Annotated in this window: 328 protein-coding genes, 1 tRNA gene, 7 pseudogenes and 1 riboswitch (1 of these 337 only partly in view); of the genes and pseudogenes, 165 read left to right on the top strand and 171 right to left on the bottom strand. The window is 60.1% G+C overall.

The features are described from left to right. The 5 genes from ACN0SD_RS05345 to ACN0SD_RS05325 form a co-directional block, all read left to right on the top strand. Positions 1 to 612, top strand: a 612-nt coding sequence (locus ACN0SD_RS05345; RefSeq protein WP_417807182.1) for a hypothetical protein, incomplete at its 5' end; no start/stop codon positions are given. A 622-nt stretch (positions 613 to 1,234) separates the two neighbouring features. Further along, the gene (locus ACN0SD_RS05340) at positions 1,235 to 1,465 is read left to right on the top strand and encodes a helix-turn-helix transcriptional regulator (RefSeq protein WP_417807181.1); all 231 of its coding nucleotides are present in this window, start codon (positions 1,235 to 1,237) and stop codon (positions 1,463 to 1,465) included. Beyond that, entirely contained in the window at positions 1,462 to 1,803 is a 342-nt protein-coding gene (locus tag ACN0SD_RS05335) for a hypothetical protein (protein WP_417807180.1), read from the top strand. Before ACN0SD_RS05340 ends, ACN0SD_RS05335 begins: the two co-directional genes overlap by 4 nt. Positions 1,804 to 2,637: 834 nt before the next feature. Then, positions 2,638 to 3,021: a hypothetical protein gene (locus tag ACN0SD_RS05330; RefSeq protein ID WP_417807179.1), complete on the top strand. Its 384-nt coding sequence runs from the start codon at positions 2,638 to 2,640 to the stop codon at positions 3,019 to 3,021. A gap of 80 nt (positions 3,022 to 3,101) precedes the next feature. Then, the gene (locus ACN0SD_RS05325) at positions 3,102 to 3,422 is read left to right on the top strand and encodes a hypothetical protein (RefSeq protein WP_417807178.1); all 321 of its coding nucleotides are present in this window, start codon (positions 3,102 to 3,104) and stop codon (positions 3,420 to 3,422) included. 128 nt (positions 3,423 to 3,550) lie between these two features. Here the strand turns inward: ACN0SD_RS05325 and ACN0SD_RS05320 are convergent, their stop codons facing one another. Next, the gene (locus ACN0SD_RS05320; RefSeq protein ID WP_417807195.1) at positions 3,551 to 4,009 is read right to left on the bottom strand and encodes an Lrp/AsnC family transcriptional regulator; all 459 of its coding nucleotides are present in this window, start codon (positions 4,007 to 4,009) and stop codon (positions 3,551 to 3,553) included. Between the two features lie 132 nt (positions 4,010 to 4,141). Here ACN0SD_RS05320 and ACN0SD_RS05315 point away from each other — a divergent pair, with 132 nt between their 5' ends. After that, positions 4,142 to 7,573 (top strand): indolepyruvate ferredoxin oxidoreductase family protein, encoded by a 3,432-nt coding sequence (locus ACN0SD_RS05315; RefSeq protein ID WP_417807177.1) that lies wholly within the window; start codon positions 4,142 to 4,144, stop codon positions 7,571 to 7,573. 20 nt (positions 7,574 to 7,593) lie between these two features. On the opposite strand, the gene ACN0SD_RS05310 is transcribed toward ACN0SD_RS05315, so the two are convergent. The 7 genes from ACN0SD_RS05310 to paaN form a co-directional block, all read right to left on the bottom strand. Next, complete coding sequence (locus tag ACN0SD_RS05310) at positions 7,594 to 9,537, bottom strand: 3-hydroxyacyl-CoA dehydrogenase NAD-binding domain-containing protein (protein ID WP_417807176.1); 1,944 nt, start codon at positions 9,535 to 9,537, stop codon at positions 7,594 to 7,596. Positions 9,538 to 9,547: 10 nt separating this feature from the next. Beyond that, on the bottom strand, positions 9,548 to 10,249 hold the full coding sequence (locus ACN0SD_RS05305) for an ABC transporter ATP-binding protein (protein WP_417807175.1): 702 nt from the start codon (positions 10,247 to 10,249) through the stop codon (positions 9,548 to 9,550). Further along, positions 10,236 to 11,021 carry an ABC transporter ATP-binding protein gene (locus tag ACN0SD_RS05300; RefSeq protein ID WP_417807174.1) on the bottom strand — a complete coding sequence of 262 codons (786 nt, stop codon included), beginning with the start codon at positions 11,019 to 11,021 and terminating at the stop codon, positions 10,236 to 10,238. The genes ACN0SD_RS05305 and ACN0SD_RS05300 overlap by 14 nt, the downstream gene beginning before the upstream one ends. After that, a complete protein-coding gene (locus tag ACN0SD_RS05295; protein ID WP_417807173.1) occupies positions 11,018 to 11,974 on the bottom strand; it encodes a branched-chain amino acid ABC transporter permease in 957 nt (318 codons plus the stop codon). Before ACN0SD_RS05295 ends, ACN0SD_RS05300 begins: the two co-directional genes overlap by 4 nt. Before the next feature lie 3 nt (positions 11,975 to 11,977). After that, the gene (locus ACN0SD_RS05290; protein ID WP_417807172.1) at positions 11,978 to 12,850 is read right to left on the bottom strand and encodes a branched-chain amino acid ABC transporter permease; all 873 of its coding nucleotides are present in this window, start codon (positions 12,848 to 12,850) and stop codon (positions 11,978 to 11,980) included. A 77-nt stretch (positions 12,851 to 12,927) separates the two neighbouring features. Beyond that, entirely contained in the window at positions 12,928 to 14,064 is a 1,137-nt protein-coding gene (locus ACN0SD_RS05285) for an ABC transporter substrate-binding protein (protein ID WP_417807171.1), read from the bottom strand. A 52-nt stretch (positions 14,065 to 14,116) separates the two neighbouring features. Beyond that, positions 14,117 to 15,769, bottom strand: a complete 1,653-nt coding sequence (gene paaN / locus ACN0SD_RS05280; protein ID WP_417807170.1) for a phenylacetic acid degradation protein PaaN — start codon at positions 15,767 to 15,769, stop codon at positions 14,117 to 14,119. Between the two features lie 95 nt (positions 15,770 to 15,864). Here paaN and paaG point away from each other — a divergent pair, with 95 nt between their 5' ends. The 4 genes from paaG (at position 15,865) to ACN0SD_RS05260 (ending at position 19,158) form a co-directional block, all read left to right on the top strand. Then, positions 15,865 to 16,659 (top strand): 2-(1,2-epoxy-1,2-dihydrophenyl)acetyl-CoA isomerase PaaG, encoded by a 795-nt coding sequence (gene paaG / locus ACN0SD_RS05275; RefSeq protein ID WP_417807169.1) that lies wholly within the window; start codon positions 15,865 to 15,867, stop codon positions 16,657 to 16,659. A 32-nt stretch (positions 16,660 to 16,691) separates the two neighbouring features. Next, positions 16,692 to 17,117: a hydroxyphenylacetyl-CoA thioesterase PaaI gene (gene paaI / locus ACN0SD_RS05270; protein ID WP_417807194.1), complete on the top strand. Its 426-nt coding sequence runs from the start codon at positions 16,692 to 16,694 to the stop codon at positions 17,115 to 17,117. Positions 17,118 to 17,156: 39 nt separating this feature from the next. After that, positions 17,157 to 18,467 carry a phenylacetate--CoA ligase PaaK gene (paaK, locus tag ACN0SD_RS05265; protein ID WP_417807168.1) on the top strand — a complete coding sequence of 437 codons (1,311 nt, stop codon included), beginning with the start codon at positions 17,157 to 17,159 and terminating at the stop codon, positions 18,465 to 18,467. 91 nt (positions 18,468 to 18,558) lie between these two features. After that, positions 18,559 to 19,158, top strand: coding sequence for a TetR family transcriptional regulator (locus tag ACN0SD_RS05260; RefSeq protein WP_417807167.1), 600 nt, complete (start codon positions 18,559 to 18,561; stop codon positions 19,156 to 19,158). A 75-nt stretch (positions 19,159 to 19,233) separates the two neighbouring features. On the opposite strand, the gene paaZ is transcribed toward ACN0SD_RS05260, so the two are convergent. The 10 genes from paaZ to ACN0SD_RS05210 all read right to left on the bottom strand — a co-directional run bounded on the left by paaZ (position 19,234) and on the right by ACN0SD_RS05210 (position 29,649). Beyond that, positions 19,234 to 21,297, bottom strand: coding sequence for a phenylacetic acid degradation bifunctional protein PaaZ (paaZ, locus tag ACN0SD_RS05255; RefSeq protein WP_417807166.1), 2,064 nt, complete (start codon positions 21,295 to 21,297; stop codon positions 19,234 to 19,236). Between the two features lie 16 nt (positions 21,298 to 21,313). Continuing rightward, positions 21,314 to 22,078: a Phenylacetic acid catabolic protein gene (locus ACN0SD_RS05250; RefSeq protein ID WP_417807165.1), complete on the bottom strand. Its 765-nt coding sequence runs from the start codon at positions 22,076 to 22,078 to the stop codon at positions 21,314 to 21,316. Further along, on the bottom strand, positions 22,068 to 23,144 hold the full coding sequence (gene paaE, locus ACN0SD_RS05245; RefSeq protein WP_417807164.1) for a 1,2-phenylacetyl-CoA epoxidase subunit PaaE: 1,077 nt from the start codon (positions 23,142 to 23,144) through the stop codon (positions 22,068 to 22,070). The genes ACN0SD_RS05250 and paaE overlap by 11 nt, the downstream gene beginning before the upstream one ends. Positions 23,145 to 23,163: 19 nt before the next feature. Further along, entirely contained in the window at positions 23,164 to 23,679 is a 516-nt protein-coding gene (gene paaD / locus ACN0SD_RS05240) for a 1,2-phenylacetyl-CoA epoxidase subunit PaaD (RefSeq protein ID WP_417807163.1), read from the bottom strand. Positions 23,680 to 23,682: 3 nt separating this feature from the next. Continuing rightward, entirely contained in the window at positions 23,683 to 24,450 is a 768-nt protein-coding gene (gene paaC, locus ACN0SD_RS05235) for a 1,2-phenylacetyl-CoA epoxidase subunit PaaC (protein ID WP_417807162.1), read from the bottom strand. Further along, positions 24,450 to 24,734 carry a 1,2-phenylacetyl-CoA epoxidase subunit PaaB gene (gene paaB / locus ACN0SD_RS05230; RefSeq protein WP_417807161.1) on the bottom strand — a complete coding sequence of 95 codons (285 nt, stop codon included), beginning with the start codon at positions 24,732 to 24,734 and terminating at the stop codon, positions 24,450 to 24,452. Before paaB ends, paaC begins: the two co-directional genes overlap by 1 nt. A 22-nt stretch (positions 24,735 to 24,756) precedes the next feature. Continuing rightward, positions 24,757 to 25,749 (bottom strand): 1,2-phenylacetyl-CoA epoxidase subunit PaaA, encoded by a 993-nt coding sequence (gene paaA / locus ACN0SD_RS05225; RefSeq protein ID WP_417807160.1) that lies wholly within the window; start codon positions 25,747 to 25,749, stop codon positions 24,757 to 24,759. 14 nt (positions 25,750 to 25,763) lie between these two features. Beyond that, on the bottom strand, positions 25,764 to 26,969 hold the full coding sequence (pcaF, locus tag ACN0SD_RS05220) for a 3-oxoadipyl-CoA thiolase (RefSeq protein ID WP_417807159.1): 1,206 nt from the start codon (positions 26,967 to 26,969) through the stop codon (positions 25,764 to 25,766). 147 nt (positions 26,970 to 27,116) lie between these two features. Beyond that, positions 27,117 to 27,968, bottom strand: coding sequence for a PaaX family transcriptional regulator C-terminal domain-containing protein (locus ACN0SD_RS05215; RefSeq protein WP_417807158.1), 852 nt, complete (start codon positions 27,966 to 27,968; stop codon positions 27,117 to 27,119). A 424-nt stretch (positions 27,969 to 28,392) separates the two neighbouring features. Next, positions 28,393 to 29,649 (bottom strand): tyrosine-type recombinase/integrase, encoded by a 1,257-nt coding sequence (locus ACN0SD_RS05210; protein ID WP_417807157.1) that lies wholly within the window; start codon positions 29,647 to 29,649, stop codon positions 28,393 to 28,395. 603 nt (positions 29,650 to 30,252) lie between these two features. Here ACN0SD_RS05210 and yghX point away from each other — a divergent pair. After that, positions 30,253 to 31,152: a YghX family hydrolase gene (gene yghX / locus ACN0SD_RS05205; RefSeq protein WP_417807156.1), complete on the top strand. Its 900-nt coding sequence runs from the start codon at positions 30,253 to 30,255 to the stop codon at positions 31,150 to 31,152. 481 nt (positions 31,153 to 31,633) lie between these two features. Here yghX and ACN0SD_RS05200 read toward each other — a convergent pair whose 3' ends face one another. Further along, positions 31,634 to 31,756 (bottom strand): hypothetical protein, encoded by a 123-nt coding sequence (locus tag ACN0SD_RS05200; RefSeq protein WP_417807155.1) that lies wholly within the window; start codon positions 31,754 to 31,756, stop codon positions 31,634 to 31,636. A 289-nt stretch (positions 31,757 to 32,045) separates the two neighbouring features. On the opposite strand from ACN0SD_RS05200, the gene ACN0SD_RS05195 reads away from it, so the two are divergent. From ACN0SD_RS05195 to ACN0SD_RS05185, 3 genes are read left to right on the top strand one after another with little or no spacing between them, the layout of a single operon-like run. Continuing rightward, positions 32,046 to 33,026: a Bug family tripartite tricarboxylate transporter substrate binding protein gene (locus ACN0SD_RS05195; protein WP_417807154.1), complete on the top strand. Its 981-nt coding sequence runs from the start codon at positions 32,046 to 32,048 to the stop codon at positions 33,024 to 33,026. A 3-nt stretch (positions 33,027 to 33,029) separates the two neighbouring features. After that, positions 33,030 to 33,473, top strand: a complete 444-nt coding sequence (locus ACN0SD_RS05190; protein ID WP_417807153.1) for a tripartite tricarboxylate transporter TctB family protein — start codon at positions 33,030 to 33,032, stop codon at positions 33,471 to 33,473. Between the two features lie 13 nt (positions 33,474 to 33,486). Then, on the top strand, positions 33,487 to 34,992 hold the full coding sequence (locus ACN0SD_RS05185; RefSeq protein ID WP_417807152.1) for a tripartite tricarboxylate transporter permease: 1,506 nt from the start codon (positions 33,487 to 33,489) through the stop codon (positions 34,990 to 34,992). Positions 34,993 to 35,156: 164 nt separating this feature from the next. Here the strand turns inward: ACN0SD_RS05185 and ACN0SD_RS05180 are convergent. The 7 genes and pseudogenes from ACN0SD_RS05180 to cysS all read right to left on the bottom strand — a co-directional run. Further along, a pseudogene (locus ACN0SD_RS05180) lies at positions 35,157 to 35,294 on the bottom strand (IS110 family transposase); the annotation flags it as partial. A gap of 113 nt (positions 35,295 to 35,407) precedes the next feature. Then, complete coding sequence (locus ACN0SD_RS05175; RefSeq protein ID WP_417807151.1) at positions 35,408 to 35,923, bottom strand: chemotaxis protein CheD; 516 nt, start codon at positions 35,921 to 35,923, stop codon at positions 35,408 to 35,410. Further along, the gene (locus ACN0SD_RS05170) at positions 35,920 to 36,978 is read right to left on the bottom strand and encodes a protein-glutamate methylesterase/protein-glutamine glutaminase (protein ID WP_417807150.1); all 1,059 of its coding nucleotides are present in this window, start codon (positions 36,976 to 36,978) and stop codon (positions 35,920 to 35,922) included. The genes ACN0SD_RS05175 and ACN0SD_RS05170 overlap by 4 nt, the downstream gene beginning before the upstream one ends. Before the next feature lie 48 nt (positions 36,979 to 37,026). Continuing rightward, positions 37,027 to 40,128, bottom strand: a complete 3,102-nt coding sequence (locus tag ACN0SD_RS05165) for a methyl-accepting chemotaxis protein (RefSeq protein WP_417807149.1) — start codon at positions 40,126 to 40,128, stop codon at positions 37,027 to 37,029. Between the two features lie 159 nt (positions 40,129 to 40,287). Continuing rightward, a complete protein-coding gene (locus ACN0SD_RS05160) occupies positions 40,288 to 41,058 on the bottom strand; it encodes a squalene/phytoene synthase family protein (RefSeq protein WP_417807148.1) in 771 nt (256 codons plus the stop codon). Further along, complete coding sequence (gene cimA, locus ACN0SD_RS05155) at positions 41,055 to 42,677, bottom strand: citramalate synthase (protein WP_417807147.1); 1,623 nt, start codon at positions 42,675 to 42,677, stop codon at positions 41,055 to 41,057. Before cimA ends, ACN0SD_RS05160 begins: the two co-directional genes overlap by 4 nt. 124 nt (positions 42,678 to 42,801) lie before the next feature. Beyond that, positions 42,802 to 44,295 (bottom strand): cysteine--tRNA ligase, encoded by a 1,494-nt coding sequence (gene cysS, locus ACN0SD_RS05150; protein ID WP_417807146.1) that lies wholly within the window; start codon positions 44,293 to 44,295, stop codon positions 42,802 to 42,804. Positions 44,296 to 44,504: 209 nt separating this feature from the next. Here cysS and ACN0SD_RS05145 point away from each other — a divergent pair, with 209 nt between their 5' ends. Next, complete coding sequence (locus tag ACN0SD_RS05145; protein WP_417807145.1) at positions 44,505 to 44,852, top strand: MmcQ/YjbR family DNA-binding protein; 348 nt, start codon at positions 44,505 to 44,507, stop codon at positions 44,850 to 44,852. Here ACN0SD_RS05145 and ACN0SD_RS05140 read toward each other — a convergent pair. The 4 genes from ACN0SD_RS05140 to recA form a co-directional block, all read right to left on the bottom strand. Further along, positions 44,849 to 45,640: a class II glutamine amidotransferase gene (locus tag ACN0SD_RS05140; RefSeq protein WP_417807144.1), complete on the bottom strand. Its 792-nt coding sequence runs from the start codon at positions 45,638 to 45,640 to the stop codon at positions 44,849 to 44,851. The genes ACN0SD_RS05145 and ACN0SD_RS05140 overlap by 4 nt on opposite strands. A 34-nt stretch (positions 45,641 to 45,674) precedes the next feature. Continuing rightward, positions 45,675 to 45,971 (bottom strand): DUF1330 domain-containing protein, encoded by a 297-nt coding sequence (locus tag ACN0SD_RS05135; protein ID WP_417807143.1) that lies wholly within the window; start codon positions 45,969 to 45,971, stop codon positions 45,675 to 45,677. Then, positions 45,971 to 48,625 (bottom strand): alanine--tRNA ligase, encoded by a 2,655-nt coding sequence (gene alaS, locus ACN0SD_RS05130; RefSeq protein ID WP_417807142.1) that lies wholly within the window; start codon positions 48,623 to 48,625, stop codon positions 45,971 to 45,973. The genes ACN0SD_RS05135 and alaS overlap by 1 nt, the downstream gene beginning before the upstream one ends. Positions 48,626 to 48,744: 119 nt before the next feature. Continuing rightward, positions 48,745 to 49,812: a recombinase RecA gene (recA, locus tag ACN0SD_RS05125; RefSeq protein ID WP_417807141.1), complete on the bottom strand. Its 1,068-nt coding sequence runs from the start codon at positions 49,810 to 49,812 to the stop codon at positions 48,745 to 48,747. 213 nt (positions 49,813 to 50,025) lie between these two features. On the opposite strand from recA, the gene ACN0SD_RS05120 reads away from it, so the two are divergent. Continuing rightward, positions 50,026 to 50,619, top strand: a complete 594-nt coding sequence (locus ACN0SD_RS05120; RefSeq protein ID WP_417807140.1) for a sulfotransferase family 2 domain-containing protein — start codon at positions 50,026 to 50,028, stop codon at positions 50,617 to 50,619. Here ACN0SD_RS05120 and ACN0SD_RS05115 read toward each other — a convergent pair. The 3 genes and pseudogenes from ACN0SD_RS05115 to ACN0SD_RS05105 form a co-directional block, all read right to left on the bottom strand. Further along, positions 50,620 to 52,901, bottom strand: a pseudogene (locus tag ACN0SD_RS05115) (ATP-binding protein). A gap of 148 nt (positions 52,902 to 53,049) precedes the next feature. Next, on the bottom strand, positions 53,050 to 54,213 hold the full coding sequence (locus ACN0SD_RS05110) for an RsmB/NOP family class I SAM-dependent RNA methyltransferase (RefSeq protein ID WP_417807139.1): 1,164 nt from the start codon (positions 54,211 to 54,213) through the stop codon (positions 53,050 to 53,052). Positions 54,214 to 54,390: 177 nt separating this feature from the next. Further along, positions 54,391 to 55,050: a TetR/AcrR family transcriptional regulator gene (locus tag ACN0SD_RS05105; protein ID WP_417807138.1), complete on the bottom strand. Its 660-nt coding sequence runs from the start codon at positions 55,048 to 55,050 to the stop codon at positions 54,391 to 54,393. A gap of 65 nt (positions 55,051 to 55,115) precedes the next feature. Between ACN0SD_RS05105 and ACN0SD_RS05100 the strand changes: the two genes are divergently transcribed. From ACN0SD_RS05100 to ACN0SD_RS05085, 4 genes are read left to right on the top strand one after another with little or no spacing between them, the layout of a single operon-like run. Next, a complete protein-coding gene (locus ACN0SD_RS05100) occupies positions 55,116 to 56,435 on the top strand; it encodes a flavin-containing monooxygenase (RefSeq protein WP_417807137.1) in 1,320 nt (439 codons plus the stop codon). After that, complete coding sequence (locus ACN0SD_RS05095) at positions 56,432 to 57,334, top strand: bile acid:sodium symporter family protein (protein ID WP_417807136.1); 903 nt, start codon at positions 56,432 to 56,434, stop codon at positions 57,332 to 57,334. Before ACN0SD_RS05100 ends, ACN0SD_RS05095 begins: the two co-directional genes overlap by 4 nt. Further along, on the top strand, positions 57,331 to 58,269 hold the full coding sequence (locus ACN0SD_RS05090) for an SDR family oxidoreductase (protein ID WP_417807135.1): 939 nt from the start codon (positions 57,331 to 57,333) through the stop codon (positions 58,267 to 58,269). The genes ACN0SD_RS05095 and ACN0SD_RS05090 overlap by 4 nt, the downstream gene beginning before the upstream one ends. Then, positions 58,266 to 59,039, top strand: coding sequence for an SDR family NAD(P)-dependent oxidoreductase (locus tag ACN0SD_RS05085; protein ID WP_417807134.1), 774 nt, complete (start codon positions 58,266 to 58,268; stop codon positions 59,037 to 59,039). Before ACN0SD_RS05090 ends, ACN0SD_RS05085 begins: the two co-directional genes overlap by 4 nt. Before the next feature lie 988 nt (positions 59,040 to 60,027). On the opposite strand, the gene ACN0SD_RS05080 is transcribed toward ACN0SD_RS05085, so the two are convergent. From ACN0SD_RS05080 to ACN0SD_RS05065, 4 genes and pseudogenes are all read right to left on the bottom strand, one after another. Beyond that, positions 60,028 to 60,882, bottom strand: a complete 855-nt coding sequence (locus tag ACN0SD_RS05080; RefSeq protein ID WP_417807133.1) for a DUF481 domain-containing protein — start codon at positions 60,880 to 60,882, stop codon at positions 60,028 to 60,030. Between the two features lie 125 nt (positions 60,883 to 61,007). After that, entirely contained in the window at positions 61,008 to 61,937 is a 930-nt protein-coding gene (locus ACN0SD_RS05075; RefSeq protein ID WP_417807132.1) for a LysR family transcriptional regulator, read from the bottom strand. Further along, positions 61,928 to 62,979: pseudogene (locus tag ACN0SD_RS05070) on the bottom strand (proline racemase family protein). Before ACN0SD_RS05070 ends, ACN0SD_RS05075 begins: the two are co-directional and overlap by 10 nt. Beyond that, on the bottom strand, positions 62,976 to 65,021 hold the full coding sequence (locus ACN0SD_RS05065) for an FAD-dependent oxidoreductase (RefSeq protein ID WP_417807131.1): 2,046 nt from the start codon (positions 65,019 to 65,021) through the stop codon (positions 62,976 to 62,978). Before ACN0SD_RS05065 ends, ACN0SD_RS05070 begins: the two are co-directional and overlap by 4 nt. A 96-nt stretch (positions 65,022 to 65,117) precedes the next feature. On the opposite strand from ACN0SD_RS05065, the gene ACN0SD_RS05060 reads away from it, so the two are divergent. Continuing rightward, positions 65,118 to 65,732 carry a TetR/AcrR family transcriptional regulator gene (locus ACN0SD_RS05060; protein ID WP_417807130.1) on the top strand — a complete coding sequence of 205 codons (615 nt, stop codon included), beginning with the start codon at positions 65,118 to 65,120 and terminating at the stop codon, positions 65,730 to 65,732. A 1,016-nt stretch (positions 65,733 to 66,748) separates the two neighbouring features. Here ACN0SD_RS05060 and ACN0SD_RS05055 read toward each other — a convergent pair. From ACN0SD_RS05055 to ACN0SD_RS05045, 3 genes and pseudogenes are all read right to left on the bottom strand, one after another. Further along, positions 66,749 to 67,978 carry a DUF1566 domain-containing protein gene (locus tag ACN0SD_RS05055; protein WP_417807129.1) on the bottom strand — a complete coding sequence of 410 codons (1,230 nt, stop codon included), beginning with the start codon at positions 67,976 to 67,978 and terminating at the stop codon, positions 66,749 to 66,751. 43 nt (positions 67,979 to 68,021) lie between these two features. Further along, positions 68,022 to 68,681 carry a hypothetical protein gene (locus tag ACN0SD_RS05050; protein WP_417807128.1) on the bottom strand — a complete coding sequence of 220 codons (660 nt, stop codon included), beginning with the start codon at positions 68,679 to 68,681 and terminating at the stop codon, positions 68,022 to 68,024. A 937-nt stretch (positions 68,682 to 69,618) separates the two neighbouring features. Beyond that, positions 69,619 to 70,059, bottom strand: a pseudogene (locus ACN0SD_RS05045) (hypothetical protein); the annotation flags it as partial. Between the two features lie 134 nt (positions 70,060 to 70,193). Between ACN0SD_RS05045 and ACN0SD_RS05040 the strand changes: the two are divergent. The 3 genes from ACN0SD_RS05040 (at position 70,194) to ACN0SD_RS05030 (ending at position 74,378) form a co-directional block, all read left to right on the top strand. Next, complete coding sequence (locus ACN0SD_RS05040; protein ID WP_417807127.1) at positions 70,194 to 71,969, top strand: SLC13 family permease; 1,776 nt, start codon at positions 70,194 to 70,196, stop codon at positions 71,967 to 71,969. A 655-nt stretch (positions 71,970 to 72,624) separates the two neighbouring features. After that, the gene (locus ACN0SD_RS05035) at positions 72,625 to 73,011 is read left to right on the top strand and encodes a nuclear transport factor 2 family protein (protein WP_417807126.1); all 387 of its coding nucleotides are present in this window, start codon (positions 72,625 to 72,627) and stop codon (positions 73,009 to 73,011) included. 236 nt (positions 73,012 to 73,247) lie between these two features. Next, the gene (locus tag ACN0SD_RS05030; RefSeq protein ID WP_417807125.1) at positions 73,248 to 74,378 is read left to right on the top strand and encodes a TauD/TfdA family dioxygenase; all 1,131 of its coding nucleotides are present in this window, start codon (positions 73,248 to 73,250) and stop codon (positions 74,376 to 74,378) included. A gap of 90 nt (positions 74,379 to 74,468) precedes the next feature. Here the strand turns inward: ACN0SD_RS05030 and ACN0SD_RS05025 are convergent, their stop codons facing one another. Next, positions 74,469 to 74,894, bottom strand: a complete 426-nt coding sequence (locus ACN0SD_RS05025; RefSeq protein WP_417807124.1) for an RrF2 family transcriptional regulator — start codon at positions 74,892 to 74,894, stop codon at positions 74,469 to 74,471. A gap of 160 nt (positions 74,895 to 75,054) precedes the next feature. Here ACN0SD_RS05025 and hmpA point away from each other — a divergent pair, with 160 nt between their 5' ends. Further along, positions 75,055 to 76,236, top strand: a complete 1,182-nt coding sequence (hmpA, locus tag ACN0SD_RS05020) for an NO-inducible flavohemoprotein (RefSeq protein ID WP_417807123.1) — start codon at positions 75,055 to 75,057, stop codon at positions 76,234 to 76,236. Between the two features lie 436 nt (positions 76,237 to 76,672). Here the strand turns inward: hmpA and guaB are convergent, their stop codons facing one another. From guaB to ACN0SD_RS05000, 4 genes are all read right to left on the bottom strand, one after another. Further along, positions 76,673 to 78,121 carry an IMP dehydrogenase gene (gene guaB / locus ACN0SD_RS05015; RefSeq protein WP_417807122.1) on the bottom strand — a complete coding sequence of 483 codons (1,449 nt, stop codon included), beginning with the start codon at positions 78,119 to 78,121 and terminating at the stop codon, positions 76,673 to 76,675. A gap of 90 nt (positions 78,122 to 78,211) precedes the next feature. Further along, positions 78,212 to 79,174 (bottom strand): tellurium resistance protein, encoded by a 963-nt coding sequence (locus ACN0SD_RS05010; RefSeq protein WP_417807121.1) that lies wholly within the window; start codon positions 79,172 to 79,174, stop codon positions 78,212 to 78,214. A 126-nt stretch (positions 79,175 to 79,300) separates the two neighbouring features. Then, entirely contained in the window at positions 79,301 to 79,918 is a 618-nt protein-coding gene (locus tag ACN0SD_RS05005; protein ID WP_417807120.1) for a GNAT family N-acetyltransferase, read from the bottom strand. Next, positions 79,885 to 80,211, bottom strand: a complete 327-nt coding sequence (locus ACN0SD_RS05000) for a hypothetical protein (protein ID WP_417807119.1) — start codon at positions 80,209 to 80,211, stop codon at positions 79,885 to 79,887. Before ACN0SD_RS05000 ends, ACN0SD_RS05005 begins: the two co-directional genes overlap by 34 nt. A gap of 370 nt (positions 80,212 to 80,581) precedes the next feature. On the opposite strand from ACN0SD_RS05000, the gene ACN0SD_RS04995 reads away from it, so the two are divergent. From ACN0SD_RS04995 to ACN0SD_RS04965, 7 genes are all read left to right on the top strand, one after another. After that, positions 80,582 to 81,658 (top strand): OmpP1/FadL family transporter, encoded by a 1,077-nt coding sequence (locus tag ACN0SD_RS04995; protein WP_417807118.1) that lies wholly within the window; start codon positions 80,582 to 80,584, stop codon positions 81,656 to 81,658. Between the two features lie 112 nt (positions 81,659 to 81,770). Continuing rightward, positions 81,771 to 82,682, top strand: a complete 912-nt coding sequence (locus ACN0SD_RS04990; RefSeq protein ID WP_417807117.1) for a DMT family transporter — start codon at positions 81,771 to 81,773, stop codon at positions 82,680 to 82,682. Positions 82,683 to 82,731: 49 nt separating this feature from the next. Then, positions 82,732 to 83,586, top strand: coding sequence for an ATPase (locus ACN0SD_RS04985; RefSeq protein WP_417807116.1), 855 nt, complete (start codon positions 82,732 to 82,734; stop codon positions 83,584 to 83,586). 54 nt (positions 83,587 to 83,640) lie between these two features. Then, positions 83,641 to 84,561 carry a homoserine O-succinyltransferase gene (locus ACN0SD_RS04980; protein ID WP_417807115.1) on the top strand — a complete coding sequence of 307 codons (921 nt, stop codon included), beginning with the start codon at positions 83,641 to 83,643 and terminating at the stop codon, positions 84,559 to 84,561. Next, positions 84,536 to 85,552 (top strand): alpha/beta fold hydrolase, encoded by a 1,017-nt coding sequence (locus ACN0SD_RS04975; protein WP_417807114.1) that lies wholly within the window; start codon positions 84,536 to 84,538, stop codon positions 85,550 to 85,552. The genes ACN0SD_RS04980 and ACN0SD_RS04975 overlap by 26 nt, the downstream gene beginning before the upstream one ends. A 119-nt stretch (positions 85,553 to 85,671) precedes the next feature. Continuing rightward, on the top strand, positions 85,672 to 86,568 hold the full coding sequence (ppk2, locus tag ACN0SD_RS04970) for a polyphosphate kinase 2 (protein ID WP_417807113.1): 897 nt from the start codon (positions 85,672 to 85,674) through the stop codon (positions 86,566 to 86,568). Beyond that, entirely contained in the window at positions 86,561 to 87,172 is a 612-nt protein-coding gene (locus tag ACN0SD_RS04965) for a TetR/AcrR family transcriptional regulator (RefSeq protein WP_417807112.1), read from the top strand. Before ppk2 ends, ACN0SD_RS04965 begins: the two co-directional genes overlap by 8 nt. Positions 87,173 to 87,236: 64 nt before the next feature. On the opposite strand, the gene ACN0SD_RS04960 is transcribed toward ACN0SD_RS04965, so the two are convergent. Then, complete coding sequence (locus ACN0SD_RS04960) at positions 87,237 to 87,827, bottom strand: outer membrane beta-barrel protein (protein WP_417807111.1); 591 nt, start codon at positions 87,825 to 87,827, stop codon at positions 87,237 to 87,239. Positions 87,828 to 88,064: 237 nt separating this feature from the next. Here ACN0SD_RS04960 and ACN0SD_RS04955 point away from each other — a divergent pair, with 237 nt between their 5' ends. The 4 genes from ACN0SD_RS04955 (at position 88,065) to ACN0SD_RS04940 (ending at position 93,332) form a co-directional block, all read left to right on the top strand. Beyond that, the gene (locus ACN0SD_RS04955) at positions 88,065 to 88,811 is read left to right on the top strand and encodes an SDR family NAD(P)-dependent oxidoreductase (protein ID WP_417807110.1); all 747 of its coding nucleotides are present in this window, start codon (positions 88,065 to 88,067) and stop codon (positions 88,809 to 88,811) included. 108 nt (positions 88,812 to 88,919) lie between these two features. Continuing rightward, positions 88,920 to 89,009 (top strand) — tRNA-Ser (locus ACN0SD_RS04950). 342 nt (positions 89,010 to 89,351) lie between these two features. Further along, entirely contained in the window at positions 89,352 to 90,497 is a 1,146-nt protein-coding gene (locus tag ACN0SD_RS04945; protein WP_417807109.1) for a transposase, read from the top strand. Between the two features lie 792 nt (positions 90,498 to 91,289). Continuing rightward, on the top strand, positions 91,290 to 93,332 hold the full coding sequence (locus ACN0SD_RS04940) for a hypothetical protein (RefSeq protein ID WP_417807108.1): 2,043 nt from the start codon (positions 91,290 to 91,292) through the stop codon (positions 93,330 to 93,332). A gap of 738 nt (positions 93,333 to 94,070) precedes the next feature. Here the strand turns inward: ACN0SD_RS04940 and ACN0SD_RS04935 are convergent. Next, entirely contained in the window at positions 94,071 to 96,533 is a 2,463-nt protein-coding gene (locus tag ACN0SD_RS04935; protein ID WP_417807107.1) for a DUF4062 domain-containing protein, read from the bottom strand. 236 nt (positions 96,534 to 96,769) lie between these two features. Between ACN0SD_RS04935 and ACN0SD_RS04930 the strand changes: the two genes are divergently transcribed. After that, positions 96,770 to 97,951: an MBL fold metallo-hydrolase gene (locus ACN0SD_RS04930; protein WP_417807106.1), complete on the top strand. Its 1,182-nt coding sequence runs from the start codon at positions 96,770 to 96,772 to the stop codon at positions 97,949 to 97,951. A 32-nt stretch (positions 97,952 to 97,983) separates the two neighbouring features. On the opposite strand, the gene ACN0SD_RS04925 is transcribed toward ACN0SD_RS04930, so the two are convergent. The 4 genes from ACN0SD_RS04925 to ACN0SD_RS04910 form a co-directional block, all read right to left on the bottom strand. Then, positions 97,984 to 98,838: a hypothetical protein gene (locus tag ACN0SD_RS04925; RefSeq protein ID WP_417807105.1), complete on the bottom strand. Its 855-nt coding sequence runs from the start codon at positions 98,836 to 98,838 to the stop codon at positions 97,984 to 97,986. Between the two features lie 600 nt (positions 98,839 to 99,438). Then, positions 99,439 to 101,037 carry a DNA primase family protein gene (locus tag ACN0SD_RS04920; RefSeq protein ID WP_417807104.1) on the bottom strand — a complete coding sequence of 533 codons (1,599 nt, stop codon included), beginning with the start codon at positions 101,035 to 101,037 and terminating at the stop codon, positions 99,439 to 99,441. Continuing rightward, positions 101,034 to 102,284, bottom strand: a complete 1,251-nt coding sequence (locus tag ACN0SD_RS04915; protein ID WP_417807103.1) for a hypothetical protein — start codon at positions 102,282 to 102,284, stop codon at positions 101,034 to 101,036. Before ACN0SD_RS04915 ends, ACN0SD_RS04920 begins: the two co-directional genes overlap by 4 nt. After that, positions 102,281 to 102,484, bottom strand: a complete 204-nt coding sequence (locus ACN0SD_RS04910; protein ID WP_417807102.1) for a helix-turn-helix transcriptional regulator — start codon at positions 102,482 to 102,484, stop codon at positions 102,281 to 102,283. The genes ACN0SD_RS04915 and ACN0SD_RS04910 overlap by 4 nt, the downstream gene beginning before the upstream one ends. 97 nt (positions 102,485 to 102,581) lie before the next feature. Here ACN0SD_RS04910 and ACN0SD_RS04905 point away from each other — a divergent pair. The 4 genes and pseudogenes from ACN0SD_RS04905 to tnpC all read left to right on the top strand — a co-directional run. After that, a pseudogene (locus ACN0SD_RS04905) lies at positions 102,582 to 102,753 on the top strand (IS3 family transposase); the annotation flags it as partial. 276 nt (positions 102,754 to 103,029) lie between these two features. After that, entirely contained in the window at positions 103,030 to 103,410 is a 381-nt protein-coding gene (tnpA, locus tag ACN0SD_RS04900; protein ID WP_417807101.1) for an IS66-like element accessory protein TnpA, read from the top strand. Beyond that, positions 103,407 to 103,754 (top strand): IS66 family insertion sequence element accessory protein TnpB, encoded by a 348-nt coding sequence (gene tnpB / locus ACN0SD_RS04895; RefSeq protein WP_417807100.1) that lies wholly within the window; start codon positions 103,407 to 103,409, stop codon positions 103,752 to 103,754. The genes tnpA and tnpB overlap by 4 nt, the downstream gene beginning before the upstream one ends. A 62-nt stretch (positions 103,755 to 103,816) precedes the next feature. Then, on the top strand, positions 103,817 to 105,454 hold the full coding sequence (gene tnpC / locus ACN0SD_RS04890; protein WP_417807099.1) for an IS66 family transposase: 1,638 nt from the start codon (positions 103,817 to 103,819) through the stop codon (positions 105,452 to 105,454). A gap of 145 nt (positions 105,455 to 105,599) precedes the next feature. Here tnpC and ACN0SD_RS04885 read toward each other — a convergent pair whose 3' ends face one another. Together ACN0SD_RS04885 and ACN0SD_RS04880 are read right to left on the bottom strand one after the other, a co-directional pair. After that, entirely contained in the window at positions 105,600 to 106,619 is a 1,020-nt protein-coding gene (locus ACN0SD_RS04885; protein ID WP_417807098.1) for an alpha/beta fold hydrolase, read from the bottom strand. A gap of 70 nt (positions 106,620 to 106,689) precedes the next feature. Beyond that, positions 106,690 to 108,021: a purine-cytosine permease family protein gene (locus tag ACN0SD_RS04880; protein WP_417807097.1), complete on the bottom strand. Its 1,332-nt coding sequence runs from the start codon at positions 108,019 to 108,021 to the stop codon at positions 106,690 to 106,692. On the opposite strand from ACN0SD_RS04880, the gene ACN0SD_RS04875 reads away from it, so the two are divergent. The 10 genes from ACN0SD_RS04875 (at position 108,009) to ACN0SD_RS04830 (ending at position 118,132) form a co-directional block, all read left to right on the top strand. Continuing rightward, entirely contained in the window at positions 108,009 to 108,317 is a 309-nt protein-coding gene (locus ACN0SD_RS04875) for a hypothetical protein (protein ID WP_417807096.1), read from the top strand. The genes ACN0SD_RS04880 and ACN0SD_RS04875 overlap by 13 nt on opposite strands. 1,005 nt (positions 108,318 to 109,322) lie before the next feature. Then, the gene (locus ACN0SD_RS04870) at positions 109,323 to 110,567 is read left to right on the top strand and encodes a transporter substrate-binding domain-containing protein (protein ID WP_417807095.1); all 1,245 of its coding nucleotides are present in this window, start codon (positions 109,323 to 109,325) and stop codon (positions 110,565 to 110,567) included. Positions 110,568 to 110,635: 68 nt separating this feature from the next. After that, the gene (gene urtB, locus ACN0SD_RS04865; RefSeq protein WP_417807094.1) at positions 110,636 to 111,520 is read left to right on the top strand and encodes an urea ABC transporter permease subunit UrtB; all 885 of its coding nucleotides are present in this window, start codon (positions 110,636 to 110,638) and stop codon (positions 111,518 to 111,520) included. 11 nt (positions 111,521 to 111,531) lie between these two features. Beyond that, positions 111,532 to 112,629, top strand: a complete 1,098-nt coding sequence (gene urtC, locus ACN0SD_RS04860) for an urea ABC transporter permease subunit UrtC (protein WP_417807093.1) — start codon at positions 111,532 to 111,534, stop codon at positions 112,627 to 112,629. Positions 112,630 to 112,631: 2 nt separating this feature from the next. Next, the gene (locus tag ACN0SD_RS04855) at positions 112,632 to 113,360 is read left to right on the top strand and encodes an ABC transporter ATP-binding protein (RefSeq protein ID WP_417807092.1); all 729 of its coding nucleotides are present in this window, start codon (positions 112,632 to 112,634) and stop codon (positions 113,358 to 113,360) included. 3 nt (positions 113,361 to 113,363) lie between these two features. Beyond that, positions 113,364 to 114,065: an urea ABC transporter ATP-binding subunit UrtE gene (gene urtE, locus ACN0SD_RS04850; protein WP_417807091.1), complete on the top strand. Its 702-nt coding sequence runs from the start codon at positions 113,364 to 113,366 to the stop codon at positions 114,063 to 114,065. Positions 114,066 to 114,115: 50 nt separating this feature from the next. Continuing rightward, a complete protein-coding gene (locus ACN0SD_RS04845; RefSeq protein ID WP_417807090.1) occupies positions 114,116 to 115,159 on the top strand; it encodes an aliphatic amidase in 1,044 nt (347 codons plus the stop codon). A gap of 73 nt (positions 115,160 to 115,232) precedes the next feature. Continuing rightward, entirely contained in the window at positions 115,233 to 116,348 is a 1,116-nt protein-coding gene (locus ACN0SD_RS04840) for an AAA family ATPase (RefSeq protein ID WP_417807089.1), read from the top strand. Between the two features lie 14 nt (positions 116,349 to 116,362). Then, a complete protein-coding gene (locus tag ACN0SD_RS04835; RefSeq protein WP_417807088.1) occupies positions 116,363 to 117,523 on the top strand; it encodes a transporter substrate-binding domain-containing protein in 1,161 nt (386 codons plus the stop codon). Positions 117,524 to 117,526: 3 nt separating this feature from the next. Beyond that, positions 117,527 to 118,132, top strand: coding sequence for an ANTAR domain-containing response regulator (locus tag ACN0SD_RS04830; protein ID WP_417807087.1), 606 nt, complete (start codon positions 117,527 to 117,529; stop codon positions 118,130 to 118,132). 18 nt (positions 118,133 to 118,150) lie between these two features. Here ACN0SD_RS04830 and ACN0SD_RS04825 read toward each other — a convergent pair. After that, positions 118,151 to 118,267, bottom strand: a pseudogene (locus ACN0SD_RS04825) (IS481 family transposase); the annotation flags it as partial. Between ACN0SD_RS04825 and ACN0SD_RS04820 the strand changes: the two are divergent. Next, a pseudogene (locus ACN0SD_RS04820) lies at positions 118,221 to 118,448 on the top strand (IS3 family transposase); the annotation flags it as partial. The pseudogenes ACN0SD_RS04825 and ACN0SD_RS04820 overlap by 47 nt on opposite strands. Positions 118,449 to 118,806: 358 nt before the next feature. On the opposite strand, the gene ACN0SD_RS04815 reads toward ACN0SD_RS04820, so the two are convergent. Both ACN0SD_RS04815 and ACN0SD_RS04810 read right to left on the bottom strand, forming a co-directional pair. Continuing rightward, entirely contained in the window at positions 118,807 to 119,703 is an 897-nt protein-coding gene (locus ACN0SD_RS04815; protein ID WP_417807086.1) for a hypothetical protein, read from the bottom strand. A gap of 1 nt (position 119,704) precedes the next feature. Continuing rightward, a complete protein-coding gene (locus ACN0SD_RS04810; protein WP_417807085.1) occupies positions 119,705 to 121,003 on the bottom strand; it encodes a tyrosine-type recombinase/integrase in 1,299 nt (432 codons plus the stop codon). 702 nt (positions 121,004 to 121,705) lie between these two features. Between ACN0SD_RS04810 and ACN0SD_RS04805 the strand changes: the two genes are divergently transcribed. The 7 genes from ACN0SD_RS04805 to ACN0SD_RS04775 all read left to right on the top strand — a co-directional run bounded on the left by ACN0SD_RS04805 (position 121,706) and on the right by ACN0SD_RS04775 (position 129,445). Next, a complete protein-coding gene (locus tag ACN0SD_RS04805) occupies positions 121,706 to 122,524 on the top strand; it encodes a hypothetical protein (protein WP_417807084.1) in 819 nt (272 codons plus the stop codon). 78 nt (positions 122,525 to 122,602) lie between these two features. Further along, entirely contained in the window at positions 122,603 to 123,466 is an 864-nt protein-coding gene (locus ACN0SD_RS04800) for a hypothetical protein (RefSeq protein ID WP_417807083.1), read from the top strand. A gap of 6 nt (positions 123,467 to 123,472) precedes the next feature. Next, complete coding sequence (locus tag ACN0SD_RS04795; protein WP_417807082.1) at positions 123,473 to 124,786, top strand: hypothetical protein; 1,314 nt, start codon at positions 123,473 to 123,475, stop codon at positions 124,784 to 124,786. Positions 124,787 to 124,788: 2 nt separating this feature from the next. Further along, positions 124,789 to 126,573, top strand: coding sequence for a hypothetical protein (locus ACN0SD_RS04790; RefSeq protein WP_417807081.1), 1,785 nt, complete (start codon positions 124,789 to 124,791; stop codon positions 126,571 to 126,573). A 3-nt stretch (positions 126,574 to 126,576) separates the two neighbouring features. After that, the gene (locus ACN0SD_RS04785) at positions 126,577 to 127,707 is read left to right on the top strand and encodes a hypothetical protein (protein WP_417807080.1); all 1,131 of its coding nucleotides are present in this window, start codon (positions 126,577 to 126,579) and stop codon (positions 127,705 to 127,707) included. Between the two features lie 33 nt (positions 127,708 to 127,740). Continuing rightward, positions 127,741 to 128,946 carry a hypothetical protein gene (locus tag ACN0SD_RS04780; protein WP_417807079.1) on the top strand — a complete coding sequence of 402 codons (1,206 nt, stop codon included), beginning with the start codon at positions 127,741 to 127,743 and terminating at the stop codon, positions 128,944 to 128,946. A 229-nt stretch (positions 128,947 to 129,175) separates the two neighbouring features. Then, entirely contained in the window at positions 129,176 to 129,445 is a 270-nt protein-coding gene (locus ACN0SD_RS04775) for a response regulator transcription factor (protein WP_417807078.1), read from the top strand. A gap of 116 nt (positions 129,446 to 129,561) precedes the next feature. On the opposite strand, the gene ACN0SD_RS04770 is transcribed toward ACN0SD_RS04775, so the two are convergent. From ACN0SD_RS04770 to ACN0SD_RS04760, 3 genes are all read right to left on the bottom strand, one after another. Beyond that, a complete protein-coding gene (locus ACN0SD_RS04770; protein WP_417807077.1) occupies positions 129,562 to 130,560 on the bottom strand; it encodes an LLM class flavin-dependent oxidoreductase in 999 nt (332 codons plus the stop codon). A gap of 122 nt (positions 130,561 to 130,682) precedes the next feature. Continuing rightward, positions 130,683 to 132,284 (bottom strand): APC family permease, encoded by a 1,602-nt coding sequence (locus ACN0SD_RS04765; protein ID WP_417807076.1) that lies wholly within the window; start codon positions 132,282 to 132,284, stop codon positions 130,683 to 130,685. 209 nt (positions 132,285 to 132,493) lie between these two features. After that, positions 132,494 to 133,927 carry an aldehyde dehydrogenase family protein gene (locus ACN0SD_RS04760; RefSeq protein ID WP_417807075.1) on the bottom strand — a complete coding sequence of 478 codons (1,434 nt, stop codon included), beginning with the start codon at positions 133,925 to 133,927 and terminating at the stop codon, positions 132,494 to 132,496. A gap of 301 nt (positions 133,928 to 134,228) precedes the next feature. Between ACN0SD_RS04760 and ACN0SD_RS04755 the strand changes: the two genes are divergently transcribed. From ACN0SD_RS04755 to ACN0SD_RS04735, 5 genes are all read left to right on the top strand, one after another. Beyond that, positions 134,229 to 135,377: an acyl-CoA dehydrogenase family protein gene (locus ACN0SD_RS04755; RefSeq protein ID WP_417807074.1), complete on the top strand. Its 1,149-nt coding sequence runs from the start codon at positions 134,229 to 134,231 to the stop codon at positions 135,375 to 135,377. Further along, complete coding sequence (locus tag ACN0SD_RS04750; protein WP_417807073.1) at positions 135,374 to 136,420, top strand: enoyl-CoA hydratase/isomerase family protein; 1,047 nt, start codon at positions 135,374 to 135,376, stop codon at positions 136,418 to 136,420. Before ACN0SD_RS04755 ends, ACN0SD_RS04750 begins: the two co-directional genes overlap by 4 nt. Beyond that, positions 136,417 to 137,289, top strand: coding sequence for a 3-hydroxyisobutyrate dehydrogenase (gene mmsB / locus ACN0SD_RS04745; RefSeq protein ID WP_417807072.1), 873 nt, complete (start codon positions 136,417 to 136,419; stop codon positions 137,287 to 137,289). The genes ACN0SD_RS04750 and mmsB overlap by 4 nt, the downstream gene beginning before the upstream one ends. Positions 137,290 to 137,399: 110 nt before the next feature. Further along, a complete protein-coding gene (locus tag ACN0SD_RS04740; protein WP_417807071.1) occupies positions 137,400 to 137,597 on the top strand; it encodes a DUF2892 domain-containing protein in 198 nt (65 codons plus the stop codon). Between the two features lie 121 nt (positions 137,598 to 137,718). After that, positions 137,719 to 138,141, top strand: a complete 423-nt coding sequence (locus ACN0SD_RS04735; protein WP_417807070.1) for a hypothetical protein — start codon at positions 137,719 to 137,721, stop codon at positions 138,139 to 138,141. 15 nt (positions 138,142 to 138,156) lie between these two features. On the opposite strand, the gene uvrA is transcribed toward ACN0SD_RS04735, so the two are convergent. After that, complete coding sequence (uvrA, locus tag ACN0SD_RS04730; RefSeq protein ID WP_417807069.1) at positions 138,157 to 141,024, bottom strand: excinuclease ABC subunit UvrA; 2,868 nt, start codon at positions 141,022 to 141,024, stop codon at positions 138,157 to 138,159. A 285-nt stretch (positions 141,025 to 141,309) separates the two neighbouring features. On the opposite strand from uvrA, the gene ACN0SD_RS04725 reads away from it, so the two are divergent. The 5 genes from ACN0SD_RS04725 to ACN0SD_RS04705 all read left to right on the top strand — a co-directional run bounded on the left by ACN0SD_RS04725 (position 141,310) and on the right by ACN0SD_RS04705 (position 147,448). Continuing rightward, entirely contained in the window at positions 141,310 to 141,675 is a 366-nt protein-coding gene (locus tag ACN0SD_RS04725; protein ID WP_417807068.1) for a rhodanese-like domain-containing protein, read from the top strand. Positions 141,676 to 141,836: 161 nt separating this feature from the next. Next, positions 141,837 to 144,350: a cation:proton antiporter gene (locus ACN0SD_RS04720; RefSeq protein WP_417807193.1), complete on the top strand. Its 2,514-nt coding sequence runs from the start codon at positions 141,837 to 141,839 to the stop codon at positions 144,348 to 144,350. 154 nt (positions 144,351 to 144,504) lie between these two features. After that, positions 144,505 to 145,488 (top strand): NAD(P)-dependent oxidoreductase, encoded by a 984-nt coding sequence (locus ACN0SD_RS04715; RefSeq protein WP_417807067.1) that lies wholly within the window; start codon positions 144,505 to 144,507, stop codon positions 145,486 to 145,488. Between the two features lie 5 nt (positions 145,489 to 145,493). Continuing rightward, positions 145,494 to 146,261, top strand: a complete 768-nt coding sequence (locus tag ACN0SD_RS04710; protein WP_417807066.1) for a class II aldolase and adducin N-terminal domain-containing protein — start codon at positions 145,494 to 145,496, stop codon at positions 146,259 to 146,261. 35 nt (positions 146,262 to 146,296) lie between these two features. Further along, a complete protein-coding gene (locus tag ACN0SD_RS04705) occupies positions 146,297 to 147,448 on the top strand; it encodes a TauD/TfdA family dioxygenase (protein WP_417807065.1) in 1,152 nt (383 codons plus the stop codon). An 83-nt stretch (positions 147,449 to 147,531) separates the two neighbouring features. Here the strand turns inward: ACN0SD_RS04705 and ACN0SD_RS04700 are convergent, their stop codons facing one another. Genes ACN0SD_RS04700 through ACN0SD_RS04690 form a run of 3 tightly spaced genes read right to left on the bottom strand, consistent with a single transcriptional unit; the run spans position 147,532 to position 151,828 of the window. Then, on the bottom strand, positions 147,532 to 148,974 hold the full coding sequence (locus ACN0SD_RS04700) for an aldehyde dehydrogenase family protein (RefSeq protein WP_417807064.1): 1,443 nt from the start codon (positions 148,972 to 148,974) through the stop codon (positions 147,532 to 147,534). A gap of 12 nt (positions 148,975 to 148,986) precedes the next feature. Continuing rightward, positions 148,987 to 150,195 carry a mandelate racemase/muconate lactonizing enzyme family protein gene (locus tag ACN0SD_RS04695; RefSeq protein WP_417807063.1) on the bottom strand — a complete coding sequence of 403 codons (1,209 nt, stop codon included), beginning with the start codon at positions 150,193 to 150,195 and terminating at the stop codon, positions 148,987 to 148,989. Between the two features lie 28 nt (positions 150,196 to 150,223). Continuing rightward, positions 150,224 to 151,828 (bottom strand): GMC family oxidoreductase, encoded by a 1,605-nt coding sequence (locus tag ACN0SD_RS04690; protein ID WP_417807062.1) that lies wholly within the window; start codon positions 151,826 to 151,828, stop codon positions 150,224 to 150,226. A gap of 155 nt (positions 151,829 to 151,983) precedes the next feature. Here ACN0SD_RS04690 and ACN0SD_RS04685 point away from each other — a divergent pair, with 155 nt between their 5' ends. From ACN0SD_RS04685 to ACN0SD_RS04665, 5 genes are all read left to right on the top strand, one after another. Then, on the top strand, positions 151,984 to 152,862 hold the full coding sequence (locus ACN0SD_RS04685) for a LysR substrate-binding domain-containing protein (protein WP_417807061.1): 879 nt from the start codon (positions 151,984 to 151,986) through the stop codon (positions 152,860 to 152,862). A gap of 99 nt (positions 152,863 to 152,961) precedes the next feature. Further along, entirely contained in the window at positions 152,962 to 153,285 is a 324-nt protein-coding gene (locus tag ACN0SD_RS04680; protein WP_417807060.1) for an ArsR/SmtB family transcription factor, read from the top strand. Then, the gene (arsB, locus tag ACN0SD_RS04675) at positions 153,282 to 154,301 is read left to right on the top strand and encodes an ACR3 family arsenite efflux transporter (protein WP_417807059.1); all 1,020 of its coding nucleotides are present in this window, start codon (positions 153,282 to 153,284) and stop codon (positions 154,299 to 154,301) included. The genes ACN0SD_RS04680 and arsB overlap by 4 nt, the downstream gene beginning before the upstream one ends. A gap of 268 nt (positions 154,302 to 154,569) precedes the next feature. Next, on the top strand, positions 154,570 to 155,535 hold the full coding sequence (locus ACN0SD_RS04670) for a DnaJ C-terminal domain-containing protein (RefSeq protein WP_417807058.1): 966 nt from the start codon (positions 154,570 to 154,572) through the stop codon (positions 155,533 to 155,535). Next, entirely contained in the window at positions 155,532 to 155,885 is a 354-nt protein-coding gene (locus ACN0SD_RS04665) for a hypothetical protein (protein WP_417807057.1), read from the top strand. The genes ACN0SD_RS04670 and ACN0SD_RS04665 overlap by 4 nt, the downstream gene beginning before the upstream one ends. Before the next feature lie 19 nt (positions 155,886 to 155,904). Here ACN0SD_RS04665 and ACN0SD_RS04660 read toward each other — a convergent pair whose 3' ends face one another. Next, complete coding sequence (locus ACN0SD_RS04660; protein ID WP_417807056.1) at positions 155,905 to 156,468, bottom strand: cytochrome b; 564 nt, start codon at positions 156,466 to 156,468, stop codon at positions 155,905 to 155,907. A 128-nt stretch (positions 156,469 to 156,596) separates the two neighbouring features. On the opposite strand from ACN0SD_RS04660, the gene ACN0SD_RS04655 reads away from it, so the two are divergent. The 7 genes from ACN0SD_RS04655 to ACN0SD_RS04625 all read left to right on the top strand — a co-directional run bounded on the left by ACN0SD_RS04655 (position 156,597) and on the right by ACN0SD_RS04625 (position 164,351). Beyond that, on the top strand, positions 156,597 to 157,370 hold the full coding sequence (locus tag ACN0SD_RS04655) for a CDP-alcohol phosphatidyltransferase family protein (RefSeq protein WP_417807055.1): 774 nt from the start codon (positions 156,597 to 156,599) through the stop codon (positions 157,368 to 157,370). Further along, positions 157,367 to 158,980, top strand: a complete 1,614-nt coding sequence (locus ACN0SD_RS04650) for a sulfatase-like hydrolase/transferase (protein WP_417807054.1) — start codon at positions 157,367 to 157,369, stop codon at positions 158,978 to 158,980. The genes ACN0SD_RS04655 and ACN0SD_RS04650 overlap by 4 nt, the downstream gene beginning before the upstream one ends. After that, positions 158,977 to 159,837 (top strand): lysylphosphatidylglycerol synthase transmembrane domain-containing protein, encoded by an 861-nt coding sequence (locus ACN0SD_RS04645; protein ID WP_417807053.1) that lies wholly within the window; start codon positions 158,977 to 158,979, stop codon positions 159,835 to 159,837. Before ACN0SD_RS04650 ends, ACN0SD_RS04645 begins: the two co-directional genes overlap by 4 nt. A gap of 63 nt (positions 159,838 to 159,900) precedes the next feature. Further along, complete coding sequence (locus ACN0SD_RS04640) at positions 159,901 to 160,893, top strand: ABC transporter substrate-binding protein (RefSeq protein WP_417807052.1); 993 nt, start codon at positions 159,901 to 159,903, stop codon at positions 160,891 to 160,893. Beyond that, a complete protein-coding gene (locus ACN0SD_RS04635; protein ID WP_417807051.1) occupies positions 160,790 to 161,665 on the top strand; it encodes an ABC transporter ATP-binding protein in 876 nt (291 codons plus the stop codon). Before ACN0SD_RS04640 ends, ACN0SD_RS04635 begins: the two co-directional genes overlap by 104 nt. Before the next feature lie 7 nt (positions 161,666 to 161,672). Beyond that, on the top strand, positions 161,673 to 163,256 hold the full coding sequence (locus ACN0SD_RS04630) for an ABC transporter permease (RefSeq protein WP_417807050.1): 1,584 nt from the start codon (positions 161,673 to 161,675) through the stop codon (positions 163,254 to 163,256). A gap of 21 nt (positions 163,257 to 163,277) precedes the next feature. Further along, a complete protein-coding gene (locus ACN0SD_RS04625; RefSeq protein ID WP_417807049.1) occupies positions 163,278 to 164,351 on the top strand; it encodes a glycosyltransferase family 4 protein in 1,074 nt (357 codons plus the stop codon). Here the strand turns inward: ACN0SD_RS04625 and ACN0SD_RS04620 are convergent, their stop codons facing one another. Together ACN0SD_RS04620 and aroQ are read right to left on the bottom strand one after the other, a co-directional pair. Beyond that, positions 164,352 to 164,816 carry a 6,7-dimethyl-8-ribityllumazine synthase gene (locus ACN0SD_RS04620; RefSeq protein WP_417807048.1) on the bottom strand — a complete coding sequence of 155 codons (465 nt, stop codon included), beginning with the start codon at positions 164,814 to 164,816 and terminating at the stop codon, positions 164,352 to 164,354. It lies immediately after the preceding gene. A 66-nt stretch (positions 164,817 to 164,882) separates the two neighbouring features. Next, a riboswitch (FMN riboswitch) is annotated at positions 164,883 to 165,011 on the bottom strand. Between the two features lie 78 nt (positions 165,012 to 165,089). Then, complete coding sequence (gene aroQ, locus ACN0SD_RS04615; protein ID WP_417807047.1) at positions 165,090 to 165,533, bottom strand: type II 3-dehydroquinate dehydratase; 444 nt, start codon at positions 165,531 to 165,533, stop codon at positions 165,090 to 165,092. 207 nt (positions 165,534 to 165,740) lie between these two features. Here aroQ and ACN0SD_RS04610 point away from each other — a divergent pair, with 207 nt between their 5' ends. Then, entirely contained in the window at positions 165,741 to 166,577 is an 837-nt protein-coding gene (locus ACN0SD_RS04610) for a bifunctional allantoicase/(S)-ureidoglycine aminohydrolase (protein WP_417807046.1), read from the top strand. A 13-nt stretch (positions 166,578 to 166,590) separates the two neighbouring features. Here the strand turns inward: ACN0SD_RS04610 and ACN0SD_RS04605 are convergent, their stop codons facing one another. Next, positions 166,591 to 167,085, bottom strand: a complete 495-nt coding sequence (locus ACN0SD_RS04605; protein ID WP_417807045.1) for an ureidoglycolate lyase — start codon at positions 167,083 to 167,085, stop codon at positions 166,591 to 166,593. 173 nt (positions 167,086 to 167,258) lie between these two features. Between ACN0SD_RS04605 and ctaA the strand changes: the two genes are divergently transcribed. The 3 genes from ctaA to trhA all read left to right on the top strand — a co-directional run bounded on the left by ctaA (position 167,259) and on the right by trhA (position 170,621). Continuing rightward, complete coding sequence (ctaA, locus tag ACN0SD_RS04600) at positions 167,259 to 168,413, top strand: heme A synthase (RefSeq protein ID WP_417807044.1); 1,155 nt, start codon at positions 167,259 to 167,261, stop codon at positions 168,411 to 168,413. Continuing rightward, on the top strand, positions 168,410 to 169,879 hold the full coding sequence (locus ACN0SD_RS04595; RefSeq protein WP_417807043.1) for a carboxypeptidase M32: 1,470 nt from the start codon (positions 168,410 to 168,412) through the stop codon (positions 169,877 to 169,879). The genes ctaA and ACN0SD_RS04595 overlap by 4 nt, the downstream gene beginning before the upstream one ends. Positions 169,880 to 169,970: 91 nt before the next feature. After that, on the top strand, positions 169,971 to 170,621 hold the full coding sequence (trhA, locus tag ACN0SD_RS04590) for a PAQR family membrane homeostasis protein TrhA (protein ID WP_417807042.1): 651 nt from the start codon (positions 169,971 to 169,973) through the stop codon (positions 170,619 to 170,621). On the opposite strand, the gene tgt is transcribed toward trhA, so the two are convergent. The 4 genes from tgt to ACN0SD_RS04570 all read right to left on the bottom strand — a co-directional run bounded on the left by tgt (position 170,622) and on the right by ACN0SD_RS04570 (position 174,518). Next, a complete protein-coding gene (tgt, locus tag ACN0SD_RS04585; protein ID WP_417807041.1) occupies positions 170,622 to 171,749 on the bottom strand; it encodes a tRNA guanosine(34) transglycosylase Tgt in 1,128 nt (375 codons plus the stop codon). Between the two features lie 79 nt (positions 171,750 to 171,828). Continuing rightward, complete coding sequence (locus ACN0SD_RS04580) at positions 171,829 to 172,575, bottom strand: sulfite exporter TauE/SafE family protein (RefSeq protein WP_417807040.1); 747 nt, start codon at positions 172,573 to 172,575, stop codon at positions 171,829 to 171,831. A gap of 22 nt (positions 172,576 to 172,597) precedes the next feature. Then, positions 172,598 to 173,053, bottom strand: coding sequence for a DNA polymerase III subunit chi (locus ACN0SD_RS04575; protein WP_417807039.1), 456 nt, complete (start codon positions 173,051 to 173,053; stop codon positions 172,598 to 172,600). 1 nt (position 173,054) lies between these two features. Next, a complete protein-coding gene (locus ACN0SD_RS04570) occupies positions 173,055 to 174,518 on the bottom strand; it encodes a leucyl aminopeptidase (protein ID WP_417807038.1) in 1,464 nt (487 codons plus the stop codon). A 197-nt stretch (positions 174,519 to 174,715) separates the two neighbouring features. Between ACN0SD_RS04570 and lptF the strand changes: the two genes are divergently transcribed. The 6 genes from lptF to rsmA all read left to right on the top strand — a co-directional run bounded on the left by lptF (position 174,716) and on the right by rsmA (position 182,439). Beyond that, a complete protein-coding gene (gene lptF, locus ACN0SD_RS04565) occupies positions 174,716 to 175,849 on the top strand; it encodes an LPS export ABC transporter permease LptF (protein ID WP_417807192.1) in 1,134 nt (377 codons plus the stop codon). Beyond that, positions 175,846 to 176,964, top strand: coding sequence for an LPS export ABC transporter permease LptG (lptG, locus tag ACN0SD_RS04560; protein WP_417807037.1), 1,119 nt, complete (start codon positions 175,846 to 175,848; stop codon positions 176,962 to 176,964). The genes lptF and lptG overlap by 4 nt, the downstream gene beginning before the upstream one ends. Beyond that, positions 176,961 to 179,201 (top strand): LPS-assembly protein LptD, encoded by a 2,241-nt coding sequence (locus tag ACN0SD_RS04555; RefSeq protein ID WP_417807036.1) that lies wholly within the window; start codon positions 176,961 to 176,963, stop codon positions 179,199 to 179,201. Before lptG ends, ACN0SD_RS04555 begins: the two co-directional genes overlap by 4 nt. A 35-nt stretch (positions 179,202 to 179,236) precedes the next feature. Beyond that, positions 179,237 to 180,490, top strand: coding sequence for a peptidylprolyl isomerase (locus tag ACN0SD_RS04550; protein ID WP_417807035.1), 1,254 nt, complete (start codon positions 179,237 to 179,239; stop codon positions 180,488 to 180,490). After that, on the top strand, positions 180,487 to 181,485 hold the full coding sequence (gene pdxA / locus ACN0SD_RS04545) for a 4-hydroxythreonine-4-phosphate dehydrogenase PdxA (RefSeq protein WP_417807034.1): 999 nt from the start codon (positions 180,487 to 180,489) through the stop codon (positions 181,483 to 181,485). The genes ACN0SD_RS04550 and pdxA overlap by 4 nt, the downstream gene beginning before the upstream one ends. A gap of 108 nt (positions 181,486 to 181,593) precedes the next feature. After that, positions 181,594 to 182,439, top strand: a complete 846-nt coding sequence (gene rsmA, locus ACN0SD_RS04540; protein WP_417807033.1) for a 16S rRNA (adenine(1518)-N(6)/adenine(1519)-N(6))-dimethyltransferase RsmA — start codon at positions 181,594 to 181,596, stop codon at positions 182,437 to 182,439. A gap of 73 nt (positions 182,440 to 182,512) precedes the next feature. Here the strand turns inward: rsmA and ACN0SD_RS04535 are convergent, their stop codons facing one another. From ACN0SD_RS04535 to prfA, 3 genes are all read right to left on the bottom strand, one after another. Then, a complete protein-coding gene (locus ACN0SD_RS04535) occupies positions 182,513 to 183,220 on the bottom strand; it encodes a DUF4167 domain-containing protein (protein ID WP_417807032.1) in 708 nt (235 codons plus the stop codon). A gap of 308 nt (positions 183,221 to 183,528) precedes the next feature. Beyond that, the gene (gene prmC, locus ACN0SD_RS04530; RefSeq protein ID WP_417807031.1) at positions 183,529 to 184,386 is read right to left on the bottom strand and encodes a peptide chain release factor N(5)-glutamine methyltransferase; all 858 of its coding nucleotides are present in this window, start codon (positions 184,384 to 184,386) and stop codon (positions 183,529 to 183,531) included. Beyond that, the gene (gene prfA / locus ACN0SD_RS04525; protein ID WP_417807030.1) at positions 184,383 to 185,438 is read right to left on the bottom strand and encodes a peptide chain release factor 1; all 1,056 of its coding nucleotides are present in this window, start codon (positions 185,436 to 185,438) and stop codon (positions 184,383 to 184,385) included. The genes prmC and prfA overlap by 4 nt, the downstream gene beginning before the upstream one ends. 116 nt (positions 185,439 to 185,554) lie before the next feature. Here prfA and ACN0SD_RS04520 point away from each other — a divergent pair, with 116 nt between their 5' ends. The 7 genes from ACN0SD_RS04520 to ACN0SD_RS04490 all read left to right on the top strand — a co-directional run bounded on the left by ACN0SD_RS04520 (position 185,555) and on the right by ACN0SD_RS04490 (position 191,475). After that, the gene (locus ACN0SD_RS04520; RefSeq protein ID WP_417807029.1) at positions 185,555 to 185,920 is read left to right on the top strand and encodes an SUF system Fe-S cluster assembly protein; all 366 of its coding nucleotides are present in this window, start codon (positions 185,555 to 185,557) and stop codon (positions 185,918 to 185,920) included. Positions 185,921 to 186,097: 177 nt separating this feature from the next. After that, positions 186,098 to 187,168, top strand: coding sequence for an alkene reductase (locus ACN0SD_RS04515; RefSeq protein ID WP_417807028.1), 1,071 nt, complete (start codon positions 186,098 to 186,100; stop codon positions 187,166 to 187,168). Between the two features lie 104 nt (positions 187,169 to 187,272). Then, the gene (locus ACN0SD_RS04510; RefSeq protein WP_417807027.1) at positions 187,273 to 187,878 is read left to right on the top strand and encodes a MarR family transcriptional regulator; all 606 of its coding nucleotides are present in this window, start codon (positions 187,273 to 187,275) and stop codon (positions 187,876 to 187,878) included. Beyond that, positions 187,875 to 188,618, top strand: coding sequence for a DUF3307 domain-containing protein (locus tag ACN0SD_RS04505; RefSeq protein WP_417807026.1), 744 nt, complete (start codon positions 187,875 to 187,877; stop codon positions 188,616 to 188,618). The genes ACN0SD_RS04510 and ACN0SD_RS04505 overlap by 4 nt, the downstream gene beginning before the upstream one ends. Positions 188,619 to 188,642: 24 nt before the next feature. Next, complete coding sequence (locus ACN0SD_RS04500; protein ID WP_417807025.1) at positions 188,643 to 189,014, top strand: HesB/IscA family protein; 372 nt, start codon at positions 188,643 to 188,645, stop codon at positions 189,012 to 189,014. A 77-nt stretch (positions 189,015 to 189,091) separates the two neighbouring features. Further along, complete coding sequence (gene tpiA / locus ACN0SD_RS04495) at positions 189,092 to 189,835, top strand: triose-phosphate isomerase (protein ID WP_417807024.1); 744 nt, start codon at positions 189,092 to 189,094, stop codon at positions 189,833 to 189,835. Positions 189,836 to 190,152: 317 nt separating this feature from the next. After that, positions 190,153 to 191,475, top strand: coding sequence for a DEAD/DEAH box helicase (locus tag ACN0SD_RS04490; RefSeq protein ID WP_417807023.1), 1,323 nt, complete (start codon positions 190,153 to 190,155; stop codon positions 191,473 to 191,475). On the opposite strand, the gene ACN0SD_RS04485 is transcribed toward ACN0SD_RS04490, so the two are convergent. The 4 genes from ACN0SD_RS04485 to ACN0SD_RS04470 form a co-directional block, all read right to left on the bottom strand. Beyond that, the gene (locus tag ACN0SD_RS04485; RefSeq protein ID WP_417807022.1) at positions 191,472 to 192,077 is read right to left on the bottom strand and encodes a DNA-3-methyladenine glycosylase I; all 606 of its coding nucleotides are present in this window, start codon (positions 192,075 to 192,077) and stop codon (positions 191,472 to 191,474) included. The genes ACN0SD_RS04490 and ACN0SD_RS04485 overlap by 4 nt on opposite strands. A gap of 135 nt (positions 192,078 to 192,212) precedes the next feature. After that, a complete protein-coding gene (gene rpsI / locus ACN0SD_RS04480) occupies positions 192,213 to 192,713 on the bottom strand; it encodes a 30S ribosomal protein S9 (protein WP_417807021.1) in 501 nt (166 codons plus the stop codon). Positions 192,714 to 192,715: 2 nt separating this feature from the next. Continuing rightward, entirely contained in the window at positions 192,716 to 193,177 is a 462-nt protein-coding gene (gene rplM / locus ACN0SD_RS04475) for a 50S ribosomal protein L13 (protein WP_038127018.1), read from the bottom strand. A 177-nt stretch (positions 193,178 to 193,354) separates the two neighbouring features. Beyond that, complete coding sequence (locus tag ACN0SD_RS04470; RefSeq protein WP_417807020.1) at positions 193,355 to 193,774, bottom strand: PaaI family thioesterase; 420 nt, start codon at positions 193,772 to 193,774, stop codon at positions 193,355 to 193,357. Between the two features lie 58 nt (positions 193,775 to 193,832). Here ACN0SD_RS04470 and ACN0SD_RS04465 point away from each other — a divergent pair, with 58 nt between their 5' ends. The 13 genes from ACN0SD_RS04465 to ACN0SD_RS04405 all read left to right on the top strand — a co-directional run bounded on the left by ACN0SD_RS04465 (position 193,833) and on the right by ACN0SD_RS04405 (position 206,459). After that, positions 193,833 to 194,624: an enoyl-CoA hydratase gene (locus ACN0SD_RS04465; protein ID WP_417807019.1), complete on the top strand. Its 792-nt coding sequence runs from the start codon at positions 193,833 to 193,835 to the stop codon at positions 194,622 to 194,624. Positions 194,625 to 194,804: 180 nt separating this feature from the next. Further along, positions 194,805 to 195,116: a virulence factor gene (locus tag ACN0SD_RS04460; protein ID WP_417807018.1), complete on the top strand. Its 312-nt coding sequence runs from the start codon at positions 194,805 to 194,807 to the stop codon at positions 195,114 to 195,116. 13 nt (positions 195,117 to 195,129) lie between these two features. Then, positions 195,130 to 196,014, top strand: coding sequence for a methylenetetrahydrofolate reductase (locus ACN0SD_RS04455; protein WP_417807017.1), 885 nt, complete (start codon positions 195,130 to 195,132; stop codon positions 196,012 to 196,014). After that, positions 196,011 to 196,994 (top strand): methyltetrahydrofolate cobalamin methyltransferase, encoded by a 984-nt coding sequence (locus tag ACN0SD_RS04450; protein WP_417807016.1) that lies wholly within the window; start codon positions 196,011 to 196,013, stop codon positions 196,992 to 196,994. The genes ACN0SD_RS04455 and ACN0SD_RS04450 overlap by 4 nt, the downstream gene beginning before the upstream one ends. Positions 196,995 to 197,661: 667 nt before the next feature. Beyond that, positions 197,662 to 199,134, top strand: a complete 1,473-nt coding sequence (locus tag ACN0SD_RS04445; RefSeq protein ID WP_417807015.1) for a DUF2927 domain-containing protein — start codon at positions 197,662 to 197,664, stop codon at positions 199,132 to 199,134. 37 nt (positions 199,135 to 199,171) lie between these two features. Beyond that, on the top strand, positions 199,172 to 199,339 hold the full coding sequence (locus ACN0SD_RS04440) for a hypothetical protein (RefSeq protein ID WP_417807014.1): 168 nt from the start codon (positions 199,172 to 199,174) through the stop codon (positions 199,337 to 199,339). 11 nt (positions 199,340 to 199,350) lie between these two features. Then, positions 199,351 to 200,532: a vWA domain-containing protein gene (locus ACN0SD_RS04435; protein WP_417807013.1), complete on the top strand. Its 1,182-nt coding sequence runs from the start codon at positions 199,351 to 199,353 to the stop codon at positions 200,530 to 200,532. Next, on the top strand, positions 200,529 to 200,903 hold the full coding sequence (locus tag ACN0SD_RS04430) for a hypothetical protein (protein WP_417807012.1): 375 nt from the start codon (positions 200,529 to 200,531) through the stop codon (positions 200,901 to 200,903). Before ACN0SD_RS04435 ends, ACN0SD_RS04430 begins: the two co-directional genes overlap by 4 nt. Beyond that, positions 200,900 to 201,505: a DedA family protein gene (locus ACN0SD_RS04425; protein ID WP_417807011.1), complete on the top strand. Its 606-nt coding sequence runs from the start codon at positions 200,900 to 200,902 to the stop codon at positions 201,503 to 201,505. The genes ACN0SD_RS04430 and ACN0SD_RS04425 overlap by 4 nt, the downstream gene beginning before the upstream one ends. Positions 201,506 to 201,536: 31 nt before the next feature. After that, positions 201,537 to 202,229 (top strand): M48 family metallopeptidase, encoded by a 693-nt coding sequence (locus tag ACN0SD_RS04420; protein ID WP_417807010.1) that lies wholly within the window; start codon positions 201,537 to 201,539, stop codon positions 202,227 to 202,229. A 56-nt stretch (positions 202,230 to 202,285) separates the two neighbouring features. After that, positions 202,286 to 203,566: a hypothetical protein gene (locus ACN0SD_RS04415; protein WP_417807009.1), complete on the top strand. Its 1,281-nt coding sequence runs from the start codon at positions 202,286 to 202,288 to the stop codon at positions 203,564 to 203,566. Continuing rightward, positions 203,563 to 204,927, top strand: coding sequence for a cytochrome P450 (locus tag ACN0SD_RS04410; RefSeq protein ID WP_417807008.1), 1,365 nt, complete (start codon positions 203,563 to 203,565; stop codon positions 204,925 to 204,927). Before ACN0SD_RS04415 ends, ACN0SD_RS04410 begins: the two co-directional genes overlap by 4 nt. Before the next feature lie 92 nt (positions 204,928 to 205,019). After that, the gene (locus tag ACN0SD_RS04405) at positions 205,020 to 206,459 is read left to right on the top strand and encodes a hypothetical protein (protein WP_417807007.1); all 1,440 of its coding nucleotides are present in this window, start codon (positions 205,020 to 205,022) and stop codon (positions 206,457 to 206,459) included. 11 nt (positions 206,460 to 206,470) lie between these two features. On the opposite strand, the gene ACN0SD_RS04400 is transcribed toward ACN0SD_RS04405, so the two are convergent. After that, a complete protein-coding gene (locus ACN0SD_RS04400) occupies positions 206,471 to 206,971 on the bottom strand; it encodes an Lrp/AsnC family transcriptional regulator (RefSeq protein ID WP_417807006.1) in 501 nt (166 codons plus the stop codon). A gap of 166 nt (positions 206,972 to 207,137) precedes the next feature. Between ACN0SD_RS04400 and trxB the strand changes: the two genes are divergently transcribed. From trxB to ACN0SD_RS04385, 3 genes are all read left to right on the top strand, one after another. Continuing rightward, positions 207,138 to 208,088 (top strand): thioredoxin-disulfide reductase, encoded by a 951-nt coding sequence (gene trxB / locus ACN0SD_RS04395; RefSeq protein WP_417807005.1) that lies wholly within the window; start codon positions 207,138 to 207,140, stop codon positions 208,086 to 208,088. Beyond that, complete coding sequence (locus ACN0SD_RS04390) at positions 208,085 to 208,552, top strand: RES family NAD+ phosphorylase (protein ID WP_417807004.1); 468 nt, start codon at positions 208,085 to 208,087, stop codon at positions 208,550 to 208,552. Before trxB ends, ACN0SD_RS04390 begins: the two co-directional genes overlap by 4 nt. A gap of 192 nt (positions 208,553 to 208,744) precedes the next feature. Next, a complete protein-coding gene (locus tag ACN0SD_RS04385; protein WP_417807003.1) occupies positions 208,745 to 210,460 on the top strand; it encodes a bifunctional sulfate adenylyltransferase/adenylylsulfate kinase in 1,716 nt (571 codons plus the stop codon). Between the two features lie 81 nt (positions 210,461 to 210,541). Here ACN0SD_RS04385 and ACN0SD_RS04380 read toward each other — a convergent pair whose 3' ends face one another. The 8 genes from ACN0SD_RS04380 to ACN0SD_RS04345 form a co-directional block, all read right to left on the bottom strand. Continuing rightward, positions 210,542 to 211,591: a threonine aldolase family protein gene (locus tag ACN0SD_RS04380; RefSeq protein ID WP_417807002.1), complete on the bottom strand. Its 1,050-nt coding sequence runs from the start codon at positions 211,589 to 211,591 to the stop codon at positions 210,542 to 210,544. Continuing rightward, positions 211,588 to 212,037, bottom strand: a complete 450-nt coding sequence (locus tag ACN0SD_RS04375; protein WP_417807001.1) for a YcgN family cysteine cluster protein — start codon at positions 212,035 to 212,037, stop codon at positions 211,588 to 211,590. Before ACN0SD_RS04375 ends, ACN0SD_RS04380 begins: the two co-directional genes overlap by 4 nt. A gap of 111 nt (positions 212,038 to 212,148) precedes the next feature. Continuing rightward, on the bottom strand, positions 212,149 to 212,622 hold the full coding sequence (locus ACN0SD_RS04370) for a DUF302 domain-containing protein (protein WP_417807000.1): 474 nt from the start codon (positions 212,620 to 212,622) through the stop codon (positions 212,149 to 212,151). A gap of 91 nt (positions 212,623 to 212,713) precedes the next feature. Continuing rightward, positions 212,714 to 213,643 carry a bifunctional riboflavin kinase/FAD synthetase gene (locus tag ACN0SD_RS04365; RefSeq protein ID WP_417806999.1) on the bottom strand — a complete coding sequence of 310 codons (930 nt, stop codon included), beginning with the start codon at positions 213,641 to 213,643 and terminating at the stop codon, positions 212,714 to 212,716. 27 nt (positions 213,644 to 213,670) lie between these two features. After that, complete coding sequence (locus ACN0SD_RS04360) at positions 213,671 to 214,114, bottom strand: MaoC family dehydratase (RefSeq protein ID WP_417807191.1); 444 nt, start codon at positions 214,112 to 214,114, stop codon at positions 213,671 to 213,673. Between the two features lie 130 nt (positions 214,115 to 214,244). Next, positions 214,245 to 215,123 (bottom strand): TIGR01459 family HAD-type hydrolase, encoded by an 879-nt coding sequence (locus ACN0SD_RS04355; RefSeq protein WP_417806998.1) that lies wholly within the window; start codon positions 215,121 to 215,123, stop codon positions 214,245 to 214,247. Between the two features lie 173 nt (positions 215,124 to 215,296). Then, positions 215,297 to 216,217 carry a manganese-dependent inorganic pyrophosphatase gene (locus tag ACN0SD_RS04350; protein ID WP_417806997.1) on the bottom strand — a complete coding sequence of 307 codons (921 nt, stop codon included), beginning with the start codon at positions 216,215 to 216,217 and terminating at the stop codon, positions 215,297 to 215,299. 86 nt (positions 216,218 to 216,303) lie between these two features. Further along, positions 216,304 to 217,311, bottom strand: a complete 1,008-nt coding sequence (locus ACN0SD_RS04345; protein ID WP_417806996.1) for a TraB/GumN family protein — start codon at positions 217,309 to 217,311, stop codon at positions 216,304 to 216,306. A 186-nt stretch (positions 217,312 to 217,497) separates the two neighbouring features. Between ACN0SD_RS04345 and groES the strand changes: the two genes are divergently transcribed. The 11 genes from groES (at position 217,498) to ACN0SD_RS04290 (ending at position 228,479) form a co-directional block, all read left to right on the top strand. Then, the gene (gene groES, locus ACN0SD_RS04340) at positions 217,498 to 217,785 is read left to right on the top strand and encodes a co-chaperone GroES (protein WP_417806995.1); all 288 of its coding nucleotides are present in this window, start codon (positions 217,498 to 217,500) and stop codon (positions 217,783 to 217,785) included. Positions 217,786 to 217,848: 63 nt separating this feature from the next. Then, a complete protein-coding gene (gene groL / locus ACN0SD_RS04335) occupies positions 217,849 to 219,492 on the top strand; it encodes a chaperonin GroEL (protein ID WP_417806994.1) in 1,644 nt (547 codons plus the stop codon). 136 nt (positions 219,493 to 219,628) lie between these two features. Further along, complete coding sequence (locus ACN0SD_RS04330; RefSeq protein WP_417806993.1) at positions 219,629 to 220,384, top strand: SDR family NAD(P)-dependent oxidoreductase; 756 nt, start codon at positions 219,629 to 219,631, stop codon at positions 220,382 to 220,384. 1 nt (position 220,385) lies between these two features. Further along, positions 220,386 to 221,054, top strand: a complete 669-nt coding sequence (locus ACN0SD_RS04325; protein WP_417806992.1) for an HAD family hydrolase — start codon at positions 220,386 to 220,388, stop codon at positions 221,052 to 221,054. Then, positions 221,051 to 222,010, top strand: coding sequence for a sugar-binding transcriptional regulator (locus ACN0SD_RS04320; RefSeq protein WP_417806991.1), 960 nt, complete (start codon positions 221,051 to 221,053; stop codon positions 222,008 to 222,010). The genes ACN0SD_RS04325 and ACN0SD_RS04320 overlap by 4 nt, the downstream gene beginning before the upstream one ends. A gap of 134 nt (positions 222,011 to 222,144) precedes the next feature. Beyond that, positions 222,145 to 223,464 carry an ABC transporter substrate-binding protein gene (locus ACN0SD_RS04315; RefSeq protein WP_417806990.1) on the top strand — a complete coding sequence of 440 codons (1,320 nt, stop codon included), beginning with the start codon at positions 222,145 to 222,147 and terminating at the stop codon, positions 223,462 to 223,464. Between the two features lie 72 nt (positions 223,465 to 223,536). Further along, complete coding sequence (locus ACN0SD_RS04310; protein WP_417806989.1) at positions 223,537 to 224,409, top strand: carbohydrate ABC transporter permease; 873 nt, start codon at positions 223,537 to 223,539, stop codon at positions 224,407 to 224,409. 3 nt (positions 224,410 to 224,412) lie between these two features. Continuing rightward, on the top strand, positions 224,413 to 225,243 hold the full coding sequence (locus tag ACN0SD_RS04305; protein ID WP_417806988.1) for a carbohydrate ABC transporter permease: 831 nt from the start codon (positions 224,413 to 224,415) through the stop codon (positions 225,241 to 225,243). 11 nt (positions 225,244 to 225,254) lie between these two features. Continuing rightward, positions 225,255 to 226,250 (top strand): ABC transporter ATP-binding protein, encoded by a 996-nt coding sequence (locus tag ACN0SD_RS04300; protein WP_417806987.1) that lies wholly within the window; start codon positions 225,255 to 225,257, stop codon positions 226,248 to 226,250. Beyond that, positions 226,250 to 227,011 carry an L-iditol 2-dehydrogenase gene (locus tag ACN0SD_RS04295; protein WP_417806986.1) on the top strand — a complete coding sequence of 254 codons (762 nt, stop codon included), beginning with the start codon at positions 226,250 to 226,252 and terminating at the stop codon, positions 227,009 to 227,011. The genes ACN0SD_RS04300 and ACN0SD_RS04295 overlap by 1 nt, the downstream gene beginning before the upstream one ends. Before the next feature lies 1 nt (position 227,012). After that, positions 227,013 to 228,479 carry a mannitol dehydrogenase family protein gene (locus tag ACN0SD_RS04290; protein WP_417806985.1) on the top strand — a complete coding sequence of 489 codons (1,467 nt, stop codon included), beginning with the start codon at positions 227,013 to 227,015 and terminating at the stop codon, positions 228,477 to 228,479. A gap of 30 nt (positions 228,480 to 228,509) precedes the next feature. Here the strand turns inward: ACN0SD_RS04290 and ACN0SD_RS04285 are convergent, their stop codons facing one another. The 7 genes from ACN0SD_RS04285 to ACN0SD_RS04255 all read right to left on the bottom strand — a co-directional run bounded on the left by ACN0SD_RS04285 (position 228,510) and on the right by ACN0SD_RS04255 (position 234,922). Beyond that, on the bottom strand, positions 228,510 to 228,860 hold the full coding sequence (locus tag ACN0SD_RS04285; RefSeq protein ID WP_417806984.1) for an H-type lectin domain-containing protein: 351 nt from the start codon (positions 228,858 to 228,860) through the stop codon (positions 228,510 to 228,512). A 101-nt stretch (positions 228,861 to 228,961) separates the two neighbouring features. Beyond that, the gene (locus ACN0SD_RS04280; RefSeq protein WP_417806983.1) at positions 228,962 to 229,363 is read right to left on the bottom strand and encodes a F0F1 ATP synthase subunit epsilon; all 402 of its coding nucleotides are present in this window, start codon (positions 229,361 to 229,363) and stop codon (positions 228,962 to 228,964) included. A gap of 9 nt (positions 229,364 to 229,372) precedes the next feature. Beyond that, positions 229,373 to 230,791 carry a F0F1 ATP synthase subunit beta gene (gene atpD / locus ACN0SD_RS04275; RefSeq protein WP_417806982.1) on the bottom strand — a complete coding sequence of 473 codons (1,419 nt, stop codon included), beginning with the start codon at positions 230,789 to 230,791 and terminating at the stop codon, positions 229,373 to 229,375. A 17-nt stretch (positions 230,792 to 230,808) separates the two neighbouring features. Beyond that, entirely contained in the window at positions 230,809 to 231,687 is an 879-nt protein-coding gene (locus tag ACN0SD_RS04270) for a F0F1 ATP synthase subunit gamma (protein WP_417806981.1), read from the bottom strand. Positions 231,688 to 231,708: 21 nt separating this feature from the next. Further along, positions 231,709 to 233,238: a F0F1 ATP synthase subunit alpha gene (gene atpA, locus ACN0SD_RS04265; RefSeq protein WP_417806980.1), complete on the bottom strand. Its 1,530-nt coding sequence runs from the start codon at positions 233,236 to 233,238 to the stop codon at positions 231,709 to 231,711. Next, positions 233,239 to 233,799: a F0F1 ATP synthase subunit delta gene (locus ACN0SD_RS04260; protein WP_417806979.1), complete on the bottom strand. Its 561-nt coding sequence runs from the start codon at positions 233,797 to 233,799 to the stop codon at positions 233,239 to 233,241. It abuts the gene before it with no gap. A 364-nt stretch (positions 233,800 to 234,163) separates the two neighbouring features. After that, a complete protein-coding gene (locus tag ACN0SD_RS04255; RefSeq protein WP_417806978.1) occupies positions 234,164 to 234,922 on the bottom strand; it encodes a class I SAM-dependent methyltransferase in 759 nt (252 codons plus the stop codon). Between the two features lie 62 nt (positions 234,923 to 234,984). On the opposite strand from ACN0SD_RS04255, the gene gloB reads away from it, so the two are divergent. After that, positions 234,985 to 235,755, top strand: coding sequence for a hydroxyacylglutathione hydrolase (gloB, locus tag ACN0SD_RS04250; protein ID WP_417806977.1), 771 nt, complete (start codon positions 234,985 to 234,987; stop codon positions 235,753 to 235,755). Positions 235,756 to 235,784: 29 nt separating this feature from the next. On the opposite strand, the gene ACN0SD_RS04245 is transcribed toward gloB, so the two are convergent. After that, a complete protein-coding gene (locus ACN0SD_RS04245; RefSeq protein ID WP_417806976.1) occupies positions 235,785 to 236,882 on the bottom strand; it encodes a transglutaminase-like domain-containing protein in 1,098 nt (365 codons plus the stop codon). Positions 236,883 to 237,049: 167 nt separating this feature from the next. Between ACN0SD_RS04245 and ACN0SD_RS04240 the strand changes: the two genes are divergently transcribed. From ACN0SD_RS04240 to ACN0SD_RS04230, 3 genes are all read left to right on the top strand, one after another. After that, positions 237,050 to 238,363, top strand: a complete 1,314-nt coding sequence (locus tag ACN0SD_RS04240; protein WP_417806975.1) for an HPP family protein — start codon at positions 237,050 to 237,052, stop codon at positions 238,361 to 238,363. Positions 238,364 to 238,663: 300 nt separating this feature from the next. Further along, positions 238,664 to 240,985, top strand: coding sequence for an ATP-dependent Clp protease ATP-binding subunit ClpA (clpA, locus tag ACN0SD_RS04235; protein ID WP_417806974.1), 2,322 nt, complete (start codon positions 238,664 to 238,666; stop codon positions 240,983 to 240,985). 49 nt (positions 240,986 to 241,034) lie between these two features. Further along, the gene (locus tag ACN0SD_RS04230) at positions 241,035 to 241,949 is read left to right on the top strand and encodes a M23 family metallopeptidase (protein WP_417806973.1); all 915 of its coding nucleotides are present in this window, start codon (positions 241,035 to 241,037) and stop codon (positions 241,947 to 241,949) included. A gap of 39 nt (positions 241,950 to 241,988) precedes the next feature. Here ACN0SD_RS04230 and ACN0SD_RS04225 read toward each other — a convergent pair whose 3' ends face one another. Then, positions 241,989 to 243,869 carry a cation:proton antiporter gene (locus ACN0SD_RS04225; protein ID WP_417806972.1) on the bottom strand — a complete coding sequence of 627 codons (1,881 nt, stop codon included), beginning with the start codon at positions 243,867 to 243,869 and terminating at the stop codon, positions 241,989 to 241,991. Between the two features lie 261 nt (positions 243,870 to 244,130). On the opposite strand from ACN0SD_RS04225, the gene ACN0SD_RS04220 reads away from it, so the two are divergent. Beyond that, a complete protein-coding gene (locus ACN0SD_RS04220) occupies positions 244,131 to 245,744 on the top strand; it encodes a DEAD/DEAH box helicase (protein WP_417806971.1) in 1,614 nt (537 codons plus the stop codon). Positions 245,745 to 245,842: 98 nt separating this feature from the next. On the opposite strand, the gene ACN0SD_RS04215 is transcribed toward ACN0SD_RS04220, so the two are convergent. The 30 genes from ACN0SD_RS04215 to ACN0SD_RS04070 form a co-directional block, all read right to left on the bottom strand. Next, the gene (locus ACN0SD_RS04215) at positions 245,843 to 247,468 is read right to left on the bottom strand and encodes a ribonuclease J (RefSeq protein ID WP_417807190.1); all 1,626 of its coding nucleotides are present in this window, start codon (positions 247,466 to 247,468) and stop codon (positions 245,843 to 245,845) included. A 47-nt stretch (positions 247,469 to 247,515) separates the two neighbouring features. After that, positions 247,516 to 248,292 carry a type III pantothenate kinase gene (locus ACN0SD_RS04210; RefSeq protein ID WP_417806970.1) on the bottom strand — a complete coding sequence of 259 codons (777 nt, stop codon included), beginning with the start codon at positions 248,290 to 248,292 and terminating at the stop codon, positions 247,516 to 247,518. 18 nt (positions 248,293 to 248,310) lie between these two features. Further along, entirely contained in the window at positions 248,311 to 249,069 is a 759-nt protein-coding gene (locus tag ACN0SD_RS04205) for a biotin--[acetyl-CoA-carboxylase] ligase (RefSeq protein ID WP_417806969.1), read from the bottom strand. Further along, complete coding sequence (gene nuoN, locus ACN0SD_RS04200; protein WP_417806968.1) at positions 249,059 to 250,498, bottom strand: NADH-quinone oxidoreductase subunit NuoN; 1,440 nt, start codon at positions 250,496 to 250,498, stop codon at positions 249,059 to 249,061. The genes ACN0SD_RS04205 and nuoN overlap by 11 nt, the downstream gene beginning before the upstream one ends. Before the next feature lie 12 nt (positions 250,499 to 250,510). Next, positions 250,511 to 252,049: an NADH-quinone oxidoreductase subunit M gene (locus ACN0SD_RS04195; protein WP_417806967.1), complete on the bottom strand. Its 1,539-nt coding sequence runs from the start codon at positions 252,047 to 252,049 to the stop codon at positions 250,511 to 250,513. Beyond that, positions 252,049 to 254,193 (bottom strand): NADH-quinone oxidoreductase subunit L, encoded by a 2,145-nt coding sequence (nuoL, locus tag ACN0SD_RS04190; RefSeq protein WP_417806966.1) that lies wholly within the window; start codon positions 254,191 to 254,193, stop codon positions 252,049 to 252,051. The genes ACN0SD_RS04195 and nuoL overlap by 1 nt, the downstream gene beginning before the upstream one ends. A gap of 7 nt (positions 254,194 to 254,200) precedes the next feature. Next, positions 254,201 to 254,506 carry an NADH-quinone oxidoreductase subunit NuoK gene (nuoK, locus tag ACN0SD_RS04185; protein ID WP_417806965.1) on the bottom strand — a complete coding sequence of 102 codons (306 nt, stop codon included), beginning with the start codon at positions 254,504 to 254,506 and terminating at the stop codon, positions 254,201 to 254,203. A 49-nt stretch (positions 254,507 to 254,555) separates the two neighbouring features. Beyond that, positions 254,556 to 255,164, bottom strand: a complete 609-nt coding sequence (locus ACN0SD_RS04180) for an NADH-quinone oxidoreductase subunit J (protein ID WP_417806964.1) — start codon at positions 255,162 to 255,164, stop codon at positions 254,556 to 254,558. Then, a complete protein-coding gene (locus ACN0SD_RS04175) occupies positions 255,161 to 255,583 on the bottom strand; it encodes a carboxymuconolactone decarboxylase family protein (RefSeq protein ID WP_417806963.1) in 423 nt (140 codons plus the stop codon). The genes ACN0SD_RS04180 and ACN0SD_RS04175 overlap by 4 nt, the downstream gene beginning before the upstream one ends. A gap of 6 nt (positions 255,584 to 255,589) precedes the next feature. Next, positions 255,590 to 256,081, bottom strand: a complete 492-nt coding sequence (gene nuoI / locus ACN0SD_RS04170; RefSeq protein ID WP_038127110.1) for an NADH-quinone oxidoreductase subunit NuoI — start codon at positions 256,079 to 256,081, stop codon at positions 255,590 to 255,592. A gap of 3 nt (positions 256,082 to 256,084) precedes the next feature. Then, on the bottom strand, positions 256,085 to 257,122 hold the full coding sequence (gene nuoH, locus ACN0SD_RS04165) for an NADH-quinone oxidoreductase subunit NuoH (protein WP_417806962.1): 1,038 nt from the start codon (positions 257,120 to 257,122) through the stop codon (positions 256,085 to 256,087). A 15-nt stretch (positions 257,123 to 257,137) separates the two neighbouring features. Continuing rightward, complete coding sequence (locus tag ACN0SD_RS04160; RefSeq protein WP_417806961.1) at positions 257,138 to 257,551, bottom strand: hypothetical protein; 414 nt, start codon at positions 257,549 to 257,551, stop codon at positions 257,138 to 257,140. A 6-nt stretch (positions 257,552 to 257,557) separates the two neighbouring features. Continuing rightward, positions 257,558 to 259,591 carry an NADH-quinone oxidoreductase subunit NuoG gene (gene nuoG / locus ACN0SD_RS04155; protein WP_417806960.1) on the bottom strand — a complete coding sequence of 678 codons (2,034 nt, stop codon included), beginning with the start codon at positions 259,589 to 259,591 and terminating at the stop codon, positions 257,558 to 257,560. A 67-nt stretch (positions 259,592 to 259,658) separates the two neighbouring features. Then, entirely contained in the window at positions 259,659 to 259,952 is a 294-nt protein-coding gene (locus tag ACN0SD_RS04150) for a hypothetical protein (protein WP_417806959.1), read from the bottom strand. Positions 259,953 to 259,954: 2 nt separating this feature from the next. Beyond that, a complete protein-coding gene (locus tag ACN0SD_RS04145) occupies positions 259,955 to 260,332 on the bottom strand; it encodes a hypothetical protein (RefSeq protein WP_417806958.1) in 378 nt (125 codons plus the stop codon). After that, positions 260,332 to 261,627, bottom strand: a complete 1,296-nt coding sequence (gene nuoF / locus ACN0SD_RS04140; RefSeq protein ID WP_417806957.1) for an NADH-quinone oxidoreductase subunit NuoF — start codon at positions 261,625 to 261,627, stop codon at positions 260,332 to 260,334. Before nuoF ends, ACN0SD_RS04145 begins: the two co-directional genes overlap by 1 nt. 10 nt (positions 261,628 to 261,637) lie before the next feature. Next, positions 261,638 to 261,853 (bottom strand): DUF5337 family protein, encoded by a 216-nt coding sequence (locus tag ACN0SD_RS04135; protein WP_417806956.1) that lies wholly within the window; start codon positions 261,851 to 261,853, stop codon positions 261,638 to 261,640. A 10-nt stretch (positions 261,854 to 261,863) separates the two neighbouring features. Then, the gene (locus ACN0SD_RS04130; RefSeq protein ID WP_417806955.1) at positions 261,864 to 262,793 is read right to left on the bottom strand and encodes a hypothetical protein; all 930 of its coding nucleotides are present in this window, start codon (positions 262,791 to 262,793) and stop codon (positions 261,864 to 261,866) included. 42 nt (positions 262,794 to 262,835) lie between these two features. After that, positions 262,836 to 264,059, bottom strand: a complete 1,224-nt coding sequence (locus ACN0SD_RS04125; RefSeq protein ID WP_417806954.1) for an NADH-quinone oxidoreductase subunit E — start codon at positions 264,057 to 264,059, stop codon at positions 262,836 to 262,838. Beyond that, positions 264,059 to 265,300: an NADH-quinone oxidoreductase subunit D gene (locus tag ACN0SD_RS04120; protein ID WP_417806953.1), complete on the bottom strand. Its 1,242-nt coding sequence runs from the start codon at positions 265,298 to 265,300 to the stop codon at positions 264,059 to 264,061. Before ACN0SD_RS04120 ends, ACN0SD_RS04125 begins: the two co-directional genes overlap by 1 nt. Beyond that, positions 265,300 to 265,911 carry an NADH-quinone oxidoreductase subunit C gene (locus ACN0SD_RS04115; protein ID WP_417806952.1) on the bottom strand — a complete coding sequence of 204 codons (612 nt, stop codon included), beginning with the start codon at positions 265,909 to 265,911 and terminating at the stop codon, positions 265,300 to 265,302. Before ACN0SD_RS04115 ends, ACN0SD_RS04120 begins: the two co-directional genes overlap by 1 nt. Positions 265,912 to 265,923: 12 nt before the next feature. Further along, positions 265,924 to 266,457: a NuoB/complex I 20 kDa subunit family protein gene (locus ACN0SD_RS04110; protein WP_417806951.1), complete on the bottom strand. Its 534-nt coding sequence runs from the start codon at positions 266,455 to 266,457 to the stop codon at positions 265,924 to 265,926. Beyond that, complete coding sequence (locus ACN0SD_RS04105; RefSeq protein WP_417806950.1) at positions 266,448 to 266,813, bottom strand: NADH-quinone oxidoreductase subunit A; 366 nt, start codon at positions 266,811 to 266,813, stop codon at positions 266,448 to 266,450. Before ACN0SD_RS04105 ends, ACN0SD_RS04110 begins: the two co-directional genes overlap by 10 nt. A 280-nt stretch (positions 266,814 to 267,093) precedes the next feature. Continuing rightward, positions 267,094 to 267,876, bottom strand: coding sequence for a crotonase/enoyl-CoA hydratase family protein (locus tag ACN0SD_RS04100; RefSeq protein WP_417806949.1), 783 nt, complete (start codon positions 267,874 to 267,876; stop codon positions 267,094 to 267,096). Then, positions 267,869 to 268,732, bottom strand: a complete 864-nt coding sequence (locus ACN0SD_RS04095) for a hydroxymethylglutaryl-CoA lyase (RefSeq protein WP_417806948.1) — start codon at positions 268,730 to 268,732, stop codon at positions 267,869 to 267,871. Before ACN0SD_RS04095 ends, ACN0SD_RS04100 begins: the two co-directional genes overlap by 8 nt. Beyond that, on the bottom strand, positions 268,725 to 269,381 hold the full coding sequence (locus tag ACN0SD_RS04090; RefSeq protein WP_417806947.1) for a glutathione S-transferase family protein: 657 nt from the start codon (positions 269,379 to 269,381) through the stop codon (positions 268,725 to 268,727). The genes ACN0SD_RS04095 and ACN0SD_RS04090 overlap by 8 nt, the downstream gene beginning before the upstream one ends. Continuing rightward, positions 269,378 to 271,294, bottom strand: a complete 1,917-nt coding sequence (locus ACN0SD_RS04085) for a biotin carboxylase N-terminal domain-containing protein (protein ID WP_417806946.1) — start codon at positions 271,292 to 271,294, stop codon at positions 269,378 to 269,380. Before ACN0SD_RS04085 ends, ACN0SD_RS04090 begins: the two co-directional genes overlap by 4 nt. A gap of 119 nt (positions 271,295 to 271,413) precedes the next feature. Next, on the bottom strand, positions 271,414 to 273,018 hold the full coding sequence (locus tag ACN0SD_RS04080) for a carboxyl transferase domain-containing protein (protein ID WP_417806945.1): 1,605 nt from the start codon (positions 273,016 to 273,018) through the stop codon (positions 271,414 to 271,416). Beyond that, a complete protein-coding gene (locus ACN0SD_RS04075; RefSeq protein WP_417806944.1) occupies positions 273,015 to 273,482 on the bottom strand; it encodes a lysozyme inhibitor LprI family protein in 468 nt (155 codons plus the stop codon). The genes ACN0SD_RS04080 and ACN0SD_RS04075 overlap by 4 nt, the downstream gene beginning before the upstream one ends. Beyond that, positions 273,479 to 273,691 carry a hypothetical protein gene (locus ACN0SD_RS04070; RefSeq protein ID WP_417806943.1) on the bottom strand — a complete coding sequence of 71 codons (213 nt, stop codon included), beginning with the start codon at positions 273,689 to 273,691 and terminating at the stop codon, positions 273,479 to 273,481. Before ACN0SD_RS04070 ends, ACN0SD_RS04075 begins: the two co-directional genes overlap by 4 nt. 279 nt (positions 273,692 to 273,970) lie before the next feature. Here ACN0SD_RS04070 and ACN0SD_RS04065 point away from each other — a divergent pair, with 279 nt between their 5' ends. After that, entirely contained in the window at positions 273,971 to 274,588 is a 618-nt protein-coding gene (locus ACN0SD_RS04065) for an OmpW/AlkL family protein (RefSeq protein WP_417806942.1), read from the top strand. Between the two features lie 134 nt (positions 274,589 to 274,722). Here the strand turns inward: ACN0SD_RS04065 and ACN0SD_RS04060 are convergent, their stop codons facing one another. Both ACN0SD_RS04060 and ACN0SD_RS04055 read right to left on the bottom strand, forming a co-directional pair. Beyond that, entirely contained in the window at positions 274,723 to 275,883 is a 1,161-nt protein-coding gene (locus tag ACN0SD_RS04060) for an acyl-CoA dehydrogenase family protein (protein ID WP_417806941.1), read from the bottom strand. A 119-nt stretch (positions 275,884 to 276,002) separates the two neighbouring features. Continuing rightward, entirely contained in the window at positions 276,003 to 276,179 is a 177-nt protein-coding gene (locus ACN0SD_RS04055) for an acyltransferase (protein WP_417806940.1), read from the bottom strand. Positions 276,180 to 276,770: 591 nt separating this feature from the next. Here ACN0SD_RS04055 and ACN0SD_RS04050 point away from each other — a divergent pair. Both ACN0SD_RS04050 and ACN0SD_RS04045 read left to right on the top strand, forming a co-directional pair. Then, positions 276,771 to 278,030 carry an FAD-dependent oxidoreductase gene (locus ACN0SD_RS04050; protein ID WP_417806939.1) on the top strand — a complete coding sequence of 420 codons (1,260 nt, stop codon included), beginning with the start codon at positions 276,771 to 276,773 and terminating at the stop codon, positions 278,028 to 278,030. A gap of 8 nt (positions 278,031 to 278,038) precedes the next feature. Then, on the top strand, positions 278,039 to 278,962 hold the full coding sequence (locus ACN0SD_RS04045) for an ornithine cyclodeaminase family protein (protein WP_417806938.1): 924 nt from the start codon (positions 278,039 to 278,041) through the stop codon (positions 278,960 to 278,962). Here the strand turns inward: ACN0SD_RS04045 and ACN0SD_RS04040 are convergent. From ACN0SD_RS04040 to ACN0SD_RS04030, 3 genes are all read right to left on the bottom strand, one after another. Further along, on the bottom strand, positions 278,959 to 280,143 hold the full coding sequence (locus tag ACN0SD_RS04040) for a DegT/DnrJ/EryC1/StrS family aminotransferase (RefSeq protein WP_417806937.1): 1,185 nt from the start codon (positions 280,141 to 280,143) through the stop codon (positions 278,959 to 278,961). The two genes, ACN0SD_RS04045 and ACN0SD_RS04040, sit on opposite strands and share 4 nt — an antisense overlap. Before the next feature lie 3 nt (positions 280,144 to 280,146). After that, positions 280,147 to 281,382, bottom strand: coding sequence for an MFS transporter (locus tag ACN0SD_RS04035; RefSeq protein ID WP_417806936.1), 1,236 nt, complete (start codon positions 281,380 to 281,382; stop codon positions 280,147 to 280,149). A gap of 88 nt (positions 281,383 to 281,470) precedes the next feature. Then, positions 281,471 to 282,145: an HAD hydrolase-like protein gene (locus tag ACN0SD_RS04030; protein WP_417806935.1), complete on the bottom strand. Its 675-nt coding sequence runs from the start codon at positions 282,143 to 282,145 to the stop codon at positions 281,471 to 281,473. 108 nt (positions 282,146 to 282,253) lie between these two features. Between ACN0SD_RS04030 and glmU the strand changes: the two genes are divergently transcribed. Genes glmU through ACN0SD_RS04015 form a run of 3 tightly spaced genes read left to right on the top strand, consistent with a single transcriptional unit; the run spans position 282,254 to position 286,263 of the window. Further along, positions 282,254 to 283,600 carry a bifunctional UDP-N-acetylglucosamine diphosphorylase/glucosamine-1-phosphate N-acetyltransferase GlmU gene (glmU, locus tag ACN0SD_RS04025; protein WP_417806934.1) on the top strand — a complete coding sequence of 449 codons (1,347 nt, stop codon included), beginning with the start codon at positions 282,254 to 282,256 and terminating at the stop codon, positions 283,598 to 283,600. Beyond that, a complete protein-coding gene (glmS, locus tag ACN0SD_RS04020) occupies positions 283,601 to 285,415 on the top strand; it encodes a glutamine--fructose-6-phosphate transaminase (isomerizing) (RefSeq protein ID WP_417806933.1) in 1,815 nt (604 codons plus the stop codon). It abuts the gene before it with no gap. Continuing rightward, on the top strand, positions 285,412 to 286,263 hold the full coding sequence (locus tag ACN0SD_RS04015) for a DNA alkylation repair protein (protein ID WP_417806932.1): 852 nt from the start codon (positions 285,412 to 285,414) through the stop codon (positions 286,261 to 286,263). Before glmS ends, ACN0SD_RS04015 begins: the two co-directional genes overlap by 4 nt. Before the next feature lie 17 nt (positions 286,264 to 286,280). Here ACN0SD_RS04015 and ACN0SD_RS04010 read toward each other — a convergent pair whose 3' ends face one another. Both ACN0SD_RS04010 and ACN0SD_RS04005 read right to left on the bottom strand, forming a co-directional pair. Next, entirely contained in the window at positions 286,281 to 287,054 is a 774-nt protein-coding gene (locus ACN0SD_RS04010) for a gamma-glutamyl-gamma-aminobutyrate hydrolase family protein (protein WP_417806931.1), read from the bottom strand. A 106-nt stretch (positions 287,055 to 287,160) separates the two neighbouring features. After that, positions 287,161 to 288,267 (bottom strand): Hint domain-containing protein, encoded by a 1,107-nt coding sequence (locus ACN0SD_RS04005; RefSeq protein ID WP_417806930.1) that lies wholly within the window; start codon positions 288,265 to 288,267, stop codon positions 287,161 to 287,163. A 319-nt stretch (positions 288,268 to 288,586) separates the two neighbouring features. On the opposite strand from ACN0SD_RS04005, the gene ACN0SD_RS04000 reads away from it, so the two are divergent. Beyond that, entirely contained in the window at positions 288,587 to 288,916 is a 330-nt protein-coding gene (locus ACN0SD_RS04000; RefSeq protein ID WP_417806929.1) for a hypothetical protein, read from the top strand. A 45-nt stretch (positions 288,917 to 288,961) separates the two neighbouring features. On the opposite strand, the gene ACN0SD_RS03995 is transcribed toward ACN0SD_RS04000, so the two are convergent. Both ACN0SD_RS03995 and ACN0SD_RS03990 read right to left on the bottom strand, forming a co-directional pair. Next, the gene (locus ACN0SD_RS03995) at positions 288,962 to 289,399 is read right to left on the bottom strand and encodes a Dps family protein (RefSeq protein WP_417806928.1); all 438 of its coding nucleotides are present in this window, start codon (positions 289,397 to 289,399) and stop codon (positions 288,962 to 288,964) included. A 66-nt stretch (positions 289,400 to 289,465) separates the two neighbouring features. Continuing rightward, complete coding sequence (locus ACN0SD_RS03990) at positions 289,466 to 290,113, bottom strand: peroxiredoxin (protein ID WP_417806927.1); 648 nt, start codon at positions 290,111 to 290,113, stop codon at positions 289,466 to 289,468. Positions 290,114 to 290,215: 102 nt separating this feature from the next. On the opposite strand from ACN0SD_RS03990, the gene ACN0SD_RS03985 reads away from it, so the two are divergent. After that, the gene (locus ACN0SD_RS03985; RefSeq protein ID WP_417806926.1) at positions 290,216 to 291,124 is read left to right on the top strand and encodes a LysR substrate-binding domain-containing protein; all 909 of its coding nucleotides are present in this window, start codon (positions 290,216 to 290,218) and stop codon (positions 291,122 to 291,124) included. 1 nt (position 291,125) lies between these two features. On the opposite strand, the gene ACN0SD_RS03980 is transcribed toward ACN0SD_RS03985, so the two are convergent. From ACN0SD_RS03980 to ACN0SD_RS03970, 3 genes are all read right to left on the bottom strand, one after another. Beyond that, positions 291,126 to 292,112, bottom strand: a complete 987-nt coding sequence (locus tag ACN0SD_RS03980; RefSeq protein WP_417806925.1) for a DUF4105 domain-containing protein — start codon at positions 292,110 to 292,112, stop codon at positions 291,126 to 291,128. 66 nt (positions 292,113 to 292,178) lie between these two features. Next, entirely contained in the window at positions 292,179 to 292,460 is a 282-nt protein-coding gene (locus ACN0SD_RS03975) for a YiaA/YiaB family inner membrane protein (RefSeq protein WP_417806924.1), read from the bottom strand. A gap of 121 nt (positions 292,461 to 292,581) precedes the next feature. After that, on the bottom strand, positions 292,582 to 293,259 hold the full coding sequence (locus ACN0SD_RS03970; RefSeq protein ID WP_417806923.1) for a PspA/IM30 family protein: 678 nt from the start codon (positions 293,257 to 293,259) through the stop codon (positions 292,582 to 292,584). A gap of 106 nt (positions 293,260 to 293,365) precedes the next feature. Between ACN0SD_RS03970 and ACN0SD_RS03965 the strand changes: the two genes are divergently transcribed. Beyond that, positions 293,366 to 293,983 (top strand): TetR/AcrR family transcriptional regulator, encoded by a 618-nt coding sequence (locus ACN0SD_RS03965; protein ID WP_417806922.1) that lies wholly within the window; start codon positions 293,366 to 293,368, stop codon positions 293,981 to 293,983. A gap of 27 nt (positions 293,984 to 294,010) precedes the next feature. Here the strand turns inward: ACN0SD_RS03965 and ACN0SD_RS03960 are convergent, their stop codons facing one another. The 5 genes from ACN0SD_RS03960 to cobA are packed head-to-tail and all read right to left on the bottom strand — an operon-like array spanning position 294,011 to position 297,875. Further along, the gene (locus ACN0SD_RS03960) at positions 294,011 to 294,415 is read right to left on the bottom strand and encodes a DUF934 domain-containing protein (RefSeq protein ID WP_417806921.1); all 405 of its coding nucleotides are present in this window, start codon (positions 294,413 to 294,415) and stop codon (positions 294,011 to 294,013) included. Then, positions 294,412 to 295,152 carry a phosphoadenylyl-sulfate reductase gene (locus ACN0SD_RS03955; protein ID WP_417806920.1) on the bottom strand — a complete coding sequence of 247 codons (741 nt, stop codon included), beginning with the start codon at positions 295,150 to 295,152 and terminating at the stop codon, positions 294,412 to 294,414. Before ACN0SD_RS03955 ends, ACN0SD_RS03960 begins: the two co-directional genes overlap by 4 nt. Continuing rightward, positions 295,136 to 296,788 (bottom strand): nitrite/sulfite reductase, encoded by a 1,653-nt coding sequence (locus ACN0SD_RS03950; RefSeq protein WP_417806919.1) that lies wholly within the window; start codon positions 296,786 to 296,788, stop codon positions 295,136 to 295,138. The genes ACN0SD_RS03955 and ACN0SD_RS03950 overlap by 17 nt, the downstream gene beginning before the upstream one ends. Beyond that, positions 296,788 to 297,087, bottom strand: coding sequence for a DUF2849 domain-containing protein (locus tag ACN0SD_RS03945; protein ID WP_417806918.1), 300 nt, complete (start codon positions 297,085 to 297,087; stop codon positions 296,788 to 296,790). The genes ACN0SD_RS03950 and ACN0SD_RS03945 overlap by 1 nt, the downstream gene beginning before the upstream one ends. Next, positions 297,087 to 297,875 (bottom strand): uroporphyrinogen-III C-methyltransferase, encoded by a 789-nt coding sequence (gene cobA / locus ACN0SD_RS03940; protein WP_417806917.1) that lies wholly within the window; start codon positions 297,873 to 297,875, stop codon positions 297,087 to 297,089. Before cobA ends, ACN0SD_RS03945 begins: the two co-directional genes overlap by 1 nt. 137 nt (positions 297,876 to 298,012) lie before the next feature. On the opposite strand from cobA, the gene ACN0SD_RS03935 reads away from it, so the two are divergent. The 3 genes from ACN0SD_RS03935 (at position 298,013) to ACN0SD_RS03925 (ending at position 301,010) form a co-directional block, all read left to right on the top strand. Beyond that, on the top strand, positions 298,013 to 298,471 hold the full coding sequence (locus ACN0SD_RS03935; protein WP_417806916.1) for an Lrp/AsnC family transcriptional regulator: 459 nt from the start codon (positions 298,013 to 298,015) through the stop codon (positions 298,469 to 298,471). A 72-nt stretch (positions 298,472 to 298,543) separates the two neighbouring features. Further along, entirely contained in the window at positions 298,544 to 299,704 is a 1,161-nt protein-coding gene (locus ACN0SD_RS03930) for an iron-containing alcohol dehydrogenase (RefSeq protein WP_417806915.1), read from the top strand. Between the two features lie 64 nt (positions 299,705 to 299,768). Continuing rightward, a complete protein-coding gene (locus ACN0SD_RS03925; protein WP_417806914.1) occupies positions 299,769 to 301,010 on the top strand; it encodes an aminopeptidase in 1,242 nt (413 codons plus the stop codon). 7 nt (positions 301,011 to 301,017) lie between these two features. Here ACN0SD_RS03925 and ACN0SD_RS03920 read toward each other — a convergent pair whose 3' ends face one another. Then, positions 301,018 to 302,106, bottom strand: coding sequence for an ABC transporter ATP-binding protein (locus ACN0SD_RS03920; RefSeq protein ID WP_417806913.1), 1,089 nt, complete (start codon positions 302,104 to 302,106; stop codon positions 301,018 to 301,020). 67 nt (positions 302,107 to 302,173) lie between these two features. Then, on the bottom strand, positions 302,174 to 302,953 hold the full coding sequence (locus tag ACN0SD_RS03915) for an SDR family oxidoreductase (protein ID WP_417806912.1): 780 nt from the start codon (positions 302,951 to 302,953) through the stop codon (positions 302,174 to 302,176). 177 nt (positions 302,954 to 303,130) lie between these two features. Here ACN0SD_RS03915 and ACN0SD_RS03910 point away from each other — a divergent pair, with 177 nt between their 5' ends. The 4 genes from ACN0SD_RS03910 (at position 303,131) to ACN0SD_RS03895 (ending at position 307,219) form a co-directional block, all read left to right on the top strand. Next, complete coding sequence (locus tag ACN0SD_RS03910) at positions 303,131 to 304,117, top strand: Hint domain-containing protein (RefSeq protein ID WP_417806911.1); 987 nt, start codon at positions 303,131 to 303,133, stop codon at positions 304,115 to 304,117. 235 nt (positions 304,118 to 304,352) lie between these two features. Beyond that, positions 304,353 to 304,907 (top strand): sugar O-acetyltransferase, encoded by a 555-nt coding sequence (locus tag ACN0SD_RS03905; RefSeq protein WP_417806910.1) that lies wholly within the window; start codon positions 304,353 to 304,355, stop codon positions 304,905 to 304,907. 255 nt (positions 304,908 to 305,162) lie between these two features. Then, the gene (locus ACN0SD_RS03900; RefSeq protein ID WP_417806909.1) at positions 305,163 to 306,758 is read left to right on the top strand and encodes a peptide chain release factor 3; all 1,596 of its coding nucleotides are present in this window, start codon (positions 305,163 to 305,165) and stop codon (positions 306,756 to 306,758) included. Continuing rightward, on the top strand, positions 306,755 to 307,219 hold the full coding sequence (locus ACN0SD_RS03895; protein WP_417806908.1) for a DUF6869 domain-containing protein: 465 nt from the start codon (positions 306,755 to 306,757) through the stop codon (positions 307,217 to 307,219). The genes ACN0SD_RS03900 and ACN0SD_RS03895 overlap by 4 nt, the downstream gene beginning before the upstream one ends. A gap of 3 nt (positions 307,220 to 307,222) precedes the next feature. Here ACN0SD_RS03895 and ACN0SD_RS03890 read toward each other — a convergent pair whose 3' ends face one another. From ACN0SD_RS03890 to ACN0SD_RS03860, 7 genes are all read right to left on the bottom strand, one after another. Then, on the bottom strand, positions 307,223 to 308,221 hold the full coding sequence (locus ACN0SD_RS03890; protein WP_417806907.1) for a hypothetical protein: 999 nt from the start codon (positions 308,219 to 308,221) through the stop codon (positions 307,223 to 307,225). Further along, on the bottom strand, positions 308,218 to 308,928 hold the full coding sequence (locus tag ACN0SD_RS03885; protein ID WP_417806906.1) for an ABC transporter ATP-binding protein: 711 nt from the start codon (positions 308,926 to 308,928) through the stop codon (positions 308,218 to 308,220). The genes ACN0SD_RS03890 and ACN0SD_RS03885 overlap by 4 nt, the downstream gene beginning before the upstream one ends. A gap of 10 nt (positions 308,929 to 308,938) precedes the next feature. Continuing rightward, complete coding sequence (locus ACN0SD_RS03880) at positions 308,939 to 310,081, bottom strand: ABC transporter permease (protein WP_417806905.1); 1,143 nt, start codon at positions 310,079 to 310,081, stop codon at positions 308,939 to 308,941. Then, complete coding sequence (locus tag ACN0SD_RS03875) at positions 310,078 to 310,416, bottom strand: hypothetical protein (RefSeq protein ID WP_417806904.1); 339 nt, start codon at positions 310,414 to 310,416, stop codon at positions 310,078 to 310,080. Before ACN0SD_RS03875 ends, ACN0SD_RS03880 begins: the two co-directional genes overlap by 4 nt. Beyond that, complete coding sequence (locus tag ACN0SD_RS03870) at positions 310,413 to 310,952, bottom strand: nitrous oxide reductase accessory protein NosL (RefSeq protein WP_417806903.1); 540 nt, start codon at positions 310,950 to 310,952, stop codon at positions 310,413 to 310,415. The genes ACN0SD_RS03875 and ACN0SD_RS03870 overlap by 4 nt, the downstream gene beginning before the upstream one ends. Positions 310,953 to 311,016: 64 nt before the next feature. Then, positions 311,017 to 311,619 (bottom strand): nitrous oxide reductase accessory protein NosL, encoded by a 603-nt coding sequence (locus tag ACN0SD_RS03865; protein WP_417806902.1) that lies wholly within the window; start codon positions 311,617 to 311,619, stop codon positions 311,017 to 311,019. A 136-nt stretch (positions 311,620 to 311,755) separates the two neighbouring features. Continuing rightward, complete coding sequence (locus tag ACN0SD_RS03860; RefSeq protein WP_417806901.1) at positions 311,756 to 312,223, bottom strand: hypothetical protein; 468 nt, start codon at positions 312,221 to 312,223, stop codon at positions 311,756 to 311,758. 307 nt (positions 312,224 to 312,530) lie between these two features. Here ACN0SD_RS03860 and ACN0SD_RS03855 point away from each other — a divergent pair, with 307 nt between their 5' ends. From ACN0SD_RS03855 to ACN0SD_RS03835, 5 genes are read left to right on the top strand one after another with little or no spacing between them, the layout of a single operon-like run. Next, positions 312,531 to 313,559, top strand: coding sequence for a BMP family protein (locus ACN0SD_RS03855; RefSeq protein WP_417806900.1), 1,029 nt, complete (start codon positions 312,531 to 312,533; stop codon positions 313,557 to 313,559). Between the two features lie 2 nt (positions 313,560 to 313,561). After that, positions 313,562 to 315,106 carry an ABC transporter ATP-binding protein gene (locus tag ACN0SD_RS03850; protein ID WP_417806899.1) on the top strand — a complete coding sequence of 515 codons (1,545 nt, stop codon included), beginning with the start codon at positions 313,562 to 313,564 and terminating at the stop codon, positions 315,104 to 315,106. After that, positions 315,096 to 316,145, top strand: a complete 1,050-nt coding sequence (locus ACN0SD_RS03845) for an ABC transporter permease (RefSeq protein ID WP_417806898.1) — start codon at positions 315,096 to 315,098, stop codon at positions 316,143 to 316,145. The genes ACN0SD_RS03850 and ACN0SD_RS03845 overlap by 11 nt, the downstream gene beginning before the upstream one ends. Further along, a complete protein-coding gene (locus ACN0SD_RS03840) occupies positions 316,145 to 317,089 on the top strand; it encodes an ABC transporter permease (RefSeq protein ID WP_417806897.1) in 945 nt (314 codons plus the stop codon). Before ACN0SD_RS03845 ends, ACN0SD_RS03840 begins: the two co-directional genes overlap by 1 nt. Next, positions 317,089 to 318,366 (top strand): amidohydrolase family protein, encoded by a 1,278-nt coding sequence (locus ACN0SD_RS03835; protein WP_417806896.1) that lies wholly within the window; start codon positions 317,089 to 317,091, stop codon positions 318,364 to 318,366. Before ACN0SD_RS03840 ends, ACN0SD_RS03835 begins: the two co-directional genes overlap by 1 nt. Before the next feature lie 16 nt (positions 318,367 to 318,382). On the opposite strand, the gene ACN0SD_RS03830 is transcribed toward ACN0SD_RS03835, so the two are convergent. The 3 genes from ACN0SD_RS03830 to ACN0SD_RS03820 are packed head-to-tail and all read right to left on the bottom strand — an operon-like array spanning position 318,383 to position 321,475. Then, on the bottom strand, positions 318,383 to 319,423 hold the full coding sequence (locus ACN0SD_RS03830; RefSeq protein ID WP_417806895.1) for an ABC transporter substrate-binding protein: 1,041 nt from the start codon (positions 319,421 to 319,423) through the stop codon (positions 318,383 to 318,385). Then, the gene (locus tag ACN0SD_RS03825; RefSeq protein WP_417806894.1) at positions 319,420 to 320,811 is read right to left on the bottom strand and encodes a sensor histidine kinase; all 1,392 of its coding nucleotides are present in this window, start codon (positions 320,809 to 320,811) and stop codon (positions 319,420 to 319,422) included. The genes ACN0SD_RS03830 and ACN0SD_RS03825 overlap by 4 nt, the downstream gene beginning before the upstream one ends. Next, the gene (locus tag ACN0SD_RS03820) at positions 320,804 to 321,475 is read right to left on the bottom strand and encodes a response regulator (protein ID WP_417806893.1); all 672 of its coding nucleotides are present in this window, start codon (positions 321,473 to 321,475) and stop codon (positions 320,804 to 320,806) included. The genes ACN0SD_RS03825 and ACN0SD_RS03820 overlap by 8 nt, the downstream gene beginning before the upstream one ends. A gap of 169 nt (positions 321,476 to 321,644) precedes the next feature. On the opposite strand from ACN0SD_RS03820, the gene ACN0SD_RS03815 reads away from it, so the two are divergent. The 6 genes from ACN0SD_RS03815 to ACN0SD_RS03790 all read left to right on the top strand — a co-directional run bounded on the left by ACN0SD_RS03815 (position 321,645) and on the right by ACN0SD_RS03790 (position 328,815). After that, positions 321,645 to 322,640: a Bug family tripartite tricarboxylate transporter substrate binding protein gene (locus ACN0SD_RS03815; protein ID WP_417806892.1), complete on the top strand. Its 996-nt coding sequence runs from the start codon at positions 321,645 to 321,647 to the stop codon at positions 322,638 to 322,640. Positions 322,641 to 322,742: 102 nt separating this feature from the next. Next, entirely contained in the window at positions 322,743 to 323,174 is a 432-nt protein-coding gene (locus ACN0SD_RS03810; RefSeq protein ID WP_417806891.1) for a tripartite tricarboxylate transporter TctB family protein, read from the top strand. Between the two features lie 12 nt (positions 323,175 to 323,186). After that, entirely contained in the window at positions 323,187 to 324,725 is a 1,539-nt protein-coding gene (locus ACN0SD_RS03805; protein WP_417806890.1) for a tripartite tricarboxylate transporter permease, read from the top strand. Between the two features lie 138 nt (positions 324,726 to 324,863). Further along, positions 324,864 to 327,197 carry a Tex family protein gene (locus ACN0SD_RS03800; RefSeq protein ID WP_417806889.1) on the top strand — a complete coding sequence of 778 codons (2,334 nt, stop codon included), beginning with the start codon at positions 324,864 to 324,866 and terminating at the stop codon, positions 327,195 to 327,197. Between the two features lie 31 nt (positions 327,198 to 327,228). Further along, the gene (locus ACN0SD_RS03795; protein ID WP_417806888.1) at positions 327,229 to 327,405 is read left to right on the top strand and encodes a hypothetical protein; all 177 of its coding nucleotides are present in this window, start codon (positions 327,229 to 327,231) and stop codon (positions 327,403 to 327,405) included. A 51-nt stretch (positions 327,406 to 327,456) separates the two neighbouring features. Beyond that, entirely contained in the window at positions 327,457 to 328,815 is a 1,359-nt protein-coding gene (locus ACN0SD_RS03790; RefSeq protein ID WP_417806887.1) for a VOC family protein, read from the top strand. A gap of 91 nt (positions 328,816 to 328,906) precedes the next feature. Here the strand turns inward: ACN0SD_RS03790 and ACN0SD_RS03785 are convergent, their stop codons facing one another. From ACN0SD_RS03785 to ACN0SD_RS03745, 9 genes are all read right to left on the bottom strand, one after another. Further along, on the bottom strand, positions 328,907 to 329,113 hold the full coding sequence (locus ACN0SD_RS03785) for a cold-shock protein (protein ID WP_038127243.1): 207 nt from the start codon (positions 329,111 to 329,113) through the stop codon (positions 328,907 to 328,909). A gap of 240 nt (positions 329,114 to 329,353) precedes the next feature. Continuing rightward, positions 329,354 to 330,436: a phospho-N-acetylmuramoyl-pentapeptide-transferase gene (gene mraY, locus ACN0SD_RS03780; RefSeq protein WP_417806886.1), complete on the bottom strand. Its 1,083-nt coding sequence runs from the start codon at positions 330,434 to 330,436 to the stop codon at positions 329,354 to 329,356. Further along, positions 330,436 to 331,887, bottom strand: coding sequence for a UDP-N-acetylmuramoyl-tripeptide--D-alanyl-D-alanine ligase (locus tag ACN0SD_RS03775; protein WP_417806885.1), 1,452 nt, complete (start codon positions 331,885 to 331,887; stop codon positions 330,436 to 330,438). Before ACN0SD_RS03775 ends, mraY begins: the two co-directional genes overlap by 1 nt. Further along, the gene (locus tag ACN0SD_RS03770) at positions 331,887 to 333,368 is read right to left on the bottom strand and encodes a UDP-N-acetylmuramoyl-L-alanyl-D-glutamate--2,6-diaminopimelate ligase (RefSeq protein WP_417806884.1); all 1,482 of its coding nucleotides are present in this window, start codon (positions 333,366 to 333,368) and stop codon (positions 331,887 to 331,889) included. The genes ACN0SD_RS03775 and ACN0SD_RS03770 overlap by 1 nt, the downstream gene beginning before the upstream one ends. A gap of 87 nt (positions 333,369 to 333,455) precedes the next feature. Beyond that, on the bottom strand, positions 333,456 to 335,270 hold the full coding sequence (locus ACN0SD_RS03765; RefSeq protein WP_417807189.1) for a peptidoglycan D,D-transpeptidase FtsI family protein: 1,815 nt from the start codon (positions 335,268 to 335,270) through the stop codon (positions 333,456 to 333,458). Further along, positions 335,267 to 335,611: a cell division protein FtsL gene (ftsL, locus tag ACN0SD_RS03760; protein WP_417806883.1), complete on the bottom strand. Its 345-nt coding sequence runs from the start codon at positions 335,609 to 335,611 to the stop codon at positions 335,267 to 335,269. The genes ACN0SD_RS03765 and ftsL overlap by 4 nt, the downstream gene beginning before the upstream one ends. Beyond that, a complete protein-coding gene (gene rsmH, locus ACN0SD_RS03755) occupies positions 335,608 to 336,618 on the bottom strand; it encodes a 16S rRNA (cytosine(1402)-N(4))-methyltransferase RsmH (RefSeq protein ID WP_417806882.1) in 1,011 nt (336 codons plus the stop codon). Before rsmH ends, ftsL begins: the two co-directional genes overlap by 4 nt. Before the next feature lie 3 nt (positions 336,619 to 336,621). Next, complete coding sequence (gene mraZ, locus ACN0SD_RS03750; RefSeq protein WP_417807188.1) at positions 336,622 to 337,107, bottom strand: division/cell wall cluster transcriptional repressor MraZ; 486 nt, start codon at positions 337,105 to 337,107, stop codon at positions 336,622 to 336,624. 729 nt (positions 337,108 to 337,836) lie between these two features. Continuing rightward, positions 337,837 to 338,919: an Mrp/NBP35 family ATP-binding protein gene (locus tag ACN0SD_RS03745; protein WP_417806881.1), complete on the bottom strand. Its 1,083-nt coding sequence runs from the start codon at positions 338,917 to 338,919 to the stop codon at positions 337,837 to 337,839. Positions 338,920 to 339,263: 344 nt separating this feature from the next. Here ACN0SD_RS03745 and ACN0SD_RS03740 point away from each other — a divergent pair, with 344 nt between their 5' ends. From ACN0SD_RS03740 to ACN0SD_RS03730, 3 genes are all read left to right on the top strand, one after another. Then, positions 339,264 to 339,467 carry a DUF1127 domain-containing protein gene (locus ACN0SD_RS03740; RefSeq protein ID WP_417806880.1) on the top strand — a complete coding sequence of 68 codons (204 nt, stop codon included), beginning with the start codon at positions 339,264 to 339,266 and terminating at the stop codon, positions 339,465 to 339,467. 713 nt (positions 339,468 to 340,180) lie between these two features. Beyond that, the gene (locus tag ACN0SD_RS03735) at positions 340,181 to 340,963 is read left to right on the top strand and encodes a 23S rRNA (adenine(2030)-N(6))-methyltransferase RlmJ (RefSeq protein ID WP_417806879.1); all 783 of its coding nucleotides are present in this window, start codon (positions 340,181 to 340,183) and stop codon (positions 340,961 to 340,963) included. Between the two features lie 147 nt (positions 340,964 to 341,110). After that, entirely contained in the window at positions 341,111 to 342,631 is a 1,521-nt protein-coding gene (locus ACN0SD_RS03730) for an acetyl-CoA hydrolase/transferase family protein (RefSeq protein WP_417806878.1), read from the top strand. Here the strand turns inward: ACN0SD_RS03730 and mntR are convergent. Beyond that, positions 342,628 to 343,050 carry a manganese-binding transcriptional regulator MntR gene (gene mntR / locus ACN0SD_RS03725; protein WP_417806877.1) on the bottom strand — a complete coding sequence of 141 codons (423 nt, stop codon included), beginning with the start codon at positions 343,048 to 343,050 and terminating at the stop codon, positions 342,628 to 342,630. The genes ACN0SD_RS03730 and mntR overlap by 4 nt on opposite strands. A gap of 187 nt (positions 343,051 to 343,237) precedes the next feature. On the opposite strand from mntR, the gene ACN0SD_RS03720 reads away from it, so the two are divergent. Continuing rightward, a complete protein-coding gene (locus tag ACN0SD_RS03720) occupies positions 343,238 to 344,512 on the top strand; it encodes an Nramp family divalent metal transporter (protein ID WP_417806876.1) in 1,275 nt (424 codons plus the stop codon). Between the two features lie 5 nt (positions 344,513 to 344,517). Here the strand turns inward: ACN0SD_RS03720 and ACN0SD_RS03715 are convergent, their stop codons facing one another. The 5 genes from ACN0SD_RS03715 to ACN0SD_RS03695 all read right to left on the bottom strand — a co-directional run bounded on the left by ACN0SD_RS03715 (position 344,518) and on the right by ACN0SD_RS03695 (position 352,325). Continuing rightward, on the bottom strand, positions 344,518 to 346,977 hold the full coding sequence (locus ACN0SD_RS03715) for an ATP-dependent helicase (RefSeq protein WP_417806875.1): 2,460 nt from the start codon (positions 346,975 to 346,977) through the stop codon (positions 344,518 to 344,520). 172 nt (positions 346,978 to 347,149) lie between these two features. Further along, on the bottom strand, positions 347,150 to 347,722 hold the full coding sequence (locus ACN0SD_RS03710; RefSeq protein WP_417806874.1) for a sarcosine oxidase subunit gamma: 573 nt from the start codon (positions 347,720 to 347,722) through the stop codon (positions 347,150 to 347,152). Then, positions 347,715 to 350,669, bottom strand: a complete 2,955-nt coding sequence (locus tag ACN0SD_RS03705) for a sarcosine oxidase subunit alpha family protein (protein WP_417806873.1) — start codon at positions 350,667 to 350,669, stop codon at positions 347,715 to 347,717. The genes ACN0SD_RS03710 and ACN0SD_RS03705 overlap by 8 nt, the downstream gene beginning before the upstream one ends. Next, positions 350,666 to 350,989 (bottom strand): sarcosine oxidase subunit delta, encoded by a 324-nt coding sequence (locus ACN0SD_RS03700; protein ID WP_417806872.1) that lies wholly within the window; start codon positions 350,987 to 350,989, stop codon positions 350,666 to 350,668. The genes ACN0SD_RS03705 and ACN0SD_RS03700 overlap by 4 nt, the downstream gene beginning before the upstream one ends. A gap of 91 nt (positions 350,990 to 351,080) precedes the next feature. Continuing rightward, positions 351,081 to 352,325, bottom strand: coding sequence for a sarcosine oxidase subunit beta family protein (locus ACN0SD_RS03695; RefSeq protein ID WP_417806871.1), 1,245 nt, complete (start codon positions 352,323 to 352,325; stop codon positions 351,081 to 351,083). A 197-nt stretch (positions 352,326 to 352,522) separates the two neighbouring features. On the opposite strand from ACN0SD_RS03695, the gene ccmI reads away from it, so the two are divergent. The 4 genes from ccmI to ACN0SD_RS03675 all read left to right on the top strand — a co-directional run bounded on the left by ccmI (position 352,523) and on the right by ACN0SD_RS03675 (position 355,879). Continuing rightward, complete coding sequence (ccmI, locus tag ACN0SD_RS03690) at positions 352,523 to 354,079, top strand: c-type cytochrome biogenesis protein CcmI (RefSeq protein WP_417806870.1); 1,557 nt, start codon at positions 352,523 to 352,525, stop codon at positions 354,077 to 354,079. 11 nt (positions 354,080 to 354,090) lie between these two features. Continuing rightward, a complete protein-coding gene (ruvX, locus tag ACN0SD_RS03685; RefSeq protein ID WP_417806869.1) occupies positions 354,091 to 354,549 on the top strand; it encodes a Holliday junction resolvase RuvX in 459 nt (152 codons plus the stop codon). Next, positions 354,546 to 354,776 carry a DUF1289 domain-containing protein gene (locus ACN0SD_RS03680; protein ID WP_417806868.1) on the top strand — a complete coding sequence of 77 codons (231 nt, stop codon included), beginning with the start codon at positions 354,546 to 354,548 and terminating at the stop codon, positions 354,774 to 354,776. The genes ruvX and ACN0SD_RS03680 overlap by 4 nt, the downstream gene beginning before the upstream one ends. 83 nt (positions 354,777 to 354,859) lie before the next feature. Continuing rightward, complete coding sequence (locus tag ACN0SD_RS03675) at positions 354,860 to 355,879, top strand: NAD-dependent epimerase/dehydratase family protein (protein ID WP_417806867.1); 1,020 nt, start codon at positions 354,860 to 354,862, stop codon at positions 355,877 to 355,879. A gap of 13 nt (positions 355,880 to 355,892) precedes the next feature. Here ACN0SD_RS03675 and ACN0SD_RS03670 read toward each other — a convergent pair whose 3' ends face one another. Further along, positions 355,893 to 356,301: the 3' portion of a YtoQ family protein gene (locus ACN0SD_RS03670; RefSeq protein ID WP_417806866.1), read on the bottom strand. The gene runs 32 nt beyond the window's last position; the window shows 409 of its 441 coding nt (coding positions 33-441); its start codon lies beyond the right edge, outside the window; its stop codon occupies positions 355,893 to 355,895.

Below are 356,301 nucleotides of genomic sequence, written 5' to 3'. Positions count from 1 at the left end.
ATCGCGCTCGAGCGAGACCTGACCGGCAGGGTTGAGACGTTGCTGCGGGTTCTTCCGATCCTCGGGATCCGTCAGGCTCTTCGCCCGGAGTCAGCACCCGCAAAGCCCGGGCTGGTCCCAGCAACGAACGATCCCGCCCGAGATCTGGTGATGACGCCCCCGGATCTGGCGGCCAGGATCATCGCGCATTTCGCGGACCGGATGTCCGGGCATGTGCTCGACCCGGCACTGGGCACAGGCGCGCTTCACGACCAGTTTCCCGATCATGTCGAACGCTCTTGGTGCGAGCTGGCGCTCGGTCGGGATTTCCTCGCGTGCAGCGATCCGGTCGACTGGATCATGACGAACCCGCCTTGGTCAAAGCTCCGGGAGTTCACCCGGCACGCAATGACGATCAGTGAGAACGTGGTATGGCTCGCGCCGCTCACCAACCTGACCACCAAGGCGCGACTGCGTGATCTCGACCAGCAGGACTACGGGATTGCCGAGTTGGTCCTGATCGACACGCCCAAGGGTTGGCCCCAGAGCGGGTTTCAACTCGTTGCGGCCCATATTGCGCGCGGCCATACAGGCGGCTGGATGATGTCGCGGCTCTCGGATCAAGACGTCTAAAATCAGAAGTCATCGGCCCCGCCATCAACCGCTGCCCCTACCCCGACCGCGGCGCCCTGATCGCCGATCCTCCGTTCTTTTGACCGTTTGTGGCAATATTTGCCAAAGCGCCCTGAAGTGGTCGATTGCTTGTAAGCGCCCCGTCATCCACCCAAAGCGCGAGAACATGCCATACGCCGCCGCGGCAGACATCGTAGCGAGCGCGAAGCTCATCGTCATCGGCAGGGAAATAGGCCCCCTCCCTCAAGATCCCGGCAGGCGACGTTTTCAACCCGACAAAGAAGTCATTTCAATTGATCTATAACCGGAACAAGAACCTAGAGCGCCCCGTAAACCCGATGAACAGCGGCCAAGGTTTTCCGTATTTTCCATCTTTAAGCATGCAGAGCCAATGCGTGGCCGTGGAGCGGATGCGGGCTTGCGGTCGAGGATTTATCTGGAATTTTCGCTTTATAGAATGAAAGCAGACAGTTATCCACATAAAGCAACCCCTCGTTTGTCGTTTCCATTTCGCACGCCTTGTCACCGTCGCCTAAAATCGAAGCAAGGCAGCGGCTCCTCGTGGATCACCGATGCCCGGCCGGAAACCCGGTCTGAACCGAGCACAAACGATGAGGCAATAATGATGCAATCTCCCCCCACAAACGCAGCCCCGCTGCGCTTGATTACCAAGATGGATTTGATGACGCTGTTGAGCTGGAGCGAGGCATCGATCGACAGGCGGCTGCGTGAAGATCCGGAGTTTCCGACACCTCTGCGTCTCGGCCCTGGAAGTATCCGCTGGCGCTTGGACGAGGTTCTCGCGTTCATCGAGAACCTGCCGCGCGCCCATAATTGGGGAGATGACGAATGACACGGTCGATCCAGGCATTCGGGCCTGAGCGCGTCGAAGTGACGCTCAAGGCGGAGGAAGCCATTTTGTTCTGGGCGCTGCTCGACGCCGGCGGCTACACGAGTAAGGCGGCCTATGCCCGGGCCGCTTTGCTGAGCGGACATGTGCTGGATCTCGACAAGCTGAGCGAGATGTTGGGCGAGATCGGGCTCAGGCTCAACGAGCTGATTGCCATCATCACTAGCGATGGTATTTTTCGGCAGGTAGATCCCGCGATCGCGCAGTTTGTGACCGCCGTGGCCGCGCTCGAAGACTATCTTCGCGATGCCCCCGGGAGGCATGGATGCGACCTCACCTGACCTGGCACAGCAATCCGCACGCCGCTGGCTTATATGCCGATCGTGGACCAGATTCCGAATTTGTCGATGGGACGATCGTGGCTTTGAATGACGCCACGATCAGGGAGCAATTTGCACGGCTGCGCCCTCCTAGCGGGATCGCGCGACCTTATCTTTTCGTGACAATCTCACTGCCGGAAGGGGTCAATCTTCTCCCCGCCCATCGGAACGCGTTTCTGAAAAAGCTGATTAGCCTGATGGGAATGTCGCCAGCGGGGGTCCCGTGGATGGGCTGGGAGCATTTCGGGACCCACTCGCAGCATTTCCATTTGCTCAACCTTCCCCAGACTTTTGCCGGGCGCAAAATCGACCTCGGCCCATCCAAATCGCTTTGTGAATATCTGGACAAGGAGCTGAGTGCTTGGCTCGGCCTTCCGACCCCCTATTATTTCGACGCGCGCAGTGGTCCACGACTTGAACCGCACTTCCCGAAGCGTCGCCTGAACACGAAGGCTAAACGCGACATCGCCGTAGCGCTGGTCGATATCTCGATCAAGAAACAGCCGCGCGACATAACAGAATTCCGCAATGAGCTTTCAGCCCATAGTGGCTACGAGGTGAGTAAAAGCCTGAACCTGCACGGGGTCGCCAGCTACGAATTCAGTGGTCCCGACCTAAAGGCAATCCGCGGCGGTCAACTTTCGCCCGAACTCGAGCCGCGGATCATCCGGGCGCGTTTCGATCGAGCCCTCAACCTGCGCAACCTTCGCGCGCGGATCGAGCTCGTTGCGCTCACACGCTCATTCACGAGATCCGCTCTGGATCAACACTTGCGCATCATGAAGGAGATTGAAGATGCCCGACCTACAAGTCCCCTCCCGCGATTTGGCGAGCCTGACGCTCGCGCATCGCAAGCTCGACGAGGTTTTGAAGACCGGCGGCACGATTCAGGAGACGATCGATGTGATCCGGGGCCTGATCCTCGATCAGATGATGCATCCCGAGGGCGAGCCAGCGGATCTGGCGCAGGTCTTGGGGGAACTGATCGCGACGCTAACGCGCACGATCGGAGAAATGCGCGATACCGCGAACAGCCATGCAAACGAGATCAAAGCGCTGCGATCGCAGATCGACGCGATGGCCACCGAGCAAAAGACACGGGATGCACAGATCTCGCGCCAGCTGAGCCTTTTGCTCGACGCTCTGGGTTTGCAGCTCCCGGTTCCCTCGGAGAGCTGATCTCACGAGTTGTTCGGGCTGCGCGCGAGGCGAAAGCTGACATCATTCTGCGTGTCGACGCGGTTTCGAAGCATCTTCACGTGCGCTTCCGGGATGAAACAGAGATCGGTCTTGACCGTGACAAGGTCTGGCTGCGCAAGACAGGCGATGGCACTGCGATGCGTGCGTTTCTGCGCCACTTTGCAACCCTGTCTGATATGCAAATGGCCAACCTGACGCTGGGCCGAATCCATCGCACGGATCAAATCCTTGCCATCACACGACAAGCGCTGCAGTTGCTAAACGAGGCACGCCGCTCGGAAACCGAGACGGAGATCGACATCGAGCCCCCCGATCCTTCGGATGATCCGGAGGTCGAAGGGCCGGAGGTAGAAGGGCCGGAGGTCGACGGGTCGTTCTGAACGGGCACCTGAAACAGCGCGGCGCTGATGGCAGCGTCTATTGGCTGGAAAACACAGGCACCAAACCCGCTCAGCGGGCGCAAAACGGCGCTGAATTTAGGCCAGTGAGCGTCCAAGGATCGGGGGGCTCACAACGGAAGCTCGTGGCTACGTTTGATCTCGCGCAGGACGACATTGGTTTCCGCGCTTTGAACGGCAGGCAGGCGGAACAGAAACTCTTCGAGGAAGACGTTGTAGGCGTCGATATCCTTGCACAGAAGGCGCAGATGATAGTCCGCCTGACCGGTGGTCGCGTAGCATTCCAGCACCTCGGCGCGGGTCGTGATCGCGTCGATAAACTCATGGAGATGCTCGGGATTGTGACGCGTCAGGCGAACCTGTATCAAGGCGCTAAAGCCCAGCCCGGCGACGCGTGGCGATAGCTCGGCGTTGTAGCGTTCGATCAGACCCTGCTCTTCAAACAGACGCACTCTACGCCAGCATGCCGAGGCAGACATGCCAACACGCTGCGCGATCTCGGCATTCGAGACACGGGAATCCGCTTGCAGGATCTTGAGAATTTCTTTGTCACGACCGTCCAGTTCCATCTGGATAATATGACCACACACGGCGCTTAAGTCGATACAGTTTTTCGCATTGGCGCCAGAAACGCTCAAAACAAGATCAGATTATTCATTGAGCGCGTGATATATTTCCGATGATTGTAGGGGGGAGTTGCCATGAACGAGACCACGCATCACTTTCAAAGCTATGCTTTGTCGGATCGCTATGACGCATCGCAAGGCCGGGTGTTTCTAACCGGAACGCAGGCTTTGGTGCGGATCATGTTCGATCAGGCGCGGCGCGATCACGCGGCAGGCTTGAACACCGCAGGGTTCATTTCGGGCTACCGCGGCTCTCCGCTTGGCGGGCTTGATCTGGAGCTGTGGCGTTCGCGCGCGCAAACCGACGCGGCGGGCATCACCTTTCTGCCTGCGGTGAACGAAGACCTTGGCGCAACGGCGGTGCTGGGGGCGCAGCAAGCCGCGCTTGACCCCGATGCCACGGTCGAGGGCGTGTTTTCAATGTGGTATGGCAAAGGCCCCGGCGTTGATCGCTCGGGCGATGCGCTGCGCCATGGAAATGCCTACGGGTCCTCGCCCAAAGGGGGCGTTTTGGTGGTCGCGGGTGATGATCACGGCTGCGTTTCCTCGTCAATGCCCCATCAATCCGATGTGGCCTTCATGACGTGGTTCATGCCGACGCTGAACCCCGCCAATGTCGCAGAATACCTGAGTTTCGGAGAATATGGGATCGCGCTAAGCCGCCATTCAGGCACTTGGGTCGGGTTTAAGGCGATTTCTGAGACGGTAGAAAGTGGCCAATCCGTCGAACTGCCCCAAGACCGGGTGTTTTCGCTGCCCGAAATCGACTTGCCGCCGGGCGGGCTGCATGTGCGCCGCTCGGATCTGCCCAGTCCGCTGATCGAAACCCGAATCGAACACAAGCTGCGCGCGGTCGAGGCCTTTGTCGAGGCCAACCCGATTGATCGCCACATCTATGACATCCATGATGCCAGCTTTGGCATTGTCACCACGGGCAAAGGCCATCTTGATCTGATGGAGGCGCTGCGGCTTTTGGGAATTGATGAGGCCGCGTGCCGTCGCCTTGGCATTGATATCTACAAGGTCGGCATGGTCTGGCCGCTGGCGCGCCGCGATGCGCTCGCCTTTGTGCGCGGCAAGACCGAGGTGCTGGTGATTGAGGAAAAGCGCGGTATCATCGAGAGCCAGTTCAAAGAGTATTTCTACGACTGGCCCGGCGACAAGCCCAAGAAGATGGTGGGCAAGCACCGCGCGGCAGGCGACCCGCTGGTGCCGTGGACGGGAGAGCTAAGCCCGCTTGCTCTTGTGCCCATCGTGGCAGAGCGTCTGAACACCTATTTCCCTGATGAGGGCCTGCTGGCCCGCGCCCGCGCGCTGACCGATCATCCGCCCCGGATTCTCAACGTGCCGGGCGCGACCCGCACCCCCTATTTCTGCTCGGGGTGTCCACATAACACTTCGACCAAACTGCCCGAGGGCAGCAAGGCGGCCTCTGGTATCGGCTGTCATGTGATGGCCAGTTGGATGGACCGCGAAACCGGCGGCTATGCCCAGATGGGCGCCGAGGGCGTGCCTCATCTGGTTGCGTCAAAATACACCGGCGGCAAGCATCTGTTCCAAAACCTCGGGGAAGGAACATGGTATCATTCCGGCTCGCTCGCGATCCGTCAGGCGGTCGCGGTGGGGGCCAATATCACCTACAAAATCCTCTATAATGATGCGGTCGCGATGACGGGTGGCCAGCCCGTCGATGGCCCGATCAGTGTCAGTGCCATCGCGCAGACCTGCCGCGCTGAAGGGGTCGATCGGATCGCGCTGATCTCGGACGACATCGCGAAATTCAACCGCGCCGATTTCCCGCAGGGAACCAGTTTCAACCCGCGCGAAGACCTCGATACGGTTCAGCGCGAGCTGCGCGACGTGCGCGGCGTCAGCATCCTGATTTATGAGCAGACCTGCGCCACTGAAAAACGCCGCCGCCGCAAGCGCGGCACGATGCCCGACCCCAAGCGGTTTGCCTATATCAACCCCGCGGTGTGCGAAGGCTGCGGAGATTGCTCGGTGGAAAGCAACTGTCTGAGCATTGAGCCGCTCGACACCGAATTTGGGCGCAAGCGCAAAGTCAATCTATCGACCTGCAACAAGGACTTCTCGTGCCTCAACGGTTTCTGCCCCAGTTTCGTGACAGTGGAAGGCGCGGTGCGGCGCAAGAAAACCGGGCGCGATCTGGATGTGGCAAGCTTGCTGCGCGCCCTGCCCGCACCGGACATGTCGAACCTTGCCAAGCCTTATGACCTTCTGGTGACCGGTGTTGGCGGCACGGGTGTGGTCACGGTCGGGGCGCTGATCACGATGGCGGCGCATCTTGAGGGCAAAGGTGCCTCTGTTCTTGATTTCACCGGGTTTGCGCAGAAATTCGGCACCGTGCTCAGCTATATTCGTCTTGGTCAAAGCCCCGACGCGATCCATCAGGTGCGCACCGATATCGGCTCGGCCGAAGCGGTTATTGCCTGCGATATCGTGGTGTCCTCGGCACCGCGCGCGTCGACCTATTTCAAGCCCGGCTCGCGGATCGTGCTCAATACCGCGGAAATGCCAACCGGTGACTTGGTGTTGCATCGCGATGCGAGCCTGAGTGTCGATCTGCGCGAACAGGCGATCCGCAGCATCGCGGGAACCGACAACGTCTGGAGTTTTGACGCCAACGCATTGGCTGAGACGCTTTTGGGCGACAGCGTGTTCGCCAATGTCATCTTGCTTGGCTATGCGTGGCAAAAAGGGCTGGTGCCGGTCAGCGAAGCGGCGCTCAAACAGGCGATCACGCTGAACGCCGTAGCGGTTGAGAAAAACGCCCGCGCGTTCGATCTGGGCCGGGTGCTGGCAGAGACGCCAGAGACCATCCTTGCGCCCGAAGCCCCGACCGCGCCGCCAAGCGTTGATGCGCTCATCGCCAAGCATGTGGCGTTTCTGACCGGGTATCAAAATGCCCGCTACGCAGAGCGCTACAAACGCACGCTCACGCGTTTCCGTGCGGCTCTGCGCGATGATCTGGATCCAGCCTGTGCGCAGGATCTGACCACAGCGGCAGCCAAATCGCTGTTCAAGCTGATGGCCTATAAGGACGAATACGAGGTCGCGCGCCTGCATGGGCAAGACAGTTTCGCCGCCGCCTTGGCGCAGGAATTCGAGCCCGGTTTCAAGATCAATTACCACATGGCCCCGCCGATATTCTCACGCAAGACAGATGCGCACGGTCGGCCCGTTAAGCGCAGCTTTGGCCCATGGATGACGCCTGCGCTGCGTGCTCTGGCAAAGCTGCGCGGCCTGCGGGGAACGAAGTTCGATCTGTTTGGCTACAGCCAAGAGCGCAAGCAAGAGGTCGCCCTGATCGACTGGTTCGAAAGCCTTCTCGCAACCTTGCCCGCGTTGATCTCTGATCAAACCGTAGCCTCAGCGCAAGAAGCGCTAGAAATGCCGATGCAATTTCGCGGCTACGGCCCGGTCAAAGAGGACGCAATCCGCAAGTTCAAACCCAAGGCAGACGCGCTTGTCAAAGCCCTAGCTTAGGACAGGCGCGCCCGAGCGCTCTAGCGGTGTTTCCCGCTTGCAAACATCGGGCCACCTTTCCAGCGCGGGAACCCATAACCGTGGATCTCGACCAGATCGATATCGCTGGCCTTATCGGCGATCCCTTCGTCAAGAATGGCCTCGCCTTCGGCAGCCATCGCCGCAATCAGTTGCGCAGCGATCTGAGCATCTTCAAGATTGGGCGCGTCCTTGGCGATGTGGCCTGCAAGCAGCTCTGCCACGCGCGTTGAGGGCTGGGGCGTGCGATCGCCTTGGCTGTAATCATACCAGCCGCCGCCGGTTTTTTGCCCCTTGCGCCCTGCCCCAACAAGGATATCGCCCAGCGTCTCAGGCACGTCCTGACCCATTGCGCGCGCGCCCTCGCGTTGCAGATAGGCGATGTCGAGCCCGCCCAGATCCTGCGCCTCAAACGGCCCCATCCGAAAGCCATAGCCGCGCATCGCGGCGTCGATCTGCGCAATCGGCACACCGTCCCGCACGAGAGTTTCGGCCTCGGCGCGGTAGCGCTTGAGAATGCGATTGCCGATGAACCCCTCGCAGATGCCAGCACGAACCGGGATTTTATTCAACTGCTTGGCCAGCGCAAAAGCCGTGGCTAGCACCTCGGGCGCCGTCTCTGGCAGCGGTACGATTTCCAGCAGCTTCATGATCTGGGCGGGGCTGAAGAAATGCAGCCCGATAAAGCGCTCAGCCCCTGGCAATCCCGCAAAAATCTCGCGCGGGTCTATATAAGAGGTGTTCGTGGCCAAGATCGCATCGCGACGACAGTGCGTGATCAGGTTTTCAAAGACCTGACGCTTGACGGACAACTCCTCGAAAACTGCCTCGATCACCAGATCACATTCTGACAGGGCCGCATAATCGGTGGCCCCCGTGACCCCGGCCATCAGCGCATCGCGCGCCTCTTCGGTCAATTTGCCCCGCTTGATCGCACCCGCAAAGGTCTTGGCCAGCGTGTCGATCCCACGTGCCAGCGCCTGATCGTCGCGCTCGATCAGCACCACCGGCAGCCCGGCGCTACGCAGGGCTGCGGCGATCCCTGCCCCCATCGTGCCACCGCCCACGACGCCAACCTGCGCCAGCTTACGCGGGCTCACGTCGCGCAGCGTGTCGGGGCGTGGCGCGGCGCGCTCGGCAAAGAAGACCGCGCGCAATGCTGCCGCCTCATCCGAACTGCGCAGCGCAAGAAAGCTCTCGCGCTCGGCGGCCATGGCCTCCGTGAAAGGCAGCTCGGTCGCCCGGCGGATCGCGGCCAGCGCCTCAAGCGGCGCGCGATGGCCCTGCTTTTCCGCCAGTTTGCGCTTGGCCTCCCAGAACGCGTCATCCATCGCCGCGACCGGGCGCTCTGAAATCGGCGCAGGTAGGGGTTTGGCCAAAGCCGCCTTGGCAAAAGCAATCGCGCCTGCCTCCAGATCGCCCTCAATCACCGCATCAATCAGCCCGTGTTCGCGCGCCTTGGGTGCCGCCATCGGTTTGCCCGATGTCACCAGATCGACCGCCACCTCGACCCCGGCCAGACGCGGCGTGCGCACGGTGCCCGACGCACCGGGGATGATCCCAAGCGTGACCTCTGGCAGGCCGATCTTTGCCTGCGGCACGGCCACGCGAAACCGACACCCCATCGCGATCTCAAACCCGCCGCCCAAGGCAGCACCGTGGATAGCGGCGATCCAGGGCACGCGTGCGGCCTCAAGATGATCCACCAGATCGGGCAGATGCGGCGGCTCGGGCGTCTGGCCAAATTCGCGCACATCCGCGCCCGCAATAAACGTGCGGCCCTCACAGATCAGGATTGCCGCGCGCAAGGTCGGATCGGCATCGATCTCCTCGACGGCCTGCCACAGCGCTTTGCGCACCGCCGCCGAGATCGCATTGACGGGCGGGTTGTCGAGCGTGACGATGGCGATATCGCCCTGCGGACGGATCGAAACGGGAGTGTTCATATTGGCCTCTTCAGATTCCCAGATAGGCTTCGCGGATGCGCGGGTCCGCGATCAACTCGGCGGCGGGACCGGTCATCGTGATCTGGCCGGTTTCCATGACATAGCCACGATCCGCAATCTTGAGCGCGCCATAGGCGTTTTGTTCGACCAGCAGGATCGTGACATCGCGCGCGCGCAGGCTTTCCACCACCTCAAAGATTTGCGCAACGATCAGCGGCGCCAGCCCCATCGAGGGTTCATCAAGCAACAGGCAATGTGGCCGCCCCATCAAGGCGCGCGCAATTGCCAGCATCTGCTGCTGCCCGCCAGACAGTCCGCCCGCCACCAGATTGCGTTTTTCGCGCAGGATCGGGAACATCGCGAAAGCATCTTGCATATCGCGATCGACCCGCTCGTCGGTGAACAGAAACGCGCCCAGCCGCAGGTTTTCCTCAACCGACAGGTTGGTGAAAATCTGGCGTCCTTCGGGCGATTGCGCCAATCCGCGCCGTAAGCGGCGATAGGCGGGCACCGAGGTCAGCTCATCGCCGCGAAAATGAATGCGCCCCGCACTGACCGACTGCGTGCCCGACAAGCAGTGCAACAGCGTCGTCTTGCCCGCGCCATTCGCGCCCACAACGGTCACGATTTCGCCCGAGCGGACCTCGAGGTCCACGCCGTGCAACACCTCGATGCGCCCATAGGCCGAGCGTAGCCCCTCAACTGTCAGCATCGACACTCTCCTCATCCCCCGCGCCCAGATAGGCCGCGATCACCGCAGGGTTTTTCGACACGCTTTCCGGGCTGCCTTCTGCGATCTTTTCGCCGTGATCAAGCACAACGATATGGTTCGAGATCCGCATGACCATCTTCATGTCATGTTCAACCAGCAAGATCGCGATGCCCGATTTAGCCAGTTCCGCGATCAGGTGGTCGATCTCTTCGGTCTCGACCGCGTTGCACCCTGCGGCGGGCTCATCCAGCAGCAAGACGCGCGGCTGCATCGCAAGCGCACGCGCGATCTCAAGGCGTTTAAGCGCACCGTAAGACAGGTTTCCCGCCAGTTCTTCGGCGGCCTTGTCCAGACGCACCCGTTTGAGAAGCTCTTGGGCCTGTGCGCGTGCTATCTGGGAACGCCGGCGCGCGGCAGGCAAGGCCAAAAGATCGGCGATCAGCGAGCCGCTTTCGCTTTGGTGAAAGCCCACGATCACGTTTTCCAGAACCGTCATTTCCTGAAAAATCTGCAGGTTTTGAAAGGTGCGGGTCAGCCCCATGCGCGCAAGGCGATGCGGCTCGGCTGCGGTCACGTCTTTCCCGTCAAGGCGCACATGACCGCTATCGGGCAGATAAACGCCCGAAATCATGTTGAACAAGGTGGTCTTTCCCGCGCCGTTGGGGCCGATGATCGACACGATCTCACCCGGCTGAGCGGAAAACCCGACATCATCGACTGCGCGCAATCCGCCAAAGCCGATGCCAAGGCCTGATACTTCCAGCAAGCTCATTCGCCCCTCCCCTTCAACTTTGCCACGATCGAGGGCAACAGCCCACGGGGCAGGAAAATCATCACAAGGATCATCACCAGCCCCAGCACGACCTGTTCGTATTCAGCAAAGACCGTCAGAACCTGCGGCAGCAGCGTCAGGATTGCACTGCCCGTCACCGCGCCAAGGACCGAGCCGACGCCGCCCAGAACCGCCATCGTCACCATCTCAATCGAGTGCATGAAACCTGCGATATCAGGAGTGACAAACTGGTTTTGCAGCGCCAGAAGCGAGCCTGCGACCGATGCGTAGACGGCCGAGATAACAAACGCTTGCAGCTTGAGGCGGGCCACATCAATGCCCACGGTGCGCGCCGCCACCTCAGAGCCATGCAGCGCGCGCATCGCGCGCCCGGTGGCGCTTTGAAATAGGTTGAGCGCGATCCAGACACCGACCAGCATCGCCAGCGCGCTTAGGATATACCAAAACTCACCGCTCGACAGCTTCCAGCCCCATCCCCGCAGGATTTTACGCAGCGCGAGGCCTTGCACAGCCATCCCATCGGGACCGCCGGTCAAGGCGCGCTCATTGGTCAGAACCATGCTGACCAGAATGCCAAAGCCCAACGTCGCGACCGCCAGATAATAGCCGCGCAGCCGCAAGATCGGTTTGCCGATCAACACTGCCAGCAGCGCAGAGATCACGGCCCCGAGCAGGATCGCCAAGGACGGCGGTAGGCCTAAATGTTCGGGGGCCAGCGCACAGGCATATGCCCCGATCCCGGCAAATCCGGCATGGCCAAGACTGATCTGCCCGGCATAACCGATCAGGATCACAAGCCCGGTCACCGCCAGACCGTTGACGAAGATCAGCGCACCAACCCGGTAATAATAGCCCGAGGGAAAGAACAGCGGCAGCACGGCTACCAGCACCGCAAGCGCCGCCAATTGAGTCCATTTCGAAGACAGTTTCATGGTTCAGACCCTCTCCGTCGTGCTTTTGCCAAACAGGCCCTGAGGCATCACGAACAGCACCGCGAGGATCACGATAAAGGCGACCGCATCCTTGTATTGAGAACTCAGATAGCCAGCGGTCAGCGCCTCGAGAAGACCCAGCGAGATGCCCCCCACCAAAGCCCCCTTGGGGTTGCCCATCCCCCCCAGCATTGCGGCGGCAAATCCCTTGAGCGCAAGCCCGACACCCACGTCATAGCCCACCAGCGTGATCGGCGTGACAAGCACGCCCGCCAGCGCCCCGATCGCCGCCGAAAGCGCAAAAGACAGAGTCATGACCCAGCCGGTATTGATGCCGACAAGCTGAGCGGCAAGACGGTTATTTGCGGTAGCCAGCACCGCTTTGCCGGTCAGCGTTCTGGTGAAGAACAGCCATAAACCGATGAAAACAAACACCGCGCCACCAATCACCCACAGGCTTTGCGGCACGAGTGTCGCGCCAAAGATGTGGATCGGCGCATCGCCTGAGAAAGACGGAAAGCGGTGCAGTTGTTTGTCAAAGATCAGCTGCGCCGCGCCACGGATAAAGATCGAGGCGCCGATGGTGATGATGATCAGTGACACCACGGGCGCGCCGCGCGCGGGTTCCAGCGCAAGCTTGTTGAGCGCAACCCCGACCAGCGATGTGATCGCAATCGCGAGAACCGCCGCAAGTGGCAAGGGCAGCCCCGCCTGATAGGTGAAAACCGTGATCATCCCGCCCAGCATAACGAATTCGCCTTGCGCGAAATTCACCACGTCGGAGGCGTTGTAGATGATCGTAAACCCAAGCGCGACCAGCGCGTAAACCGCGCCAACCGTCACGCCGGACAGCATAAATTGCAACAAGGCGTCCATGAACGTCTCCGATGAAGTCTGGGCCATGTCCGGGGCGATCGCAAAACCGCCCCGGCCTCAGGAACTTGGCCTGTGAGTTAGTCGATCAGTGTCCAGCCGCCATCGCGAATCTCAAGCATCTTGAAGGCCGACAGATCGAGACCAAGATGATCCTCGGGCGAGAAGCTGTAGATGCCCGTGGTGCCGACATAGCCCTGCGTGGCCTCAAGCGCGTCGCGAATGGCCGCAGGATCACTGCCGCCTGACTTCATCGCATTGGTCATCAAATCGACAGCGTCATGGGCATAGCCGCCGAACGTCGAAACCGTCTCACCGTATTTCGATTCATAGGCGGTTTTATAGGCCGTCACGACGGGCTTTTGCGCATCGTCATCGGGCAAGATCGCGGCCACCAGCAGCGCAGTGCCCGGCAGGCGCACACCTTCGGCTGCCGCAGCCCCTGCCAGCTCGATGAACCCATCTGACGCAACCCCGTGGCTTTCATAAAGCGGCAGATCGATGCCAAGCTGGGCTTTGTTGCGCGTAACGATAGCCGGGCCTTGACCGAAACCGGGGTTGAGAATGGCCTGAACGCCGTCCGTATTGCGGATTTTGGTCAGCTGCGGTGTCATATCCGCATCTTGAGGCCCGTAAGTCTCGTCCGAGAGGATCTCGATTGCGTATTGGGGCGCAACATCCTTGCATTGCGCCTGCATCGAGGCACCAAACCCGTCGGTCCCCGAGATCATGCCAATCTTGGTGATCCCCTTTTGCTGCATATCGCTGAAGATCTTTTCACAGGCCATGCGGTCGGTATGGGGCGTCTTGAACACCCATTTACGCACCGGATCGATGATCTGGATGGCCCCCGCAAGCGAGATAAACGGAACTTCGGCATCTTCGGCAACCGACAGGATCGACATTGTCGTTCCGGTGGTCGAGCCGCCAATGATCGCGACGACCTCGTCATCCTCAACCAAGCGCGTGGCAAAGGTGCGCGCCTTGTTCGGATCGCCACCATCGTCATACAGCACCAGATCAATCTGTTCGCCGTTGATCCCGCCTGCTTCGTTGATCTGATCAACCATCATTTCGATGGTCTTGGCCTCGGGGTCGCCCAAGAAGGCCGCCGGGCCCGAAGCCGACAGGCTTGCCCCCAGCTTGATATCAGCCATCGCCGCAGTGCTTCCCAACACCACAAGCGCACTCAAAGCCGTTGTCGTTAGCAGTTTCATAGATAGTCCTCCCATACTCTCTAAAACCAAAGCTTGCCGTTGGCGCTTCTCCTCACGCCACTTTCGGCCAGCGGATCATCACGCGCCGGAACCGGGACGCGACGAAGGCGGTGTCCGTCAAACTGGCATTTCCTGCCGGATTGGCTCCGGTGACGTGAAAGTCGGAAAATGCAGCGGACTGATTGACATAGATATTGCCGGTCAGATTGACCGACAGATTAACCCCGGCTGCGGCAAAAGCCATCGCGGCCTGCGCGATCAAGTCCGGGTCATTGGCGTAAAGCGCAGCGGTAATCGCGCCTTTGCGCGCCGCGATGCCCGAGGCGCGCGCAATCGCATCTTGCGCGTCCTCGCAGGGGATTACAAAACTCACCGGGCCAAAGCACTCGTCGTCCTGCAGGCCCGGCCCCGCCCCATCTACCACCACCAAAAGCGGCGTGGCCGAGCGCCCTGCCCCCGTCTCCCCGCTCTCGCGCACCACCTGCCCCGCTTGACGCGCAGCCGCGACACGTTCCAGCGTCGCGGAGTTCACGATGGTGCCGCAAATCGCAGACGCAGCTTGGGCGTCCGCCAGCAAGGTGTCGATTGCCGCCACGATCCCGGCGACCACCTCGTCAAAGCTTTTGTGGCCCTCGGCGGTCTCAATCCCGTCGCGCGGAATGTAGATGTTTTGCGGCGCGGTACACATTTGCCCCGAATACAGCGACAACGAGAAGGCCAGATTGGCGCACATCCCCGCGAAATCATCCGTGCCGGTGATCGTGACCGAGTTCACGCCTGTTTCTTCGGTGAAAACAAGCGCCTGAGTGGCATTGGCACGCAGCCAATCCGCAAAGCTGGACGAGCCGGTGTAGTCGATAATCGCCACGGCAGGGTCGCTCGCCAACTGTTTGGTGATTTCAGCACCAGGCGCGTCAACAGCCAGCAACACTGCATCCTGCGGCAAACCGGCCTCGGCGAAGACGTCACGCAGGACCTTGACCGTTAGGGCCTGCGGCAAGATCGCGAGCGGGTGCGGCTTTACGATCACCGTGTTGCCCGTCGCGAGACTGGCAAACACGCCCGAATAGCTGTTCCAAGTCGGAAAGGTATTGCACCCGATTGCCAATGCCACGCCGCGCGGCACCAGTTGCCAGCGCTTTTCGATTACCAGCGGGTCGGATTTGCCTTGCGGCTTCTCCCAGACCGCCGTTTGCGCCGTGGCCGTCATCTCGATCCAGGCAGCCGCAATTGCCTCAAGCCCACGATCTTGGGCATGCGGGCCGCCAGCTTGAAACGCCATGGGAAAGGCTTGGCCCGTGGCGTGCATCGTAGCCTCGCCGATCAGGAATGACATCTGGTTCAGCCGGGTCAGCGCCTCGATCAACGCCCCTACGCGCGCCTGCATCGAGGCTTTGCCCCATAGCGCCCCGGCCGCATGCGATGCTGCGATCAGCGCAGCCGGAGGGGCCGCAGGATAGCTGATGGCCACATCCTGCCCCCAAGGGGACTGCTCTGCCCCGAGGCGCGCGGTCTCGGGATGGCCAGGTAGCGCGAACGCGTCGCCAAGCAGCGCCTCATAGGCTGCATGACCATCGCGGCGCGCATCGGCCCCGTAAATTTTAGTGCTAGGCGTTTCGGGAAAAGGCGTCCAGAATTCACGCGCGCGCCACGCATGCACGGCACGATCCAGCAAGTCGCGATGGCGATCAAAGAAATCCGTCATGTCTCCTCCCAGAGTTCGATTCGTATCATTGACCGACCGGACGGTTTATGCAACTATTTGTTTGAGGGGTTCGAAAAAGAGCCAGGGAGACAGACATGACATCATCACAAACTTTGCTTTCCTTTCAGGAGGCTGGCGTCCTGAAGCTGACGCTCAACCGTCCGGAAAAATTGAACTCTTTTAACGAAGAGATGCATCTCGCACTGCGCCGCGAACTTGAACGCGCCCGCGACGATGACGCGATTCGCGCGGTGCTTTTGACGGGGGCCGGACGAGGATTTTGCGCAGGCCAGGATCTGGGCGACCGCGATCCGCGCAAGGGAGGGCCCAAGCCTGATCTGGGCGCGACCATCGAGACCTTTTACAACCCGCTTCTGCGGCTGATCCGCAGCCTGGAAAAGCCGGTCATTTGCGCCGTCAACGGCGTGGCGGCGGGAGCGGGCGCGAATATCGCCTTTGCCTGCGACATCGTTCTGGCCGCGCAATCGGCGAAATTCATTCAGGCGTTTTCCAAGATCGGATTGATCCCGGATGCCGGTGGAAGCTGGTCACTGGCGCGCATTCTGGGTGAGCCGCGCGCCAAAGCCCTCACCCTTCTGGCCGAGCCCCTGCCCGCGCAGATGGCGGCTGATTGGGGGTTAATCTGGCGCGCCGTGGCAGATGATGCGCTCCAAGCCGAGTCCTTGGCGATTGCAACCAAGCTTGCAGCCGGTCCGACCAAGGGTCTGGGCCTGACCAAGCGTCTAATTCAAGAGGCCGCAACAAGCGATCTCGACACGCATCTTGATCGGGAACGCGACTGCCAGCGCGAAGCGGGTTTCACCGACGATTATGCCGAAGGCGTCACCGCCTTTCTCGAAAAACGTGCTGCAAATTTCACGGGACGCTAAGCATGGCCAAGGATCTGAAACCACTGACGGAAATGACACCGCAAGAGCTTGCCGAGGCCTGCGCCGCGACGATGTGGAACGACGATTCCGCCTCGCAACGCCTTGATATGGAGTTGCGCCACATCGCACCGGGGGCTGCCACTTTGGCGATGACCATCACCAAAGCCATGACCAACGGGCATGGAACGGCACATGGTGGCTATATTTTCACGCTGGCCGACAGCGCCTTTGCCTTTGCCTGCAACACCTACAATCAGGTGACGGTCGCGCAGCATTGCTCGATCACCTACATCGCGCCGGGCGCGAGCGGTGATCAGTTGATTGCCACCGCTATGGAGGTGTCGCGGCGCGGGCGCTCGGGCATCTACGACGTGCATATCACGCGCGCGGACGGAACCTTGATCGCAGAATTTCGCGGCCATTCCCGCAGCCTCGGGACACCGCATCTGTCGGACTAGAGTCCGACGACAAACGTATGATTTTTGGGAGGAAACCAGATGATCAACCTAAACCCCAGCAAAGATATTCTCGATCCGATCGAGACCGCCTCGCGTGACGAAATCTCCGCGCTGCAGTTTCACCGGATGCGGCGCTCGCTGACGCATTCCTATGAAAACTCACCCTTCTATCGCAAACGCTTTGACGAGCATGGCGTGCATCCCGAAGATCTCAAATCGCTGTCCGATCTGTCGAAATTTCCCTTCACCTACAAGCAGGATCTGCGCGACAACTACCCGTTCGGCATGTTCGCCGTGCCGCGCAAAGACTTGGTGCGCGTGCATGGATCGTCGGGCACGACCGGCAAACCCACGGTGGTGGGCTATACCAAGGGCGATATTGATGTCTGGGCCGATGTCGTCGCGCGTTCTATCCGCGCCTCGGGCGGGCGGCCCGGCGACATCTGCCACATCGCCTATGGCTATGGGCTGTTCACCGGCGGGCTTGGGGCCCATTACGGCGCAGAACGCTTGGGCTGCACGGTTGTGCCGATCTCGGGCGGGATGACAGAGCGTCAGGTGACCTTGATGCAAGATTTCAAGCCCGACATCATCATGGTGACCCCGTCCTATATGCTCTCGATCCTTGATGAATTCCGCCGTCAGGGGATCGATCCGCGCGAAAGCTCTCTCAAGGTCGGCATTTTTGGTGCCGAGCCCTGGACCAACAAGATGCGCGAAGAGATCGAGCAAGCATTTGATATGCATGCCGTTGATATTTATGGACTATCCGAGGTGATGGGGCCGGGTGTCGCGAATGAATGTGTCGAGACCAAAGACGGGCTGCATGTCTGGGAGGATCACTTCTACCCCGAGATCATTGATCCCGTCAGCGGCGAGGTGCTGCCCGATGGCGAAATGGGCGAGTTGGTCTTTACCACGCTCACCAAGGAAGGGCTGCCGATGGTGCGCTATCGCACCCGCGATCTGACGCGGCTTTTGCCGGGCACTGCGCGCTCGATGCGGCGGATTGAAAAGATCACCGGGCGCAGCGACGACATGATCATCCTACGCGGCGTCAACGTCTTTCCAACACAGATCGAAGAGCAAATCCTGAAAGTGAAAGGACTTGCGCCGCATTTCCAGATCGAGTTGGTGCGCGCGGGCCGGATGGATGCGATGATCGTGCATGTCGAAGCAACACCCGATCAGGCCAGCGCCGACGCACGCAGCGCGTGCTCAAAGGAACTGGCCCATCACATCAAGTCGGTGGTCGGCGTGTCATCCAAAATCGACGTCCACGATCCCGAACAGATTGCGCGCTCTGAGGGCAAAGCCAAACGGGTGGTCGACAATCGCCCCAAAGAATAGCCCGACCGACTGGTCAATCACATACTTACTAGTCTATAGGGGGGGCAAACTTGCCCCCTTTAGCATTCAGGCCCATCAGGAGACTGACCCCATGGCCAGAACACGCGCCAGCGATTTTGAAGAAAAACAACACAACTTGCTGCTCGATGCCGCACGAGTCTTTGCCTCCTTGGGAATGGAGAAAGCCTCGATGTCGCAGATCGCGCTTGAGGCGGGCGTGTCGAAATCGCTGCTGTATCACTACTACCCCTCGAAAGATGCGCTTATTTTCGCGATCATTCAGGCTCATCTTGAAGACCTCGATTACGCATTGGCCGAGGCAAATGACGCCACGCTTCCCCCTCATGAGCAGCTCAAGGCTTTGGTCATGGTGGTGCTGGACGCCTATCGCGGCGCTGACGATCAGCACAAGGTTCAGCTTAATGCAGGACCTGCGCTTTCGGATGCGCAGAAAGCAGAACTGACCAAGCTTGAGCGCAAGATCGTCGCCTATTTTTCAAACGTGTTATGCGCGATTCATCCCGAGCTTGATCGACCAGAACGCCCGCTGGTGATGCCCGTGACGATGTCGCTGTTTGGCATGATGAACTGGGTCTATATGTGGTTCAAGGAAGGCGGGCCGATCTCGCGTGAGGATTACGCCGAAGTTGCAACAACGCTTATCCTTGAGGGCGTGAAAGCTGTGCGCTAAGGCCCGAGAATCCATACGATTATTAAAAAAGGCCCAGACGTTTGTCCGGGCCTTTTGAGTTTTCATGGTGTCAGATCAGGCCACTGGCGGCCATGTCTTGGCCACCATCGTCAGCACGTCATACTGGGCAACGACCTCGTCTTTCTGGTTACTCACCCGACAATCCCAGCGCACCTCGCCGTAATCGCCATTGGCGCGCGGGTTGATTGCCTTGCAGGTCAGACGCACTTGCAGGCTGTCCCCGAAATAAACCGGGGTCAGGAAGCGCAAGTTATCCACGCCGTAATTGGCCAGAACCGGCCCCGGCTCGGGATCGACAAACAGGCCCGCCGCGAAAGACGCGATCAGGTAGCCATGCGCCACGCGATCCTCAAAGAAGGGATTGGCCTTGGCCGCGTCGCTATTCATATGGGCGTAGAACGTGTCCCCCGTGAAATGGGCGAAATGCTCGACATCCTCTTGCGTGACTTCGCGCGACTTGGTGATGACCTGATCGCCGATGCGCAGTTCTGCAAGCGATTTGCGGAACGGATGGCCATCGGATTGCGCAGGCGCGCCCTCGACCCATTGCCCGGTCACCGCCGACAGCATCTCGGGCGTGCCCTGAATAGCGGTGCGCTGCATGAAATGCTTGACGCCACGGATGCCGCCCATTTCCTCGCCACCACCGGCGCGCCCCGGTCCGCCATGCACCAAAGGTGCGAGCGGCGAGCCGTGCCCCGTCGAGGTCTTGGCCGAGCCGCGATTGCCGATCAGGACGCGACCGTGATAAGGCGCAAGCCCCGTGACGATCTCGCGCGCAATATCGCGATCATTGGTGAACAGCGAGGACACAAGCGAGCCGCGTCCCTTACGTGCCAGCGCCACCGCCTCCTCTGCGTCGTCATATCCCATCACCGTGGCGACCGGACCGAACGCCTCAATCCCATGTGCCGCATCCGCCGACATCGGATCGCGTGCCCGCATCAGAATCGGCGCCATGAACGCGCCCTGTCCGGCATCGCCGCACATAAGCGTGACGTTTTCGGGATCGCCCGAGACGATCTCGCAATCGGCGGCAATTTCGCGGATCTTCTCGCGCACGCCATCACGATCCTTGCGCGAAACCAGCGCCCCCATCTGTACGCCTTCGCCGTCGGGCAGACCAATCGAGGTCTTGGCCAAACGCGCCGAAAGCGCCTCGATCACGGCATCTTCGAAGCGGTTGGGAACGATAGCGCGCCGGATCGCGGTGCATTTCTGCCCCGCCTTGACCGTCATTTCACGCGCGACTTCCTTGACGAACAGATCAAATTCCGGCGTGCCCGGTTCGGCATCCGCCCCAAGAACGGCGGCGTTCAGACTGTCGGCCTCCATCGTGAAGCGCACGGAGTTCTGCACGATTGCCGGCGTCGCCTTGAGCATCCGCCCCGTTCCCGCAGAGCCGGTGAATGTCACCACGTCCTGCTCGCTCACATGATCGAGCAGATCCCCGGCCGAGCCCGTCACCAACTGCAATGCGCCTTCGGGCAGCAGTCCCGTTTCCAGCATCCGGCGCACCACCAGCTCGGTGAGATAGGCGGTTTGCGATGCCGGTTTGACGATGCAAGGCATCCCCGCGATCAACGACGGCGCGATTTTTTCCAGCATCCCCCAAATCGGGAAGTTGAACGCGTTGATATGGACCGCGACGCCTTCCATCGGGTTTAGAACGTGCTGGGCAACAAACGATCCATCGCGCGAAAGCCTTTCGACGGCGCCTTCGGTGATCAGTTTCGCATTGGGCAGTTCCAAGCGCGCCTTGGACGAAAAGGTCAGCATCGTGCCGATGCCGCCATCAATGTCGATCCAGCCATCCTTGCGGGTCGCACCGGTGGCGAAGTTTTCGAGGTAAAACTCCTCTTTCATCTCCATCAGCTTCAGACCGATGGCCTTGAGCATCAAGGCACGCTCGTGGATCGTGTGCTTGCGCAGAGCAGGCCCGCCAACGCGACGCCCCCACTCCAGCGCGGCCTTGAAATCAAGCCCGTCGGTCCCGATCAGCGCGTGGATCTGACCGGTTGCGGCATTGTAAACCGGGCGCCCCTCGTCAGTGCCTGCACGCCAAGCTCCTTCAAGATAGCTTTGCAGACGGCGTGGTTTCACAGCCGTATCCTTCATGCCTTGTCCTTCCATGTCATGCCAGTCCAAGTGGTGCCAGCGCCTCGGCACTGCGGGCCTGCCAGCGCGCCAAAAGCACTTCATTCGTATCGTGGCGCAGCCCCATCGCGGAGAGGCGATCAAACCTTTCCGAGCCGGCAACACCAAAAGTCTCGGCCACACGGTCCTGCCAATAGGCAAGCGAAGCCGCGATTTCGGCTTTGCCGTCGGTCGTGGCAGCGATCCGTTCCAGCCCTTCGAAACCCAACTCCATATGGCGGGTCTCAATCGGGGTGATTTCGCGCATCACCTCGGCAAGCGGGGTGTAGGAAACCTTTACCATTTCTTCGAGTTGCACACAGGTCGCAAGGCCCATCAGCGCGTTCATCACGCAGGCATCCACCCAGCCCGACAGCGGGTAGTGAAACACCGACAACCGCATATCTCCGCCCCGGCGTTTGGGGACGGTGCGATCATCGCGCGCCCCACGGGCCGCCCAATCGTGGCTTTGATTATACAGCGCCTTGTCGGTGCCGAAATCCTCCATCAGATCCAGCACTTTTTCCGCGTTGGACGCTTTTTCCAAGGTAATCCGGCTGGCCGCAATCCGTTCCTTGATACCGGGAGCCCAGTTGATTGCATTGGCAAACCCCGCAGATCCCGCCAACTCACTGTCGACAAAGGAGGACATCATGCGCATCAACTCGGCGCGATAGCGCGGCGAGACATTTTCAGGTGACGTGACCTTGCCGCCCTGCGCGAGATACTCGGCGACCGACATCGTTTCTGCATCATTCGTCATAGCTAAGCACCACCTTGTTCGAAAGCGGGATACACTGGCACGACAGCACGTAGCCCGCGCGCACTTCGTAGTCCTCAAGCGCATGGTTGACGTCCATCTCGACCTCTCCCTCAAGCACCTTGGCGCGGCAGGTCGAACAGACCCCGGCCTTGCAGGCAAAGGGCGCATCCATTTTCTGCGCGAGGGCTGCATCCAGAATGGCCGTGCCATCCTTGGCCATTGCAAATGTGCGGGTCGCGCCATCCAGCGTGATCGACACGTCACAGCTATTGGCCGTGCTTGCGCTGTCTTGCGAAACGGCACGTGCCTTCGCGCGCCCCGGTTGCGAGGACGCAAACAGTTCAAACTTGATCTGACTGTCATCAAGGCCGTGCTTGCGCAGGCTTTCGGCAATCGTCAGCATCATCGGCTCGGGTCCACAGATGAACGCGGTATCGACGGTTTCGGCATCAATCCACAGCCGGAACAAGGCCTCCATCTTTTCAGCGTCGATACGTCCGGTGAACAGCTCGATATCCTGACTTTCGCTTTCGAGGATATGGATCAACGAGAAGCGGCCCAGATAGGTGTTCTTCAGATCCTCCAACTCTTCGCGAAACATGATCGAGCCGACCTGACGGTTGGCATAGACCAGCGTGAAGGTCGATTGCGGCTCGCGCGCAAGGACGGTTTTCACGATCGAAAGCAACGGCGTGATCCCCGATCCGCCCGCAAAACCAAGGTAGGTTTTGGCCTGCGCCGGGTCTAGCGGGGTGTGAAACTTGCCCATCGGCGGCATCGCTTCGATCACGTCGCCAGACTTGAGTGTTTCATTCGCCCAAGTCGAAAACGCCCCCCCGTCCACGCGCTTGATGCCGACTTTCAGGCAGCCCTCATCAAGACCGGCACAGATCGAATAGGATCGGCGCAACTCTTGACCGTCGAACGCGTGGCGAAAGGTCAAATACTGACCTTGGATGAAGTCAAATTGCGCGGCCGCATCCGTTTGCGGTTTCAGCGTCACAACAACCGCATCGCGCGTTTCCTTGCGGATATCGGTCACTTCCAGCGGGTAGAAACGGGCCATGAGCCTCTCCTCCTTTGGCTCAGATGCACTTGAAATAGTCGAACGGTTCGAGGCAATCCTTGCATCTGTAGGACGCCTTGCAGGGGGTGGAGCCGAATTGACTCACTTTTTCCGTATTGGTCGATCCGCAGCGCGGACAGGCAACGGCAAGATTGCCTTCACCGGTCAGCTTTGAAATCCGTCCGGCCAACACGCCATCTGCCGCCGTGCCGTCGATCGGCGGGGCGATACCAAATTCGCGCAGCTTTTCGCGCCCGGACTCGGTCAGCCAGTCTGTTGTCCACGCCGGGCTAAGCTGGCGCTGGATCTCAATCTTGTCGATGCCATGCGCGCGCAAGGCGGCCTCGACATCAAACGAGATAATGCTGGTGGCAGGACACCCCGAATAGGTCGGCGTGATTTTCACGGCCAGCGTATCGCCCTGCCATTCCACATCTCTCACGATCCCAAGATCGACAACCGAGATCACAGGGATTTCGGGGTCGGGAACGCCGTCAAGCCATTCCCAGATCTGTTCCACACTGGGGCGTGACATGGCTTACCACTCACAGCCGGGATAGGATCGCTGCAACCACTGCATCTGCGTCAGAAGATGACCCAGATGTTCGGTATGCATATAGCCGTTGCGCCCGCCCTTATGGGCAAAGCTGTCTTCGGGAATGCGCAATGTCGCCTCGCTTAGAACGCGACCAATCAACGCGTCATATTCGGCGCGCAGACCTGCCGGATCGGGGCCAATACCTGCCTCGGCCATCGCCTGATCGACGCTATCGCTGGCAAACATCTCGCCGACATAGGGCCACAGATAGTCCAGCGCCTCTTGCATGCGCGCATGGCTTTCCTCGGTGCCGTCACCCAAACCAACGACAGTTTGCGCTGATCTTTCAAGGTGATAGGCGACTTCCTTGGTGGCTTTGGCCGCGATTTCCGCAACGCGCGGGTTTGCGCTTTTGGTCAAAAGCGGCAAATAGATCGCGCTGAAGGCGTCAAACAGGAACTGGCGCAAAATCGTGCGTCCGAAATCACCATTGGGCAGTTCCACCAGCAGCAAATTGCGGAAATCCCACGCATCGCGCAAGAATGCCATGTCGTCTGCGCTGTGGCCCTCGCCCTCGATCTCGGCGGCGAGGCCCAGCCACATCTGCGTCTGCCCGATCAGATCAAGCGCGGTATTGGCCAGCGCGATATCCTCTTCAAGAACTGGCGCGTGACCGCACCATTCAGACACCCGATGGCCAAGAACCAAGGTGTTGTCGCCCTGACGCAGAACAAATTCCAGCAATGCCTTTTGATCGACCTGTGCCATCACATATGCCCCACGTCTTTGGGGATGTCGTAAAAGGTCGGGTGGCGATACACCTTGCTTTCCGAGGGCTCGAAAAGCGGGCCCTTGTCGCCCGGTGCAGAGGCAGAGATATGGTCTGCCTCAACAACCCAGATCGACAGCCCCTCGTTGCGCCGCGTGTAAACATCGCGGGCGTTGAGGATTGCAGTTTCCGCATCGGGCGCGTGCAGCGACCCGACATGACGGTGGTTCAACCCGTGCTGACCACGGATGAACACCTCCCAAAGCGGCCATTCCTTTTTCATGTCTTTCTCCTCCGAAACGCGATTATTCCGCTGCAACTTTGGCTGCTGCCCGCTTCTCGGCATGTGCCAGAAGCCCTTCACGCACCCATGCGCCGTCGTCCCACGCCTTGCGGCGCGCATTCAGCCGATCAGTATTGCAGGGGCCATTGCCTTTGAGAACCTCGAAGAATTCATCCCAGTCGGGTTGCGAAAAGTCGTAATTGCCCGTCTCTTCGTTGAATTTCAGGTTTTCATCGGGAATGGTAAGCCCAAGATATTCCGCCTGCGGCACTGTCTCATTGACGAATTTCTGGCGCAGTTCGTCATTGGTGTTGATCTTGATTTTCCACGCCATCGACTGCGCGGAATGCACGCTGTCCTTGTCCGAGGGGCCGAACATCATCAAGGACGGATACCACATGCGGTTGAGCGCATCCTGCGCCATCTTACGCTGCGCCGCAGATCCCTGCGCCATCTTCATCATGATCGCGTAGCCCTGCCGCTGATGGAAACTCTCTTCCTTGCAGATCCGCACCATCGCGCGCGAATACGGCCCATAGGACGTGCGCTGCAACGGCACCTGGTTCATGATCGCCGCGCCATCGACCAGCCAGCCCACAGCGCCCATATCCGCCCAAGTCAGGGTCGGATAATTGAAGATCGAGGAATATTTCATCCGCCCCGACAACAGCTTTTCCGTTAGTTCGTCGCGCGTGACCCCCAGCGTTTCGGCGGCGCAATACAGATACAGACCGTGCCCAGCCTCATCTTGCACCTTCGCAAGCAAAATCGCCTTGCGTTCTAGCGTGGGCGCGCGGGTGATCCAGTTGCCCTCGGGAAGCTGGCCCACGATTTCGGAATGCGCGTGCTGACCGATCTGGCGGATCAGCGTTTTGCGATAAGCATCGGGCATCCAGTCGCGCGGCTCGACCTTGATATTGGCGTCGACCTTGTCTTGGAAATGGCGTTCGTCATCGCTCATTTCTTCGCGCGATTTAACGGCATCACCTGTGGATTTAACCATTTGAGCATACATGTTGCGATCTCCCTTCAGACCCGTTCGAGGATCATAGCGATCCCCTGCCCGACCCCAACGCACATGGTGCAAAGCGCATAGCGCCCGCCTGTGCGGTGAAGTTGATTGCTTGCGTGCAGCACCAGCCGCGCTCCCGACATTCCCAAAGGATGCCCCATCGCGATCGCCCCGCCATTCGCATTCACAAAGGGCGCGTCATCGGGCAGACCCAATTCGCGCAGCACCGCCAAAGATTGCGCCGCGAACGCCTCGTTCAGCTCGATCACATCCATCTGCTCAAGGCTTAGCCCCGCGCGCGCGAGCACCCGACGTGTCGCAGGCACCGGACCCACCCCCATGATCCGGGGCGGCACACCGGCCGCGGCCATCGCCACAACCCGCACCCTCGGCGTCAGCCCATGGCGTTTCGCAGCCCCTTCAGAGGCGACAATCGCGCCCGCAGCACCATCATTGACACCCGAAGCGTTGCCCGCCGTCACCGTCAGCTCCGCACCATTCACGCCGCGCAGCTTGGCCAACAGCTCCGCCGTTGTGCCGGGGCGCGGATGCTCATCGGTATCGACGATTTTCGACTCGCCCTTGCGCTGGGGAATAGACACCGGCACGATTTCTTCTGCAAAAATCCCGGCCGTCTGCGCCGCATCCCAGCGGCGCTGGCTTTCGGCTGCAAACCGGTCCTGATCCTCGCGGCTGATATTGTAATCGGCGGCAACGTTATCTGCGGTTTGCGGCATCGTATGAGTACCATAGGCCGCATCCATTTTCGGGTTGGGAAAACGCCACCCGATCGTCGTGTCATACATTTCGCCATTGCGTGAAAACGCCGTCTCGGCCTTGGCAACCACGAAGGGCGCACGGCTCATGCTTTCGACACCGCCTGCCAGCATCAGATCGCCGTCGCCCGCCCGTATCGTGCGCGCGGCAAGGCCAATCGCATCCATACCCGAGCCGCACAACCGGTTCACCGTCGTGCCGGGAACTTCAACCGGCAGCCCGGCCAGCAACGTGGCCATGCGCGCAACATTGCGGTTGTCTTCGCCAGCTTGGTTAGCGCAGCCCATGATCACGTCATCGACCTGCGTCCAGTCGACGCCGGGGTTGCGCTCTTGCAAGGCCCGCAGCGGAATTGCTGCCAGATCATCGGCACGCACGCCAGACAAAGCGCCGCCATAACGCCCGATTGGCGTGCGAATGGCGTCACAAATAAAGGCCTCGCTCATAGAATCCTCCCCTATCCTTAGCGTGAACAGAATAAACCGACCGTTCGGTCACTAATATAGGAAGAATCATATCACATGAAAAGAGAAACCTTCCAAAAACCGTAATACGTTTGCGCGGGATGGAATATGTCTCGAAAAGTCAGCCACTTAAGCCAGACGCTCGCGGCGCAGACGATCTTCGCGAAGCTCTGTGGCCGCCGTCGCCGTCGCCAATAGCCCGCGCGAATCGTGGAATGTCAGACCGACATGCTCATCAGCCGCCCGAGTCAGCGCCAAGTATCCGCGCACGAAAAGCGCACGCGCCCGCCCCCCTGGCCACCCTTCAGGCAAAGCCGCCTCGGGTAGGCGCGGATCGACAAGGGCCGCATGCCGATAGGCGTGTACAAGTTGCAGCCGAAGCGCGAGCGCCTCTGGGCCCGGCGGCACGCCGCCCTCCAAAACATGCGCCAAGATCGGCTCAAACACCGAGAGAAACGCGTCATATTTCGCGCCCACCTCGGCCAAAGGCCAAGCTTGTGCCGCAAAGTCCCGCAGCGCGCCGACCCCCGCAACTGTATCGCAGGATAACACTGCAGCGTTAGGGCGCAGGACGTCATTGCGACGCGGCGCGATGAATGACTTGGGCCCAATCGGCAGCCAATCCGTCGAGACAGTTTCTGCCTCGCACAACGTCACAAGCCACCCTGTCGGCGGCGGCGGCGGCGCATAAAGAACTCGCGCAGCCGCCTCGAATTCCTCCTCGGCCATGTGACTCAGCCGATAATAGCTTTTCCGCCCAATGCGCTCGCCCTCAAGGCGCCCAGAGCTGACAAGCCGGGAAACGGCCGTGCGCACCAGCCCCTCGCTCAGACCATGCGCCGCGCAACATTCGATTAGCGTCCCAATCCAAAGCACACCGCCTCGCGGCGCGACGATATCGCCATAGAGCGTCACAATAAACGACGGCGCGCGCGGCGACATCAGTGCATCGGACAGAGCAGAGGTTTCTCTTTGATGCATGACAATCGTCACCCTTAGACATTACACCTAGATGCATATTGAGGCAAAACTGTAACGAAAAGCAACGAAACTTGAAACCTGCGCCTTATGCCGCAATGATTGTCGCTATTTCGGGCCCCGCGACCAGGTGCTTTGCCCCTGCGCTGCCACACGCTCGGTCGCAGCCAAGGCGCCCTCCGTATAGCACACGCATTTCAGATGTGGTCTCGCTGGAAGCAAACCGCAGCCGCCCCTCCCACAACCCTGTCAAACGGCGGGAGACCCATAATCGAGAGGCGCCTGCACCGGATCAAGGTTAAGCGGGCGCGACGACAAAGGCTCGCGCGCCCAATCTGCCTCCGCCGATGGTTCGGATGATCCAGAGGTCGAGGGGCCGCAGGTCGACGGGCTATTCTGAACAGGCAGTCGAGTATACCCGCCCACCTTACCCACTCGCCAAATCACGCAGCCGGACCGGGTCACGCCCGCCGGTAACATAATCGGCCCAATCCTGCATCAACTGCTCCCGCTCTTCCAACAGGTCTTCGCGCTGGTAGGCCGCCTCCAGAGCGTCTTGCTCATGGGCCAAGGCAAACTCGATGGCGTCAGCCTCATAGCGCTTCTGTCTTCGCGCCCAGGTCTTGAAGGTCGCACGGAAGCCATGCCCGGTAATTCCCGGATCAAAACGCTTCACGAGATTCAGCACCGTGTTCTCGCTCACAACACCCGAGCGGTTACCCGGTTTGGCGAAAATCTGGCGGTGATCCCCGGTGAGCAAACTCATGTTGTCAAGAACCACGGCCATCTGGCGGCTCAGCGGCACCCGGTGATTGCGGCCCATTTTCATCAACTCCTCCGGAGTCGTCCAGATTGCCGCCTCGCTGTCAAAGAAATCCCATTGCGCAAGCCGCGTCTCCTTCGTGCGCTTTGCCGACAGGATCAACAGCATCGCAAGCTGGCGCGTCTGACACTCGCACCGCACGTTCTGAAGCCAGTCCCAGAATTCCGGCATCTGCTCATGGGCGAGCGCGCCGAAATGTCCCTTCCTGCAGCGCACCCGACCCAGTGCGATACGCGTCGAGAAATCGGCCGGGTTGTCGGCGCGCAGCTCTTTGATCTTGGCCAAGGCGAAGATCTCCTTGGTCCGGCCAAGCGTTCGCCTGGCGGTCTCGTGCTTGCAGTGCCAGATCGGCTTGATCGCGGCAATGACATCAGCAACAGTAATTTCGTCGATCCTGCGATCCCCGAAATGCGGAAAGACATATGTCTCGATCGTATTCCAGTTTTGCTGAATATGCTTTCCATTCCTAAGCCCGAGCTTCTTCTGTTCGAACCAGATTTTCGCAAGTTCACGAAAGCTGGGCATCGCGGTCGCCACCGGCATGGCCTCGCCCGGCTCTTCGAAGACAGCTTCGAGTGCCGCGATGTCGCCCCGCTTCAGAAGCGCGCGCAATTCGCTGATCGCGATCCCCCTCTCGAGCATGAGCCGAGCCGCTCCGGCCAAGTCGCGCGCCCGCCGCAAACCGATCTCGGGAAACCGTCCCAGCGTGACCCAGCCCGGTTTGCCGCCCTGCGCATGGCGCAGCTCAAAAACCTTGGCTCCGCCCGCGAAGAGGCGCAGGTAAAGCCCGTTCCCGTCATGGATCCGCTCCGGCCCCATGCTATGGCGCGCCGCCTCAATCTGTTTCGTCGTCAGGCCCATACCAAGTCTCCCTCACTCAATTGCTTTCCATACAAAGTTACAATTCGGCGCTGAGCTCGTCTAAATCCCGGTGAAGCCTCGTGATTGCCGGTGACAGAAAAACTAATGTAAAAACAATAGTTTGCTGGAATCTCTTGAGGGGTCATGAGGAGGTTTGAGGTGTAGCCGGAGATTTCTTCGTCTCCGCCATTTTTCCTTTAAATTCACCACCATACGGCGAGGCATTTATTCCCGTCCCTTTGCGTGCGGTACGTCGCTCGATTGGTCGAAAGCCGCACCCCTAGCGATGCTAGAACATCTTTTCTGATGTGGCGCCGGGTTGGTAGGACTTGGGGATCATCATCAAAAAAATTTCGCCCTCGGCCTTGCGGCCATTTTCTTGGCGCATGAGCCGTCTGGCGCTAATGGCTGCGATTTGAAATCAGCTCATCTGCTTGCAAGAAGCGACTATTACAAACTCCCGTTATGATTGAGGGACGAACGGGGGCAGGTCACCAGCGCATGCATTTCCTCTATGCAAATGACACTGTTTGCCTTCACATTACCAACTGTGACGTGCAACCGATCCGTTCGAATTGCATTCCGTAATCAGTGGAGGCTTTCATGAAAGACGACACCCAAAACCGCCTGACCGCCAAGGATTTCGCCCCCGAACTCCTGGAGCTTTATGATTTTTACGCCCATGGCATCATCACCAAACGCCAATTCCTCGACCGCGCGGGCAAATTCGCGATTGGCGGGCTGACGGCTGCGACGATCTTGTCGATGATGGGTCCAAATTACGCGATGGCCGAGCAGGTCAGCTTTACCGATCCCGACATCAAGGCCGAGTGGATCACCTACCCGTCGCCCAATGGCAATGGCGAGATTCGCGCCTATCTGGTACGCCCGACGGCCTCGCCGCTGGCCCCCGGCGTGGTCGTGGTGCACGAAAATCGCGGCCTCAACCCATATATTCGCGATGTCGCGCGCCGCGTCGCCAAGGCAGGGTTCATCGCAATCGCGCCGGACGGGCTGACGCCGCTGGGCGGCTATCCGGGCAATGACGAAGAAGGCCGCGCATTGCAGCAGCAGGTCGATCCCACCAAGCTGATGAATGATTTTTTCGCCGCGGTCGAGTTTATGATCGCGCATCCCGATGTGACAGGAAAAGTTGGCATTACCGGGTTTTGCTATGGTGGTGGCGTCGCCAACGCCGCGGCCGTAGCCTATCCCGAACTGGGCGCGGCGGTGCCATTTTATGGCCGCCAGCCCGAGGCCAAGGATGTGCCACGCATCCAAGCCCCCTTGCTTTTGCACTATGCGGGTCTGGATGAGCGGGTGAATGCGGGCTGGCCAGCCTACAAGGAGGCGTTGGATGCCAATGGCAAGACCTATGAGGCCTACATTTATGAAGGCGTAAACCACGGTTTTCACAACGATTCCACACCGCGCTATGATGAGGCAGCGGCGGAACTCGCTTGGTCGCGCACAATTGACTGGTTCAAGCGGTATCTTGTGTAATCGCGCGATCGCTTTGAGGTCGGCCTGCTTAATGCGGTTGGGTTTCCAGCCGACAGAGCAGGTTGGCCTTCACGCTGATCCATTCGCTTGCAATGATGGAATACGCCACCGCGTCACGGATGATGCCATTGGGCATAACCGCTGCTGATCGCAAGATCACGTCAAGTTTCGGACCCAAGCGTTCGATGACGCGCCGGCTTTGCACGTTGAAAACATGGGTGCGAAAATCGACTCCTCAAAGATATATCGCAACAACAGCAGCTTGCACTTGGTATTGCGCGGCGTCCTTTGCACGGATTTCCGATACTAGGTCGAGCCGATCTCAAGGCGCCGACTGACGCTCTCAATGCTCATATAAGTCGTCATGCCCACCGCTTTGCCCGATGCGTTTTCCAAGATCGCAAAAGGGCAACATTGTGGGCAGCGCAAGTCTGCGGTCAATCTCGTCCACCATAGCAGCTCGGTCCAGAATGGCGGCATATCAAATCTTGTGCAAGTCGCCGTCTGCGCATGCCTCGACCAGATCATCGTGGTGCTTTAGCGACAGCGGTTCGAGCGACACGTATTTCCCCTCAAGCGAAAACGGTTCGGGCCAAACGCTCATATGTCTTCTCCGTTTTTCGCTTGCCACGGCTGGGGCGTTTTCCACCGCAGCCTTGAGATTTGCGGCACTCTCGCGCCCAATTCTGTGTCATTTCGAGCGCGTAGCGGAAAGCCCTGTGTGACGTCCTTGCGCGTAAGGCTGGGCGCAAAAGCGGCCAAAGCCCTCGTGAGCTAAAGAAAAAATGCGCGCCTCGTCTTGGCATATCAACACCTTGCCAAGGCGCGTCGTTTCCGCGATCTTGCGCCCGGTTGCATTGCTTTGATGCCAGATAAAACCGGGGGGACTACTCATGATCATCTCGCGCCGCGCGGCCCTTTTGGGCGCTGCCGCTGTTTCATTATGCAAGCCTGCTTTGGCACAAGATGCCGCTTGGCCCAGCAAGCCGCAGCATGTCTTCGTGGGCTTTCCCGCAGGCTCCTCGCCCGATCTGCTGGCGCGGATCGTGACCGAGCCGCTGGCTGCGAAACTTGGCCAACCCATTGTGATCGAGAATAAACCCGGCGCGGGCGGCGTGATCGGCATCCAGCAGATGCTGAACGCAAAAGACCGCGACAACACGTTTGCCACAACGATCAATGGGCCGCTGACGACCGCGCCGCGCCTGACGCCGAACCTTGGCTATGACGTTGCCAAGGATATTGCGCCCGTCGTGCTGATCGCGACCTCGCCGCTGGTGCTTGTTGTCGCCGCCGATTTCCCCGCCGACGATCTGGCGGGCTTTATCGCCGCCGCTGGCAAAGAACCCGAGGCGCTAAGCTATGGCTCGGTCGGTAAAGGCTCTGGCGCGCATCTGACGGCAGAACTGTTCTCGGATCGTGCGGGCGTCGAAATGCTGCACATCCCCTTCACCTCGTATGCCGAGGTCACGACCGCGATCATCGGGCATGAAATTGACAGCGGTTTCATGGCGCCCTCGGCGGCCATGCAATATGTCAAAGCAGGCAAGCTAAAGATCCTTGGCATCACCTCGCAAAAGCCGTTTTCACAGGCTCCCGGTGTACCCGTGATGGCGGGACAGGCCGGGTTGCCGGCCGATTTCCGCGCCGAGTTGTGGAACGCGTTCATCGCGCCCGCTGGCACCGATGCAGGCGTTATCGCCACGCTTAACAGTGATATCAACGCGATCCTTGCCGATGAAGCGGTGCAAAAGCGGTTGCTGGATATGGGCTGGCAGGCAGCGGGCGGCACGCCTGAAGAGCTGCAACAGCGCATTGCCGATGACACCAAGATTTGGGGCGCTGTGCTCGACCGGATCGACGCGAAAAACTAAGCCATGAAACGCGACATTCCTGATCTGGCGGGCGGGCTTCTTTTGTCGGTGATCGGCGTGTTTGTGCTCGTTTACGCAAGCACGCAATACGATATCGGCTCGCTGCGTCGCATGGGACCGGGGTTTTTCCCCGCGCTGCTGGGAGGCGTGCTGGCGGTGTTGGGGCTGATGATCGCCCTGCCCGCCATCGCGCGCAAAGGGCCGCCCATCCGCATCGCGTGGAAAGAGGCACTCGCGGTGCTGATAGCGATCCTCGTCTTTGCCACCGGACTTGAACGCGCGGGGCTGGTGCCGGTGACATTGGCAAGCGTTCTGATCGCCTCAATCGCCGCCCCCGACCGCCGGATTGGCTGGCGGCTGGCGCTGGCGTTAATCGTCACCACGCTGTCGGTCGTCGTATTTCATTTCGGATTAAAGATGACCGTCCCGCTATGGCCGGGACAATGATGAGCGGTTGGGTATGAGCGGCTGGGAAGGCTTTCTGCACGGGCTAAGCGTTGCGGTGCAGCCCGATGTGCTGATTTATTGCGTGTTTGGCGTGGTTTTGGGCACATTCGTCGGAGTTTTACCCGGCATTGGCGCGATGGCGACGATCTCGCTTTTGCTGCCCATCACCTATTACCTGTCCCCCGAGGCGGCGCTGGTGATGCTGGCCGGGGTATATTACGGCTCGCAATATGGCGGTGCGGTCGCCTCTATTTTGTTGCGCCTGCCCGGCACGCCGCAATCGGCGGTCACCACGCTGGATGGCTATCCGCTGGCGCAGCAAGGGCGCGCGGGCGTGGCGCTGTTTACCTCGATGATCTCAAGCTTTCTCGGCTCGATCTTTGGCATCTTCGTGCTGATCTTGCTATCGGGCGTCTTGGCGCGCGCGGCCACTGCGTTCGGGGCTGCGGATTATGCCGCGATGATGATTTTGGGCCTTGTTGCCGCCTCGACCATCGGTGCGAAACACCCCGCGAAGGGGCTTGCGATGGTGGTGCTGGGGCTGATCCTTGGCTGTGTGGGCACGGATGTGAACTCTGGCGCGCAGCGGTTCACCTTTGGGCAGACCGAGCTAATGGACGGCGTCAACCTTGTGGCGCTGGCGATGGGGTTGTTTGGCGTGGCCGAGGTGATCGCCAATATCCACGTCGCCGAGCGCACCGGCGTGCCGCGCCGCGTGGCCCTGCGCGATCTGCTACCAAGCCGGGCCGAGCTGCGCCGCATCCCCTTCCCTGCGCTGCGCGGCGCCAGTTTGGGCAGCTTCTTTGGCGCGCTTCCGGGGACGGGTTCAACGATTTCGTCGTTTCTCGCCTATGCCGCAGAGCGCCGCATTTCGCGCCACCCCGAGCGGTTCGGCAATGGCGCGATCGAAGGCGTCGCAGGCCCCGAGGCCGCCAATAATGCCGCCGCGATCAGCGCCTTCGTGCCCACGCTTGCGCTTGGGATCCCCGGCGATCCGATCATGGCCCTGATGCTGGGCGCGCTGGTCATTCACGGCGTGCAACCCGGACCGCTGATGCTAGAGGCGCGCCCCGACATGTTCTGGGGGCTGATCGCCAGTTTCGGTATCGGCAATCTGTTGTTGCTTATCCTGAACCTGCCGCTGATCGGCATCTGGGTATCGATGCTGCGCATCCCGTTTCGCTGGCTCTACCCCGCGATCCTGATTTTCGTCTGCCTTGGCGTTTACTCCGTGCGCGGATCAAGCTTTGACATTTTCGCCGTCGCATTGATTGGCGCGATTGGCTATGCGCTGTCACTGGCGCGCTTCAACCCCGCGCTTTTACTGCTGGGATTCGTGCTGGGGCCGCTGATCGAAACCAATCTGCGCCGCGCCCTTTTGATCTCGCGCGGGGATCCGATGGTGTTCCTGCAACGCCCGATCGCGGCGGCTTTTGTGCTCGCGACCGGGCTTTTGATCGTGATGTCACTGGTGCAGGCAATCCGGCGCAAATCGCGCGGCGCGCAAGAGGCTTCTTGAGTTACGACTGGCGGAGATCCAACCACCTCAATAACCCCAACCGTTTTGCTGCAACAAATCGCCCTCTCGGTTCCTTTCGCGGTTTGCGGAAAAACCGCTGCGGGACAGTGGACGCAAGCATCGCCTGCCGGGACATATATCTGCGGACGCGTCACCACTTTTCAAATGGCCTCGGCGTCAATGGCGTCAGACTTTCTACGTTTGTCGCATGCTTTGACACAGCTCGGTGCAAGCAGACGGACTTCATCCCCTAAAACGATCAACTCCCGCGCCCACTGATGCGCGCGGATGCAGAACGCCATGAGATAATGCAGCGTAGCGGCGCCAAGCCGTGGGGTAAACCGCGAGGGATGCCGCAGACGTCTAACAATCTCAGAAATACTAGTCCCAACAGGCGCTCAATCTCCGCAGAGGGTCAGAACAGTTCAATATCGCTAATGACGACTGATGGTTTGACAGGGTCAAATATCTGCGCCTCCCCTAACAGTTTTTGACGCGCGCGCCCGCTGTCGGGCCAGAATTCGACGCGACGGGCCAGCGTGCCGCCCAGGCTTTGCCCGGCACATTCGATCCCTTCGCGACGCAGAAACTCAAGTATGAAATGCGCGTTCATCTGTCCAACATTCGAAAGCCCCGCAATCATGCGCGCCCCACCAAACACCTTACATTTTAGCTGCGCGCGTCTTGCGCCTAACTTCATCAAATCGTTAATCAAAAGCTCCATCGCGGTGACGCCAAAGCTTGCCGCTTGCGCACTGACAGTGTTGCTTTCAGGTAGCAAGAAGTGGTTCATACCGCCCACTTTCGCGCCCTCGTCATACACGCAAGACGCAACGCAAGACCCCAATATCGTTGTGATAGAGCGCCCGCCTTCACCTGACGAAGCATATTCGCCTTGTGATATATACTGTGGGCCCATCGGACTGCTCATACAGCCCTCTCGCGTGTCGCAAAAGCAAGTGTCGCGCGTTGCGGGGACGAGCACAGGGACAAAATCTCACCCGCCATCGCTTCTAAGGGCACTGCGCGCTCAGCAGCGCCCGTTTCCAACGCGGCCTTCGGCATCCCATAGACAACCGAGCTGGCCTCATCCTGCGCCAAACAACGTGCACCCGCATGTCGAAGCATCATCATCCCTTCCGCACCATCGCGCCCCATCCCTGTAAGGAGAACGCCGACGGCGCGATCGCCAAGAAACTGGGCAGACTCCAACAAGACATCTACCGAAGGACGATGCCCGCTGCGTTTGTCACCCGCCACAAGCTTGCAACGCGCAGGTTCCCCATGCGTCAGCGCAAGATGGTACGCCCCACCGGGCGCAAGATAGACGCGGCCCTGCTCAAGCGGAGCTTGGGGACTTGCAAGAGCAAACTGCGGGGCGATCTGGCGTTGCAAACGTGCGGCGAAGCTGGCCAAAAACGTTTCGGGCATATGTTGCGTGATCACTGTTGGAGGACAGTTTTCCGGAAATTCCGACAGAAGGGTTTCCAGCGCATCAACTCCACCGGTCGAAGAGCCTACAAGAACGACTTTTCCGTTCCAGTTAAACCCTGTGGCAGGCATCCGTTTTGGGCGCGGGCATGCGGTGCGCAATCGCGCATTCGCGGCAGCTACCAGCAGGTCAGGCAAATTCCAGAATGCCTCTGCCGTAGTCTCTACGCGCGGTTTCCCGATACATTCCACAGCACCAAGAGAAAGCGCCTCAAGAGCCGCCGCCGAGCCCTTATGCGTTTCAGTCGATACCATAACGACCGGCATAGGCCGCAACCGCATCAGCTTTTCCAGAAACTCCAGCCCGTTCATACGCGGCATTTCAACATCCAACGTCAAAACATCGGGATTGAGTAGCTTTATTTTCTCGCGTGCTTCGTAGGGGTCGGCGGCCTCACCAATCACCTGCAGCCGAGAGTCGTTGGCGATGCTTGAACGGATCAAATGACGGATCGTCGCGGAATCATCGACAATGAGAACTTTTTTGACCGGCATGATGTCTCCTGTAAGCGATCATTTACGAGGCGATCGTCCCTAGACATGTCAAAAATCCTCCCAGTCATCCTCGCTTGCCTCATACCTTAGCGCGACATTCCCCTGCTGAATCGATGGTGCGAGCGATATGATCGGTTTGGGCGGTGCATCTGAGGGGGCCGCTGGGCGCGGCGGGGCGGCCAGCGAAGAACTACGGACGACTTGCGCCTGCGGCTTTGGTTTCTGATGTGTCGGCGCGATTGATGTCATCGGCACTTTAAAGTGCTGCATCGTTTCGTTCAGTTCGCGCGCGCCGCTTTTGAGAGAGTGGCTTGCAGCGGTGGTTTGCTCAAACATCGCGGCATTTTGCTGAGTCACCTGGTCAAGTTGAGCAATCGCTGTATTGATTTCTGTTAAACTGAGCGCCTGTTCCCGCGCATTTTGCGCGATTTGTGAAACCCGCCCTGCCACATCAAGCACCGAGCCAAGAATCCCCTCTAGCGCATGTCCGGTTTCACCCACAAGATCCACGCCGCGCGTAACGTGATCGGAGGAGGCGGTGATCAGTGTGTCGATCTCACGCGCCGCATCGGAGGAGCGTTGCGCCAAAGCGCGCACCTCAGATGCGACAACCGCAAAACCGCGCCCGGCCTCACCCGCGCGCGCGGCTTCGACACCAGCGTTCAAAGCGAGCAAATTGGTTTGAAACGCGATTTCGTCAATCACGCCAATGATCTTAGAGATCTGCTGCGAACTGGTCTCGATTTCACTCATCGCGGACACAGCTTGCTTTACGATTTCACCAGAATCTTCAGCACTTTTGCGCGCATCAGAAACTACGCGATCTGCTTCGGCGACGCCCTGTGCCGATGCACTCACAGAAGCACTCAACTCACCTAAAGCAGCGGCGGTTTGCTCCAGCGTCGCTGCCTGTTGTTCGGTGCGCTTGGAAAGATCTTCAGAGGCGTTAGCAATCTCTCGCGCCTCGCTATCAATCGTGGTGGCATTTTCATTTACGATCTGCATAGCCGCGCAAAGATTGCTGACGGCAGCATTGAAATCGGCTCTGAGCGGTTCATATTGCGTATCGAATTCGTCTGAAATTTTGGTGCTCAGATCCCCACGCGAAAGCGCGCCCAGCCCAAGTCGCAGCGCCTCAACTACGATATTTTGCGCAGCCGTCATGGCAGAGTTATGCGCTTGTGCCTCCTCAAGCGCTGCATTGGATGCGGTGATATCCACCGCGATGAGAACGATCTTCATCATCCGGGCGCTGCGATCAGCGACTGGGTTGATCGTCCCCTCAATAAGGTGGTTTCGCCCATCTGGACCCTTGAGCGTAAATCGGCCCTGTACAGCCTTTAGCGAAGACGGCGCACTCCAAATATCATGGCCATCAGGGGCGGACAGAACGCTACGCATATCCTGACCAAGAAATCTGGCGCTCTTCGGGCCAAGCATGGCGCAGATTTTATCGTTCAAGCGCGTAATCGCGAAGTCTGGGTCAATGTCACAAACCAATTGATGGGCATCAATGGAATCGAGCAGTGCCCGTTGCGCACGCAGTTGCGTCACCTCGCGCCATTCCACCACAAAACCGATGACAGCGTCGGCTTCATCTGTGATTTCGCTGACATCCACGCCAAAACGCCCGTCGCCAACCTTGATGTCGACATGGAACGGCAGATGCGTGCGATCATTGAGCAAAGCGCGCGCTTTTTCCGGCATCATATGGAAATCATCCATCGAGCGACCAACCAACGCATCCGCATCGATATCTGGCGTCACCTTACGGAACTCATCAATCTGGCCGCCGACAAGATTGATTACCGCTTTATTGACGTGGATGATGCGAAAATCGGCGTCGATCATCATCAAGGCAGCTGAGGCGTTTTGAAACACGGTCCCTTTGATATGCGCCTCTTGCTGCACAGCGTCGGCCTTAGCCAAGTCCGTGCGCAGATCGTCGAGCGCATGGGCGATCACACCCACCTCGTCGCGTCGCGCTGTACCATGCACCGGTTGGTCACGCTCTCCCATTGAAATTGCGCGGATGGTCGCGCCGAGTTGGCGCAACGGCGTAGATACAGAGCGCGCCATTATGGCCGATAAGGCGCCAAGCGCCAGAACCAGCCAACTCGCGTGCAGCAGCATCGAGCGCGCGAGCGTCGTTGCAGGCGCGAACAATTCGGTTTGGTCTTGTTCAACCACCGCGCCGTAGCCGCGTCCAAAAAGCGAAAATGGCATATAAGCGGCGGTCACAGGCTGCCCTGCGAGACCGATCTGTTCAACCAGACCGCTGCCACCCGCAAGGGTATCTTTGACAGCATCGGTTTCTACCACCGCACCTAATGCGAGCCCTCCAACGGGGTGGCGCAACGAATTGAGCAATCGCCCGGAATGATCGACAATAAGACCTTGTCCGGTTTCACCCAATCCGCGAGCGCCCCCGATGCGCTGCCCAAGATCGGTTGCGGGAATACGAACGGCCACCACCCCAAGGCGCATACCATTGGCGCTTATAACAGGCATCGTTGCGTAGATTTCAGCTTTGCCATCCTCGATCAGAACTTCGCTGGTAAAAAATTGCGCGTCCGTCGCCTGAGCGTCCTCATGCGCAAGCGCCGCCAACGGCCCCGAGCCTTGCGCAAGATCGGACGCATAAACCGCATCTTTATTGATCGAATAAACCACGCGCCCCTCGCGGTCGATCAGATACAGATCGCTGTAGCCTTTCTGCGCGGCCTCGGCCTGAAAACCTGCATGATAGCGGCGGTGTTGGATTGAATAGTCGGTCGCATCACCTGCATAATCAAGCTTGGAGCGCGCATCGGGGCTGTTGGGATTTTCGTCGCGATAAGCGCGCGCCACGATCTTGGCCGCATTGTCGCCAAGCTGTTTCCAACCGCGATCAAAGTCGTAAAGCGCGCGCGCAGTGACCGCGTTGCCCGCCAAGGACCGCAGATCGCTTTGCACCCGGTCTTGCCAGCCCTGCATCCCGGCGACGCGCGCGTTCAAGGTGCGTTCCAGCCGCGCCGACCCTTCGCTTTCCAGCAATCTATAAGCCTCTCGATAGGCGGAGACACCCATGATTGTCAGCGCCACCATCGCAATGGTAACGAGCATCAAAGGAAGCTTGATCGACAGCTTCAGGTTGTTCAAAACGCGCATGCAAAAACTCCGGCCGGACGGGGGTCAGCGATCTTGGCTGCCCCATTTCGAGACAGCTTTGATGCGATCATCGCGCAAAGACCTGAAGATTTGCTAAATTCTGATACGGTTTTCGCGAGCGGAGATCGCTAAAATCCTAACGAACGCGCAGATCGCGTTTCAAACGCCTCGCAGCGCGGCGCGCAATAGCCCTACCCTGCGCGAAAACTCTGAAAGTTCAAGCCCGCCAGCCGTAACGATTTCAGGCGCGCTACTGACGCGTTTCAACAATACGCGCGCTTGCCAACCGGGCAAAAGTGCCGTGCGTGCAGGCCCTTTGAGCGCGCGCGATTTCCGCGCAAAATCAAGGCGTTCAAGCCCCTCTTCGGCAAGCGCATTCAGCGCGTGATGCGACAGATCTGCCAGCGGAGCACGGGCGCGCGCCACAAGTTCGGGTACCGCCTGCAAAAACGCAGCCAAGCCCGCAGCCGCGCCAAAACTGCGCACGGCCATCTCGGCCTGCGCATCTGCGCCAAGCGCCTCAGCGGCGGCCCAATACACACTGCCTGCGGTCTGATCGAGATAGGCCCAAAGGCTTGACGCATCGCTCATCGGCTCGGGCCAACAATCGGCGCGGCGGGCCTCTGCGACGGAAATCAGATGGCGCACAGGCGCAGCGACCTTCACCAAAGCGGGACCGATTTCGTGGGGCGGTTCGCGCCCCTCGCTCACCCCTTCAAGCGCGTCAATCCACCATTGCAGGCGCATCTCAGAAACCATCGGCTCAGAAGACGCCCAAGGCGCGCGCGCGATTTCCAGATTGGCGGCGTAAAGCGGCCAGAGCCGATCGCGCAGCGGTGCGGGGGTGGCCATGGTCGCGGCGAAGCGATCAGGGTCGCCCCGGCGCACGGCCTCGGCGCAGGCTTGCAGACTGGCCGCCAGATTGCTCATGCCGGTTGCGCCCCGTCGCGTAGCAGCTTCCAGATCATCGCGTCCAACAACGCCTCGAAACTGGCATCGACTATGTTGGGCGACACGCCAACGGTGGACCAGCGCCGCCCTGCCCCGTCTTCGCTATCAATAATCACGCGCGTCACGGCCTCGGTCCCGCCTTGGGTGATGCGCACGCGAAAATCGACCAGCTTCATGTCGTCGATATAGCTTTGGTAGGGTCCCAAATCTTTGCCAAGCGCCTTGGACAGCGCATTGACGGGGCCGCGATCATGGCCCTGCTCATCCATGCTCTCGCTCACCGACAGCATCTTTTGTCCGGCCACTTTTACTACCACCACAGCCTCGGAAATCGAGACCATCTTGTCGTAACGGTTCTTGCGCCGCTCGACTGTGACTTTGTAGCGCTTGACCTCGAAGAATTGCGGCAACAGGCCCAGTTCTGCGCGCGCGAGCAGCTCGAAACTGGCCTGCGCGCCGTCGTAGGCATAGCCCTGATCCTCGCGTTCCTTGATCAGATCGAGGATGCGGGGCAGCGCGGGAGTGTCGCGCGCCACTTCAATCCCCATGGATTTCAGCCGCGCGCGCAGGTTTGACTGGCCCGCTTGGTTCGACATCGGGATGAGGCGCGTATTGCCGACCAGAGCGGGGTCGATATGTTCATAGGTCGAGGGATCTTTCAGGATCGCGCTGGCATGTAGCCCCGCCTTATGGGTAAAGGCCGACGCCCCGACATAAGGCGCAGAGCGCAGCGGCACGCGGTTCAAAATATCGTCGAGCTTGCGCGAGAGTTTGGTGATGCCCGTCAGCTTATCCTGACTGATGCCGGTTTCCAGCGTGCTGGCGTAGGGTTTCTTCAGCAGCAACGTCGGGATCAGCGAGATCAGATTGGCATTGCCGCAACGCTCGCCCAGCCCGTTGAGCGTGCCTTGCACCTGACGCACGCCAGCCGAGATCGCGGCCAGACTACCCGCCACCGCATTGCCGGTATCGTCATGACAATGGATGCCCAAGTGATCGCCCGGAATGCCCGCCGCGATCACCGCGCCCACGATCTGCGCAATCTCACCGGGCAGCGTGCCGCCATTGGTGTCACACAGAACGATCCAGCGCGCGCCCGCCTGATGCGCGGCCAAACAGCACTTGAGCGCGTAGTCAGGGTTCGCCTTATAGCCGTCAAAGAAATGCTCGGCGTCAAACAGCGCCTCGCGGCCCTGCGCGACCATATGCGCAACGCTTGCGCGGATGTTTTCGAGGTTCTCTTCCAGCGTGATCCCAAGCGCCGCCGTGACGTGGAAATCATGCGTCTTGCCGACGAGACACACGGCGGGCGTATTGGCGTTCATCACGCCGGCCAGCACATCGTCATTGCCCGCCGAGCGCCCCGCGCGTTTGGTCATGCCAAAGGCGGCAAAGGTGGCGCGGGTGTCGGGGCGCGCGTCAAAGAAATCGCTATCGGTGGGGTTCGCGCCGGGCCAGCCGCCTTCGATATAGTCGATGCCGATGGCGTCAAGCGCATGGGCGATCTCGATCTTTTCGGGCACCGAAAACTGCACACCTGCGGATTGTTGCCCGTCGCGAAGGGTGGTGTCGTAGAGGTAAAGGCGCTGCTTGGTCATTGGCTTGCCCCTTTGCCCTGTTCGCCTGCGAACCGGGCAGCGCCCGACCCGCCCCTCGAGGCGAGCGCTTCACGCGCCCCTTCGGGGCCGGCGCTGCCCTGTGTCATGCTTGTCTGCATCGGCATCACAGGCCCTCCAGCTTGGCGGGGTCGAAATCGGGGCCGGGCAGCAGTTCCACCCCAGCCTTCGACATGCGCACCTCAACGCCCGCGGCGATGAGCGCTGCTTTCATGGCATCGACGGGAGCGAAATCTTTGGTGGTCATGGCTGTTTCTCGAAGCGCATATAGCCGGTTGCCTAGCTCGGTCAATCTGTCTGCGTAATCTGCCGCCCCGTTTCCATGCATAGACAATCGATAACCAGACACAACTCCGTTGTCTCCCGCTTGAAACTCGAACGGAAAAAACTTTCGGGTTAACGCATCGATATCGAAACCTAGAAGCCGAAGCGCCCCAACGAGTTTAAACTCATCCTGTTCTTTCAAATACTTGCGCACAAGAGACAAAGCCACGGATGTATTTAAATCACTCGCAAGCGCGTCAACAAATTCTTGGGGCGGCCTGGCAAATTGACGACTAACCCAGGGCTTAGCACTAGGGTCCGCTCCTAAGAACTCTGCAATTCGACGCAAAGTCTTCTCCGCCTGCTTCGCCTTCTCCGCCGTCCAATCCATCGGCTTGCTATAATGCGTCTGCAAAAACACAAACCGGATCACCTCGCCCGGCACGCCCTGAGCCAGCAAATCGCGCACGGTAAAGAAATTGCCCAGAGATTTGGACATCTTCTTGCCCTCGACCTGCAACATCTCATTGTGCACCCAATAATTCGCGAAGCTGCCTTCGGGATGGGCGCAGCAGCTTTGCGCGATCTCGTTTTCGTGGTGGGGAAATTGCAGATCAATGCCGCCGCCGTGAATGTCAAAACTCGCGCCAAGCAGCTCGTAGCTCATTGCCGAGCATTCGATATGCCAGCCCGGACGCCCGCGCCCCCACGGGCTGTCCCAGCCGGGTTCGTCGCTATCCGAGGGCTTCCACAGCACGAAATCCATCGGGTCTTCTTTGTATGGCGCCACCTCGACGCGCGCGCCTGCGATCATGTCATCTACCGTGCGCCCCGACAGCGCGCCGTAATTTTGATAGCTGCGCACGCGAAACAGCACATGGCCCTCGGCGGCATAAGCGTGACCCTCGGCAACCAGCTTTTCGATCATCGCAATCATCGCGCCGATATAATCGGTCGCGCGCGGCTCATGATCAGGGCGCAGCGCGCCAAGCTCGTCCATATCGGCGTGATACCACCCGATGGTTTCTGCCGTGCGCGCGCGGATCAGATCCTCCAACGACCCCTCAGCCCCGGCCTTTTGGCGCGCCAAAGCGGTCGCGTTGATCTTGTCATCGACATCGGTAAAATTGCGCACATAGGTGACGTGATCTGGCCCGTAAACATGGCGCAGCAGCCGATACAGCACGTCAAACACCACGACGGGGCGCGCATTGCCCAAATGGGCGCGGTCATAAACCGTTGGCCCGCACAGATACATCCGCACGTTTTGCGCGTCGATGGGATGGAAATCCTCGACCTTGCGGGTCAGGGAGTTGCGCAAACGGATCTGGGTCATGTGTCCTCGCAATAGGCAAAGCTAAACCTGCCGGCGGGCTTACAAGGTCATGGCAAATTTGGAAAGAGAAGACCGGCCCGCGTGACAGATGTCAGCGGATAATGCAGCAGATGATGATGCTCTCGGTTCTCATGAGGCGAACCCTAGCGCCGCACCCGGCAAGCTGCAAGCGCTTTGCACCTCAGCAAAGTCGTGCCACACTGCCCCGCATGAGCCGCGACATCGTCAACACCCATTGCGCCACCCTGCCCGGCGCCGAACGCAGCGACCCTTGGGGCGGCGGGCATGATTGCTGGAAGGTCGGGGGCAAGGTCTTTGCGCTGATCGGGGCGCAACATAATCTTGGGGTGAGCGTGAAATGTCGCGATAGCGAGGCGGCACACCTGCTGATCGAGATCGGACAGGCCGAGCGCGCGCCCTATCTTCACCGCTCTTGGGTGCGCATTCCTTGGGGCGTGCTTGAGGCCGATGATCTGCGCCACCGCCTTGATATGTCTTATGATTTCATCCGCGCGAAGTTACCGAAGAAGGTGCAAACCGCGCTTGCTCCACGCTAGGCAACGGGCATCAGTGCGGGCTCAAAAGGCTCAATACTCACGCGCTTACCCTCAAAGGTGCAAAAGGAGCCCGGTGGCACCTCCTGCCAATCGCTTTCATCCACCTCAAGCGGCTCAGACACCACTGCGCGGCCCCGGCGCGTGTCCGACCAACGATGATAAAGCGAGGGCGCGTGATCATCGCTCGCATAGCGCACGGCATACAGGCGCACGCCATCAGAAAACGCCGCCGTGAGCCGCATATAGGGTGCCGCGCCGCGCTCGCGCGCCAGCGTTTCAAACCGCGCGGTCGCACGTTCAAGCGCGCATTTCGGATCGGCCTCCATCCCCTCGGCCATTGCGACCAGAAACAGCGCTTCGCTATCGGTCGCACCGCGGCGTTCGGGATACAGGCTGTCGGGAATCATCATCTCACCGGCGCGGCGAAACCCGTCATAGCCGCCGATTTGCCCGTTATGCATAAAGGACCAACGGCCATGGCGAAACGGGTGGCAATTGTTGCGCGACGTGGCCGACCCAGTCGAGGCGCGCACATGCGCCAGAAACAACCCCGACTTCACCGTTTCCGTTAGCGATCGCAAGTTGGGGTCCGACCACGCGGGCATAACATCACGATACAGACCCGGCTCGGGCCGCTCACCATACCACGCCACGCCGAACCCATCGGCGTTGATCGCGGTATGACACATCGTTGCGCATTGGCTTTGATGAATCAGCGAATGGCCGGGGCGGCTCACGATGTCTTCGATGAAAATCGGCTCTCCGACATAAGCAGCCCAACGGCACATTTATGATTTCCCGTCAGTATGTTACAAGACGACCTTAAACTTCGTCACTGGCCTCAAGGATCATTAGATCCCGCTCGGATGCGCCCTTGGCATGGGCCATTGCGGCTTGATACTCATCGGAATGATAGCATTGCTCGGCAGCCTCAAGGCTGGGGAACCACGCTAGCACATTGCGCGCGCGATCATTGCCTTCAAGCTGGACATAGCGCGTGTTGCGCGCCAGAAACTTGCCGCCATGTTTGGCGATCGCAGGCCCGGCCCCTTGAGCATATTTGCCGTAAGCCTCCGGGTCGGTCACCTTCACATGCGCAATCCAATAAGCTCCAGCCATCACAAGCCCTCCAGATAAGATTTCACCGCGGCAACCGCGTCATCAGCCTTGGACGGATCGGCCCCGCCCGCCTGCGCCATGTCGGGGCGACCGCCGCCGCCTTTGCCGCCAAGCGCAGCAGCTGCCGCCTTGACCATATCAACCGCGCTGGCGCGTTCGGTCAGATCAGACGTAACGCCCGCAGCAACCGCCGCCTTGCCGCCCGTATCAGCAACCACAAGGATCGCGCCACTACCGATCTGCTCTTTGAGTGCGTCGACAATAGCGGGCAAATCCTTCCCCGTGACGCCGGCGATCACTTGAGGAATGAACTTCAAGCCATTGATTTTCAATGCTTCCGAGCTGCCGGACGCGCCACCACCCATCGCGAGTTCGCGACGAAGCTGCGCGACCTCATTGCTCAGGCTCTTGCGTTCATCCAAGATCGTTTGCAAACGCGACAAGGCATCGTGCTCGCTCACTTTCAATAGGCTTTCGATATCTGACAACAGCAGATCGCGACGCCGCAACTCGCTCATCGCAGCGTCACCCGTCAGCGCCTCGATCCGGCGCACGCCCGCCGACGAAGCCGTCTCGCCCGTCAAAACAAAGCTGCCGATATCGCCTGTGCGCGTCACATGCGTGCCCCCGCACAGCTCAAGCGAGTAAACATCGCCGCGCGCGCCCTTGCCCGAACCGGTCTGCTTGCCCATCGAGACGACGCGCACCTCATCACCGTATTTCTCACCAAACAGCGCCTGTGCGCCAAGCCCGCGCGCGTCATCGGGCGTCATGATCCTCGTTTCAACCGGCGTGTTTTGGCGAATGAATTCATTCACTTCGCGCTCGATCTTGGTGATTTCTTCCGCGCTCATCGCTTTGTTATGCGAGAAATCGAAACGCAGACGATCCGCAGCATTGAGCGAGCCACGCTGCGCGACATGATCGCCCAAAGCGCGGCGTAAAGCCTCGTGCAAAAGGTGCGTGGCCGAGTGATTAGCGCGAATTGCGCTGCGGCGTGCATGGTCAACCTCAAGGCGCGCGCCCTGCCCGACGGCGATCTCGCCCTCGATCACATCCGCAAAATGAATAAACACACCTGCAACCTTTTTCGTGTCGCTCACCCGGGCTTTGCCCGTCTCGGTCACGATCATCCCTTGATCGCCAACCTGACCGCCGCTTTCCGCATAAAACGGCGTTTGGTTGGTTACAATTTGCACCTTGCCCTGCGCTGCATCCACACGTGCGCCCTCAGAAACAAGCGCCACGATCTGACCCTCGGCGCTTTCGGTGTCATAGCCCAAAAATTCGCTCGTGCCGGATTTCTCAGCAATATCGAACCAAATCGCTGCATCCGCCGCCTCGCCCGAGCCAGACCAACTTGCGCGCGCCTTGGCCTTTTGCTCGGCCATCGCAGCATCAAAGGCCTCGGTGTCGACCTCACGCGCCTTTTCGCGCAGCGCATCTTGCGTCAAATCCAGAGGGAAACCGTAAGTATCATAGAGCTTAAACGCAGTCTCGCCGGGCAATTTAGTGCCCTCTGGCAAATCCACCAACGCCTCATCCAACAGTTTCAAGCCGCGATCCAGCGTAGTCTTGAAGCGTGTTTCTTCCGACAGCAGCGTCTCTTCGATCAGCGCCTGCGCACGGCCCAATTCCGGATAAGCTGCCCCCATTTCGCGCACCAAAGCAGGCACGAGGCGATACATCACCGGGTCTTTCGCCCCTAGCAAATGCGCATGGCGCATCGCGCGGCGCATGATGCGACGCAGCACATAGCCGCGCCCATCCGAGGCCGGCATCACCCCATCGGCAATCAGGAACGAGGTCGAGCGCAGGTGATCGGCGATCACACGGTGATGCACATTGCCCGGCCCATCCGGGTCACTCGAGGTCGCATTGGCCGACGCCTCAATCAAGTGGCGCATCAGATCGGTGTCGTAATTGTCGTGCTTGCCTTGAAGCAGCGCTCCAATCCGCTCCAGCCCCATACCCGTATCGATCGACTGCATATCAAGCGCGCGCATCGAGCCGTCCTCGAACTGCTCGTTTTGCATGAAGACGAGATTCCAGATCTCGATAAAGCGGTCGCCATCTTCATCGGCGCTGCCCGGAGGGCCACCCCAAATTTTATCCCCGTGATCAAAGAAAATCTCGGTGCAAGGACCACAAGGTCCGGTCGGACCCATTTGCCAGAAGTTGTCATTCGTCGGGATACGAATAATGCGCTCGTCTGGCAGGCCCGCAACCTTTTTCCACAGCTGCGCCGCCTCATCATCGGTATGATAGACGGTGACCCAAAGGCGATCCTTCGGGATATCGAAGTCCTTGGTGAGCAGTTCCCAAGCGAAAGGAATTGCACCCTCTTTGAAATAATCGCCAAAGGAGAAATTCCCCAGCATTTCAAAGAAAGTATGGTGGCGTGCCGTGTAGCCGACATTGTCGAGGTCATTGTGCTTTCCCCCGGCGCGCACACATTTCTGCGCCGATGTCGCACGGACATAATCGCGCTTTTCCACGCCGGTGAAACAGTTTTTGAACTGCACCATGCCGGAATTGGTAAACATCAAGGTCGGGTCATTGCGCGGAACAATGGATGAGCTGTCAACGACGCGGTGGCCGTTGCGCTCAAAGAAGTTCAGAAACGTAGAGCGGATTTCATTAAGGCTGGGCATGTCTATCTCGCCTGATCGAGCTGGTTAGCCCCCGTTTAACGCCGGCCCTGCGTGCTGTCCAGCAAGTGAAAAGGCCGAGCACATGGCCCGGCCTATCTCAATGGCGTTTTGCGTCGCGATTATTCCTCGGTAAGCGCGTCATCTTCGCCCATGTCACCAAACTCAAGCCCGTGACTGGCGCGGATTTTATCTTCGATCTCATAGGCAAGATCGGGGTGCTCGCGCAGGAAAGTTTTGGCGTTTTCACGCCCCTGCCCGATCCGTTCATCGCCGTAGGAATACCAAGCGCCCGATTTCTCAACGATCCCGGCCTTTACGCCCAGATCGACAAGCTCACCCATCTTGGAAATGCCCTCACCATACATGATGTCAAATTCGACCTGCTTGAAGGGCGGCGCTACCTTGTTCTTAACCACTTTTACACGGGTTTGGTTGCCAACAACCTCATCGCGATCCTTGATCGCGCCGATGCGGCGGATATCCAGGCGCACTGATGCATAAAATTTCAACGCGTTGCCACCGGAGGTCGTTTCAGGCGAGCCGAACATAACGCCGATTTTCATGCGAATCTGATTAATGAACACCACCATGCAGTTGGAGCGCCCGATAGACGCGGTCAGCTTGCGCATCGCTTGGCTCATCAATCGGGCCTGAGCGCCGACCGTATGGTCACCCATATCGCCTTCAATTTCCGATTTTGGCGTCAGCGCGGCCACTGAATCGATAACAACCATACTTACAGCGCCTGAGCGCACCAGCGTATCGACGATCTCAAGCGCCTGCTCACCGGTATCGGGCTGCGAGATCAACAGATCTTCAAGTTCGACACCAAGCTTACGCGCGTAATGCGGATCAAGCGCATGTTCCGCATCCACAAAGGCGCAAACACCACCCTTTTTTTGTTCTTCCGCGATCGCGTGCAGCGTCAGGGTCGTTTTCCCCGAGCTTTCAGGCCCGTAAATTTCAACAATCCGCCCCTTAGGCAGACCGCCGATACCAAGCGCAATGTCGAGGCCGAGCGACCCCGTCGAGGTCGCCTCGATCTCGCGCACGGGCGTCTCGCCCCCGAGCTTCATGATCGAGCCTTTACCGAATTGCCGCTCAATCTGCGCAAGCGCCGAATCCAACGCTTTTTGCTTATCCGCCTTGTTGTGTTTTTCCATCTCGAGAATTTTCGCTACTGCCATTGTCCCAGTCCTTATCCCACAGACAGGATGCGGCGGCAATGCGGCCCGACGCGATCCGTTCACTTGATGTTCTTGCCGTCTTATGCGGACAAATGAAGAACATTGCAAGAAATTTCTTACCACACCAGATTGTCACGAGATTCTTAATGAAAGGTTTACCGTTAAACGCGCAATCGGTATGCAGGGATGATTTTTAAGTTAGCGAGGCATAAAATGCTGATATTTTGGAAGCAAAAGCTCGTTTTTCTTGCCACGCCTAAGGCCGGATCTTCGGCGATTGAAGCCGCGCTTGAGCCGCTCGCAGATGTTGCAATTCAGCGCCCCGCAGAACTGAAACATACTTCAGCGCAGGATTTCCAAGGTCATTTAGCACCATACTTGGCGCAAAGAAGCGGCGAGACGTTCACCACTGTCGCGTTGATGCGCCAGCCGATTGACTGGTTGCGGTCCTGGTATCGCTTTCGACTACGAGACGATGATGAAGATCCGGGTCATCCAATGATCGGACGTAAATTTGAACAATTTGCCCAAGATTATATGGCGTCCTCTCGACCTGCTCACGTGAGTTTCCCCAGCCAATCAGAGTTCCTGTGTGATGGGACTGGGACTTGCGTTGTGGATACGGTCTTTCGATATGATCAAATAGATAGTTTCGTGCATTTTCTTGAAGACCAGCTTGATTTTGCAATCACTTTGCCGCGTGTGAACGTGCCTCCGGCTGTGGATGTGACGCTGTCGGAGCGAACGCAAACCGCTTTGACCCAAGCGATGGCACGCGATTTTACGCTGTACGATTCGTTGGGGTGATCAGCCCAGTTGATTTTGTACTGTCGCCGTTAATTCACTAAGCGAAAAAGGTTTGGGCAGGAAGACAGAGTTCTCCACCGGGCAATCTCCGTTTTGGAACACATCTTCGGCATACCCCGACATGAAGACGGTCTTTGTGCCCGGGCGCGTTTTAAGTGCTTCGGTGACCCACGTTGGCCCATCCATTCCGGGCATAATCCGTCAGTTACAAAAATATCGACATCAAGATCTGGCGAACCCAGCATTTCCAGCGCCTCCTCGGCATTTTCCGCTTCAAGTACGGAATAGCCGCGCAGTTTTAGCGCACGCGACGCAAAAGCGCGAACGGGGGCCTCATCCTCAACCAAAAGCACCGTCGCGTTACCCTGAATGGCTATATCCGAGGGTACGCGAGAGCCTGACGCTTTGGGAGCCTCTGCGTCGCTTTGCACAACACTGTCGTGGACCGGAAGATAGATCGTGAAGCAAGTCCCAGACCCTACCACGGTGTCGCAAAAGATATACCCGCCCGTCTGCTTGATAATGCCATAAGCAGTTGAAAGCCCCAAACCCGTACCTTCACCGATGCGTTTTGTCGTGAAGAAAGGCTCAAAAATCTTCTCTAACTTATCTGCAGAGATACCTGTCCCCTCGTCAGAAACCTTGACGGCGACGTAATCGCCCTTAGGAACCGTCACGCGATCGCGCGGCATGTCTTGGATAAGATGCAGGTTTTCAGTTTCAATTTTGATTTCTCCGCCGCCCGGCATTGCATCGCGTGCATTAACGACGAGGTTCATAAGCACTTGTTCAAGCTGGCGTTTGTCCGCCCGGATCGAACGCAATTCAGAATCATGTGCGAGCGTCAGAAGCACTTTCTCTCCCACCAAACGATTGAGCAGATGCGTCATATCCGACAGCGTGTCACGCAAATCAACAATCTGAGGTTTCAGCGTTTGCTTGCGCGAAAACGCCAGCAACTGACCAACAAGAGACGCTGCCCGATTGGCATTCTGACTGATCTGATCGAGATCGGCGAAATCGGGATCGCCTTTGTCATGGCGCAGCATTAAGAGGTCGCAATGGCCAGAAATGGCGGTCAGAAGATTGTTGAAATCATGCGCCACGCCGCCTGCTAGCTGACCGATTGCTTGCATCTTTTGGCTTTGAACAAACTGCGCCTCAAGGGTTTTGAGTTGGGTGGCATCTGAGAGCACCGCCATCAAGCCAGCACGTCCGCTCTCGACAATGCGCGCGAGCGTTACCTGCAAGAACACTTCCTTGTCGCCGCGCCGCGCACGCAGCACCTCGGGGCGCCTGTCCGCCCGCCCTTCAAGCGCGTCGGCGACCCAATCTCCGACCGGACGGCCCAATCCCTCAAGCATTTCTGACAAATGTACATCCAGCACGGTTTTGCCCAGCAACCCTCGCGCAGCCCGATTGATAGCCGTCACTTCGCCATGCGCGCCCAGTTTCATCAGCGCCACAGGCAGGTTTTCAAAACCGCCTGCGTCTGTCTGCGTCTGGCCAGTCTCAATCGGCAAAAGATAGATCTCGGAACGACCGCCCCCGCTGTCAATCTGCGCGACAGTCGCTCGAACTTTTCCATCAGGCGTGGTAATTTCATGAGTTTCGCCAGAGCGCAGCGGCAAATCTGTGAATATCCGCTCAAGCGTGCGCATCCGTTCCCCGACAAGACGGCGCATCGTCTCGTTCATGAATAAGATCGTGCCATTTTCGGAAGCTGTCAGCATCGGCAGGCTAATCGTTTCGGCTCCACGCCCTCCGATAGGGCGCTCTGCCATATCCTCGAGACGCCATAAATAGTCATTGTCCCCGATTTGATGGACTGACAAACGAACATGGCCGCGCCGCGTCACCAGATCCTCGCGCGCGGCGCCCAAGGCTGACGCCTTGCTTTGTAAGCGGCGCAAAACTGTCGCTGGATTGGCAAACAATTCCCCGAGAGAGCGCGCCAAAACCTGCCCCCCGCGTGAGCCGAAACGCTCTAGCGCGGCGCGGTTCTGAAACCCGATTTCGCCATCTGCATCCGTTGTGAACGAAGGCGAAGCATCATGGGCGATGAACTCTGAAATCAAGCTATGCATCCGAGTTTGCCGCCCGCGTTGATAGAGACACGCAACCCGTGTTGCCGCCGCTATGACCAACAATGTGCCAGAGGTGGAAAACATCGCCCACATCGTCACACGATCCGGCACCAACACCCCGATCCCCGCCGCGATGATCGCCGCAAAAGCCAGATAAACTCCGCCCGGCGCAAGTTGCGCCATCGTGCGGGTCATCGGCTGCAATGTCACGTTACTATCCGCCACGCAGGAAATCCTCTCAAATTCGTCCTCACCATATGCGGGGATAAAGGATTAAAACCGCATTAACGGCCATAAGAACACAACCTTTAGTTGAGTCAATCTATGAGAAATTTTATTGAGCTTACCGAGACCGACGCATCACAGCGGCAAAAAAACCGTCTCCGTCAGACCGCGGCGAAAATCGACTGGCGATTTCAGCCGTCCAACCTTGATCACTCATTTTATTAAGCTGATCTTCATTTTCTGTCCGTAGAAGAGAACACGTCATATATGCTAATGCCCCCCCTTGCGCGACCAAAGTCGAGGACTCGATCAGTATCTTTGCCTGTAGCGCGCACAGCTCGGACAAGCGCGCGGAATCAAGACGCCATTTCGCCTCTGGCGTGCGCCGCCATGTGCCCGATCCGGAACAGGGCGCATCGACCAAAACGAGGTCATAGCCTTCCCCCGGATCGCCGGGCGGGCGCTGGGTAATGCGGGCACCGGCACGCTTCGCTCGTGCGTGCAGATCACGCATTCGGTCCGCATCGGCGTCATGCGCAAAAATCTGGGCCTGTGGGCATGCGGCAGCCATTGCCAACGCCTTGCCGCCCCCGCCCGCACAATAGTCAAGCACGCGGGCACCCGGCGCCAAGGGCAAAAGCGCCGAAGCCGCCTGAGAGGAGGCATCTTGCAACTCAACCAAACCCGTCAAATAGGCCTGCGAACGCTGGACCAAACGCGCGCCCTGGGTCACCTCAAGTGCAGTTTCGGCCAACGCATGGGGCTGAGCAATGATGCCTTCATTTGCAAGGGCGGTTTGCGCTTGAGCGCGCGTACCACGCGCTAGGTTCACGCGCAGAAAAACCGGGGCGCGCGCGCGCATCGCTTGCGAAATCACGAGGTAATCATCGCCCAAATCGGCCTGCAAAATTGGACGCAGCCACGCGGGCCAGTCAAGCTCGGCGACACCCTCGGGTGCGGAGGCCTCGTAGGCGGCGCGCTCGGAGGCACTGAGGGGCGTCGGCGCATAGCCCTCACCTGTAAAAAGCGTATCAGGATCAATCTCTTGCGCGCGCATCATACCAAGCATCAGCGCGCGCCCCTGCTCACCCCCGCCAAGGGCGGCGAACGAGCCACGGCAGCGCAAAGCATCAAAGACGTGATCGCGGATCGCGGCGCGATCCTTGGAGCCTGCATAGCGGTTTGCGCGCGCCCAATTGGTTAACGCGCGCTCTGCCGGATCCCCTGACGCAATGCGATCCAGCAGCGAAATCGCCGCGGCGATGCGGGCACCCGGGGTCATGTGCGAGCCCGAACGGAAGGCAATTTACGACTATGTTTCAAAATCTTGCATTCCATTCTTCAAGCATTTCGTTAAGCTTTTTGGCAGCACTCTTATCGCTTGCTATTTACGATAAACCCCTAAATTTCAAGGCGTTTCAGAGCACTCGCCCACACCATAAACCGCCTGTGTCCGCCCCTACCCCTGCTGCAATCGCGCTGCGCAGCCAGCGGCACAAAACGCCACCAATCCGTCAATCGTGACCTGCGCGCCTGCCTCATCGGCCAAGGCAGATACGCGCCATTGCGAGGTCAAGAACGCCAAAAGCGCCGCGACCGAATAGACAAAGGCTTCGGCGGCCACTGTGCGTTTGACTTCGGGAAACAGGGCTGCGATCTCGTCTATGAAGCGCTGCGCGGTGGGGTCAAACAGCTCGGCTGAAATCTTGGCCCAAACCGGGTCTGCCGACACCATCGCAACAAGGCGCGCATAGGCCAGCCATTGCGCATCACCGCCCTCAGCCTTTTCCAGATAGGGTTGAAAAAAGCAGCGCAGGATCGAACTTAGCGTCAATTCCCCGTCAGATTTCGCCCGCGCAAGAGCCGCCAATCGCAGCGCAGATAACGCCTCGGCCCGCCGCTCCACAACCTCGCGAAACAGCGCCTCTTTGCCACCCCCATGATGATGCACCAAGCCTAGCGGAACCACGGCGGCGGCAGCAATATCTCGCACCTTCGCGCCATCGAATCCGTCGCGCGCAAAAACCAACTCTGCGGCATCGAGAATTCGTGAACGACTCGCGAGCGAACGCTTGGATGGCGCCCTAAGTCTTTGCTTTTTCTCTTTTTTAACTGTCATCACTCTGGGGCTTGCTTATTTTGAACATTCGTTCAATTTAAATGCTCTCTGGGAGGAGACATAGCATGACAGACACGCGGGGCAAATTCGCCCTTATCGGCGCAGGCCCCATGGGTCTGGCCGCAGCCAAGGTATTGCGCGAACAGGGTATCGCCTTTCAAGGGTTCGAGATGCACAGCGACGTGGGCGGGCTTTGGGATATCGAGGGGCCGCTTTCAACAATGTATCAAAGCGCGCATTTGATCTCGTCCAAGCGGATGACGGAATTTACCGATTTTCCGATGCGCGAGGAGGTGGCGGAATATCCCAGCCACCGCGAGATGGCGCGCTATTTCCGCGAGTTTGCCGATCATTTCGATCTGCGCCAGTTTTACCATTTCAGCGCGCAAGTTACACGGGCGGAACCGCTGGGCGGCGATGGCGAGGGTTGGCGCATTCACTGGCGCGATGCGTCGGGCGAGCATGACGCGGTGTTCGCCGGCCTACTGATCGCCAATGGCACGCTAAGCGAGCCGAATATGCCCGAGTTTCCCGGCAACTTCTCGGGCGAACTGATCCATTCCTCAGCCTATCGCGACCCTGAACAATTCAAGGGCAAGCGCGTGCTGGTGGTGGGCGCGGGCAATTCGGGCTGCGATATCGCGGTGGATGCGATCCATCACGGGATTAGCTGCGATCTGTCGGTGCGCCGGGGCTATTATTTCGTGCCCAAATACGTCTTTGGCAAACCCGCCGATACGATGGGCGGGGCGATCCGCTTGCCGATGTGGCTCAAGCGGCGCATTGATGGCACGATACTGAAATGGTTCGTCGGAGATCCCGCGAAATACGGCTTCCCCAAGCCCGATTACAAACTTTATCAAAGCCATCCGGTGGTGAACTCACTGGTGCTGTTTCATGCCGGTCACGGCGATCTGAAGGTGCGCCCCGATATTGCGCGCATTGAGGGCCACACGGTCCATTTCAAGGGCGGCACGCAAGTCGATTACGACATGATCCTCGCCGCGACCGGGTACAAGCTGCACTACCCGTTCATCAGCCCCGCATTGCTGAACTGGCAGGGCGATGCGCCCCATTTGTATCTTAACGCGATGCATCCCAAGCGCGACGATATCTTCGTGCTGGGGATGCTTGAGGCCAGCGGTCTGGGCTGGCAGGGCCGCCATGAGCAGGCCGAGATGGTCGCGCTCTACATTCGCGGTCTGCGCGAGAGTGCCGAGGCGGCGAAAAAGCTGCACGCAGAAAAGGCGGCAGGCTTTGAACGCGCCACTGGCGGGATGGACTACCTCAAGCTCGCCCGCATGGCCTATTACGTCGATAAAGCCACGTACCGGCGCGCCGTGACCGGCTGGATCAAGGCGTTAGGCAAAGGGCGCGCGGCATGACCGGGCTGGACGCTATTCATCTCAATTTCAGTCCCGCTTCCTTGCATCTGCTCAATGCGATCCTTGGCATCGTGATGTTTTCCGTCGCGATTGATCTGGCACCGCGCGATTTTCGCGCGCTGCTGGGGCGGCCGAAATCGCTGGTCGTGGGCTTTGCATCGCAGTTCGTCGTGCTGCCTGCGCTGACGTTCGCGCTGATCAGCGTGCTGCACCCCCGCCCCTCGATTGCGCTGGGGCTGATTTTGGTGGCCGCCTGTCCCGGCGGCAATGTGTCGAACTTTTTCACCCATCGCGCGGGCGGAAATACCGCGCTTTCGGTGTCGTTGACGGCGTTTTCGACGGCTGCGGCGATTGTGCTGACGCCATTGAACATCGCGTTTTGGGGCAGCCTTTATGGCCCGACCCGAGCACTGCTGCACCAGACCACGATTGATCCGGTGCAAGTGGCGATTACGGTCGTTGTGATGCTGTTGCTGCCGCTGCTCGCGGGGATCGCGCTGAACCAAGCACGCCCCGATATTACGGCGCGACTGCGCGGGCCGTTGAAATGGGTCTCGATGGGGATATTCGTGGCCTTCGTTTTAATGTCCTTGGCCGCGAACTGGGGCTATTTCCTGCAATTTGTCGGGCTGATCGCGGGGCTGGTAGTACTCCATAACGCGCTGGCCTTTGCGGGGGGCTATGGCACTGCGACGCTTGCGGGGCTGTCGCCCTATGATCGCCGCTCGGTCACGATTGAGACGGGAATTCAGAACTCCGGCCTTGGCCTCGTACTGATCTTTGCGTTCTTCGGAGGGCTTGGCGGCATGGCTATCGTCGCCGCCTTCTGGGGCATCTGGCACATTATCGCAGGATTTACCCTCTCCACCCTTATGGCGCGCACGGAGGCCGTACGATGACGAAAATCCTGATTACCGGCGCGGGCGGCATGATTGGGCGCGCGCTGATGGCGGAACTGGCTGGTTGCGCGCATGAGGTGATCGCCACAGACCTCAAAGCGCCCGCAGGTCTACCCGAAGGCGTGCGCTTCACCCCGCTTGACGTAACCACCGATGCGCCCGCGCGCGTGATCGCAGCCGAGCGCCCCGAGGTGATCGTGCATCTCGCCTCGATCGTGACGCCCGGTCCGGGCATGGGGCGCGATTTGGCCCATGCAGTCGATGTCGAGGGCTCGCGCAAGGTGCTGGAGGCCGCGCTGAAAAATGGCGTGCGGCGGCTGGTCGTGACCTCTTCCGGCGCCGCCTATGGCTATCATGCTGACAATCCCGTGCCGCTGCGCGAAAGCGATACGCTGCGGGGCAATCCCGAATTCGCCTATGCCGATCACAAGCGTCAAGTCGAGGAAATGCTGACACAGGCCCGCGCCGATCATCCCGCGCTGGAACAGGTCGTGCTACGGGTCGGCACGGTCTTGGGCGCGCGCACCGACAACCAGATCACCGCGCTGTTTGCCAAGCCGCGCCTGTTGGCGATCCGGGGGGCTGACAGCCCGTTCGTCTTTATCTGGACGCACGATCTGGCGCGCATCTTGCACCGCGCGGCGACCGATGGGCCGGCGGGGATCTACAATGTCGCGGGCGATGGCGCTTTGGGGATGCGCGATCTCGCGCGACGGTTGGGCAAGCCTGTGCGCACCCTGCCCGCAGGTCTGATCAAGGCGGCCTTGGCGCTGGCTCATCCGCTGCACCTTAGCCGCTATGGCCCTGAACAAGTGCGGTTTTTGCAATATCGCCCAGTGCTGGCAAATGACGCGCTGAAACGCGATTTCGGCTATACGCCCGAACTCAGCAGCGCCGAGGTGTTCGATCTGTGGTGCCGCGAGACGGGGCTATGAGCGCACCCGTCGCCGTCATCTCGGGCGGGGCTGGCGGCTTGGGGCAAGCGGTGTCGGCAGCGTTGCGCGCCGAGGGCTGGCGGGTGGTGATTCTGGATCGCGATCTCGCCGCGCTGATTGATGCACCCGGCCAGCAAGCGATTGCCTGCGATCTGACCGATCCGGCACAACTGGCCAGCGCCTGCGCGCAAATTCTCTCCGATCATCCGCGCATTGATCTGGTGATCTACAATGCCGGCGTGACGCAGATCGGCCCCTTCGAGGCGCTTAGCGAGCCCGCCCATCGCAAAGTTTTCGAGATCAACTATTTCGCCGCCGTTGCGATGGCGCGCGCGTTTCTGATTCCGCTGCGTGCAAGCCAAGGCACCCATCTGGCGATCTCGTCTGTGGCGGGGTTTTCGCCGCTCTATCATCGCACCGCCTATGCCGCATCAAAGCACGCGTTAGAGGGGTTCTTCGCCTCGCTGCGCTCTGAAGAGACGCGCCATGGCGTGCGGATCCAGATCGCAGCGCCCTCTTTCGTTGCCACCAATCCCGGTCGCGCCGCACGGCACGCGGACGGTATCGCGCGCCCCGGCTCTGCCACGGACGGCGTCGATTACATGACGCCCGAAACCGCCGCGCGCATGATCTTGCACGGACTGAAAAGCAAGGCCCCGATGATCCCGGTCGGGCGCATCGCGCGGCTGTCATGGTATCTCCACCGCCTCTCGCCGCGCTTGTTTCAGCGCCTTATGGAGCGACGCATCGGGACGACAGACGCGGGCTGAGCAATCAGAAAACGCGCGGAGCAATTCCCTGCCCCGCGCGTCTAATTCACTCGCTATCCGCGTCACTCAATCAGATAGCTCGGACGTTCGTGGGCAATCTGCACGTCGTGCACGTGGCGACTTCGCAGAAATAAAACTTTGATAAATATAGATAATTATAAAATCCCCTACAGCGCGACCCAGTAAAAACGGGCGTAGCTCAATTTACAACCACTCCCGGAATCCGGGGCATGAATTGCACAATCGCCGTCAAGAAATCTCGTCAAAACTATGATTTTATAAGATATTCTTTGCCGGATTGCCCGAGGTGGTTCGGTGTTCCGGAGAGAACAAAATCCTCAGGACACGACGATCGGAAAAACAGCCGACCCGATTTCCGTATTCCCTGGAAATGGCCGAGACGACCTCCAAGCTGGGCGCAAATTCTTGACGCAACTCGAGGGGCGATAAGGCTGCCGTGTCCCTTAGGGAATGCGCCCGTCATAGGCTTAACTCCTCTCGATCAGGTGATATGGCTCAACAGCCCTGAACAACAATTCGGTGATGATCCGCTTGGCAGGGGATGGCGTATTCAGAGCCCGTTCCGCCCAGCGGTTCAAGATCGGCGATGTCAGGACGTGATCGTCTGCGTCCGAGGCCAGAAGTGCGTCCGTCGCGTCTAGGTTTTAGAAGACCTGGATAGGGTGAACCGTCGCCAAGGCGCGCATAGATCTTGACCGCGCGTTCGAGCAACTGGTTCTGCATCCAGTCCGGTTCCTCTTCAGCGCACGTCTCCAAGGGCTGCTCCCATGCCTAGACCTCACATGCTAAGAGCGCACCGTCAGGACGGTTTCACAAGCCTCACGACGCGCCCCAGACAAGCAACGCGCATCACGAAGACCCTCAGAGGTTTCTCTTGCACGAACGAAACAGGAGGATGGGTTGCCCCACCCTCCTGTCCATTTTTATGAGGCGACACGATGCGTGTCTAAGACCGCCATGCTTGTGCTTAAAAGCCCATAACAAGGGACAAGCCGACGGTGTTGTCCGTCTTCTTGAGGCCTGCCGCCGGATCGGTATTGTAGTCGGTCCGATAGCTAATGCGCGTCGAGAACGTGTCAGACATCTTAAAGTTCACGCCAGCATCGTTGGACAGCACGGTGTTCACTTCGGAACCAAGAATATCGGTGTCCATCGTGAACGACACTGTCTCGGTAAACGCATAGTAATAGCGCGACGAGGCAATGAAACCGGCTTCAGTATCCGAGGCACCGGTAATGTCCTTGAAGTAGCGCGCTCCCGGGCCTGCTTGCACACGCCAGGTTTGGTTTGGCTGGTTCACCACCCGGTAGCCGGGACCAAAGCCAATAAAGGCGTCGGTTTGCGAACCGGGCAGGATTGCACCGCTGGAGTCAGTCAGCAGACCATCATATTGGAAACGGCCCAGACCGAACATGTAGAACTCGGGCGTGAAATAGCGGCTGGCCTCATAGGTGCCAAAGAACTTTTCTTCGTTCTTGGTCCCGTTTGCTTCGCCATATTCGACGGCAAGGCCAAACAAATGGCTCCACGCGCCAACGCCATAGGTCAAGCGACCGGCACCCGACAATTCGCCGGTATCCGTATTGCCCGAAGCGCCCGACGCTGTCAGCGCGACAGATCCACGCCAGCCCTGCGGCACGCCGTTGGGGCCAAAGCGGTCAGCGTCCTGCCCACGGCGCTGATCGCGCTGAACATCGGTGGTGATGTCATCAATCTGGTCGTTAAGTGCGGTGATGCCAGTGACAGTATTCTGAGCCGAAGCCGGGATCGCGACCATCAGCGCCAGTGCGGACACGCCAGCGAATTTAAAAACTGCGTTCATGGGTCATTCCTTCCCAAAAAGGTGATCCGCCCCGGCAGATGGGGCGAAAGCATCTCTGCTGGGGATATACCTAAAGACCAGAATGACATGAGTGAAATTCGTTATACTTGAGGTTGTGATGAGCATTACTCATTCCTCATCGATTCAAACCGATACGGCTGGTATTCGTTCACATGCTCAATTGTATCGACGATGCTTTCTTGTTCTCGCTCAGCAGCTTGCACAACGTCCTTGAGGCAGTTGCGCGCCAGCTTCGCGAGATCTTCATCAAGATCGTCGCGCCAAACCACCCATGAGGGATAGGGAAATCGTGGCGCATCTGCCACAATCTTCAGCTTTCCACTATCCAGATAGCGTTGAACGGAGCGGGCGGGCACATAGGCGGACGCCCTGCGGTTCACGATATACTCTACCGCCAAAGCCCCCAGCGCCATGGAACGCCCGGAATCCGTCAGATGAGGGACGGCAACGGCGAGGGCATGTGTGAACTCCGGCCCCCAATCCACCGAAACGTAGTCCTTCTTGTCATCAATCGTTGCCTCTGGATAGGACGCGACAAGGATCAACTCATCATCAAGCGCGGGTTCCACCGTCAAGCCGGGTCGCAGTTGCGGTGTATACAGCAGTGCCGCATGCACGATCCCCTCAACAAGAAACCGCGTGATCCGGCTGGGCATACCCACTTCGGCATGAACGCTCAGCTCTGGCATGGCTGTCTGCAGACTGTCTAGCCAGCGAAACCCTAACCGGGGCCAGAGTGAATAGTCGGCCCCGACAAAGAAGGCGCGGGAATAACCCTCGGGGATCGAGATCTGCTGTCGCGCCTCTTCCCAGAGCTTCAGCAGGCTCAGCGCATAGCGTTCAAACTGTTCTCCGGCGGGCGTCAAGACGGCCCCAGCCTTGGAACGGATAAAGAGAGGATGGCCAAGGTTTTCCTCTAGCCGTTGAATTCTCAGGCTGACCGCAGATTGGGTGACAAACAACCGACTACTGGCCGCGATAAACGAGCCGGTTCGTGCGACCTCGATGAAAGTCTTGATGAGAGTTATGTCCATACCCATCCATAAGCAGAACCGATTTTAGCGTCTATCTCTATTGGTTTCACTTTACCATTGAGACCCGTCCTATCAGTGGCAAGTTGATATGTGCCGGTGATCCACGCGCGGCCGGTGATTTCGGGGATGATCGCGGGCGTATCCCCACCGTTGTGGTTTCCGCGATCCGTCCGTGGAATTCAGAATTGAGGATCGAGCGGGCACTGTACGTTTCGCCCATCTGCATCTCCCCGCGTGCATGCCGCAGCGCCATTCGGGCAGAGGTCGCTGTGCCCGTTGGTGAGCGGTCGATCTTGGCGGGCCGGATCGCGACGGCGGCAGATGTGATCAGGTGACTGCCTTCGCGGGTGATTGGCCCGGCGCGCAGGCAGAATGAGAAGTGCCGCCAATCGGAGTTGGTCGGGTGACGAAACACCAGTTGCGCGTTGGTCGCATTGGTGATCGCGACACCCAGATCGGCCAGTGCCTTGGCCTCGGATGCCACAACGTCGAACCCAAGGGTTGCCGCATCGACCACGACAAAGCTGTCACCGCCAAAGGCCGTATCGACGGTGATCTGGCCGATCCCCGGCACGTCCAGCGGCACGGCCATCTCGCCCGCGAAGGAGGGCAAGTTGCGCACGGTGATCCGCTCGGCCTTGCCATTGCGGCATTCGGCGCGCACGCGCACCAGACCGCTAGGGGCTTCCAGCACCATCTCGGTCACCGGTTCCGTCATCGGAATGATCCCGCTATCGAGCCGCCCGGTCGTGACGCAGATCGCGTTCGACCCTGACATCGGTGGCGTGTCCTCTGACACCATGATGATCCAGCCTATCTGAGCCTCGGAATTGATCGGCGGGACCAGCAGGTTCACGTGGAGAAACACGCCGCCGCGCGGTTCGTTGAGCATGAAATAGCGCAGGGTCTGATCCTTGGCGATCTAGTTGCGCTAATCCCACAAGGTCTTGCCCAGTGGCGGGGTTACGCCGCCCACAATGACATCGCCAATCTCGCCTTCGGCGTGGCATGACATGATTGGTTTTGCTGCTGCGCATCTCAGATATCCTTTACGAGTCGTAGGGCGTCATAGATCGCCGCATGGGTGTTGCGTGCCGACACGGCATCGCCAATGCGAAACAGCTGGAACGCGGCGTTTTCATTGCGGTTGACGGTCTGTGCAGTGCACGCAATCAGCGCGTCATAATCAACCTCACCCAGATTGGATGAGTGCGGTTTGAGGTCGAAATACAACGTGTCCAGCGGCAAAGTACCATAGTTCACAACGACCTGATCGACTTGCAACTCATAGGTGTGGTCGCTGTAATCCGTGCCGATCGTGGCGCTCAGCATGTTGCCATTGCGCGCAACCCCCATCAGACGGCGCGTGACGGTAAAGGTCACATCCTTGTCCTGAAGCGAGCGCATATAGGGCACCAGATTCATCGCCATCACATCGGGTGAGAAAGTGCGATCCGGTGTCATAATTTCGACCAAAGCGCCCGTGTTGGCCGCGATCTCGGCAGCTTGCAAGGCAGGATGATCGCCGCTTTCATCGTAGATCAGCACCTTGCCCGCAGGCTTCACATCGCCCGAGATGATGTCCCAGGATGTCACGACATGCGCCTGCTCGCCGGTTTGCTCAAACAGTTCAGTGTTGGGAAGTCCGCCAGTTGCAACGATCACCACGTCGGGGTTCAACGCAGTCACATCCTCCGCCTCGGCCCATGTGTTGAAACGGAAGGTCACGTCCCGCGCGGCGCATTGCGCCATGCGCCAGTCGATGATCCCGATCATCTCACGGCGGCGTGGCGATTGGGCCGTCAGCCGCACCTGACCACCGGGGTCGGCGGCGGCCTCGAACACCGTCACGTCATGCCCGCGCTCGGCGGCAACACGCGCCGCCTCAAGCCCCGCTGGGCCAGCTCCGATGATTACGACCTTCTTTCTTGTCTCGGCCCCCGCGATGTCATGCGGCATGCTCAGTTCGCGCCCGGTGGCGGCGTTGTGGATGCACAGCGCATCCCCCGCCTGATAAATCCGATCAAGGCAGTAGGTCGCCCCGACGCAAGGGCGAATGTCGTCTTCACGCCCGTCGATGATCTTGCGCACGATATGCGGGTCCGCCATATGCGCGCGCGTCATCCCAACCATATCCAAAAGCCCCGCTTGCACGGCATGGCGCGCAGTGGCCACATCTGGAATGCGTGCGGCATGAAAGGTCGGCATGCCCGTCGCCTTGCGCACTTCACCTGCAAAATCGAGATGGGGCGCCGATCTCATCCCTTGGATCGGGATCAAATCGGTCATCGCGGGGTCGGTATGGATGCGCCCCTTCACGACGTTCAGGAAATCGATCTGGCCCGTGGTGGCAAGACGCTTAGAGATCTCCAGCCCTTCTTCAGGCGTGATGCCGCCTTTTTGCGCCTCATCTGCCGTATAGCGCAGACCGACAATGAATTTAGGCCCGACACGCTTGCGGATCGCCGCCACCACATCCATCGGAAACCGCATCCGGTTCTCAAGCGTATCGGCCCCGTATGGGCCCACGAGATCGTTGCTTAGGGGCGACCAGAATTGATCGAGCAAATGGCCGTAAACCTGCAATTCGATCCCGTCCATACCGCCCGATTGCATCCGCTCGGCCGCGTCTGCGAAGTCGCTGATGATCCGCTCAATGTCCCAATCTTCGATCAGCTTGGGAAAGGCGTGGTGCGCGGGTTCGCGGTGCTTGGAGGACGAAACCGAGGGCAACCAGTCCCCCTTGTTCCAGTTGGTGCGCCGCCCCAGATGGGTTAGCTGAATCATGACGGCGCAGCCATGCTCATGCACTGTATCGGTCAGGTTCTGGATCCAGGGAACAACCTCGTCCTTATAGGCAAGAATGTTGTTGAACACGGGCGGGCTGTCGCGACTGACAGCCGCTGATCCCGCCGTCATCGCAAGGGCAACGCCCGCCTTGGCGCGTTCGGCGTGATAGGCCGCGTAGCGTTCTTTAGGCATGCCATCGTGCGGATAGGCGGGTTCATGGCTGGTTGTCATGATCCGATTGCGCAATGTCAGATGTTTGAGTTGGAAGGGTTGAAGCAGCGGGTCAGTGGACATGCGGGGATCCTTCGCGGGTCAAATCGTTCCTGACACAGGTGTCAGAAGGATGCTTTCTCCAATTGACACACCTGTCAAGTTCTTTAGAAAAGTGGCATGATCAATGCTCCGCTCACTCGCCCCCGTGCCAGTCGGAAAGTCTGGCTGGATGCGGCTTATGAACTGTTCGTCTCCGAAGGGATCGAAGCGGTCAAAATCATGCCCTTGGCCAAAAGACTAAACCTGACGCGCACAGGGTTTTACTGGCATTTCAAAGATCTCTCAGAGTTGCATGACGCAATCATCGACATCTGGCAAACACGCAATACCGGCATCGTGCTTGAGCGTTGTGCCGCCCCGGCCCAAAGCCTATGCGCCGGGCTTCTCAACCTGATCGATTGCTGGATCGATGATGATCTTTTCGATGCCCCGCTTGACCTTGCGATCCGCAATTGGGCCCGCAGTGATACCAGATTACAGGCGCTGGTCGATCAGTCCGATCGGGATCGGCTGGTGGCAGTGAAAGGGCTGTTCGAGAGGTTCGCAAGATCAGGCGATGCCGCCCATTACCGTGCGCTGACAGTGATCTTTACCCAGACCGGCTACTACTCGATGCGCATTTGCGAGCCGCGCTTGCAACGCGCAATTGCGGGTTGTCATTATGCCGAGATTTTCGCAGGCGAAGCGCCGACCCAAGCCGAAGTCGAGGCATTCCTCAATCGTCACCGCTAAGCCTATCCTCACCGCAAGCGCAGGGGCGAAATCAGCAATTTCGATGCAGCCCAAATGTATGTGTCGACTGCTATTTGCAATCGAGAATTTGGCACGCCTTTGAAAATCCTCATATGTATCCGGCCTGTTGATCGGTTCGCGGGCCGTGGCCTTGATGGGGTACGAATGCCGCTGGTCTCATTCTCGACAAGGTCCATTATGATCACTTTCGCGCCTGCACGAACAGCATTCGCAAGGAACGGCTGCCTCGCTTGGTGATCCGACCAAAGATTGTTCGCCCAAGAGCGAAGTGCTCTTTGTATTGTTGCTGATGCAGGCGCGATCATTTTTGAGGCAACCGGCACATTGTCGGCCAGATACTCAATCCGGTCGAGGAGCCAGCGGTGCGTCTCTAGGGTCCTGTCGAGCGCGTTGTGCTAGAACAGAATACCGACCAAAGGCAGCATCGCTTTTCTCCGCACCGCAGGGTGCGGTACGGCAGACCCCTGCCCCCTTGAATGGTTTCTTTCGTCATCAGGGCTGTTTTCGCGTTCATCCGTCCAGACATCGCACGCAACACCGCAGGATCACGACGAAAAAACCGAAGACGTGGCCTAGTGAGCTACCAACTTACCTACCCGGCAAAGCGGGGCCGGATTCGAACTGGCGGCTTCCAGGTTGGCTCCGCTTTTCTACGCCAATTGTGACCCGACATAGTTGCGCCAAATGTGGCCGAGCGTCCTGATCTCATACTATGCCACAGGAAAGGGCTGCGCACCCTCCGCCGAATTAAACGTCGCTGTCGCGCGCACGGGCACCTATATATGTCACTATGACCGCTGAGCCGCCATGCGGCTTCACCGAACCGGCCGTTCGTGTATCGCGCGGCATTTCAATCGTCCAAAAGAAGGCTGCGCACGAAGTCCAATGAGGCTTTCGATGGTCGAGGTGCTGGTTTCCTTCGTTCTAGAAACAGGTCTTCCAGCCGCGCTCGCACATGTGAAGGACGCCCCTCATTCACATGCGCCAAAGTTGGTTTAGCGCACGCAGCGTACCAGATTGTCGGCGCGGTCCACATCGCAGGCGTTGACCGAACACAGGTCTTCATCCGTCAGCTCTTGGCCCTTCAGCGTCTTAATCGAGGAGCGTTGCGCACCGGCGCCATGCCAGTCGGTATACTCGGTCTGATCGCCTGCTTTGCTGAGAGCTTTGCCAAAGACGATGACGTTGGCGTGGGACTTGATGTCGCCAAAGGTCGTGCTGGTCCAGTAATCGAGCGTTTCGGAATCCTGCGTGATGCCAAAGACAGTCGTGTCGATGGCAGGGAACGTCGTCTTGGCGTAATCGACGATGCTTTGCAGCTCCTTGGAGTTCGGCAGATACCAGTCCTGATGCCCGCCCAGATCCAGCGCCTCGCAATAGGCAAGCGCATCATCCCATTCGCGCCGTGTGCCGTCATCGGCCTGTTGCCACATTCGCCCGGTGGCGGTGTCGGTCACCGTGCCATCGGCGTTGTCGACAAAGGCATTGACGCCGTAGGTATTTTCTTTGCCGCTGACACAGCGGACATAATTGCCCGGCGCCTGACCGTTGGCCGGGCCATTCGCAAGCCCGCTACTGGCGGCAGCTTCACCGGTAAAGAAATTCAACCCCGTACCATAAGCCTTGATATGCCCATCTGCGAAATTGAACCCGAATGCGCCCTGGTTTTCGTCGTTGATGATGGGGCCTTTGACGTAGAGCGTGCTGCTCCAGTATTGCCCGGCAAAGATCATTTGTGCTTTGGGATACTCGAAATCAAAGACCGTGGTGTCGATATAGGGTGTCGGGCTGCCCTCTTCAGGTTTGAGCAATTCTCCCCGGAAATCGGCGAGCGAATACAGCTCTTTGATCGTGGGCACGCGCCAGTTTGACAGCCCGCCCAATTCCAGCGCCGCGCAATAGCTGGCGGCCTCGGCGAATTGCAATCGCTTGGTTTGCGGTGTCTTTTGCCAGACCAGCCCGGTATTATCATCGCTTACGGTGCCGTCGCCGTTATCAGCATAGGAGGCGGCAAGGCGGGGGTGCTGGGCGTCCTGACCGTAAAACGCCTCTCCCTTGGCGGGGCAGTCGATGGCCGATCCTGTCAAATCAAAGCAGTGGTCCTGCATCGTATCGACCAAAGAAGTGGTGACCTGTTGGGCCCACCCGGCCTGAGCCGAAAAGGTGACAAATGCGGGCAGCAGGATGGCTCGAGCCGTCGATAGGGTCGGAGGGCGAATGGTCATAGCGGTCTCCTTGCGTTGCGAGTCTTCTGAACGGTATTGCACGTCACGCCCAAGGTGGGGCGGCAAGGATGAGATGGGTTAGCGTGGCATTCAGTGCGTAAAACCCCCAATGCAGGGAATAGGCCCAGCGAAATCCGGCCTGCACCTTCAGGTAGAGATAAGGGAGCAATGCGCCTAAAGCGGTCGCGGACGGGGTAAAGCGGGTGACATAGACGGGCGTGAACCCTTCGAACATCAGTAACAGATGAAAGCCGCCGAATGCCACCGCCATCCCGATGGTGATGGCAAGCAGGCCATATCCCGCCCGAGCCGCCGTCAAAACAAGTGCAGCCACAAGGGTTTGCCGGAACAGGATCTCCGCCGATTTCGGCAGATAATACCAGGCCGAAGCGAACATGAACTCTGGCGCTTCCGACGGTGCGCGCAGTTCGGAAACCTTGGGCAGCAGCGGCAAGGCATAGACCACGAACAGGGCTAAGCCGCCCAGAATGCGCAGAAACACAAGCCCCTCGCGCGCAATGGTGCGACGGTTCAGGCCCGCAGCGATCAGCGGGCGAAACAGCCAAAGTGCGGCTGCCGCCCAGCTAAGGTAATAGGCGGTGAACAGCACGGGTTCATGATCATACCCGCCGCCCATGCCGAGGCCGGATACAAACGAGTAATACCCCTGATTAGATAACAGCCACAGGCCCGCTACGATCACGACAGCGCCACCTAATTTTCCAAGGTCGTGGACTGTGGGGGCCCGGTTTCGGGCGCATTGCTGTAAACTGGTGAATGCGTGGTTCAACCCCTCCCGCTACAGGTGCGGTGTCGCCGGCGGCGCAGCCTTGCGGCGGTGGTTCTACGAGGACATAAAGTAGAACATCGTTCTGCATCTGCGGCTGCTGCTTGCCGTTACCCCGACACCTCTAGCGCGGGGCGAGCGACGGCTTGCGTCACAAACCGTCTCGCCTTCTACGAAAGTGCAGCCGGTGTTCGCCGCAAGACAGCCCAGAATTTGGTTCAATCCTGCAGCACCTACGAATTATTGGTAAGGTAATCATATGCCCGCTACCAGAGACAAACGAGCTGTCGGTATCTGCCGCTGATATTGCAAAACTCCGCAATCAAAAATTACTTCCGAAACTTGGAACATCGTTCTCGCCACGGCCCAAATGGTAAAGATTGTTTGTTTAGGCAAAGAGGACATTTTTTAAACCATACTGGTCCAAAGCGGTTGTTCGTGTCGGCTATGAGCAATATCCGGTTTGGGCGGCCCTCTCCAAGGCCGCGCCGTTTGGATCGCGAATTGCTGCACCGGCTCGATCATTCAGAGCGGGCTCGAAGTCGTCATGCGGCGGTGCGGCTAGGGTCAGCATCTGAGATACGGGCAAGGTTCTACACGACTGGCACAATGCAGACATTCAGCATATTGGTTGCGCCGCCCCGAAAGCGCTCACTGGTGCTCATCGCAGCATTTTCACCCATCCGACGACCGTTCAGTGGAAAAAGCTGTTGTTGAAGAACTTTTCGCAACAGGCTGCATTGGGGCAGCAACCGCCACCATCGCGATTACGTTAGCCCGCAGACTTCGATTGCGGGGGCATTTTTGGAAAGCCAACTCAGGTAGCGGGCATTTGTTGCCGCCTTGGTTGGAATATGCGGATGAACACCCACCGTGTTGCCCCCCTCTCGGTGTTGCTTTGCATGCGCCTGCCGGGCAACGGGTCAATCGCCACGAAGAGATAACGGCGCCGGCTCTCATCGGCCATCCGTCGCCTGACAGGTGAATGTTCGCGTTCACCTGCCAGATGGGGCAGGTATTTCACATCGATATGGATGTAGCCGGGCATGTATGCCTTGAAGGCGCTGTGTTTCGGCCGGGTTGGCTTGGCCTGCGGGTCGTGCAGGTTCCCCACACCGTTACGACACAGGCAGCGATCCAGCCCCGAGCGCGAGACATTCGGATTCAGGAACTCACGGACGACAGCCAGCAAGTCGTCGAGCGATACCTGAAGCGTCTTGCGCAGCGCCACCGCGACTTCTTCCTGCGCGGGCGTCAGCGTCTTCTGAAACCGGTGCGACGCGTAGCGCCTGTCGGCCTATCGCCCATCGCTGTGATGGCACCTCTTCGATCTTGCGTTCATGTTTGGCGCTTCATTTTGATGCCCTGAAGGTCGACAGCGTGTACATTGCCATTTCGGCCTTAACGAAACTCCGCTAGGCTTCCGCCATGCAGGCTGAATTAACACAGATTTTTGTCCTATTGGGGGTGGTGTTCGCGCTTCTTGTCTGGGGCCGCATTCGATATGATCTTGTCGCCTTTGGCGCTTTGATCCTGGCGGCGACGCTTGGGCTGGTGGCAACGCAGGATGTATTCTCCGGGTTCGGACATCCAGCGGTAGCCATCATTGCGCTGGTCCTGATCGTCAGTCGGGGGCTGTCTTCATCCGGTGCCGTCGAGCTTATTGCCTCCAAGCTCATCGACCCGCAACGACCGCTGCCGCTGCATATTGCCGTCGTGGCAGCTTTGGCCGCCGGTTTATCTGCGATCATCAACAACGTCGCGGCATTAGCGCTTCTGATGCCCCTTGATATTGAGGCCGCCCGCAAAGCAAAACGCGCAGCCGGTCAAACTCTGATGCCGCTTTCGTTCGCAACAATTTTAGGCGGCATGATCACGCTGATCGGGACACCGCCAAATATCGTCATCTCAGAGTATCGTCAGGGCGTTTTGGGCGAACCCTTTGGCATGTTCGACTTTGCGCCTGTCGGGCTTGCCGTCGCCGTTGCCGGAATTGCCTTTGTTTCGCTTGTTGGGTGGCGGCTCCTGCCATCGCGAAGCTCTCTGCTGGACACGGAAGAAGAGGTCAGCAAGGGCCGGTACGTCGCCGAACTGCGTATCGGTGAGCAAACCGTGCAAGAGGGCATGGTGGTTGGCGACCTTTACCCCAAAGCCAACGATGCCGACGTCCACATTCTGGGCCTGATCCGCCACGGCAAGCGCGTCCGCGGTCTGGCACATCGCGAAGAGGTGCTCCCGGGTGACTTTCTGGTCGTCGAAGGTGATCCCAAATCCATCGAATCCTTCATGGGACAGGCAGGGCTTGACTTTGCAGGGGCGGAAAAACACGAAGGCGGCGTCGTCGCGCCGGGCCTGACCTTGTCGGAGGCCATCGTACCTGTAGGCGCGCGGATCGAGGGGCGCACGTCGCGCAGCCTGAACCTCTTGCAACGTCACTCGGTCACGCTTTTGGGGGTCGCGCGGGGCGGAAAGAGTTTCCAGACCCGTGTGCGTCTACTGCCGATCCGTGGCGGCGATGTCCTGCTGCTTCTTGGAACGCCGGACCGGGTCGCCGCAGCCATAGATTGGCTCGGTGTGCTTTCGCTTGAGGGGCGGCAAACCGAAGTGGTCCAGCGCAGCAAAGCGGGCCTGTCGATAGGGGTGTTCATGCTTGCCGTTGCCTTGGCAGTCTTCGGGCTGCTGCCCTTGTCCGTGGCGCTTGGCGGTGCTGTGATCGCCTATGTCGTGCTGGGCCTTGTCAGTGCGCGTGAAGTCTATGCATCGGTAGAGTGGAAAGTCATCGTCCTTCTTGCCAGCCTGATCCCACTGGCGGAGGCGTTTGAACATTTTGGCGGGGCGGACCTGATCGCCAAGCAGATTGTGAGCCTGAGCGAGGGCTACCCCGCATGGGTGTCGCTGGTCGCGCTGATGGTCGTGACGATGACGCTGTCGGATTTTCTGAACAACGTGGCCACGACCTTGATCGCAGCGCCAATCTCGATGTCGATCGCAGCCGCGACCGGAACCAATCCTGACACATACCTCATGACGGTTGCCGTAGCTGCGTCATGTGCTTTCCTCACCCCGATTGGTCATAAGAACAACACTCTCATTCTGGGGCCTGGCGGTTACCGCTTTGGCGACTATTGGCGTATCGGTCTGCCGCTGGAAGTCATCGTTATCTGCGTCGCCGTTCCGACCATACTCTTCGTCTGGCCGCTGTAAATTACGAGAAAATGGCGTGGCTGGCTCTTCGCTGCCCTTGCGTGTCGATCGCCAATGTCGCGGTGCGGCGTGTGAGAACCGTCATTCATTGTGAATCGCAGACACCCTCCGGCGCGGCCGCTAAGCCGAACTTGCCGATCACCTAAACCGCGCCTTTGGCACCGATCTGCGTTATCGCGCGATACTGATCGAGGACTTCAAGGCCGACCGAAGCGCCAAACTGGGCGATTTCATCGGCGCGATCATTGCCGGGATCTACCAAAGTAGCCGCGACGGGGCGCCCGCATCAAGCATGGGATGCGTATTTCGCAGCGATTGCCAGCTAGATACGACGGAAATGCTGCCTTTAAGAAAAAGAATGTGGGCGCAATCCCGTGACGTCAATACATTATCCTGCCCTTTCGAAACCGGGGCAGGGATCCGAAATGGTCCGCGTGGATCTGAATATCGACTAGCGCCTTGATCTGCTGCGAGGCAGACTTTGGCGACAGGCTGAACTCTGCCCCCGCGCACGAAATCAACCTATGGGGCGCGCCGGGGCAGAACTGCTCGAACATCTTGGGATTACAGGACATGGCTACAAACATGTCTTACAGCTATCTGCTCAGCAGACATCCATGTTACGCTAGATGCAGTCGAATACAGAAAGGCCAACATGCCTATCAACCCGCAGCAAAATAAGAAAAATGCCCTCGCGTTCTATGATCTGATGTTTAACAAATGCGAGCCGCGCGCCGCCATCGAACAGTTTGCGGGCGACGATTACGTTCAGCACAATCCGCATGTCGCAGACGGCAAGGACGCGTTTATTGCTTATTTTGAGCGCATGGCGCGCGAATACCCTGGCAAAGTCGTTCACTTCAAACGCGCGATTGCCGAAGAGGATAAGGTGGTCCTGCATTGCCACCAAATCTGGCCGGACAGTGACGATTATGCGGGGATCGACATCTTTAGGTTCGACGCCAATGGAAAAATCGTCGAGCATTGGGACGTCTTGCAAGTGATCTCTGGACCCTCGCAAAACGACAATGGCTTGTTCTAGATTTGCGGTTTCGGCGCTGTTTTGCCGCAAGCAGGCTTCGGGCTTGGGTCTATGCTTTTGCTTGTCGCAAAAGCAGATCGGACCTAATGTTTCTCCATGAGACCTGATTTCACTCATTTTGAGCTGGGCTGGCGTGCCATCGGTGCGCCCTACGGAAAGACGCAGGAATGGTGGCCGCCACCCTGTCATTGATGCGCTTGTCTGCGATCAACATCTCAAAATGAACAGGAAACCTGATGACCATAACCAATCTTGTGGTCCGCGCTGACACGCTTGTCGTGACTTGGGCGGACGATAGCACGACTTCATTCCCAACCATCTGGCTGCGTGACAATTGCCCCGCGGGGCTGCACCCGCAAACCCATGAACGGCTGCTGGATTTGCTGGCATTGCCAGCCTTGCCCGTGCTGATCTCGGCACAGATTGAGGGGGGAAACGTCGTGCTCAGCTATAACGACGGCCATGTCAGCCAGATGCCCGTGGCCCTGCTAGACGCCCATCGCCCCGGTCAACGCGCGCAAGACGCGGCCGCCATCGCACCCCAGCTTTGGCGGGCAGATATGACTGCCGCAACCGTCCCCCGTCACGCGGCGGCCCCGATCATGCTGGACGATCAAGCGTTGACTGCATGGATGTACGAGACCGCGAAATTCGGCATTGCGATTGTCGATCACCTTGAGGATCAAACCAGCGCGGGCGTCGATGTGGCCAAGCGGATCGGTTTTCTGCGCGAAACCAATTTCGGCACGACGTTTGAGGTGATCAACAAGCCCGATCCGAACAATCTGGCCTATACCTCGGTAGCCTTGCCGCTGCATACGGATTTACCAAACCAAGAGGTGCCACCGGGGTATCAATTTCTGCATTGTCTGGCCAATGAGGCAACAGGGGGCGGCTCGCTTTTCGCGGATGGCTTTGCGATGGCCGAGGACCTTCGGATCGAAACCCCCGAGGCCTTTCGCTTGCTGTGCGAGGTGCCCATTCCCTTCCGCTTTCATGACCGCGACGCCGACATCCGCGTCCATGAGCCGGTGATCACGCTGAACAATGCGGGCGAGGTCATCGAGATCCGATTCAACGCCCATCTGGCGGGGATTTTCGATATGCCGTCCGCGATAATGCCCGACTATTATCGCGCCTATCGCGCCTTTATGGCGAAGACGCGCGATCGGAAATACCGCCTGACCCTAAAGCTAAAAGGCGGCGAGATGGTGGTTTTTGATAATCGCCGGGTGCTACACGGTCGAGACTCGTTTGATCCCTCAACCGGGTTTCGCCATCTGCACGGCTGCTATGTTGACCGTGGCGAATACGCCTCGCGCCTGCGTTTGTTGGCGCGCAACGTTGGCATTGAGACCGTGGCATAACGGAGCGCCAAGGCGGCGTCAGACGGTGCTCTTGCGCAAACAGCGCAAGGGTGCCTATTTGAAAAAGCCCTGTCCAACGGATCACCACCTTCAAGATGCTGTCAGGCCAAACTCGCTGGGCGAGATCGCAATGTCTGCAATCGAGTATTTGTCCAGTGTCACCAGAAACGCAGCGCGCGCTTCAGCCAGCGGAGAGATCAAGCGGCAGGACGCGGTAATGGTGCAATCGCTTCTGCTTCGCATACACGCGACGAGGTCGAAATCCGTCTCCATGTGGCGCACGATCTCTCCGACGCCAATCTCGTGGGCGGCCCGGGCAAGATGCAGCCCGCCGGACCGGCCGCGTTGTGCAGTCAGAAATTCACCCCGTGTCAGTGCGTTGACCACCTTCATGACGGTGCTGCGCGGCGCGCCATAGGCCTCGACGAGATGATCGATCGTGAAGCGGCGGTCTTTGATCGAGGCTGCGTAAATCATGACGCGCAAGGCAAGATCTGTCGTGTCGTTCAAGCGCATTCGCACATCTCTCCTGATGCAGGCATCCCCTCACGCGGCCCATCTCGCAATGCGGGATCGGACACAATGTCGCAGGCATAAACATACCTGTGATTGGCATCTTAATGTCGCGCCAAATAGAGACGCCGTATCAGCATGTTTGATAACTCAGGAGACAAAGATGGCCAAGCCGCTCTCAGAAGAAACACTTGCGATAATCGAAGCCACCGCACCGGTCGTGGCGCAGAACGTCGATCAGATCGTTCCGGTCATGTATCGCCGCCTGCTTGCCGCCCCCGAGATCCGAGCGCTTTTCAACATGTCGCACCAGCACGGCAATTCGCCCCAGCACAAGGCTCTGGCGGGCGCGCTGGTGGCCTATGCCACCCATATCAGAAATCCCGGAGTGCTTATTGATGCGCTGGAGCGGATCGCACAAAAACATGTCGGGCTCCAGATCCTGCCCGAGCATTACCCGCATGTCGGGAATGCCTTGCTGGGCGCTGTCGCCGAGGTCTTGGGCGAGGCCGCGACCCCCGAGATCCTCAACGCTTGGGGCGAAGCCTACTGGTTTCTTGCCGACACACTTATCGCGCGCGAAGAGCAGATCTACGCCGGATCGGAAAAGCAGGATGGCGGTTGGCGCGGCTGGCGACGCTTTAGGATTGACGCAAAGGTCGCGGAAACATCCGAGATCACATCGTTCACGCTTACCCCGGTGGATGGCCTACCCGTTCTCAAACATCGCCCCGGCCAATATCTGAGCTTCCGTTTCACCCCCGTGGAGGGCGAGGAATACCGTCGAAACTACTCAATCTCCTCTGCCCCAGATGGCGTATCCTACCGCATCACGGTTAAACGCGAGCCGGGTGGGCGCATCTCCAATTGGCTGCATGACTCCGTAGAAATCGGCGAGGAGATTGATGTGGCAGCACCCGCAGGTGAATTCTTCCTCGACCCAACAGACAAGCAAGAGATCGTGCTTTTGTCGGGCGGTGTCGGCCTCACGCCGATGATGTCGATGCTCGAGAGCTATGGGGGCGGCGATCTGCGGATGGTCTACGTCCACGCGACCCAGAATGGCCACCATCACGCAATGCGCGACGCCTCGCGCCTCAAGGCACATGAAAGTCACGTTTTCTACGAGACGCCCGAAGAAAGTGATGTCGCGGATGGTGTTCATGCAGGCCGCGTTGATCCGAGTTGGTTGGTTCAGATCAGTAACCCGGCAACGGCCGACTATTTCGTCTGCGGCCCAACTGGGTTCATGCAGGAGATGGTAAAAGGCCTCAAGGCGGCAAATGTTCCGGAAACTCGGATTCACTACGAGTTCTTCGGACCTGCGACTGCCCAAATCGGCTGACACTCACGCCCGGCGCTCTTTGGCACGAGCGGCGGGCGCACAGCAGAACTGCGGCTGAGGTTTCATCGGCAGTATCTCTCCGGCGCGTTATTTGGCAAAGGGGGGGAAGGTATGAAAGATAAGTGATGCAGTTGCAGCATCAGTTGTGAGTGTCCCAAGCTAGCCATACGCTTCACTCCCGAGAGTGAGCAGCCGTTATATTTGCCAGCAATCAGAGCTACGAGATCCGACTTCCCGGGAAGCGCCAACTTGAGCCGATCGGTGCCGCCAGATCTGCTTTCAGTTGCACTTCAACCCTATCCTTTTTGCTTCAGTCGGCTTCAGTAATTGGGCGTCAAAGCACGATGTATTCTGTCGGGTTCATGCCGCACTCACCGCAATAAAAAACGCGCAACCCGTTGAGCTGCGCGTCACTTTTTTACTCAATTTCAAGCAATTAACCAATCCGATAATTCGGACTTTCGCGGGTGATTTGAACGTCGTGGACGTGGCTTTCCTTCAGCCCCGCGCCGCTGATGCGTACAAACTTGCAGCCTCCGCGCATATTAGCGACCGTGGCCGATCCAGTATAGCCCATCGCGGCGCGCAGGCCGCCCACGAGCTGGTGGATCACCGCGCCGGCGGGGCCTTTATAGGGGACTTGGCCTTCGATGCCCTCGGGCACCAGCTTGTCGCTTGCGGCATCTTTCTGGAAATAGCGATCCGCCGAGCCGCGCGCCATCGCGCCAAGGCTGCCCATGCCGCGATAGGATTTATACGAGCGGCCCTGATACAAGATCACCTCGCCGGGAGATTCATCGGTGCCCGCAATTGCCGAGCCGACCATCGCGCAGGACGCGCCCGCCGCGATTGCCTTGGCGAAATCGCCCGAGAATTTGATGCCACCATCGGCGATGATCGGAATATCGCCCGCCGCGCTTGAGGCATCCATAATCGCAGTTAGTTGCGGCACGCCCACGCCCGCGACGATCCGCGTGGTGCAGATCGAGCCGGGACCGATCCCGACCTTGACCGCATCCGCTCCCGCCCCGATCAGGGCGCGCGTCGCCTCGGCGGTGGCGACATTGCCCGCCACCACCTGTACGCCCTCGCGGAAGGCTTTCACACGCTCAACAGCGCGCGCCACGCCCTCGGAATGGCCGTGTGCTGTGTCGATCACAATCAGATCGCAGCCCGCCTCGATCAGCGCGCAAGAGCGTTCATAACCAGCATCTCCCACGGTCGAGGCCGCAGCGACCCGCAAACGGCCCTTTTCATCCTTGCAGGCCAGCGGGTGCAACACCGATTTCTCGGTATCTTTCAGCGTCAAAAGCCCGGTCAGCTTGCCCGACCCGTCGGTGACCAGCAGTTTCTCGATCCGACGCTCTTTCATCAATTCGCGCGCCTGCTCGCGATCCGCCGGCTCGGTCAGAACAGCCAGATTGTCATGGCTCATCATCGCCGAAACCGGGGTCTTGTCGTCGCTCGCAAAGCGCATGTCGCGATTGGTGACGATCCCGACAACGCGCTTGTCGCCATCCACCACCGGAAAACCAGTGATGTTGTATCGCTCCATCAACGCTTTGGCATCGGCCAGCGTTTGATCGGGGCGCAAGGTGATCGGGTTGTAAACGATGCCGCTTTCAAAGCGCTTCACCCGGCTCACATCATTTGCTTGCTGCTCAATCGTGAGGTTGCGGTGGATCACGCCCATGCCGCCTGCCTGCGCCATTGCAATCGCCATGCGCGCCTCGGTGACGGTATCCATCGCTGAACTCAGCAGCGGGATGTTAAGACGGATCGAACGGGTCACATTTGTGGCGACGTCTGCGTCCGAGGGCAGCACGGATGAGGCTGCGGGAACAAGAAGGACATCATCAAAGGTGAGTGCCTCGCGAATCTGCATGGGGGATCTCCGGGTCCAGATGCGTTTGGCAGTTTCCTGTTTCACGCAATCACCGCAAAGGCAACCCCCCGAAGGTGCAAGCCGGCGTTGCTATGCGATTGCGGCGTTTGTCTTAAGCGCAAGCTGGCCCTTCATCCAAAGCTGGATCACTTTGATCGCAATCGGAATGATCACGACAGTCGCCACTACCAGCAGCAACGCGCCGGGCAGCGCCCAGATACCACCGACTGCCAGCCAGCATCCTGCGGTGGCTGCCAACGGAAAAGTCAACGCCCCCCAAAGCGGCGTAAAACCCGAGGCCAAAAGCCAGCGCGCAGACACCACCAAAGCAATCAGATAGCCCGCAGACAGCAGCGCCATCACCTGCGCAATCCCCTCGGCGTTATAGGTTGCGCCCGCCGTTCCGATCAGCGCCGCCGGGGCAAGATGGATCGCCAGCAACGGGCGCAACGGTGCAGGCACGCTTTCGCGCGAAAATTGTTGCAAGGAGATCGCCCAAATACAAAGCGCCGAGATCAGCGACGCCCAGAACAGCCAAATCGCAATCGCGGCGAACCCAAGACTTTGAGCCGCAACCGCGCCCACGATCCAGCCGGTAAAGATCAACTGCCAGACCGGAGTGACGCGGCGCTGCTCGGCCGGCCCCCGCAGAAGGTCAATGATAACGAAGATGTTAAAGACCAGATGCAACGCGATGGTGCCCAAGAAAATAACGCTTGCCACATTCGAACAGGGCGCCAAGGCGACCGCGACCAAATACTGTGACAACACGATCGCCGCCAATCCCGCACGGCCGGGCAGGATGCGGAAATCTTCATGAAGCACGCCGGGGCGGCGCAGGAATTTCACCGCATAGGCGACAAGTGCAAAAATCGCGAGCAAGGTGACCCCACCCAACAACGCCTCGGCCAGCGCGGGGGGCAAGGCGAACTGATCGACCCCGCGCCGCCACGCAGTCCCAAGGCCCATCAACCCCAGAATAGGCGGGAATGCGGCAGGCGGCGTGCGCCGGAACAAGCCCTTGGGTGTGGGTTTGGCGGGGGCAAATGACATAATGAGGCCTCTCTTGGCGCGTCTTCTAGGTCAGATCATCGCGCGCGTGCCGCGTCAAAATGACCGATTTTGTTACTCAGGCAAAGCCTTAGCGGAGCAGTTTGGCAAAATCTAGGCGAACTCTCGCTAGTTTGGCACCACCCACGCGGTTGCGCCCAAAGGGTGAGGTTGCGCGCCCGTGCCCAGTTTGAAATGCATCCGCCCTGCCCCGTCTTCCGAGTTGATATCACCCAAATCAAAACACGCACCTCCCTTGCGACGCAGCCACAACGCTGCGTGCCACAGCCCGAAATTATGCGCCCCGACACGGCGTCCCTGCGCCCCGCTCCAGCCGATATGATAGCTCGCCCCCGCGCCGTGACGCAGCACGACCAACCCGGCCAACCGCTGCCCGTCGCGATCCTCAACCCGCCACGCGCGCAAGCCATCGGGTGCACATTTGGCCCAAGCCTGCGTGAAACTTGCAGGCAAGGCACGATAGCCGCGCGCCGCCTGCTGGGCCAGATCGGCGCGCAAAATCCAGTCGATTTTGCGCTCAACGCGCTGGCGCAGACCGGCACGCTCGGCTGCAACCAGTCGGTTGCGCCATTTCCCCGCAAGCCCCGCGCGCAAGTCTTGCTCAGCGGGCGAGAGCGACCAGATCGCGTGATGGCGCGGCGAGATCAGCGGGATCAGGCCAAACCCGCCAACGGCCCGCTCTGGCGTGGCGATCACAACGCCGACGCGGCGCGCCAGCCTGCGCAATGCCGCCTGTTGTACAATCTGCGCGACATCTGGCCCAAAAAGACATCTGGCCCAAAAACCGGCCCGCGCGAGATCAGCCACAGCTTTGAGCGCGCAATCATCTGCACCAACCCGATCCGCACAGTGCCCGAGCGGATCTCGACCCGCGCGACCTTGCGCCCCAGCGCGCGCATCACATCGCCATACTGCGCAGATTGCTGAAAAGCGCCCGCGCCGGGGCCTGCAAGCGCCTCAAGGGCGGCCTGCCAATTGGCCCCCTCGAACGGGTGCAGGGAAATATTGGACGCTCTCATAGCCCCGTTAAGACAGGATTTACCTAAAAAGCGCTTAATGGCGGGCGTGAATATCGAGAGAGGATCACGATGCGCCGAAAACCCCACATCCCTGCCCCGCGCATGACTCGTTGGGCCGCTTTTTTGATCGCTTCCGCGCTTGCGACGTTTTGGGTCATTGCCCTAACCGCAAGCCGATTCCTGGGGATTTTCTAAACCCGATAGTTCGGAAGTTGACGCGGACGTCAAAAAGCGTGGCCTGAGCACCACAAGCTGCGCTGCAGCATAGGGATTCGACGTAGCGTCAGGAAAAATCGCGAATTGATCTGCTCCAATCCGATGATAGGCTTTTCTCAGGGAACCAAGACATACGTTAGGGAAGAGGAACATCATGAAGCGTATTATGACAACGGCTGCGGTCGTGGCGCTGAGCGCCGGGATGGCCCAGGCAGGCGGCGTCGAGCGTTCGACGCAATCAGTCGGCATCCTGTTTGAGCAAGGCCGTTACGCAGAATTCAACGTCGGCGGGTTTAACCCTGATGTGTCGGGCACAGTTGGTGCCGGCACGGTTTCGTCGGGCGACATGGCACCGGGATATGGAACCTATAGCCTTGGCTATAAGCAAGCGCTTAGCGATAAAATCGACATTGCAATCGTTCTTGACCAACCGATCGGTGCGAATGTCGGCTATCCGGCCGGTACCGGCTACCCGCTTCAAGGGTCGACCGCCACGGTCAGTTCGAATGCGGTCACGATGATGATGCGTTATAAGCTGCCCAATAACTTCTCAGTTATCGGCGGTCTGCGCGCCGAGCAAGCATCAGGTGAGGTCAGCCTCTCTTCGGGCTATACTATGAAGACCTCAGACGAGACAGATTACGGCTATGTGATCGGCGCCGCTTGGGAAAAACCAGAAATAGCAGCACGCGTCTCTCTGACCTATAACTCGAAGATCACCCACGACTTTTCCGCAAGCGAGAATGTCATGGGCGGTGTGCCCACAAGCTTCGCGACCACGGTACCGGAATCTGTCAATCTCGAATTCCAGACCGGCATCGCCAAAGATACACTACTGATGGGCTCGGTGCGTTGGGTACATTGGACGCAATTCGACATCTCGCCTCCGGGTTATCTTGGAGCTTCCGGGGGGGTCCCGTTGGTGGACTATTCCAATAACTCCACCTCATGGACCCTTGGCGTGGGACGTCGTTTCAATGATCAGTGGTCGGGCGCACTCATGTTCGGTTATGAGAAAACCCAGCCTGGCACCACCGGAAACCTCGGCCCGACCGATGGCTACAAGTCGGTCTCGCTGGCCGCAAGCTATCAGGCGAGCGACAATATCAAGATCACCGGTGGTGTTCGCTATGTCGATATTGGTGATGCAATTACCAATGCGCCTATTGGCGGAGTGTTCTCTGACAACTCCGGTTGGGGTGCGGGCGTGCGCGTTGGGATCAACTTCTGATCGCGTGACCTGATCCAAGACAAACCTTGAAAAGCCCCGCCCTCAACGCGGGGCTTTTCTTTTCGCAACTTCCGGGTGGCGCGCCCCGCGATTGCGCCCTATCGCTAGCCGTATGAACACACGCCCTGCCCTCACCGCAATCTCACTGTCACCGCTCGCTTGGGCTTTGCTCGCGGGGCTTGCGCTGATCTGGGGATCATCCTTCTTGTCCAACCGCGCAGCCCTTGCGGGGGCGGATGTGTTCACTGTCGTGTTCATCCGCGTCAGTGGCGGTGCGGCGCTGTTATGGCTTTGGGTGGCAATCCGCAAAATTCCGGTGGGACGCGATCCCCGTGTCCTGCTCCATTTCGCGGTCATGGGGCTGCTCAACAATGCCATTCCCTTCACGCTGATCGTCTGGGGGCAAAAGCATATCGATAGCGGTTTGGCGTCGATCCTGAACGCCTCGACCGCGATCTTTGGCGCGCTGATCGCCGCAATGGTGTTTCGCGACGAGCGGCTGAGCGCGCGCAAAAGCCTTGGCATCGCCATTGGCTTTGCCGGGGTGATCGTGGCGATTGGCCCGGGCGCGCTTGGCGGGTTCGATCTGACCTCGGCAGGCCAGATCGCGATCCTTGGCGCGGCCACGAGCTATGGTTTTGCAGGCGCATATGCGCGATTTGCCACCCGCAAGATGCGCCCCGAGGTCGCTGCGGCGGGCATGTTGGGGGCAGGTGCGCTTTGGACCTTGCCGCTGATGCTCGTCTTTGACGGCTGGCCGCAGTTCAATTACGCGCCCTCCGTCTGGGCGGCACTGATCTGGCTGGCGGTGGGCTGCTCGTCACTGGCCTATCTGCTGTATTACCGCATCCTCGCGATGGCGGGCGCGGCCAATCTGGCGCTGGTGACGCTGCTGATCCCGCCCGTTGCCATTGTCGCGGGTTGGGCTGTGTATGGCGAACATCTGGGCTGGTCGGAACTGATCGGGTTTGCGCTGCTGGCTGTGGGTCTTATGATCTTGAACCGACGCCCGAAATCGGGGTGACGTGCGCGCGCCACTGCGCTACGAAAGAGGCGCAAGTTTTGAGGGCAGCATGATCTATTCCAACCGCGCAGAGTGGCTGAACGCCAAGGATAAACGGGTGCTGCTGTTTGGCATGTCGGGACTGGGCAAGACCTGGGCGGCCAATCTGCTGCGCGAGGCGGGCTGGTTTCACTACTCGGTCGATTACCGCATCGGCACGCGCTATATGGGCGAGTTCATCGCCGATAATTTCAAACGCGAAGCGATGAAAAACCCGTTTCTGGCGGAGTTGTTGCTCTCGGACTCGGTCTATATCGCCTCAAATATCACGTTTGATAATCTTGCCCCGCTGTCATCCTATCTCGGCAAGCCGGGCGATCCGGCCAAGGGCGGGCTGCCCTTTGACGAATATATGCACCGCCAAAGCCAACACCGCGAGGCCGAGATGGCCGCGCTGCTCGATAGCGCGCATTTCGCGCAGCGCGCTCGCGACATCTACGGTATCGAGAATTTCCTGTGCGACACGGGCGGCTCGATCTGCGAGGTGGTGGATCCTGAGGATGCGAATGATCCGATCCTGCGTGCGCTGTCGCAAAACCAGTTGATGGTCTGGATCGAGGGATCAGACGCGCATACCGCCGAACTGGTCACGCGTTTTGATCGCGCGCCCAAGCCGATGTATTACCAGCCGGACTTTCTGGCCCGAATGTGGGCGCAATATCGCGCGGAAACCGGCGAGCCCGAGGATAAGGTCGACCCTGACACTTTTGTGCGCTGGACCTATGCGCAGGCACTGGCGCATCGCCAACCGCGCTACGCGGCAATGGCGCAAAACTGGGGTGTCAAAATCCGCGCGCAGGATCTGTATCTTGTCCGCGATGCAAAAGACTTTACATCCCTGATCGCGGATGCGCTGCCCAAGTGATCCGAAACGGGCAGCGACCCGTATTAACTTCGAACCATAAGAGACTGGAAAACAATGCCTATCACGCTTCCTGAAAACCTGCCCGCCTTTGACAAGCTGTCGCAGGAAGGCGTGATGGTGATGTCGCCCTCGCGCGCGCAATCGCAGGAAATTCGCCCGCTGCGGATCGCGTTGCTCAACCTGATGCCGAAGAAAATCCAGACCGAGAACCAGTTTGCCCGGCTGATCGGCGCGACGCCTTTGCAGATCGATTTTCAACTGATCAAGATGTCCGATCATGTCACGCGCAACACCGCCGCCGAGCATATGGAAGAGTTCTACCGCTCTTTCAGCGAGGTCGCGGCTTCGGGCGAGAAATTCGACGGGCTGATCATCACCGGCGCCCCGATTGAACAAATCCCCTTTGAGGAGGTCGATTACTGGGGCGAGTTGCAGCAGGTTTTCGAGTGGACGCAAAGCCATGTGTTTTCGACCTTCGGCGTATGCTGGGGCGGCATGGCGATGGCGCATTACTTCCACGGCGTTGCGAAACATGCGCTTGATCACAAGGCGTTTGGCTGCTTCCGCCATCGCAATTGCGCGCCCGCCTCGCCCTATTTGCGCGGGTTTTCCGATGATCTGCTGATCCCCGTCAGCCGCTGGACCGAAATGAAACGCCCTGAACTGGAAGCGGCGGGCATGGTCACGTTGCTGCATTCCGATGAGACTGGCCCCTGCCTCGTCGAAGACCGCGCCAACCGTGCGCTCTATGTGTTCAACCATCTCGAATATGACAGCACCACGTTGAAGGAAGAATATGACCGTGACGTAACGTCAGGGAAACCAATCAACGTGCCCGCGAATTACTACCCCGATGACGACCCAAGCCAGACGCCCACCAACCGGTGGAAAAGTCACGCCCACCTGCTGTATGGCAACTGGATTAACGAGATCTATCAGGGGACTCCCTATGACCTGGCTAAGATTGGTTGCTAGCCTGATCCTTCTGGCGATTGTGCTGAGCGGGGCGACTTGGGGTCTCGACACTTGGCGCGCGCGCCAAGCCGAGGCAGATTATCCGCCAAACGGGATTTTCGTCGATGTCGGCGGGCAGCGCGTGCATATGGTCGTGATGGGCGATCAGGGGCCGGACGTGGTGCTGATCCACGGCGCATCCGGCTCGGCGCGGGATCTGACTTTTGCTTTGGCCCCCGAACTGGCCAAACGCTACCGCGTGTTTGTGCCCGACCGCCCCGGCTTTGGCTGGTCCGACCCGCTGCCCGCCGATCACGACACGATTTTCGATCAGGCCAAGCTGCTGCAAGAGGCCACGCTTAAGGCGGGCGCGCGCGACCCCATCGTTCTGGGCCATTCCTACGGCGGCTCGGTGGCGATTGCCTGGGCGGTCATCCTGCCCGACACGCTGTCCGGGCTTGTGCCCGTATCTGCCCCCTCACAGAAATGGAACAGCCCGCTGCCGCTGCTCTATCAAATCACCTCTCCGCCCTTGGGTCAGGCGATTGCCGTGCCGCTGATATCGGCCTGGACCCCGCCAGCCATCGTCAATTATGAGGTCGCCGCCGTATTCGCCCCCCAAGAGATGCCCAAAGGCTATGCGCAATGGTTTGGCCCCGGCATGACGCTGCGGGTCGAGACGATGCGCGTGAACGCCCGCCAGCGCGCCGATCTTGAGGCGGAAATCAACCAGATGATCCCCGACTATCGCGCCCTCAACCTGCCGGTCGTGTCGGTGCATGGCGATGCCGATACCATCGTGGGCGAGAAAATCCACGCGATCCCCTTCACCCGTGAGGTGCCCGGTGCCGAGCTGATCTCGCTGCCCGGTGTGGGTCATATGACGCCGCAAATCGCGACGGATGCGGTGGTTGAGGCCGTGGACCGGGTCGCTGAGCGCGCGAATGTTTTAGAGGATACGCAGCAAAACGCCTCCGGCGGGAGTATTTCCGGCCAGATGAAACTGCGCTGAGCCGCTCTTTCATCTAGCCCTAAATACTCATCGCCCGGTCAATCCCGGGCGCCACGGTCGCTCGCCATCTTGCACCCGTTCCGGGCGCGCCCCATACTGCGCCAAACGAGGAGGCTGACATGGCCAAGGACACGCCCAAAGATCCGCTTGATATCCCCTTTGTGGGAGAGATTACCGCCTATTTGCGCAACGAGGCCCCGAAAGCCGTGCGCCACGCTATCGAGCAGTCTGACAAAGATGATATCTTATCAAAATCATACCCTTACGACGAAGAGTTAAAGCGCAAAGCCTATGACCGCCAGATGGACAAGCTGCAGGTCGAACTGGTCAAAATGCTGTGGGATCTGAAAGAAACCGGCAAGCGGCTGGCTGTGGTCTTTGAGGGGCGCGACGCGGCGGGCAAAGGCGGCACGATCGGGCGCTTGCGGCAAAATCTCAATCCGCGCTCGGCCTATGTGGTGGCCTTGCCGAAGCCCACCGAGAAAGAGGCCACGCAATGGTATTTCCAGCGCTATGTCGATTGGCTGCCCGCTGCGGGTGAAATCGCGATGTTTGATCGCTCGTGGTATAACCGCGGCGTGGTCGAGCATGTTTTTGGCTTTTGCACGCCAAAACAACGCAAGCACTTCTTCGCGCAACTCCCTGATTTTGAAAAGATGTTGGTCGATGACGGGATCATTTTGGTCAAGCTCTGGCTGAATGTGGATCGCGCCGAGCAGTTGCGCCGTTTTCTGGCGCGCGAGAATGATTTGCTCAAGCAGTGGAAGCTTAGTTGGATCGACGTTGAGGGCCTCAAACGTTGGGACGCCTATAGCGAAGCGATCAAGGAAACTCTGGCCTGCTCAGACACCAAATATGCGCCTTGGACAGTGATCCGCTCGGATGACAAAAAACGCGCAAGGATCGCGGCGATCCAGACCATTCTGAACGCCGTAGATTACGCGAAGAAAGACGCGAAAGCCATTGGAAAGGTTGACACTTCCATCTGCGGCGGCATCGAAATCCTGAATGTCTAAGCAAGGCTATCACCACGGCAATCTGCGTCAGGCGCTGGTGTCATCGGCGCTTGCGCTGATCGAGGAGAAAGGCCCGACCGGGTTTACGCTCTCCGAGGCCGCCAAGCGCGCAGGCGTCACCCCTGCTGCTGTCTATCGCCATTTCGAGGGGCGCGAAGACCTGATCGCGGAATGTGCACGTCAGGGCTATCTGATCTTCGGCGATGTGCTGGAGCACGCATGGGATGGCGGCAAGCCCTCGGCTTTGGCGGCGTTTTCGGCCACCGGGCGCGCCTACCTCGCCTTCGCGCGCAAATATCCCGGTCACTACATGGCGATGTTTGAAAGCGGCATTTCCCCAAATCACTCGACGGATCTGGCGAAAGTGGCCGAGCGCGCCGATCGCGTGATGGAGCGCGCCACGGCGGCGCTGATGGCCCATGTCCCGCCCGATCGCCGCCCGCCCGTGGCTATGGTGTCAGCCCATATCTGGGCGATGAGCCACGGCGTGGTGGAGCTATACGCACGCGAAGGTAACCGCGCGCCCTACGCCCCCGAGGATCTGCTGGAAAGCGGCATTGGCGTGTATCTGCGCGGCCTCGGCTTGATCCGCGCCGACAGCTAACGCCCGATAGGAAAAGGGGTGCAGGCCGTCGCCCACACCCCAATCTTGCATCGCGTCAGCTCGTTTAGAACTGGAACGAGGTCGTCAACGACACGGTGGTCAAGTCCAGATCCTGTCCGGAGCCGTCGAAATCATCGCCTTTGCGATAATCAACCGCGCCACCGACCGTCATGTTCGGACGCACCTTGTAGCGCACGCCAAGCGTTGCCATCGGAACGGTGTCGCTGGCCGAGACGCCGCCTGCAGTGTCACCCTTGATGTAGGACGCACCCAGACCGCCGTAGAACAGCCAGTTGTTCTGCTTCACACCGCCGATAAACTTGAGATCGGTGAAGCTGTCAATTTTGCTGTTTTGCGTATTGTCAGTGATATCGGCGCCCGAAAAGGCCAACTCGCCACCAGCAACATATTTGCCGAAGTCGTACAGGTAGCCACCATGGACACCACCGACAACGCCACCATCGTCTACAGCGTCATTGGCATCGCCATAGCCCAATTGAGCGCCAGCGTAAAAGCCACCCCAATCAGCCGTCGGCATCACCGCTACCGGCGCTGCCATCACAACAGGCTCTGCAGCCGGAGCCGTATATCCGCCCGCAAAAGCTGCCCCTCCGATAACCGCCAGGACGCTCGAACTCATCAGTATACGTTTCATTTTCTTTCTCTCCTTTGAAGGGATGCATCCCCCAACACTAGGCTTTCGGATAGATCCGTTTCTCTGATCTACGCCTGTTTAAGCCATCTACAATAGCTTCGGTTCCAAGCCTCAGCGAGAACTTGCCAAAACGTGATCGGCCTTGGGTTTCTGCACCTGCACAATGATCTGAGAAGACTAGACAAAAGCGCCGTCTCCACCAATTATTGAACATATGTTCATTTCGAGGAGGCTCACATGGAGTTGAATGGCTTACGCGTTGTAGTGACCGGGGGCGCATCCGGTTTGGGGGCCGCTACGGCGCAATTTTTGGCGCAATCGGGCGCGCAGGTGGTCATTTTCGACCGCGATCTGTCGGGCGCTCAGGCGCATGGCGCGCAAATCGGGGCGCAGGCTGTCGCTGTCGATGTGACCTCGGAACAAAGCGTGGCTGATGGTATCGCGCAGGCAGTTTCGGGGATGGGCGGGATTGATGCGTTAATCAATTGCGCAGGCATTGCGACGGGCGAGCGCGTGGTCGGCCGCGAGGGCCCCCATCAGCTTGCCAGCTTTGAGCGCACGATCGACATTAACCTGATCGGCACCTTTAACGTGCTGCGTCTGGCCGCCGCCGAGATGGCGAAAAACACCGGCACCGAGCGCGGCGTGATCGTCAACACTGCCTCAATCGCCGCCTTTGACGGACAAAAAGGCCAAGCTGCCTACGCCGCCTCAAAGGCCGGGATTGCTGGCATGACCCTACCCCTCGCCCGCGATCTCGCCAGTCAAGGCGTGCGCGTCTGCGCCATCGCGCCGGGCATCTTCGCCACCCCGATGCTCAAAGGTCTGCCGACAGAGGTTCAAGACAGCCTCGCCGCCGAGGTGACCTTTCCCAAGCGCCTCGGTGATCCCGCCGAATACGCGCGCCTTGTCGGTTTCATCATTGAAAACGGCTACTTGAACGGCGAAGTAATCCGTCTGGATGGCGCTTTGCGGATGCGCTAGATCGTACAATCACGCGCGCGCCCTGTCTGAATTACGATTTGCGCGAAAAACGGGTTGCAAGGGCGCGCGCGGACCGCTAAATCCGCCCCACAGGAAGACCCCTGACGCGGAGAGGTGGCAGAGTGGTCGAATGCGGCGGTCTCGAAAACCGTTGTCGGTGAGAGCCGACCCAGGGTTCGAATCCCTGTCTCTCCGCCACTATTGCAAGCTAATATGTTGATATATTTACTGAAAATAACGCAACCTTATTTCTTGTCCCCCTCATCATCCCCCACATGCATTGGCTAGCTACCTATTTGGTGAATTTGCACTGGGACAGTATATTCGCGACAAAAGCCAATAACCTTATCAAACTAGCCGCCAAATCCCGCAATTCTAAACTTCATTGGCTCGACGCAGCGAACGGCCCATGGACGAAGCCGCTCCGCGGCATTGGTGCCTTTGGCTGATGGGGTGAGCCGGCCATAGCTGTGCGCATTTTGTAATCTGGCTGACCTGATTGACGATTGGAGTTTCTCAATCGTCAATCAGGAGGTTCCCATGACAGAGGAGAAGATGAGCCCGCTGCGCCAGCGGATGATCGAGAACATGCGCATCCGTGGGATGGGCGACAAACACCAAAAGTCTCATATTCGGGCAATCAAGGATTTTGCGGCGTTCCGTGGGCGATCACCAGATACCGCGACACCGGAGGATCTACGCGCCTATCAGCTACATATGACGGATGCTGGGGTCACACCATCGACCTTCAACACGCGCATCGTGGCACTGCGGTTCTTCTTCGGCATGACTTGCGGGCGCGAAGAGATGAAGCGCTACATGCAATTCCGCACCGAACCACGCAAGTTGCCTGTGGTTTTCAGCGTCGAGGAGGTTTCCGACATCCTGATGGCCGCACCCGGACCTGGGTTGCAGTATCGCGCCGCGCTCAGCATTTCCTATGGCGCAGGTCTGACCCATCATCCCCACATCCACATAATCGTCCCCGGTGGCGGCCTGTCGCCGGGCGGGAGCCGCTGGATCGCCTGCCGCCCCGGCTTCTTCCTACATTTGCGGGTGCTGGCCCGGCTGTTCCGACGTCTGTTTTTGGAGGGGCTGATGGATTTGCATCACGCAGGCAAACTCACCTTCTTTGGCGATCTGGCCGGTTTGTCAGATGCTAAACCATTCGCGGCTTGGCTTGCCCCCTTCCGCATAGCCGAATGGGTGGTTTATGCTAAACCGCCCTTCGGGGGTCCAAAGGCGGTGCTAGCCTATCTGAGCCGCTATACGCATCGCGTCGCGATTTCCAACACCCGCCTGGTCAGCGCGGATGTCGAGAACGTGGCCTTCCGGTGGAAGGACTATCGTATCAAATCGGGCATCCGCCAAAAGGTCATGCGCTTGGCGACACAGGAGTTCATCCGCCGGTTTCTTATCCACGTCCTGCCTGACGGCTTCCATCGCATCCGGCACTACGGCTTGCTGGCCAACACGACCCGCAAAGCCAACATTAGGAATATCCGCGCCTTGCTTTGCGTCCTACCGCCTGAACAGGTGGCAGCGCCGGAAACAGAGCCAGAGATCGCCCCGCTCACCCTGCGCGAGCCATGTCCCTGCTGCGGCGGACCCATGCGCATCATCGAGATCTTCCGGCGCGGGCAGAAACCGATGTCGCGCGCACCACCCAGGGAGCAGGCCGCATGACATATCGCCCGTCATTCGTCACGGAAAACCACCAGATGCACTCCGTGGATTTGGTCCGAACGGCGTGTGGTTGTTCATCTCCAGCGTCACAAAAGGCGGCCATGACACCGAAACACACAGCTTCTTCGGCATACCCAGCCGACGGCACGAGCGTATCGGGCGCCACGCGCACCTTCAGCAGCACCCCTTTTGCAACGGACGCCCCAACCGACCGCACACTTTCCCCATAGACGGATCCAAGACCCCCGCGGCTTCCACCTTGGGAGGTTTTCCAACGCGGGTCGTGGTCACGCAAAACCGCTCCGTTCCGCCGCGACCCGCATCAGAAAACCTTCACCGGAGCGGCCGTTCGCTGCGGTTAGCACCGAGGGCAGCTATGCGGACAAACCGGACTTTTGCAAGTGCGGCCAATGCTCACGCAGAAATACCTCGCGTGTGCAGTGTTGCCAGTTTGGCGATGCAACACATTCATCGAAGCGGTCGTTCAAACTGGCCGATCCTAGCCGATCTTGAACCGACATTTCGCTGCTGCATGTTGCAACAATCGAGACGAGGACGACCCAGACTTGGCCGTTGGCAGTGGAGGGCTGAGGCAAACTGCGGCGGCAAGCGCTGGCGCACTGGGCAGCGGGTTCACCTTTGCCAGGCCACCGCCTGTGGCTGATCGGCCTTTCTGGCCTGCGCAGTTGACGCAACGTAAATATTTGCGCATTGTGAATAATCGCACCTCGTTCTGGCGATTGATTTTTCAAGCTCTTTTCGCCTGGAAATTCGATACAAGGATTGTTTTCGATGGCCACACCGACACCAAAAATAGCTGGACTCAAGGTTGTAGACAAACCCGACACTCCCCTTGCGAAACTACTGGAAAACGCTGGAATTGGGGTTTACGCACAATCCTTTGACGACTTGGGTTTTACCGATCTTGGGTCTTTGGGAGAGGGCGCTGAAGACTGGGAGGCAAATATTGGCCGGGTCGTTGATCAAAACGAAAAGCCCGGTCATTTCAACAAGCTCATCGCCATGCTCCGGCAGCAGACTCCAGACATCGAACCGGCAGCAGATGACAGATCCACACCGGCGCCTGGCAAGCCGCCAGCAGACAAACCTGCCGCCAACACGGGAAACAAGGCGCAAAACGGCAACGCGAAACTGCCAAAACCCGGGACGCCCCCCAAACCACTGGCGCTGCCGAAGCTGCCCTCGGGAACCACACTGGACCTCAAGAAGGCCCAGTTTGAAGCCGAGGGCATCAAAATCGACCTCGAGCCGAAAATCACTGTCCCCAGCAAGCTTGCGGACGTCTTTCATGCGGATCAGCTGACCCAGCTGGATTGGCTGAAAATCGTAAAACGCAATGACATCCTGTGGGGGATCGACCTCGACAAGGTCGCCCTGAAAAAAATGGCCCCGCGTGTCGACAGCCAGGCGCTTGTCTGGCGCGTCCCGGACGATGACGGGTATTACAGCGTCAGGAGTCTGGGCGCCGAGTCTGCGGCCGATGTGAGCTACTCCACCTTTGAACACAGCCTCGTCGTCAACCGGATCGACAGCGCCAAGGTCAACGTGGCGACCCCCTTTGCCTCGGTCGCGGCACAGGCAGAACTGTTCCGGCGCGTTGCAAAACTGACCAAGATGCGCACGCTTCATCTATATGGCGCATGGACCGTGCCAAAAGTGCAGCTTTACCTGAACAAGTGCACCGAGATAACCAAGGATTTCGTCAAAGATATCAAAGCCGCTCTGTCCCAGAGCAACAATCAGGAAAAGTTCGACGCGCTCGAATCCGTGTTTGGGGCATATGGCCATGCGGTACCCAAACGGCTGACCATAGGGGCCGTGATGTTTCACTCTCGTGAAGAGTCGGTCTCCAGTGACGTCGCCGAATCCACCATCAAGCATACCATCGAAGCGGGGGTTGCTGCCGCCAAGGATGGCGCGCAAGCCGATGCCACCTATTCCTTCAAGAACGGCCGCGGCGAGAGTGTTTCTGCCGTGGATTTCAGCAGCAGCGCCAGCTGGCATGCTTATGGCGGCGATGTTTCCCTGCTTTCTCAGGAGAGTCTCGGGAAATGGTTGGAAAGTACGAAAAATCCCAACAACTGGGGGGTGATATCAATCGAAGAGATAGAGCCGCTGGTCAATCGTCTCGACGAGACACTCAAGGCTGCGGTCAATGAGGTTTGGGACAGCATTGCGAGACAGATGTGGAACGGCCACAATACCCCGTCCGGCACTTTGCTGCCCGAAGGTCGCAACAAACCGATCACGATCGCGGAAGCCAGCGACGACAATGCCCGCGCGATCGTTGGCGAGAGTATCGCTACGCATTACGACAACGACACTGGCGGTGCTGTGACCACCTACCCACTGCTGACGTCCGGTGCCATAGATCCGCAAAAGAAAGGAACCCTCTGGCGGTTGGTCTATTCCGGACGATCGGGACCCGGTGATTTGCCAACATACTGGATTGTCGAGCACGCTCCCGACGACATCGACAAGTTTCTGGAAGACAAATGGGATGATATCCCCGGCATGAAGATCCTCGCGGCCGGCGTGACCGGCGGGAAACCGTCGATATCGGTCAATTACCTCGCGGAACGCACAACCCAAAAAGATCACCATTCCATCAACGATCTATTGTGGATGGTGCTGCCCTGTGCGGAAAGTGCGGCCATCGGCACGCGCGGGCGACCCTATAGACTGATACCGTTGGACACTGCCAGGAACGGGCTGGATGGCGGAATGGGCTTCAATGGCGTGAAACTTCGCAGCGACGAGATCGTGTCCTTCAGTGAGGACGGTCGGGTTTATTTGCGAGTTCATGATCTCTGACAAAGCGCCCACATGCCAACGGACTGAAATCTAGGGGCTGTGGCGGGGTGGTCACTTTGCGTAACAGGCCGCGATGATCCTCGCTGGGTGATGTAAATCCACGTGACTATTACATCCCTCTGGGACAGCCAAGAAACTTGAGAATTTGATCGAAACGGCAATGGACCATCCGTCAACTGGACGACCGTCACCATTGTTTTTTCAGGTACTCAACATCCGGAATGACCAAACGTTATGACGTGCAATAGCGGCAGAATTTCGCGAGGGTCTTGGCCCAAAAACCAATAAGATCAAATTCGTCCATTCTAGCGGCAAGGAAAATCTCCTAGCTGATTGGTCGCACTCGTCTCGGCAATGAGGCAACGAATTCTCCGCAGTGCAGCATCTTTCCGCGCTGCGAGCTCACGTAGCACGAATTTGTCAGATCCGGTGTGGGCTCACAGCGGCCTTGCGGCGGTGCGGCACGCGGATCTTGGCCGCAGGCCCTTGCGTGGGCAACCGGATGGCCGGTGCCAGCCCTTTCGCGACGTTCCTGCAAGGTGCACCGGACGCTCAAGGTTTAGACATGAGGGCGGTAAGCAGTCGTTCGCCGCAGTAGCGAGCACAATCGGTCGGACCACGGTAAGCCGACATTCCGCGGGTCCGAATTGCCGAAAGACGAAGGCGCATCAAGGTAACTCGAGCCGATAGTTGAATTTGTTCGCTGCGGACCATAAACGCGTAAGATGCATATCGCAGTCAATGCCGATCTAACTCTTGAATTGCAATGGTCCTGCCCGTATCGCGAGGCATGCTTGCACCTAAGTCCAGCCAATGAATACTGTTGTAGTAGCGATAGCCATCATGGTCAGAGTATATTTTGAGAAGTGATGTGAGACGTGTTTTTGAAAGGAATTGCGCGCATTTCAACGCAATAATGACACGACACTCATCGTCATCATGGCCAAGCACCTGCAACAAAATTTCATCACTCATTGAAGCAACATCTTTCTTCTTTAACTGCTTCAATAGTTCGCGGCGCAACATTAACTCCATATCCTCTGCCAGCAGATCCGCGATGCGATCTTTTCCAATCGATAGCATTGCTGCTGCTTTTGGTGGGAGCGCTTTAGGGAAGCCAATCGCAAGAAGATTGAGGGTTGTCGGTCGATATTCAGTCATCGCTTTAATGCGAGGTAGATCAGACCAGTCGCCAAATTTGCCCAAAAATTCAATTGCGGATTCGGACAAGTCGACCTCGTAGGTGTCCAGCACATGCCGGACTAGCTCTAAATCATGTTTCTGCTTGATGCCGCACAAAGCTTCGATCGCAGCCGTCGTAAGGCGTTTTCGAAGGAACGGAATATGCTTTTTTGTTTTGTTGAACGCATCATTTTCGCTGCCAAGAACCCCTTGGAGGTCATTCAAGCGCGTATCAAAGTAACGCTCAAACCCATCCTTCAACTGCTCGCGAAGCTCCTGTTTTATCTTGGTTGGGTATTCGCGAAACAATACGAAAGCGGCATCTTCATCGAGTATTCCACCTTCGTCATAATCCTTCTTGAGTTCTTGGAAGTTCTTGCCTGATAGTACTGCCAGTTTGTACCGGTCCAGGTGCTCGTTGTTAATTTCCGTTTGCGCAAAGAGTGACCCCAATCCCTCATTCTTTTTGGTTATTGCAAGAGCCTTCTTCGCCAAACTGTCTTCTAAAGGATGCCCCGCGCTATGGAGTGCAAGTGCTGCATAATACCGGACGGTGTAGTCTGGGTCGCTTAAGAGCGTACCCGCTAGCTCCATATGTAGAGCGCCTCGATCACACAGTATGGCAGCTGATCGCTGACGTATGATACCCGCAGCTGATTGTGCACACTCAATCAAGATTTCCGTGGCCAACGAGGCGGAATTCTCAAATAACTCGTCTGCCGTCTTTTCCTCGACCTCGTCTACGGCCAATTCGAGTGCGCGCGATAGTGCATGTGTCGCGCCGGACCGAGCTTCAAGTTTGAGAATGAGATCACCTAGCTTTGCTTGATGCTGCGATGTGCTATTGTGATACAGTTCTTCGAGTAAGGGGATGTCGCCTTGCTTGCCATGACGCTCTAAGTACGTGAGCGCTTCTGTAAACACGCCCCGCTTGGCATCCTCGTCGAGCCATCGTCGGATGGTTCTTTCTCGACTGACGACCGCTCCAATTTCAGAAGGCTCTATTCCCAATAGTGAAATCAATCTGACTGCATGCGCTTGCTTCGTTTCATCGGCGATCGACGCCGTGATGGCCAGATTTTCTAGATTTTTTTCGCCTTCTAAGTGGTGTGCAATCCAATGCCACAACGGAATGTTTTGACTGCCAAAACCGGCAATTCCGCTATCAATCAACCCTCCGATTTCCTCACTTCCTAGCTCAACGTTTTCGCGATACCTAAACAGAAGGTTTGCGTCATGGGCACCTAAGACGGTTTCGTCGTTGCCGGACCGATAAAGTGTTGAAGCCACAAGCCGCATGCGTGCAGCTTCGACTGCACTGGTTTCTTCCCAGCCAGCCTGCCGACGAGCGATATTTTCAAGGAAGAGCCGAGTAGGTTCCGAAAACAGGTGGTTTTTCCCGCTTTCTGTCTCAGGCCTGGCTTTAACTGGAGCCTGCGGAGCCTCGACTTTGGTTTCGCGAGTTAGCCCAGACTGGCGTTTTTCAAACTCCGCCCACCCGATGGAATTTAGTTTGGCTCGGATCAAGGTTTCAAAGTCATCCTCATCGGAATATTCTTTGTACAGCGCATCTCTCTTCGAAAAACATTCTTCCTTGAACTCTAAGACGCGTTGTAACGAGGTACCAGGATCGCGTAGCCTTTCTGGCGGTATCGCTTTGAAGTACACCGTCATATCGTGCATTTTGCCAGAATTCACATGCTGCTTTGCGCGTTCAAACTCTTCTTCAAATCCTGAGGTGAAACGAGGATTGTCCTTTGCCGTTGACGAGCCCCAATGGTCAAACATGACACCGATGAAATATTCGCATCGGTCCAACTCTTGGTTGATCAGTGCCTGTGGCCGACCCCGCCCTGGCAAGGTTTCTTCCCAACCTACCGGATCGAGCATGCAGCCCCAATGGCGTGAATGATCTCTATTTAGTTCGTCAACAACATCGCGGAACATTGTGCGTTCAATTTCAAGCCCACCCGGGGAACCGATGAAAACTTGGATTAGCTGAATTCTACTGCTCGACACGTGAAATTTACTCTCAGATTAGGATCATCGCGGAGAACGCAATTCTTTTCCAAAGGATAAGGTTTCGAACGCTGCTTGCAATGCTTAGCGTAAGCTATGCAACGGCGTGCTTCTGTTTACCAGTACTCGCCGCGAACAGGATTGCAAACGCAGCCCGAACCCAACGATGAAAGAGGGACGGTCCGCAACGGAGATGTCTGGCAAGACTTTTTATGCATCCCCAGCGAACGGTAGGAATGTGGGCTGCAAACGCGCAAACCCCAGAGCGCGACGAGCGGCAGCTTTGGGCCGTTCGCACCTCACGGCACAGGCTTTTGCAAAGCCCCCTCACCAATGCGATCGCTGATTTGAAACGCGATTGCCAAGGTGATAAAATCGACCTTCTGACCCTGTCACATTTCCACAACGACCATATCAACGGTGTGGTCGACCTGCTGAATGAGATCGGCGCCAAGACGGTCATGTTGCCTTGGGCACCGCTGTGGCACCGCCTGCTGATCGGCTTTGAACAAGGGCTGAGGGCAGACGACCCCGAAATGCTGTTCTTTGTCGATCCGGTGCAATACTTCGCCCAAGAGGCAGGTGATGGATTTGAACAGGTTTTGTTCGTCATGCCATCTGACGGTGGGGGGCCGCCGTTCCCGACCGAACCGACCGCAGCCCCCGAACCGCCTGAAGACTTAGATGACCCAGACAAGCCGTCTGGCCCAGGCGAGCCAGTTTCGTACGGCGAACTGGATTTGGCTTACCATAACGGGGACCGCCGCGTCCGGATGTTCCGACCCGGTCAAGCTATTCACGTCTTTGGCGTTTGGGAGTTCGTCCCATACAACGATCCGGACACGCGCCCATCTGATCCGGCAAGCTTTGAGGCGAAGGTTACACCCCATCGGGAAGCGCTACTAAACGGGAACAACAGCGCACGCGAAGCCGCGCTGAAAAGCTTGCGGGGCCTGTATGAAGCAACGTTTGGCCGTTCAGCTATGAACGATGTCAGCCTGACGCTTTATGGCGGTGCGATCGGTCCCTGGCGCGGGCATCGACAATGCGAATGCCGTCTCCATCACCTTTTTGACTATTGCGATTGCTGGCAAGAACACGAAACGAAGGCTGCAATCATGCTGACAGGAGACGGCAACCTGGCTAGCACCTCGAAGTGGAAGACTTTGCAGACATATCTCAATGCGGGCAGAGCATGCAGGACCAGCGTCTTTCAAGTGCCGCACCATGGCGCACGTGCGAACTGGCACCTCGGCCTTGCATCCGCAACATCACCGTCGATCAGTGTATTCAGTTCTGATCCCACGCATAACTACGGCCATCCCCATGCGGAAGTACTACGCGATTTCTGGCCTCATCGTGCAATTCAGGTCGACCAGCATTTCGGATTTTCACTGCGTATAATCTTGGAACAATAAAGTAAGTCGCGATCAGATCCCTTGGAGGGGTCTCAGATGCGAATGTGCTGGTCATGCAAAACGCTGATAGGTTTTGGGCTGTGGGGGCGTTTGCGTGGTAATGTCGGAAGGTTAAGCGCAAGAAATGCCGCTGATGGCATAAAACGATGAGCCAAGCCGAGTGCAGTTTCTTCGTCTCGTGGCTCAAGCCAGCCAGCGGCCTCCAAGATGCGTAAATCTTGCCAGCTAATCTCTGAAGTCAGTGTTGTCGGAGAAACGAGGGATGGACGGTGGCGCAGCATAGCAGCCGCGGCGCGATGAACCGGCCCGGTGCGAGCTGGACGTATCCGAGCGTAGAAAGCAATCAAATGCGTACGGGCGATCATTGTCAGTTCAAAGGCTGTCTCGGCCAATTCTTCTGCGAGGCTGCCCCCCACCTCAAGCCCAAACCGTTCCATCGACCCGTGATCGCCGTCGAGGGGGGCAAGAACGCTCAGCGCGGCGTATAGGCGGTCCATCAGACGGGGAAGCGCGGTAACACGTCGACGGACGTCAGGCGGGAGGTGCAGTGCCTCTACGTCGTCTGCACAGATCGACATGAGCAGGTGCCGGTAACTACATTTCGCGCGGTCGGCGGTGAATGCTCTCCAGTGTTGGTTTTCTTGGGGGCTTTGAGCGAGCAGTTTTGAGAGCGGCATTGGAGACAATGCTGCCAAAGGTATGGCTGGCAGATAAGCTGGGCAGAGAACCGGCCATGCGCCCCGGGGGAGCGGGTCCTCATTCGGGGCATCGGGCGCGCCCCGCGCCGCGTAAAGGTCAATCAGATTCTGCGCTGCTTCGGGGTGGATCGACACCGCGGCGCGACGGGCTGCGGCGGCACCAGGGCCAAATAAACCGACGCTGATCACTGGCTCATCGGAGGAACGTGGGAGATCCACGGGGAGGGCTGCCTCACACGTGGCAAGGGTTGCCAGCAGGACGGCGAAGGGCGGCGCACCAAACGCCTGCGTTAACCGCTCCGTAGCGCCCAGAGCGGCGTCTGGAAAAGTGCAGTGCGTGGACGCCGCCGTAGGCGGAGGATCAAGATTGCCAAGGATATCGAGTGGATGGCATTGCGGTGCCCCGCCCAGCACCGGAGGGGACGGCGATGAGGCTGCGGCCCAGCGCCAGCGAGGGGAGTAGAGATGTGGCGCTGCCGGAACGCCATCGTAGGGTTCAGGGGCTGCCCGTGACGGAAGTGACGGAAATTTCCGAGGTAGTTGTGGCTCTACATTATGCATACTTGTATTCATCTTATGTTCTTTATTTTCTCTCTTTACAGTCACATGTAGAAAATTAGTCATTCCGTCACCAATTCATATTTTATACATTTAAATCATGAACTTACTTAGTGACTGAAACGTGACGAACTGGTGACTGTGGTGACCAAAAACCAACGTTGGCGACTGCCAAAACTCGTCGGCGCCGCCCCCCCCCACGAGGGCGACATGATCCAGCACCAGATTCCGTCACTTATTCTCCATTTTGATCACCTGCCGGTCACCCTTTCCGTCACCCGTTTCCGCATGACTATCCACCGCACGAAAATGCCGATTGGTAGTTTGTCTGGCTGGCGTTTTGGGCCCAATCGTCGGCAGCTCGGCCAAACGATGCTCAACCTGAACACCGCGCGCCGCGTTTGCACGTTTTTCAGAGAGCCCATAGCGCTCGGCGTTCTCACGGATCGTCTTGGAAAGACTGCGTACAGACCTTGACTTATGGCCGTTGCGGCCTGCCCATTGGCTGAATTCGTGATGCAAATCCCCGTAGCTGAGGAACGCGCCCTCATGCCAATTGTTCATGCTCACTGCACTGCTCTGCACTTCTGTGAGATATTGGAGTACAATGTCTTCTTCTTCGAAGTAAGTCCGCGTCGCGTCGATAATTGATTGTGGGATTCTTAACCCCTGAGCGCCGCCGCCGTCTGCCAGGAACTTGCGTGCACCTTCGATCATCCACGCTAGGATTGCAGCCCCCTCCTCTTCGAATAGTTTGGCTGCAAGGTTCGGATCTTGCTCATCCACTGAGAACTGCCGCAGCATCTGTACCAACAATATTCGTCGGTACATCGCCTCTTGCGCCCCCGGAAACGACGGTAGGGTGTTAGCGGTGAAGATCACTGTGCCGCAGGGCGTGAATGAAAACTCGTCCTTGTGCATCCGGCGTGCAGTCATTTTTTCGCCGCCTGTCAGGTCTTTCAGCAATGTATCGTTCCACGAACGTCCCGTGGGCACTTCGCTCGCCAACACAAGGCGCTTGCCTGCGAGCGATGCGATTTCCGTTGGGTGCCGATCACCATTGCTTTGCATGAAAACTTTTGCCGACGCGGTGGCGGCATACGATCCTGCAAGTCGTCCCGAGACGTCGCGCAGAACCGATTTGCCGTTTGCTCCCGGACCATACAGCACGACGAATTTCTGCGGCGAGACATCGCCGACCAGTGTGCTGCCAAACACCCGCTGGATGAACTCGATTTTCTCAGCATCTTCGTCAAAGACCCCGGATAGGAAATGCTCCCAACGGGGCGATTGCGTCCCAGCAGGTGCCGGTGCAAAGGCAGTCAATTGCGTAACCATATCGCCCGCAGTGGGGCGTCTGATCTCACCAGTCCTCAGATCAACCACACCACCTGGCGTACCCAAGAGTTCCGGGTCCGCGTCGAAGTCTTCGAGCAAAGCCGTATCGAGATGAACTATTGCCGTCTGCCAGACGGCATTGAGACGCGTCTGCGAGCGGAGGTTCTTGTGCAGCGCCTTCGCAGCGTTGCGCTCCCTCTTGTCTATCTCACCTTCGTTAAACTTCACGTCAGCCTCTACCAGCTTGAAATCGGCAACATCACATAGGAATTCAGAGAGGCGACGACGAATGAAAGTTTCTTCCTCTATGCACCACATACCCGTTTGGTGGTCAAAGCATCGGATCAAGCCATCACTGCTGCGGAGTATTTCGGCGCCCTCCCCTGCCCCGCCCCCTTCGGTGGCGATCCACGCCAGTGCTAAGCTGGTATCGTCAGTTTCAACTTCCGCCAGGACGGAGCGCCGCTCAACGTCGTTATCGAGGTCTTTCATGTTCTTACCCCTTCTTTGCCGCGTCGCCCCGGCCTGCGAAGTGTATTAATAATGTTATTGGTGTCTTTGTTTCTCGCCGGGGTGTGCGCCTTGCCGAGAGCGCGCAGCCGATCGCGTTGCGCGGCGATCATTTCCCGTAGGCGGGCTAAGCCCTGTACAACCTCGACATGCCGTTCATCGTCGCACTGCGCCTTCCAAGCATCCAGTGCCGCACCAGTATCCCCATCGTGGCTGAAGTGCGCATAAAGGTCGAATGCATCGCCGTACCTTGCCCCCCCGCTGGCAGCTTTGGCTCCCAGCCCGCGCTTGGCGTCGCTTCCTGAGAGGCTCACCCACCGCTCTATAGCCTCTTCCGCAGGATAGAGGCGCGTCGCATAGCTTCCCGAAGTTTGATAGGGCGAGCGCCAGTGCATGGTAGGCCACCTGCCGGACGGATCCGTTCCCTGGTCATATCGATAGGCCTTCAGAAGATCGGCGATGCTATGGCGGGCATTGAAGCGATCGATAAGTGTCGCCCCGCCTTTTCGCCGTTGTTTCGCCTGCGTCGCTGCGGCTTCAACCTCCTGATGTCTCTGTTTGCACAGGATCTGACGGCGACGAACAATCAGATGGTCGTCGGTCAGATCTAGAGCAAAGTCGGGGTCATCTCCAATTTCTCCAGCAAAGGCGAGGTAGTCCTCCCCCCGAGGGTCGCCATCTGGCGCGTTTGGGATGAAGGAGATCTGACCTGGCCGCGCCACGGCGTCATCTGGCTGTACACGCCCCGCGCTTGCCTCTCGGATGAGGCTGTAGAGTGCTAAGGCGGTGTCGGCATAGTCAGCACCAGAAATGGGCCATTCTAGTGGAATGACGACGCGCCAGCGGGGATTCGAAAAGGTAGCGCTCTTGGTTGAGTATACGAGCGCCACAGCGCCGCCTGTCGCAGCCAAGACGGCTTGCGCCACATCCGTGAATGTCGCCTTGCCGCCATCGATATCGACCATAAGCGCTGCGAATGAGCCAAAGTTCACCTGATCCGCAGCTTTACGGGATGGGTATACGGAGGGCAGAAGCCACTGGGCGCTCGTTTTTGGGAGGCAAGGCCAGTCGAAGCGGCTCTCGTCGTCTGCCAGCCGCGTCGCAGCTGAGACCAACTCCTCATAGCTCATTGAGCCATTCGGGCCACCATGCACCCCACTTCCGGTCACCATAGATGCTGTGAATGGGTTGTAGCCGCCGGTCGAAGTGTTTTGTGCGATCCCGTTCATTGATGCACTCCCGGTGTCGAGGTGATGGACAAGGTGTCCATCCACGATTGAAGGTCGCTCAGCCGCCAGCGGACGCTATTTGCGCTCGTTTTAAGGGGGCGGGGAAATGTTCCCTCCGACATCAGTCGGTAAATCGTTGTCCGCGAGAAACCGGTCAACTCTTCTACATCGCGGCGCTTCATCAGTTGCTCAGACATCATGATCTTTCTCCGTGTTTTGGTGAGTCCGAGTGCTACTGCGTGATGCGGTTTGTGAATGCGGCCAAACTTCGAGATTAAATCGATGCGGAGAAGTCAGGCGACATCGCCTGAGGTGAAGGAGTTGCGACCCGAGGCGCTGGCTCTGAAGGAATGCGTGGCCGACCTCACTTAGGAAAACCGCCTGCTTAAAAAAAGTATGACAGGGTTGGGGAGAGCGAGGAATGAGGTATCCCGCATCTGAGAAGCTAGAGGTCATTCGCACGGTTGAAGGTTAGCGATGCGCCCACCCCACCTTCCTTGTGCGCTTCTGATCTGAGATTCAGCCTTATTGGATAGATTATTAGGGAGTTTCTCCATGGAGCGCTCAACGGAGTTTCTCAGTAACATTGATATGATTTTAACGGCATATCCACACCGGGTACGAAGCAGTGCGTGCTCGATCTTGCGTAACCGCGCCATTGGCACCGCCTGCCTGACGCTGGGGCGATGATCTAAGACACGTGTTTAACTACGTCGTTAACGACGTGTCTTATGCGGGGTCTGCGATGCGTGGCGAAATTCTTGGAGTGGAGCGGCGACGGTTTTGGCGAGATGAGGACAAGCTCGAGATCGTCACATCGGTGGGGATTGGCGGAGCAACGGTGACACAGGTGGCGCAGCGTCATGAGGTGACCAGGCAGCAGATTTACAAATGGCGGCATGAGCTCAAGAAGAAAGGCCTGTGGTCGCCTGCGGCCGGGGCGGTCTTCTTTCCGTTGGACATTCCAGTGGCGGCCAGAGTTCCTGTGATGCAGCCTTCAACGGCCGAAACGCCGCCATCGAGCGTGGTTGAGTTACGCTTGCGGGATGGCCGCAGTTTGCACTTTGACAGCGCCATGGACCCAGCCGCACTGACGTCCCTAATCCGAGCGGTCGAAGCCGCATGATCGGGCCTGGGACTGGTGTTCGGGTGTATCTGGCCTGCGGTGTAACAGATATGCGAAAGGGGATCGCGGGGCTGGCGGCACTTTCCCAAGACGTGCTGCGTCAAAAACCCGCCAGTGGGGCCGTGTTTGCATTCCGGGGGCGCCGTGGTGACCGGATCAAGCTGCTGTATTGGGATGGTCAGGGATTTTGTCTCTATTACAAGGTGCTGGAGCGTGGCCGTTTCCCTTGGCCGAGCGCCAAGGATGGCGCGGTGCGGCTGACCTCTGCGCAGCTCGCGATGCTCTGGGAGGGGATCGATTGGCGACGCCCGGATTGGGGCGCTCCTCCCGCGCGTGTCGGGTAGTTTTACGCCCTCATTCGCGTTATTTATATGGTGTTTTCCCCTGATTTTTGGTAGTCAGGCCCATGTCGAAACCTGCTGAAAATCTGCCTGACGATCCCGCCGAATTGAGGGCGATGATCGCAGCTTTGCAGGCGGAAAACGCCCGGATCGAGGCAGAGAATGCCAAGATGTCGGCGACGTTGCGGGTCCATGACCAACTGGTTCAGGCTCTTCGCTTGCGGATCGCCAAGCTCCAGAAAATGGCCTTCGGCAAGTCCTCCGAAAGGATCGAGCGCGAGATCGAACAACTGGAATTGGCACTGGAAGACCTGCTGGTTGCGGTGGCCGAGGAGGATGACGCGCCCATCGACGAAGGGCACGACGAGCCCGCCATTGATGAACCTTCTGCGCCCGCTTTACGCCGCCGCCCGCGCGTCTCGGATGCGACCCCGCGCGAGCGCCGCGAGCTTGATCCCGGTGCCTGCTGCCCCGCTTGTGGCGGCGATCTGCGCGTGGTGGGCGAAGATGTCAGCGAATTGCTGGACATGATCGCCGCCCAGATGAAGGTGATCCAGATCGCCCGGATCAAGAAATCCTGCCGCCGCTGCGAGCGGATGGTGCAGGAACCGGCTCCCAGCCGTCCGATCCCGGGCAGTATGGCGGGGCCGAACCTATTGGCGCATGTGCTGGTCTCGAAGTTCGACGACCACCTTCCCCTCTATCGCCAGCACGAGATCTTCGCCCGCATGGGGGCTGACATTCCCGAAAGCACTCTGGTCGGCTGGTGCGGACGAGCGATGAAGACCCTGTCGCCGCTGATTGAGCGGATCGAGGCCGACATTATGAGCAGCGACCTGTTGCACGCTGACGATACGCCGATCCGGGTGCTGGATCGCAGCCTGCGCGACAAAGGGCTTGGCAAAGGCGTCAGGCAAGGCCGGATCTGGGCCTATGTGCGTGACCAACGGCCTTGGGCGGGGGCATCGCCATCGGGTGCTGTCTATCGCTTTGCGCCCGACTGGAAGGAAGAGCACGTTCTTGGCCATCTGGCCGATGCGCGCGGCATCCTGCAAGCGGATGGCTACAAAGGTTATGCCAAGCTCTACGCGCCTGAACCCGATGGCACACCGCGTTTGCGCGAGGCAGCCTGTTGGGCGCACCTGCGCCGTGACTTCCATGACTTCTGGACTTCGACCAAATCCGAGATCGCCCGCGAGGCGCTCGACCGGATCGGCAAGTTCTACGATGTCGAGCGCGACATCAACGGCCAGCCCGCTGACGTCCGCCATGCGGCACGGCAAAAGTTGAGCCGCCCGCATGTCGAAGACTTCTTTGCATGGTCCCAACAGCAGCTCCTGCGCATTCCGGGCAAAAGCGATCTGGCCAAGGCCTTCCGCTATGGTCTCAATCGGCAGGCAGCCTTCAGCTTGTTCCTGGCCGATGGCCGTGTGGCGATCGATAACAATCCAGCAGAGCGTGCCCTACGCCCAATCGGAATTGGACGAAAAAACTGGCTCTTCGCGGGCGCGGATACCGGCGCAGAAACCCTTGCGCGCGCCATGACCATCATTGAGACAGCCAAACTCAACGACCTTGATCCGCAGGCCTATCTCGCTGACATCCTCGACCGTATCCACGATCACAAGATCAACCGGCTGGATGAATTGTTGCCCTGGAATTGGGCGCCGCTGGCATCAGCAATGGGCAGTCAAGCCGCGTAAGCTGCGGTATCAACGGGGCGCTTACGATCTTGCGATCCTGTTGCCACTTCGGAATCGCTTTGCTGGTCAGTTTCTCAGGCGATCTGTCGTGAAAGCAAGAGCGGCGCCTGAAAGGCGCCGCTCCGGGTCGTCAGGATGGCGCAGATCAACTCGCCAGAAGCTCTTTAAGCTTTTCGTCAATGAAAGTCACATCTTCAGGGTTTGTACCCGGGCCACCCGCGAAATGTCCCCAGATCGAGGGAACCGGGACATATTCGGCGTTGGGCATGTTCGCCACTTCATTCTGGCTGTCCTCGACCGGGAAATACAGATCGGTCTGGCCGGGCATCACATAGGCTTTTGCCCTGATTGCCCCGAGTGCAGCCTTGTAGTCGCCGTTATAGAGATCGTTGTCGCTGATATCACCGTGCTGCCAGGTCCAGGCCATGGTCAGCAGGTTGTTCGCGTCCTTGGGTAAGAAGAAACCTTCCCAGAAGCCGATGAGGAAATCTTCCAGCGAGGCATAGCCGAGTGCCTTGAGATCGAGTTCTTCGCGGTAGAAGGTCTGGGACAGGCCCCAACCAGCATAGACACGGCCCACGGCGCGCAGGCCTTTTTCAGGCTTGCTCGTATAGCGCCCGCTTTCCCAGGCGGCATCGGCGCGCAGGGCGGCCTTGACGCCTTCCAGGAAGACGTAGTTGTGGCGCGAACATTTAGCCGATCCGCAGAACGGCGCGATCAGATCCACCATGTCAGGGAAAAGAGCGCCCCAATGGAAGGTTTGAAGAGCTCCCATGGACCAGCCGGTCACCAAGCGGATCTTGTCGATTCCGAGTTTCTCGGTGATCAACTGGTGTTGCGCCATCACGTTGTCATAGGGCGTGACATCGGGGAACCGGTCGGCATTGTAGGGTTCGGGCGTATTCGACGGAGAGGACGAAAGGCCGTTTCCGAACATGTTGGGGATGACAATGAAGTACTTTTCGGGGTCGAGGGCCATGCCCTTACCGATCAGCCATTCGTTGTCATAGTGCTGGCCTGAGTACCATGTCGGGTAGACAATGACATTGTCCTTGGCTGCATTGAGCTTACCGTATGTCTTGTAGGCCAGTTTGCAGTCCGGGACGGCGAGCCCAGATTGGAACTTGAAGGTGCCGAGATCGAAAATTTCGTAGTCTTGGGTCATGGTAGGATCCTTTGGTTGAACTGTGTGCTGCGGCGGGGGCCGCAGCACACCCGGAACAGTTTCGTTGAGGCTACGCGCGTGCCTTATCCTTGGCGAGGGAGCTAAACACATAGTAAGCGGCTCCGCCCACTAGGCCAGCAGAGATCGCTGTGGACAGATGCGGCAAATACCACTCGACGATGAAGGCCACAGCCGAGCCGCAAGCCCACGCCAGGAAGGCGGTGCCGCGCCAGTCAGCCTCGATCTCGGAGCCCTTCCGGATCAGGTACTGGTCGACCAGGATGATCGCCCCGATCGGCGGCACCAGAATACCCAGCAGCGACAACCACTGAATGAAAAAGGCCCAGACGTTGGTCGCGGCGATGACGATCCCGATCGCGCCCAAGATGATTGCGAACAGCCGCATATGACTGCGCAGGATACGAGACCAGCCGGTGGCCGCATTATATAGACAGTGGGCGCAGACCGAGCCGAGGTTCACATAGAGGAACAGGAAGGCCAAGGCGCTGAGCCAGGTCATCTGTTGGGCATTCATGTAGCCGAACATGTTGTCGGTGCCAAAGGGGTTGGCATCGGGCACGGCCAGTGCGGCGGTCATCACGCCACCGACCAGCATGGCGACGAGATTGGCAAAGGGGAAGGCGCTGAATGTTGCGACCCACGAGCTTTTGCTGTCCGCAGCCCAGCGATTGAAGTCGGCGGAAACGGTGCCGGCGTCGATGAATAGTGCAATGACAACAGTCAGGCCGACCCCCATGGTCATGGTGGCGCTTCCGTTGTTTCCTGGATAGGCCATAATCGCGTCCCACCCTGAGGTGGCGGCGGCATCCCCGGCGACCCATAAACCGAGAACGATGAAAAGCGGCACCGAGATTGTGCCGATGATATGCAGCCCTCTCACTCCGACGAAGGTGATGCCGATATAGATTGCGCCGGCGATCACCGTCATGACAACGTAGTTTAGGCCGTAGGTCGAGCTGACCAGCGCGCCGGTAATCCCGGTCTGTACCGCATACCAGCCCAGCAAGAGGGTCGATAGCAGTCCAGAAGCAAAGACATAGCCCTTGCGCCCGAAGACTATGCTGGCGAGTAGGGCGAAGTTCAGACCCTTGCGGGCGCCCAACTGGCCCAGCAGGCCGACATAGAACAGCATGATCAGGTTGCCGATTATCATCGCTTTGAGCGCGGAGGCAAAGCCCATGCCAAGCACGAGAATCGAACCTGTCATTGCCCCGGTGATAATCATCGGGAAGCCCATCCAGACCATGGTGATAGAGAACATGCTTCGCCGGGCCTTGGCCGGCACTGGTTCATGTTCGTATTCTTCGCCTAGGGCGTGGTCGACGTTCTCTTCTATTTTCTCGAGCTCATCGGGCTCAAGGTGCTTGATTGATTCAGACATTGCATTACCTCGCTGTTGTTGTAGGCGCGGATTTTTCCCGCGAATTTGTTTTTTCAAGGCATGCGATGACCCTTTACCCGCCGGTGATACCGATGGGCGCCCAAACGGACGAACGTTTTGATCGGGGCATTATGATCCACCTTGCCGGCAAGGGAATTCCGCAGGGGCGGAATGTGCCGAGAGGGGCGTTTCGGGGTCGAACGTCTGTGCCTTGTGATGTTTCCTTCCCGCCGGATGGAGTGTTGGGGGCAACAAAAATGAAAAAAGCCCCGACTCGCCGAATCGCTGTCGACTGAGTTCGAGGCTTAGCTGCCGATATAAAGCACAGGTACGTCTTTGGACTTGCGCTTAAAAAAGTGCTGGCATGATTCGTTTACAAATGCAAATTTTTGATTCTGTTCGGGCGGGCCGAGTGGAGAATTATGCGTATTTTGCCAATTTTTTGGACAATACTTCGCGAAAACGCGGTCGAATCGCCATTGAATTGAAGGGCCTCGTCATTTTCGGGTCCGGGCGGGGGGCGGGACCTGAGACGGTGCGGAATGACCCCGTTCCTAGGAGCGAACTGCTTGCTTAGCGGGTTGAACGGTAGATGTCTTTCAAGACCTTCTCGCCTTGGCTCTGCTTGGTTCCGCGTTTCTGTCTCATCTTCACTCCTTGGTGGTTACGATGAGCCAGAAACTCTCTCATATCAATTTATCCTATTTGGCCACATAGGCGCTGACGTTAGACAGCCAACTACCCCGGTGACATGGCAGAGGCGGCACTCGCGCATCGGATCAGCAACCCGGTGGAGGCGTCTTATTGACGCGGTGACATGAACGAAAAACGCCGCAAGATGATGAATGATTGGGCTCGCTACCTGATGCTATGCATCGCATGCCGGTAATCCAAACTGGCTTGCTAGCTCGCTGACTGTCTCCTCGCCTTTCAGCGCCTCCAACGCGACCTTGGCCTTAAACTCTGTGCGATGTTGCTTCCGTTTCGACATATCTGAACTCCTTCGTGTCGAAGATCAGCAGACAACAAATCGCAGCTTACGTCAGTGTCCGAATTTCGGGGGGGAGATCAAACAAGGCTAGTTCGGTAAAGTGGCAGCGTGGAAAGGATTGCAACTAAAAACGTGCATTGAAAATAATTTTCTTGCACAGAATCGGTTTCTGCTGAAGGTTTAGTGCGAGTTCAACTGCGAACTCATAAGATACACGAGCAAAGTAGCTCCCAGTCTCAGCGTTCTGCTGCGATTGGGAGCTTTTTTGCGTTTTGGGATGATGTGTTCGCGTAAAACAGGGAGAGAAATAATGAAGAGACGGGAGTTTTTGGGAGGAGCGGGGGCCGTCGGCACAATGGGGCTGGCCAGCGGATTGTCCGTGCCTGCATTGCTTAGTGGCGTCAGCCGTGCCTATGCGGCAGGCGATGACATCCCGGTGGGTTTGCTGTTTTCGCTGACAGGCGCCGTTGCCGTAGTCGAGCACACGCTGCACGATGCCGCGCTCATGGCGATCGAAGAGATTAACGCCGCGGGCGGCGTGCATGGCAAGCCGCTGCGGGCCATCATTGAAGATCCTGCATCAGATCCGGCCACATATGCCGACCGCGCACGTCGTTTGATGATCCGCGACAAATGCGTCAGCGTGTTTGGCTCGTATACCTCGTCCAGCCGTCAGGCCGTGTTGCCAATCGCAGAGCAGCGCAACAACCTGTACTGGTATCCGACCCTGTATGAAGGTCGCGAATGCTCGCGGAACATAATGTATGGTGGCGCGGTGCCCAACCAGCAGCAAGACATCCTTCTTCCTTGGCTGGTCAAAAATTTCGGTAAGAAATTCTATATGTTGGGGAACAACTACGTCTACCCGAAAGAAGAGAACAACTATTGTCGCATCTTGCTGAATGAGCTGGGCGGTGAGGTCGTGCATGAGGAATACATGCCGATGGGCCACTCGGATTTTAGTTCAGTGATCAATCGGATCCGCGCTCAGCAGCCCGACGTTATCTTTTCGACACTTGTCGGCGATTCAGACGTAGCCTTCGCGCGTCAATACCATGCGTCCGAATTGGATCCCGCCAAGATGCCGGTCGTTAGCCTTACCCGTTCAGAGGTCGAAGTGAGGGCTATCGGGGGCGAAGCAGCGGCAGGCCATTTCTCGTCTGCGCCCTATTTCATGGGGCACGATACGGCTGAAAACCAACGGTTCGTCGAGAATTACAAATCTAGGTTTGGTGGAGATCAGGTCACTCATTTCGTCAGCGAGGCGGCTTACTTTCAAGTCTATCAGTTCAAAGCGGCGCTTGAGGCCCTCGACCCGGCGAACATTAGCCCGGCTGCGATCCGCGATGCAGCAGTGGGTATGACGATGAAGGCGCCGCAGGGTGAAATCGAAATAGATGAGAATTTGCACACCCATCTCTGGCCCAAGGTCGGTCAGTGGCAGTCTGACGGACAGGCCAAGATCATTCTACAATCCGAGACTCGGGTCGTTCCTGCGCCCTATGCGGCCTATCCGGGGCAAGAGTGCACGGGCAAGGGTTTGGTCAAGACCTGACATCTAACCGGTCGTCATCTGAAGACTGAGAAAGCAAAAGCGTCCAGATCGTCATTCGATCTGGACCAATGGAGGGCTGTCCAATGGACGTAGTCTTTAATCAGGTATTCGCAGGGCTGAGTATGGCCTCAATCTTGCTGATCATCGCGCTGGGGCTGGCAATCATCTACGGAACGATGGGGGTGATCAATCTGGCGCATGGCGAGTTTGTGATGCTTGGCGCATATGCGACTTGGGCGCTCCAAAGCTTTGCCGGGCTTGGCGTTGTAACTTCAATACCGCTGGTCTTCGTCGCAGTCGCGGCCGTCGGCTGGGTGATAGAAAAAGTGATCGTGCAGCGCCTGTATACGCGACCGCTAGACACGATTTTGGCGACCTGGGGTATCGGCATCATTCTACAACAGGCGATCACACTGGGGGTTGGGACGGAATCGCACTTTGTACGCGGACCGCAGTGGCTATCCGGAAATGTCGAGATCGGTTCTCTGGTGATGTCGAATTACCGTCTGTTCGTGATTGCATTCTCTGCCGCGGTCCTCGGAGTATCCTGGCTACTGATGACGCGCACCGAATTTGGGATGCGTCTTCGCGCCGTGATTCAGAACCGGGGTATTTCCGAATGTTATGGGATTGAGGCGAAGAAGGTCTACTCCATTACCTTTGCCTATGGAGCGGGTCTAGCCGGAATTGCCGGAGCCCTCATAACGCCACTTTTTAGCACGATCCCCACAATGGGCACAGGGCTGGTGGTGGATGCTTTCCTGGTTGTGATCGTCGGCGGGCTTGGCAGCATTATCGGCACCGCGACGGCCGCGATGCTGATTGGTGAGGTCACGGCACTCTTCTCAATCGTCCTCAATGACACGCTCGGCCGTATCGCCGTTCTGGCCGGAATTATCATACTGATCAGGTTCCGTCCGCGCGGTCTCTTTCCTTCCGACATTCGCCGTTAAGGAGAAACTCGATGACCTCGAGACTATCAAATGACCTCATTGCACTGGCTCTATTCGCAGGGGTGATCCTATTTGGCGTACCTGCCCTCTTTGGCTATGACGGGTTCGAACTGAATACCTTTTCCCGCTATCTGAGCTTGGCCATCGTGTCGATGGCGCTAGCGCTATCCTGGGGCACCGCAGGTTTGCTGAACCTCGGGCAGGCGGCGACTTTCGGTATTGGCTCCTACGCCATGGCGATGCACCTGAAGCTGAAGGCAAGCGGCGAAGGCTTGCCTGACTTTATGGGCTGGAACAACATCGACGTGCTGCCTGCGCTTTGGGCCCCCTTCCACTCGCTGATTTTCACGCTGCTGGCTGGGTTGCTGATCCCGGCTGCAGTAGGTGGGCTGATCGCAATCTTTATGTTTCGCGCGCGCATCGCTGGTGTTTTCGTCGCCGTCATCACGCTTGCGTTTCTCGTAGCATTCCAATTGCTAGTCGTTGAACAGCAGGGATTTACCGGTGGGCAGAACGGGCTAACCGGATTGGCGCAGTTGGTGCTGTTTGGTTGGACCGTCGATATCTACAGCGTATCGTTTTACTATCTCGTCGGGATATGCCTAGTTGCGGCGTTGACTTTCGGCATTTATCTGACACATGCCAAGTTCGGTCTGATCTTGCGAGCGATCAGAGAAGATGCCGATCGGACGCGCTATTTCGGCTATAACGTCGCGAATTATCAGACAGTTATCTTCTGCATCTCTGCCGCGCTGGCTGGCTTGTCGGGGATGCTTTATACACTGGTTCTGGAATTCGCGTCCCCCACCTACATGAGTGTTTCGTTTAGTTTGGGCATCGTTATCTGGTGCGCTGTCGGTGGGCGCGAGTCGGTGTTGGCCGCCGCTATTGGCGCGATCTTGGTGAACCTCGCCGAAGGAAGCCTATCCGACGTCTTCGTCGAGGGATGGCACATGATCTTGGGCGTGATGTTCCTATTCGTAGTCATGTTCATGCCGCGCGGCATCTACGGCGTGATTGTCGACGCTTTCCGTACTGTCAAACGTAAATCTGCTCCGTCCACAGGGACAACTTCCGACGTTTCTGGCAATGCAAAGCAGGAGAACTGATCATGATACAACTACAAGTTAGGGACCTCCATGTGACGTTTGGTGGATTGCGCGCCGTGGACGGGTTGAATTTCGATGTCAACCGGGGAGAAGTCCTGTGCTTGCTGGGCCCAAACGGAGCTGGAAAATCAACAACGCTCGATTTGATCTGCGGCAAGACCCAACCCACCGGTGGCTCAATTCTGTTTCAAGGTGTCGAGATTTCGCAAATGTTGGAATTTCAACGCGCACGGTTGGGGATTGGCCGCAAGTTTCAGGTGCCCTCGGTCTACAAGGAGCTAAGCGTAGCCGAGAATTTGTCTGTTGCGCGGTCGATGAAGCCCAGCATCTGGCATGCGCTGACTCATCCAGCGATGCGTCGCAGCGCTAGAATGCGCGAAATACTCGATCTGGTAGGGCTGGTAGATAAGGTGGATGAGGCCGCCGGAAGTTTGTCACACGGTGAAACGCAATGGCTAGAGATTGCAATGCTGATCGCGCAGGACAGCCGTTTGATCCTGATGGACGAACCGACAGCCGGCATGACCATCCAGGAAACAGACCGAACCGCGCATATCTTTCGTTCTCTCAGCGCCAATCACACGCTGATCGTGGTCGAGCATGACATGTCTTTCGTTCGGACGGTCGCCGATCGGATCATCGTAATGAACCAGGGCGGGAAATTGGCCGAAGGCTCGGTCCAGGAAATCGAGACAAACGAGGCAGTAAAGACTGCATATCTGGGACACTGAGAAATGGACAATCTAAGCGCGAATAACCTCTATTCCTATTATGGAAAAAGCCCTGTCCTGCAGGGAGTTTCATTCGACCTGCATCCGGGCGAATTCCTTTCGGTTCTGGGTCGCAACGGCGTCGGGAAAACGACTTTGCTGAAAAGCATAATGGGCCTGACCGACAGATGCCAAGGTGAGCTTCGGTTTGGCAGCGCTGACTTGTTAAAATGCAGTACTCCACAGCGGGCCTTGCATGGTATCGGCTATATCCCGCAGGGACGAGAAATCATCCCGCGCTTTACGGTGCGCGAGAATATTCTGATGGGCACCTTCGCGCGCGCCGACGGCAAGCGCGAGATACCCGAATACCTGTTCGACATGTTTCCTATTCTTCGCGATTTCATATCGCGCCGAGGAGGCGAACTTTCGGGTGGGCAACAGCAGCAACTTGCGATTGCCCGCGCTTTGGCGATGGACCCTAAAATCCTAATGCTGGATGAGCCCACCGAAGGCATTCAACCCAATATCGTCAAACAAATTGAGAATGCGATCATCCAACTCAACCGCGAGCGAGGGTTGGGCATCATCTTGGTGGAGCAGAACGTGCCGTTCGCTCGCGCTGCGTCAGATCGTTTTCTCGTGCTCGACAAGGGGCGCGTCGTTCTAAGCGGCACTTCGTCCGAGCTGACAGACTCCGTAGTGGAGGAGCACCTGACGTTCTGAAAACGCAGGCTCACCAACATAACCAACCCGTTAAAAGGAAAGGACAAAACATGAGACACGGAGATATTTCGAGCAGCGATGACACCGTTGGTGTCGCGGTCGTGAACTATACGATGCCGCGTCTGCATACTCGCGCAGAGGTCATGAAAAATGCTGAGAAAATCGCTGAAATCATCATCGGCATGAAGCAAGGGCTTCCTGGCATGGATTTGGTGGTGTTCCCTGAGTATAGCCTTCAGGGCATCATGTATGACTCTGATGAGATGATGGAGACAGCAGTCACCATTCCCGGAGATGAAACCGAAGTCTTCGCGCGTGCCTGCCGCAAAGCCAATGTCTGGGGCGTCTTCTCGCTGACAGGTGAGCGCCACGAGGATCATCCCAAAAAATCGCCCTACAACACCCTTATCTTGATGAACAACAAGGGTGAGATCGTCCAGACTTACCGGAAGATCCTGCCTTGGTGTCCTATCGAGGGTTGGTATCCCGGCGACAGCACCCATGTGGCCGTAGGCCCCAAAGGCATGAAGATCAGTCTGATTATCTGCGACGATGGCAACTATCCTGAGATCTGGCGCGATTGCGCGATGCGCGGCGCCGAACTGATCGTGCGGTGCCAGGGCTATATGTATCCCGCCAAAGAACAGCAGATCACTATGGCCAAGTGCATGGCTTGGGCGAACAATTGCTATGTTGCAGTTGCAAATGCGACTGGTTTCGACGGGGTTTACAGCTACTTCGGGCACTCATCCATCATTGGCTTCGATGGCCGCACGCTAGGTGAATGTGGCACCGAAGAAATGGGCATCCAGTATGCGCAACTCTCGGTGTCGCAGATTCGCGATGCTCGCAAGAACGATCAGTCGCAGAACCACCTCTTCAAGCTATTGCATCGCGGTTATACCGGCATGCACAATTCGGGCGATGGGGATAAGGGCGTCGCGGATTGTCCGTTCGAGTTTTACCGCAACTGGGTGAACGATGCTGAAAAAACCCGCGAAGATGTAGAAGCATTTACTCGCGATACTATCGGTGTGGCGCAATGCCCGGTGGGCAGCTTGCCAACGGGGGCCAAAGAAAAAGAGGCTGGATGATCAACGGTCTTAATGCACGGCGCCTTTTGGCGCCGTGCTGCCACGACAAGAACCATTCTGAAGGACAGCCTCTATGCCATTTATGACCGATCGCTTGCATGCGTTGCAGCGCGAAGAACATCTGAAAAGTGCTCTTGCCGATGAGAACACTCGCGACATCAGCCACAAGGGCGACAAGAAGCGTGCCAGCTTTTTGAACTCGCGGTTCTCGTTCGACATGGATGTGATTGAGCGCGAATTGCGCAGTTCGATTATTGGGCAGGACAGCGCGCTGGAGGAGGTGCTGGATATTCTTCAGGTCGTGCGTGCCGACATTGGCGATCCGCGCAAGCCATTAGCATCGATCCTGTTCTGTGGCCCAACCGGTGTTGGCAAAACAGAAACTGTGCGTGCAGTCGCACGCGCGCTGTATGGTGACGCGGATGCGATGTGCAGGATCGATATGAATACGCTTGCGCAAGAACATTACGCCGCATCTTTCACTGGGGCTCCACCGGGCTATGTCGGTTCGAAGGAGGGAACGACGATCCTTGATCAGGAAAAAATTGAAGGCACATTTAATCTTCCCGGCATCGTGCTATTCGATGAATTGGAAAAAGCCAGCAAAGACGTGGTTTTGGCGCTCCTCAATGTGTTCGACAACGGGATCCTGACAGTCGCTTCGGGCGAGCGAACATTCTCCTTCCGCAATGCAATCATTTTCATGTCCTCCAATCTTGGTGCACGTGAACTCATGTCACTTGAGGATGCGCCTTCTGGGCTTCTGGCCAGGCTGTCGGGACAGAAAAAGGACCGGCGGACACGGGCGCATGACATCGTGATGAAAGAATTGCTGGAACGTTTCCCGCCGGAATTCGTGAACCGTATCGATCATATCGATACTTTCAATTGGCTCGGACGTGAGACGATGCCAGACCTCGTCGATGTGGAACTACAGCATCTTAACCGACGATTGCGTAAGCATAACGTTAATGTCATCATGGAGAAATCTGTTCGCACTTTCCTTTCTGAAGAGGGGTACGACAAGCGCTTCGGTGCTCGCGGGTTGCGTCGCGCAATGCGTCGGCATCTAGAATTTCCTTTGGCGACGTTTTTGCTGCAACTCGGCGTATCCGCCGAAACGTCAGACGGTCCAGTGAGATTGGCCGCGTACCGAAGTGACAGCGGTATTGAATTTAGGCATATTTGAAAAGGATCAAATTTGTGAGCATCCCGGAGAATTGGAAAGTTGGTATTCTCTTTTCGACGTCAGGCGTCACATCGATTATCGAGAAATCTCAACTTAACGGCAGCCTTCTTGCCATAGACGAAATCAACGCGCGCGGAGGAGTGCGAGGACGAAAGATTCAACCGATCAGCTACAATCCCGGATCGGTCGTTTCCCGCTATGGTGAAATGGCCGAAAAATTGATCGTAGATGACAAAATTACAGTACTCTTCGGTTGCTATATGTCTTCGTCTCGCAAAGAGGTCCTGCCGGTGGTTGAGCGGCGAAATGCGTTGTTCTTTTACCCCACCCTTTACGAGGGTTTCGAGTATTCACCTAACGTCATATACGGCGGCGCAACTCCCAATCAGAATAGCGTGCCCTTGGCAAATTACCTGATGAATACGTTTGGAAAACGCATCTTCTTTGTGGGTTCTGACTATATATACCCGCATGAATCAAACCGCGTTATGCGGAACGTCTTGCGACAGGGTGGGGGAGAAATTTTGGATGAGCGGTATTTGAGTTTTAATACCAACTCCGAAGGGTTCGCGAAAATTGCGCGTGAGATTTTGGAAATGAAACCTGATGCAATTTTCTCTACTGTGGTGGGGCAAATGTGCATCGATTTCTATAGTGCCTACCACGAAGCTGGCGGGGATGGGGACACTTGCCCAATCGCCAGTTTGACGGCGAATGAAGCAGAGATCGCAGCAATAGGGACCGAGGCGGCGTTCGGGCATATCACCGCTGCACCTTATTTCCGGGCGATCAACTCGCCAGCAAACCGGAAATTTTTGAAGGCTTACAATCAAAAATTTGGTACGCTTCGTGATGTCACCAGCTGTTGCGAGGCAGCATACAGCCAAATGCACATGTTCGCCGCCGCTCTCGAGGAGGTTGGCGAGATGGATACAGAAGGTCTTCATGATGCACTACTTTGTTCGGCATTCGATGCTCCGCAGGGACAGATTAAAATCGACCCGGACAATAATCATACCTACCTTCAATCACGCATCGCACGTGTCGATGAAAGTGGTGAATTCGTCATCAAGACGAAGGTGCGCCGCGCAATCAAGCCCGATCCCTACCTAGTGTATCCCGAAATACATGATCAGAGTTTCAGAACACAGAAAGTAGTCCAATCGAAGCCATGACGAATGAGTGATTTCATCCAAGAGTTGAGGGATCTTCACACGCTGGTGGTGCATCAGCGTGACCGGAGTGCTGACGATTTGCTTCAACAGGTCAATCGCATTGGATGTAACCTCGAGACCGCGTGGCCTCTTCCCGACGTTCTTCAGAAAAAATTTGACCTGGTTTTCATTGATGTTACCGATCAGAGCACCAGTCAGATAAAATCTTTTCTCAATAGCAGTGGGCAAGGGCTGCCCACGGTAATTGCTATTATGAGCTATGAGAATCCATCAACTTTACACTCGGTTTTCGATTTTGGAGCACACGCAATTCTGGCCAAGCCGGTGCGTGCGGCAGGTGTACTGAGTAGCATGCTGATGGCGCGACGTTACTGGGCCGAACAAATGCGGTTTAATAAAGATCTCCTGAAAATGCGCGAGCGGCTAGGCAGTTTGCAAAAAATTAATGATGCAAAATTCATCCTCATGCGTCATCATGGTATATATGAGAAGGAAGCCTATGCTATAATTCGCAAGCAGGCGATGGCCAAGCGCACCACCACATCCGAAATCGCACAATCGATTATCAACGCCGATGGAATCTTGCGTAACCTTGGCGACGACACATAAGGTGTTCAGCCCCAGAATTTAGTGGATCGGATTTAGAATGAATCGATCTGGCTCTGAAGTCCAGATTTTGCAGATGTGTTCGTAGGGCGTGAAGGCGTTGAACATGACTGTCGCCTTCAGGCCAATGCCGAAGGACTGCATCCACCACACGGCCAGGGACACTCAATACTCTTCGCACGATTATCATAAGATGTTGCGCCGGCACGGATTCTAGACGTTGATGAGTGGTAAAGGAAATTGTTACGAAAACGCTGCCGTCGATAAGTTCTTCAAAACCATCAAGGTAGAGCTGATTTGGTGGAGTTCATGGGCAACTAGCTCGCTTGGGCATTCCCGAAATCCTTTTTCTCTTCTGGTGGTAGTGGATTTCGGCTAAGTGCCCATCTCTTGAAGTAGTAGTCCTAACTCTAGAACAAATCGGGGCGCGATGAGCCAAATCACGAAGTATCCGAGCGAACGGAAACCCGAAAATGGGTGCGCAAGCGGGCTCAGCTGTCAAGAATTGATCTGTAATCGCTATTCCGATCACACCATGGCTGCGGAGTTACACGGAAGCAGTTCGTCGGTCGGTGCTATCAGATCGATGCGAACTCGTCTCAGTTTTACAGAACGGGCAATCTGTGGATTGTCCCACGGGTAACCGCAATTACCGCGAAGAACTCATTCTGTAGGGGCTAGGTTTGCTTCTGCTCTTTGCAGACATATTCAGCAGCACTCCTCCAACCTGTTTGTGTTTGCCCAAATACAACGAGCGCTTTCATAACTGTCGCGCAGTAGGGATTTCTAGGTGCATGATTGTCATCGTCGGCATAGCTGACTTTTGGGAAGTTATCGAGTGGAAGTGAGGCGGCCTCGGCAGCTTCCCGTGCATGCTGAAAGTACATCGCCACCAGCTTTGCGATTTCGCGAGCAGCAAGATGCGCACCTCCCTTTGCAGGGTGCTCCTTCAGCCAATTAATTATGTCTTTGGAGACACGTTCGCACTCCTGTGCGTGTGAACGCACCCATTCGATGAGGGTTGGCCGCGAAGCCGAGTCTGACAAAATCATTTCGATTGTCTCACGTGTAACTTTCTCCCGATCCGGTGCGATTGCAGTCTGACCGGCAATCGGTTCTGCGTCGCCTGGCAGTGCCTCGAGAGCCGCTGCGGCAAGGTTCGCAGCATCCTTGTCATCTGGCTTGTCAGCGAAGCTACGAAGCTTTTGGGCGGCCCGATAGTGGGCGTCAGCGGTCTCCTTCATTTCCTTCCGCCGATCATTTGGCGGCGCGCCGAGCACATCGACTTTCCAAGTAAGACCGCGCGTATGAATCTGAACCCAACGTCTGACGGCTTCACACTTGTCCGCTTCCTGAGCGTCTTCATCGCAGTTGCCCCATCGGCCGAGTTTTCTGCTCTGAGCATTTGGCTGGTTTGCCTCCGCCAAAGCATGCGCAAGTTTTCCGTCAGATACATTGCAGAGCAATTCGACTAGCGCTGATGTTTGCTGCTCAACGGTGCCCGGCTTTCCTAAGGCGGGAGGGCTAAAGGGCCAGCTCTCGATCGACTTCAGGGGACGTCCGCGCGTCGTCATTTCACCGCCCTCCAGCTGACGAGATCTGGGTCACATCGGCATTTGAGGCATCACCTTCGAGAAAGTCGGCCCACTTCGACATCATGGCGCGTCGCCGCTCAAGCATGTCAGACCTCCGATACGCGCGCTCGACTACGCTTCCGACGTCATGTGCAAGGGCCATTTCCGCCATATCCCTTGGATAGCCGAGCTCTGCAGCCCAATCTCGGAACGTTGACCGCAATCCGTGTGGCACAGCTGGCCGGCCAGAGGCACGATCTATCCAGCCTACGCGCCCAGCATTAATCTCAGCCTCGTGCATCCGCTTCATAACGGCAGAAATCGACATGTCAGAGAGCGTGCCGCCGCGAGGGGCTGCGAACACAATTGAGGCCTTGTCATGGACGCCGAACTCTTTTGCCTCTGACATACGCTGAAGTAGAACACGAGCCCGAGCAGTAAGTGGCACGCGATGTTCACGGCGCGCCTTCATGCGGCCGGCAGGTACGATCCAAACGCTGTTCTCAAAATCCACCTCAGCCCAAGTCATGCCTCGAACTTCTCCGGAACGGGCCGCAGTCAAAGCTAAGAATTCCAACGCTTGCGCGGCTGTACCATTTCGACGCTGCAGGGATGCATACCAAGCAGAGGTATCAGAACTTGCCAAAGCGGGATGATGGACTGTGTTGGCAATGCGCCGCGGCTTCGCCAGCAACTCTGATAGGTTGCCTTTCCAGCGTGCCGCATTCTCGCCATCGCGGTGCCCGGCGGCCGTTGCCCAAGACAGGACAGCCTCAATACGCCCACGCAGGCGCGAAGCAGTCTCGGTCTTCTCTTTCCAGATTGGCTGCAGAACGCGCAAGACATCGGCCGTATTGACCTGTCCCACCGGGAGTGATCCGAGAACGGGTAGGGCGTATGTGTCCAGCGTACTGCGCCACTGCTTCAGGTGCTTATCCGAGCGAAACTCGCCAGACTTGGCGGCGATGGCATGCTCCGCAGCGGTGGCAAAGGTTATGAACGCCCGAGAGTGGCGCCTAAGGGCGAGAGGATCTTCGCCGGCTTGCGCTGTGCGCTTGTTCTCCAGCGCAGCCTCACGCGCCGCAGCGAGGGTCACAACGGGAGGCGACCCTAGACCGATCTCCCGTCTTCGTCCCAATACAACGATACGCTGCACCCAGCGGCGACTGCCTGAGGTTTCGACGCGCAGTATAAGGCCAAGGCCGCCCCCGTCGTGATACTTCCCAGGTTCGCGAACCGTGCGCACGAATGCGGCGCTAAGGGGCCGCGCTGCTCGACGATCGCTATTTCTGATTGACATATGTCTGTCCCCCACCTTGTCCCCCACTAATTAGAGGAATAGAAGGGAATGCACAAGCCTCTCTAGGAATATGCATCGTACGATGTAACTGTTTATAAATGGTTTTTAGGAATGCACGGGCTTCGATGGGGTTGCTGCAGGGCTGCCTGTCTCTCCGCCACTCCATTTCTGTAATGCCTTCATTTATCGGTCCTTTTGGTCGATCGAGCTCTGCGTTACGTTTTGAGTTACATTTTCGCCCGTCAGGGATGACCTCATCAAAACTTGGCGTGCTTTGCGCGGTTCTGCATGGCCATCATATCAGAGGTCTCTCTCATAGCCTTGCAATACGCTATCTCGACGACACGTCGGGCCAGAAGCCCTTTTCGCGTTTGCCCGGCCACGCGCTTGGGCAATGTAGGGGATCTATGGACATCACAATCAGTCCGCTTGAGACCCCGTCATTGCCGTCCATAAGGTTACATTCACGGCGCAGCCGTTCAAACGCCCGCCATAGCTAGCGTGAATGAAAGGCGCAACGCAGGTGCTTCTTGCACGCCCGGCACGACATCGCCCCGCGGCGCCATACCCAAAGTAAGCTAGCCCTGATGGGCTAAGGCATATGTGCGATTGGCGGATCTGGCCGTGGCTGACAGGATTGAGTGAGGCGGGCTCGTTCTGCGTCCCGCAGGTCCAACCGCTGCAATTGCAAGGAGGTCAGCGATGTATGACGACGAGCTGATGTATGAGGACGAATTTGATGAATTCGAAGATGATTTCGAGGGAGATGACCTGTTCGAAGATGACGAGGAATGGGAAAGTTTCGGGTCGGATGAAGATGAGTTCAGCGAATTCGAGGACGATGCCTACTACGAAGACGGCGAAGGCGACATGTTCTGGGGCAAATTGAAGCGCTGGGCAAAAAAGGGCGCCAAAAAGCTGGTTCGCGTGGCCAAGAACAATGCCGGAAAGATCGGCGGCGTGATCGGTGGGGCGTTTGGCGGACCTGCCGGAGCGGCCATTGGTGGCGGGATCGGTCGGTTTGTGAAGAACATGGAGGATGAAGACGGCTTTGACAGCGAAGACGAAATGAACGCGACAATGCCAATGTCCTCCACCGATGAGTCGCTGGCAGAAGCGATGGGGGCTGCGGCCGCCAAAGCGCGCCCGGCAGATGCGCAGGCTCTTGGTGGAGCGATCGCGATCACCATCACATCTCGCGCACCAATGGCGGTCAAAACAGTCGCACCGGGCATCGCCGCTGCAACCGGGCGCATGGCGCAAAAGTTTGCCACGCACCCATCTTCGCGCCAACTGAACCGGACGCTGACAAGCATCGTCAAAGATACCACCGCGACGCTTTCCAAAAAGGCCGCGAAAGGCAAGCCGATTACCCCAACGACGGCGGCCCGCGTTATGACCAAACAGGCCAAGCGCACGTTGCGTTCGCAGCCCCGGCTCGCCAAAGCCCTGGCCAACAACGCTTCGAAAAAGCGCAAGCTGCACAAGGCGGCAATCGCGCGCGCAGAACGGTTCTATTGATCCTGCGGGGCGGGGCGACAATGCCCTGCCCCCAAAAAAACGTCCCCAAGACCTTTCAACTTGAAAAGGACCGGACCCATGCGAGACGATCTGGAATATGATCCCGAGATGGAAGATTTCTCTGACGCGCAGTCGGAGCCGGACTGGGAAACTGACGAAACATTCGAGGACGATGCCGACTTTGAAGAGGCATTATATCTGGACGAAGCAGACCGGGGTTCGTCGACAAAACGGCGCTATAACACCGCCCGCGCTTCGAAGCGGCGCGACAATGACAAGGTGCTACGCAAATCCCGCCGGTCGGCACATGCTGATGGCAAGCGCCGCGCCCGTCAGGCGATGCGCGCCAAAATTCGACACCTTAAACCACGTCTGGGACGCACTGCAGATCGCGCCTTGCAACGACGAGTCCGTGATCGCAGCGCGCGCACTTCGCTTGTACGCAGCTTCCTGCAGCAGGTGTCTTTGCGTGCCATGGATATGGCGGCCCGCAAAGCTCCAAATGCCATTACCGCGCCACAGATCATCCGGTTTCCGTTCCAACTGGTCCTGACATCCGCCGCCGTCGAAGCCGCACGCCAGTCAGGTCTGATTGACGAGCGCGAAGCCCGCAATTGGGCCGAAGTCATATTCAACGCAATCGGCATTGCCGACATGGCGGTTCGGATTGGCGCGGGACTCATTCGCGAGGCTGACGCATACGCGATTAGCGATGATTTCAGCGACGAAGAGGACTATGCCGATTTTGCCACCGGCGAGGACGGGTTCGAGGATCTGCCCGGTGGCGGCGCCGAGGATTTTGCTGAAGACGAAATGTTTGATCCTGAGGGTGAGTTGCCCTCAGCACGGCGTGCGGGTGACCGGATTGCAGTCTCGCGCGCGTTGCGCAATGCGGCGCGTCAGTTGTTGCGCGTTGAACGTCGGTTGATGGAGCAGCGGTGAAGCGTCATGAAGCTCGATATTCAACATATTCCCCAGGCTCCCACGCCGTCGAAGGTGCCGGTTGACGCCGCGCGGTATTCGCGCACACGGTTTCTGGATCGGCAGGTGCTTAATGCCCGGCGATATCTAGAGGGACTGGCACTGCTGGACCCTGAAGAGTTTGGCGATACGGCGCTTCAACCTTCGAGTGCGCATATCAAAGCCGCTAATTCTTTGGTCCTCGATCTCCGCCGCGCGCTGATGCGTGACGTGAACGAGATGCGCCGGCTCTGTGCCTCGCTGAAGGCACAACCGGAACGGAACGTGGATGCTTTCCTAAACCTTAAAGAGAGGAACTACCTACAAACTCAGGAGGCAGAGCGGCTGCTGGCCTTTTATCGCGGCATATTCACCCAAAGAACCGGACCGTTCGGCAATCAACTGCGCGCCGTCGATCGGATCGCGCGCAATTGTTATCAGGCCGTGTGGTTGGGGCTGGGCAAAGCCCGCAGCTTTCCCGCGCCGCAGCCATTTGCCTATGTCGAGGACGGCAACGGCCCCGCAACCTACCGCCGCGGCGTACGTCTGACAAAACTAGGCAAGCGACCAAATCCTTTCCCGCTGGTCAAGATCCCGCAACACCGGCTGCACAATCCCTGGACCCTTGGCGCAATTCCCCACGAGGTGTCACACAATTTGCAAAACGACCTTGGGCTGTGGAAAGACCTGCCTGTGCATATCGCGCGCCGGATGCAGGGCCAGGTGCCAAAACAGGCCATCGCGGTGTGGCGGCGCTGGCACAAGGAGACTTTTGCGGATCTCGCGGGCTGCCTTCTGATCGGACCGTCATATGTGGAGTCGCTGATTGACGTTGTCGGGCGCACCAAGAAACGCACGGCGAATTTCAACGACGAGGGAGTGCATCCGACACCGCTCCTGCGTGTTCCACTGAATTGTCTATTGCTGCGCCGCGTAGGTTTCGCGGCTGAAGCACAGGCGTTTGAGCAGGCTTGGAACAAGATTTATCCGACAACTTTGCGCCGATCGCTGCCTGCAGAGTTCCGCGATAGCTTTGACACTGCCTCGGAACTGATGGTGCAGGCGATCTGTTTCGATCCCTTTGCGCAACTGGGCAACCGGGCTCTGGTGGATGTGGTGCGTTTTGGCCCTCGCGACGTTGAGTTCGTGAAAGAGGCAGCGCACCGGTTAGAGCGCGGGGACAATACCGGCGTCCTGCCTGAGCGTCACCTGATTGCCGCCGCACGCCGGGCGATCTCGCGAAAAGGCGCGGATCCCGGCACGATCAGCCGAAATTTCTACGCGACATTGCAGAGGGTCTGATCATGTCCAAGTCAACGAAGGAATATGCGCCTGAACCAAACCGCCGTGCTGAAGACCTGCAATCGGCGCTGAGGGAAATGCGGGGTCTGGCCGTCGATATGGTCAAAACACGGGCAAACGCATTTCAGGCGCAGTCCGTCAGTGATCTTGAGGCCCATGCCGATACCGGGCTGACAATGCTCAACGGCTTGCTGAAGGCACTGAAGTCCGATGAGGGCGACGATGCGATGGAACGTGCCGAAGCGCTTGTATGCCATCTCAGCGATCCGGCGGCGATTAAACGGCTGCAAGGCGATCTGCCCGAAGTCGCCAAGGATGCTGCGCCCGAACGCGACAAAGCACGCGGTGCCCGGCGCGCAGAGTTGACCCGGCTTATCGACGCCATTCCCGGCATTGTCAGCACGCTGCCGGAATTCGGCCCTCTCGCAGAGGCGGTGCTTGAAGACGTTCGCAGCTGGCGCGAGCACCAGACACATCAGGAGGACACAATGGCCCAAGAGGACAAAAACGACGGTATCGAAACCATTTTGCAGGACATATCGCGCCAGATAGGGTTTATCGGCTCGTCAATGTCTCCGGTTCAGGGCTCTGCTAGCAGCGCAGGCGCTGGCACCTATCAAAATGTAGGTGCACAACTCATGGCCACTCTGGACGCCCTGTCGTTACCGCGTGACGGGGTGCAATTTGCCGGTGACAACCGGGTCGCTTCGGCTTCAGACATGTTGATCGACGGCTTGCTTGACGCCTATCGGCCAGTGGTCCGCAATGGCAACACGGTGTATGAACCTGGCCGCACCGAAGGCCGCGCCGTATCACGCAACATGCCGATCGAGGCCTTGGCGGGCGCATCGCGTGTGGCGGCGCGGCTTGTCCGGGCGGAGGCCGACGTGATCCTCGATATTCTGGACCGGCTACCCGACATGACCCGTTTTGAACTGCGCAGCGGAACGCCTTCGTTACGACGCGTGCGCGACCGCGTCGCCGATCAGTTCGACGATCTGGACGAGATGATGTCTGATGCGCTGGGTGTGAATCTGCCGCAGGCCTATTCGGCGATCAGTAGGGCGATCAAGGCAACCAGCGATTTTCTCGACTACGCCAATCTGGAACCTGAGTTCTATGAAATCATGAAAGAGCTCGGTCTTGATCGCTTCTTCAAGGACGGGCGCGACGGGCTTGCAACCGGCGACGAAACTTCCAGACGCCGCGCGGTGGTCCAGGGCGAAGAGAACCGTGCAGAGTTGCGCGAACTGGCGCAGGCCTATCATCGGCTCAGTGACTATGTCAGCCGGCCTCTATCGGACACTCTTGGCCGCACCGCTGCAAAACTGGACCGGCAATTGCTGGCGATCAACCGGTCTGCCATTGACCTGCGCTCGACATTGACCCGCTTTGGCACGTCGCAGATTGAACAGGATCTGATCAGCATCATCGACGGAGTCAATATGAGGATCACCGCCCCCACATCCAAAACGGGGGACAAATTCGACATCTCCATTGGCCAGCTCATCGGCTGGATCATCAAGACGTCCGAGGACAGCCAGACGCAATCGGGCAAAGTCACTGCCCTTGAAGCCCTTGATCTCGGCCTGTTGCGCGATGAGTTGCAGGCGCAGTCGGACGCACTGAAGGAACTGATGTGCAATTCCGACATGGTGCGCTTTTCGCTTGGGCTGGGGGCGGTGATGCGCCAGATCGAAGAGCTTCAGGCGCTGATCTGCAATGCCGTGGAAAGCGCGAAGGTGCTGGCCGGATCTGGTTCCCAAACGCGAACGAAGGAGGCCTGACAAATGGCGGACGAACGTGTGGATACACTTGACGAACTCAACGGTCTACTTGGAAGGCTACAAGCCTTGCGGGCCCAATTGGTGCGCGATGCCCGTGACGAGTTGGTGGAAAAACCCGGTCAGGCGGAATTGATCAATCAGTGGATCGCAGAGGCAGAGCGGGCGCTTATGGCCCTGACCGAGCGGCAGCCGGGTGAGGCCCCGAGTGACGGCGGGTTGATGCCGTTGATCGGTCTGGGCAACAACATTGCCAAGACGCTCGGCGACGGGGCTCCCGTCCCTCCAGTGCCCAATTACGACGACCAGATCAGCCGCGAGCGGATCTCTGCAATTGCCGACCTTTACTACATCTACCAGATGGAGCGGTTGGGGGCATTCCGGTCGGTTCTGAAGCTTCAGCATCTGTTCCGCTCCGGCGAGGTGAAGCTGTCCGACGGACCCGGTGCGATGGCGTTATTCCAATACGACCGCAAGCGGCTGTTACGCTATACACTGAGCGATCGGAAATCGGCCTATCGCAAGGTTTTTGGCTACACCGATGCAACGCCGCCCAGTGGCGCAGAGCCCAACGATCCGTTCCACGCCATGATGACCAATTTCTGCCGTCACGTGTCCAACTTCTTTCAGGACAAGCGCGTCTCCGAGGTGGTTCGGCCCAACAATACCCGCGAATCCTTTGGGTCGATGTCCATCGTCCGGCGTGCCGGGCTGGATCTACGGCACAATATCAAACAGGTCTCTTACGGGCATGTTGCGGTTCTGCGGTCCGAAGTCATGGGGCTGTTGCGTGACGCATTCGACATCCTCAATGCGCCGGATGTGCGTCACCTGTTTGGTGCCGACACCGGTTGGGATGTTCTTGAAGAAGTGCTCAAACGCTACCTGCAAGAACGCCCCATCACGTCGCAGCGCAACCGCATGGCGGTCACGGGGCGTGAAATCCTGCGCTGGCTTGGCGAGGAATATATCCTCACCGACGTCCGGACCGACTTCGAAGCTCTGCTCGAAGCCATCGTTGATGCAGCCGATGATTGGCTGACCAGTGCAGAGTCTGTCGGGCTTCGGTCGCAGCCCGGTCAGGGCAGCGCGCATGTCATTGATTTCCGGGCCAGCCGCCGGGTCGGACATCGCTGATTGATCAACTTGAGGCGGAGGGGGAAAATTCAAATGTCAGATGACTTCGACCAGCTGGATCACCCCTATGGTGCCAAAACTGAATTTGAGGCGTCTTGGGTCCAGCGATATCCCCCCGCGGTCAGGTCGGCCATAGCGCGTGGCGCGCCGAACTGGCAGCACGCGGTCCGGCTGGCGGTTCAATATGGTTTTAGCAGTCCAGCAGAGCTTACGGATATCGCCTTTTACATGCACTATCCCGACCTCAAGGGAAAGACGGTTCCAGAAGGCCATCCGCGCATCGCGACTTACAGCAGCACATGGAAACGGTTGAACGTTTGGGTGCGAAGCCTCCTTGGAGCCGGGCCTTCGCGCGGGACAACCGGCACCCTCAAGCGCTTTGCGTCGATCCGCCGTGTCTGGATGCACACCAACACCATCGCGGTGGTGAAAGGTGCAAGCAACCCGTCAGCCGCGCGACGTGCCTTGTGCGAAATGGCACCTACAGATGTGGTCATCGGCGTCAACGACGCGTCATGGGCAAGGGACGCCGGAAGGCGCAACCGCCCATTCCGGATTTACTCGTCAGCAAAGCTGAACACACAGTTTATGGAAGCCATCGACGAGATAAAAAGCTGTGGTTCCGCCATCCACTACATGTCGTGGATCACGCCGCGTCGAAACTGGTGTCAGGGGATGGTTGACACGATGTTCGAGCTTTGCGCTAGAACTGGTGCCCGTTCATTGCTTTTGGACGCCGAAGAGCCCTGGACCAAAGTCAAACCGAAAACCGGACCCCACCGTGATTTCGCCCGGGATATATTTGCGCCGATGATCGCCGGACGCCCATGTTGTTGCGGCGTCACCCATATTATCGCGCGAGGCGAGAACGACTATGTGTTCAAGAAGATCGCCCCTCTGATAGCCGCTTGTGACTACCACCTGCCGCAGGCCTACACCAATGGCACTCCTGGCAAGCGTCAGAAACTTGCGGTCAGTCGTTGGAAGGATTCGAATAAGACATTCGTCATGGGCCTTTCAGCGATGAACCGAGTTTCCTCCGCAGATATGTGGCAAGATCTGAAAACCACTGACGAACTTGGTTTGAGCGAGGTGTATTATTGGTCATACGGGCATTTGCGTAGCAAAAGTGCCCGCAAGCGACTTGACGTAGTCAAAGAAGCCTCAGACTTGGCGCGCTCCAACCATCCCGAACTACCGCCGCCACCACTGTGCCACATCCCATGGCCACTGTTCTGAGGGTCACCTTGTGAGAGGAGCAATTCGACGAGGATCAATCCGACGAGGAGCAATTTCGGCGTTCACTATTCAGACTTTATGCAGAGTGGCCGAATCTTCACTTGCGCCGTATACTCGCCAAGGTTGATTTCCAAGGATACTAGCTGCTTTTCCATAGCGGCTGATGTGCGCGATTAGCTCCTGCGTTCTCGGGAGCTTAAACGACACACAGACAGGATTGGAGGCAAATATGTTGGCCAGTTCGCCACATTCGACGGAGGCACTTCGACAGGCTGATCAAGCTGAAATATCGTCCGCGCATGAGCAAGCGACGGCGTTTCTGACCCCTCGTGAGCGAGAAATCGCTGTTCTGGTGGCCAAGGGGTTTTCGAACAAGGAAGTCGGACAAATCCTCGATATCAGCCACTGGACCGTGGCTGCGCATCTCAAAGCAACTTTCCTGAAACTGGGTCTTCGCCGCCGCGGTGAACTGGCTTATAGCTTGCGAGATGTTATCTAGTCGCAACGATGGCCCAAGACGGGAAGAACATCGCAAGATGCGTGGAGCCGAGCCGATCCGTAAGGTTCTGCCCCTCGCCCAATCGACCTTTTACGAACTGCGCGCTATTGCGCATCTCAGCGCGCGTCCGCATTGATCCGGCTCATCGCCTGCGCGCCAATGGCGAAACTCTCGCGCCGCGCGGGCTGGTCAAAGATATGGCCGGTCAGAAGCACCTCATCGGGGCGATAGCGCGTGATCAGATCGCGCAGTTGCGTCTCGACCTGATCGGGCGTGCCCACTGCCGCGACGCGCAGCGCGGACTCGGCCATCTTGATTTCGGGCGCGCTCGCCACCGATTTCAGATCATCAACCGGCGCGGGCAGCGGCCCGGCCATGCCACGGCGCAAATTGATAAACCCCTGCACCATGGACGAGCGCATGCGCCGTGCCTCATCCTCACTCGCGGCGGCGAACAGGTTTACCGCCAGCATGAAACAGGGCGCATCGGTCACGCCGGGGCGGAACCGGTCGCGATAGATCGCCACCGCCTCGCCCAGCATATCGGGGGCGAAGTGGCTGGCAAACGCATAAGGCAGCCCCAGATGCGCGGCCAGTTGCGCGCCAAACAGCGACGAGCCCAGCATCCAGACCGGCACATTGGTGCCCATGCCCGGCACTGCGCGCACGCGCTGACCGATCTGTTCGGGGCCAAGAAAGCCCAAGAGTTCGACGACATCCTCGGGAAAGCGGTCGCCGCCGCCCAACCCGCGCCGCAGCGCCTGCATGGTGGCGGGATCGGTGCCCGGCGCGCGCCCCACACCCAGATCAATCCGTCCGGGATACAACGTTGCCAGCGTGCCGAACGCCTCGGCCACCTGCAACGGCGCGTGATTGGGCAGCATGATGCCCCCTGCCCCGACGCGGATACGGTCCGTCTGCCCTGCCACATGGCCGATCAACACCGCCGTGGCCGCGCTGGCGATGCCTGTCGAGTTGTGATGCTCGGCCAACCAGAAGCGGTGATAGCCCAGACCCTCGGCATGCTGCGCCAGTGCCACGGTATTGGCCAAGGCATCCGCCGGGGTCGCACCTTGCGGGATGGGCGAAAGGTCGAGAATGGAAAAAGGGGTCATCGGGCGCTCCTGTCTTGGCCTGCCTCATCTAGGTCGCCAAGCGCGCTTGCACACCCCACCTGCCGCAACGAAAAAGGCGCGCAAGGTTTCCCCGCGCGCCGTCATGTCAAATCGACCTTCGCTTAGTTGCCAAGCTGCATCCGCTCCATCAGCGCGCCGGTTTCTTCTGCGGGTAGCGAGGCTTTGAGCGCCATCCAGATCACCACGAGCGACCAAGCCGCCACCAGCACCATGCCGGTCCAGAACCCGACAAGCGCAAAGCCATGTCCCGTCGCCCCCAGCGCCGAAAGCACCCACATGCCGCCAAACCATGCGGCCAGCCACGCGATATTGCCCCAGCCAAACTCGGAGGCCGGTTTTTTCTGCACGATATGGAAGACAAACGCATAGATCGCAAAACCCGCCCCCAAGATCAGGAACAGCACCGAGTTAGTGTAAAATCCGGTCCAATAGATCACGAGGTTGGAGGCGATAAACGCCAGCGGCGCCAGCAGACCCGCGCCTGCCAGTTTGAACGCGCGCGGCGTATTGGGCTGACTGCGGCGTAGCACCATCAACACGATCGGACCCAACCCGTAGGTCAGCACTGTGATCGAGGTGATATAGCCCACCAGCAATTGCCACGCCGGGAACGGCAACAGGAAGAACACACCAACAGCCCACATCACCACAACCGCCAGCCACGGAACGCCCGAATGGGTCGTCTTGGTCAGGGATTGCGGCCCGCTATCGGTTTCGCCCACCGCATAAAGAATACGCGAGCCGCCGGTAACATACATCAGCCCTGTACCGCCGGGCGACACATAGGCGTCGATATACAGCAGCAGCGCCAGCCACCCCATGCCCAGCGTTGCCGCCAAGCCTGCGAACGGCCCGGCAGAGCCAACAAAGTTCAGCTTCGACCAGCCGTCTTTCAGATCAGCGGGCGACAGCGCCATGATGAACGCGACTTGCAGCAAGACGTAGATGACAGCCGCCAGCAGCACCGAGCCGATCACCGCAAGCGGGATATTGCGCCCCGGATTGGAACTTTCTCCGCCTAAATCAATTGCGGTGCGAAAGCCGAGAAACGAGAACACGATGCCCGCCGCAGGGATCGCGGTAAACATGCCTTGCGAGCTATAGGTGCCAGCAGCCGCGTGCCACACGCCCCAATGCGAGGACGCCGCAATCAGCCCCACGACGGTGATCAGCGGCACAGCGATCTTCCACCATGTCACGGTGTTATTGACCCGCAGCAAGGCGCGGATCGCAAGCATATTGAGCAGCGCCAGCACGCTAAGCAGCACCGCCGAGGCCAGAAAGCCCATTCCCGTCAGCGTGCCCGATCCGTCTGCCTTGATGAAATAGGGCAGATAGTTATTTGCGTAAGTGACAATCCCCTCGGCCTCGACCGCAGGCACGGGCGCGTAGCTGAGAAACAGCATCCAGCCCCAAAGCCGACCCAGCGTTGCACCGTGGCTGGCATGGCTCATATGAACCAGCGCGCCCGATTTTGAAAACATCGTTGACAGCTCTGCGAAACACAAAGCAATCAGCATCACGATCCCCGCCCCGATGATCCAGGACCAAACGCTCAGCGGCCCGGCGATTTTCGACGCGTGGTAAGCCCCGAACAACCACCCCGAGCCGATCATCGAAGTGGTGGAGGCAAACAGCAAACCGATCACCCCCGCGTCTCGGCGCAGCTTGCCGGTTCCTTTTCCAAAGTCTGTTGCAGTCATTCTAATTCCCCCCTGACAATGAAACCTCTCTTCAAGGCTCATCTTAGGGCAAGTGCTGATTTATCCCTGTGATTACACGCATTTGTGCAGATCTGCGATTGGTCGTGACGAAACCAAATTGTGATTTCAAGGTGAGGGGACGACCGCGAAATCGATTCCTCTGGCTCAATGCGCAAGAAAATTTTCTGCCCCAACGTAAGGTTAACGCCCTAACGCCCCAGCACACGCGCCATCACGCGCACCAGCCGTTTGCATGTACCACGATAGGGCGGCATCAAGGGCGCAATCGGGGCAAAGCGGTTTTCGAGAACCGATTTTTCGTAGCTGAACGCCTTGAACCCCCAAATCCCGTGCGCTGCCCCCAGTCCGGAATTGCCAATTCCGCCAAAAGGCAAGTTGAGATGCAGGAAATGCATCAAGGTCAGGTTGACCCCCAACGCCCCAGAGATTGACGATTGCGCGACCTTGTCGATTGCCGCGCGGTCGCGTTCAAATAGATAAAGCGCCAGCGGGCGCGGGCCGGATTCGATGCGCGCAAGCACGCCGTCAAGGTCGCCAAACGGGATCACCGGCAGGATCGGGCCGAAGATCTCGTCGCGCTCGACATCCATCTGCGCATCGGTGCCCATCAAGACCGTGGGCGCGATATAGCGGCTGTCTGCATCACTATCCCCGCCCGTCAGCTTGCGCGCGCCGCCGGTTTCAGCCTGCGCGATCATCCCTGAGAGACGTTCAAAATGGCCGGGGTTGATAATGCGGGCGAAATCGCGCGAGGCGGCTTGGGCAGCCTCATCGCGGCCATACATTTTGGCAATCGCAGCCTTTAGTTCAGCCAGAAACCGCGCCTCGACGGATTTCGCGACAAAGACATGATCGGGGGCGATGCAGGTCTGCCCGGCATTAGCAAATTTACCCCAAGCAATGATGCGCGCGGCGCGTTTCAGATCGGCCCCCGCGCCCACAATCACCGGCGATTTGCCCCCCAGCTCAAGCGTGACCGAGGTCAGATGCTTGGCCGCCTGCCCCATCACGATCTTGCCGACGCGCGGAGAGCCGGTGAAGAAGATATGATCGAAGGGCAGTTCCAGCAGCGCCTCGCTAACCTCGACCCCGCCCTCACAGACTCTGACAAGATCTTCGGGCAGCGCCTCGGCCACGATCTGCGACACCGCGGCAGCACTGGCGGGTGCGAGTTCCGAGGGTTTGATCACCGCCGCACAGCCCGCAGCAAGCGCCGATACCAGCGGCCCCAAGGCCAGATTCACCGGGTAGTTCCAAGGCGAGATAATCAGCGCCACGCCCTTGGGTTGGGGCAGGATGCGCGCACGCGTGCCAAAGGACGCCAGCGTCGCAGGCGCGCGGCGCGCACGCATCCAGCGTTTGAGGTGGCGCAACGTATGCGAGATTTCGGCCTGAACGGGCATGATCTCGGTCAGGCGCACCTCGGTTTCGGGTTTGTCAAAATCCTGCGCCAAAGCGGCAATGATCGGCCCCTCAAACTCACGCAGGGTCTTGCGCAAGGAGATCAACGCCGCACGCCGTTCGTTATAGCCAAACTGCGCGCGCCGCTCGGCATTGCCCATATTGAGGCGCGAAAATATCTTGTACAATTGCGCCTGATGGGCCTGCGTTTCAGCGTCCATACTCACTCCTTGGATCCTGCACGACGGTGGCTCATTTGTAGTGATTTCAACGCTTTCCAGATCGGTTGCGCCCACGCTAACAGTGCGCAGGCACGACCTCAAGGCGCATCATTGCCTTGCACGATCTCGTTATTTCTGCACCGCAATCTACGCAAATCTGCATGTGCTGTGCGAAAATACCCATACTATTCTGCGCGATTAGGTGCTTGCCCGACACCGCACACACTTGCAAAACTTGTGCAAGAATCGGAGATTAAATAAACGAGCGTTCAATTTATCCAAGTCTCTGGGGAGGAATGTCATGGATTTCGCACTTAGCGAGGAGCAACAGGCCATTTTCGATATGGCTTACGGCTTTGGTCAGGATGAGATCGCCCCACATGCCCGCGATTGGGAATCTCAGGGCACGATCCCCAAAGATCTATGGCCGAAAGTGGCTGCTTTGGGATTGGGCGGAGTCTATGTCAGTGAGGAATACGGCGGCTCTGGGCTGTCGCGCCTTGATGCGACGCTGGTCTTTGAGGCGCTCGCGATGGCCTGCCCGGCCGTGGGTTCGTTCCTGTCGATCCACAACATGTGCGGCGGCATGATCGACAAATTCGGCACTGAGGAAAACAAGGCGCGCTGGCTGCCCGACCTGTGCTCGATGGAGAAAATCTATTCCTACTGCCTGACCGAGCCGGGATCGGGATCAGACGCCGCCGCCCTGCGCACAAGCGCGAAACGCACAGACGCAGGCTGGGTGGTGAACGGCACCAAGGCGTTCATCTCGGGCGGGGGCTATTCTGACGTCTACATCGCAATGGTGCGTAGCGGCGAGACCGGCCCCAAGGGGATTTCCACCGTCATCGTGGAGGACGGCACCAAGGGGCTCAGTTTCGGTGCGCTTGAGGACAAGATGGGCTGGCGCGCACAGCCCACCGCGCAGGTGCAGTTCGACGATTGCGAAATTCCCGCCGTCAATCTGCTGGGCGAGGAAGGACGCGGTTTCACCTATGCGATGGCGGGGCTGGATGGCGGGCGGCTGAATATCGCGGCCTCGGCCCTTGGGGGCGCGCAGGCCGCGCTAAGCCAGACGCTGAACTACATGGGCGAGCGCAAAGCCTTTGGCAAATCGCTGGATCAATTTCAGGCGCTTCAATTCCGCTTGGCCGAGATGGAGGTCAAACTGCAATCGGCGCGCATCTTCCTGCGTCAAGCCGCGTGGAAGCTGGATCACAAGACACCTGATGCGACGAAATTCTGCGCCATGGCAAAGATGTATGTCACCGATGTCGCCTTTGACGTAGCCAACCAATGCCTGCAACTGCATGGCGGTTACGGCTATCTCGCCGATTACGGGATCGAAAAGATCGTGCGCGATCTGCGGGTGCATCAGATCCTTGAGGGCACCAATGAAATCATGCGCCTGATCGTCTCGCGCCAGATGCTGGCGGAGCGTGGTCAATGAGCGACGCAACCATGATCGCGCGCATCGAGGGGCGTGCAGGCCGGCTGACCTTCAACCGCGAAGGCGCGCTCAATGCGCTTGATCACGATATGGCGCTGGCGATTGAAACCGCGCTGGATAGCTGGCGCGATGACGCGTCGGTCGATCTGGTGATCATCGACGCGCACGGCGATCGCGCGTTTTGCGCCGGTGGCGATATTGCCGCCGTTTACCGCGCAGGCATCGAGGGCGATTATGCGCCGGGGCGTGATTTCTGGCGCGATGAATACCGCATGAACGCCAAGATCGCGGAATATCCCAAGCCCATCGTGGCCTTTATGCAGGGCTTTGTGATGGGCGGCGGGGTTGGCGTGGGCGGTCACGCCAGCCACCGGATTGTGGGCGAGAGCACGCAGGTCTCAATGCCCGAAAGCGGGATCGGCCTGATCCCCGATGTGGGCGGCACGTTGCTGCTGGCACGCGCCCCCGGTCATGTGGGCGAGTATCTGGGGCTGACGGGAACGCGGATGGTCGCGGCGGATGCGCTTTATGCGGGCTTTGCCGATCTGTTCGTGCCCGAAGCTGAGTGGGAAGACGCCAAGGACCGCCTAATCAAGACCGGCAACATTGACACGCTGCCAATGGCGCGCACTCCGCCTGCCCCCGGCACGCTCGCTGATCTGCGCGCCGATATCGACCGGATTTTCTGGGCCGAAGATCTGGCCGCGATTGTTGCCAAACTGGAAACGGCAGGCTCGGATTTCGCGACGCGCACGTTGAAAACGCTCTATCGCAACTCGCCGCTGTCGATGGCGGCCACCTTGCGGCTGGTGCGCATGACGCGCGCCAACCCTACGATCCGCGCCGCTCTGGAACACGAGTTCCGCTTTACCTGGCGCGCCGCCGAGATGGGGGATTTTCTCGAAGGGGTGCGCGCACAGATCATCGACAAGGATCGCGACCCGCACTGGAAACACACATTGGCATCGCTGCCGCCCGAAGATGTGGCAGCCATGCTTGAACCGCTGGGCCCCAATTGGGCCATCTGGGAGGAGAAACCATGAAAATTGCATTTATCGGACTCGGTAATATGGGTGGGCCGATGGCCACCAATCTGCTGGCCGCGGGCCATGAGGTCGTGGGGTTCGATCTCAGCGCTCCGATGCCCGAGGGCGTGACGCGCGCCGACAGTGCTGCTGCTGCCGCCAAACAGGGCGACGTCGTCATCACCATGCTGCCCAATGGCGCGATCCTGCGCGATGTGGCCGCCGAGGTGATCCCGGCGATGCAAGCAGGCGCTGTGTTCTGCGACTGCTCTACCGTCGATGTTGACAGCGCGCGCGCAGTGGCCGAGATGGCCGCCAAGCGCGGCCTCGGTGCGCTGGATGCACCGGTTTCCGGCGGCACGGGCGGGGCCACTAACGGCACTCTGACCTTCATGGTCGGGGGCGATGATGCGGCATTCGCCACGGTCAAGCCGCTGTTTGACATCATGGGCCAAAAGGCCGTGCATTGCGGCGCAGCGGGTGCAGGCCAATCGGCCAAGATCTGCAACAACATGATCCTTGGCGTGACGATGATCGCCACCTGCGAGGCCTTTGCGCTGGCTGACAAGCTGGGGCTGGACCGGGCGAAAATGTTTGACGTGGTGTCCACCTCGTCGGGGCAAAGCTGGAGCATGAACACCTATTGCCCCGCCCCCGGTGTGGGCCCGCAAACCCCGGCAGATAACGATTACAAACCGGGTTTTGCCGCCGAGTTGATGCTTAAGGATCTGCGACTCAGCCAGCAAGCCGCCGAAAGCGCGGATGCCGACACGCCGATGGGCCAGCTTGCGGCTGCGCTTTATGCCGCGTTTGTCGAGGCAGAAGGCGGCAAGGGGCGCGATTTCTCGGCCATGCTGCCCCGGTTTGAAAAACGCTCGCGCAAATAACGCTATCGCCCTGAGGGGAAACGCCGCAGCCCGCAAGTAATCCTTGCGGGCTGCGTATGCATATCTATATGCAAGTTGTAAGGGAGCGATCAATCCGAAAGGGATTCAGTATGTTCAAAAACAATGTTGGCGGTATTGACCGCATCGTGCGCATCGTGGTGGGTCTCGCGCTTATCCTGTGCTTCTTCCTGTTTCCGGCAGCGTCCTATCGCTGGCTGTTCCTGATTGGAATCATTCCGCTGGTCACTGGTTTGCTGGGCACTTGCGCGCTATATTCGATCTTCGGGATCAAAACCTGCAAGCGCTGATTGTTACGGCGATCTAAACCCAAACCCGTCAAAGGCCGCAGCGCTTTTGGCGGGTTTTTCTTGCGCCGCGGCGATGACTGGCGTTCTTGACCGACTTGGCGGGGCTGGCTAACACAGTGGCATGAAACACGTCGTGCTTGCCCTGCCCCTGACCACCTTGGCTCTGATCGCGCTGACGCATGCGGCTTGCGCGCAATCCAGCACGCCCGAGGTCATGCGCGCGGGCAAACGCCCTGCCCCCGAAAGCGCGCAAACCAAGCCAGATGAACCCGAGTGCAAGACGCTCACCTCTGGAAGCACCTTCTGCAAGGTCACCGAGAACGGCGTGTCGCGCTGGGTGTTGCAAGGCAAGCTGCGCGCTGACTACGAAGTCGGAGACACTTTTCCCATCTATAAGCACTCGATGCTGATGGATCTGCGCCGCTACAAACTGCCCCCGGTGACCGGGCCTTGGCGCTACTATATCGTGCGCGGCATGATTTACCGCGTTGATAGCAAAAGCAAAAAAGTCACGAAAGTGGTCGGGCCGACCTATGCCCGCTAGCAGTTGTGGCGCGCGCTATTGCGCCGCCACCTTCGCCCCCAACATTGGCGCCAGATACTGCCCGGTATAGCTGCGCGGGTTTTGCGCAACCTCTTCGGGGGTGCCGGTCGCGACGATCTCACCGCCGCCATCGCCACCTTCGGGGCCAATGTCGATGATGTAATCGGCGGTCTTGATCACATCGAGATTGTGCTCGATCACCACCACCGTATTGCCCTGCTCGACCAGCGAATGCAGCACCTCGAGCAGCTTGCGCACATCCTCGAAATGCAGCCCCGTCGTAGGCTCATCCAAGATATACAACGTCCGCCCCGTGGCGCGTTTGGACAGCTCTTTGGACAGCTTCACACGCTGCGCCTCACCGCCCGACAGCGTCGTCGCCTGCTGGCCGACCTTGATATAGCCAAGGCCCACCTCCATCAGCGCATCCATCTTTTCGCGGATGCTGGGCACGGCCTTGAAGAACTCTTGCGCATCCTCGACTGTCATATCAAGAACGTCTGCTATGCTTTTGCCTTTAAACAGAATTTCTAAAGTCTCGCGATTGTAACGCTTGCCTTTGCAGGTCTCACATTCGACGTAAACATCGGGCAAAAAGTGCATCTCGATCTTGATCACGCCATCGCCCTGACAAGCCTCGCAGCGCCCACCCTTGACGTTAAAGCTGAACCGCCCCGGCTTGTAACCGCGCGCTTTGGCCTCAGGGAGGCCCGCAAACCAGTCGCGGATCGGGGTGAAGGCCCCCGTGTAAGTGGCTGGATTCGAACGCGGAGTCCGCCCGATGGCGCGCTGATCAATGTCGATCACCTTATCGAGATGCTCCAACCCTTTGATGGTGTCGCAGGGTGCAGGAGTTTGGCGCGCACCATTCAACCGCATTGAAGCTGTCTTGAACAGCGTCTCGATAGTTAGCGTCGATTTCCCGCCCCCCGAAACACCCGTCACGCAGACAAATTTCCCAAGCGGAAAATCGACCGTAAGATCCTTGAGGTTATTCCCGCAAGCCCCTACAACCGTTACCTTTTTCTTGTTTCCTTTGCGCCGGCTCAAAGGCACCGCAATCTCGCGCGTGCCCGACAGGTATTGCCCCGTGATCGAGGCCGGATCGGCGGCAATTTCATCGGGCGTACCGCGCGCGATGATCTGCCCGCCATGCACCCCCGCGCCGGGACCGATATCAAAGACGTAATCGGCATGGCGGATTGCGTCTTCGTCATGCTCGACCACGATCACCGTATTGCCTTGATCGCGCAGGTTTTTCAGCGTTTGCAACAGGCGGTCATTGTCGCGCTGATGCAGCCCGATTGAGGGTTCATCGAGCACATAAAGCACCCCGGTCAGCCCCGACCCGATCTGACTTGCCAAGCGGATACGCTGGCTTTCCCCGCCCGAAAGCGTGCCCGCCGCGCGGCTCATCGTGAGGTAATCCAGACCGACATTTACAAGGAATCCAAGACGTTCGCGAATTTCCTTAAGGATTGCGGCGGCGATTTCGTTCTTTTGCTTGGACAGTTGGCCGGGCACGCCGGCCGCCCAGTCATGCGCCTCGCGGATCGACATTTCCACGACCTGACCGACATGCAAGCCGCCAATTTTCACCGCCAGCGCCTCGGGGCGCAGACGGTAGCCGCCGCAGGTGTGACAGGGGCGATTGTTCTGATAACGCTCCATCTCTTCGCGCGACCACGCGCTATCGGTTTCACGGTAGCGGCGCTGCATGTTGGGGATGATGCCCTCAAAGCTGCGCGACACCTCATAGACACGCCCGCCCTCGTCAAAGCGGAACTTGATCTCGTCCTCGCCGGACCCGTGCAGGAACAGGTTTTGCACCTTTTCCGGCAGGTCTTTCCAAGGCGTCTTACGATCGAACCCGTAATGTTTGGACAAGGATTCAATGGTTTGCGTGTAGTAAGGCGATTTTGAGCGCGCCCAAGGCGCCAATGCCCCGCCTGCCACACTCAGCGTCACATCGGGCACCACGAGGCGTTCGTCAAAGAACAGCTCAACCCCCAGCCCGTCACAGGCCGGACACGCCCCGAACGGCGCGTTGAACGAGAACAGCCGCGGCTCGATTTCAGGAATCGTAAAGCCCGACACCGGACAGGCGAAGTTTTCCGAGAAGGTCACGCGCTCGGGCTCGGTTCCCTCTTCGGCCTCACGCGGGGCGCTTTCGAAAATCGCGATGCCATCGGCCAGATCAAGCGCGGTGCGGAAGCTATCGGCCAGCCGCGTCTCCATCCCCTCGCGCACAACGACGCGATCCACCACCACATCGATATTGTGGCGGAATTTCTTGTCCAGCGTCGGCGGGTCTTCCAGCTCGTAAAACGCGCCATTCACCTTGACGCGCTGAAAGCCCTGCTTGCGTAATTCAATGAATTCCTTGCGATATTCGCCTTTGCGGTCGCGCACGATCGGCGCAAGCAGGTAGCCGCGCGTGCCCTCCTCCATCGCCATGATGATATCGACCATGTCCTGCACCTGCTGGGCCTCAATCGGCTCGCCGGTGGCGGGGGAATAGGGCGTGCCTGCGCGCGCAAATAGCAGGCGCATATAGTCGTAAATCTCGGTGACCGTGCCCACGGTCGAGCGCGGGTTCTTGCTGGTGGTCTTTTGTTCAATCGAAATCGCGGGCGACAGGCCCGAGATATGATCGACATCGGGTTTGCCCATCATATCAAGGAATTGGCGCGCATAGGCCGACAGGCTTTCGACATAGCGACGCTGCCCTTCGGCGTAGATCGTATCAAACGCGAGGCTCGATTTTCCCGATCCCGACAGCCCCGTAATCACCACGAACTGATCGCGCGGAATATCAAGATTGATATTCTTGAGGTTGTGTTCGCGCGCGCCGCGCACTTCGATGAACTTCTGCTCAGCCATTCAAGCCCCCGGGGTTTCCTGCTCCTAGATAGGGGTTGGCGGGCGAGTCTCCAATGGAAAAACGCGAACGAAGCGCGAACTTTGGCTCTTTCTCGCCTCTTTGATCGTCCTGCGCGCGCCGCAGCGGTTCAAATCCCGCTCAAATTTCCGGCACTTTCGCGACAAATTCGTAGTTTTGAATGTATTTTTTCCCGATGCCACCTTAAACCCCCTTGAATGCGTGGCGTGATCTGCCACATCAGGCAGGACCGGGCTGCGGCCCCAGAGATGACAAGAGGTATCGAGATGTTCAACTTCCTTCGCCCGTCGGGCAACCAAGTCGGCAAGATCGACCCGAAATCCGCCGTAGCCCAAGCCAAATCGGGCGAACTGGTGGTGATCGATGTGCGCGAGGGCATGGAGGTCAAAAGCTCGGGTAAGGCCAAAGGCGCGCTGCATATCCCGCTAGCGACCTTGAAAATGAAATGCGACCCGTCCAGCCCGGAAAAACACCCCGATCTAGACACTTCCAAGCCGGTCGCACTCTATTGCGCCTCGGGCGCGCGATCAGCCGGGGCGGCGCAGATGCTTGCGCAGATGGGCTATGAAACGGTCTACAATATCGGTGGCCTTTACGATTGGCACGCCGCTGGCGGCGAAGTCGAACGCTAAGCACACCGCAGCACACACAGCCTAAAAAGGGGCCAATCTCGGCCCCTTTCTTGCACCCAGTTTCCTGAGCAATTGATCGTGCGCCCTGACGCGCGCCCCGCCAAGGCAAAACATCCAAACTTAGGCGATGCATAGCGCGGTCTTTGTGCTATTTCCCCCTTATGGACATCGTCGTCGTCATCACCGTTATCGCGTCACTCTTCGTCGTGATCGCCGCAGCCGAGCCGCTCGCGGCGCGTTTACGCCTGCCCTATAGCGTGATCCTCGCCATGGTGGGCGTGCTGATCGGCATGGGCGCGATCTTTTTTCTGCGCACGGATCTGACCGACGCGCTTAACCCCGTGGCCGAGGCAATCGTCGGCCTTCCGATCCGCTCGAACGTCTTTTTGTACGTCTTCCTGCCAACGCTGCTGTTTCAGGCCACTCTGGGGATGAACCTGCGCCGGATGCTGGATGACTGGGTGCCGATTCTGGTGCTCGCGGTCGTGGCGGTGGTGGTGGCGACTGTCAGCGTGGGCTACGCGCTGTCATGGGTCAGCGCGCTGCCGCTCGCGGCGTGTCTGCTGATCGGGGCCATCGTATCCACCACCGATCCGTCCGCCGTGGTGTCGATCTTTCGCTCGATCTCAGCCCCGCGCAGGCTGGCGCGCATAATTGAGGGCGAAAGCCTGTTGAATGATGCCGCCGCCATCGCGATTTTCGGTCTGTTCATGAGCTTTGTGATGCTGGGCGTGCCCGATCCCAGTTTCAGCGATGCGCTGGCCCGTTTTCCCGTTTTGATCGCGGGCGGGGCATTTGCGGGATGGCTGGCGGCGCGGATTGCGGTCTGGCTCATGGCGCTGTTTGGCCGGTTCGAGTTGGCGCAGCTTTCGATCTCGGTCGCGCTGCCCTATCTTGCCTATATCGGGGCCGAGCAAAGCATCGGGGCCTCGGGGGTGATTGCGGTCGTCGCAGCGGGTCTGACGCTGAACCTGACCGCGCCGGGGCGTTTACCACCCCAATCTTGGGTGAACCTGCGCGAGCTGTGGGATGTGCTGGCCCATTGGGCGGGTGCGTTGATCTTTATCCTCGCCGCTCTGCTGATCCCGCGGCTTCTAGAAGAGGTGCGGCTGTCGGATTTCGTCCTGGTCGGTGTGGTGGTTCTTGCCGCCATCGCGGCGCGGGCGGTTATTCTATTCGCGCTGCTGCCGCTTTTGACGTTGCTCAAACTCTCGCCCGCGATTGAACGCCCCTATCGCGTCGCGATACTGTGGGGTGGCTTGCGCGGGGCGGTGACGCTGGCACTGGCGCTTGCGGTCACCGAAAGCTTTCGTGTGCCGCCCGAAACCAAGCGTCTTGTTGGCATCCTCGCCACCGGCTTCACGCTGTTTACACTAATCGTGCAGGGGACCACGCTACGCTCGGTGATCGGCTGGCTGGGCCTCAACCGGCTCTCCCCGATTGACGAGGCGCTCTCGCGCCAAGTCGTCGCCGTGGCGCTACAAACCGTGCGCGAAGACGTGGCGCGCACTGCTGAAAATTATGACCTCAGCCCCAATATCGTGCGCTCCGAGGCCAAGCGCTTTGGCAAGCGACTGGATGGGGCTGTGAAGGGGGCCGAGGACAGCGCCGATATTCTGGATCGCGACCGCGTCACATTGGGGCTGATCGCGCTGGCTGGCCACGAGCGCGACACCATCCTTGCCCGCCTGAAAGAGCGCACGATCTCCTCGCGCATGGCCGAACAAATCCTGTCAGATGCGGATCGCCTGATTGAGGGCGCGCGCAGCGGCGGGCGCAGCGGATACCAGCGCGCGGCGCGCAAAAGCGTCGCCTATGGCCGGGCGTTTCGCGGCGCGGATCTGGCGCATCGCCGGCTTGGCCTGTCCAGCCCGCTGGCGCGCATGACCGCAGACCGCTTTGAACATCTTTTGGCGCAGCGCTTAATCCTGCGCGACCTCGGCTCATTCATTCGGGGCCGGATTTTGCGCATCCACGGTCGACGCGTAGCCGACCTGCTGCAAGAGCTGCTGTCGCGGCGCATCGAGGCGGTGGAAACTGCGCTGGAGGGGTTACGCCTGCAATATCCGGGCTATGCCGAGGAACTCGAACGCCGTTTCATCCGCCGCACCGCCCTGCGCCTTGAGGAACGCGAATACACTGCCATGCGCGAGGATGAGCTGATCGGGGCCGAGGTCTACACCGCCCTGATGCAGCAACTTGCGACGCGGCGTGCCAAAGCCGAGCAACGCCCGACCCTTGATATCGCCTTGCAGCGTGTCGAGCTGGTCCGACAGTTCTCCTTGTTCGCAGATCTCGACACGGTGGCGTTGAAACGGTTGGCGCGCGCGCTTCGGACGCGACACGTCAATGCGGGCGACAGTATCATCCGCAAGGACAGTGCCGCCAAAAGCGTGTTTTTCATCGCCTCGGGCGCTGTTGAACTAGAGGTTGCGGGCCAGACATGGCGACTGGGTCGGGGCGAGATGTTCGGCCAGATGGCGATCTTAATGAACAAAACGCGCCGCACCGAGGTGCGCGCAATTGCGCCCTCAACGCTGTTGGTTCTGGATGAGACGCGCTTTCGCCGCCTACTCAACCGCAGCAAAGCCCTGCAAGAGGCGGTGCGCGCAAGTGCGCAAAAACGCGGGATTGTTCTGTCTGCTCTCAGTCCCGAGCTTGCGAAAAAACCCTGATTTCGGGGCCAGATTGCGCGCGCCCAATCCGCGGCAACTCCCGCCTGTCAACGGAACCGCCCCCAATGGGTAAAATGCCATTGCTTTACTGGCTCTGCGATCTGCCTCAGCCTTACGAGAATATTTTACCTACGGCAAAAGGGCGCATCCTCAGATGAAAATCGGCTTTATCGGACTTGGCAATGTTGGCGGAAAACTTGCGGGCAGCCTACTGCGCAACGGTTTCGATCTCAGCGTGCATGATCTCAACGCGGGCCTTGTTGCCAAGTTTGTCGCCCTTGGTGCCAAATCCAGCAGCACCCCGCTGGCGATGATGCGCGATTGCGATGCGGTGATCACCTGCCTGCCCTCGCCTGCGGCCTCGGCGGCGGTGGTCGAGGAAATGCTGCCCGCCGTTGATTCCAGCAAGATCTGGATGGAGATGTCCACCACCGACGAAGCCGAGGTCAAACGGCTGGCGACCCTCGTCAAGGACCGTGGTGGTGCGGCGATGGAATGTCCGGTGTCGGGCGGCTGCCATCGCGCCGATACTGGCAATATCTCGATCTTTGCGGGTTGTGATCGCGCGACGTTTGAGCGGATGCTGCCCACGCTGACCACGCTTGGTCGGCGCGTGCTGCATACTGGCGACATTGGCACGGCCTCGGTTTTGAAAGTCATGACGAACTATCTGGCGACCGCCAATCTGCTGACATGCTGTGAGGCGTTGGTGACGATGAAAGCCGCCGGGGTGGATTTGAACACGACCTATGAGGCGATGAAAATTTCGTCTGGCACGTCCTTTGTGCACGAGACCGAAAGCCAGCTAATCCTGAACGGCTCGCGCGATGTGTCTTTCACGATGGACCTTGTGAAAAAGGATATCGGCCTGTTCCAGAAGATCGCCGATCAGGCAGGTGTGCCGCTGGAAATCAGCCCGCTGATGGTTGAGATTTTCAATGATGGCATCGCGCGCTTTGGCGAACGCGAACTGTCGCCCAACATCATCCGCCGTCTCGAAGAGGCTACGGGGCTCGACATCACCGCCCCCGGTTTCCCGTCGGAACTGTTTGACGACGAACCCGAAGAAGCGGGCTATGAGGTGATCCCGACAGGGCGCGCAGCCCCCGCCACCAAACCCGCCATGGCCGGGGAGTAGGCGCGATGGTAGACGCATCCTCAATCCCGCCCACACGCGCCAACCTTAACCATTGGACCGAACGCGCCGATCTGGCCGCAACCTTTCGCTGGGCGGCACGGCTGAACATGCATGAGGCGGTGGCGAACCATTTCAGCCTTGCGGTGAACGCATCCGGCACCGAGTTCCTGATCAACCCCAACCAGATGCATTTTTCGCGCATCAAGGCGTCGGATTTGCTGCTTCTGGATGCCGACAATACAGACGCGCTAGAGGCCGCGAATGCGCCTGATCCGACCGCGTGGGGGCTGCATGCCGCGATCCACCGGACCTGCCCGCATGCGCGCTGCGTGATGCATACGCATTCGATCTGGTCCACCGTTCTGGCCTGTCTTGCCGATAGCACCCTGCCCCCGATCGACCAGAATACGGCGACGTTTTACAACCGCTATGTGGTGGATGACGCCTTTGGCGGACTGGCCTTTGAGGAAGAAGGGCTGCGCTGCGCCGCGATGCTGTCGGACCCGGCCAAAAAGGTGATGATCATGGGCAATCACGGCGTTCTCGTGGTCGGCAAAAGCGTCGCCGACACCTGGAACCGGCTGTTTTATTTCGAACGTGCCGCGGAGACCTATATCCGCGCGCTGCAAACCGGCGAGCCGCTGCGCATTCTCAGCCCCGAGATCGCCGAGAAAACCGCAACGGAACTTGATGACTACCCCGGCCAAGCCGAGGCGCATCTGGGCGAGCTGCGCGCCATTCTGGATGCTGAAAACAACCCCTACGCCACCTAACCCACCTGTCTTTTTGGAAAAAGGATGGAACTGCGATGACGGACATACCCCTTAATCTGCGCGAGCATGGCATGATGATCGGCCTGCCCGATGGTGAAGCTTATTTCAACTATTACTGGCTGCGCGATGCCTGCATCTCTTGCATCGACCCGCAAACGCGCGAGCGGGTATTTGACGCCTCGGAACTGGCCAAACCGCCGCGCGCCAGTTCGGCGATGATCGATGGCGATATGCTGGTGATCGCGTGGCACGATGAGGCGCAGGCCTCGCGCGTGCCGATGTCGCTGTTGGCGCAAGTCGCGCGCGATGGCCGCGCCCCCGACCCTGCCGCGCTGCCGCGCAAGCTGTGGTATAGCAATCACCTGCCCGCGATTGCGCGCGTTGACCAAAGTGCCGTGCTAGAGACCGAGGCAGGCCTTGCGCGCCTGACCCGCGCGCTGATTGAGGACGGCATTGCCGTTGTGACCGGCATGGATAAAACGAGCGAAGCCCTGCCCCGACTGGTCAATTCCATTGGCTCGGTCACGCCATCTGCCGAAGGGCTGTTTTTCGATGTGCGCGTTGAAGTCGAGCCGACCAACCTTGCCTTTACCGCTGGTCCGCTGGAAATGCACACCGACCTGCCCGGCGAGGAAAACGCGCCCGGCGTGCAGTTTTTGCACTGCCTTGAGAACACGGTCGAGGGCGGGTTTTCGCTGTTTCTCGATGGCGCGGCAGTGGCCGAGGCGTTGCGCAGCGAAGACCCCGACGCGTTCGAACTGCTCGCCACGCATGATATCCCGTTTTTCTATCGTCACAACAACTGGGATTACCGCGCCCATCAGCGCGTGATCGAAACTGATCCGGAGGGCAGTGTCACAGGCGTCACGATTTCGCAGCATTTACAAGACACTATCGACCTGCCCCAAGAGTTTCTGGACAGCTACTACCCCGCGTTCATCAAATTCATCCGCATGATGCGCCAAGAGCGGTTCCTGCTGCGGTTCCGCTCTGAGGCGGGGAATTGCGTGGTGTTTGACAACCACCGGATCGTGCATGGCCGCGAGGGTTATGTCGCCGAAAGCGGCAGTCGCCACCTGCGCGGCTGCTACACGGATCGCGGCGCGTTGCGCTCAACCTATCGGGTGCTGGCGGGCAAGGGGTTTGACGGGAGTGCGGAGGTTCCCGAGCGGCAAGTTAGCGCCTGAGGCCATCAGTTATGTCCTTAGTGAAACAGCAAAAAACGGCGCGATATCCTCGCGCCGTATTCCATTTTACAAAGGCGTTACCTTCAGGTCGTGAAAGGCGGGCGGACCTTGATTTCAAGGTAATCCTCCAGCCCCAAGCGCCCCCCTTCGCGCCCGTTGCCCGACTGCTTGAACCCGCCAAACGGTGATCCGTAATCTGCATCGCGCCCGTTGATATGAATGCCGCCCGCGCGCAGACGCCGCGCGACCCGCGTGGCGCGCTCGGCGCTGCCGGTCTGGATATAGGCGGCAAGGCCATAATCCGTGTCATTGGCCATCGCGATGCCCTCGGCCTCGGTATCAAAGGGCGTGATCACCAGCACCGGGCCAAAGATTTCCTCGCGCCAGATCGCCATATCCGGCGTGACATCGCAAAACACCGTCGGGCGCACGAACCAGCCGGTTTGTAGCGCTTCAGCCAAGCCCTCGGGACGGCCCAAACCGCCCGCCAGCAGCCGCGCGCCGCCCTCGATGCCCTTGGCGATCATGCCTTGCACGCGCTCGTATTGGATGGCATCAAACAACGGCCCGATGTGATCGCCCTCATTTGTAGGATCACCCACCGCCTGCGCCTCGGCGGCGACGCGCGCGATTTCCAACGCACTCTCGTAAGCGGGCCGCTCTACCAGCATTCGCGTGGGTGCGTCACATGACTGCCCGGTGTTGTAAAAACAGGCCGCGACGCCCTCGCGCACACGAGTTTCCAAGTCGCAATCGGCAAAGACCAGATTGGGCGATTTACCCCCCAATTCCAGTGTCACACGTTTGATCGTGGGGGCGGCATCACATGACACCGCACTGCCTGCGCGGGTCGATCCGGTAAAGGACATCATCGCCACATCCGGGTGACGCGAAAGTGCCGCCCCCACCGTCGGGCCATCGCCTTGCACAAGGTTGAACACGCCCGCCGGATAGCCCGCCTCATGCACGATCTCGGCGTAGATTTGCGCAGAGAGGGGCGTGTGTTCCGAGGGCTTCAAAACGCAGGTCGCGCCCGTCGCAAGCGCTGGCACCACCTTCAGCGCGATCTGGTTGATCGGCCAGTTCCACGGCGTGATCAAGCCACACACGCCAATCGGTTCTCGGCTGAGGATATCGCCATTGGTCAGGGTTTCTTCCTCCTCCAGCGCCTCAAGTGCAGCGATGAACCCCTCAAGGTGGCCAATCCCGGCATCGGCCTGCACCTCGCGCGCCATCGTGGCGGGCGCGCCCATTTCCGCCGTGATCGCGTGGGCCAAGTCGTTGATGCGGGCACGCGTGACCTTGGCAAGCGCGCGCAGCAGCGACAGCCGCTCAGACTTTGACGTCATGGAATAGGTTTCAAACGCGGTTTTCGCCGCAGCAACTGCACGATCCACATCAGCCGCGTTGCCTAGCGTCAGCTCGCCGATTTGGGCGTTGGTCGAGGGCGTTCGGATCGCCATTTTCGCCGTGGAATTGGGCACAACCCACGCCCCGTCGATGTAAAATCTGTCAATCGTAATCATGTCTGTTTTCCCCTACGGCGTCACATGGCTCTGGGCCATGTCCAGATGCAATGCGTCACTGCGATAGGCCATTTTCGCGACCGCTTCGTCGTCAATCTCGATTCCCAAACCGGGCTTGGTCGAGGGCAGGATATAGCCGTCTTCCCACTCGATTTCCCCCTTCACGCCTTGCATATAGGGGCCATCAAACGTGCCGATGCTTTCAAGGATCAGAAAGTTGGGCGAGCAGGCCGCGATCTGGATATTGGCCGCCGCCACAATCGGGCCGCAATACAGATGCGGCGCAATCTGGACCTGACGGGTTTCCGCCATTCCGGCGATCTTCTTGGCCTCCAGCAGGCCACCGACCCGCCCCAGGTTCATCTGCAAGATCGAGGCCGCGCCGGTTTCGATCAGGCGGGCAAACTCGTACTTGGTGCACAGCCGCTCGCCTGCCGCGATGGGGATTGAGGTAAACGCTGCCACTTGCGCCATATCGGCGGGGCTGTCGGGCGGCACCGGTTCTTCGAACCACAGCGGATCAAAGGGCTCAAGCGCGCGCGCCAGACGTTTCGCACCCGAGACGGTGAACTGCCCATGCGTGCCAAACAGCAGATCTGCGCGATCGCCAAAAGCGGCGCGGATCTCGCGGCAAAACGCGACCGAGCGGGTGATATCCTCGCGCCGGGGCTGGTGGCCGTCAAAGATGGTGAACGGTCCGGCGGGGTCGAATTTCAACGCCGTGAACCCCTGTTCAACCATGCCCAGCGCGACCTCGGCCGCCAGTGACGCATCATTGTAAACATTGGGCGTTTCGGGGTCGGGATAGACATCACCGCTGGCAGGATAGACATAGGAATAGCTGCGCAGCCGGTCATGCACGCGCCCGCCCAGCAGCGCGTGAACCGGCTTGTCCGCCGCTTTGCCCAGAATATCCCAACACGCCATTTCCAGCCCGCTGAACGTGCCCATCACGCTGACATCAGGACGCTGCGTAAAGCCCGCGCCATAAACCTTGCGAAACAGCAATTCCAACTGGCCGGGGTCTGCGCCCTCAAAGTGGCGCGCAAACATATCGCGCGCCATCGCGCAGCACACGTCAGGCCCGAATGTGGCGTTGTAAATCTCGCCCACTCCGGTAATCCCGCACGCGGTCGTCAGGCGCACAAAGATGAAATAGCGCCCGCCGTGGCGCGGCGGCGGATTTGCGATGACAAAGGTTTCGAGTTTTTCAAGGCGCATGTCGGCCCTTTCGTGGTGTAAAATTCAATCAGCCCGCGTCCTGCAAGATCATGTCGGCCGCGCGCATCGCCAGCATCATCGTCGGGGCATTGGTGTTGCCTGACGTAATGTTGGGAAAAGCCGAGGCATCCACAACCCGCAATCCGGCCACGCCATGAACTTGCAGCCGCGCATTCAGCACGGAATCCTGCGCCGTCTGCCCCATCCGGCAGGTGCAGCTTGGGTGATAGACGGTCGAGGCGCGGGTGCGGAAATCATCTAGCAAGGCGGCGTTGTCCATCGTGTTAAGTGCGGCACATTTCGGCCCCAAGGTGACCGCCTGCAATTCGGGCGTTTGTGACAGCGCGCGAATGGCACGGCTGGCGCGCAGGGCCGCTTGGCGGTCGGCCTCGGTTGCAAGCGAATTGGGCTGGATCGCGGGCGGTTCGCGGTAATCGGCTGAGCGGATCTGCACGGACCCGCGACTGGTTGGCCGACAGGTTTGGCCCGATAGCAAATAGCCCGCCGCGCGATCGAGAACGACCTTGCCTGCTGGCGTGATCTCGTAAGACGCGGGGTTGCAAAACAACTGCATATCGGGCGCGCTGGCGTCGGGGCTTGATCGCACAAATCCCCCGACCTGATTGACCGGCACCGCCAGCGGACCGCGCCGCGTCAGACCATAGCGAAGCCCGGCGCGCAAACGCCCCATTCGCCGCCCCAGAATGGTGTTGAGCGTATCGGTGTTGGCGCGAAACTGATGGGTGATCGCAAGGTGATCCTGCAAGCCCTGACCGACATGGGGCAGATCGTGGCGCGGCGTAATCCCGTGCGATTGCAACAGCGCCGCCGGCCCTACCCCTGACAGTTGCAGCAGTTGCGGCGTGTTGATCGCGCCCGCGCTCAGGATAACCTCATTATGGGCACTGACGCGGTGGGTCTGGCCCTGGCGCGTGTAGCTTAGGCCCGAGACCTTCGCGCCGATGAAATCCAAGCCGGTAACATGCGCGCGGCTCACGACCCGCAGATTGCGCCGCCGCATCGCGGGGCGCAAAAACGCATCCGCCGCCGACCAGCGTCGACCCTTGCGCACAGTGCTGCGATAACAGCCCAAGCCCTCGGCACCCTCAGCGTTCAGGTCATCCACCACTCCATAGCCCGCTTGCCCCGCCGCCGCCAAAAACCGGCGCGAAAACGGATGCATCTGATTGGATAAATCCTGCACCCAAATCGGGCCACCCTGCCCTGCATCGCGCGGACCTGTCTCCATCGCGTCATAAGTGGTGCGCACCGCGTTCCAGTGCCAGCCGTCGGCCCCCGCCCTGGCCCAATCGTCGAAATCACCGGGCTGGCCGCGCATATAGGCCATCGCGTTGATCGAGCTACAGCCCCCGATCACCCGCCCGCGCGGCCAATAGATCGACCGTCCGGCCAAGCCCGCGTCGGCATCCGTATGATAGCCCCAGTTCAGCGCCGGGTTGGCAAAGTTGATCGCATAGCCCACCGGAATCTTGACCCACAGACGCGCATCACTGCCCCCCGCCTCAAGCAGCAAAACGCGGAAGCGCCCGTTGCGCGTCAGGCGATCTGCCAGCACACATCCCGCCGAACCCGCGCCCACGATAACATAGTCGTATTCCTGAACCGGTTTCACGCCGCGCCCCGATATTGTCTTTGCCCTCCCAATGAGGCAGCAAGTGAGCCAGAGTGCAAACAACGGTATTGAGTGCTCACACCTCATATGTTTTTGAGCAGCTCGCATGGTCCGGGCATCGGCAAGGGCTTTGGCAGAAAAGAAGGCGAGGCTTCATGCGCAGATTGCCCCATGTCACTTGGCTCCGCGCCTTCGAGGCCGCAGCGCGTCACAGCTCGTTCAGCTCGGCGGCAGATGAGCTGCATCTGACCCCGGCAGCCGTCAGCCAGCAAATCCGCCTGCTGGAGCAGCATCTGGATATCCAGTTGTTCAAACGCCTCGCCAAGGGGGTCGAGTTGACCGATCTCGGGCAGGCCTACGCGCAACCGATCCGCAAATCGTTCCTTGAGATGCAAACGGCCACGGACGGGCTGTTCAGCGATAAGCGCAAATCGACGATCCGCGTGCGCTCGTCGATTTCGTTTGCGGCGTTGATCCTAGCCCCGCGCCTAAGCGCCTTTCGCCTTCAGCACCCCGAGGTCGAGATTGAACTGACCACGACGGTTTGGGCGGACCGGATGAGCGATGCCAGCATTGACCTTGATATCCGCTACGGCGAGGGAAACTGGCCCGAACACAATATCCATCGCCTTCAAATTGATCCCGCGACTGTCATCTGCCACCCCGACTATGCGCCAAGTTTGACCGGCCCCCCTGCCGAGGCGCTAAGCACTGCCGATATCGTGCAGATCGTGGGGTCGGAAACCGATTGGGACCGGATGCTAAAGCAATGCGGGTTTGAGGGTGCGCGCCCCGCGCATTGGATTAAAGCGGATTCGTCTTTGATCGCGCTGCAAATTCTGGGCGGCGGGCATGGCTGTGCGATCATCAGCGGGAGTTTCGCAAAGGAGGCACTGGACGCGGGTCGTCTGGTCGCGCCGTTTGCGCTGGAAATTCCGATGGCGCAAAGCTTTTTCGTAGTCGAGCGTGACGATCTGGGCGGGCGAACCGATGTCCGCGCCTTCATTGACTGGATCTGCGCGCAAGATTTGTGACGCGGCGCGCTTGCAGTTTTGCGTTTTAACAGGACCGAAAAGTGATTGCGCATCCTGCATTTATCGCCTATCGACGATAAGCGAAACAAAGGACAACCGGTGCACGAAAACGACGACACAATCGCCGACCTGGCCAAGGCGCTTGCCCATCCGATGCGCCTGCGCATTTTGCGGCTGTTACAGGCGACGCCCGGCTGCATCGGCGGTGATATTGTGGGCGCTGTCGGGCTGGCGCAATCGACGGTATCTGAGCATCTGCGCATCCTGAAAGCGGCAAGCGTCATCACCGGAGAAATCTCTGGCCCGCGCATCTGCTATGCGCTCAACCCTGCAGCCCTTGACCCGCTTGCCCGCTTTATCGGCGCGCTCACCCCGCCAGATGGCGATGCCTGCTGCGTACCAAATGACGAGGAACCGACATGAGCCTGTTTGAACGTTGGTTGACCCTTTGGGTCGCGCTGTGCATCTTGGCGGGGCTGATCTTGGGCAACCTGCTGCCCGGTATCTTCGGCGCATTGGCGAGTTTCGAATATGCCTCGGTCAACTTCGTCGTGGCGGTGCTGATCTGGGCAATGGTCTATCCGATGATGATCGCGATTGATTTCACCTCGCTAAAAGCAGTCGGGCAGCGCCCAAAAGGCCTGATCATCACGCTGGTGGTCAACTGGCTTATCAAGCCGTTCACCATGGCCGCGCTGGCGGTGCTGTTCTTTGATCACCTCTTTGCGGGGCTGATCGCGCCAGATCGTGCGCCAGAATATATCGCAGGGCTGATCTTGCTGGGGGCCGCGCCCTGCACGGCGATGGTCTTTGTGTGGTCGCAACTCACCAAGGGCGATCCGAATTATACGCTGGTGCAGGTATCAGTGAACGATTTGATCATGGTGGTGGCATTCGCGCCCATCGTGGCATTTTTGCTCGGCGTCACCGATATTTCGGTGCCTTGGCAGACGCTGATTTTGTCGGTCGTGCTGTATATTGTCATTCCGCTGATCGCGGGGGCGCTGACGCGGCAGGCGCTGCTTGCGCGCGGCGGTGTAGCGGCCGTTGATACCTTCACGGCGCAAATCAAGCCAATCTCGGTGCTGGGGTTGCTGGCCACCGTGGTGCTGCTGTTTGGCTTTCAGGGTCCGGTGATCCTTGCCCAACCGCTGCTGATTGCGCTGATCGCGGTGCCGATTGTGATCCAGTCCTATAGCATCTTCGCGCTTGGCTATGCTTGGGCTTGGGCATGGAAGTTGCCTCATAAAGTCGCCGCCCCCTGCGCACTGATCGGCACGTCGAATTTCTTTGAGCTGGCGGTGGCGGTGGCCATCGGGCTGTTCGGGCTGAACTCGGGCGCGGCCCTCGCAACCGTGGTCGGCGTGCTGGTCGAGGTGCCCGTGATGCTTAGCCTTGTCGCCATCGCCAACCGCACCCGTGCGCGTTTCCCCGCGTGAGGGTCGCGCGCGCGAACATCCCCCCCCACAGACCTGTGCATTTCTGCGCTTGACGGCGCGTGTTTACAGGCGTGAAACTGGCGTCGAAGCGCGGCGCGCGTCCCCATCATGTGGGGACGATCCCAAATTGTCTGCGCAGCTTAGGCCAAGGCACGGGCTTGCATCGCCTGCCCCCTTGGCGTCGTTCAGTAAGGAGCCCTCCCATGCGCCCTATTCATCCCCATCATCCTGTCAGACAGCGCCACCGCGCGCTTGAGGGCAACCACTGATGGCACAAAACACATCCGACACCGCCACAAGCGCCGATCCCTATGAGACGCTTGGCGTCAAGAAAACTGCCACGCAGGCCGAGATCAAGAAAGCCTATCGCAAGCTGGTGCGCACCAGTCACCCCGATATAAACCCCGATGATGCGGGCGCAGAGGCGCGCTTTGTCAAAGTCTCAGCCGCCTATGACCTGCTCAAAGATCCCGAGACACGGGCGCGCTTTGATGCGGGTGAGATCGACGCCTCAGGGCAGGAAAAACCGCAGCGGCAGTATTATCGCGACTACGCGGACGCCCAACGTTCAAGCCGTGACAGCGCCGGATTTGATAGCGCAGGTTTCGAGGGCATGGACCCGCAAGATATTTTTGCCGAGATGTTTCGCCAACGCGGCGGCGGCGGTCAACAAACCCACGGATTTTCGGCGCGCGGGCGCGATCTGGGCTACACGCTGGAAGTGCCATTTCTGGATGCGGCGCGCGGTGGCTCGGCCCATATCACCCTGCCGGGCGAGGGCCAGATTGATCTGAAAATCCCCGCCGGATTGCGCGACGGGCAAACCCTGCGTCTGCGCGGTAAGGGCGGCGAGGGTCTGGGCGGTGGCCCGCGCGGCGATGCGCAGGTCAAGATCCATGTCCAGCCTCACCCGCTGTTTCGCCGTGACGATGACACCATCCTTCTGACGCTGCCGATCACGCTGGCCGAGGCGGTTCTGGGTGCCAAGGTGACGGTGCCCACGATCCACGGCGATGTGGCGCTTTCGATCCCGAAAGGATCGAGCAGTGGCCGCGTTTTACGCCTGCGCGGGCGCGGTGTTGAACGCAAGGGCAAAGCGGGCGACCAGCTTGTAGAGCTGCGCATCGTGCTGCCCAAAACCATCGACGACAAACTGACGGCCTGCATTGAGGAATGGGCAAAAACCAACAGCGACGACCCGCGTGAAGCGATGCTGAAAGGAGTGCCGAGATGACGCAAGTGTTCACCGTAACCGAGACAATTTCGCAAATCACCCGGCTCACGGAAATTCGCCTGAGCGCCTATATCGAGGCCGAGGCCGTCACCCCCGCCCAAGGTGCCGATGGCCCGCTATTTGATCGCGCCGATCTGGCGCGGCTGGATCTGCTGTGCGAGTTGGATGATCTTTATGATGTGGGGCCTGATGGGCTGGCGGTGCTGATCTCGGTTCTGGATCAGTTGCACAGCGCACGGGCCGATCGCCAAGCCCTACTTGATGCGATCAGCACCGAACCCCCCGAGGTGCGCGCCCGGATCGCTGCGGCATTGGTTGCGGCGGGGAGCGTGCCAGAGGACGAGACTTAGGCGGGTCGATTTGCCCAGCCTACTTCGCGCGATGGCGCGGCCACATCCGCGCCATCACCCCGTCACGCAGCCAAAACGCGTGATATAATGCCGCACCGATATGAAGCGCAATCAGCGCGACAAGGGCAATTCGGGTGAATGCGTGGGTCGCCTGCGCGGCCTTTTCCAGCCCCTCATGGCGGCCCACAAGATGGGGAACCCCAAGCGCATCGAGCCCCTCAATCGGATAGCCCCCCGCGATCACGCGCACATACCCCGAGCCAACCATGACAAAGATCAGCGCGTATAGCAGGATATGCGTCAGCCCCGCTATCTTGGCCTGAAGCGGCGGCACCGAGGCAGGCAGCGGCGGCGGCGGATGGATCAGGCGATAGCCCAGCCGCAGCGCCATCAAGGCGCCAATCACAACGCCGCCATTCTTATGCAGCAAGAACAGCCCGTCTTGCAGGTCGCGCGACAGCCCTTTGATGGTCATGATCTGACCCGCGGGGATGGTCGCCAACACCAGCGCCGCGATCAGCCAATGCAAAACCCGCGCCGTTGGACGATAGGAGGGTGCGGTAGTGATATCCTTGGCTCGCATATTTTTGACCCTTCCGCGTCTTATCGCGCCTCCGGGCGTGACAAAATGCTGCATGCAAAAAAACGTGAACCAAATTCTACGAGATCACGTTTACTTGACAACAGACAAGGCGCAATACCTATCCTCGCATGAACACACCCATCATCACCCCCGACCGCGTAAAGCGACTTAAGCAGACAGAGGCCGTCTTGTCCTCTGGTGCGAGCGCGCGCTTGGTGTGGCTTGCGCTGCCGCTTGGCGCACTGAGCGCCGCGCTGGCGACGCATCTTGCACCGGGCGGGGCATTTGTGTCTGTGGGGCTGTTTGCGCTGCTCGCCATTTCGATCGCCTATCTGATGCGCACGCATTATCCCCATGCGCGCCTTGGTCCTGCCAACGCGGTAACGCTGGTGCGGGCCGCCTTGGTCTGCGCGCTTGTGGCACCGCTGGCGGCTGAGGTACTTGCCCCCGCGCCGATCCCGTCCGAGGCCCGCTGGCTTGTCGCAGGGATCGCAACGCTTGCGCTGGCGCTTGATGGTCTGGATGGCTGGCTGGCACGGCTCAGCGGCCTTTCATCGAGCTTTGGCGCGCGCTTTGACATGGAGGTCGACGCCGCTCTTGGCCTGATCCTGGCACTGTCAGTCGTGGTTTCGGGCACGGTTGGAGTCTGGGTGCTGGCGCTTGGGGCGATGCGTTACGCCTATGTTCTGGCAGGCTTTTCCCTGCCATGGCTCAACGCCCCGCTGCCCGAACGATTTCGGCGCAAACTGGTGTGTGTGGTACAGATCGGGACGCTGATCGTGCTGACGCTACCGGGATTGGGCGCGCTGCCTGCAACGCTGATCGCAGCCGGAGCTACGCTTGCGCTGGCTGGGTCCTTCGCCGCCGATATTATCTGGCTCGCGCGGAGACGCGCCGCATGAGCGCCGCGCGCCGCACCGCCTGCCTGATCGCGGCGGCGGTGATCTTAGATCTCGTGCTGGTCATGCCAAATCAAGCCAAGGGTCTGGTTGTAGGGGCGGTTTTGCGCCTGCCGCTGGAACTGCCCGTGATCTTGCTGTTGCTCGCCGCCCTGCCGCGCGGCGTGGCGATCAGCAAGGCCGTTCGAGCCGTTCTTGTAGCGGCGCTCGTCGCGATAATCGCGCTGAAACTGGCCGATATCGGCACGTATATCGCGTTTGCCCGCCCCTTCAACCCGGCCGTCGACCTGTTCATGATCGAGGCCGGCACGCGTCTGGGCATCAGCACAATCGGCCTTCCCCTTGTGATCCTCGCAGCATTGGGCGGCGCGCTTGCCTTGGCGGCGCTGGTCTTGGCCCTGTGGTGGGCCAGCGGGCAATGGCTGGGGCTGGCGCGCGGGCGCATCGCACGGCCCCTGACTGCGGTGGCAGCAGGTCTGGGCGTGCTGGCGGTTGGTGCGCAAATCAGCAACACGCTGCCCCTGCCGTTGCGCGCCACCACAAGCTATCTCGCCCAAGCGCATTGGCGCAGCTACATCCAAACGCGCGCCGACCTGAAACGCTTTCGCGCTGCTGCCGCCAGCGATCCTTTCGCCCGGTCGGCGGGGCTGTTTGACCGCCTTGAGGGGCGCGATGTGCTGATCGTGTTTATCGAAAGCTATGGGCGTTCCAGCTTTGACACCCCGCTTTACGCGCCCACCCATGTCGCAACGCTCAAAGACGCCGAGCCGAAACTGGCAGCGGCGGGGCTGGCGATGCGCTCGGGCTGGCTGACCTCGCCCACGGCGGGCGGGCAAAGCTGGCTGGCCCATTCGACCTTGGAATCCGGTCTGACGATTTCCGATCAAACCCGCTATCGCGCGCTGCTAGCCAGCCCGCGCCGCACGCTGTTTCACCTTGCCGCAGCCGCCGGCTTGCGCACCGCTGCTGTGATGCCGGGCATCACGCTTAGCTGGCCAGAAGGCCCGGTGCAGGGGTTTCAAACCATCCTTGCCGCGGCGGATCTGGGCTATCAGGGCCAGCCGTTTAATTTCGTCACCATGCCCGATCAATACACGCTATCTGCCTTTGATCGGATGATCGCGCGCGGGCCAGATGCGGGGCCGCTATTTGCGCAGATCGTGCTGCTGTCCTCGCATGCGCCTTGGGTGCCGGTGCCCGAAATGATTGCTTGGGATGAGGTTGGCGATGGGCGCATCTTTGACCGCTGGGCATTGTCGGGCGACCCGCCCAAGGTAGTGTGGCGCGACCGCGACCGGGTGCGCGATCAATACCGCCAAGCGATTGATTATTCCTTGCAGGCGATCTTGTCTTACGCCGAACGCCACTCTGACAATCCTCCGTTAATGGTGGTGCTGGGCGATCATCAGGCGGCCCCTTTCGTGGCCCAGAACGATAGCCGCGACGTGCCCGTGCACCTGATCGGCCCGCCTGATCTGATCGCGGATTTCGACGCTTGGGGCTGGACTCCAGGGCTGGTGCCCGATGCGCAAACCCCGGTCTGGCCGATGCGCGATTTCCGCGACCGCTTTATCAATGCGCTCTCCAGTTTGCCAATCAAGGTGGCGCAATGATCGGGCTTACCCTGCGGCTAGGGGCTGCGCTGGTGCTGCTGGCGCTGGTGTGGCATTTCGCCAATGGGCGCGCCGCGATTGAGCGACTAGCCCAAGCCGATTGGCGTTGGTTGGCGGCTGCGGTGCTGGCGGTGAATCTGCAAACGATGCTGTCGGCGCTGCGCTGGCGACTGACTGCCGCAGCGCTGGGGCAGCGGATCGAGCGGGGACATGCCATTGGCGAGTATTACCTCGCCCAACTGATGAACCAGACGCTCCCCGGAGGCGTGCTGGGCGATGCCAGCCGCGCGGTGCGCGCGCGTCACTCGGCAGATCTGTTGCGCTCTGGCCAAGCCGTGGTGATTGAACGATTAGCGGGGCAAATCGCGCTGGCTGCGGTGTTGCTGCCTGCGCTGGTGGTAACGGGGCACGGGCTTTGGGCGCTCGGGGGTTTAGCGGTTGTGGCTATGGGCGTCAGCGTAGCGGGCGCGCTGCCAAAGCTACGCGCGCTCACGAAACCGCTGTACCAGGCGCTATTGGCCAGCGCTGTGCGCAACCGCCAGATTGCGCTGGGGCTTTCCATTGTGGCCTGCAATCTCGCAAGCTTTGCCTTTTGCGCCTATGCCGTTGGCGCGACTCTACCGCTCTCGGCCATTGTGACGCTGGTGCCGCTGATCCTGTCTGCAATGCTGGTGCCGCTGAGCATTGCGGGTTGGGGCTGGCGCGAGGGGGCGGCGGCGGCACTGTTTCCGCTGGCTGGCGCCACCCCCGAGGCCGGGCTGGCCGCAAGTGCCGCCTTTGGGGCGATCCTGCTGATCTCGGCCCTACCGGGGCTGGCATGGCTGGCACGAGGACAAGAAATCACGGGAACGCGATAAGGCCGCGCGGCGTTGTAGCCTGAAGTCTGCGCTATATATCGAGACGGAAGAACGAGGATCGACATGACAAGTAAAAGAGTTTCACGGCGCGGATTTCTGGCGACAGGTGCGGGCGCAGGGCTGGCGGCCTCATTGGGCGTGCGTCCGGCATTTGCGGCCAGCGATGTGGCGTTTCAACTGTCATGGCTGCCCTCGGTGCAGTTCGCAGGCAGCTATATCGCGAAATCGCGCGGCTATTGGCGCGATTTGGGGCTAAGCGTGTCGCTCAATCCCGGCGGCCCGAACGCCCCAGTTGAGCCGCCCGTCGTCGCAGGCAACGCGCTGATGGGAATTTCAGCGGCCGATTACACCGCCGCCGCCGTCGCCCAAGGCGCGCCCTTTCGTATCATCGCCGTCGCGATGCAGAAAAACCCCTTCGTGATTGCCTCGCTGCCCGACAAGCCGGTCAACGAGCCCAAGGATTTAGAGGGGCGCAAACTTGGTATGGCGCTGGCCAATACGCCGGTGTTGAAGGCGCTGTGCAGCCTCAACGATGTCAATTTCGACGCGATCGAGATCGTGCCGACGCAATATGATGCCGCCCCCTTGCTGGCGGGTCAGGTCGATTGCCTGCTGTGCTGGGAGACCGATTTACCCGTCGCGATGATGATGCGCGGGCTGAAACCTGTCACGATGCTGATGGCCGATTACGGATACGCGGTGCACTCCCAGACCTATATCGCGACTGAAGACAGCATCGCCAATCGCCGCACCGATCTGATCGCGCTGCTGCGCGGTGAAATCCACGGCTGGAACGATTATCAGACCGATCCTGATGCCGCCGCCGCGTTGACGGTAAAAATGTTCCCCGACGCGGGCCTTGATCTGGAAACCCAAAAGCTGCAAGCCGCGCGCCAACTGCCCTTGATGTTCACCGACGCAACCGAGTCAAACGGGTTTGGCTGGTTTAGCGATGACAGTATTGCGGCCAATATCAATACCTTGGCGCTTCTGGGTCAAGATGTTAGCCCCGACCTATGGGACCGCTCGCTGCTTGAAGAAATCCATGCAAGCTGACGTCCCGCCTCCGATCTTGTGTCGCGATCTGTCGCGCAGCTTCGGTCAGGGAGGCGCGCGGGTCGACGCCCTTGACCCCGTGGATTTGCATTTTGCGGCAGGGGAAACCACCGCGATTGTCGGCCCTTCGGGCTGTGGCAAATCCACGCTTTTGCGCCTGATCGCGGGGCTGGATACGCCCAGCACTGGCTCGGTTCGGATAGGGGATGAGACGCCGCTGCAGATGCGCCAGCGCGCAGCACTTTCGGTCGCGTTTCAAGATGCCGCCTTGCTGCCGTGGCGTTCGGTACGGGGCAATATTGCGCTGGCGCGTAAGCTGGCGCGACTGCCCCCTGATCCTGCCAGCGTGGACCGGCTGATCGCGCTGGTGGGCTTGGCCGGGTTTGAAGACCGCCGCCCCGCCGATCTGTCGGGTGGGATGCGCCAACGCGCCGCGATTGCGCGCTGCCTTATCAGCGATCCGCGCGTTTTGCTGCTGGATGAACCTTTCGGCGCGGTGGATGAGTTGACCCGCGCGCGCCTCAATCATGAATTGCCCGCGCTCTGGCAAGGGCGCGGCGTGACGACGTTACTAGTGACGCATTCGGTCTCCGAGGCCGTAATGCTGTCGGATCGCGTCATCGTGCTGTCGCCGCGCCCTGCGCGCGTCGTCGCCGATATCGCGATCGGGCTAAAACGCCCGCGCGCCTCGGGCGACGCGACCGATGCGCTGATCGCAACTGTGACCAAGGCGCTTGCCCAAAGCGCCCCACCGCGCCCACAAGTCGCGTGAGGGCGCAATGACCATCGCCTTACAACAGTTGCGCCGACGTGGCGCGGATCGGTTCTATCCGGTGCTCAGCGCACTTGTTGCCCTGCTCGTGTGGGAACTGCTGGCGCGCGTCTTTGCCCATACCTACCTGATCGCCGGTCCGCTTGAGATCAGCCGCTATCTTTGGGATCATGCCGGGCTGGTTGCGCGCGCCGCCGGCATCACCACCCTTGCCGCTGCACTGGGCTTTGTGCTGGGCAATGCGGTGGCGATTGCGCTAGCGGTGGCGGCAGTGTTGTTGCCCTCACTGGCGCGGCTGATCTCGGCGCTAGCGCTGGTGGTGTTTTGTCTGCCGCTGGTGGCGACTGGCCCGATCCTGCGCGTGATCTGGGGGCCGGGTCTGGGGCCGCAAATTACGCTGGCCGCTTTGGCCGTTTATTACACCACATTTCTGCCGCTGATGGTAGGGCTGCGCGCGGCCCCGCCAAGCTGGTTTGATCTGGTGCGCAGCTACGGGCGCGGGCGACTGAGCGCGCTGATTGAGGTGCGCGCGATGGCCTCGCTGCCCTATCTGTTTGCAGGGTTGCAAATCGCGGCGCCTGCGGCGTTTCTTGGTGCGATGTTCGGCGAGTTCACCGGGGCCGAGCGCGGCATGGGCGTGCTCACGATCCGCGCGATGCGGTCTTTGGATGTCGCGGGAACATGGGCGCTGGCGAGTACGGCGGCGGCGATTTCGATGCTGGCTTACGCGGGGCTGGGGCGGTTGAGCCGCGCGCTGAACACCGGCCCGCCGCCGCTGATCCTTGCGCCGCTTCTTGAAGATGGGCGGCGCGCAGGATGGCGCGTGTTGCTGCATCCGTTTCTTGTCGCGCTGGTCCTGCTTGCGATCTGGTGGCTGTCGATGGAGGGCGCCGCCCTCAGCCCGTTTTTCGCCAAACGCCCCGCTGATGTCTGGGCCTTTCTGATCACCGCCCCCGAAGCCGCCGCCCATCGCGCGACGCTTGGTTCGGCGTTGTTAGAGACGCTGGTCTTGGCACTGCCCGGCTACCTTTTGGGATTGATGCTGGGGTTGGGGCTGGCCATCGCGCTGGTGCTTGCACCGAGGCTGGCGCGAGGCGTGATGCCGGCGGCCGTGGCCCTGCGCACGATCCCGATCGTGATCACCGCGCCTCTGATTGTCGTCGCCCTTGGGCGCGGCGCGACAGGCACAATCACCATCGTTGCCTTGATGATCTTTTTCCCCAGTCTTGTCGCATGTTATCAAGGCCTTGCGCGCACACCTCGTCAGGTGCTTGACCTGTTTGACAGTTATGCCGCCAGCCCATTGCGGCGGATGGCCAGTGCGCAATTCCCTGCGATGCTGCCTGCCTTTTTCGCCGCCGCGCGCATGGCCGTGCCCGCCGCAATTTTGGCCGCGACCACCGCAGAATGGCTGGCGACGGGGCGCGGAATTGGCGGGCTGATGGCACTGACGGCCTCGACCTCGGGCTATGGGATGCTCTGGAGCGCGGTCGTTGTGCTAGCGGTGGTCGCCGTGGCTGGCTATGTCGTGGTGGCACAGATCGAGCGCGCAGTTTTGCGCATTTATGGCGCGGAACAACTCACACGCTAGTCGCACCAACCGGAGGCAAAAATGACCCCTGCCGCCTTTGCCATTCCCGGCGATATCGCGCAACTGACGGGCGGCTTTTTATACGAGCGTCAGCTTTTGGAGGCGCTGCAAGCCACTGGGCGTGTGGTGCAGCATCTGCAACTGCCCGCCGGGTTTCCCGATGCCAGCGCGCAGGAAACGGCAAAGGCAGCCGCGATTTTGGCCGCCGTGCCTGCCGATACGCCAGTGATAATAGACGGGTTAGTTTTCGGCGCGATCGACCCCGCCGCGCTGCGGGCGATGCGCGCGCCGATCATAGCGATGCTGCACCATCCGTTGGGGCTGGAAACGGGCCTTTCGCCCGCGCGCGCCCGTCATCTGCTGGCACGCGAGGCCGAGAACCTCACCCTCGCCGCCCATGTCGTCGTGCCCAGCCCGCACACGGCGCAGATCCTGCAAACCGAGTTCGGTGTGGCCCCCTCGCGCATTACCATCGCGCTGCCGGGGTTCTCGCGCCCTGCCCCGATCACGCGCGCGCCGCTGCACCCGCCGCTGATCTTGTCGGTCGGGCTGCTGGCCGCGCGCAAGGGGCATGACGTGCTGCTGGATGCGCTGGCGCAAATCAGCGATCTGGACTGGCAAGCCGAGATCGTGGGCAAGGCGCATGACCCCAAAATTGCCGCTGCGTTATACGCGCAACGCGACTCGCTTGGGCTGGTGGATCGGGTGCGGTTTTGCGGGGTTGAGTCGCGCGAAGATTTGGAAGCCCGCTATCGCGCGGCATATGTTTTCGCGCTAGCCACGCGCTATGAGGGCTATGGGATGGTCTTCGGCGAGGCGATGCTGCATGGCCTGCCGATTATCACCTGCCGCACGGGTGCTGTCCCAGACACAGTCCCCGAGGGCGCAGGTCTACTAGTGCCAACGGACGCCCCCGAGGCCTTTGCCCAAGTGCTGCGAAGTCTACTGAGTAACCCGGCCCAACACCGCGCAATGTCAGCCGCATCCGCCGCTGCCGGCGCGCGTTTACCCACATGGGACAACACCGCCGCCGTGATGGGGGGCGTGTTGGATGCGGTGGGCGCCGAACGCAAAGATCGACGCCCAAGCTCTTGATCAGGCAGCCGAAACGGCGGGCAGAGTGACTGTCTTGATTTGGCACACCTGCAACGCCGCCTGTGCCGCCTCGCGCCCCTTTTCCACAAAATGCGCATGGAAAAACGCGTGATGTTGACCCGTAGCTTGATAGTGATGCGGCGTGAGCGAGACCGACAGCACCGGCACCTCTGTTTTCAACTGCACCTCCATGAGCCCAGTCACCACCGCTTGGGCGACAAATTCATGGCGGTAGATGCCGCCGTCCACCACCAGCGCTGCCGCGATAATCGCGTCATATCGACCCGAGCGCGCCGGAGTTTGCGCCAGCAGCGGCATTTCAAACGCACCGGGCACGTCGAAGACATCAACCTCTGCACTTAGCGCCGTCGCGGCCAAGGTTTCGTTAAATCCGACCAGCGACTGATCGACAATATCACCATGCCAACCGGCCTTGATGAACGCGAATTTTGGCGATTTTGTCATAGCTCTAGATCCTTTCAACATGACAAGATCCCAGAGCGTGAGAAACGCCCGGCCAAGGCCGTTCGCTCTCGTTCTCTACCATCCGGACTATACCGTCGGCCCCGGAGTTCCACCGGATCTGCTGACCCATCCACCGGATGGCGCTCGCGGGCTATGACCGCCGGTCGGGAATTGCACCCCGCCCTGAGAACGCCTTTGCGATAGCCAAGACGGGCGGCGCTGTCAAATCTGATCGGATGGGACGCTGTGGCAGGCCAAGGCCGCCGCCAGATGTCAGGCGTCTTTGAGCAGCGAGATCACGCGCCGGGTGGCCAGCGCATAGCCCTCGATGCCAAAGCCCGCGAGCACCCCATCGGCGCGCAGGCTGACATAGGAATGATGGCGAAATGCCTCGCGCTTGTGCACGTTGGAAATATGGCACTCGAATACCGGGCCCTCAAAGGTGTTGAGCGCATCGAGGATCGCTACCGAGGTATGCGTGTACGCGCCCGGATTGATCACGATGGCGCAGGCGTTTTCGCGCGCTTGATGGATCTGATCGACGATCTCGCCCTCATGGTTGGACTGAAACAGCGCAATTTCAAAACCCGCAGGCGTGGCCACATCGGTGCAGATGCGGGTGACATCCTCAAGCGTATCCGAGCCGTAAATTTCGGGTTCACGCTTGCCCAGCAGGTTCAAATTCGGCCCGTTGAGCACATAGATGATCTTTGACATAACGCTTCTCCGCTTGCGCCGCGCCCCTAGGTTCAGGCGCGCCTTGCCGATGTCTTTACCCTAAGCTGCGGGAAAACACAGCAAAAGATGGATCATCGCGGCGATGGGCGTAAAACTCTGTCGTGGCGCGGGCGCGTGATTTATGATTGGATTTGCGCAAGCTACAGGCATGCCACGGCCTGCGCAAACGCAACTCAAAGGCTGATTATGTCGAAAAACCCCTATTACGCACCAACGGGCGGACTGCCGCCGCAGACGCAAATCCTGACGGATCGCGCGATGTTCACGCAGGCTTATGCCGTTATTCCCAAGGGTACATTCAGCGATATCGTCACCAGCTTTCTGCCGTTCTGGGAAGGCGCGCGGTTTTGGGTTCTCTCGCGCCCTCTCTCGGGGTTTGCCGAAACGTTTTCGCAATATATCGCCGAGGTGCAGCCCGGTGGTGGCTCGGATCACCCCGAAACCGATGCGCGCGCCGAGGCGGTGCTGTTTGTCGTCTCGGGTGAGATCACGGTGACGATTGCAGGCAAGCCGCATGTGATGGCACAGGGCGGCTACGCCTATCTGCCCCCCGATTGTGAGTGGACGTTGCACAACCGCGCCAATGCGCCCGCACGCTTTCACTGGATCCGCAAGGCCTATGAGTTTGTCGAGGGGCTGGAGGTGCCCGAAGTTTTCGTGACCAACGAAAATGACGTGGCCCCGACCCCGATGCCGGGCACGGATGGTGCATGGGCGACCTCGCGCTTTGTCGATATGGCCGATATGCGCCACGATATGCATGTCACGATTGTCACCTTGCAGCCCGGTGCCGTGATCCCGTTTGCCGAAACCCACGTGATGGAACACGGGCTGTATGTGCTTGAGGGCAAAGGGGTTTACCGGCTCAACCAAGACTGGGTCGAGGTCGAGGCGGGCGATTATATGTGGTTGCGCGCGTTTTGCCCGCAGGCCTGTTACGCGGGCGGGCCGGGACCGTTTCGCTATCTGCTTTATAAAGACGTCAACCGCCACATGCGCTTTTCGGGCGGGTTCGCGCGGTAGAGTTAGGCATCTGTCAGGCGGGGACCGTTTCGATGACATAGGGTGTGTCGAGCCAGTGTTCCTCAAGGTTCGCCCCCGCCCCGATCCGGTCGATCACGGCAAACAGCCCCGGCGCATCCAGCGGGGCCAAAACCCCGTGCCAAACGCCGCGATGCAGATTCACGGCTTGCCCCGCCTGCGTCAGGAAGGCCCTGATATTGCAAGGTGCGCCGTCCTTATCCTGCGCCACAATCACCAAAAATCGCGTCTGCGTCATCGGAATAAACGCCTGACTGCCCGCAGGATGGCGTTCAAGCATATCAACTACATAAGGCAGATTGCGGGCCTTGGCGTCAAACAAGCTGATCCCGGCGCGGCCATCGGAAAAATCAAGGCTCGCGCGGTCGTGATAGCGCGCGCACATCCCGGCATTGATCATCTTGTCGGGCGCGCTGCTGACTTCGATCACATCGCCATAGGGCGCAAAATCTGTGCTATTCAAGCGGCTTACAGAAAGAAGTTGAGACATTTCGAGAATCCTTTCGTGGCCCCATAGTGGTCGCACAATCTAAACAATCGCGCTTGGCCCTTTCGGTTTCACACGCCGCGCGCAAGCGTGCAAGCGCACCAAACCCGCCTGCCCCTTGCCCCCACGGCGGGCGCGGCCTAATTTGCGCGCAAACGACAAGCCCGGAGACCTTCATGAGCAAGAAACGCAGCATTTTCGAGGAGGTCGGCGCGCAAGACAGCGCCCAACGCAGCGAACCCAAGGGCGGGATGATCGACGCCAAGCCCAAAGGGGCGCGCCGCGCGATCCGCGTCTGGCTGTTCATCATGTTCGCGCTGGTGGTGGCGATGATCGGCGTGGGCGGGGCGACGCGTCTGACTGATAGCGGGCTGTCGATTACACAGTGGAAGCCGATCTCGGGGGCGATCCCGCCGATGCATCTGGCCGATTGGCAGGCAGAATTCGCCAATTACAAGCAAAGCCCGCAGTTCCAATACATGAACCCCGATATGACCCTATCGCAGTTCAAGGGCATTTTCTGGTGGGAATGGGGCCATCGCCAGCTTGGACGCATCATTGGCCTCGTCTGGTTCGCGGGCTTTATGTTTTTCTGGCTCAGCAAGAAAATCCCGCAGGGCTGGTGGGGGCGGCTGTTCAGCCTTGGAATACTGGGCGGGATGCAAGGCGCGATTGGCTGGTGGATGGTGTCATCGGGACTGGTCGGGCGGATGACCTCTGTGGCGTCGTATCGTCTCGCGACGCATCTGGGGCTGGCCTTTATCATCCTTGGCCTGATCGCGTGGTTCGCCGCGCAACTCAGCCGACCCCAAGCGCAACTGCTGCAAGCGCGCCGTCTGGCCGAGCCGCGATTAACGGGGCTGGGCACGGTGCTAATCGCGCTCGTCTTTCTCCAGATCATCCTTGGCGCGCTGACCGCAGGGATTGACGCCGGGCTGGCCTTTCCGACATGGCCGTCGATGAATGGCGAGTTCCTGCCCTCGGAAAGTTTCGATTACACCCCATTTTGGACGAACTTCTTTGAAAACCCCGGGCTGGTGCAATTCAACCACCGCATGCTGGGCTATCTGGTCGTTCTGCTGGGCCTGTTCGCGGCATGGCGCGCGCGCAGCTCGGCCCACGGTGCCACGCGTCAGGCATTCGCGCTGATGGCGGCGATGATCGTGTTCCAGATGGTGTTGGGGATATCCACGGCGCTGGAACTGGTGCATTACTGGTGGCTGGGGCTGATCCATCAACTGGGCGCCGTTATCACTTGGGTGCTGGTGATCCGCGCACGTCACATGGCGCGCTTTCCCCTCATCCGATCCATTCGGGAGGGACGGGCATGAGCGCGTTTGACGAGCTTGCCGCGCATCAGCGCGAAACCGAGGCGCTGGGCAATATTTCGGGGCTTTTGGGCTGGGACCAAGAGGTGATGATGCCGCGCGGTGCCGGTGATCAGCGCGCCGAGGAAATGGCCGCGATTGAAAGCGTGCTGCATGCGCGGCGCACCGATCCGCGTATCGAGGACTGGCTGGTGCGCGCCGAAGCCAAGGACGCCGCGCAAGCCCGCATGCTGGACCTGATCGCGCGCAGTTATAATCGCTCGACCCGTATTCCGGCGCGGCTGGCAACGGAACTGGCGCGGCTGACGTCGCTGAGCCAAGGGATCTGGGCGCAGGCACGCGCAGATGAAGATGCCAGCGCCTTCCTGCCCACGCTGGACGAGGTCGTGCGGCTGAAACGCGAAGAGGCGGCCTGTGTATCGGATGGTGATCTTTATGACGCGCTGCTGGATGATTACGAACCCGGTGCGAGCGCCAAAGAGTTGGGCGCGATGTTTGACCGGATGCGCGCGCCGCTGGTGGAATTGCGCGACCGTGTGCTTGGCTCGGATGTCAAACCGCAGCCGCTCGATATGGTCTTCCCCGAAAACGCCCAGCTGCGGCTTGCGCGCATTTGCGCAAGTGCGTTTGGCTATGACTGGACGCGCGGGCGGCTGGATATGTCGGTGCACCCGTTTTCATCTGGTGGTGGCGATGACGCGCGCATCACCACCCGGATTTCCGAAAGCGAGCCGTTTGGCAATATCTACTCCACGATCCACGAGACGGGCCACGCGACCTACGAACAGGCGATCGACCCCGCCTATCGGTTTACGCCGCTTGGGCATGGCGTGTCGATGGGTGTGCATGAAAGCCAGTCGCGCATTTGCGAGAACCAGTTGGGGCGCTCGAGCCCCTTCACGGGCTGGCTGTATACCCGCATGATTGAGGCGTTTGGCGATCTGGGGCTGGACAGCCCCGAGGCGTTTCATGCGCTGGTGAACCGCGTCGAGATGGGCTTTATTCGCACCGAAAGCGATGAGCTGAATTACAACCTGCACATCATGCTGCGCTTTGATCTGGAACGCGATCTGATCGCAGGCAAGCTGGAGGTCGCCGATCTGGAGGAAGCGTGGAACACCCGTTTCAAGCATGATTTCGGCGTCAGTGTCACCAAGCCCTCGCAAGGGTTCTTGCAAGATGTGCATTGGTCGGTTGGCCTGTTTGGCTATTTCCCGACCTACGCTTTGGGCAATGTCTATGCGGGGTGTCTGGATCAGGCGATGCGCAAGGCCGAGCCGGACATCGACGCGGGGCTGGCCAAGGGCGACGCGAGCGCGGCCAAGGGATGGCTTGATCACAACCTGCGCCAGTTTGGCGGCTTGCGCGCGCCGCGTGACACGATCGAACATGCCTGCGGCTTCGCGCCCAATGAAAAGCCCCTGCTCGACTATCTGCGCCAGAAATTCGAAACCATCTACCGGCTTTGAAATCGGGCGCAAAAGCGACGCGACCCAGCGTCACACTAGGGAAAGTGGGTGGTCGTTGTTAAGTTGTTCTCTCAGGCGATAAGGAGCCAGCATGACCCGTCACCAACTCGACCATTCCGCGCGCGAACATTTCGCTGACGGGGTTGTGCATATTTTGGGCGTCGCCCTTGTTGTGGGGGCAGTCAGCGCGCTAATCGTTTGGGCCAGCCTGCGCATCCCTCAGGGCGATATCTGGCCGCTGGCGATCTACGGGCTAGGCTTGCTCGCTTCGTTTTCGCTATCGGCGGCTTATAACCTGACGCTGCACGCACCAACACGCCGGATCTTGCGCAGGCTCGACCATGCCGCGATTTATCTACTTATTGCGGCCACTTATACCCCGATGGCGCTGATCGGCATGGGCGGCGTTTCGGGCTGGGTTTTGACCGGCGCTGTCTGGCTGTTGGCTGCGATTGGCATGGTGATGAAGCTTGGCTTTTTTCACCGATCCGAGCGCTCTGGCTTTATCCTGTATCTTGCGATGGGCTGGCTGGGTGTGCTGGCCGCGTGGCCGCTGTTTAGCGCGCTCTCGGTGACCGCACTGGTGCTGGTGGTGGTTGGCGGGCTGACCTATACGCTCGGCACGCTGTTTTATCACAGCGAGCGGATCCCGTTTTCCCGCGCGATCTGGCACAGTCATGTACTCGCGGCCGCTGCGACCCATTACGCCGCCGTGATCGTAATCACCAGCGGCGCAGTTTAGTCACAGCGGATCAATATCGCCCGCCGCGCGCTGGGCGTGGAAATCGGCGACAAATGCGGCCAGTGATCTAGTCGCAATCGCGCCGCGCAAACCCTGCATAAGCTCTTGATAGTAATGCAGATTATGCCATGTCAGCAGCATCCCAGAGATCATCTCTTGGCTGCGAAACACATGATGCAGATAGGCGCGCGAATAGTTCGAACAGGCCGGACATGTGCAAGCCTCATCCAGCGGACGCGGATCATCAGCGTGACGCGCGTTCTTGATGTTGACCTGCCCATGGCGCGTCCACGCCTGCCCCGTGCGCCCCGAGCGCGAGGGCAGAACGCAATCCATCATATCAATGCCGCGTTCCACCGCGCCGACGATATCATCGGGCTTGCCCACGCCCATCAAATAGCGCGGCTTGTCAGCGGGCAGCATGTCGCAGGCGTAGTCCAACACGCCAAACATCGCCTCTTGCCCCTCGCCCACGGCCAGACCGCCAACCGCATAGCCCTCAAAGCCGATTTCCGTGAGTTTCTGGGCACTTTCGGCGCGAAGCTCACGCGTCACGCCGCCTTGCTGGATACCAAACAACGCGTATCCGGGCCGGTCGCCAAATGCCTCGCGGCTCCGCTGCGCCCACCGCATTGACAGCCGCATTGACTTGGCGACCTCATCTTCGGTGGCGGGCAGCGCGGGACATTCGTCAAACGCCATCACGATATCCGAGCCCAGCAATTTCTGGATCTCCATGCTGCGTTCAGGCGTCAGCATATGTTTGGAGCCATCAATATGCGAGGCAAAGCGCACGCCTTCTTCGGTCAACTTGCGCAAGGACGCCAGACTCATCACCTGAAAGCCACCGGAATCCGTCAGGATCGGTTTGCTCCAGTTCATGAACTTATGCAGCCCGCCAAGGCGCGCGATGCGTTCCGCCGTGGGGCGCAGCATCAGGTGATAGGTATTGCCCAGCAAAATGTCGGCCCCAGTCGCCGCGACGCTTTCCGGCATCATCGCCTTGACCGTCGCCGCCGTGCCCACGGGCATAAACGCGGGCGTGCGAATGTCACCGCGCGGAGTGGAAATCACGCCGGTGCGCGCGGCCCCGTCCGTGGCGTTCAGGGTGAAGCTGAATTTCGACATCTCGGCGCTCCTGCTTATCAGGGCGCGGGTTTAGCGCGGATGGCAGCGGATGGGAAGACGGGCGCAGCAGGCCCGCCGATCACGCGATCAAGCGCCAAAAGAATACCGCGCTCATGGAAAAACCGACCACTGCAATCAAGGCGCGCACAACTGGTTTTGGCAGCATCCGCGCAATCGGCGCGCCCGCATACCCGCCCAAGGTCGAGGCCACCATCATGCCGACCGCATGTTGCCATTCCACCAAGCCGCCAAGGGCAAACACCGCCACCGAGATCGCAGAAAGCGCAAAGGACAGGCCGTTTTTCAGCCCGTTCATCTCATGCAGATCGACCATTCCCCACAGCGCGAACAGCGCCAGCAGGACGATCCCAAGGCCGCCGTTAAAATAGCCGCCATAGATGCTGACCAGCAGCAACCCAACCGAGCCAAACGGCGTCACCGCGCGGCTTTTGCGCGCCGCCCATCCCCGGATTTGATCGCCAAACAGAAAGGCCAGCGTCGCGGCGAGCAGCAAAAAGGGAACGACGACGGAAAACGCCTTGTTCGAGGAGACCAGCAGCAAAAGCGATCCAATCAGACCACCCGCAAATGTCACCGCCACCAGCTTGAGCATCCGCGTCTTGTCGAAGCGGGCAAGTTCGGCACGAAAGCCAAGCGCCCCGCCCAAGTAACCCGGAAACACCGCCACGGCACTTGTCGCATTCGCCACAACCGGCGGCAGGCCGATAAAAACCAGCGCGGGGAAGGTCAGAAACGTGCCGCCCCCCGCGATGGTGTTGAGAACGCCTGCGCAAAACGCGGCGATCAAGATGATCACAAGATCCATATTTCCCCCCGGCCCAATCGGCTCAGCTCTCGGCCTTTTTCTCCCAACGCCCCGACTCTTCGCTCCAATACGCGGCCTTGGCCCCGGCCCCGGTCAACGCTTTCCATTGGCTGCGCGCGTGCTGTACTGCCTCGGGGTCATTGCCGTCAAACAAGATCCAGACGCGTTTATGCGTCTCGGATTCGGCGGCGTCAATTTGCGCCCCATGCACCGCCATCACCGCCTCGCGCGCGTCCGTGGCGGGCGTGCTGGTCAACAAGATCGGTTGCAGCGCGTCATGCGGCCCACCCGCCGTGCCGTGGGGCAAAAAGCTGGCCTCGCCCATCTGCCAAAGCCGCAGATCAAGCTGGTCGAGCCGCGCAAGATCACGCCCGCGCAGCTCGATTTTCCAGCCCTGTTCCAGAGCGCGGGTGGCAAGGTTATTCACCACCTGCTCAAGCGTGGAATGGGTCAAGTGATAGAAATTGACCTGCCCCATGCTAGCCTTCGAATGTGTCGCGGATCAGCCGATCAAGCGTCATCACGCCCCAGCCAGTCGCCCCTTTCGGGGCCAGATCGGTTTCCGCAGGGGGCAGCGCCACACCGGCAATGTCGATGTGACACCACGGCAGGTCATCTTTCACGAAGCGCTTGAGAAACGCCGCCGCCGTGATTGAGCCAGCGGGGCGTCCGCCAGTATTTTTGACATCGGCCAAACGCGATTTGATCAGCTTGTCATAAGCGGGTTGCAGCGGCATATGCCAAGCGCCCTCGCCCTCAGCCTTGGCAGCTTTAAGTATGTCACCTACCAGCTTGTTATCATTGGTAAAAAGCCCTGCGTTCTCGTGGCCCAAGGCGACGATCACAGCGCCGGTCAGCGTGGCCAAGTTGACCATCGCGCGCGGCTTGAATCGTTCCTGCGCATACCACAAAACGTCGGCCAGAACGAGGCGGCCTTCGGCGTCGGTATTGATCACCTCGATGGTGTCGCCCTTCATGGATTTCACGATATCGCCGGGGCGTTGAGCTTTGCCATCGGGCATGTTTTCGACCAGCCCGACGAGGCCGACGACATTGGCCTTGGCCTTGCGCAGCGCCAGTGTGCGCATCACGCCCGACACGACGCCCGCGCCGCCCATATCCATCGTCATGTCTTCCATGCCCGCGCCGGGTTTCAGGGAGATGCCGCCGGTGTCAAACACCACGCCCTTGCCCACCAGCGCGAAAGGCGCCTCATCGCCTCCGCCGTTCCATTGCATCACGACGACTTTCGAGGGGCTTTCCGAGCCTTGACCGACGCCCAGTAACGCGCCCATGCCGAGTTCTTTGAGTTGCTCTTCCTCAAGGATTTCGACCTGCAGACCCAGTTCGTGCATCGCCGCCAAACGCGCGGCGAAATCATCGGTGGTCAGGATGTTGGCGGGCTCATTGACCAGATCACGGGTAAAGAACACACCCTCGGCCAACGCGGCATGGGGGGCAGCTTCTGCGGCCAGTTCCTCGGGGATGGCGGACATCACGGTGACGGGACCGAAGGCGGAATTGCCCGAAGTGTGATAGTTGAATTGATAGGCCCGCAGCGCCAGACCAAAGGCGACATCGGCGGCCCGGTTCACCCCCTCGGCCAGCATGATCGCGCCGCGCTCGCCCAGCTTGGCCCCCACGGCCCCGCCAGCTTTGCGCGCCTGCGCCTGATCGGCGCGCTTCTCAAGGCGCAGAATTTGCACAGCTTCGGCTGCCAGCCCCACCGGCCAACCCAGATCAAGCGACTCGCCCGCCCCCAACTTGGCAAAGCTGCTAGACGCGAGCGCACGGCGCAGCGCGCCTTTCATCAGTCGATCCAGCTTGCGCCCGGTCGGGCCAAGTTTGCCCTCTTCCCCCGCACTCAACACGATGCGCCCGTCAAAGGCGCTCAACGCATCAATGTCGATCTCTTTAAAGGCAATTTCGACGGGTTGGGTCATAGAAGTCTCCGGATTTTGCCCATCATGCGCGCAATCGCGCCATTGCTAGGCGGTGTTTGTCAAAACGTTCTCGCGCGACCCTAGCCCCACGCCCGGAAAATGAAAAGCGCCCCAACTGGCACCTTTCTTTGAGCTGCGCGACACGCTAGAGAGAGCAAAACCCACAGGGGCAGCCTGCGGGGGGGATGGTAGGGCATTTGACGCGACTGGACCGATATTTGTTGTCCAAACTGATGGCGTTGTTCGGGTTCTTTGCGCTCGTGCTGGTCTCGGTTTATTGGGTCAACCGGGCTGTGCTGTTGTTTGACAGCCTGATTTCGGATGGGCAAACGGCACTTGTGGTGCTGGAATTCACCGCGCTGACGCTGCCCTATGTGATCCGCATCGTGCTGCCTGTCGCGGCCTTTGCCGCCACGATCTACGCGGTCAATCGGCTGGATCAGGATAGCGAACTGGTGGTGATGCGCGCGACTGGGGCGTCGAACTGGCGGCTGGCGCGATCTGTGGTGGTGTTTGGGCTGATCGCCTCGGTGATGATGGCGGCGCTGGTCAATGTGCTGGTGCCCGCCGCGAAAGAGCGCCTTGCCGAGCGGCGTCAGGAAGTGGCGCAAGACGTGTCGGCAAAGTTTCTGACAGAGGGTAGTTTCCAGCACCCTGCCAACGGGATCACGATTTACATTCGCAAAATTTCCGAGCTGGGCGAGTTGGAAAATCTGTTTCTGGCGGATCGCCGCAATCCGGCGCGCGCCACGATATACACCGCCGATAAGGCGCTGATCGTACGATCTGACAGTGGGCCGAAGCTGGTGATGCTGAACGGGATGGCGCAGACTTTGCAACAACCCGGAGACCGGCTGGCCATTACGAGGTTTGCGAATTTCACCTATGATATCGGGGCGCTGTTTCAGTCAAACAACAGTCGCAAACGCACACTGGATGAGACCGGAACGCTGGAACTGCTGCGCGCCGGGTCGCAGATGAGCGCTCTGACCGGTGCCACGCCCGATCAAATCCGCCTTGAGGTGAACCGGCGTATCTCGCAACCCCTGTTGGCGCCAATCGCCGCCCTGATCGGCTTTGCCGCTATGATGATCGGGACGTTCTCGCGCTTTGGGATGTGGCGCCAGATCACGATGGCGATCGTGGGATTGATCGCGGTGCAGGCAATACAAAACAGTGTCGAGAGCGTGACCGCCGCTGATCCCAATCTTTGGCTGCTCTTGTATCTGCCTGCCTTGGCGGGCGGTTTAATTGCCTGCGCGATGCTATGGTGGTCACAGCGCCCCTGGCGGGTGCGCAGCGCGCGCATTGTGGCGGAGGGCGGGGCATGACGCTGGCGCTTTATCTCGCAAAGCGGTTCCTGCGCGCGTTTTTTGTCGTGGGCGCAAGTTTCTGGGGCATTTTGTTCCTGATCGATATTGTCGAAGAGGTGCGTCGGTTTTCCGACGCCAGTTTGGGGCTGGGGCGGCTATCGCTGCTATCGCTGCTGAACACGCCGACGACGCTATATAATATCTTGCCGCTGATCGTGATGCTGTCGGCGGTGGCTTTGTTCATCGGCTTGGCGCGCTCATCGGAACTGGTGGTGATCCGTGCATCCGGACGTTCGGCGTTGCGCATGCTGGCTGCGCCGATTGCCGTGGCGCTTTTGATCGGGGTGGCGGCGCTGTTCATTGGCAACCCTTTGGCCAGCGGCACGGCGAACCGCTACGAGACTTTGGCCGAGCATTATCAGGCTGGCGATAGTGAGACCGTCTCCATCGGGCGCGAGGGTGTCTGGATGCGTCAAAGCGCGGGGCTGAGTGGCGATGGAACTGCACTAGCGCAAGCGGTTATTCGCGCCACGCGCGCCAATGCCGATGCCACGACGCTGTTTAATGTGACCTTCCTGATTTTCGATCCCAAGCGCGGCCCGATTCGGCGCATTGATGCCGCCAATGCCCAGCTTGAACCGGGTCAATGGGTGCTCAGCGATGCCAAGGACTGGCCCCTTGGCACTTCGACCGACCCCGAGCGCGATGCAAAAACGACCGCCAGCCTGACCCTGCCCTCGGATCTGACGGTCGAGCGTATTCGTGACAGTTTCGGCAAGCCATCAGCTGTGCCGATCTGGCAATTGCCCGGCTTTATCGCAGCGCTTGAAGAAGCGGGTTTTTCCGCGCGTCGTCATCAGGTCTGGTTCCAAATGGAACTGGCGCTGCCGCTGTTGCTTGCGGGGATGGTGTTGATTGCGGCGAGCTTCACGATGGATCATATTCGTTTTGGCGGCACGGGCGCAAAAGTGCTGATGGCGCTGGCCGCAGGGTTGGGGCTGTTTTTCTTGCGCAATATCGCGCAGGTTCTGGGAGATAACGGGCAGATTCCCGTCATCTTGGCGGCATGGGCGCCCCCGGTGATTGGTCTGATGTTGCCTTTGGCGCTGGTGTTGCACCGGGAGGATGGATGATGCGGTCGCGCGATCTCAAAGCGGCATTGGGGGCGTTGGTGCTGGGCGGAGGGCTGTTTGGGGCCTACGCGTTGACGCTGGCCGACCCGCTTGCAGCGCAAACCGCGACCAGTGCCGTAGCGGATGCGACAGCGGATGAGGTCGACAGTCCCACCTCGGATCAATTGGCCACGCTGCTTGCCGACCGGGTGCAAATCGAGGATCAAAACCGGCTTGTCGCGCAGGGCAATGTCGAGATGTATTACCGTTCCAACCGGCTAATTGCGACGCGGGTGATCTATGATCAAGCCCAAGACAAGCTGATTATCGAGGGCCCGATCCGGTTGGAGCAGCCCGGCCAGACCGGCAGTATCATCGTCGCCTCGCAGGCCGAACTATCGCCCGATTTGCGCAACGGTGTGCTGCTGAGTGCGCGCATGGTAATGGCGCGCGAATTGCAGCTTGCTGCCGCCTCGATCGAGCGCAAGGACGGGCGTTTGACGGTGATGAAACAAGTTGTCGCGTCCTCGTGTGAGGTCTGCATTACCGATCCCACACCGCTTTGGGAGATCCGCGCGCGCAAGGTCGTGCATGACGCCCAATCCCGCCAGATCGTCTTTTACGATGCGCAGTTTCGCGCCGCTGGCGTGCCAATCGCCTATCTGCCGCGCCTGCGCATGCCCGAGCCGGGCGTCAAACGAATGTCGGGATTTCTGCGGCCATCCTTCCGCACCACCTCGGGTTTGGGCGCGGGGATCAAGCTGCCGTATTTCTTTGCGCTTGGTCCCTCGCGCGATCTGACAGTGACACCCTATGTCTCGGCCGCGCGAACCGCGACATTGGGACTACGCTATCGCGAAGCGTATAATTGGGGCGATCTCACGCTTGAGGGCGCTGTGTCAGATGATGACATCATCCCAAACGAGACGCGCGGATATCTGTTTGGCGATCTAAGCGCGCGGCTGCCCGATGATTTCAAACTGGGCGTGCAACTGCGGTTGGTCAGCGATAGCAGCTATCTGCTGAATTACGACATCAGCGATGAGGACCGGCTATGGTCGGGCATTACGCTGGAACGGGTGCGCGCGGGCGAGATGATCACCGCGAAATTTGGCAACACCCATTCGCTTCGCGATGGTGAAAGCAACACGACCGATCCGATGCTCTCGGGCACCGCGCAATGGGTGCGCAGCTTTCGCCCGGCCTCGATCGGCGGCTTGGCAACGGTGCGGTTTTCGACGCTGGCCGCGCGGCGCGCCTCGGATTCGACGCTGGACAGCGATCTCGATGGTGTGCCCGATGGCCGCGACATGCTACGCGGCTCGTTCACTGCGAACTGGCAGCGCAACTGGCTGCTGCCCGGCGGTGTGCTGGGCGGGATCGAGGCGCAATATGCCGCCGATATCATCCAGACCGCGTCCGATCCAAGCTATGACAGCACGATCCTGCGCGACCAGCCCACCTTGGCAACCGAGCTGCGCTGGCCTTGGGTGAAATCCAGCACGCGCGCATCCTATGTCATTGAACCGATTGCACAAATCGTCTGGGCCCCTAACACCTTAACAGCCTCGCCTGATGAAGACAGCCTGCTGCCGGAATTCGACGAGGGCAATCTGTTCTCACTGTCGCGTTTCCCCGGCGAAGATATGCGCGAAACCGGATTGCGCGCCAATCTTGGGGTTAGCTGGACGCGCTATGACGCCTCGGGGTGGTCGTTGGGCGTGCTGGCCGGTCGCATCTTCCGGCAACGCGATCTAAGCCAGTTCGAAACCGGATCGGCGTTGGCCGGCGTGCAGTCGGATTGGCTAGTGTCGACCCAATTGAGCACCTCCAAAGGCCTGACATGGACGAATCGCGCGCTGTTTGACGACGATCTGTCCTTCTCACGTGAAGAGATGCGTGTGGCTTGGGCGGCAGATCGCTATCAGGTGAGTGCAGGCTATCTTTGGGTCGATGCGGCCTCGGACAGCTCCCTTGATACCGATCTGTCTGAATTGACGCTCGACACCGAATGGAAGTGGGCAAACGGCTGGCAAAGCAGTTTTTCGACGCGCTACGATTTCACCGCCCAACGGGCGGCGCGCGCGAAACTGGGGCTTCAATACACCAATGAATGTGTTTTGGTTGATCTTTCCCTCTCGCGCCGCTTCACTTCCTCTACTAGTGTAAGCCCCGAGACGGATTTCGGCCTGTCGGTGCAGCTGGTAGGCTTTGGCTCGGCACAAGGGGGCGCGGTGCGCCGGATGTGCGCGCGCTAGACCCGTAAGGACCGAAGGCCAAAAAAAAGACGCGAATGAACGGATACAGGCACGCCATGACGATGATGACCCGATTGCTCACCCTTTTGACGCTCGCGATAATGCTGGCGTTTGGCGCACAGCCCGGCATGGCACAATCAGGGGGCAGCTTTGCCCCGGTGGTCACCGTCAACGGCCTTGGCATCACCGATTACGAGATCAACCAGCGCATGCGCTTCATGCAATTGCTCAACGCGGCTGGCACTACGCGGGAAGAGGCCGAAGAAGCCCTGATCCAAGACCGATTGCGGGTTTCGTCCTCGCACCAGCTCGGCATGAAGCTGGATGAGGCCGCCCTGCAAAAAGGCATGGCCGAGTTTGCCGGACGCGCCAATCTGAGCACCGAAAAATTTGTCGAAGAGCTTCAGAAAAACGGGGTCGATCCCGCGATCTTCAAAGAATTCGTCCGTGCTGGCATGTTGTGGCGCGAACAGGTGCGCGCGCGTTTTGGCCCGAAAGTGAACATCAATAGCGCCGCGATTGACCGCGCGATGATGCCGGAATCGCAAACTGGCAAAGGAGTGAAAGTGCTGATCTCCGAGGCGATCATCCCGGCCCCGCCGGGAAATGAGCGCAACGCGATGGGTCAGGCGCGCCAGCTTTCGGCCGCCAAGGGCGAAGCGGCGTTTGCCGCGCTGGCACGCAAATACTCGGCCACGCAATCGCGCGCGCGCGGCGGTCGCCTTGACTGGATGCCGATCACCAATCTGCCACCGCAACTGCGCACGGCCATCCTTGCGCTCAAGCCGGGAACGGCGACGGGGCCGATCACCCTCAAAGGGGCTGTGGCCGTGTTCATGCTGCGCGCGATTGGCGATGGTGGCGCGCCCAGCGGGCCGCAAACGCTAAGCTATATGACCTTCAATCTTGGTGCGACTGGCAGTGCCCAAGCCGCCAGCCTGTCCGCCAAGGTTGCGGCTGATGCACGTCGCTGCAATGAGCTGTACACCATCGCCAAAGGACTGCCTGCAAGCGCGTTGATCGCGCATGACAGCGTGGCGCAAGCGCAGGTGCCCACTGATATTGGCTTATCCTTGGCGCAGATGGATGTCGGCGAAACCCGCGTGCTGTCGCGCGGCGGCTCGGATACGCTGGTGATGCTATGTGATCGTCAAAGCGTGCCCGGTAAAGACGAAGTCGCGCCAACCCGCGATCAGGTCCGCGCACAGTTGGAAAACAACGCACTCGCCGCCTATGCCGATGGCTTTCTGGCCGATCTTGAGGCCGATGCGGTGATCGTGCGCAAATGAGTTCGCGCGCCCTTGACCGCCCGGTAATCCTAAGCTGCGGTGACCCATCAGGCATTGGCCCAGAACTGGCTGCGCGCGCTTGGGAGCATTTCGGCGCGCGCCTGCCCTTCGTGTGGATTGGCGACCCCTCGCACCTTCCGCGCGGCACAAAAATCCGCGAGATCGCCCACCCGAGTGAGGCGATCACCCATGCCGGCGCAGGTCTACCGGTGCTGCCTCATCCCTTCCCCGCCGCCGCCGAGCCGGGCAAGCCCGATCCAGCCAACGCGCGCGCAGTGATCGACGTGATCGCGCGCGGGGTGGATCTGGTAATGCGTGGGCAAGGCTCGGCGCTGTGTACCGCGCCCATTCACAAGAAAGCGCTGCATGACGGGGCGGGCTTTGCCTTTCCCGGCCATACCGAATTTCTCGCCCATCTCGCCGGTGTTGAACGTGTGGTGATGATGCTGGCGTCGTCAAATGCGACGCCGCCGCTGCGCGTGGTACCCGCAACGATCCATATCGCGCTGGCTGATGTGCCAAGCGCGTTCACACCACAACTTCTGCGCGACACAGTGCGCATCACTGCGCAAGGTCTGCGCCGCGATTTCGGCTTTGACACCCCACGCATTGCGGTCGCCGGTCTGAACCCGCATGCAGGCGAAGGCGGCGCAATGGGCCATGACGAGCTGGACTGGATGATTGATGAAATCGCCAGCCTGCGTGCCGAGGGCTACGCGCTGTCGGGCCCGCTGCCCGCCGATACGCTGTTTCACGCCCGCGCGCGCCAAAGCTATGACGCCGTCATCTGCGCCTATCACGATCAAGCCCTGATTCCGATCAAGACGCTCGATTTCGACGGCGGCGTGAATGTGACGCTGGGCCTGCCTTTCGTACGCACCTCGCCCGATCACGGCACCGCCTATGACATTGCCGGTCAGGGCCGCGCCAACTCCGCTTCGCTGATTGCCGCGCTTGAGATGGCTGCGCGCATGGGTGCGGCGCGTGAGGCGTGATGTGATGGGCTTTCATCTGGCTCTAAATACTCCCGCCGGAGGCATCTGGGTTTTGCGCCGGACGCTCCGCGGGGAGTATTTATGGCCAGATGAAATGAGGGGTTTCTGATGGTCGCGCTCGATGGTTTGCCGCCGCTGCGCGAGGTGTTGCGCGCACATGATCTGGTGGCCAAGAAAAGTTTGGGTCAGAACTTTTTGCTTGATCTCAATCTGACGGCCAAGATCGCACGCGCGGCGGGCGATTTGTCAGGCGCGGATGTGCTGGAGGTCGGTCCCGGCCCCGGCGGGCTGACGCGCGGATTGCTGGCGGAAGGCGCGCGCAAGGTTCTGGCGATTGAGAAAGACCCGCGCTGCCTGCCCGCTTTGGCCGAAATCGCGGCGGCCTATCCCGGCCGTCTTGAGGTCATCCAAGGTGATGCGCTTGCGATTAACCCGATGGCGCATTTGACACCGCCGATCAAGGTTGCGGCGAACTTGCCCTATAATGTCGGCACCGAACTGTTGGTGCGCTGGCTGACGCCGCCAAGCTGGCCGCCCTTCTGGGAAAGCCTGACCTTGATGTTTCAGCGCGAGGTGGCCGAGCGCATCGTCGCCCAACCCGGCGACAAACATTACGGGCGGCTCGCGATCTTGGCGCAATGGCGCGCGCAGGCCCGCATCGTGATGAGCCTGCCGCCCGAGGCGTTCACCCCGGCCCCCAAGGTTCATTCCGCCGTGGTGCATTTACGCGCCCTGCCCGAGCCGCTGTTTCCCGCAGACCCAGCCACCTTAAGCCGGGTCGTGGCGGCGGGCTTTAATCAACGGCGCAAGATGCTGCGCGCCTCGCTGAAATCGGTCGCGCCTGATATTGAGGCCAAGTTGGAAGAAGCCGGAATTAAACCAACTGAGCGCGCCGAGCAGGTCTCGATCGAGCAGTTTTGTCGCTTGGCCCGAATCGTGAAAGCCGCCAATTAAGTCGATCTCAATCGTGCAGAACGCAAAAGACCCGCGCTGAGACGCGGGTCTTTTATTGCTTGGCTCAAGCCGGCTACTCTGAAGGGGTCTCGGGCGCGGCGGCGGGTTCGGCCTTGGGTTGGCGCGGTTTGCGCGGCGCGCGCGGGCGTTTGGGCTTTTCGGCTTTTTCTGGCTTTTCGGCCGCCGGAGCGGCGTCGCTACCCGCGCGGCTTTCGGGCGTGTCGACCAGTGCAGACTCCGTTTCATCGGGTGCGGGCATCGGCGGCATCATGGCGCTGCCCTCATCTTTTGAGGCACGATCCGACCGGCGGTTGTTGTCAGAGCTGCGGGTGTCGCGCTGGCCCGAGTCAGAGCGCGCAGAGTCAGAGCGCCCAGAGTCGGCAGGATTGTTGTTTTGCGACGACGGCTGGGGCGCATTCTGGTTGTTATTCTGGTTGTTATCCGAACCAGCATTCTGGCCATTGTTCTGGCCATCGCCCTGCGTGTTCTGGTTCTGCTGGCGCTGCTGGTTGCGCGCCTCTTGCTCGCGGGCTTGTTCGCGCTGCGCCTCGCCTAGCATCCGTGTGTAATGCTCGGCGTGTTGCAGAAAGTTCTGCTCGGCCACGCGGTCATTGGATAGTTGGGCATCGCGCGCAAGCATCAGATATTTGTCGATAATCTGCTGCGGAGTGCCGCGCACCTTGCCCTCGGGACCGGAGCTGTCAAAGACCCGGTTGATGACATTGCCCACAGAGCGTTGACGGTTCGACTTGTTGCGCGAACGGGATTTGGAAGATCTCATGGTTTTCTTTTGGCTTATGGCGCCACGAGGGCGCATTTTCGGGGTCAGGCCCCGAAACGGGGCGCGTGCCGCGCGGGATGGCCGGGTCAGGCGCAAGCGGAAAGCCTGCTTTTGATCCGAGACCCGCAGTGTGAAGCTGAGCCGTGCGAGGGGAGAAACGCTCCACCAAACACAAGATTGAGTAAACATGCGTGGGGCGCGGTTTCAAGCCTATAAATGTATTTCTGCGGCTATTTGTCTGGAATTTTAAAGAATTCCGGGTAAAATCGGCAACAAATAGCGTTAGGCGCGCGGTCTCACTTGGTATTTCAAGACAACGCGCAGCTTGACGACTCTGTCGGTTTACGGGCGCTGACCACGCGATCTCGCCCGTCCAGATCGCGAAGGATGGCGATTTTGGCAAACCCCTGCGCGGCTAGCAAATCATGCACCGCAGCGCCTTGTGTCGGGCCGATTTCCAGCAAGATCCGCCCGCCTGCCATCAACCGTGCGTCCGCGCCGCGCGAAATGGCGCGGTAGGCATCAAGCCCATCACCGCCGGGGCTAAGCGCGCCGGGCGGCTCCCAGTTGCGCACATCGGGGCTGAGGGCCGCCATCTCAGCGGCGGCAATATAGGGCGGGTTGGATACGATCAGATCAAAGCGCCCGTTGACCGAGGCAAACCAGTCAGAGGTGACAAATCCTGCACGTTTCGACACCCCCAAGACGTCTGCATTTTCGCGCGCAACCTCCAGCGCGGCTGCCGAGATATCGGTGCCAGTTGCGCGCGCGAAGGGCATGGATTTCAGTAACGAAATCAGGATGCAACCTGTGCCCGTCCCCAGATCAAGCAGACTCACGAAGGGCTGTTCCAGAGCGGCCTGCACCAGAATTTCAGTTTCCGGGCGTGGGTCGAGCGTGTCGCGGGTGACACGAAACTCCGCCCCCCAGAATAGCCGTTTACCGGTAATCTGAGCGACCGGCTGGTGGGCGGCGCGCGCAGCAATTGCCGCGTCCAGACGCGTTTGCGCGCCCTCGGGCATCAGATCTTGCAGCGCCAAGGTCAGGCGATCCGGCGCAATTCCCAAAGCATGGGCCAGCAACCGACGCGCGTCGCCCGCAGCCCCCGCAATCCCGGCCTGCGTCAACTGACGGGTGGCCACGACCAACGCTTCTTGCGCCTTCACCCCTCCATCTCCGCCAGCTTGGCGGCCTGATCATCAGCGATCAGCGCGTCCAGCACCTCGTCCAGATCACCCTCCATCGCCTGCGCCAGCGCGTAGATCGTGAGGTTGATGCGGTGATCGGTCAGCCGCCCTTGCGGGAAGTTATAGGTACGGATGCGTTCCGAGCGATCCCCCGAACCGACCTGCGATTTGCGGCTTTCGGCGCGTTCGCTATCGGCGCGCTCGCGCTCGGCCTCGTAAAGGCGCGCACGCAGCACGGCCATCGCATTGGCGCGGTTCTGGTGCTGGGATTTTTCCGAACTGGTGACCACGATTCCGCTGGGGATATGGGTGATCCGCACCGCCGAGTCGGTTGTGTTGACGTGCTGCCCACCCGCCCCCGAGGCACGCATCGTGTCGATGCGAATGTCGCCTGCGGGAATGTCGATATCAACGTCTTCGGCTTCTGGCAGAACGGCCACGGTCGCCGCCGAGGTGTGGATGCGCCCGCCGGCCTCGGTTTCGGGCACGCGCTGCACGCGATGCACACCCGATTCGAACTTGAGCCGCGCGAAGACACCCGCGCCCTCGATGCGCGCGACCGCCTCTTTGATGCCGCCGAGTTCGGTCTGGGTCAGCTCCATTAGCTCAAAGCGCCAGCCGTGTTTCTCGGCGTATTTCTGATACATCCGCAGCAGGTCTGCGGCAAACAGCGCGGCCTCTTCGCCCCCCGTTCCGGGGCGGATTTCCAAAATGGCCGGGCGGGCATCGGCAGCATCTTTGGGCAACAGCGCCAAGCGCAACGCCTGCTCCATTTCTGGGATGCGCGCTTTGAGCTGGGGCATCTCTTCCTCGGCGAGATCCTTCATCTCGGGATCATCTAGCCAACCCTCGACCTCGGCCAGATCGGCGCGCGCCTGCTGCCACGCCTCAATCTGGGCGACAACGGGTTTCAACTCGGAATATTCCCGGCTGATTTGGGCGATTTTGGCCGGATCGGCACCCGTAGACAGTTGCGCTTCGAGAAATTCGAAACGGGCAAGAATTTGGGCAAGTTTTTCTTCGGGCAACATCCAAGCGGTTTGGCGTGAAGCGCCCCGTTGGTCAAGTGGGCGCGCGATCTCTTTACCCCGGCCATATAATCCCTATATAAACAGTCGAGATATCCGCGAGCCGCGAGAGAGACGCCATGACCGCAAATTCCCAAGAGCCCCTTGAGGGTACGCCGCTGATCAAGCCCTCAAGCACCGATCATCCGCTTTACGAGCAAGTGGTCGATGCGTGTCGCACCGTGTATGACCCGGAAATTCCGGTCAATATCTATGATCTAGGCTTGATTTACACGATCGAGATCAGCCCCGAAAACGACGCCAAGCTGATCATGACGCTGACCGCGCCGGGCTGTCCGGTGGCCGGTGAGATGCCCGGCTGGGTGCAAGATGCGGTCGCTTCTGTCGGGGGCTTGCGCGATGTCGATGTCGAGATGACCTTTGATCCGCAATGGGGCATGGACATGATGTCGGATGAGGCGCGTCTTGAGCTGGGCTTTATGTAAGCAGCCAAGAATTTAACGCCTGCGAGGGCGCGAAACGGGCGGGCGGGATGTGTTCCCGTGCCGCCCTTTGCATTTTTGCACAGCCCTCTCGCGCAGGGGCCGCCCTTGCCGCATGTGCTGCGCACCCCATGTCGATGGGGCAAGAGAGACCTCCCCACGCAAAGACAAAGGCGCTTTATGACTGATATGCTTTTCACCCCGACCACGCTTGGCCAGATCGAGATTGCCAACCGTTTCGTCATGGCCCCGCTGACGCGCAACCGCGCCCCTGACCTCGTGCCCACCGATCTGACGGTGCAGTATTACCGCCAGCGTGCCACTGCCGGGCTGATCATTTCCGAGGGCACGCAAATCTCGCCGATGGGTCAGGGCTATGCCTGGACGCCTGGCATTTATAACGACGAACAGGTTGCTGGCTGGCGCAAGGTCACCGATGCGGTGCATGCAGAGGGCGGCAAGATCGTCGCGCAGATCTGGCATGTCGGGCGGATTTCCGTGCCCCAACTGCTGGATGGGCGCGATCCGGTTGCGCCCTCGGCTATTGCAGCGGGGGCGAAAACCTTTGATGGCACCGGGTTTGTCGAAACGCCTGTGCCACACGCGCTTACGGTTGCGGAAATCGTCGCCACGCTTGAAGATTATCGCAACGCGGCGGAATGCGCTAAGCGCGCTGGCTTTGACGGGGTCGAGATTCACGCAGCCAACGGCTATCTGATCGACCAGTTCCTGCGCGATACGTCAAATACGCGCACCGACAGCTATGGTGGATCAATCGAGAACCGCACGCGGTTCCTGCGCGAGGTGGTTGAAACGGTCATTGGCGTGTGGGGACCGGGACGCGTGGGCATCCGCCTATCGCCGTGGTCGAATGCGAATAACGTCGGGATTTCCAGCGATACGCCCGAATTATTTGCCGCTGTGGTCGATTTCCTGAACACGCAGGATCTGGCCTTTGTCCATCTGATCGAGGGACAAACGGGCGGTCCGCGCGACTACCCCGAGGGCGCGATTGAGGCCCTGCGCACCCGCATTACCGCGCCCTATATCGCCAATAACGGCTATAGCCACGAGATGGCCGAGGCGGCGCTGGCCGATGGGGCTGCGGCGGTGGCCTTCGGGCGCTTGTTCATCGCCAATCCCGACCTGCCGCAGCGCTTTAAGGCGGGTGCCGATCTGAACCCGCTCGATGGCGATCATCTGTATGGTGGCGGGGCCGAGGGCTACACCGATTACCCCGCGCTGGCCTAAGATAGCGCTGATACGGCACGAAATGCAGGCTTTATAGCCTGCATTTTGCATTTTGCAGGCAAAAATACTTGCATTGTGCAATATGCAGGCTTTATAACCTGCATATGAGTCAGATAAGCGTCCTCACCGGTGACCTCGTCGCCTCGTCTCGCCTCTCTAGCCACGCGCTGGACGGGGCGCTTGACGCTGTGAAACAGGCCAGCGCCGATCTAAGCCCAGCCATTGGCGCAACCCGGTTTGCGCGCAACCGCGGCGATGGCTGGCAGATCGCACTGGGGATGCCACGTTTTCAGGCTCGCCTTCCGCTGATGATCCGCGCCCATCTGCGCGCGCTTGGCCCCCAGCTTTCGACCCGCATCGCGATTGCCCAAGGCGCGGGCAGCTTGCCTGCGGGGGACGATCTGAACGCCGCGCACGGCCCGGTTTTCACCGCCTCGGGGCAGTTGCTTGATACGCTTGAAGGGCCGCGCATCGCCTATGCGGGGGGCGGTGCGCTCGGCGCGGCGCTGCGCCTGTTTGACCACATCTCGCAGGGCTGGACGCAGGCGCAGGCGCGCGCCATGGTGCCGATGCTGCGCCTTGATCCGCCCACCCAGACCGCAGCCGCCGCCGAAATTGCAATCACCCGCCAATCGCTGGCTCAGGCCTTGCAAGGCGCGGGCTATGAGGCGATCCTTGAGGCGTTGCAGATGATCGAGGAGCGCGCATGATCGAAACCTTCACCGCCCTGATCTGCGCCCATATTCTGGCCGATTTTGTCTTGCAAAGCAACGAGATGGTCGCAGGCAAAGCGCGCCGTCATATGCCTACACTGGCCGCTCATCTAGCGATCTTGCTGGGCCTGAGCGCCTTGATGCTGCTGCAACTCTCTGGCGCTTTTCTGCTGGCCCTGATCCTTGTCGGGCTGAGCCACCTCCTGATCGACATCGCCAAAACCTTTGCCCCCAAAAACCGCGCACTGATGGCGTTTGTCGCGGATCAAGGCGCGCATCTGATCGCCACCGCCGCAATTGCCGCCGCCTTCCCTAGCCTGTTTGCCAACGCGCTTTGGGCGGGGCAAAGCTGGCTGCCCGGCACGCTGGCGCTGATCGCAGGCGCGATTGTGACGATCCGCGCGGGCGGTTTTGCGGTGGGTCTGCTGATGGCACGTTTCGATGACAACGCCCCGCCCGAGGGGCTCCCCGAAGGCGGTCGCCTGATTGGCCAGCTTGAACGCGGCGTAATCTTTCTACTGGTGCTGGCCGGTCAGCCCGGCGCTATCGGCTTTCTGATCGCCGCCAAGTCGATCCTGCGCTTTGAGGCAATCTCGAAAGACGGCGCAAATCCCAAAAGCGAATATGTGATCATCGGCACGCTGGCCTCGTTTGGCTGGGCGCTCGCGGGATCTTATGCCACGCTTGCGTTGATGACTCACCTTGCCCCCCTTGGAATTCTGCCGCCCGCGAACTAGATTTGACAGATAAGGAGAGCCGCCATGTTTAACGTCCCCGGACAAGACCCTGTGACCATGACCGACGCAGCCGTCGCGCAGATCGCCAAGCTGATGGCGCGCGAAGACGCGGCTGGTTTTCGCATCGGCGTCAAAAAAGGCGGCTGCGCAGGCATGGAATATACGATGGAAATCGCCGCCGAGGCCGGCCCGATGGATATCGTCGTGGAAAACGGTCCCGCGCGCGTATTGATCGCCCCGATGGCGCAGATGTTCATGCTGGGCACCGAGATTGATTACGAAACCGGGCTACTCGAAAGCGGTTTCAAGTTTCGCAATCCCAATGTGGTCGATGCCTGCGGCTGCGGCGAGTCAATCAAATTCGCCGATATGGACGCTGCAGACGCCAAGGCGTAAGGCTGCGCGTTTTTGCCCTTTGCGCTGCCCCGCGCCCTGCCCTAATCTGCCCGCACAATCATTGAGGGAGAGAGCGCATGCGCACGAAACTGGCCGCTGGCAATTGGAAAATGAACGGGCTGAAGGCGGATCTGGCCGAGGTTGAGGCTTTGGTCGCCGCACATCCCTCGCCGCTTTGTGACGTGCTGCTCTGCCCGCCCGCGACGTTGATTGCCGCGATGGCGCAGGTGGCGGGTGCAAGTCTGGATGTGGGCGCGCAGGATTGCCACATGAACAGCACGGGCGCGCATACCGGCGATATCTCGGCGGCGATGATTGCCGATGCCGGGGGTAGCCACGCGATTGTCGGCCATTCGGAACGCCGCGCTGATCACCACGAAAGCGATGTGATGGTGCGCGCCAAGGCCGAGGCCGCGATTGAGGGCGGTTTGATCGCCGTGATCTGCGTTGGCGAGACCGAAAGCCAGCGCGACGGCGGTGAAACCCTGACGATCATTGGCAACCAGCTCAAAGGCTCGCTGCCCGATCATGCGACTGCCGCCAATACCGTCGTTGCCTACGAACCGGTCTGGGCGATTGGCACTGGGCGCACGCCGACGCTGGAGCAGATTGCGGAAGTGCATGATTTCATGCGCAACGCCTTGGTGAAACGTTTTGGTTCTGAGGGCGACGGAATGCGGCTGCTGTATGGCGGCTCGGTCAAACCCTCCAATGCCACCGAGATTTTCGCGGTCTCCAATGTCGATGGCGCGCTGGTGGGAGGGGCCTCGCTCAAGGCCGCTGATTTCGGCGCGATAATCGCCGCGCTGGACGCTGCTTGATCCGCCTCCGCGCGGTATCCGCTTTCACGCGATACCGCGCGGGCCCGATCTTTGCGCGATACCGCGCAGGGGCTTGACTTTGTGTTCAAACTCCCCCATTTGGACGTCAATGGTTGCTGCGCTGCCGCGTGAGTAAGCCTGCGCCCCTCCCTTAAGGCGCATCAGCAACCGCCAAACTTCCGTTCCCCATCACGCAGGGTTCTCAAGGCAAACGGCAAAACGCGCCGCGCGTCACCAACCCTGTTGCCCGCCTCCCGCTAGATCGGAACGTGCAGCACATTGCGCGCGCCATACCGGTTCGCGCCAAAGGAATTATTTTGTCCGACTTTACCTCTCTCGGCCTTGCGCCGACCCTGATCGAAGCCCTCACCCGCGCTGGCCTCACCCACCCCACCCCGATTCAACAGCGCGCGATCCCGCTCGCTCTGGCTGGGCGCGACGTGATGGGTCTGGCCCAAACCGGCACTGGCAAAACGCTGGCCTTCGGCCTGCCGCTGATCGACCAACTGCTGGCAGACCCCGGCAAGCCCGCTCCGAAAACAGTCAAGGCGCTGATCCTTGCCCCCACCCGCGAACTGGTCAACCAGATCGCAGACCACCTCAAAAAGCTAACTGATGGCTCCAAGGTCAAAGTTGCAACCGTCGTGGGCGGCCAGTCGATCAACCGCCAGATCGGGCTGATGCATCGCGGCAATGACATTCTGGTCGCAACCCCCGGCCGCCTGATCGATTTGATGGATCGCCGCGCGGTGGATCTGTCGACCGTGCGCTATCTGGTGCTGGATGAGGCCGACCAGATGCTGGATATGGGCTTTATCCACGCGCTGCGCCGGATTGCGCCGAAACTGGGCACGCCGCGCCAGACCATGCTATTTTCGGCCACGATGCCCAAGCAAATGGATGAACTCTCGCGCGCCTATCTGGTCAACCCCGAGCGCGTGCAAGTCACCCCGCCCGGCAAAGCTGCCGACAAGGTCACGCAATCGGTCCATTACCTTGATGGCAAGGCCGCGAAAGGCAACAAGCTGCGCGACATTCTGTCGGCTGATCTCAAAGCGCTGACGCTGGTATTTTCACGCACCAAACATGGCGCGGAAAAGCTGATGAAGGGGCTGGTCGCTGATGGCTATAACGCCGCTTCGATCCATGGCAACAAATCGCAAGGTCAGCGCGATCGCGCGATCAAGGCGTTCCGCGATGGCTCGATCAATGTGCTGGTGGCCACCGATGTGGCAGCCCGCGGGATCGACATTCCCGGCGTGTCTTACGTAATCAACTTCGACCTGCCCGAGGTGCCTGACGCCTATGTTCACCGGATCGGGCGCACCGCGCGTGCGGGTCGTGAGGGTGAGGCGATGTCGTTCTGCACGCCCGAAGATGTGGACCTGTTGGTGCAGATCGAAAAGCTGATGAAGATCGAGATCCCGACGGCTTCGGGCGAGCGTCCCAACGCGGTCAACCGCCCCTCGACGCGCAACCAGCGCGGCAAATCGGCGGGTAAAGCCAGCGGCGGACGTCGCGGCAATGGTGGCAATGGCGGCGGCCAGAAATTCGGCGCGCCCAAAGCCAACCATGGCGCCCCCGCAGGCGCAAACGGTCAGGGCAAACGCCGCCGTCCGCGCCGCACCAACGCGGCCTAAGGGCGAATGAATACCGCGCGGGCAGCCTCTGCCCGCGCGTGATGACCACACCCCGGCATGTGGTCATTGACCATCCCCATCGCCTGCATAAAGGCGTAAACGGTTGTCGGACCAACAAATTTCCAACCATCCTTGCGCAACGCCTTGGACAGCGCCTCTGAGGCAGGTGTCTTGGGGGGCACATCGCCCGGTGCATGTTCGGAGTGATCGGGTGCGAAAGACCAGATCCATTTGGCAAGCGAACCTTCGCGCGCCACCACGTCTTGCGCGCGCGCCGCATTGTTGATCACCGCTTCGATCTTGCCGCGATGGCGCACGATGCCCGCATCCCCGAGCAGACGCAGCACCTCCGCCTCGGTGTAGCGCGCGACGGTGTTGAAATCGAACCCGTCAAAGGCCGCGCGGAAATTCTCGCGCTTGGCAAGGATCGTGCGCCAGCTCAACCCCGCCTGAAACCCCTCAAGACACAGCTTTTCAAACAGCCGGATATCGTCGCTGACTGGATAACCCCACTCATCGTCGTGATAGCTGATATAGGGCGCCCAGCCCTCACACCAGAAACAACGATCTTGCCCATCCGGCCCGGTAAATACGCGCGACATATGCCCCCCTGCTTTGCCCTGTCAGGTTAGCGAACCATAGCCCCGCTGGCCAGCAGCGCCGCTTGTTTCTTCAGTTCACACAACACAAAAGCGCCCCCGAATGGAGGCGCTTTTGGAAAGATATTGGCTGAAGGATCAGCGCTTGGAGAACTGGAAGCTACGACGCGCTTTGCGCTTACCGTATTTCTTACGTTCCACCACACGGCTATCGCGCGTCAGGAAGCCTGCGGCTTTCAACGCAGCGCGCAAGCTGGGTTCGTACAGTTGCAGCGCTTTCGAGATGCCGTGCTTGACCGCACCAGCTTGACCCGACAGGCCACCACCGGCGACGGTGGCATACACGTCAAACTCACCGCGAACATTGGCCACATCGAAGGGCTGGTTCACGATCAGCTGCAGCACGGGGCGTGCGAAATAGACCGGCATCTCTTTGCCGTTCACTTCGATCTTGCCCGTACCCGGCTTGATCCAGACGCGGGCGACCGCATCTTTACGCTTGCCGGTTGCATACGCCCGGCCCAGCGCATCGCGCACGGGCTCACGGGGGGCGGCGGTTTCGGTGTCGGACGCCATTGCAGCGTCAGAGCCGGACACGACCGATTTCAGGTCGTCGAGAGTCTTGATATCGTCAGACATGATCAGCTCCGGGTGTTCTTTTTGTTCATCGACTTAACGTCGAGAACTTCAGGCTGTTGCGCTTCATGCGGATGATCGGTGCCAGCGTAAACACGCAGGTTCGACATTTGCGCACTGCCCAGACGGTTGCGCGAAATCATGCGCTCCACGGCTTTGATCACCACGCGCTCGGGATGCGCGCCTTCAAGGATCTGACGCGCGGTGCGCGATTTGATCCCGCCGGGGTGACCAGTGTGCCAGTAGTAGGTTTTGTCTTCGCGCTTGCGACCCGTCATCTGTACCTTATCGGCGTTGATGATGATCACATTGTCGCCCATATCCATGTGCGGCGTAAAGGTGGCTTTGTGCTTGCCACGCAGACGCATTGCGACGATCGAGGCGAGACGGCCCAGCACGACGCCTTCAGCGTCGATGATGACCCATTTCTTTTCGATCTCCGCGGGTTTTGCGGTGTAGGTTTTCATTTTTAACGGCCCTTGTAGGGGTTTCTCGAATTCTGATGGCGGCTTTTCGGCGATTTTGGCGCACTTATCAAGCCCCTTTAGCGGAATTTACATATGCAAAAACAATACGTTATGAAATAGGTATTAAAATACCCCACTTATTTCCCACTATAGCCACGCACAATGCTGCCTCCGGCCTCACTTCGGCGGAATCGAATAGGTCATGGAGGCGCGCGCCACGGGGCGATCATCGCCATCCGAAAAGATCAGCGCCTCGCCCACCGCCAGCACGCGCCCGAGCTTTAATATCCGCACCCGCGCGACCAGATCGACGCCCGCGACCGGCTTGCGCATAAAATCGATGCTGGCATTGGTTGTCACCGCCAGCGCCACCGGGCCCAGCCGCGCGAGGATCGCCATATAGATGCCGACATCGGCCAGCGCAAAGATGTTGGGCCCCGAGACCGTGCCTCCAGGTCGCAGGTGCCGCTCGGCCACGCAAAGCCGCACCACCGACTCCTCCTCGCCCAGCGCGTCAATCGCGAAATCGCCCTTCACCTGCGGAAATGCCTGCTCCAAAAACGCTGCCAGTTCCATGCGATCCATCACAAGGCCCATGCTCTCTTCCCTCTCTCCCGTTGCCGCCCTAGAGTTTGCCCAAAGAGGAGGAGTTTCAATGACCGATCTTGTAATCCGTGAGGATAAAGGCGCTGTGGCGCATCTGACGATGAACGCGCCGGGCAGTTTGAATGCGCTGTCGGATGCGATGTTAGCGGCGCTGAAAGCGCGCTTTGGCGAACTGGCCAGCGACGAGAGCATCAAGGTCGTGGTGCTCAAGGGGGCGGGCAAGGCGTTTTGCGCAGGCCATGATCTTAAGGAAATGCAGCGCGGGCGCGAGAGCGCCGATCATGGCCGCGCCTATTTCGCCGATCTGTTCTTTCGCTGCGCCGAGGTGATGCAGATGATCCCCACCCTGCCCCAACCGGTGATCGCGCAGGCCCATGGCATCGCCACCGCTGCCGGGTGCCAGTTGGTCGCAAGCTGCGATCTGGCCGTGGCAGCCGAGGGTACGCGCTTTGGCGTGAACGGCGTCAACATCGGGCTGTTCTGCTCCACGCCGATGGTGGCGCTGTCGCGCAACGTGCCACGCAAAGTGGCGTTTGAGATGCTCACCACCGGCGAGTTCATCGATACAGCGCGCGCGCGCGAGGTTGGGCTGATCAACCGCATCGCGCCGCATGACGCGCTCGACGCTGAAACCGACAAGCTGGCGGAAACCTTGGCGGCGAAACTGGGCGCAGCGGTGAAAATCGGAAAACGCGCGTTTTACGATCAGACCAATATGGACCTTGCGCAGGCCTATGAACACACCGCCGCCGTGATGGTGGAAAACATGCTCTGGCGCGACACCGAGGAGGGCCTGCAAGCCTTCATCGAAAAACGCAAACCCGACTGGGCTGAAAGCTAAGTGCGCAATTGAGCGCTGCTCATCATCTTCCCGCGGATTTTTCCAGTCTCAGACAGTGGCCTCAAGGCCACGCGAACTGCTAGACAGACCCTGCGCGTCGGTCCTTTGCGACGGAATGTCGAAATCGCACCGCGTGCAGGCGCAAAACCTGCGCACACTTGGGCATAGGAGAGAGTCGATATGGCACAGATCACCCTTGTTTATTGGCGCGACATCCCGGCCCAGATCATTGCGGGCAAGGGACGGCGCGGGGTCAAAAAGCCCCTGCCCGAGCGTTTTGAACAGGCGATTGACCGCGCGGCGATGAAAATCGGGGCGCGCGATAGCGACAGCTATCTGGCCGAATGGCGCAAAGTGGCTGCGGGTGAGGAACCGGGCGATGATGCGGATGCGGCCGAGGCGGTGCTGGCGCGTATTCTCTCAGACTATGACGACGCGCGCTTGCGTGAGTTGATTGCCAATGACGGGTGGACCACTCCACCCGCGCCCTGAGGGAGAGATGCGAATGGCCTTGGTAAATTTCCGCCGTGAGGTGCCGCGCCAGCCGGTGAATGCCCAGATGGCGGCATTGCTGGAGGGCGCCTCGATTGAGGTGATGCCGCGCACGGCCGCCAAGGTCGAGAGCTTTCGCGATCTGCTGCGTCCCGGCAGCCGCGTTTATATTGCCCACATCGAGGGTACACCGTTTGACGAGATGCTCACCACCGCGCGCCGCCTGCGCGATGAGGGGTTCGAACCGATGCCCCATTTCCCCGCCCGCATCATGCGCGACGCCGCGCAGTTGCGTGATTGGGTCGCGCGTTACACGGGGGAGGCGGGCGTCAATCAGGCGCTGATCCTCGGCGGTGGCGTCAAGCAACCGGTGGGCGATTTCCACTGCGCGATGCAGCTGATCGAGAGCGGCGCGTTTGACGGGTTCAAACGCCTGCACGTTGCGGGCCACCCCGAGGGCAACCGCGATATCGACCCCGCAGGTGGCGAGGCCGAGGTGATGGCCGCGCTGCGTCTGAAACAGGATTTCGCCAATCGCTCCGATGCCGAAATGGCGATCGCCACGCAATTCGCGTTCGAGGCCGGCCCGATCCGCGACTGGGCGGCGCGGCTGTCCGCTAATGGCATCACCATGCCGATCCATCTGGGCATCGCAGGCCCCGCCAAGCTGCAAACGCTGGTGAAGTTCGCCATTGCCTGCGGCGTCGGACCGTCGCTAAAAGTGCTGCAAAAGCGCGCCCGCGACGTGACCAAGCTGCTGCTGCCCTTTGAACCCACCGAATTGCTGGCCGATCTGGCCGCCAACCGCCCCACCAATATAGAATCCGTGCATTTCTTTCCGCTGGGCGGTATCACCGCCTCAGCCAACTGGATTGCCCAACAACGAGGCCATGAATGACCCGCACCGTCCTTGAATCGAAATCCAAGACCGTCACCATCGGTTTTGACGAGCCCTTCTGCGTGATCGGTGAGCGGATCAACCCCACGGGGCGCAAAAAGCTTGCCGCTGAATTGGAGCTGGACGATTTCTCGACGGTTGAACGTGACGCGCTGGAACAGGTCGCCTGCGGGGCCTCGGTGCTCGATATCAACTCGGGCGCGGTGTTCACCAACCGCATGGCGAAAGACCCGCGCTACGCCGATAACAACTTTGTCGAACCGCCCTTGATGCGTGAACTCTGCCTGCGGGTTCAGGCACTGGTCGATGTGCCGCTGTGCATCGACAGCTCGGTTCCCGCAGCACTCAAGGCCGGGCTTGAGGCCTGCGAGGGCCGCCCGCTGGTCAATTCCGTAACGGGCGAGGAAGAGCGCCTTGAAACCGTGCTGCCGTTGATTGCGAAATATAACGTGCCGGTGGTGGCAATTTCCAACGACGACACGGGGATTTCCGACGATCCCGAGGTGCGCTTTGCGGTGGCGAAAAAGATCGTCCAGCGCGCGGCTGATTTCGGCATCAAGCCTTGCGACATCGTGGTCGATCCGCTGGTGATGCCGATTGGCGCCAAGGCCACGGCGGGGCGTCAGGTGTTTGAACTGGTGGCCAAGCTGCGCGATGAGTTGGGCGTGAACACGACTTGCGGGGCGTCCAACATCTCGTTCGGGCTGCCCGGTCGTCACGGCATCAACGCCGCGTTTTTGCCGATGGCGATTGGCGCGGGTATGACCAGTGCCATTATGAACCCGGTGCGTCCGGCGGAAATGGAGGCCATTCGCGCCGCCAACCTGCTGATGAATCATGATGATAACGGCGCTGACTGGATCCGCTTTGCGCGCATTCTTGAGGCCATGAAAGACGGCGCGAGTTTGGCCGAAGCCTCGGCGGCCGCCGGTGCCAGCACGCGTGGCGGGCGCTCGGGGCGTCGTCGCGCGCGCGTCTGAACAACGGGCGCGCCGCAAGGCGCGCCGTTTTGTCGATACTCAGCCCCGCTGACTTTTCCGATCTGAGCGCGCGGTGACGCGCCTTGCACCGCTGCCCAAACTGTCGGGTTGCGAGGTCTAGGCCCCTGTCACCACGATCAATGCTCAGTTGGGTGCGGCGACTTTTGGCGCTTCCCCCCCGGCGCAGCCGCTTCGCAAGTCACCTTGCGCGCGTTGCAATCGGCCCTGCTATGCCTTGGCGCGGGTGACATTCTCGGGTGAGCGCGCGGCAATGTTGCCAGATTGCGACCAATCCTGCCGCATTTCGCGGTGTCTCGCGCGCCTACGCCCCCCAGATTACCGCGCTGAACTGCCTGAATAAGCGAAATCTCACGGCGAACTCTTTTTTGCGTGAAAAACTTCGTTTCGATTTGCGCAACAGTCTGTTTCCGAATCCCCGGTTTTAATCACGGCGATTCGCGATTCCGTGACGGCTGCGTTTCCAGATCAGGGCCAATCGCGGGATCGAGCGCTGAATGCGGCAACAATAAGGCGTGTGTCGGGCGGGGGCTGGACACTATATCTGGGAGTGCCACAAAAAATTCCGATTGCAGAGCAAAGATTTACTAGGAGAACTTAATGTAATCTGCCTAGTCTGGGCACTCAAAACCTGGGAAGGCGCACTGCCATGCGCGATACTTGTCTGCCGTCCGCGGCGGGCTTTGCGGCTGCCACCGCAAAGCCCGCCCGGCCCCGCCATGCTGCCAAGCGGTCGGGAAAAATTTTGTCTGTGCTTAGCGGTTTCGTGATCGCGAGTTCGCTCTCTGCGTGTATGCAGAGCGAGCCCGAAGTGACGGCTGCGCGCGCCTCGACTGCGACGATTGATCTGCCGCTGGCCGATCCGGTTCCGGGCCTGTCTGATCCGGTCCCCCGCGCCGCCCTGCCCGACAATACCCATCTGGGCCGCGATTTCATGGAGCTAAGCTTTTATCTCGAATCCGGGCGCGCCTTGCCGCGCTTTACCCGGTTCGAAGGCCCCGTTTCGATCACGCTGTCGGGCAATGCGCCGCCCGTAGCCAGAACCGAGCTTGGCCGTCTCGTCAGCCGCTTGCAGCGCGAAGCCGGGCTGAACGTCACGACACAACCGGGAAATGCCAACACGATCAACGTGCAATTCGTGCCCAAGGCCACAATGCGCAGCGCGGTGCCCAATGTCGCCTGTTTCGTGGTGCCCAATGTCACCGACTGGGCCGATTACCGCTCTGCGCGCGGCACAGCGCGCACCGATTGGGCACAGCTTAATGTGCGCCGCGCCGCAACCGTCTTCATTCCCGAACCTGCAACGCCGCAAGAGATCCGCGATTGCCTGCATGAGGAAATCAGCCAAGGCTTGGGGCCGGTCAACGACCTGTATCGTCTGCCCGACACGGTCTGGAATGACGACAATTTCCACACAGTGCTAACGCGCTTTGACATGGCCGTGCTGCGCGCGACCTATGACCCTGCGTTGCATTCCGGCATGAGCCGCCCCGAGGTGCTTGCCGCCCTGCCCGGTGTGTTGGCGCGCACCAATCCTCGCGGCGGCCAAATGCGCGGCTTGCGCGAAGATCCAACGCCGCGCAGCTACGTTAAGGCGATCACCCGCGCGCTTGGGGCGTCCTCAAACGAACGCGGTCGGCGCGCTGCCGCCATGCAAGCGACACAAATTGCGGCCGCTCAGGGCTGGAACGATAGTCGCGCGGCATTCGCATGGTTTGCGCTCGGGCGGCTCAGCCTGAAAACCGATCCGCAATTGGCGATCCGTGCCTTTATGAAAGCCGGCGCCATTTATCGCCGTACCCCCGGCGCAGGCATTCAGGCCGCCCATGTCGACATGCAAATGGGGGCCTTTGCGCTGGCTTCGGGGCGCGCGCAAGATGCGATCCAGCTGGTGAACCGTTCGCTCTTGCCCGCGATCTCGGGGGAGAATGCCGCACTGATGGCGACGCTTTATATGATCCGCGCCGAGGGCTACGATCAGCTTGGCAATGCCAGCCAGTCGCGCCAAGCTCGTCTCGACATGGCGCAATGGGCGCGCTATGGGTTTGGATCTGACGCGGCCGTCAAGCGCCGTGCAAGCGAAGTGGCCGCGCTGGCCGATGCGGGCGCGCGCGTGAACTGATCCGGGCCCTGCCCGGTCGATGCCGGGGAGGGCGCGGATGTATGTTTTGGCGGGGATCGTGATTGGCGCGATCTTGGGCGATTGGCGCGCACGCAAGCGCGGTGGCAACGGGCTGGACCGGGCGCAATATGCGGCTGTGCATGCGATTGCACTGGCGCTGGTCGGGATCTTTATCACGATCGTCATCAACCGCGTCTGGGCCTGAGGGCGCAGGCGATGTTTCTCCCCTTCTTTCAGGCTCTGCGCAGCGCTGGCATCCCCGTATCCTTGCGCGAATATCTCAGTTTTCTTGAGGGGTTATCGGCGGGTCTTTGCACTTACGAGATTGAGGAATTCTACTATTTCGCGCGCTGCACGATGGTCAAGGACGAGCGCTTTCTCGACCGTTTTGATCGCGCCTTTTCCACCGCCTTCAAGGGGCTAGAGGCGATCACACCCGATGATGTCCTGAACGCCGTCGATCTGCCCGAAGACTGGCTTCGCCGCGAGTTGGAAAAGCATCTCAGCCCCGAGGAAAAGGCCCAAATCGAGGCTTTGGGTGGCTTTGAGGCGCTGATGGAGACGCTCAAAAAGCGCCTTGAGGAGCAAAAGGGACGCCATCAGGGCGGCAGCAAATGGATTGGCACCGGGGGCACCTCGCCCTTTGGGGCCTATGGCTATAACCCCGAAGGCGTGCGGATCGGGCAGAGTGAAAGCCGCCATCAGCGCGCCGTGAAAGTCTGGGATAAACGCGAGTTTCGCGATTTCGACGAAAGCGTCGAGCTGGGCACGCGCAACATCAAGCTGGCGCTCAAACGGTTGCGGCAATGGGCGCGTCACGGGGCCGAGGACGAACTCGATCTGCCCGGCACGATCCGCGCCAGTGCCGAGGCTGGCTATATCGACGTCAAAACCCGCCCCGAGCGGCGCAATGCGGTGAAAGTCGTGCTGTTTCTGGATGTTGGCGGGTCGATGGATGCGCATGTAAAGCTGGTTGAAGAGCTATTTTCCGCCGCGCGCGCCGAGTTCAAACACCTCGAGCACTGGTATTTCCATAACTGTCTATATGAGGGCGTGTGGAAATCCAATGCGCGGCGCTGGGGAGAGGTGACGCCCACATGGGACGTACTGCATCGCTACGGACCTGATTACAAATGCATTTTCGTGGGCGATGCGTCGATGTCGCCCTATGAGATCACCCATCGCGGCGGCGCCAATGAGCATTGGAATGACGAGGCGGGCCATGTCTGGCTGGAACGCGCACGCGAGCAATGGCCCGATCACTCATGGCTCAACCCACTGCCCGAGGCGCAATGGGATTACACGCAATCCATCGCGCTTATTCGCGACATTTTCGCCAACCGGATTCACCCGCTCACGCTTGAGGGCATCACGGCGGCCATGAAGGAGCTGGGATGAACACGCTGCGCTATCTTTGGGCGCATAACCGGATTGCCTCGATCGGGTTCGCGGTGGCGCTGATCGCGGCGCTCTTCTTTTCCGTCACTTTCGTGCGGCGCGCGATCTACTGGTCCGACCCCGCCCATCACCGCCAGATACCCGAACCTTGGATGACGCCGGGTTATATTGCGCAAAGCTGGCACCTGCCGATCCCCGAGGTCGAGGCAATCTTGCGCATCGAAAACCCCCGCGCAATCGTAGGCTCTGGCCGCCCGACCCTTGATCGCATCGCCAAAGCCACCGACCAATCCGTTGAAACGCTTCTTGACCGCCTTGCCGCCGGATTGCCCGACGCGGTGGCGGAGCAACCACCGGGCCCGCCGCGATGACACTCAGCGATCTAAGCGATTGGCTACTATCGCTTATTCCGATCTACGGGCCTTGGCTGCTGGGGATCACCACCTTTCTAAGCTGCCTTGCCATCCCCGTGCCCTCGTCGCTGATGATGATCGCCAGCGGCGCGTTTGTGGCCTCGGGGGATCTCTCGCTGCTCACCGTTACAAGTGCGGCCTATGGGGGCGCGGTTTTGGGCGATCAGGTGGGGTTTTCGCTGGGCCAGCGCGCCGAACGCTTTCTGCCCCATCCCAACAGCAAACGCGGCGCGCTGGTCGCCAAAGCGATGGCGGGCTTACGCAAACGCGGCGCGGTGACGGTGTTTTTCTCGCGCTGGCTGTTTTCTGCGCTGGGGCCTTGGGTGAACTTGGCCGCCGGGGCGTCGGGGTTCCGGCGTCGCCGCTTTACGCTGGCCGATCTGGCCGGAGAGGCCGTTTGGGTCACGCTTTATGTCGGGCTTGGCATCATCTTTGGCGCAAATCTGGATGCGGCAGCCGAGCTTGCGGGCAACGCGTTGGGGCTGATGGCGGCCGGCGCGGCGGCGCTGGGATTTGGCTGGTGGCTGTGGAACGCCGCGCGCGCCGCGCCCAAAGCTTGATCACGCGGGCGCGAGACGCCATATCTAACCCATGATCCGCTTTCTCCCCCTCTTGCTGCTTGCGCTTTACGGCTTTGCAATGTGGCATTTCTCAAGCTGGCAACTCAAACGCCAGCTTGATGCCAATTCACGCCGCTTGCGCGACACACGGCTTGCACCGCTGCTGGATCGGCTGGCCGCGGCACTTGAGGTCGCCGAGGTGCCCGTGCATGTCTATCAGGTCGAGCCGGTAAACGGCTTGGCCGCGCCCGATGGGCGGGTGTTCATCACCGAGGGTTTCATGGCGAAATACCGCGCCGGAGAGGTCACGGCAGAAGAGCTGACCTCGGTTGTCGCGCATGAGTTGGGCCACGTCGCACTGGGGCATTCGCGCCGCCGGATGATTGATTTTTCAGGCCAAAACGCGCTGCGTGCAGTGTTGATGACGGTGCTGGGGCGGATGATCCCGTTTTTGGGCGTCTGGATCGCGAACCTGATCACGACGGCCTTGGCCGCGCGCCTGAGCCAGCGCGACGAGTTCGAGGCCGATGAATTTGCCTCGGCCCTCTTGATCAAGGCGGGCATCGGAACGCAGCCGCAAATCTCGCTGTTTCACAAGCTCGACGCGCTGACCCAAGGCGCGGGCGCTGCCACCCCCGCGTGGTTGCTGACCCATCCCAAGACCCATAAACGCATCGCCGCGATTGAGACAAATTCCGCGCGCTGGATGGATGCAAAACGCTGAATTTCCTTACTTTCGCCGCGCTTGCCCGCTAATCTTGCGCCAAGATGAGGGCAGACATGCAAGATCACGGCTCCGATCGGGTGCGCAAACGCCGGGTGTTCTACATCCCCGGCTATGACCCGATTCACCCTCGCCGCTACCGTGAACTTTACCGAAAAGAGGGCGCAGATCAGGCCGCGATTTCGGGCTATGAGATTGCGCTGTCGCCCAAGACATCCGGCGGCCCCTATGGCTGGCATGTGAACTCGACGCAAGATGGCGCAGCGGTCGAGGCCGATATCGAGGTGCTCGTCTGGTCCGATATCGTGCGCAACTCGATGGGGAAATCTATAGTTGCGACCTACGCTCAGTTGGTGCGCACCGCCGCCACCTATATCTTTTCGGGCGCGCTATTCGGGCTGATGCGGCTACGCAAGGGACCGGTGATTGCAGCACTCTATCCGATCTTCGCGCTGATCCTGCAGGCGCTGATCGGCATTGGGATAGGGTTAGCTTTATCCGCTATCTTTCTGCGATTAATCCCTTTCTTTACACTCAATTGGGTTCTTTGCCTCGCCCTCACCGCCGCGACCCTCGCGCTCACCCTGCGCTGGTTTCGCAAACATGACGGCAAGTTTTTCGCCTATTATCTGATGCATGACTACGCCTTCACTGCGCGTTGGGGTGGGTCCAACCCGCCCGAGCTTGAAACCCGAATGGCCGAGTTTGCCAACCGCATTGAACGGGCCATGTCCGAAGATTGGGACGAGGTTCTGGTCGTCGGGCATAGCTCGGGCGCGCATCTTGCTGTCTCAATCCTCGCCGATCTGATCCGCGAAAATCGCCTTCCTCCTTCCTCTTGGCAGAAATATCCCGGGGAAGAATTGGCCGCAGGCCAAGGGGGGGCAGCGCCCCCCACTCTGTCCTTCCTGTCGCTCGGTCAGGTCGTGCCGATGGTCAGCTACCTGCCCCGCGCCACACGCCTGCGCGCTGATCTCGCCTATCTCGCCACCCGCCCCGAGATTTTCTGGCTTGACGTCACAGCCCCCGGCGATGGCTGTGCATTCGCGCTATGTGATCCGGTGGCGGTGTCGGGCGTGGCACCTGCGGGGCAAATCCACCCGCTGGTGATCTCGGCGGCGTTCACGCAAACGCTGTCTACGGCGCGGTGGCGCGAGCTGCGTTGGCGCTTTTTTCGACTGCATTTTCAATATCTTTGTGCCTTTGATCGGGTGGGCGAATACGACTATTTTCGCATCACCGCCGGGCCGCATACGTTAGCCGCGCGCTTTGCCGGGCGCGCTGCGTCGAAAAGCGTCATTACAACGCCCGCAAACCGCTTTACCAACATCACATGAGCCAGCCGCCCAAACCCACGCCCCGCCCTGATCGCGTCTCGCTTTGGCGCTACTTCCGGCTGTTCAAATCCGACATTCTCTCGGCCCAGCCAGCGCGGCTATATCGCGCGTGGATGGCTGAATTCCGCACGCCGTTTTTTCGCTCGTATATGTGCAATGATCCCGAATTAGTCGATCTTGTGCTCAAAAAGCGCCCGATGGATTTTCCGAAATCCGACCGCGTGCGCGAGGGGCTGAAACCGCTTTTGCGCGATAGCGTGTTCATCACCAATGGCGAGCAATGGCTGCGTCAACGCCGCATTATCGACCCCGCGTTTGAGGGCGGCAAGCTGCGCGAGACCTTCCCAGCGATGTGGGATGCCGGGGTAGCCTGCGTGGATCGTCTGCGCGCGAATACCGGCGCGCAACCAATTGATATTGAAACGGAAACATCGCACGCGGCTGCCGATATCATCTTTCGCACGCTGTTTTCGATCCCGATTGAGGACGAAACCGCGAGCGCGGTTTTTGCCGAGTTCAAATCCCATCAGCGCGCCTCGCCGGTGATTAATCTGGGCGCGCTGCTGCCGCTGCCGCGCTGGTTTCCGCGCTTTCATTCGCGCCAAGCCAAACGCACCGCACGCCGCATCCGCGCGCTGATCGAAAGCCTGACGACGCAGCGCGCCGCAGAGATCGCGCAAGGCTCTGCGCCCGACGATCTGGCCACCAAAATCATGACCACGCCCGACCCAGAAACGGGTAAGACTTTTGATACGGCGGAGATGGTGGATCAGGTCGCGATCTTTTTCCTTGCCGGGCATGAAACCTCGGCGTCGGCGCTGGCGTGGTCGCTGTATTTGCTGGCCACGAACCCCGATTGGCAAGACCGGATCGCGGCCGAGGCGGAAACGGTTATGGGCGATGAAATCCCATACTTTTCAATCCTCAACAAGCTAAAGCTCAGCCGCGCGGCATTTCGCGAAGCAATGCGGCTTTACCCGCCCGTGCCGATGTTCGTGCGCGAGGCAAAATGCCCAGAGACCTTTCGTAACCGCCCTGTCAAAGCAGGCTCGCAAGTGGTGATCAGCCCATGGCATCTGCACCGCCACGAACGGATCTGGGATAATCCCGACGGCTTTGATCCCGCGCGCTGGGACACGCCCAACGGCAAGGACGGGCAGCGTTGCGCCTATATCCCGTTCTCGACCGGCGCGCGTGCCTGCCCCGGCGCGGGGTTCGCGATGGCCGAGGGGCCGCTGTTGCTGTCGATGATCATGCGCGCGTTTCGCATTGCCCCCGTCTCTGGTCGCGAACCGGTGCCTGTCGCGCATCTGACCGTGCGCGGGCGTGATGGGGTCTGGTTGAGACTGACGCCGCGTTAGCCATGAAGAAGGCGGCGCGCAAAACGCTGGCGCAATACTAAAACCGTGCTAAGACTCAAATAATAGTGAGAAATTTTTGATTGTAACACATCATGACCCTTGAACTTCCCGCCTTGGATCGCTGGCAATTCCGGCTGGCGCCACGGCCTGCGCCGGGCCCTTTGCGGGCACAGCTGGAAATTGGTCCCGATCTGCCCTGCACCGAGCTGCGCGATCATCGCGGGCAGGTGGTTGGCTGGCTGTTGGGTTTTGGCATTGACTTGGGGGCACGCGCCCTGATCGGAGATCACTGGCAGCTTGGCGCCGACTGTCCGAACGATCCAGATGGGCTTGCTTGGAATGTGCTGCACGGGCTTGGCGGGCGTTTTCTGTTTCTGCTTGATCATGCAAGCGCGCGCCGGATCTATACCGACAGCTCTGCGCAAGTGCCCTGCGTCTTTGATCGCGAAAAGCAGATCGCGGGTTCGACGGCGGATGCAATTTTGAACGCGCAAGATTATGACGATCGCTTTGACAGCGCGCTGCATGACCAATTGGGTGTCAACGGCGAGGGCTGGTTTCCCGGCGGGCCGACCGCGCATCGCGGGCTAAGCCGGGTGTTGCCGGGCCATTATCTTGATCTTGAGACTTGGCGCAGCAAACGCGCTTGGCCGCACCATGCGCCGGAAGTTGCGCAAAATCCCAAAGCCGCAATCGACGCGCTTATTGCCAATGTTCAAGCCCAGATAGAGGCACTTGTAACCGGGCCGCGCAAGGTCGCTTTGGCGCTGACGGGTGGGCGCGAGACGCGTATGATGCTGGCCTGCGCGCGCCCCTTCATCGACCGGCTCGACTGCGTCACCATCACCGGGCGTGACCGCCATCAGACCGATACGGTGCTGGCCAAGAAGATCACCCGCGAGCTAGGCCTGAGCCATCGCGAACTGCCCCGCGTGAATGCCGATCCCATGCAACATGCGCGATTCCTGCGCCGAGGCGGGCATTGCAATGGCGATAGCAACGCGCTCTATCATCCCAGCGTCTGGCCGATCGCAGATAGCCATGTGTTCCTTGGCGGATTGGGGGGCGAGGTGGCACGCGCCTTCCTGTGGCGCAAGGGCGATACGCCCGACATGGCTGTCACGCCCGAACTGCTGATGCGTCGCTTCGGGCTGCCCAAATCCCCCGAAATCGAGGCCGTTCTTACAACTTGGCTGGAAGACCTGCCCGCGATGAGCGCGCTCGATATTCTCGATCTCGCCTATATCGATCTGCGCTGTGGCTGTTGGTATGGCGTGCAGTTCTGCTCGGATCCGACGCTGGTGCGTCACGCGCCGTTATTCAACTACGCCGCGGTCGAGCTAATGCTGTCCCTGCCCGCCCGCATGAAGCGCGATCAGGGCATGGCGGATGCGGTTATCGAACGGCTCTGGCCCGAACTGTTACGTTATCCCTACAATTCGCTCGGACGCGTTGGCGACACCAGATTAAAGCTGCAACGTGCGCTGGCCGATCCACGCCTTGTTTTGAAAAAGCTGCACAAGATCAGGTGATTGATGGCCGCTCAGGCGCGTTTTGCCAACCGTTCTTCAAGCACGTCGAACGGCACGCCGGGTTCATCTTTGGCGCAGCGGATTACGAGGCTGGTCTTGACGCTGGCCACGTTGTCGGCAGCGGTCAATTGGCCGGTCAGAAAGCTTTGAAAGCTTGATAGATCAGGGGCGACGCATTTCAGCACGAAATCTATCTCGCCATTTAGCATGTGGCATTCGCGCACAAGTGGCCAGTCGCGGCAGCGCCCCTCGAAAGCTGACAGATCGGCCTCGGCCTGGCTTTGCAGCCGCACCATCGCAAAGACCTGCACCTCAAAGCCCAACTCGCGCGGATTCACATCGGCATGGTAGCCCTGAATATAGCCCGCCTCTTCCAGCGTGCGCACCCGACGCAGACAGGGCGGCGCGGAAATCCCGACGCGCCTGGCCAGTTCCACATTGGTCATGCGACCATCGCCCTGCAGCTCGGCCAGAATCTTGCGGTCGATTTCGTCGAGCCGGGTGGTGGACATTTTGAAACAATCCTTCGTCGCTTGTTGCGGAACTTACCCGCGAGGGAGAACATGCGCAATAAAATTTCGCGGCGCTAAGAGCAAGGGCAATTCGTCACACAAGGTAGGGCTTTTCGTCGCGTCGCTGGCGATCTATATCCAATCAGCAAATTTGAAGGAGGCCGGGATGGGCGAGACGAAAAAAACCAAGGTTCTGATCATCGGCTCGGGGCCTGCGGGCTATACGGCGGCAGTTTATGCATCGCGCGCGATGCTGGAACCGGTGCTGGTGCAGGGGATTCAGCCCGGCGGGCAGTTGACCATCACCACCGAGGTTGAAAACTGGCCCGGCGAGACCGAAATCCAAGGCCCTGATCTGATGGTGAAGATGGAAGCCCACGCCAAAGCGATGGGCGCCGAGGTGATCACCGATATCATCACCGATCTGGATCTGTCCAAGCGCCCCTTCATCGCCCAAAGCGATTCGGGCACCGTTTACGAGGCTGCAGCGGTCATCCTCGCCACCGGGGCGCAGGCGAAATGGCTGGATCTTCCTTCGGAAGAGAAGTTCAAGGGCTTTGGCGTGTCAGCCTGTGCGACCTGTGACGGGTTCTTCTATCGCGGCAAAGAGGTTGTCGTGGTCGGCGGCGGCAACACGGCGGTCGAAGAGGCGCTGTTCCTGACCAATTTCGCCTCAAAGGTGACGTTGATCCACCGCCGCGATACCCTGCGCTCGGAAAAAATCCTGCAAGACCGGTTGTTCAAGAACCCCAAGGTCGAACTGCTGTGGAACCACGCCGTCGAGGAGGTTCTGGGCGATGAAAATCCGTTGGGCGTGACCGGCGTTCGGGTGAAATCCACCGTGGATGGCGCGGAAAAAACCGTGCCTTGTGACGGGTTTTTCGTGGCAATCGGGCATGCTCCGTCCTCGGAACTCGTCACCGATCAGCTCAAACTGCATTCGGGCGGCTATGTCTGGGTCGACCCCGGCTCGACGCGCACCTCGGTTGAGGGCGTGTTTGCGGCGGGCGATCTAACCGATCACACCTATCGCCAAGCCGTGACCAGCGCCGGAATGGGCTGCATGGCGGCACTGGACGCGGAAAAATGGCTGGCCGAGCAGGGCGAATCTGAGTGATCCCATTTCGTGGCCCGGCTTGGCGGATCCTGTCAGCCAAGCACGCGCAAAACGCCTTGAAACCGGCCCATCACCCCGAGGGCCGGTTTCATTATGACGCTCAGTTGGCGCTTTATGCCTCGCTCAGTGCCGACGGCGCAGGCGTGGCGCTGCGCCGCTATGTGCGCGCCAATGATCCGCCCCGCGTGATTGTGCCGCTGACGATTGATCTGGAACGGGTGATGGATGCGCGCGGCGATGCGCGGCACTCGGTCGTCTGGCAGGACGCGCGCGCCCAAGGTCTCCCAGCCCCCACATGGGAAATTTCGGACGCCGCGCGGCGACTGGGTGCGCAAGCCCTGCTCTATTCGTCACGCTCGCGCCCCGATCTGAGCCATCTGGTGATGTTCGACGTTACACCGCACACCGTAACCCAAACCGGCCCTGCGCAGGACTGGCACCCGCAATACAACATCCAGCCGTAAAATTCGCCTTCCGCACTCTACCGCCGCGATAGTCTTCGAAATCGGCAAAGTTGCACCGAAACGCGTGAATTGGCTTAAAAACACTGCTGAATGGGCACAGTTTTGCTTGAAATGGCGATCCCATCGGGGCTAAGCCGCGCGGGCATGGATTTCAATCCAGACCGCATCTCTAGCAGCAGGACAAGTCATATTATGAGCCAGACGCCCATTCACGCCCCGATCCCGGAACTCTACGTTTCATATGAGTCGGCGCAGAAGCTGAAAGTCGAGGCCGGTAACCTGCCGAGCTGGGATCTGACCGCGCGTCAGATTTGTGATCTGGAACTGCTGATGAATGGCGGGTTCAATCCGCTTAAAGGCTTCATGAGCGAAGAAGATTACAACGGCGTCGTCGATAAGATGCGCCTGAGCGACGGCTCGCTTTGGCCGATGCCGATCAACCTTGATGTCTCGGAAAAGTTCGCCGACGGCGTTGAGGAAGGTCAGGACATTGCCCTGCGCGACCAAGAGGGCGTTATCCTTGCGATCCTGTCGATCACCGACAAGTGGGTGCCCAACAAATCGCATGAGGCCGAAAAGGTCTTTGGCGCAGATGATCTGGCCCACCCGGCGGTGAACTACCTGCACAATCAGGCCGGCGCGGTGTATCTGGGTGGCCCGATCACCGGCATCCAGCCCCCCGTGCATTACGATTTCAAAGGTCGTCGCGACACGCCAAACGAATTGCGCGCCTATTTCCGCAAGATGGGCTGGCGCAAGGTCGTGGCGTTCCAGACCCGCAATCCGCTGCACCGCGCGCATCAGGAACTGACCTTCCGCGCCGCCAAAGAGGCGCAAGCCAACCTGCTGATCCACCCCGTCGTGGGCATGACCAAGCCCGGCGATGTCGATCACTTCACCCGCGTGCGCTGCTACGAGGCGGTGCTGGACAAATACCCGCAATCGACCACCACGATGAGCCTGCTCAATCTTGCGATGCGCATGGCTGGCCCGCGTGAGGCGGTCTGGCACGGCCTGATCCGCAAGAACCACGGCTGCACGCATATCATCGTGGGGCGTGACCACGCGGGTCCGGGCAAGAACTCGGCGGGCGAGGATTTCTACGGCCCCTATGATGCGCAAGATCTGTTCCGCGCAAATCAGGACGATATCGGCATCGAGATGGTCGATTTCAAACACATGGTCTATGTGCAGGAACGCGCGCAATACGAGCCCAATGACGAGATCGAAGATCGTGACAATGTCACCATCCTCAACATTTCGGGCACCGAGCTGCGTCGCCGTCTGCGCGAGGGTTTGGAAATCCCCGAATGGTTCTCCTTCCCCGAGGTCGTGGCCGAGTTGCGGCGCACCTCACCCCCGCGCGCCAGCCAAGGCTTTACGGTGTTTTTCACTGGCCTGTCGGGGTCTGGCAAATCCACCATCGCCAACGCTCTGATGGTCAAGTTGATGGAGATGGGCGGGCGTCCGGTCACGTTGCTGGATGGCGATGTGGTGCGCAAACACCTGTCGAGCGAGTTGGGTTTTTCCAAAGAACACCGCGACCTCAACATCGAACGTATCGGCTATGTCGCCAGCGAAATCACCAAGAATGGCGGCATCGCAATCTGTGCGCCGATCGCGCCCTATACCGCGACGCGCCGCACCGTGCGCGAGATGATTGAGGCGTTCGGAGCCTTCGTGGAAATCCATGTCGCGACCTCTCTGGAAGAATGTGAAAAGCGCGATCGCAAGGGGCTGTATAAGCTGGCGCGCGAAGGTAAGATCAAGGAATTCACCGGCATTTCAGACCCCTACGAGGCGCCCACCAACGCCGAGCTGGTCGTGGACACCAAGGACGTGGACGTCGATCACTGCGCCCATCAGGTGATCCTCAAGCTCGAAAGCATGGGGCTGATCAAGGCCTGATCACCCTGCCCTGACAAGTTGAAACGCGCCGCAGAGACAATCTGCGGCGCGTTTTCTATAAATCATGTTTAGCGCGGCGTCTTAGCGTAGATGGGACAGGAAAGCGTCGATTTCCTCGGGCGTAGTGGCCCAACTGCACACCAATCGCGCGGCCAAGGCGACGCTTTCATCACCCTCCAGCGATTGATCGAAGGGCCAGAGATAGTAGTAGGCCCCCGCCCCCTGTGCGCGCTTATGCGCCCCGCGCGGGAAGGCCGCGAAAACCGCATTGGCCTGAGTCGGATGCACCAGTTTCGCGCCGGGAATGGCCTGAATACCCGTCGACAGCTTGGCCGCCATGTCATTGGCATGGCGCGCAAGATCAAGCCACAGATCATCGGCCAGATAGGCCTGCATCTGGGCGGCCAGAAAGCGGTGCTTGGAAAACAAATGCCCGCCGCGCTTGCGCCGCAACTCAAATTCCCAAGCGCGTTTGGGATCAAAGATCACCACCGCCTCAACGCCCATACAGCCGTTTTTGGTACCCCCGAAAGACAGCACATCGACGCCTGCCTTCCACGTCATCTCAGCAGGCGAACAACCCGCCGCGACCAGCGCATTGGCGAACCGCGCGCCATCCATATGCACCGGCAGATGAAAGCGCTTGGCGATCTCGCTAAGTGCAGACACCTCGGCAGGGGAATAGACCGCGCCCGCCTCGGTCGCGTTGGTGATCGACACCATCCCGCGCTGCACGTTATGGATACCGCCCCGCCCGGTATGGGAAATCGCGCGCTCAAGCCCCGTCGGGTCCATTTTGGCATCCGCCCCATCGACCAGCACCAGCTTGGAGCCGTCCGTGTAAAATTCCGGCGCGCCGCATTCGTCTTCCTCGATATGGGCGTTGCGGTGGCAGAAAATCGCGCCCCAAGGCTGGGTCAACACCGCGCAGGACAGCGCATTGGCCGCCGTGCCCGTCGCCACCAGATAGACACGCGCCTCGGGTGCCTCGAAAATCTCGCGGATGCGGGTCTGCACGCCATCGCTCAGCAGATCGGCCCCGTATGAGGGCATATGGCCGGCATTGGCCGCGCCGAGCGCTGCAATCACATCGGGATGCGCGCCAGCGGTGTTGTCGGAGGCAAAATTCATGACAGATCCTCAATCGTGTATTCGTCCCATTCCTCTTCGGGAATTTCAAATTCCGGCACCGTCCATCCCCGCACGGACTGACCCGCCTCGTGCACGGTTTCATAGGACCCAGAGATCAGATAGTGCCAGCTTTCCAATGCCTTGCCCTCAAATCGTAACCGATAGGCGCAAGTCTTGGGCATCCAATAGGCGATATCGGCGATGCTGGCGGGTTTCAGCGTCACGCATTCGGGCACGAATTGGTGGCGGATATCATATTGCGTGCAGCGGCAGGTCTCGCCATCCAGCAATCGACAGGCAACGCGGGTGAAAACCAGCTCGCCCGTATCCTCATATTCCAGCTTGTTGAGACAGCATTTTCCGCAGCCATCGCACAGCGCCTCCCATTCGGCAGGATTGAGCGATTTAAGCGGTTTCGTCCAAAATTGGGGGCGCAGTTTGTTCATGGCGCGGAACCTGACCGAAATGCGCGCAAATGGAAAGGGGGCACGCAGCGGCGCGATGAACACGCCTCTGTGCGCCCCCTCATAGGGATCGCTTAAACTCTGCCAAAGCAGTTATTCTTTGGCCGCAGCCGCCGTCAATTTATCCAAAGCGCCCGTCATTTTCTTGGCGAATTCGGAGTTGGTATCGACATCGGTGCCCGCAAACATCGCATCGACGCTTTGATAGATCAGCATGGTCTTGCCATCCTCATCCGCCACGAGAACACGCAGCGGCAGCACGACGCCGGCACGGATATCTTGCTGCATCGGGGGCGTGCCCAGCATCGGGTTGCCAAAGATCACGAGCGTCGCATCGGGCAGTTCCATATCCACAGCCGCCGCGCCGCTGGCGTGATCGATACGGGCGAACACGGTGGCCCCCGCCTTTTGCGCAGCCGCCTCAAGGCGATCTGCCACCTCAGCGACTGAGCCAGTGGCTGGCACCTGCACGAATTCGGCAAAGCTGGGGCTGGCTGCGAAAACAAGCGCCACGGCGCCCAGCAAATTGCGCGCCCAATTGCGGGGGCGTGCGGTGGAATGGGTCATAATGCGTCCTCCTATTGACCGGGCCCCAACGCGCACGCGCGCGCACCGGTTCCCAAGTTCGTGAATAAATTTGAGCGCGCGTGACAGCCGCCTAAAGCACAGCCCGCGCCTGGTCACAATCAAGCGCCATCTGCGTCACCAGCGCCTCAAGGCTGTCAAATTTTATCTCGGGGCGCAGATAGTCGACAAGGGCAACCGAGACATGCTCGCCGTAAATGTCCCCTTTGAAATCAAAGATATAGGTTTCAATATTTGGGGTATTCTCGCCAAACATCGGGCGCACGCCAAGGCTGGCCGCGCCGCGATAACTGCCCTGATGCGGCCCGCTGAGCACATCAAGCTTGACCGCATACACCCCAAGCTTGGGCAGATGCAGCCCCGCGACCGCCATATTCGCTGTCGGATAGCCCAACTCACGCCCGCGTTTTTCGCCGTGCAGAACCGCGCCTTCGATGCGGTGGAAATGGCCCAGCATCGCAGCGGCCTCTTGCGGGTGTCCCTCGGTTAACGCAGCGCGAATCGCGGTGGAAGAGGCCTCAACCCCATCGACATGCAACAAGGGCGCGATGGTCACCTCAAACCCGTAACGCTGCCCCAGATCGCGTAGCATCGCCGCATCGCCTTCACGCCCCTTACCAAAGCGGAAATCCGTGCCCACGGCGACATGGGTTACGCCCAAGCCCTGCGCCAGAACGTCACGGGCGAACGCATCGGCAGTTTGATCGGCCAATTCGGCGTTGAAGGGCAGTTCATAAAGATAGTCAACGCCCAGCTTGGCCAGCCGATTGGCCCGCGCCTCGGGGTTCATCAAGCGAAACGGCGCAACCGTTTTACCCGCGCGGGCGGCGAAAAACTCACGCGGATGGGGTTCAAAACTGATCACGCCCAACGGGGCTGCGCGACCGCGTGCCTGATCAATCACCGATTGGTGGCCAAGATGGAGACCGTCGAAATTTCCCATCGCAACCGAGGCTCCCCGAGCCGATTTCGGCAGCGATTTCCAGTCTGAGTAGCGTTCCATCACCCCGCCTTCCGGCGTGGGGCCGGATCAGTCGAACTTGCGCGAGGGTGCCAGAACCAGCGCCTCGCCTTTCAGCACCACCGTATCGCCCACCGCGCAGTGGGTTTCAAGCGTGACACGACGACGACTATGATCAATCGCGGTGACTTTGACCTCGGCGTAAACCACATCGCCCGGGCGCACCGGGGCCATGAACTTCAGCGACTGGCCCAAATAAACCGTGCCGTGGCCCGGAAGCTGCTCACCAATGACCGCAGAAATCAGCCCCGCCGTCAGCATCCCATGCGCGATGCGACCCTCGAAAATAGTGTCTTGCGCATAGGCGTCATCCAGATGGACGGGGTTGTGATCAGTCGAGACCTCGGCGAACAGCTCGATATCGCGGTTAGTGATTTCCTTGCGCAGATAGCGCAGCATTCCGATTTCGAGATCTTCGATACAGATCGTGCCGCGGGGCATATTGTCGAGCATATCCATCGGTCCCAGCCTGAAGTTATGTTGCACTGCGGCATAGCACATGCAGCGGTGCGCACGCAAGACGTCCGCGCAACTTATTTACCGGAAGCGGATCAAACGCGCAACAAAGTTACCGTGTAAAATTTCAGCGTAAGGTGCCAATCGTATAGCGCGGATCGGTTTGACGCGCGCCCAGCCATGCCCGCACAAGCTCGGGATCAGGGTTCTTCTGATCCTTGCCAAACTGATCGTGCGCCAGACCACCCGTCACGAACAGACAGTCGATTCCCTCGCCCGCAGCGCCGGGCACATCGGTGTTGATGCCATCCCCGACCGCCAGAATACGGCTGTCCTCGACCCCGCCAATCGCTGCCAGCTTGCGCCGCGCCATGTCATAGATCGGCGGGTGCGGTTTGCCGAAATACATCGCCTCACCGCCCATATCCTCATACAGAACCGCCAGCGCACCGGCGCAGTAAATCCGCTGATCGCCCATATCGACGACGACATCGGGATTGGCGCAAAGCATTGGCAGGTCGCGCATTTTCGCCAAAAGAAACTTGGCGCGGTAATCCTCGGGCACCTCATTGATCTCATCAAACGGACCGGTGCACACGATCCCCTCGGCGTCATCGAAATCGACGCGCTCGATATCGGCCTGACCCTGCCATTCCTTGGGAATCTCGGTGAAGAACCCGTCATCCTTGCTTGGCCCCAGATGCCAGACTTTACGCCCGACAGCGCCCGCAAACATCGCATCCTGCGCCGCATCGCCCGAGGAAACGACCAGATCATAGGCGTCTTTCGGACACCCCATCCGATCCAGCGATTCGATCACGAAACGCGCCGGGCGGGGCGCGTTGGTCAGTAGCACAACCTTGCCGCCTTGCGCACGAAAGCCTTGAAGGGCGGCGACTGCCTCGGGAAACGGGGCCACGCCATTGTGCAAGCAGCCCCAAAGATCGCAAAACAGTGCGTCATAGGGTTTGGAAATCTCGGCGAGCGATTGGAAGATCTGGGTCATGGGCGGCCTTTTCAAGCGGTGCAATGCCGGGGCGGTGCCCGGACCTCATGTGTCTGCTTATGACATGCGCGCGCGTTAAGGCAAAGATCCGATGGGCGCGACGGGCGGTCAGGACAAAGTGAAAGGGGGAGAGCCATGCCCACCCCCTTCCGTCTTTCAGCTTTGGTGCTGGCTTACAGCTTGAGCGACGGGATGATCTGCTTTTTGCGGCTCATCACGCCGGGCAGAACAACCATATCGCCCGAGACGGTCGCGCCGAAGCTTTTCTCGGCGACGGTTTTCACCAGATCATTGGGGATCAGGAAGGTCGCCTCTTCGTTGAGGATGTCCACCACAAACAGCAGCACCTGATCGACGCCATCTTCGCGCGCAACATCGGCCATCGACGCCATCAGGCTGTCCTTGCGATCCAGCACCATTTTCGGCGCAGTGGTTTCCAGCACCGAGACGCGGAACTTGGTGCCCTCGACGGCATATTCCTTGGAATCCATGCGCAGCAATTCAGCATCGGAGAATTCCGACACATCCGATTTCGCCTCAAACATCTTGGCCGCCAGATCGCCGATCTCGACGCCCAGATCCTTCGCCAACGCTTCGCAAACCGCACGGTCGTGATCGGTCGTGGTGGGCGAGCGAAATTCCAGCGTGTCCGAGATGATGCAGCTCAGCATCGCGCCTTTGATGCCCTTGGGGGCCTTGGCGATATCGTCGCCCATCAGGTCATACATGATCGTCGCGGTGCAGGCGAGCGGGCGCATTGTGATGTCGATCGGGCCCTTGGTTTCCAGCCCGCCGGCCAGCTTGTGGTGGTCAATGATTTGAACGATCTCCGCGCCGTTAATGCCTGCGGGCAGTTCGGCGGGGTTGTTAGTGTCCACGATCACCACTTTTTCGCCCTCAGCCACATCCGAGATGATTTCAGGCTTATCGAGACCCCAATGCGAAATCATGAACGCGGCTTCGGTATTGGGTTCGCCCAGCAGACACGGGGTCGCGGGGATGCCTTTGACCTCGGAGAGATACCACGCCCAAGCGATAGGCGAGCCAGTGGAATCAGTGTCGGGGGCTTTGTGGCCGAAAACTTTGGTGCTCATGAAAGAATCCTTGGGATTGGGCGTGATTTTGCGCGCTTTATAGGGCCGCATCACTGCTTTGTCACCTGCCCTGCGCGCCGTCCGGCTCAATCAAGGCGTGTGATCGTGTAGCCGTCTTGTTGCAGCAAATAAAGCAAGCCCTGATCGCCCGACAAATGCAACGCACCGACAGCAACCACGACCGGGCCTTTGGCGGCGGCAGCCTTGATCTCGGGCAACCAATTGTGGTTGCGCGCCACCATCAGCAGGTCTTCGGACAGCTTCATTTGTCGTTCGACCTCAGCAGGCGACATGCCCCCCGCAATCGCCTGCTCGCGCGCCAATTCCCAGATGATGCGCGGCTCGCCGCGGAAATACAGATCCGCCATCGTTACGCCCATATCATCGGCCAAAGGCGCGCCCACTACTGCCGCCCGCAGCATCTCTAGCGAATCCTTTTCGCTAATCGAGTTGAACAGCGTGAACACGGTATCCCAAGGTTCCAGCGCGCGAATTGCGACCTTGTCGGTCTGGGCGGCCTGCATCAGAACCTTATCCAGCCCCTTGCCCCCTGCCCCCATATCCTTGACCGCGCAGGGCGGCAGCGACAGCGTCATGGCAACAAAGGCCGGGCGCATCTTGGCCGCCAGAAAGGCGGGCATGCCATGGGCGGCCAGTGCGGTCTTCGTCATCTCCCAATCGGCAGGCGAAAGCAGTTCGGGCAGCGTTTTGCCCTTGGAAAACATCAGTGTCGGATCGGCTATCATCGCCGTTTGCAACCGCGCTTCTTCGTCGGGCCCCGCCTCGACCAATAGCACGCTGGCCTGTTTCAACGCGTCTTGCACGTGCGCAACCAACTGCGTGTGGCGCGCGTCGGGCAGATGATAGGTGCCCGCCAGAGTTATCGTCTGATCACCTTTAGTCGCGGAAAAAACCAGACCTTGCGCAAAGGGCACGGCATGGGCTGCGGCCTCGAGTCGGGCCTGCTCAGCCTTTGGCATCGCGTCGAAAATATCGCTTCCGGTGCATTGCGCGCTGGCGGGCAAGGCAAGGGCCACCCAAAGCATGGGCATCAAGACGGGGGCCAGAAACTGGCGCAGGGGGCGCATGATCATCATGCGCGCACAGTGCCACGCGGCGGCGCGCGCGCAAAGTGGCAAACGACTTCGCGAGTCGCACGATTTTTTTCACTCGTCGGGTGTTGACAGGATGGGGGGGCAGTGACTAACTCCGCCATCGTTGGCACTCGACATGACAGAGTGCTAAAACTTTTGAACCTGGAACCTTAGGGAGTGAGCCAGATGGCATTTAAACCGCTGCATGACCGTGTGCTGGTCAAACGCGTCGAAGGCGAAGAGAAAACCAAGGGTGGTTTGATCATCCCTGATAGCGCCAAAGAAAAACCGGCTGAAGGCGAAATCGTCGCGGTGGGCGAAGGCGCACGCAAAGATTCGGGCGAGCTGATCGCGCCGAGCGTCAAAGCGGGCGACCGTATCCTGTTCGGCAAATGGTCGGGCACCGAGGTCACGCTTGATGGGCAAGAAATGCTCATCATGAAAGAAAGCGACATCATGGGCATCATCTCGTAAGGCCTAGCCTTTCGCAGATACCCCTGATTTCCAACGAAATTCTCAGTCAAGGAGCCAAAAGACATGGCAGCCAAGGACGTCAAATTCTCCACCGACGCACGCGACCGGATGCTCAAGGGCGTCAACGTTCTCGCAGATGCGGTGAAAGTTACGCTGGGCCCCAAGGGTCGCAACGTGGTTATCGAAAAAAGCTTCGGCGCGCCGCGCATCACCAAAGACGGTGTGACGGTTGCCCGTGAAATCGAACTGAGCGACAAGTTCGAAAACATGGGCGCACAGATGGTCAAAGAAGTGGCCTCGCGCACCAATGATGAGGCCGGCGACGGCACCACCACCGCAACCGTGCTGGCACAAGCCATCATCAAAGAAGGCCTCAAGGCCGTGGCCGCGGGCATGAACCCGATGGACCTCAAGCGCGGTATCGATCTGGCAACGACAAAAGTGGTTGAAGCCATCAAAGCCGCGTCGCGCCCGGTCAAAGACCAGGACGAAGTAGCCCAAGTCGGCACGATCTCAGCCAATGGCGAAGAAGTCATCGGTCGTTTCATCGCCGACGCTATGCAAAAAGTTGGCAACGAGGGTGTGATCACCGTCGAAGAAAACAAAGGCATGGAGACCGAAGTTGAAGTCGTCGAAGGCATGCAATTCGACCGTGGCTACCTGTCGCCCTACTTCGTCACCAATCCCGACAAAATGGTTGCGGATCTGGAAGACTGCCTGATCCTGTTGCACGAGAAAAAACTTAGCTCGCTCCAGCCGATGGTGCCGCTGCTGGAACAAGTGATCCAGTCCAACAAGCCGCTGCTGATCATTGCCGAAGACGTTGAAGGCGAAGCGCTTGCGACCCTCGTCGTGAATAAGCTGCGTGGCGGCCTGAAAATCGCAGCCGTCAAGGCTCCGGGCTTCGGTGATCGTCGCAAGTCGATGCTGCAAGACATCGCGATCCTGACCGGTGGTCAAGTGATCTCGGAAGACCTTGGCATGAAGCTTGAAAACGTCGGCATGGACATGCTGGGCACCGCGAAGAAGGTCACGATCACCAAAGAGACCACGACCATCGTGGACGGCGCTGGTGACAAGGCCGAGATCGACGCACGCGTCGCTCAGATCCGCACCCAGATCGAGGAAACCACCTCGGATTACGACCGTGAGAAGCTGCAAGAGCGTGTGGCCAAACTCGCCGGTGGTGTGGCTGTCATCCGCGTTGGCGGCATGACCGAAACCGAAGTCAAAGAGCGTAAAGATCGCGTCGATGACGCGCTCAACGCAACCCGCGCTGCCGTTCAAGAAGGCATCGTTGTGGGTGGTGGCGTGTCGCTGGTTCAGGCCGCCAAGATCCTGCACGATCTCGCAGGTGCCAACAGCGACCAAGAAGCGGGTATCGCCATCGTGCGTCGCGCTCTGGAAGCTCCGCTGCGTCAGATCGCTGACAACGCTGGCGTCGACGGCGCCGTCGTGGCTGGCAAGGTTCGCGAAAGCGATGACCTGAACTTTGGCTTCAACGCGCAGACCGAAGAATATGGCGACATGTTCAAGTTCGGCGTGATCGATCCGGCCAAAGTGACGCGCACCGCGCTTGAGGATGCGTCCTCGATCGCTGGCCTGCTGATCACCACCGAAGCCATGATCGCCGAAAAGCCCGAGCCGAAAGGCCAAGGCGGCGCACCCGACATGGGTGGCATGGGCGGCATGGGCGGCATGATGTAATCAGCCGTTCCCGCTTGGAACTTTGGGAAAGGGCGCCTTGCGGGGCGCCCTTTTTCATTTGCGCCGGTTGTTCCATTTGATCTGGCGCCCCGCCCCGCCCCGCGATAGCGTCCGCGCAAACTTGAGGGAGGGACGCATGATCGACGTAGCATTGGTAACGGGGGCGGCGCGCGGCATTGGCCTAGCCACGACCAAATTGTTTCTGGAAATGGGCTGGCAGGTTGTGATGCTGGATCGCGACGCGCCTGCATTGGAGGAGGCGAGCGCAGCCTTGAACGGCGTGCATCCGATCTTGTGCGATATTTCCGATCCCGACCAAGTCACTATAATGGCCGAGGAAGTCGGCAGGATCGCGCAATACGGGCTGAAGGCGCTGGTCAACAATGCGGGCGTGGCCGAGTTCGGCCCGATCCATGAGACCGATTTCGCGATGTGGCGGCGTGTGATGGACAGCAATCTCGACGGGATGTTTCTTGTCAGTCAGGCGCTTACCCCGCTGTTGGCCAAGGCCAAAGGCGCGATCGTGAATATCGCCTCGATCTCGGGTCTACGCGCCTCGACGCTGCGGGTGGCTTATGGCACGTCCAAGGCGGCGGTGATTGCGCTCAGCGAGCAGCAGGCGGTGGAACTCGGCGAGTTGGGCATTCGCGCCAATACGGTTGCGCCGGGTCCGGTGCGCACCAAGCTTGCGATGGCGGTGCATAGCCAAGACATCATCGACGCCTATCACGACGCGATCCCGCTCAATCGCTATGGATCGGAACGCGAAATTGCGCAGGCCATCGCCTTTCTCGCCTCGGATAAGGCCAGCTACATCACCGGACAGCTTTTGGCGGTGGATGGTGGTTTTGGTGCTACTGGCATCGGTCTACCGGCCCTTCGCAAGGGCTAAAATGTTCGATTTGTGCATCTTTGACTGTGACGGCGTGCTGATCGATTCCGAGATTATATCGGCAAATATGCTGATTGCAGAGCTATCGGGCTTGGGCGTCTCGATTGATCTCGAGTATGTCGCGCGCCATTTTCTGGGCCGCTCCTACCCGACGGTAATGAAACAGATTCGTCTCGAATTTGGCCTTGATCTGCCAGATGATTTCGAAGCGCGCTACCGCGCCCGGCTACTCGCGGCCTTTGAAACCGATCTACGGGAGATGCCGGGCGTGCGCGCGGTGCTTGATCAGATCGCCGTGCCGTGGTGCGTCGCGACCTCCTCCAGCCCGCCGCGCGTCAATCGCTCGCTTGAGATTGTCGGGCTGGCCGAGCGCGCGCGCGGGCGGATTTTCACCGCAAGCGAGGTCGCACTGGGCAAGCCCGCGCCCGATCTGTTCTTGCACGCCGCGCGCCAGATGGGCGTTGAGCCCGCGCGTTGCTTGGTGATCGAAGACAGCCTGACGGGCATTCGCGCGGGGCTGGCGGCGGGCATGACGGTGTGGCGGTTTACCGGCGCGAGCCATCTGAAAAATCGCCCGCTTGCGCGCCCTGTCGATGCCACGCCAACACAAGAATTTGCCTCTTTCGCGGATTTCTTCCATCTTGATCCCGCAATGAGGACGTCAAAATGAACCGGCTAAATGAGATCGACGCCACCCGCGAGGATGAGGCCGCCCGCGCGGGTTGGCTGTATTATGTGGGCGGCATGACGCAAGATCAGATCGCCGCAGAGCTGGGCGTTTCGCGTCAGCGCGCGCAACGTCTGGTCAGTCGCGCAGTGTCCGAAGGGCTGGTGCGGGTGCGCATCGCGCACAAGATCAGCGCCTGTCTGGAACTTGAGGCTGCGCTGCGCCGCCGCTTTGATCTGCAAACGGTGCGGGTTGCGCCCTCGCTAGGTGAAGGCGGGGATGCCGCGCGCGCCACAGCGCCTTTGGCCGCGACCGTTTTGGAACGTATCCTTGCGCGCCCCGAACCCCAAGTGCTGGCGTTTGGCACCGGGCGCTCGCTGAGCGCGATGGTCGAGGAGGTGATGCAGCCCCCCGCCAACGCCCACAAGATCGTCTCGCTGATCGGCAATATCGCCCCCGATGGCTCGGCCAGTTTCTACGATGTGATAATGCGCATGGCCGACAAGCTGCGCTTACCCCATTACCCGATGATGGTGCCGGTGATTTCTGAAACCGCCGAAGAGCGCGCGATGTTTGACCGGCTCAAGCCAGTGCAAGCCGTGCAGAAGCTGGCGCAATCGGCCGATGTAACTTTTCTCGGGGTCGGGCAGATGGGCGATGACGCGCCGCTTTACAAAGACGGGTTCATCACGCTGGCAGAGCTGCGCGAGCTGCAACGGGCCGGGGCAGTGGGCGAACTGGTAGGCTCGGTTTATGACGCGCAAGGGCAGCTTGTGCACACTCCGGTGATGGAGCGGATCGGCAATTATCGCATGGCCGCAAAACGCGCAGAACCCGTAATTGGGATCGCCGCCGGCATCACGAAAGTGGCCGCGATTCGCGGCGCTTTGACGGGAAAACTGCTTAACGGGCTGGTCACAGATGAGGAAACGGCACGCAGCCTCACGCAGGAAACCTAGGCGTTTCAACACGCTAAGCGTGTAATTTTTTCTCACTCCGTGGTGATCAAAAATTCATGATTGACAGAATGACGCACATGAATGAGTATTTTCTCACCGCTTGGGCATCTGCTCAAGATATCTGGGAGGATAGCATGACAGTTTCGATCCGGGCGCTTCTTGGCGCCTGCGCTCTTGGTGCGCTTGCCACGACGGCAGCAGCCGAGACCACCATTACCGTTGCTACTGTGAACAACGGCGACATGGTCCGTATGCAAAGCTACATGGATGATTTCTACAAAATGCACCCCGACATCAAGGTCGAGTGGGTGACGCTTGAGGAAAACATCCTGCGCCAGAAAGTGACCACCGATATTGCCACCAAGGGCGGTCAGTTCGACGTGCTCACGATCGGCACCTACGAGGTTCCGATCTGGGGCAAGCAGGGCTGGCTGGTGCCGCTCAATGACATGCCCGCGGACTATGACGTGGATGATCTTCTGCCCGCGATCCGTTCGGGTCTGACGGTGGATGGCAATCTGTATGCTGCGCCCTTCTATGGCGAAAGCTCGTTTGTGATGTATCGCAAGGACCTGATGGAAAAGGCCGGGCTGACAATGCCCGACAAGCCGACCTGGGCCGACATCACCAAAGCCGCCGAGGCCATGACCGACAAGGACAATGGCATCTACGGCATCTGTCTGCGCGGCAAAGCTGGCTGGGGCGAGAACATGGCGTTCCTGTCGGCAATGGACAACTCGATGGGCGGTTCATGGTTCAACATGGATTGGCAGCCCCAGTTCGACACCGCACCGTGGAACGAGACGCTCACCACCTATCTTGACCTGATGACCAAATACGGCCCTCCGGGCGCGTCGAGCAACGGCTTCAACGAAAACCTCGCGCTGTTCCAGCAGGGCAAATGCGGCATGTGGATGGACGCGACCGTTGCGGCCTCTTTCGTGACCAACCCCAAGGACTCGACCGTTGCCGATAAAGTCGGGTTTGCGCTGGCCCCCAATAAAGAGGGTATCGACAAGCGCGCGAACTGGCTTTGGGCCTGGACGCTGGGCATTCCGGCAGGCACCAAGAACGAGGCGGCGGCCAAGACCTTCGTCGAATGGGCAACCTCCAAGCACTACACCGAACTGGTTGCGGCCAAAGAAGGTTGGGCAAACGTGCCTCCGGGAACGCGGACCTCGCTGTATGAGAACCCCGAGTATCTGAAAGCGGCCCCGTTCGCGCAGATGACGCTCGAGTCGATCAACGCGGCCGATCCGACGCACCCTTCGGTAATGGATGTGCCTTATACCGGCGTGCAATTTGTCGCGATCCCCGAGTTTCAGGCCATTGCGACGGCCGTGGGCCAGCAGTTCTCGGCCGCCCTTGCGGGTCAGATGACCACCGAGCAGGCGCTTGCCAGCGCGCAAAGCCTGACCGAACGTGAGATGAAGAAAGCCGGCTACATCAAGTAACGGTTTCCTCTTTCGGGGCGGCCTGTTTGTCGGGCCGCCCCTTCCCCTTCTTTCATAGCCGGAGCCGGACCCATGTCCACGCACGCCTCACGCGCTGCCGCGCGTCTGATGATATCGCCCTCCGTCATCCTGTTGTTTTTGTGGATGGCTGTACCGCTGGGTATGACGCTATGGTTCTCGTTCCAGCGCTATAACCTTCTGATGCCCGACCAAACCGGTTTTGTCGGCTTTCAGAATTACCAGTATTTCCTGACCGATCCCGCGTTCTTCACCGCCCTGTGGAACACGCTGTTCCTTGTGGGTGGCGTGTTGCTGATCACCATCATCGGCGGGATGCTTTTGGCGCTGCTGCTGGATCAGGCGATCTTTGGGCAGGGTATCGTGCGGGTGCTGGTGATTGCACCGTTCTTCGTGATGCCCACCGTGTCGGCGCTGGTGTGGAAGAACTTCTTCTTCAATCCGGTGAGCGGAATTTTCGCCTATATCGCGAATTTCTTCGGCTTTCCCGCCTATGATTTCCTTGCTCAAGCGCCGTTACTATCGATCACCCTGATCGTGGCGTGGCAATGGCTGCCTTTCGCGACGCTGATCTTGCTGACCGCGTTGCAATCGCTGGATAGCGAGCAGCTTGAGGCCGCCGAAATGGATGGCGCCAGTATCTTCTCGCGCTTCATCTATATCATGGTCCCCCACCTGTCGCGCGCGGCAACCGTGGTGATCCTGATCCAGACGATCTTCCTGCTCTCGACCTTTGCCGAGATCCTCGTGACCACCAATGGCGGGCCCGGCAATGCCTCGACCACGCTGACCTATCTCGTTTATGTCCAGTCGCTGCTGCAATTTGATGTGGGCGGCGGGGCGGCTGGCGGCATCGTCGCTGTGATCTTGGCCAATATCGTTGCGATCTTCCTGATGCGGATGATCGGCAAGAACCTGGAGACCTGAGAAATGGCCCGCAAGACCTCAAACCGCCGCAAACTCGTGATGACCGTCCTCGCTTGGAGCATCGGGTTCCTGATTTTCTTCCCGATCCTGTGGACGATCATCCTGTCCTTCAAATCCGAGGGCGATGCGATCAAGACGCCACTGCAAGTGCTCAGCTCGCATTGGACGTTCGAAAGCTACGCCCTCGTGCAGGAACGCTCGAACTACTTCCGCCACTTCATGAACTCGGTGATCATCTCGTTTGGCTCGGTGATCTTGGCGCTGATCATCGGCATCCCGTCAGCTTGGGCGATGGCATTCGTGCCGGGCAAGCGCACCAAGGACGTTTTGATGTGGATGCTCTCGACCAAGATGATGCCCGCCGTGGGGGTCTTGATCCCGATCTATCTGATGTTTCGTGATTGGGGGCTTCTTGATACCCGCACCGGCCTGATCATCGTGCTGTGCCTGATGAACCTGCCGATCGTGATCTGGATGCTGTACACCTATTTCAAGGAAATCCCCTCGGAAATCCTTGAAGCCGCCCGGATGGACGGCGCAGGTTTGCGCAGCGAGATCTTGTATGTGCTGACGCCCATGGCGGTGCCCGGCATTGCCTCGACACTGCTGTTGAACGTGATCCTGTCATGGAACGAAGCGTTCTGGACCCTCAACCTGACAGCGGCCAAGGCTGCGCCGCTGACGGCTTTCATCGCCGCTTATTCCAGTCCCGAAGGGCTGTTTTACGCCAAACTCTCTGCTGCCTCGACGCTGGCAATCGCACCAATCCTGATCCTTGGCTGGTTTAGCCAGAAACAGCTTGTGCGTGGCCTGACCTTTGGCGCTGTGAAATAAGGAGATCCCCTATGGGACAGATTGAACTCAAAGGCGTCACCAAGAGCTTTGGCGATGTGCAAGTGATCCCGCCGCTCGATCTGCATATCGGCGAGGGCGAGTTTGTTGTCTTCGTCGGCCCCTCGGGCTGCGGTAAATCCACGCTGCTGCGCCTGATTGCAGGGCTGGAGGACGTGTCGGGCGGGCATATCGAGATCGACGGCAAAGACGCCACCGACCTGCCCCCCGCCAAGCGCAGCCTTGCGATGGTGTTCCAGTCCTATGCGCTTTATCCGCATATGTCGGTACGCAAGAACATCGCGTTTCCGCTGAAAATGGCCAAGGCAGATCAGGCGACGATTGATGCCAAGATCGAGAACGCCGCGCGCATCCTCAACCTCACCGACTACCTGCATCGTCGCCCCGGCCAGCTTTCGGGCGGGCAGCGTCAGCGGGTCGCGATTGGCCGCGCCATTGTGCGTGAACCCGCCGCGTTCCTGTTTGACGAGCCGCTTTCAAACCTTGATGCGGCGCTGCGTGTGAACATGCGGCTCGAAATTTCCGAACTGCACCAGAAACTGAAAACCACGATGGTTTACGTTACCCACGACCAGGTCGAGGCAATGACCATGGCCGACAAGATCGTGGTGCTACATGCCGGGGTGATCGAGCAGGTCGGCAGTCCGCTGGAACTTTATCGGAGCCCGCGCAACAAGTTTGTGGCAGGCTTTATCGGCTCGCCCAAGATGAACTTTGTCGAGGGACCTGAGGCCGCCAAACACAATGCCCATACCATCGGCATCCGCCCCGAACATATCAATGTCTCGGCGACCGAAGGCGCGTGGAAGGGTAAGGTGGGCGTATCCGAACACCTTGGCTCGGACACGTTCCTGCATGTCGATACCGAGTTCGGCTTGATCAATGTGCGCGGCGATGGCGAGATCGACCTGCATGCGGGCGATGATGTATGGCTTAGCCCCGACCTGTCGCAACTGCACAAGTTTGACGCGGCGGGGCTGGCCATCTAATGCGTCTCTCGGGAAAACGCGCCCTGATCACCGGAGCCGCGCGCGGAATCGGGCGTGCTTTCGCGGAGAAATACCTGGCCGAGGGCGCGCAAGTCGTGATCGGTGATATCGACCTTGCGCGCGCCGAAGATACCGCCGCTGAAATCGGCGCGACCGCCCTGCCCCTTGATGTGACCGATCCGGCCAGCATCGAGACCGCGATGGCGGCGCTGCGTGCCAGCGGCGGGATCGACATCCTGATCAACAACGCCGCCGTGTTCACCGCCGCCCCTTTGGTCGAGATCACGCACGAGGATTACGCCCGCACCTTCAAAATCAATGTCGAGGGCACGCTGTTCATGATGCAGGCCGCCGCGCGCGATATGATCGCGCAAGGGCGCGGAGGCAAGATCATCAATATGGCAAGCCAAGCCGGACGACGTGGCGAGGCCTTGGTCGCGGTCTATTGCGCCTCTAAGGCTGCGGTCATCAGCCTCACGCAATCGGCGGGGCTGAACCTGATCGAACATGGCATCAACGTGAATGCCATCGCCCCCGGTGTCGTGGATGGCGAGCATTGGGATGGCGTCGATGCCTTCTTTGCCAAATACGAGGGCAAGGCACCGGGTCAGAAAAAGCGCGAAGTCGGCGCGGCCGTGCCGTTCGGACGTATGGGCACGGCACAAGACCTCACCGGGATGGCGGTGTTTCTGGCCTCGGACGAGGCCGAATACATCGTCGCCCAAACCTATAATGTCGATGGCGGAAATTGGATGAGCTGATATGAAACTCTCAAACGCAACGCTTGATCTTCTGCCCGATGATGTCGCCCGCCCCACCTATGATCGTAGCGCCTTAACCGCGGGCATCGTGCATATCGGATGTGGCAATTTCCACCGTGCGCATCAGGCGGTTTACCTTGATGACCTGTTCAACCTTGGGATCGGCCATGACTGGGCGCTTTTGGGGGCTGGCGTGCGCGCAGGCGATGCCAAGATGGGCGAATCGCTGATGGCGCAAGACGGCATGTCGAGCGTGATCGAACTGGACCCAAGCGCGAAATCGGCGCGCGTGATCGGCGCGATGACGGGATTTGTGCCGGTGGCCTCGGGCAATGCGCCGCTGATCGGCGCGATGTCGGACCCTGCCATTCGCATCGTTTCGCTGACGGTAACTGAGGGCGGCTATTTCATCGACCCCGAGACCGGTACGTTTAGTCCGACCCATCCCGATATTGCCGCCGATGCGGCCAACCCGGATGCGCCCGACACCGCCTTTGGCGCAATGATTGCGGCGCTGAAAACGCGGCGCGCGGCGGGCGTGCCGCCGTTTACCGTGATGTGCTGCGACAACGTTCCCCATAATGGCCGCGTCACCCGCGATGCGGTGGTCGGCCTGGCGCAACTGTCCGACCCCGAGCTGGCAAACTGGATCAAGTCCAATGTCGCCTTCCCGAACTCGATGGTGGACCGGATCACCCCCGCCACCGGCCCGCGCGAGCGAGCGCTGGCGGAAAGTTTCGGGCTGGACGATGCCGCGCCGGTCACCTGCGAGCCGTTTCGCCAATGGGTGATGGAGGATAACTTCCCCGCAGGTCGTCCGCCGCTGGAAAAGGTCGGTGTGACCTTTACCGATGCGGTGGATCGCTTTGAGACGATGAAAATCCGCATCCTGAATGGTGGGCATGCGATCATCGCCTATGCTGCGGGCCTGCGCGATATCGAGTTCGCCCATGAGGCATTGGCCGATCCTCAGATCCGCGCCTATCTCGACAAGATCGAAACAACCGAGATTCTACCGATCATCCCCCCCGTCCCCGGTCAGGATCTAAATGAGTATAAGCAACTGATTATAAACCGCTTTTCTAACCCAGAGATCGCGGATACGATCCGCCGCCTGTGCTTTGACGGGTTCAATCGGCAGCCGAAATTTATCATTACCTCGATCCGGGATCGTCTGGCGCAAAGTTTGGACTGCGAGGGTCTGGTGCTGGCAAGCGCGCTGTGGTGTCGCTATTGCAACGGCACGACCGAGACCGAAGCTGAAATCGCGCCGAACGATCCAAACTGGGAGCGATTGGTGGCGACCTCGAAAGAGGCCAAGACCCGCCCTCCCGCTTGGCTGGAAATGTCAGAGATCTATGGCGATCTTTCGAAAAACGCCGCTCTGGTCGCGCAATTCACCAAAACGCTGAACGATGTCTGGGCGCGCGGCTCGCAGGCGGTGATTGCGGATTATCTCGCGAAGTGAAACAAGGCGCCCGAGGTCACGCTTGGACGCCTAGTGAATATCCCAATCGTCCTCGTTGGCGCAGGCCCCCATCGCGATCCAGTCGGCACGCACCCGCGCCACGCGCGAGTCACCCCAAGTGCGAAACACGATCACGAATCCCTCATCCGTGACCATCTCGGCGGATATATCCATCCGCCCGTTATGTTTCTGGTCAATGTCCCACATCGACAGCGCGACATGCACCATCGGTTTCGCGATGAACGTGTCGGGAAAGCTGACCAGTTTGCGCAACTCGCGCGGGCCATCGCCCGTCCACATTGCGCCACCGTCCTGATAATCGGAAAACAGCACGATAGAGCCCTGCTGCATCCCCAAACGATGGCTTTCTATCGTGATCATAGAAAAATGGTCTCCTTGCCCGACCCGATCAGCTTACCCGCCTCTATAAAAAGAAAAAAGCCCCGGAAAAACCGGGGCTTGTTTCGTATTTTTCAACTGGCTCACAGCGTCATATGGGTGCCCATGGCTTCCATATCCGCCAGCAATTTGGCGGTGAGATCGGCCACCGACGGGTGGGCTTCCTCATGCACGCGGCGGGCCTCGGCGATCAGCTTCTCGTGGATTTCACGGGTGAATTCCTCGGCAGGCAGCGAGCGCTCGGCCAGAATTGTCACACCCTCAGGCGTGATTTCGGCAAAGCCACCCGTCACTGCGTAGCTGTGCGTTTCCGAGCGCGTCACGAGCGTCAACTTGCCCGGGCGAAGCGTGGTGAGCATCGGCGCATGGCCGGGCATCACCGTCAGGTCGCCATCAGCGCCCGGCACCATGACCTCAATCGCTTCCTCTTCCGAGGCGAGCTTGCGCTCGGGAGCGACCAGATCGAATTGCATCGTGTCGGCCATAACGCCTCCTTACGCCGCAGCGGCGAGTTTCGCAGCTTTCGCTTTCACATCCTCAATGCCGCCAACCATGTAGAAGGCGCCTTCGGGAAGGTGATCGTATTCGCCAGCCACCACAGCCTTGAACGAACTGATCGTGTCTTCGAGCGGAACCTGAACGCCGTCAGAGCCGGTGAAGACTTTGGCAACGTCGAACGGTTGGCTCAGGAAACGCTGGATCTTACGCGCGCGGGCCACGGTAAGCTTATCCTCTTCGGACAATTCGTCCATCCCGAGGATGGCGATGATGTCTTGCAGGGCCTTGTAGCGCTGCAGGATTTCCTGCACCTGACGTGCCACACGGTAATGCTCTTCGCCGACAACACCCGGATCGAGAATACGCGACGAGGAGTCGAGCGGGTCCACGGCCGGATAGATGCCGAGTTCCGAGATCGCACGCGACAGAACGGTCGTTGCGTCAAGGTGGGCAAAGGTCGTGGCCGGTGCCGGGTCGGTCAAGTCATCCGCAGGCACATACACAGCTTGGATCGAGGTGATCGAGCCTGCCTTGGTCGAGGTGATACGTTCCTGCATCGCGCCCATGTCGGTGGCCAGCGTCGGCTGGTAGCCCACTGCCGAAGGGATACGACCCAAAAGCGCCGACACTTCGGAACCCGCTTGCGTAAAGCGGAAGATGTTGTCCACGAAGAACAGAACGTCCGTACCCGATTGATCGCGGAACTGCTCGGCCAAGGTCAGGCCGGTCAGCGCAACGCGTGCACGCGCACCCGGAGGCTCGTTCATCTGACCGTAAACCATCGCCACCTGCGATTTCGACAGATCTTCGGTGTTAATAACGTTGGATTCGATCATCTCGTAGTAAAGGTCGTTCCCTTCACGAGTCCGCTCGCCCACGCCAGCGAACACCGAGTAGCCCGAGTGCACTTTGGCGATGTTGTTGATCAATTCCATGATCAAAACGGTCTTGCCAACACCAGCACCGCCGAACAGGCCGATCTTACCGCCCTTGGAGTAAGGCGCGAGCAGGTCGATGACCTTGATGCCCGTCACGAGGATAGCCGATTCCGTCGATTGCGCTTCAAACGGCGGAGCCGGCTGGTGGATCGAGCGGGTCTCGGTCGCGTTGACCGGGCCTTTTTCGTCCACCGGCTCACCGATGACGTTCAGGATGCGCCCGAGCGTTGCGTCGCCCACCGGCACCGTGATCTGGGTGCCCGTGTCGGTGACTTTTGCACCGCGCACGAGGCCCTCGGTGGCGTCCATCGCGATGGTGCGCACCGAGCCTTCGCCCAAGTGCTGCGCGACTTCAAGCACCAGACGCTTGCCGTTGTTTTCCGTTTCCAGCGCGTTGAGGATCGCGGGCAGCTCGCCGTCGAACTGCACGTCCACGACGGCGCCGATGACCTGGGTTACCTTGCCATTGCTTGCCATGTTTTTCTCCGGTTCCGTCAGAGCGCCTCAGCGCCCGAAATGATTTCGATGAGTTCCTTGGTGATCGCGGCCTGACGCGAGCGGTTATATTCGACTGTCAGCTTGTCGATCATTTCGCCCGCATTGCGCGTAGCGCTATCCATCGCCGACATTCGCGCGCCCTGTTCCGAGGCCGAATTTTCCAGCAGAGCCGTAAAGATCTGCGTGGCGATCCCGCGCGGCAACAGATCGGCAAGGATCTGCGTTTCGCTGGGCTCGTAATCGTAGTTCACCGAGGGCGTTTCTTCGCCTTCCTCCGGTTCATAGGAGGCCGGGATGATCTGCTTAGCGGTCGGCGTCTGCGAAATCACGCTTTCAAAGACCGAGAAGAAGATCGTCGCAACGTCGAACTCATCCTTGTCAAAGCGCTGCAGAAGATCGCGTGCCACGCTCTGTGCTTCGTCATAGCTGATCCGCTTGACGTCACTAAAGTCGACGTGACCCACGAAATACTGGCCGTATTCCCGGCGCAGCGAATCGCGACCCTTCTTGCCGACGGTGAGGATTTTCACCTCTTTCCCTTCGGCCAGAAGCTTGGTTGCGTGTTGACGCGCAAGCTTGGCGATATTGGCGTTAAAGCCACCGCATAGCCCACGTTCCGCTGTCATCACGACAAGCAGATGCACCTTGTCCGAGCCAGTGCCCCCGAGAAGGCGCGGCGCATTGTCCGCCCCCTTCACCGAGCCCGCCAGCCCCGCCATCACGGAATGCATCCGTTCGGCATAAGGGCGTGCGGCTTCAGCGGCCTCTTGGGCACGGCGCAGCTTGGCTGCGGCGACCATCTGCATCGCCTTGGTGATCTTCCGCGTGTTCTTGACGCTTCCGATCCTGTTCTTCAGGTCCTTAAGGCTAGGCATATCCCTGTCCTTTCAGGCCAATCACGCGAAGGTCTTGGCGAATTCGTCAATGGCGGCTTTCAGCTTGTCAGCTGCGTCGCCCTTGATCTTGGGATCGTCCTGAGTGAGCCAGTCGAGGATGTCCTTGCGCGAATTGCGCAGATAATCCAGCAAGCCCTGCTCAAAACGGCCAACCTCGGCCACCGGGATCTTGTCGAGGAACCCGTTCGTGCCCGCAAAGATCACGGCTACGATTTCGGCATTGGTCAGCGGCGAATATTGCGGCTGTTTCATCAGCTCGGTCAGACGCGCACCACGGTTCAAAAGCTTCTGCGTTGCCGCATCCAGATCCGAGCCGAACTGTGCAAATGCTGCCATTTCGCGATACTGAGCGAGTTCCAGTTTCACCGGACCAGCCACCGTTTTCATCGAGTTGGTCTGCGCCGAGGAGCCAACGCGCGACACCGACAGACCGGTGTTCACAGCGGGGCGGATACCTTGGTAGAACAGTTCCGTTTCGAGGAAGATCTGACCGTCGGTGATCGAGATCACGTTGGTCGGAATAAACGCCGACACGTCGCCGCCCTGGGTTTCGATAACCGGCAGAGCCGTCAACGAGCCCGAGCCGAAATCTTCGTTCAGCTTGGCCGAACGCTCCAGCAGGCGGGAGTGCAGATAGAACACGTCACCCGGATAGGCTTCGCGGCCCGGCGGGCGACGCAGCAGCAGCGACATCTGGCGATAGGCCACGGCCTGCTTGGACAGATCGTCGTAGATGATCAGCGCGTGCATGCCGTTATCGCGGAAATATTCCGCCATCGCGGTCGCGGTGTAGGGCGCGAGATACTGCATCGGCGCGGGGTCGGATGCGGTCGCGGCGATCACGGTGGTGTATTCGATCGCACCGGTCTCTTCGAGCTTTTTGACAAGCTGCGCCACGGTCGAACGTTTCTGACCGATCGCGACGTAGAAGCAATGCAGCTTATTGTCGGGGGTCGCATCGTTATACGACTTCTGGTTCAGGATCGTATCAAGCGCGATCGCGGTTTTACCGGTCTGACGGTCACCGATGATCAATTCGCGCTGGCCACGCCCGATCGGGATCATGGCGTCAACCGACTTCAGGCCGGTTGCCATCGGCTCGTGAACCGATTTACGCGGGATGATGCCCGGAGCTTTGACGTCAGCCACGCGGCGCTCGGTCGACTCAATCGCGCCTTTGCCGTCGATTGCGTTGCCCAGACCATCAACGACGCGGCCCAGCAGGCCTTTGCCAACCGGCACGTCCACGATGGAATTCGTGCGCTTAACGACATCGCCTTCTTTGATGTCTTGGTCCGAACCGAAAATCACGACGCCGACGTTGTCAGCTTCGAGGTTCAGCGCCATCCCGCGGATGCCACCGGGGAATTCGACCATTTCACCGGCCTGCACATTATCGAGCCCGTAGACGCGCGCGATACCGTCACCAACCGACAGCACACGACCGACTTCGGCCACTTGGGCGTCTTGCCCGAAATTCTTGATCTGGTCCTTGAGGATCGCAGAAATCTCAGCTGCTTGGATGCCCATTTATCCGACCTCTTTCATGGCGTTCTTGAGAGTAGCGAGTTTCGAGCGGATCGACGTGTCGATCATGCGCGAACCCAATTTTACAATCATACCACCGATGAGGCTTTCATCGACAGCGGTGTCCAGTTTCACGGTTTTACCCGTTTGAGTATGCAGCGTTTCAGCCAGTTTCTTGGCTTGCGCGGCAGAGAGTTCCGAGGCCGAGGTGACCTCGGCCGTCACTTCGCCTTTGTGATCGGCGATCAGGTCGCTCAACGCGACCAGCAATTGCGGCAACGTGAACAGGCGACGCTTGGCCGCCATCAGTTGCAAACCGTTGCTCATCGCGCTGGACAGGCTCATTTTGCCTGCCAGTTCGGCAACGACTTTCATCTGTTCATCACGCGTATAGACCGGCGAAACGGTCAGATCGCGCAGATCGGACGAGCTTGCCAGCGCCTCGCGCAGGGCCGCAACATCAGCCTCTAGCGCAGGAATAGTTTTCGAGTCACTCGAAAGTTCAAAGATTGCGAGCGCATAACGCCCCGCGATGCTTGCGGAAATCGAAGCTGGTTCGGACACGTCCACCCTTCCGATGCTTGTTGCCCCCACCCCGCACCCGACGGGCCCGGTAGGAGGTCTCCTCCGGCGCGCTAAAAATCATCTTGCGCACCACATATCGCAGAGGTGAGTAGCAGAGCATTTCCGCCCTCGCAACCGTCTTGAACACCAGAATGTGAGCTAATGACCGCATTTTCTCGCTCGTCGCGGTAAGGTGACGACGCGTGCGCGCAAATGGGGGCGCTAACACCAAGAATTCCGCCCGCCCTGCCGAATCCGCGCACAATTCCCAAGATGAGGTGAATCACGCCCCTAGTTTCGCCGCCAAGATCAGCGCAACGCCTCTTGCAGTCAGAAATTGGCAAGATCGTGCGAAAATCGGTGCCTAAATCGGCTTTGACACCGGCTTGACCGCCCCTTCCAGAATCGACAGCGGGCGGCGCACCTTTGACCCCAGCCCAGAATCAGGGCGCGAATGCACCTGCTTTGAGACCTCCAGCACGATCACCCCCGCCGCCAGGACGCCCGACACTTTTGTGCCCACGCGCTCCCACATCGCAGACGAGCGCAGCCAGAACCGGCGGTGACTGGGCGGGATGTATAGGGCTGCCGTTTGACGTTCCGGCACAAACCCCGAGCGGCGCGCCAGTTGATCAAGTTGGCCGCCGGTAAACGGTTTACCAAAGCCAAAGGGCGTAGATTCGCTGGGCGCCCACAAGCCCGCGCGATTGGGCACGATGAACAGCGCCCGCCCCCCCGGCCCCAACACGCGCCAACATTCCGCCATCAACGCCTCGGTATTGTCCGAGGTTTCCAAGCCGTGCATCACGATCAGCCGATCCACGCGGCCCGTTTCAATCGGCCAGCGGGTTTCTTCGCACAGAACCGACACATTGGGCTGCCCAGCAGGCCACGGCATCACGCCCTGCGCGGCGGGCATCAACCCGATCACCCGGCGCGCATGTTCCAGATAGGGGCGTAAAAGCGGGACGGCGAAACCGTACCCGGCGACCGTTTGCCCTGCCAGTGCAGGGCCGGTCGCAGGCCACAACCCTACCACCTTGTCGCGGATCGCCCGCTGGGCGGCGCGGCCAAGTTGCGTACGGTAATAGAAATTTCGCAGATCGAGCACGTCGAGATGCATTGCGTGTCAGACCTCCTTAGGCTTAGCTTGGGTCCAAGATAGTCACTGCGGTAGAAAACACCATGTCCGTCGAATTGCTGATCGTTCCCTGTCTCGCCGATAACTATGCCTATATCGTGCATGAGGCCGCGACAGATACCACAACCGTGATCGACGTCCCCGAGGCGCCTCCCATCCTCAAGGCGCTGACGGAACGCGGCTGGAAGGCGAACGTGATTTTGCTCACGCATCATCACAGCGATCATATTGATGGCGCGCAGACCTTGGCGGCGGCGACAGGGGCGAAAATCCTTGGCGCAGCGGCGGATGCCCATCGCTTGCCGCGACTGGCCCAAGCGCTGCATCCCGGCGAGACGATCCCGATTGGCATGGAAAAGGTCGAGGTGATGGATGCGCCCGGGCACACGGTCGGCCACATCGCCTATTATTTCCCCGAGGCGGGGTTGCTGTTTAGCGGTGACAGTTTGATGAGTTGGGGCTGCGGACGACTGTTTGAGGGCTCGGCGGCGCAGATGTTTGAAACCTTGCAGCGCTTTTGCGAGTTGCCCGATGAGACGCTGGTCTGTTCGGGGCATGAATATACCGAGGCGAACGGGCGCTTTGCCCTAAGCCTTGAGCCGGAAAACCCCAATCTGCTGGCGCGCATGGCCGAAGTGCGCGAAACCCGCGCCCAGATGCGCCCCACCTTGCCCGTCGAACTGGGACTTGAAAAAGCCACCAACCCTTTCCTACGTGGCGATGACCCAAAACTGCGCAAAGCGCTCGGCCTGCCCGCCAATGGCACAGCACTTGAGGCATTCACCGAGGCGCGCGCGCGCAAAGACCGGTTCTGAGGCTCGGGCGACACGCCCAAGCCGTCAGGTCAGGCGGTAAGTTCGCGTGCAGTGATCTGATAGACGAACGAATTGGGATCCAGCGAATCCTGCCGCTTGCCGTCGATCTCGGCCTGCGGATACATCAAATAAGGCAGCATCGGATTGCTTGAGCCCGGCAGCGCCACGTCATGGGCGAAGTTATAGGCAACCCAGTTACCCTCCCACGACCCGAACAACGCGCGGCGCACGTCAACGACCTTGGGATTATCGAGCGGCAGGTTGCCCGCGTCTTCTTGCAACATGACCTTGCGCACATCGGCGGGGTCGACCGCGATCCAGCCAAAGCCCGTCAGGAACACCTCGGCCCGACAATGCTGGGCTTTGCTGACATCGGGGGAATTCGCGCCAAGGCTTTTATACCCGAATTTCGAGGGCGCCACGCGGATGCCATAGACATCACGCGCCGGCAATCCCGCCGCGCGCGCCAGCCCGACATACAGCGCGTTGAGATCGGCGCATTTTCCGCTGAGATCGCCCATCGCCAGCATCGAGGCCACATCGCCCAAGCCACAGCCCGGTGTCTTGGGATTGCGCACTGTATTCTCGACGATCCACTCATATATGCGGCGTGCGCGGTCCAGATCGGATGTTGCGCCCTTGGTGATCTCGTCAGAAGTCTGTTTTACCAGCCCATCGGTCGGGATCAGGTGCGTCGGCGCAGTGTAGTGCGCGTGGTCCTGCACGCTCAGCGGCAGGACGTTGCTGGGGGCGGACAGGTCCACCGCGCGGTTCTGTGTCGCGGCGATCGTGCTGAGTTCAAAGCTGCGTGCCTCATTACCACCCTTCCAGATCGCATGCACAAAGCTCTCGCCCTTGACGGGATCGGTCTGCACGCTGGCGCTGTCGGCATTGCCCGTCCAGCTGGTCGCGCCCGGCTTCATCCAATCCGTCGCCGTCACTGAGGGCACGGGCAGCCAAAGCTGAGCGCCCTCCCTGCTGGCAGGTAGCGTGACGCGGGTGCGCAGGTCAAACTGGCGCCAGCCATCGGGTTTGGGCGTGAAACCCGCGCTCGCGATGGATGGCAGCATCGCGCCAAGCGCAGAGGCCGAACTGATTTTCATAAGGGTGCGTCTGGTGATCTGCATGGCTGTGCTCCGCAATTTGCCGCCTGTGTCTAGCTGCGCCCCTGCCCAAGGGCAAGCGCGCGATCCTCTCTTGCAATGCAGCTTTGCGCGCGTGCTGCTTGCATCCAAAGGCCGCAAAGGCGATATGTGGCGCGCCCATCCACAGCCCTGTCCTGATTGTTTTGTCTATGTCCTTTACCATTATCCCGCGCAGAATCCGCCGACAAATTCGTCGTTTCGGCCCCTCGATGGGGCGCCGACCGGGGGTTGATATTCTGCGCGGTGCGATCGGGGCGGGCCTCGCGATTTTCTTTGTGACCTTCATCGTCTCTCTCCTGCCCCACTCGCGTCAGGCAAATATTTATCTGGTCTCGTCCTTTGCCTCTACAGCAGTGCTGTTATTCGTGCTGCCCAATTCGCCACTTGCGCAGCCTTGGGCCTCAATGATGGGGATGCTGATTTCTGCGGTGGTGCCGATTTTGGTGTTGCAGATCATTCCGCCGCCCTATGCCGACGGGCTGGCCGTGGCGGCCGCGATTGCCACAATGATGGCGGCGCGCGCGTTGCATCCCCCTGCTGCTGGCATTGCGTTGCTTGTCGTGCTCGAACATGAGGCGGGAATCCATCTGGGCCTTGGCTTTGCTGTGTTTCCCATCGCCACACTGACAGCGGTGCTGATCGTCTGTGCGATGATCTACAACCGGGTTTTCGGCATTTCTTACCCGACCCGTCCTCTGGCCAATCATACCGCACAGGGTGCACAGGCACACGACCCGGTGCACAAGCTTAGCCAGCGCGACCTGTCCGATCTGCTGCTCGAGTTCAACCATTCCGCCAACCTCGCCCCGGCCGATCTGGCCCAGCTGCTGGCAGCTGCGGAGTATCGCGCAGCCGAGGCGTTGCTTGCGGGCACGCTGGTGCGCGATATCATGACGCACAATCCTGTCACGGTGACGCCTGAAGCGCCGCTAAGCGAGATCGTGCGCAAAATGACCGAGCTGAATGTTCACACCCTGCCAGTGGTCGATAGCCTTGACCATTATCTGGGCGTGGTCGATCAGCAAGACGCGCTTGAGGAGTTATTCAAAGAATTCGACCTGCTGCGCCGCCCCTTCCGGTTTCGCGCCGCCCCCCCCGAGGCCGAGGCGCGCTCGATCTTTCACACCAATATACGAACCGTCGAGGATGACACAGCGGTGGGCGCATTACTGGAACGTTTGGCGCGACGCGAGGCGCGTGTGGTGCCGGTTGTCAATGAAGCCGGGCTACTCACGGGCATTCTGACACGCACCGATATCATGACGCTGTTGTTACGACATTCGCCAGCTTCACCGCATGACAATGGCCCTGAGATCGAAGATGCATCGACCATAATGCCCTCACCGCCCGAGGGCACTCCCGAGGCGGCAAGCGCGGCCCGAGACACGCCAGATCAGTCGATGAAAACTCAGCCCGTTGGCGATCCAACCGCGCCTGAGCCTGCGAACACGTCGCCGATGTAAGGTGGCCCAACTATTCTTGCGCCGAGTCGCCCAAGAAATGGGCAACGCTCTTGAAACACTTCGCGCCCTGCCCCATTTGGGATGCGTAACCCGCGAACCCCCAAGATATTGCGCAATCTAGGTGCGTCAGCGCACCATTCCCGTGTGAAAACGGCTGCTTTTATAGCGCAAAATAAATCTAGGGCGATTTTTGGGCATAAAAGACTTGAAGCGCGGCCAAATCCACCGAACTTTAATAATATGAGGCTAGGATAAGTGAAGGGTTCGCCCGCGCCGCATCCGCAGGATAAGGAGCAGAACATGCCATCGTTTTCCAATACGCTCGAACAGGCGATTCATGGGGCACTCGCGCTGGCGAATACCCGACGCCACGAACTGGCCACGCTGGAGCATCTTTTGCTCGCGCTGATTGATGAACCCGATGCCGCCCGTGTCATGACCGCCTGCGCGGTCGATATTGACGAGCTGCGTCAAACACTGATCGAATTTATTGATGATGAGCTTTCGACCTTGGAAACCGAGGTCGAGGGTTCGGAAGCCGTTCCCACCGCAGCCTTTCAGCGCGTGATCCAGCGCGCCGCGATCCATGTGCAATCCTCGGGTCGCTCGGAAGTGACGGGGGCAAATGTGCTAGTCGCGATCTTTGCCGAACGCGAAAGCAACGCCGCCTATTTCCTGCAAGAACAGGATATGACGCGCTACGACGCGGTGAATTTCATCGCCCATGGCGTCGCCAAAGACCCCGAATTCGGTGAGGCGCGCCCGGTAACCGGGGCTGAAGAAGACCAAAAAGCCGAGGCTGCGGCCCAACCCGGCGAGGCCAAGGAATCGGCGCTGGACAAATATTGCGTCAACCTCAACGTCAAATCTGAAAAGGGCGATGTCGACCCGCTGATCGGGCGCGAACAAGAGGTTGAGCGTTGCATTCAGGTGCTCTGCCGTCGCCGCAAGAACAACCCGCTTTTGGTGGGCGATCCCGGCGTCGGGAAAACCGCGATTGCCGAGGGGTTGGCGTTGAAAATCACGCGAGGTGAAACGCCCGAAATCCTGTCGAAATCCACGATCTACTCGCTGGATATGGGCGCGCTTCTGGCTGGCACCCGCTATCGCGGCGATTTCGAGGAACGTCTCAAGGCCGTGGTCAAGGAACTGGAAGAGCATGAAGATGCCATTCTGTTCATCGATGAGATTCACACCGTGATCGGTGCGGGTGCGACCTCGGGCGGGGCGATGGATGCGTCGAACTTGCTCAAACCCGCGCTTGCGGGCGGCAAGTTGCGCACCATGGGCTCGACCACCTACAAGGAATTCCGTCAGCATTTCGAAAAAGACCGCGCACTCAGCCGTCGCTTCCAGAAAATCGACGTAAACGAGCCGTCAGTGCCCGATTCCATCAAGATCTTGATGGGGCTGAAACCCTATTTCGAAAAGCATCACGACATCCGCTACACCAATGATGCGATCAAAACGGCGGTAGAACTGGCGGCGCGCTATGTGCATGACCGCAAGCTGCCCGACAAGGCGATCGATGTGATCGACGAGGCAGGCGCGGCGCAACACCTGCTGGCCGAAAGCAAAAAACGCAAAACCATCGGCCCCAAGGAAATCGAGGCCGTGGTTGCCAAAATCGCGCGTATCCCGGCGAAATCGGTCACCAAAAGCGATGCCGAAGTGTTGCGCGATCTTGAGAAATCGCTCAAGCGGGTGGTGTTTGGTCAAGATGCGGCAATCGACGCGCTTGCCTCGGCGATTAAGCTGGCCCGTGCTGGCCTGCGCGAGCCGGAAAAACCGATCGGCAACTACCTGTTCGCAGGCCCCACCGGCGTGGGTAAAACCGAAGTCGCAAACCAACTCGCCGATAGCCTTGGTGTGGAGTTGCTGCGTTTTGACATGTCGGAATACATGGAGAAACACGCGGTTTCCCGTCTGATCGGCGCGCCTCCGGGCTATGTCGGATTTGATCAAGGCGGCATGTTGACCGACGGTGTCGATCAACACCCCCATTGCGTGCTGCTGCTCGACGAGATCGAAAAGGCGCACCCGGATGTCTACAATATCCTGTTGCAGGTCATGGATCACGGCAAGCTGACGGATCATAACGGTCGCACGGTGGATTTCCGCAATGTGATTTTGATCATGACCTCGAATGCGGGCGCGTCCGAGCAGGCGAAATCGGCCATCGGCTTTGGGCGTGATCGTCGTGAGGGCGAAGATACCGCCGCGATTGAGCGCACCTTTACGCCGGAATTCCGCAACCGTCTGGATGCGGTGGTCAGCTTTGCACCGCTGTCGCGCGATGTGATCTTGAAGGTGGTGGATAAGTTCGTGCTGCAACTTGAGGCACAGTTGATCGACCGCAACGTCCATATCGAACTGACCCCGCAAGCCGCCAACTGGCTGGCCGAAAAGGGCTATGACGACAAAATGGGCGCACGTCCGCTTGGCCGGGTGATCCAAGAGCATATCAAAAAGCCGCTTGCCGAAGAGTTGCTGTTTGGCAAGCTGACCAAGGGCGGCGTGGCCAAGGTCTCGGTCAAGAATGGCGAGTTGGTGATCTCGGTCGAAGAGCTTGGTAAGAAACGCATTTCTGGGACGAAGCCGCCGCTATTGACGGCAGAATAACCGCGCATGTTTCGTGCGGCCCTGATTAGCCTTATCGTCCCGGCCCTGCATGGCCGGGACGATTTCGTTAGAGCAGCCGATTGACTGCACGCTTGGACAAAACTGCTATATCCAGAATTACGTTGATCGCGACCCCGGGCCCGGCGCTCGCGACACAGGCTGTGGCCATCTGACTTATGACGGGCATAAGGGCACCGATTTCGCCCTGCCCAGCGTCGCCGCGATGGAAGCGGGGGTGAAGGTTCTCGCCGCCGCGCCCGGCACGGTCAAAGCGATCCGCGATGGCGAACCCGACCGCGCCTTTGTAAACGGGGCTTCAGTTGTGGGCAAGGAATGCGGCAACGGGATTTTGGTGGATATGGGCGACGGCTGGGAAACACAATATTGCCATCTGCGCCGAGGCTCCGTGGTCGTAAAACCCGGCAATCACATCGCCGCTGGCGAGACGTTGGGCCTTGTAGGGCAATCGGGAAAGGCAGAATTTCCCCATCTCCATATCGGCCTGCGCCATGACGGCAAGGTGGTGGACCCATTTGATCCCGACATGACGCAGACCTGCGCCCATGACATCGCCAAAGACGAGCTATGGTCCAACAAGCTGGCCTATGTGCCCTCGGGGCTTTTGCAAGTGGGCCTCGCCGACACGGCTCCCAGCTATGCTGCGATCAAATCAGGGATGATGCCCGCGACAAGTCTGCCCAGCGACGGACCTGCTTTGGTTGCGTGGGTTTACGGGTTTGGCGTGCAGGCGGGCGACAGCGTCACCCTGAAGATCGCGGGGCCAGATGGGTTTCACTTTGCTCATGACAGCAAGATCGCAAAGCCCAAAGCCTTGTTTTTCGAGTTTGCGGGTAAGAAGACCCCGCCCGGCGATTGGCCTGCGGGGGATTATCGCGCGCAGATCACGCTGACCCGTGACGGCAAGGTTACCACCAGCGCCGAAAGTCACATCAAGATCGACTGACACCGCCTTGTTTTAAAACGCTATCTTGCGCGTCCGCGATCACGGAATCGGTGCGGCGGGTCCGGGTTGACCCGAGGGTTTCTCAGCCGCTTTAGCACGCGCAACCGTCTCTTCCTCCAATGCTTTGGCAGGCAAAAGCGAGATGATGCGCGCCCCCGCCTCGGCCTTTATCCCCGCAGGATCGGTCACAAAGCGCAACTCTCCCTTAGCCGAAACCACTAGCACCGGCGCAGCATCGGGGCGCTTTTCGCGCCACTCGGCCAGACCGTATTCCTCGGTGATGCGGGTGGTGCGAAACACCCAACCCTGCGCAAGAAGGTTTTCCCACCCCTCCAGCGTGCGCCCCGCCCCAAAGCGGCGCCCGCCCAGTTGCGTGGGCAGCGCGTGGCGTTCGCGATCATCCTTAACGCGTGGCACCTGCCAGACCTTGTCGCGCCCTAACTCGGGTGCCAGATCGGTCGCAACCAGCGTATTATAGGCGTCATTATCGGTCGCGGCGAGCAGCGTGGAATAGGCCATTAGTTCAAGCGAATCTTCAGCCGCCTCGCCCAGAATATCGCCATAGAACGTTTTAACCCCCGCAGCGCGAGCGCGGATCAGATGGGCATGATTCGGGTCGGTGATCAGCACCGGCACTTCCGCCTTCATCAACACCTCGGCCAGCGCGGTGGTAAAGCGCGAACCGCCCACAATCAGCAACCCCGGCTTGTCGGTATTGGCCAGCCCCAGCTTGCGCGCCAGCGGTGCCAGCGTGAAGCCATGTATGATCACCGTCACCAGCACCAACACGAAGGCCAGCGGCCCGATGCGCGCACCATCCGTAACACCCAGATCGGCGAGGCGCTGCCCAAACAGCCCCGCCACCGCCACCAGCACGACACCGCGCGGCCCGGTCAGCGCAATCAAGGTGCGCTCATTGCGCGCCAGCCCCGAGCCGATCAGGGAGATGAACACTGTCAAGGGCCGTGCCACCAGCACCACAAGCACCACGAACAGTGCCGCGTGCCAATCCAGCGCGGCGAGTTGATCGACCTGAATATTGGCCGCAAGCAGGATGAACACGCCCGAAACCAACAGCACGGTTGCATGTTCCTTGAAGCGCCGCAGCTCCTCGTAAGAGGGCAAATCAGAATTCCCGATCACCAGCCCCATCACCGTCACCGCCAGCAAACCACTTTCATGCAGCATCGAATTGGTCACCGCATAGGTCGCCAGAAGCGTGGCAAACAGCACCGGCACTTTCATGAACTCGGGCACACGCCCGCGCCGGAAGGTCCAGGCAATCGCATAGCCCACGATCCCACCCGCAACGGCCGCAAAGACGATGCCGAGCACGAGATGCCAGATCGCCTCGCCCATCGACAGGTTGGAGCGCAGCGTCACCACCACCTCAAAGGCCAGCACGGCGGCGAGCGCGCCAATCGGATCGTTGACGATCGCCTCCCATTGCAGCAGCCGCGCGGGGCGGCGCGCAAGTTTCGCAGTGCGCAGCAGCGGCGCGATCACGGTCGGGCCAGTCACCACCATGATACCACCAAAGACTGACGCCGCCTCCCAGCCAAGACCCGCGCCGTAAACCAGTGCCAGCGTTGACAAAAGCCAGCCCAGCGGCGCGCCAATAAACACCAGCCGCGCCACACCCGAGCGTGCGTCGCCCAGCCGGTGCAGATCCAGCGTAAACCCGCCCTCAAACAAGATCACCGCCACCGCAAGCGCGATCAGCGGCCCCAGCAAATCGCCAAATTCCAGACTTGGGTTCAGCAACCCCGTCGCCGGTCCAACTATCAGGCCCGCCGCCAGCATGATGACAATCGCAGGCAGTCGCAGCCGCCACGCAAGCCATTGCGCCCCAACGCCAACTACCCCAACTAGCCCGAAGGCCATGACCGGGCCAAGCCCCATCGTTTCCGCAACTGCCATACTTGTCCCTCAAACACCGCGGCCCAATACCAACGCAGACCAAACCCGCTCCAAAAGGTCAGGTTCCCGCATGTTATGCAAGAGGCGATAAACGGCCACACCCCGCGCAAAGATTGACCTTTGCGGCGCAATCAGTTAGGGGGTTTTCAGCCTCGCAATCCGGTGAGGTCAGGTCAGGGCGCCCAATTTCCGTTGCGCCCTCATGTGTGCGCCGCCCGACGCGGCTGCCACCGGACGTAATCAGGAAACTTAAGGACGACGATGACTAAATTCTCCGATCTCAAACTGGACCCCAAGGTTCTGTCTGCTGTTGCCGATGCGGGCTATGAAACGCCCACGCCGATTCAGGCCGATGCGATCCCGCCCGCGCTTGAGGGCAAGGATGTGCTGGGCATCGCGCAGACCGGCACCGGCAAGACGGCAAGCTTTACGCTGCCGATGCTGACGCTGCTGCGCCGGGGCCGCGCGCGCGCGCGCATGCCGCGCAGCCTCGTGCTGTGCCCGACGCGCGAACTGGCCGCGCAGGTTGCGGAAAACTTTGATCTGTACGCCAAGAATACCAAACTCACCCGCGCGTTGCTGATCGGTGGCGTCAGCTTCGGCGAACAAGACAAGCTGATCGACAAGGGCGTCGACGTGCTGATTGCAACGCCGGGCCGCCTGCTTGATCATTTCGAGCGTGGCAAGTTGATCCTGACCGATGTGAAAATCATGGTCGTGGACGAGGCTGACCGGATGCTGGATATGGGCTTCATCCCCGATATCGAACGCATCTTCCAACTTACCCCGTTCACCCGCCAAACGCTGTTCTTCTCTGCCACGATGGCCCCTGAGATCGAGCGCATCACCAACACCTTCCTGCACGCCCCCGTGCGTGTCGAGGTGGCGCGTCAGGCGACGACGGGCGCGAATATCACGCAGAAACTCGTGCAGATCACGCCCGCGCGGCGCGACCAGACCGCCAAGACCAAGCGCGAGTTGCTGCGCGCCTTGATCGAGGGTGAGGGCGAGGCCTGCACCAACGCGATCATCTTTTGTAACCGTAAGGTCGATGTCGATATCGTTGCGAAAAGCCTGCAAAAATATGGGTTTGATGCCGCCCCGATCCATGGCGATCTTGAGCAAAGTCAACGCACGCGCACGTTGGAGTCCTTCCGCGATGGCAAGCTGAAACTGCTGATCGCGTCTGATGTGGCCGCGCGCGGGCTTGATATTCCCGCCGTCAGCCATGTGTTCAACTACGATCTGCCGATGCATGCCGAGGACTACGTTCACCGCATCGGGCGCACCGGGCGTGCCGGGCGCAAGGGGGCGGCGATCTCAATCGCGACGCCTTCGGATGAGAAGTATCTGCAAGGCATCGAAAGCCTGATCGAAAACGAAATCCCGCGCGCAGTGCCGCCCGAGGGTTTCGAGCTGTCCGAAGGTGCCAAGACCGCACCGCAAAAGCGTGACGATTCCAAAGGCGGTCGCAGCCGTGGCGGTCGCTCGCGCGATGGCGAGTCGCGCAGTGGCGGCTCGCGTTCCAGCCGTGGGCCGCGTCCGAGCCGTGACAACAAAAAGGCCGAGACGCACGACAATGCGGCGACGACGCCGATTGCCCAAACTCCTGCCCCCGCGCCCGTGGCTGCTCCGGTTGCCGAGGCTGCGCCTGCGCCCGAGCAGACCTCGCACCCTCAGCCCGAAACTAAGCCCACAAACGAGCGTGACGACAATCGCCGCTCGCGCGGGGGGCGTAATCGCCGCGACTCCGATCGCGGCAATTCAGTTGTCGGGATGGGCGATCACATGCCCGATTTCCTAACCCGCTCGTTCCGCACCAGCAAACCGGACACCGAAAGCGAAGTCGAGACCGAGGATAGCACCGAAAGCTAAGCCGCTATTGTCGAACAGAAAAAAGCCCGCCGGAGTTTCCTCTGGCGGGCTTTTTCATGGTCATATCCGGCGCGGCGCAACCGCCGCGTTTTGGAATTTTATTCCTCGGTCAGCCGCGAGGTCACCACGATCACCTCTGGCTTTTTGCCAATCTCTTCCATCGAGACCTGACGTGCGATGCGGCGCAGCGCCTCGTCCATCTTGTCGTCTTTGGACAGCACTTTGACCGACGCACGGTTGAGGAAATCCGTCATCTCGTCTTCGATCTGCTCGACCAGATTGGCACCGCCACGGCCCAGTTTCGGCAGGCCCATCGTTTCAACCCATGGATCGCCCAACGGCTGATCCTTTTCATCCAGAATGACCGTGACCAGCACCAGACCGTTCAGCGCCATGCGAATACGCCCACGCACCACACCATCCATAGCGCCGATCTTGACCGACCCGTCGAGATAGGTGCGCCCGGCTTCGATATATTCGACGATTTGGGGCACATGGCCCGAGAGATCAATCATCGAGCCATTGGTCGCCACTTCCGAGGCAATCCCCTTGGCTTGCGCGATCTTGGCGTGCTCGCGCAGATGGCGGTGCTCGCCATGCATTGGGATCAGCATTTTCGGGCGCAGCAGGTCATGCACGGCCTCAAGATCCGGACGGTTGGCGTGACCCGAGACGTGATACAGCCCGTCATGATCGTCGATCACATCCACGCCCATCTCGGAAAACGCATTCATAATGCGGATCACGCCGCGCTCGTTGCCAGGGATAGTTTTTGACGAGAACAAAAAGCTATCGCCCTCTTTCATCTCAAGACCCAGATATTTACCGCGCGAAAGCTGGGCCGAGGCCGCGCGCCGTTCGCCCTGAGACCCGGTCACGATCAGCATCAGATTGCCGCGGGGCAGATTGACCGCCTCTTCGGGCGGGATCGTGCCGGGCATGCCCTTGAGCACGCCGGTTTCCTGCGCTGTGCCGACCATGCGCTTCATCGCACGCCCCAGTAGACAGACCGAACGGCCGGCCGCAACGCCCGCCTCTGCCAGTGTCTTCAGACGCGCCACGTTGGATGCGAATGTGGTCGCCACGATCATGCCGGTTTGCGCGGCAATTAACTGGGTCAGCGGTTCGGCCAAGGTCGCCTCAGAGCGACCGGGCGCGGGCGAGAACACATTGGTGGAATCGCTCACCAAGACTTTCACGCCATCGCCCTCTTGCGCGATCTCGTGCCACAGCACCGGATCAAACGCCTCGCCGACAATCGGATTTCCATCCAGCTTGAAGTCGCCGGTATGCACGATACGCCCAGCAGGCGTGTCGATGACCAGCGCCGAACTTTCGGGGATCGAGTGTGAGACCGGCACGAATTGCACGGTGAACGGCCCGGCGTCGATAGCATGCGGGCGCGGCTCGATGATCTGGATCGTCTCGGCGGGTATGCCCGCCTCTTCCAGCTTGAGCTGCCCGATCCGGCCCGTGAAGGCGCGCGCAAAGACCGGTTTGCGCAGCTTGTTCCAGACATGGGCCAGCGCGCCGATATGGTCTTCATGGGCGTGGGTGATAAAAATCGCCTCGATGCGATCGGCGTTTTCCTCAAGCCAAGCCAGATCAGCCATGATCAGATCGACGCCGGGAGAGCTGTCCATATCGGGGAAGGTCACGCCCAGATCGACCACGATCAGCCGCTCTTTCCCCGCGCGCCCATAGCCGTAGACATAGGCGTTCATGCCGATTTCGCCGGCACCGCCAAGGGGAAGATAGATCAGTCGTTCTGTCACTCGGTTAGTCCTTTATTGTAGTCATACAGCAGGCGAAGGCCATGCATGGTGAGGTCTTCCTCGACCTTGTCGAAAAGATCGAACCCCTGATCAAACAGCGGCGCAAGCCCTCCGGTGGCGATCACCTTCATCGGGCGGTCACGCTCGACCCTTATCTGGCGCACGATACCCTCGACAAGACCAATATAGCCCCAAAAGACGCCAGACTGGATACAGGTGATGGTATTTGTCCCGATAACGGCCTGAGGCTTGGTGATATCGACATGAGGCAGTGCAGCGGCAGACTGGTGTAGCGCCTCAAGGCTCAGGTTCACACCGGGCGCAATCACGCCGCCGATATAGGCCCCGTCCCGCGCCACCACGTCAAAGGTGGTCGCTGTGCCGAAATCGACCACGATGATATCGCCGCCATGACGATCAAACCCCGCCACCGCATTCACCAGTCGGTCGGGCCCAACGGTTGTGCCCTCATCGACGCGCGGGGCCACGGGCAGCGCGCATTCAGGCTTGCCCACCACGACGGGGCGGCAGTCGAAATAGCGATTGCACAGCACACGCAGATTGAACACCACGCGCGGCACAGTTGAGGAGATGATCGTCTCGGAAATCTTGGCCTCGATCCCATGCAGCCGCATCAAGCCCTGAAGCCAGACAAAATATTCATCCGCCGTACGTTTGTGATTGGTTTCCATCCGCCAGGTCGAGAGAAACGCCTTCCCGTCCCAGATCGAAAACACCGTGTTGGTATTGCCGCAATCAATACACAGAAGCATGTCCGCCCCTTTTCGCACTCAAAAGAAAATATCGGCCGCCGCAATTGCGCGCGTCCCGTGTTGTTCGCGCAGGATTAACGCCCCGCTGTGATCAATCGTCTCGAAGATGCCGTGGTAGGTCTGGGGGCCGATGCGCGCTGTGATTGGCTCGCCCAGACGGGCGGCGCGGGCGAGCCATGCATTGCGGATCGCATCAAACCCGTAGTCGCGAAATTGCTGGTCGTAATGGGCGAATGCGCGCGCCAGCATCGGCAGGAAATCCTCGGGCGTGACGCGCAGCCCGGTCTGTTCCAGCAGCGACACGGGGGCCATCGCGCCGGGTTCCAGCGTGTCGCGCGCGGGCGCATGCGCAAGGTTCACGCCGATCCCGATAGCAAGCGCAGTGTCTGCGCCCTGCCCTAGCGTTTCCAGCAGTATCCCCGCAATTTTGCCCCCGCCCAGCAACACATCATTGGGCCATTTGATAGACAGGCGCGCATGCGGCCCCGCGACATGGTTCAACGCGGCCTCCAGCGCGAGCGCGGCGACAAAGGAATACAGCGCCGCCTGCGTAAGCCCACCCGTGGGGCGCATCACCAGAGTTGCCGAGAAATTCCCCTCGGGCGCGCGCCATGCGCGTCCACGCCGCCCGCGCGCGGCCGTCTGCACATGCGCAAATATCCACGCCGGCCCCGAAAGGCCCGGCGCTAACCGGGCCGCTTCGTTCATCGTGGAGTCGACCGAGGACAAGACGTGACGCGCCACGCCCTCGGGCCAGACCGTGTCTTTAGTTAACAAGAGCCGCCGCCGCAGCCTGCGCCGCGCCTTCGATGCCAAAGAGGTTGAACACGCCAAACACCGTCACCAGTGCGGATGCGATCAACAGCCCCCATTGCACAGCAGGCATCCGGTGATCGAGCGGTTCGACCTCTTTGCCGAAATACATGAAGTAGACGATACGGATGTAGTAGAACGCGGCCACAACCGAGGTCAGCACACCCAGCAGCGCAAGCCAGATATAGCCGCCCTGAATGGCCGCCGTCAGCACCGCGTATTTCGCGAAGAAGCCCAGCATCGGGGGCACACCCGCAAGGCTGAACATCAGCACCGCCATCGCCAAGGCTTTGGTCGGCTCGCTGCTGGCATACAGGTTCAGCGACCTGATATCGGTCACCGGCTGGCCATCGCGCTCCATCGATAGAATAAAGGCGAACACGCCCACATTCATCGTCACATAGATCGCCATATAAGTCAGCATCGCCTGCACCCCGAACACGGTGCCAGCGGTCAAGCCGAGCAGCGCAAACCCCATGTGCGTGATCGAGGAATAGGCCATCAGACGCTTGATGTTGCGCTGGCTAATGGCGGCGAACGACCCCCAGACCATCGAAAGACCTGCGAGCAGCCCCAGCACTTGGCCCCATTGGGCAGGAACCTGACCGAAGGCGTCAAACAACAGCCGCGCGATCAGCGCCATCGCCGCGACTTTCGGCGCGGTCGAGAAGAACGCGGTGACGGGCGTGGGCGAACCCTCATAGACGTCGGGCGTCCACATGTGGAATGGCACGGCCGAAACCTTGAACGCCAAACCCGCGATCAGGAACACAAGGCCAAACAGCAGCCCCATCGGCAATTGCCCAGCCTGCACCACCTGAATGATGCCCGAGAATTGCGTCGTGCCGGCAAAGCCGTAGGTCAGCGAGGCACCATACAGCAGGATGCCCGAGGACAGCGCGCCAAGGACGAAGTATTTCAAACCCGCTTCCGAGCTTTTCTCGCTGTCGCGGCGCAGGGCTGCAACGATGTAAAGCGCCAGCGATTGCAGCTCAAGTCCCATATAGAGCGACATCAAGTTGCCCGCCGAGACCATCATCATCATGCCAATAACCGACAGCGTGATCAGAATCGGGAATTCAAAGCGCAGCAAGCCGCGGCGTTCCATGTAATCCGCACTCATCGCAAGGATCAGTGCCGCAGCGATCAGCACCAAGACCTTGGAAAAGCGCGCAAAGGCATCGTCGATAAACAAACCGCCGAACGCCTGATGTGTGCCACCCTCACCCAGCCCGATCCAAGCCGCAACCACCAGCATCACAGCGCAGGTGGCCCAAAGCAATGTGGAGGCCAACTTATCCTTGCCAAACCATACCCCGACCAGCAGGGCTGCCATCGCATAGATGGACAGCAGGAATTCCGGCAGGATGGTAGAGAAATCCGAAGCGGTCATCTCTGGGGCTCCTCAGTGTTCGACCAGGTCGGACAACAGATTGTCCGGCAGGGCTGCGTGATAGTTCTCGACCAGATTGGTCACGGAGGGTCCGATGATATTGGTCACCAGATCAGGATAAACGCCAAGGATCAGGGTCATCGCAATCATCGGTGCGAAGATCCACTTCTCGCGCGTGCTTAGATCGGTGATCGAGCGCAGGCTTTCCTTAATCAGATCACCAAACACCACCCGACGATAGAGCCACAGCGCATAAGCCGCCGACAAGATCACACCCGTCGTGGCCAGCGTCGCCGCCCAAGTATTCACCTGGAACGTGCCCACCAAGATCAGGAATTCCCCGACGAAGTTAGCCGTACCCGGCAAGCCCACATTGGCCATGGTGAAGAACATAAAGATCAACGCGTAGGATGGCATCCGTTTGGCCAAGCCGCCAAAGGCTGCGATCTCACGGGTGTGCATCCGGTCATATATAACGCCAACACACAGGAACAGCGCGCCCGAAACAAAGCCGTGCGCGACGACCATCATGATGCCGCCTTCGATGCCTTGCTGCGTGCCCGAGAAGATCCCGAGCAGCACAAAGGCCATATGCGCGACCGAGCTATAGGCGATCACCTTTTTCATGTCGTCTTGCACCAGCGCCACCAGCGAGGTGTAGATGATCGCGATCACCGCCAGCCACATCGCCCAAGGGCCGACAACCATGTTGCCCACCGGAAACATCGGTAGCGAAAAGCGCAAGAAGCCGTAATCTGCGAGCTTGAGCAACACCGCCGCCAGCACAATCGAACCCGCCGTCGGGGCCTGAACGTGCGCGGCGGGCAACCATGTGTGCACCGGCCAAAGCGGCATTTTCACCGCGAAGGAGATGAAGAACCCGAGCCAGAGCAGCGTTTGCACCCCACCGGGAACCGTCACCCCAAGGATGTGCAGCGGCGTGTAGGGGAACTTGTCGGCCAGCAGGTTGGGCATGTCCGTCGTGCCGGTGTGGTAATAGATATAGATGATCGCAATCAGCATGAAGACCGAGCCGAAGAACGTATAGAGGAAGAACTTGAACGCGGCATAGACGCGCTGCTTGCCCCCCCAGATGCCGATGATCAGGAACATCGGGATCAAACAGGCCTCATAGAACAGATAGAACAGCACCAGATCGAGCGTGACAAAGGTGCCGATCATCAGCGTTTCCAGCAGCAGGAACGCAATCATGTATTCCTTGACGCGCTTTTTCACATCCCAGCTTGCCAGAATGACCAGCGGCATCATGAAGGTGGTCAGCAGCACGAACAGGATCGACAACCCATCGATACCGACGCGATATTGCAGGCCCATGATCCACTGGTAATGTTCGACAAACTGGTAATCGGTGTTGGAGGGATCAAACCCGGTCAGCAAGAACAGCGAGACAAGAAAGGTCACCGCCGTCGCCGTCAACGCCAGCCATTTGGCGTTGCGATCTGCGGCCTCGGTGCCACCCCGTTGCACCAGCGCAAGGATCAGCGCGGCAACGGCGGGGATGAAGATGACAATAGAAAGCAGATGTTGCATCAGTTGCTCCCCCCGTTAAGCAAGACCCAGAACATCAGACCGACGATCCCTATCACCATTGCGAACGCGTAGTGGAACAGATAACCCGATTGCATCCTATTGAGGAACCTCGTGAATGACGGGACGATCCCCACAGCCACGCCATCAATGACGCGGTCGATAGAGCCTTCGTCCCCTTTCTTCCAGAACGTGTATCCGATCCACAACGCGGGGCGCACAAAGATCGCCTCGTACAGCTCGTCGAAATACCACTTGTTGAGCAAGAACCGGTGCAGCGCAGGTTGCGCCTCGGCCAAACGCTTGGGTAGTCGCGTGTCCTTGATGTAGAACAGCCACGCCACAAACAGCCCCAACAGCATCGCCACAAAGGGCGAGACCTTGACCCAGCCCGGCGCGTGATGCGCGTCGTCGATCACCGTGTTCTCGCCATGCATGAAGATCGCGCCTTGCGGAGCAACGCCCGGATCGGCCAGCACACCAGCCGATGGTCCCATGTCAGGTGAATGCGCGGCGTCGGCGGCCACTTCGGCCTCGGCCTGCGTCTCGGTCATTGCATGGCCAGTCGCATCCGTTGCGGTGGCGGTGCCATGCCCTTCAGCCGATTGCTCGGTATGGGCGGGCAGACCAAAGAACTTCACCAGTTTCGCGTGATCGCCAAAGAACACATTATACCAGATCATCCCGGCAAACACCGCGCCAAGCGACAACACCATCAGCGGCACGGTCATCACAAGCGGGCTTTCCTTGGCATGTTCGTGGGCGTGATGATCGCCGCGCGGCTTGCCAAAGAAGGTCAGGAAGATCAGCCGCCATGAGTAGAACGAGGTAAACGCAGCCGCGATTACCAGCATCCAGAACCCGTAACCCGAGCTGTCGCCCGCCCAAACGCTTTCGATGATCGCGTCTTTTGACAGGAAGCCCGCGAAGCCGAATTGGGTAAAGGGAATCCCCACACCGGTGATTGCCAGCGTGCCCATGATCATCGCCCAGAAAGTGATCGGGATCTTTTTGCGAAGACCGCCATAGTTGCGCATGTCCTGTTCGTGATGCATCGCCGTAATCACCGAGCCTGCGGCAAGGAACAACAGCGCCTTAAAGAACGCGTGCGTCAGCAGGTGGAACATCGCGGCCGAATAGACCCCGACACCGGCTGCGGCAAACATATAGCCCAGCTGGGACATGGTCGAATAGGCAATCACGCGCTTGATGTCGTTTTGCACCAAGCCGATCGTGGCCGCGACAAAAGCGGTCGTGGCGCCGATGATTAGGATGAAATCCTTGGCATGGGGCGCGTATTCATAAAGCGGCGACATCCGGCAGACGAGGAACACGCCCGCCGTCACCATCGTTGCGGCGTGGATCAGCGCGGACACAGGCGTCGGGCCTTCCATCGCGTCGGGCAACCATGTGTGCAAGAACAGCTGCGCCGATTTGCCCATCGCGCCGACGAACAGCAAGAAGGCGATCAGTTCCGCCGCGTTCCAGCTTGTCCATAGGAAATGCACCTGCGTCTCTGCCAGTGCGGGTGCTGCGGCAAACACGTCATCCATCTTGAGCGCGCCGGTCATATAAAACAGCGTGAACATGCCCAGAAGGAAGCCAAAATCGCCGACCCGGTTAACAATAAACGCCTTCATTGCAGCGGCATTGGCCGAGGGTTTCTTGTAATAAAACCCGATCAGCAAATACGACGCGAGGCCCACACCTTCCCAACCAAAGAACATTTGCAACAGGTTGTCCGCCGTCACGAGTATCAACATGGTGAAGGTAAAGAAGGACAGGTAGGAAAAGAAGCGCGCTTTGTAATGCTCATTCTCGGTCCAGTTTTCGTCATGGGCCATGTAGCCCCACGAATACAGGTGCACGAGCGCCGACACGGTCGTCACGACGATCAGCATGATCGCGGTCAGCCGATCCATGCGGATCGCCCAGTTGGAGTTCAACTCACCCGAATTGATCCAATTCATCACATGAATGTGGTGTGTCACCCCGTCGAGGTTGATAAACACGATCCATGACAGCGCGCAGGCCAGAAACAGCAGCCCCGTGGTCAGAACCATAGCGCCCTTCTCGCCGATCAAGCGCCAGCCAAAGCCACCAATGATCGCACCGACAAGCGGGGAAAAGAGAATGATCGTTTCCATTGGTCTCTTACCCCTTCATCACGTTGACGTCTTCGACCTCGATCGAGCCACGGTTGCGGAAGAACACAACCAAGATCGCCAAGCCAATCGCCGCCTCGGCGGCCGCGACGGTCAGGACGAACATGGTGAAAACCTGCCCCACGAGATCGCCAAGATAGGCCGAGAAAGCCACGAAGTTGATATTGACCGCGAGCAACATCAGCTCAATCGACATCAAGATGACGATGACGTTCTTGCGGTTCACAAATATCCCGAAAATGCCAATCACGAACAGCGCCGCCCCGACGCCCAGATAATGTTCCAAACCGATCATGCCTGTGCCCTCCGCTCGGGATTGTCTGACTTGTTTTGCGTGCACATTTTCACAACCCCTGCCCCGGTTTCACATCCACCATTTCCATCGTCTTGGCCGGATCGCGATGCATCTGCGCGATCACGTTTTGGCGTTTGACATTCGTGCGATGGCGCAGCGTCAACAAGATCGCCCCGATCATTGCCACCAGCAAAATCAGCCCCGCCGTCTGGAACAGGTAGAGATATTTGTCATAGATCAGCAGCCCGATGGCATTGGTGTTGCTCATCCCGTCTGGCATCGGCGACATCCGCAGGCTTTGCGCCATATCCGCCGTTTTCCACGCGCCAAGCGCAACGCCCAGCTGCACCAGCATCACCACCGCGACCAGCAGGCCCAGCGGCATATAGCGCGCGAACTCTCCCTTGAGGGCCGAGAAATCGACATCCAGCATCATCACGACGAACAAGAACAACACCGCGACCGCGCCTACATAAACGATGATCAGCAACATCGCGACGAATTCCGCCCCCAGCAGCACAAACAGCCCCGCCGCAGACAGAAATGTCAGGATCAGCCACAGCACCGAGTGCACGGGGTTTTTTGAGATCACCACCATAAAGCCCGCGACCACCGCCACGATGGCAAAAAGGTAGAAGGCAAATACAAAAACCGTCATGCGTTCTCTCCCGCGCTCTCTTCGCCGATCTCGTTAAAGACCGCTTGCGCGATCTCAAGGCCACGGCTCATGGCGGGCACCCCGCCAAACATGCTCATCTGAAAGATCACTTCCGCGATCTCCCGCTGTGTCGCCCCCGATTCAAGCGCGTTGCGGATCGCAAGGCGCAACTGTGGCTCCCCTTGCGAGCCGGTCACGACCAGCCCCGCGATCGTCACCAGAAACCGTGTGCGCGCATCCAGCCCCTCGCGGTTAAAGGTCTTACCGAAAAACATCTCAAGCATGTCTTTGGGCATGGACGGGATGAATTTCTCAAAGGCGGAGGGCGAGAAACTTTCCAATGCCGGATTCATCGCGCGCGCCATCTCGTGGCTTTGCTCGACCATCGCTTGAAAGAGTTTCGTGAAATCCTGGGTCATGATGCCTTACCGATAGGGCGCGTCGAGTTCGAGGTTGCGGGCAATTTCCGCCTCCCACCGCGCGCCATTATCCAAAAGTTTCTGTTTGTCGTAGAACAGCTCTTCGCGGGTCTCGGTGGAGAATTCGAAATTCGGGCCCTCGACGATCGCATCGACCGGGCAGGCCTCTTGGCAGAAACCGCAATAGATGCATTTCGTCATGTCGATATCGTAGCGCGTGGTGCGGCGCGATCCATCCGCGCGCGGCTCGGCATCAATTGTGATGGCTTGCGCAGGGCAGATCGCCTCGCAAAGCTTGCACGCGATGCAGCGTTCCTCGCCATTGGGATAACGGCGCAGCGCGTGCTCACCCCGGAAACGCGGGGACAGCGGGCCTTTTTCATGCGGATAGTTCAGCGTCGGCTTGGGCGCAAAGAAGTAGCGCATTCCCAGCCCAAACCCTTTGATGAAATCCACCAGCAGGAAGTATTTGGCGGCGCGGGTATAGTCGAAAGCCATCTATCAGCCCCCCATCGTCCAGCGGGCCCAAAAGTGCCCGAGGACTTCAAATTTCGCCAGAAACGCAACCAGCACGACCCATGCGCCCGAAAGCGGCAGGAACACTTTCCAGCCAATCCGCATCAGTTGGTCATAGCGGTAGCGCGGCACGATCGCCTTCACCATCGCGAACATAAAGAAGAAGATCACCATCTTGCCAAACATCCACAGCGCGCCGTCGGGCAGGCCGGGAATCGGCGACAGCCAGCCACCAAAGAACAGCAGCGTCATCAGCGCGCACATCAGCCAGATCGCGATATATTCGCCCGCCATGAACAGCAGATACGGCGTCGAGGAATATTCTACCATAAAGCCCGCAACCAGTTCGGATTCCGCTTCGGGAAGGTCAAACGGCGGGCGGTTGGTTTCCGCCAGCGCCGAGATGAAGAACAGCGCCACCATCGGCAGGTGGGGCAACCAATACCAGTTGAACAGCCCGTAGCTGCCCTTTTGCGCATCCACAATCGCGGTGAAATTCATCGACCCGGTCGAGATAATCACCCCGATGATGATCAGGCCAAGGCTGACCTCATACGAGATCATCTGTGCCGCCGAGCGCAAGCTGCCCAGAAACGGGTATTTCGAGTTCGACGCCCAGCCGCCCATGATCACGCCGTAGACCTCCAGCGAGGACACAGCCATCACAAACAGCACCGCGACATTAATATTGGCCAGCACCCAGCCCGGCGCGAACGGCACCACCGCCCAAGCTAGGATTGCCAGAACAAAGCTAAGCAGCGGGGCAAGGAAGAACACGACCTTATCCGCGCCCGCCGGAACGACGATTTCCTTCACCACATACTTCAGCGCATCCGCGACCGATTGCAAAATGCCCCACGGGCCGACCACGTTGGGCCCGCGCCGCATCTGCACCGCCGCCCAGATCTTGCGGTCGCCGTAGACCAGAAACAGCAGCGAAATCATCACAAACGCGATGATCCCCAGCCCCTGCACAAGGATGAGCAGAAACGTGCCCAAAGGTGTTGCCAGAAATTCAGCCATGGTTCCCCACTCTCCTCATACGGTCGGTATCCCTCGGTCCGCGCAGTCGCCGACCGTCACTTCCGCGTCGATCGTTTTCAACCCTTGCGGCAGGGCGGGCGAGATGGTGTAGACCGCATCCGCCCGCCAGATGCCACCCTCTTCATTCACATTCGTGCGCACATGTCGCGCAAATCCATAGCCGCGGATCTGGGCATATTGAGCCGCAGCACAGCGCGCATAGTCATCGGCAGCACTCGCGTTGCCATCTTCGCCCGACAGCGCCACACGAAATTCCACCAGATTGTCATCCAACAGCCGTGTATCGACGCCGCGATAGTCAATTTTGGGCGCATTGGCCGATGCCTTACCCCCCGTCGGCGTGCATGCCGCCAGCCCGGCCAAAAGGCCGGGGGCAAGGGCTGCAATCCGGGGGAGGTTTGGCATCATCTGCGTTTACTCCGCCGCCATCTGCGATTGCGCGCGCGTCTTGGCAAGGCTCGCACATTCGCCCATCACCACCGAGGCCCGCGCAATCGGGTTACTGAGGTAGAACTCGCGGATCGCCGGGCGGAAGGTCGCCTTACCCATTTCGCGCGGGGCGATCAGGCTCACTTCGTTTTCGGGCACCTCGTCGATCTTGGCGAGATGGGGCACCGCACCGATCATCGCGCGGCGCAGACCGGCTAGCGTATCCCAAGGCTGCTTGGCATCAAGTTCTGCCGACAGCGCGCGCAGGATCGCCCAGTTTTCCTTGGCATCGCCGGGCGGAAAGCCCGCGCGGAAGGCCAGTTGCGGACGTCCTTCGGTATTGACGAACAGCCCGTGTTCCTCGGTATAGGCGGCACCGGGCAGAATGATATCGGCGCGATTAGCGCCACGATCGCCGTGGCTGCCTTGATAGATCACGAACGGGCCGCCATCAGCTGCGGAGGCGATATCAACCTCATCCGCGCCCATGTTGTAAATGACCTGCGCGCCCTCGATCGCGGCCATCAAGCCACCCTCGGTCACAGCACCCACATCCATCGCGCCAACGCGCGCCGCAGCCGTGTGCAGCACCATCAGTTTCGAGTTGGAGTTGTCGGCCAACTTCATCGCATGGGCCAGAACGGCCTCGCCATCGGCCTCGCTCAGCGCGCCTTGGCCCACGATCACGACGGTCTTCTTGGCTTTCGTTTCATCCGAGATCGTTTTGCCCGATAGATCCGCCAAAGCCGCGCGGTCGGTGCCAATATGGGTGTATTCATAGGTCAGATCGCAAGCCTCACCGATCAGCGCGACCTGCGCGCCTTTCACCCAAGCCTTGCGGATGCGCGCGTTCAGCACGGGCGCCTCAATCGCGGGGTTCGCACCGATGATCTGGATCATCTCGGCATCATCCAGATCGGCCACTTTGGCGTTGCCCACATAGCCGTAGCGATTGCCAATCGGCAGGCGCGCGCCATCGGTGCGGCATTCGACGTTGCCGCCAAGCCCCTCGATCAGCGATTTCAGCGCAAAAGCCGCCTCGGTCGAGACCAGATCACCGACCAGACCAGCAACCTTCTTGCCTTTCATCGCAGCCGCGGCGGCACTCAGCGCTTCGTCCCAGTCCGCTTTGCGCAGCTTCCCGTTTTCGCGAATGTAAGGCGTGTCCAGACGCTGGCGACGCAGCCCATCCCAGACGAAACGCGTCTTGTCGGAAATCCATTCCTCGTTCACGCCATCATGGTTGCGCGGCAGAATGCGCATCACTTCGCGCCCCTTGGTATCCACGCGGATGTTAGACCCAAGCGCATCCATCACGTCGATGGTTTCGGTCTTGGTCAGCTCCCACGGACGCGCGGTAAAGGCGTAGGGCTTGGACACCAGCGCGCCGACCGGGCACAGATCAATGATATTGCCCTGCAAATTGCTATCGAGCGTTTCATTCAGATACGAGCCGATCTCGCTATCCTCGCCACGGCCCGTCTGGCCCATCTGGGTGATGCCCGCGACCTCGGTCGTGAATCGCACGCAGCGGGTGCACGAAATGCAGCGCGTCATGTGGGTTTCAACGAGCGGGCCGAGGTTGAGCTCGGTCGCGGCGCGTTTGGGCTCGCGATAGCGGCTGAAGTCCACGCCATAAGCCATTGCCTGATCTTGCAAATCGCACTCGCCGCCCTGATCGCAGATCGGGCAATCCAGCGGGTGGTTGATGAGCAGAAACTCCATCACGCCTTCGCGGGCCTTCTTGACCATCGGCGAGTTCGTCTTGATCACCGGCGGTGCACCTTCGGGACCGGGGCGCATGTCCTTGACCTGCATCGCGCAGCTTGCGGCAGGCTTGGGCGGGCCGCCGACAACCTCGACCAGACACATCCGGCAGTTGCCCGCAATCGAGAGCCGCTCGTGATAGCAAAAGCGCGGAATCTCGATCCCGGCCTGTTCGCAGGCCTGAATCAACGTCAGGTTCGGGTCAACCTCGACCTCGTGGCCGTCGATGATGATCTTTCTCAGGTCAGCCATGGCTATCCGTCACTTCTTGCTGGGCATGCGGGCCAGTTGCCCCCACGCGGTTATTCGTTGCGCGCCCTCAGGCGCAGCCTTTCGGGAAGACCCAAGCGCCATCCCGATAGGTATCGTCAATCGACGAGGCCACCGCCCCGCCGCACATCGCATTCGCCGCCCGCTTGGCCGCAGCCCCCTCAAAGTTGGCGAACGGCGTGGCCTCACGCGTCACCACAAGCGCGCCCTGCCCGTCCAGCGCCCCGGCATAACCCGGCACAGAGGCAAGCGCATCTGTTGCAGGGGGCACGGCACAGGCGGCCAGCGCCAACACTGCCGCGCCGCCCCCAATCGTGCCAATGCTACGCCCCCGCACCGTCATGCTCATCTCCACTTCAAAATACCCGGAACAATCGTCTTGCGCAGACCGCCTGCGTTCCAAAGCACGTGGGCATGGTTGTCTTGATTGATCTGCAGTGCGACGCGCCGATGATTGCCCGGCGGCAGAAGCGCCCCGGCATCCACGTCGAATGCGCGCCCGTCGGGCTGGGTGCAGCTAAACGCGACCCGCGCGGTATCGCCCGTGATCTTGAACTCGATCTCTCGACCGGTTCGCATCGTCACCTTGCCGCTCGTATTGAACACCTGACAGCTTGTCCCCTTCGGGAAAAAGCCGAAATCGACCGTCAGCACATTGGTCCCAGCCGCAGCCGGGCTGGCGAGCGCGACGAAAGCCGCGGATATGAGGGCGATTTGACGCATCATTCCGCCGCCATCGCGCCCATACGGCCCGTCTTGCGCGCCTTGATGCGGTCTTCGATTTCTTCGCGGAAATGGCGGATCAAGCCTTGTATCGGCCATGCCGCGGCGTCGCCAAGGGCGCAGATCGTGTGGCCCTCGACCTGTTTGGTGACCTCGAACAGCATGTCGATCTCTTCGATCTCGGCCTCACCGCGCACCAGACGATCCATTACGCGCATCATCCAGCCCGTGCCCTCACGGCAGGGCGTGCACTGGCCGCAGCTTTCGTGTTTGAAGAATTTCGACAGCCGCCAGATCGCCTTGATAATGTCGGTGTCGTTATCCATCACAATCATGCAGGCGGTGCCGAAGGACGATTTCAGCTCGCGCATGCCGTCATAATCCATGATCGCATCTTCGCACAGATGCGCTGGCAGCACCGGGCAGGACGCGCCACCGGGGATCACCGCCTTGAGGTTCTTCCAGCCACCGCGCACGCCACCGCCGTGTTTCTCGATCAGCTCTTTCATGCTGATCGACATGCTCTCCTCGATGACGCAGGGCGTATTCACATGGCCCGACATCGCGAACAGCTTGACGCCGGTGTTGTTGGGACGGCCAAAGCCCGCATACCATTCTGCACCACGGCGCAGGATGGTGGGCACAACGGCAATGGATTCCACGTTGTTCACCGTGGTCGGGCAGCCATAAAGACCTGCCCCCGCCGGGAACGGCGGCTTCATGCGCGGCATGCCTTTCTTGCCCTCAAGGGATTCAAGCAGCGCGGTTTCCTCGCCACAAATATAGGCCCCCGCGCCGTGGCTAAGATAAACGTCGTAATCATAGCCCGATTTGCAGGCGTTCTTGCCGATCAGCCCGTCTTCGTAGGCCTCATCGATGGCGCGTTGCAGCGCCTCTTTCTCACGCACATATTCGCCGCGAATGTAGATATAGGCCGCCGCCGCGCCCATCGCAAAACCGGCGATCAGCGCGCCTTCCACCAAGGTGTGGGGATCGTGGCGCATGATCTCGCGGTCTTTGCAGGTCGCGGGTTCGGATTCATCGGCGTTGATCACGAGAAAAGCCGGGCGACCATCGGATTCCTTGGGCATGAAAGACCATTTCAGACCGGTCGGAAAGCCCGCCCCGCCCCGCCCACGCAGACCCGACGCCTTGACCTGCTCGACGATCCAGTCGCGCCCTTTGGACAGGATTTCACCCGTACCATCCCAATGGCCGCGCGACTTAGCCCCCGCCAGAGAGCGGTCATGCATCCCGTAGATGTTGGTAAAGATCCGGTCTTGATCCTTCAGCATGGTGCGTTCCTCATTTGCCGGAGCCCCGGCGCCAGATGCGCCAGACCAAAGCCAGCGCGAAGATATAGGCGGCAACTGCCGCGAGATCACCGATCAGCGCGGTTTGCGCAGACCAGCCCAGTTGTTTGCCAAGGGCTTGCAGAGCGAGCCAGAGGACAGTTGCCCCCGCGATTACAAGCGCCGCCAAGCGCCCCTCTCGCCGATCTTTTTGTCGATCCTCGCTCATTCATCCTTGCTCAGTAATCGTTCGTCTTGGCGCGTTCGAGAAAGGCATCCATGCCCTCATCGACGATAATCTTAGCCTGCGAGACCCATTTGTCGCGCGTGCAGCGGCCCTTGAAACGCGGCACGTTTTGATCGGCGTAAGCGACCTCATCCGCGCCCCATTGCGCGATTTGATCGAAGTGGAACACACCCCAGCCGTTCAGCGTTTCGGCCAGTTTCGGCCCGATGCCTTCGATCTTGGTGAGGTCATCAGCACCCGACGCGCGCGGCGCGCTTAGCCCGCTGGGTTTTTGTCCAGCGCCATCGGCAGCTTGGGCGGGCGCGGTTGCGCTTGCTTTGGCGGGTTTCGCAGCGGCAGGTTTCTTCGCAGCAGAGGTCTTTTTCGCGGCGGCAGGTTTCTTCGCAACAGCCGAATTTGCCGAGGCCTTCGGTTTTGTCGCCGTTTTCTTCGCTGCTGGCTTGCTTACAGCTTCTGCCTTCGCAGGAGCGGATTTTGCAGGCGCTTCGGCCGTAGCGGGCGCAGGCGCGCTCATCACGGCGGCCGGGGTGGCGGCACTCGGGACTGCGGGCTGCGTTTCCGTGGGCACAGGCGCATCAGGCGCGGCCACTTCGGCTTGTTTATGGGCGGCCTCACCCTCGGGCGATTGCGCTTTGAACGCGCTTACGGGCGCTTCAAGATCGGACGGGCTGGGCACGGGGTCAGGCGTGCGCGCAACATTACGCGCAGCCCCCGTGCCATCAGCAGAGCCGGGTGCCCCTGTGCCAGAGCAAAACGCCCAGATCAGAAATGCACCAAAAAGAAGGAAGGTCAGAAGGCCCAAGAACAGCGCCACATAAAAGGGCTCATGCGCTACAACCATCAAGAAAACCATGACCACAAGTCCCGTGATCCCGGCCCAGATGCCCGCTTTACCGCGGCAGCCTTGTGTCTGATCTCCCATCCGTCTCTCCATCTCTCCCGTTGCCGGGCTCGTTACCGTTACTTACTCGTAGATACCGTCTTTTTGGGCGCGCTTGGAAAATTCCGTCTCGCCACCGCTGGCCAAAGCCTTGGCCTGCCCCGCCCAATCGTCACGGCTGGCGCGGCCTTTGAAGCCCTCAAGGTTGGAATCGACCCATGCGAGTTCCGCGTCGCTCCACGCGGCGACCTGATCGAAATGATACACGCCCATGGAATTGAGCAGCGCCTCAAGTTTGGGGCCAACGCCTTTGATCATCTTGAGATCATCGGCCCCACCATCGCGCGGTGCATCCAACATTAGCGGCTTTTCACCCACCACATCCGTGGCATCGGCGCTAACGCCCGTAGGTTCGGATTTCGACTGCGGCTTGGCCTTGGAGGCGGCTTGCGCCTCATGCGTGGTCACGCCGGTCTTATCGGCAGAGGCATCTTTGCCGGGCTTGGGCGCGCTGTCTTTGGCGGCTTTGCGCGCCTCATCGGCTTGCGCGGCGGTGCGCGGACGCGCGACGCTGAGCGCGCCAATCGCGCCGCGTTGACCGCTGGATTGCCACGGCGCACTTAACGCCACTTCGGTGCCCTCGATACGCTTGATCGTGTCGCCAATTTTCAGTGCCAGCGCAACCGAGGCGTTGTGCGCCTCTGCGCTGCCCGCGGAGTCAGCACACGAGGTCAGACCGGTTTTCGGCTCGGAACTGAAACGCCCGTTTTGCGACCCCGGCTGGGGCACTTGCCCGGCTGCCATCTCGTCGAGAATTTGCGCCAGACGCGCTTCGGTCAGGTCTTCGTAATAGTCCTTGCCGACCTGCATCATCGGCGCGTTCGCGCAGGCCCCCAGACACTCGACCTCTTCCCAAGAAAACTTGCCATCTGCCGAAACCTGATGCGGTTCGGGCGCGATCTTTTGCTTGCAGACCTTCATCAGATCTTCGGCGCCACAAATCATGCAAGACGTGGTGCCGCAGATCTGCAAATGCGCGACAGAACCGACGGGCGCCATTTGGAACATGAAATAGAAACTCGCCACTTCAAGCGCGCGCATATAGGGCATGTCCAGCATATCCGCGACAGTTTCAATCGCCGGACGGCTCAGCCAGCCCTCTTGCTCTTGGGCGCGAAACAGCAGCGGAATGATCGCACTGGCCTGACGCCCCTCGGGAAACTTGGTGATCTGAGCCTGCGCCCAAGCCAGATTGGCGGGCGTAAACGCGAAACTCTCGGGTTGCTCAGAATACAAACGGCGCAGCATTAGCGGTCAATCTCCCCGAACACGACATCCATCGAGCCGATGATTGCAGAAACGTCAGCCAGCATATGGCCCGACGCGACATGATCCATGGATTGCAGATGCAGATAGCCCGGCGCGCGGATCTTGGCGCGGTAGGGTTTGTTCGTGCCATCGGCCACCAGATAAACGCCGAACTCGCCCTTGGGCGCCTCGACAGCAGCGTAAACCTCACCTGCGGGAACGTGGAAGCCCTCGGTGTAAAGCTTGAAGTGGTGGATCAGGCTTTCCATCGAGGTCTTCATGTCCGAGCGTTTCGGCGGCGTCAGCTTGCCGCGCGCAAGGACTTCACCCTGCCCGTCGGGCGCGCGCAACTTGGCGATGGCCTGCAACATAATATTGGTCGATTCGCGCATCTCTGACATCCGGCACAGGTAACGATCATAGCAATCGCCAGCCTTACCGACCGGGATCTGGAAGTCGAATTCGTCATAGCATTCATAGGGTTGTGCGCGACGCAAATCCCAAGCAAGGCCCGACCCACGCGCCATAACCCCCGAATAGCCCCATTGCAGAACCTCGTCTTGGGAAATGACCGCGATATCGACGTTGCGCTGCTTGAAGATACGGTTTTCCGTTAACAGACCTTCGATATCATCAAGCAATTTCGGGAACCGACCGCAGAACTCCTCGATATCATCAAGTAGTTTGGGCGTCAGATCCTGATGCACGCCACCGGGGCGGAAATACGCAGCGTGCAGGCGCGCACCGCACGCCCGTTCGTAAAATATCATCAGCTCTTCGCGCGCCTCAAACCCCCAAAGCGGCGGCGTCAGCGCGCCGACATCCATCGCCTGCGTGGTCACGTTCATCAGGTGGTTCAAAAGGCGCCCGATTTCGCAAAACAGAACCCGGATCAGCGACCCACGGCGCGGGACAACTGTGCCCGTCAGCCGCTCAATCGCCAAACACCAAGCATGTTCCTGATTCATCGGCGCGACATAATCGAGCCGGTCGAAATAGGGCAAGTTTTGCAGATAGGTGCGGCTTTCCATCAACTTTTCGGTGCCGCGATGCAGCAAGCCAATATGGGGATCGGCGCGCTCCACGATCTCGCCGTCCAGCTCCAGCACCATACGCAAAACACCATGCGCTGCAGGGTGTTGCGGACCAAAGTTGATGTTGAAATTGCGGATGCGCTGCTCGTCGGTCAGCGTATCTCTCGTTCCATCATCATAGACATTGTTGCGGATATCGCCGTCCATTATTTCGCCTCCTCGCCCTTCTCGTCACCGGGAAGGATGTATTTCGCACCCTCCCAAGGCGAGAGGAAATCGAACTGCCGGTACTCTTGCGTCAGCTTCACCGGCTCATAGACGACGCGCTTGAGCACCTCGTCATAGCGCACTTCGACATAGCCCGTGGTCGGGAAATCCTTGCGCAGCGGATGGCCGCGAAATCCGTAATCCGTCAGCAGACGGCGCAGGTCGGGATGGCCCGAGAACAAGATGCCGAACATGTCGAATACTTCGCGCTCAAACCAGTTGGCGCTGGGGTGTAACGCGGTCAGCGTGGGCACCATCTGATCCTCGCGCACCAGCGCTTTCACACGGATGCGCTGGTTGCGATACATCGACAAGAAGTGCCAAACCATATCGAACCGTTCGGGGCGCTCGGGCCAATCTACGGCGGTGATATCCACCAAAGTAGAGAACAGGCAATTTTTGTCTTCGCGCAGAAATTCGGCGAAACTTGCCGCCGATTGAACGCTGATCGTGACCGTCAATTCGCCAAAAGCCACATCGGTCGAGATCACGTCATCGGGACGTTTCATCTCAATATGCGCGGCCAGTTCGTGCAGGGCTGTATCGTCCATCATCGCCTCTCCTCAGCGCACCAAAGTGCCGGTGCGGCGGATTTTGCGTTGTAGCTGAAGGATGCCGTAAAGCAGCGCCTCGGCCGTGGGCGGGCAGCCCGGCACATAGATATCGACCGGCACAATGCGATCACAGCCGCGCACCACCGAATAGGAATAGTGATAGTAGCCGCCGCCATTTGCGCAACTTCCCATCGAGATCACATAGCGCGGCTCGGGCATCTGGTCATAGACCTTGCGCAGGGCGGGCGCCATCTTATTGGTCAGAGTGCCAGCCACGATCATAACATCAGACTGGCGCGGGGAGCCACGCGGCGCGGTGCCAAAGCGTTCCAGATCATAGCGCGGCATCGAGCATTGCATCATCTCGACGGCGCAGCAGGCCAAGCCAAAGGTCATCCAGTGCAACGAGCCATTGCGCGCCCAGTTGATCAGATCCTCGGTGGTGGTGAGCAGGAAACCCTTATCCTGCAACTCGCGATTGAGCGCATCGGTGGCAACTTCACGATCGCCGCCTGCGGTATTGGCCCCGGTCATCACGCCCATTCCAGCGCCCCTTTCTTCCACTCATACGCAAACCCGACGGTCAGAACGGCCAGGAAAACCATCATCGACCAGAACCCTACCATCGAAATCTGCCCGAAAGCGACCGCCCAGGGAAACAGAAACGCGACTTCAAGGTCGAAAATAATGAAGAGGATCGCGACGAGGTAAAAGCGAACATCAAATTTCATCCGCGCATCGTCAAAGGCGTTGAACCCGCATTCATAGGCCGAGACTTTCTCGGGATCGGGGTTGCGCACTGCGATCACGGCAGCGGCTGCAAGCAACACAAGCCCCAACGCGGTCGCCATGGCGAGGAAAATGAGGATGGGAAGATATTCGCGCAGCATGTCTTGCATGGGCATGGCTCCCTTTCGACGCGACCTGATGTCGCGCAGGTTCCGGCTAGGCTGAGCAATAGCCCCGTGCCTAAGCAGGGTCAACCGACTGGGGCCGGGATTCTGCGCTGCAACCCCCTGAAATTGCGATTTAGTATACCGATGCACACCGCGCGGCACGCAATCGCGCGTTGCGTAGCGCCCCGGCATGCAATTGGGCAAAGGCAAGCTCCTTACCCTCACAGCCTTATATTTATGATATATTTACAAATACTTACGGCCGAAACGGCCCCGTGCAGCCTTACGCTTTCCAGCTTGGGTCGCGCTTTTCAAAAAAGGCGCTGATTCCCTCCGCCGACTCAGCGCTTTCCCAGCGGGTGACAAGGGCGGCAATTGTGCCCTCGATGACGTCCGTGTCGATGCGCGGGCCTAGGCTGCGCAACAAGGCTTTGGCTTCGGCCACAGCACCGGGCGCGCAGGCGAGATAGGGGGTGACCTCAGCCTCAACCGCTACGGCTAAATCATCGGGTGCCACGACGCGCGCCAGAAGCCCTAATTCGCGCGCCTCTTGCGCGTCGAACAGACGCGAGGACATGAACACGCGACGCGCCTTTGCCTCGCCCATCCGCGCCACGACATAAGGCGAGATCGTCGCGGGCGTCAGCCCCAGTTTGGTCTCGGTCAGCCCAAAGCGCGCGCCCTCAACCCCGATGGCCACGTCACAGACCGACATCATGCCAATGCCGCCGCCAAACGCGTTGCCTTGCACCGCACCAATCACCGGTTTCGGGCAAGTATTGAGCGCATTCAGCATTCCCGCCAACACCCGCGCACCCGCCGCGCGCTGCTCTGCACTGGCGCTGATTTGCGCCTGCATCCATTTCAAATCGCCGCCTGCGCAAAAGCTGCGCCCGTTGGCGGCGAGGATTACGACGCGCACGCCAACATCCGCGCCAAGCGTTTGAATGGCAGTGGTTATCTCGCGCATCATCGGTTCTGACAGCGCGTTGTGTTTTTCCTCGCGCGCCAAGGTCAGGCGGGCAACGCCGCGCGTATCCGTTTCAACCGTGATCGTCTCAAACATCGCCCAGCCCTTTCATTTTGCGTGCCAATGCGGCGGCTTGCGCCAACACAGCCATATCCAGCCCCGTGTCATAGCCAAGCTGCGCCAGCCGCGCCGCAACGGACTCGGTCGCGACATTACCTGCCGCACCGGGCGCGTAGGGACAGCCGCCCAAACCACCAACGGCCGCATCAAATACCCGCAAGCCAAGCGCCAGTGACGCCTCGATATTGTCCAGCGCGCGCCCGGCGGTGTCGTGGAAATGCCCGGCCAGTTTGCCCGCTGGCAACTCGTTTAAAACGGCTTCCAGCATCGCTGTAACAGTTTCGGGGCGTCCCTGCCCTATTGTGTCGCCAAGGCTGACTTCGTAACAGCCCATATCACGCAGCGCCGCGACAACGCGCGCCACGTTTTCGGGCGGGGTTGGGCCGTCGAACGGGCAATCCGTGACCACTGACACGTAACCGCGCACTTTCACATTATCGACTTTTGCTGCCGCCATGACCGGGGCGAACCGCTCAAAACTTTCGCTTATCGAACAATTCAGGTTTGCACGCGAAAACCCTTCCGAGGCCGAGGCGAACACCGCCACCTCATCCGCCCCCGCCGCAATCGCGCCCTCATAGCCGCGCAGATTGGGTGTCAGCGCGGCATAGGAAACGCCTTTGCAACGGGTGATCCCGGCAAAGACCGCCGCGCTATCGGCCATTTGCGGCACCCATTTGGGCGAGACGAAACTGCCGACCTCAATGCGCGAAAACCCGGCGCGGCTCAGGCAATCCACCAGCGCGATCTTGTCGGCCAGCGCAATCGCGCGCTTCTCATTCTGCAAGCCGTCGCGCGGGGCCATTTCAAAGATTTCGACCATCTCACGCATCGGGCAACTCATAAAATTCCTGCGCATACATCGAATCGCCGCCACCCTTTTTCAGCGCAGCCTCATAGGCGGGGCGTGAGCGGATGCGTTCGCGATAAGCCGCGATATTGGGGAAACCTTCTGCGCGCACAAAGCGGAACATCGCGTCGATATTAAAGCCCAGCATGCAATCGGCGGCGCTAAAAGTCCCGATCAGCCATTCGCGCCCATCCAGTTGCGCCTCTAGCGCCTGCATCGTGACCGCCAACCGCTTGGTGTCTAGTTTCATCAAAGGAACCGACCGCGCGCTTTGCGGACGCAGGAAGATGTGCTGAATATTGAGGTTCTGCACGATATTGGCTTGGGTTTCGGCAAAATGCACCCATTCCAGAAACTCCGCCCGTTCTGGCGCGCCCACGGCGGGCGCAAGCCCCGCCGCAGGGTGGGTTTCGCACAGATATTCTACAATCGCGCCGCTTTCAAAAATTGCGCCACTGTCGATTTCCAGCGCGGGCACCCGCCCGGCTGGCGAGAGCGCACGGAACTCGGGGCTGCGCAGCCCGCCATCGGTCAGCGACCAGTTGCGCAAACTGTAATCGAGCCCCAGCTCTTCAAGCAGCCACAACACCCGCATCGAGCGCGAGCCGGGGACGTGATGCAATGTAATCATTCTTCTTCCTCCAAGCGGATAAGAGCGGCCCCAGCCTCGACCTGCGCGCCCTCAAGCACCAGCACCTCGGCGATCACACCGTCGCGCGCCGCCAGCATCGTGTGCTCCATCTTCATCGCCTCCATGATCGCCAGACGATCCCCCGCCGCGACCTGCTGACCCTGCGTAACGAAAACCGATTTCACCAGCCCCGGCATCGGCGCCAGCGTCAAATCCGAGGCCTCGGCGCTGGATCCGCGCTCGAGCGGATCGGGGATGTCAAAGCGATGTGCACCCGCCATGAAGATCGTGACCGAGTCGCGATCCCTCTGCATCGCGGCCCCCATTTTCGCACCATCCACGCGCCAGCCATCTTGGGCCAAGACGCAATCCTGCGTCACCCCGTTGATGTCCACGCTGATCTGGCCCGGCCCGTGCACACAGATCGCAGCGGGCGGATCAAACGGCACAGGTCGACGCAGCGGCCCCCACAGCGTAAAGCCACTGGCCTCGCCCTGCCATAGCCCGGCGGCGGCAATCACGGCCAATGCTTGCGCGGCGGCCGGCACCGGCGGGGCGGCGGCCAACGTGTCAATCTCGCGCCCGATCAGGCCGGTATCAACCTCGCCACGCGCAAATCCCTTGTGACGCGCGAGACGCGCAAGGAAGGCCAGGTTGGTCACAGTGCCCGCCACCTGTGTCTGCTCAAGCGCACGGGCAAGCTGACCCAGCGCAATCGCGCGAGTCGGGCCGTGGGTGATGATTTTGGCGATCATCGGGTCATACCACGGGCTAATCACATCGCCCGCGCGCACACCGGTATCGGCGCGGCAATCGGGGGCAAATTGCAGATGGCTAAGCGTGCCGGTCGCGGGCAGAAACCCTGCGGGCACGTCCTCGGCATAAAGGCGCGCCTCAAACGCGTGGCCGGTGATCGTAAGCTGATCTTGGCACGCAGGCAGCGGTTCACCACTTGCGACGCGCAACTGCCATTCCACCAGATCGACGCCGGTGATCGCCTCGGTCACTGGGTGCTCGACCTGAAGGCGGGTGTTCATCTCCATGAACCAGAACCGATCCGCGCGCAGCCCGTCCGAGCCATCCACGATGAACTCGACCGTGCCCGCGCCCGCATAGCCAATCGCCTCGGCCGCGCGGGTGGCGGCTTGCCCCATTGCGGCACGCATCTCGGGCGTCATGCCGGGTGCCGGGGCCTCTTCGATGACCTTCTGATGGCGGCGCTGCAGCGAGCAGTCGCGTTCAAACAAATGCACCGCGCGCTGGCCATCACCAAAAACCTGCACCTCGATGTGGCGCGGGCTGGTGATGTATTTTTCGATCAGAACGGCAGGATTGCCAAAAGCGGTCTGCGCCTCGCCCTGGGCCGAGGCGAGTGCGTCGGCGAAATCGCCTGCGCGTTCGACCAGCCGCATCCCCTTACCACCGCCCCCGGCGACGGCCTTGATCAGCACCGGATAGCCGATAGCATCGGCCTGTTGCGCAAGGTGATCGCCATCCTGATTGGCCCCGTGATAGCCGGGCACGACCGGCACGCCTGCGGGTTCCATCAACGCCTTGGCGGCATCTTTAAGCCCCATCGCGCGGATTGCATCGCCCGAAGGGCCGATAAACACCAGCCCCGCCGCAGCCACTGCATCCACGAAATCGGGGTTTTCCGATAGGAACCCGTAGCCCGGATGGATCGCCTGCGCGCCAGTTTGCAGCGCAGCGGCAATGATCGCATCGCCGCGCAGATAGCTGTCCTTGGGCGCGGGACCACCAATGGCAACGGCCTCGTCGGCCATCGCGACATGGCGCGCCTCGGCGTCGGCTTGCGAATACACGGCGACCGTAGCCACGCCCATCGCGCGCGCGGTCTCGATCACGCGGCAGGCGATTTCACCGCGATTGGCGATCAGAATCTTGGAAAACATCCGGGCTCTCCCTGTGATAACGGCGGGGGCTCTGCCCCCGTGCCCCCGGGATATTTTCGTCAAGAGGAAGCATGCTTTTCTTCCTTTTGATCCAAACATCCCCGTTGGAGGCAAGAAAATTACATCCGAAACACGCCAAAGCGGGTCGGCTCGATCGGCGCGTTGAGGGCCGCTGACAGCGACAGGGCCAGCACATCACGCGAGTTGCGCGGGTCAATGATGCCGTCATCCCAGAGCCGCGCCGAAGCGTAGAGCGGGTGGGATTGGCGTTCAAACATCTCAATTGTGGGGCGTTTAAACTCAGCCTCTTCCTCGGGCGACCACGTGCCACCGCGCCGTTCGATTCCGTCGCGTTTGACGGTGGCGAGAACGCCCGCCGCTTGCGTGCCCCCCATCACCGAGATCCGCGAATTGGGCCAAGACCACAGGAAGCGAGGCGAGTAGGCGCGTCCGGCCATGCCGTAATTACCCGCGCCGAACGAGCCACCCACCAGCATGGTGATTTTGGGCACGTTGGTCGAGGCGACGGCAGTGACCATTTTTGCACCGTGGCGTGCGATGCCTTCGTTTTCGTATTTGCGACCGACCATGAAGCCTGTGATATTTTGCAAGAAAACTAGCGGGATATCGCGGCTGGAGCAGAGTTCGATGAAATGTGCGGCCTTTTGCGCGGCTTCGGAAAACAGCACGCCGTTATTGGCGATGATGCCGACAGGGCAGCCTTTGACATGGGCAAAACCGGTGACGATGGTCTCACCAAAGCGCGGTTTGAATTCATCAAAGCGCGAGCCGTCAACGAGCCGCGCGATCACCTCGCGGATGTCATAGGGCGTGCGCAGATCAGCGGGCACAACGCCAAGGATTTCCTCGGGGTCATAGGCGGGATCTTCGGGGCTTTGCCATTGCACGGTGGCGGGTTTCGCGCGGTTGAGATAGCCCACGGCGCGGCGCGCAAGGGCGAGTGCGTGGGCGTCATCTTCGGCCAGATAATCGGCCACGCCCGACAGGCGCGTGTGCACATCGCCGCCGCCCAGATCCTCGGCTGTGACGACCTCTCCCGTCGCGGCCTTGACCAGCGGCGGCCCGGCCAGAAAGATCGTGCCCTGATCCTTCACGATGATCGTTACATCCGACATCGCGGGCACATAGGCCCCGCCCGCCGTGCACGACCCCATCACCACCGCGATCTGGGCTATCCCTTTGGCCGACATCCGCGCCTGATTGTAAAAGATGCGCCCGAAGTGGTCGCGGTCGGGAAAGACCTCGTCCTGGTTGGGCAGGTTGGCGCCGCCGCTATCGACGAGATAGATGCAGGGCAGATGGTTTTCCTCGGCGATTTCTTGTGCGCGCAGGTGTTTCTTCACCGTCATCGGGTAATAGGTGCCGCCTTTGACGGTCGCGTCATTGGCCACGATCATCACGTCCTGGCCTTGCACCCGCCCGATCCCGGCGATCACGCCCGCGCAAGGGGCCGCATCGTCATAGAGCCCATGTGCCGCCGTTGCGCCGATTTCCAGAAACGGCGCGCCCGGGTCCAGCAGCCCCGCCACGCGTTCGCGCGGCGCCATCTTGCCCCGCGACAGGTGGCGTTCGAGCGCGTCGGCCCCGCCCCCCGCCGCTGCCCAATCGGCAGCTTCGCGGATCGTCGCGAGCGCCTCAAGATGGGCGGCGCGATTGGCCTGAAAGGCTTCGGATGCCGGCAAAGCTTGCGATGTCAGTTTCATTCCATGCTCCCCAGATCGCGCAGTTCCAGCGCGCGTTGTGCGGTCTTGTGCAGATAACAACTGCTGGCCATCACCGTGCGGATCGAGCCATCAGCCCAGACGCTATAAATCAGCCCGCAATCAGCATCGCGGAAGGAAATCCACGCGCGCTGTGCATCCAGCAGCTGATCAGCAAGCGGCGTGCCACCCTGCTTTAGCAGATCCGCGCGCGCACCCTTGTATTGCGCATTCAAAATGTCGTCCCAAACCTGCGCCTCGCCTTGCAGGCAGGCCGAAATCCCCAGCGTGGTGTCGCCACCGGGTTGGGATTGGCAGTCATTGGCGGCATCACCAATGCAGTCGGGATGGGTGTCGTTCGCGCCTGCGAAACAGGCGCGCACCATGGCGGGATCAACCGTCGGCTCTTGCGCGAAGGCGGGGCTGCCCAGCAGCGCAAGCAGCACTGTGATCATCAGATGTTTCATTGCGTCTTTCCCTCAATGTCGCCTGCATTACTGGAGCCAGTGCCCCGGGCCATGCAATATTGCGCGCCAATCCCGATGCAATCGCTCCGCTCGGGGCCTGCTTTGGCCTCCAGACAGGCCGCAATCACGTCAGAGTTACAATCAACCTGCAGCGTGTCAGCTCCCGCGGTCGCGGGGCAGATCATTAGCGCGGACAGCAGCGAACGCATCAGGGGTTTTCCATGATTGCGTGCCCGACCAGCATCCGGCAGATTTCCGAAGTGCCTGCGCCAGTTCTTATCCGATTGCCACCCCCCGATAGACCGTTTGGTTCGCGCGGGAGTTTTTACAACCGGCATGCGTTTCCAATCGGTTGCACCAAGTATCCCGTGCTGCGCGGTCGTGTGGCGGCTTGTCGCGGCAATGATCACATGAACTTGATCCACGTCAAAGTCTTGGGACCGCATGAGGTGCAGGTTCCGCGACGTGAGAGACAAGAGGAACTTCCCATGAAAAAAAGCATTCTGAGTATTGCGTTGCTGGCGGGCACGGCGATGACCGCAGCCCCGGCGCTGGCGCAACAGGCTGGTGACATAACCTTGGGCTTCGGCCTGCATCAGGTGGCGCCGAAATCCAACAACGGCACGCTGGCTGGTGGAGAGGTTAATATTGGCGATTCTACCCGCCCGACATTCACCGCCGAGTATTTCGTGCGCGACAATATCGGGATTGAGCTTCTCGCGGCCCTGCCCTTCAAGCACACGGTGAATATCAGTGGAATGGGCGACGTCGGCACGGTTAAGCATCTGCCACCGGTAATCTCGCTGCAATATCACTTCCCGACCAGTTCCAACTTCACACCCTTCGTGGGTGCGGGCCTGAACTACACGGCGTTTTTCAGCGAGAAGGCCACCGGTGCGCTGGCTGGCAGCACGCTGTCGCTGGATGATAGCTGGGGCTTGGCGCTGCATGCGGGCGTTGACTACAAGATCTCGGAGCATGGCGCGCTGCGCGCCGATATTCGCTGGATCGACATCAACAGCGACGTCACGCAGAACGGCACTAAGATCGGCAAAGTCGAGATTGATCCGGTGGTTGTGGGCTTCGCCTACGTCTACAAGTTCTGATAGCGGCGCAGATACTGCACCCTGTTTGAATGTTATTCTTTGAAGATCGGGGCGGCGCAGCGGCGCCGCCCTTTTGCAACGCCCAGCGCCGCCCGCTTGCGACCTGCTAACTAACGCGAGACGCGTGCGACGCATCAGAGCTTGTCCATAATCTCACGCCCGATCAGCATCCGGCGTATTTCCGAGGTGCCTGCGCCGATCTCCATCAGCTTGGCGTCGCGGAACAGGCGCGAGACGTTCGAATCACTCAAGAATCCAGCGCCACCAAGGGCTTGCACAGCCTGATGGGCCTGCACCATCGCCTGCTCGGACGCATAAAGTACCGTCGCGGCGGCATCCTGACGCGTTACCTGACCACGATCACAGGCTTTGGCGACCTCGTAAGTGTAGGCGCGCGCGGTGTTGGTCGCGACATACATATCGGCGACCTTGGCCTGCATCAGCTGGAAATTCCCGATCGGCTGGCCGAATTGCTCGCGCTCTTTGCAGTAAGGAACGACCTCATCGAGACAGGCCATCATGATGCCCGTGCCGATACCCGACAGCACCACGCGTTCGTAATCCAGCCCGCCCATCAGCACGCGCACGCCGCGCCCCTCTTCGCCCAGCACGTTTTCGAACGGCACTTCGCATTTGTCAAAGAACAGTTGCGCGGTGTTGGATCCGCGCATCCCAAGCTTGTCGAAATGGGGCGAGGTGGAAAACCCTTTGAAGGACTTTTCGACGATAAACGCGGTGATCCCGCGCGAGCCTGCCTCGGGGTCAGTTTTGGCATAGACGACCAGCGTATCGGCGTCCGGCCCGTTGGTGATCCAGTATTTATGACCATTGAGCACGTAATACCCGTCGCGCTTTTCCGCCCGCAGTTTCATGCCCACCACGTCAGAGCCAGCGCCGGATTCACTCATCGCAAGCGCACCGATTTTGGCCCCCGAGATCAGGTCGGGAAGGTATTTCTTCTTTTGCGCCTCAGAGCCGTTGATCTTGAGCTGGTTGACGCAAAGGTTGGAATGCGCCCCGTAGCTTAGTGCGATACTGGCAGAGGCGCGCGCGATTTCCTCGGTCGCGACGACATGGGCGAGATAGCCCATACCCGCCCCGCCGTATTCCTCGGAGACCGTAATGCCCAGCAGGCCCAGCTCGCCCATCTCAGGCCACAACTCATTGGGAAAGGCGTTATCCAGATCGGTTTTCGCCGCGATCGGTGCGATCCGCTCAGACGCCCAGCGCCGAACCATCTCGCGCAGCGCGCCGATATCCTCGCCCAAATCGAATTCCATGGAACCTGCGAACATCGGCTTTCCTCCCGTTTATTGAACGCTTGTTCATTTAAGCGCGCACAGTGAGTCGCGTCAAGAGGGAGCGCGCGGGGGATACCTAAACAAACACCTCGATCTTGGGAGACAATCCGCCCTTACAGCGCTCCGGTTCCGCGCAGCCTGATCAGCCGCGCGGGCACACCGCCATAAATTCCGAACGGCTCCGTCGATTTACTCACAACCGAGCCAGCGCCGATCACACACCCTTTGGCAAGGCGCACATCATCAAGGATCGTGCAATTTGCACCGATCCAGACATCATCCTCAATCACGATCCCCTTGCTGCATGACTTTTGTTTGAAAATTGGCTTCGTGCGATCATCCACGCCATGATTTGACGGTATAATGACGGTCTGCGCGGCAATGCGAACGCCATTTCCGATCTTCAACCCACCTTAACCATATAGAATTGAATAAGGGTTCAGACTACAATCATCCCCGACTTCAATGAATCCGCCGGCGGGATCCAGCACCGCTCCCGCGCGTAACCTGCAGCGCGCGCCAAGCGCAATCGTGCCGCCATTCTTCAGAACGAACCGCGCCCCTCTCTCTACTCGCGGGTCTGCGCCAATCCGAATATTTCCGCGTCCGATCAACATGAGCCAAGCGGCACGCAAACCACGAGTTGTCATCTTCATTGCGCTGATCCTCCATTTCAATCCGGGCTCGAATATCTGCCAGAAACAGGAACATACAAGCGCGCACCAGTCAGTGCACGTTTCCACTCGTTCGCATATGACAAATGCTAGACAGGAACCGGGCTGCGCGATCGCCGCTGAAGCGCTTACCTAAAACGATGCTGGAAAGCTTACTTTGGATGGTTCACATATAGTGTGTGAGGCAGAGCGAGAGAGCCACAAAGCATGACGCAACAGCCAATTGTGATTATCGGTGCGGGCGTGATTGGCGTGATGAGCGCGCAGGCGCTGGCCGCGCGAGGTCAGCGCGTGATCGTGCTTGATCGCGAACCGGGATCGGCGCAGGTTTGTTCGCGCGCCAATGCCGGGATCATCGCGGTGGGCCATGCGCAGGCTTGGGCGGGGCCGGAGGCGATCTTGACGCTGATACGCGCGATGGCGGGGCGCGAACCCGGGGTACGGGTCACGCGGCTTAGCGACCCTGCGCTGTGGCGCTGGGGGCTAGCGTTTTTGCGCAATTGCACCCGCGCGCGTCATGACGCGAACACCGACCGTCTGGCGCGACTGTCCTATTTCAGCCGCGAAACCCTGCGCGCGGTTGCGCAGGATCTGGGGCTGGAGGATTTGCTGCGCCACGATGGCGGGCTTTATCTGTATGGCGATGCCGAGGAACTGGCCCGTGCCGCAGGCGCGCATGGGGCGCAACAGATGGATGCGCTGGATCGCGCCGCCCTATTTGATCGCGAAGGCGCGCTGGCGCAGGCCGAGGACCGTTTCGCTGGCGGGCTGTTCTCGGCGCGCGACAGCGTGGGGGATTGCCATGTGTTCACCAATAATGCGGCGCAAGAGCTGACAGCGCGCGGATCGGTCGAATTCCGCTATGACAGCGAGGTTAGTGGGTTTGACACCGACAACGGGCATATCCGCGCCGTACGCCTTGGCGATAAAGGGATTGAGGCGGCGCACGTCTTGCTCGCCACTGGCCTTGAGACCGCCGATCTGACGCGCCCCTTGGGATTTGCGCCGCTGATCTATCCGGTAAAGGGCTATTCGGGCACATGGGCGCTGCGCGATCCCGCGCGCCTGCCCGCCCTCCCCTATATCGACGAAGCCGCGCATCTGGCGGTGGCGGTTTATGGCGGACAGTTGCGCGTCACGGCGTTCGCAGAATTTGCCGGGCGAGACCGATCCTTGCCGCCCGAGCGCATCGCCGTCCTGAAAGATTATGTGACGCGCAATTTCGGCAGCGCGATCGATCTGGATCGCGCAACCTTCTGGGCTGGGCTGCGCCCAACCACCCCCGCAGGCGCGCCCTATCTGGGACAGGTGCGCAGCTATGACAATTTGTGGATCAATGCAGGCCATGGCACGCTGGGCTGGACGACTTCGGCGGGCTGTGGGGCGCTGATGGCGCAGGCGATGACAGGCGGCGCGCCCAAATTGCGCAATGTCTCGGCACGCGCGCGCTGGCTGGACCCGATTTAGGAGGCGATATGAGCAAGATGATTACCTATGAGGCCGCCGCGCGCCTCGATTGGCCCGGCGCAGTCGAGGCCCTGCGCTTTGGTCACACGCTGCCACGCGCGCAGGTCGGCGATATGTTTCTGGGGCCAGCGCAAGCCACGCTGCTCAGTCGGGGGGCCTATATCGAGGGGCTGGGCTATGGCGTGAAATCCTTTACGGTCTGTGATGGCAACCCAGCGCAAGGCCTGCCCACGGTGCAAGGCGCGATGCTGGTCTTTCGCCCCCACACGGGCGAGCTATCGGCGATCATCGAAAGCCGCCTTGTAACGGAATTCAAAACGGCGGCGGATTCGGTGTTGGGCGCGAAGCTGCTGGCACGCCCTGACAGTAAGCGGTTGCTGATTATCGGCGGCGGCACCGTCGCGCGCAGCCTGATTGCGGCCTATGCCGCACTGTTTCCACGGCTGGCTGAGATCGCGATCTGGACACGCCGCCCCGAGCAGGCCAAGGCGCTAGCCGCTGGCCCCGCGCCCGACGGCGTCACCCTGCACGCCGCGCCCGATCTGGAACGCGCCGTGGCGCACGCCGATATCATAACCAGCGCGACGATGGCGCGCGAGCCGATCTTGCATGGCGCTTGGGTGCGTCCGGGCACCCATGTCGATCTGATCGGTGCCTATAAGGCCGATATGCGCGAGGGCGATGATACGCTGATGTCGCGCGCGCGCCTGTTTGTGGATAGTCGCGAAACCACGCTGGGCCATATTGGCGAGTTGATGATCCCGATTGCGGCGGGTGTAATTACGCCAGACGCGGTGCAGGGCGATCTTTACGATCTGGTGGGCGGCGCGCCGGGGCGGCAAAGCGCCGAGGAGATCACGCTGTTCAAGAATGGCGGGGGCGCGCATCTCGATCTGATGATGGCGCGCTATATCGTGTCGCGCGCGGGTTAGCGGGTCACCTCATCGCGGATGATGCGCGCGATCTGGGCGGCGTCAGCTTCGCTAAATGTCAGCGGCAGGCGCAGATCCAGCAGCGTGGCAAGCACCGCATCGGTCTTGGGCATATCTTGCGCCTGTGCGTAACGCCATGAATCGTGGCGCGAAGTAAATCCCGCAGGCTCGCCCGCGCCAAACCATTTCAACTCGACCCCGCGCGCGCCGCACCGCGCGACGAGATCCATCATCTTCGCGCTGTCCCGCCCCGGCAGGCGGAACTGAAAGGACGAGCCGACATAGGACTCCGCCTGTGCACGCGCGCTCAGCGCAACACCGGGCGCGCCCGTCAGCGCCGCCTCCATCGCGCGATACAGCACGTTCCAGCGTTTCACCCGTTCCGGCAGATCACCCAGCTGCGGACGCAAGATCGCGGCGCGTAGATTATCCATCCGCCCCGAGACATTGGGCGTGTCGTATTTCAGCGCCTCGAAGACCTCGGGCGCAGGGGCGGCTAGGTGGCGGGGATACATCATGTAACTGCCCGACAGCAGGATCATCCGCGCCGCCAGCTCGGGATCATCCGAAACGATCAGACCACCCTCGCCCGAGTTGATATGTTTATAGGTTTGCGTCGAATAGCACCCGATTACGCCATGCCGCCCCGAGGGCACGCCCGCCCATTCCGCCCCCATCGTGTGGGCGCAATCCTCGATCACGCGCAGATCATGGGCGCGCGCGATTTCCATCAAGGCGTCCATATCACAAAGATGCCCGCGCATATGGCTAAGCATCAACACGCGCGCGCCCGATGCCTTGGCCTTGGCTGCCAGATCCGCGAACTCGATGGTTAGGTTTTCGCAGGTCTCGACAAACACCGGACGCGCGCCAAGTGCGGCGATCGCGCCGGGCACCGGGGCCAGCGTGAAAGCGTTGGTCAAAACCGGCTCATCAGGCGCGACACCGAGCGCGCGCAACGCACAGCCCAAGGCATAGCCACCCGAGGCCACCGCGAGGCAATATTTCGCGCCCGTAAAAGTGGCAAATTCCTGCTCCAGCAGCGCCACCTCGCCCGCCTCATCCGGCGCGGTGTTATAGCGATGCAGCCGCCCCGAGCGCATGATCGCAACGGCGGCTGCAATCGCGTCCTCAGGGATCGGCTCTTGCTGGGTAAAATTGCCCTCGAAACGCTCGCTCATCGTTTACCCCCTGCGCAGCCGCGCGAACCAGATCAACGCGACCAACAAAATAGCTGAGGCCATGTAAAAGGCCATATCAGGCGTGCGGATGATCGCGCCCTCGGCCTGAAATATCCCGAAAATCTGCGTGAAGAACAACGTTCCAAACAGCATCGCAAGGTTCATCACAGCCGATATCCCGCCCTGCAACGCGCCCTGCTCATCCTCGGGCACAACGCGCGACATCAGCGAGGTCAGCATCGGTTGAACCAGCCCCTCGATACCCGTCACACAAAGCACGATCAACACCATCACAAGGCTGGAAGACAGCGCTAGCGCGATCAGTAACACTACGCCCAGACACAGCCCCGCAAAGACGACCTTCGCCTCACCGAAACGACGTGCCAACGGGCCAGACAGGCCGCCCTGAAAGGCCGCCGCGACCACCCCGTAAGCGGCCAGCGTCAGCCCGACGATGCCCTCGGTCCACCCAAATTTCGCCATTCCCCAGAACGGCCAGATCGCGGGATAGATCGCCGAGGCAAACAGATACACCCCCATCACGCCCGCCATCGGCAAGACGCCGGGATAGCGGGCAAAAACCTTGAGCGTGCCAAACGGATTGCAGGCGCGCCAGTTCAGCGGGCGGCGACGTTCCGGCGGCAGGCTTTCCGGCAGCACGAACAGCCCATAAATCAGATTGAGCCCCGAAATCGCGGCGGCGACAAAGAACGGCACACGCGGCCCCAGTTCGCCCAGCAATCCGCCCAAAGCCGGGCCAAGAATGAACCCCAATCCAAACGCAGCCCCCATCAAACCAAAGGCGCGGGCGCGATCCTGCGGCGCGCTCACATCGGCCAGATAGGCGTTGGCGATGACATAAGACGCGCCGCACACCCCCGCAATCGCGCGCCCGACAAACAGCCAGAGCAAGGTCGGCGCGAAGGCGTGAAACAGGTAATCCACCCCCAACCCGCCAATCGCCAGCAACAGCAGCGGGCGGCGACCGAAGCGGTCCGAGAGGTTGCCCATCAACGGCGCAAAGGCAAATTGCGCAAGGCTGAAGACGGCAAACATAGCACCGCCGATTTTACTAGCCTGGGCCAGATCAAGATGGCCCACCTGTTCAATCAGTGAGGGCAACACCGGAATGATCAGCCCAAAGCCCACCATGTCCAGAAACACCACGATCAGAACGAAAAGCGTAGCGTGACCCTGCCCAGCCGTATCAGTGCCGCCTGAAAGGATTTCGCGGGCCATGAGATCTCCGTGTTTTCAACAGGGCGCCAAGCTGAGCCGCGCGCGCGCGCCTGTCAAGACGCGCCGATTTTCAGTGACGCGGGTTAGCTCAATCGCCCAACATCTGCGCGACCAACGCGGGCAGAGTGTCGTAATGATCGAGCAGGGCCTCGGGGGACAGGCGTTCAATCGCGCGCCCCTCGGGGCCGAAAGTGACCAGAATACACGGCACACCCGCCGCCCGCGCGGTGTCACGATCGGTGCTGGTATCACCCACCAACAGCGAGCGGTTCAACGCACCACCCGATTGGCTTACCGCCGCAAGGTAGGGGTCAGGCGCGGGCTTGCGCACGGGCAACGTATCGGCACCAATCAGCGCATCAAACAGGTTCGCAATGTTTAGTCGCGCCACCAGATCGCGCGCCAACCCTTCGGGTTTATTGGTGCAGATCGCCGTGGCAAAGCCCTGCCCTCGCAAGGTTTTCACCGCCTCCACAGCGCCGGGGTAAAGCTGCGTGTGGCGGTCGATATTGGCCCCGTAATGCGCTAGCAGTGGTTGATAATCGGTCTCGATGCGCGCCTCGACCTCGGCCCGCTCTAGACCCAGACGCTCATAGCCCGCCTTTAACATTGCGCGCCCGCCATGAAACGCAATCAGCGCATCGTCACCCGCGTCCAGCACGCCGCGATGCCCGCGCGCGACAAAACACGCATTGGCTGCCGCGATCAAATCGCCCGACGTATCGGCCAGCGTGCCATCCAGATCAAACACCACCGTGCGCATTTTGCCCCCAATCTTCGTAACACCGCGAAAGGAAGCGTGAAGTGACAGCCCTTGCGGCAAGGTTCGCAATGGGTAAAACGGGGGCGAGCAGAAGAAAAGGCACGTTTCATGGCAATTGCGCTGATCACCCTCGCGGCGGGGCAAGGCACCCGTATGATGTCTGAGCTCCCGAAGGTGCTCCATCAGATCGGGCGCGCACCGCTGCTGGCGCATGCGCTGGCCAGCGCGCGCAGCTTGGAACCCGCGCGCATCATCGTGGTGGCCGGGCATGGCGCGGATCAGGTGGGCAAGGCTGCGGCCAAGATCGCCCCCGAAGCCGAGATCGTGCTGCAAGAGGAACAGCTTGGCACGGGCCATGCCGTCGCCCAAGCCATGCCCGCGCTGGAGGGGTTTGAGGGGCGCGTGATTGTGCTGTATGGCGACACGCCGTTTATCGCCCCCGAGACGCTGGAACAGATGGCGGCAAGTGACGCAGCCGTCACCGTGCTGGGCTTTGAGGCAGCCGATCCGGGGCGCTACGGGCGGCTGGTGACGCAAGGCGCGATGCTGGAACGGATCGTAGAATTCAAGGATGCGACGGATGAGGAGCGCGCGATAACGCTTTGCAATTCTGGCGTTATTGCTTGTGACGCTGCGCTGTTGGGCACGTTTGTCAGCGGTCTGTCCAATGACAATGCGGCGGGCGAATATTACCTCACCGATATTGTGGCCGCCGCGCGCGCCCAAGGGCTGACGGCGCAGGTCGTGACCTGTGACGAGGCCGAGACGCTGGGCATCAACACCCGCACCGAACTCGCCAGCGCCGAGGCGCAATTCCAAACCCGCGCTCGCGCGCAAGCACTTGAAAACGGCGTCACGATGGTCGACCCGCAGACGGTTTATTTCGCGCTCGATACCTATTTGGGCAGCGATGTGGTGATCGGCCCGAACGTGGTGTTCGGCCCCGATGTGACTGTTGAAAGCGGCGCCCAAATCGAGGCGTTTTGCCATCTTGAGGGCTGCCATATCTCACGCGGGGCCACCGTCGGCCCCTTCGCCCGCCTGCGCCCCGGCGCGGAACTGGCCGAGGATGTGCATATCGGCAATTTCGTCGAGGTGAAGAACTCGGTGCTCGCCGAAGGGGTCAAGGTCGGCCACCTCACCTATCTGGGCGACGCAGACATAGGCGCGCATACCAACATTGGTGCAGGCACAATCACCTGCAATTATGATGGAGTGATGAAGCATCGCACGACGATTGGCACGCAGGCGTTCATCGGGTCGGACACGATGCTGGTGGCCCCGGTCACGGTGGGTGACGGCGCGCTAACGGGGTCTGGCTCGGTCATCACCGAGGACGTGCCTGCCGATGCGATCGCACTAGGTCGCGCCAAGCAAGTTAATCGAAACGGATTAGCCGGAAAACTTTTTGCCAAGCTGCGCGCGGAAAAAGCCCGCATGAAGAAAGGCTCGTAAATGTGTGGAATCGTAGGCGTTCTTGGCACTCATGAGGTTGCCCCGCTGCTGGTGGAAAGCCTTAAACGGCTGGAATATCGCGGCTATGACAGTGCGGGCATCGCAACCGTTAACGCGGGCAAGCTGGATCGCCGCCGCGCGGTCGGCAAGCTGGTGAACCTGTCCGACCTGCTGGTGCATGAACCACTGGCGGGCAAATCGGGCATCGGCCACACCCGCTGGGCCACCCATGGCGCGGCCAACGCAACCAACGCCCACCCCCATCGCTCGGGGCCAGTCGCGGTCGTGCATAACGGCATCATCGAGAATTACCGCGCGCTGCGCGAAGAACTGGCGCAGGCAGGCATCTTGCCCGAAACGCAAACCGACACCGAGACCGTGGCCCAATTGACGCGGATGTTCATGGAGCGCGGAATGGCCCCGCGCGAGGCCGCGATAGCCACGCTGGGCAAGCTCGAAGGGGCGTTTGCGCTGCTCTGGTTGTTTGACGGCGAGGACGATCTGATGATCGCCGCGCGCAAGGGCAGCCCGCTGGCAATTGGCCATGGCGATGGCGAGATGTATGTCGGCTCGGATGCGATTGCGCTGGCGCCAATGACCGACCGGATCACCTATCTCGAAGAGGGCGATTACGCGATCATCACCCGTGCCGGTGCCGAGATTTTCGATCACGCAGGTCGGCGCGCCAATCGCGATGAGCAGCGCATTGATCTGGGTCAGGCGCAGGTCGAAAAGGCGGGTTACAAGCATTTCATGGGTAAGGAAATTGCCGAGCAGCCCGTGGTGATAGCTGACGCTTTACGACATTATCTGCCCCAAACCGGGCTGAATCTGCCCGAGGAATTGGACTTTACCAACATTGATCGGATTACGCTGGTTGCCTGCGGCACGGCGTTTTACGCCTGCTCTGTGGCGAAATACTGGTTTGAGGAATTCGCGCGTATCCCCGTTGAAATCGATGTCGCCTCGGAATTTCGTTATCGTGAACCGCCGCTATCTTCGCGCAGCCTAGCGATTTTCGTCAGCCAGTCGGGCGAGACCGCCGATACGCTGGCCGCCTTGCGCTATTGTCAGGGAAAGGTCGCCAAGACCGTCGCCGTGGTGAATGTAGCGACCTCGTCCATCGCGCGTGAATGCGACATTGCGCTTCCGATCATGGCAGGCGTCGAGGTCGGCGTTGCCTCAACCAAGGCGTTCACCGCGCAGCTTGTCGTGCTGGCGGTGATGGCGCTCAAGGCGGGGCGGGATCGCGATGAATTGGACGGCCCGACGCTGGGCGCCCATGCCGACACGCTTCGCGCGCTGCCGGGCCTGATGAACACCGCGCTTGCGCTATCCGAGCCGATCGCAAAGCTCGCCGAAAGCCTTGCCGAAGCGCAGGACATTTTGTTCCTCGGGCGTGGGCCGATGTATCCGCTCGCCTTGGAAGGCGCGCTGAAACTTAAGGAAATCAGCTATATACATGCCGAAGGCTATGCGAGCGGAGAGCTGAAACACGGCCCCATCGCGCTGATCGATCGCATGGTTCCGGTGATCGTGATGGCGCCGTTTGATCGACTGTTCGACAAGACGGTGTCGAACATGCAAGAGGTGATGGCGCGTCACGGGATGGTTCTGCTTGCGTCAGATTCCAAGGGGCTTGCAGCGGCGGGAGATGGCACATGGGCGCAACTGCAACTTCCTGAAATCGCAGAACCTTTCGCACCGATCCTGTATGCAATCCCGGCCCAGTTATTAGCGTATCATACGGCAGTCGCGAAAGGAACGGATGTGGATCAACCGCGCAATCTGGCAAAATCGGTGACGGTCGAATGAGCAGGAAACGCGGCAAGCGGGGGATCGCGCGCCCCCGCGCAGAGGATTTCGCGCCGATAGCGCCTGAAGAAGAGGCCCGCCTGCGCGCCGAGGCCGAGGCCTATGCCGCGTCGAATGCCGAATATGAAAGCTTTGCCGAAGCCGATGAGGATAGCGCTCCGCTTGGCCCGCCGCCCACGCTTGAGGATGCGCTCTTTGCGTTGGAAAGCTGGCAAGACGCAGGAAAAGCAGCGGAAATGGCGGCCTATCATAAGGCCGTGCGGCGCTATCTCGGCGTTTCGACCCCCGCGATTGACGATATGGTCACGCTATGGCGCGCGCAACTGGATGTGCCTGCACGGGTCGATCTGGCGCGCGGATTATGGGACAGCGACATCCACGAGGCGCGCATTGCGGCGGCGAAATTGCTGGTGCAAGCGAGGCTGCGCCCCGATCAGGCAGCGTGGGATTTAATCGCGTCTTGGGTTGAACAACTCGACGCGTGGGCGATTGCCGATACCGTCTGCAAAGCGGGTGAGAAACGGGTCGTTGCCGATCCGACGCGGTTGGATCAGGTCGAAACCTGGACCCAAAGCGATCAGATGTGGACGCGTCGCGCCGCCTTTGTGATCACGCTGCCTTGGACCAAGCAGCGCAACCCCAAGCCCGACGATCTGGCCATACGCGAGCGCGTCTTGGGCTGGGCCGAGGCGCTGGCAGAGGACCGCGACTGGTTCATTCAAAAAGTGATCGCGTGGTGGCTGCGCGAGCTATCCAAAAAAGACCCCGAGCGGGTGCAGGCATGGCTGGAGACTTCTGGCGAGAAGCTCAAAAAATTCGCGCGCAAAGAGGCTGCCAAATATCTATAATTGCGTCAGAACTGGTCTTAGGCGACGCAGGTCGCGCTATGTTTGCCAGCGGCCCAATCGCGCACCGCGTCCCCAAACGCCTCAAATAGCGGGCGCGAAACCGGATCATCCGCCGCCTGCCATTCCGGATGCCATTGCACCGACATCGTGAAGCCGGGCGCGCCGCGCACCCAGATCGCCTCCGGGGTGCCGTCTTTGGCGCGCCCCTCAACAACGATACGCGCGCCGGGCTGGCAAATCCCCTGCCCGTGCAGCGTGTTGGTTACGACCTCGTCGGCACCGAAAAGCTGCGCGAATTTTCCGCCCGGTTCCAGTATCACCTTGTGGCGATTGGAAAACCCATGCGCCAGATCTCCCTCGGGGGGCATGCGGTGGTTCATCCGGCCCGGCAATTCTCGGATCTCAGGATAAAGCGTGCCGCCCATCGCCACGTTCACCTCTTGGAAGCCCCGACAAATGCCAAAGAATGGTTGACCGGTTTGCACGCAATGGCGCACCAACGGCAGGGTGATCGCATCGCGGGCTTGATCGAATGTGCCGTGCTTTTCCGTCGCTTCCTGCCCATATTCGGACGGGTGCACATTGGGGCGCCCGCCGGTCAGCAGGAACCCGTCACAGACTTCACATAGCTCAGTGATCGAGAAATAGGCCGGATCAGCGGGGATCAAAAGCGGAATACAATCAGAGACTTCGCTGATGGCTTGCGAGTTTAGCTGCCCACCCTCATGGACAGGGTAGCGATCCCCGACAAGGCCACGGTTTCCGATAATGCCAACAACAGGTCTGGTCATGTAGCCCCCTTTTCGTCCCAAGCTAGGGGCAGGCGCCCACCGAGAAAAGGCGAAAAATGCGCAAGGGGCTGTGCATAGGGTCGCAACCGGGGCCGGACGCGCCTTTTTAGGCCGCTAGATCGTGACGCAAGATCGCCGCCTCGGAGGATTTCAGCGCGCGGCGCGCATAAGCCCCGTAGCTGAGCGGATTTTCCGCGACGTCGGGGACGATATCGCACAGACCGGCACGTTGCTCGGGGGCGATCATCTCAAGCGCGGTTGAGGCCGGATGGAAGCTTTCGGTTTCCAGCCCGTTGGCCCAAAGCACCTCATGGCGGCCCAGCAAAAGGTGGGTGTAATGCAGCTCTGGCATGCCGCCTTCAAAGCGGATCGAGCGGCCATTCACCAGATCGCAGGCGCGCACCAGAACCTCATCCTCGGCAAATAACGCGCGCGCGGACGGGCCGCGCAGCAACATCCGATGCTGTGGCGACACCAGCAAATCGGCATCGGGGCGTTCCAACCCCAGCGCGCCACCCGCAATACGCACCGGGCGCAAATGGGGCATCGCATGCAGCCGCGCGCCCGAGATCCGCCTCTGACCGATCCAGCGGATCGCTTGGGGGCCGTCATCGCGCGTGGCCACGCGGTCGCCGGGGCGTAGGGCCTCGACTGGACGGCGACCATCAGGGGTGTTGATGAGAGTACCGGGCGTAAAACAAATCACACCAGCCGGACCGCTACGCGCCGATTTCGGGCGCAAATCCAGCGCACGGTCCACCACCCACAAATCGCTGTCAGCTGGCGGGATGCGCCCTGAAAACATCAGCAAACGCGCGCCCGTATCTGGCAATTCAATCAACGTCACGACATAGGCGTGATAGCCATCGGTGACGGTAAAGCTTTGATTTGGGCTGTCTTCATCGGGGATATCAAGCGGCGTACGCCGCGAACCCACCGCATCACCCAACAAGCGGCGCACCACTTTGGCGGCCCGCGCGCGCCGGGCATCATCGCCCAAAGCATCGCGCAAAATCAGCAAATCATTGGGGCCATCAACGCGCAGCGCCTCGCCGGTCCAGCGCCATGTTGCCCCTACCGTCACAATATCTGGCGCAGGCGACGGCGTGCCGTCGATATCTGTTTGCGCCCATGAAATGACGAACGTGCCTTGATAGCGCGCCTTGTTCATCTGCCTCATCTCGTCCAGCGGGGCCTGTTTTTCGGCCCTCATTTTACTGCTTCAAGAAAGCTAACAGATCGGAATCGCGAAAGAAATAGTTTTCATGACGTATAGGTAAGGTTCAACTCAGAATTGCACTCTTGTCCGCAGATCCCTTGTCCACGCGGTCCAATCCCGAATCCGACAATGAGCGCGAGCTTCACTGAAACTTGCGCATGAGTGACCTTGTCTCCCCACCTCAGCGTCCAGATTTAGGGTAGAAGTTCGCAATCTGTGGAGAGCTGACATGCGCTGGTTAAGACGTCGATCAGGGCAGCAGCAAAACGCATACTCTATTGGCCCTGCGCCACGGAACCGGGAAGGAAACCCAATGACGAAACTAACGCGAATTTTCGCAGCCAGCGCCTTGGTGCTTGCCGCGGCCACTCCGGTTCTGGCGCAAGATGGCGCGCCCGGCGCAATGATGGCGAGCCCAAGCAGTGGTGGGCAAAACGGGGCGGATCCGGCCTATTTCATGCCCGCCGATCCGCATCTGAGTACGTTTGATCAGGCACGCGTGCAGCAAATCTCGGGAACAACGCGTGATCTGAGCGATCTTGGCTACGTCAAAGTGGCCGCCCTTGAGAACGCGCTGATCCATCCGTTCGATGCAACCACCCGCGCGCGGCTGGTGACACAATCGCTGAACAGTGCGATCTAAACGGATCGGTCAAAAAGCGGCCCGCCGAAACGGGCCGCCCATGCCTTACTTGCGTGATGATTTCATCATCCACAGCTCTTTTTCGTGCCATTCAAGACGGTCGGTCAGCATCCCGGCAGACACTTCATCGCCCGCCTCCTGCGCTGTGGTGATCGCATCGCGCAACGTGTCAGCCAAGGCGCTATGAGCCGTGATCAGTGCATCCACCATTGCCTCGGCGGATTGCGCAGCAGACGGCGTGTCACCGGTCAACGCCATCAGTTCGCTTAACGAACCCGGCGCATAGGCTCCAAGGCAGCGGATGCGTTCGGCGATCTCGTCCAGCGCGGCCCAGAGGTTCTGATACTGCTCTTCAAACAGCATATGCAGCTGGCGAAATTGCGGGCCTTCGACGTTCCAGTGATACCCGTGGGTCTGGACATACAGGCCGAAGGTCTCGCCCAAAACATGGGTCAGGCTGTCGATATTGGATTGCTGGCTCATCGGAATTTCCTTCGTGTTTCAGGGTCGCAGAGCTATCCCCCGCACATAAGTGCCGGGGCGCATATTTCAAAGTTGACGGGTCGAGAAATACCAATCCACCGTTTCAAACCCCTCATCCGCACGCGCCAGCGCGGCTTCGGGTGTGGCGGGCGTCGGCACGATCACCGGCTGACCGGGTTTCCAGTTTTCCGGCATCGCGCATTTGTTCTCATCGGCGGTTTGCAGCGCCACCAGCAGACGGTGGATTTCGTCAATCGAGCGGCCCGCAACCATCGGGTAATAGATCATCGCGCGCAGCACGCCTTGGGGATCGATGATAAAGGTCGCACGCACCGCCGAGGTGTCAGACGCGCCGGGCTGGATCATCCCGTAATTGCGCGCCACCGTCATCGACAGGTCCGCAATAATCGGGAATTTGATCTCGGTGCCGAATTTTTCCTTGATGTTGAGCATCCAGGCGATGTGCGAATAATGGCTGTCAATCGACAGCCCCAGCAGCGCGGTGTTGCGGGCGCTGAAATCGTCCTGTTTCTTGGCAAATGCGATGAATTCGGTGGTGCAAACGGGGGTAAAATCAGCCGGGTGCGAGAACAGGATCAGCCATTGGCCCTTATAGGCGTCCAGCGTTTGCTGGCCATGCGTGCTGGGCGCGTCAAAGCTGGGCGCCGGGGCGTTAAGTTGGGGCATCTGCGGGGCTTGGATCGTGTCGGTCATTTGTCTCTCCGTTCAGTTCTTGGTTGCGATGAAACAGATTTAGCGACTGGTCATTGATAAATGAAATTGATTATAAATATCGCAGTTATCGAGTGAGTGAATATGAATCCCACCATCACCCTGCGCCAGATGCGCTTTCTGACCGCGATCGCCGATACGCTAAATTTCTCGCGCGCCGCCGAGATTTGCTTTGTGACACAGCCCACGCTGAGCACCGGCTTGCGCGAGTTAGAGGAGCGTCTTGGCGTGCAACTGGCCGAGCGCACGAAACGCTCGGTCATTCTGACGCCGGTCGGGGTGGAGATTGCGCAGCGCGCCCGCGCCGTTTTGCTGGCCACGCAAGAGATTGAGGAACTCGCCGCCGCGCAATCCTTGCCCGAGGGGGGTGAGTTGCGACTGGGCACGATTCCGACCATCGGGCCGTTCCTGATCCCGCGCGCCCTGCCCGACATTCGCGCGCGCTTTCCCGATCTGCGCCTGCTGCTGCGCGAGGAGATGACCGAAAGCCTGATCGCGGGTCTCGGCGCGGGGCGGCTCGATCTGATCCTGTTCGCCCTGCCCTTTGAGGCGCAGGGGATCGAGGTGATGGAGCTGTTTGAGGATGGCTATCATCTGGCCGCGCCGCCGGGCAGTTTGGGCAGCGATCCGGTGCGCGGCGATCAGCTAGAGGGGGCAAAACTGATGCTGCTGGAAAAGGGCCATTGCCTGCAACGCCACGCGCTGTCTGCTTTTCCAGATCGCGATATTGCCCAAGATGACAGCTTTTCCGCGACCTCGCTGACCACCTTGATTTCGATGGTCAGCGAGGGGTTGGGGATTACGCTATTGCCCGATCTGGCGTTGAATGCGGGCGTGGCACGCGGGCAAGATCTGGCGATTGCGCCGCTGCCCGACGCCTGCCCGCGCCGGGTGGTGCTGGGCTGGCGCACCAGCACCGCGCGCGCGCCGTTGTTCAAAGCCTTGGGGCAGATCCTGATCGACACCCATCAGCGCATGAAAGCTGGGGGCTGACCTAGCGCGCCCGGATTGCTTGCGAATAGCTTAGGCCGGGATGTTCGCCTTGCGCATTGGCCATAATCAACGCGTTTGTGCGCCGCTCATCGACGCTGCCCTGCCCGCCCAATACGCCCAGTGCATCAAGGTATTCCGGCAACCGCCCCGACATCACCAACCGCCAGTTCACCGGCAGATCCGATTTCAGGCTCAGCGCCAGCCGGTAAACGGCAGTGGTGCAGTTCGCGCTGATCGTGTTGTAGAATTCCGGCTTCTTTTCAAGGCGCTGCGCAAGCGAGACATAGGACATGAACATCTCGCGGCGCTGCTTGGGCGTCAGATTGACGGGATAAAGGCGCACCTCTTCATGGCGAACATCGGTGCGCAGCCGCACGATATCTTGTTCGGTCGCGCCGATCAGCACCAGTTCGAACTGGCGAAAGAAACCGCCGACCTCGTTGAACTTTTCGCCCTCTTCGCGCCGGATCTCGACCGAATAGACGACGTGCTCACCATCATCAAAGCCGAAACTGACCAGAAGATGCGCGATATCGGGATTGTCCCAGACCGAGGTGATCATTTCGAGGCTGGCAAGCTGGTCAAGATTATAGGTTTTGGTGATCCAGCGCTGCGTGGCGTCGGTTTTGCTGTGCCAGTCGAAGTCGCGAATGTTGGACAGGGTGACGCGGTTGCCCTCGACCTGCGCCGTGACCCCGCGCGAGACCTCGGCAGCCCAGTCGCGATTATCGCGCGGCGTGATGGTTTGATACCAACCGCCCACAATCAGCGCGCCTGCTGCCAGCACCAGCCAGCCAAGACGCCGCCGATTATAGCGCGCGACAAAGGCCCCAAGGGCGGTCAGCGCCAACACCGCCAGCGCAGCGATACGCACGCCGCCCGCCAGATGCAACCACAGCGCGGTGGCCGACCATGCGGCCCCGCCAATCACGAGCAGCGCGAAAAGCGCATGGAAAAAGAAACGGGTAAAACGTTTAAAACGAGCCATCGGTCAAATTCCCTCTAAGGGTGGCGGGGGCCACGCGCAGCGCAGCCCCCGATCCTTATAGCATCTTCAGTTGGAGTCTTTACCCGACACTTCTGCCAGCAAACGCTCGGTGCGGGCATCTTCGATCTTATTATAAAGACGATCGCCCTCTTCCTTATCGCGCAGCGCTTTGGTGATTGCGGCGGTGGTATAGACCAGCATCAAAGCCGCCATCGAATAATAGCCCTTCGCGGTAAAGCTTGCGTCAAGCGACCAGATGCCGCCTGCCATCATCAAGACGGCAATGGCGAACATGAAATAGGTGAAGTTGTTCCAAGCTTTGGATACTTTGGGGGTGTAGGTTGTCATCGTTACTCTCCTAATGATCGGCACAGGGCCGTGATGTGGATTGGCCCGTCCTGACGAAACATTCGCTGGGGTTGAGGGCCGATTGTTGACCAAATTAAGGTCACTTTAAGTCACGCAAACGTTACTCGGTCTTGGCGCGCAGCCGCGCCAGCACATCGGCGGCCTCGCTGCGCAAGGGCGCGCCGCATCCAGCCGCTGCCAACCGGGCAGAAGTCGCCTCAGCGCTGGAACTCGAGGTCAGCTCGACCATCGCGATCTCGACATCCTCGGCATGGGTTTGGCGGCTTTGCAGGCGCTCCAGCGTGGCTTCTGCCTCTTTCAGGCTGGCGATCACGCCGTCGGGCATCGTGCCGCGCAGCTTTTGCGTGCGTTGTGACGCATCCGCGATTTGCTTGCCCCGTTGAAGCGTGCGCAGGCGTTGCTCAGCCAGACTGACCTGTTCACGCAAGCGGCGGATTTCGCCGTCATAATGGGTGATCGAGGTCTGCGACGCTTTGCGCTCTGCCTCAAGATCAGCGATGGCCGAGGCCGCTTCGACCGCCAGATCCTCACGCTCTTTGCGGATCGCATCCAGCGCACGGGTCTCAAGATCGGCCAGTTGCGTATCCAGCTTGGCCGCCGATTTACGCTCGCGTTCAGCATACGCCATCACCACCGCGACCGAACGTTTCGCCCCTTGCAGCCCGTCTGCCGCATCGCGCAATTGCTGGCGCAGGATCGAGAGCGCATTGGCATCGCCAAAAGCCTCGGTGACATCATGGCTACGGCCGCGGATCAAAGTCGTCATCATCTTGAACATTGCCTTCTCCTTTGTTATGAACGCCGTTCATGTAGCCCTTATGCAGGAAGCGTGAACGTTGTTCAAGAATAAAATGAACGTTGTTCAGGAAAAAGTTTGGTGAAAGATGGGAAACAGTCGTGAAGAGAAGCGCGCCGATCTGCGCGCCCGCCTGATCGCCGCCGCGCAGGATCAGATTACCCAGCACGGGATCACCGGGCTAAAGGCACGCGCGCTGACCACGCAGGCGGGTTGCGCGCTGGGGGCGCTTTATACCGCGTTCGAAGACCTCGATATGCTGATCTTGCATGTGAACGCGCGCACTCTGGCGCGGTTGGGCGAGACGCTGAAAGCCGCCCTGCCCGCGCCTGATGCGCCGCCTGAAGCCTCGATGCAGGCGCTGGCCTCGGCCTATGTCGATTTTGCCTGCGCCAATCGCGCGCTTTGGATTGCGCTGTTTGAACACCGCCTGCCCGAAGGGGTGCAGACTCCTGACTGGCATCGCAAGGATCACGCCGTTCTGATCGAAGTGCTGATTGCCCCGCTCCACGCACTGCGCCCCGATCTGGACGAGGCGGGACTGGTCATGCGCGCACGCACGACGTTTGCCGCCGTGCATGGCGTGGTGCTGCTGGCGCTGCAGGGGCGCTTTGTGGGCGTGCCGCTCGATCAGTTGAAATCAGAGGTCACCGCACTTGTCTCGGCCATGACGCGGGGCGCGCATCTGGGTCAGGACGCAAGCTAGTCGCGTCCTGATCGTTTTGCGAAAGCCTCAAGCGTTGAAGACCCGCTCACGATAGCCGCCCGAGAACGGCACAGCGCGCCATTGCGATTCCGGCTGGCGAGTGGCGATCTCATCGGGCAGTTCGATATCGTCAAACCCGGCACGCAAGGCGGCGCGAAACTGATCCACCAGCAGCGGGCCGCAAGCGCGCAGATGCCCGCCAAAGCCCGACCGCCGGATCAGCGCGGCAAGAGAAAGCCCGCGCCCATCGGCGAAGCTGTCAAAGCGGATCTCAATCAACGAGGCGGTTTCGATCAGCGGCGCCAGCGCGGCGATATCGGCATCCGGGCCAAGGCGCAGCGCCGCGCCGGGGCGGTGATCGTCGGGGCTGCGCCGCACGACACCTACAAAAGGATCGGCCACGAAGCCGTCTTTAGAAACGATCTGAGTCATCCCGCTTTCCTCCTGATGACACGCCCATCGGGCGCAAAATGAATACCGCATTCCTCGCGCGCTTCATTAGCCCAGCGCCCCGCGCGCGGATCGCTGGCCGTTGCCGGCTGCGTGCAAGGCGCGCAGCCGATAGACGGATATCCGCGCGCCACAAGCGGGTGACGCGGCAGATCATGCATCTCAATGTGGCGCGCCAGCATCGCAGGTGTCCAACTGGCCAGCGGGTTGATGCGCAAGCGCCCGGCATGATCGGTCTCAAAGATCGGCATCTGCGCACGCGGCCCGGTCTGAAACCGTTTGCGCCCGGTGATTGAGCCCGCGAAATCCCCTAGCGCGCGATCAAGCGGTGCAACCTTACGCAAGGCGCAGCACATCTTACTGTCGCTCAGGTGCAAATCCTCGGGCAGATCGGGATCGGGCGTCAGCAAACGCACGTCGCGCAACCCCAGATGAGCCGAGAGATCGCTCTGATACCGCAGGGTTTCAGCAAACAGCATCTGCGTTTCCAACATCAGCACCGGCACATCACTGTCGATCTGCGCCAGCAAATGCAACAGCACTGCCGAATCTGCGCCGAAAGATGATACCAGCGCGATCTGCCCCGGCAGTGCGGCAAGCGCCACGCGCAGGATCTCATCCGCCGGGGCCTGTGCATAGCGCGCATTCAGGCGTGCGGCGCTGGTCTGCGCCCCCGCAATGGCGCGGCTTTCGGGAACACTTTCAAGCAGCCTTCGCATCACGCTCTCCATAAAGGGCCGTCTTGAAGGGCTCGAGCCCAACACGGCGATAGGCCTGCAAAAAGCTCTCGCTGCGATCCTCGCGCAGGGCCAGATACGCCTCGATCAGGCGTTCGACAGCCGGCACGATTTCATCATAGGCAAAGCCCGGCCCGGTGCGATCGCCCAAAGCAGCGTCTTCGGTGCCATCGCCACCAAGCGTGAGTTGGTAATTTTCAACCCCCGCCCGGTCGAGCCCGAGGATCCCGATATGGCCGACATGGTGATGCCCGCAGGCATTGATGCAGCCCGATATCTTGACCTTGAGCGGCCCGATATCGGCCTGTGCGTCGAGATCGGCAAACAGCGTCGAAATCTGCTGCGCAATCGGGATCGAGCGCGCGGTGGCCAGCGCGCAGTAATCCAGCCCCGGGCAGGCGATGATATCAGAGACCAGACCGACATTCGCTGTGGCCAGCCCCGCCTGCGCCAGCGCGTCATAGAGCGCGCCCAGATCGTTGCGGTGGATATGGGGCAAGATCACATTTTGCTCATGGCTGATGCGCAGCTCATCATAGCCAAACTGTTCGGCCAGATCGGCCAGCACGCGCATCTGATCCGCCGTAACATCACCCGGCGTGCCGCCAATCGGCTTGGTCGAAACCGTGACGCTGACATGATCGGCGCGCTTATGCGGATGCAGGTTGGTGTCCAGAAAGGCGCGCATCGCCGGGCGAGGCGAGAACGGCATCACCGGATCGGCGCGAAACGCGGGCGGGGCAAAGCCTTGCGCGATACGCTCGATGATTTCGGGCGACACATCGGGCAGCAACCGGCGCCCGTTAGCGAACTCGGCCTCGATCTTCGCGCGCAATTCCTCAAGCCCCGTTTCATGCACCAGAATCTTGACGCGCGCCTTGAACTTGTTGTCGCGCCGACCGCCAAGGTTATAGACGCGCAGAATGGCCTCAAGGTAGGCCAGCAGATCGCGCTTGGGCAGCCAGTCGCGCACCTCTTTGCCGATAAACGGCGTGCGCCCCAAGCCGCCGCCAATCACCACCTGATAGCCGATCTCGCCATCCCGCTCGCGCAAGCGTAGCCCGATATCGTGAAGCTTGATCACCGCGCGATCGGCCTCTGATGCCGTGACCGCCACTTTGAACTTGCGCGGCAGATAGGCAAACTCGGGATGATCGGTGGACCATTGCCGGATCAGCTCGGCGGTGAGGCGCGGATCTTCGACCTCGCCCGCAGCAGCGCCTGCGAAATGATCGGCGGTGACATTGCGAATGCAGTTCCCAGAGGTCTGGATCGCATGCATCCCCACCTCGGCCAGCGCTTCTAGCATGTCGGGCACATCGCTGAGGCGGGGCCAGTTGAACTGGATATTCTGGCGCGTCGTAAAATGCCCATAACCCCGGTCCCAACGCTGCGAAATATCGGCCAGCTTGCGCATCTGTGTGCTGCGCAGCGTGCCATATGGGATCGCCACGCGCAGCATATAGGCGTGCAGTTGCAGATACAGACCGTTCATCAGGCGCAGCGGTTTGAACTCATCTTCGGTCAGCGAGCCATCCAGCCGGCGCGCCACCTGCCCGCGAAACTCATCCACACGGGCGCGCAGGAAATCACGGTCGAATTCGGAATAGGCATACATTATGAAACCTCGTGCAGTTGCGGGTGGGTCTTGTGACCACGCACCCGGTAAATCTCTCGGAAATGGGTGGGGCGCGGGCCATTTGGCGTGATCGTGACCTCGGCGAGATACAGGCTGACGGCGCGGGCAGATTCCGCCCCCTCTTGCGCCTGCGCCAGCAGCGCCTCGGCGGCCTCGGGCGTTTCGGCCACTTGCGCCTTGGAAATGGTGCGACACCAACCGGTGCCGGTGAACCAGATCGCATCGCCCTCAATCAGATGGTTTGCGCTTACAACCTGCGCCGGGATTGCGCGCGCCATTACAACGCCTCCCGAAGGGCTGCGGGAAGGCCCGTGCGCGGGGCCAGCCCCAGCAGCAACACCGCCGGGCCACTTACATCGGACAACGCATCGGCCAGCCCTATCAGATCGCTTGCAATGATGCGCTCATCCTTGCGCGAGACGTTTTCAACCACACTCACGGGCGTGTCAGCGGCCGCACCATGCATCATTAAGCGCCCCGTCAAAAACCGCGCCGCGCGCTTGCCCATGTAGATCGCGGCCACCGCGCCGGGGCGCGCCAGATCGCGCCAATCCTGCTCGGCAAATCCCTTGGCTTCATGACCCGTCACGATGCGCAGACCCGCATTGCGCCCGCGCTGCGTCAGGCTCACGCCCAGCCCCGCCACCGCCGCCGAAGCTGCGGTGATACCGGGGGTGACGTCATAGGCGACGCCTGCAAGCTCTAGCGCCGCGACCTCTTCGTCCAGACGCCCGAAAACCGCCGGATCGCCCGATTTCAGCCGCACGACACGCGCGCGCGCACCGTGTTGCACCAAAAGCGCGTTAATATCGCCCTGATCCCATGACGGGCCAAACCCGGTCTTGCCCACGTCGATCAGGAGCGCGTCGGGGCGCGTCAGCTCCAAAATATCCTGCGTCACCAGACGGTCATGGATCAGCACGTCCGCCGCGCCAATCAGCCTGTGCGCGCGCAGCGTCAGCAAATCGGGATCGCCCGGCCCTGCGCCAACGAAATGCACATGCGCGCAACCGGAGTCGCGCTTGGTCCCCTTGGACGAAGGGGCGGAAATCGGGAAATGGCGCATCGGCTGGCTCCTGTTTACTTGCCACCAAACAGAACATTATTCCAAACCGCGCAAGGCACACCCTTGCCAATCTGGAATTTGTTTTGTCTAAGCTTGCAAAATCAACCTTTCGTTCGCATAATCCCCGAGGGAACAGAATGTCAGACATCGACAATGATGACCGCGCCATCCTGATCGAGCTGCAACGCGATGCGACCCTGTCGCTGGAACGAATCGCGCAGCGCGTGAACCTTGCGAAAACCACCGTCTGGAACCGCATTCAGAAGCTGGTGCAAAACGGCACGATCCTGCGCCAGGCCGCGATCCTTGATCCGCGCAAAGTGGGGCTGCGCGAGACGTTTTTCGTCTCGATCCGCACGGGTCAGCACGAGCGCGACTGGCTGGAACGCTTTAAGGCCGTGATCGAGGACATGCCCGAAATCACCGAGGCGCATCGTCTGGCGGGAACGCTGGATTATCTGCTCAAGGTGCAGGTGGCCTCGACCGAGGAGTTTGACCGCTTCTACAAAGACCTGGTCGCGCGCATTCCGATTCACGACGTGTCTTCCAGCCTGTCGATGGAGCAAATGAAACACAGCCTTGAACTGCCGCTTTAGGGCGCGCCGCCTACGGCTCTGGCGCTCGCGCTGAAATCTGACATGCTGGCGCCAAATCCTGAGGAGGACCACATGACCATCACGCCGTTCAGCTTTACCACCGTGTCCGAAATTCACGTGCAATGGGAGGGCAGCGCGCAATTAGGCGATTTGCTGGCCGAACGCTTTGACGCGCGCAAGTTGTTGCTGGTCACGGATCGCGGCTTGATCGAGGCCGGGCTGATCGCGCCGGTTCAGGCCGCACTGGCGCGGGCAGGCTTTGGCGTGACGCTGTTTGACGCTGTGGTGGCCGACCCGCCCGAGGCCGTGGTGCGCGATTGCGCGCAAATGGCGCGGTCCGAGAAAATCGATATTGTTCTGGGGCTTGGCGGCGGTTCTTCACTTGATATTGCCAAGCTGGTGGCGGTGATGATCGGCTCGGATCAAGACCTGTCCACGATGTATGGGATTGGCAATGTGACCGGCGCGCGCGTGCCGCTGGCCCTGATCCCCACGACCGCCGGCACCGGATCCGAGGTCACCAATATCTCGATCATCACCACCGGAGAGACCACGAAAATGGGCGTTGTCTCGCGCCAGCTTTACGCCGATTTCGTGCTGCTCGATGCGAGCCTGACGGTCGGACTGCCCCAGGTTCACACCGCTGCCACGGGCATCGACGCGATGGTCCACGCGATTGAGGCCTACACCTCAAAGCACAAGAAAAACCCGCTGTCAGACGCGCTGGCGCGTGAGGCGCTATCGCTGATCGCGGCCAACCTGATCGCGGCCTGTCAGGATGGCACCAACCGCGACGCGCGCGAGGCGATGTTGCTGGGCGCGACACTGGCGGGTCAGGCGTTTTCCAACGCCCCCGTAGCGGCGGTTCATGCGCTGGCCTATCCGCTGGGCGGGCATTATCACCTGCCCCACGGGCTGACCAATGCGCTGATGCTTGGCCCCGTTTTGCGCTATAATTCCACCGCCGCCGCGCCGCTTTATGCCGAGCTTGCCGATGTGATGGGCGTGGCAGGCACGGGCGATGCGCAAACCCGCGCGGCTGCCTTTGTTACCCATATGGAATCGTTGATGGATGCCAGCGGCGCACCGCGTCGGTTGCGCGATGTCGGCGTCACCGATAACAGCCTGTCGATGCTGGCGCGCGATGCGATGAAACAAACACGCCTGCTGATGAACAACCCCGTTGAGGTGAGCGAGGACGATGCGCTGGCACTTTATCGTGAGGCGTTCTGAGGCGCTTGACCTTAGCTGGTCACAGTGCAGGTTATGCGCCAAATCTTAATTTCAGGAGACCAAAATGAGCCGCACCGATCTTGACCCGAATTCCTTGCAGAAACTGGCCGAAGTGGCCGTGCGCGTCGGGCTGAACCTGCAACCGGGTCAGGAATTGGTGCTGACGGCGCCCGCCGCCGCGCTGCCCCTCGTGCGCAAGATCGCCGCCGAAGCCTATCGCGCGGGCGCAAGCCTTGTGACCCCCATCCTAAGCGATGAGGAAGTCACTCTGGCGCGCTACGCCCATGCCAATGATGCCAGCTTCGACACCGCTCCCGGCTGGCTGTTTGAGGGCATGGCCAAAGCTTACGCGGGCAACGCCGCGCGCATGGCGATTGTAGGCGATGACCCGATGATGCTGGCCGATCAGGACCCCGAAAAAGCTGCGCGCGCGGGCAAGGCCAATTCAATCGCCTATAAACCGGCACTGGAAAAGATTTCGAATTTCGAGATCAACTGGTCGATTGTCAGCTTTCCGACCGCCGCTTGGGCCGCGCGGGTGTTTCCCGACCTGCCCCAAGACGAGGCCGTGGGCAAACTGGCCGAGGCGATTTTTGCCGCCTCGCGCGTCGATCAGGCCGATCCGGTGGCTGCGTGGGAGGCCCATAACGGCGAGCTGCGCAAACGCTCAAGTTGGCTCAATTCCGAACGCTTCTCGGCGCTGCATTTCACCGGGCCGGGCACGGATCTGACGGTCGGGCTGGCGGATGATCACGAATGGCATGGCGGCGCGTCGCAGGCCAAGAACGGCGTGACCTGCAACCCCAATATCCCGACCGAAGAAGTGTTCACTACCCCCCATGCCGCGCGCGTGGATGGCGTGGTGCGCGCCTCCAAACCGCTATCGCATCAAGGCAGTCTGATCGAGAATATCGAAATGCGGTTTGAGGGCGGGCGCGCGGTTGAGGCGCGTGCCAGCCGAGGCCAGGAGGTGCTGCAAAAGCTGATCGCCACCGATGAGGGCGCCTGTCGTCTGGGTGAGGTCGCGCTGGTGCCGCATGGCTCGCCGATCTCGCAATCGGGACTGCTGTTTTACAACACGCTTTATGATGAAAACGCCGCCTGCCATATCGCGATGGGGCAGTGCTATTCGAAATGCTTCCTCAACGGCGGCGATCTGAGCAGTGACGAGATCGCGGCTAAGGGCGGCAATTCCAGCCTAATCCATGTCGATTGGATGATCGGCGGGCCTGAGATCGATGTCGATGGTATCCGCGCCGATGGCAGCCGTGTGGCAGTCTTCCGCAAGGGCGAATGGGCGCAGTAACGCGCCCCTAGCCTTTGGCGGGAAACACAAAACAGCGGTCTCGGCGCAGCATAAGCCACATCACCGTGCCGGGTTTGGGCAGAAATACATTGGGGACCGAGGCTTTGAGGATCTGCCCGGTCTCCATGCGAAACTCGACCAAGCTTTCGCGCCCCAGATAACGCGCGCGCTCGACCGTGGCGCGCGCCGGGGTTCCGTCTTGCGCAGTCGGGTTGGGGCCACGCCCGGCGCGGTCGAAATCAATCTTGAGATGCTGCGGGCGGATCACGATGTCGATCCCGGTGCCGTCACTATGCCCCGGCGCAAGGAAGTCGCCGAAGGGCGTGGGCGCCAGCGCGCCCTGCACCCGGCTTTCGATGACGTTGATATCGGAAAAAAACGCCGCTGCCCGACGATCCACCGGCGCGTTATACAGGTTATAAGGCGCGCCGCGCTGCACGATCTTGCCCCCCCGCATCAGCAGGATTTCGTCGGCCATGCGCATCGCCTCATGTGGCTCATGCGTGACCAGCAACACCGCTGTGCCCTCGTCTTTCAACAGCGCCAAAGTCTCGTCGCGGATATCGTCGCGCAGGCGTTCGTCCAGCCCCGAAAATGGCTCATCCATCAGCAGGATACGCGGGCGTGGGGCCAGCGCGCGGGCCAGCGCAACGCGCTGCTGCTCGCCGCCCGATAGCGCATGGGGGTAGCTGTCGTGATGGCGCGCCATATGCACCCGCTCCAGCAATTCATCGACGCGCGCGGATTTCTCGACATTGCTGCCCGACAGCCCGAAGGCAACATTCTGCGCCACCGAGAGATGGGGAAACAGCGCGAAATCCTGAAACATCAAGCCGATTTCGCGCCGCTCGGGCGGCACGCGAAACACCGTGTCGCAGATCAGCGCGCCATTGACGAAAATCTCGCCGCTATCCTGCATATCCACCCCCGCGATCATGCGCAAAGTTGTGGATTTGCCGCAGCCCGAGGGGCCCAGAAGACAGGTCACCTGACCTTGCGGAATCGCGAAAGAGATATCATCGACCACCGCGCGTCCGTTAAAGCGGCGCATCAGCGAACGCACTTCAAGGCGGGGGGGCATGTTGGCGGGCGGCATTGCTATCCCTACTAAATAACTCGGAATTTATCGAGATAGCAGCGCCGCCCCGCCTGCGCAAGCGCGCCTAGATTGAGATGTAGTTTTGCCCACCATCCAGCATGATGTTTTGCCCCACGATGAACCCCGCCTTTTGCGAGCACAGAAAGGCGCACATCGCCCCAAAATCCCCCGGATCGCCATAGCGCCCCGCTGGGATCGTCGCGACCCGCTTGGCGCGTGCGGCCTCTGGCGAGATCCCTTCGGCCTTGGACACGCCACCATCAAGCGAGGTCGCGCGGTCGGTGTCGTGAATGCCTGGCAGCATGTTGTTGATGATCACGCCCTTCGGGGCAACCTGGCGCGACGTGCCCGCCACAAAGCCGGTCAGCCCCGAGCGCGCGGCATTGGACAGGCCCAGCACGCCAATCGGCGCGCGCACGGATTGCGAGGTGATATTGACCACCCGGCCCCAGCCGCGCGCCATCATCCCCGGCATCAACGCCTGCATCATCGCAATCGGCGCTAGCATATTGGCATCGAGTGCCTTGATGAAATCATCGCGGTCCCAATCGCTCCACATCCCTGGAGGCGGACCGCCAGCATTGGTCACGAGGATATCGACCTCGCCCGCCGCTTCCAGCACCTTGGCGCGTCCCTCGGGCGTGGTGATATCGCCGGCCACGGGCGTCACGCTCACACCGTATTTCGCCGCGATCTCGGCAGCCGTCGCCTCAAGCGCCTCGGCCCCGCGCGCATTGAGTACCAGATCGACGCCCGCCTCTGCCAGCGCCTCGGCGCAGCCCCGTCCCAATCCCTTTGAGCCCGCGCAAACCACTGCGCGCTTGCCTTTAATCCCCAAATCCATCCGATCCTCCTGATGCTGTCGCAGCCGCGCTGCCCTTGGCGCAGAGTTAACGCCCAAATCCGGGCTGGCAAGGGGCTGATCTCAAGCCCCTCACGCGGCAATGCGCTTGACCCGATGGGGCGCGGGCAGGTAATCGGACAGCAGGTCGCACCCCTCGCGCCCCAACGGAGGCCTCCCTTGCCACAACCCAGCCAAAGCGTTCACGTCTTTGACGCCCATGATATTTGGGTCACGTCGGGCGCCAATCAGGGCGACGGGTTGGATCTGGCAGAAAATTGCGTGCCGGGCGACATCTATCAACTTCATCGCGAGGCCACGCCGCTGCTTTTGGCCGTGGGCTGGGATGCCGAGGGGGGCCAGATCGTCGCGCAGGGATCACAAATCGGCGCGCCGGGCGATGCAATCAGCCTGCTGGCGCGTCATGTAATGATGGGCCCCGATGGCGATAGCGTCGATATTTTGTTGATCCGCCACGATGCCAGCGCGCGGCTTTTTGCGCTGCCGCTGTCACCGATTGCGCCGCGTCAAGAATACACCTTGCTCGAGGCCTCGACTGATCCGGGCGAGGCGCGGCTCGCGGATATGGTCTGCGTGGCCTTTACCACGGGCACGATGATCACACTGGCCGGGGGCGCGCAAAAGCCCATCGAACAGCTCAAGGCCGGAGATCGGGTATTGACGCGCGACAGCGGCCCGCAGCCGGTCAAACTGGTGGCCAAGGCCCGGATGCGCGCGCTTGGCTCGTTCGCGCCAGTGGTGATTTCGGCGGGGGTTTTGGGCAATGAGGGCGATCTGGTTGTCTCTCCCCATCACCGGCTGTTTCTGTATCGTCGCGGCGCGCAAAAGCTGGGCGAGACCTCGGAACTGCTGGTGCAGGCCAAGTATCTGGTGGATGACGAAAATGTCTGGCGGCGCGAGGGCGGCTATGTCGATTATTACGCGCTGGTTTTCGCGCGCCACGAGATCATCTATGCCGAGGGCATCCCGGTCGAAAGCCTGATGGTCAGCGCGGCGACTCTGTCGGTACTGCCCGAAGAGCTGCGCGCGGAAATCTCGGCACGGCTACCCGATCTCAAACACCGCCCCCATTTCGGCACCGAGGCCACAAGCGACCTGCTGGATCAGCTGGGCCGCGACAAGATTTTTCGTAAACGCGAGGAGTGAGGGGGGGGCGGGGGGCGGATTGGGTTTGGTGCAGGCGTTGAAGGTTACAGTGGTGACCTCAGCAGCTGAAGATCGATCCCATCAAGACTGAAAAGCGAACTCAGAACATGGCGACGCAAAATGGTCTATTTCGAGTTTCTAGGGATCCGCTCAATATCTTTCATCTGAAACCGCAAGATACGTTCGTTACAAGTCAGATACGATGCGGCAAAGCAAGTGTAAGAGGCATGGCACGATGAAGACAGAACGACAAAAAATGGCGTCTGGTGAATGGTACACTTGTCTCGACGACGAGCTTGAAGCGCTTCGGGTTAGTGCGCGTTCCGCCGTGCATCAGCACAACACACTGCCACCCGAAGATAGAGGGACAATCGGGCCGAAGCTGGGTCGAATTATTCAGACCAAGAATGCCATCATAGAAGCCCCATTTCATTGCACTTACGGCATTAACATCAAGCTTGGAGATCAAGTTTATCTCAACGCAGGCTGTATCATTCTGGACTGCGCAACAGTGACGATCGGTGATCAATGTCAGCTTGGGCCCAATGTGCAGATCTATTGCGCCGAGCACCATCAGGACCCAATAAAACGGACCGATGAGGGACTGGAAATCGCCCATCCTGTTTACATCGGCAAGCGCGTGTGGATCGGAGGAGGAGCGATCATCCTGGCTGGTGTTACGATTGGCGAAGGGGCAGTTATTGGTGCAGGAAGCGTGGTCACAAAAGACGTTGCGCCGGGGGCTGTGGTTGTCGGCAATCCGGCGCGCCCGATCCTCCGGACAGAGTGACAGAGTTCAGCAGGCTTCATCTCTGCTCTTGGCGAGATCGCATCTCTGCGGGACTATCCGCATAGCCACAACTCATTATTCATATCTTCGCCTTAAGTCGCGTTCTTGCAGAGTTCCACCTCGGAAATATTTTTTTGCGCCCGGTCCGAACCTTGGCCTCACCGATCACCCCAACGCATCCAATAAGTCGCTATCGCCCCACCCCCTCGTTTTGCCCGATTGCAAGGCGCGCGTGGGCAGGATAAACGCGGGGCCATGACAAATCGCCCTGCCTTGCCCCCCGAAATCGCCCGCCGCCGGACATTTGCGATCATCTCGCACCCCGATGCCGGCAAGACGACGCTGACTGAAAAATTCCTGCTGTTTGGCGGGGCCATTCAGATGGCCGGTCAGGTGCGTGCCAAGGGCGAGGCGCGCCGCACGCGCTCGGACTTTATGAAGATGGAGCAGGATCGCGGGATCTCGGTCTCCGCCTCGGCGATGAGCTTTGAGTATCGCGAGTTTCGCTACAATCTGGTGGACACGCCCGGTCACAGCGATTTCTCCGAAGATACCTATCGCACGCTGACCGCCGTGGACGCCGCGATCATGGTGATTGACGGGGCCAAGGGCGTGGAATCCCAGACCCGCAAACTGTTCGAAGTGTGCCGGTTGCGCGATCTGCCGATCTTGACCTTTTGCAACAAAATGGACCGCGAAAGCCGCGATACCTTTGAGATTATTGACGAGATTCAAGAAAACCTTGCGATTGACGTGGCTCCGGCAAGCTGGCCCATCGGCGTCGGGCGCGACTTTATTGGCGCCTATGACCTGATCCACGACCGGCTGGAAATCATGGACCGTGCCGATCGCAACAAGGTGGCGCAAAGCGTGGCGATCTCGGGGCTGGATGATCCGAAACTGGAAACCCACGTTCCCGCCGAATTGCTGACTAAGCTGCGCGAAGAGGTCGAGATGGCGCGCGAATTGCTGCCCGCCTTTGACCGCCAGTCCTTTCTTGAAGGGCATATGACGCCGATCTGGTTTGGCTCGGCGATCAACAGTTTCGGCGTCAAGGAATTGATGGACGGGATCGGCGAATACGGCCCCGAACCGCTGGTGCAAAAAGCGACCGAACGCGACGTCGCCCCCGAAGAGAAAAAAGTCACCGGTTTCGTGTTCAAGGTGCAGGCCAATATGGACCCGAAACACCGCGACCGCGTGGCCTTTGTGCGCCTTGTGTCGGGCCATTTCCTGCGCGGCATGAAGTTAACGCATGTGCGCACGAAAAAGCCGATGTCGGTCTCAAACCCGGTGCTGTTTCTGGCCGCCGACCGCGAATTGGCCGATGAGGCTTGGGGCGGCGACATCATGGGCATCCCCAACCACGGACAGTTGCGCATTGGCGATGCGCTGACCGAGGGCGAGGTGCTCCATTTCACCGGCATTCCGTCTTTCGCGCCCGAATTGCTGCAATCGGTGCGCGCCACCGACCCGATGAAGGGCAAACATCTGGAAAAGGCGCTGATGCAATTCGCCGAGGAAGGCGCTGCGAAAGTGTTCAAGCCCGCGATTGGGTCTGGCTTTATTGTGGGCGTCGTAGGGGCTTTGCAATTTGAGGTGCTCGCCAGCCGGATAGAGCTGGAATACGGCATCCCCGTGCGCTTTGAGGCGAGCCAGTTCACCTCGGCGCGCTGGGTGCAGGGCGACAAGGCGGCGGTGGAAAAACTGGTGAATGCCAACAAGCAGCATATCAGTTATGATCACGACGGAGACGTGGTCTTCTTGACGCGTTTACAATGGGACATCGACCGCGTGGCGCGTGATTACGAGGGCGTCACATTGTCGGCCACCAAGGAGATGATGCAGTGACCCCCCTGCCCCTCGAGATGGTTTCCGTGCTGTGCAACGCCGCCAATGCGCCCGAAGATGTGCATTCGGTTGAGGCGCTGGTGGCGCTGTGGCTGACTGATAATCACGACGAACCCGAGGGCGAAGATTTCCCGTGGTCGGTGCTGTGCGTCTTTGAGCTGCGCGAATACCCCGATGTGCTTTGGGCGTTCATCCGTCAGGCACTTGCAGGGTGTGAAACGATCTGGCAGGTGGTGATGCTGTCTGCGGGTCCGCTGGAAGATTTGATCACAGATCACGGCGCGGATTTCATCGACAAGATTGAACGCGAGGCCCGCCACTCCGCGCGTTTTGCCTATGCGCTGACGGGCGTTTGGCCCGCAGATGAAGCCGACCCGGCCCTTTGGGCGCGCATCGAGACGGCGCGCGCGGCGGCTATGCCCACAGGGCTGGATATGGGCGGGCCGTTGCCCGCGCGCTGATCCTTAGCCGAACAGGATCAAGTGCGAGCGCGCAATCGCCCAAATTACCGCCAGCCCGAACAGCGCAAAGCCGATCATCGACCACACGACTTGGCGCGCGATCAGACGGGGGAGTTTGTCCTTGAGGCTTGGGATGTTTGCGAAGGGCTGCAACAGCCCCGCTCCCAGCCCCATCGCCGTGCCAAAAAATAGCGGCGCATAAAGGACATAGCCGAAATAGCCATATTCCGGCTTCAGGATGCAGAACGGGCAATGATGGTTCGGATCCTCATAAATATAGACCGAGATCGTGGCGACAATCGCAGTCAACCCAGCGATAAACAACGCCCCAGACGTCAGCGCGTAAAGCCAATAGCCCCGCTTGCGCAGCACCGCATAGGCCCCCGACGCGGCCACGACCAGCGCGACACCGCCAAGCCAGATCAGCGCCGCCCCCTCACCGACCGAGGCCATCTGATTGGCTAGCCCCGGATTGTTCGGCGTGAACAGCTTGGTGCAACAAGAGGTGATCACATCGGTATGCAGGTTCAGGAAATAGGCCAGCTCGGTCGCGCCATCCGCCAAAATCAGCGGCACGATCCCCAGAAGGGCTGCGTATTTCAATTTCGTGAGCGGAAAATCCCGTCCCATCCGGTCGGCGTGATCCAAAATCAACCACAGGGTGGCGGCAAAAAACACTGCGATTTTCAGATAGAGCGCGGGAAAGCCATAGGCGTTGACGTTCAGCGTGCCCACCGCACACATCGCCCCCACAAACAACGAGGCCATCCGGTCGGCGTTGAACACAAACAGCAACAGCGCCGCAAGTTCCGCCAGCATCACCGCGCCAAACAGGGTTGAAACCAGCTCAGTCATCCGCTCCATTCGCAGCTGCGCGCGGCTCATATTGCTCATGTCCCAGCGCGCCAGCACGCGGATCGCAAAAGCGCCGCTCCAAATCGCGACTAGCGCCGCGAGACCCGCTACCATCAGCAGCGCGAGGATCGGGGGCTGAAAGATCATACGGCCCCCTCAGCGATCTTGCCCTCAGTCAGTTCGCCCTCGACGATGCGCCCGTCGCGCAGGGTAACGATGCGGTCCACGCCCTCGGCCTCCCAGATCCGCGGGTCGTGGCTTGTGATGATCACGGTGCGTCCGGCAGCGCGTTCTTCGGCGAGGATCGCGAGGAATTTCTCGGCCAAGGCAGTGTCGAGATTGGCGGTCGGCTCGTCCGCAATCAGGATCGGCGGATCGTTGATTAGCGCGCGCGCAATCGCGGTGCGCTGCGCCTCGCCGCCCGACAGGTGTTCAATGGGCATGGCGGCTTTATCGCCCAGCCCCAGCGCCTCAAGCCGCGCCATCGCGCGGTCGCGCGTCTGGCCGTAATCCGCGCCAAGGGGCACCGTGGGCAGCATTACGTTTTCCAGCGCACTCAGCCCACGCACAAGGTTAAAGCGTTGAAATACAAACCCAAATGTGGTGCGTCGCAGCTCGGTCAGGAACCGTTCCGGCAGGCCCGAGACCAGTTCACCATCAATGCTGACCCGCCCCGAAGTCGGGCGCGCCATGCAGGCCAATATCGAGAGAAGCGTCGTCTTTCCCGACCCCGATGGCCCGCGCAATACGCTCATCGCGCCGCGCGCCAGCGTCAGGTCAATGTCTTGCAAGGCCGCAAATTCGTTAGGGCGGCCTTCGTTATACAGCTTGGTAACCGCGTTCAGAGTAATCATCGCAGCGCTCCTATCGCATGACCGCATCGGGATCACCCGAGGCCGTGCGCCAGACCGGCACCACGGTCGCGGCCATGTAGGGCACGACCGTCAGCAGCCCCAGCGTCATCAGTTGCACCCCGTCGATATGGGGCGTCAGCGCGAAGTCGGGATAGATCACCGCCCAGCCGCGCAACACCGGCGCAAACAGCACGCCATCAAAGAAAAACGCATGCGCAAACCCCGCGACGGTGCCGATCAGGAAGGCCCCAAGCGAGACCATGCCGCCCTCCCACAGCTTCATCGCAATCACATCGCGCGTGTCCCAGCCCACGGCTTTCAGAATCCCGATCTCGCGCGCCTCTTCTGCCGACAAGCCCGACGCCTTCTCAGCCGCGAAAATCGCAAAGGCCAGCAGCCCGGCCCCCGCCAGCACGACAAGCAGCCCCTCGCGCCAGTCAAACAGCTTTTGATAAGTCCGCTCGATATCGGCGCGGGTGACAAAGCGCATTTGCGGCAGAGCGTTAGAGGCTTTGGTGACGATGGTCGCGACCTCGTTCTGGTTGCGCACAGTGGCGACGACATCGGTATATAGCCCCTCGGGAATGTCGAAAAACGCGCGGAAATCTTGCGGGTTCATCAATACCAGATCCGCCGTCATCAACGCAGAATCGCGGTTAAACGTGCGATCCACGTCAAAGCGTTTCAGATCGCCCTCGTAGCGCGACAGGAACAGCGGCGCGCCCTCCCATGCCAGCCCGCGCGCACGCGGCACGCCCTCGCCCACCGCGACATGGCCGACGGGGGGAATAAGCGCGGGATCGTCGGGCACCATCACCGTGTAATTCGCCCCGTCAATGCGGTCGTAATAATAGCCCCACAACCGGCCCGTGGCCGAGGTCACGCCACGAAAGCTCGCAATCGTGTCCACCACATCTCCGGGGATCAGGTCTTGCCGCCCCATGATCAGTTTTTGCACAACGATCTCAGGCGCATCGCGTAGCACGACCGTGGTTTCATGGCGCAGCGCGGCTGCGAAAAACATCGCCGAAGACAGCGAAAACACGACCAGCGAAAAGATCGCGACCAGCGCGATATTCTTGCCCTTGCGGCGTGACAGCGCGGCAAGCGTGTAATCGGCCAGCGCGCGCTGGCGGCGGGCCCAAGACATCATGGCTTTGGCCCTTGGGGTTGAAAGATCAGCCAGCCCTCGCCGGGCAGCTTTGGCACGGGCATGATCGAGCCCGAGGGGAAGTGGTCAAATGACATCGGATGGTCCTGAAACGGGGTGTTAAGATCGGCCAGCGAGGGGTGGCGGGTGTAGCGCGCCTCGGTAAAAAGGGCCGGATCGGTGAGGCCAAAATCGGCCACCAAAGCGGCCTCACGCGCGATGCGCCCGCGCGTCGCAGGGGCTGCGAAGGCGACGAAATACAGCTCAAACAGCAGCGCCGCCGCAAGGACGCCAAAGCCGATAAAAACCGGGCCAGAGCGGCGGCGCGGCGTGTTCATATCGGCCCGCCCTCATCAAGGGTCACCAACATATCGGGCGTCACATCGCCAAAGCTGATCTCTTTCTTGCCCTTGTGATCCTTAGTGAAATCATCGGCATCGGCGCGGTTCATCAGCGGGATCAACTCATGCCCCATCGGACCGAGAACATCCGAGCCGAGCACATAAATCGCCTCATGCGCGTCGATCAGTTTCAGGCCGTAATATTCCGTCACGCCCATGCCCACAATCTGATCGACAGTGCGTCCGCGGGCGTATTTCTCCATATCTTGCAGATACTTAAAGAAATCCTTTGGGCCGTCGAAGTGATCGGCATGGCCATCGGCAAACAGCACCGTGGTGACCCATTCAGGGTATTTCGCCACGAACATGCCGCAGACCGGGCAGGTATCTTTCGGGCCGGGCGGAGGCAGGTCGACAAGGGGCGCATCGGCGCGCGCAGGGCTAATGCCCAGACCAAGCGCGGCAGAAATTGCCGCGAACTGGCCAAGCACGACACGGCGCGAGGGACGGGGTTCATCGCAGGAATGACACATGAGATGTCCTTTCAGCAAAGGAAGCTTGCGCGCGCCCGGCGCGATACCGGGCGCGCATCTACGCTCAGTTGCCCGCGCGGGCGCGCCGTTCAGCGCGGCGTTTGCGAATGCGGATCGTGTCTTGCGCCATGCCGTTATAGGCATCAATCAGCGCGGTATCGAAATCGACCAGCTTGGCATCGGGGCCAGCGGCGGCCTCGGCCTGCGCCTTATCGGCGTAGGCAGATTTCGACACAGCCGTCATCGTGCCGGGTTTGCCGGGGTCGATCACATAGGTCATGGACGCCGTATCCGCGAGCGGCTTAACCTTGCCCTCTGCGCCAGCATCGCCTGCATAGATCGTTTTGGGCACGCGATCCATATTCAGCGCAAGGCTGATCGCCGCACAATGCAGCGAGCAGGTGCCATCCACCGCGTCATCTTCATAGACAATCAGATGGCGCGTGTGGCTGAACATTTGGCGCATCATCCCGCAATAGGGGCAGCGCGGATATTTCTCGAGCTCATTGGTCAGCGGATCGGTGTCGGTTTTCAGAAACCGCGTCAGCCCGTTGTCATCCGTCCATTCGATTGGCGATTGCGGCATCGTCATTTCCGCAGTCGCGCTTTGCGATGCAGCCAGCAGCATTCCGGTCGAGGTGGTGATTAGAAAGTCACGACGTTTCATAGCGTTATCCTGTGATCTCGAGGCGCGCTTGGCGATAGGCCAGCGACGCTCAAACATTGAAAAAGGGATAGAATTACCATGATCTTAGCGCGCCGATTATGCGCGCGGTCTCACGGGTCGTTGCGAAGGGATCGCATCACAGGATCGGTGGGGCGCGGATCGGTCGGAGGGAGCGGATATGCAGGATACGCGGCGCGAGGACGGGCAAAACCACCCGCGCGGGCGCAATCAACTGCGCTTGAAAGATCGGCATCGCCATCGCGGCAGGCGCATCAAAGCCACAAACACTGGCACTGGTGCAAACCGAACACTGGCCGCTGTCATGGCTGGGCTGGGCCGGCGCATTGGGCACTGTGCGCCCATCAGGCGTCATCAGGACAATGCCCTCGCCCGTGCAAATCTGCAAAAGCCCAAGGCGCGCGCCGATAGGGGCGCGCCCGATCTCGGCCGCGGCCGCCGCCCCGATGTGATCGGCGTAAAACAGCACCTGAACGCACATCGCAAACAGCGCAAAGACATGGACCCAAAGCGCACGCCGCAAGCGCGCGAACCGCACCCGCATAACGGGGCCGGTCAGATCGCCATCTGGCGTTGCTTTCGGCATGTTTGCAGGCGTGGTTTTGTCTCCCATAGGCCAAGTGATAGGACCGATTCCCAGCGCAATCAAGCGTTTGTGACGCTATGTGAGCGCGACATATTCGTCGATGCGCATGCCAAATCGAATTTTGGCTGGACACCTCTACATGCCAAAACTTTGAGCAGATTGAACCCTAAAGGGGCAAATACAAAGAATTTTCAACATCCCCTTCGTGCCCGCGCCAAGCTGGATTGACGCGGGCTATCAAAAAATCTCACCAATTGATCAAATTCCTGCAATACTGCGTGCATATTCCGAACAGGAGACCTGATCCATGGCTGCCAAAACCCGTCTAAACGCCCCATCGCGCCGCGCTTTTCTGCAATCAAGCCTTGCCGGGGCCGCGCTGCTGGGCGCGATGCCCGCGCGCGGCTGGGCGCAGGATGCCAAGCCACTGAAAGTGGCGGGCATCTACACCGTCCCGGTGGAGCAACAATGGGTCAGCCGCATTCACTTGGCCGCATTGGCCGCCCAAGATCGCGGCGATATCAGCTACACCTACTCCGAAAACACCGCCAACACCGACTACCCCCGCGTCATGCGTGAATATGCCGAAGGCGGCTATGACCTAATCGTGGGCGAAATTTTCGGCGTCGAGCAAGAGGCCCGCGAGGTCGCCGCCGACTACCCCGAGGTAGCCTTTTTGCTGGGCTCGTCATTCAAACCTGACGCAGGAATCGGCAATCTTTCAGTGTTTGATAACTACATTCAAGATGCCTCGTATCTGTCTGGAATCATTGCCGGATCAATGTCCAAATCGGGCAATATCGGCATGGTCGGAGGCTTTCCGATCCCCGAGGTAAACCGCTTGATGCATGCCTTCATGGCGGGCGCGCGCGAGATGAACCCGGATATCACCTTTCAGGTCGCCTTCATCGGGTCGTGGTTTGATCCGCCCAAGGCCAAGGAAACCGCCTATGCGATGATCGAGAACGGCGCGGATTTGCTGTATGCGGAACGCTTTGGCGTGTCGGATGCCGCCAAGGAAAAGGGCGTTTTGGCCATTGGCAATGTCATCGACACCCAGACCGATTACCCCGACACGGTCGTCGCCTCGGCGATCTGGCATTTCGAGCCGACCTTGGATCACGCGATTGAGCAGATCCGCGCGGGCAGCTTTAGCGCCGCCGATTACGGCATGTTTTCCTTCATGAAAGAGGGCGGCTGCTCGCTGGCCCCCTTTGGCACGTTTGAGGGTAAAATCCCGCAAGAGGCGCTGGATAAGGTCAACGCACAAACTGCCGCCATCATGGGCGGCTCGTTCACAGTCGAGATCAACGACGCCGAACCCAAGTCGTCCTAAGCATGAGTGCGCGCGATCAGGCGCAGCAACCCGTGCTGCGCCTTTGCAATATCACCAAACGCTTTGGGGCGGTATGCGCCAATGATGATGTCAGCTTTTCGCTCGGCCGCGGTGAGGTGATCGCGCTGTTGGGCGAAAACGGCGCGGGCAAAACCACGTTGATGAACATCCTCTTTGGCCAATACACTGCCGATGCGGGCACGGTTGAGGTGTTTGGCAAACTCCTCACGCCGGGCAATCCGCGCGCGGCGCTGGATGCGGGCGTCGGGATGGTGCATCAGCATTTCACGCTCGCGGGGAATCTGACGGTGTGGGAAAATATCGTGCTGGGAACGCAGGCGCTGACGGCCCCGCGCCTGCGCGCCCGCGCCGCCAAAGCCCGCATTGCGGATCTGTCCAAGCGCTTTCATCTGGCGGTCAATCCCGATGCCAAGGTCGGCCAGCTTTCGGTGGGCGAACGCCAGCGCGTCGAGATTCTCAAGGCGCTTTATCGCGATGCGCGCATCCTGATTCTCGACGAGCCAACCGCCGTTCTGACCCCGCAGGAGAGCGACGCGCTGTTTGCCACCCTGCGCGAGGCAATCGGGCTGGGGCTGTCGGTCGTGTTCATATCGCATAAACTGCATGAGGTGATGGCGATTTCGCATCGCGTGCTGGTGCTGCGCCACGGCGCTTTGGTGGCGGAACGCGATACTGCGAATACCTCGCGCGAGGAATTGGCGGCGCTGATGGTGGGCGGCGCGGTATCAAGCCCCAAGATCAAGGCGATGCCCCCCGGCCCCGCGCTGATGCGGCTAAGCGGCGTTTCCAGCAAGGGCGCGGACCATGCGCCGGGGCTGGATAAGGTCAGCCTGACCCTGCATGCCGGGCAGATCACCGGGCTTGCGGGCGTGTCGGGGAATGGGCAGGGCGCACTATCGGATCTGATCTCGGGGTTGGCGATGCCCAGCGCTGGTCAGTTGGAAATTTCAGGCGTGCTGGTGCGCAACTGGTCGCCGCGCCAAGCCCTTGCGCAGGGGATCGGGCGCATCCCCGAGGACCGCCACCACACCGGCACAATCGCGGATTTCGACCTGACAGAAAACGCGGCGCTGGAAGGCTACGCCACGCAATTTTCGCGCCATGGCTGGATGGATTGGCCCGCTGCCAAGACCCACGCCAAGGCGCTGATCGAAACCTATGACGTGCGCTGTCCCGGCCCCGATACCGCCATTCGCCTGCTGTCGGGGGGTAATATGCAAAAACTGATCTTGGGGCGCGTGTTGGAAACCGCGCCGCGCATCATTTTGGCCAATCAACCGGTGCGCGGCCTTGATATCGGCGCGCTGAACTATGTGCACGGGCGGCTGGCCGAGGCGCGCGAACATGGCGCGGCGGTGTTGCTGATCTCCGAGGATCTCGATGAGATCATGACGTTATCAGATGTGATCCATGTGATCTCGCAGGGTCGCCTTAGTCCCGCTTTCGCGCGCGGCACGATGGCCCCCGAGGCGCTGGGGCGGTGGATGGCGGGCGATGGATTTGCCGAGGTGGCCCATGCGTCTTGAACCCATCGCCAATCCCGGACTCGCACGCCGCCTTGCGCCGCCTGCGCTCGCGATTGCGGGCAGTTTTCTGGTGGCGAGCCTGCTCGCGCTGATCGCGGGGGGCAACCCTTTCGCGGTGTTTGGCGCGATCCTCAAGGGCGCGGCTGGCAGCAAATTCGCGCTGCTGGAAACGCTCAACCGAGCGACACCGCTGATCTTTACCGGGCTCGCCGTGGCCGTCGCCTTTCGCGCGCGCCTGTGGAATATCGGCGCCGAGGCGCAGCTTTATGCGGGTGCTGTGGTGACGGTGATGCTGGGCACCGGGGCGCTGCCGTGGCCCAGCCTGCCGCTGCTGGTGGTGATCGGTGTCGCGGCGATGCTGGCGGGCGCGCTGCTGCTGTTGATCCCGGCGCTGCTCAAAACCCGCTTTGGCGTCGATGAGGTCGTCACCACGCTCCTGTTCAACTTCATCTTTTTGCTGTTCGTGTCCTACCTGCTGGAAGGCCCGTTAAAAGACCCGATGGGCATGGGCTGGCCGAAATCGGCGCGTCTGATCCCCGAGGCCCGCCTGCCCCGCATCATCGACGGCTTGCGGCTGCATTGGGGCTTTGTGCTAGCGCTGATCTCGGCGCTTGTGCTGTGGGTGATCAACACCCGCACCACGCTGGGGTTTGAGATGCGCGCTGTGGGCCAAAACGCCGAGGCTGCGCGTTTTGCGGGCATTCCGGTGACGCGCGTGATCCTGAAAACGGCGCTGCTGTCGGGTGGGCTGGCCGCGCTGGCGGGGTTTTCCGAGGTGGCGGGTCTGAAGGGCTCGCTGACGCTCGATCTTAGTCCGGGCTATGGCTACACAGGGATAGTGGTGGCGATGCTGGCGCTGTTGCACCCGCTTGGCGTGGTGGTTGCCGCGCTGTTTGTGGCGGCGATTTTTGTCGGCGCAGATGCGATGAGCCGCGCGCTGGGGGTGCCCAGCTATCTGGCCGACATCATGCTGGCCTCGGCGCTGTTGATGATGGTGCTGGCGATCCTGCTTAGCAAATTCCGCGTGGTGAGGGACTGATGGATCTGATCGACATCCTGACCTCTGCCGCGTTTTGGGCCGCCGCAATCCGCATCGCCTCGCCGCTGATTTTTGCCACGATGGGAGAGTTGATTTGCGAGCGTGCCGGGGTTCTGAACCTTGGCATCGAGGGCATCATGGTCGCGGGCGCTTTCGCGGGCTGGATTGCGGTCTGGGCGGGGCTGCCGCTCTGGGGCGGGGTTACTGTGGCTTTTGCGGCGGGCATGGTGTTTGGGCTATTGCATGCAACGCTTTCGGTGCCATTCGGGTTGTCGCAGCATGTCGTGGGCATCGGGGTGACGCTGCTGGCGACCTCGCTGACGTTTTACACCTATCGCGTGGTGCTGCCCGAGGTGTCCTCGCCGCCCAAGATCGAGGCGTTCCAGCCCTTTGAGGTTCCAATCCTATCCCAAATCCCGCTAATCGGCCCGGCGTTTTTTGCCCAAACTCCGCTGACTTACGCGGCGTTTTTGCTGGTGATCGCGGTGGCGCTGGTTCTGTATCGCACACCGCTGGGTCTGGCGGTGCGTGCCGCAGGTGAGAACCCGCAGGCGGTCGCGGCGCAAGGCCTGTCGGTCACCGCAATCCGTATGGGCGCGGTGATCGTGGGATCGGGGTTCATGGCGGTGGGCGGAGCCTTCCTGACGCTTTCGGCCTTTGACAGCTTCTTTTTCGACATGGTCAACGGGCGCGGCTGGATCTGCATCGCGCTGGTGGTGTTTGGCGCATGGAAACCGGGCAAGGCGCTGCTGGGGGCGGTGTTGTTTGCCGCATTTGATGCGCTACAAATCCGTCTGCAACAAACCCCAATCGGCGCGGTGGTGCCTTATCAGCTTTTCCTGATGATGCCCTATATTCTGTCGATCCTCGCGCTAGTGCTGATGTCGCGGCGCGCCGAGGTGCCAGCCGCGCTAATGGTGACATTTAACAAAGGGGAACGGTGATGTTCGATCTTTTGGTCAAGGGAGGCACGCTGCCTGACGGGCGCGTGGCCGATATCGCAATCAAGGGGGATCGCATCGCGGAAGTGGCCCCCAACATCAACGCCGAGGCGCGCGAGGTGATCGACGCGGCAGGCGATCTGGTCACCCCGCCCTTTGTCGATCCGCATTTTCACCTTGATGCCACGCTGAGTTACGGGCTGCCCCGCGTCAACGCCTCGGGCACCTTGCTAGAGGGCATTTCGCTGTGGGGAGAGCTGCGCGATCTGACCACCGTCGATGAGATGGTGCAGCGCGCGCTGGCCTATTGCGACTGGGCGGCCTCGATGGGGTTGCTTGCGATCCGCAGCCATGTCGACACCACGCCTGACCACCTCAACACCGTGACCGCGATGCTGGAAGTGCGCGAAAAGGTGCGCGATTATATCGACCTGCAACTCGTCGCCTTTCCGCAAGACGGGCTGTATCGCGCGCCCAATGGCCGCGAAAACCTGATCCGCGCACTGGATATGGGTGTGGAGGTGGTCGGCGGTATCCCCCATTTCGAGCGCACCATGCAGGCGGGCGCGGATAGCCTGCGCGATCTGTGCGAAATCGCGGCGGATCGCGGCTTGCGCGTCGATATTCACTGCGATGAAACCGATGACCCGATGAGCCGCCATATCGAAACGCTGGCCTATGAAACGCAGCGTCTGGGGCTGCACGGGCGGGTGGTTGGCTCGCATCTGACCTCGATGCATTCGATGGACAATTACTACGTCTCAAAATTGCTGCCCCTGATCGCCGAGGCCGGGATTGCCGCGATCCCCAACCCGCTGATCAACATCATGCTGCAAGGCCGCCATGACAGCTTTCCCAAACGTCGCGGGCTGACACGCGTCAAGGAAATGCAAGCGATGGGCATTCCCGTGGGCTGGGGTCAGGATTGCGTGCTGGACCCGTGGTATAGCCTTGGCACGGCGGATATGCTGGATGTCGCGTTCATGGGGCTGCATGTCGCGCAGATGAGCCATCCCGATGAAATGGCGCGCTGTTTCACGATGGTCACGCAAACCAATGCGCAGATCATCGGCCTGCAAGATTTCGGACTTCACAAGGGGGCGCTGGCATCGCTGGTGGTGCTGGATGCCAGCACTCCGGTCGAGGCCGTGCGGCTGCGTCCGGCGCGTCTTGCGGTGATCTCAAAGGGCAAGGTGATTGCCCGCAGCGCGCGCGGGGATGCGACGCTGAACCTGCCGGGCCGCCCGCAAACCACGCATCGTCGCGCGCCCAAACGCTAACGCGCGACGCGCGGGATCAGCGCCCGAACGCGGCCCGCCAGCGCGCGATGAACTGCGCGCGTTTCTGGCGATCCAGCGCCACCAGCAGCACCGGCGAAATCGCGATTGTGTGCAAGGCGCTGGCGGGGGTGGCGCTGTCTTCCGGCTCGCCGCTCACCAAAAGCCCCGCCGTGCGCAAATCTTCCTGACCGCGCGCGGACAGCAGAAAATCAAGCAGTCGTTGCGCCGGTTCCGAGTGCTCGGCCGACTTCGGGATCATATAGCCACGCGACAACATCAGCGTGTAATCTTGCGGCCAGATCACCCCAACATTCGGGTCGCGGCGCGCATTCACATAAGACCCCAACACGTTGTAAGCCATCGCATATTCGCCTTGTGAGACGCCCTTGATAATCTCGGCGGAACAGCAGGTTGCCACAGCGCCCGCGCGGCTGAACCCTTCCATCAGCGCGCCAAAGGTGCTGGCCTCTAGGCTGTCCTCAAAGGCGAACAGATAGCCAAGGCCCGAGGCCTCGATCTCATACGTCGCGATCTTACCCTGATAGCGCCCCTCTGCGCGCCGCATCAAATCAAGCAGCGCAAACCGGGTGTGGGGCACGTCTTCGGGCGGCACCAGATCAGTGTTGTAGATCATCACGGCGGGCTCTTGCGTGACGCCCCAAAGCTGGTCGCGCCAACGCCGCGCGCTTGGCAAAGCGGCGCTGGCGGTTGAGCGATACGACCCCGCGCAGCCGCGATTGACCAGATCGACCATCTGATGCACCGCCGAGGACAACACCGCATCGGCGCGGCTTTGACCCGCCTCGCAGTCGCGCAAGCTGATGTCGTAAAGCGCGTTCGACCCCCATTGCTCGTAGGCCACCGCGATGCCGGGATTGCGTGCGGTGAAATCTTCGAGCGTGGGGCCGAGGACCGCAATATCGGTGGTGGATCGCAACACCATCTTAGGTCCGTCCGCAGGGCCAAACCGGGCGCGCGCCTCGGGGCCGTCTTGCTGGGCCATGGCGGGCAGCGCGGCAAGGATCGCGGCGAGCATGAGCAGGGCTAACCGGGTCATATCGTTTCCTCCATCACCGGCAGGCGGATCGTTGCGCGAAAGCCCTGCGCGGTGGCACCCAGTTTCAGTTCGCCGCCAAAGGCCAGTGCAACCGCGCGCGCAATCGACAGGCCCAGCCCCGCACTTTGGCCCACAGAGGCTGCGGTTTTCTCAAATCGCTCGCCGATGCGTGCCAACACTTCGGGGCTTGGGCCGGGGCCGGAATCCTCGACCCACAGGCAGGCCTGCGCGCCCTCACACGTCACCCCCACACGCACCCGCCCTGCCCCGTGTTTCAGCGCATTGCCCAGCAAATTGCGCAGCGCCTCGGTCAGCGAGAGCGTGTCCGCCATCACCATCACCGCCTCTTCGCCGATTTCCAGCACCACCTCGCGATTGGGCGCGACCAGCTCATGATCGCGGCTTTCAATGACATCAAGCGCAACATCGCGCAAATCCAGTGCCACGCGGCGCGCGGCATCGGTGCGGTGAATGACCAGCGCGCGCGACAGCATCTGATCCAGCAGTTCCCCCAAAGACCGGGTGCGCCGTTGGAGGCGAGTCAGGATCTGGTCACGCCTTGCGTCATCTTCCTCGGCACTCGCCAGTTCCGCCTGCACCCTTAGCGCGGCAACGGGGGTGCGCAGCTGATGGGCGGTGTCCGAAATCAGGTTGCGCATCGCGGCCACTTGGCGATCAAGGCGCGCCATAAAGCGGTTCATCGCCCCCACCATCACCGCCACCTCGGCAGGCACCGCAGTGTCCATCGGCGTCAGATCATGCGGGTCGCGGCCCGCCAGTTGATCGGCAATGCGGATCAGCGGGCGCATCGCGCGATCAATCACCAGCACCGCCAGCGCCAGCAGGGCAATCCCGCCAATCGCAGCGGCAATCAACGCATCGCGCGTCAAACCAAGCGCCATTTCGGTGCGTGCGCGCAGGGTTTGGCCGACCGTGACCGTGACGGTGCCCGAGAAACTGCGCTCGGCAAAGCGGCGTGAGAGGGTGACAAAGCGCGCGCGCTCATCAGCCATGCTCGCATCGAAAAAGCTGGGGCTGGCGGTTGGGGTCGGGTTTGGAAGCGCCCCGGTCGCCCCGGTCAGCACCGCCCCGTCCGGTCCGCGCACCGAGTAATAAATCCGATCATCGGGCGCAAGCGCGAGCAGTTGGAACGCCGCCACCGGGAGATCGACAACCGGTGCGCCATTCTGGATCGAGATCGCCTCGGCAATGTCATTGGCCGCGCCCAACAACAGCCGGTCATAGCTTTCGCGCGCCGCCGCACGGCCATAGGCAAACGCCGCCAGTGCCGCGACTGCGCCCCCCACCAGCAGTAGCGCCAAGACGCCGCTGATGACGCGACGTTTCAGCGAGGCGGTCGCGCCCGCGATAACCCTGCCCTCAGCCATCAAGCTGCATCCGGTAGCCAAGCCCGCGATGGGTTTCGATCACCACGCCCGACTCCGTCAATTTTTTGCGCAACCGCGCGACGTATAGCTCAATCGCGTTCAGACCGACATCAACATCGGCAAAGGAAAACAGCCCCTCATACAGCTTTTCCTTACTCATGATCCGCTCGCTATTGCGCATCAGCACGCCCAGCAAGACCGTCTCGCGCCGGGTCAGCGCCAGAGGTTTGTCGTCAAGGCGCGCGCTCAGCGTGGCAGGTGTCCAGGACAGGCGCCCCAAGGTGATATCCTCGCTTTTGGTCTCGGCGCCGCGCCGGATCAGCGCGCGCAAACGCGCCTCCAACTCGCGGTGATCGAAGGGTTTCACAAGGTAGTCATCTGCGCCCAGATCAAGCGCCGACACCCGATCATCTACCGAAAACAACGCCGTCAGCATCAAGACCGGCATGCGTTCGCCGCGTGCGCGCAAATCGCGCAACAGCGCGGTTCCCAACCGGTCGGGCAGGTGAATATCCAGCACCATCGCGTCATAGCGCGTCACCGCAAGGCAATCCTCGGCCGACGCACAATCGGGGGCGACATCGCATGTCATCCCCGCGCGGTGCAGGTGATTGCGCACCGCTTCGGCCATGTCCTGCGCATCTTCGACGATCAGCACGCGCATCGTTTGATCTCTCCTGTTCGTAGCGGCGTTCAAGGTGACAGGTTGGTGACAGCTTGGCCGGGTAACCTTGGTTCTAACTGATCGCGAGGAGGCCGCAAAGAGCGGTGCGATCGGGAGATGCGGATCGGGCCCGCGAGAACTGCCCGCAATGATGACTGGAGGACTTCACATGATCTTCAAGGCAACCCGCCTTGCGCTGGCATCTGCTGCGCTGGCTGTCGCAGGCTTTGCTGCCCCTGCCATGGCCGCTGATTTTACCGCCGAAAACCCCGAATGTATCGCACCGGCCAATCCCGGCGGCGGTTGGGATTTCACCTGCCGCCAAGTCGGCAAGACGATGCAGGATCTCGGGCTGATCACGCAAACGATGCAGGTGACAAACCTCGCCGGCGGCGGCGGTGGCGTGGCGTTTGCGGAAGTCGTGAACAAGCGCGATAGCGACAATGATCTGATCGTCGCGGCCAGCTCGGCCACCGCAACCCGTTTGGCGCAAGGCGCTTATCCGGGCAATGATATGTCGCAGGTGCGCTGGCTGGCCTCGATTGGTGCCGATTACGGTGTGATCGCGGTGGATAAGGATAGCCCCTACAAGACCCTGCCCGATCTGATGAACGCGGTGAAAGCCGATCCGACCTCGGTTGCGTTTGCCGGTGGGTCTGCTGTGGGTGGCTGGGATCACCTCAAGGTGCTGATTGCGGCTAAGGCTGACGGCATCGCTGACGTGCGCAAGGTCAAATATGTCGCCTTTGACGGTGGCGGCGAGGCAATCACGCAGTTGCTAGCTGGCTCGGTTCAGGCATTTACCGGCGATCTGTCGGAAACCAAGGGCTTTATCCAGTCGGGCGACGTGCGCGTTCTGGCCGTGTTGGCGCCCGAGCGCCTGGGCGGTGAGTTTGCCGATATCCCGACGGCCAAAGAGCAAGGGATCGACGCACTCGGCGCGAACTGGCGTGGATTCTACGGTCCGGGCAAAATGTCGGATGCGGCCTATGATTACTGGTCCAAGCAAATCGCGGCTGTCTATGCCTCGCCCGAGTGGAAAAAAGTGATGGAGGCCAACGGCCTTGCCCCGCTTGACCTGCAAGGCGCGGATTTCCAGAAATTCGTGGCCAATTCGGTGCAGCAGATCCAGGATATCTCGAAAGAGATCGGGATCTTGAAATAAGCCCGATAGGGTTCGGGGCGGCGTGCCATGCGCCGTCCCTTTACACATATTTCCGGGCCTGCGCGTTCCGCGCGCCCTTCCCTACCGCTTTGGAGGTCATAGATGAGCGACCGGATTTTCGGTGCCTTCGGCTTGGCTTTGGCGATTTTTTACGCCTTTGCCGCCAGTCAAATTCAGGAAAGCTTTCTAACCGATACCGTCGGCCCCAAGGCGTTCCCCTATATTGTCGCGACAATCCTTGGCCTTGCCTCGGCCTATATCGCGCTGCGCCCCGACCCTGAACCGGTCTGGCCACCGCTGGGGCGGTTGGTGGAAATCGGCGCGGCTGTGGTGGCGTTGATGATCTACGCGCAAGTGCTGCCCGAGATCGGTTTCGTGATCGCGACCGCCTTTGCCGCCGCCTATCTCAGCTGGCGTCTGGGGTCAAAGCCGCTGTCCGCAATCATCGCGGGCATCTCGATCTCGGTCGGGATTTATATCGTCTTTCACCTGATCCTCGGGCTGTCGCTGGCCCGTGGTCCGTTCGGTTTCTGAAGGGAGCACGCGATGGATACCCTAGCCCAACTTGCCCACGGCTTTGACGTGGCGCTTACTTGGCAGAATATCGGACTGGCGCTGATCGGCTGCCTTCTGGGCACGATCATGGGCGCGCTGCCCGGTCTTGGCCCCTCGAACGGGGTCGCGATTTTGATCCCGCTGGCGTTCACTCTGGGCCTTGGCCCGACACCGTCGATGATCTTGCTGACGAGCGTGTATTACGGAGCGATGTATGGCGGGCGGATCAGTTCGATCCTGCTCAATATTCCGGGCGATGAACCCGCGATGATGACCTGTCTTGATGGCTATCCGATGGCGCAAAAAGGCATGGCTGGCGAGGCGCTGTCGATCTCAGGGATTGCCTCGTTCGTGGGGGCGTTTTTTGCGACTTGGGGGCTTATCCTGCTAGCCCCGCAACTGGTTAAGATCGCGCTGCTGTTCGGTCCGGCGGAATATTTCGCGCTGTTTGCGCTGGCCTTCATGACGCTGGGCGGCGTGAGTTCCACCAACCAGGCCAAGGCCGCTTTTGCTGCCGCGATTGGCCTTGGACTCGCGATGGTCGGGGTGGATACGCAGACCGGCGTGCCGCGCATGACCTTTGGCGAGGTTCACCTGTATGACGGGATCGACTTCCTTGTTGCCATCGTCGGGCTGTTCGCACTGTCCGAGGTGTTTGTCTTTCTCGAACACCGCCACGGCGAATCCGATGCGGCTGGCAAAAAAGTCGAGATCGGGCGCATCACCCCGCCTTGGGCGATGGTGAAGCGCTGTATCCCGACGATGCTGCGCACCTCAGGGCTGGGCTTTCTGGCGGGCGTTTTGCCCGGCGCTGGCGCCTCGCTGGGCTCGTTCATTTCCTACTCGATGGAAAAGCGGCTGGTCGATCGCGAAGGCACGTTTGGCAAAGGCGATCCGCGCGGTGTGGCCGCCCCCGAGGCGGGCAATAACGCCGCAGCTGGCGGTGCGCTGGTACCGATGCTGGCGCTTGGCGTGCCGGGGTCTGGCACCACGGCGGTGTTGCTGGCGGTGCTGCTAAGCCTGAATATCACGCCGGGGCCGTTGCTGTTTACGCAAAACCCCGATGTGGTCTGGGGCCTGATCGCGGCGCTGTTCATCGCCAACTTCATGTTGCTGGCGCTCAATATTCCGATGGTAGGCGTGTTTACCCGCCTGCTGCTGATCCCGCCGCGCGTGCTGATGCCGATTGTGGCGATGGTCAGCTTTGTCGGAATCTACGGCATCTCGGGGTCGAGCTTTGATTTGATGGTGATGATCGGCTTTGGCGTGGTCGGCTGGGTGTTGCGCAAGTTCGACGTGCCGCTGGTGCCTGTCATTCTAGGGATTCTGCTGGGCAACCCGATGGAAAGTAACCTGCGCCGCGCGGTGCAGATCTCCAACGGCGATTGGTGGGTGCTGGTGGGCAGCCCGCTGGCGATTGGGCTGTGGATCATTGCTATCCTTGGCTTCCTCGCGCCGATCTTCTTTGGCCGCCTGCTGCGCGATCGCATGACGGCGCGGCGCGACGATGAAGGCAGCATCGCCGACTAAAACTTGGCGGGTCGCGCAGAAATGCGCGGCCCCCCTTTCCCGACACTCGGCACGTTTTTGTCGAGACGGACCGGCAGGGCTTGGCGGCCCCGGGCTGCGGCGCTATCACGGCCCTTCGACAACCGCAGGGAGCCCCATATGACCGCCGTTGCAGATCGCATCGCCCGCACCATCGCCACCGATATCAGCGCCCGTCCCGAGCAGGTTACCGCCACGATCGCCCTGCTGGATGGCGGCGACACCGTGCCGTTCGTGGCGCGCTATCGCAAAGAGGCCACCGGCGGTCTGGATGACACGCAACTGCGCCAATTGGCCGAGCGGCTGGACTATCTGCGAGAGCTGGAAAAGCGCCGCGCCAGCATCCTTGGCGAGATCACCTCGCAGGGCAAGCTGACCCCGGATCTGGCGCGTTTGATTAGCAATGCCGACACCAAGGCGGTGCTTGAGGATCTGTATCTGCCCTTCAAACCCAAGCGGCGCACCAAGGCGATGATCGCGCGCGAAAACGGGCTTGAGCCGCTGCTGCGCGCCATCCTTGCCGATCGGAGAGCAGAGCCAAAACTACTGGCCAGCGGCTATCTAAGCGAAGCGGTGGAAACAGAAAAAGACGCGCTGAACGGCGCGCGCGATATCTTGGTTGAGGAGCTTGGCGAAAACGCCGCGCTGCTGGGGCGCTTGCGCAAAGTGTTGCATGAAGACGCGCTGATCACCGCCCGCGTCATCAAGGGTAAGGAAGAAACAGGGGCGAAATTCTCGGATTATTTCGATCATAGCGAGAAATGGGCCACGATCCCCTCCCACCGCGCGCTTGCCATCCTGCGCGCCTCGAAAGAGGAAATCGTGAGCGTCGATATCGGCCCCGATCCAGACACTGGCCTGCCCCGCATCCTTGACATCATCGCCGCTGAAATCGGGATTCCCGGTCAAGCTCCGGGCGATCTCTGGCTGCGTGAGGCCTCGCTTTGGGCGTGGAAAGTCAAACTAAGCCTGTCGATGTTCATCGAGTTGATGGCCGATCTGCGCAAGCGCGCCCATGACGCCGCGATTGATGTGTTCGCGCGCAATCTGCGCGATCTGCTGCTGGCCGCGCCTGCGGGGCCGCGCGCGACGCTGGGTCTTGATCCGGGCATCCGCACCGGCTGCAAGATCGCGGTGGTCGATGAAACGGGCAAGCTGCTGGACACGGCCACGATCTACCCGTTCCAGCCGCGCAATGATCTGCGCGGATCGGAAGAGACGCTGAAACACCTGATCGCCAAACACGGCGTGGCGCTGATCGCGATTGGCAACGGCACGGCGAGCCGCGAATCTGAACGCCTTGTTGCGGATGTGCTCAAACGCCTGCCCGCCGGGGTGACGCGCCCAACGCCGGTGATCGTGTCCGAGGCGGGGGCTTCGGTCTATTCGGCCTCGGAACTGGCCTCGCAGGAATTCCCCGACATTGACGTGTCGCTGCGCGGCGCGGTGTCGATTGCGCGCCGCTTGCAAGACCCGCTGGCAGAGCTGGTCAAGATCGAACCCCAAGCCATCGGGGTCGGGCAATATCAGCATGACGTCGATCAGCGCCGCCTCGCCCAGTCTTTGGAGGCGGTGGTCGAGGATGCGGTGAACGCGGTCGGCGTGAACCTCAACATGGCCTCGGCGCCGCTGCTGTCCCATATCGCGGGTCTCGGGCCGTCGCTGGCGCAGTCTATCGTGGCGCATCGCGATGCCAATGGCGCGTTTGCCAACCGCAAGGCGCTGCTGAAAGTACCCGGTCTCGGGCCAAAAGCCTTTCAGCAATGCGCGGGTTTCCTGCGCATCAATGACGGGAGCGAGCCGCTGGATGCCTCCTCGGTGCACCCCGAGGCCTACGGCGTAGCGCGCAAGATCGTGCAGGCCTGCGGGCGTGACATCCGCGCGATTATGGGCGATGAAAGCGCGCTGTCGGGTCTGCGCGCCGAGCAGTTCGTCGATGACACCTTCGGCCTGCCCACCGTGCGCGATATCCTCAGCGAGCTGGAGAAACCGGGCCGCGATCCGCGCCCGAGCTTTAAGACCGCCACCTTCGCCGAAGGGGTCGACGCGATCACCGATCTTAAACCGGGCATGTCGCTGGAAGGCACGGTGACCAATGTTGCGGCCTTCGGCGCGTTCGTCGATATCGGCGTGCATCAGGACGGTTTGGTGCATGTCAGCCAGCTTGCAGATCGTTTCGTCAAAGATCCCCACGAGGTCGTTAAGGCTGGCGACGTGGTGCGTGTGCGCGTCACCGAAGTGGATGTTGCGCGCAAGCGTATCGGGCTGAGCATGCGCAAGGACGGGGGCGGCGCGCAGGCGCCAGATGCGCCCAAAACGGCCAAGCCAAAAAATACGCAGCGATCCGCCCCTGCCCCGAAATCGACCCCAAAAGCCGCCCCCGCCAGTCAGGGCGCGTTCGGATCAGCCCTTGCCGAGGCGTTAAAGCAGTCGCCCAAAACCCCGCGCGGTTGAACGCCTCACGCGAGACCCTAAATCATCTCCCATGCTTGGGATCAGCTATCCTAAACGGCTGCGCGACTGGCGCGATGCCGCAATTCGGCGCGCCAAGTATCGCTCGATCTATGCCTATGCGCTTGTGACGGCGCATATGGGGGGCCATCTGATTGCCGATGATCATCCCGCATGGGCGCGTATTGAGGGTGCGCGGCGGTCGCCCTAGTCGTCGCAGGTCTTTGCGATATACTCGGGCGTAAAGATCAACGAGGCCGCTATGACCAACCACCTTTCCCCTGATGCCATCCGCACGCTTTTTTCAAACGCGATGTCGCAGATGTATCGCGCTGAGGTGCCCCAATATGGTGCGCTGATCGAGCTGGTGCGCGAGGTGAACGCGGCAACCTTGGCGGCTAACCCGGCGCTTAAGGTGCGCCTTGACGCAGCGGGAGAGCTGCAGCGTCTCGACGTCGAACGCCACGGCGCAATCCGCCTTGGGAGCGCGCGCGAACTGGGCCAAATCAGGCGCATGTTTGGCGTGATGGGCATGTATCCGGTGGGCTATTACGACCTGTCCGTGGCCCGAATTCCAGTGCATTCCACCGCGTTTCGCCCGATCGAACAATCCGCCTTGCAGCGCAATCCCTTCCGGGTGTTCACCTCGCTTTTGCGCCTTGATCTGATCGAGGATCGCGCGCTTGCGAGCGAGGCCGAAGATATCCTTGCGCGCCGCCAGATCGTAACAGATCGCGCCCTTGCACTGATCGAACTGGCAGAGTCGCAGGGGGGATTGAACGAGGTGCAGGCGCAGGAATTCGTGACGCAAGCGCTTGAGACATTCCGCTGGCACAGCGAGGCCACGGTGTCGCGCGCGACCTATGACAAGCTGGTCAACGCGCACCGCTTGATCGCCGATGTGGTCAGTTTCAAGGGGCCTCATATCAACCATCTGACGCCGCGCACGCTAGATATTGATCGCGCGCAAAGCGAGATGCCCAAGCGCGGCATTGCGCCCAAAGCGGTTATCGAGGGGCCGCCGCGGCGCAAGGCCGATATCTTGCTGCGCCAGACCTCGTTCAAGGCGCTGGACGAGCCGGTCGAGTTTCAGGGCGAAAGCGGCAGTCATACTGCGCGTTTCGGCGAGATCGAGCAACGCGGTGTCGCCCTGACGCCGACGGGGCGGGCACTTTATGATGCGGCTTTGGCGCAGTTGCGGACAGAGGCGGCAGCGCCGGGTGCTGAGAGTTACACGAGCCTGCTGGACGCAGGGTTTGGCTGCCTGCCCGATGATCTGGAGGCGCTGCGCGCGCAAGGGTTGGCGTTCTTTCGCTATCGCGCGAACGATGAGGCCGCGCCCGCGCGCGCCAAGAGCCTGTCGGATTTGATTGCATCAGGTGCGCTAATTGCCGATCCGCAAGTCTATGAAGATTTCCTGCCGGTTTCGGCGGCGGGGATTTTCCAATCGAACTTGAATAGCGAGGATCAGTCGACCTATCGCGCCGCAGCCAATCAGGACGCGTTTGAGGAGGCCTTGGGGGCGCAGGTCGCTGATGAGATGGCGCTTTACGCAGAGATTGAAAACGACAGCCTTGCCTGCGCGCTTAACCAGCTTGGCCAGAGCCATCTTCTTGCATGACATGACGGGGCTTGGCGGCGGTTACAAGATGCGCATTGCGCAATGAAAAAGGGCGCCCGAAGGCGCCCCGTTCCAAATCTGGATCAACCGATCAAGCGAGCTTGAGGTTGGTAGCCGATTCGCGACCGTCACGGCCAGCTTCGACGTCATAGGTGACTTTCTGATCGTCGTTCACGGTGGTCAGACCAGCGCGCTCAACAGCAGAGATGTGCAAAAAGACGTCTTTGCCACCGGACTCGGGAGCAATGAAGCCAAAACCTTTAGTTGCGTTAAACCATTTCACGGTACCATTGGCCATCGTGAGATCTCCTTTAATTTTCAACCTGTTCGCGGAAGTGCAACAGCGTGGCGCAGTCGGCCAAGATCGAGTTCGCTGAAGTCCGGTAGGGAAAGCAGGGGATCGATTTAGGAAACGTAGCCAGCGCTTAGTGCCATATCACGACCCGCTTGTCTATGATTCATTGCACCAAGTTTGCGTGGTGTTGAGCGGATAAGCGCGCACCCCCAACGGCGCGCGCTAAAACAGTGCCCTTCAGCCCTAGCGGATCTTCAGTGTCGCCAGTCCGATCAGCGCCAAAATCAGCGAAATAATCCAGAACCGAATGACGATCTGAGGTTCGGACCAGCCCTTTTTCTCAAAATGGTGGTGGATCGGGGCCATCAGGAACACCCGTTTGCCGGTGCGTTTGAAATAGGCGACCTGGATGATCACGGACAGCGCCTCGACGACGAACAAGCCGCCCACGATGCCCAGCACGATTTCATGCTGGGTGCATACGGCGATCGCGCCCAGCGCGCCGCCCAGTGCAAGACTGCCCGTATCGCCCATGAACACCGCCGCCGGCGGCGCGTTATACCACAAGAACCCAAGGCCCCCCCCCATCAGCGCCGCTGTGAAGATCGCCAGCTCGCCCGTGCCGGGCACGAATTGCACGCCCAGATACTCGGTGAAATCGGTGCGCCCCACGACATAGGCAATCGCGCCCAGCGTGCCTGCCGCAATCATCACCGGCATGATCGCCAGCCCATCAAGCCCGTCTGTCAGGTTCACCGCATTGGCCGAGCCAACCATCACGAACATTGCAAAGGGGATGTAGAAATAACCCAGATTGAGCACGAGACTTTTGAAGAACGGCACCTCGACATGGCCTGCCAGTTCGGCCGGGTGCAGATACCACGTCGCAAGGGACGCAATCAGCGCCAGCAGAAAGCCCAGCCCAAGGCGCATCTTGCCGCTCACGCCTTTGGTGTTTTGCTTGGACACTTTGGCGTAATCATCGGCAAAGCCGATCGCGGCATAGCCATAGGTCACCATCAAGACGACCCAGATATAGCCATTGCTGAGGCGCGCCCAAAGCAGGGTCGAGACCAGCAGCGCCGACAGGATCAAGATACCGCCCATCGTAGGCGTTCCGGCCTTGGCAAGATGCCCCTCGGGGCCGTCATCACGGATCGGCTGGCCCTTGCCCTGACGCATCCGCAGCGTGCGGATCAGCCATGGGCCAAAGATAAAGCCAAACAGAAGGGCTGTGAAAAACGCCCCGCCCGCGCGAAAGGTGATGTAGCGAAACAGATTGAACGGGCCGCCGCCATCAGACAGATCGGTGAGCCAGTAAAGCATTACTCTTTCCCCCTATGCGCATCGCGCGCGCCGGGTTGGCGCAGTTTCTTCAAAGCCTCAACGACAAGGCTCACTTTTGAGCCCTTGGACCCTTTCACCAACACCACATCGCCGGGATCGACAAGATGGCGCGCCCGCGCAGCCAATTCGGCGGCGGTCTCAAAATACTCGCCCCGCTTGGCACGCGGCAACGCATCGCGCAAGTGTGCCATGCGCGGGCCAGCCAGATGCACCACATCAATTTTTGCCATCGCGGGATGATTAGCGAGGGCGGCGTGCATGGCGTTTTCTTGCGAGCCGAGTTCCAGCATATCGCCCAAGAATGCGATGCGGCGGCCCTTGGCGGTGCGCCCCACCCCGTCGCGCGGCGTGCTGCCTGCGAGCACCTCAAGCGCAGCCGCCATCGAGGCGGGATTGGCGTTGAACGCGTCGTCAAACAGATCAAAGTTCTCAAGCTCATCCACGATATCCATGTAGATGCGCTGGCGCTGACCACGCCCCGCCGGAGGTTCCCACGCGCCCAGATCCATCGCCGTTACGGTTGGATCGCACCCCACCGCCTCGGCCAATGCCAAAATGCCCAAGGCGTTCGCGGCGAAATGCGCACCCGGCGTCATCACCTTGAACAGCATTGGCTGTCCCGCGTGACTGGCCTGCACAATCGTGGCGTCGCCCGCGATACGCGCCGAGAGCAGTTGATAATCAGACCCCGGCGCGGTGCCAAAGGTCACGACGGTTTGCGCGTGTTTTTCAGCGCCCGCGCGCAGAATATCAGTGACCTCAAGGCCCGTGGGAATAACGGCCGTACCGCCCGGTTCCAGTCCCTCAAAGATCGCGGCCTTTTCGCGCGCGATCCCGGCCAGATCCTCAAATGCCTCAAGATGGGCGGGCGCGACGGTGGTGATCATCGCGGCATGCGGGCGCGCCATGCGCGCAAGGGGCGCGATCTCGCCGGGATTGGACATGCCAATCTCGATCACAGCGAAATCCGCGCTTTCGGGCAGCCGCGCCAACGTGATGGGCACGCCCCAATGGTTGTTGAAACTGGCCTCGGCGGCGTGAACTGCACCATGAGCAGACAGCACCGCGCGCAGCATTTCCTTGCTTGAGGTCTTGCCCACCGAGCCCGTCACCGCCAGCACCCGCGCCTTAGAGCGCGCGCGCCCTGCCCGACCCAAATCTTGCAGCGCGCCCAGCACATCGGGCACGATCAGCAGCGCATCTTTATCCGAGCAGCCCTCGGGGATGCGCGAGACCAGCGCGCCTGCCGCCCCAGCATCCAGCGCCGCACGCACAAAATCATGGCCATCGCGCACGTCTTTCAGTGCGACGAACAGATCGCCGGGGCGGATCGTGCGGGTGTCGATGGAAATGCCTGTGGCGGCGAAAGGTTTCGTCGCGCGTCCCTTGGTAGCACGCGCGGCATCCTCAGAGGTCCAAAGCAGCGACATCAGATTTTCCCATCCAGGGCCGCCACCGCAAGGCTGGCCTGTTCAGCATCATCGAACGGGTAGACGTCTTGGCCAATGATCTGCCCGCTTTCATGCCCCTTGCCCATCACCAGCAGCGCATCGCCCGGCTGGAGCGCATCGACACCGCGCAAGATCGCCTCGGCGCGATCGCCCACCTCGAGCGCCTCGGGCGCGCCCAGCATCACGGCGGCACGGATCACGGCGGGGTCTTCGGAACGCGGGTTGTCATCACTCACGATCACCAGATCGGCATGCTCGCGCGCTGCCTGCCCCATCAACGGGCGCTTGGTAGCATCGCGATCGCCTCCGGCCCCGACAATGGCAATCAGACGCCCCATCACATGCGGGCGCAGCGCCGACAGCGCGGTTTTCACCGCATCGGGCGTATGGGCGTAATCGACAAAGACTGTGGCACCGTTTTCGCGCGTCGCGGCCAGTTGCATCCGCCCGCGCACGGTGCTCAGGCGCGGCAAGGTGGCGAACACCTCCTCGGCCTCGGCCCCGCACGCGATGGCAAGTGCTGCGGCGCTAAGAACGTTCATCGCCTGAAACCCGCCAATCAGCGGCAGGCGGGTCATCTGCGTCCAGCCCTGCCACGAGAACCGCACATCCTGCCCCGTCGCATCATAGCGCTGCCCGAGGATCTGCATCTCGCACGCATCGCTGGTGCCGATCCCGATCAGTTCCTGCCCGCGCGCTGTGATGTATTTCGCCAGTTCCCGCCCCTTGGGATCGTCAAGATTGATTACCGCCACACCATCTTCGGGCAGAACGCGCGTGAACAGCCCGGCCTTAGCGGCGAAATATTCATCAAAGGTCGCGTGATAATCGAGATGATCTTGCGTGAAATTCGTGAACGCCGCCGCGGTCAGCGTCACCCCGTCAAGGCGACGCTGCGCGAGGCCATGCGAGGAGGCCTCCATCGCGGCATGGGTCACGCCAACGCTTACCATATCGCTAAGCAACCGGTGCAGGGTGATCGGTTCGGGCGTGGTATGGGGCGAGGGCGCGGTGTAGCTGCCCTCAACGCCTGTGGTGCCGATATTGGACGCCTCAAGACCCAGTTCCTGCCAGATTTGGCGGGTGAAGGTCGCCACGCTGGTCTTGCCATTGGTGCCCGTCACCGCAATCACGGTTTCGGGCTGGCGGCCAAACCAAAGCGCCGCCGCAAAGGCCAGCGCCTGACGCGGATCTTCGGTCACGACTATCGCCACATCGGTGCCCACCAGTGCGGCGCGCGCCACGCCTTCGCCCGCGCGATCTGTCAGAATGGCCCCCGCGCCCATACGCAGCGCGTAGGGCACGAATTCAGCGCCGTGCATGTTGCTTCCGGGAAGGGCTGCGAAGAGATGGCCAGGCTTGACCTGACGGCTATCGACCGACAGTCCCGAAACCGCACGGTCCGGCCCGCCCAGCGGCGTCAGCCCCAATTCGCTTAGCATCTTGGTGCCTGCGGCCATATCGTTTTGTCCCTCACTCAGCCCGCAGTTCTTATCACGGCCCGACTTGCCAAGGTCAAGATGCCGGGGCCTACGGCACCCCCGCGCTTAGTCCGCTTTGACCAGCGAGATACCATCCAACACCGCGGGGGTCGTCGGTTCGGGGCGCAGACCCAAAAGCGGCGCGACACGGCGGATCGCCTCAGCGGCGACGGGAACGGCGGTCCAGCCTGCTGTGCGGCGCGGGATCTTACCCGATGTGTCAGAGGGCTCATCCAGCGTCAACACCAGCACGTATTTCGGATCCGTCACCGGGAACACGCCCGCGAAAGTCGATATCACCTTCTTGTCGTAATAGCCCCCCTGCGGGTCGGGCTTGTCGGCGGTGCCGGTCTTGGCGGCCACCTGATAACCTGCAACGTCGCCATAGCTTGCCGTGCCGCGCGTCACCACGGCGCGCATCATCGCCAATACCTTGCGCGCAACATCAGGCTCGACAACCTGCGCGCCCTCGGGAGCGCCGTATTTTTGCTTAACCGGCTTATGCGGCCCGCCCTTGGAAATCAGCGTGGGCAGCACGCGCTTACCGTCATTGGCGATTGTTGCATAGGCTGCGGCCAGATGCAGCGGGCTGTCAGACAGGCCGTGCCCGTAGCCAATCGTCATCGAAGACATCTCGGACCATTTTTTGGGTACGATCGGACGGCCGGTCGGGGCCTCAATCAATTCCACCGGCGTCGGCTCAAGCAGGCCGAGCTTGCCCAGAAACGCTTTTTGCGCGGAGGGGCCGATTTTTTGCACGATATGCGCTGTGCCGATGTTGGAGCTGTGCACCAGCACATCGGTCACCGAAAGCTGTTTGCCGTAATTGTGGAAGTCGTGGATCGTGAAGCCGCCAAATCGGAACGGCACGGTGTCAATCATCGTGGTCGGGCTAACCAGCCCGTCCTGCAAGGCCTGACTGACCGCAAAGATTTTGAAGGTCGAGCCCAGCTCATACACGCCCTGAACCGCGCGGTTAAACAGCGGACTATCGGAAGGGTCGCCCTTGAGCAGCGGCGCGGGACGGTCATTGGGATCGAAATCGGGAAGGCTCGACATTGCTACGATCTCACCGGTTTTGACCCGCATCAGCACTGCAGTCGCGCCCTTGGCATGCATCAGCTTCATGCCCCCCGCCAGCACGTCTTCCAGCGCGGTTTGAACTGTCAGGTCAAGCGACAGGCGCAGCGCCTTGCCGCCATTGGCCGGATCGCGCAACCATTTGTCATATTCCTTCTCGATTCCGGCCACGCCAAGGATTTCGGCGGAGTTCACCCCCTGAGCGCCATAGCGCGCGCCCCCCAGAATATGAGCGGCGAGGTGTCCGTTGGGATAAAGACGCATCTCGCGCGGACCAAACATCAGACCCGGATCGCCGATATCATGCACCGCCTGAAGCTGCTCGGGAGAGATGCTTTTCTTGATCCAGACGAATTTGCGCGTGCCAGTGAAATCCTGAATCAGACGGTCGCGGTCGAGATCGGGGAATATTTTGACGAGCTTGTCGATCGTGCCCATCGGGTCGATCATCAGTGGTGGCTGGGCATAAAGCGCATGCGTCAGCAAGTTGGTCGCCAACACCCGCCCCTTATCATCCACGATATTGGCGCGTTGAGCGGAAATCGTCGCGCGCGGGCCGTCGGTCTGGGGCTCTTCGGGGCGTGCGGCGGCAAATGACCCCATCCGCAACCCGACCGTCAGGAACGCCGCGAGAAACAGCACCGACATCACCAGCAAACGCCCCTCGGCGCGCTGGCGGGCATCGTCGCGCGTGGCCTCGCCGCGCAAACGGCGGTTTTCGCGTTCGATTGCATCAGTGTTTTCGCCCTTGGCGCGGGCGTTCAGGATGCGGGCAAGGGGGCGAAGCGGTGTGCGCATCAGCGATCCTCCTTCGGGGCGCTGACCTCAATCGGGTCCGAGATCGACTCCATCTGCGGGGTCGGATAGGCGATTTCGGCGACGGTGCCGAATTGCTCGGGCGTCATTGGCAGCAGTTTCAACGCGCCAAAATTTAGATTAACAAGTTCGCGCAACCGCTTGGGACGGTTTAAATAAGCCCATTCGGCATTGAGCACCGTGAGTCCCTCATTGAGCGATGAAATTTCGCGGTTGAGATCGCGCAAAGTATCGACGCGGTTCTGCGTGTCGTAATTGACGTGATAGGCCCAGAACGCAAGCGCCATGACCCCGAATGCAGTCGCAAGATAAGCAAGAAGTCTCAACGGCGGCGTCCTTTCTTTGATCCGATCACAAGGCCGGGCAGACCCAGCTGACTGCGATCGGTGGCAATGGCGGGCGCATCGGTGCGCCGCGCCACGCGCAGCCGCGCCGAACGCGCGCGCGGGTTGATCGCCAGTTCTTCGGCATCAGGGCCATCGCCCTTAACGGTGATTTCAAAGGCGGGAACGCGCGTGTCGCCCATCGGGGCATGGCGCGAGCCGCCCCCGCCGGTGGACGCGCGCGCCGCCATGAACCGCTTGACCACGCGATCTTCAAGCGAGTGAAAGCTGACCACGGCCAGTTGCCCTCCGGGTTTAAGCGCGCGTTCCGCCGCCTCTAGCCCTGCGATCAGTTGGCCAAATTCATCATTTACCGCGATGCGGATCGCTTGAAAGCTGCGCGTAGCGGGGTGGCTTTGCCCCGGTTTGGGGCGCGGCAGGCAAGATTCGATCACCTGCACAAGCTGCGCGGTGGTCTCAATTGGACTGGCTTGGCGCGCCGCGACAATGGCCTTGGCAATGCGGCGCGAGGCGCGCTCCTCGCCGTATTGGAACAGGATATCGGCCAGTTCGGCCTCATCCGCGCTGTTGACCAGATCGGCTGCCGTTGGGCCGTCTTGCGACATGCGCATATCCAGCGGGCCGTTGCGCATGAAGGAAAACCCGCGCTCTGGCTGATCAAGCTGCATCGAGGACACGCCCAGATCAAGAACGACCCCGTCCAGCAGTGCATCGCTGTAGCGGTCCATGTCGGAAAACGTGCCTTCGACCAGTTCAAGCCGGTCGCCATAGTCATCGCGCCAACCTGCGGCCATCTTGAACACCGCCGGGTCACGATCAACACCGATCACCTTATCCGCGCCCGCCTCAAGCAGACCGCGCGTGTAGCCCCCTGCCCCGAACGTGCCATCCATCCAAGTTCCCGAAACCGGTGCAACCGCCTTGAGAAGCGCGCGCAACAGCACGGGAACATGGGGGGGCGCGGTGGGTTGGGCGTCCCGATCCGACATCGCTCACTCCGCGTATAGCAGGCTGAGAGGGTCGAAATCATCGCCCTGCTCTTCGACCCAAGCTTCGGTCTGAGCCGCATCAACCGCGTCGAAGGTTTCGGGTTTCCAGATTTCAAACGTCTCGCCGACCCCGGCAAATTTCGCCTCACCCTCCAGCGCGATCTTGGTGCGCAGCGCGGCTGGCAGCACCAGACGCCCGTCAGGGTCAACTTCGGTGGGGTGGGATTTCGACAGCACGACACGTTGCAGCATCGCACGGTTTTTCGAGCCACGCGGCAGCGCGGCGATATCCGCGGCCAAGGCTTCGAAAGCTGTTTGCGTGTAGACTTGCAGCATTTTCTGGCTGTCAGCGCCGAACACGATCACCATACGGGGACGGTCGACATTGGGGCGCTGGGGATCGCCTTCTTCAAGCTCACGACGAAACAGGGCGGGAATCGACACGCGACCCTTGCTGTCCACCTTGAAGGTGTATTCGCCTATGAACATGCCCGCCAAAACGCGCGCTCCTTACCTGTCCCCGACCCGAGGGCCTTGAAGTGAAAACGGCGGATTGAGCTGCTGCCACTGCTCAATCCGCCGCCCTCGTCCCATCGCTGGGTATGTCCGACTACGCGTGCCACCTGGGGGGATGTCTGCTCGCCCACGCGCCGGATCTCTTTGTTTTCGTGAAGCGAGAGCCTGTATGAAACCTGCATTTCGCCGTGAGGTCTTGTTGCCTCGTTTGTTTTCGCTTCCGATGACCAAGGGATGCCACGGGAATTCACGGGAAGCAATAAAAAAATCAACGATTTCGCCCCGCATATTGAGCGGAGGCCCCCTGAAAAACTAGATATAGTAAGGAATTCGCACCATAAATTGACGCTCAGTTAACTATACACACCAGATATAGTAAAAATCCGGCCTCCACATTTTTTGCATTTTTTACCCATGCGGTCCCGTAAATACGATGGAAATCCGGCATTCTGTGGCCTTTCGCCAACAGTCGAAGCCCCGAAAGCATGATCACGCCGCCGTGATTCGTCCGGATTTCACGTGAGAATGGCGTGATTCAGTCGAATCTGCGCCGGAAATTCCCGTCACACGGCGGGAACGGTCCCGTGAAGTCCCATAGCGCGCACCATGAATTCCCGTGAAGCACCCAGACGCCGCCCCCGAATAGCAAAACGGCGCCCCGTCGGGACGCCGTTTCATGACCTTTATAGTCGCGACCCGCGTTCAGATCAGCCCTTGCACAATCAGCCCCTGCGCGAGAGACGCATAGGCCTGCGCCGCCGGTCCCTGCCCCGAGGCAATCGGTGTGCCCGAATCCCCGGCCAAGCGCACCTCTAGATCCAGCGGCAACGCCCCGAGGAACGGCAAGTCCAGACGCGCGGCCTCGGTAGCAACGCCACCATGGCCGAACAAGTGCGCCTCATGTCCGCAATTGGGACAGATGTAAGTCGACATGTTTTCGATCAGCCCGACGATCGGCGCCTTGAGGCGGCGGAACATATCAATGGCCTTCTTGGCATCAAGCAGCGCCACGTCCTGCGGGGTGGACACGATGATCGCGCCGTCGAGCGTGGTTTTCTGACACAAGCTAAGCTGCACATCACCGGTTCCGGGCGGTAGGTCGATCAGCAGCACATCGAGCGGGCCATATTCATCCCATTTCACCTGAAATAGCATCTGTTGCAGCGCGCCCATCAACATCGGGCCACGCCAGATCACCGCCTCATCCTCTTTCAGCATCAAACCAATCGACATCAAAGTGACACCATGGGCCTGCAACGGCAGGATCGTTTTACCATCAGGAGAGGCGGGACGCTTACTGGCCCCCATCATGCGCGGCTGCGAGGGGCCATATATATCGGCATCCAGCAGCCCGACCTTTTTACCCGCACGCGCAAGCGCCACGGCCAAGTTCGAAGCGACGGTCGATTTGCCCACGCCCCCCTTTCCCGAGCCAATCGCGAGGATTGTTTTGACGCCGGGCACCTTTTGCGGTCCCGATTGCGGCTTGGCATGACCGCCAATCGCGGGGCCTTTGGATTGTTGCGCCGTGCCGCCCAAGCCGCGCGGCGGGCCAGCAGGCACGACCACCGTCACACTTGTTATACCGGGCAGCGCGCGCACAGCGGCCTCAAGCGCGGGGCGCGCGGCCTCAAGCTCGGTGCCCGGCGCGCCTTCCAGCACGAAGCGCACAACCCCGTCTTGCACCGCCAAAGCGCGCACCAAATCGCGACTCACCGCATCGCCACCGCCCGCAAGCACCACTGAACGCAGCGCTGAAAGCACGTCTTCCTTGCCCGAACCCATGCAAATCTCTCCTTGCTCATTTTCTAGGCATATCTGCGATATGGCCCGTTTCGCGCTGACTGTGGCGTTTTTGTCGCGAGGTTCAAGGGCAACCCCTGTCTAAAAGGTCAGGTTATCCGCAATCACGAGGATGAGCGCGTACATATCTTTCGCGGACGTAAGGGAATTAGGTCAGAATCGGTTATGCGCTTTCTGCATGGCAGCATTGCCCATCCACGCCATTGTGCAAGCGCAGCATTCGCCTCATGTTAGCGACAACGCGATAGAAAAACGCATCGTAACCAACACGGGCCACCAGACGGAGAATCCGCAAAGCGCCCAGTAAAAAGTTAGAGGCTGAAGCAATGGCACTCGTACAGAATATCCGCACGTCCGAAACCGGCATAAGCGCCGTAATGACCAAAATCTCTGAGGCGCTTGCACGTCGCAAAGTGTATCGCCAGACCCTGAACGAGCTGCGCTCGCTCAGCCAGCGCGAGTTGGACGATCTGGGGATGCATTCCTCGATGATCACCCGCGTGGCCTATGAGGCCGCATACGGTAAGTAATTGAATTCCCGAGACTCTCCTCCTCCTCCCTGAGGCTCGGAAATCGGCGACACCCTCTCTCCTCCTCCCTGAGGGTGTCGCCACAAAATATACCGGCCCGACTTGGTGTGATGCCTTGATGCCGGAACGAGCTGCTCGGTTCCCTCTCCTCCTCCCTGGGAACCGCGCGAAGAAGGCGGTGACCTCTCTCCTCCTCCCTGAGGTCGCCGCCTATTCTTCAGCGGGCAAACTGCGACAGGCTGTCGCATGCTGCAGCGCAGCACTTGTGCACCGGAGCAAATGCTCCAATGTTATACGAAAGGCCCTCTCCTCCTCCCTGGGCCGATCGTTTCGGCGGCACCCTCTCTCCTCCTCCCTGAGGGTGTCGCCACCAAGAATACCGAGGGTCCTCTCCTCCTCCCTGGACCCGAGGCTGCGATGTCACTCCTCTCCTCCTCCCTGGAGTGGCGTCAAACGTACCGAAGGGCCTCTCTCCTCCTCCCTGAGGCCTTAGGTAGATAAAGACGGCGGCACCCTCCTCCTCCCTGGGTGCCGTCGTTTTTTTATGTCTTGTAGTTGGATGTTACGGCACTACCCCCGTCGCCAGAGGGCGACATGTCCAAACAGATGGGGCGCTGCCCCCGGCCCGAGGCCTCCCCCGGAGTATTTTTGGCTAGATGAAGGGCTTGCGTGCATCCAGCGTGACAGGCAGGAAGGCGCCAAGGAGTATGCCAATGCTGTCTTATCAACATGCCTATCACGCGGGAAATCTGGCGGATGTGCACAAGCATGCGCTGCTGGCCTGTGCGCTTGACTATCTGACGCGCAAGGACAAACCGCTGAGCTATATCGAGACCCATGCCGGGCGCGGGCTATATGCGCTGGATGGTGCGGAGTCGCTCAAAACCGGCGAGGCGGCGGCAGGCATTGCGCGGATTGACGATCTAGGCTGGTTCGCGCCTGACCACCCCTATGCGCGCGCGCTGGAGACGGTGCGCGCAGCCCATGGCGCGCAGGCCTATCCCGGCTCGCCGCTGGTGGCGCAAGCGCTGTTGCGGCGCACCGATACGTTGCATCTATGCGAATTGCACCCGCAAGAATATGACGCCCTGCGCGAGGCCATCGGGCGCAGGCGGGCAATTTTGCACAAGGCGGATGGGCTGGAAATGGCGATTTCGCTGAGTCCGCCAACGCCGCGGCGCGGGTTAATGCTGATTGATCCCTCATATGAGGTGAAATCCGATTATGACTCGATCCCGCGTGTGATCGCGCAGATCACGAAAAAGTGGAACGTTGGGATGATTGCGCTTTGGTACCCGCGGCTGGCCTCGGGGGGGCAAGCCGCGATGGTGGCCAATTTACGCACAAATTTCCCTGATGCGTTGAGCCATGAAGTCGATTTTCCACCGGCACGAGAAGGACATGGCATGATTGGATCGGGGATGTTCGTGATCAATCCGCCTTGGGGGCTGGAAGATGAGGCCGAGCGACTGTCGACGCTGTTTGCTGCTCTCTAAAATGCCCTATTCAGTCAGAGAATGGAGCCATGCAATCAGCGCATAGCTGATTCAGCATGGACAATCACCTTGCGGCGCGCAATTTTCTGGCGATCTGGCTGTATGCGGCGGCATACGGCTGCCACAAGGTCTGAAGGAGGACTTACCTTGTCCAACAACCCGCGCCTGCGTCATCCAAAATTTCGTGAAAAACTCATGAGCGCCGAGGACGCCGCGATGCTGATCGCACCCGGCGCGGTGATCGGGATGAGCGGGTTTACCGGTTCGGGTTATCCAAAGGCGGTGCCACAGGCGCTGGCGAAACGAATCGAGGCCGAACATGCCGCCGGTCGTCCGTTTAAAGTGTCGATCTGGACCGGTGCCTCAACGGGACCGGAATTGGACGGCGCGCTGGCCAAAGCGGATGGCATTGAATTCCGCCTGCCTTACAATTCGGACCCCATCGCGCGCGAGCGCATCAATAGCGGCCAGATGCAGTATTTCGACATGCATCTCAGTCAGGTCGCGCCGATGGCTTGGATGGGATTTCTGGGCAAGCTTGATACCGCTGTGATCGAGATTTCTGGCGTCACCGAGGACGGCATGCTGATCCCCTCATCCTCCATCGGTAATAACATGACATGGCTGGAGCAGGCCGATAAAATCATCCTTGAGGTCAATCGCTGGCAGTCTGACGCGCTGGATGGGATGCACGACATCTATTACGGCACTGCCCTGCCCCCGCATCGCGTGCCGATCCCGCTAATTAAGCCCGATGACAGGATCGGTCAGGCGCATTTTCGCGTTGATCCCGACAAGATCGTAGCGGTGGTTGAAACCGACGGGCCTGATCGCAACGCGCCCTTTAGCCCGCCCGATGCGGTGGCCGAAGCGATTGCCGCCAATATCATCTACTTCCTCGACAACGAGGTCAAACAGGGGCGGATTCCGCGCGGTTTGCTGCCGCTGCAATCGGGTGTCGGCAATGTGCCCAACGCGGTGATGGCCGGTTTGATCGAGGCACCCTTTGATCAGATGACCGCCTTTACCGAGGTCATTCAGGACGGCATGCTCGATATGATCGAGGCGGGAACTTTGCGCATGGCCAGCGCCACTGCATTCTCGCTATCGCCCGAAAAAGCGCAATATTTCAACGACAACGCGCAGTTCTTCCGCGACAAGCTGATCCTGCGCCCGCAAGAGATCAGCAACCATCCCGAACTGGTGCGCCGCTTGGGTTGCATCGCGATGAACGGGCTGATCGAGGCCGATATCTATGGCAATGTGAACTCCACGCAGGTCATGGGGTCGCGGATTCAAAACGGGATCGGCGGGTCGGGCGATTTCGCGCGCAATGGCTATGTGTCGATTTTCATGACGCCTTCCACCGCGAAGGGCGGCAAGATTTCGGCGATTGTGCCGATGGCAGCGCATGTCGATCATATTGCGCAAGATGTGCAGGTGATCGTAACCGAGCAAGGGCTGGCCGATCTGCGCGGCCTCTCCCCGCGCCAGCGCGCCGAGAAGATCATAACCAACTGCGCCCATCCGGCCTATCGCGACATGCTGCGCGATTATTATGAGCGCGCGAAGAAAGGCTCGTTTGGCGGGCACGCGCCCCATCTGCTGGGAGAGGCGTTGAGCTGGCACGAGCGGTTCGTGCAAAGCGGCTCGATGCTGCCAGATTAACCCTTAGTGCGGTTCAGATAAGCCTCGAACGCCGCCAATGTGCGGCTGGAAACATGGTGCTCGATGCCTTCGGCGTCGAGTTCCGCCACCTCTTCGGGAACGCCCACCGCGCGCAGCAGCGCCACGACCACCCGATGACGCGCGCGCACGGTTTCGGCCAGCGCCTCGCCAGCCTCGGTCAGAAACACCCCGCGATAGGGGCGCGAAATCACCAACCCCTCGCGCTTAAGCCGCGCCACCGCCTTGGTTGCGGTGGGATGCGCAACGCCCAGACGCGCCGCCAGATCGGTAATGCGCGCCTCGCCGAACTCTGCCGCCAGATCCGAGATCATCTCGACGTAATCCTCGGTCAGCGCCCGCGAGGCGGCCTGTCGGGCACGGTCAAAGCCCTTGATTTGGGTCGGGTCTGTTTCGCTCATCACACTGCCTTTCGGGGCTTGTTTCGTAGCGCGACCGCGCAGCCCTGCCAAGGAAAACTTGCGCTGCTGACATCTCTGCATTGCATATAGATTTAGCCTCTTGCTAAATTTGTAGCCAAGGCTACATTCCCCGCAACGAATAGATTTCAGACGCCTCGAGAAAGCCCCTCCCATGAACAGCCCCGGAATGAGTGATCGCACCCGCAGCGCTATGGCTGATGTTCTAGCCGGGCGCAGACGTGGCGGGATGCTGTTGTTCTTTGGGCCTGCAGTGATCGCCTCGGTCGCCTATATGGACCCGGGCAATTACGCGACCAATATCGAGGCAGGCGCGGGCTATGGCTACGGGCTGCTTTGGGTGGTGCTCGCGGCCAATATGATCGCGATGCTGTTTCAGGCCCTTTCGGCGCGCGTTGGGATTGTCACGGGGATGAACCTTGCGGAACTGTCGCGCGAGCATTTCCCCCGCCCCGCCGTGATCGCGATGTGGATCGTGTCAGAAATCGCCGCAATGGCCACAGATCTGGCGGAATTTCTGGGCGGGGCGCTGGGGCTGTCGCTGCTGTTTGGCTGGCCGCTGCTGTGGGGCATGGTCGTCACCGCCATCGTGACCTACGCGATCTTGATGTTTGAACGTGGCGGCTTTCGCCCGATGGAACTGGTGATCGGCGCGCTGGTCATGGTCATTGGCGCGAGCTACCTGATCGAGATGTTCATCGCCCCGGTCGATTGGGGCGGCGTTCTGATGGGGATGAGCACACCCGATCTGCCCGATGCCCGCGCGCTAACTATCGCAGTCGGGATCATCGGGGCGACAGTGATGCCACATGCGATTTTCCTGCATTCCGGGCTGACGCAAAATCGCGCAATTACATCGAATCTATCTGAAAAGAAACGGATTGTCAGCTTTTCCAACCGCGAGGTGATCATCGCGCTCGCCGTGGCGGGGATGGTGAATATGGCGATGGTGATCATGGCGGCCTCGGCCTTTCACCAAGGCCATTCGGACGTTGCCGAGATCGAGACCGCCTATCACACGCTCACGCCGCTGCTTGGGGGCTTTGCCGCAGCGGCGTTTTTGACCTCGCTGATTGCCTCGGGCGTTTCCAGCTCGGTCGTGGGCACGATGGCGGGGCAGATGATCATGCAGGGCTTTATCCGCCGCCACATCCCGATCTGGTTGCGCCGTGCGATCACGATGCTGCCCGCCTTTGCCGTGGTCGCGATGGGCGTGAACACGACCGAGGCGCTGGTGATGAGCCAGGTCGTGCTGTCCATCGCCCTGCCCGTGCCGATGATCGCGCTGATCCTGTTCGCGCGTCGTCGTGACGTGATGGGCACGTTTGCGGTGCGCGGCCCGATCTTGTGGCTGGCGGTGATCGGGGCAACCGTCGTGCTGGGGTTGAACTTTGTGTTGCTGTGGCAGATGGCAGGATTTGCCGTGCCGGGGTTGGCTGGCTAAGCGCCTTAGAACGGCACGTCATCCGCGCTGTCGGCGGGCACCACGAACGAGGCCAGAAGGTGCTTTTCACCCGCCTTGTCAAACTCCACCACGAGCTTGCCGCCCTCTGATCCCATGACCTCGCCATAGCCGAATTTCTTGTGAAAGACGCGGTCGCCAATGTCGAACGCGGCGGCCTCTTCGGCGTCGATCACGACGGGTTTGCCGCGCGGTTTGGGCGCACTGTAACCCGCCCCGCCCCGCGCATTGGCCTGCTGCAAACGCCGCCAGCCCGGTGAGTTATAGACATCTGCGCGTGCGGCACGATCCGCCATCGCCGGGCTCGCGGCGTGATCGCTGCCAAACCCGTCGCCCATACCGCCGCCATACAGGCCCGGCGGGGTCAGCACATCGACATGGCGCGCGGGCAATTCGTCAATAAAGCGCGAGGGCATCTGGCTTTGCCACTGGCCATAAACGCGCCGGTTGCCCGCGAAAGAGATCGTGCAAAGCTGCTCGGCGCGGGTGATGCCGACATAGGCAAGGCGGCGCTCCTCTTCGAGCCCCTTCTGTCCGCTTTCATCCATCGAGCGTTGCGAGGGGAACAGCCCGTCCTCCCAGCCCGGCAAGAACACCACGGGAAATTCTAGACCCTTGGCGCCGTGTAGCGTCATGATCGAGATTTTATCGTCATTTTCTTGCTTATCATTGTCCATGATCAGCGAGACGTGTTCGAGAAATCCCTGAAGGTTTTCAAACTGTTCCAGCGCCTTTACGAGTTCCTTGAGGTTTTCCAACCGCCCCGGTGCCTCGGGCGTTTTGTCGTTGAGCCACATCTCGGTATAGCCCGATTCCTCAAGAATCCGCTCGGCCAGACGCACATGCGACAGATCATTGGCAGGGGCCACGCCCGTTGCATCGACCTCGATCAGTTGATCGTCATCGTCTGCCGCCGTGGTCGCACTGGCCGCAGACGCCGACACGATTTCATCATGCCAGCGGATGATGTTTTCCACAAACAGTCGCAACTGGCCCGCCGCCTTACCCGACAACGCGCCCTCCTGCAGCAACAGCCGCGCGCCATCCAGCAGACTCAACCCGTTTTCGCGCGCAGCAATTTGAATACGGCTTTGCGCCTTATCGCCAAGGCCGCGCTTGGGCGTGTTGATCACGCGCTCAAACGCCAGATCGTCGGCGGGGCTGATCGCAAGGCGAAAATAGGCCATCGCATCGCGGATCTCGAGACGTTCGTAAAACCGCGGCCCACCGATCACGCGATAGGGCAGACCGATGGTCAGGAACCGATCCTCAAAGGCGCGCATCTGATGGCTGGCGCGCACTAGAATCGCCTGATCGTTCAGGCAGATAGGGTCATTGCCGCGCGTGCCGCGTTGAATGGCTTCGGCCTCTTCGCCGATCCAGCGCGCCTCCTCCTCGCCATCCCAATGGCCGATCAGACGCACCTTGTCGCCGCCCTGCGCCTGCGTCCACAATTCCTTGCCCAAGCGGCCCGTATTTTGCGAAATCAGCCCCGAGGCGGTGGCCAGAATATGTTCGCTCGAGCGGTAATTCTGCTCAAGCCGGATCACCGTCGCGCCGGGAAAATCCTTGTCAAAGCGCAAGATATTGCCCACTTCGGCCCCGCGCCAGCCATAGATCGACTGGTCATCATCGCCCACGCAGCAGATATTGCGATGCCCCTGCGCCAGCAGCCGCAGCCACAGATATTGCGCGACGTTGGTATCTTGATACTCATCGACAAGGAGGAATTTGAACCAGCGTTGATACTGTTCCAACACGTCCGGATGGGTCTGGAAAATCGTGACCATATGCAGCAGCAGATCGCCGAAATCGACGGCGTTGAGCGTTTTGAGCCGCGCCTGATAGCTGTCATACAGCTCTGATCCGCGATTGTTGAACGCCGCCGCTTCACGCCCTTTCACCTTTTCTGGCGTCAGCGCGCGGTTCTTCCAGCCATCAATCAGCCCCGCGAGTTGCCGCGCGGGCCAGCGTTTTTCGTCAATATCCGCGGCCAAAATCAACTGCTTGAGCAGGCGGATCTGGTCGTCAGTATCCAGAATAGTGAAATTTGACTTCAACCCGACCAGCTCAGCGTGGCGGCGCAGCAATTTCACGCAAACCGAGTGGAACGTGCCGAGCCACGGCATGCCCTCACCGCCCGTGCCCAATAGCGCACCGACGCGTTCCTTCATCTCGCGCGCGGCCTTATTGGTGAAGGTTACGGCCAAAATTTCATTGGGGCGTGCGCGGCCCGTGTTCAGAAGATGCGCGATTCGGCAGGTCAGCGCGCGGGTCTTGCCCGTGCCCGCGCCCGCCAGCATCAAGACCGGGCCATCCAGCGCCTCGACAGCGGCGCGTTGTTCGGTGTTCAGCCCATCCAGATAGGGCGTGCCGCGCGCCGACATGGCACGTTGCGACAGGCTGAGCGCGCCTTCATAGGGATCATCATCAAAAGCCTCGGTCATAGCGGCAATCTAGCGTTTGCACGCGCCAAGGCCAAGCCCATGTTCGGCATATGTTCGCATTTTTCTTTGAGACAAGGCTGGGCGCTGCCCCCCGTCGCCGGATGGCAACAATTCATAAACGAAGAGGGGGCGCTGCCCCCGGCTCCGGTGGAGCCTCCCCGGGATATTTGGATCAAGAGGAAGAGGGGGCGGTTTCAAATAGCTCCGATCCGGGGCGCGCGGATGTTTCGAGCAGCCCTTGGACATACGTCGCCACCGAGCGGAAGCAGATCAGCGAGATCTCATCGGGGGCGGAGCGCCAAACTGCGGCAGCCACCTGCGCAAGCCGTGTGCGGCGCATTTCGCCTGCGGGCAGCGTCGCGATATCGGCGGGGGATAGTTTCATGAGGACCTGATCGGATTTTGCCCCTTTGATACGAAATAGCGCGCGCGCATCCGAGACGTTGCAGACAAGCGCATGGGTTTTCTCAAGCGCGCTCGACAATGTTTGCACTTGTTTCGGGGCCTCGCCGTGATCGCAGATGAGCAGCAATTCATCCGGGCTCATCCACGCCAGAGACATGCCTGCGTACGTCACGATTTGGCGCGGAGCGGGCGCAGAGAAGCCCTTCGCTTTCAACGCCTTGAGCAGCGGCTTTGATGTCAAATCGCCCCGGATCGAGATCATGCCGATCAGACCAGCCTCGGTTACCGAGACAAAGCCTTGATAGGTTGCGCCCTGTAGCGCGCTGACAGCGTTAGACAATTTGCTTCTCCCCGTCCTTGTCGTAAAAGACCGGGTCGGTGATACGCGCCTTGATCCGCGCATCATCCTCGCCCGTGAATTCAATCACCTCGCCCATCCGGTCGGGGCCGTTCAACACCAGCCCCATCGCGATACCCTTGCCGATTGTGGGCGAATAATAGGTCGAGGTAACGCGGCCTTGGGTGTTGCGCTGACCGTTGGCGTTATGCCCCTCGGCGGGGGCGTGGCTGCCATCGGGGATCACCGACCCGTCCAGCGTTTCCAAACCCACCAGTTTCCAGCGGTTGGGATCGGTCATATGCGGGCGCTCTTGCGCGCGCTTGCCCAAGAAGTCGGTTTTCTTTTTCGAGATCGCCCAGTTAAGCCCCAGATCCTGCGGGATCACCGTGCCGTCGGTCTCATCCCCGATCATGATGAAACCCTTTTCGGCGCGCATCACATGCAGCGCTTCGGTGCCATAGGGCATGACGCCAAGGTCTTTGCCCTCGGCGACCAGTTTCTCCCATAGCGCGAGGGCCAGGCTTGCCGGCACAGCGATTTCATAGCTGAGTTCGCCCGAGAAGGAGATGCGGAAGATGCGGGCATCAAAGCCGCAAAGGCTGCCTTCGACCCATTGCATGAAGGGCAATGCCTCGCGCGAGACATCCATGCCGCCAAGGCGGTTCAGCAAGTCACGCGCTTTTGGCCCGACCACGGCGATCTGGGCAAATTGCTCGGTCAAATTGGCGGTGTAGACCTTCCAGTCCCACCACTCGCATTGCAGCCAATCCTCCATCCAGCCGTGGATATGATCGGCCCCGCCCGAGGTGGTGTGGCACAGCCAGGTGTCATCCGACAGGCGCGCCACAACGCCGTCATCCATCAGGAAGCCGTTTTCATTGCACATCAGCCCGTAGCGGCATTTGCCCACGGCAAGGTTGCTCATCATGTTGGTGTAAAGCATGTCGAGGAAGCGCCCGGCATCGGGGCCCTTCACCACGATCTTGCCCAGTGTCGAGGCATCCAGCAGCCCGACATTGGCGCGCGTATTGGTGATCTCGCGATTGACGGCCTCGCGGTGGGTTTCGCCCGCGCGCGGGTAGCAATAGGGACGGCGCCATTGGCCGACCGGCTCCCAATGCGCGTGATGGGCCTCGTGCCAGCTTTGCATCGGGGTGCGGCGCAGGGGCTGAAACAGCGCGCCCTTGGCCTCGCCGGTGATCGCGCCGAAACTGATCGGGGTGTAGGGCGGGCGGAAAGTGGTGGTTCCAGTGGCCGGGATCGGCTGGCCCAGCGCATCAGAGAGCACCGCAAGCCCGTTGATATTGCTGAGCTTTCCTTGATCCGTCGCCATACCAAGCGTGGTGTAGCGTTTGGTGTGCTCGACGCTTTCATAGCCCTCGCGCGCGGCGAGTTGCACGTCCGACACCTTCACGTCATTTTGGAAATCGAGGAAGCTTTTAAAGCGCAGCGCGTCCGTAGCGCCTGCGGGCATTTGCCAGACCGGCATCATTGGCGCTTCGTCGCTGGAACACGCCCCAAGCCCCGCGCCGCCCATCGTGGCCGCTAGCGTCAGATCGCCATTGGCCGCACCGACCACCTGCACCATCGCCGTGCCATCTGCCCCCAAGGGCGGGCGGTCGGGATCGGGGCGAAACATGGCTTGCGCGGCGTCCCAGATCAGCTTGCCGCCGCAATGCGACCACAGATGCACGACCGGCGACCAGCCGCCCGACATCGCCACGCAATCACACTCAATCGTTTCAATCGCGCCACCCTCTCCGGCTTGGGCGCAGATTTCGACGCCTTTCACCTGCTTGCGACCCAGCACGCGGGCCACACCGCGCCCCTCTAGCACCCGCACGCCGCGCGCCTTGACCTCTTGGGGCAGCGCGCCGTGCGTGGCCTCGCGCGCATCCACGATAGCGGGCACGCTCAGCCCGGCATCCAGCAGCGCCAGCGCCGTGCGATAGGCATCGTCATTATTGGTTACGATCACCGTGCGATCGCCGGGCGACACGGCCCAGTTCACCACATAATCGCGCACCGCACTGGCGAGCATCACGCCGGGTACGTCGTTGCCTGCGAATGCCAGCGGGCGTTCAAGCGCGCCGGTCGCGGTGATCGTGCGCGCCGCGCGAATGCGCCATAAACGATGGCGGGGAACGTCGGCACCGGGGCGCGTATCGCCCACGCTTTCCAGGCCGATGACATAGCCATGATCATATTGACCCGCCGCCATCAACCGGGTGCGCAACGTGATATTCCCCATCGTTTCAAGCTCTTGCAGCGTTGTCTTAATCCATTCGCACGACTCGAATCCGTCGATCTGACCGCCATCAACAGGCGTGCGCCCGCCCCAATGCGCGGTTTGTTCCACCAGCCAGACGCGCTTGCCCGCACGCCCTTCGCGCAGAGCAGCGGCGAGCCCAGCCACACCGCCGCCCACAACCAGCACATCGCAATGCGCATAGGCTTGCTCGTAGCGGTCGGGATCGGCCTCTTTCGGAACCGCCCCCAGACCTGCGGATTTGCGGATGATCGGTTCAAATAGGTGCTTCCACGCCGCTTGCGGGGCCATGAAAGTCTTGTAGTAAAAGCCTGCAGGCAGGAATTTGTAGAAAGCGTCATTGATCTCGCCGATATCGTAATCAAGGCTTGGCCAATGGTTCTGGCTGCGCGTCTCCGCGCCCTCAAACAATTCGGTCGTGGTGGTGCGCTGATCGGGTTCAAAGCGCGCGTTGCGCCCCAGACCGACAAGCGCATTGGGTTCCTCAACGCCGCTGGCAACAATCCCGCGCGGGCGGTGATATTTGAAGCTGCGCCCGAGCATCACCTGCCCCGCCCCGAGCAGCGCCGAGGCCAGCGTGTCGCCCTCGTAGCCCTGCATCGGTTTGCCGTTGAAGGTAAAATTCAACCGCTTGGCGCGATCAATCAGGCGGCCGCCCTTGCTTAGACGTGTGCTCATGCTTGAGGCTCCCAATCAGGCCGTTTCGCTTTGATTTTTTTGATGATCTCCGCAGGCGGCTTGTGGGTTTGCGCCGCGTAGGTGCCAAACACTTCCAGCGTCGCGGTGCAGCGCGCGGCCAGAAACCACTTGCCGCAGCCATAGGCGTGACGCCAGCGTTCGAAATGCACGCCCTTGGGGTTCTTGCGCGCGAACAGATAGCCCTCAAAGTCGGCATCCGAGGAGTCCGGGCCAAAGCGTTTGAGATGGGCCTCGCCGCCGGGGGCAAATTCGGTTTCCTCAGCGGTGATACTGCAGCAGGGACAGGTGAGGGTCAACATGTCAGCGGGCCTTTGCTTGGCAGGCGCCGGGGGCTTCGCGCCCCCGGACCCCCGCGGGATATTTTCATCAAGAGGAAGAGGGGGTGCGTCATCAATGCGCCACCCCTGCGGCCACGGATTCGTCGATGAAGCGGCCCTCTTTGAAGCGGTTGAGGTTGAATTCATCTGCCAGAGGGGAGTGGCCGCGCGCGATCAGTTCAGCCATTGCAAAGCCTGAGCCGGGGATTGATTTGAACCCGCCTGTGCCCCAGCCGCAATTGACGAAGATGCCCTCGACCGAGGTTTTGGACAGAATCGGAGAGCGGTCGCCGGTCATATCCACGATACCGCCCCATTGGCGCAGCATTTTGAGGCGCGAGATGATCGGGAAGGTTTCGACCAAGGCGCGGGTGGTTTCCTCGACATGGTGCCACGATCCGCGTTGGGTGTAGTTGTTGAACCCGTCTGTGCCGCCGCCGATCACCAGCTCGCCCTTGTCGGATTGCGACAGGTAGCCATGCACGAGATTGGCCATGACCACGACGTCGATCGCGGGTTTGATCGGCTCTGAGACCCAAGCCTGAAGCGCCACGGATTCGATTGGCAGGCGGAACCCCGCCATCTCGGCAAGCACCGAGGAATGGCCCGCAACGACAATGGCGAGCTGCTCACACTCGATCTCGCCGCGCGTGGTGGTGACGCCAGCCACCTTGTCGCCTTGGCGGCGGATGCCCGTCACCTCGGTCTGCTGGATGATATCCATTCCCATCGCCGAGCAAGCGCGCGCATAGCCCCAAGCCACCGCGTCATGGCGCGCGGTGCCGCCGCGTTCCTGGTAAAGCGCGCCCAGAACCGGATAGCGCGGCCCGTCGATATTGAGGATCGGGACCAGTTCCTTGACTCGCTCGGGCGTGATCCATTGCGTCGATACCCCTTGCAGCCCGTTGGCATGCACCGTGCGCTGATAGCCGCGCCGCTCATGTTCGGATTGCGCCAGCATCAGCAGGCCGCGGGGCGAAAACATGACGTTGTAATTTAGATCCCGGCTTAGGCCTTCGTACAGTTGCAGCGCCTTGTCAAAGATCGCCGACGAAGCGTCTTGCAGGTAGTTCGAGCGGATGATCGTGGTGTTGCGCCCGGTATTGCCCCCGCCAAGCCAGCCCTTTTCGATCACCGCGACATCGGTAATTCCGTGCACCTTGCCAAGGTAATAGGCCGTCGCCAGCCCATGCCCGCCTGCGCCGACCACCACCACCTTATAGCGTTTCTTCGGCTCGGGGCTGCGCCACGCGCGCTCCCATCCCGCGTGATAGCGCATCGCCTCGCGCGCGACAGCAAACATCGAATAGCGTTTCATAAGCGGCCCTCGGCAACAGAACTTGCGACTCTCATCTGTCTTTGTGATGGACTGCGCGCCCCTTTGACAGCCCCCCCGATGCGGCATTGCGCAGAAAAAAGCGACATCGGGCTGCGACATCGCGCTCCATCCCGGCGCTGGGGGCTTTCAGGCGGAGCGTTTCTCACCTAAATGGGAACGCAAGGAGAGGAAACGCCATGCTGTTCTGGATTATCGCCGCCGCGCTTGTCGCGATCATTATGCTATTATTCGCACTTGCCGTGCTACGCGGGGGGGCAAGCGATGTGGCCCCGGCTGCCTCTTATGATGTGCAGGTTTATCGCGACCAGCTGCGCGATATCGAACGCGATGTCGAACGCGGCGTGACCTCTGCCGAAGAGGCCGAGCGCGCCAAGCTGGAGATCTCGCGCCGGATGCTGGAGGCCGACCGCAAGGTGCAGGCGGGATCAGACACCTCGCGCGCGCCCCAAGGGGCAATGATTGTGCTGATCGTGGGGGGCGTTGCGCTGGTGGGCGGGACGTTCTGGCTTTATTCTCGCATGGGCGCCGAAGGATATGGCGATCAACCGATTGCCGAGCGATATGCCTTTGCAGACAAGCGCTATGACAGCCGCCCGACGCAGGAAGCGGCCGAGAAAATGGCCGCCGCGCGCCAGCTCAACCAACCCAAGCCCGACCCGAAATTTGTCGAATTGATGGTGAAGCTGCGCGAAGCCGTTGCTAAAAACCCCAATGACCCCAAGGGCCTGCATTTGCTTGCGCGCAATGAGGCGGCGATGGGCAATTTCGATGCTGCTTGGAAGGCGCAGCAGCGTTTGGTCGCACTCAAGGGGGACGCCGCAACTGCAGATGATTACGCCCAGTTGGGCGAGATGATGGTCGTGGCAGCGGGTGGTCTGATCACGCCCGAGGCCGAAAAAACCTTTGCCGCCGCGCTGGAAAAGGACCCCAAAAACGGGCTGTCGCTATATTACGTTGGCCTGATGATGGCACAGAATTCGCGTGAAGATCGCGCGTTTCGCATTTGGGATGGCTTGCTGCGCAACTCGCCCGACGATGCGCCTTGGGTGCCCACGATCCGCCAGAATATCAACGAACTGGCGTGGCTTGCGGGCCAAAACGACTACACCCCGCCGATGCCCCAAGGCGTTGGGCCAAGCCAAGCCGATGTCGCAGCGGCTGCTGATATGACCCCAGCGGAGCGTCAGGAGATGATCCGCGGGATGGTCAACCAGCTAAATGACCGGCTCGCGCAAGAAGGCGGCAGCGCGGATGATTGGGCGCGGCTGATATCGTCGTTGCGGATGCTAGGCGAAGTCGAACGCGCCGATGCGATTTACGGTGAGGCGAAGGGCAAGTTTGCGTCGCGCCCCGAAGACATGGCCAAGATCGACGCGGCCCATCAGGCCCCGGCAGGCAAGGCGCTTGCGGATGCGGGTGCCCCTGCTGCGACAGCCCCTGCGGCCCCTGCTCTGCCCGGCCCGAGCGCCGAGCAGATGAAGGATGCCGCGCAAATGAGCCCCGAGGATCGCAAGCAGATGATTCAGGGCATGGTCGACGGGCTGTTTGACCGCCTGACAACCGAGGGCGGCACGGCGGCGGAATGGTCGCGGGTGGTGTCTTCGCTTGCTATGTTGGGCGAGAAGGATCGCGCGACTGAGGCATGGGGTGAGGCACAGCAAGCGCTGGCCAATGATCCCGCAGGGCTGGCACAGGTGCAAGCAGCTGCGCAGGCGGCGGGGCTGTCTCAGTGATCTGCCCCGACATGATCGCGTTCGCCGCGCAACTGCCGCGCAGCGGTGCGGTGGCGGGGCTGGATCTGGGCACGAAAACGATTGGCGTGGCGGTGTCGGACGGGTTGCGCTCGGTCGCGACGCCCTTGCTGACCGTGAAGCGCAAGAAATTCGGTCTGGATGCGCAGGCGCTGCTGGCGATTGTGGCCGAGCGCGAGCTGCGTGGGCTGATCCTAGGTTTGCCGATGAACATGGACGGTTCGGAAGGGCCGCGCTGTCAATCGACGCGGGCCTTCGCGCGCAACCTTGAAAAGCTGACCGAATTGCCGATCTCGTTCTGGGACGAACGGCTGTCAACGGTGGCTGCCGAACGCGCGATGCTTGAGGCCGATCTGTCACGCGCCAAACGCGCCGAGGCGATTGACCATGTGGCGGCGGCGTTCATCTTGCAAGGTGCGCTGGACCGGCTGCACTATCTGGGGGCGCAATGAGCGACGAGGTCTGGAAACGCGACGAGGTCGAAAGCCCCTGCGTCAAGCTGTGCCAGATCCACCCGCAAGAGCGGCTGTGCATCGGCTGCCTGCGCACGCTTGAAGAGATCGGCGCATGGTCGCAACTTAGCCCCGAGAAACGCCGCGAAATCATGGATGAATTGCCTGCCCGCGCACCGCGTTTGCAACAGCGCCGTGGCGGGCGCGCGGCCCGGCGCGAGAGCTGATCGGATTCACCGCTTTGCCGCGTTGAGCCTGCCGCCTGCCCGCCCTATAGTGGCGCGCGCTCCTTTTGAAATGGAATACCCTCATGGCTGCCAAACGCGTTCTTGTCACCGGTTCTGCCGGGTTCATCGGCTACCACTTGTCCAAGCTGCTACTGGCGCAAGGCATGCGCGTGCATGGCTATGACGGGATGACCGATTACTACGAGGTCGCGCTGAAACAGCGCCGTCAGGCGATGCTGATGCAAGACCCGAATTTCTCGGCGACCGAGGGGATGCTGGAAGATCGCGAGTTGCTAGATCGGGTCTGCGATGAGTTCGCACCCGATGTGATCGTGCATCTGGCCGCGCAAGCGGGCGTGCGCTACAGCCTTGAAAACCCGCGCGCTTATGTCGAAACCAATCTTGTTGGCACGTTCAACGTGATGGAAATCGCGCGCCGTCTTGAGGTCGGGCATTTGTTGATGGCCTCAACCAGTTCGGTGTACGGGGCCAACACAGAGATGCCCTATCGTGAGACCGACAAGACCGACATGCCGCTTACGATTTATGCCGCGACGAAGAAAGCGACCGAGGCGATGGGCCATTCCTATGCCCATCTGTGGAACATTCCGACGACGATGTTTCGCTTTTTCACGGTTTACGGCCCATGGGGGCGCCCCGATATGGCGCCAGCCAAGTTCACCGACGCGATCCTCGCTGGCCGCCCGATCGACATTTATAACCACGGCGAAATGTATCGCGATTTCACTTATGTCGAGGATCTCGTGCACGGGATCGCCTTGCTGATGGACGCAGTGCCAAAGCGCCCCGACAGCCCCGAGGACATCCCAGAGGGCGACAGCCTGTCCCCCGTCGCCCCTTACCGCGTCGTCAATATCGGCAATTCAGACAAGGTGAAGCTGCTTGATTTCGTCGATGCGATTGAAACCGCCATCGGCACGCCCGCGATCCGCAATTACATGGATATGCAAAAGGGCGACGTGCTTGCCACTTGGGCCGATGCCAGCCTGTTGCGCAGCCTGACCGGATATTGCCCGCAAACCGGTTTCCGCGAGGGCGTTGAGCGCTTCGTGGCGTGGTATCGCGACTATTACAACCGCTAGGCCACGCCTACGCCTAAAGCGCGCCCGTCAGAACATAGCGCAGCGCGCGTGCCACCTGTTCAGGCGTGCGAGCAACTGCGTTGGCGGCCGCGTCCACCTCTTTGAGCGCATGGTCGTGATCATCGGGTTGCAGCACTATAATCGGCTTGCCCAGTGCTGCCGCATAGCCCGCATCAAAGGCCGCGTTCCACTGTTTGTATTTCTCGCCAAAACACACAACCAGCACATCGCAGCCCTCGATCCCGCGACGCGTGCGGATCGCATTTAGCGACGCGCCCTTGCGGTCATGCCAGAACTTATCCGGCTCGGCCCCGAAAATCGCGACCCCGCAATCGTCAGAGGCCGCGTGATCGGTGACCGGGCCGGACCAGTCGATTTTCAGCCCCTTGCAGGCCGATTTGACGCTTTCGCGCCAATCGGTG

This window comes from Thioclava sp. (assembly GCF_048263065.1).
Taxonomy (GTDB): Bacteria; Pseudomonadota; Alphaproteobacteria; order Rhodobacterales; family Rhodobacteraceae; genus Thioclava.
The sequence above is the reverse complement of the archived record's forward strand: the minus strand, read 5'-3'. Positions and strand labels throughout refer to the sequence as shown.

Bases quoted from the DNA above. Each gene is read 5' to 3' on its own strand.
- ACN0SD_RS05340 (WP_417807181.1), top strand. From the start codon at position 1,235: ATGATGCAATCTCCCCCCACAAACGCAGCCCCGCTGCGCTTGATTACC.
- ACN0SD_RS05335 (WP_417807180.1), top strand. From the start codon at position 1,462: ATGACACGGTCGATCCAGGCATTCGGGCCTGAGCGCGTCGAAGTGACG.
- ACN0SD_RS05330 (WP_417807179.1), top strand. From the start codon at position 2,638: ATGCCCGACCTACAAGTCCCCTCCCGCGATTTGGCGAGCCTGACGCTC.
- ACN0SD_RS05320 (WP_417807195.1), bottom strand. From the start codon at position 4,009: ATGGAACTGGACGGTCGTGACAAAGAAATTCTCAAGATCCTGCAAGCG.
- ACN0SD_RS05315 (WP_417807177.1), top strand. From the start codon at position 4,142: ATGAACGAGACCACGCATCACTTTCAAAGCTATGCTTTGTCGGATCGC.
- ACN0SD_RS05310 (WP_417807176.1), bottom strand. From the start codon at position 9,537: ATGAACACTCCCGTTTCGATCCGTCCGCAGGGCGATATCGCCATCGTC.
- ACN0SD_RS05305 (WP_417807175.1), bottom strand. From the start codon at position 10,249: ATGCTGACAGTTGAGGGGCTACGCTCGGCCTATGGGCGCATCGAGGTG.
- ACN0SD_RS05300 (WP_417807174.1), bottom strand. From the start codon at position 11,021: ATGAGCTTGCTGGAAGTATCAGGCCTTGGCATCGGCTTTGGCGGATTG.
- ACN0SD_RS05295 (WP_417807173.1), bottom strand. From the start codon at position 11,974: ATGAAACTGTCTTCGAAATGGACTCAATTGGCGGCGCTTGCGGTGCTG.
- ACN0SD_RS05290 (WP_417807172.1), bottom strand. From the start codon at position 12,850: ATGGACGCCTTGTTGCAATTTATGCTGTCCGGCGTGACGGTTGGCGCG.
- ACN0SD_RS05285 (WP_417807171.1), bottom strand. From the start codon at position 14,064: ATGAAACTGCTAACGACAACGGCTTTGAGTGCGCTTGTGGTGTTGGGA.
- paaN (WP_417807170.1), bottom strand. From the start codon at position 15,769: ATGACGGATTTCTTTGATCGCCATCGCGACTTGCTGGATCGTGCCGTG.
- paaG (WP_417807169.1), top strand. From the start codon at position 15,865: ATGACATCATCACAAACTTTGCTTTCCTTTCAGGAGGCTGGCGTCCTG.
- paaI (WP_417807194.1), top strand. From the start codon at position 16,692: ATGACACCGCAAGAGCTTGCCGAGGCCTGCGCCGCGACGATGTGGAAC.
- paaK (WP_417807168.1), top strand. From the start codon at position 17,157: ATGATCAACCTAAACCCCAGCAAAGATATTCTCGATCCGATCGAGACC.
- ACN0SD_RS05260 (WP_417807167.1), top strand. From the start codon at position 18,559: ATGGCCAGAACACGCGCCAGCGATTTTGAAGAAAAACAACACAACTTG.
- paaZ (WP_417807166.1), bottom strand. From the start codon at position 21,297: ATGAAGGATACGGCTGTGAAACCACGCCGTCTGCAAAGCTATCTTGAA.
- ACN0SD_RS05250 (WP_417807165.1), bottom strand. From the start codon at position 22,078: ATGACGAATGATGCAGAAACGATGTCGGTCGCCGAGTATCTCGCGCAG.
- paaE (WP_417807164.1), bottom strand. From the start codon at position 23,144: ATGGCCCGTTTCTACCCGCTGGAAGTGACCGATATCCGCAAGGAAACG.
- paaD (WP_417807163.1), bottom strand. From the start codon at position 23,679: ATGTCACGCCCCAGTGTGGAACAGATCTGGGAATGGCTTGACGGCGTT.
- paaC (WP_417807162.1), bottom strand. From the start codon at position 24,450: ATGGCACAGGTCGATCAAAAGGCATTGCTGGAATTTGTTCTGCGTCAG.
- paaB (WP_417807161.1), bottom strand. From the start codon at position 24,734: ATGAAAAAGGAATGGCCGCTTTGGGAGGTGTTCATCCGTGGTCAGCAC.
- paaA (WP_417807160.1), bottom strand. From the start codon at position 25,749: ATGTATGCTCAAATGGTTAAATCCACAGGTGATGCCGTTAAATCGCGC.
- pcaF (WP_417807159.1), bottom strand. From the start codon at position 26,969: ATGAGCGAGGCCTTTATTTGTGACGCCATTCGCACGCCAATCGGGCGT.
- ACN0SD_RS05215 (WP_417807158.1), bottom strand. From the start codon at position 27,968: ATGCATCAAAGAGAAACCTCTGCTCTGTCCGATGCACTGATGTCGCCG.
- ACN0SD_RS05210 (WP_417807157.1), bottom strand. From the start codon at position 29,649: ATGGGCCTGACGACGAAACAGATTGAGGCGGCGCGCCATAGCATGGGG.
- yghX (WP_417807156.1), top strand. From the start codon at position 30,253: ATGAAAGACGACACCCAAAACCGCCTGACCGCCAAGGATTTCGCCCCC.
- ACN0SD_RS05200 (WP_417807155.1), bottom strand. From the start codon at position 31,756: ATGAGCGTTTGGCCCGAACCGTTTTCGCTTGAGGGGAAATACGTGTCG.
- ACN0SD_RS05195 (WP_417807154.1), top strand. From the start codon at position 32,046: ATGATCATCTCGCGCCGCGCGGCCCTTTTGGGCGCTGCCGCTGTTTCA.
- ACN0SD_RS05190 (WP_417807153.1), top strand. From the start codon at position 33,030: ATGAAACGCGACATTCCTGATCTGGCGGGCGGGCTTCTTTTGTCGGTG.
- ACN0SD_RS05185 (WP_417807152.1), top strand. From the start codon at position 33,487: ATGAGCGGCTGGGAAGGCTTTCTGCACGGGCTAAGCGTTGCGGTGCAG.
- ACN0SD_RS05175 (WP_417807151.1), bottom strand. From the start codon at position 35,923: ATGAGCAGTCCGATGGGCCCACAGTATATATCACAAGGCGAATATGCT.
- ACN0SD_RS05170 (WP_417807150.1), bottom strand. From the start codon at position 36,978: ATGCCGGTCAAAAAAGTTCTCATTGTCGATGATTCCGCGACGATCCGT.
- ACN0SD_RS05165 (WP_417807149.1), bottom strand. From the start codon at position 40,128: ATGCGCGTTTTGAACAACCTGAAGCTGTCGATCAAGCTTCCTTTGATG.
- ACN0SD_RS05160 (WP_417807148.1), bottom strand. From the start codon at position 41,058: ATGAGCAATCTGGCGGCCAGTCTGCAAGCCTGCGCCGAGGCCGTGCGC.
- cimA (WP_417807147.1), bottom strand. From the start codon at position 42,677: ATGACCAAGCAGCGCCTTTACCTCTACGACACCACCCTTCGCGACGGG.
- cysS (WP_417807146.1), bottom strand. From the start codon at position 44,295: ATGACCCAGATCCGTTTGCGCAACTCCCTGACCCGCAAGGTCGAGGAT.
- ACN0SD_RS05145 (WP_417807145.1), top strand. From the start codon at position 44,505: ATGAGCCGCGACATCGTCAACACCCATTGCGCCACCCTGCCCGGCGCC.
- ACN0SD_RS05140 (WP_417807144.1), bottom strand. From the start codon at position 45,640: ATGTGCCGTTGGGCTGCTTATGTCGGAGAGCCGATTTTCATCGAAGAC.
- ACN0SD_RS05135 (WP_417807143.1), bottom strand. From the start codon at position 45,971: ATGGCTGGAGCTTATTGGATTGCGCATGTGAAGGTGACCGACCCGGAG.
- alaS (WP_417807142.1), bottom strand. From the start codon at position 48,625: ATGCCCAGCCTTAATGAAATCCGCTCTACGTTTCTGAACTTCTTTGAG.
- recA (WP_417807141.1), bottom strand. From the start codon at position 49,812: ATGGCAGTAGCGAAAATTCTCGAGATGGAAAAACACAACAAGGCGGAT.
- ACN0SD_RS05120 (WP_417807140.1), top strand. From the start codon at position 50,026: ATGCTGATATTTTGGAAGCAAAAGCTCGTTTTTCTTGCCACGCCTAAG.
- ACN0SD_RS05110 (WP_417807139.1), bottom strand. From the start codon at position 54,213: ATGACCCCGGGTGCCCGCATCGCCGCGGCGATTTCGCTGCTGGATCGC.
- ACN0SD_RS05105 (WP_417807138.1), bottom strand. From the start codon at position 55,050: ATGACAGTTAAAAAAGAGAAAAAGCAAAGACTTAGGGCGCCATCCAAG.
- ACN0SD_RS05100 (WP_417807137.1), top strand. From the start codon at position 55,116: ATGACAGACACGCGGGGCAAATTCGCCCTTATCGGCGCAGGCCCCATG.
- ACN0SD_RS05095 (WP_417807136.1), top strand. From the start codon at position 56,432: ATGACCGGGCTGGACGCTATTCATCTCAATTTCAGTCCCGCTTCCTTG.
- ACN0SD_RS05090 (WP_417807135.1), top strand. From the start codon at position 57,331: ATGACGAAAATCCTGATTACCGGCGCGGGCGGCATGATTGGGCGCGCG.
- ACN0SD_RS05085 (WP_417807134.1), top strand. From the start codon at position 58,266: ATGAGCGCACCCGTCGCCGTCATCTCGGGCGGGGCTGGCGGCTTGGGG.
- ACN0SD_RS05080 (WP_417807133.1), bottom strand. From the start codon at position 60,882: ATGAACGCAGTTTTTAAATTCGCTGGCGTGTCCGCACTGGCGCTGATG.
- ACN0SD_RS05075 (WP_417807132.1), bottom strand. From the start codon at position 61,937: ATGGACATAACTCTCATCAAGACTTTCATCGAGGTCGCACGAACCGGC.
- ACN0SD_RS05065 (WP_417807131.1), bottom strand. From the start codon at position 65,021: ATGTCCACTGACCCGCTGCTTCAACCCTTCCAACTCAAACATCTGACA.
- ACN0SD_RS05060 (WP_417807130.1), top strand. From the start codon at position 65,118: ATGATCAATGCTCCGCTCACTCGCCCCCGTGCCAGTCGGAAAGTCTGG.
- ACN0SD_RS05055 (WP_417807129.1), bottom strand. From the start codon at position 67,978: ATGACCATTCGCCCTCCGACCCTATCGACGGCTCGAGCCATCCTGCTG.
- ACN0SD_RS05040 (WP_417807127.1), top strand. From the start codon at position 70,194: ATGCAGGCTGAATTAACACAGATTTTTGTCCTATTGGGGGTGGTGTTC.
- ACN0SD_RS05035 (WP_417807126.1), top strand. From the start codon at position 72,625: ATGCCTATCAACCCGCAGCAAAATAAGAAAAATGCCCTCGCGTTCTAT.
- ACN0SD_RS05030 (WP_417807125.1), top strand. From the start codon at position 73,248: ATGACCATAACCAATCTTGTGGTCCGCGCTGACACGCTTGTCGTGACT.
- ACN0SD_RS05025 (WP_417807124.1), bottom strand. From the start codon at position 74,894: ATGCGCTTGAACGACACGACAGATCTTGCCTTGCGCGTCATGATTTAC.
- hmpA (WP_417807123.1), top strand. From the start codon at position 75,055: ATGGCCAAGCCGCTCTCAGAAGAAACACTTGCGATAATCGAAGCCACC.
- guaB (WP_417807122.1), bottom strand. From the start codon at position 78,121: ATGCAGATTCGCGAGGCACTCACCTTTGATGATGTCCTTCTTGTTCCC.
- ACN0SD_RS05010 (WP_417807121.1), bottom strand. From the start codon at position 79,174: ATGTCATTTGCCCCCGCCAAACCCACACCCAAGGGCTTGTTCCGGCGC.
- ACN0SD_RS05000 (WP_417807119.1), bottom strand. From the start codon at position 80,211: ATGAGAGCGTCCAATATTTCCCTGCACCCGTTCGAGGGGGCCAATTGG.
- ACN0SD_RS04995 (WP_417807118.1), top strand. From the start codon at position 80,582: ATGAAGCGTATTATGACAACGGCTGCGGTCGTGGCGCTGAGCGCCGGG.
- ACN0SD_RS04990 (WP_417807117.1), top strand. From the start codon at position 81,771: ATGAACACACGCCCTGCCCTCACCGCAATCTCACTGTCACCGCTCGCT.
- ACN0SD_RS04985 (WP_417807116.1), top strand. From the start codon at position 82,732: ATGATCTATTCCAACCGCGCAGAGTGGCTGAACGCCAAGGATAAACGG.
- ACN0SD_RS04980 (WP_417807115.1), top strand. From the start codon at position 83,641: ATGCCTATCACGCTTCCTGAAAACCTGCCCGCCTTTGACAAGCTGTCG.
- ACN0SD_RS04975 (WP_417807114.1), top strand. From the start codon at position 84,536: ATGACCTGGCTAAGATTGGTTGCTAGCCTGATCCTTCTGGCGATTGTG.
- ppk2 (WP_417807113.1), top strand. From the start codon at position 85,672: ATGGCCAAGGACACGCCCAAAGATCCGCTTGATATCCCCTTTGTGGGA.
- ACN0SD_RS04965 (WP_417807112.1), top strand. From the start codon at position 86,561: ATGTCTAAGCAAGGCTATCACCACGGCAATCTGCGTCAGGCGCTGGTG.
- ACN0SD_RS04960 (WP_417807111.1), bottom strand. From the start codon at position 87,827: ATGAAACGTATACTGATGAGTTCGAGCGTCCTGGCGGTTATCGGAGGG.
- ACN0SD_RS04955 (WP_417807110.1), top strand. From the start codon at position 88,065: ATGGAGTTGAATGGCTTACGCGTTGTAGTGACCGGGGGCGCATCCGGT.
- ACN0SD_RS04945 (WP_417807109.1), top strand. From the start codon at position 89,352: ATGACAGAGGAGAAGATGAGCCCGCTGCGCCAGCGGATGATCGAGAAC.
- ACN0SD_RS04940 (WP_417807108.1), top strand. From the start codon at position 91,290: ATGGCCACACCGACACCAAAAATAGCTGGACTCAAGGTTGTAGACAAA.
- ACN0SD_RS04930 (WP_417807106.1), top strand. From the start codon at position 96,770: ATGTGGGCTGCAAACGCGCAAACCCCAGAGCGCGACGAGCGGCAGCTT.
- ACN0SD_RS04920 (WP_417807104.1), bottom strand. From the start codon at position 101,037: ATGAAAGACCTCGATAACGACGTTGAGCGGCGCTCCGTCCTGGCGGAA.
- ACN0SD_RS04915 (WP_417807103.1), bottom strand. From the start codon at position 102,284: ATGAACGGGATCGCACAAAACACTTCGACCGGCGGCTACAACCCATTC.
- ACN0SD_RS04910 (WP_417807102.1), bottom strand. From the start codon at position 102,484: ATGATGTCTGAGCAACTGATGAAGCGCCGCGATGTAGAAGAGTTGACC.
- tnpA (WP_417807101.1), top strand. From the start codon at position 103,030: ATGCGTGGCGAAATTCTTGGAGTGGAGCGGCGACGGTTTTGGCGAGAT.
- tnpB (WP_417807100.1), top strand. From the start codon at position 103,407: ATGATCGGGCCTGGGACTGGTGTTCGGGTGTATCTGGCCTGCGGTGTA.
- tnpC (WP_417807099.1), top strand. From the start codon at position 103,817: ATGTCGAAACCTGCTGAAAATCTGCCTGACGATCCCGCCGAATTGAGG.
- ACN0SD_RS04885 (WP_417807098.1), bottom strand. From the start codon at position 106,619: ATGACCCAAGACTACGAAATTTTCGATCTCGGCACCTTCAAGTTCCAA.
- ACN0SD_RS04880 (WP_417807097.1), bottom strand. From the start codon at position 108,021: ATGTCTGAATCAATCAAGCACCTTGAGCCCGATGAGCTCGAGAAAATA.
- ACN0SD_RS04870 (WP_417807095.1), top strand. From the start codon at position 109,323: ATGAAGAGACGGGAGTTTTTGGGAGGAGCGGGGGCCGTCGGCACAATG.
- urtB (WP_417807094.1), top strand. From the start codon at position 110,636: ATGGAGGGCTGTCCAATGGACGTAGTCTTTAATCAGGTATTCGCAGGG.
- urtC (WP_417807093.1), top strand. From the start codon at position 111,532: ATGACCTCGAGACTATCAAATGACCTCATTGCACTGGCTCTATTCGCA.
- ACN0SD_RS04855 (WP_417807092.1), top strand. From the start codon at position 112,632: ATGATACAACTACAAGTTAGGGACCTCCATGTGACGTTTGGTGGATTG.
- urtE (WP_417807091.1), top strand. From the start codon at position 113,364: ATGGACAATCTAAGCGCGAATAACCTCTATTCCTATTATGGAAAAAGC.
- ACN0SD_RS04845 (WP_417807090.1), top strand. From the start codon at position 114,116: ATGAGACACGGAGATATTTCGAGCAGCGATGACACCGTTGGTGTCGCG.
- ACN0SD_RS04840 (WP_417807089.1), top strand. From the start codon at position 115,233: ATGCCATTTATGACCGATCGCTTGCATGCGTTGCAGCGCGAAGAACAT.
- ACN0SD_RS04830 (WP_417807087.1), top strand. From the start codon at position 117,527: ATGAGTGATTTCATCCAAGAGTTGAGGGATCTTCACACGCTGGTGGTG.
- ACN0SD_RS04815 (WP_417807086.1), bottom strand. From the start codon at position 119,703: ATGACGACGCGCGGACGTCCCCTGAAGTCGATCGAGAGCTGGCCCTTT.
- ACN0SD_RS04810 (WP_417807085.1), bottom strand. From the start codon at position 121,003: ATGTCAATCAGAAATAGCGATCGTCGAGCAGCGCGGCCCCTTAGCGCC.
- ACN0SD_RS04805 (WP_417807084.1), top strand. From the start codon at position 121,706: ATGTATGACGACGAGCTGATGTATGAGGACGAATTTGATGAATTCGAA.
- ACN0SD_RS04800 (WP_417807083.1), top strand. From the start codon at position 122,603: ATGCGAGACGATCTGGAATATGATCCCGAGATGGAAGATTTCTCTGAC.
- ACN0SD_RS04795 (WP_417807082.1), top strand. From the start codon at position 123,473: ATGAAGCTCGATATTCAACATATTCCCCAGGCTCCCACGCCGTCGAAG.
- ACN0SD_RS04790 (WP_417807081.1), top strand. From the start codon at position 124,789: ATGTCCAAGTCAACGAAGGAATATGCGCCTGAACCAAACCGCCGTGCT.
- ACN0SD_RS04785 (WP_417807080.1), top strand. From the start codon at position 126,577: ATGGCGGACGAACGTGTGGATACACTTGACGAACTCAACGGTCTACTT.
- ACN0SD_RS04780 (WP_417807079.1), top strand. From the start codon at position 127,741: ATGTCAGATGACTTCGACCAGCTGGATCACCCCTATGGTGCCAAAACT.
- ACN0SD_RS04775 (WP_417807078.1), top strand. From the start codon at position 129,176: ATGTTGGCCAGTTCGCCACATTCGACGGAGGCACTTCGACAGGCTGAT.
- ACN0SD_RS04770 (WP_417807077.1), bottom strand. From the start codon at position 130,560: ATGACCCCTTTTTCCATTCTCGACCTTTCGCCCATCCCGCAAGGTGCG.
- ACN0SD_RS04765 (WP_417807076.1), bottom strand. From the start codon at position 132,284: ATGACTGCAACAGACTTTGGAAAAGGAACCGGCAAGCTGCGCCGAGAC.
- ACN0SD_RS04760 (WP_417807075.1), bottom strand. From the start codon at position 133,927: ATGGACGCTGAAACGCAGGCCCATCAGGCGCAATTGTACAAGATATTT.
- ACN0SD_RS04755 (WP_417807074.1), top strand. From the start codon at position 134,229: ATGGATTTCGCACTTAGCGAGGAGCAACAGGCCATTTTCGATATGGCT.
- ACN0SD_RS04750 (WP_417807073.1), top strand. From the start codon at position 135,374: ATGAGCGACGCAACCATGATCGCGCGCATCGAGGGGCGTGCAGGCCGG.
- mmsB (WP_417807072.1), top strand. From the start codon at position 136,417: ATGAAAATTGCATTTATCGGACTCGGTAATATGGGTGGGCCGATGGCC.
- ACN0SD_RS04740 (WP_417807071.1), top strand. From the start codon at position 137,400: ATGTTCAAAAACAATGTTGGCGGTATTGACCGCATCGTGCGCATCGTG.
- ACN0SD_RS04735 (WP_417807070.1), top strand. From the start codon at position 137,719: ATGAAACACGTCGTGCTTGCCCTGCCCCTGACCACCTTGGCTCTGATC.
- uvrA (WP_417807069.1), bottom strand. From the start codon at position 141,024: ATGGCTGAGCAGAAGTTCATCGAAGTGCGCGGCGCGCGCGAACACAAC.
- ACN0SD_RS04725 (WP_417807068.1), top strand. From the start codon at position 141,310: ATGTTCAACTTCCTTCGCCCGTCGGGCAACCAAGTCGGCAAGATCGAC.
- ACN0SD_RS04720 (WP_417807193.1), top strand. From the start codon at position 141,837: ATGGACATCGTCGTCGTCATCACCGTTATCGCGTCACTCTTCGTCGTG.
- ACN0SD_RS04715 (WP_417807067.1), top strand. From the start codon at position 144,505: ATGAAAATCGGCTTTATCGGACTTGGCAATGTTGGCGGAAAACTTGCG.
- ACN0SD_RS04710 (WP_417807066.1), top strand. From the start codon at position 145,494: ATGGTAGACGCATCCTCAATCCCGCCCACACGCGCCAACCTTAACCAT.
- ACN0SD_RS04705 (WP_417807065.1), top strand. From the start codon at position 146,297: ATGACGGACATACCCCTTAATCTGCGCGAGCATGGCATGATGATCGGC.
- ACN0SD_RS04700 (WP_417807064.1), bottom strand. From the start codon at position 148,974: ATGATTACGATTGACAGATTTTACATCGACGGGGCGTGGGTTGTGCCC.
- ACN0SD_RS04695 (WP_417807063.1), bottom strand. From the start codon at position 150,195: ATGCGCCTTGAAAAACTCGAAACCTTTGTCATCGCAAATCCGCCGCCG.
- ACN0SD_RS04685 (WP_417807061.1), top strand. From the start codon at position 151,984: ATGCGCAGATTGCCCCATGTCACTTGGCTCCGCGCCTTCGAGGCCGCA.
- arsB (WP_417807059.1), top strand. From the start codon at position 153,282: ATGAGCCTGTTTGAACGTTGGTTGACCCTTTGGGTCGCGCTGTGCATC.
- ACN0SD_RS04670 (WP_417807058.1), top strand. From the start codon at position 154,570: ATGGCACAAAACACATCCGACACCGCCACAAGCGCCGATCCCTATGAG.
- ACN0SD_RS04665 (WP_417807057.1), top strand. From the start codon at position 155,532: ATGACGCAAGTGTTCACCGTAACCGAGACAATTTCGCAAATCACCCGG.
- ACN0SD_RS04660 (WP_417807056.1), bottom strand. From the start codon at position 156,468: ATGCGAGCCAAGGATATCACTACCGCACCCTCCTATCGTCCAACGGCG.
- ACN0SD_RS04655 (WP_417807055.1), top strand. From the start codon at position 156,597: ATGAACACACCCATCATCACCCCCGACCGCGTAAAGCGACTTAAGCAG.
- ACN0SD_RS04650 (WP_417807054.1), top strand. From the start codon at position 157,367: ATGAGCGCCGCGCGCCGCACCGCCTGCCTGATCGCGGCGGCGGTGATC.
- ACN0SD_RS04645 (WP_417807053.1), top strand. From the start codon at position 158,977: ATGATCGGGCTTACCCTGCGGCTAGGGGCTGCGCTGGTGCTGCTGGCG.
- ACN0SD_RS04640 (WP_417807052.1), top strand. From the start codon at position 159,901: ATGACAAGTAAAAGAGTTTCACGGCGCGGATTTCTGGCGACAGGTGCG.
- ACN0SD_RS04635 (WP_417807051.1), top strand. From the start codon at position 160,790: ATGACAGTATTGCGGCCAATATCAATACCTTGGCGCTTCTGGGTCAAG.
- ACN0SD_RS04630 (WP_417807050.1), top strand. From the start codon at position 161,673: ATGACCATCGCCTTACAACAGTTGCGCCGACGTGGCGCGGATCGGTTC.
- ACN0SD_RS04625 (WP_417807049.1), top strand. From the start codon at position 163,278: ATGACCCCTGCCGCCTTTGCCATTCCCGGCGATATCGCGCAACTGACG.
- ACN0SD_RS04620 (WP_417807048.1), bottom strand. From the start codon at position 164,816: ATGACAAAATCGCCAAAATTCGCGTTCATCAAGGCCGGTTGGCATGGT.
- aroQ (WP_417807047.1), bottom strand. From the start codon at position 165,533: ATGTCAAAGATCATCTATGTGCTCAACGGGCCGAATTTGAACCTGCTG.
- ACN0SD_RS04610 (WP_417807046.1), top strand. From the start codon at position 165,741: ATGTCGAAAAACCCCTATTACGCACCAACGGGCGGACTGCCGCCGCAG.
- ACN0SD_RS04605 (WP_417807045.1), bottom strand. From the start codon at position 167,085: ATGTCTCAACTTCTTTCTGTAAGCCGCTTGAATAGCACAGATTTTGCG.
- ctaA (WP_417807044.1), top strand. From the start codon at position 167,259: ATGAGCAAGAAACGCAGCATTTTCGAGGAGGTCGGCGCGCAAGACAGC.
- ACN0SD_RS04595 (WP_417807043.1), top strand. From the start codon at position 168,410: ATGAGCGCGTTTGACGAGCTTGCCGCGCATCAGCGCGAAACCGAGGCG.
- trhA (WP_417807042.1), top strand. From the start codon at position 169,971: ATGACCCGTCACCAACTCGACCATTCCGCGCGCGAACATTTCGCTGAC.
- tgt (WP_417807041.1), bottom strand. From the start codon at position 171,749: ATGTCGAAATTCAGCTTCACCCTGAACGCCACGGACGGGGCCGCGCGC.
- ACN0SD_RS04580 (WP_417807040.1), bottom strand. From the start codon at position 172,575: ATGGATCTTGTGATCATCTTGATCGCCGCGTTTTGCGCAGGCGTTCTC.
- ACN0SD_RS04575 (WP_417807039.1), bottom strand. From the start codon at position 173,053: ATGGGGCAGGTCAATTTCTATCACTTGACCCATTCCACGCTTGAGCAG.
- ACN0SD_RS04570 (WP_417807038.1), bottom strand. From the start codon at position 174,518: ATGACCCAACCCGTCGAAATTGCCTTTAAAGAGATCGACATTGATGCG.
- lptG (WP_417807037.1), top strand. From the start codon at position 175,846: ATGACGCTGGCGCTTTATCTCGCAAAGCGGTTCCTGCGCGCGTTTTTT.
- ACN0SD_RS04555 (WP_417807036.1), top strand. From the start codon at position 176,961: ATGATGCGGTCGCGCGATCTCAAAGCGGCATTGGGGGCGTTGGTGCTG.
- ACN0SD_RS04550 (WP_417807035.1), top strand. From the start codon at position 179,237: ATGAACGGATACAGGCACGCCATGACGATGATGACCCGATTGCTCACC.
- pdxA (WP_417807034.1), top strand. From the start codon at position 180,487: ATGAGTTCGCGCGCCCTTGACCGCCCGGTAATCCTAAGCTGCGGTGAC.
- rsmA (WP_417807033.1), top strand. From the start codon at position 181,594: ATGGTCGCGCTCGATGGTTTGCCGCCGCTGCGCGAGGTGTTGCGCGCA.
- ACN0SD_RS04535 (WP_417807032.1), bottom strand. From the start codon at position 183,220: ATGAGATCTTCCAAATCCCGTTCGCGCAACAAGTCGAACCGTCAACGC.
- prfA (WP_417807030.1), bottom strand. From the start codon at position 185,438: ATGTTGCCCGAAGAAAAACTTGCCCAAATTCTTGCCCGTTTCGAATTT.
- ACN0SD_RS04520 (WP_417807029.1), top strand. From the start codon at position 185,555: ATGACCGCAAATTCCCAAGAGCCCCTTGAGGGTACGCCGCTGATCAAG.
- ACN0SD_RS04515 (WP_417807028.1), top strand. From the start codon at position 186,098: ATGACTGATATGCTTTTCACCCCGACCACGCTTGGCCAGATCGAGATT.
- ACN0SD_RS04510 (WP_417807027.1), top strand. From the start codon at position 187,273: ATGAGTCAGATAAGCGTCCTCACCGGTGACCTCGTCGCCTCGTCTCGC.
- ACN0SD_RS04505 (WP_417807026.1), top strand. From the start codon at position 187,875: ATGATCGAAACCTTCACCGCCCTGATCTGCGCCCATATTCTGGCCGAT.
- ACN0SD_RS04500 (WP_417807025.1), top strand. From the start codon at position 188,643: ATGTTTAACGTCCCCGGACAAGACCCTGTGACCATGACCGACGCAGCC.
- tpiA (WP_417807024.1), top strand. From the start codon at position 189,092: ATGCGCACGAAACTGGCCGCTGGCAATTGGAAAATGAACGGGCTGAAG.
- ACN0SD_RS04485 (WP_417807022.1), bottom strand. From the start codon at position 192,077: ATGTCGCGCGTATTTACCGGGCCGGATGGGCAAGATCGTTGTTTCTGG.
- rpsI (WP_417807021.1), bottom strand. From the start codon at position 192,713: ATGTCTGACGATATCAAGACTCTCGACGACCTGAAATCGGTCGTGTCC.
- rplM (WP_038127018.1), bottom strand. From the start codon at position 193,177: ATGAAAACCTACACCGCAAAACCCGCGGAGATCGAAAAGAAATGGGTC.
- ACN0SD_RS04470 (WP_417807020.1), bottom strand. From the start codon at position 193,774: ATGGGCCTTGTGATGGATCGCATGGAACTGGCAGCGTTTTTGGAGCAG.
- ACN0SD_RS04465 (WP_417807019.1), top strand. From the start codon at position 193,833: ATGACCGATCTTGTAATCCGTGAGGATAAAGGCGCTGTGGCGCATCTG.
- ACN0SD_RS04460 (WP_417807018.1), top strand. From the start codon at position 194,805: ATGGCACAGATCACCCTTGTTTATTGGCGCGACATCCCGGCCCAGATC.
- ACN0SD_RS04455 (WP_417807017.1), top strand. From the start codon at position 195,130: ATGGCCTTGGTAAATTTCCGCCGTGAGGTGCCGCGCCAGCCGGTGAAT.
- ACN0SD_RS04450 (WP_417807016.1), top strand. From the start codon at position 196,011: ATGACCCGCACCGTCCTTGAATCGAAATCCAAGACCGTCACCATCGGT.
- ACN0SD_RS04445 (WP_417807015.1), top strand. From the start codon at position 197,662: ATGCGCGATACTTGTCTGCCGTCCGCGGCGGGCTTTGCGGCTGCCACC.
- ACN0SD_RS04440 (WP_417807014.1), top strand. From the start codon at position 199,172: ATGTATGTTTTGGCGGGGATCGTGATTGGCGCGATCTTGGGCGATTGG.
- ACN0SD_RS04435 (WP_417807013.1), top strand. From the start codon at position 199,351: ATGTTTCTCCCCTTCTTTCAGGCTCTGCGCAGCGCTGGCATCCCCGTA.
- ACN0SD_RS04430 (WP_417807012.1), top strand. From the start codon at position 200,529: ATGAACACGCTGCGCTATCTTTGGGCGCATAACCGGATTGCCTCGATC.
- ACN0SD_RS04425 (WP_417807011.1), top strand. From the start codon at position 200,900: ATGACACTCAGCGATCTAAGCGATTGGCTACTATCGCTTATTCCGATC.
- ACN0SD_RS04420 (WP_417807010.1), top strand. From the start codon at position 201,537: ATGATCCGCTTTCTCCCCCTCTTGCTGCTTGCGCTTTACGGCTTTGCA.
- ACN0SD_RS04415 (WP_417807009.1), top strand. From the start codon at position 202,286: ATGCAAGATCACGGCTCCGATCGGGTGCGCAAACGCCGGGTGTTCTAC.
- ACN0SD_RS04410 (WP_417807008.1), top strand. From the start codon at position 203,563: ATGAGCCAGCCGCCCAAACCCACGCCCCGCCCTGATCGCGTCTCGCTT.
- ACN0SD_RS04405 (WP_417807007.1), top strand. From the start codon at position 205,020: ATGACCCTTGAACTTCCCGCCTTGGATCGCTGGCAATTCCGGCTGGCG.
- ACN0SD_RS04400 (WP_417807006.1), bottom strand. From the start codon at position 206,971: ATGTCCACCACCCGGCTCGACGAAATCGACCGCAAGATTCTGGCCGAG.
- trxB (WP_417807005.1), top strand. From the start codon at position 207,138: ATGGGCGAGACGAAAAAAACCAAGGTTCTGATCATCGGCTCGGGGCCT.
- ACN0SD_RS04385 (WP_417807003.1), top strand. From the start codon at position 208,745: ATGAGCCAGACGCCCATTCACGCCCCGATCCCGGAACTCTACGTTTCA.
- ACN0SD_RS04380 (WP_417807002.1), bottom strand. From the start codon at position 211,591: ATGAATTTTGCCTCCGACAACACCGCTGGCGCGCATCCCGATGTGATT.
- ACN0SD_RS04375 (WP_417807001.1), bottom strand. From the start codon at position 212,037: ATGAACAAACTGCGCCCCCAATTTTGGACGAAACCGCTTAAATCGCTC.
- ACN0SD_RS04370 (WP_417807000.1), bottom strand. From the start codon at position 212,622: ATGACCCATTCCACCGCACGCCCCCGCAATTGGGCGCGCAATTTGCTG.
- ACN0SD_RS04365 (WP_417806999.1), bottom strand. From the start codon at position 213,643: ATGGAACGCTACTCAGACTGGAAATCGCTGCCGAAATCGGCTCGGGGA.
- ACN0SD_RS04360 (WP_417807191.1), bottom strand. From the start codon at position 214,114: ATGCTCGACAATATGCCCCGCGGCACGATCTGTATCGAAGATCTCGAA.
- ACN0SD_RS04355 (WP_417806998.1), bottom strand. From the start codon at position 215,123: ATGACCCAGATCTTCCAATCGCTCGCCGAGATTTCCAAACCCTATGAC.
- ACN0SD_RS04350 (WP_417806997.1), bottom strand. From the start codon at position 216,217: ATGAGCACCAAAGTTTTCGGCCACAAAGCCCCCGACACTGATTCCACT.
- ACN0SD_RS04345 (WP_417806996.1), bottom strand. From the start codon at position 217,311: ATGATCATGCGCCCCCTGCGCCAGTTTCTGGCCCCCGTCTTGATGCCC.
- groES (WP_417806995.1), top strand. From the start codon at position 217,498: ATGGCATTTAAACCGCTGCATGACCGTGTGCTGGTCAAACGCGTCGAA.
- groL (WP_417806994.1), top strand. From the start codon at position 217,849: ATGGCAGCCAAGGACGTCAAATTCTCCACCGACGCACGCGACCGGATG.
- ACN0SD_RS04330 (WP_417806993.1), top strand. From the start codon at position 219,629: ATGATCGACGTAGCATTGGTAACGGGGGCGGCGCGCGGCATTGGCCTA.
- ACN0SD_RS04325 (WP_417806992.1), top strand. From the start codon at position 220,386: ATGTTCGATTTGTGCATCTTTGACTGTGACGGCGTGCTGATCGATTCC.
- ACN0SD_RS04320 (WP_417806991.1), top strand. From the start codon at position 221,051: ATGAACCGGCTAAATGAGATCGACGCCACCCGCGAGGATGAGGCCGCC.
- ACN0SD_RS04315 (WP_417806990.1), top strand. From the start codon at position 222,145: ATGACAGTTTCGATCCGGGCGCTTCTTGGCGCCTGCGCTCTTGGTGCG.
- ACN0SD_RS04310 (WP_417806989.1), top strand. From the start codon at position 223,537: ATGTCCACGCACGCCTCACGCGCTGCCGCGCGTCTGATGATATCGCCC.
- ACN0SD_RS04305 (WP_417806988.1), top strand. From the start codon at position 224,413: ATGGCCCGCAAGACCTCAAACCGCCGCAAACTCGTGATGACCGTCCTC.
- ACN0SD_RS04300 (WP_417806987.1), top strand. From the start codon at position 225,255: ATGGGACAGATTGAACTCAAAGGCGTCACCAAGAGCTTTGGCGATGTG.
- ACN0SD_RS04295 (WP_417806986.1), top strand. From the start codon at position 226,250: ATGCGTCTCTCGGGAAAACGCGCCCTGATCACCGGAGCCGCGCGCGGA.
- ACN0SD_RS04290 (WP_417806985.1), top strand. From the start codon at position 227,013: ATGAAACTCTCAAACGCAACGCTTGATCTTCTGCCCGATGATGTCGCC.
- ACN0SD_RS04285 (WP_417806984.1), bottom strand. From the start codon at position 228,860: ATGATCACGATAGAAAGCCATCGTTTGGGGATGCAGCAGGGCTCTATC.
- ACN0SD_RS04280 (WP_417806983.1), bottom strand. From the start codon at position 229,363: ATGGCCGACACGATGCAATTCGATCTGGTCGCTCCCGAGCGCAAGCTC.
- atpD (WP_417806982.1), bottom strand. From the start codon at position 230,791: ATGGCAAGCAATGGCAAGGTAACCCAGGTCATCGGCGCCGTCGTGGAC.
- ACN0SD_RS04270 (WP_417806981.1), bottom strand. From the start codon at position 231,687: ATGCCTAGCCTTAAGGACCTGAAGAACAGGATCGGAAGCGTCAAGAAC.
- atpA (WP_417806980.1), bottom strand. From the start codon at position 233,238: ATGGGCATCCAAGCAGCTGAGATTTCTGCGATCCTCAAGGACCAGATC.
- ACN0SD_RS04255 (WP_417806978.1), bottom strand. From the start codon at position 234,922: ATGCATCTCGACGTGCTCGATCTGCGAAATTTCTATTACCGTACGCAA.
- gloB (WP_417806977.1), top strand. From the start codon at position 234,985: ATGTCCGTCGAATTGCTGATCGTTCCCTGTCTCGCCGATAACTATGCC.
- ACN0SD_RS04245 (WP_417806976.1), bottom strand. From the start codon at position 236,882: ATGCAGATCACCAGACGCACCCTTATGAAAATCAGTTCGGCCTCTGCG.
- ACN0SD_RS04240 (WP_417806975.1), top strand. From the start codon at position 237,050: ATGTCCTTTACCATTATCCCGCGCAGAATCCGCCGACAAATTCGTCGT.
- clpA (WP_417806974.1), top strand. From the start codon at position 238,664: ATGCCATCGTTTTCCAATACGCTCGAACAGGCGATTCATGGGGCACTC.
- ACN0SD_RS04230 (WP_417806973.1), top strand. From the start codon at position 241,035: ATGGCCGGGACGATTTCGTTAGAGCAGCCGATTGACTGCACGCTTGGA.
- ACN0SD_RS04225 (WP_417806972.1), bottom strand. From the start codon at position 243,869: ATGGCAGTTGCGGAAACGATGGGGCTTGGCCCGGTCATGGCCTTCGGG.
- ACN0SD_RS04220 (WP_417806971.1), top strand. From the start codon at position 244,131: ATGACTAAATTCTCCGATCTCAAACTGGACCCCAAGGTTCTGTCTGCT.
- ACN0SD_RS04215 (WP_417807190.1), bottom strand. From the start codon at position 247,468: ATGAACGCCTATGTCTACGGCTATGGGCGCGCGGGGAAAGAGCGGCTG.
- ACN0SD_RS04210 (WP_417806970.1), bottom strand. From the start codon at position 248,292: ATGCTTCTGTGTATTGATTGCGGCAATACCAACACGGTGTTTTCGATC.
- nuoN (WP_417806968.1), bottom strand. From the start codon at position 250,498: ATGACCGCTTCGGATTTCTCTACCATCCTGCCGGAATTCCTGCTGTCC.
- ACN0SD_RS04195 (WP_417806967.1), bottom strand. From the start codon at position 252,049: ATGCAACATCTGCTTTCTATTGTCATCTTCATCCCCGCCGTTGCCGCG.
- nuoL (WP_417806966.1), bottom strand. From the start codon at position 254,193: ATGGAAACGATCATTCTCTTTTCCCCGCTTGTCGGTGCGATCATTGGT.
- nuoK (WP_417806965.1), bottom strand. From the start codon at position 254,506: ATGATCGGTTTGGAACATTATCTGGGCGTCGGGGCGGCGCTGTTCGTG.
- ACN0SD_RS04180 (WP_417806964.1), bottom strand. From the start codon at position 255,164: ATGACGGTTTTTGTATTTGCCTTCTACCTTTTTGCCATCGTGGCGGTG.
- ACN0SD_RS04175 (WP_417806963.1), bottom strand. From the start codon at position 255,583: ATGACCCAGGATTTCACGAAACTCTTTCAAGCGATGGTCGAGCAAAGC.
- nuoI (WP_038127110.1), bottom strand. From the start codon at position 256,081: ATGGCTTTCGACTATACCCGCGCCGCCAAATACTTCCTGCTGGTGGAT.
- nuoH (WP_417806962.1), bottom strand. From the start codon at position 257,122: ATGGCTGAATTTCTGGCAACACCTTTGGGCACGTTTCTGCTCATCCTT.
- ACN0SD_RS04160 (WP_417806961.1), bottom strand. From the start codon at position 257,551: ATGATGCCAAACCTCCCCCGGATTGCAGCCCTTGCCCCCGGCCTTTTG.
- nuoG (WP_417806960.1), bottom strand. From the start codon at position 259,591: ATGGCTGACCTGAGAAAGATCATCATCGACGGCCACGAGGTCGAGGTT.
- ACN0SD_RS04150 (WP_417806959.1), bottom strand. From the start codon at position 259,952: ATGACGGTGCGGGGGCGTAGCATTGGCACGATTGGGGGCGGCGCGGCA.
- ACN0SD_RS04145 (WP_417806958.1), bottom strand. From the start codon at position 260,332: ATGCGTCAAATCGCCCTCATATCCGCGGCTTTCGTCGCGCTCGCCAGC.
- nuoF (WP_417806957.1), bottom strand. From the start codon at position 261,627: ATGCTGAAGGATCAAGACCGGATCTTTACCAACATCTACGGGATGCAT.
- ACN0SD_RS04135 (WP_417806956.1), bottom strand. From the start codon at position 261,853: ATGAGCGAGGATCGACAAAAAGATCGGCGAGAGGGGCGCTTGGCGGCG.
- ACN0SD_RS04130 (WP_417806955.1), bottom strand. From the start codon at position 262,793: ATGGGAGATCAGACACAAGGCTGCCGCGGTAAAGCGGGCATCTGGGCC.
- ACN0SD_RS04125 (WP_417806954.1), bottom strand. From the start codon at position 264,059: ATGCTGCGCCGTTTGTATTCTGAGCAACCCGAGAGTTTCGCGTTTACG.
- ACN0SD_RS04120 (WP_417806953.1), bottom strand. From the start codon at position 265,300: ATGGACGGCGATATCCGCAACAATGTCTATGATGATGGAACGAGAGAT.
- ACN0SD_RS04115 (WP_417806952.1), bottom strand. From the start codon at position 265,911: ATGGACGATACAGCCCTGCACGAACTGGCCGCGCATATTGAGATGAAA.
- ACN0SD_RS04110 (WP_417806951.1), bottom strand. From the start codon at position 266,457: ATGGGCGTGATGACCGGGGCCAATACCGCAGGCGGCGATCGTGAAGTT.
- ACN0SD_RS04105 (WP_417806950.1), bottom strand. From the start codon at position 266,813: ATGCAAGACATGCTGCGCGAATATCTTCCCATCCTCATTTTCCTCGCC.
- ACN0SD_RS04100 (WP_417806949.1), bottom strand. From the start codon at position 267,876: ATGTTTGAGACGATCACGGTTGAAACGGATACGCGCGGCGTTGCCCGC.
- ACN0SD_RS04095 (WP_417806948.1), bottom strand. From the start codon at position 268,732: ATGCGTGAGATGGTCGAAATCTTTGAAATGGCCCCGCGCGACGGCTTG.
- ACN0SD_RS04090 (WP_417806947.1), bottom strand. From the start codon at position 269,381: ATGATTACATTGCATCACGTCCCCGGCTCGCGCTCGATGCGGGTGTTG.
- ACN0SD_RS04085 (WP_417806946.1), bottom strand. From the start codon at position 271,294: ATGTTTTCCAAGATTCTGATCGCCAATCGCGGTGAAATCGCCTGCCGC.
- ACN0SD_RS04080 (WP_417806945.1), bottom strand. From the start codon at position 273,018: ATGAAACTGACATCGCAAGCTTTGCCGGCATCCGAAGCCTTTCAGGCC.
- ACN0SD_RS04075 (WP_417806944.1), bottom strand. From the start codon at position 273,482: ATGAAACATCTGATGATCACAGTGCTGCTTGCGCTGCTGGGCAGCCCC.
- ACN0SD_RS04070 (WP_417806943.1), bottom strand. From the start codon at position 273,691: ATGCGTTCGCTGCTGTCCGCGCTAATGATCTGCCCCGCGACCGCGGGA.
- ACN0SD_RS04065 (WP_417806942.1), top strand. From the start codon at position 273,971: ATGAAAAAAAGCATTCTGAGTATTGCGTTGCTGGCGGGCACGGCGATG.
- ACN0SD_RS04060 (WP_417806941.1), bottom strand. From the start codon at position 275,883: ATGTTCGCAGGTTCCATGGAATTCGATTTGGGCGAGGATATCGGCGCG.
- ACN0SD_RS04050 (WP_417806939.1), top strand. From the start codon at position 276,771: ATGACGCAACAGCCAATTGTGATTATCGGTGCGGGCGTGATTGGCGTG.
- ACN0SD_RS04045 (WP_417806938.1), top strand. From the start codon at position 278,039: ATGAGCAAGATGATTACCTATGAGGCCGCCGCGCGCCTCGATTGGCCC.
- ACN0SD_RS04040 (WP_417806937.1), bottom strand. From the start codon at position 280,143: ATGAGCGAGCGTTTCGAGGGCAATTTTACCCAGCAAGAGCCGATCCCT.
- ACN0SD_RS04035 (WP_417806936.1), bottom strand. From the start codon at position 281,382: ATGGCCCGCGAAATCCTTTCAGGCGGCACTGATACGGCTGGGCAGGGT.
- ACN0SD_RS04030 (WP_417806935.1), bottom strand. From the start codon at position 282,145: ATGCGCACGGTGGTGTTTGATCTGGATGGCACGCTGGCCGATACGTCG.
- glmU (WP_417806934.1), top strand. From the start codon at position 282,254: ATGGCAATTGCGCTGATCACCCTCGCGGCGGGGCAAGGCACCCGTATG.
- glmS (WP_417806933.1), top strand. From the start codon at position 283,601: ATGTGTGGAATCGTAGGCGTTCTTGGCACTCATGAGGTTGCCCCGCTG.
- ACN0SD_RS04015 (WP_417806932.1), top strand. From the start codon at position 285,412: ATGAGCAGGAAACGCGGCAAGCGGGGGATCGCGCGCCCCCGCGCAGAG.
- ACN0SD_RS04010 (WP_417806931.1), bottom strand. From the start codon at position 287,054: ATGACCAGACCTGTTGTTGGCATTATCGGAAACCGTGGCCTTGTCGGG.
- ACN0SD_RS04005 (WP_417806930.1), bottom strand. From the start codon at position 288,267: ATGAGGGCCGAAAAACAGGCCCCGCTGGACGAGATGAGGCAGATGAAC.
- ACN0SD_RS04000 (WP_417806929.1), top strand. From the start codon at position 288,587: ATGACGAAACTAACGCGAATTTTCGCAGCCAGCGCCTTGGTGCTTGCC.
- ACN0SD_RS03995 (WP_417806928.1), bottom strand. From the start codon at position 289,399: ATGAGCCAGCAATCCAATATCGACAGCCTGACCCATGTTTTGGGCGAG.
- ACN0SD_RS03990 (WP_417806927.1), bottom strand. From the start codon at position 290,113: ATGACCGACACGATCCAAGCCCCGCAGATGCCCCAACTTAACGCCCCG.
- ACN0SD_RS03985 (WP_417806926.1), top strand. From the start codon at position 290,216: ATGAATCCCACCATCACCCTGCGCCAGATGCGCTTTCTGACCGCGATC.
- ACN0SD_RS03980 (WP_417806925.1), bottom strand. From the start codon at position 292,112: ATGGCTCGTTTTAAACGTTTTACCCGTTTCTTTTTCCATGCGCTTTTC.
- ACN0SD_RS03975 (WP_417806924.1), bottom strand. From the start codon at position 292,460: ATGACAACCTACACCCCCAAAGTATCCAAAGCTTGGAACAACTTCACC.
- ACN0SD_RS03970 (WP_417806923.1), bottom strand. From the start codon at position 293,259: ATGTTCAAGATGATGACGACTTTGATCCGCGGCCGTAGCCATGATGTC.
- ACN0SD_RS03965 (WP_417806922.1), top strand. From the start codon at position 293,366: ATGGGAAACAGTCGTGAAGAGAAGCGCGCCGATCTGCGCGCCCGCCTG.
- ACN0SD_RS03960 (WP_417806921.1), bottom strand. From the start codon at position 294,415: ATGACTCAGATCGTTTCTAAAGACGGCTTCGTGGCCGATCCTTTTGTA.
- ACN0SD_RS03955 (WP_417806920.1), bottom strand. From the start codon at position 295,152: ATGCGAAGGCTGCTTGAAAGTGTTCCCGAAAGCCGCGCCATTGCGGGG.
- ACN0SD_RS03950 (WP_417806919.1), bottom strand. From the start codon at position 296,788: ATGTATGCCTATTCCGAATTCGACCGTGATTTCCTGCGCGCCCGTGTG.
- ACN0SD_RS03945 (WP_417806918.1), bottom strand. From the start codon at position 297,087: ATGGCGCGCGCAATCCCGGCGCAGGTTGTAAGCGCAAACCATCTGATT.
- cobA (WP_417806917.1), bottom strand. From the start codon at position 297,875: ATGCGCCATTTCCCGATTTCCGCCCCTTCGTCCAAGGGGACCAAGCGC.
- ACN0SD_RS03935 (WP_417806916.1), top strand. From the start codon at position 298,013: ATGTCAGACATCGACAATGATGACCGCGCCATCCTGATCGAGCTGCAA.
- ACN0SD_RS03930 (WP_417806915.1), top strand. From the start codon at position 298,544: ATGACCATCACGCCGTTCAGCTTTACCACCGTGTCCGAAATTCACGTG.
- ACN0SD_RS03925 (WP_417806914.1), top strand. From the start codon at position 299,769: ATGAGCCGCACCGATCTTGACCCGAATTCCTTGCAGAAACTGGCCGAA.
- ACN0SD_RS03920 (WP_417806913.1), bottom strand. From the start codon at position 302,106: ATGCCGCCCGCCAACATGCCCCCCCGCCTTGAAGTGCGTTCGCTGATG.
- ACN0SD_RS03915 (WP_417806912.1), bottom strand. From the start codon at position 302,953: ATGGATTTGGGGATTAAAGGCAAGCGCGCAGTGGTTTGCGCGGGCTCA.
- ACN0SD_RS03905 (WP_417806910.1), top strand. From the start codon at position 304,353: ATGAAGACAGAACGACAAAAAATGGCGTCTGGTGAATGGTACACTTGT.
- ACN0SD_RS03900 (WP_417806909.1), top strand. From the start codon at position 305,163: ATGACAAATCGCCCTGCCTTGCCCCCCGAAATCGCCCGCCGCCGGACA.
- ACN0SD_RS03890 (WP_417806907.1), bottom strand. From the start codon at position 308,221: ATGATCTTTCAGCCCCCGATCCTCGCGCTGCTGATGGTAGCGGGTCTC.
- ACN0SD_RS03885 (WP_417806906.1), bottom strand. From the start codon at position 308,928: ATGATTACTCTGAACGCGGTTACCAAGCTGTATAACGAAGGCCGCCCT.
- ACN0SD_RS03880 (WP_417806905.1), bottom strand. From the start codon at position 310,081: ATGATGTCTTGGGCCCGCCGCCAGCGCGCGCTGGCCGATTACACGCTT.
- ACN0SD_RS03875 (WP_417806904.1), bottom strand. From the start codon at position 310,416: ATGAACACGCCGCGCCGCCGCTCTGGCCCGGTTTTTATCGGCTTTGGC.
- ACN0SD_RS03870 (WP_417806903.1), bottom strand. From the start codon at position 310,952: ATGTGTCATTCCTGCGATGAACCCCGTCCCTCGCGCCGTGTCGTGCTT.
- ACN0SD_RS03865 (WP_417806902.1), bottom strand. From the start codon at position 311,619: ATGAAACGTCGTGACTTTCTAATCACCACCTCGACCGGAATGCTGCTG.
- ACN0SD_RS03860 (WP_417806901.1), bottom strand. From the start codon at position 312,223: ATGCCGAAAGCAACGCCAGATGGCGATCTGACCGGCCCCGTTATGCGG.
- ACN0SD_RS03855 (WP_417806900.1), top strand. From the start codon at position 312,531: ATGGCTGCCAAAACCCGTCTAAACGCCCCATCGCGCCGCGCTTTTCTG.
- ACN0SD_RS03850 (WP_417806899.1), top strand. From the start codon at position 313,562: ATGAGTGCGCGCGATCAGGCGCAGCAACCCGTGCTGCGCCTTTGCAAT.
- ACN0SD_RS03845 (WP_417806898.1), top strand. From the start codon at position 315,096: ATGCGTCTTGAACCCATCGCCAATCCCGGACTCGCACGCCGCCTTGCG.
- ACN0SD_RS03840 (WP_417806897.1), top strand. From the start codon at position 316,145: ATGGATCTGATCGACATCCTGACCTCTGCCGCGTTTTGGGCCGCCGCA.
- ACN0SD_RS03835 (WP_417806896.1), top strand. From the start codon at position 317,089: ATGTTCGATCTTTTGGTCAAGGGAGGCACGCTGCCTGACGGGCGCGTG.
- ACN0SD_RS03830 (WP_417806895.1), bottom strand. From the start codon at position 319,423: ATGACCCGGTTAGCCCTGCTCATGCTCGCCGCGATCCTTGCCGCGCTG.
- ACN0SD_RS03825 (WP_417806894.1), bottom strand. From the start codon at position 320,811: ATGGCTGAGGGCAGGGTTATCGCGGGCGCGACCGCCTCGCTGAAACGT.
- ACN0SD_RS03820 (WP_417806893.1), bottom strand. From the start codon at position 321,475: ATGCGCGTGCTGATCGTCGAAGATGCGCAGGACATGGCCGAAGCGGTG.
- ACN0SD_RS03815 (WP_417806892.1), top strand. From the start codon at position 321,645: ATGATCTTCAAGGCAACCCGCCTTGCGCTGGCATCTGCTGCGCTGGCT.
- ACN0SD_RS03810 (WP_417806891.1), top strand. From the start codon at position 322,743: ATGAGCGACCGGATTTTCGGTGCCTTCGGCTTGGCTTTGGCGATTTTT.
- ACN0SD_RS03805 (WP_417806890.1), top strand. From the start codon at position 323,187: ATGGATACCCTAGCCCAACTTGCCCACGGCTTTGACGTGGCGCTTACT.
- ACN0SD_RS03800 (WP_417806889.1), top strand. From the start codon at position 324,864: ATGACCGCCGTTGCAGATCGCATCGCCCGCACCATCGCCACCGATATC.
- ACN0SD_RS03795 (WP_417806888.1), top strand. From the start codon at position 327,229: ATGCTTGGGATCAGCTATCCTAAACGGCTGCGCGACTGGCGCGATGCC.
- ACN0SD_RS03790 (WP_417806887.1), top strand. From the start codon at position 327,457: ATGACCAACCACCTTTCCCCTGATGCCATCCGCACGCTTTTTTCAAAC.
- ACN0SD_RS03785 (WP_038127243.1), bottom strand. From the start codon at position 329,113: ATGGCCAATGGTACCGTGAAATGGTTTAACGCAACTAAAGGTTTTGGC.
- mraY (WP_417806886.1), bottom strand. From the start codon at position 330,436: ATGCTTTACTGGCTCACCGATCTGTCTGATGGCGGCGGCCCGTTCAAT.
- ACN0SD_RS03775 (WP_417806885.1), bottom strand. From the start codon at position 331,887: ATGTCGCTGCTTTGGACCTCTGAGGATGCCGCGCGTGCTACCAAGGGA.
- ACN0SD_RS03770 (WP_417806884.1), bottom strand. From the start codon at position 333,368: ATGGCCGCAGGCACCAAGATGCTAAGCGAATTGGGGCTGACGCCGCTG.
- rsmH (WP_417806882.1), bottom strand. From the start codon at position 336,618: ATGTCGGATCGGGACGCCCAACCCACCGCGCCCCCCCATGTTCCCGTG.
- mraZ (WP_417807188.1), bottom strand. From the start codon at position 337,107: ATGTTCATAGGCGAATACACCTTCAAGGTGGACAGCAAGGGTCGCGTG.
- ACN0SD_RS03745 (WP_417806881.1), bottom strand. From the start codon at position 338,919: ATGGGTTCGGGCAAGGAAGACGTGCTTTCAGCGCTGCGTTCAGTGGTG.
- ACN0SD_RS03740 (WP_417806880.1), top strand. From the start codon at position 339,264: ATGGCACTCGTACAGAATATCCGCACGTCCGAAACCGGCATAAGCGCC.
- ACN0SD_RS03735 (WP_417806879.1), top strand. From the start codon at position 340,181: ATGCTGTCTTATCAACATGCCTATCACGCGGGAAATCTGGCGGATGTG.
- mntR (WP_417806877.1), bottom strand. From the start codon at position 343,050: ATGAGCGAAACAGACCCGACCCAAATCAAGGGCTTTGACCGTGCCCGA.
- ACN0SD_RS03720 (WP_417806876.1), top strand. From the start codon at position 343,238: ATGAGTGATCGCACCCGCAGCGCTATGGCTGATGTTCTAGCCGGGCGC.
- ACN0SD_RS03715 (WP_417806875.1), bottom strand. From the start codon at position 346,977: ATGACCGAGGCTTTTGATGATGATCCCTATGAAGGCGCGCTCAGCCTG.
- ACN0SD_RS03705 (WP_417806873.1), bottom strand. From the start codon at position 350,669: ATGAGCACACGTCTAAGCAAGGGCGGCCGCCTGATTGATCGCGCCAAG.
- ACN0SD_RS03700 (WP_417806872.1), bottom strand. From the start codon at position 350,989: ATGTTGACCCTCACCTGTCCCTGCTGCAGTATCACCGCTGAGGAAACC.
- ACN0SD_RS03695 (WP_417806871.1), bottom strand. From the start codon at position 352,325: ATGAAACGCTATTCGATGTTTGCTGTCGCGCGCGAGGCGATGCGCTAT.
- ccmI (WP_417806870.1), top strand. From the start codon at position 352,523: ATGCTGTTCTGGATTATCGCCGCCGCGCTTGTCGCGATCATTATGCTA.
- ruvX (WP_417806869.1), top strand. From the start codon at position 354,091: ATGATCGCGTTCGCCGCGCAACTGCCGCGCAGCGGTGCGGTGGCGGGG.
- ACN0SD_RS03680 (WP_417806868.1), top strand. From the start codon at position 354,546: ATGAGCGACGAGGTCTGGAAACGCGACGAGGTCGAAAGCCCCTGCGTC.
- ACN0SD_RS03675 (WP_417806867.1), top strand. From the start codon at position 354,860: ATGGCTGCCAAACGCGTTCTTGTCACCGGTTCTGCCGGGTTCATCGGC.